The sequence below is a fragment of the Citrobacter sp. RHB35-C21 genome (assembly GCF_013816515.1).
GTDB lineage: Bacteria > Pseudomonadota > Gammaproteobacteria > Enterobacterales > Enterobacteriaceae > Citrobacter > Citrobacter braakii.
Genome location: NZ_CP057147.1, coordinates 2,180,813 through 2,642,185, shown reverse-complemented (window position 1 = coordinate 2,642,185; position 461,373 = coordinate 2,180,813). Strand labels below are relative to the sequence as shown.

456 protein-coding genes, 5 tRNA genes, 2 other RNA genes, 15 pseudogenes and 1 other annotated feature (2 of these 479 only partly in view) are annotated in these 461,373 nt (G+C 51.3%); of the genes and pseudogenes, 198 read left to right on the top strand and 280 right to left on the bottom strand.

Annotated features, from left to right (window positions below; all coding sequences use genetic code 11):
- Positions 1-1,329 carry the 3' portion of a TonB-dependent receptor PqqU gene (gene pqqU / locus HVZ39_RS12895; protein ID WP_181632503.1) on the top strand. 792 nt of this gene lie to the left of the window's left edge, so the window shows 1,329 of its 2,121 coding nt (coding positions 793-2,121); the start codon falls outside the window, past its left edge; its stop codon occupies positions 1,327-1,329.
- Positions 1,330-1,359: 30 nt separating this feature from the next.
- Here the strand turns inward: pqqU and HVZ39_RS12890 are convergent, their stop codons facing one another.
- Together HVZ39_RS12890 and HVZ39_RS12885 are read right to left on the bottom strand one after the other, a co-directional pair.
- Positions 1,360-2,397 (bottom strand): NADP-dependent oxidoreductase, encoded by a 1,038-nt coding sequence (locus HVZ39_RS12890; RefSeq protein WP_046275592.1) that lies wholly within the window; start codon positions 2,395-2,397, stop codon positions 1,360-1,362.
- Positions 2,398-2,455: 58 nt separating this feature from the next.
- Positions 2,456-3,031 carry an XRE family transcriptional regulator gene (locus tag HVZ39_RS12885; protein ID WP_016153140.1) on the bottom strand — a complete coding sequence of 192 codons (576 nt, stop codon included), beginning with the start codon at positions 3,029-3,031 and terminating at the stop codon, positions 2,456-2,458.
- Positions 3,032-3,068: 37 nt separating this feature from the next.
- On the opposite strand from HVZ39_RS12885, the gene mddA reads away from it, so the two are divergent.
- The gene (gene mddA / locus HVZ39_RS12880; protein WP_181632502.1) at positions 3,069-3,587 is read left to right on the top strand and encodes an L-methionine sulfoximine/L-methionine sulfone acetyltransferase; all 519 of its coding nucleotides are present in this window, start codon (positions 3,069-3,071) and stop codon (positions 3,585-3,587) included.
- Positions 3,584-4,033, top strand: a complete 450-nt coding sequence (locus HVZ39_RS12875; RefSeq protein ID WP_016156572.1) for a DMT family transporter — start codon at positions 3,584-3,586, stop codon at positions 4,031-4,033. The genes mddA and HVZ39_RS12875 overlap by 4 nt, the downstream gene beginning before the upstream one ends.
- A 66-nt stretch (positions 4,034-4,099) precedes the next feature.
- Here HVZ39_RS12875 and HVZ39_RS12870 read toward each other — a convergent pair whose 3' ends face one another.
- On the bottom strand, positions 4,100-4,333 hold the full coding sequence (locus HVZ39_RS12870) for a YdcY family protein (protein WP_016153143.1): 234 nt from the start codon (positions 4,331-4,333) through the stop codon (positions 4,100-4,102).
- A 17-nt stretch (positions 4,334-4,350) separates the two neighbouring features.
- Positions 4,351-5,949: an ABC transporter substrate-binding protein gene (locus tag HVZ39_RS12865; RefSeq protein WP_181632501.1), complete on the bottom strand. Its 1,599-nt coding sequence runs from the start codon at positions 5,947-5,949 to the stop codon at positions 4,351-4,353.
- A 282-nt stretch (positions 5,950-6,231) separates the two neighbouring features.
- On the opposite strand from HVZ39_RS12865, the gene HVZ39_RS12860 reads away from it, so the two are divergent.
- Genes HVZ39_RS12860 through HVZ39_RS12850 form a run of 3 tightly spaced genes read left to right on the top strand, consistent with a single transcriptional unit; the run spans position 6,232 to position 12,681 of the window.
- Entirely contained in the window at positions 6,232-7,539 is a 1,308-nt protein-coding gene (locus HVZ39_RS12860; protein ID WP_181632500.1) for an SrfA family protein, read from the top strand.
- A gap of 4 nt (positions 7,540-7,543) precedes the next feature.
- Positions 7,544-10,525, top strand: a complete 2,982-nt coding sequence (locus tag HVZ39_RS12855) for a virulence factor SrfB (RefSeq protein ID WP_047358152.1) — start codon at positions 7,544-7,546, stop codon at positions 10,523-10,525.
- Positions 10,522-12,681 carry a virulence factor SrfC family protein gene (locus tag HVZ39_RS12850; RefSeq protein ID WP_046275597.1) on the top strand — a complete coding sequence of 720 codons (2,160 nt, stop codon included), beginning with the start codon at positions 10,522-10,524 and terminating at the stop codon, positions 12,679-12,681. The genes HVZ39_RS12855 and HVZ39_RS12850 overlap by 4 nt, the downstream gene beginning before the upstream one ends.
- A 19-nt stretch (positions 12,682-12,700) precedes the next feature.
- Here HVZ39_RS12850 and HVZ39_RS12845 read toward each other — a convergent pair whose 3' ends face one another.
- Positions 12,701-12,874 (bottom strand): GhoT/OrtT family toxin, encoded by a 174-nt coding sequence (locus HVZ39_RS12845; protein ID WP_016153148.1) that lies wholly within the window; start codon positions 12,872-12,874, stop codon positions 12,701-12,703.
- 192 nt (positions 12,875-13,066) lie between these two features.
- On the opposite strand from HVZ39_RS12845, the gene yncL reads away from it, so the two are divergent.
- The gene (gene yncL, locus HVZ39_RS12840) at positions 13,067-13,162 is read left to right on the top strand and encodes a stress response membrane protein YncL (protein ID WP_071524268.1); all 96 of its coding nucleotides are present in this window, start codon (positions 13,067-13,069) and stop codon (positions 13,160-13,162) included.
- Positions 13,163-13,281: 119 nt separating this feature from the next.
- Here yncL and HVZ39_RS12835 read toward each other — a convergent pair whose 3' ends face one another.
- Entirely contained in the window at positions 13,282-14,061 is a 780-nt protein-coding gene (locus tag HVZ39_RS12835; protein WP_047417382.1) for a helix-turn-helix transcriptional regulator, read from the bottom strand.
- A 101-nt stretch (positions 14,062-14,162) separates the two neighbouring features.
- Here HVZ39_RS12835 and HVZ39_RS12830 point away from each other — a divergent pair, with 101 nt between their 5' ends.
- A complete protein-coding gene (locus HVZ39_RS12830; RefSeq protein ID WP_181632499.1) occupies positions 14,163-15,290 on the top strand; it encodes a multidrug effflux MFS transporter in 1,128 nt (375 codons plus the stop codon).
- A gap of 191 nt (positions 15,291-15,481) precedes the next feature.
- Here the strand turns inward: HVZ39_RS12830 and patD are convergent, their stop codons facing one another.
- The 8 genes from patD to HVZ39_RS12790 all read right to left on the bottom strand — a co-directional run bounded on the left by patD (position 15,482) and on the right by HVZ39_RS12790 (position 23,318).
- On the bottom strand, positions 15,482-16,909 hold the full coding sequence (gene patD / locus HVZ39_RS12825) for an aminobutyraldehyde dehydrogenase (protein WP_181632498.1): 1,428 nt from the start codon (positions 16,907-16,909) through the stop codon (positions 15,482-15,484).
- Between the two features lie 21 nt (positions 16,910-16,930).
- The gene (locus HVZ39_RS12820) at positions 16,931-17,737 is read right to left on the bottom strand and encodes an ABC transporter permease (RefSeq protein ID WP_003020204.1); all 807 of its coding nucleotides are present in this window, start codon (positions 17,735-17,737) and stop codon (positions 16,931-16,933) included.
- A complete protein-coding gene (locus HVZ39_RS12815; RefSeq protein ID WP_016153152.1) occupies positions 17,727-18,671 on the bottom strand; it encodes an ABC transporter permease in 945 nt (314 codons plus the stop codon). The genes HVZ39_RS12820 and HVZ39_RS12815 overlap by 11 nt, the downstream gene beginning before the upstream one ends.
- Positions 18,672-19,688 carry an ABC transporter ATP-binding protein gene (locus tag HVZ39_RS12810; protein WP_016156582.1) on the bottom strand — a complete coding sequence of 339 codons (1,017 nt, stop codon included), beginning with the start codon at positions 19,686-19,688 and terminating at the stop codon, positions 18,672-18,674.
- A gap of 16 nt (positions 19,689-19,704) precedes the next feature.
- Positions 19,705-20,850: a putative ABC transporter substrate-binding protein YdcS gene (gene ydcS / locus HVZ39_RS12805; RefSeq protein ID WP_016153154.1), complete on the bottom strand. Its 1,146-nt coding sequence runs from the start codon at positions 20,848-20,850 to the stop codon at positions 19,705-19,707.
- 329 nt (positions 20,851-21,179) lie between these two features.
- Positions 21,180-22,589, bottom strand: coding sequence for a PLP-dependent aminotransferase family protein (locus tag HVZ39_RS12800; protein WP_019076828.1), 1,410 nt, complete (start codon positions 22,587-22,589; stop codon positions 21,180-21,182).
- Between the two features lie 92 nt (positions 22,590-22,681).
- A complete protein-coding gene (locus HVZ39_RS12795; RefSeq protein WP_131382557.1) occupies positions 22,682-23,098 on the bottom strand; it encodes a type II toxin-antitoxin system HicB family antitoxin in 417 nt (138 codons plus the stop codon).
- A 31-nt stretch (positions 23,099-23,129) separates the two neighbouring features.
- On the bottom strand, positions 23,130-23,318 hold the full coding sequence (locus HVZ39_RS12790) for a type II toxin-antitoxin system HicA family toxin (protein WP_049259794.1): 189 nt from the start codon (positions 23,316-23,318) through the stop codon (positions 23,130-23,132).
- Between the two features lie 263 nt (positions 23,319-23,581).
- Here HVZ39_RS12790 and HVZ39_RS12785 point away from each other — a divergent pair, with 263 nt between their 5' ends.
- From HVZ39_RS12785 to HVZ39_RS12770, 4 genes are all read left to right on the top strand, one after another.
- Positions 23,582-24,985 carry a cytochrome ubiquinol oxidase subunit I gene (locus HVZ39_RS12785; RefSeq protein WP_181632497.1) on the top strand — a complete coding sequence of 468 codons (1,404 nt, stop codon included), beginning with the start codon at positions 23,582-23,584 and terminating at the stop codon, positions 24,983-24,985.
- Positions 24,985-25,995 (top strand): cytochrome d ubiquinol oxidase subunit II, encoded by a 1,011-nt coding sequence (gene cydB, locus HVZ39_RS12780; protein ID WP_016153157.1) that lies wholly within the window; start codon positions 24,985-24,987, stop codon positions 25,993-25,995. Before HVZ39_RS12785 ends, cydB begins: the two co-directional genes overlap by 1 nt.
- Positions 25,995-26,120, top strand: coding sequence for a DUF2474 domain-containing protein (locus HVZ39_RS12775; RefSeq protein ID WP_003020230.1), 126 nt, complete (start codon positions 25,995-25,997; stop codon positions 26,118-26,120). The genes cydB and HVZ39_RS12775 overlap by 1 nt, the downstream gene beginning before the upstream one ends.
- A gap of 189 nt (positions 26,121-26,309) precedes the next feature.
- A complete protein-coding gene (locus tag HVZ39_RS12770) occupies positions 26,310-26,540 on the top strand; it encodes a DUF2554 family protein (RefSeq protein ID WP_016153158.1) in 231 nt (76 codons plus the stop codon).
- A gap of 3 nt (positions 26,541-26,543) precedes the next feature.
- On the opposite strand, the gene HVZ39_RS12765 is transcribed toward HVZ39_RS12770, so the two are convergent.
- Together HVZ39_RS12765 and HVZ39_RS12760 are read right to left on the bottom strand one after the other, a co-directional pair.
- Complete coding sequence (locus tag HVZ39_RS12765; protein WP_181632496.1) at positions 26,544-28,505, bottom strand: U32 family peptidase; 1,962 nt, start codon at positions 28,503-28,505, stop codon at positions 26,544-26,546.
- 79 nt (positions 28,506-28,584) lie between these two features.
- The gene (locus HVZ39_RS12760; protein ID WP_141875207.1) at positions 28,585-29,121 is read right to left on the bottom strand and encodes an XRE family transcriptional regulator; all 537 of its coding nucleotides are present in this window, start codon (positions 29,119-29,121) and stop codon (positions 28,585-28,587) included.
- 105 nt (positions 29,122-29,226) lie between these two features.
- Between HVZ39_RS12760 and HVZ39_RS12755 the strand changes: the two genes are divergently transcribed.
- The gene (locus tag HVZ39_RS12755) at positions 29,227-30,393 is read left to right on the top strand and encodes a benzoate/H(+) symporter BenE family transporter (protein WP_181632495.1); all 1,167 of its coding nucleotides are present in this window, start codon (positions 29,227-29,229) and stop codon (positions 30,391-30,393) included.
- Here the strand turns inward: HVZ39_RS12755 and HVZ39_RS12750 are convergent.
- On the bottom strand, positions 30,376-31,245 hold the full coding sequence (locus tag HVZ39_RS12750; protein ID WP_181632494.1) for a helix-turn-helix domain-containing protein: 870 nt from the start codon (positions 31,243-31,245) through the stop codon (positions 30,376-30,378). The genes HVZ39_RS12755 and HVZ39_RS12750 overlap by 18 nt on opposite strands.
- Before the next feature lie 184 nt (positions 31,246-31,429).
- On the opposite strand from HVZ39_RS12750, the gene HVZ39_RS12745 reads away from it, so the two are divergent.
- Positions 31,430-32,338, top strand: a complete 909-nt coding sequence (locus HVZ39_RS12745) for a DMT family transporter (protein ID WP_181632493.1) — start codon at positions 31,430-31,432, stop codon at positions 32,336-32,338.
- Positions 32,339-32,373: 35 nt separating this feature from the next.
- On the opposite strand, the gene HVZ39_RS12740 is transcribed toward HVZ39_RS12745, so the two are convergent.
- From HVZ39_RS12740 to tehA, 3 genes are all read right to left on the bottom strand, one after another.
- On the bottom strand, positions 32,374-33,048 hold the full coding sequence (locus HVZ39_RS12740; RefSeq protein ID WP_016153164.1) for a DUF3313 domain-containing protein: 675 nt from the start codon (positions 33,046-33,048) through the stop codon (positions 32,374-32,376).
- A 155-nt stretch (positions 33,049-33,203) separates the two neighbouring features.
- Positions 33,204-33,800, bottom strand: coding sequence for a tellurite resistance methyltransferase TehB (gene tehB / locus HVZ39_RS12735; RefSeq protein WP_181632492.1), 597 nt, complete (start codon positions 33,798-33,800; stop codon positions 33,204-33,206).
- The gene (gene tehA, locus HVZ39_RS12730) at positions 33,800-34,801 is read right to left on the bottom strand and encodes a dicarboxylate transporter/tellurite-resistance protein TehA (RefSeq protein ID WP_181632491.1); all 1,002 of its coding nucleotides are present in this window, start codon (positions 34,799-34,801) and stop codon (positions 33,800-33,802) included. Before tehA ends, tehB begins: the two co-directional genes overlap by 1 nt.
- Positions 34,802-34,914: 113 nt before the next feature.
- On the opposite strand from tehA, the gene ydcK reads away from it, so the two are divergent.
- A complete protein-coding gene (gene ydcK / locus HVZ39_RS12725; protein ID WP_181632490.1) occupies positions 34,915-35,895 on the top strand; it encodes a YdcK family protein in 981 nt (326 codons plus the stop codon).
- On the opposite strand, the gene rimL is transcribed toward ydcK, so the two are convergent.
- The 5 genes from rimL to HVZ39_RS12700 form a co-directional block, all read right to left on the bottom strand.
- Entirely contained in the window at positions 35,887-36,432 is a 546-nt protein-coding gene (gene rimL, locus HVZ39_RS12720; protein WP_137351974.1) for a 50S ribosomal protein L7/L12-serine acetyltransferase, read from the bottom strand. The genes ydcK and rimL overlap by 9 nt on opposite strands.
- 103 nt (positions 36,433-36,535) lie before the next feature.
- A complete protein-coding gene (locus HVZ39_RS12715; RefSeq protein WP_003833168.1) occupies positions 36,536-36,760 on the bottom strand; it encodes a YdcH family protein in 225 nt (74 codons plus the stop codon).
- A 167-nt stretch (positions 36,761-36,927) separates the two neighbouring features.
- The gene (locus HVZ39_RS12710; protein ID WP_181632489.1) at positions 36,928-38,583 is read right to left on the bottom strand and encodes a glucan biosynthesis protein; all 1,656 of its coding nucleotides are present in this window, start codon (positions 38,581-38,583) and stop codon (positions 36,928-36,930) included.
- Positions 38,584-38,776: 193 nt separating this feature from the next.
- Positions 38,777-40,120 (bottom strand): VOC family protein, encoded by a 1,344-nt coding sequence (locus HVZ39_RS12705; RefSeq protein WP_053389633.1) that lies wholly within the window; start codon positions 40,118-40,120, stop codon positions 38,777-38,779.
- Positions 40,121-40,240: 120 nt separating this feature from the next.
- Complete coding sequence (locus tag HVZ39_RS12700) at positions 40,241-41,143, bottom strand: manganese-dependent inorganic pyrophosphatase (protein WP_181632488.1); 903 nt, start codon at positions 41,141-41,143, stop codon at positions 40,241-40,243.
- A 230-nt stretch (positions 41,144-41,373) separates the two neighbouring features.
- Between HVZ39_RS12700 and pcaQ the strand changes: the two genes are divergently transcribed.
- Positions 41,374-42,297: a pca operon transcription factor PcaQ gene (pcaQ, locus tag HVZ39_RS12695; protein WP_003020288.1), complete on the top strand. Its 924-nt coding sequence runs from the start codon at positions 41,374-41,376 to the stop codon at positions 42,295-42,297.
- A gap of 45 nt (positions 42,298-42,342) precedes the next feature.
- On the opposite strand, the gene HVZ39_RS12690 is transcribed toward pcaQ, so the two are convergent.
- From HVZ39_RS12690 to hrpA, 10 genes are all read right to left on the bottom strand, one after another.
- A complete protein-coding gene (locus HVZ39_RS12690) occupies positions 42,343-44,031 on the bottom strand; it encodes a methyl-accepting chemotaxis protein (protein WP_016156598.1) in 1,689 nt (562 codons plus the stop codon).
- A 169-nt stretch (positions 44,032-44,200) separates the two neighbouring features.
- A complete protein-coding gene (locus HVZ39_RS12685) occupies positions 44,201-45,319 on the bottom strand; it encodes an S-(hydroxymethyl)glutathione dehydrogenase/class III alcohol dehydrogenase (RefSeq protein ID WP_016153173.1) in 1,119 nt (372 codons plus the stop codon).
- Positions 45,320-45,351: 32 nt separating this feature from the next.
- Positions 45,352-45,627, bottom strand: coding sequence for a metal/formaldehyde-sensitive transcriptional repressor (locus HVZ39_RS12680; RefSeq protein ID WP_003833178.1), 276 nt, complete (start codon positions 45,625-45,627; stop codon positions 45,352-45,354).
- A 340-nt stretch (positions 45,628-45,967) separates the two neighbouring features.
- Positions 45,968-47,269, bottom strand: a complete 1,302-nt coding sequence (locus HVZ39_RS12675; RefSeq protein ID WP_181632487.1) for an AppA family phytase/histidine-type acid phosphatase — start codon at positions 47,267-47,269, stop codon at positions 45,968-45,970.
- A 278-nt stretch (positions 47,270-47,547) separates the two neighbouring features.
- Positions 47,548-48,816 carry a Y-family DNA polymerase gene (locus HVZ39_RS12670; protein WP_181633698.1) on the bottom strand — a complete coding sequence of 423 codons (1,269 nt, stop codon included), beginning with the start codon at positions 48,814-48,816 and terminating at the stop codon, positions 47,548-47,550.
- Positions 48,817-48,818: 2 nt separating this feature from the next.
- A complete protein-coding gene (locus HVZ39_RS12665) occupies positions 48,819-49,238 on the bottom strand; it encodes a translesion error-prone DNA polymerase V autoproteolytic subunit (RefSeq protein WP_016153176.1) in 420 nt (139 codons plus the stop codon).
- A 171-nt stretch (positions 49,239-49,409) separates the two neighbouring features.
- Positions 49,410-49,940, bottom strand: a complete 531-nt coding sequence (gene cybB / locus HVZ39_RS12660; RefSeq protein ID WP_019076843.1) for a cytochrome b561 — start codon at positions 49,938-49,940, stop codon at positions 49,410-49,412.
- 149 nt (positions 49,941-50,089) lie between these two features.
- Positions 50,090-51,529, bottom strand: coding sequence for an aldehyde dehydrogenase (aldA, locus tag HVZ39_RS12655; protein WP_181632486.1), 1,440 nt, complete (start codon positions 51,527-51,529; stop codon positions 50,090-50,092).
- 199 nt (positions 51,530-51,728) lie between these two features.
- Positions 51,729-52,520 carry a YdcF family protein gene (locus HVZ39_RS12650; RefSeq protein WP_275943473.1) on the bottom strand — a complete coding sequence of 264 codons (792 nt, stop codon included), beginning with the start codon at positions 52,518-52,520 and terminating at the stop codon, positions 51,729-51,731.
- A gap of 85 nt (positions 52,521-52,605) precedes the next feature.
- Positions 52,606-56,508, bottom strand: a complete 3,903-nt coding sequence (gene hrpA / locus HVZ39_RS12645) for an ATP-dependent RNA helicase HrpA (RefSeq protein ID WP_137380221.1) — start codon at positions 56,506-56,508, stop codon at positions 52,606-52,608.
- Between the two features lie 201 nt (positions 56,509-56,709).
- Between hrpA and azoR the strand changes: the two genes are divergently transcribed.
- Positions 56,710-57,315, top strand: a complete 606-nt coding sequence (gene azoR / locus HVZ39_RS12640) for an FMN-dependent NADH-azoreductase (RefSeq protein WP_006684422.1) — start codon at positions 56,710-56,712, stop codon at positions 57,313-57,315.
- Between the two features lie 43 nt (positions 57,316-57,358).
- On the opposite strand, the gene HVZ39_RS12635 is transcribed toward azoR, so the two are convergent.
- The 10 genes from HVZ39_RS12635 to HVZ39_RS12590 all read right to left on the bottom strand — a co-directional run bounded on the left by HVZ39_RS12635 (position 57,359) and on the right by HVZ39_RS12590 (position 66,501).
- Positions 57,359-57,544 carry a hypothetical protein gene (locus tag HVZ39_RS12635; protein ID WP_016153181.1) on the bottom strand — a complete coding sequence of 62 codons (186 nt, stop codon included), beginning with the start codon at positions 57,542-57,544 and terminating at the stop codon, positions 57,359-57,361.
- A 98-nt stretch (positions 57,545-57,642) separates the two neighbouring features.
- Positions 57,643-58,044 carry a hypothetical protein gene (locus HVZ39_RS12630; RefSeq protein ID WP_181632484.1) on the bottom strand — a complete coding sequence of 134 codons (402 nt, stop codon included), beginning with the start codon at positions 58,042-58,044 and terminating at the stop codon, positions 57,643-57,645.
- Complete coding sequence (locus tag HVZ39_RS12625) at positions 58,020-59,324, bottom strand: phosphatase PAP2/dual specificity phosphatase family protein (RefSeq protein WP_181632483.1); 1,305 nt, start codon at positions 59,322-59,324, stop codon at positions 58,020-58,022. Before HVZ39_RS12625 ends, HVZ39_RS12630 begins: the two co-directional genes overlap by 25 nt.
- The gene (locus HVZ39_RS12620; protein ID WP_181632482.1) at positions 59,314-61,074 is read right to left on the bottom strand and encodes a bifunctional alpha/beta hydrolase/class I SAM-dependent methyltransferase; all 1,761 of its coding nucleotides are present in this window, start codon (positions 61,072-61,074) and stop codon (positions 59,314-59,316) included. Before HVZ39_RS12620 ends, HVZ39_RS12625 begins: the two co-directional genes overlap by 11 nt.
- Positions 61,067-61,708, bottom strand: a complete 642-nt coding sequence (locus HVZ39_RS12615) for a lysophospholipid acyltransferase family protein (RefSeq protein WP_047501707.1) — start codon at positions 61,706-61,708, stop codon at positions 61,067-61,069. Before HVZ39_RS12615 ends, HVZ39_RS12620 begins: the two co-directional genes overlap by 8 nt.
- Before the next feature lie 3 nt (positions 61,709-61,711).
- A complete protein-coding gene (locus HVZ39_RS12610) occupies positions 61,712-62,629 on the bottom strand; it encodes a phosphatidate cytidylyltransferase (protein ID WP_049282413.1) in 918 nt (305 codons plus the stop codon).
- Positions 62,626-63,231: a CDP-alcohol phosphatidyltransferase family protein gene (locus HVZ39_RS12605; protein ID WP_181633697.1), complete on the bottom strand. Its 606-nt coding sequence runs from the start codon at positions 63,229-63,231 to the stop codon at positions 62,626-62,628. The genes HVZ39_RS12610 and HVZ39_RS12605 overlap by 4 nt, the downstream gene beginning before the upstream one ends.
- Positions 63,232-63,342: 111 nt before the next feature.
- Positions 63,343-63,666, bottom strand: coding sequence for a YdbL family protein (locus HVZ39_RS12600; RefSeq protein ID WP_016156611.1), 324 nt, complete (start codon positions 63,664-63,666; stop codon positions 63,343-63,345).
- Between the two features lie 7 nt (positions 63,667-63,673).
- Positions 63,674-63,865, bottom strand: a complete 192-nt coding sequence (locus tag HVZ39_RS12595; protein ID WP_016156612.1) for a YnbE family lipoprotein — start codon at positions 63,863-63,865, stop codon at positions 63,674-63,676.
- Positions 63,862-66,501: a YdbH family protein gene (locus tag HVZ39_RS12590; protein ID WP_181633673.1), complete on the bottom strand. Its 2,640-nt coding sequence runs from the start codon at positions 66,499-66,501 to the stop codon at positions 63,862-63,864. The genes HVZ39_RS12595 and HVZ39_RS12590 overlap by 4 nt, the downstream gene beginning before the upstream one ends.
- A gap of 690 nt (positions 66,502-67,191) precedes the next feature.
- Here HVZ39_RS12590 and HVZ39_RS12585 point away from each other — a divergent pair.
- Together HVZ39_RS12585 and hslJ are read left to right on the top strand one after the other, a co-directional pair.
- Positions 67,192-68,181 carry a 2-hydroxyacid dehydrogenase gene (locus tag HVZ39_RS12585; RefSeq protein ID WP_003833196.1) on the top strand — a complete coding sequence of 330 codons (990 nt, stop codon included), beginning with the start codon at positions 67,192-67,194 and terminating at the stop codon, positions 68,179-68,181.
- 112 nt (positions 68,182-68,293) lie between these two features.
- Entirely contained in the window at positions 68,294-68,713 is a 420-nt protein-coding gene (gene hslJ, locus HVZ39_RS12580; RefSeq protein ID WP_016153186.1) for a heat shock protein HslJ, read from the top strand.
- A gap of 13 nt (positions 68,714-68,726) precedes the next feature.
- Here hslJ and HVZ39_RS12575 read toward each other — a convergent pair whose 3' ends face one another.
- Complete coding sequence (locus tag HVZ39_RS12575; protein ID WP_003020360.1) at positions 68,727-68,993, bottom strand: DUF333 domain-containing protein; 267 nt, start codon at positions 68,991-68,993, stop codon at positions 68,727-68,729.
- Positions 68,994-69,267: 274 nt separating this feature from the next.
- Here HVZ39_RS12575 and nifJ point away from each other — a divergent pair, with 274 nt between their 5' ends.
- From nifJ to HVZ39_RS12550, 5 genes are all read left to right on the top strand, one after another.
- The gene (nifJ, locus tag HVZ39_RS12570) at positions 69,268-72,792 is read left to right on the top strand and encodes a pyruvate:ferredoxin (flavodoxin) oxidoreductase (RefSeq protein ID WP_181633672.1); all 3,525 of its coding nucleotides are present in this window, start codon (positions 69,268-69,270) and stop codon (positions 72,790-72,792) included.
- A gap of 367 nt (positions 72,793-73,159) precedes the next feature.
- Positions 73,160-74,293, top strand: coding sequence for a porin OmpC (ompC, locus tag HVZ39_RS12565; RefSeq protein ID WP_016156616.1), 1,134 nt, complete (start codon positions 73,160-73,162; stop codon positions 74,291-74,293).
- A gap of 145 nt (positions 74,294-74,438) precedes the next feature.
- On the top strand, positions 74,439-74,651 hold the full coding sequence (locus tag HVZ39_RS12560; protein ID WP_016153189.1) for a KTSC domain-containing protein: 213 nt from the start codon (positions 74,439-74,441) through the stop codon (positions 74,649-74,651).
- Between the two features lie 81 nt (positions 74,652-74,732).
- The gene (gene uspF / locus HVZ39_RS12555; protein ID WP_016153190.1) at positions 74,733-75,167 is read left to right on the top strand and encodes a universal stress protein UspF; all 435 of its coding nucleotides are present in this window, start codon (positions 74,733-74,735) and stop codon (positions 75,165-75,167) included.
- 516 nt (positions 75,168-75,683) lie between these two features.
- Complete coding sequence (locus tag HVZ39_RS12550) at positions 75,684-76,574, top strand: EcsC family protein (RefSeq protein WP_181633671.1); 891 nt, start codon at positions 75,684-75,686, stop codon at positions 76,572-76,574.
- 160 nt (positions 76,575-76,734) lie between these two features.
- Here the strand turns inward: HVZ39_RS12550 and HVZ39_RS12545 are convergent.
- Positions 76,735-76,901, bottom strand: a pseudogene (locus tag HVZ39_RS12545) (transposase); the annotation flags it as partial.
- Positions 76,902-77,317: 416 nt separating this feature from the next.
- Between HVZ39_RS12545 and HVZ39_RS26430 the strand changes: the two are divergent.
- Positions 77,318-77,569, top strand: coding sequence for a hypothetical protein (locus HVZ39_RS26430; protein WP_131345881.1), 252 nt, complete (start codon positions 77,318-77,320; stop codon positions 77,567-77,569).
- Between the two features lie 123 nt (positions 77,570-77,692).
- Here the strand turns inward: HVZ39_RS26430 and HVZ39_RS12540 are convergent, their stop codons facing one another.
- The 5 genes and pseudogenes from HVZ39_RS12540 to HVZ39_RS12525 form a co-directional block, all read right to left on the bottom strand.
- Positions 77,693-78,298, bottom strand: coding sequence for a serine acetyltransferase (locus HVZ39_RS12540; RefSeq protein WP_181633670.1), 606 nt, complete (start codon positions 78,296-78,298; stop codon positions 77,693-77,695).
- Between the two features lie 284 nt (positions 78,299-78,582).
- Positions 78,583-79,730, bottom strand: a protein-coding gene (locus HVZ39_RS12535) for an IS3 family transposase (protein ID WP_181633669.1) whose coding sequence is annotated in 2 segments (ribosomal slippage) — positions 78,583-79,493 and positions 79,493-79,730 — 1,149 coding nt in all. Because the reading frame shifts where the segments join, the coding sequence is not laid out codon by codon here.
- A gap of 153 nt (positions 79,731-79,883) precedes the next feature.
- Positions 79,884-80,264 carry a hypothetical protein gene (locus tag HVZ39_RS12530; protein ID WP_131345887.1) on the bottom strand — a complete coding sequence of 127 codons (381 nt, stop codon included), beginning with the start codon at positions 80,262-80,264 and terminating at the stop codon, positions 79,884-79,886.
- Positions 80,265-80,324: 60 nt separating this feature from the next.
- Positions 80,325-80,495, bottom strand: a pseudogene (locus tag HVZ39_RS26630) (cytosine-specific modification methylase); the annotation flags it as partial.
- Positions 80,496-80,562: 67 nt separating this feature from the next.
- Complete coding sequence (locus tag HVZ39_RS12525) at positions 80,563-81,201, bottom strand: hypothetical protein (RefSeq protein WP_181633668.1); 639 nt, start codon at positions 81,199-81,201, stop codon at positions 80,563-80,565.
- Positions 81,202-81,713: 512 nt separating this feature from the next.
- On the opposite strand from HVZ39_RS12525, the pseudogene HVZ39_RS12520 reads away from it, so the two are divergent.
- Together HVZ39_RS12520 and ttcA are read left to right on the top strand one after the other, a co-directional pair.
- A pseudogene (locus HVZ39_RS12520) lies at positions 81,714-82,058 on the top strand (tyrosine-type recombinase/integrase); the annotation flags it as partial.
- Between the two features lie 48 nt (positions 82,059-82,106).
- Positions 82,107-83,042 carry a tRNA 2-thiocytidine(32) synthetase TtcA gene (gene ttcA / locus HVZ39_RS12515; protein ID WP_016153195.1) on the top strand — a complete coding sequence of 312 codons (936 nt, stop codon included), beginning with the start codon at positions 82,107-82,109 and terminating at the stop codon, positions 83,040-83,042.
- A 49-nt stretch (positions 83,043-83,091) separates the two neighbouring features.
- Here the strand turns inward: ttcA and dbpA are convergent, their stop codons facing one another.
- The 4 genes from dbpA to HVZ39_RS12495 form a co-directional block, all read right to left on the bottom strand.
- A complete protein-coding gene (gene dbpA / locus HVZ39_RS12510; RefSeq protein ID WP_016153196.1) occupies positions 83,092-84,465 on the bottom strand; it encodes an ATP-dependent RNA helicase DbpA in 1,374 nt (457 codons plus the stop codon).
- 28 nt (positions 84,466-84,493) lie between these two features.
- Complete coding sequence (locus HVZ39_RS12505) at positions 84,494-84,661, bottom strand: hypothetical protein (RefSeq protein ID WP_016153197.1); 168 nt, start codon at positions 84,659-84,661, stop codon at positions 84,494-84,496.
- 275 nt (positions 84,662-84,936) lie between these two features.
- Positions 84,937-85,920 carry a zinc transporter ZntB gene (zntB, locus tag HVZ39_RS12500; RefSeq protein ID WP_016153198.1) on the bottom strand — a complete coding sequence of 328 codons (984 nt, stop codon included), beginning with the start codon at positions 85,918-85,920 and terminating at the stop codon, positions 84,937-84,939.
- Between the two features lie 156 nt (positions 85,921-86,076).
- Positions 86,077-87,186 (bottom strand): methyl-accepting chemotaxis protein, encoded by a 1,110-nt coding sequence (locus HVZ39_RS12495; RefSeq protein ID WP_181633667.1) that lies wholly within the window; start codon positions 87,184-87,186, stop codon positions 86,077-86,079.
- Between the two features lie 410 nt (positions 87,187-87,596).
- Here HVZ39_RS12495 and HVZ39_RS12490 point away from each other — a divergent pair, with 410 nt between their 5' ends.
- Together HVZ39_RS12490 and HVZ39_RS12485 are read left to right on the top strand one after the other, a co-directional pair.
- Positions 87,597-89,711 (top strand): EAL domain-containing protein, encoded by a 2,115-nt coding sequence (locus HVZ39_RS12490; protein ID WP_181633666.1) that lies wholly within the window; start codon positions 87,597-87,599, stop codon positions 89,709-89,711.
- A 67-nt stretch (positions 89,712-89,778) separates the two neighbouring features.
- Positions 89,779-91,011, top strand: a complete 1,233-nt coding sequence (locus HVZ39_RS12485) for a sensor domain-containing diguanylate cyclase (RefSeq protein WP_016156622.1) — start codon at positions 89,779-89,781, stop codon at positions 91,009-91,011.
- Positions 91,012-91,023: 12 nt separating this feature from the next.
- Here the strand turns inward: HVZ39_RS12485 and smrA are convergent, their stop codons facing one another.
- The gene (gene smrA, locus HVZ39_RS12480) at positions 91,024-91,587 is read right to left on the bottom strand and encodes a DNA endonuclease SmrA (protein ID WP_016153202.1); all 564 of its coding nucleotides are present in this window, start codon (positions 91,585-91,587) and stop codon (positions 91,024-91,026) included.
- Positions 91,588-91,800: 213 nt separating this feature from the next.
- Between smrA and ogt the strand changes: the two genes are divergently transcribed.
- From ogt to uspE, 3 genes are all read left to right on the top strand, one after another.
- The gene (gene ogt / locus HVZ39_RS12475) at positions 91,801-92,316 is read left to right on the top strand and encodes a methylated-DNA--[protein]-cysteine S-methyltransferase (RefSeq protein ID WP_016153203.1); all 516 of its coding nucleotides are present in this window, start codon (positions 91,801-91,803) and stop codon (positions 92,314-92,316) included.
- Positions 92,317-92,510: 194 nt separating this feature from the next.
- Entirely contained in the window at positions 92,511-93,263 is a 753-nt protein-coding gene (gene fnr / locus HVZ39_RS12470) for a fumarate/nitrate reduction transcriptional regulator Fnr (RefSeq protein ID WP_003020397.1), read from the top strand.
- A 151-nt stretch (positions 93,264-93,414) separates the two neighbouring features.
- Entirely contained in the window at positions 93,415-94,365 is a 951-nt protein-coding gene (gene uspE / locus HVZ39_RS12465; protein ID WP_016153204.1) for a universal stress protein UspE, read from the top strand.
- Positions 94,366-94,413: 48 nt separating this feature from the next.
- On the opposite strand, the gene HVZ39_RS12460 is transcribed toward uspE, so the two are convergent.
- A complete protein-coding gene (locus tag HVZ39_RS12460; protein ID WP_003020403.1) occupies positions 94,414-94,674 on the bottom strand; it encodes a DUF2534 family protein in 261 nt (86 codons plus the stop codon).
- Between the two features lie 243 nt (positions 94,675-94,917).
- Here HVZ39_RS12460 and HVZ39_RS12455 point away from each other — a divergent pair, with 243 nt between their 5' ends.
- On the top strand, positions 94,918-95,949 hold the full coding sequence (locus tag HVZ39_RS12455; RefSeq protein WP_181633665.1) for a mechanosensitive ion channel family protein: 1,032 nt from the start codon (positions 94,918-94,920) through the stop codon (positions 95,947-95,949).
- A 201-nt stretch (positions 95,950-96,150) separates the two neighbouring features.
- Here HVZ39_RS12455 and HVZ39_RS12450 read toward each other — a convergent pair whose 3' ends face one another.
- On the bottom strand, positions 96,151-96,558 hold the full coding sequence (locus HVZ39_RS12450; RefSeq protein WP_181012498.1) for a cupin domain-containing protein: 408 nt from the start codon (positions 96,556-96,558) through the stop codon (positions 96,151-96,153).
- Positions 96,559-96,774: 216 nt separating this feature from the next.
- Positions 96,775-97,158, bottom strand: a complete 384-nt coding sequence (locus HVZ39_RS12445) for a VOC family protein (RefSeq protein ID WP_019076857.1) — start codon at positions 97,156-97,158, stop codon at positions 96,775-96,777.
- A 117-nt stretch (positions 97,159-97,275) separates the two neighbouring features.
- Between HVZ39_RS12445 and HVZ39_RS12440 the strand changes: the two genes are divergently transcribed.
- Entirely contained in the window at positions 97,276-98,046 is a 771-nt protein-coding gene (locus tag HVZ39_RS12440; RefSeq protein WP_047500391.1) for a DeoR/GlpR family DNA-binding transcription regulator, read from the top strand.
- Between the two features lie 107 nt (positions 98,047-98,153).
- Here HVZ39_RS12440 and mppA read toward each other — a convergent pair whose 3' ends face one another.
- Positions 98,154-99,767: a murein tripeptide ABC transporter substrate-binding protein MppA gene (gene mppA, locus HVZ39_RS12435; protein WP_016153209.1), complete on the bottom strand. Its 1,614-nt coding sequence runs from the start codon at positions 99,765-99,767 to the stop codon at positions 98,154-98,156.
- Positions 99,768-99,951: 184 nt separating this feature from the next.
- Here mppA and mpaA point away from each other — a divergent pair, with 184 nt between their 5' ends.
- Entirely contained in the window at positions 99,952-100,680 is a 729-nt protein-coding gene (gene mpaA, locus HVZ39_RS12430; RefSeq protein ID WP_046274548.1) for a murein tripeptide amidase MpaA, read from the top strand.
- Here the strand turns inward: mpaA and ycjG are convergent.
- A complete protein-coding gene (gene ycjG, locus HVZ39_RS12425) occupies positions 100,655-101,620 on the bottom strand; it encodes an L-Ala-D/L-Glu epimerase (protein ID WP_016153211.1) in 966 nt (321 codons plus the stop codon). The genes mpaA and ycjG overlap by 26 nt on opposite strands.
- A 115-nt stretch (positions 101,621-101,735) precedes the next feature.
- Between ycjG and tpx the strand changes: the two genes are divergently transcribed.
- Positions 101,736-102,242 carry a thiol peroxidase gene (gene tpx / locus HVZ39_RS12420; protein WP_016153212.1) on the top strand — a complete coding sequence of 169 codons (507 nt, stop codon included), beginning with the start codon at positions 101,736-101,738 and terminating at the stop codon, positions 102,240-102,242.
- A gap of 53 nt (positions 102,243-102,295) precedes the next feature.
- Here tpx and tyrR read toward each other — a convergent pair whose 3' ends face one another.
- From tyrR to pspE, 4 genes are all read right to left on the bottom strand, one after another.
- A complete protein-coding gene (tyrR, locus tag HVZ39_RS12415; protein WP_016153213.1) occupies positions 102,296-103,840 on the bottom strand; it encodes a transcriptional regulator TyrR in 1,545 nt (514 codons plus the stop codon).
- Between the two features lie 147 nt (positions 103,841-103,987).
- Entirely contained in the window at positions 103,988-105,049 is a 1,062-nt protein-coding gene (locus HVZ39_RS12410; RefSeq protein ID WP_016153214.1) for a YcjF family protein, read from the bottom strand.
- Positions 105,046-106,443 carry a YcjX family protein gene (locus HVZ39_RS12405; protein ID WP_016153215.1) on the bottom strand — a complete coding sequence of 466 codons (1,398 nt, stop codon included), beginning with the start codon at positions 106,441-106,443 and terminating at the stop codon, positions 105,046-105,048. The genes HVZ39_RS12410 and HVZ39_RS12405 overlap by 4 nt, the downstream gene beginning before the upstream one ends.
- Before the next feature lie 142 nt (positions 106,444-106,585).
- Positions 106,586-106,903 (bottom strand): thiosulfate sulfurtransferase PspE, encoded by a 318-nt coding sequence (gene pspE / locus HVZ39_RS12400; RefSeq protein ID WP_016153216.1) that lies wholly within the window; start codon positions 106,901-106,903, stop codon positions 106,586-106,588.
- 228 nt (positions 106,904-107,131) lie between these two features.
- On the opposite strand from pspE, the gene HVZ39_RS12395 reads away from it, so the two are divergent.
- A complete protein-coding gene (locus HVZ39_RS12395) occupies positions 107,132-108,142 on the top strand; it encodes a LacI family DNA-binding transcriptional regulator (protein WP_181633696.1) in 1,011 nt (336 codons plus the stop codon).
- A 29-nt stretch (positions 108,143-108,171) separates the two neighbouring features.
- On the opposite strand, the gene HVZ39_RS12390 is transcribed toward HVZ39_RS12395, so the two are convergent.
- The 15 genes from HVZ39_RS12390 to pspA form a co-directional block, all read right to left on the bottom strand.
- Positions 108,172-109,077: an OmpG family monomeric porin gene (locus HVZ39_RS12390; RefSeq protein ID WP_016156630.1), complete on the bottom strand. Its 906-nt coding sequence runs from the start codon at positions 109,075-109,077 to the stop codon at positions 108,172-108,174.
- A 70-nt stretch (positions 109,078-109,147) separates the two neighbouring features.
- A complete protein-coding gene (locus HVZ39_RS12385) occupies positions 109,148-110,230 on the bottom strand; it encodes an ABC transporter ATP-binding protein (RefSeq protein WP_016153219.1) in 1,083 nt (360 codons plus the stop codon).
- Between the two features lie 10 nt (positions 110,231-110,240).
- Complete coding sequence (gene pgmB, locus HVZ39_RS12380) at positions 110,241-110,909, bottom strand: beta-phosphoglucomutase (protein WP_181633664.1); 669 nt, start codon at positions 110,907-110,909, stop codon at positions 110,241-110,243.
- Positions 110,906-113,182 (bottom strand): glycoside hydrolase family 65 protein, encoded by a 2,277-nt coding sequence (locus HVZ39_RS12375; protein WP_181633663.1) that lies wholly within the window; start codon positions 113,180-113,182, stop codon positions 110,906-110,908. Before HVZ39_RS12375 ends, pgmB begins: the two co-directional genes overlap by 4 nt.
- A complete protein-coding gene (locus HVZ39_RS12370; RefSeq protein ID WP_181633662.1) occupies positions 113,179-114,234 on the bottom strand; it encodes a Gfo/Idh/MocA family oxidoreductase in 1,056 nt (351 codons plus the stop codon). The genes HVZ39_RS12375 and HVZ39_RS12370 overlap by 4 nt, the downstream gene beginning before the upstream one ends.
- 10 nt (positions 114,235-114,244) lie before the next feature.
- On the bottom strand, positions 114,245-115,033 hold the full coding sequence (locus HVZ39_RS12365; RefSeq protein WP_016156634.1) for a TIM barrel protein: 789 nt from the start codon (positions 115,031-115,033) through the stop codon (positions 114,245-114,247).
- Positions 115,034-115,049: 16 nt separating this feature from the next.
- Positions 115,050-116,102 carry a zinc-binding alcohol dehydrogenase gene (locus tag HVZ39_RS12360; protein ID WP_016153224.1) on the bottom strand — a complete coding sequence of 351 codons (1,053 nt, stop codon included), beginning with the start codon at positions 116,100-116,102 and terminating at the stop codon, positions 115,050-115,052.
- A gap of 27 nt (positions 116,103-116,129) precedes the next feature.
- The gene (locus HVZ39_RS12355) at positions 116,130-116,972 is read right to left on the bottom strand and encodes a carbohydrate ABC transporter permease (protein ID WP_003020474.1); all 843 of its coding nucleotides are present in this window, start codon (positions 116,970-116,972) and stop codon (positions 116,130-116,132) included.
- Complete coding sequence (locus tag HVZ39_RS12350) at positions 116,959-117,840, bottom strand: sugar ABC transporter permease (protein ID WP_003840754.1); 882 nt, start codon at positions 117,838-117,840, stop codon at positions 116,959-116,961. The genes HVZ39_RS12355 and HVZ39_RS12350 overlap by 14 nt, the downstream gene beginning before the upstream one ends.
- A 20-nt stretch (positions 117,841-117,860) precedes the next feature.
- Entirely contained in the window at positions 117,861-119,153 is a 1,293-nt protein-coding gene (locus tag HVZ39_RS12345) for an ABC transporter substrate-binding protein (RefSeq protein ID WP_019076863.1), read from the bottom strand.
- 16 nt (positions 119,154-119,169) lie between these two features.
- A complete protein-coding gene (locus HVZ39_RS12340) occupies positions 119,170-120,876 on the bottom strand; it encodes a sugar phosphorylase (protein ID WP_275943476.1) in 1,707 nt (568 codons plus the stop codon).
- 164 nt (positions 120,877-121,040) lie between these two features.
- Positions 121,041-121,271, bottom strand: a complete 231-nt coding sequence (gene pspD / locus HVZ39_RS12335; protein ID WP_003833267.1) for a phage shock protein PspD — start codon at positions 121,269-121,271, stop codon at positions 121,041-121,043.
- 8 nt (positions 121,272-121,279) lie between these two features.
- On the bottom strand, positions 121,280-121,639 hold the full coding sequence (gene pspC, locus HVZ39_RS12330) for an envelope stress response membrane protein PspC (RefSeq protein ID WP_181633660.1): 360 nt from the start codon (positions 121,637-121,639) through the stop codon (positions 121,280-121,282).
- Positions 121,639-121,863 carry an envelope stress response membrane protein PspB gene (gene pspB, locus HVZ39_RS12325; RefSeq protein ID WP_016153227.1) on the bottom strand — a complete coding sequence of 75 codons (225 nt, stop codon included), beginning with the start codon at positions 121,861-121,863 and terminating at the stop codon, positions 121,639-121,641. The genes pspC and pspB overlap by 1 nt, the downstream gene beginning before the upstream one ends.
- 54 nt (positions 121,864-121,917) lie before the next feature.
- Positions 121,918-122,586: a phage shock protein PspA gene (pspA, locus tag HVZ39_RS12320; RefSeq protein WP_181633659.1), complete on the bottom strand. Its 669-nt coding sequence runs from the start codon at positions 122,584-122,586 to the stop codon at positions 121,918-121,920.
- A 155-nt stretch (positions 122,587-122,741) separates the two neighbouring features.
- Between pspA and pspF the strand changes: the two genes are divergently transcribed.
- Together pspF and HVZ39_RS12310 are read left to right on the top strand one after the other, a co-directional pair.
- The gene (gene pspF, locus HVZ39_RS12315) at positions 122,742-123,731 is read left to right on the top strand and encodes a phage shock protein operon transcriptional activator (protein ID WP_181633658.1); all 990 of its coding nucleotides are present in this window, start codon (positions 122,742-122,744) and stop codon (positions 123,729-123,731) included.
- 93 nt (positions 123,732-123,824) lie between these two features.
- On the top strand, positions 123,825-124,469 hold the full coding sequence (locus HVZ39_RS12310) for a quinolone resistance pentapeptide repeat protein QnrB47 (protein ID WP_063866125.1): 645 nt from the start codon (positions 123,825-123,827) through the stop codon (positions 124,467-124,469).
- An 8-nt stretch (positions 124,470-124,477) separates the two neighbouring features.
- Here the strand turns inward: HVZ39_RS12310 and HVZ39_RS12305 are convergent, their stop codons facing one another.
- Positions 124,478-124,801, bottom strand: a complete 324-nt coding sequence (locus HVZ39_RS12305) for a hypothetical protein (protein ID WP_094761287.1) — start codon at positions 124,799-124,801, stop codon at positions 124,478-124,480.
- 313 nt (positions 124,802-125,114) lie between these two features.
- Between HVZ39_RS12305 and sapA the strand changes: the two genes are divergently transcribed.
- Genes sapA through sapF form a run of 5 tightly spaced genes read left to right on the top strand, consistent with a single transcriptional unit; the run spans position 125,115 to position 130,397 of the window.
- Positions 125,115-126,758 (top strand): ABC transporter substrate-binding protein SapA, encoded by a 1,644-nt coding sequence (sapA, locus tag HVZ39_RS12300; RefSeq protein ID WP_016153232.1) that lies wholly within the window; start codon positions 125,115-125,117, stop codon positions 126,756-126,758.
- Positions 126,755-127,720, top strand: coding sequence for a peptide ABC transporter permease SapB (sapB, locus tag HVZ39_RS12295; protein ID WP_003020545.1), 966 nt, complete (start codon positions 126,755-126,757; stop codon positions 127,718-127,720). Before sapA ends, sapB begins: the two co-directional genes overlap by 4 nt.
- On the top strand, positions 127,707-128,597 hold the full coding sequence (sapC, locus tag HVZ39_RS12290) for a peptide ABC transporter permease SapC (protein ID WP_016156640.1): 891 nt from the start codon (positions 127,707-127,709) through the stop codon (positions 128,595-128,597). Before sapB ends, sapC begins: the two co-directional genes overlap by 14 nt.
- Positions 128,597-129,589 carry a peptide ABC transporter ATP-binding protein SapD gene (gene sapD, locus HVZ39_RS12285; RefSeq protein ID WP_016153234.1) on the top strand — a complete coding sequence of 331 codons (993 nt, stop codon included), beginning with the start codon at positions 128,597-128,599 and terminating at the stop codon, positions 129,587-129,589. The genes sapC and sapD overlap by 1 nt, the downstream gene beginning before the upstream one ends.
- Position 129,590: 1 nt before the next feature.
- Positions 129,591-130,397 carry a peptide ABC transporter ATP-binding protein SapF gene (gene sapF, locus HVZ39_RS12280; protein ID WP_016153235.1) on the top strand — a complete coding sequence of 269 codons (807 nt, stop codon included), beginning with the start codon at positions 129,591-129,593 and terminating at the stop codon, positions 130,395-130,397.
- Between the two features lie 38 nt (positions 130,398-130,435).
- Here the strand turns inward: sapF and HVZ39_RS12275 are convergent, their stop codons facing one another.
- Positions 130,436-131,125 carry an EAL domain-containing protein gene (locus tag HVZ39_RS12275; protein ID WP_181633695.1) on the bottom strand — a complete coding sequence of 230 codons (690 nt, stop codon included), beginning with the start codon at positions 131,123-131,125 and terminating at the stop codon, positions 130,436-130,438.
- Positions 131,126-131,569: 444 nt separating this feature from the next.
- Here HVZ39_RS12275 and fabI point away from each other — a divergent pair, with 444 nt between their 5' ends.
- From fabI to osmB, 7 genes and pseudogenes are all read left to right on the top strand, one after another.
- Complete coding sequence (gene fabI, locus HVZ39_RS12270) at positions 131,570-132,358, top strand: enoyl-ACP reductase FabI (protein WP_181633657.1); 789 nt, start codon at positions 131,570-131,572, stop codon at positions 132,356-132,358.
- Positions 132,359-132,557: 199 nt separating this feature from the next.
- Positions 132,558-133,703: a carboxymuconolactone decarboxylase family protein gene (locus HVZ39_RS12265; RefSeq protein WP_181633656.1), complete on the top strand. Its 1,146-nt coding sequence runs from the start codon at positions 132,558-132,560 to the stop codon at positions 133,701-133,703.
- An 89-nt stretch (positions 133,704-133,792) separates the two neighbouring features.
- Positions 133,793-135,727, top strand: coding sequence for an exoribonuclease II (locus HVZ39_RS12260; RefSeq protein WP_181633655.1), 1,935 nt, complete (start codon positions 133,793-133,795; stop codon positions 135,725-135,727).
- A gap of 265 nt (positions 135,728-135,992) precedes the next feature.
- Positions 135,993-137,983: pseudogene (gene pdeR, locus HVZ39_RS12255) on the top strand (cyclic di-GMP phosphodiesterase).
- 173 nt (positions 137,984-138,156) lie between these two features.
- Entirely contained in the window at positions 138,157-138,348 is a 192-nt protein-coding gene (locus tag HVZ39_RS12250) for a hypothetical protein (protein WP_161623181.1), read from the top strand.
- A gap of 95 nt (positions 138,349-138,443) precedes the next feature.
- Positions 138,444-139,196, top strand: coding sequence for a DNA-binding transcriptional regulator YciT (locus HVZ39_RS12245; protein ID WP_181633654.1), 753 nt, complete (start codon positions 138,444-138,446; stop codon positions 139,194-139,196).
- Positions 139,197-139,464: 268 nt separating this feature from the next.
- Positions 139,465-139,683 (top strand): osmotically-inducible lipoprotein OsmB, encoded by a 219-nt coding sequence (osmB, locus tag HVZ39_RS12240; protein WP_003020583.1) that lies wholly within the window; start codon positions 139,465-139,467, stop codon positions 139,681-139,683.
- Between the two features lie 90 nt (positions 139,684-139,773).
- Here the strand turns inward: osmB and yciH are convergent, their stop codons facing one another.
- The 5 genes from yciH to pgpB form a co-directional block, all read right to left on the bottom strand.
- Positions 139,774-140,100, bottom strand: coding sequence for a stress response translation initiation inhibitor YciH (yciH, locus tag HVZ39_RS12235; RefSeq protein WP_016153243.1), 327 nt, complete (start codon positions 140,098-140,100; stop codon positions 139,774-139,776).
- A complete protein-coding gene (pyrF, locus tag HVZ39_RS12230; protein ID WP_181633694.1) occupies positions 140,101-140,838 on the bottom strand; it encodes an orotidine-5'-phosphate decarboxylase in 738 nt (245 codons plus the stop codon).
- A gap of 189 nt (positions 140,839-141,027) precedes the next feature.
- Complete coding sequence (gene lapB, locus HVZ39_RS12225) at positions 141,028-142,197, bottom strand: lipopolysaccharide assembly protein LapB (protein ID WP_181633653.1); 1,170 nt, start codon at positions 142,195-142,197, stop codon at positions 141,028-141,030.
- A 6-nt stretch (positions 142,198-142,203) separates the two neighbouring features.
- On the bottom strand, positions 142,204-142,512 hold the full coding sequence (locus HVZ39_RS12220; RefSeq protein ID WP_006684318.1) for a LapA family protein: 309 nt from the start codon (positions 142,510-142,512) through the stop codon (positions 142,204-142,206).
- Between the two features lie 149 nt (positions 142,513-142,661).
- Complete coding sequence (pgpB, locus tag HVZ39_RS12215; protein WP_019076872.1) at positions 142,662-143,426, bottom strand: phosphatidylglycerophosphatase B; 765 nt, start codon at positions 143,424-143,426, stop codon at positions 142,662-142,664.
- A 202-nt stretch (positions 143,427-143,628) separates the two neighbouring features.
- On the opposite strand from pgpB, the gene ribA reads away from it, so the two are divergent.
- Entirely contained in the window at positions 143,629-144,219 is a 591-nt protein-coding gene (gene ribA / locus HVZ39_RS12210) for a GTP cyclohydrolase II (protein ID WP_016153247.1), read from the top strand.
- A gap of 50 nt (positions 144,220-144,269) precedes the next feature.
- Here the strand turns inward: ribA and acnA are convergent, their stop codons facing one another.
- From acnA to topA, 5 genes are all read right to left on the bottom strand, one after another.
- Positions 144,270-146,945: an aconitate hydratase AcnA gene (gene acnA, locus HVZ39_RS12205; protein ID WP_181633652.1), complete on the bottom strand. Its 2,676-nt coding sequence runs from the start codon at positions 146,943-146,945 to the stop codon at positions 144,270-144,272.
- Between the two features lie 267 nt (positions 146,946-147,212).
- Entirely contained in the window at positions 147,213-147,383 is a 171-nt protein-coding gene (locus HVZ39_RS12200) for a hypothetical protein (protein ID WP_165500163.1), read from the bottom strand.
- A gap of 3 nt (positions 147,384-147,386) precedes the next feature.
- Positions 147,387-147,527, bottom strand: a complete 141-nt coding sequence (locus HVZ39_RS12195) for a YmiA family putative membrane protein (RefSeq protein ID WP_220137871.1) — start codon at positions 147,525-147,527, stop codon at positions 147,387-147,389.
- A gap of 314 nt (positions 147,528-147,841) precedes the next feature.
- Complete coding sequence (gene cysB / locus HVZ39_RS12190; protein ID WP_016153251.1) at positions 147,842-148,816, bottom strand: HTH-type transcriptional regulator CysB; 975 nt, start codon at positions 148,814-148,816, stop codon at positions 147,842-147,844.
- A gap of 208 nt (positions 148,817-149,024) precedes the next feature.
- Positions 149,025-151,622 carry a type I DNA topoisomerase gene (topA, locus tag HVZ39_RS12185; protein ID WP_016153252.1) on the bottom strand — a complete coding sequence of 866 codons (2,598 nt, stop codon included), beginning with the start codon at positions 151,620-151,622 and terminating at the stop codon, positions 149,025-149,027.
- 397 nt (positions 151,623-152,019) lie between these two features.
- On the opposite strand from topA, the gene HVZ39_RS12180 reads away from it, so the two are divergent.
- On the top strand, positions 152,020-152,271 hold the full coding sequence (locus tag HVZ39_RS12180; protein ID WP_003020616.1) for a YciN family protein: 252 nt from the start codon (positions 152,020-152,022) through the stop codon (positions 152,269-152,271).
- Between the two features lie 53 nt (positions 152,272-152,324).
- On the opposite strand, the gene sohB is transcribed toward HVZ39_RS12180, so the two are convergent.
- A complete protein-coding gene (gene sohB, locus HVZ39_RS12175; RefSeq protein ID WP_016153253.1) occupies positions 152,325-153,371 on the bottom strand; it encodes a protease SohB in 1,047 nt (348 codons plus the stop codon).
- Between the two features lie 210 nt (positions 153,372-153,581).
- Here sohB and HVZ39_RS12170 point away from each other — a divergent pair, with 210 nt between their 5' ends.
- Both HVZ39_RS12170 and cobO read left to right on the top strand, forming a co-directional pair.
- Complete coding sequence (locus HVZ39_RS12170) at positions 153,582-154,343, top strand: YciK family oxidoreductase (protein ID WP_181633650.1); 762 nt, start codon at positions 153,582-153,584, stop codon at positions 154,341-154,343.
- Complete coding sequence (cobO, locus tag HVZ39_RS12165) at positions 154,340-154,930, top strand: cob(I)yrinic acid a,c-diamide adenosyltransferase (protein WP_016153255.1); 591 nt, start codon at positions 154,340-154,342, stop codon at positions 154,928-154,930. The genes HVZ39_RS12170 and cobO overlap by 4 nt, the downstream gene beginning before the upstream one ends.
- 83 nt (positions 154,931-155,013) lie before the next feature.
- Here the strand turns inward: cobO and rluB are convergent, their stop codons facing one another.
- From rluB to rnm, 3 genes are all read right to left on the bottom strand, one after another.
- Complete coding sequence (gene rluB / locus HVZ39_RS12160; RefSeq protein ID WP_006684306.1) at positions 155,014-155,889, bottom strand: 23S rRNA pseudouridine(2605) synthase RluB; 876 nt, start codon at positions 155,887-155,889, stop codon at positions 155,014-155,016.
- A 100-nt stretch (positions 155,890-155,989) separates the two neighbouring features.
- Complete coding sequence (locus HVZ39_RS12155; RefSeq protein WP_016153256.1) at positions 155,990-156,610, bottom strand: L-threonylcarbamoyladenylate synthase; 621 nt, start codon at positions 156,608-156,610, stop codon at positions 155,990-155,992.
- Positions 156,607-157,485, bottom strand: a complete 879-nt coding sequence (gene rnm / locus HVZ39_RS12150; RefSeq protein WP_029139558.1) for an RNase AM — start codon at positions 157,483-157,485, stop codon at positions 156,607-156,609. Before rnm ends, HVZ39_RS12155 begins: the two co-directional genes overlap by 4 nt.
- 156 nt (positions 157,486-157,641) lie before the next feature.
- Positions 157,642-157,736, top strand: a sequence feature (Trp leader region).
- Between the two features lie 23 nt (positions 157,737-157,759).
- Between rnm and HVZ39_RS12140 the strand changes: the two genes are divergently transcribed.
- From HVZ39_RS12140 to trpA, 5 genes are read left to right on the top strand one after another with little or no spacing between them, the layout of a single operon-like run.
- Positions 157,760-159,322: an anthranilate synthase component 1 gene (locus HVZ39_RS12140; protein ID WP_016156654.1), complete on the top strand. Its 1,563-nt coding sequence runs from the start codon at positions 157,760-157,762 to the stop codon at positions 159,320-159,322.
- On the top strand, positions 159,322-160,917 hold the full coding sequence (gene trpD, locus HVZ39_RS12135; protein WP_181633649.1) for a bifunctional anthranilate synthase glutamate amidotransferase component TrpG/anthranilate phosphoribosyltransferase TrpD: 1,596 nt from the start codon (positions 159,322-159,324) through the stop codon (positions 160,915-160,917). The genes HVZ39_RS12140 and trpD overlap by 1 nt, the downstream gene beginning before the upstream one ends.
- Positions 160,918-160,920: 3 nt before the next feature.
- Complete coding sequence (gene trpCF / locus HVZ39_RS12130; protein ID WP_053388610.1) at positions 160,921-162,279, top strand: bifunctional indole-3-glycerol-phosphate synthase TrpC/phosphoribosylanthranilate isomerase TrpF; 1,359 nt, start codon at positions 160,921-160,923, stop codon at positions 162,277-162,279.
- A gap of 10 nt (positions 162,280-162,289) precedes the next feature.
- Positions 162,290-163,483 (top strand): tryptophan synthase subunit beta, encoded by a 1,194-nt coding sequence (gene trpB / locus HVZ39_RS12125; RefSeq protein ID WP_003020645.1) that lies wholly within the window; start codon positions 162,290-162,292, stop codon positions 163,481-163,483.
- On the top strand, positions 163,483-164,289 hold the full coding sequence (trpA, locus tag HVZ39_RS12120; RefSeq protein ID WP_053388565.1) for a tryptophan synthase subunit alpha: 807 nt from the start codon (positions 163,483-163,485) through the stop codon (positions 164,287-164,289). Before trpB ends, trpA begins: the two co-directional genes overlap by 1 nt.
- Positions 164,290-164,321: 32 nt before the next feature.
- On the opposite strand, the gene HVZ39_RS12115 is transcribed toward trpA, so the two are convergent.
- From HVZ39_RS12115 to ompW, 3 genes are all read right to left on the bottom strand, one after another.
- Positions 164,322-165,794 carry a GGDEF domain-containing protein gene (locus HVZ39_RS12115; RefSeq protein ID WP_181633648.1) on the bottom strand — a complete coding sequence of 491 codons (1,473 nt, stop codon included), beginning with the start codon at positions 165,792-165,794 and terminating at the stop codon, positions 164,322-164,324.
- Between the two features lie 185 nt (positions 165,795-165,979).
- Positions 165,980-166,255: a hypothetical protein gene (locus HVZ39_RS12110; protein WP_016153262.1), complete on the bottom strand. Its 276-nt coding sequence runs from the start codon at positions 166,253-166,255 to the stop codon at positions 165,980-165,982.
- A 132-nt stretch (positions 166,256-166,387) separates the two neighbouring features.
- Positions 166,388-167,026 carry an outer membrane protein OmpW gene (gene ompW, locus HVZ39_RS12105; protein ID WP_016153263.1) on the bottom strand — a complete coding sequence of 213 codons (639 nt, stop codon included), beginning with the start codon at positions 167,024-167,026 and terminating at the stop codon, positions 166,388-166,390.
- Between the two features lie 283 nt (positions 167,027-167,309).
- On the opposite strand from ompW, the pseudogene HVZ39_RS26625 reads away from it, so the two are divergent.
- From HVZ39_RS26625 to yciA, 4 genes and pseudogenes are all read left to right on the top strand, one after another.
- Positions 167,310-167,396: pseudogene (locus tag HVZ39_RS26625) on the top strand (YkgJ family cysteine cluster protein); the annotation flags it as partial.
- A gap of 28 nt (positions 167,397-167,424) precedes the next feature.
- Entirely contained in the window at positions 167,425-168,168 is a 744-nt protein-coding gene (locus tag HVZ39_RS12100) for a YciC family protein (protein ID WP_016153264.1), read from the top strand.
- 54 nt (positions 168,169-168,222) lie between these two features.
- Positions 168,223-168,762 (top strand): septation protein A, encoded by a 540-nt coding sequence (locus HVZ39_RS12095; protein WP_019076883.1) that lies wholly within the window; start codon positions 168,223-168,225, stop codon positions 168,760-168,762.
- 165 nt (positions 168,763-168,927) lie between these two features.
- A complete protein-coding gene (gene yciA, locus HVZ39_RS12090; protein ID WP_016153266.1) occupies positions 168,928-169,329 on the top strand; it encodes an acyl-CoA thioester hydrolase YciA in 402 nt (133 codons plus the stop codon).
- A 75-nt stretch (positions 169,330-169,404) separates the two neighbouring features.
- Here the strand turns inward: yciA and tonB are convergent, their stop codons facing one another.
- On the bottom strand, positions 169,405-170,121 hold the full coding sequence (gene tonB, locus HVZ39_RS12085) for a TonB system transport protein TonB (RefSeq protein WP_109017889.1): 717 nt from the start codon (positions 170,119-170,121) through the stop codon (positions 169,405-169,407).
- A 224-nt stretch (positions 170,122-170,345) separates the two neighbouring features.
- On the opposite strand from tonB, the gene HVZ39_RS12080 reads away from it, so the two are divergent.
- Positions 170,346-170,642, top strand: coding sequence for a YciI family protein (locus tag HVZ39_RS12080; protein WP_003020675.1), 297 nt, complete (start codon positions 170,346-170,348; stop codon positions 170,640-170,642).
- 51 nt (positions 170,643-170,693) lie between these two features.
- Here the strand turns inward: HVZ39_RS12080 and HVZ39_RS12075 are convergent, their stop codons facing one another.
- Positions 170,694-170,867, bottom strand: a complete 174-nt coding sequence (locus HVZ39_RS12075; protein ID WP_016153268.1) for a YciY family protein — start codon at positions 170,865-170,867, stop codon at positions 170,694-170,696.
- A 142-nt stretch (positions 170,868-171,009) separates the two neighbouring features.
- On the opposite strand from HVZ39_RS12075, the gene cls reads away from it, so the two are divergent.
- Both cls and HVZ39_RS12065 read left to right on the top strand, forming a co-directional pair.
- A complete protein-coding gene (gene cls / locus HVZ39_RS12070; RefSeq protein ID WP_181633647.1) occupies positions 171,010-172,470 on the top strand; it encodes a cardiolipin synthase in 1,461 nt (486 codons plus the stop codon).
- A 34-nt stretch (positions 172,471-172,504) separates the two neighbouring features.
- Complete coding sequence (locus HVZ39_RS12065; protein WP_003020691.1) at positions 172,505-172,834, top strand: HI1450 family dsDNA-mimic protein; 330 nt, start codon at positions 172,505-172,507, stop codon at positions 172,832-172,834.
- A gap of 36 nt (positions 172,835-172,870) precedes the next feature.
- On the opposite strand, the gene HVZ39_RS12060 is transcribed toward HVZ39_RS12065, so the two are convergent.
- The 7 genes from HVZ39_RS12060 to ychE form a co-directional block, all read right to left on the bottom strand.
- Positions 172,871-173,707, bottom strand: coding sequence for an ion transporter (locus tag HVZ39_RS12060; RefSeq protein WP_049269434.1), 837 nt, complete (start codon positions 173,705-173,707; stop codon positions 172,871-172,873).
- 46 nt (positions 173,708-173,753) lie between these two features.
- Positions 173,754-174,758 (bottom strand): murein tripeptide/oligopeptide ABC transporter ATP-binding protein OppF, encoded by a 1,005-nt coding sequence (gene oppF / locus HVZ39_RS12055; RefSeq protein ID WP_016153270.1) that lies wholly within the window; start codon positions 174,756-174,758, stop codon positions 173,754-173,756.
- Positions 174,755-175,768 carry a murein tripeptide/oligopeptide ABC transporter ATP-binding protein OppD gene (gene oppD / locus HVZ39_RS12050; RefSeq protein WP_003833364.1) on the bottom strand — a complete coding sequence of 338 codons (1,014 nt, stop codon included), beginning with the start codon at positions 175,766-175,768 and terminating at the stop codon, positions 174,755-174,757. The genes oppF and oppD overlap by 4 nt, the downstream gene beginning before the upstream one ends.
- Positions 175,769-175,779: 11 nt before the next feature.
- Positions 175,780-176,688, bottom strand: a complete 909-nt coding sequence (gene oppC, locus HVZ39_RS12045) for an oligopeptide ABC transporter permease OppC (RefSeq protein ID WP_003020701.1) — start codon at positions 176,686-176,688, stop codon at positions 175,780-175,782.
- A gap of 14 nt (positions 176,689-176,702) precedes the next feature.
- Entirely contained in the window at positions 176,703-177,623 is a 921-nt protein-coding gene (gene oppB / locus HVZ39_RS12040) for an oligopeptide ABC transporter permease OppB (RefSeq protein ID WP_003020708.1), read from the bottom strand.
- Positions 177,624-177,744: 121 nt separating this feature from the next.
- Positions 177,745-179,376, bottom strand: coding sequence for an oligopeptide ABC transporter substrate-binding protein OppA (oppA, locus tag HVZ39_RS12035; protein ID WP_016153271.1), 1,632 nt, complete (start codon positions 179,374-179,376; stop codon positions 177,745-177,747).
- Positions 179,377-180,148: 772 nt separating this feature from the next.
- On the bottom strand, positions 180,149-180,796 hold the full coding sequence (gene ychE, locus HVZ39_RS12030) for an NAAT family transporter YchE (protein ID WP_003020714.1): 648 nt from the start codon (positions 180,794-180,796) through the stop codon (positions 180,149-180,151).
- Positions 180,797-181,283: 487 nt separating this feature from the next.
- Here ychE and adhE point away from each other — a divergent pair, with 487 nt between their 5' ends.
- Positions 181,284-183,962 carry a bifunctional acetaldehyde-CoA/alcohol dehydrogenase gene (adhE, locus tag HVZ39_RS12025; protein ID WP_016153272.1) on the top strand — a complete coding sequence of 893 codons (2,679 nt, stop codon included), beginning with the start codon at positions 181,284-181,286 and terminating at the stop codon, positions 183,960-183,962.
- A gap of 237 nt (positions 183,963-184,199) precedes the next feature.
- On the opposite strand, the gene tdk is transcribed toward adhE, so the two are convergent.
- Positions 184,200-184,817, bottom strand: a complete 618-nt coding sequence (tdk, locus tag HVZ39_RS12020; RefSeq protein WP_019076935.1) for a thymidine kinase — start codon at positions 184,815-184,817, stop codon at positions 184,200-184,202.
- A 623-nt stretch (positions 184,818-185,440) separates the two neighbouring features.
- Between tdk and hns the strand changes: the two genes are divergently transcribed.
- Positions 185,441-185,854, top strand: coding sequence for a histone-like nucleoid-structuring protein H-NS (hns, locus tag HVZ39_RS12015; protein ID WP_003020723.1), 414 nt, complete (start codon positions 185,441-185,443; stop codon positions 185,852-185,854).
- 137 nt (positions 185,855-185,991) lie between these two features.
- Here the strand turns inward: hns and galU are convergent, their stop codons facing one another.
- From galU to rssA, 3 genes are all read right to left on the bottom strand, one after another.
- On the bottom strand, positions 185,992-186,900 hold the full coding sequence (gene galU / locus HVZ39_RS12010) for a UTP--glucose-1-phosphate uridylyltransferase GalU (protein ID WP_016153274.1): 909 nt from the start codon (positions 186,898-186,900) through the stop codon (positions 185,992-185,994).
- Positions 186,901-187,104: 204 nt separating this feature from the next.
- Complete coding sequence (rssB, locus tag HVZ39_RS12005; protein ID WP_181633646.1) at positions 187,105-188,118, bottom strand: two-component system response regulator RssB; 1,014 nt, start codon at positions 188,116-188,118, stop codon at positions 187,105-187,107.
- Between the two features lie 90 nt (positions 188,119-188,208).
- The gene (gene rssA / locus HVZ39_RS12000; protein WP_181633645.1) at positions 188,209-189,120 is read right to left on the bottom strand and encodes a patatin-like phospholipase RssA; all 912 of its coding nucleotides are present in this window, start codon (positions 189,118-189,120) and stop codon (positions 188,209-188,211) included.
- Positions 189,121-189,231: 111 nt separating this feature from the next.
- Here rssA and HVZ39_RS11995 point away from each other — a divergent pair, with 111 nt between their 5' ends.
- The 6 genes from HVZ39_RS11995 to HVZ39_RS11970 all read left to right on the top strand — a co-directional run bounded on the left by HVZ39_RS11995 (position 189,232) and on the right by HVZ39_RS11970 (position 191,299).
- Positions 189,232-189,687, top strand: a complete 456-nt coding sequence (locus HVZ39_RS11995) for a YchJ family protein (protein ID WP_181633644.1) — start codon at positions 189,232-189,234, stop codon at positions 189,685-189,687.
- 55 nt (positions 189,688-189,742) lie between these two features.
- Entirely contained in the window at positions 189,743-190,585 is an 843-nt protein-coding gene (gene purU, locus HVZ39_RS11990) for a formyltetrahydrofolate deformylase (RefSeq protein ID WP_016153278.1), read from the top strand.
- A 156-nt stretch (positions 190,586-190,741) separates the two neighbouring features.
- Positions 190,742-190,826 (top strand) — tRNA-Tyr (locus HVZ39_RS11985).
- Positions 190,827-190,862: 36 nt separating this feature from the next.
- A tRNA-Tyr gene (locus HVZ39_RS11980) sits at positions 190,863-190,947 on the top strand.
- Positions 190,948-190,991: 44 nt separating this feature from the next.
- Positions 190,992-191,123, top strand: a non-coding RNA gene (locus HVZ39_RS11975) — RtT sRNA.
- 44 nt (positions 191,124-191,167) lie between these two features.
- A non-coding RNA gene (locus HVZ39_RS11970) (RtT sRNA) lies at positions 191,168-191,299 on the top strand.
- A 166-nt stretch (positions 191,300-191,465) separates the two neighbouring features.
- On the opposite strand, the gene narI is transcribed toward HVZ39_RS11970, so the two are convergent.
- The 5 genes from narI to HVZ39_RS11945 form a co-directional block, all read right to left on the bottom strand.
- The gene (gene narI, locus HVZ39_RS11965; protein ID WP_016153281.1) at positions 191,466-192,143 is read right to left on the bottom strand and encodes a respiratory nitrate reductase subunit gamma; all 678 of its coding nucleotides are present in this window, start codon (positions 192,141-192,143) and stop codon (positions 191,466-191,468) included.
- Positions 192,143-192,853 carry a nitrate reductase molybdenum cofactor assembly chaperone gene (gene narJ / locus HVZ39_RS11960; protein WP_016153282.1) on the bottom strand — a complete coding sequence of 237 codons (711 nt, stop codon included), beginning with the start codon at positions 192,851-192,853 and terminating at the stop codon, positions 192,143-192,145. Before narJ ends, narI begins: the two co-directional genes overlap by 1 nt.
- Positions 192,850-194,388 (bottom strand): nitrate reductase subunit beta, encoded by a 1,539-nt coding sequence (gene narH, locus HVZ39_RS11955; RefSeq protein WP_003833388.1) that lies wholly within the window; start codon positions 194,386-194,388, stop codon positions 192,850-192,852. The genes narJ and narH overlap by 4 nt, the downstream gene beginning before the upstream one ends.
- Positions 194,385-198,128: a nitrate reductase subunit alpha gene (locus HVZ39_RS11950; protein WP_016156733.1), complete on the bottom strand. Its 3,744-nt coding sequence runs from the start codon at positions 198,126-198,128 to the stop codon at positions 194,385-194,387. The genes narH and HVZ39_RS11950 overlap by 4 nt, the downstream gene beginning before the upstream one ends.
- 395 nt (positions 198,129-198,523) lie before the next feature.
- Positions 198,524-199,915, bottom strand: coding sequence for a NarK family nitrate/nitrite MFS transporter (locus HVZ39_RS11945; RefSeq protein WP_016153284.1), 1,392 nt, complete (start codon positions 199,913-199,915; stop codon positions 198,524-198,526).
- Between the two features lie 340 nt (positions 199,916-200,255).
- Between HVZ39_RS11945 and narX the strand changes: the two genes are divergently transcribed.
- On the top strand, positions 200,256-202,052 hold the full coding sequence (narX, locus tag HVZ39_RS11940; protein ID WP_016156734.1) for a nitrate/nitrite two-component system sensor histidine kinase NarX: 1,797 nt from the start codon (positions 200,256-200,258) through the stop codon (positions 202,050-202,052).
- Entirely contained in the window at positions 202,045-202,695 is a 651-nt protein-coding gene (narL, locus tag HVZ39_RS11935) for a two-component system response regulator NarL (RefSeq protein WP_003020756.1), read from the top strand. Before narX ends, narL begins: the two co-directional genes overlap by 8 nt.
- Positions 202,696-202,716: 21 nt before the next feature.
- On the opposite strand, the gene HVZ39_RS11930 is transcribed toward narL, so the two are convergent.
- Positions 202,717-204,102 carry a YchO/YchP family invasin gene (locus HVZ39_RS11930; RefSeq protein ID WP_181548047.1) on the bottom strand — a complete coding sequence of 462 codons (1,386 nt, stop codon included), beginning with the start codon at positions 204,100-204,102 and terminating at the stop codon, positions 202,717-202,719.
- Positions 204,103-204,277: 175 nt separating this feature from the next.
- Here HVZ39_RS11930 and HVZ39_RS11925 point away from each other — a divergent pair, with 175 nt between their 5' ends.
- Positions 204,278-204,631 carry a DsrE/DsrF/TusD sulfur relay family protein gene (locus HVZ39_RS11925; protein ID WP_049042858.1) on the top strand — a complete coding sequence of 118 codons (354 nt, stop codon included), beginning with the start codon at positions 204,278-204,280 and terminating at the stop codon, positions 204,629-204,631.
- Between the two features lie 262 nt (positions 204,632-204,893).
- Positions 204,894-205,139, top strand: coding sequence for a DUF1883 domain-containing protein (locus tag HVZ39_RS11920; protein ID WP_003833405.1), 246 nt, complete (start codon positions 204,894-204,896; stop codon positions 205,137-205,139).
- Between the two features lie 54 nt (positions 205,140-205,193).
- Here HVZ39_RS11920 and HVZ39_RS11915 read toward each other — a convergent pair whose 3' ends face one another.
- Entirely contained in the window at positions 205,194-205,889 is a 696-nt protein-coding gene (locus HVZ39_RS11915; protein ID WP_016156738.1) for a gamma-glutamylcyclotransferase, read from the bottom strand.
- Between the two features lie 196 nt (positions 205,890-206,085).
- Positions 206,086-206,316, bottom strand: a complete 231-nt coding sequence (chaB, locus tag HVZ39_RS11910) for a putative cation transport regulator ChaB (protein WP_103766368.1) — start codon at positions 206,314-206,316, stop codon at positions 206,086-206,088.
- A gap of 275 nt (positions 206,317-206,591) precedes the next feature.
- Here chaB and chaA point away from each other — a divergent pair, with 275 nt between their 5' ends.
- Positions 206,592-207,692, top strand: coding sequence for a sodium-potassium/proton antiporter ChaA (chaA, locus tag HVZ39_RS11905; RefSeq protein ID WP_016153289.1), 1,101 nt, complete (start codon positions 206,592-206,594; stop codon positions 207,690-207,692).
- A 152-nt stretch (positions 207,693-207,844) separates the two neighbouring features.
- On the opposite strand, the gene kdsA is transcribed toward chaA, so the two are convergent.
- The 6 genes from kdsA to hemA are packed head-to-tail and all read right to left on the bottom strand — an operon-like array spanning position 207,845 to position 213,149.
- Complete coding sequence (kdsA, locus tag HVZ39_RS11900; protein WP_016156739.1) at positions 207,845-208,699, bottom strand: 3-deoxy-8-phosphooctulonate synthase; 855 nt, start codon at positions 208,697-208,699, stop codon at positions 207,845-207,847.
- A 35-nt stretch (positions 208,700-208,734) separates the two neighbouring features.
- Positions 208,735-209,544, bottom strand: coding sequence for an invasion regulator SirB1 (gene sirB1, locus HVZ39_RS11895; protein WP_003020775.1), 810 nt, complete (start codon positions 209,542-209,544; stop codon positions 208,735-208,737).
- Positions 209,545-209,546: 2 nt separating this feature from the next.
- Complete coding sequence (gene sirB2 / locus HVZ39_RS11890) at positions 209,547-209,939, bottom strand: invasion regulator SirB2 (RefSeq protein ID WP_016153291.1); 393 nt, start codon at positions 209,937-209,939, stop codon at positions 209,547-209,549.
- Complete coding sequence (gene prmC / locus HVZ39_RS11885) at positions 209,936-210,769, bottom strand: peptide chain release factor N(5)-glutamine methyltransferase (RefSeq protein ID WP_049042860.1); 834 nt, start codon at positions 210,767-210,769, stop codon at positions 209,936-209,938. The genes sirB2 and prmC overlap by 4 nt, the downstream gene beginning before the upstream one ends.
- Positions 210,769-211,851 carry a peptide chain release factor 1 gene (gene prfA, locus HVZ39_RS11880; RefSeq protein WP_016153293.1) on the bottom strand — a complete coding sequence of 361 codons (1,083 nt, stop codon included), beginning with the start codon at positions 211,849-211,851 and terminating at the stop codon, positions 210,769-210,771. Before prfA ends, prmC begins: the two co-directional genes overlap by 1 nt.
- 41 nt (positions 211,852-211,892) lie before the next feature.
- Positions 211,893-213,149 carry a glutamyl-tRNA reductase gene (hemA, locus tag HVZ39_RS11875; RefSeq protein ID WP_016153294.1) on the bottom strand — a complete coding sequence of 419 codons (1,257 nt, stop codon included), beginning with the start codon at positions 213,147-213,149 and terminating at the stop codon, positions 211,893-211,895.
- Positions 213,150-213,360: 211 nt separating this feature from the next.
- On the opposite strand from hemA, the gene lolB reads away from it, so the two are divergent.
- The 4 genes from lolB (at position 213,361) to dauA (ending at position 217,804) form a co-directional block, all read left to right on the top strand.
- The gene (lolB, locus tag HVZ39_RS11870) at positions 213,361-213,984 is read left to right on the top strand and encodes a lipoprotein insertase outer membrane protein LolB (protein ID WP_103928262.1); all 624 of its coding nucleotides are present in this window, start codon (positions 213,361-213,363) and stop codon (positions 213,982-213,984) included.
- Positions 213,981-214,832, top strand: coding sequence for a 4-(cytidine 5'-diphospho)-2-C-methyl-D-erythritol kinase (gene ispE / locus HVZ39_RS11865; protein WP_181633643.1), 852 nt, complete (start codon positions 213,981-213,983; stop codon positions 214,830-214,832). The genes lolB and ispE overlap by 4 nt, the downstream gene beginning before the upstream one ends.
- Positions 214,833-215,049: 217 nt before the next feature.
- The gene (gene prs / locus HVZ39_RS11860) at positions 215,050-215,997 is read left to right on the top strand and encodes a ribose-phosphate diphosphokinase (protein ID WP_001518537.1); all 948 of its coding nucleotides are present in this window, start codon (positions 215,050-215,052) and stop codon (positions 215,995-215,997) included.
- Positions 215,998-216,148: 151 nt separating this feature from the next.
- Positions 216,149-217,804, top strand: coding sequence for a C4-dicarboxylic acid transporter DauA (gene dauA, locus HVZ39_RS11855; protein WP_249419351.1), 1,656 nt, complete (start codon positions 216,149-216,151; stop codon positions 217,802-217,804).
- A 97-nt stretch (positions 217,805-217,901) separates the two neighbouring features.
- Here dauA and HVZ39_RS11850 read toward each other — a convergent pair whose 3' ends face one another.
- A complete protein-coding gene (locus HVZ39_RS11850; protein ID WP_181633641.1) occupies positions 217,902-219,365 on the bottom strand; it encodes an aspartate aminotransferase family protein in 1,464 nt (487 codons plus the stop codon).
- Between the two features lie 15 nt (positions 219,366-219,380).
- Complete coding sequence (locus HVZ39_RS11845) at positions 219,381-220,766, bottom strand: diaminobutyrate--2-oxoglutarate transaminase (RefSeq protein ID WP_019076946.1); 1,386 nt, start codon at positions 220,764-220,766, stop codon at positions 219,381-219,383.
- A gap of 611 nt (positions 220,767-221,377) precedes the next feature.
- Here HVZ39_RS11845 and lysC point away from each other — a divergent pair.
- Positions 221,378-222,739, top strand: a complete 1,362-nt coding sequence (gene lysC / locus HVZ39_RS11840; protein WP_181633640.1) for a lysine-sensitive aspartokinase 3 — start codon at positions 221,378-221,380, stop codon at positions 222,737-222,739.
- 124 nt (positions 222,740-222,863) lie between these two features.
- Here lysC and ychH read toward each other — a convergent pair whose 3' ends face one another.
- Positions 222,864-223,145, bottom strand: a complete 282-nt coding sequence (ychH, locus tag HVZ39_RS11835) for a stress-induced protein YchH (RefSeq protein WP_016153301.1) — start codon at positions 223,143-223,145, stop codon at positions 222,864-222,866.
- Between the two features lie 274 nt (positions 223,146-223,419).
- Between ychH and pth the strand changes: the two genes are divergently transcribed.
- Both pth and ychF read left to right on the top strand, forming a co-directional pair.
- Positions 223,420-224,004, top strand: coding sequence for an aminoacyl-tRNA hydrolase (gene pth, locus HVZ39_RS11830; protein ID WP_016153302.1), 585 nt, complete (start codon positions 223,420-223,422; stop codon positions 224,002-224,004).
- Positions 224,005-224,119: 115 nt separating this feature from the next.
- Entirely contained in the window at positions 224,120-225,214 is a 1,095-nt protein-coding gene (gene ychF / locus HVZ39_RS11825) for a redox-regulated ATPase YchF (protein WP_016153303.1), read from the top strand.
- A gap of 511 nt (positions 225,215-225,725) precedes the next feature.
- Here ychF and HVZ39_RS11820 read toward each other — a convergent pair.
- Positions 225,726-226,721 (bottom strand): 2-dehydro-3-deoxygalactonokinase, encoded by a 996-nt coding sequence (locus HVZ39_RS11820; protein ID WP_181633639.1) that lies wholly within the window; start codon positions 226,719-226,721, stop codon positions 225,726-225,728.
- Between the two features lie 29 nt (positions 226,722-226,750).
- Entirely contained in the window at positions 226,751-227,905 is a 1,155-nt protein-coding gene (locus HVZ39_RS11815; protein ID WP_181633638.1) for an iron-containing alcohol dehydrogenase, read from the bottom strand.
- A 291-nt stretch (positions 227,906-228,196) separates the two neighbouring features.
- Here HVZ39_RS11815 and HVZ39_RS11810 point away from each other — a divergent pair, with 291 nt between their 5' ends.
- The 7 genes from HVZ39_RS11810 (at position 228,197) to HVZ39_RS11780 (ending at position 234,648) form a co-directional block, all read left to right on the top strand.
- The gene (locus tag HVZ39_RS11810) at positions 228,197-228,997 is read left to right on the top strand and encodes an IclR family transcriptional regulator (RefSeq protein ID WP_016153306.1); all 801 of its coding nucleotides are present in this window, start codon (positions 228,197-228,199) and stop codon (positions 228,995-228,997) included.
- Position 228,998: 1 nt separating this feature from the next.
- Positions 228,999-229,949 carry a 2-dehydro-3-deoxygalactonokinase gene (locus HVZ39_RS11805; protein ID WP_181633637.1) on the top strand — a complete coding sequence of 317 codons (951 nt, stop codon included), beginning with the start codon at positions 228,999-229,001 and terminating at the stop codon, positions 229,947-229,949.
- 42 nt (positions 229,950-229,991) lie between these two features.
- Positions 229,992-230,627 (top strand): 2-dehydro-3-deoxy-6-phosphogalactonate aldolase, encoded by a 636-nt coding sequence (locus tag HVZ39_RS11800; RefSeq protein WP_181633636.1) that lies wholly within the window; start codon positions 229,992-229,994, stop codon positions 230,625-230,627.
- 22 nt (positions 230,628-230,649) lie between these two features.
- On the top strand, positions 230,650-231,624 hold the full coding sequence (locus tag HVZ39_RS11795; protein WP_016153309.1) for a tripartite tricarboxylate transporter substrate binding protein: 975 nt from the start codon (positions 230,650-230,652) through the stop codon (positions 231,622-231,624).
- Between the two features lie 53 nt (positions 231,625-231,677).
- Positions 231,678-232,214, top strand: a complete 537-nt coding sequence (locus HVZ39_RS11790) for a tripartite tricarboxylate transporter TctB family protein (protein WP_181633635.1) — start codon at positions 231,678-231,680, stop codon at positions 232,212-232,214.
- A gap of 2 nt (positions 232,215-232,216) precedes the next feature.
- The gene (locus HVZ39_RS11785; RefSeq protein WP_181633634.1) at positions 232,217-233,728 is read left to right on the top strand and encodes a tripartite tricarboxylate transporter permease; all 1,512 of its coding nucleotides are present in this window, start codon (positions 232,217-232,219) and stop codon (positions 233,726-233,728) included.
- A gap of 155 nt (positions 233,729-233,883) precedes the next feature.
- Positions 233,884-234,648 (top strand): IclR family transcriptional regulator, encoded by a 765-nt coding sequence (locus HVZ39_RS11780; RefSeq protein ID WP_047389881.1) that lies wholly within the window; start codon positions 233,884-233,886, stop codon positions 234,646-234,648.
- A 135-nt stretch (positions 234,649-234,783) separates the two neighbouring features.
- Here the strand turns inward: HVZ39_RS11780 and HVZ39_RS26620 are convergent.
- Positions 234,784-234,894, bottom strand: a pseudogene (locus HVZ39_RS26620) (Arm DNA-binding domain-containing protein); the annotation flags it as partial.
- Between the two features lie 294 nt (positions 234,895-235,188).
- Between HVZ39_RS26620 and HVZ39_RS11770 the strand changes: the two are divergent.
- Positions 235,189-235,698, top strand: a complete 510-nt coding sequence (locus tag HVZ39_RS11770; RefSeq protein ID WP_016153313.1) for a hypothetical protein — start codon at positions 235,189-235,191, stop codon at positions 235,696-235,698.
- Between the two features lie 112 nt (positions 235,699-235,810).
- On the opposite strand, the gene HVZ39_RS11765 is transcribed toward HVZ39_RS11770, so the two are convergent.
- The 8 genes and pseudogenes from HVZ39_RS11765 to HVZ39_RS11730 all read right to left on the bottom strand — a co-directional run bounded on the left by HVZ39_RS11765 (position 235,811) and on the right by HVZ39_RS11730 (position 244,249).
- Positions 235,811-237,271: a hypothetical protein gene (locus tag HVZ39_RS11765; protein ID WP_016153314.1), complete on the bottom strand. Its 1,461-nt coding sequence runs from the start codon at positions 237,269-237,271 to the stop codon at positions 235,811-235,813.
- Between the two features lie 53 nt (positions 237,272-237,324).
- Positions 237,325-238,896 (bottom strand): SLC13 family permease, encoded by a 1,572-nt coding sequence (locus tag HVZ39_RS11760; RefSeq protein ID WP_016153315.1) that lies wholly within the window; start codon positions 238,894-238,896, stop codon positions 237,325-237,327.
- A 56-nt stretch (positions 238,897-238,952) separates the two neighbouring features.
- Entirely contained in the window at positions 238,953-239,588 is a 636-nt protein-coding gene (locus HVZ39_RS11755) for a hypothetical protein (RefSeq protein ID WP_181633633.1), read from the bottom strand.
- Between the two features lie 37 nt (positions 239,589-239,625).
- Positions 239,626-240,096, bottom strand: a complete 471-nt coding sequence (locus HVZ39_RS11750) for a CYTH domain-containing protein (RefSeq protein WP_181630509.1) — start codon at positions 240,094-240,096, stop codon at positions 239,626-239,628.
- Between the two features lie 280 nt (positions 240,097-240,376).
- Positions 240,377-241,330: a LysR family transcriptional regulator gene (locus tag HVZ39_RS11745; RefSeq protein WP_181633632.1), complete on the bottom strand. Its 954-nt coding sequence runs from the start codon at positions 241,328-241,330 to the stop codon at positions 240,377-240,379.
- Between the two features lie 194 nt (positions 241,331-241,524).
- Positions 241,525-241,702 (bottom strand): annotated as a pseudogene (locus HVZ39_RS11740) (transposase); the annotation flags it as partial.
- 433 nt (positions 241,703-242,135) lie between these two features.
- Entirely contained in the window at positions 242,136-242,531 is a 396-nt protein-coding gene (locus HVZ39_RS11735) for a VOC family protein (protein ID WP_181633631.1), read from the bottom strand.
- A 668-nt stretch (positions 242,532-243,199) separates the two neighbouring features.
- Positions 243,200-244,249: an alpha/beta hydrolase gene (locus HVZ39_RS11730; RefSeq protein WP_181633630.1), complete on the bottom strand. Its 1,050-nt coding sequence runs from the start codon at positions 244,247-244,249 to the stop codon at positions 243,200-243,202.
- 219 nt (positions 244,250-244,468) lie between these two features.
- On the opposite strand from HVZ39_RS11730, the gene HVZ39_RS11725 reads away from it, so the two are divergent.
- The 14 genes and pseudogenes from HVZ39_RS11725 to HVZ39_RS11670 all read left to right on the top strand — a co-directional run bounded on the left by HVZ39_RS11725 (position 244,469) and on the right by HVZ39_RS11670 (position 255,725).
- Complete coding sequence (locus tag HVZ39_RS11725) at positions 244,469-245,149, top strand: heavy metal response regulator transcription factor (protein ID WP_181633629.1); 681 nt, start codon at positions 244,469-244,471, stop codon at positions 245,147-245,149.
- A 15-nt stretch (positions 245,150-245,164) separates the two neighbouring features.
- Entirely contained in the window at positions 245,165-246,634 is a 1,470-nt protein-coding gene (locus HVZ39_RS11720; protein WP_181633628.1) for a heavy metal sensor histidine kinase, read from the top strand.
- A 100-nt stretch (positions 246,635-246,734) separates the two neighbouring features.
- Positions 246,735-247,355 (top strand): flavodoxin, encoded by a 621-nt coding sequence (locus HVZ39_RS11715; protein WP_196406176.1) that lies wholly within the window; start codon positions 246,735-246,737, stop codon positions 247,353-247,355.
- Between the two features lie 51 nt (positions 247,356-247,406).
- Entirely contained in the window at positions 247,407-248,054 is a 648-nt protein-coding gene (locus HVZ39_RS11710; RefSeq protein ID WP_181633627.1) for a DUF4405 domain-containing protein, read from the top strand.
- Positions 248,055-248,161: 107 nt separating this feature from the next.
- Positions 248,162-248,641, top strand: a complete 480-nt coding sequence (locus HVZ39_RS11705) for a cupin domain-containing protein (protein ID WP_016153327.1) — start codon at positions 248,162-248,164, stop codon at positions 248,639-248,641.
- A complete protein-coding gene (locus HVZ39_RS11700) occupies positions 248,619-249,380 on the top strand; it encodes a carboxymuconolactone decarboxylase family protein (protein ID WP_181633626.1) in 762 nt (253 codons plus the stop codon). Before HVZ39_RS11705 ends, HVZ39_RS11700 begins: the two co-directional genes overlap by 23 nt.
- Positions 249,381-249,515: 135 nt before the next feature.
- Positions 249,516-250,580, top strand: a complete 1,065-nt coding sequence (locus HVZ39_RS11695) for an alpha/beta fold hydrolase (RefSeq protein ID WP_181633625.1) — start codon at positions 249,516-249,518, stop codon at positions 250,578-250,580.
- A 303-nt stretch (positions 250,581-250,883) separates the two neighbouring features.
- Positions 250,884-251,242 (top strand): annotated as a pseudogene (locus HVZ39_RS26615) (DDE-type integrase/transposase/recombinase); the annotation flags it as partial.
- Positions 251,243-251,642: 400 nt separating this feature from the next.
- A complete protein-coding gene (locus HVZ39_RS11690) occupies positions 251,643-251,963 on the top strand; it encodes a hypothetical protein (RefSeq protein WP_131346154.1) in 321 nt (106 codons plus the stop codon).
- Positions 251,914-252,387: a His-Xaa-Ser system protein HxsD gene (gene hxsD, locus HVZ39_RS11685; protein ID WP_032947106.1), complete on the top strand. Its 474-nt coding sequence runs from the start codon at positions 251,914-251,916 to the stop codon at positions 252,385-252,387. Before HVZ39_RS11690 ends, hxsD begins: the two co-directional genes overlap by 50 nt.
- A gap of 55 nt (positions 252,388-252,442) precedes the next feature.
- Complete coding sequence (locus HVZ39_RS26425) at positions 252,443-252,616, top strand: hypothetical protein (RefSeq protein WP_220137870.1); 174 nt, start codon at positions 252,443-252,445, stop codon at positions 252,614-252,616.
- Positions 252,606-254,063, top strand: a complete 1,458-nt coding sequence (hxsB, locus tag HVZ39_RS11680) for a His-Xaa-Ser system radical SAM maturase HxsB (protein WP_131346159.1) — start codon at positions 252,606-252,608, stop codon at positions 254,061-254,063. The genes HVZ39_RS26425 and hxsB overlap by 11 nt, the downstream gene beginning before the upstream one ends.
- A complete protein-coding gene (gene hxsC / locus HVZ39_RS11675) occupies positions 254,060-255,268 on the top strand; it encodes a His-Xaa-Ser system radical SAM maturase HxsC (protein ID WP_131346161.1) in 1,209 nt (402 codons plus the stop codon). The genes hxsB and hxsC overlap by 4 nt, the downstream gene beginning before the upstream one ends.
- 103 nt (positions 255,269-255,371) lie before the next feature.
- Complete coding sequence (locus HVZ39_RS11670) at positions 255,372-255,725, top strand: hypothetical protein (protein WP_131346163.1); 354 nt, start codon at positions 255,372-255,374, stop codon at positions 255,723-255,725.
- Positions 255,726-256,171: 446 nt separating this feature from the next.
- On the opposite strand, the gene HVZ39_RS11665 is transcribed toward HVZ39_RS11670, so the two are convergent.
- Positions 256,172-257,283 (bottom strand): IS3 family transposase gene (locus HVZ39_RS11665; RefSeq protein WP_181632868.1). Its coding sequence is split into 2 segments (ribosomal slippage): positions 256,172-257,022 and positions 257,022-257,283, totalling 1,113 coding nucleotides; the frame shifts between segments, so codons are not numbered across the junction.
- Positions 257,284-257,452: 169 nt separating this feature from the next.
- Here HVZ39_RS11665 and HVZ39_RS11660 point away from each other — a divergent pair.
- Positions 257,453-257,802, top strand: a pseudogene (locus tag HVZ39_RS11660) (IS30 family transposase); the annotation flags it as partial.
- Positions 257,803-257,918: 116 nt separating this feature from the next.
- Here the strand turns inward: HVZ39_RS11660 and brnQ are convergent.
- Positions 257,919-259,037, bottom strand: a complete 1,119-nt coding sequence (gene brnQ / locus HVZ39_RS11655) for a branched-chain amino acid transport system II carrier protein (RefSeq protein ID WP_249419333.1) — start codon at positions 259,035-259,037, stop codon at positions 257,919-257,921.
- An 862-nt stretch (positions 259,038-259,899) separates the two neighbouring features.
- On the opposite strand from brnQ, the gene HVZ39_RS11650 reads away from it, so the two are divergent.
- Complete coding sequence (locus HVZ39_RS11650; protein ID WP_131346169.1) at positions 259,900-260,751, top strand: aldo/keto reductase; 852 nt, start codon at positions 259,900-259,902, stop codon at positions 260,749-260,751.
- Positions 260,752-260,777: 26 nt separating this feature from the next.
- Complete coding sequence (locus HVZ39_RS11645; protein ID WP_181633623.1) at positions 260,778-261,767, top strand: aldo/keto reductase; 990 nt, start codon at positions 260,778-260,780, stop codon at positions 261,765-261,767.
- A 24-nt stretch (positions 261,768-261,791) separates the two neighbouring features.
- Here the strand turns inward: HVZ39_RS11645 and HVZ39_RS11640 are convergent, their stop codons facing one another.
- On the bottom strand, positions 261,792-262,685 hold the full coding sequence (locus HVZ39_RS11640) for a LysR family transcriptional regulator (RefSeq protein WP_047502196.1): 894 nt from the start codon (positions 262,683-262,685) through the stop codon (positions 261,792-261,794).
- A gap of 148 nt (positions 262,686-262,833) precedes the next feature.
- Between HVZ39_RS11640 and HVZ39_RS11635 the strand changes: the two genes are divergently transcribed.
- The gene (locus HVZ39_RS11635; RefSeq protein ID WP_181633622.1) at positions 262,834-263,625 is read left to right on the top strand and encodes an SDR family oxidoreductase; all 792 of its coding nucleotides are present in this window, start codon (positions 262,834-262,836) and stop codon (positions 263,623-263,625) included.
- Between the two features lie 142 nt (positions 263,626-263,767).
- On the opposite strand, the gene HVZ39_RS11630 is transcribed toward HVZ39_RS11635, so the two are convergent.
- The 5 genes from HVZ39_RS11630 to ycgZ all read right to left on the bottom strand — a co-directional run bounded on the left by HVZ39_RS11630 (position 263,768) and on the right by ycgZ (position 265,545).
- Positions 263,768-264,319 (bottom strand): LuxR C-terminal-related transcriptional regulator, encoded by a 552-nt coding sequence (locus tag HVZ39_RS11630; protein ID WP_181633621.1) that lies wholly within the window; start codon positions 264,317-264,319, stop codon positions 263,768-263,770.
- Entirely contained in the window at positions 264,319-264,564 is a 246-nt protein-coding gene (locus HVZ39_RS11625; RefSeq protein WP_016156767.1) for a hypothetical protein, read from the bottom strand. The genes HVZ39_RS11630 and HVZ39_RS11625 overlap by 1 nt, the downstream gene beginning before the upstream one ends.
- A 128-nt stretch (positions 264,565-264,692) precedes the next feature.
- Entirely contained in the window at positions 264,693-264,959 is a 267-nt protein-coding gene (locus tag HVZ39_RS11620; protein ID WP_016153343.1) for a biofilm development regulator YmgB/AriR family protein, read from the bottom strand.
- Between the two features lie 34 nt (positions 264,960-264,993).
- Positions 264,994-265,266, bottom strand: coding sequence for a hypothetical protein (locus HVZ39_RS11615; protein ID WP_053390184.1), 273 nt, complete (start codon positions 265,264-265,266; stop codon positions 264,994-264,996).
- A gap of 42 nt (positions 265,267-265,308) precedes the next feature.
- Entirely contained in the window at positions 265,309-265,545 is a 237-nt protein-coding gene (ycgZ, locus tag HVZ39_RS11610) for a regulatory protein YcgZ (RefSeq protein WP_016153345.1), read from the bottom strand.
- 318 nt (positions 265,546-265,863) lie between these two features.
- Here ycgZ and HVZ39_RS11605 point away from each other — a divergent pair, with 318 nt between their 5' ends.
- From HVZ39_RS11605 to HVZ39_RS11525, 17 genes are all read left to right on the top strand, one after another.
- Entirely contained in the window at positions 265,864-267,075 is a 1,212-nt protein-coding gene (locus HVZ39_RS11605) for a diguanylate phosphodiesterase (RefSeq protein WP_131346175.1), read from the top strand.
- Between the two features lie 221 nt (positions 267,076-267,296).
- Positions 267,297-268,028 carry a MerR family transcriptional regulator gene (locus HVZ39_RS11600; RefSeq protein ID WP_032931597.1) on the top strand — a complete coding sequence of 244 codons (732 nt, stop codon included), beginning with the start codon at positions 267,297-267,299 and terminating at the stop codon, positions 268,026-268,028.
- Between the two features lie 320 nt (positions 268,029-268,348).
- Positions 268,349-268,879, top strand: a complete 531-nt coding sequence (locus HVZ39_RS11595) for a spore coat protein U domain-containing protein (protein WP_016153348.1) — start codon at positions 268,349-268,351, stop codon at positions 268,877-268,879.
- Between the two features lie 14 nt (positions 268,880-268,893).
- Positions 268,894-269,616 (top strand): molecular chaperone, encoded by a 723-nt coding sequence (locus HVZ39_RS11590; RefSeq protein ID WP_181633620.1) that lies wholly within the window; start codon positions 268,894-268,896, stop codon positions 269,614-269,616.
- Positions 269,617-269,671: 55 nt separating this feature from the next.
- Positions 269,672-271,957, top strand: coding sequence for a fimbria/pilus outer membrane usher protein (locus tag HVZ39_RS11585; RefSeq protein ID WP_181633619.1), 2,286 nt, complete (start codon positions 269,672-269,674; stop codon positions 271,955-271,957).
- 13 nt (positions 271,958-271,970) lie between these two features.
- Positions 271,971-272,939, top strand: a complete 969-nt coding sequence (locus HVZ39_RS11580) for a spore coat protein U domain-containing protein (protein WP_181633618.1) — start codon at positions 271,971-271,973, stop codon at positions 272,937-272,939.
- Positions 272,940-273,260: 321 nt separating this feature from the next.
- Complete coding sequence (locus HVZ39_RS11575; protein WP_016153352.1) at positions 273,261-274,535, top strand: Glu/Leu/Phe/Val dehydrogenase; 1,275 nt, start codon at positions 273,261-273,263, stop codon at positions 274,533-274,535.
- 325 nt (positions 274,536-274,860) lie between these two features.
- Positions 274,861-275,931: a dihydroxyacetone kinase subunit DhaK gene (gene dhaK / locus HVZ39_RS11570; protein ID WP_181633617.1), complete on the top strand. Its 1,071-nt coding sequence runs from the start codon at positions 274,861-274,863 to the stop codon at positions 275,929-275,931.
- Positions 275,932-275,942: 11 nt separating this feature from the next.
- Positions 275,943-276,575, top strand: coding sequence for a dihydroxyacetone kinase subunit DhaL (gene dhaL / locus HVZ39_RS11565; protein WP_016153354.1), 633 nt, complete (start codon positions 275,943-275,945; stop codon positions 276,573-276,575).
- Positions 276,576-276,585: 10 nt separating this feature from the next.
- Positions 276,586-278,016, top strand: coding sequence for a dihydroxyacetone kinase phosphoryl donor subunit DhaM (gene dhaM / locus HVZ39_RS11560; RefSeq protein WP_181633616.1), 1,431 nt, complete (start codon positions 276,586-276,588; stop codon positions 278,014-278,016).
- A 171-nt stretch (positions 278,017-278,187) separates the two neighbouring features.
- Positions 278,188-279,900: an alpha,alpha-trehalase gene (locus HVZ39_RS11555; protein ID WP_016153356.1), complete on the top strand. Its 1,713-nt coding sequence runs from the start codon at positions 278,188-278,190 to the stop codon at positions 279,898-279,900.
- 208 nt (positions 279,901-280,108) lie between these two features.
- A complete protein-coding gene (locus HVZ39_RS11550; protein ID WP_181633615.1) occupies positions 280,109-281,131 on the top strand; it encodes an ABC transporter substrate-binding protein in 1,023 nt (340 codons plus the stop codon).
- Positions 281,131-282,117, top strand: a complete 987-nt coding sequence (locus HVZ39_RS11545) for an iron ABC transporter permease (protein ID WP_181633614.1) — start codon at positions 281,131-281,133, stop codon at positions 282,115-282,117. The genes HVZ39_RS11550 and HVZ39_RS11545 overlap by 1 nt, the downstream gene beginning before the upstream one ends.
- Complete coding sequence (locus tag HVZ39_RS11540) at positions 282,114-282,875, top strand: ABC transporter ATP-binding protein (protein ID WP_181633613.1); 762 nt, start codon at positions 282,114-282,116, stop codon at positions 282,873-282,875. The genes HVZ39_RS11545 and HVZ39_RS11540 overlap by 4 nt, the downstream gene beginning before the upstream one ends.
- 9 nt (positions 282,876-282,884) lie before the next feature.
- Positions 282,885-283,697: a class I SAM-dependent methyltransferase gene (locus HVZ39_RS11535; protein WP_094761114.1), complete on the top strand. Its 813-nt coding sequence runs from the start codon at positions 282,885-282,887 to the stop codon at positions 283,695-283,697.
- Positions 283,694-284,551, top strand: coding sequence for a ModD protein (gene modD, locus HVZ39_RS11530; RefSeq protein ID WP_047416626.1), 858 nt, complete (start codon positions 283,694-283,696; stop codon positions 284,549-284,551). Before HVZ39_RS11535 ends, modD begins: the two co-directional genes overlap by 4 nt.
- A gap of 23 nt (positions 284,552-284,574) precedes the next feature.
- Entirely contained in the window at positions 284,575-286,545 is a 1,971-nt protein-coding gene (locus tag HVZ39_RS11525; RefSeq protein WP_181633612.1) for a TonB-dependent receptor, read from the top strand.
- A gap of 567 nt (positions 286,546-287,112) precedes the next feature.
- On the opposite strand, the gene HVZ39_RS11520 is transcribed toward HVZ39_RS11525, so the two are convergent.
- Positions 287,113-287,367, bottom strand: coding sequence for a GlsB/YeaQ/YmgE family stress response membrane protein (locus HVZ39_RS11520; RefSeq protein WP_181633692.1), 255 nt, complete (start codon positions 287,365-287,367; stop codon positions 287,113-287,115).
- Between the two features lie 200 nt (positions 287,368-287,567).
- On the opposite strand from HVZ39_RS11520, the gene ycgR reads away from it, so the two are divergent.
- A complete protein-coding gene (gene ycgR / locus HVZ39_RS11515) occupies positions 287,568-288,302 on the top strand; it encodes a flagellar brake protein YcgR (RefSeq protein ID WP_181633611.1) in 735 nt (244 codons plus the stop codon).
- 11 nt (positions 288,303-288,313) lie between these two features.
- Here ycgR and emtA read toward each other — a convergent pair whose 3' ends face one another.
- A complete protein-coding gene (emtA, locus tag HVZ39_RS11510; protein ID WP_016153365.1) occupies positions 288,314-288,925 on the bottom strand; it encodes a membrane-bound lytic murein transglycosylase EmtA in 612 nt (203 codons plus the stop codon).
- Positions 288,926-289,023: 98 nt separating this feature from the next.
- On the opposite strand from emtA, the gene ldcA reads away from it, so the two are divergent.
- Both ldcA and HVZ39_RS11500 read left to right on the top strand, forming a co-directional pair.
- Positions 289,024-289,938 carry a muramoyltetrapeptide carboxypeptidase gene (ldcA, locus tag HVZ39_RS11505; RefSeq protein ID WP_181633610.1) on the top strand — a complete coding sequence of 305 codons (915 nt, stop codon included), beginning with the start codon at positions 289,024-289,026 and terminating at the stop codon, positions 289,936-289,938.
- Positions 289,939-290,035: 97 nt separating this feature from the next.
- Entirely contained in the window at positions 290,036-291,775 is a 1,740-nt protein-coding gene (locus HVZ39_RS11500) for a potassium/proton antiporter (protein ID WP_016153367.1), read from the top strand.
- Between the two features lie 107 nt (positions 291,776-291,882).
- Here the strand turns inward: HVZ39_RS11500 and dadX are convergent, their stop codons facing one another.
- Positions 291,883-292,953, bottom strand: coding sequence for a catabolic alanine racemase DadX (gene dadX / locus HVZ39_RS11495; RefSeq protein ID WP_046275018.1), 1,071 nt, complete (start codon positions 292,951-292,953; stop codon positions 291,883-291,885).
- 12 nt (positions 292,954-292,965) lie between these two features.
- Complete coding sequence (locus HVZ39_RS11490) at positions 292,966-294,264, bottom strand: D-amino acid dehydrogenase (RefSeq protein ID WP_016156783.1); 1,299 nt, start codon at positions 294,262-294,264, stop codon at positions 292,966-292,968.
- A 322-nt stretch (positions 294,265-294,586) separates the two neighbouring features.
- Between HVZ39_RS11490 and HVZ39_RS11485 the strand changes: the two genes are divergently transcribed.
- A complete protein-coding gene (locus HVZ39_RS11485; protein ID WP_003833557.1) occupies positions 294,587-296,119 on the top strand; it encodes a SpoVR family protein in 1,533 nt (510 codons plus the stop codon).
- Positions 296,120-296,194: 75 nt separating this feature from the next.
- Here HVZ39_RS11485 and fadR read toward each other — a convergent pair whose 3' ends face one another.
- Positions 296,195-296,914, bottom strand: coding sequence for a fatty acid metabolism transcriptional regulator FadR (gene fadR / locus HVZ39_RS11480; protein WP_016153370.1), 720 nt, complete (start codon positions 296,912-296,914; stop codon positions 296,195-296,197).
- A 236-nt stretch (positions 296,915-297,150) separates the two neighbouring features.
- Here fadR and nhaB point away from each other — a divergent pair, with 236 nt between their 5' ends.
- From nhaB to HVZ39_RS11460, 4 genes are all read left to right on the top strand, one after another.
- Positions 297,151-298,695 (top strand): Na(+)/H(+) antiporter NhaB, encoded by a 1,545-nt coding sequence (gene nhaB / locus HVZ39_RS11475; protein WP_029139569.1) that lies wholly within the window; start codon positions 297,151-297,153, stop codon positions 298,693-298,695.
- 141 nt (positions 298,696-298,836) lie between these two features.
- Positions 298,837-299,367, top strand: coding sequence for a disulfide bond formation protein DsbB (gene dsbB, locus HVZ39_RS11470; RefSeq protein WP_003844060.1), 531 nt, complete (start codon positions 298,837-298,839; stop codon positions 299,365-299,367).
- A gap of 110 nt (positions 299,368-299,477) precedes the next feature.
- The gene (locus HVZ39_RS11465; protein WP_181633609.1) at positions 299,478-299,819 is read left to right on the top strand and encodes a DUF1971 domain-containing protein; all 342 of its coding nucleotides are present in this window, start codon (positions 299,478-299,480) and stop codon (positions 299,817-299,819) included.
- Between the two features lie 629 nt (positions 299,820-300,448).
- Positions 300,449-301,762: a hypothetical protein gene (locus HVZ39_RS11460; RefSeq protein ID WP_181633608.1), complete on the top strand. Its 1,314-nt coding sequence runs from the start codon at positions 300,449-300,451 to the stop codon at positions 301,760-301,762.
- Positions 301,763-301,804: 42 nt separating this feature from the next.
- Here the strand turns inward: HVZ39_RS11460 and HVZ39_RS11455 are convergent.
- The 4 genes and pseudogenes from HVZ39_RS11455 to HVZ39_RS11440 form a co-directional block, all read right to left on the bottom strand.
- Positions 301,805-302,963: pseudogene (locus HVZ39_RS11455) on the bottom strand (IS3 family transposase).
- Positions 302,964-303,166: 203 nt separating this feature from the next.
- Positions 303,167-303,613, bottom strand: a complete 447-nt coding sequence (locus HVZ39_RS11450; protein ID WP_016153373.1) for a YcgN family cysteine cluster protein — start codon at positions 303,611-303,613, stop codon at positions 303,167-303,169.
- Between the two features lie 92 nt (positions 303,614-303,705).
- Positions 303,706-304,365 carry a fumarylacetoacetate hydrolase family protein gene (locus tag HVZ39_RS11445; RefSeq protein WP_016156786.1) on the bottom strand — a complete coding sequence of 220 codons (660 nt, stop codon included), beginning with the start codon at positions 304,363-304,365 and terminating at the stop codon, positions 303,706-303,708.
- Positions 304,366-304,434: 69 nt separating this feature from the next.
- Positions 304,435-304,728, bottom strand: coding sequence for a YcgL domain-containing protein (locus HVZ39_RS11440; protein ID WP_016153375.1), 294 nt, complete (start codon positions 304,726-304,728; stop codon positions 304,435-304,437).
- Positions 304,729-304,854: 126 nt separating this feature from the next.
- On the opposite strand from HVZ39_RS11440, the gene minC reads away from it, so the two are divergent.
- Genes minC through minE form a run of 3 tightly spaced genes read left to right on the top strand, consistent with a single transcriptional unit; the run spans position 304,855 to position 306,668 of the window.
- The gene (gene minC, locus HVZ39_RS11435; protein ID WP_016153376.1) at positions 304,855-305,562 is read left to right on the top strand and encodes a septum site-determining protein MinC; all 708 of its coding nucleotides are present in this window, start codon (positions 304,855-304,857) and stop codon (positions 305,560-305,562) included.
- 23 nt (positions 305,563-305,585) lie between these two features.
- The gene (minD, locus tag HVZ39_RS11430; protein ID WP_003020956.1) at positions 305,586-306,398 is read left to right on the top strand and encodes a septum site-determining protein MinD; all 813 of its coding nucleotides are present in this window, start codon (positions 305,586-305,588) and stop codon (positions 306,396-306,398) included.
- A gap of 3 nt (positions 306,399-306,401) precedes the next feature.
- Positions 306,402-306,668, top strand: a complete 267-nt coding sequence (minE, locus tag HVZ39_RS11425) for a cell division topological specificity factor MinE (RefSeq protein ID WP_001185666.1) — start codon at positions 306,402-306,404, stop codon at positions 306,666-306,668.
- Between the two features lie 85 nt (positions 306,669-306,753).
- Here the strand turns inward: minE and HVZ39_RS11420 are convergent, their stop codons facing one another.
- Positions 306,754-307,671: a LysR family transcriptional regulator gene (locus tag HVZ39_RS11420; RefSeq protein ID WP_181633607.1), complete on the bottom strand. Its 918-nt coding sequence runs from the start codon at positions 307,669-307,671 to the stop codon at positions 306,754-306,756.
- Positions 307,672-307,774: 103 nt separating this feature from the next.
- On the opposite strand from HVZ39_RS11420, the gene HVZ39_RS11415 reads away from it, so the two are divergent.
- From HVZ39_RS11415 to HVZ39_RS11400, 4 genes are all read left to right on the top strand, one after another.
- Positions 307,775-308,857 carry a tartrate dehydrogenase gene (locus HVZ39_RS11415; RefSeq protein ID WP_016153378.1) on the top strand — a complete coding sequence of 361 codons (1,083 nt, stop codon included), beginning with the start codon at positions 307,775-307,777 and terminating at the stop codon, positions 308,855-308,857.
- 255 nt (positions 308,858-309,112) lie between these two features.
- On the top strand, positions 309,113-310,714 hold the full coding sequence (locus tag HVZ39_RS11410) for a BCCT family transporter (protein WP_016153380.1): 1,602 nt from the start codon (positions 309,113-309,115) through the stop codon (positions 310,712-310,714).
- A 45-nt stretch (positions 310,715-310,759) separates the two neighbouring features.
- Entirely contained in the window at positions 310,760-311,884 is a 1,125-nt protein-coding gene (yeaW, locus tag HVZ39_RS11405) for a carnitine monooxygenase, oxygenase subunit YeaW (RefSeq protein ID WP_003833746.1), read from the top strand.
- Positions 311,885-311,954: 70 nt separating this feature from the next.
- Positions 311,955-312,920, top strand: coding sequence for a PDR/VanB family oxidoreductase (locus tag HVZ39_RS11400; protein WP_131405059.1), 966 nt, complete (start codon positions 311,955-311,957; stop codon positions 312,918-312,920).
- A gap of 49 nt (positions 312,921-312,969) precedes the next feature.
- Here HVZ39_RS11400 and rnd read toward each other — a convergent pair whose 3' ends face one another.
- The 5 genes from rnd to HVZ39_RS11375 all read right to left on the bottom strand — a co-directional run bounded on the left by rnd (position 312,970) and on the right by HVZ39_RS11375 (position 319,403).
- A complete protein-coding gene (gene rnd / locus HVZ39_RS11395; RefSeq protein ID WP_181633691.1) occupies positions 312,970-314,085 on the bottom strand; it encodes a ribonuclease D in 1,116 nt (371 codons plus the stop codon).
- An 84-nt stretch (positions 314,086-314,169) separates the two neighbouring features.
- On the bottom strand, positions 314,170-315,855 hold the full coding sequence (gene fadD / locus HVZ39_RS11390; RefSeq protein ID WP_131346197.1) for a long-chain-fatty-acid--CoA ligase FadD: 1,686 nt from the start codon (positions 315,853-315,855) through the stop codon (positions 314,170-314,172).
- Between the two features lie 204 nt (positions 315,856-316,059).
- A complete protein-coding gene (locus tag HVZ39_RS11385) occupies positions 316,060-316,644 on the bottom strand; it encodes a Slp family lipoprotein (protein ID WP_053389065.1) in 585 nt (194 codons plus the stop codon).
- Positions 316,645-316,738: 94 nt separating this feature from the next.
- Entirely contained in the window at positions 316,739-317,434 is a 696-nt protein-coding gene (gene tsaB / locus HVZ39_RS11380; RefSeq protein WP_094761103.1) for a tRNA (adenosine(37)-N6)-threonylcarbamoyltransferase complex dimerization subunit type 1 TsaB, read from the bottom strand.
- 58 nt (positions 317,435-317,492) lie between these two features.
- Positions 317,493-319,403 carry an ATP-dependent DNA helicase gene (locus tag HVZ39_RS11375; protein WP_016153386.1) on the bottom strand — a complete coding sequence of 637 codons (1,911 nt, stop codon included), beginning with the start codon at positions 319,401-319,403 and terminating at the stop codon, positions 317,493-317,495.
- A 141-nt stretch (positions 319,404-319,544) separates the two neighbouring features.
- On the opposite strand from HVZ39_RS11375, the gene HVZ39_RS11370 reads away from it, so the two are divergent.
- Positions 319,545-319,889 carry a RidA family protein gene (locus HVZ39_RS11370; protein ID WP_016153387.1) on the top strand — a complete coding sequence of 115 codons (345 nt, stop codon included), beginning with the start codon at positions 319,545-319,547 and terminating at the stop codon, positions 319,887-319,889.
- A gap of 6 nt (positions 319,890-319,895) precedes the next feature.
- On the opposite strand, the gene HVZ39_RS11365 is transcribed toward HVZ39_RS11370, so the two are convergent.
- Positions 319,896-320,075, bottom strand: coding sequence for a YoaH family protein (locus tag HVZ39_RS11365; RefSeq protein WP_016153388.1), 180 nt, complete (start codon positions 320,073-320,075; stop codon positions 319,896-319,898).
- Positions 320,076-320,158: 83 nt separating this feature from the next.
- On the opposite strand from HVZ39_RS11365, the gene pabB reads away from it, so the two are divergent.
- The 4 genes from pabB (at position 320,159) to HVZ39_RS11345 (ending at position 325,382) form a co-directional block, all read left to right on the top strand.
- On the top strand, positions 320,159-321,520 hold the full coding sequence (pabB, locus tag HVZ39_RS11360; protein ID WP_181548022.1) for an aminodeoxychorismate synthase component 1: 1,362 nt from the start codon (positions 320,159-320,161) through the stop codon (positions 321,518-321,520).
- A 3-nt stretch (positions 321,521-321,523) separates the two neighbouring features.
- On the top strand, positions 321,524-322,102 hold the full coding sequence (locus HVZ39_RS11355; RefSeq protein ID WP_016153390.1) for a CoA pyrophosphatase: 579 nt from the start codon (positions 321,524-321,526) through the stop codon (positions 322,100-322,102).
- A gap of 183 nt (positions 322,103-322,285) precedes the next feature.
- Positions 322,286-323,650, top strand: coding sequence for an L-serine ammonia-lyase (gene sdaA / locus HVZ39_RS11350; RefSeq protein ID WP_016153391.1), 1,365 nt, complete (start codon positions 322,286-322,288; stop codon positions 323,648-323,650).
- A gap of 130 nt (positions 323,651-323,780) precedes the next feature.
- Positions 323,781-325,382 carry an EAL domain-containing protein gene (locus tag HVZ39_RS11345; RefSeq protein ID WP_016156794.1) on the top strand — a complete coding sequence of 534 codons (1,602 nt, stop codon included), beginning with the start codon at positions 323,781-323,783 and terminating at the stop codon, positions 325,380-325,382.
- Positions 325,383-325,388: 6 nt separating this feature from the next.
- On the opposite strand, the gene yoaE is transcribed toward HVZ39_RS11345, so the two are convergent.
- Positions 325,389-326,948 (bottom strand): CNNM family cation transport protein YoaE, encoded by a 1,560-nt coding sequence (gene yoaE, locus HVZ39_RS11340; protein WP_016153393.1) that lies wholly within the window; start codon positions 326,946-326,948, stop codon positions 325,389-325,391.
- A 459-nt stretch (positions 326,949-327,407) separates the two neighbouring features.
- Between yoaE and manX the strand changes: the two genes are divergently transcribed.
- The 5 genes from manX (at position 327,408) to mntP (ending at position 331,612) form a co-directional block, all read left to right on the top strand.
- Positions 327,408-328,370: a PTS mannose transporter subunit IIAB gene (gene manX, locus HVZ39_RS11335; protein WP_016153394.1), complete on the top strand. Its 963-nt coding sequence runs from the start codon at positions 327,408-327,410 to the stop codon at positions 328,368-328,370.
- A 58-nt stretch (positions 328,371-328,428) separates the two neighbouring features.
- Positions 328,429-329,229, top strand: a complete 801-nt coding sequence (gene manY, locus HVZ39_RS11330) for a PTS mannose transporter subunit IIC (RefSeq protein ID WP_016153395.1) — start codon at positions 328,429-328,431, stop codon at positions 329,227-329,229.
- A 12-nt stretch (positions 329,230-329,241) separates the two neighbouring features.
- Positions 329,242-330,093, top strand: a complete 852-nt coding sequence (locus HVZ39_RS11325; RefSeq protein ID WP_016153396.1) for a PTS mannose transporter subunit IID — start codon at positions 329,242-329,244, stop codon at positions 330,091-330,093.
- Positions 330,094-330,153: 60 nt separating this feature from the next.
- The gene (locus tag HVZ39_RS11320; protein WP_016153397.1) at positions 330,154-330,612 is read left to right on the top strand and encodes a DUF986 family protein; all 459 of its coding nucleotides are present in this window, start codon (positions 330,154-330,156) and stop codon (positions 330,610-330,612) included.
- A 433-nt stretch (positions 330,613-331,045) separates the two neighbouring features.
- Positions 331,046-331,612, top strand: a complete 567-nt coding sequence (gene mntP / locus HVZ39_RS11315) for a manganese efflux pump MntP (protein WP_016153398.1) — start codon at positions 331,046-331,048, stop codon at positions 331,610-331,612.
- Here the strand turns inward: mntP and rlmA are convergent.
- From rlmA to mgrB, 6 genes are all read right to left on the bottom strand, one after another.
- Entirely contained in the window at positions 331,609-332,418 is an 810-nt protein-coding gene (rlmA, locus tag HVZ39_RS11310) for a 23S rRNA (guanine(745)-N(1))-methyltransferase (RefSeq protein WP_047358297.1), read from the bottom strand. The two genes, mntP and rlmA, sit on opposite strands and share 4 nt — an antisense overlap.
- 63 nt (positions 332,419-332,481) lie before the next feature.
- A complete protein-coding gene (ftsI, locus tag HVZ39_RS11305; RefSeq protein ID WP_181633606.1) occupies positions 332,482-334,227 on the bottom strand; it encodes a peptidoglycan glycosyltransferase FtsI in 1,746 nt (581 codons plus the stop codon).
- A gap of 219 nt (positions 334,228-334,446) precedes the next feature.
- Positions 334,447-334,656, bottom strand: coding sequence for a transcription antiterminator/RNA stability regulator CspE (gene cspE / locus HVZ39_RS11300; RefSeq protein ID WP_001062678.1), 210 nt, complete (start codon positions 334,654-334,656; stop codon positions 334,447-334,449).
- A gap of 12 nt (positions 334,657-334,668) precedes the next feature.
- Entirely contained in the window at positions 334,669-334,812 is a 144-nt protein-coding gene (locus tag HVZ39_RS11295) for a DUF2627 domain-containing protein (protein ID WP_006684179.1), read from the bottom strand.
- Positions 334,813-335,448: 636 nt separating this feature from the next.
- Positions 335,449-335,733: a YebO family protein gene (locus HVZ39_RS11290; protein ID WP_016156797.1), complete on the bottom strand. Its 285-nt coding sequence runs from the start codon at positions 335,731-335,733 to the stop codon at positions 335,449-335,451.
- 74 nt (positions 335,734-335,807) lie between these two features.
- Positions 335,808-335,951: a PhoP/PhoQ regulator MgrB gene (mgrB, locus tag HVZ39_RS11285; RefSeq protein ID WP_016153402.1), complete on the bottom strand. Its 144-nt coding sequence runs from the start codon at positions 335,949-335,951 to the stop codon at positions 335,808-335,810.
- Between the two features lie 164 nt (positions 335,952-336,115).
- Between mgrB and HVZ39_RS11280 the strand changes: the two genes are divergently transcribed.
- Entirely contained in the window at positions 336,116-336,355 is a 240-nt protein-coding gene (locus HVZ39_RS11280; protein ID WP_016153403.1) for a YobH family protein, read from the top strand.
- 112 nt (positions 336,356-336,467) lie between these two features.
- Here HVZ39_RS11280 and kdgR read toward each other — a convergent pair whose 3' ends face one another.
- Positions 336,468-337,259, bottom strand: coding sequence for a DNA-binding transcriptional regulator KdgR (gene kdgR, locus HVZ39_RS11275; protein ID WP_003833778.1), 792 nt, complete (start codon positions 337,257-337,259; stop codon positions 336,468-336,470).
- A 174-nt stretch (positions 337,260-337,433) separates the two neighbouring features.
- Between kdgR and HVZ39_RS11270 the strand changes: the two genes are divergently transcribed.
- Entirely contained in the window at positions 337,434-338,807 is a 1,374-nt protein-coding gene (locus HVZ39_RS11270; RefSeq protein ID WP_181633605.1) for an MFS transporter, read from the top strand.
- A 49-nt stretch (positions 338,808-338,856) separates the two neighbouring features.
- Here HVZ39_RS11270 and icd read toward each other — a convergent pair whose 3' ends face one another.
- Positions 338,857-340,107 carry an NADP-dependent isocitrate dehydrogenase gene (gene icd / locus HVZ39_RS11265; RefSeq protein WP_181633604.1) on the bottom strand — a complete coding sequence of 417 codons (1,251 nt, stop codon included), beginning with the start codon at positions 340,105-340,107 and terminating at the stop codon, positions 338,857-338,859.
- 202 nt (positions 340,108-340,309) lie between these two features.
- Between icd and rluE the strand changes: the two genes are divergently transcribed.
- The 5 genes from rluE to purB are packed head-to-tail and all read left to right on the top strand — an operon-like array spanning position 340,310 to position 344,618.
- Positions 340,310-340,933 carry a 23S rRNA pseudouridine(2457) synthase RluE gene (gene rluE, locus HVZ39_RS11260; protein WP_049040526.1) on the top strand — a complete coding sequence of 208 codons (624 nt, stop codon included), beginning with the start codon at positions 340,310-340,312 and terminating at the stop codon, positions 340,931-340,933.
- Between the two features lie 13 nt (positions 340,934-340,946).
- Positions 340,947-341,408 carry an NUDIX hydrolase gene (locus tag HVZ39_RS11255; protein ID WP_016153407.1) on the top strand — a complete coding sequence of 154 codons (462 nt, stop codon included), beginning with the start codon at positions 340,947-340,949 and terminating at the stop codon, positions 341,406-341,408.
- A 53-nt stretch (positions 341,409-341,461) separates the two neighbouring features.
- Positions 341,462-342,568, top strand: coding sequence for a tRNA 2-thiouridine(34) synthase MnmA (gene mnmA / locus HVZ39_RS11250; RefSeq protein WP_003832402.1), 1,107 nt, complete (start codon positions 341,462-341,464; stop codon positions 342,566-342,568).
- 34 nt (positions 342,569-342,602) lie between these two features.
- Positions 342,603-343,244: a high frequency lysogenization protein HflD gene (gene hflD / locus HVZ39_RS11245; RefSeq protein WP_016153409.1), complete on the top strand. Its 642-nt coding sequence runs from the start codon at positions 342,603-342,605 to the stop codon at positions 343,242-343,244.
- Positions 343,245-343,247: 3 nt separating this feature from the next.
- Positions 343,248-344,618, top strand: coding sequence for an adenylosuccinate lyase (gene purB / locus HVZ39_RS11240; RefSeq protein ID WP_016153410.1), 1,371 nt, complete (start codon positions 343,248-343,250; stop codon positions 344,616-344,618).
- A gap of 74 nt (positions 344,619-344,692) precedes the next feature.
- Here the strand turns inward: purB and ruvB are convergent, their stop codons facing one another.
- From ruvB to aspS, 6 genes are all read right to left on the bottom strand, one after another.
- Entirely contained in the window at positions 344,693-345,703 is a 1,011-nt protein-coding gene (gene ruvB / locus HVZ39_RS11235) for a Holliday junction branch migration DNA helicase RuvB (RefSeq protein WP_016153411.1), read from the bottom strand.
- 8 nt (positions 345,704-345,711) lie between these two features.
- Positions 345,712-346,323: a Holliday junction branch migration protein RuvA gene (gene ruvA / locus HVZ39_RS11230; protein WP_016153412.1), complete on the bottom strand. Its 612-nt coding sequence runs from the start codon at positions 346,321-346,323 to the stop codon at positions 345,712-345,714.
- An 80-nt stretch (positions 346,324-346,403) separates the two neighbouring features.
- Complete coding sequence (gene ruvC, locus HVZ39_RS11225; protein WP_003034867.1) at positions 346,404-346,925, bottom strand: crossover junction endodeoxyribonuclease RuvC; 522 nt, start codon at positions 346,923-346,925, stop codon at positions 346,404-346,406.
- A gap of 34 nt (positions 346,926-346,959) precedes the next feature.
- Entirely contained in the window at positions 346,960-347,703 is a 744-nt protein-coding gene (locus HVZ39_RS11220; RefSeq protein ID WP_016153413.1) for a YebC/PmpR family DNA-binding transcriptional regulator, read from the bottom strand.
- Between the two features lie 28 nt (positions 347,704-347,731).
- Entirely contained in the window at positions 347,732-348,175 is a 444-nt protein-coding gene (gene nudB / locus HVZ39_RS11215) for a dihydroneopterin triphosphate diphosphatase (protein ID WP_016153414.1), read from the bottom strand.
- 1 nt (position 348,176) lies between these two features.
- Complete coding sequence (aspS, locus tag HVZ39_RS11210) at positions 348,177-349,949, bottom strand: aspartate--tRNA ligase (RefSeq protein ID WP_016153415.1); 1,773 nt, start codon at positions 349,947-349,949, stop codon at positions 348,177-348,179.
- A gap of 264 nt (positions 349,950-350,213) precedes the next feature.
- Here aspS and HVZ39_RS11205 point away from each other — a divergent pair, with 264 nt between their 5' ends.
- The 3 genes and pseudogenes from HVZ39_RS11205 to HVZ39_RS11200 all read left to right on the top strand — a co-directional run bounded on the left by HVZ39_RS11205 (position 350,214) and on the right by HVZ39_RS11200 (position 351,373).
- Positions 350,214-350,780 (top strand): hydrolase, encoded by a 567-nt coding sequence (locus HVZ39_RS11205; RefSeq protein ID WP_016156803.1) that lies wholly within the window; start codon positions 350,214-350,216, stop codon positions 350,778-350,780.
- Positions 350,777-350,872: pseudogene (locus HVZ39_RS26610) on the top strand (hypothetical protein); the annotation flags it as partial. The gene HVZ39_RS11205 and the pseudogene HVZ39_RS26610, both read left to right, overlap by 4 nt.
- A gap of 261 nt (positions 350,873-351,133) precedes the next feature.
- Positions 351,134-351,373: a DinI family protein gene (locus tag HVZ39_RS11200; RefSeq protein ID WP_000497460.1), complete on the top strand. Its 240-nt coding sequence runs from the start codon at positions 351,134-351,136 to the stop codon at positions 351,371-351,373.
- 85 nt (positions 351,374-351,458) lie between these two features.
- Here the strand turns inward: HVZ39_RS11200 and HVZ39_RS11195 are convergent, their stop codons facing one another.
- Positions 351,459-351,869, bottom strand: a complete 411-nt coding sequence (locus HVZ39_RS11195) for a hemerythrin domain-containing protein (RefSeq protein ID WP_001017846.1) — start codon at positions 351,867-351,869, stop codon at positions 351,459-351,461.
- 191 nt (positions 351,870-352,060) lie between these two features.
- The gene (locus HVZ39_RS11190) at positions 352,061-352,393 is read right to left on the bottom strand and encodes a hypothetical protein (RefSeq protein WP_000506745.1); all 333 of its coding nucleotides are present in this window, start codon (positions 352,391-352,393) and stop codon (positions 352,061-352,063) included.
- Positions 352,394-352,471: 78 nt separating this feature from the next.
- On the opposite strand from HVZ39_RS11190, the gene HVZ39_RS11185 reads away from it, so the two are divergent.
- The gene (locus HVZ39_RS11185; RefSeq protein WP_000497433.1) at positions 352,472-352,714 is read left to right on the top strand and encodes a DinI-like family protein; all 243 of its coding nucleotides are present in this window, start codon (positions 352,472-352,474) and stop codon (positions 352,712-352,714) included.
- Between the two features lie 93 nt (positions 352,715-352,807).
- Here the strand turns inward: HVZ39_RS11185 and HVZ39_RS11180 are convergent, their stop codons facing one another.
- The gene (locus HVZ39_RS11180) at positions 352,808-353,359 is read right to left on the bottom strand and encodes a recombinase family protein (protein WP_000639143.1); all 552 of its coding nucleotides are present in this window, start codon (positions 353,357-353,359) and stop codon (positions 352,808-352,810) included.
- On the opposite strand from HVZ39_RS11180, the gene HVZ39_RS11175 reads away from it, so the two are divergent.
- A complete protein-coding gene (locus HVZ39_RS11175) occupies positions 353,358-353,798 on the top strand; it encodes a hypothetical protein (protein ID WP_181633603.1) in 441 nt (146 codons plus the stop codon). The genes HVZ39_RS11180 and HVZ39_RS11175 overlap by 2 nt on opposite strands.
- 9 nt (positions 353,799-353,807) lie before the next feature.
- On the top strand, positions 353,808-354,233 hold the full coding sequence (locus tag HVZ39_RS11170; RefSeq protein ID WP_019076890.1) for a tail assembly chaperone: 426 nt from the start codon (positions 353,808-353,810) through the stop codon (positions 354,231-354,233).
- Here HVZ39_RS11170 and HVZ39_RS11165 read toward each other — a convergent pair.
- The 24 genes from HVZ39_RS11165 to HVZ39_RS11050 form a co-directional block, all read right to left on the bottom strand.
- Complete coding sequence (locus HVZ39_RS11165) at positions 354,205-354,651, bottom strand: tail assembly chaperone (RefSeq protein ID WP_019076889.1); 447 nt, start codon at positions 354,649-354,651, stop codon at positions 354,205-354,207. The genes HVZ39_RS11170 and HVZ39_RS11165 overlap by 29 nt on opposite strands.
- Positions 354,652-354,653: 2 nt before the next feature.
- Positions 354,654-355,343, bottom strand: a complete 690-nt coding sequence (locus HVZ39_RS26605; RefSeq protein WP_249419331.1) for a hypothetical protein — start codon at positions 355,341-355,343, stop codon at positions 354,654-354,656.
- Between the two features lie 51 nt (positions 355,344-355,394).
- On the bottom strand, positions 355,395-355,988 hold the full coding sequence (locus HVZ39_RS11155; RefSeq protein ID WP_001515583.1) for a YmfQ family protein: 594 nt from the start codon (positions 355,986-355,988) through the stop codon (positions 355,395-355,397).
- Positions 355,985-357,127, bottom strand: coding sequence for a baseplate J/gp47 family protein (locus HVZ39_RS11150; protein ID WP_016237005.1), 1,143 nt, complete (start codon positions 357,125-357,127; stop codon positions 355,985-355,987). The genes HVZ39_RS11155 and HVZ39_RS11150 overlap by 4 nt, the downstream gene beginning before the upstream one ends.
- 1 nt (position 357,128) lies before the next feature.
- Positions 357,129-357,566 carry a phage GP46 family protein gene (locus tag HVZ39_RS11145; protein WP_181633602.1) on the bottom strand — a complete coding sequence of 146 codons (438 nt, stop codon included), beginning with the start codon at positions 357,564-357,566 and terminating at the stop codon, positions 357,129-357,131.
- Positions 357,563-358,147: a phage baseplate assembly protein gene (locus HVZ39_RS11140; RefSeq protein ID WP_181633601.1), complete on the bottom strand. Its 585-nt coding sequence runs from the start codon at positions 358,145-358,147 to the stop codon at positions 357,563-357,565. The genes HVZ39_RS11145 and HVZ39_RS11140 overlap by 4 nt, the downstream gene beginning before the upstream one ends.
- Positions 358,144-359,229, bottom strand: coding sequence for a phage baseplate assembly protein (locus HVZ39_RS11135; protein WP_001515585.1), 1,086 nt, complete (start codon positions 359,227-359,229; stop codon positions 358,144-358,146). The genes HVZ39_RS11140 and HVZ39_RS11135 overlap by 4 nt, the downstream gene beginning before the upstream one ends.
- Positions 359,226-360,626: a DNA circularization N-terminal domain-containing protein gene (locus HVZ39_RS11130; protein ID WP_181633600.1), complete on the bottom strand. Its 1,401-nt coding sequence runs from the start codon at positions 360,624-360,626 to the stop codon at positions 359,226-359,228. Before HVZ39_RS11130 ends, HVZ39_RS11135 begins: the two co-directional genes overlap by 4 nt.
- Before the next feature lie 68 nt (positions 360,627-360,694).
- A complete protein-coding gene (locus tag HVZ39_RS11125) occupies positions 360,695-362,623 on the bottom strand; it encodes a hypothetical protein (RefSeq protein WP_181633599.1) in 1,929 nt (642 codons plus the stop codon).
- Positions 362,624-362,764: 141 nt separating this feature from the next.
- Positions 362,765-363,043: a phage tail assembly protein gene (locus HVZ39_RS11120; protein WP_000807719.1), complete on the bottom strand. Its 279-nt coding sequence runs from the start codon at positions 363,041-363,043 to the stop codon at positions 362,765-362,767.
- A gap of 1 nt (position 363,044) precedes the next feature.
- Positions 363,045-363,416: a phage tail tube protein gene (locus HVZ39_RS11115; RefSeq protein WP_000896638.1), complete on the bottom strand. Its 372-nt coding sequence runs from the start codon at positions 363,414-363,416 to the stop codon at positions 363,045-363,047.
- Between the two features lie 3 nt (positions 363,417-363,419).
- Positions 363,420-364,922, bottom strand: coding sequence for a phage tail sheath subtilisin-like domain-containing protein (locus tag HVZ39_RS11110; protein ID WP_023157310.1), 1,503 nt, complete (start codon positions 364,920-364,922; stop codon positions 363,420-363,422).
- The gene (locus HVZ39_RS11105) at positions 364,919-365,116 is read right to left on the bottom strand and encodes a DUF2635 domain-containing protein (RefSeq protein WP_000497745.1); all 198 of its coding nucleotides are present in this window, start codon (positions 365,114-365,116) and stop codon (positions 364,919-364,921) included. The genes HVZ39_RS11110 and HVZ39_RS11105 overlap by 4 nt, the downstream gene beginning before the upstream one ends.
- Before the next feature lie 3 nt (positions 365,117-365,119).
- Positions 365,120-365,665 (bottom strand): hypothetical protein, encoded by a 546-nt coding sequence (locus HVZ39_RS11100; RefSeq protein WP_001083242.1) that lies wholly within the window; start codon positions 365,663-365,665, stop codon positions 365,120-365,122.
- Positions 365,662-366,021, bottom strand: a complete 360-nt coding sequence (locus HVZ39_RS11095; RefSeq protein WP_000537794.1) for a hypothetical protein — start codon at positions 366,019-366,021, stop codon at positions 365,662-365,664. The genes HVZ39_RS11100 and HVZ39_RS11095 overlap by 4 nt, the downstream gene beginning before the upstream one ends.
- Before the next feature lie 4 nt (positions 366,022-366,025).
- Entirely contained in the window at positions 366,026-366,406 is a 381-nt protein-coding gene (locus HVZ39_RS11090) for a hypothetical protein (protein ID WP_001118869.1), read from the bottom strand.
- Between the two features lies 1 nt (position 366,407).
- Positions 366,408-367,457, bottom strand: a complete 1,050-nt coding sequence (locus HVZ39_RS11085) for a major capsid protein (protein WP_000427679.1) — start codon at positions 367,455-367,457, stop codon at positions 366,408-366,410.
- 97 nt (positions 367,458-367,554) lie between these two features.
- Positions 367,555-367,959 (bottom strand): head decoration protein, encoded by a 405-nt coding sequence (locus HVZ39_RS11080; RefSeq protein WP_001472189.1) that lies wholly within the window; start codon positions 367,957-367,959, stop codon positions 367,555-367,557.
- Positions 367,959-368,549: a hypothetical protein gene (locus tag HVZ39_RS11075; RefSeq protein ID WP_181633598.1), complete on the bottom strand. Its 591-nt coding sequence runs from the start codon at positions 368,547-368,549 to the stop codon at positions 367,959-367,961. Before HVZ39_RS11075 ends, HVZ39_RS11080 begins: the two co-directional genes overlap by 1 nt.
- A gap of 1 nt (position 368,550) precedes the next feature.
- A complete protein-coding gene (locus tag HVZ39_RS11070; protein WP_001052909.1) occupies positions 368,551-369,417 on the bottom strand; it encodes a S49 family peptidase in 867 nt (288 codons plus the stop codon).
- Entirely contained in the window at positions 369,414-371,051 is a 1,638-nt protein-coding gene (locus HVZ39_RS11065; RefSeq protein WP_001045359.1) for a phage portal protein, read from the bottom strand. The genes HVZ39_RS11070 and HVZ39_RS11065 overlap by 4 nt, the downstream gene beginning before the upstream one ends.
- Positions 371,051-371,314, bottom strand: a complete 264-nt coding sequence (gene gpW, locus HVZ39_RS11060; protein ID WP_000483309.1) for a gpW family head-tail joining protein — start codon at positions 371,312-371,314, stop codon at positions 371,051-371,053. The genes HVZ39_RS11065 and gpW overlap by 1 nt, the downstream gene beginning before the upstream one ends.
- An 8-nt stretch (positions 371,315-371,322) precedes the next feature.
- Positions 371,323-373,446 (bottom strand): terminase gpA endonuclease subunit, encoded by a 2,124-nt coding sequence (locus tag HVZ39_RS11055; protein ID WP_149385094.1) that lies wholly within the window; start codon positions 373,444-373,446, stop codon positions 371,323-371,325.
- A complete protein-coding gene (locus tag HVZ39_RS11050) occupies positions 373,388-373,957 on the bottom strand; it encodes a hypothetical protein (protein WP_181633597.1) in 570 nt (189 codons plus the stop codon). The genes HVZ39_RS11055 and HVZ39_RS11050 overlap by 59 nt, the downstream gene beginning before the upstream one ends.
- Before the next feature lie 289 nt (positions 373,958-374,246).
- Between HVZ39_RS11050 and HVZ39_RS11045 the strand changes: the two genes are divergently transcribed.
- Positions 374,247-374,750: a hypothetical protein gene (locus HVZ39_RS11045; RefSeq protein ID WP_137446441.1), complete on the top strand. Its 504-nt coding sequence runs from the start codon at positions 374,247-374,249 to the stop codon at positions 374,748-374,750.
- A gap of 34 nt (positions 374,751-374,784) precedes the next feature.
- On the opposite strand, the gene HVZ39_RS11040 is transcribed toward HVZ39_RS11045, so the two are convergent.
- The 20 genes and pseudogenes from HVZ39_RS11040 to HVZ39_RS10940 all read right to left on the bottom strand — a co-directional run bounded on the left by HVZ39_RS11040 (position 374,785) and on the right by HVZ39_RS10940 (position 388,401).
- Positions 374,785-375,426 (bottom strand): hypothetical protein, encoded by a 642-nt coding sequence (locus HVZ39_RS11040; protein ID WP_181633596.1) that lies wholly within the window; start codon positions 375,424-375,426, stop codon positions 374,785-374,787.
- 59 nt (positions 375,427-375,485) lie between these two features.
- Entirely contained in the window at positions 375,486-375,779 is a 294-nt protein-coding gene (locus HVZ39_RS11035) for a hypothetical protein (protein WP_181633595.1), read from the bottom strand.
- 30 nt (positions 375,780-375,809) lie between these two features.
- Positions 375,810-376,379: a hypothetical protein gene (locus tag HVZ39_RS11030; protein WP_181633594.1), complete on the bottom strand. Its 570-nt coding sequence runs from the start codon at positions 376,377-376,379 to the stop codon at positions 375,810-375,812.
- A complete protein-coding gene (locus HVZ39_RS11025) occupies positions 376,376-376,864 on the bottom strand; it encodes a TIGR02594 family protein (protein ID WP_048240885.1) in 489 nt (162 codons plus the stop codon). The genes HVZ39_RS11030 and HVZ39_RS11025 overlap by 4 nt, the downstream gene beginning before the upstream one ends.
- The gene (locus HVZ39_RS11020) at positions 376,848-377,180 is read right to left on the bottom strand and encodes a phage holin, lambda family (protein ID WP_127649219.1); all 333 of its coding nucleotides are present in this window, start codon (positions 377,178-377,180) and stop codon (positions 376,848-376,850) included. The genes HVZ39_RS11025 and HVZ39_RS11020 overlap by 17 nt, the downstream gene beginning before the upstream one ends.
- A 451-nt stretch (positions 377,181-377,631) precedes the next feature.
- Positions 377,632-378,129 (bottom strand): hypothetical protein, encoded by a 498-nt coding sequence (locus tag HVZ39_RS11015; protein WP_000423994.1) that lies wholly within the window; start codon positions 378,127-378,129, stop codon positions 377,632-377,634.
- 151 nt (positions 378,130-378,280) lie between these two features.
- A pseudogene (locus HVZ39_RS11010) lies at positions 378,281-378,508 on the bottom strand (hypothetical protein); the annotation flags it as partial.
- Positions 378,498-378,635 (bottom strand): annotated as a pseudogene (locus tag HVZ39_RS11005) (phage holin family protein); the annotation flags it as partial. The pseudogenes HVZ39_RS11010 and HVZ39_RS11005, both read right to left, overlap by 11 nt.
- 241 nt (positions 378,636-378,876) lie before the next feature.
- Positions 378,877-379,119 (bottom strand): hypothetical protein, encoded by a 243-nt coding sequence (locus HVZ39_RS11000; RefSeq protein ID WP_075551253.1) that lies wholly within the window; start codon positions 379,117-379,119, stop codon positions 378,877-378,879.
- A 187-nt stretch (positions 379,120-379,306) separates the two neighbouring features.
- Positions 379,307-380,137, bottom strand: a complete 831-nt coding sequence (locus tag HVZ39_RS10995; protein ID WP_181633593.1) for an antitermination protein — start codon at positions 380,135-380,137, stop codon at positions 379,307-379,309.
- Between the two features lie 16 nt (positions 380,138-380,153).
- Positions 380,154-381,149: a DUF968 domain-containing protein gene (locus HVZ39_RS10990; RefSeq protein ID WP_142710226.1), complete on the bottom strand. Its 996-nt coding sequence runs from the start codon at positions 381,147-381,149 to the stop codon at positions 380,154-380,156.
- Positions 381,146-381,829 carry a DNA-binding protein gene (locus tag HVZ39_RS10985; protein WP_181633592.1) on the bottom strand — a complete coding sequence of 228 codons (684 nt, stop codon included), beginning with the start codon at positions 381,827-381,829 and terminating at the stop codon, positions 381,146-381,148. Before HVZ39_RS10985 ends, HVZ39_RS10990 begins: the two co-directional genes overlap by 4 nt.
- 13 nt (positions 381,830-381,842) lie before the next feature.
- Positions 381,843-382,229, bottom strand: coding sequence for a RusA family crossover junction endodeoxyribonuclease (locus HVZ39_RS10980; protein WP_003034741.1), 387 nt, complete (start codon positions 382,227-382,229; stop codon positions 381,843-381,845).
- On the bottom strand, positions 382,226-384,160 hold the full coding sequence (locus HVZ39_RS10975; RefSeq protein WP_181633591.1) for a DNA cytosine methyltransferase: 1,935 nt from the start codon (positions 384,158-384,160) through the stop codon (positions 382,226-382,228). Before HVZ39_RS10975 ends, HVZ39_RS10980 begins: the two co-directional genes overlap by 4 nt.
- Entirely contained in the window at positions 384,153-385,034 is an 882-nt protein-coding gene (locus tag HVZ39_RS10970; protein ID WP_181633590.1) for a phage N-6-adenine-methyltransferase, read from the bottom strand. Before HVZ39_RS10970 ends, HVZ39_RS10975 begins: the two co-directional genes overlap by 8 nt.
- Positions 385,031-386,005 (bottom strand): conserved phage C-terminal domain-containing protein, encoded by a 975-nt coding sequence (locus HVZ39_RS10965; protein ID WP_072667368.1) that lies wholly within the window; start codon positions 386,003-386,005, stop codon positions 385,031-385,033. The genes HVZ39_RS10970 and HVZ39_RS10965 overlap by 4 nt, the downstream gene beginning before the upstream one ends.
- A complete protein-coding gene (locus tag HVZ39_RS10960; protein WP_077896737.1) occupies positions 386,002-387,243 on the bottom strand; it encodes a Rha family phage regulatory protein in 1,242 nt (413 codons plus the stop codon). Before HVZ39_RS10960 ends, HVZ39_RS10965 begins: the two co-directional genes overlap by 4 nt.
- A gap of 4 nt (positions 387,244-387,247) precedes the next feature.
- Positions 387,248-387,421, bottom strand: coding sequence for a DUF4222 domain-containing protein (locus HVZ39_RS10950; protein ID WP_072161089.1), 174 nt, complete (start codon positions 387,419-387,421; stop codon positions 387,248-387,250).
- 172 nt (positions 387,422-387,593) lie between these two features.
- Positions 387,594-388,145: a YmfL family putative regulatory protein gene (locus tag HVZ39_RS10945; protein ID WP_047722332.1), complete on the bottom strand. Its 552-nt coding sequence runs from the start codon at positions 388,143-388,145 to the stop codon at positions 387,594-387,596.
- 10 nt (positions 388,146-388,155) lie between these two features.
- Complete coding sequence (locus HVZ39_RS10940) at positions 388,156-388,401, bottom strand: helix-turn-helix transcriptional regulator (protein ID WP_048221267.1); 246 nt, start codon at positions 388,399-388,401, stop codon at positions 388,156-388,158.
- Positions 388,402-388,498: 97 nt separating this feature from the next.
- Here HVZ39_RS10940 and HVZ39_RS10935 point away from each other — a divergent pair, with 97 nt between their 5' ends.
- Positions 388,499-389,191, top strand: coding sequence for a helix-turn-helix transcriptional regulator (locus HVZ39_RS10935; protein ID WP_061549226.1), 693 nt, complete (start codon positions 388,499-388,501; stop codon positions 389,189-389,191).
- A 374-nt stretch (positions 389,192-389,565) separates the two neighbouring features.
- On the opposite strand, the gene HVZ39_RS10930 is transcribed toward HVZ39_RS10935, so the two are convergent.
- Positions 389,566-390,012: a hypothetical protein gene (locus HVZ39_RS10930; RefSeq protein WP_053069233.1), complete on the bottom strand. Its 447-nt coding sequence runs from the start codon at positions 390,010-390,012 to the stop codon at positions 389,566-389,568.
- 578 nt (positions 390,013-390,590) lie between these two features.
- Between HVZ39_RS10930 and HVZ39_RS10925 the strand changes: the two genes are divergently transcribed.
- The 14 genes from HVZ39_RS10925 to cmoB all read left to right on the top strand — a co-directional run bounded on the left by HVZ39_RS10925 (position 390,591) and on the right by cmoB (position 398,978).
- Positions 390,591-390,962 (top strand): hypothetical protein, encoded by a 372-nt coding sequence (locus tag HVZ39_RS10925; RefSeq protein WP_001515608.1) that lies wholly within the window; start codon positions 390,591-390,593, stop codon positions 390,960-390,962.
- Between the two features lie 56 nt (positions 390,963-391,018).
- Complete coding sequence (locus HVZ39_RS10920; RefSeq protein ID WP_115190403.1) at positions 391,019-391,846, top strand: DUF2303 family protein; 828 nt, start codon at positions 391,019-391,021, stop codon at positions 391,844-391,846.
- A gap of 128 nt (positions 391,847-391,974) precedes the next feature.
- The gene (locus HVZ39_RS10915) at positions 391,975-392,514 is read left to right on the top strand and encodes an HD family hydrolase (RefSeq protein WP_181633588.1); all 540 of its coding nucleotides are present in this window, start codon (positions 391,975-391,977) and stop codon (positions 392,512-392,514) included.
- Positions 392,502-392,678, top strand: coding sequence for a hypothetical protein (locus HVZ39_RS10910; RefSeq protein ID WP_001253786.1), 177 nt, complete (start codon positions 392,502-392,504; stop codon positions 392,676-392,678). Before HVZ39_RS10915 ends, HVZ39_RS10910 begins: the two co-directional genes overlap by 13 nt.
- Positions 392,675-392,929 carry a hypothetical protein gene (locus tag HVZ39_RS10905; RefSeq protein ID WP_048216132.1) on the top strand — a complete coding sequence of 85 codons (255 nt, stop codon included), beginning with the start codon at positions 392,675-392,677 and terminating at the stop codon, positions 392,927-392,929. The genes HVZ39_RS10910 and HVZ39_RS10905 overlap by 4 nt, the downstream gene beginning before the upstream one ends.
- Positions 392,926-393,270 carry a hypothetical protein gene (locus HVZ39_RS10900; RefSeq protein WP_048216131.1) on the top strand — a complete coding sequence of 115 codons (345 nt, stop codon included), beginning with the start codon at positions 392,926-392,928 and terminating at the stop codon, positions 393,268-393,270. Before HVZ39_RS10905 ends, HVZ39_RS10900 begins: the two co-directional genes overlap by 4 nt.
- Positions 393,263-393,808 carry a hypothetical protein gene (locus HVZ39_RS10895; RefSeq protein WP_174785126.1) on the top strand — a complete coding sequence of 182 codons (546 nt, stop codon included), beginning with the start codon at positions 393,263-393,265 and terminating at the stop codon, positions 393,806-393,808. Before HVZ39_RS10900 ends, HVZ39_RS10895 begins: the two co-directional genes overlap by 8 nt.
- A 1-nt stretch (position 393,809) precedes the next feature.
- Complete coding sequence (locus HVZ39_RS10890; RefSeq protein WP_181633587.1) at positions 393,810-394,382, top strand: 3'-5' exonuclease; 573 nt, start codon at positions 393,810-393,812, stop codon at positions 394,380-394,382.
- A 38-nt stretch (positions 394,383-394,420) separates the two neighbouring features.
- Positions 394,421-394,657, top strand: coding sequence for an excisionase family protein (locus HVZ39_RS10885; RefSeq protein ID WP_003034696.1), 237 nt, complete (start codon positions 394,421-394,423; stop codon positions 394,655-394,657).
- Between the two features lie 58 nt (positions 394,658-394,715).
- A complete protein-coding gene (locus HVZ39_RS10880) occupies positions 394,716-396,029 on the top strand; it encodes a site-specific integrase (RefSeq protein WP_181633586.1) in 1,314 nt (437 codons plus the stop codon).
- A complete protein-coding gene (locus tag HVZ39_RS10875) occupies positions 396,008-396,781 on the top strand; it encodes a DUF72 domain-containing protein (RefSeq protein ID WP_181633690.1) in 774 nt (257 codons plus the stop codon). Before HVZ39_RS10880 ends, HVZ39_RS10875 begins: the two co-directional genes overlap by 22 nt.
- Before the next feature lie 52 nt (positions 396,782-396,833).
- A complete protein-coding gene (locus tag HVZ39_RS10870; RefSeq protein ID WP_016153418.1) occupies positions 396,834-397,229 on the top strand; it encodes an MAPEG family protein in 396 nt (131 codons plus the stop codon).
- Between the two features lie 40 nt (positions 397,230-397,269).
- Positions 397,270-398,013, top strand: coding sequence for a carboxy-S-adenosyl-L-methionine synthase CmoA (gene cmoA / locus HVZ39_RS10865; RefSeq protein ID WP_047416592.1), 744 nt, complete (start codon positions 397,270-397,272; stop codon positions 398,011-398,013).
- Entirely contained in the window at positions 398,010-398,978 is a 969-nt protein-coding gene (cmoB, locus tag HVZ39_RS10860) for a tRNA 5-methoxyuridine(34)/uridine 5-oxyacetic acid(34) synthase CmoB (protein ID WP_016153420.1), read from the top strand. Before cmoA ends, cmoB begins: the two co-directional genes overlap by 4 nt.
- Positions 398,979-399,145: 167 nt before the next feature.
- Here cmoB and cutC read toward each other — a convergent pair whose 3' ends face one another.
- Together cutC and HVZ39_RS10850 are read right to left on the bottom strand one after the other, a co-directional pair.
- Complete coding sequence (cutC, locus tag HVZ39_RS10855) at positions 399,146-399,892, bottom strand: copper homeostasis protein CutC (protein ID WP_080858819.1); 747 nt, start codon at positions 399,890-399,892, stop codon at positions 399,146-399,148.
- 2 nt (positions 399,893-399,894) lie between these two features.
- Positions 399,895-400,461 (bottom strand): VOC family protein, encoded by a 567-nt coding sequence (locus HVZ39_RS10850; RefSeq protein ID WP_181633585.1) that lies wholly within the window; start codon positions 400,459-400,461, stop codon positions 399,895-399,897.
- Positions 400,462-400,699: 238 nt separating this feature from the next.
- Here HVZ39_RS10850 and argS point away from each other — a divergent pair, with 238 nt between their 5' ends.
- Positions 400,700-402,433: an arginine--tRNA ligase gene (argS, locus tag HVZ39_RS10845; RefSeq protein WP_016153423.1), complete on the top strand. Its 1,734-nt coding sequence runs from the start codon at positions 400,700-400,702 to the stop codon at positions 402,431-402,433.
- A 183-nt stretch (positions 402,434-402,616) separates the two neighbouring features.
- Positions 402,617-404,536: a penicillin-binding protein 2 gene (gene mrdA / locus HVZ39_RS10840; RefSeq protein WP_016156805.1), complete on the top strand. Its 1,920-nt coding sequence runs from the start codon at positions 402,617-402,619 to the stop codon at positions 404,534-404,536.
- On the opposite strand, the gene HVZ39_RS10835 is transcribed toward mrdA, so the two are convergent.
- The 14 genes from HVZ39_RS10835 to tar all read right to left on the bottom strand — a co-directional run bounded on the left by HVZ39_RS10835 (position 404,508) and on the right by tar (position 422,994).
- Positions 404,508-405,647: a glycoside hydrolase family 105 protein gene (locus HVZ39_RS10835; RefSeq protein WP_181633584.1), complete on the bottom strand. Its 1,140-nt coding sequence runs from the start codon at positions 405,645-405,647 to the stop codon at positions 404,508-404,510. The two genes, mrdA and HVZ39_RS10835, sit on opposite strands and share 29 nt — an antisense overlap.
- The gene (locus HVZ39_RS10830) at positions 405,648-407,234 is read right to left on the bottom strand and encodes an MFS transporter (protein ID WP_016153426.1); all 1,587 of its coding nucleotides are present in this window, start codon (positions 407,232-407,234) and stop codon (positions 405,648-405,650) included.
- A gap of 262 nt (positions 407,235-407,496) precedes the next feature.
- Complete coding sequence (gene flhe, locus HVZ39_RS10825) at positions 407,497-407,889, bottom strand: flagellar protein FlhE (protein ID WP_019077041.1); 393 nt, start codon at positions 407,887-407,889, stop codon at positions 407,497-407,499.
- Positions 407,889-409,967 carry a flagellar biosynthesis protein FlhA gene (gene flhA, locus HVZ39_RS10820; protein ID WP_016153428.1) on the bottom strand — a complete coding sequence of 693 codons (2,079 nt, stop codon included), beginning with the start codon at positions 409,965-409,967 and terminating at the stop codon, positions 407,889-407,891. The genes flhe and flhA overlap by 1 nt, the downstream gene beginning before the upstream one ends.
- The gene (gene flhB, locus HVZ39_RS10815; RefSeq protein ID WP_016153429.1) at positions 409,960-411,111 is read right to left on the bottom strand and encodes a flagellar biosynthesis protein FlhB; all 1,152 of its coding nucleotides are present in this window, start codon (positions 411,109-411,111) and stop codon (positions 409,960-409,962) included. The genes flhA and flhB overlap by 8 nt, the downstream gene beginning before the upstream one ends.
- Before the next feature lie 140 nt (positions 411,112-411,251).
- Complete coding sequence (locus tag HVZ39_RS10810; RefSeq protein WP_181633583.1) at positions 411,252-413,918, bottom strand: alpha-L-rhamnosidase; 2,667 nt, start codon at positions 413,916-413,918, stop codon at positions 411,252-411,254.
- 24 nt (positions 413,919-413,942) lie between these two features.
- Entirely contained in the window at positions 413,943-415,193 is a 1,251-nt protein-coding gene (locus HVZ39_RS10805) for an MFS transporter (protein WP_230675900.1), read from the bottom strand.
- A 157-nt stretch (positions 415,194-415,350) separates the two neighbouring features.
- Positions 415,351-416,202, bottom strand: coding sequence for a helix-turn-helix domain-containing protein (locus HVZ39_RS10800; protein ID WP_047358306.1), 852 nt, complete (start codon positions 416,200-416,202; stop codon positions 415,351-415,353).
- A 487-nt stretch (positions 416,203-416,689) separates the two neighbouring features.
- A complete protein-coding gene (gene cheZ, locus HVZ39_RS10795) occupies positions 416,690-417,334 on the bottom strand; it encodes a protein phosphatase CheZ (RefSeq protein WP_029139578.1) in 645 nt (214 codons plus the stop codon).
- 13 nt (positions 417,335-417,347) lie between these two features.
- A complete protein-coding gene (gene cheY / locus HVZ39_RS10790; protein ID WP_016153434.1) occupies positions 417,348-417,737 on the bottom strand; it encodes a chemotaxis response regulator CheY in 390 nt (129 codons plus the stop codon).
- 18 nt (positions 417,738-417,755) lie between these two features.
- Positions 417,756-418,805 carry a chemotaxis response regulator protein-glutamate methylesterase gene (locus HVZ39_RS10785; protein ID WP_016153435.1) on the bottom strand — a complete coding sequence of 350 codons (1,050 nt, stop codon included), beginning with the start codon at positions 418,803-418,805 and terminating at the stop codon, positions 417,756-417,758.
- The gene (gene cheR, locus HVZ39_RS10780; protein ID WP_181633582.1) at positions 418,802-419,674 is read right to left on the bottom strand and encodes a protein-glutamate O-methyltransferase CheR; all 873 of its coding nucleotides are present in this window, start codon (positions 419,672-419,674) and stop codon (positions 418,802-418,804) included. The genes HVZ39_RS10785 and cheR overlap by 4 nt, the downstream gene beginning before the upstream one ends.
- 19 nt (positions 419,675-419,693) lie before the next feature.
- Positions 419,694-421,295 carry a methyl-accepting chemotaxis protein IV gene (tap, locus tag HVZ39_RS10775; protein WP_181633581.1) on the bottom strand — a complete coding sequence of 534 codons (1,602 nt, stop codon included), beginning with the start codon at positions 421,293-421,295 and terminating at the stop codon, positions 419,694-419,696.
- Between the two features lie 43 nt (positions 421,296-421,338).
- Positions 421,339-422,994, bottom strand: a complete 1,656-nt coding sequence (tar, locus tag HVZ39_RS10770) for a methyl-accepting chemotaxis protein II (RefSeq protein ID WP_049283065.1) — start codon at positions 422,992-422,994, stop codon at positions 421,339-421,341.
- A 406-nt stretch (positions 422,995-423,400) separates the two neighbouring features.
- Between tar and HVZ39_RS10765 the strand changes: the two genes are divergently transcribed.
- Positions 423,401-424,660 (top strand): dicarboxylate/amino acid:cation symporter, encoded by a 1,260-nt coding sequence (locus tag HVZ39_RS10765; protein ID WP_181633580.1) that lies wholly within the window; start codon positions 423,401-423,403, stop codon positions 424,658-424,660.
- Between the two features lie 75 nt (positions 424,661-424,735).
- Here the strand turns inward: HVZ39_RS10765 and cheW are convergent, their stop codons facing one another.
- The 6 genes from cheW to flhD all read right to left on the bottom strand — a co-directional run bounded on the left by cheW (position 424,736) and on the right by flhD (position 430,173).
- Positions 424,736-425,239 carry a chemotaxis protein CheW gene (gene cheW / locus HVZ39_RS10760; protein WP_003034638.1) on the bottom strand — a complete coding sequence of 168 codons (504 nt, stop codon included), beginning with the start codon at positions 425,237-425,239 and terminating at the stop codon, positions 424,736-424,738.
- Between the two features lie 20 nt (positions 425,240-425,259).
- Positions 425,260-427,308, bottom strand: coding sequence for a chemotaxis protein CheA (gene cheA, locus HVZ39_RS10755; protein ID WP_181633579.1), 2,049 nt, complete (start codon positions 427,306-427,308; stop codon positions 425,260-425,262).
- Between the two features lie 4 nt (positions 427,309-427,312).
- Positions 427,313-428,242, bottom strand: a complete 930-nt coding sequence (gene motB / locus HVZ39_RS10750) for a flagellar motor protein MotB (RefSeq protein ID WP_016153441.1) — start codon at positions 428,240-428,242, stop codon at positions 427,313-427,315.
- Complete coding sequence (gene motA / locus HVZ39_RS10745; protein WP_016153442.1) at positions 428,239-429,126, bottom strand: flagellar motor stator protein MotA; 888 nt, start codon at positions 429,124-429,126, stop codon at positions 428,239-428,241. The genes motB and motA overlap by 4 nt, the downstream gene beginning before the upstream one ends.
- 124 nt (positions 429,127-429,250) lie before the next feature.
- The gene (gene flhC / locus HVZ39_RS10740) at positions 429,251-429,835 is read right to left on the bottom strand and encodes a flagellar transcriptional regulator FlhC (protein ID WP_085951062.1); all 585 of its coding nucleotides are present in this window, start codon (positions 429,833-429,835) and stop codon (positions 429,251-429,253) included.
- Positions 429,832-430,173 (bottom strand): flagellar transcriptional regulator FlhD, encoded by a 342-nt coding sequence (gene flhD / locus HVZ39_RS10735; protein WP_016153444.1) that lies wholly within the window; start codon positions 430,171-430,173, stop codon positions 429,832-429,834. Before flhD ends, flhC begins: the two co-directional genes overlap by 4 nt.
- Positions 430,174-430,965: 792 nt before the next feature.
- Here flhD and uspC point away from each other — a divergent pair.
- Complete coding sequence (uspC, locus tag HVZ39_RS10730) at positions 430,966-431,394, top strand: universal stress protein UspC (protein WP_016153445.1); 429 nt, start codon at positions 430,966-430,968, stop codon at positions 431,392-431,394.
- A gap of 17 nt (positions 431,395-431,411) precedes the next feature.
- Here the strand turns inward: uspC and otsA are convergent, their stop codons facing one another.
- The 6 genes from otsA to HVZ39_RS10700 all read right to left on the bottom strand — a co-directional run bounded on the left by otsA (position 431,412) and on the right by HVZ39_RS10700 (position 438,280).
- Entirely contained in the window at positions 431,412-432,833 is a 1,422-nt protein-coding gene (gene otsA / locus HVZ39_RS10725; protein ID WP_131346231.1) for an alpha,alpha-trehalose-phosphate synthase, read from the bottom strand.
- Positions 432,808-433,611 carry a trehalose-phosphatase gene (gene otsB / locus HVZ39_RS10720; protein WP_080858826.1) on the bottom strand — a complete coding sequence of 268 codons (804 nt, stop codon included), beginning with the start codon at positions 433,609-433,611 and terminating at the stop codon, positions 432,808-432,810. Before otsB ends, otsA begins: the two co-directional genes overlap by 26 nt.
- Before the next feature lie 175 nt (positions 433,612-433,786).
- The gene (gene araH / locus HVZ39_RS10715; RefSeq protein ID WP_016153448.1) at positions 433,787-434,773 is read right to left on the bottom strand and encodes an L-arabinose ABC transporter permease AraH; all 987 of its coding nucleotides are present in this window, start codon (positions 434,771-434,773) and stop codon (positions 433,787-433,789) included.
- A 14-nt stretch (positions 434,774-434,787) separates the two neighbouring features.
- Positions 434,788-436,302 (bottom strand): arabinose ABC transporter ATP-binding protein AraG, encoded by a 1,515-nt coding sequence (gene araG / locus HVZ39_RS10710; RefSeq protein WP_016156817.1) that lies wholly within the window; start codon positions 436,300-436,302, stop codon positions 434,788-434,790.
- Positions 436,303-436,417: 115 nt separating this feature from the next.
- Positions 436,418-437,407, bottom strand: a complete 990-nt coding sequence (locus tag HVZ39_RS10705; RefSeq protein ID WP_016156818.1) for an arabinose ABC transporter substrate-binding protein — start codon at positions 437,405-437,407, stop codon at positions 436,418-436,420.
- A gap of 315 nt (positions 437,408-437,722) precedes the next feature.
- Complete coding sequence (locus HVZ39_RS10700) at positions 437,723-438,280, bottom strand: DJ-1/PfpI family protein (protein ID WP_019077051.1); 558 nt, start codon at positions 438,278-438,280, stop codon at positions 437,723-437,725.
- A gap of 553 nt (positions 438,281-438,833) precedes the next feature.
- Here HVZ39_RS10700 and HVZ39_RS10695 point away from each other — a divergent pair.
- Positions 438,834-439,337 (top strand): non-heme ferritin-like protein, encoded by a 504-nt coding sequence (locus HVZ39_RS10695; protein ID WP_016153451.1) that lies wholly within the window; start codon positions 438,834-438,836, stop codon positions 439,335-439,337.
- A gap of 138 nt (positions 439,338-439,475) precedes the next feature.
- Here HVZ39_RS10695 and HVZ39_RS10690 read toward each other — a convergent pair whose 3' ends face one another.
- Entirely contained in the window at positions 439,476-439,727 is a 252-nt protein-coding gene (locus HVZ39_RS10690; RefSeq protein ID WP_016153452.1) for a DUF2766 family protein, read from the bottom strand.
- A gap of 128 nt (positions 439,728-439,855) precedes the next feature.
- On the opposite strand from HVZ39_RS10690, the gene HVZ39_RS10685 reads away from it, so the two are divergent.
- Entirely contained in the window at positions 439,856-441,277 is a 1,422-nt protein-coding gene (locus tag HVZ39_RS10685) for an MFS transporter (protein ID WP_181633578.1), read from the top strand.
- A gap of 33 nt (positions 441,278-441,310) precedes the next feature.
- Here HVZ39_RS10685 and HVZ39_RS10680 read toward each other — a convergent pair whose 3' ends face one another.
- Positions 441,311-441,949, bottom strand: a complete 639-nt coding sequence (locus HVZ39_RS10680) for an RpiB/LacA/LacB family sugar-phosphate isomerase (RefSeq protein ID WP_016153454.1) — start codon at positions 441,947-441,949, stop codon at positions 441,311-441,313.
- A gap of 268 nt (positions 441,950-442,217) precedes the next feature.
- Between HVZ39_RS10680 and HVZ39_RS10675 the strand changes: the two genes are divergently transcribed.
- Together HVZ39_RS10675 and ftnA are read left to right on the top strand one after the other, a co-directional pair.
- A complete protein-coding gene (locus tag HVZ39_RS10675; RefSeq protein WP_016153455.1) occupies positions 442,218-442,553 on the top strand; it encodes a YecR-like lipofamily protein in 336 nt (111 codons plus the stop codon).
- A gap of 194 nt (positions 442,554-442,747) precedes the next feature.
- Positions 442,748-443,245 (top strand): non-heme ferritin, encoded by a 498-nt coding sequence (gene ftnA, locus HVZ39_RS10670; protein WP_016153456.1) that lies wholly within the window; start codon positions 442,748-442,750, stop codon positions 443,243-443,245.
- A 45-nt stretch (positions 443,246-443,290) separates the two neighbouring features.
- Here the strand turns inward: ftnA and HVZ39_RS10665 are convergent, their stop codons facing one another.
- Complete coding sequence (locus HVZ39_RS10665) at positions 443,291-443,530, bottom strand: YecH family metal-binding protein (protein ID WP_016153457.1); 240 nt, start codon at positions 443,528-443,530, stop codon at positions 443,291-443,293.
- 225 nt (positions 443,531-443,755) lie between these two features.
- Between HVZ39_RS10665 and tyrP the strand changes: the two genes are divergently transcribed.
- A complete protein-coding gene (gene tyrP, locus HVZ39_RS10660; protein WP_019077056.1) occupies positions 443,756-444,967 on the top strand; it encodes a tyrosine transporter TyrP in 1,212 nt (403 codons plus the stop codon).
- Positions 444,968-444,995: 28 nt separating this feature from the next.
- On the opposite strand, the gene HVZ39_RS10655 is transcribed toward tyrP, so the two are convergent.
- From HVZ39_RS10655 to HVZ39_RS26835, 6 genes and pseudogenes are all read right to left on the bottom strand, one after another.
- Positions 444,996-445,661, bottom strand: a complete 666-nt coding sequence (locus tag HVZ39_RS10655; protein WP_016153459.1) for a YecA family protein — start codon at positions 445,659-445,661, stop codon at positions 444,996-444,998.
- Between the two features lie 209 nt (positions 445,662-445,870).
- Positions 445,871-446,152 carry a heavy metal-associated domain-containing protein gene (locus tag HVZ39_RS10650; protein WP_181633577.1) on the bottom strand — a complete coding sequence of 94 codons (282 nt, stop codon included), beginning with the start codon at positions 446,150-446,152 and terminating at the stop codon, positions 445,871-445,873.
- Positions 446,149-446,505, bottom strand: coding sequence for a mercuric transporter MerT family protein (locus HVZ39_RS10645; RefSeq protein WP_181633576.1), 357 nt, complete (start codon positions 446,503-446,505; stop codon positions 446,149-446,151). The genes HVZ39_RS10650 and HVZ39_RS10645 overlap by 4 nt, the downstream gene beginning before the upstream one ends.
- On the bottom strand, positions 446,483-447,625 hold the full coding sequence (locus tag HVZ39_RS10640) for a transglutaminase family protein (protein WP_181633575.1): 1,143 nt from the start codon (positions 447,623-447,625) through the stop codon (positions 446,483-446,485). The genes HVZ39_RS10645 and HVZ39_RS10640 overlap by 23 nt, the downstream gene beginning before the upstream one ends.
- 206 nt (positions 447,626-447,831) lie before the next feature.
- Entirely contained in the window at positions 447,832-448,302 is a 471-nt protein-coding gene (locus HVZ39_RS10635; RefSeq protein WP_181633574.1) for an SRPBCC family protein, read from the bottom strand.
- A gap of 13 nt (positions 448,303-448,315) precedes the next feature.
- Positions 448,316-448,465: pseudogene (locus HVZ39_RS26835) on the bottom strand (DUF1571 domain-containing protein); the annotation flags it as partial.
- Positions 448,466-448,698: 233 nt separating this feature from the next.
- Between HVZ39_RS26835 and HVZ39_RS10630 the strand changes: the two are divergent.
- A complete protein-coding gene (locus HVZ39_RS10630) occupies positions 448,699-449,040 on the top strand; it encodes a hypothetical protein (RefSeq protein ID WP_047358318.1) in 342 nt (113 codons plus the stop codon).
- 333 nt (positions 449,041-449,373) lie between these two features.
- Here HVZ39_RS10630 and HVZ39_RS10625 read toward each other — a convergent pair whose 3' ends face one another.
- The 4 genes from HVZ39_RS10625 to HVZ39_RS10610 form a co-directional block, all read right to left on the bottom strand.
- The gene (locus HVZ39_RS10625; RefSeq protein WP_016156828.1) at positions 449,374-449,955 is read right to left on the bottom strand and encodes a YrbL family protein; all 582 of its coding nucleotides are present in this window, start codon (positions 449,953-449,955) and stop codon (positions 449,374-449,376) included.
- A gap of 282 nt (positions 449,956-450,237) precedes the next feature.
- Positions 450,238-450,663, bottom strand: a complete 426-nt coding sequence (gene arsC / locus HVZ39_RS10620) for a glutaredoxin-dependent arsenate reductase (protein WP_181599165.1) — start codon at positions 450,661-450,663, stop codon at positions 450,238-450,240.
- Between the two features lie 12 nt (positions 450,664-450,675).
- Entirely contained in the window at positions 450,676-451,965 is a 1,290-nt protein-coding gene (locus HVZ39_RS10615) for an arsenic transporter (RefSeq protein ID WP_016156830.1), read from the bottom strand.
- A 44-nt stretch (positions 451,966-452,009) separates the two neighbouring features.
- The gene (locus HVZ39_RS10610) at positions 452,010-452,330 is read right to left on the bottom strand and encodes a transcriptional regulator (protein WP_181630447.1); all 321 of its coding nucleotides are present in this window, start codon (positions 452,328-452,330) and stop codon (positions 452,010-452,012) included.
- Positions 452,331-452,416: 86 nt separating this feature from the next.
- Here HVZ39_RS10610 and arsH point away from each other — a divergent pair, with 86 nt between their 5' ends.
- Positions 452,417-453,115 (top strand): arsenical resistance protein ArsH, encoded by a 699-nt coding sequence (gene arsH, locus HVZ39_RS10605; protein ID WP_181630446.1) that lies wholly within the window; start codon positions 452,417-452,419, stop codon positions 453,113-453,115.
- Positions 453,116-453,173: 58 nt separating this feature from the next.
- On the opposite strand, the pseudogene HVZ39_RS26420 reads toward arsH, so the two are convergent.
- A pseudogene (locus tag HVZ39_RS26420) lies at positions 453,174-453,308 on the bottom strand (IS30 family transposase); the annotation flags it as partial.
- A 131-nt stretch (positions 453,309-453,439) separates the two neighbouring features.
- On the opposite strand from HVZ39_RS26420, the gene HVZ39_RS10600 reads away from it, so the two are divergent.
- Positions 453,440-453,610 (top strand): YnfU family zinc-binding protein, encoded by a 171-nt coding sequence (locus tag HVZ39_RS10600; protein WP_162835200.1) that lies wholly within the window; start codon positions 453,440-453,442, stop codon positions 453,608-453,610.
- Positions 453,611-454,003: 393 nt separating this feature from the next.
- On the opposite strand, the gene cspA is transcribed toward HVZ39_RS10600, so the two are convergent.
- On the bottom strand, positions 454,004-454,219 hold the full coding sequence (gene cspA, locus HVZ39_RS10595; RefSeq protein ID WP_016153470.1) for an RNA chaperone/antiterminator CspA: 216 nt from the start codon (positions 454,217-454,219) through the stop codon (positions 454,004-454,006).
- A gap of 297 nt (positions 454,220-454,516) precedes the next feature.
- Here cspA and cspH point away from each other — a divergent pair, with 297 nt between their 5' ends.
- On the top strand, positions 454,517-454,729 hold the full coding sequence (gene cspH / locus HVZ39_RS10590; protein WP_049040548.1) for a cold shock-like protein CspH: 213 nt from the start codon (positions 454,517-454,519) through the stop codon (positions 454,727-454,729).
- A 414-nt stretch (positions 454,730-455,143) separates the two neighbouring features.
- Here cspH and HVZ39_RS10585 read toward each other — a convergent pair.
- From HVZ39_RS10585 to uvrY, 6 genes are all read right to left on the bottom strand, one after another.
- Positions 455,144-455,230: transfer RNA gene (locus HVZ39_RS10585), tRNA-Leu, on the bottom strand.
- 12 nt (positions 455,231-455,242) lie between these two features.
- Positions 455,243-455,316 (bottom strand) — tRNA-Cys (locus HVZ39_RS10580).
- 51 nt (positions 455,317-455,367) lie between these two features.
- Positions 455,368-455,443 (bottom strand) — tRNA-Gly (locus tag HVZ39_RS10575).
- 151 nt (positions 455,444-455,594) lie between these two features.
- Complete coding sequence (gene pgsA / locus HVZ39_RS10570) at positions 455,595-456,143, bottom strand: CDP-diacylglycerol--glycerol-3-phosphate 3-phosphatidyltransferase (protein ID WP_016153472.1); 549 nt, start codon at positions 456,141-456,143, stop codon at positions 455,595-455,597.
- A 55-nt stretch (positions 456,144-456,198) separates the two neighbouring features.
- Positions 456,199-458,031, bottom strand: coding sequence for an excinuclease ABC subunit UvrC (gene uvrC, locus HVZ39_RS10565; protein WP_046274973.1), 1,833 nt, complete (start codon positions 458,029-458,031; stop codon positions 456,199-456,201).
- Entirely contained in the window at positions 458,028-458,684 is a 657-nt protein-coding gene (gene uvrY / locus HVZ39_RS10560; RefSeq protein ID WP_006684079.1) for a UvrY/SirA/GacA family response regulator transcription factor, read from the bottom strand. The genes uvrC and uvrY overlap by 4 nt, the downstream gene beginning before the upstream one ends.
- A 458-nt stretch (positions 458,685-459,142) precedes the next feature.
- Here uvrY and HVZ39_RS10555 point away from each other — a divergent pair, with 458 nt between their 5' ends.
- On the top strand, positions 459,143-459,367 hold the full coding sequence (locus tag HVZ39_RS10555) for a DUF2594 family protein (RefSeq protein ID WP_016153474.1): 225 nt from the start codon (positions 459,143-459,145) through the stop codon (positions 459,365-459,367).
- A gap of 66 nt (positions 459,368-459,433) precedes the next feature.
- Here the strand turns inward: HVZ39_RS10555 and sdiA are convergent, their stop codons facing one another.
- The 3 genes from sdiA to tcyL all read right to left on the bottom strand — a co-directional run.
- A complete protein-coding gene (gene sdiA / locus HVZ39_RS10550; protein ID WP_016156833.1) occupies positions 459,434-460,156 on the bottom strand; it encodes a transcriptional regulator SdiA in 723 nt (240 codons plus the stop codon).
- Positions 460,157-460,387: 231 nt separating this feature from the next.
- Positions 460,388-461,140: an L-cystine ABC transporter ATP-binding protein TcyN gene (tcyN, locus tag HVZ39_RS10545; RefSeq protein ID WP_003030477.1), complete on the bottom strand. Its 753-nt coding sequence runs from the start codon at positions 461,138-461,140 to the stop codon at positions 460,388-460,390.
- Positions 461,137-461,373, bottom strand: the final stretch of a protein-coding gene (gene tcyL, locus HVZ39_RS10540; RefSeq protein ID WP_003030474.1) for a cystine ABC transporter permease. 432 nt of this gene lie beyond the right edge of the window; the window shows 237 of its 669 coding nt (coding positions 433-669); its start codon lies off the right edge, out of view; the stop codon is at positions 461,137-461,139. The genes tcyN and tcyL overlap by 4 nt, the downstream gene beginning before the upstream one ends.

Sequence of the window (461,373 nt, the reverse complement as noted above, 5' to 3'; positions counted from 1 at the left end):
GCCAATCCGCAGCAATCTCCCCGCGCTGAGCAATACAACACGCGAAAAACCATCAAGCAGACCCAGGCGGGGTTGCGCTATGAACGCCAGCTTAGCGCGAAGGATGATATCAGCATCATGACTTATGCGGGCGAGCGTGAAACCACTCAGTATCAGTCAATCCCGATGGCCCCTCAGTTAAAACCCTCTCATGCCGGAGGCGTTATTACCCTGCAACGTCATTATCAAGGGATAGACAACCGCTGGACTCACCGTGGCGAGCTGGGCGTACCCGTGACCTTCACCACCGGTCTGAATTACGAAAACATGAGCGAAAACCGTAAAGGCTACAACAACTTTCGCCTTGATGATGGCGTGCCAGAATATGGTCAGAAAGGCGACTTACGACGTAACGAACGTAACCTGATGTGGAATGTCGATCCCTATCTGCAAACCCAGTGGCAATTAACGCAGAAACTCTCGCTGGATGCCGGGGTTCGCTACAGTTCGGTGTGGTTTGATTCTAACGATCGCTATATTACGCCAGGTAACGGAGATGACAGCGGTGACGCCAGCTATCACCAGTGGTTACCTGCTGGATCGTTAAAATACGCCATCACCGATACCTGGAACGTCTACCTGTCCGCGGGACGTGGGTTCGAAACGCCCACCATCAACGAGTTGTCTTACCGCTCCGACGGCCAAAGTGGGATGAATTTTGACCTACAGCCTTCTACAAACGATACCGTGGAAATCGGCAGTAAAACGCGTATCGGCGATGGGCTGTTTACCGCAGCGCTATTCCAGACCGATACCGATGACGAGATCGTGGTTGACAGCAGTAGCGGCGGGCGGACAACCTACAAAAACGCTGGAAAAACCCGCCGTCAGGGAGGTGAGTTATCCTGGGACCAACGCTTTGCCGCAAGCTGGCGCGTAAAAGCTGCATGGACCTGGCTGGATGCGACCTACCGCAGCAACGTCTGTGGCGATCAAAACTGCAACGGCAACCGCCTGCCTGGCATTGCGCAAAACATGGGATTTGCTTCGCTGGGCTACGTGCCTGATGAAGGTTGGTATGCGGGAACTGATGTTCGTTATATGAGCAACATTATGGCCAATGATGAAAATACGGCGCAAGCCCCGTCCTATACCGTAGTGGGTTTAAATACCGGCTATAAATTTTATTACCGCAGTCTGATGATCGACCTGTTCGGTCGGGTGGATAATCTGTTTGATAAGTCCTACGTCGGTTCGGTGATAGTGAATGAGGCAAATGGTCGATATTACGAACCGGCGCCAGGACGAAACTATGGCGTAGGGATTAATCTGGCCTGGCGTTTTGAATAGCACTGGCGGGAATGACTCCCGCCATCCGTTTTACGCATCGTCTGCAAGACGAATCACCACTTTACCGAAGTTTTTTCCCGTCAGCAGGCCGATAAAGGTCTGCGGCGCATTTTCCAGACCGTCGGTGATTTGTTCGCGGTAATGGATTTTGCCCTCTTTAACCCAGCGCCCCATCTCCCGCTGAAACTCCTGAATGCGGTGACCATAATCCTGACCAATGATAAAGCCCTGCATCCGGATTCGCTTTTTCAGCAGCGTTGCCATCAGCAAAGGTAATCTATCGGGTCCGCCAGGAAGTGTTGTGGCGTTGTAACCGCTGACCAATCCGCACAGCGGAATGCGCGCAGAGGTATTGAGTAATGGCAGAACGGCGTCAAATACCTTGCCGCCGACGTTTTCGTAGTAAATATCGATCCCCTGCGGACAGGCTTTTGCCAGCTGTTGCGCAAAATCTTGTGCATGGTGATCGAGGCAGACATCAAAGCCCAAGACCTCGGTGGCATGTCGGCATTTCTCTGCCCCGCCAGCAACCCCGATTACCCGGCAGCCTTTGAGCTTACCAATCTGCCCTACCGTTGCGCCAACCGGGCCGGTGGCGGCGGCCACAACCAGCGTTTCCCCCGCTTTTGGCTGACCGATATCCAGCAGCCCCATATAAGCAGTAAATCCTGGCATCCCCATCACTCCCAGCGCCCAGGAGGGATGTTCGGGATTATCGCCAAGCTTCACCAGCCCGTTACCGTCGGAGATGTCATAGTCCTGCCAGCCGCTGTAGCTCAGCACCCACTCGCCTGGCTGGTAATCAGGATGGTTGGAGGACACCACGCGACTCACGGTCCCGCCAACCATCACGCCGCCAATCTCTACCGGCGGGGAGTAAGACGGCTCATCGCTCATGCGTCCACGCATGTAGGGATCGAGGGAAAGAAAAATGGTGCGCAGCAAAACCTGGCCTTCACCCGGCGTTGCCACCTCATCGTCTTCAAGACGGAAGTTTTCCGGGACCGGCGCGCCATGCGGGCGGGAAGCCAGTACCCAGCGGCGATTGCGATTAGTCTGTTGACCCATGATGTGCTCCTCTGCTTTTGGCATGATTCCATCAATAGTAGCAGCCTGTGTCCGCCAGTTAGCTGACGACATGATTTAACCGCACAACCAGGTAAACGCAGGGTTGTGCGGTTTCATTAATAAACCGACAATCATTCGGCGGGCCAAGCTCCAGGCAATCGCCAGCCCGCATTTCATGACGCACGTCCCCTTCCACAAAGACCAATTCCCCCTGCTGTAGCCAGATAAGTTGTCTTGCCTGCACGTAGGAAGAGGCTGGCATCGGGATGTCGCTTCCAGCGGGCAATTCTATCTGCACCAGATCAATAGGCAGATCGCTGCGCGGTGAAACGTGGCGGCGCAGATAGTGGCTTTGCGGGTCGTGCCAGACAGGCTGATCAGCGAAGCGCAGCAGCTTGCCCTCCTGCATTTCGGCCCGCGCCATCAGCATAGACATGCTGATACCAAAGGCACCGGAGAGCCTGCCCAGCAGCGTGGCCGTAGGGCTGCTCTCACCGCGCTCTATTTTATGGATCATCGCCCGCGACACGCCTGCGCGTTCAGCGAGTTCCGTCAGAGACCACCCGCGAGACTCCCGCTCAATGCGAATTCTTGCACCGATCCGTTGATTTATGCTGTCTTCAATAGTATTCATATTGTAATACTATAGTGAACAATCCCTGAGGTTCAACATGTCCATTCGATTTGCCAGCAAAGAAGACTGTGCCGCCATTGCAGAAATCTACAACCACGCGGTACTGCATACGGCGGCTATCTGGAACGATCAAACGGTCGATGCCGAAAACCGTATCTCATGGTATCAAGCCCGCCAGTTGATGGGCTATCCGGTGCTGGTGAGTGAAGAGAATGGCGTGATTACAGGGTACGCCTCCTTTGGCGACTGGCGTAACTTTGATGGATTCCGTCATACCGTTGAACATTCGGTGTATGTCCATCTTGCTCATCAGGGTAAAGGCCTGGGACGAGCGCTGCTCAGCAGACTGATAGAAGAAGCCCGCGCGTGCGGCAAGCATGTGATGGTTGCGGGCATTGAGTCTCAGAATCAGGCGTCGCTGCATCTGCACAGTACGCTGGGTTTTAAAACCACCGCGCAAATGCCACAGGTTGGCACTAAATTTGGGCGCTGGCTGGATCTGACTTTTATGCAGTTGCAGTTAGACGATCGCCGCGAACCGGATGCCAGCAGATGAACCAGACGCTAACCCTCTCCTTTCTGATTGCCGCAGGTATTGGTCTGGTGGTGCAAAATACCTTGATGGTACGCATCACGCAGACGTCCTCGACGATCCTCATCGCCATGTTACTTAACTCGCTGGTCGGGATCGTGCTGTTTGTCAGCATACTGTGGTTTAAGCAAGGTATGGCGGGGTTTGGGGAACTGGTTTCCAGCGTGCGCTGGTGGACGCTAATCCCTGGCTTGCTGGGATCGTTCTTTGTTTTTGCCAGCATCAGTGGATACCAAAATGTGGGTGCAGCAACCACTATCGCGGTGCTGGTGGCCAGCCAGTTAATCGGCGGACTGGTGCTGGATATTCTGCGCAGTCATGGCGTGCCGCTGCGGGCGTTGGTGGGGCCGGTCTGCGGCGCGGTGCTGCTGGTCGTTGGGGCCTGGCTGGTGGCAAGACGTTCGTTTTAATTGCGCTTATCCGGCCTGAACATGCAGGCCGGATAAGGTGTTACTTCGCCATCTGACAACAACGAATTAAAGGATTGTGCCGCCTTTGGTCAACTGTTCGCGACGGGTTTCCATATCCTCTTTATGCTGACGGCCATGATGTGCGATAGCCGTACGCAAACGCTGTTGCTGGGTGTAACGTTCTTCCCGGCTCAGCACGACATCATCGCTGAGTTCAATCAGCAATTCATTCATATGCGTAATGACGCTCTCTTCAATGGCGGCATCAACACGTGCGCTGACCTCATCCAGATGCGACATAACCTCTCCTTAACTCATTAATTTAATTTTGCTTTTGAAAAATCGCTGCCCATCAGGCTAACGCTGTATCCGCTGACGTTGCTGCGCGTCGCGTAAAACGTTTTCCCGTTTGCCAACGCGATCCACGGAGCCTGCTGGTAGAAAATCTCTTGCGACTGCTGGTAAAGCGCGGCGCGTTCTTCCGGTTTACTCACCAGTTTCGCCTTTTGAACCAGCGAATTATACTCTTTATCGCACCAGCGCGCGGCGTTAGATCCGGTTTTAATGCTGTCACAACCCAGCAGTACATCGGCGAAGTTATCCGGATCGCCGTTGTCTGACATCCAACCGAACAACGCGGTGTCATGCTCACCTTTACGCATTCCGGAGAGATATTCGCCCCACTCGTACGACACAATTTTCGCCTTCACGCCAACCTTCGCCCAGTCGCTTTGGATCATCTCGGCAATCCGTCGGGAGTTCGGGTTGTATGGGCGCTGAACCGGCATTGACCACAGCGTCGCTTCAAAGCCGTTTTCCAGTCCCGCCTGTTTCAGCAGATCTTTCGCTTTTTGCGGGTCATAAGCGTAATCCTGCAGATCTTTATTGAACCCCAACATATTCGGCGGAATTGGCGATTTTGCCACCGTACCGGAACCTAAAAAGACGGCGTTAATAATGGCCTTTTTGTCTGTCGCGTAGTTAAGCGCCTGACGCACCAGCACGTTATCAAACGGTTTTTTCTCGGTATTAAACGCCAGATACCCGACGTTCAGCGCTTCAACCGAATGCAGCGTCAAATCTTTATTCTTCTTAATCTCGTCAAACTGTACGGGCGCAGGCGCCGGAATTATCTGACATTCATTGGTTTGCAGTTTCGCCAATCGGGTCTGTACGTTTGGCGTGATTGAGAAGATCAGGTGCTTCGTGGGGACGGCGCCGTCCCAGTAGTTCGGGTTGGCGAGATAGCGGATTTGCGAATCCTGCTTGTACTGCTGCAACACGTATGGCCCAGTGCCAATTGGCCAGTTATCGACGTTTTCCGGAGTGCCTTTTTTCAGCATCACGTCGGCATATTCCGCAGAGAGGATGGAGGCAAAATCCATTCCCCAGTCGGCAAGAAACGCGGCGTTAGGTTCATTAAGGATAAACTGAACGTGATAATCATCGACCTTCTTCACTTCTTTAATCAGTTTATCCAGACCGACATCGTTGAAGTATTCGTAGCTTCCCTGAGAAATTTTGTGGTACGGATGATCGGCATCTTTCTGTCGTAATACCGAGAAAACCACGTCATCAGCGTTGAAGTCGCGGGTTGGTTTGAAGAATTTATTACTGTTGAATTTCACGCCCTGACGCAGGGTAAAAGTGTAGGTCTTACCGTCCGGCGAAATCCTCCAGTCCGTTGCCAGAGACGGAACTGGCGTATTTTTTACCGGATCAAAGTTGATGAGTCGGTTGTAGAGCACCTGTGAGCTGGCCACAAACGATGGACCGGAACTGGCGATTTGCGGGTTAAATGACTCTGGCGACGCTTCTGAGCAGTAAATGAGAGTGTCGGTATTGGCCGCGAACGCCGCGCCTGATGGTAAGACGGCGCTGAGCGCCAGCGCGAGTAACGTTTTCCTTGCAATCATGGTTATAAGCCTTCTTATTTTATTATTAACCGAGATATCAGAGCATAGCTGACAAAAACTGACCAATAACAAATCACTATCAGGTTATTCTAATTCGGTGTATTTCGCTGAATAATTCATCACCCTAAGCGAATTAATTTCCCTTAAGTCTTTTTCAAAACGTCAAGATTTTTCCCGGCACTCTATGCCATGAAAATTCGCCCCTTTTTGCCTCTCTTCCACCGTTTGCTCGTTTTTATAAAACGTAAAGTAGATACGTGAAGAAGTCTAAGGGGTAACAACGTGGCAAAAACTCTCTTGCGCAGCGGCAATTTGGATGACTATCAGGCCGTGGGCGGCGGTGGTCAGGCCGTGTTTGATTCAGCATTGCAAATTCGTGAAACGCTTCGCCTGCGTAAACAGCAGGCGATGGTGGATTGTCTGGCGATCCCACAAATTAACGACAACGGCGATCGCGTTGACTGGTATTCGCCGATTGAAGGGAAAGCCGTTGCATGGAAAGCCGCTGATGAAGAGGCCCGTTTTCGTGCGCTGCGCTATCTGGGAAGCACGCTGGAAAATGCGGCGGCGCTGAGCCGTAAAAGTCTGCAATCGGGTAAAACCTCCCTGCAACTGTTTGGCTCACTGCTGGAAAAAGCCATCCAGTTTCCTGGTGAGAATCACGTGTTTCTGGTTGAAGGTAAACCCGTTATTACGTTCTGGGGTTTCGTCAATCTGAATGAAAATCCTCGCGACGATGTGCTCGATTGCCTGCGCCTTGCCGATATTCCTCCGGTCGTCACCGTAGCAGAGCCTGAGCCGGAAGAAGAAATCACTGCCCAAATCACCTTTGTCGAGGCCGACGCACCTTTGCTGACTCCAGTGGTTGAGCTACCTAAACCGGCTGAACCTGAACCACAACCCCCGGTCGTTGTTAACGAACCTGAAGTCTCGCCGCCGCTCGCACAGAAGAAACCCGCACGCCGCCTGCCGCTGTGGAGCCTGCCCGTTGCCGCGGTGATCATTGCAGCCATGGTTGGGCCGCTGCTGTGGAAGCAACAGCCCACCCAGCCCGTACCCGCTGTTCCCCCAAGAGACGTCGCTAAGTCAGATATAGCACCGCTGCCAGAACTGACATCTGCACTGCCGCTGCATCGGGCTGAAGTGGTTCCGGTCGCCAAAAAAGAAAAACCTGTCGAAGGACCGGTCGTGATCGCCGCGATTCCGAAAGATGCGCTGGTGATGGATGCCAACCAAATGAAGGCAGGAACGACGCGTTTTCTCAACGGTAACTGGCGCGTAATGGTTGATGTTAAAGATCCGGTTAGCGGTAAAGCGCCGTCGCTGCGCTATCAGATCCAGGCCAATAAAGGTACTGCGCGCGTGGTTCATGGCGACAATATTGTTTGTCGTGCCGAGATTTTCTCCGGTTTGCATCAGTCAGGTGAATTAATGATTAAGAGTCGCGGGAATGCCCGTTGTACGGACGGGTCACGTTATCCGATGCCGGAAATTACCTGCAAAGCGGGAACCAATGACGTCGCCGCCTGTACCGCACGTTATGACGATCACGCGGAAATCCCTCTGACGATCAAAAAGATAGGTGCCTGATTTTATGTTGGTGAATCTGTGTGACTACAAACAGAGCGTGACGCTCATCGCCAATAGCGGTGTGCAATTTCTGGATTTTGGCCTGACGCCGCAGGAATCTGCGCATCATGGCCGCTTTGTGCGCAAAACGGCAAACGGTCCCCTGCTGCGGCTGGATTTCGATCTGACAACCGGACGTTATACCTTACCAGGCAGCACCGGCGCTCAGCCCGAAGTGGTGAAGCCGGAAAGCACCCAGAAGTTGCATTATTCGCTGGACGTGCTCGACGGTGTCTGGCTGCCGCTGCCGTTCCTGCGCTTTAATCCGCCGCGTACGTTCGTTGAAGGCCCGGATAACTGGGCGCGCGTACAGGTGCGAAAGCTGGCGCAACCTGACAGCGCGGGCAACACCCACCGCGTCACCGTGGCGCTGGACAGCCAGCTCACTGAAAATGCCCCTGCGGCGTTAACCCCCAACGAAAATGACCTGCTGAACGGTACACGATTTGCGCTGGCCTGGCATGACAACGAAATTGCCGATTTCCTCGACCAGACCTGGATTGACGGTTGGTTGCGCGAATCCTTTATGCATCATGTCACACAGCATGAGAACCGCTCAGAACAAGAGATCCAACAGGCGCTGCGTAACTTTGAATATCAGGCGCACTGGCTGAATGTGCTGACCCTGTTAGGCGAGCAGCTTTCCGTCCCGGAAGTGAAACTGGTCACGCATACCCTCAGCACGCCCGCCATTCCCGTTGATCTTATCCTGGATATCGGTAACACCCATACCTGTGGCGTCCTGATTGAAGATCACGGGGATGCCAATGACGGACTGCGCCAGACAGCCGAATTGCAGGTGCGTTCGTTAAGCGAGCCACAGTTTCTCAACGATCCGTTGTTCACCAGCCGACTGGAGTTTTCCGAAGCGCGTTTTGGTAAGCAGCACTTTTCCGTGGAGAGCGGTCGTGATGATGCCTTTATCTGGCCGTCGATTGTCCGCGTTGGCGATGAAGCCCGAAAGCTGGCGATGCAGCGCATGGGCACTGAAGGCAGCAGTGGGATCTCCAGCCCGCGCCGTTATCTGTGGGACGAAACGCCGGTGTTGCATGACTGGCGCTTTAGCCAGATGAATGGCAAAACCCAGCGCGAACCACTGGCTACCGCCTTCCCGCTAATGAACCTGATGAACGATGACGGGCAACCGCTGTTCAGCCTGCCGCAGGATGATCGTCTGCCGGTATTCTCACCGCAATACAGCCGCAGTACGCTGATGACGCATATGTTGTGCGAAATACTGGCCCAGGCGCTGGGGCAAATTAACAGCGTGGCGACGCGTTTGCGCCTCGGATTCCCGGCATCTCCTCGTCAGTTGCGTACGCTGATCCTGACCCTGCCGTCGGCGATGCCCAAACAGGAGCGTGAGATTTTCCGCCTGCGCATGTTTGAAGCTATTGCGTTGGTCTGGAAAGCAATGGGCTGGCACCCGCAGGATGAAGACTTCACCACCCGTAAACAGCAGGAAAAGAGCGTGGTTCCCGTACCTGAGATCCAGATGGAATGGGATGAGGCCAGTTGCGGGCAACTGGTGTGGCTGTATAACGAAGCTATCTCTCACTACGATGGTCACACCGAATCGTTCTTTAACGCCCTTGCCCGCCCGGACCGTCTGCCGGAGCCTGGTGAGACTAAAGGTCGTGCGCTGCGCGTGGCATCGATCGACATTGGCGGCGGGACAACGGATATGGCCGTCGTCCATTACCAGCTTGATGACGGCGTGGGTACAAACGTCAAAATTACCCCGCACCTGCTGTTCCGTGAAGGCTTTAAGGTTGCGGGCGATGACATGCTGCTGGACGTGATTCAGCGTTGCGTGTTGCCTGCGCTGCAAACCCGTCTGCAACAGGCTGGCGTGACCGACGCCGCCGCATTGCTGGCTACGCTATTTGGCGATTCCGGGCGCATCGACACCCAGGCGATTTTGCGTCAACAAACGGCGTTACAACTCTTTATGCCGCTCGGTCATGCGGTACTTTCAGCCTGGGAACAAAGTGATATTAACGATCCGGTAGCGGGCCTGCATGCCACCTTTGGCGAACTCCTGAGCCAGCAACCAACGCGCAACGTGCTGAATTACATCCAGCAGGCTATCGATCATGCGTTACCTGCGGGATCGCCAGCGTTTGATGTGTTGAGCGTGCCGTTACAGGTGCAGTTCAGGCAGTTACAAGAAGCGTTACTGGCGGGCCAGTTTACCCTGACCTCCCCACTGCACGCGGTCTGTGAGGCCATTTCACACTATCGCTGCGATATTTTATTAGTGACCGGCAGACCCGCCTGTTTACCGGGCGTACAGGCGTTGATCCGCCATCTGCAGCCCGTTCCGGTTAATCGTATGATCTGGATGGATAACTACCGCGTACATGAGTGGTATCCGTTCAGCCAACAAGGGCGGATTGGTAACCCCAAATCCACCGCAGCAGTTGGTGCCATGTTGTGTAGCCTGGCGCTGGATCTACGCTTGCCGCGTTTCAACTTTAAAGCTGCCGATATCGGCGCTTACTCGACCGTACGTTATCTCGGCGTGTTGGATAATACGGTCAATACGCTGCGTGATGAGAACATCTGGTATCACGATATCGATCTGGATAAGCCCGGCGCGAAGCTGGATGCCCGCCTGCACTTCCCATTGCGCGGCAACGTAACATTAGGTTTCCGCCAACTGGCCAACAGCCGTTGGCCTGCCACACCGCTGTATACGCTCAGCATAAATTCTGCCGAACTGGCAAAAACCATCGCCGGAGATGGCGTGTTGAATGTACGGCTGCAGCTACGCGGCGGTAGCAAAGAAAGCGGCCCGGAATTTTTCGTACTGAGCGATGCGTGGTTACAGGATGGCACTCCCGTTGCCGCCAATGCCTTAACGTTAAAACTGAATACGCTGGCAGACCGACGCCATAGCGGGAGCCATTACTGGATTGATAGCGGGAGCGTGTACCTGAAATGAGTAAGATGTTAAACACCGCGCAGGCCGCCATCGAGTGGGTAACTGATACCCGTCAGCGTGCGGCGCGTCTTGATGATGAAGCGGATGCCCTGTTGGCGCAGCTCACCCTGGCCGCCGTTAATGAATCTGCGTTGAAGACGACCTTTTCATCGCGAGGATGCGTTGGGCTTTACGGACATTCGCAATCGGCAAAAGCGCACCTGCTCACAGCATTGTGCAGCAACGCCAATGGCAAAGTGAATATCGTTACCCCGGATCGCAGCTTTGATTACTTTTCACATATTAATCCTGGTCATGCGCCAACCAATATGGCGATCCGCTTTACGCGTGATGAAAATCCGCTCGATGGTGAATGGCCGTTGCGCCTGCGGCTACTCAGTGAAGCCGAACTAGTACAGCTATTTATTACCCAGTTCTGTGCGCTTGCGGACAACCGCCAGGTCGAGAAATCGATTATTGAGGCGCGCCTGGAAAAATGGCAAACGTTGCGCCAGCGTCATCCGGTGCCGGGCATTACTGCGCAGGATGTCGCGGCAATTGGCCGTTTCTGGCGCGCCTGCGTACCGGCCAGACAGCAGCAATTTGACGACGCGCTATGGCATCAGTTTGCCACGCTGCTACCCGCTCTGGATCTGACTACCCGGGCAAACGCCTGGGCGTTACTGTGGGGAGAACAACCAGAGTTGACGCAACAGTGGTTGGCGCTGGCGCATACGCTGCAACAAACCGGGAGCGCGCAAGAACTCGCGGCTCCGCTGAGCCTGCTGGTTGACCATTTTGGTTTACCTGCCGAGAGTTTCCTGACTCAGGTAGCATTGAACGGGAATGAGGCGCAAAGCGATGTGGTGGTTCATCCAATAGAAAATGATCAGTTGCTCAATGCGGTCAGCCTTTCTCAGGCTTCGCTGGCGCTGCTCACGCGCGAGCTGGTCCTGACGGTTGAAGACGCGGTACTGGAGAATGTCGATCTGCTGGATATTCCCCTCGCCCCGGATGTTCATCCCCATCCATTGTGGCAGGCCAAATTAGGCTGGATGCTGGAACATTATCGCCAGCATCTGCAACCGGATGTACTTTTAATCTGTAATGCGGTATCTACCCGCTCCCAGACGCCCGCCATCACCCGCAAACTACTGGGCTGGGTTAACGACACTCAGCCCGTACATGACGCCGCATTGCCGGGAGTGGTCTGGGCCATTACTCCGCAGGATGCGCGGTTTAGCACTCAGCAAAATCTTGATGAATCTGTGCAGCAATTAATGGGCAAGCCCGGACTGCACTGGGGCACGCTGCAGGCGCTGGATAAACACAGCTTACAACGCCTCGTCGAATGGCTGACTCAGGCAACCTCGCCCCAGCAACGCCAGGCGAGATTGACCTCCCTGCGTGAGCAGCACCAGCAGCGTGTACGCGAAACCCTGATCGGCTGGATTAACCCCGTTGAAACCGAATCGGGTAGCAATGAGTCGGTGATCCGCCAGCTCCAGGCCCAGGCGGCAAAGCATGGCGAACTCCTGGACGGTTTGCTCCCGCCGATGCGCCTCTTTGAGTCGCTGCTGCGTGTTCAGCAGCCGCGCGAGGAACAGGTGAGCGGATTATTTAATGAAGAGATTGACCTGTTTGCCGAGGTGCGTGACACACCGCACTCGCCGGAAAGCAAAGAGACCGGGTATCAGGCGCACAAAATGTGGGTTAACCACGTGCGCCAGTGGTGTCGCGATGAAAATAATGCGCGCCGATTACGTCTCGAGCCGCGTACGCTAAGGCAGGTTGCCGATATCCTCGTCACCACCAGCTATCGGCTGGAAATGCCGCAACGCTTACAGCGCATTATGCAGCGAGAAAACGTCTGCGCCGCGCAGCTTCACGCCGATATTGGGGATTTTATTACCTGGCTTGGATTTGCCAGCGTGGCAGAGGAACAGCGTCCGGCCAGCAGGATCCAAAAAGGATCGGCTATTTTTAGTGCCCCGGCGCAACAGCCGATGTTACGGTTGACGAAACTGGATGAACAACCTTCGCATGGCGCAAGCCGTTACGTTTACGACTGGCTGGTCGCTTTGTATACCCGCGCCAATGAAAACGTGGGATATCAGCATCCGCAGGATGTTTGCGCAGCCGACAAAAAACGATTAGATGCCCTGCTTTCCTCCTGAAACGGCGTTTACGCCGTCATCAGAAGAGAGAAAACATTAACGCGACGGGAAAACTCATCGGCCAGGTCGCCCCGACTAATACCGCGCTGAGAAAACGAATCCGCTTTTTATCGCGGGAAAGAAACCAGGTGATGATTGCCGTGATAGCGGCCATCACCGCATAAAAAACCAGCATTTTTTGGTACAGAGACATGTCAGGCATCCGGGCCGAAAGGTAAAATCGCGCGCAATATGCTCTTTTTCATGACCCACATCAAGTTTTATTAATTATTTTAAGAGAAACGCCGGTAAAACAAGCCGTTTTCATTATGTTCAGAATCCGTACTATTGCGGATAGTTATAACCCGTACTATACCCATAAGGGTTAAAACGAAAGGTGGCACAAATGAATGTTTCCAGTAAAACTGTGGTGCTGATAAATATATTTGCTGCTGTAGGACTTTTCAGTCTGATTTCCGCAAGGTTTGGCTGGTTTGCTTGATGTCGTTCTTCTTGATTAATTGCAGCGTCCGCTGGCAGAGAGACTCTTCTCTCTGCCATTAGTACACGATTTTCCCACTCTCCTGCCACCCGGTAAATTATCCTTAGTATGTAATACCCCTAATCCTTCTGCGGCATTATATTGCCCGCATAACGGCTCGGTGTTGTGCCGGTATGCTGATGGAAAAAAGCGATAAAAGCACTGTCACTGACAAATTCCAGATATTGCGCCACCTGGCTGATCTGTCCCCCGTCAGCCAGCATCTCCATGGCTTTTAATAGTCTAAATTGCTGCCGCCAGCTCTGATAATTCATCCCGGTATCCCTGGTAAATATTCGACTGATCGTCCTCTCGCATGCCCCAACCCGTTGGGATAATTGATTTAGTCGTGGTGGCAATTCGCCCATACGTACTCCTTCAAGCCACACGTTCAGCCGTGGATCTGAGGGAAACTGCAACGTCCAGTTTTCACTGTGGGCGGCCCGCATTTCCTCACAGAAAACGGTGATAAGACTGGCCTGCTGCGCGGCAGGCATTTCCCATGGCCAGAAAGCCATACGTTCTATTACTTCAAAAAAGAGAGGATTAACGTCGACTATCTGCAGCGGTAATTTAGATAACGGCAATGTAGTTGAAAAATACAACGAACGATAAGCCATCACGCCACGCATTATGGCGCGATGTACCGTACCAGCCGGGATCCAGACCGCGCGCCGTGGCGGTAGCAGACACAGGGCATGCTCCAGCTCAATCGTAATGCTTCCCGCTGCCGAAAAAAGTAGCTGATGACGAAGATGGCTATGCCGGCCGGAATCGTGTACGCCCATCTCGGAGGCAATCCCGATTACCGGTTTATCAAAGCTATCCGCATCGAAATCATCATCCGGAGCAATTTCCATTATCTGTCCGATAGTTGATATTTAAAGTCTTGATAATGGTAATGCGACACCTCCCTTTCAGCAATAATGCCCGCCAGTTTTCTGTCTCTCTGGATATTGCTATGAACACTCTTCGCCGCCCGCCGCTGTGGCTTCTTACTTTGCTGATTATGTTTCCGCAACTGGTGGAAACCATTTATAGCCCGGCATTGCCAGGAATCGCCACGTCTTATCACGTAAGCAGTGAGCGCGCGGCCCAAACACTCTCCGTTTATTTTATTGCCTTCGCCATCGGCGTGGCGATGTGGGGTTGGCTGAGCGACTGCATCGGTCGACGTTGGGCGATGCTGGCAGGACTTATCTGCTATGGGTCAGGTTGTGCCCTGGCCGTGGTTGCCACTGACTTCAGCGTTTTGCTGCTGGCGCGGATGATCTCAGCCATCGGCGCGGCTGCCGGGTCAGTGGTGGTACAGACCATGTTACGGGACACATATGAATCAACTGCACTATCCCGCGTCTTTTCCGTGATGGGCGCTGCGCTGGCATTGAGTCCCGTTTTCGGCCTGCTAAGCGGAGGTTGGTTGGTTAGCCTGTATGGTCATACCGGTGTATTTATTGCCCTTGTGCTGCTGGCGCTGCTACTGCTGCTACTGACTGCGACCATGCTGCCAGAAACCCGGCCCGAAAATACGCTCAGACCCAGCCTTGCTGCACTGCTCTCCCGCATGATGCGTGACCGCGAGCTGTGGAAAAATACCATGCTGGTTGCACTGCTGAACACCATGCTGTTTAGCTATTACAGCCTGGCTCCGTTTCTTTTCGGGCAATTGGGATGGAGTTCCAGAGCCTTTGGCTGGACGGGGGGACTACTTGCGTTTGCTTCGCTGTCGGGCAGCCTGCTGAACCGGAGATTATTGACGACGGACCTGACGTCGGAACAGAGGGTACGTTATGCCTGTGCGCTGGCAGCATTGTCAGGCCTCGCCGCGTGGTGGTTACAGCACTCCGCGTGGATTCTGATACCGGTTTTCGGCGCGGTGATTGCCTATGGCATCGCAATCCCCAATGTGCTGAGTCAGGTCCTACGCCACTATCGTGAACAGGCCGGGGCCGCCGGTGCATTATTCGGATTAAGCTATTACCTGTTGCTGGGAATGATGCTGGGGGTGGCAGGCATGGTGCAACAACTGGGGCTGGTTCTGAGCGTCTGTGCGCTACTCGCCTGGATTTGCAGCTTGCGGCGCGGATAATCGGATGACGATCCTGAAAGCACAAAGCCCTGACATTAAGCCGGGGCTTTGTTGTATTAATAGCCTGACCTCGCGGATATTTCCAACTTACCGCCGTCCGATGGCGACGAGGCCAGTGGCGCGAATAATATAGACACACGTTTGCCAGTATTTAGCTATCCGTGCCGCATTTATTGCTCGCGCTTCAGATATTACTCATGCTTGATCATGACATGGCGAACAATCGTGTAATCTTCCAGCCCGTAAACCGACATATCCTTGCCATAACCAGACTGTTTTTGTCCGCCGTGCGGCATCTCGCTGACCAGCGTGAAGTGGGTATTGACCCAGGTGCAACCATACTGCAGGCGAGCGCTAATTCGATGCGCGCGCCCCACATCCCGAGTCCAGACGGAGGATGCCAGGCCGTATTTCGAATCGTTAGCCCACGCCAGCACCTGATCTTCATCCTCAAATACGGTGACGCTGACCACCGGACCGAAAACTTCCCGCTGCACGATAGCATCTTCCTGCTTCGCTCCGGCCAGCAGCGTCGGAGCAAAGTAGTAGCCTGCGCCGTCCACTTTTTTACCACCGGTGATGACTTTGATATGCCCCAGTGCTTTGGCTTCATCGACCGCTTTAGTCACGCGATCGAGGTGCGCCTGCGAGCTTACCGGCCCCAGCTCAGTCGATTCGTCATTCGGTGCACCGATTTTCAGACTGGCAACCGCGGCACCAAGTTTCTCAACCAACGCGTCATAAATGCCTTTCTGGGCATAGATTCGACAAGCGGCGGTACAGTCTTGCCCGGCGTTGTAATACCCAAAGGTTCGCACGCCGCTCACCACTGCATCCAGATCGGCATCATCAAAAATGATGACCGGGGCTTTGCCGCCCAGCTCCATATGTGTGCGCTTAATCGAAGGCGCGGTGTGCTGGATAATGTGTTCACCGGTCGCAATGGAGCCGGTCAGGGAAACCATCCGGACTTTTTCATGACCGGTCAGCGGGTCACCCACCGTTTTGCCACGGCCAAACAGCACGTTGATAACGCCAGGCGGATAAATATCTTTGGCAAATTCAGCCAGTTTAAGAGCGGTTAGCGGGGTGATTTCTGACGGTTTAATCACCACGCAGTTACCCGCCGCCAGCGCCGGTGCCAGCTTCCACGCCGCCATCATCAGCGGGTAGTTCCACGGCGCGATAGAGGCCACCACGCCCAGCGGATCCCGCCGAATCATCGACGTATGCCCTTCCAGATACTCTCCAGCCGCCTGTCCTTGCAGGGTACGAGCTGCCCCGGCGAAGAAGCGGAAAACGTCGACGATTGCCGGAATTTCATCGTTAAGGACACAGTGCAGCGGCTTACCACAGTTAAGCGATTCCAGCTCAGCGAAGGTTTGCGCGTTATCGGCGATAGCATCCGCCAGTTTCAGCAGCAGTTCGGAACGGACTTTCGGTGTGTTTTGTCCCCAGGTGGCAAATGCGCTATCTGCTGCACGTACCGCCGCATCAACCTGCCCGGCTGACGCCTCGGCAATCTCCAGAATGCGTTCTCCAGTGGCAGGGTTATAGACTGACTGCTTTTCACCTTCACCGTTGACCAGCTCGCCATTAATCAGTAATTGATGTTGCATAGCAATTTCCCATATCGTCGTTTATTTACCGTTTCCGGCGAGAGTGTCGCCTTCACGCGTTAGCCACCAGGCCCCTAAAATTGGCAGTGTTGTCACCAGCATTACCAGCAATGCCACAACGTTGGTGACAGGCACATCTCGTGGTCGACCCAGTTGATTGAGCAGCCACAAAGGAAGTGTTCTTTCATGTCCGGCGGTGAACGTTGTCACGATGATTTCATCAAACGACAAAGCAAACGCCAGCATCCCTCCCGCCAGCAGTGCCGACGCCAGATTTGGCAGCACGACATAACGAAAGGTTTGCCAGCCGTTGGCGCCAAGATCCATAGACGCTTCAACCAGACTCCATGAGGTACGGCGAAAACGCGCCACGACGTTGTTAAACACCACCACCACGCAAAACGTCGCATGGCCGACCACGATGGTGAGAAAACCGGGTTCCAGGTTGATAGTTTTAAACGCCGTCAGTAGCGCCAGACCGGTAATAATCCCCGGCAGCGCGATCGGCAACAGCAGCAACAGCGATATTGCGCTTTTACCAAAAAAGTCCCTGCGCCACAGTGCGGCAGCGGCCAGCGTCCCCAGAACGAGGGCAATGGCCGTCGACAATGCAGCGATTTTAAGTGACAACGTCACCGATTCCAGAATATCGCTACGTTGCGCCGCAACGCTAAACCACTTCAGCGTTAACCCCTGCGGTGGAAAACTAAAAGCAGCCTCCTCAGTATTAAAAGCATAGGTGGCGATGATGAGGATGGGAAAGTGCAGGAAAATAACCCCGCCCCATGCCGCCAGTTTGAGTAACCAGGGCGCGCGTTCAGAGTGCATCAAAAGCTCCCAGACGCTTCACGAACGCCAGATACAGTGCGATTAACACAATCGGCACCAGAGTAAATGCCGCCGCCATCGGCATGTTGCCGATCGCCCCTTGTTGCGAATACACCATATTGCCGATGAAATAGCCTGGCGGCCCCACCAGTTGCGGCACGATAAAATCGCCCAACGTCAGAGAGAAGGTAAAGATCGACCCTGCCGCGATACCGGGTATCGCCAGTGGCAGGACCACATAGCGGAAAGTCTGATGCGGACGTGCGCCCAAATCAGCGGAGGCCTGTAAGAGCGAAGGCGGAAGTCTCTCCAGCGCGGCTTGTACCGGCAGGATCATAAACGGCAGCCAGATGTAGACGAACACCAGAAAACGCCCTAACCCTGAAGTCGACAACGTATTGCCGCCTACCGCAGGTAGCGTCAGGAACGAAAGCAGCAGAGGCTCCAGTCCCAGATGAGTTAAAAACCACTGCGCCACCCCGTCTTTAGCCAACAGTAACGTCCATGCGTAGGCTTTAACAATGTAGCTGGCCCACATCGGCAACATCACAGCAATGTAAAAAAAGGCTTTCATTTTGCCACTGGTATATCGCGCCATATACCACGCCATCGGAAACGCCAGAATCGCGCTGGCAATGGTGACCGCCACCGCCATCGTCAGGGTACGCAAAATGATGTCGTAGTTGGCGGGATTAAACAGCGCCTGCAAATTCGCCAGCGTCAGGTCGGGCGTGACCGACATGGTGAAATCATCGAAGGTATAAAAACCTTGCCATAACAGCGTCAGTAATGAGCCGAAGTAGACGATCCCAAACCACATCAGCGGTCCGAGGAGCAGCAAAAACAGCCCCAGACCTGGATTACGCCAGAAGAACCCTGAGATCCGGTTCAGACTTGTCGACTGTGGAGGCGAATGTAAGACATTCATAGCCATTCACCTCTCCTCAACCAGCGGTACCATCACGTCGCGTGACCACGATGCCATCACCTGTTGACCTGGCGACAGCGTTGTCGGCAGCATTTCTCCCGTCAGGTTCGCCTGGCTAACCAGCAATTTTTCACCGCCGACAAGTTTCAGCTCAAAACGTGTCGCGGCACCCTGGTACTGCACTGCCTGGATAACCCCCCGGGCCTGGACTTCACCACTGGTATCATTCAAGCGAATGTGTTCCGGACGCAGGGAAAACATACCCTGTAGCCCGCAAACGTTCGCTGACATCGTTTCATCAAAAACATTTGACGTCCCGACGAAACTTGCCACAAACGGTGTGCGCGGACGCATGTACAGTTCACGCGGAGAATCCACCTGTTCGATGCGACCATTATTAAACACCGCCACACGATCGGACATCGACAGGGCTTCACCCTGATCGTGGGTGACAAAAATGAAGGTGATACCCAGGGATTGCTGTAGCTTTTTCAGTTCCAGCTGCATCTGCTCACGCAGCTTAAGATCCAATGCCCCGAGCGGTTCATCCAACAGCAGGACGCGCGGTTCATTGACCAGCGCGCGGGCAATCGCCACGCGTTGCCGCTGACCACCGGAGAGTTGCGATGGTTTGCGTTCATAAACAAAACCGAGCGCAACCTTATCCAGTGCTTCACGTGCTTTAGCGTGACGCTGTTTTTTATCAATACCTTTGACCATCAGCCCGTAGGCGACATTGTCGAGAATCGACATATGCGGGAATAGCGCATAATCCTGAAATACCGTATTGACGTCCCGTTCCCAGGGCGGCAATTCGCTGGCCTGCTTACCAAAAATGGTGATTGCGCCGCCTGACAGTTGCTCGAACCCTGCAATAAGGCGCAGACAAGTGGTCTTGCCGGAGCCGGATGGCCCCAGCATAGAGAAAAACTCACCGTCGTTAATCGCAATACTCACCCCATCGACTGCACGAACATCCCCGTACAGACGCGAGACGTTATGAAACTCCACTGCGTACGTCATAAAACCCCCAGCGGAATTAACGACCGCCCATAATGGCGATGTAATCCTGCGTCCAGCGACTGTAAGGAACGAATTTGCCACCTTCTGCGATCGGCGTTTTCCAGAAGGCAATTTTGTCAAAGTAGCTATAGCCGTTGGTTTCACAGCCCTTTTCACCCAGCAGCGGGCTGGCTTTACAACCTTCAGGCACGACTGGCAGAGAACCAAACCAGGCTGCGACGTCGCCCTGAACTTTCGGGGTTAATGACCAGTTCATCCATTTGTAAGCGCACACCGGGTGTTTGGCTTCGCTGTGCAGCATGGTGGTATCAGCCCATCCGGTAACCCCTTCTTTTGGGAAGACCGTGGCAATAGGCTGGCCTTCTCCTTTCAGGGCGTTCGCCTGATAAGGCCAGGCGCTGGACGCCACCACACCTTCATTTTTGAAGTCGCTCATTTGCACGGTGGTATCGTGCCAATAGCGATGGATCAGCGCGTGTTGATCGCTCAGAACTTTGATCACCGCCTGATACTGTTGTTCGGTGAGCTGATAGGGATCGGTAATGCCCAGTTGCGGCTGAGTCGCCTTAACGAATAATGCAGCATCGGCAATATAGATCGGGCCATCGTAGGCTTGAACGCGCCCTTTATTGCTTTTTCCGTCCCCAAGTTTTTGCTCAACAAATACCACGTTCCAGCTATCCGGCGGCGTTGGGAAAATTTTGGTGTTGTACATCAGCAGGTTTGGCCCCCACTGGTACGGTGTGCCGTAAACTTTTCCGCCAACGTTAAACCACTCGCCTTTTACCACGCGCGGATCGATGCTTTTCCAGTTAGGGATCAGCGCGGTATTAATCGGCTGAACGCGTTTTCCCATAATCAGACGCAATGAGGCATCACCGGAAGCGGTAACCAGGTCGTAGCCGCCTTTTGCCATCAGGCTGACCATTTCATCAGAAGTGGCCGCTGTTTTAACATTGACCGCGCAGCCGGTCTCTTTCTCAAACTGCGAGACCCAATCATATTGTTTATCGGTCTGTCCACGTTCGATGTAGCCCGGCCAGGCAATAATATCCAGACGGCCTTCCGGTTTATCTAAGGATGTCGGGGGTTCGGCTGCCTGTGCAGTCATCAGCGTCATACTGAGTGCGCACAGGCTACTGAGGGCAAACTGCTTGCTCATAACGTCTTACTCCTGTCTAAAAAATATTGAGCGGCAGCCTTGCCGTAAATATATGTCCTTTCCTAAAAATAGTCGGGGTGTTGTAAGCGTTCCTGCTGGCGCAAGGAAATTTAATCAGGTTGTGAGCTAACGCTCATTACGCTACTGACGCTAATCGGGAGCTTTAATCTTCTGGAGTATAGACAAGGAGTTAGGTGCAACGGTGGCAATAGTAAGAACTATTGATTTTTTGTATGGTAGCACCCGATATAAATAACATCGGGGTTAGGTATTCTCTATTTCGAAAATAAGAACGCGCTATTCTTTTATATTGAATAGCGCGTTACGTTTTATTTCATCATCTCGCGAATTAATTTTCCCAGCTGTTTCACTGCCTGTTCCTCACGCTCTCCCCAGTGCCATGCGGTATTAAAGCGAAAGAAACGAGTCCAGCTCCCCGAGGTCGAAAACATTTTTCCCGGTGCAATGCTGATATGGTGCGCCAGTGCCTGGGTGCTGAGCACGCCTGCATCAAGCGGTTCTGGCAGTTCCAGCCACAGAAAATAGCCGCTGTCGTTATGGTGAATTTTGACTTCCGCCGGAAGATGGCGCAGCAACGTTTGCCAGGCCTGCTGTTTGCGTTCCGCCAGTTGACGGCGTAAGCGGCGCAGATGCGCGTCATAGCGCCGGGTTGACAGATAATCCACGAGCGCAAGCTGCATGGGGGAACTGGTGGATAACGTGCTCATGAGCTGGAGTCGCTGAATACGTCGAGCATGCTTCCCGGCCGCCACCCAGCCCACGCGAAATCCGGGCACCAGGCACTTCGAGAAAGACGAACAATGCAAAACGCTGTCGGCGCGATCCCAGGCTTTGGCAGGCAGTGGTTTTTCGCGACCAAAGTACAGCTCGCTGTAGACATCATCTTCTATCAGCATTACATGATATTTTTCCAGCAATGCGACCAGGTGCGCCTTTTTCTCTGGGCTGAGCGTAAAACCCAGCGGATTTTGGCTGTTGGTCATCAGCCAGCAGGCTTTTACCGGATACTCCTGCAACGCTTGCTCCAGCGCGGTAAGATCGATCCCCTCTTTCACGTCGGTGGCAATCGAAAGCGCCTTCAGCCGTAATCGCTCCAGGGCCTGCAACGCCCCGTAGAAACAGGGGTTTTCGACAATTACCCAGTCTCCCGGTTCGGTAACCGCCTGCAGGCTCAGGTTGAGGGCATCCAGCGCACCGGTAGTGATGACAATTTCATCAGGTGAAATGGTCATCCCCTGTTGAGCATAGCGGCGGGCAATGGCATGGCGCAGCTCATCATTTCCCGGCGGCAGGTTTTCTATCACGCTCATGGCGGTCGCGGTTTTACTGACCTGCGCCAGCGAGCGGTTCAACTGCTGGAGGGGAAACAGACGCGGGTCGGGGAATGCAGAGGCAAATGGCATCACTGACGCATCCCGGCTGGCCTGCAACATATCAAAAATATAGGTGTTGATATCCACCGCTTCATCGCGCATCACCTGCGCCTGCGGCGCTGCCAGCTCACGTTCAGGGCGCGCGGCAACATAGTAACCCGACTGCGGTCGGGCGATAATCCGACCCTGACTTTCCAGCAACTGATATGCATGTCCGACGGTCATAAAACTCATGCCACTGCTGACCACCTGCTCGCGCAAGGATGGCAAGCGATCGCCGGGCTGCCATACGCCAGACGCGATTTGATCGCGAATTTGCTCAGCCAGTCGCTGGTATTTTTTCATTTTTCGTCCTGATAATTGGTGTCGGTGACAAGCACTGTATATATCAGTTTACATAATCAAGGTGTTTTTTATAACTGTTATAGTTAACAGTTTTACAACATCGTTACTGACAGCTCCTTGCCTAAGGCGCGTGCAGCTATTTGCACAGCATCAATTTTTGTCGCGTGCTTTAAATCGAACAAACGGGTAATTTCCTGCTTAGGCCTGCCGATTCTGTTTGCCAGCTCCTGCTGGGTGATTTTTGATTCAAGAAAGGCATTTAACAAAAGAACCTTCGACGCAATGCTCAGGGGGATTTCCACATAGTCACCTTCAGTGCCAACCGCCGAAGGTAAAGGAATCGGTTCGTTATCGTCGAAATAGAATTCAAAAGCGGTCACCAATGCAGACTGCGCAGCCTGCAAAGCCCCATGACGGGTTTCGCCCTGAGTTAATGCTTCAGGAATATCCGGGAAAGAAACCACGAATCCACCTTCCACGGCGGGGATTAGATTAACGGGATAACGCATGATTTTTTCAAAATCTCTCATATAATTAACCTCATATTGATGATGACTGTAAACCAAGCTGCTTCAGGATCGATTTTCGCAAGGCTTCTTTTATTTCATCACCAGGATGCCTGGGCATAACGCTACGCCTTCCCTGGTACCTCAACTTCAGATGATTTGAGCCGTTTGTAACAGCCACTCCCTGAGATTCAAGCCAGCGTCTGAACTCACTTTGCTTCACTGCGCCTCCCTGTCGTCTATTATACGCACAAAGTAAACATTTATGATTACCTTTTCATTACCTCGCCAGTGATAGCGTAAAATCACTCGCATGGGGAGGACGCGATTCAATAACAGGAATCCAGGTTCCAGATTTCATATCAGCCAGGCTAACCTATAACAGCACGACAACTGTTATGGTTAAAAAGAACTGTTCTGTTTCTGCCTTCCATTGCTTCGCAGCCTTAGAATTGCGCCAAATCAATTTTGCCTGCGGAGCTAAGCATGTTCGGTCTTGACGCGTTTCACCTGGCGAGGATCCAGTTCGCGTTTACGGTATCCTTTCACATCATCTTTCCGGCGATTACCATTGGCCTCGCCAGTTATCTGGCGGTGCTCGAAGGGTTATGGTTAAAAACGAAAAATCCGACCTGGCGCTCGCTATACCATTTCTGGTCGAAAATATTCGCCGTAAACTTTGGTATGGGCGTGGTTTCCGGGCTGGTGATGGCTTATCAGTTCGGCACGAACTGGAGTGGTTTTTCTGAGTTCGCCGGTAGCATCACCGGGCCGCTGCTGACCTATGAAGTATTAACCGCCTTCTTCCTCGAAGCGGGCTTCCTTGGGGTAATGCTGTTTGGCTGGAACCGGGTTGGCCCAGGGCTTCACTTCTTCGCGACCTGTATGGTTGCGCTGGGTACTATTATTTCTACCTTCTGGATCCTCGCCTCCAACAGCTGGATGCAAACGCCACAGGGCTATGAAATTGTTAACGGGCAAGTCGTTCCCGTCGACTGGTTCGCCGTGATTTTCAATCCGTCATTCCCTTATCGTTTGCTGCATATGTCCGTTGCCGCCTTCCTGAGCAGCGCGCTGTTTGTCGCGGCATCAGCCGCATGGCATTTATTGCGCGGTAATAGCACGCCAGCAATTCGCGCTATGTTTTCAATGGCGCTGTGGATGACGTTAATCGTCGCTCCGCTGCAGGCCTTAATTGGCGATATGCACGGGTTGAATACGCTGAAGCACCAGCCTGCTAAAATTGCGGCGATTGAAGGACACTGGGAAAATCCGCCCGATGAACCGACCCCGCTGCTGTTGTTCGGCTGGCCGGATATGGAGCAGGAGCGCACCCGCTATGGGCTGGAAATCCCGGCGCTGGGCAGCCTGATCCTGACTCATAGTCTGGATAAACAGGTCCCGGCGTTAAAAGAATTTCCGAAGGAAGACAGGCCCAATTCCACCATCGTGTTCTGGTCGTTTCGCATTATGGCAGGGTTAGGCATGCTGATGATCCTGCTGGGCGCGTTTGCCCTGTGGCTGCGTTATAAGCAGCGGCTATACACCTCACGTCCTTTCCTGCGCTTTGCATTGTGGATGGGGCCCTCCGGTCTGATTGCCATCCTTGCCGGCTGGGTGACCACCGAAGTTGGCCGTCAGCCGTGGGTGGTTTACGGTTTGCAACGTACGGCGGATGCGGTTTCCGCACATGGTGATTTACATATGAGCATCAGCCTACTGTCTTTCTTTGTGGTGTATAGCTCGGTGTTTGGCGTGGGTTACAGCTACATGATCCGCCTGATCCGCAAAGGACCACAGGAAGATGAACCGACCATTCCACCAACAGGCACGCCGGCGCGGCCGCTTTCTGCTGTCGTTCTCGATTCTCAACCGGAGGCACACCGCTAATGGGTATCGATTTATCAGTTATCTGGTTTGTAATTATCGTGTTCGCCACGCTGATGTATATCGTGATGGACGGTTTTGATCTCGGGATCGGTATTTTATTCCCTGCGATTTCGGATGCGGATGACCGCGATGTGATGGTCAACAGCGTCGCCCCGGTATGGGACGGTAATGAAACCTGGCTGGTGTTGGGCGGCGCCGGATTATTCGGCGCTTTTCCCCTGGCCTATGCGGTGATTGTCGATGCGCTAACGATCCCGTTGACCCTGATGCTCATCGGCCTGATATTTCGCGGCGTCGCGTTTGAGTTTCGCTTCAAAGCCACGCCGGCGCATCGACCATTCTGGGATAAAGCTTTTCTCGGCGGTTCAATCCTCGCGACATTCACTCAGGGTATTGTGGTCGGTGCCGTACTCAATGGATTTTCCGTCACCGGACGCAGCTACAGCGGCGGTCCTTTCGACTGGCTGACCCCCTTTACCCTGTTCTGCGGCGTGGGCCTGGTTGTAGCCTACGCCCTGTTGGGGGCAACATGGCTGGTGATGAAAAGCGAAAATCCGTTGCAGGATAAAATGCGCTGCGTGGCAAGAAAACTGCTGCTGGCGATGCTGGTTGTCATTGCCATTATCAGCCTGTGGACGCCGCTGGCGCACAGCGCCATTGCCGAGCGTTGGTTTAGCCTGCCCAATCTGTGGTTCCTGATGCCGGTTCCGCTCCTGGTTGCGCTGATTAGCCTCTGGCTGTGGCGCTCGCTGGGTCAGCAAAACAGCCATACGCTGCCTTTTGTATTGACGCTGGGGCTGATTTTTCTCGGGTTCAGCGGGCTGGGGATCAGTATCTGGCCCCACATCATTCCACCGTCCATTACGCTGTGGCAGGCGGCAGCTCCGGCGCAGAGTCAGGGCTTTATGTTGGTTGGCGCGCTGCTGATTATCCCGATAATCCTGGTGTACACCTTCTGGAGCTACTACGTTTTCCGCGGCAAAGTTCAACATGGTGAGGGGTATCATTGATGCAACAAACAATCTGGAAACGCCTGATGTGGCTGGTGATCCTCTGGGGCGGCAGCGTGCTGGCCCTGGCCGCCGTTGGTATGTTCTTTCGTCTCTTGATGACGGCCGCCGGATTTAAATCCTGAGTCTCTCTCTGATAACAACCGGGCAGCGCTGCACTGCCCGGTTGTGACAAATCCCAACGTTATCTAAACAAAAATGTAAAAAACATCGAAATGACAAAACAGAGATTGTCATTAACCCGATTAAAATATTGAATAGTCACGTGGCGAAATTATCGTCAATTCCGCAGCTAACGTACCAGAGGGTGCATGATGTTTAAGAAAGGGTTAACGGTGTTATTGCTGGCCAGCGCGCTTTTTTCCGGTCAGCTTCTCGCTACTAATCAGGGACATGAATATCTTCAGGTGCAGGATGCCGATCACTTATTACGACACACGGCCGACAGCGATGAACTACGAATGACGGCGGAAGAATCCGCCGCCGATCTTCGCGAACACCATTACTGGCAAAAATCACGCAAACCCGATACACATCAGAGCTAACCGTTAGCTTTTACGCTTTGGCAACGTTTTCAGCAGTTCTTCAGGGCTGACGGAAGCCACCACGCTGCCCGGCAACGGCATCTTCAGAATGTGATGTTTCATCTTGCCGATCACGTGCATTTCGCACGGTCGGCAATCAAATTTCAGCGTCAGGACCTCATCGCCGTTAACCAACTGCATCGGCGTGGCTTTCCAGCTTTTGATATTTCCTTTCGCCTGTTTCGGACACAGGTTAAACGCAAAACGCAGGCAATGTTTGGTGATCATCACCGGCACATCGCCCTTCTCTTCATGCGCCTCATAGGCGGCATCAATCAACTGCACGCCATAACGGTGATAAAACTCTCGCGCTTTATGGTTGTAGACGTTAGCCAGAAAGCTCAGATGCGTTTGCGGGTAAACCGGCGCCGGCTGGGCAACCGGTTTACGGCGACCGCGCTGATAGTTTTGCAAACGAGTTGCATCCAGCATGTCGACCGCTTCACGTCGCAGCTGATTTAGTTGACCGTTCGGCACGAACAATGCTCCCGGCAGATTCACCTGAATATTACGGGCGTAATACAGCGTTTGTCCCAGCTTTGCCAGGCCATCCTTTAGGTTGCTCAACGCTTTTTCTGCATTGTTCGCTTCCTCAAACTGGCCGTCCAGCGTATGGGTGATACTCACCCCCTCCTCACTGGTGAGCGTCAGGATCAACTGTTCCTGCCAGCCGCCCAGCTCAATATCGACCGCGACGCGGCGTTCGCTGGAGGTTTTGGTCAACGCTTGCTGCCAGTTATGATCGAGATTGCGGTTCAGCGGATGGTTGGCGCGCACTTTGTGCAGATCGGCGGGCATTTCATTCGGCCACACCCGATAACGATTGTGCCCCGTTTTTTCAACGGTGTTGGCGCGAAATCCGACGACCTCACGCTTGATTAACACGTTCAGACCATCCCCGTTGGCCAGCGGTTCTGTTACCTCAACATCGAGATGATCTTTTGCCACCTTCAGGACTTCGCCAACCGGCAGACCGATGAACTTTGGTGAGTCGAATGCGCCGATATCCCCCTTACGGGCATTCACAAAATAATCGGTGCTGCCGCGATGGAAGGTCTTTTCCGTGGATGGAGTAAAGAAATGTTCGGTACGCCCGGCTGAAGAACGGGCAAGATCGCCGCGCTCTTCAATAATGGCGTCCAGCATCTGACGATAATGCGCGGTAATATTCTTCACATAGCTCATGTCTTTATAGCGCCCTTCAATTTTGAAGGAGCGCACGCCTGCGTCAATCAACGCGCCGAGGTTGGCGGTCTGATCGTTATCTTTCATCGACAGCAGATGTTTTTCATAGGACACCACGCGCCCCTGATCGTCTTTCAGGGTATACGGCAGGCGACAAGCCTGAGAACAGTCACCGCGGTTAGCGCTACGTCCGGTTTGCGCATGTGAAATATAACACTGGCCTGAATAGGCGACGCACAGCGCACCGTGAATGAAAAATTCAATAGTCGCATCCGTAGCCTGATGAATGGCGTTTATCTGCTCAAGGCTCAGTTCGCGTGCGAGGACAATTTGGGTGAATCCGACGTCAGAAAGAAACTTCGCCTTCTCGACGCTGCGAATATCACATTGGGTGCTGGCGTGTAGCTCAATGGGAGGAATATCCAGCTCCAGAATCCCCATATCCTGCACAATCAGGGCGTCAACGCCGGTCTGATACAGATCGGTAATTAATCGCTGTGCGGGCTCCAGCTCATCATCATGCAAGATTGTATTTAGCGTCACAAAGATTTTCGCCCCGTAACGATGCGCAAACGGTACCAGTTCGGCGATATCTTTCAGGCTGTTACTGGCGTTATGACGCGCACCAAAACCCGGTCCGCCAATGTAAACGGCGTCAGCGCCGTGCAAAATGGCTTCACGTGCAATGGCGGTATCCCGGGCCGGGCTTAACAATTCAAGGTGATGAGGCTGCTGGCGCATACAGTTGTTACCATCCACAAGTGGTAAAAATGGCGGCTATTGTAGTCACAAGCGCGGCTTTTCGGAATAGTTTTCCCGATTAACCGCGCGGGTAATGGATCAGGGAATGAAAGTGAACCGTTTGTTCGCTACTGTTACGGTAGCTATGCGCCCTGTCTCCCGCAAAACGCACCCCCTCGCCGGATTTCATGGTGCGCCACTGCCCCTCAATACACATATCCAGCAGCCCATTTATCACCACCACGTGCTCTATAACGCCGGTCTCATGCGGAGTCGATTCACTGAGTGCGCCAGGTGCCAGCTGTATCGAAAAATGATCGAAGCACAGCTGTGGATCCCACGGAAACAGTGGCGTGACGACCATCGCCTGCTGCTGGGGATCGAATGTTGGCGCGCCGTCTGACTCTGGCGGTGAAATAAACGTCGAGAACGGCACGTTCAGTCCGGTGGCAATTTTCCACAATGTCGCCACCGTTGGGCTGGATTCATTGCGCTCAATCTGCCCCAACATGGCTTTTGACACGCCGGTTTCCTCCGCCAAACGTGACAGGCTCCATTCCCGCTGGTGACGTAGCGTGCGGAGCGTTGTGGCCAGATAGTAGGTTAAGTTTTCCATTTTTCGCCTTCCTGACTCTCCTTTCTCAAGGCTACAGCTTAGCACTTGTACGCTATAACGCACAGTGCTACATTAATTGACCGTTATAACGCACACGGAGTGACTATGCGCGCATTTTCCATCCCACTACCCACCGTATTATCGGGGTTTGTGGCTGTCCTGGTCGGTTACGCCAGCTCGGCTGCCATTATCTGGCAAGCGGCCCTGGCCGCAGGTGCGACCACCGATCAAATCGCGGGCTGGATGACCGCGCTGGGGATTGCAATGGGCGTCAGTACGCTGGCGCTGACGTTATGGTATCGCGCTCCTGTGCTCACGGCCTGGTCAACACCTGGCGCCGCGCTGCTGGTTACGGGTCTGCACGGGGTATCGATTCAGGATGCTATCGGCGTTTTTATCGTAGCTAACGCGTTGATTGTGCTGTGCGGCATAACCGGATTGTTTGCCCGTCTGATGAAAATAATCCCCCACTCACTGGCATCAGCCATGCTGGCCGGGATCCTGCTGCGCTTTGGTCTGCAGGCCTTTAATAGCCTCAACAGTGAGCTTATTTTGTGCGGTAGTATGCTGGTGGCATGGCTGGTATTTAAAGTCACAGCCCCACGGTACGCGACGATCGCCGCGATGCTGGCGGGTGTCGCTATCGCGCTAATAAAAGGTGACATTGTCACAAGTGGAGTGGATTTGTCGCCGGTCATGCCTGCGTTTATTACCCCACACTTTTCATTTGCCCACAGTATCAGCATTGCGCTACCGCTGTTTCTGGTTACCATGGCTTCGCAAAATGCCCCAGGTATTGCCACTATGAATGCGTCGGGCTATTCATTACCCGTTTCACCGCTCATTATCTTTACCGGCCTGCTGGCGCTGATGTTTTCGCCGTTTGGCGTCTACTCCATCTGCATTGCCGCCATAACCGCCGCAATTTGCCAAAGTCCCGAAGCGCATCCTGATGCCAAACGACGCTGGCTCGCCGCCGCCGCGGCTGGCGTCTTCTATCTTCTGGCAGGGGTGTTTGGCGGTTCAGTCACAGGACTAATGGCGGCACTACCCGTAAGCTGGATTCAGATGCTGGCCGGTCTGGCCTTGCTCGGGACAATTAGCGGTAGTTTGTATCAGGCGTTGCATAATGAAGCGGAACGCGATGCAGCCATCGTTACGTTTTTGGTCACGGCCAGCGGCCTGACGTTATTGGGGGTTGGATCTGCATTCTGGGGGCTGGTCGTAGGCGGTATCTGCTACGCCGTGTTGACGTTATTTCGCCGCACGTAGCTGCGTTGGCGTTTTACTGGTTACCTGTTTAAACCGGTTACTAAAATGGCTTGCCGAACTGAATCCGCAGGTCATCGCAATATCTGACAAACTGCGTGAAGTGTAACAGACCAGATGCTGCGCCAGCGCCATACGACGTTGCATCACGTACTGATGCGGTGCCATATTCATCGACTGGCGAAACATTCTGGCAAAATGGAATTCGCTAAGCGCCGCCTCGCTAGCCAGATCGTTCAGGGTGATTGGGTACGCCAGATGCGCGTCAATATAGGCCAGCACGTTACGCAAGGTGACGGGCGCGAGTCCCCCGGTGACGGTGGGCAGTCGCCATTGGACGTTGCTGTAATGCTGGATCAGATGCGTTAACAGTAGCGAAGATGCCGCGCTGAGCGTGAGGTGATTGGCCGGTTGCTGCCAGTCGTTATCAAGCAGAAACTGACGGTAAACCGCCGTGATCCCCGGGTCACTGCCAAACGTGTGCTCGTCCAGCGTGAAGCTATAGGGGCTTTTATCCCAGACTTTTTCACCCACTTCGCGCAGATGTTCGTCGGTACAATAGAGATGAACAAAGGAGAGAGCGTCGCGGATATCCCAACTTGACTCGCTCTCTTTCGGCATCAGGCAAAAACGGTCCGGTCCGCCGCCATTCTTCCAGCCCCCCGCCGTTTTGTGATAACTCTCGTAGCCATCCGCGATATATAAACTGAGCGTATGGTGATCGCAATACTGGGTGATGGTATCGCGCTTGTTTGACCAGGCCGCCAGTTGGATCCCTGAATGTAACGCAACCGATTCATGCAGCACGGCATTATGTTTGCGTAAGTTTTCAAAGGCATCGTAGGGCTGAGGCATACCATCACATTCAAAATAAGTTAGCAGGCTTTCAGTCTATAACAGCCACATATTGTTAACAGCTTCCTTTTCGCTTTTACGCTAAAAAAGCGCAAGATTTTGCAAGTCCGCCGCAAACCGATGAAAGCCTCCTGCCGCCAGACATGACACAGTGTGAACCTGAATCCAAAAAAGAGAGAGTTGTATGAACGCACTGTTGTACTGCCTGGTGGTGGTAATTTGGGGAACGACATGGATTGCGATTTATTTGCAGCAGGGCCCGGTTTCTGCGCCGGTTTCTATCTTTTGGCGCTTCGCCGTTGCCAGTTCGCTGATGATAGTGATCCTGCTGGTTAGCGGTAAATTACGCAAACTGTCTGGTCGCGATCATCTGTTTTGTCTGTTACAGGGTGGATGCGTTTTTTGCTTCAACTTCTGGTGTTTTTATACGGCTGCGGCCTGGATTAATACCGGCCTGGAGTCGGTGATTTTCTCAATGGCCGTCCTGTTCAATGCGGTCAATAGCTTCATCTTTTTTGGGCAAAAACCACCGCTGCGTTTCTATATAGCAGCCGGTCTTGGACTGACGGGCATTGTGACTCTGTTCTGGCAGGATTTGCTCAACAGCGGATTCAATCATTCCTTGCTGCTGGGTATCGGCTTAAGCGCCCTTGGAACCTTCGGTTTCTCATTGGGGAATATGATCAGCATGCGTCACCAGAAAAAAGGGCTGGAAGTGTTAACGACCAACAGTTGGGCCATGCTGTACGGCACGCTGTTGATCGCTGCCATTGCGCTGACGCGCGGGGACAATTTTACGCCACAGTGGACATTCAGCTATCTCAGCGCGCTGTTATATCTGGCTATTTTTGGCTCAGTGATTGCTTTCGGCGCTTATTTCACACTGGTAGGTCGCATTGGTCCCAGTAGGGCGGCATACAGCACCCTGCTTTTCCCGCTGGTTGCGCTAACGCTGTCAACATTGTATGAAGGATACGTCTGGCAGGTTAACGCTATTGCCGGATTAGTATTGATTTTACTGGGGAATATGGTGATGTTTGCCCGACCAGAAGTGCTGATGGGTAAACTATTCTATCGACGCCGGGTGGCATAAAAAAAACGCACCATCCTGAGATGGTGCGTTGATTATTATTGTGGTTTTTTGTTCACGTCAAACATGGTGGCATCCGTCGCCATGTCATCAACAACTTTCTTCAACGTTTCGAATGTCATCGGCGTATTTTCGTTGCTCAGATCTTTACCTTCACCCTTACGTACAACTTTAACTACCGGTTTATTGGTCGCCGCATCAATCAACTCACCCTCGAAATAGAGGTTGGTATCCATGGTACGGTGACCCGTTGCCATTTGTGTTCCCGCAACGAGTAGCGCAACCGGGATCACTTCATAGAACTGCAGTCCTTCTTTGCTCGTTGCAACACCGGTAATCGCTCCGCGGAAAATCAGGCTACGTGGCCCAGGGGTAGTAACCAGGGGCTTACGCTTGCTGATGGCGGATTTCAACTGGGTATTGGTGTAGGTCAGCAGTTGATCAAGAACCTGCTGCCCTACCTGCGTGGTAGGTTTAGGAACCGGATAATACGTTACCGGGTTATATACAATGTTGTCATATTTGGATTCGTTGTAGCTCGGATCAACCCAACGGAGTACGGTTTGTCCCGATGCTGATTGTGTTTCCTTCAAATCAGAGTAATTTTTTAAAAACCCAGAATATTTATCCGGCGCGGTCACTTTTGACGCACAGCCGGATAATGCCAACAAGCCAGTAAGCACTGCAACTTTAAATAAAGTTTGAGTACGCATGAAACGATCCCTTTAGTTTTCGCAATGATGCTTAAAAAGGATAGCAAAACAGTTTCATTTTGGATGTACTAAAAATGGTAAACACCGCACAATTTTCTCTCTGCGCCCGGCACAAAAAATGCTGAGCGCAGAAAGAGTTAACCCAGGCGGGAGGTTCAGGCAGTTTTGCGTGCCAGCATTGTGGCAAAGCGCAGTTTAATTCGATTACCGTTTTCATCCGTACGATGAAGTTCACCCACGTCTTCGTTATATTTCAGCAGATCCCATCCGCTGTAATAGTTGCGCAATTCTCCGGTTTTAAACGCGAACGGGAAACCCACGGTACACGGAAAATCATCGGTATCCATCGCCGCGACGATTAAGTTATATCCGCCCTGTTTAGTGCAACGCTGCATATTTTCAATAAGGCCAGGGATAGTTTTGGCTTCAAGGAACATCAGCACAACGGTAGAAAGAATAAAATCATATTCGCCATCAAAGCGTAATGCGTTGAGATCCGCGACGTTCGCGTGCAGATTGGTCAGCCCTTCCGCCGCTTTGATACGCTCAAGATTAGCGATGCTCATGGGATTTTTATCCCATGCTGTCACGTCATAACCGTTTGCCGCAAGGTATAGGCTGTTACGACCGTTACCGCAGCCCAGGTCTAACGTTTTTCCTGGCTTAACAATTTTTGCCGCTTCAATAACATCGGAATGCGTACGAGTTAAATCGTATTTCTCAGTAAAGTAGTTTTCGTCGCAAAGGGTCATTATTTATCCTCAGATTTCAGTAATGCAGCACGCTCCGTGCGGAGGAGCAGTTTCCCCTGCATCAGCAATGCAAACGTACGTACCAGTAATAATGCAATGATAAAATTGGTAAAAATAAACAGTGGGATCGACAGCGTATGAAAAAGTCCTGACTCGCTACCGTGGCCCAGATGCAGCCCTGTTGTTGCCAGAGCCGATACGCCAAACGAAAAGCTCCAGAAAGACGCATTAAATGGCTGTGACAAATACCACGGCATGAGCCGCAGCATGAACAAAAGTTGCAGCAAACCATAGCCGAACAACATTTTGGCTAACGTATCGCCCTCACCGCCGTTAACGCTAAGCCAGGCGCTGCAGGCAACCAGCGCAGGCGCCAGTTGAATGCCAAGTGAAGTACGTAACACCGCAGGCAACTCGCCGCAGCTACGTAAACGTTGCAGAATTACCGGCTCCAGGCTGAGCCAGGAAAAAACCCCAGCGCCCAAAAACACCAATCCTGCGTCGTTGAAACCCAGTGCGCCACAGGCCATTGCACTGATAAAGTTATTGGCGACGGTCGGCAGATACAGACCCGGCGTGGTGGCTTCCTCTGGATGCGATCCACGCCACAACCCTGCCGTTTGCCAGGCGGCGTAGGCCAGCTGTATCACCACGCCAATGCTGAACAACCCAACCGCCAGCGGTCGATACCACGGGACAAAACCAATCGCGACCAGCATCGTTGTGGCCGGAAACAGACTGACAAAGCTGCTCATCACCGGGTGACGAATTTCCGCCAATACGCTATGCGGAAAACGCAGTAAACGGCCAAGAAAGGCCAGCGTCAGCAGCCCCCAAATGACCATTGCGAGGATCACTAAACCGTCGCCAATCAAGTGACTCACTGGCCACACCTGACTGGCATAACGCCACGCAAACCCCATCCCAATGATGCCCAGTACCATGCCAAAATAACCGGCCGGAAGATTGAGGACCCGCTCACTCTGTTTGTTCTTACTCATTTTGTTTATTTTTTAAAGTATATTTGAAATGCATTTTATGGAATTTCCGCTGATTTAGCCAGTGCGGAAAACTTTGCTACGTTTAACTAAGGTGCGCAACATGGAAATGAGCTATGACCAAATATCGTCTCAGCGATGAGTCTCGATCCTTTAGTTACCAGGATAATGGCAATAAAAAAAGCGTATTACTACGCCAAATCATTGCGCTCACTGATTTTAATGATGTCCAGGCCGGCACGCCCGGTGGCTGGATCGACAATGAAAGCGTGCTGTCACAAAGCGGTGATTGCTGGATTTACGATGAAAACGCGCTCGCATTTTCCGGCGCGACGATTACAGGAAACGCCCGCATTACTCAGGCAAGCGTGGTCAGAGATGGCGCGCAAATTAGCGATGACGTGTGGATTGACCGGGCTGAAATCAGTCATAACGCGCAAATACGTGACAACGTCACCATTCAGGATTCTGTGGTTCGCGGCGAGTGCCTTCTCTTTGGTGATGCGCGCGTGGTGCGTGACTCTGAAATCATCGCCGCCAGGGGGCTAACCCGTGAAAGCGACCAGTTCTTGCAAATTTATGATCGGGCTTTTGTCAGCCACTCACGAGTGGTGCATCAGGCGCAGATCTATGGCGATGCGAAAATCAACTATGCCTTTATTGAACATCGGGCGGAAGTTTTTGATTTCGCACAGGTGGAAGGTAATGAAGAGAACAATGTCTGGATTTGCGATTGCGCCAAAGTCTATGGATATGCGCGCGTCATCGCCGGGAGCGAAGAAGATGCCATACCTACCCTACGCTACAGCTCGCAGGTGGCGGAGCACGCGGTAGTTGAAGGTAACTGCGTGCTGAAACACCACGTGCTGGTCGGCGGTCATGCGCAATTACGCGGTGGACCGCTCCAGTTAGATGACCACATCCTGATTGAAGGCCACGTCTGTGTGCTGGGCGAAGTGCTGATCGAGCATCACATTGAGATAACCGGTCAGGCACATATCCAGGCGTTTGATGGCGATACCATTCACCTACGCGGACCGAAAGTGATTAACGGTGAACAGCGCATTACGCGCACGCCTATCGCAGGTTTATTCTGAAGAGCCATCAATGATGCGGGCGTAGAGATTCACATCATAGTAATCACCATTAAGGAATTCCGCCTGTTGCATACATCCTTCCAGTTGGAAGCCATTACGCAGCGCCACCTGGTTGCTCTCAACGTTTTCTACGCGACATTTAATCACAAAGCGGCGAATCTCCTGACGCTGCGCATAATGATGAATTAAGGCCTGTAGCGCCTGGGACATGATGCCTTGACCCTGATGCTCCTCATCCAGCCAGTAGCCGATATAAGCCGCTTTGTTCAGCGGTTCTATCTGGTTAAACGAGATAACCCCGACCACATTTTCTTGCGCAAAAATCAGGAACATTTTGGCGTAACCGCGCTGGTGCAACATCATATTACCCTGCACATTCTTGCGGGTGTCCTCCTCACAGGCAACAAACTGCGGCCAGTTCAGCGACTGCTGGAGCCAGCTTTTATTTTTAAGCACCAACTGATGCAGAGGCGTGACGTGTTGCTCTTCTACGGCACGCAGTTCCAGCGTGTCATTGATAGTAATCACTTCTGACATTTTCATTCCATTATGATGGTTAAGCAGGCCACCCTGCTCAATCAAATAAAAACAGGAAGGGCTCCCTTTTGGAAGCCCTTTTACACAGCAAGCGCCGTTTTACTTAGCTCTCACTGACACTCTCTTTTTGCAATATTTTGAGCAGATCTTCCTTCAGGTGGAGTTTCTGTTTCTTAAGGCGAACAATGTCCAAACTATACCCCCGACCATCCGAACCTTCCAGTCTGGAGATCTCATGATCAAGGCTGTTGTGTTTTTCGAATAAGGACAGAAAGCGAGGGTTCTCGGATTTCAGTCGGGAAATAAGGTCTCTATATTCTGGAAACATACTTTCTCCCTGTTAGTGGAAAAGAACGTGTATAAGAAATACACACCTCCAGAGTACCCACTTGACTTACAGAAAAATGCGAACGGGATCGAGTAAATAGTGTACAGAATGGTTGTGAAGAGGATTACAGATACGGCTCCCCATTCGGAGAGCCGTAAAGGGAGTGATTAACGCATCTCGCGGTCGTCAACGTACTGACGTTTATCCGGCGCTGGCGGGAAGTACTGATACAGCCAGGTTTCACTGATGGCGTCGCCCTGACAACGCAGGAACATACGCATATCTACCGGATCGGTTGAGTCAGAGGTCGGATACCAGTCAAACTGAATGCGATAACCGTCGATAGGTTCCACGTAAAGGATCTCGATCTGTTTCGCTTCACCGCTGGAGAGCGTAATCACCGGTTCAATACCCTTCGGCGCTGCGGCTTTTAGATCGCCACCAACGAAATCAACAGCAAAACGTCGCGCCCATTTTTCCGGGTAGTGCTCGCCCGGCGCCCATCCTTCCGGGAAGCCGCCCATGCCTGTTCGGGTCGCCATCACGCGAGCCAGCGGTGAACGCACCGGCGGCTGTGCGCTCCAGTACAGACGATATTTGAATTCCAGATCATCGCCCGCTTTGATCGACCTTTCAGGCTGCCAGAAGCAGACGACGTTATCCAGCGTTTCGCCGGTCGTCGGGATCTCCATCAGGCCGATAGTCCCCTTGCCCCACTGGTTACGCGGTTCGACCCACAGGCTCGGACGCTTGTTGTACCAGCCCATGATATCCTGGTAATGGGAGAAGTCGCGATCGAGCTGCAGCAAGCCAAACCCTTTCGGGTTGTTATCGGTATAGGCGTTGAACTGCAGTTTTTGCGGGTTATTCAGCGGGCGGCAGATCCACTCGCCATTGCCCCGCCACATCGCCAGACGGTCGGAATCATGAATTTGCGGGTGAATGGTGTCACACATCCGACGTTCGTTGTTGCCGCAGCTAAACATGCTGGTCATCGGTGCAATACCGAGCTGCTTGATGTCTTTGCGCGCATAGATGTGGTTTTGTACATCCATGATCACCTGCGTTTTCTCGCAGTGGATCACGAACTTAAATGCACCGGTTACGCTGGGGCTGTCGAGAAGCGCATACACGGTAAAGGAGGTTGCGCCCGGTTTAACCGTTTCAAACCAGAAAGAGGTGAAATCAGGAAACTCTTCTTTGCTGTCGGTGTAGGTATCTACCGCCAGACCGCGGGCCGATAAACCGTACTGATAGGTGTCATCCACGGCGCGGAAATAGCTGGCGCCAAGGAAAGAAACGATATCGCGACGGGCTAATTCTGGCGCTTTAAACACGCGGAACCCGGCGAACCCGAGGTCAGTCTGCCCTTCCAGCTGTTTGGTATCCACACCCGTATCATTGTATTTAAACAGTTCCGGACGGAAGTGGATTTCGCGCGCCATATGCGTGCTGCCATCAACCGAGAACATGCGTACGCGGCGACGGAAGCCCATTCCCACGTGGAAGAACTGCGCATCAAGCTGACGATTTTCAACATTGTTCCACAGAGACTGCTCTGCGTCATATTGAATGCTGTTGTAGGCCTGAGGCGTCAGTTTGGCCAGCGTGTCAGGTAACGCGCGCGGTGCGCCGCCCCAGGGCTTCTGTGCTAAGTCATGGGCCATCGATTGCAGAACGGAAAAATCAAAACGTACGGTTTTTCCGTCTGCAATGTCAGACTCTGCCGCAAAGGCGGCGCTGGAAAAGAGTGATGCAATACCACTGGTTCCGCACACGGCGGCCATTGCCATTGAACCTTTAATAAATCGTCTGCGATTCATGCCTGAAAGTAAGTCCTTCTGGTCGTGTAAATGGTCCCGCGCCGGCCATAATCAGCGGCAAGAGAGTGCACATTTCTGACCGCTCACTCTAGACAAAATTCATTAATAATCCAATTGTTGGTCGCCGATTATCTGTACAAAATCGAAAATATTTTATGTCGATGGGAACAGACCGAATCCCATGTAAATTCAATTAAAGTAAACCACACCGCCGTTTACTGCGATCTTGCGCCTCCTGATACAACGCAAACTCATCATAAACCGCACAACCCAGCGCCTGTTCAAACGCGTCGCGGCTGGAATTACCGTGGCTACGGGCCTGAGTTTCATTCCCCAAATTAGACTGGAAAATCCCCGCGGCGCTCACCGGTAAAAAATCTTCGTAGGTAATGGGCTGAGCAACCAGCCAGCCCCGCTCAATGAGCGGTTGCGGGTCGTCATCCGGGCGAATCGCCTGTCGATGCGCCTCGCCCGACGGCGTCAGCCGGTAGCGGAACCAGGCAAGCCCCTGCTGGCGCAGCAGAAATTCGCTGTCCGGGAATGCTTTGAACACCTCCTGCAAATGCAGCTGATGCGTCAGGTTGTCTTTTCCCGTTCCCGCTTTATTCAGCAATTCGTCGTACAACGCTCTGCCTTTCGGCGTCAGGGCCACGCCGCGCTGTTCGATTTCACCAAAACGCGCCGTGTGAGTGCCACGCATTTCACCGGCAAATAACACCGGCTCTTCCAGCGCTTTAAAACTGGTCTGACGCAATAAAATGGGCACCTCGCGGCGCGGTGGCCCTTCAATCAGTATTTTGGGTTCAATGCCGCACTCCGGCATCATCGACTGAACCCGGTCGATATCCAGCGTACGCGGCGTCAGATGGTTGATATGACACCCAGGGAAACACACCACATCAGCAATCAGCCGGTGCTCATTGTGCAATGCGTGATAGGTCGCCTCATCGACCGTGGCATGCTGATGCCAGCGGAAAGTTTCCAGCGCTTCTTGCACAAACTCCTGCGCCTGCTCAGACGTAAAACTGCCCTGCACATCAAACTCATCCAATAGTTCGTGACAACGACGGGTGAAAATATCGCGTTTTGCGAGGATCTCCGCGGCTTTTTGCCGTAGCGCGGCATTTTCGATTAATTCGAGCCGCAATAACGAGGTGAATACCCGAAACGGGTTGCGCGAAAGCGACGCATCGTCAATGGGACGAAACGCGGTAGAATGCACGGGAACACCGGCCTGGGAGAGATCGTAATAACTCACCGGATACATGCCCATAATGGCAAACATCCGGCGTAGCGTAGAAAGCTCCTGCGCAGTGCCCACCCGAATGGCGCCGTGGCGCTCAACGTTTAGCCGGGCCAGCTCATCTGCATTCGCCAGTTTTTCATGCAGCGTAGGATTATTTTCCAGTACCGCCAGATTCACATCAGCGACAAGTTCCAGCAACGTGCCATATTGCGGGACTTCCTGCTGGTACATTGCTGACATTGCCTGCGAAAATTGTTCCCGAATCTCATCTGCCGTGATGGTGTTCGCCATAATGTCATGCCTCCAGTGAATATTACCTGGAGTGTAGAAAACGCCGCTGACTCCGGTGGGAAGAATTTATAAAGTGTGACCCCGCGTAAATTTCCCACCCCTACAGACGGTGAACAGAACCTACTGGCGTGGTTTTAAATGACTTTCCAGCCAGGGCAACATCTGTTTTTTACGGCTGAGCATCCCCTCCACCTTACAGGGTTGCGGGATGTCTGACAGCGCTGGGCCGGCAAACCACAGGCTGGTGTCGCCCAGATTGATATCGGTGAGCATCAGTACAACCAGAGCGGCATTCTTTTCCTCTGCATAGCGCGCCATTTCCAGACAGAGATCGTCCAGCACCGCATCCACCTGTTGCAGCGCATACAGTTCAAGCTGCGCCACACAAACCGAATGTCCATGAATGGTGAAGGTTTTAATGTCTTTCTGCAGAAGCTCGCGAGCGCTCATGCCTTCCACGCTTGTTTTAGCAGACAGCAGGTCGCGACTAAATGCCTCGAGATCCACACCGGTTTTTTGGGCCAGGGCCTCCACCGCCAGGCGATCGTCAGAGGTGGTCGTTGGCGAACGAAGCGTGACAGTGTCACTCAATGCGGCACCCAGCAATAAAACGGCCTCAGCGGCAGACAACTGGTTGCGCTCCTCTTCCGTCATCAGTTGCCATAACAGCGTCGCGCTACTGCCGACTGGCTTCACCCATACTTCAGGTGGCAGACGAGTGACTAATCCACCGAGTCGGTGATGATCGATAATTCCCACGACGTTACTTTCTGCCAGCGATGCCGGCCCCTGGGCAGGCTCGGTGAAATCGACCAGCCACACATCACGATCGGTCAATTCAAACGTCAGCCGTTCGGGCATCGTCAGTCCCGCATGCTCAAAGATAAATTGCGTTTCGCGGTTAGGTTCGCCCAGACGCCATGCCGTCGCCTGCTGGCCACGTAAAGTAAGCCAACGCGCCGTCATGGCGGCGGTACAAATGGCATCGCTATCGGGGTTAAGGTGCCCTATTACATCTATCATTAATCAGTGCCTTGTGAAGAGAATGGTTCAAAAGCAAACAATAACGAAAGTATATCGACTGGACGCATTCTCTTCCATGATCCCACCACCCGGCAGCGCTGTACAAAACATAAGCAAAATAAATCATTTGTAAGTAAAATAGGATAAATGTTAATAATATTTTGCTATCAAGTTATCAAAATCAAACAACTTCACTTGTCACCGATACGACTCTGTTTTTAACATCGCTTATGGAAAAAAATGTTCTGTTCAATCAGCGCATTCGCTTGCGCCACCTTCATACTTTTGTCGCCGTTGCACAGCAGGGAACGTTGGGCCGCGCGGCTGAGACCCTTAACCTGAGCCAACCAGCCCTCTCCAAAACGCTGAATGAACTGGAGCAACTGACCGGTACCCGGCTCTTTGAGCGTGGTCGCCTTGGCGCACAATTAACGCTGCCCGGAGAACAGTTTCTTACCCACGCAGTCAGAGTGCTGGATGCGCTCAACACCGCCGGACAAGCCTTAAACCAGCGCGAAGAGTCACAGACGGATGTCGTACGGATTGGCGCCTTACCCACCGCGGCCCTGGGCATTCTGCCTGCGGTCATTGGCCCGTTCCATAAGCAGCAAATGGAGACCACGCTGCAGGTTGCCACCATGAGTAATCCCATGATCCTGGCGGGTTTAAAGTCAGGGGAAATTGATCTCGGCATTGGCCGTATGGCCGATCCGGAATTGATGGTTGGTCTGAACTACGAGCTGTTATTTCTGGAATCGCTCAAACTGGTCGTGCGCCCTAACCACCCGTTGTTGCAGGAAACCATCACGCTGAGTCGGGTGATGGAGTGGCCGGTGGTGGTTTCACCAAAAGGAACCGCCCCTCGCCAGCACGCAGAGGCGTTGTTGCAAAGTCAGGGCTGCAAAATGCCGCCGGGCTGTATTGAAACGCTGTCAGCATCGCTCTCCCGCCAACTGACGGTCGATTACGACTATGTGTGGTTTGTCCCTTCAGGCGCAGTTAGAGAAGATTTACGCCAGGCGACGCTGGTGTCGTTGCCGATACCCACCCACGGTGCGGGTGAACCCATCGGCATTCTTACCCGTGTCGATGTGCAGCTCTCTCAGGCCGCGCAGATCCTGATCGCCGCAATACGCAAAACCGTGCCGTTTTGATGCCAAAAATTAAGGGACCATCAGGTCCCTTAATTTATTTTATTGTTAAAACGTTTCCCAGTTATCGCCACTGGCAGTTGCCGCCTGCGGGCGTGAATGGTCAGGCTTTGTCGTCACAGGCGCGCGTTTAATAGCACTTGTCCCTGTTAAACGGAATGTGCCAACAGCTTCCGTTAAGCGCGCCGCCTGCTCTTCCAGCGATGCCGCTGCGGCAGAGGCTTCTTCAACCAGCGAGGCATTTTGCTGCGTTACCTTATCCATTTCTGAAATTGCCTGGCTCACCTGGACGATACCCCGGCTCTGCTCATCAGAGGCCGCTGCAATTTCCAGCATAATGTCGGTGACGCGTTTTACCGCATCGACAATATCCGTCATCGTATTGCCCGCAGCGACCACTTCTCCGGAGCCCTGGTCAATCAGTCGGACTGATTCGCTGATCAATCCTTCAATCTCTTTTGCCGCCTGAGCGCTGCGGCTTGCCAGCGTGCGCACCTCACTGGCAACCACGGCAAACCCACGGCCCTGCTCCCCTGCCCGCGCCGCTTCAACCGCTGCGTTCAGCGCCAGAATATTGGTCTGGAAAGCAATGCTGTTAATAACGGCTGTGATTTCGGAGATTTTCTTCGAACTCGTTGAGATATTGCCCATAGTTTTGACCACGCCAGAAACCATCTGACCGCCCCGACTGGCCTTACCGGAGGCATCTTCTGCCAGCTTGCTCGCATGATGCGCGTTGTCGGCGTTTTGCTTCACCGTCGCCGTCAACTCTTCCATGCTGGCCGCTGTTTGTTCAATCGCCGCAGCCTGTTGTTCGGTACGTGAAGACAGATCGGTGTTCCCCGCCGAAATCTCACTGGTACCGCGATAAATCTCTTCCGCGCCCTGACGCACCGTGCCTACCGTTGTCCCCAGCGAACGTTGCATTGTTTGCAAATGGCGGCTCAGGCGACCAATTTCGCTGCGCCCGGTCGGTTCCTCCGGCATGGTGAGATCCCCCGCTGAAATTTGCTCAATGCGCTGGGCGGCACGCAACAGAGGGTGAATGACAGTACGGCGCAGAACAATGAACGTCATCACGGTCAGCGCCAGCGCAAGAACGAATGCGCCCAGCATAAAAGCCATACCAAGCTGTGTACGCTGATGCGCCTGTTCGCTTAACTGATTCGCCCTAGTGGTACGAATGTCGATCGCCTTTAACAGCACCTTGTTGTACGCAGAGTCCAGCGGTCTGGCCTGTTCATTTTCATGGTTGATGATCGCTTCAAACATGCCGTTTTTAGCGTACTTCAGCATCGGCTGTAAGCCGTCGGTATAGGCTTTGAAGCTGGCGCTCAGTTCAGCGTCTAACGCTTCATCGGCAGACGTTTTTACCGCGCGTGACATATAAGCATTGAAACCGTCCTGCGATTGCTTAATCCGTTTTTCTGCCTCGGCGATATTGGCCTTCATGTCATCCATTTCGGCAATACGGCTCGCCGCGCCGGCGTGGATCATGTTGATACGCGCGGTACGCAAGTGGTTAGAGCTGTTAGATAACCCCATCCTGACCTGAATCTCATCGGTTACGTCGCGCTGATCGCGATCGGCCTGCATAAGAAAATAGCTTGCCAGCCCGGAACTTAAGGCGAACAGCAGAAGGATGCCACCGAGAATGGAGGAAAACAGCGGAACCAGCCGGATTTGATGCAGAAAGCCCAGTTTATGCTGGGCTTGCATCGATGTAGTGTTGTCCATGACCGTCGACTCTCTTGTAGGGTTTATGCGTGAAAACACGCCCGTTAGATAGTCATCGGCAATCCGGGAAGTTTACTTACCGTGAAAAGCGCCGGATTCGTCACACTTTCACAACATAATTCTAAAAAATTCAGGAAAGTGCCAGCGGAGAAATCCGCTGGCCAATGAATCAGTTATCGCCAAAGTGGATAACGGTACGGATGGATTTACCCTGATGCATTAAATCGAACGCGTCGTTAATCTGCTCCAGCGGTAAACGGTGGGTAATAAACGGATCCAACTGAATTTTCCCGCTCATCGCATCTTCAACCATACCAGGAAGCTGAGTACGCCCCTTCACGCCGCCAAACGCGGAACCGCGCCAGACACGCCCGGTAACTAACTGGAACGGGCGTGTTTTGATCTCTTGTCCGGCTCCTGCCACGCCAATAATGATGCTTTCGCCCCATCCTTTATGGCAGCATTCCAGCGCCGCGCGCATCACGTTAACGTTACCGATACATTCGAAACTAAAGTCCACGCCGCCATCGGTAAGCTCGACAATCACATCCTGAATCGGTTTGTCGTAATCCTTCGGATTGATGAAATCGGTCGCGCCCATTTCACCTGCCAGCGTAAATTTTTCCGGATTGGTATCAACGGCCAGAATACGCCCGGCTTTCGCCTGCGCCGCGCCCTGAATCACCGCCAGGCCAATGCCGCCCAGACCAAATACAGCGACGGTATCACCTTCTTTCACTTTTGCGGTGTTATGGACCGCTCCGATACCGGTGGTCACGCCACACCCCAGCAGACACACTTTATCCAGCGGAGCCTGCGGGTTAACCTTCGCCAGAGAGATCTCCGCACATACGGTGTATTCGCTGAAGGTGCTGGTGCCCATATAGTGATAAATCGGCTCGCCGTTATACGAGAAACGGGTTGTGCCATCCGGCATCAGACCTTTGCCCTGGGTCGCACGTACAGCCTGACACAGGTTAGTTTTACCCGATTTACAGAACTTACACTCGCCACATTCTGCGGTGTATAGCGGGATCACATGATCGCCCGGTTTCAGGCTGGTAACGCCTTCACCCACTTCAACCACAATGCCGCCACCTTCATGGCCGAGCACCGCCGGGAAAACCCCTTCCGGATCGTCGCCTGAGAGCGTAAAAGCATCAGTATGGCACACGCCGGTGTGGGTAATTTTAACCAGCACTTCACCTTTCTTTGGCGGTGCGACATCGATTTCGACAATTTTTAACGGTTGGCCAGGGCCGAATGCAACTGCTGCACGTGATTTCATTTGTCTCTTCCCATTATTGCGAGGTGATGGTGTTATTTTAGATAAGCACGCAGAAGATGGCCGATTTCAGCCATGCGCACGGCACGCTGGTCTGGGGTTGTTTCCCCGCTGACCAGTTCGTCTTTCAGGTGGATCTCAACCATTTCGCCCATCAGGCCATTGGATGCGCCGCGCACGGCGGCAATTTGTTGCAGGATAGCCAAACACGGCTCGCCGGACTCCAGCGCGCGCTCAAGCGCATCAACCTGACCGCGAATACGGCGTACACGGGTGAGAATGCGTTTTTTATCTTCGGGTGAATGCGGCATATGCCCTCCAAATACTATAGGGGGGTATACTATCAGTCTTTTTAACTAATTGTAAAATATATAACTTGTTATTCTTTAATGAGTTGCACAAACAGCACATTTAGACATATGTGGACATATCACCGTGTAAAGCGGTTTTAGAGCCGCAACACCGAGCGCTTTGTCGATGTATTCTGCATCGCTGAACAGTCCGGATTTTTTCTGGAGCAGCGTAACTGGTTTGTCACTCGCAAAGAACAGTCAGTTGAAGACTCATGTAATTATGAACAATACGAATACCCCCGACTACAAACCGGGGGGTTCTATTTTTTAAGACGCTATATATATAATAATTAGTTACTTATTCCGTAACTGCACACTCTGGCACGCGAATTTCCTTAATGAGCCTGGAAAAACTTTTTAACGAACACATTCCCTGACTATTTTTCTCTTCACATGCAATTAATTTTAAATCAACTTTGCCAGCAGGTTTTTCTAACGACAACGGTTGTATATCCCTCATATCTCTCAGCGTCTGATAAACAAATGAAACCTGAACCCAATCCGTATTATCACTGGTTCTTTTCCACTTTTCGAATACAAGCTCCCCACCAGGAGGGGTATTATCGGGTTGACCGGGTAGCGACCAGTTAAGATCTAAAGCCCCGCTTAAATTTGCAAGATTGGTATCATGACCAGCAATAAACAACAGAGATACGGGTAATTTTATGCCATACCTGTTTTCTGTTGTACCATTTGTCAATAATGCAGTCTCTATCATATCGAGTAATGGTGTGGCCCTACTACGGGCAACTTCTGGAGTTCTTTGCAAAAGATCAAACTGAGCGTTATGCAGACTTAACAAATCTCTCCATTCTTTTTCTCCCGTAATACGCCCCCAGGCTACCTGTGGCATTCCCTGGGCCTCTTGCAACAGAAATATCTCAGTCAGCGTGGAAGAAAGGCTCCAGGCACCAGGTAATGATACATTGTCAGGAGTAACCTTAAGTTCAGACGGTAAAGCCTCTGGTAATGTGCATTTCGTAGACTTCTCTGTAGTCTTACATGTCTCCGATTGTGAGAAATTTAAAACATTTTCCAGGGTCCGAAATGAAGATTGATAGCGTTGGGTATACAGTTCAATATTTCCTCCGGCCCGTTCCAGAATAGCGTTTTTAACCTTCAATGTGTTAAACGAACATGTCCCCATTTTTACCGGATTAAAAAGAGGATCAGTTTTTTCTTCATCCTTCTGATAATGCACTTGAATTTGACATTTTGGTGCTAACCCAGCCAGAAACGCCTCACCCGTTTTACGGGTGCGTTGATCCGTGTCTGCAATAACAGCAACCTGCCCTGGAGATGGGCACGTTTGATTATTCAACAGACCTTTGCTCGTGAACCATAAACGTTGATACTGACCTAATTCAGAAACAAGTTCTCCCCCACGAGGCGTTAGCCATCCTAACGGCACATCCCATTGTGGCCATTGATCGGGTGTGACATCTTTCATTATTGGAGTGAACTTCGTAGGTGCTCTTACTCCATGACGACTCACTATCACAACCCGCTCAAGTTTCATACCGTTCTGCTCTTCAGCATGTATTGAGAAAGAACCGCATAAGAGAGAAAAAAATAATAAACGAATGATGAATGTACTCATTACCAGCACCACCTTTTCGTAAGTGAAAAACAAACAACTCGTATAAGCCAGTTCGATAACTGGTTCTATCAGATAGAAATAATCCTACTCCTGAGTTCACAACAATCCAACTTTTTGAATATCAACTTTGTATCTTATCGAAGTATTAAAGGAGCGCTAATTTAGCCGCGCTGGAAAGGTATCCAAGGTTATGGAATCGTTGGCACTTTACAACGTCCTGTCATTGAAAGGATAATTGATCCGGTATAAATAAGGTGGGCGGAAGCCTTGTTTGGCTATCAATTTACCCGCAGCAAATCACTGTATCTCGTTGTATAACGTGGTGAAAGCATGTCTCGCTTCATCGCCCACGGCTGCTGTATCCCTTGCCCGGCAAAGTAGAGCGTTCCTTTCCCCTTTTCAGCATTAAGAGTATCCAGTAGGTCCATCAATTTATCGCTGTTATGCCGCGGGGCGTTATTATCAAAAAGATTCAGCTGTGCAACGCCAGAGCTAAAAAAATCCCCCAGCATAACGCCCGCTTTTTGATAACGTAGCCCCTCTCGCCAAACGGCGTCCAGGCTGCGCGTGGCTGCTGTAATAATGTCCCGGCTATCCTGAGTTGGCGTCAGCAGTTTTATCGATGCACTGTTACCGTAATAAGGTTCATTCAGGGCAAACGGACTGGTTTTGATAAATGTAGAGATAAACCGGCAGTACTGGTGTTCTCTGCGCAGCTTTTCCGCAGCACGTGAAGCATAGGTGCAAATGGCCTCTCTCATGGCGTTGTAATCCGTGAGTTTTTCACCAAACGATCTTGAGCAGATAATTTCCTGCTTATCCGGCGCAAACTCTTCCAGCGCCAGACAAGGCTCACCGCGCAATTCCCGGACGGTTCGCTCAAGCACGACGCTGAAATGTTTACGAATGAAGCGAATATCGGTATCCGCGAGGTCGAGAACCGTTTTAATGCCCATAACGTCCAGTTTTTTGCCGATACGGCGTCCGATGCCCCAGACTTCATCAACCGGGAGTGCTGCCATCAGCTTACGCTGGCGTTCAATATTTGAGAGATCCACGACTCCGCCCGTCTGTTCCTGCCACTTTTTGGCCGCATGGTTTGCCAGTTTGGCCAGGGTTTTGGTCTGAGCGATACCGACCCCAACCGTGAGACGTGTTTTCTGCAAAATGGTTGCTCTGATTTCCTGACCAAAATCCGTAAGATCCCTGCAGTTTCGCACGCCCGTTAAATCACAAAAGGCTTCATCAATACTGTATATCTCCACGCGTGGCGATAACTCCTCCAGAATCGACATCACCCTGCTGCTCATATCCGCATACAGCTCGTAGTTCGAACTAAAACAGAACACGCCATAGCGCCTGAACAGATCTTTCTGTTTGAAGTACGGAGCGCCCATATTAACGCCAAGCGCCTTTGCCTCTACGCTGCTGGCAATAACGCAGCCATCGTTGTTTGAAAGAACGACAACGGGCTTCCCTTTCAGATCAGGCCGGAATGCCGACTCACAGCTGGCATAAAACGCGTTAACATCCACCAGTGCAAACATCATCAGCCCGCTGCTTTAATGATAAATGTCACCACGCCAAATATATCCAGCGTGTCCTCGCTGCTAATCATGATCGGCGCGTAGGCGCTGTTCTCTGGTTTCAGCATCACAACCGGATGTAATTGCAGGCGTTTAACGGTGAATTCGCCCTCAACGGCGGCAATAACGATGTCTCCATGGGCAGGTTTTCTGGCGCTGTCGACAATCAGTAAATCGCCCTCGCCGATCCCTGCTCCCCTCATAGAGTCGCCAGATGATTTAACAAAATAGGTTGCGCTGGGATGCCGTACCAGCAGGTCATTGAGGTCGATACGTTTCTCAACGTAGTCCTGTGCAGGAGATGGAAAACCGCAGGGCACAAGATCGCTAAATAACGGAAAGTGTTTAATTTCGCGGCGTTCCGCAGGCTGGAAAAACAACATAATAATCTGCCTCTCATTTACTGTATTTATATACAGTAGTTTTAATAAGAGCAGCAATCAAGTAGCGAGTGTGATGAACTGGACGTTGTTTAACCATCTTGTCGGTAAGTTTTTATGATGTCTGGAAAAATAATCGGCTAAAAAAATACCCCGCATTTGCGGGGCATTACATCAGGAGCGTTTTCGCGGCATCATGCGCAGCAGCGTATTGTCCTTCCAGAAATAGTGGTGCATCAGGGCCGCAGCGGCATGCAGAGCAATAACAAAATAGCCCAGATTTGCCAGCGTCACGTGCCAGGACTTCAGCATATCCACTACATCAAAATTGGCCTCTGCCGCATGCGGCATAACGATGCCGAATGCAATCCACGGGTTACCCCGGTTGTACATCATCACCAGTCCAATAATCGGCAGAACAATAAACAGCAGATAGATAACCAGATGCCCCAGATGCGCCATTCCGGTCATCATCGGCTTCGGTTTTGGCACAATCGGCGGTGCCGGATATTTTAGCCTGACCAGCAGACGCGCCACCATCAGCGTTAAAATAGTGATGCCACAGGATACGTGCACCATGTTAAATAAGGGACGATAGCTGCGCGGGAAAAATCCGCGAAACTCCATAGCGCTGTAGGCCACAATGACCAACAAAAAGACCAGCCAGTGAATGCCAATTTGCAGGCCAGAATACTTATTCCCCATAACACTTCCTGAATAAAAACAATAATGCGTCACCATAACGGGCTTTTGTTAAAAATTCATTAACTTTTGCTCACCCGGCTTATTCTTATGGATCGCCAGCAAAGTGTGAGAATTGCGCCGGGTGGCGTACAGGCTCACCCGGCGAAAACTTAGGACTGCAGATACACCACCTGCGTTTGCAGATATTCGTTCAGACCGTGTTTACCGTCAGCCCCGCCAATCCCGGACTTGCGCCAGCCAGCATGAAAGCCCTGCATCGCCTCGAAGTTTTCACGATTAATATAGGTTTCGCCAAACTTCAGCCCTTTAATCGCTTTCATCGCCGTATTCAGATTCTGCGTATAGATCGATGAGGTCAGACCGTAATCGCTGTCATTGGCCATCATCAGCGCCTGTTCCAGCGTATCAAACGCTACCACCGGTAGCACCGGACCAAACGTCTCCTCGTGCATAATCGCCATATCCTGGCGCACGTCTAACAGTAACGTCGGTGGATAGTAATACCCTTTGCCGGAAACGGCCTTACCGCCCAGCACCACTCTGGCGCCTTCCTGCACCGCTCGTGCAACTTTCTGCTCTACACGCTCCAGCGCAGCGGCGTTAATCAGCGGCCCCATCGCAATATCATTGCGCTCAGCCGGATTACCAAACTGCACGGCTTTCATCGCCTCGCCCAGACGATTGACGAATTGGTCATAAATACCTTTCTGAACGTACACGCGCTCGGCACAGTTGCATACCTGTCCGGTGTTGATCACCCGCGAGTCAACAATTGCCTTTACGGCCAGTTCAAGATCGGCATCATCCATCACGATAGCCGGGGCCTTGCCACCCAACTCCAGACAAACTTTGGTGATATTTTTAGCCGCCGCAGCCATAATTTTCTCACCCGCCCCGACACTACCGGTCATGCTCACCATGGCCACCTTCGGGTTTGCGGCCAGCGCCTGACCGACCGTTTCACCACGTCCCAGTACCAGATTAAATACGCCGCGCGGCAAGCCAATATCATCAACAATTTTGGCAAAGGCGATGGCGTTATTCGGTGTAAATTCACTCGGCTTAATGACAATGGTATTACCCGTCAACAGTGCGGGAGCCAGTTTGCGGGCAATCAGGAAAAACGGAAAGTTCCACGGCAGAATGCCCGTAGTCACGCCCAAAGCGCGCTTAAACAGCAGAATATTCTCGCCCGGACGATCGCTTTGCAGGATCTCACCTTCATAGCGACGCGCCCACTCCGCCATATAATCGATATAGTCGGCGGTAAACGAGACTTCGACCTCAGCCAGTTGCTGTATTTTTCCACCCTCCGCCACAATCAGCGCGCTGATTTCACTGGCTCGCTGACGGATACCCGCAGAAATTTTGCGTAACCAGTTCGCCCGTTCAATGGCGGGCAGCGCTTCCCATTGCGGCTGAGCGCGCTGTGCAGCATCGATCGCTTTACACGCATCCTCGGCACGTCCATCGGGAATACGCGAGATCACCTCTTCCGTGGCCGGATTGACGACATCAATCCAGGCATCATCGTGCCAGGTCACAAACTGCCCATCGATATACATAGGATGTTGTACGGGTACTGACATGCGGCTCTCCTGTGATTGATTTGTTTTTAACAAGTAAAACTATTGTTAATTAATATCAATCATGCAGGTCGTATTATGGCTGGAGTGGCTGTTCTGTGAGCGGCTTCATAAAAGCGTCTGGCAAAGTGATGATGAAGGGAAAAAACAGGTGTGATTTTTGCCCGTTTGCCGCAAAACGCCGACAAACGGGCAACAGGAATTACAGAGAGCGGCTCTCCAGTAAGTCAGTCAGCACGATGTCATTTTGCAACTGCTGCCAGGCTTGCTCAACGTTCTGAGGAATATCAACATGGGCAATAAAATCGCGGCCACAAGGCCCATAACCGGTGGCATCATCACGCAGGCGAGGAAGTTCACCGGTTATGAGAGACAGATAGCGATCCACTGACCACAAACCTTCTGCTGCTGGCACAAAATCCACGCCGTCTTGCTGTTGGGCCAGCTCAGGGATGAATCCAGGGAAACTCAACCAGCGCGGCGCATGCGGCTCATCGCGGGTTACACGCTGAAAGGTTGCCATCGTGCGACGTTGCATAGTGGGATCCTGTACCACAATGACGGTATGAATACTTTCCGTCGCCTGATTCAATAATGCACAGCTAAAACGGGCATTCTCACCGCAGTTTGTTGACTGGTCTTCCACCCAAATTTTCTCCCCCGGGATTTGCCAGAACTGATGTGCGATATCGGCAAGGATCGCCGCTTCCGCGCGCCCGGTGGTACGAATGATGTTGTAACGAGGATGCTCTGCAATCGCGTCATACAGAAATCGTGTGGAATGACCGATGCCACCGCTAATCAACAGGGGAACCTGTTGCTCTTTCGCGATCCGGCAGGCGGCATCGATGGTCGGAATAACCGCGTTCCCTGCCAGAATCACGCAATCTGACTGAACGGTGATATTCCCCGTAAAATCATTCTGCGCCAACCATCGCCCTACGGTATTGATCGCCGCAAGCGTGGTTACGGAAAGTGTCGGAAACTGGCTCATACTCATGACTCCTGATCTTAATACTTTATCGGGTTGCATACCGGGCGGTGACGTCACCTTACCCGGTATGCTGTCTGGTACCGATTTATCCCGAAATTTGCTCCATCGCCTGCAAAATACGTTTATCGGAAATCGGATACGGCGTACCAAGCTGCTGGGCAAAATAGCTGACGCGCAGCTCTTCTATCATCCAGCGGATCTCTTTGACATCGTCATCTTCACGGCGCGCGGGAGGCAGTTTATTGAACCACTGCTGCCAGGCTTGCTGCACACTATCTACTTTCAGCATCTGCGCACGGTCACGATGCGGATCGATAGCCAGTTTTTCCAGACGCTTTTCGATAGCCTGCAAATAACGCAGCGTATCGCCCAGACGCTTGAAACCATTGCCGGTAACAAATCCACGGTACACCAGCCCGCCCATCTGCGATTTGATATCCGCAAGCCCCAGCGCCATGGTCATATCCACGCGCCCTTTCAGACGTTTGTTGATATTAAACACTGCGGTCAGAATTTGTTCGACCTGCTTAGCAATATCCACCACCGTATCGTTCAGTTCAGCCCGCACTTTTTCATGCAGCGCCGCAAAGCCTTCTTCGGTCCACACCGGACCACCGTTGGCGTCGATCAGTTGATCCACACCACAGGATATACAGTCGTCAATCAAATCCAGCACTTTACCGTACGGGTTAAAATACAGCCCCAGCTTGGCTTTGTTGGGCAGTTTCTCATGCAAATATTTGATTGGTGAAGGAATATTCAACAACAACAGGCGGCGTAAACCGCACCACATCGCCTGCTGTTGCTCCAGCGGGTTATCAAACAGTTTGATGGCAACGCTGTCACGCTCATCCACCAGCGCTGGCCAGGCTTTGACCTTATAGTTGCCGCGTTTTTGCTCGTAACTCTCCGGAAGCTGACCGAAGCTCCAGATGTGCAACCCGCTCTGTTCGATACCGTCATCCGCCACCGCAGACAATGTTTCCTGAACTTTACCCTTCAGTGTGTCTTTCAGATCCTGCAGCGAACGTCCTTCCTGCAGCTTTTTGTTCTTATCATCCACTACCCGGAAGGTGATTTTTAGGTGATCGGGCACCTGATCCCAATGCCAGTCTTCACGGTCAACGGTCACGCCGGTCATGCGGCGCAGTTCACGCTCCAGCGAGTCGAGCAGCGGCAGTTCCAGCGGCGTGACGCGGCCTAAAAACGCTTCCGCATAGTTCGGCGCGGGCACAAAGTTGCGTCGTACCGGTTTCGGCAGAGACTTAATCAGGGCGATAACCAGTTCACGGCGCAGCCCCGGAATTTGCCATTCAAAACCGCTCTCTTCGATCTGATTGAGCAGCGGGAGCGGAATATGTACGGTCACACCGTCCGCATCGGCTCCGGGTTCGAACTGGTAACTTAACCGTAGTTTGAGATTGCCCTGATGCCAGAAGTTCGGGTAATCCAGCTTACTGATTTTTTCCGCGCCCTCTTTGATGAGCATGCTCTTTTCAAAGTTGAGCAGATCCGGCGTTTCACGGCTGATCTTTTTCCACCAGCTGTCAAAGTGACGCGCGGAGACTACATCATGGCTGATGCGTTGGTCGTAAAACTCAAATAGCGTCTCATCATCAACCAGAATGTCGCGACGGCGCGATTTGTGCTCTAACTCTTCCACCTCAGCGCGTAACTTCAAATTGTCACGGAAAAACGCATGGCGCGTTTGCCAGTCGCCTTCCACCAGCGCATGGCGGATGAACAGTTCACGCGACAACGCGGGATCAATCTGGCTGTAGTTCACCTTACGGGCTGCAACAATCGGTAAACCGTAGACGGTAACCTTTTCTGTTGCCATCACCGCGCCCTGCGCACGTTCCCAGTGCGGTTCACTGTATGAACGTTTGATCAGATGCTGGGCAACCGGTTCGACCCACTCAGGATCGATGCGTGCAGCAATACGTCCCCACAGGCGGCTGGTTTCCACCAGCTCCGCTACCATCGTCCACTTCGGCGGTTTTTTAAATAGACCAGAGCCTGGGAAGATCGAGAAGCGAGCGTTACGCGCCCCGGTAAATTCCTGTTTATCGGCATCTTTCATCCCGATATGTGACAGTAAACCGGTCAGCAACGCGACGTGGATCTCTCTGTATTCAGCGGGTTCGCTGTTAACAGGAATCCCCAACTCTTTCACCACCTGGCGCAGTTGCGTGTAGATATCCTGCCATTCACGCACGCGCAGGTAGTTCAGAAAATCAAGTTTGCACTGACGACGGAACTGGTTTGACGACAGCGCTTTCTGCTGCTCGCCGAGATAGTTCCACAGATTCACAAATGCGAGGAAATCAGACTCTTTGTCGTGGAAACGGCGATGCTTCTCGTCGGAGGCCTGCTGCTTGTCCATCGGGCGCTCGCGCGGATCCTGAATAGACAGCGCCGAGGTGATAATCATCGCCTCACGTACGCAGCCATGTTTTTGCGCTTCCAGCACCATGCGAGCCAGGCGTGGATCCACCGGCAGTTGCGAGAGCTGACGGCCCAATGGCGTCAGTTTGTAAGCGGTTGCCTGTTCGTCGGTGGTTATCGCCCCCAGTTCTTCGAGCAGGCGTACACCGTCCTGAATGTTACGTTTATCCGGCGCTTCAACAAACGGAAACGCCGCGATATCGCCCAGCCCCAAGGCGGTCATCTGCAAAATAACGGACGCCAGGTTGGTACGCAGGATCTCCGGGTCGGTAAACTCCGGGCGCGACAGGAAATCGTCTTCAGAATACAGACGAATACAGATCCCCTCCGAAACACGACCGCAACGGCCTTTACGCTGGTTGGCAGAGGCCTGCGACACCGGTTCAATCGGCAAGCGCTGAACTTTGGTGCGGTAACTGTAACGGCTGATACGCGCAGTACCCGGATCAATCACATACTTGATCCCCGGAACGGTGAGCGAGGTTTCCGCCACGTTGGTCGCCAGCACGATACGGCGACCGCTGTGCGACTGGAACACACGATTCTGCTCGCTGTTGGAAAGACGCGCATAAAGCGGTAGCACTTCGGTATGGCGCAAATCCAGCTTATTCAGCGCATCGGCGGTATCGCGGATTTCGCGCTCGCCGCTCATGAAGATCAAAATGTCGCCCTGACTTTCACGGCCTAACTCATCTACGGCATCAAAAATTGCCTGCAATTGGTCACGCTCGGTGTCATCTGCGTCTTCAACAATTGGACGATAGCGAACTTCCACCGGATAGGTTCGACCAGAGACTTCGATAATCGGTGCATTATTGAAATGCTTTGAAAAACGCTCCGGATCGATGGTTGCCGAAGTGATGATAATTTTTAGATCCGGACGGCGCGGCAGAAGCTCTTTCAGATAGCCGAGCAGAAAATCGATATTCAGGCTGCGCTCATGCGCTTCATCGATGATGATGGTGTCGTACTGCATCAGCAGCCGATCCTGCTGGATTTCCGCCAGCAAGATACCGTCCGTCATCAGCTTAACCATGGTGTTGTCGCTGACATGATCGCTAAAACGGACTTTATAACCGATACAACCGCCCGGCTCGGTTTGCAGCTCTTCTGCAATACGGTTCGCCACGGTACGCGCCGCCAGACGACGCGGCTGGGTATGGCCGATCAGCCCTTTTACCCCGCGCCCGAGCTCCATACAGATTTTGGGTAACTGAGTGGTTTTCCCTGACCCCGTTTCCCCGGCGACAATCACCACCTGGTTATCGCGTATCGCTTCCAGAATATCCTGTTTTTTCTGACTGACGGGCAGGTTTTCCGGGTAGCTGATGACCGGACGCGCGGCTTCACGCAGCACAACTTTACCTGCAGCGTGATCAATCTCTTTTGCCATCTCCTGGTAAATGGCCTGTTGTGCATCAGGATTTTTAACCTTCTTCACGCCCTGCAGGCGGCGGGCAAAACGCTGTCTGTCACGCAGCATCAGTGAATCCAGCTGTTGCTGCAACATGTTGAAGGTTAATTTTTGTTGTTCTGTCATAGCGTTAAAAGGCAGTGCTCTGCCGGGTTAAATCTCTTTTAGATGATAGGTATAGAGTACCACATCAGCGCTTTTCATGTGTTGTTCAATAATTTCGAACATAGGATTCGATATATTGCGCTATCACTGCGACAGGATTGTGAATAAAGTGTCAACAAGCAACGGGGCACTCCCCCTTCAAACACATAAAAGGAAACACCCATGAGCAAGGTATTAGTTCTTAAATCCAGTATTCTGGCAGGGTACTCTCAGTCTGGTCAGTTGTCTGATTATTTTGTTGAACAGTGGCGTGAAAAGCACTCCGCTGATGAAATCACCGTCCGTGACCTGGCTGCAAATCCTGTTCCGGTACTGGATGGCGAACTAGTGGGTGCGCTGCGCCCGAGCGATGCACCGCTGACACCGCGTCAGCAGGAAGCGCTGGCGTTGTCCGATGAGCTGATTGCTGAGCTGAAAGCGCATGATGTGATTGTTATCGCCGCGCCGATGTATAACTTCAACATCCCAACCCAGCTGAAAAACTATTTCGATCTGATTGCCCGTGCAGGTGTGACTTTCCGTTATACCGAGAAAGGTCCGGAAGGTCTGGTGACGGGTAAACGCGCAGTCGTATTGACCAGCCGTGGTGGTATCCATAAAGATACGCCGACCGACCTGATCACGCCGTATCTGAACGTATTCCTGGGCTTTATCGGCATCACCGACGTGAACGTCGTCTTTGCTGAAGGCATTGCGTACGGCCCGGAAGTGGCGTCCAAAGCGCAGTCCGATGCGAAAGCCGCTATCGACAGCGTCGTCGCTGCCTGATAATTCACCCTCTCACCATCCGGTGGGAGGGTTTCTCCAGCATTTACTTCTTTACCTGCACCTGTTTGCCGTGAATGCGGTTAATATCACGCCAGATGGTTGCATAATCTCTGCACTTCGCCAGATTCTCTTCCCAGCAATGCAGCAAAAATTGTTCTGGCTCGGCAACATCCCGGCTTAACAGCTTGAATATCCAACGATTCCAGACATACCACTTGAAAAGCCACATGATTTCACTCCGCAACGCGACCGGTGTTGAACTATATCAGCCTCAGTTTGATGCCGTGTGGCAACTATTGCGATGTCGATGAATAAGTCAGATGAATACTACATTAGCAGCACCAACCAGAAAGCCCACAGAACTGTAACAAGACAGAGCGTTTTTCGACATTGTCGCAATGCACCTGACTGGCGTTCAGCCAGCGTCAGGGCTTTCAGCCGTTCGCGTCGCCAGATAAAGTACAAAGCGTTTCCGGCCTGCTTGTTGTTTTGCTTATTAATCAGCGAAAAATAGCGCTGGTCGAGCCACAGTCGCCAACAACCAAACCAGACCACAGCGCACAGCAATGCAATGACGGCGCGCACGACACCTGGTGAAGCAACAAACAGCGCCCACACCATCGGCGGGAGGGAAAAAAGCAGAATGAAGCGCCAGCTTGCCAGCGTGTGCCGTAGCAAAGCGTGCTGAAGCACCTCAGCATCTGTTACATTGTCACTTTCCGTTGCCATTGTTGCAGCATCTCCAGATGTTTATCAGTCAGCACCACATGTGGTCGACTTGCTCGAATTTGCACCACGGCATGCTCTACCGTCGGCGCATGGCCATAACGCAACAGCCACGCTGCGACCACCATTGCACTGCGCGACAATCCTAAGGCACAGTGCACCAGCACAGTTCCCTGCCGCACACGCAGAGTTTCCAGACTGTCCACCGCCTGCTGTAGCTCGGCTTCATGTGGGATCACTAAATCCAGCATCGGTACACAATGATAAGTGTGCGAGGCTGTCGCCCGTCCACGCGAAAACTCAAAGGTTAAGTCGAGCACCGCCTTTTGCGCCGGCGCGCAGCGCGGAAAACTGCCGAGATATACGCCAGCCACAATCGGACTTACTGCCGGTATACGGCGGGTGAACCAGAGCATCGACAGCCACATTCCTGAACGCCACGGTAATGATAGCCAGTAAACAGAGGGAGGCAGTCGACCCTGTAAATCTTTGGCCGTCACCACCGCGCCGAATCCAGCGTAACCGCAGCCGACCATCAACAAGGCCAGCGCTGGCCATAACAACCATGGCGTCAGCAACGCAGCGGTAATAAAACATAATGCCGAGCCCAGCAGGTAGCGGCGCATCAGCCTCAGACAGGCTACATCCGGTTTGCACCAGCGCCAGCGGCATTGTTCCGGTACCATCCAGTCAATCAGCATGCCAGCCACCAGCCCGGTAATAATATCGATAAAGTGATGCTGCCAGGTGGTCAACACCGATAGCGCGATCAGTAAAGACCAGCCATCGCACAGTCTGCGCCAGCCGCCGGACAAATGGCGACTGAAATGCCGCCACAGCAGCCAGCAGAGAATGATATGCAGCGACGGCGACTGGTTATAGGGCAGATCGAACTGTTCGAGCTGTGCAAACAGCCAACCCGCCGCGCCCGTCACTTCGGGGCGGGTAAAGCTAAACTGTAACGGGAACAGTAAAAAACCGCCGCAGGCAATCAACGATGCCAGTACCAGTCTGAGCACCAATCGACGCTGCTCGAAACGCGTGGTGCAAACAAACAGGGATAACCCGTAAAACAGATCCAGACTCCAGTACGGGATGATGGTCCACGGAATAAAAGGAATGGCAGATTCCCAACCAAAGACGATGCTACCAACGTTCTGATACTGAGCATCTTGCCAGGCGGTAAGCTGATTCACCTTGCCGTACGTAAGGAAAAAAAATGGTGCCAGCAGCAGTAACCAGCCCACCGCCTGCACCATAACTTTACGCTGTTCAGGAAGCACGGCGTACCGCCATAGAAACGGTGAAAATCCCCCATTCATCAATCAGTTGGGTGCACTTCTCAAAGCCCGCCTCGCGAATCAACGCATCCATTTCACCCTGCGTACGCACGCGCATAACCCATGCTTTGCCGTCTTTATGACTGGTCAGCGACCAGGCTATCGTTTTAAGCTGCGGATGCCACGGCTGCCCGGTGTATATCAATAGGCCCCCTGGCGCTATCGCATCTGCAAGCCCGGCCAGAGAGTTTTTAACCAGCAAATTATCTGGAAAAAGCTCGTACAAACCAGAGACAATCCCCAGAGTAGGACGAGGTTCCAATGCCGCCAGTTCTTCACGGTTGAAGGCATCGCCTTGTTCAAAGCGTGCAATGTCAGTCAGACCTCTGCTGGCGATCATTTCCCGCCCTATATTCACATTCAATTTACTGTAATCGCGCAGTAAAATTGAGCGTACCGCCGATTCGCCAGCCAACGCATCGAACACATAACGCCCGTGTCCGGCAGCAATATCCACCACATGTACCGGCGTGCCCTGCTCCGCCAGTTGTGCGACCGCCTGGCTAATCAACATCTGCAGATGAATCTTACGTTGACGGATCCCTTTCCAGCCCACGCTATTGAGGTAGTTTTTGTCAATCAAACGCCCCAGCGCGCTGCTGCCCTGCGGCTGATTACGATAGACGTAATCCAGCGTACTCCCCGAATCAAAGCCGGTTTCAAATCCCAGACGAACTCCTGCCGATTGTGTCCCGAGAAGCTTCATGCCATAGCGCAGGCCACGATACGCAATGTCGTCGAGAGAATATGGCGCGGGTCCCCCGCTGAGCATCCGCCAGGTATCAGCGCCAGGGCTCCAGCGATCTTCGTTGCTGTAATCAAAACGCTGCAGTGGCATAGCATATAAGGTGGTAATGAAATTACGCATTTTGTCGAACGCCAGATGCCGGTCTTTCTCCCCCAGCGTATCGTGATAAAACCCCGGCAACACGTGCAGCTCCTTGAGAGGATTTCTCAGGCGCTGATAAAAATCAATTTGCGGCTGGCGATGCACGACAAAATCATCCCCGGACACCAGCAATTGCACAGGCATCGTAATGGCGGCGGCATCGCTGACAATGCGTTCTGCTGTTTTGTAGAGATCCAGCAGAATGTTCACCGCAATGGCACGGGTGATCTGGGTATCAAGATTAAAGCTCGCTACACGATCGACATCGTGCGTCAGGTATTTTCCTTTAACATAAGAGTTAACGAAAAACAGACCGCGCAGTCGTTGCATCAGCGCCAGTCCAGGACGGGCAAACGGCACATACAATTTAACTTTGAAAGCCGGTGATGCCAGTACTAATCCACGAATAGCGGGGGCATAGTCATGAGCCCAGGTTGCGGCCAATACCGCGCCAACGCTCTGAGCCACGACCACCACATCTTCCATTGCGGCATGACTGTCAGCGGCAGCGAAACGCACAAACTCTTCAACATCCTGTACCGAACGCGCCAGAGAAGGGCTATAGCCGCGCTGGCCTGGAGAGTGGCCGTGACCACGAGCATCCCAGGCATAGAATGCGGTGTCCGGCATCGCCAGCTCATCCACAATATGCTGCAACCGTCCGGAATGTTCGTGACCGCGATGGAACATGACGATCACTTTCGTCGTCGACCCCGGCGCCGTAGCCGGCCAGTGGCGGAAAAACAGTTCAGTGTTGTCGCTGGTCACAAAATGTCGTTCGTCAGGTATTCGTGTATTAGTCATGCGAATGTAATCCTTTAGTTTGTTGCTCCAACAGCAACAGTTGCTGTCTGAGTCCGTTCATAAAGAGGTGTTTATCCCCATGAAAATGCAACGTTCTGCCAATATTGACGTCAATAAACAGCGGCAGCGGTATACGGTTCCCTTTCGCCATCACAGATTCTGTGCCACGTAGCCAGACGGGAATGATCGGTACCTCCGGTACATGCTGGCTCAGATGCCACAATCCAGATTTCAACGATGACAATTTTCCAGGTTCACCCCGCGTACCTTCCGGAAAGAGGATCAGAATCTTTCCGTCGCGTAATGCCTGTTCACACTGCGCTAACGGATTAGTTTCTCCGCCTTTTCGCGAAATGGGAATAATGTTGAGAATATTTAGCGCAAACCAGGCCATTGCTTTATTACGCAGGAAATAGTCAGCGGCAGCCACCGGATGGACCGACGACTGGCGGCGCAGCGGAAAGAGCGAAAGCAGCGCAAAAACATCCATATGGCTGTTGTGATTGGCAACGATAATTGCCGGACCGCATGCAGGTAAACGTTCCCGGTGCTTGATACGTAACCCCAGCCACAGCCAAATCACCGGCCAGACAATACACAGCGTAAACAGCGTTCGCAGAATTGAACTCAGCATAAGTTAGTAGCAAAAGTAACGAATGAAATGGAAAAATACCGGCGCGGTGAAGATCAGAGAATCCAGCCGGTCAAGGATCCCACCATGACCCGGCAGCAATGTTCCGCTGTCCTTCACGCCGATATCGCGTTTGATTGCTGACATCACCACATCCCCACAAAAGCCACTGATGCCGATAATAAAACCCGCCAACAATGACAATGGAATGCTTAACGGCGTCATCAGTGGCCCAAGCAGCGCCGCCATCAGCGTGGTGGTCGCTACTCCGCCGACCAGTCCCGCCAGCGTCTTATTAGGACTGACTTTGGGCATGACTTTGATGCGCCCAATTGATTTACCCCAAAGGTACTGCGCAATATCGTTGAATTCCGTTAAGCCAACCAGGAACAGCACCAGCAATGCACCGGTTTGTTTGCCGTCATCAGGCAGAACCAGCAAAAAAGCGACATGGCTGAAGGCAAACACGGTAGTCATCAGGCTCCAGTGATGCTGCGAGGCGTAGCGCAAGAAGCCATGAGTATCGCCCGCAATGACCATCCGCACGGGTAAGAATAAAAAAGCGTAGACCGGGATAAACACCACAAACATACCGTACCAGTTAATGCCAATCAGCCAGTAGTTAATCGGAATAGCAATGAACATCCACAGCAACGGCATGCGATCGGTCTGACGCGACGGCACCAGCGTTAAAAACTCCTTTAACGCCATGAAGCTGACCAGCGCGAAAAAGATCAGTGCCAACCAGTGTGGGCTTAAAATCGCAAGAGAAAACAGGATGATGATTAGCCACCAGGTGCGAATACGTAATGTCAGTTCCCGCCAGTCTTTATCCGGCCGTCGCCACACCAGCAAGCCATTCACCACCGTTGCAACCAGCAGCAGTGCAAAAATGACCGCAAGTGACTGCTCCAGCAGCATCATTTCGTCCCCTCTTCGCATAATGCGCTCTTACAGCGATTAACCACCGTCCATAGCAGCAGGAGGGTAGCAATACCCCACAACACATTGTTCCACTGTACAAGCTGCGGCCACAGAGTCAGTGCCAGGCCCCATGCGCCAAATACCAGCGCCCGGTCACTTTTGCCCAGCGGTCCGGCATAGCTGCGAACACCATTAATCGTTTGCGCCAGAACGCCGCAAAACTCCGTCATTACCGCACAAAACAGCATCACCATAACCAGTATTACGTTACTGTCAGGGAGAAGCATAAACGGCAGATAAAGCGCTATATCAGAAAGAATATCCCCGCTTTCGTTTAGAATAGCCCCAAGGCGCGATTGTTGGTGACATTCACGCGCCAGCATGCCGTCGAGCGCATTAAGCGCCATTCGGATAAACAGCACGATGGGCAGAAGAACAAAATATTCGGGTTGGGGGAAAATCACCAGTACGCCGCCGGTCACAAAAGAAAGCGCCATTGCGGCGAGAGTTACGTGATTCGCCGTGACGCCATTCTTATGCAGCCAAAACATCAATGGGCGTAAAAGAGTCTGAAAGGCGGGCTTGATCTGATAAAGCGTCATCATCGCTCCTTGATAATTTGCGGTCTTGACTATAGTGAATTAATTATCAATACCCGCCTAATACTTTCCTTTGGAGTAAAAACAAATCGGATTCTATCTACAACTTCGTCATTATTTTCTCAACCACTTACCATTGATGCCCTGGACGTACTCCCCTGGTTTAGCCCGAGCGACCAGCTTTTGTCCAGCCATTTTCGCCACTTCATCTGGAGGAATGTTATTGCTCTCAGCCAGTTGCTGATAGCTGGCGCTGCGTGCTTTATTAATCTCACTCACCAGCGCCTGCGTTTCGGCGTCGGTTTGCAATGCCACCAGATAACCATTAAGCGTTTCGCCCACCCGCCCCTGGGATCTGGCTTCATTCAAGGTCAATGCCCACCCATTGCCACTGAATAAACTCAATGCCACCAGGATCACTGCAAGCTGTTTTTTCATCGTGACCTCAGAACAAATCGCTGCGCGATTTTAATAAGCTCTCAACGTCTTTATCGACTTTGATATGGATCTCATGCTCGATCTTGACGTTCATATTAATAGTGATCGGCTCTTTAGGCGCAGCCACTTCGATTCTGGGTGTGCAGCCGATCAGCAGAGATGAAGCCAGCAGACCCAGCATGGCAGCTATCGTTTTCATTGTTGTTCCTCACATTCCTTGCCTTCCAGGCAATGGGATTCCGGCAGCGCTGCATTTTGTTCAAGCCATGCCTGTAAATTGTCGCCAAAACGCAAACTACGCCATAACGTAAAGACGTTTTCCTCATGGGTGTAATTCAAATTAACCGTCCCCACTTTGCCATCAACGCGGCTATTGCCAGTCACGGTTGCCTGCATGGTTAAGTCACCGAGATTATCCAAATTTATTTTCGTCCAGGAATGGCTTATTTCCATATAACGCAGCCAGTTAATGGCCGCACCGGCTGCCATATTATCTTTGACGACGGCATCCGCCGTGTCTTTATCAATACGCAGCGTCATAGGCCCCGGGTTGGTCAGCCAGCCGTCTTTAATGATCCACTTTTCGTTATCCAGCCATAACGGCAACGCACCGCTGACCGGGCCAGACATGGCGAATTGCTTGGGATTAACCGCGCTGATAAGCTCGCTGGAAGAGATATTCTGCACCCGTAATAATGCCGGATCGTGCTGCGGCATCCGCAGTTGTTGCATGATGACTTTGCCCCCCAGCAGTTCGGCGCTGACATCGCTTAACAGTAACGGATTGTCTTCACTCCAAGGATACGCCCCCTGTAGATCGGCGGCGATATTTTTCACCGTCACCTGATTCACCACTTCCGCAATACGCAGTGAAATAGGTCCACGCGTACCCAGTTGCCATGCGCCTTCACTAAACCGGAAAGGCAACACAAAATCGACGCCATTAATTTGGTTATCGGGCATCCAGGCGCTACCGCCTTTTAATACCCCATGGCCGCCCGCTTCAAAGCCCTGTTCCGGAGCAGCCGAAAACGCAACCTGCGCATACAGTTCACCTTCACGTAGCTTCATTTTCCAGTCTGGTGGGATGAGCGGTTGGAATACGGTGAGCGATTGTTTTGGCCACCAGGCCTGTCCGCGCAGGCGGATCCCGTCCCAACGTCCATTTACCTGTACTGGACCTATCGCGCCCGCGTGAAGCTGGCCTTTAAACTGGAAAATCGTCGGGTCGGTACCTTCCACGCTGAACTTCAGGGTTGACGGCGGTAACACGCTCCCCCCGGTAAAGGTGGTGTTCCCTGCGTCCAGCGACAGCGCGCCGCTAAAAGTCGGCTTGTTGGCATCCCGTACCCAGACGATCGGCTCGTCCATCACCAGGCGTGGGGTATCTACCTTCATGGTGCCGTATTGCAGGTGGTCAAATCCGGTGGAGAGATCAAAAAGCTTCAGGGTGTTGTCATGCCATTCGCCCTTACCCGCCACGTCCCAACGCGCATGCATTGGCGTAAAGCTGCCTTTGCCCCAGTACCGCCACTGCCAGCGACCCGCATCAGGGAGAAAATCATTTGCCAGACCATCCAGATGCAATTCAAAACCGCCCATCTGGTTTTCATGCGCGCGCAATATAGCCTGCAGACGGCCATCTACGCCGCGCTGCGTTACTTTTACGCCCGCCAGCGGCCAGCGAATTTCGTCAATATCCAGCGAGTCAATCACCCGTCCACGCGAACGCAGCAGCGCTCCTGGCTCGAAAGCCAGCTGCGGGTCGTTCAGGCTTCCGGTGAGTCTGGCGGGTAATTTGGCGTAGAAGATCAGGTCACCCTGTTTCGCCTCGCCTATCAACTGTAACGGCATGTCGCTACTATCCACACCCAGCTTACCCGGCCCCAGCGTTAATACGGCGTTTCCTTTACCTGCATCGCCTTGGGTCAGTATGTTCAGACGCCCGCTCACCACCGCATTTTCCAGCCCGGCCTGCCAGTTTTCAACTTTCATGCCCAACCGCCCGCTGAGCGGGAATCCCTGATAAGGCCAGTTCCAGCGACCGTCGCTGATGGTTAATTGCTGGCGGGTTATTTCCCACGGAAGATCGAGCAACGGATCGGCATTGTCCCGCGCCATGACGATCAGTTGTCCGCTGTTTTCTTGCCACTCCAGTTCGGCGTCCACCAGTGAGGGCTCCTGCGGCAAGCTCAGAGTAGCAACCGCATGACCGCTCACCGGTAGTCCATCAGGAACCAGCGGCATGGTAAATTCACCGACCAGTTTTACCGGCGGTTGCCCTTCAAACGCGGCTATATCCAACTCATTTACCGTGAGATTTTGCCCGTGCAGACGCCCCTGGAATTTCACTTTTTCACCCTGGTAGCGCAGTTGCTGGGTCGATGGCGTTAGCGAAAGAGACAGTTTTCCCTGCCACTCCTGCCAGGGGGAGAGAATAACTTTGTCGATGTTAATCCAGGTATTGGGCAGCATCGATTGCCATTCAGCCAGCGTTTTGGGCGCTGCCGGAGACGCTTCTGTCTGCGGTAATTTAGCCAGGCAAGCGGAATCCAGCTCAATAGTCCCGACATTGAGCAACCAGCGGCTGGGATGGGAAAGTTCGGCCTGAGTAATGCGCGCTAGCGGGCAATCATCGACCAGATAGCGGAGTTCCGGGATATGCAGCCCATGCCGTGTCAACCGTGGGCTCTCATCCAGCGCGATGCGCGTGCCAACAGGTAACCAGACGCCCACCAGCGTAGGAACCCACAGGCCAAGCGTCATGACCAACGTCAGCGGCACGAGAATCAATAATAAGAGAAGTGCCAGAGCGGCTTTATATTTACCCTTCATGGGTAGTTAATATCCTGATTTAGCGAAAATTTAAGCCGGTTTAGGCCAGTATTGTGGCATGTTTAACAGGATATGCCCACATTAAGAATAAATTCCCATGAAGTATATGCACTATTTATCAATCAACGAGAATTAATAAAATAATAATCAATTCAATAATATAGTGCATTATTTTATATGGCACGCTGTTACACGTGCCGTCGGGAATATAAAGAACTCAGACTCAATGAGGCCTCAGTTCTCCATCGCTATGTTTAGGTCCTAAACGACCAGCTTCTATCAGAATTTCCTCAATGAGCTCTTCGAGGCACTCCCTACCATGATGATCGCAGACCAGATGTACCTGCCGGGAAATCTCCTCAGGTTTCATACCATCACATAATGCCGCCTTAAGCATTAAGGTGGCCCATCGCTTTGCTTCAGAGTGAGTTAACATGACCCCTCCCGATATTTGCTACCTGTATAAGCGTAGCTGTCTGGATGTGATTCGGCTGGCTTTTTACCTGCATCGATTACGGGTATTAAGTTGGACGGAAAAATATCCAGTTGTTGAAATTGAGTAACCTGCCCACACTAACAACAGATGCGCTGAAATTATTCATTACGCCTATGACTATCAATAACTTTTTAGATTTTGTAAAATAATTTGAATTGGATTAATGTGACGTCAAAATCACTGGAGAAAGTCTTATGAAACTCGCCATCTATAGTACAAAACAGTACGACAAGAAGTATCTGCAGCAGGTTAACGAGGCTTTTGGTTTTGAACTTGAATTCTTTGACTTTCTGCTGACGGAGAAAACAGCCAAAACAGCCCATGGCTGTGAAGCCGTCTGTATCTTCGTCAACGACGATGGCAGCCGCCCGGTTCTGGAAGAGCTGAAAAAGCATGGCGTGAAATATATTGCGCTGCGTTGCGCCGGCTTCAATAACGTCGATCTCGACGCGGCAAAAGAGCTCGGCCTGCAGGTCGTCCGTGTGCCAGCCTATTCACCGGAAGCCGTCGCTGAACATGCGATTGGCATGATGATGACGTTGAATCGCCGTATTCACCGCGCCTATCAGCGTACTCGTGATGCCAACTTCTCCCTTGAGGGGCTGACCGGCTTTACCATGTATGGCAAAACGGCTGGGGTGATCGGTACCGGTAAGATTGGGATTGCGGCACTGCGGATCCTGAAAGGTTTTGGGATGCGCCTGCTGGCGTTTGATCCCTACCCAAGCGCTGCCGCACTGGAGTTAGGCGTTGAATATGTCGATCTTAAAACGCTGTTCGCGGAGTCCGATGTCATCTCCCTGCACTGTCCGTTAACGCCGGAGAATTATCACCTGCTCAATCACGAAGCCTTTGAGCAAATGAAAAATGGCGTGATGGTTATTAACACCAGCCGCGGGGCGTTGATCGATTCACAAGCCGCTATCGATGCGCTGAAAAACCAGAAAATTGGTTCTCTGGGTATGGACGTGTATGAAAACGAACGCGACCTGTTCTTTGAAGATAAATCCAATGACGTGATTCAGGATGATGTGTTCCGCCGCCTGTCGGCCTGTCATAACGTGCTGTTCACCGGTCACCAGGCATTCCTGACTGCCGAAGCATTGACCAGCATTTCTGAGACCACGCTGCAAAATCTGGCACAGATCTCCAAAGGCGAAACCTGTCCAAACGCCCTCTTCTAATCCCTGTGCTCCCCTGGATTCAGGGGGGCATTTTCAGATAATCACCGATGCTAAAATCTTCAGTATCATTATTATATTGAATGTATTCCCGTCACAAACGTAGAGAAATTGAATGAAAAAAGTTGTCACGTTGATTGCGCTCAGCATGCTGATGGCTGGCTGTGTGAGCAATGGAAAAGTTTCCGTCAATCGCGAACAGTTGCAGCATCACCGCTTCGTTTTGCAGAGCGTGAATGGTAAAGCCGTCACCGTCGCTAATAACCCACCCGAATTGAGTTTTGGCGAAAACATGACGGTATCGGGAAAGATGTGTAATCAATTCCACGGTCAGGGCAAACTGTCCGACGGCGAGTTGAAGGTTAAAGATATGGCGATGACCCGCATGATGTGCGCCGATCCACAACTTAACGCGCTCGACGGGATCGTCAGCGACATGTTTAAGCAAGGCGCACAGGTCGATCTGACTGCTGACCAGTTAACACTGGCGACAGCAGAACAAACGCTGACGTATAAACTCGCGGATTTAATGTAGGAAACGCGGTGGCTTAATAGTTGCCACAGCTTCCGGCGGCAAGCGACTGCTCACTACAGCGTTTGCCGTTGGGTAACGCACACATTCCGATAGCTGAACCATCCAGCTGACGGGCAACGGAGAGCGAACCACCAATCATGGCGCAATTAGCTTCTCCAGAACTGGACATTGCGGCCTTCATCCCCGGTGCGACATGCGCGGCGGTTGCCTGCTGAACAGGTTCACTACTACAAGCCGATAATAATAACGCGGCACACCCTACCCAAAACGCTGCGCGCATCTTACTCCCCTCTGAATATTAACCAAACGACACAGCCATAAATAATAGGCAGCGGAAACACCGCCGTCGAGAGGCAATATGCGCATTTATGCGCACTGTTTACATTTTCTGGCAATTTTTTGGCTGCTCCTTTGATCAAACCATTCATTCTGTTTATTCGGGGGACACAAAAGCGAAAATCTGTCTTTAGCGCTTTTGCTAAACTAAAAGGATAACTACAGGATTCGCCGCTGTTACGCGTGTCCCTTTTTTTGCGCAATGTAAGGGTGTCAGTATGATCACAATTGACGGTAATGGTGCGGTTGCTTCGGTCGCATTTCGTACCAGCGAGGTTATCGCCATCTACCCGATTACGCCCAGTTCGACGATGGCGGAACAGGCGGATGCCTGGGCCGGGAACGGGCTTAAAAACGTGTGGGGGGATACCCCTCGTGTCGTAGAAATGCAGTCGGAAGGCGGTGCGATAGCGACCGTTCACGGCGCGTTGCAGACCGGTGCGCTCTCTACGTCGTTTACTTCATCGCAGGGCCTGTTGCTGATGATCCCGACGCTGTACAAACTGGCCGGTCAGTTGACTCCGTTTGTGCTGCACGTTGCGGCGCGTACGATTGCCACTCACGCATTATCCATCTTTGGCGATCATTCCGACGTGATGGCGGTGCGCCAGACGGGATGCGCACTGCTATGCGCCAGCAGCGTTCAGGAAGCTCAGGACTTTGCGCTAATTTCGCAAATGGCCACCCTGAAAAGCCGGGTCCCGTTTATTCATTTCTTTGATGGTTTTCGCACATCGCATGAAATTAATAAAATAGTGCCGCTGGCCGATGACACAATCCTCGGGCTGATGCCACAGGCAGAAATTGATGCTCACCGCGCGCGCGCGCTCAACCCGGAGCATCCGGTTATTCGCGGTACGTCTGCGAACCCGGACACCTACTTCCAGTCGCGCGAAGCAACAAACCCGTGGTACAACGCGGTTTACGATCACGTAGAACAGGCGATGAACGATTTCGCTGCTGCGACGGGCCGTCAGTACCAGCCATTTGAATACTACGGTCACCCGCAGGCAGAACGCGTCATTATTTTGATGGGCTCGGCGATTGGAACCAGTGAAGAAGTCGTCGAAGAGCTGCTGGCACGCGGCGAGAAAGTAGGCGTTCTGAAAGTGCGTCTGTTCCGCCCATTCTCTGCCAGACATTTACTGCGCGCCCTGCCGGAAACGGTACGGAGCATCGCCGTCCTGGATCGCACCAAAGAGCCCGGCGCGCAAGCTGAACCGTTGTATCTGGATGTAATGACCGCGCTGGCGGAAGCCTTTAACTGCGGCGAACGAGAAACGCTACCGCGGGTGATTGGCGGGCGTTATGGCCTTTCTTCCAAAGAGTTTGGCCCGGACTGCGTCATGGCGGTCTTTAATGAGCTGAGTAGCGCGAAGCCGAAATCTCGCTTTACGGTCGGTATCTATGATGATGTCACCAACTTGTCGCTACCGTTACCGGAAAACACCCTGCCCGGTACCGCGAAGCTCGAGGCACTGTTTTACGGGCTGGGCAGTGACGGTAGCGTGTCGGCCACCAAAAACAACATCAAGATTATCGGTAACTCTACGCCGTGGTATGCGCAGGGTTATTTCGTCTATGACTCGAAAAAAGCAGGCGGTCTGACGGTTTCTCACCTGCGCGTTAGTGAACAACCTATTCGCTCAGCGTATCTGGTGTCGCAAGCCGATTTTGTTGGTTGTCACCAGTTGCAATTTATCGATAAGTATCAGATGGCTGAGCGCCTGAAACCTGGCGGTATATTCCTGCTTAATACCCCGTACAGTGTGGATGAAGTCTGGACACGTCTGCCGCAGGAAGTTCAGGCTGTTCTGAATCAGAAGAAAGCGCGTTTCTACGTGATTAATGCGGCCAAAATCGCCCGCGAGTGCGGTCTGGCTGCACGTATTAACACCGTTATGCAGATGGCGTTCTTCCATCTGACGCAAATCTTACCAGGCGACAGCGCTCTGGCTGAATTGCAGGGTGCGATTGCGAAAAGCTATAGCAGCAAAGGGCAGGATCTGGTTGAACGTAACTGGCAGGCGCTGGCCCTGGCGCGTGAATCCGTCGCCGAAGTGGCGCTTCAGCCAGTTGATCCACATAGCGCTAATCGCCCACCGGTGGTTTCTGATGCCGCACCTGATTTCGTGAAAACCGTCACCGCGGCAATGCTCGCCGGTCTGGGCGATGCCCTCCCCGTTTCAGCGCTGCCGCCAGACGGCACCTGGCCGATGGGCACCACGCGTTGGGAAAAACGCAATATCGCCGAAGAGATCCCCATCTGGAAAGAAGAGCTGTGTACCCAGTGTAACCACTGCGTAGCCGCCTGCCCGCACTCGGCTATCCGCGCCAAAGTGGTTTCACCAGAAGCGATGGAAAATGCCCCTGCCAGCCTGCATTCTCTGGATGTGAAATCACGCGATATGCGCGGTCAGAAATATGTCCTGCAGGTTGCGCCAGAGGATTGCACCGGGTGTAATCTGTGCGTCGAAGTATGCCCGGCGAAAGATCGCCAGAACCCGGAGATCAAGGCCATCAATATGATGTCGCGCCTTGAGCACGTGGAAGAAGAAAAAGTTAACTATGACTACTTCCTCAATCTGCCGGAAATCGATCGCACTAAACTGGAACGCATTGATATTCGTACCTCGCAGTTGATAACACCGCTGTTTGAGTACTCTGGGGCCTGCTCTGGCTGTGGTGAAACGCCGTATATCAAATTGCTTACGCAGTTGTACGGCGACCGCATGCTGATCGCCAATGCGACCGGCTGTTCATCAATTTATGGCGGTAACCTGCCCTCAACGCCTTATACTACCGACGCCAATGGTCGCGGGCCTGCGTGGGCAAACTCCCTGTTTGAGGATAACGCCGAGTTTGGGCTGGGCTTCCGCCTGACGGTGGATCAGCACCGTGTACGCGTCATGCGTTTAGTGGAACAGTTTGCTGATAACATTCCGGCTGAACTGAATGACGCCCTGCACAATGAAGCTACGCCAGAGGTGCGCCGTGAGCAAGTTGCAGCACTGCGCCAGCACCTGAAAGATGTCGACGGCGCACAGCAGTTGTTAACCGATGCCGATGCGCTGGTCGAGAAATCTATCTGGCTGATTGGCGGTGATGGCTGGGCTTACGATATTGGTTTTGGGGGACTGGATCACGTCCTGAGCCTGACCGAGAACGTCAATATTTTGGTACTGGATACCCAGTGTTACTCCAATACAGGCGGACAAGCGTCGAAAGCTACGCCGCTCGGGGCCGTCACTAAATTTGGTGAGCATGGCAAGCGCAAAGCTCGCAAAGATCTTGGCGTCAGTATGATGATGTACGGGCACGTGTATGTTGCACAAATCTCTCTGGGCGCGCAGTTGAACCAGACGGTGAAAGCTATCCAGGAAGCGGAAGCCTATCCAGGTCCGTCGCTGATTATCGCGTATAGCCCATGTGAAGAGCATGGTTACGATCTCGCACTAAGCCATGATCAGATGCGTCAGCTCACGGCAACCGGGTTCTGGCCGCTGTACCGCTTTGATCCACGTCGAGCAGATGAAGGTAAGCTGCCGCTGGCGCTGGACTCTCGGCCACCGTCAGACGCCCTGGCCGAAACATTGCTTAACGAGCAGCGCTTCCGTCGCCTGAATGCCCAACAGCCAGAAGTCGCAGAACAGCTCTGGAAAGACGCCGCAGCCGATCTGCAAAAACGCTACGACTTCCTTGCGCAGTTGGCTGGAAAAGCGGAAAAGAGCGGTACCGAGTAATGCTTTTATCTCAGTATTAACCTGGAACCCAAAAAAAAAGCCCGAACAGTTGTTCGGGCTTGTCAATTTATTCGCTGGCTAATTAATAATAGCTATCAATACGTCAACGAAAAATAAAACGTGACAATAAAGGCATATAACACGCGCAGAATAGCCCAACACACTTCACTTGTATAATTTTTATTTTATATATTTGTCACCAATACATTCACCACAACTATCATCATTTCCGTAGAATTATTTATTTAAGGTTTTACTTAAGGCGTAACAATTCATATTTATCCCTTTACGGAACTTCTCCTTTAGCATGCTTTTACTCCCTACATGGGTAGTCACAGGTTAATAAAAAAACTAAAGGATTATTTCAATGAACAGAAAAGTACTGGCTCTCGTAATTCCTGCCCTGCTGGCTGCAGGCGCTGCTCACGCGGCTGAAGTTTATAATAAAGACGGCAACAAATTAGATCTCTATGGCAAAGTAGACGGCCTGCATTATTTCTCTGATGACGCTAACAGTGATGGCGATCAGACTTATATGCGTATGGGCTTCAAAGGCGAAACTCAGGTTAACGATATGATCACCGGTTATGGCCAGTGGGAATATCAGGTTCAGGCTAACGGCACCGAAGGTGATAAAGGCGACTCCTGGACTCGTCTGGCATTCGCAGGTATTAAAGTCGGCGACTACGGCTCATTCGACTACGGCCGTAACTACGGCGTAATGTACGACGTTGAAGGCTGGACCGATATGCTGCCGGAATTCGGTGGCGACTCTTACACCAAAGCAGACAACTTCATGACCGGTCGTGCGAACGGCGTGGCGACCTACCGTAATACCGACTTCTTTGGTCTGGTTGACGGTCTGAACGTGGCGTTGCAGTACCAGGGCGCGAACGAAAATCAGTCACCAGAGCAGGAAGGCACCAATAACGGTGGCGACGATCGTAACATGAAGAACTCCAACGGTGACGGCTTCGGTATCTCCTCGACCTACGATTTGGGTATGGGTGTAAGCTTCGGTGCAGCATATACCTCTTCTGACCGTACTAACGAGCAGGTTAACGATTCTACCGCGGGCGGTGATAAAGCTGACGCGTGGACAGTTGGTCTGAAATACGACGCGAACAACATCTACCTGGCAACCATGTACTCCGAAACCCGCAACATGACCCCTTATGGTGGCTCAAACGGTAGTGATAATACGATTGCCAACAAAACTCAGAACTTTGAAGTGACTGCGCAATACCAGTTCGACTTCGGTCTGCGTCCGGAAGTTTCTTTCCTGATGTCTAAAGGTAAGGATCTGGGTGTAAACGGATCTGATGGCGACCAGGATCTGGTGAAATATGCATCCGTAGGCGCTACTTACTACTTCAACAAAAACTTCTCCACCTATGTTGATTACAAAATCAACCTGCTGGATGAAGATAAAAACTTCTACAGCCAAAACGACATCTCTACTGATGACGTAGTAGCACTGGGTATGGTTTACCAGTTCTAATCCGTCAGCCCGCTGGCAACAGCGGGCTCTCTTTATGTTCTAACAATTCTGTTTTATCCAGATCAAAACATTATATCTGTTGCGCTAAAACACATCTTTGATAGATGATATCTTGCATTAAGACCTGTAGTAGAGGATACCTGCAATGAATCATCATCCTGTAAAATCATCCCGTATTGCATCCGTCGGCTATGACGAATCCTCCCGCACGCTAGAAATTCGCTTTCACCAGTTGTCTACTCTGCAATATCAGCATGTCCCTGCTCGTATTTTTCGTGATTTCCTGAGCGTCGTTTCTAAAGGTCGATTTTACGATGGGGTAATAAAAGGAAAGTTTCCTGAAATAAAAATAAAGTGATGCCAAAATGTGATCTTTGTCATTGTACATAAAGTGCCATTACGCGGTAAGCTTTGGGTGGATACTTAAACAGGAGGTTTTATGAACAGAACGATTCTTGTACCCATCGATATTTCAGACTCAGAATTAACTCAACGTGTTATTGCCCATGTTGAAGCAGAGGCAAAAATTGACGATGCACAGGTTCATTTTTTGACCGTAATTCCGTCACTGCCCTATTATGCTTCCCTGGGATTGGCCTACTCGGCAGAGTTACCGGCCATGGAAGATCTGAAAGCCGAAGCAAAATCTCAACTGGAAGAGATTATCAAGAAGTTCAATATCCCAACGGACAGAGTGCACGTTCATGTCACAGAAGGTGCGCCAAAAGATAAGATTCTGGAGATGGCCAAAAAATTACCGGCTGATATGGTCATTATTGCCTCACATCGACCTGACATCACCACCTACCTGCTGGGGTCTAACGCCGCAGCCGTGGTGCGTCATGCGGAGTGTTCGGTACTGGTAGTCCGCTAAGCTGTCTGGCCCGCACATCGCTGCGGGCTTTATGTTTCTACCTCTTATACCCCACGATTCCTGTCCTAAATGTGCTGACATTTTTCCCGCTTATCCGTACCATACACGCCACAGTTTTTATATCAGACTTCTTTTGCCGGACTATCCGGCGTGATGCATACTCTTCTGATGCCACACTATGCATTGAGCCTCTATTAAATGTCGCAAAATCAAGATATTAGTTGGGATAAACCGCCACTCATTAATACTCTCGTTTAGACTGCAGCCACCAGCAAAATGTTTAAACCACTCACCCAGCTAGTCCAGCCAATATGACGCAGCATTACATGCCTAATCTTAAGTATTCTTTTCCATCAACTAACCTCACCATTCTGTATGATTCTTAGCCCACTCCTTTGCTTTTGCCGTCTGTTTTCAAAAGGACTTAAAAATACTCATCTACACATTTTTATTGCCGATAACTTTAGTATCAAACTCACGTCATAAAATACTGATGGCCGGCAGGCAAGGAATAACATGAAACTGATCAATTACGATAAAAATGCACTTCAGCAAATCCACGACTGGAAAAACCCACAACGCGGTTTTCTGGCTAAATCATTTGATTTAATCAGTAAACCTCTTAACAGCGCCGGAGAGTTGATGCTTTCTACACCCGTCGTCGGCGAAGCCATTCAATCTTCTGTGCAGGGTCTGGTGGGAGTCTGTAACGATGCCGCACTGTGGTCAGTGCGACCAGAGGCGATTTTCGAAGAGTTCCGTAATGACGGGCATGTCCACATCAATCGATATGAAGATATTGAAACGTTGCGTCTTGAGGACATCGATAAAACCGTTGGCTGGCTGGCAGCTAAGTATAAGGGCATCGCACTGGCGGAAGGTGCAGGCACGGGCATGATGGGGATTGCAGGGATGGCTATCGATATACCTACTCTCATTACATTGAATCTACGAGCCATTGGCGAATATGCGACGTATTACGGTTTTGATATCACCCGTCAAGAAGAACGACTTTTTGCCTTTAATATTTTGGGGCTATCTTCTGCTTCATCGACTATGGCGAAAAATGTCGCCATGGCACAACTGGTAAAAATATCGCAACAGGTCGCCAAGAAAGTGGTCTGGGAAGAGTTGGAAAAACAAGTGTTTGTGAGGATTATTAAGCAGATTGCCAACAGTCTTGGGATTCGACTCACCAAAGCAAAACTAGCTCAAACGATTCCCGTCGCAGGCGCGGCCGTTGGTGGAGGTTATAACGCCTATTTCACCAGTAACGTCTGCGAAGCGTCCTACCATCTATATCGTGAGCGCTTCCTGGCGATGAAATACGATCCGTCTGTGATTGATCTCACGGTAAAGCCTGCGGATGATTTTTTCCCCGGCGACGGCGATCCGGTTTTCGAATGAGCAGAATATCCTCCGGCATAGCCGGAGGTTTTTCTGATACGCCTATCAGGCTCTCTTACCAGCCGCGTCCTAACAGGCGCATACGATCTGACATTTGCATCAAACTTAGTTAATTACGGCCCGTAAACGGGCTATCCGGATACGAGAGTTATAACTGCGCATACAACATCAGACTGCTTTCCCCTTTCAGATCTCCCATAAAGCCGGATACGCTCATCTTCGATAGGATTTCCAGAAGTATATGGATGTGATCCGCACACATTCTGCTTCTAGAACATTCACACTTCTCTATTCGCACAGCTTTCTTAAGATGCTGCCAATCGCTTTACGGAACCTCCAGCCTAGCTGGAGGTTTTCTGTGCACAATGAAAAAGGCCGCCATGTGGCAGCCATTATTTATCTATTTTCAACTATCAGACAAAAATCACATCAGATGATTGCCTGGAAGTGTGATGCTTAAGCAAAACTACAGTGCGATTAAACAAAAAAAAACCGCTGCTATCACGGTACACAGCGGTAAATAAACTAATTTATTATGGTAATTATAACTACAAGTTAACTATTGCATATATGAATAACCACTTCAAACATAGGAATTAATCACTTTTGGACATTGTGTTGTTCTCTCACTCTTATGCCCCGTAGTGAGGATTGGTTGCGGTGGCCCTGCGTATAGACTAAGGGGGATAAAATATGTACTATTGCCTTCCTTCAGAAAAATAGAATGCTCACCCGTTGTTATTATGAAAATCATCCTCGTTACGATGTTATCATCACTAATTCTCATAGCTGGGTGTGATGAAAAAAAAGAAGTTAAAGTAGATGCTGAATGCTACTTTTCATCCACGAAATCAAGTGCTCGCCATTTCACGGATGGTAGCGCTACTGAGCTTGAGCTGGATTACGAGGGTAATAAAATGAGTGGTTGGGCCTGGGTGAAGAGAGTGACTGATTCCATATCAGATGCTACATGCCATGAAGTAAATCCAGATTAAAACTAAGTTAAACATGCCGCATTAAGCGGCATGTTTAACTGTTCAGGGCACGACTGGTTTCGACGGCATAATCCGGGTTGATTGGCACTCACTAATGCCTCAACGAACGGCGCTAGTGCCGAGTTAACTCTCGCTATCTCTTTTATGCAACAGAGGAGCTTTATTCATAACATCAGGAACACACCCTGTTTTAACAATAATGCCTGGGTTACCAACGACAACTGAATAGGGAGGGATATTGCCTGTCACAAATGCTCCCGCAGCAATTTTACTCCCGCGACCTATAATAACCCCACCTACAATGACAGCATTTGGACCAATCCAGACATCATCTTCAATAACTGGGTAGCCTGTTACGCGGCTTCCATTTTCTAAAACTTTATCGCGTTGGCCGATAGTTACACCATGAAACAAAGTAACGTTCTCTCCAATTTTGGCTTCCGGTGATATTACTATCCCCCACCCATGAGTAATCGCCAGCCCTGCACCAACCCGTGTTCTTGATGGAAAGTCCATTGACCCCATATGAGCAGACCATCGATGTAATACTTTAAATGGGTATAACATTAGGCGGAATGGTGTTCTAGAAACGGCGCAAAATTGGCATAACCGCATGAATACGATGATGCGGAAGGTTCTGCGGGTTAATGTGCCAACAAAGAGTTTTCTCCATGAGAAATAACCAAATTCGCGGTGAGTATCGGCTTTAATTTTGTCGAATGCCATCATGTTATCTCGTTGTAGAACGAATCAAATCTGATTTGTGATTGTTGATATTAAAATCCCCCATACCCACTATAGCCATTAAATTCAAATAGATAAGGCACATCCATAACTAAAAGTAGTAGGTATTAAAGGGATTATTACTACTACCACCTAAGCAAAATTCACAGCGCCTACTATTAATATCTGTTTTTTGACTACACACTATTGAGCAACGTCGCTATTTTTTGTCGTTCCGCGTGACCATTTCCTGATAACGCGGATCGGATGCTTGAATCGCCACGGATAATCTAGACACTTCCGAGCCGTTGATAATATTGTTTTTCATATTCCGTCGGTGGCATCTGATCACTCGAACCATGCCGACGCTTACTGTTATAAAACATTTCGATGTAATCAAAAATATCGCTGCGTGCTTCTTCCCGTGTTCCGTAGCTCTTTTTCTTTATCCGTTCACGCTTCAGTAGCTGGAAAAAGCTTTCTGCAACTGCGTTGTCGTGACAGTTACCACGACGGCTCATACTGCCCTCCAGACCGTGTGATTTCAGGAACGACTGCCACTCATGGCTTGTGTACTGACTACCTTGGTCAGAATGAACCAGCACCTGTTTTTGGGGATTACGTCGCCACACGGCCATCAAAAGCGCATTCAGAACAATATCTTTTGTCATCCGGGGTTGCATTGACCAGCCGATAACTTTGCGCGAGAACAAGTCAACAACTACGGCCAGATACAGCCAGCCTTCGTGGGTTCGGATGTAAGTTATGTCCGTTACCCAACGTTCATCCGGAGCTTCCGGGTTGAACTGTCGCTGGAGTCTGTTGGGTACCACGATACTGGCTTCACTTTTATGCGCTCGTGGGCTTCGATACCCGACCTGAGCCTTTATCCCGGCACGATTCATCAGTCGCCAGACTCTGTTCACTCCGCACTGTTGCCCGCTATCCCGCAAGTCCAGATGGATCTTGCGATAACCATAAACGCAACCGGACTCCAGCCAGAACTGTTTGATTTGTCCTGTCAGCCTGAGATCCGCCTGATGCCGTGGTGAATGCGGCTGCTGAAGCCAGGCGTAAAACCCACTCGGATGAACATGCAGCACCCGGCAGAGCAGACGAACAGGCCAACAACAGGAGTTGTCACGGATAAAGGCGTACCTCAGTCGGACAGCTTTGCGAAGTACGCCGCGGCTTTTTTTAATATGTCCCGTTCGTCAGTAACCCGCTTCAGCTCCTTCTGGAGTCGGCGGATCTCGGCCTGAGCATCTGACTGTTCTTTATTAGTGGATGAGTCCGGACCGTACTTCTTTATCCAGGCGTAAAGGCTGTGGGTGGTGATATCGAGACGTGTTGCAACGCTGGAAACAGAATGACCGCGATCAATAACCTGTTTGACTGCTTCAATTTTAAACTCTTCGGGATAACGTTTACCGCTCATGGGCACCTCTCTTTAAGTCATCTTAAATGATTCCGAGGTGTCTGTTAAACCTGTGGCGATTCAGCTTTTGGCAGTGCCAGACATCGAATCAACTGTCAGCAACCCTCCCTTTAGATGATCGACATCCGACTCGGCATCGTTTAAAATTTAATATTACTCTGAAGTATGTTTATCAGCAATTGCCTTCATGAATGCGGTTGAACAAACATTCCCTAGCTGCTCTACCACAAATAGGTTACCTGTTTTTTTAGCGGCCATAGTTACCCTCGAATGTTCATAGGAGAATGAGTCATTCTTCGCTGCAACAGTACATGCGTCCCAAACATCACCAGCAGTTTTCTCGATGTTGGACATAAATTCCAAATCCGTTTCCTCGCTTACTTTTGGGCTGGATGACGCTATCATCAATACTGCCAAGTCTATAGCCTGTTGCCTGGTTGGCAGTGGGGACATGCCAGGTAGGTAGTCTCCCTCTGCGTAAGAAGTAAATGATATAAAAAATGTTAAGAGGAGTAGTCTCTTAAAGAGCAGCATTAAATTACCTCGTAAAATACACCATGAATCTTCTCGGCTACCTTAGCTAAATAATAAAGCTCAGGCTGCAACGCGAGTCTGACACAATTCCGGAAAATTTACTCTCACCAGCGCTTCCGCAAACGGCGGGGGAACAACGTTACCACATAGCGCAACCTGCTTGTCCTCCGCGTACTTCTTACCCCGATAGTCCTTGTCGGTGATGTACCACTCCGGGAAGCCCTGCCTCTTGGGCTGGAGTTTCAACAATCTGCAAGCGGTCACTAAGAAAAAGGTGTTCATTGAGCGACTTCATTCATTATAGTGGGCTGTTTTCATCCAGCTTCGTAATCTTCCAGATGTCGCCACTCGTATCATCTATACGCCAGAAAGATTTGTTACCGGCAGTCCCCCCCAAGGCATATTCAACTAACACAAGGATGTTCAACTTCTTGTTGTCCTTAGCAACAAAAGAATAATAGTTATCGATAAAGTAGCCGGTAGACTGCGTGGTTGACAACGCCCTACCTCCAGTAACTTTTAAATCAGGAGTGTAATCCTGAATGCTTTTGTCCGCATATTCTGTTTGTACCTTCTGCGCGAGTTCGTCACTAATCGTATAGGCGGCTTTTGCTGGGAAATGTTTCAATACGGAAACCAAATCAGGTTTTTTGCTATCACTCTTCAATAGTCCATTTTTTATCACTGTTGCAGAAAGCCAACAACCGAACAATGCATCTTTAGCATATCTATAATCTGGGTCAGATAGGTCGGGTAACTCCTTGACACTCTCACCAGAATTATGCAAAGCGACAAAATCTGAACAGGATGCTAATTTCGCTTGGTTTCCATCACTCAAAAAAACTGTTAATGGTGAATTATCGATAATGAGTTCATTAGCAGCAGAACTGTTAAAACTAAAAAGTAACGTCGAGATGACTACAGCAATATATTTCATATAATCTCCATACGTGAGATACGACCATTTTCATCCTTCGATATCATAAAGATAATAGCGAAGAAAGAATAGTTTTTATTTTCACCCTGTACATAGATTTATCAGCACACCCAGCACTACGTTTTTTGGAGGCCACAATAAAAGTTAACTTATCAACATTAAGCTCATTCAACACTTATTTCAAAATTCTAAAAAATTGTAACCTGATCACTTACTAAGCAATAATACACAATTCTCTTGATTGTAGGCTGCCCCCCGTTTTTAGGTATTATAGGTTCGTTTGGGGCGTAAATATTGCCTGCGCGCTGAGTTTCAACCATAGTTATCCATTGAAGGATACTTCCGACAAGAATCCGTTTATCTGTTCAGATTCTTTCCGTCATGAAATACCACGTCATAGGGATTATACTTCCCATAAGTTTGGGTCTAAATTCCTCGTTCGGAATATTATGATATATGCACCAATACTATAAGCGTATACAGTCGCTAGTTTTGAGTGCGCATCCTGATCATCGGAAATTTCGGTTCACCAAAGACAGATGCCGAGATTAGAACGATAAAACTACTGGAGCCTGCACTGGATGCGAAAAGGAGAGCAAAAAACTTACTACTCTATGAGTAACATAGGTGCCAGATGGAACGCTGCTGTAAAACGTACTGGTATTCGTCGCCGTAATCCGTACCATACGCGTCATACTTTTGCTTGCTGGCTGTTATCGGCTGGAGCGAACCCATCATTTATAGCTAATCAGATGGGGCATGAAAACGCGCAGATGGTATACGAAATTTACAGTGCATGGATTGAAGAACTGAACGGCGAACAGGTGAAAATGCTCAACGCCAAACTTGCCCTGTAAAAAATTTTGCCCCTTATATGCCCCTCTTGGAGTCAGAGACAGTAAATAATGCAAGAAAATCAACAAGTTACAAAGAAAGAACAATACAACCTGAACAAATTACAAAAACGTCTGCGCCGTAACGTGGGCGAAGCGATTGCCGACTTCAATATGATCGAAGACGGCGATCGCATTATGGTGTGCCTTTCCGGGGGGAAAGACAGCTATACCATGCTGGAGATCCTGCGTAATTTGCAGCAAAGCGCCCCGATCAGTTTTTCCTTAGTTGCGGTTAACCTCGATCAGAAACAACCTGGCTTCCCGGAGCACATTCTGCCGGAGTATCTGGAACAACTGGGCGTGGAGTATAAGATTGTCGAAGAAAACACCTACGGGATCGTCAAAGATAAAATCCCTGAAGGTAAAACGACCTGCTCGCTCTGCTCTCGCCTGCGTCGCGGCATTCTGTACCGCACGGCAACTGAGTTAGGTGCCACCAAGATTGCGCTCGGTCACCATCGCGACGATATCCTGCAAACGCTGTTCTTAAACATGTTCTACGGCGGGAAGATGAAAGGTATGCCACCGAAGCTGATGAGCGATGACGGTAAACATATCGTTATCCGTCCGCTGGCTTACTGCCGTGAGAAAGATATCGAGCGTTTCTCCGAAGCGAAAGGTTTCCCGATTATTCCATGTAATCTGTGCGGCTCACAGCCTAACCTGCAGCGCCAGGTCATTGCCGATATGCTGCGCGACTGGGACAAACGCTATCCAGGGCGTATTGAAACCATGTTCAGCGCAATGCAGAACGTTGTACCTTCACATCTTAGCGATATCAATCTGTTCGATTTTAAAGGTATCAGGCACGGTTCAGAGGTTGTGGACGGCGGTGATTTAGCGTTCGATCGTGAAGAGATCCCGCTGCAGCCTGCGGGCTGGCAGCCAGAAGAAGATGATGCTCAACTGGATGAGCTGCGCCTGAACGTCGTGGAAGTGAAGTAAGTCGATAGTACCGGATAAGCGGAGCGCCATCAGGCGCTCCGGCGAGTGGTTATTTCAATAACCGAACCCGGCAAGTCTTGCCTTTTATCTTACCGTTTTGCAATTGCTTCCATGCCTTATGCGCTACAGTCTGGCGAACAGCGACATAGACATGCGCCGGATGAACGGCAATTTTGCCGATATCGGCGCCTTCCAGACCAATATCACCGGTCAGCGCGCCGAGAACATCGCCGGGACGCATTTTAGCCTTTTTACCGCCATCAATGCATAACGTCGCCATCTCAGCTTCCAGCGGCAGGATTGGGCCGTTAGCTGGGGCTGGCAGCCAGTTCAGCTTCAGTTGCAGCATTTCAGAAAGAATATTGGCCCGCTGCGCTTCTTCCGGTGCACAGAAGCTTATCGCCAGACCACTGTTGCCGGCACGTGCGGTACGCCCGATACGATGGACGTGGACTTCCGGATCCCACGCCAGTTCGAAGTTAACCACCAGCTCAAGTGATTTAATATCCAGACCACGCGCGGCCACATCGGTAGCAACCAGAACGCGCGCGCTGCCGTTGGCAAAACGGACCAGCGTTTGATCGCGATCGCGCTGCTCAAGATCGCCATGCAGTGAGAGAGCGCTTTGCCCCGCCGCATTCAGCGCGTCACACACGGCCTGACAATCTTTTTTGGTATTACAAAAAACTACGCATGATGCAGGTTGATGCTGACTGAGCAATTTTTGCAGCAGCGCAATTTTGCCGTGGCTGGAAGTTTCGAAAAACTGCTGCTCAATCGCCGGCAGCGCGTCAACGGTATCAATTTCGATCGTTAATGGATTTTGTTGCACCCGGCCACTAATGGCGGCAATGGCTTCCGGCCAGGTCGCAGAAAACAGTAAGGTCTGACGCGAAGCCGGCGCAAAGCGAATGACATCATCAATCGCATCGCTAAAGCCCATATCCAGCATGCGATCGGCTTCATCCATCACCAGCGTATTCAGGGCCTCCAGAGAAACAGTGCCTTTTTGCAGATGGTCGAGTAAACGCCCCGGCGTGGCGACAATAATATGTGGCGCATGCTGCAGGGAGTCACGTTGTGCGCCAAAGGGCTGCCCACCGCACAACGTTAAGATCTTGGTGTTAGGCAGAAAGCGCGCTAAGCGACGCAGCTCACCCGCCACCTGGTCAGCAAGCTCGCGCGTTGGGCACAGCACCAGGGACTGTGTCTGAAACAGCGCGACATCAACATGCTGTAATAATCCAAGACCAAAAGCCGCCGTTTTGCCACTGCCGGTTTTAGCCTGCACGCGAACATCTTTCCCCGCCAGAATTGCCGGTAACGCAGCAGCCTGAACAGGCGTCATTTCAAGATAACCCAGCTCGTTAAGATTCTCGAGTTGGGCAGCAGGTAAAACATTCAGGGTTGAAAAAGCGGTCACAATTTAATCTCGCGGTAAAAACTCACAATCAGCAGGCGCGTATCCTCGCAGATCTGCGCCCGCGATGCGACAATTTAATCGGCTCTTCATCCGGTGGGGGATCCGGCATTGGCTGCGGACGAGGTATGGGATCGGGAATGGGAACCGGGTCGGTCGGTAGCGAATCAGTGTGCGGCGTTGCAATCAGACAGTTCATATACCCCTCCAGTTATTCAGGTTGGCTCTTTTAGGGTAGACGCTGATTTCCTGCAGGCAAAAAAAAGCCGACTAATCTAAGTCGGCGTCGTACGAATCAATTGTGCTATGCAGTAATTCAAAAAAGGAAGTAAGACAATATGGAGCGCAACGCCCATCGCTTGACGTTGCATTCACCTGCGAGAGAGATATTGCCCCGAATAGGTAGATGGTTTATTGACTTCGCTCAAAAACCAGGACGTTTTCATGCGCAAAAGTCACTAAAAAACGTTGTTGTTACAACCATTTACTACGATGCAACCATAAAGTAACACCACCAATCAGGACCACTAACAGAATACAAAAAAGTGAGAAGCCAAACTGCCAGCCACCGCCAGGGATACCGCCGAGGTTAACGCCAAACAGCCCGGTTAAAAATGTGCTGGGAAGAAAAACCATTGCCATCAATGACATTGTATACGTTCGGCGAGCCAGAGACTCCTGCATAACCTGCGCAATTTCATCCGCCATAATACCGGTCCTGGCAATACAGGCATCTATTTCATCCAGCCCTCTCCCTAGCCTGTCAGCGATATCCTGCATCCGCCGCCGATGGTCGTCGGTCATCCAGGAAAAACGTTCGCTCGCCAGCCGGGAATAGACATCGCGTTGAGGCGCCATATAGCGGCGCATCACAATTAACTGCTTACGCAGCAATGCCAGGAAACCACGCGGCGGAATCTGCTGATCAAGCAGGTTATCTTCCAGATCGATAATCTTATCGTGCAGTTGTTCGATAAACTCACTGGCATGATCGGTTAGTGCATCGCAAACATCCACCAGCCAACTACCACAATCAGCCGCTCCCGTGCCTTCCTGGAGATCGCTGACCACATCATCCAGCGCCAAGACTTTACGCTGACGCGTTGAGACAATCAGACGTTCATCCATATATAAGCGCATCGCAACCAGTTGGTCAGGTCGCTCGTCGGTGCTGCCGTTAATACAGCGCAGCGTAATCAACGTACCTTCCCCTACCCGGCTTACGCGTGGGCGCGTGCTTTCACCCGCCAGCGCATCACGCACGTTATTGGGAAGTAAAGGCGTTGTCGCCAGCCATTGCGCACTTTCAGGATGGGTATAATTAAGATGCAGCCAGCAGGGATGTTGACTGTCGATAACATCGTTATCTTCCAGTGGCTTCACCCCACCACGGCCATCCAACAGCCAGGCAAACACGGCATCCGGCACATTAACATCCGTTCCCTTAATGGCTTCCACAGCGCCTCCACAAACATTCAGCTTTTTTCGTTAGTCTAGCTGTCAGAATATGTTAAGCAATATCTCATTGTCCCATTGTGCTGAAATGATTCATAAAAAGTATCTGATAATAAGAAAAGCGCCGACGAATGCGGCGCTGGTTACGAGATGCCCCTCTCAGGCCCGCTGGCGTCTCTCTGATTCAAGCGTATGACTTAAACGAAATTTATGCGTTCGCGATTGAAGGTCAATCACCTGGTTTTTCAGGATACCTGAGGAGTCAGAAAGCTCATCAACCATAATGGCATTACTTTGGGTGACGTTCTCCAGTTCGGCCAGAGCATGGGTAATTCTGATAATCCCTTTCTCCTGCTCCTGCGTAGTGGTTAATATCTCGCCCATCAGTTGGTTTAATTGCCCGGCCCCCCCGACAATATCATGCATGTTTTTTTCAGCTTCACGCACAATAGCAGCGCCTTGCTGAACATTTTGATGGGTTTGGGCAATCAGTTGCTTAATATTCTTAGCTGCATCTGCACTGCGGTGTGCAAGCATTCTTACCTCACCGGCCACCACAGAAAACCCTTTGCCATGTTCACCGGCCCTTGCAGCTTCCACAGCAGCATTCAATGCCAGAATATTGGTCTGGAATGCAATACCATCTATCAGCGTAATAATTTCTGTCATTTGCTGTGCGCATTCGGTGATTGAACGCATATTTGTCGCAACCTGCACCATTAATTCGCCACCCTGACGGGCGCATTGCGTGGCAATTGTTGCCTGGGCGCTGGCTATTTGCGTGTTATCAGCATTATTCCGCGTATTAACCGCTATTTCATCCATGTTGGCAGCCGTCTGCATTAATGCTCCGGATTGCTGTTCTGTTTTCACTGAAAGCTCGGCGCTGCGTTCCGCCAGCTGTTCAGAAAGCGTCATCGCCGTTTGCGAGGATGTTCTGATCTCATTAACGAGTGCTGAAATATTACTTGATAAGCTATTGATGCCAGGAATTAGTCTACCCGCACAGTTATTACCAAATTCGGGAATACTGATTGCCAGATTCCCGGATGTTACTTCTTCAATGCTTCTTTTAACCGTATTAATCGGCATGACCAGATATTTCGTCATGTACCACCACAAACATAATATAGAAATAATGCTTACCGCATTAGTGCCAATAATAATTTCTGGGGTAGCCGAAAAAATCATTTCAACAACATTGAGCGCAACCGCTGTAATGAGCAGAAATAAAACAATAAAGGTTCTGACGCTAATATCATTTAACATTTTAACCCTGTGCACCAAGAAATAACGTGGATGTTATTTTTATAGCATCTGCAATACAGATTTCCATTGCTCTGTGACGAAAGCTGAACTTTCAATGAGAGCCAGCAGCCCTTTTACTTAAGTCAATAAATTACACTAGCCATTCATAATAGGTCAGCACTTTATCCCACCAATGGCTGTAATGTTCCCCACCATCAGATTATTGTGATGGCGAGCACGTGACGAGCATAAAACACACAGAAACATAATTTTTATGAATGTTTATATAAGTAATGGCTTGTCATTTTCAATATCTTGCTCTTCGCTCTAATACTCATTGTAAAAACACAAGAACATTCCTGGTTTTATCAGGTTAACTGGACAAAACCTGCTAGATTTATCATCACGGCTTTTTTTCGATAGGTAGTAAGATGTTGCACGTGTCGTGGGACCCTGTATTGATTGGGATTTCCTTTGTTGTCGCGTTTATTGCCTCCTTTATTGCCCTCGACAGTGCGGGTAAGGTAGCAATCTCCAGCAAACGTGAATCTACCTTCTGGCGGCTATCTGGCGGCGCTACGCTGGGTATGGGGATCTGGTCGATGCATTTTATCGGTATGCTGGCCATGAAAATGACTATGCCGATCAATTATCACCTATCACTCACCGCGTTTTCGTTCTTTATTGCGCTCATTTCTGCAACCCTCGCCATCAATATCGCTATTTCCGGTAATACGCTATCAACAAAACGACTGGTCATTGCCACCAGCATATTGAGTGCCGGCGTTGTCACGATGCACTACGTTGGCATGTATGCCATTATCGAACATGTGGCCATCTCATGGGATCGCTCGCTGATTTTGCTCTCTGTAATTATTGCCGTCGTTGCATCCGGCGTAGGTTTATGGCTCGCCTTCCATTTACGCCAAAACACCCGTCGCGTGCTGATTAACCGACTTATTGCAGCCCTTATTATGGCGCTGGCAATTGCTTCTATGCATTACACCGGTATGGGAGCGGCAACGTTCACCCATTTTGGACACACTGCGCACGATGGGCTCAGTACGCTGGAACTCTCTGTCTGGGTCTGCGCCGACACGCTGATTATTTTGGGTATCATGCTGGTCGTCTCGATGGTGGATTCACAACTGCGCACTTCCCGACTGGCTGACAACCTGCATCAGTTGAACTGCCAGCTTGAACATCAGGTCCACTTCGACGCGCTGACTGGACTTGCTAATCGAACGCAAATAGATACCCGCTTACAGGCCTGCCTGCGGCATTCCAAATTGCATCAACAGCATTTCGCGTTGGTATTTATCGACCTCGATCGTTTTAAAGTCGTTAACGATACCTGGGGGCATCACATCGGCGATCAACTGCTGATTGCCAGTACACAGCGTATCTACAGTTGCCTTGATGATTCAATGACGCTGGCAAGACTGGGGGGAGATGAATTTATCTTGCTGGTTCCAGACTGCAACCAGCAGGCTATCTCCGCCTTGCTTGCGCGAATTTCAGATGCGATCGGTGACCCCTTTACTTTATTCGGTCATACCATTCGGGTTTCGTTAAGTGCGGGAAGCAGTATTTATCCCGAACATGGCTCGACTCTGCATGAGCTAAAAGTGAAGGCCGATATGGCGATGTATCATGTCAAACAAGCGGGCAGAAACGGCTGGGCTATTTATAGTCCCCAGATGGAAGCTATCGCTGATACGCCGCCGACATTTCTACAGGAACTTTCACAAGCGCTTGAACGCAACCAGTTTGAGCTATGGTATCAGCCTAAATATACCGCCGGAGATCATTCCCTGACTGGTTTTGAAGCGTTATTACGCTGGCATCATCCGGAGCGCGGCATGCTGCTACCGGCTGAATTTCTGCCTGCGCTGGAAGAAACGGGCCTGATTATTCCCGTCGGCAAATGGGTTATCCAACAGGCATGTTTGCAGTTGCATCAGTGGACATTACAAGGGAATAAAGAATGGACGCTCGCCGTTAACCTCTCCCCCGCCCAGTTTGAACAGCATGATATTATTGATGTTGTTTGCAACGCCCTGGCGCAATACCAACTTTCACCTGCCTATCTCACGCTGGAGCTCACGGAGAGCACTGCACTTAAAAATTTAAAACGCAGTATTGAAATCCTGAATGCTTTCTCTGCTTTGGGGATCACCGTTTCTATTGATGATTTCGGCACTGGTTATTCAAATATATTGATGTTGAAGTCACTTCCGGCACGGGAATTAAAAATCGACAGGATATTTGTCAAAGATATTAGCGAGAACAGTAAAAATACAAAAATTGTGTCTACCATTATTGACATAGCTCACTCCATGAATATGCGCGTGGTGGCTGAAGGAATAGAAACCCAGGAGCAGGAATTACTTCTTACCCAGATGGGATGTAGCATGCTGCAAGGTTTCCTGTTTGCAAAACCGCTGCCAGCGCATAAGATTCATGAATTGATCCAATCAGAAAACAGCATCAAACAAAAGCCAGTCGTACAACCCTTGTCTCACCGACAATCAATAACTTTGTGAGACTGTAATATCTAAAATATTCGCCATTAAACGGGCAACACAGCAGATAAAGATAACGGGATTATCGATGAGCACAACCGAGCTGCATTCACTGGATTTGTTAACCTTTCCGGTGTGGATTGTTTCGCCACAAACCGAAGAACTGGTGTTCGCTAATATCGTTGCACGTGAGCTAATGCAGGATCTCTGTTTTTCCCCACTGCGCAAGGGCATATTCTCAACGCATTCTCAAAATGATTTAACCATGTATCTCAGTGACTTGAGCAATCATCATCACGTTGTTGAGATCCTCACGGTTTACCGCGATGGTGAGGAAATCGCGTTGGCTAGCCGCCTGTCCATTAAATCTCTGCCGGGCGTGGGGGATGTTATCCTTTTCGAAGGCATTGAAACGCCTACTGCGCAAGGTCTGAAAGCCAGCCGTTCAGCAACTTATCAACGAAAAAAACAGGGCTTTTATGCGCGTTTTTTCCAGACCAACTCCGCGCCAATGTTACTGATTGATCCGTCCCGCGATGGCCTGATCGTTGATGCAAACCTCAGTGCCCTGAATTTTTATGGTTACAACCTTGATGTGATGTGCCAGAAACATACCTGGGAGATCAACATGCTGGGCCGCCATATATTGCCGGTGATGCATGAAATCGCCCATCTGCCCGGCGGCCATAAGCCTTTGCACTTTGTCCATAAACTGGCAGACGGCACCTCACGTCATGTGCAAACCTACGCCGGACCGATTGAAATTTACGGTAATAAACTCATGTTGTGCATTATTCATGACATTACCGAACAAAAACGGCTGGAACAGGAGCTTGAGCATGCCGCTCTGCGTGACCCTTTAACGGGATTACTTAATCGCCGACATTTTTATCAGGTAACCGAGCCGGAGCAGACGCATGCGGTATCATTGACGCAGGACTACAGCCTGTTATTGATCGACACCGATCGTTTTAAAAGCATTAACGATCTCTTCGGTCATTTAAAAGGCGATGAAGTGCTTTGCGCTCTGGCCCGCACACTGGAATCCTGTGCACGAAAAGACGATCTTATTTTTCGCTGGGGTGGTGAAGAATTTGTGCTGCTGCTGCCGCGAACCTCGCTGGATGTCGCCCTCAATCTTGCAGAAGTGATCCGCGCAACGGTAGCCAAGGTTACTCTCCCTGGTCTTCCCCGCTTTACCGTCAGCATTGGCGTTGCGCGGCACGAAACGAACGAAAGTATTGATGAATTATTCAAACGCGTGGACGACGCGTTGTACAAAGCCAAGCACGAAGGCAGGAACAGAGTATTGGCCGCCTGATGAATACGTTGATCAGCGGCTGCGCTTAGCGTGACGCTCCCAGTTTTCCTGTTTTGCCTGCGCGGTTTTACGTAATGCAACATAGCATGCCCCGCTGCCGCCGTGATGCGGCAAAGCGGCGCAGTAGGCCTGGACGTCATCAAATTCTGTCAGCCAGCGCGCCACATAGCTGCGAACAATATTGGCATGAGCGTTATCGTCACGCCCCTTACCGTGTATCACCAACACGTTACGTAATCCATCTTGCTGTGCCTGTAGAATAAAACTGAATAGCATCTGGCGGCATGTTTCTACGGGCTGGCGGATGAGATTAAGGCTCGCCTGCTGCGGATATTTTCCGGTTCGCAGTTTGTCAGTCACGCCGTGCTGTAAACCTTCGCGACGAAACTCAAGCGGCTCGTTCAACGGGATAATATCGAGAAACCCCGTCGTGAGAAAGTTATCCAGTTGAAGCGTATCGATACGCGCCGGAGTGCGGATATTACGCGTTGGCTGCCAGTGTACATCGGCGCAGCCCTTCAGCGGTTGGACATCCCCCATAGCATCCAGAAACAGCGAAGCATCATCAAGGTTCATGTTTCTTCCTCCAGCGAATTACGACGAGCATTATCATAACCGCGCACTATTATACCGACAACGGTTTACGATTATTTCCAATAATTCACCCGGCTCGCTCCGCTGAAAAGATCTACTCACGACATACAGATATCCGTTTTTAGGGGTATAGCTGCAACTGTTGCTGCCGTGATAATGTGTAACCTCGCCTGAACGCTGTAATGAGAGAAACGGATGCTGAACTTACTGGAAGATACCATCGACACGCCGCTGGGCCCGCTGTGGGTTATTTGTGATGAGCAATTTCGCCTGCGCGCGGTGGAATGGGATCAGCACCGCGATCGCATGGAACAATTGCTGGATATTCATTACCGCACAGAAGGTTATCAGCGTATTACAGCCAAAAACCCTGGCGGATTAAGCGATAAACTGTCGGAGTATTTTGCCGGGAATCTCAGCATTATTGACACGCTGGAAACGGCAACGGCTGGCACGCCTTTCCAGCGCGAAGTCTGGCAAGCATTACGCACTATCCCGTGTGGGCAGGTCATGCACTATGGTCAACTGGCCGAACAGTTAGGGCGCGCCGGTGCTGCAAGAGCCGTCGGTGCGGCCAATGGCGCCAACCCGGTAAGCATTGTGGTCCCCTGCCATCGCGTCATTGGGCGTAACGGCACCATGACTGGATATGCGGGCGGCGTACAGCGAAAAGAGTGGTTATTGCGTCACGAAGGCTATTTGCTACTCTAGATTCCAGGCAATTAATGCCTTATTCGTCACACTTTCGCATAATGTGACCACAAATTAAATGCGGTTAATCAAGGAGATACAAACATTCATTCCGGTTATACCTGAATTATTCTCTATTGGGAGTAGCTCAGGCTTACGTGCTCACCAAAAAGATGTTAAAATTGACAAATATCAATTACGGCTTGAGCAGACCTATGATCCCGGAAAAGCGAATTATACGGCGCATTCAGTCTGGCGGTTGTGCTATCCATTGCCAGGATTGCAGCATCAGCCAGCTTTGCATCCCGTTCACACTTAACGAGCATGAGCTTGACCAGCTCGATAACATCATCGAGCGCAAAAAGCCTATCCAAAAGGGGCAAACGCTCTTTAAAGCAGGTGATGAACTTAAATCACTCTACGCTATCCGCTCCGGAACGATTAAAAGCTATACCATTACCGAACAAGGCGATGAGCAAATTACCGGCTTCCATCTGGCGGGTGATCTGGTCGGTTTTGACGCGATTGGCAGCGGACATCACCCGAGCTTTGCCCAGGCGCTGGAAACCTCAATGGTTTGCGAAATTCCTTTCGAAACCCTTGATGACCTGTCCGGAAAAATGCCGAATCTGCGTCAGCAGATGATGCGTCTGATGAGTGGCGAAATCAAAGGCGACCAGGATATGATCCTGCTGTTGTCGAAGAAAAATGCAGAAGAGCGCCTGGCGGCCTTTATCTACAACTTGTCTCGCCGCTTTGCCCAGCGCGGGTTCTCGCCTCGTGAGTTCCGCCTGACCATGACCCGCGGCGACATCGGTAACTACTTGGGTCTGACGGTTGAAACCATCAGCCGCCTGTTGGGTCGTTTCCAGAAAAGCGGTATGCTGGCAGTGAAAGGCAAATACATAACTATTGAGAATAGCGACGCGCTGGCAGTTCTTGCTGGCCACACGCGTAACGTAGCGTAATCTTTCCGCAAGCATTTCTGTTATCCTTCTGTCAAATCGCTAAATTTTCCCGATTTATTGATCTGGCAGGAGGTTCTCCCCTGTTTCAATCCACATTATTGGGTTACTCTTTTAATTACAAACTGCGATGACAGTTGTAAGGAGACCCTGTATGGCTATGTATAAAAATATGCTGGTCGTCATCGATCCAAACCAGGACGATCAACCAGCATTACGGCGAGCTGTTTATTTGCATCAACGGATTGGTGGCAAAATTAAAGCCTTTTTGCCAATCTATGACTTTTCCTACGAGATGACTACCCTGCTGTCGCCCGATGAGCGTACGGCAATGCGTCAGGGGGTCATCAGCCAGCGAACAGCATGGATCCGTGAACAAGCAAAATACTACATCGAAGCAGGGATCCCTCTTGAAATTAAAGTGGTATGGCACAACCGTCCCTTTGAAGCCATCATCCAGGAAGTCATTAGCGCTCAGCATGACCTGGTCCTCAAAATGGCACACCAACACGACCGCCTCGAAGCCGTAATTTTCACGCCTACCGACTGGCATTTATTGCGCAAATGTCCAAGCCCGGTATGGATGGTTAAAGACCAGCCATGGCCTGAAGAGGGTAAAGCGCTGGTTGCGGTGAACCTCGCCAGTGAAGAGCCTTATCACAACGCGCTCAATGAAAAACTGGTCAAAGAGACGCTGCAACTAGCAGAACAGGTTAACCATACTGAAGTGCATCTGGTTGGCGCCTACCCTGTTACGCCAATCAATATCGCAATTGAACTACCTGAGTTTGACCCCAGCGTTTATAACGACGCGATCCGTGGACAGCATCTGCTGGCCATGAAGGCGTTGCGCCAGAAATTCAGTATCGATGAGAAAGTGACGCACGTTGAAAAAGGATTGCCTGAAGAGGTCATTCCTGATTTAGCCGAGCACTTGCAGGCGGGTATTGTAGTACTGGGTACCGTCGGTCGTACCGGTATTTCTGCCGCGTTTCTTGGTAACACCGCTGAACAGGTTATCGATCACCTACGCTGCGACCTGCTGGTCATCAAGCCGGATGAATATCAGACGCCAGTTGAACTGGATGACGAAGAAGACGATTAACCACACAACTCAATGCCGGATGGCGATCTCATCCGGCATAACAAACGCTTAGTGTTGCTCCTCGCCGCCGAGGAAATAGATTCCCAGCGGGATAGCCAACAGAATCGTAAACACCATGCTGTAGACACAAATCATTGCCGATTGAATGGCGTACATTGAAGCGGTCCAGTCGGATAGCGGAATGTCATACTGTTCAATCACACCACCGATCGTCGCTCGCGTCACGACCGACGCTGCGATAATAAACACCCCAAGCAGGCACAACAGAAACTTCCGTCCCTTCGCTGTCTTCAGCTTAGCCATGATCATAGTACTGTCCTTTTGCAGATGAAAACCTTGTTACTTTGCGCTAACAATACCATGACATCAACTGACTGTCTGCTACATAAACCGCTTTCAGGGTGGATACCAGCGCTATTTCGCCGAAAATAGCGCTAATTGCATTATATATCTCCCCTATGGATTAATGATCTGACCGCCAGAACTGAGTAAAATATTCGAGGATTAGGATATCAGAAGATATTTCACTACCACGGAGCTGTTGGAAGAATCATGATCGCTGAACTGTTTATAAATAATGCGTTTAATTTGACCGTAATTCTCAGCTGCTGTGCCGCGCTGGTTCTGATGAGCGTCTGGTATCATCGTGGAGAGCGTCGCTGCAAAGGATTCATATTTCATGCCGCGCAATTTTTTGTCTATGCCATTATCATCGGGACGTTAGGCAGTATTGCTAATAACGTTATCGAAAATTACAGCCTGAAATTTATCTCCTCCAGCGTGGTCGACTTTATCTGCACCTCGTTGATTGCGCTGATCCTTACCATCAAACTTTTTCTGGTAATTAATCAGTTTGAAAAGACGCAGATTAATAAAGGCAGAGATATCACCAGCGCGAGGATCCTGTCGCGCATCATCAAAATTACCATCGTGGTTGCCATCATTTTGCTGTATGGCGAACATTTCGGTATGAGCTTATCCGGCCTGTTAACCTTCGGCGGCATCGGCGGTATCGCTGTAGGTATGGCAGGCAAAGACATTCTGAGCAACTTTTTCTCAGGGATTATGCTCTACTTCGACAGACCCTTTAGCATCGGCGACTGGATCAGCTCCCCGGACCGCAATATTGAAGGTACAGTTACGGAAATCGGCTGGCGAATGACCAAAATAAACACCTTCGATCATCGTCCGTTATATGTCCCGAACTCGATTTTCTCCTCTATCAGCGTAGAAAACCCAGGAAGGATGACGAATCGCCGCATCAAAACGGTGATCGGGTTACGATATGAAGATGCTGATAAAGTCAGTGCCGTTGTCGAGTCGGTCAGAGAAATGCTGCAAAACCATCCGGGAATAGATCAGAAACAAACCCTGCTGGTTTATTTTAATGAATTCGCCGATTCATCGCTGAATATCATGGTGTATTGCTTCACGAAAACCACCGTGTGGCAGGAATGGCTTGCGGTACAGCAGGACGTTTATTTAAAGATTATTTCGATAGTCAAGGCACACGACGCCGACTTTGCGTTCCCCAGCCAGACGCTGTATATGGATAATCCTGAAGCATCGCCATCGACACACTAACAAAAGAAAAGGCGCGGAAATCCGCGTCTTTTTTCTGCACTTATTTCAATGAGGCAATATCAATGACAAAGCAGTACCAGCGTCAGAGTTGGAATATACGGATTCAGGTCATGTAGATGCGGAACTGTATCAATAATCAGGTCAAACTGATTCACTTCGGGCATCGGATTCTTTACCTGCAGAACCCGTGCCCCGCACAGCTCAGGGGAGCAGGTTGTACTCAGCGTCGCTTACCGGTTCAAGCCACTCGTTCGATGCGCCAGCTGCCGGGATTTCCACAGCGATATGGGCAAACCAGCTATCACGCGCGGCGCCGTGCCAGTGTTTCATTCCCGCCGGGATGTGTACGACATCACCAGTTTTCAGTTCACGCGCCGGTTGATTCCACGCCTGATACCAGCCTCTGCCGCCGGTCACCAGCAAGATTTGTCCCCCTTGATGATGGATATGCCAGAAGTTACGACAGCCCGGCTCAAATGCTACGTTACCAATCACCACGCCTTCCATGGAGAGCATGGTCAGATAGCTGTCGCCAGTGAAATATTTCGCATACGCTTCATTTTTCTCTCCGCGAGGAAAGACGCTGTTACCATCAAATTGTTGATTCATAATCTCCGCGCCGGTGCTGGAGACGGTATTCCGTTGATTTTGCATTTCGACTCTCCAAAACGGTGGCAGCACGCGCCACCGGATGCTGAAAACTATAAAAATTATAGAGACTCGACAGGCGGGTGATTAGAGGTGAAAAGAAGGACAACCTTATGAATCATGCTCATCAATAGTCGGTAACAGGTACAATATTTCTACTGGAGATGGCGTGAAGCCTTAGGCCACAATTTCAATCAAGTTGCCGTCAGGATCGCGTATCACCGCTTCGTAATAGCCATCACCGGTGGTGCGCGGACCAGAAACTAATATCCCCTGTTCTTTTGCACGCATCGCCATGGCATCAACGTTTTCACTGCCGCCAACTGAAATGGCGAGATGCACCCAGCCTGAGGTGTTATTGTCGGGAGCATGTTTTGTCAGTCCAGGCTTAGTCATTAACTCAATCGCGATATCCTCACCAATTTTGACAAAATAGGATTCAAATCCTGGATTGGTTTTACTGCAGTATTTTTCGTTGATCTTTGCGTCAAAAAACGTGACCCAGAATTGAGCTTGTTGCTCAAGATCCCGTGTCCATAACGCCATATGCGCAACCTTCATAGCTAACCTCTTCTTGTTGTATCCAAACAATAGGTTCCCTAAAGGGATGTTGACATCGTGAACTATAATGCACAATTATGCTTGTTATTGCTCGATGTTTATTTCACTGGAGTATTGATGCTCGATTACGCAGCATTCCCTGAACAGCGTCAGGCGCTTATCTATCAGATCCTGCAGGAAAACGGCAGAGTCATCTGTTCCGAACTCGCCAGCAGGTTAGGCGTTTCGGAACATACAATCCGCCGCGATCTGCATGAACTGAGTAAAGATGGCGTGTGTAAAAAAGTCTATGGCGGCGCGGTCATTGCTCTTCCTGAATCCGAAGACATCACCGTGCGCAAGAGTATTAATGTGGCGAAAAAGAGCAACATCGCGCAGAGATGCGCCCGGATGGTCAAATCCGGAAGCTGCATTTTTATCGACACGGGCAGTACTAATCTGGCGATGGCTGAAGCCCTACCCGCCGAGCTGGCGTTAACCGTGGTAACAAATTCCCCGGAGATTGCCGCCGTTTTACTAAAAAAACCACTGTTTGACGTCATTATGCTGGGCGGCGCGGTGCAACGATCTTCTGGAGGGTGTGTGGGTGCCACCGCTATCTCGCAGGTGCAGGACATTTTATTCGATCAGGGATTTATTGGCGGCTGCGCGATGTCGCCTGAATCCGGCTTAACCGGATTTGATTACGCGGATTGTGAGTTCAAAAAAGCGGTGATCAAACAGTGTAATGAAACTATTGTCGCGCTGACGGCTGAAAAGATCCCGGCCGTCGCCCGTTATGTCGTTACCGAAAGTAGCAATATCGATGTAATTGTCGTCGAGGAAAATATCAGCAAAGAGTATGCCACGGCGTTTCAGGCGCACGACATTCGTATTTATACAGTGTGACCCATTCTATTGGGTGATACTTTTCCATTGCTTTCATGACTCACCTTCCCTACAGCCTTGTCTGTTCGGGAAATCGCCAATGCAACGTCCCGAACAGGCCAGCGATATCAGTGCTTCACAATATACATTGTGCGGCTATAAGCCACATCTTCAGGGTTAGTAATCGGATACCCTTTCAGCCACGGTTTAATTAAACGCCCATTGGTGTACTGATAAATCGGCGCAATGGGAGCCTGTTCCATCAGAATGTTCTCCGCAGCGTTATAATCAGCATTGCGTGCTTTCTGCGTATTCTCCAGGGTTGCCTGGGTCAACACTTTATCGTACGCCGGATTATTAAAGCGGGAGATATTGCCCGTATGGGTTGATGTTAATAGCGACAGGAACGTAGATGGCTCATTGTAATCGCCCACCCACGAGGCGCGGATCACATCAAAATTACCGGTATTGCGGCTATCGATATAGGTTTTCCACTCCTGGTTTTGCAGTTTCACGTCAACGCCGAGATTTTTCTTCCACATAGACGCGACAGCAATAGCAATCTTCTGATGATTTTCAGAGGTGTTATACAGCAGCGTCAGTTTAAGTGGTTTCTGTGGACCATAGCCCGCCGCACGCAGCAGCGTTTTCGCCTGAGCGTTCAGCTCTTCCTGACTCATTTGCTCAAACGGTGAAGGTTCCGGCACAAACCCTGCCGTTACATCCGGCGTAAAATGCCATGCGGGCTTTTCGCCGGTACCCAGAACTTTCTCCGCCATCAGGCGACGATCGATAGTCATGCTGAGCGCCAGGCGCACGCGTGAGTCGGCAGTCGGTCCCTTCTGGGTATTAAAGGCATAGTAGTAAGTGCCAAGCTGCGGCGGGGTATAAACCTGGCCCGGGATGTCCTTCAACAGTTTCTGATACATGTTTTTCGGGAACGACTCGGTAATATCGATATCACCAGCAAGATAGCGCTTGGTCGCTGCCGATTCCTGGTTAATAGGCAGGAAGGTGACTTTTTGCAGCACCGTTTTGGCGTTGTCCCAATAATGCGTGTTCGGCACAACGTCCAGTTTTTCGTTCACCACGCGATCTTTGAGCACATAAGCGCCGTTACCAATTAGATTACCCGGTTTGGTCCAATCTTTACCGCTCTCAACATTAGCTTTTTGTACTGGATAGAAAGCAAAACTCGCCGTCAGATTGGCAAACCATGGCAGCGGTTTATCAAGTTGGACCTTCAATGTACGCGCATCGATCGCGCTAACGCCGAGCTTATCTGGCGAGGCTTTTCCATCGATGATCGCCTGTGCGTTGTTAATACCCGCCAGCGCAGCAAACCAGGCAAACGGCGACAGCGTTTTCGGGTCAACCAGACGCTGCCAGCTATAGACAAAATCCTGCGCCGTTACCGGCGTACCATCTGCCCATTGCGCATTGTCGCGCAGCGTAAACGTCCAGATACGGTTATCGTTACTTTTCCACTGAGTGGCAACACCGGGCACAATCTCGCCCTTCTCATTCTGGTTGACCAGCCCTTCAAATAAATCACGAATAACCTGAATTTCAGGAAGCCCGACGGCCTTTGCCGGATCCAATGACGCCGGTTCGTCTTTGATATGACGCACCAGTTCTTGTTTTTCTGCCAGTACCGTTCCGCTGGGAACATCAGCAGCCCAGGATAATGAAATGCTGCTTACCAATAGCGCACAACAGGTTACTGAAACAGAATGCTGCATAAAATACCCTCAATTCCGGCTACTAAGTGAATGTGTAATTATTTGTATCGCCAGCAGGAAATGCAATTAACTTTCGACAAGGAAATAATATTACATCTGAAAAGATAAGTGTGTGAAAACGATTTGATTATCCATACATTTTGCACAACACTGCGAGTAACAATCCACGCATTCAGAGATGACTATGACCGTTACCCGACCCCGTGCCGAGCGCGGCGCATTCCCACCTGGAACCGAACATTACGGACGTTCATTATTAGGCGCGCCGCTAATCTGGTTTCCCGCAATGGCGGCCGATCGTGAAAGCGGTCTGATACTGGCAGGAACGCACGGCGACGAAAACGCATCGGTTGTCACCCTTTCCTGCGCATTGCGTACGCTTAATCCTTCCTTACGTCGTCACCATGTGGTGCTGGCGGTTAACCCTGACGGTTGCCAGCTCGGGCTGCGCGCAAATGCGAACGGAGTGGATCTAAACCGTAACTTTCCCGCTGCCAACTGGAAAGCGGGTGAAACGGTGTATCGCTGGAACAGCAGCGCAGAAGAACGCGATGTGGTGTTGTTGACCGGCGAAAATCCGGGCTCAGAACCAGAAACCCAGGCGCTGTGCCAGCTTATTCACCGAATTCATCCTGCGTGGGTGATCTCTTTTCACGATCCGCTGGCCTGTATTGAGGATCCCAGGCGCAGCGAATTAGGCGCGTGGCTGGCGCAGTCGTTTGAATTACCTCTCGTCACCAGCGTAGGTTATGAAACGCCCGGCTCATTTGGAAGCTGGTGCGCAGACCTGAACTTACACTGTATAACCGCCGAATTTCCGCCCATCTCTTCAGATGAAGCGAGCGAGAAATACCTGCTGGCCATGTCCAATCTCCTGCGCTGGCACCCTAGAGATGAAGTTGTCCGGTCGTAAAATGCAGGGCCGGCTCCGCGTCGCTGGCAAGCCAGGTAGGGCCATCAAGATCGGCAAAGTTAACCTGCGGCGTAAGGGGTAACGCCGCCCCAATCGCCCGGGAAGTACACAACATGCAGCCCAGCATTAGCGCAAATCCCTGCTCGCGGGCTTCGGTTGCCAGCGCCAGCGCCTCCGTCAGGCCGCCTGTTTTATCCAGTTTGATATTGACCATTTCATAGCGCCCGTGCAGCGCTTTCAGGCTGCTGCGGGTGTGGCAGCTTTCATCTGCGCAGATCGGCAGCGGATGCACAAAATTTTCCAACGCGGCATCGTCCTGCGCTGGCAGCGGCTGCTCCAGCATCGCCACCCCTAAATCAGCCAGCAGCTGGCAGCGCGCCGCCAGACCTTCTGCCCGCCAGGACTCATTGGCGTCGACAATAATCGTTGCATCAGGGACTGCGGCACGAATAGCAACCATCCGCTCGCTAATCAAGCGCGCATCCAGCTTAACTTTTAGCAGTTTCGCGCCATTTTCCCACAGTGCAGCCGCACTCACCGCCATTTGTTCCGGCGTGCCAATCACCACGGTTTGCGCCGTCGTCACCACTTCCGCCAGCTCACTTCCCACCAACTCTGCCAGTGACAGTTGCTGTTGACGCGCACTCAGATCCCACAACGCGCAGTCCACAGCATTACGCGCGGCTCCCGCTGGCAGCAGCTTTTGCAGCTCTTCACGCGTCAGTCCATTTTCCAGTTGTGGGGCAATGCTCATAATTTGCGCCAGCACTGAGGCATCGCTTTCACCATAGCGCGGATACGGTGTGCACTCGCCGATACCGGTGACGCCGTTTTCTGCCACTTCAACCACCACCACATGCGCTTCGGTTCTGCTCCCGCGGGCAATAACAAAGGGAGTGTGCAGCGGCCAGGCTTCCTCATATACCTTAACTGTTCTCATTTGCTTTCCTTAATGCAGTCCCTGAAGCGGATATCCGCAAATAGCGTTTGCCGTGTTAACTGCTGATGGCATAAACTAGCCTCGACGTTAACTATATGTAAACAGGAAGATAACCATGTCACAAACCGTTCATTTCCAGGGCAACCCGGTTACAGTTGCCGGCTCAATTCCTCAGGCTGGAAGCAAAGCTCAGGCTTTTACCCTTGTGGCTAAAGATCTGTCTGACGTTACGCTGGGCCAGTTCGCAGGCAAGCGCAAAGTGCTGAATATTTTCCCAAGCATCGATACCGGCGTTTGTGCGGCATCGGTACGTAAGTTTAACCAACTGGCGACAGAAATCGACAATACCGTCGTACTGTGCATTTCGGCCGACCTGCCATTCGCCCATTCACGTTTTTGCGGCGCGGAAGGTCTGAGCAACGTTATCACGCTGTCCACCCTGCGCAACGCAGAATTTCTGAAAAACTACGGCGTAGAAATCGCTGAAGGCCCACTGAAAGGTCTGGCCGCACGTGCCGTGGTCGTTATTGATGAAAATGACAACGTCGTTTTCAGCCAACTGGTCAATGAAATCACCAACGAGCCAGACTACACTGCTGCGCTGGACGTACTGAAAGCTTAAGCCACGTCTGCATACAAAAATGCCTCCGCAGGGAGGCATTTTCATTTATCGCGTTACTCTTCGCTTTTTTTCTGCTGGCTCAGGCCGTATTCACGCAATTTGTTGGCAATCGCGGTGTGCGAAACGCCGAGGCGCTTGGCCAGTTTACGCGTGCTGGGATAATTCATATAAAGCTGCGTCAGCACAGAGCGTTCAAAGCGGCTGGTAATTTCATCCAGCGATCCTTCCATCACCTCTTCTCCGACCGCAACCGTTGCCGCATCGTAATCCGGCAGTAAAATATCCTGCGGCCGCAGCTCATAGCCTTCAAGCTGGGTCAGCGCCCGGTAGATGGCATTTTTAAGCTGACGCACGTTGCCCGGCCAACCGTAACGGGTTAACACCGTGCTGAGATCGGCAGACAACTTCGGACGCGGCACGCCCTGCTCGTCGGCGAAGCGCGCCACAAACAGTTCGGTAAGCGGCATAATATCCTGCGGGCAATCGCGTAGCGGCGGCAGATTTAGCGTCAGTACATTCAGTCGATAATAGAGATCTTCACGGAAAAGCCCTTTCTGCACCATTTCCACAAGGTTCTTTTGCGTCGCGCAAATCACGCGGACATCAACATGAACTTCGTGATCTTCTCCCACGCGGCGGAACGTGCCGTCATTGAGAAAACGCAGCAATTTGGTCTGCATACGCGGCGACATTTCACCAATTTCATCTAACAGAACCGAGCCGCCATTCGCCTGCTCAAAGAAGCCTTTTTTGCCTTCCGGGGCATGGCCAAACAGCTCACTTTCGACCGCATCCTCAGGAATTGACGCGCAGTTCAGCGCCAGATACGGCTTCGACGCACGCGGGCTTGCCAGGTGGCAGGCATGGGCAAAGAGATCTTTGCCGGTGCCGGTATTACCGGTAATCAGCAGCGGCGCACTCAGTGTCGCCAGCTTACGCGCCTGTTCCACTACGTGTTTCATTTTGGCGCTGACGGCAATAATCTGGCTAAACGCGCTCAAATCCTGCGTAGTCATATTTTGCAGCTGACGCCCCATCCGGATGGTGGAGCGCAGCATGACAACAGCACCGGTCAGCATCTGCTCCTGATTTTCACCCTGCAAATGGACAGGCGTAATCTCCATCAGGAAGTTCTGTCCGTTAATTACGACATGCTCGCTATGAGAATCCTGCGGATTGCTTTCAAGCCAGCGCTGGAAGTTAAACCCATTGATTAACTGGGCGGCGGTATGATTGCGCATCCGATCCTGAGTGTGCGCGAAAAGCTGACAGCTCGCAGGGTTCGCCATCTCGATTTTGCTTTTCATATCCAGAGAAAGGACCGGTTCTGGTAACGCCTCAAGCAGCGCACTCAACGCAAGATGTTCTCGTTCGGAAGGCATCCAGGGCACGGTACGCACATCCGTAACCCCTGAAATACGGCGGATTTCAGCCATCAGACTACTGAAGTTGGTGAACTCCAGTTCCGCAAAATTGAGGTAAATCCGCCCGATGGGGTCAATCTCGATACCGCGTAAATCAATGCTTCTCAGCACCAGTAAATCGAGCAATTCGCGGGTCAGACCAAGTCGGTCTTCACAAAAGACTTCCAAACGCATAGGAACCTTCACCTGGACAAGGGATTATGTATTAAATGATAAGACAGTATTGGGTTTGCAGGAAGAACTCTGTCAACAAATATTGACAGCTCGCTGGAAAATCAGGCGCCGGGACGTAAAGTTAAACGACTGGCGCCCAATTTTTAGCTAACTTTCGCGCGGAGATTTGTTCTTTTGTAAGGTTTCTTTCACCTGACCAATTAGTTGACGGCGAAAATCGCCCAGTCGTGGCTTATCGTCATCGATCCACGGCAGCGGTCGGCAAAGTTCCATGGCTTTAATACCCAGACGCGCCGTTAATAACCCCGCGCCAATACCCTGCGCGGCACGCGTCGATAAGCGGGCGGCTAAATCCTGCGACATCCAGTCCATTCCCACTTCCCGCACCAGCTCACTGGCCCCGGCAAAAGCGATATTTAGCAGCACCAGGCGGAACAAACGCAGGCGGCTGTAATAACCGAGTTCAATGCCATACAGCGATGCGATGCGATTAATCAGCCGCAGGTTTCGCCAGGCAATAAACGCCATATCCACCAATGCCAGCGGACTGACGGCAATCATCAGCGTGGACTCCGCCGCTGAACGGCTAATCTCACGTCGGGCCTGCGCGTCCAGCACCGGCTGCACAAGATGAGCATACAGGCTGACGACTTCGCGATCGTTCTGCGTTTCATGAATTGAGGCATACCAGCGCTGTAGCGCCGGATGGGACTGATCAATACCCGCCTGCTGCGCCAGCTTTTCACAAAATGCACGACCTTTTCCGGTTCCATGGCTGTGGAGCAGATCTCGCGCTTCATCACGCTCGTGCGCACGCTGGCGCAAACGCCATAGCCGACGCCACTCGGTCGCAACCGATCCGACACCTGCGCCGATAATCAATGCGCCAGCGGCACATCCTCCCAGCGCAACCCAGTCCTGAGTCTGCCAGGCGTTCATGGTCCATTGTACGCCCTGAGCGACAACGCTCGCGCCAAACAGCGCCAACCCGCCCATTACCATTTTGCGCCACAAACTGCGTTTGGGGCGTAGGGCCGCATCAATGACGGCCTCAGCCTGACCTTCGTCTTGCAGAGGTTCATCCACTGTCGCCGGAGAAAAAGTCTGCGCCTCTGTTTCGTTGAACATCTGCTGCGCTTTAAACGCCGCGTTTTGTTCCACGTCCAGCGGACCTGAGAAATCGATACGCGGTTTTAACGGCTCGCTCATCGCAATTTATCTCCTATTAAAAACTCCATCGCGGCATCAAGACGAATATGCGGTAAGGGTTTATCAACATCCATAACCTGCGGGCGAAACGCCTCAAACTGAAAGCCCTGGCTGTCCCAGAATGCTTGTCCAGGTAAACGCGCGGGCACTTCCCCCGGATAAACGGTTAGCGGTTCACCATCGCTCAGACGATGACCACGCAGCGCCGGGATCTTTTCGCCTTTCACATCGATCAGGCCGCTGGTGGTTGCCTGTACTGATGCCAGTCCCAGACAATCCATGCTGATACCTTCGAACGCAGCGTTTTGCCAGGCGTCCTGGATCAACTGCTGCAATAACGACACCATATTGGCGTGCTGATCGACCGTGACGTGGTCGGCTTTGGTGGCGGCAAACAGCAGTTTGTCGATAACCGGGGAAAACAGCCGACGAAACAGCGTACGCTGTCCGTAATGGAAGCTTTGCATCAGTTGGGTGAGTGCCAGACGCATGTCGTTAAACGCCTGTGGCCCGCTGTTGAGCGGTTGCAAACAATCGACCAGCACAATCTGACGGTCAAAGCGCAGGAAGTGATTCTTATAAAATCCCTTCACGACTTTTTCACAGTAATAATTAAACCTGTCGCGCAGCATGCCCGCATTGGTGTGTTTGTCAGCCTGCGCCAGCTTCGATTCCCCCCAGGCATCAACGTCCGGCCACGGGAAGAACTGCAGCGCAGGCGCGCCCGCCATATCTCCAGGCAGAACAAAACGGCCCGGCTGAATAAAATGCAGTCCCTGCTGCTTGCACTGGTGCAGATACTCCGTCCAGGCGGCAGCGATTTCCGCCAGACGGTTTTCATCAGCAGGCGCCAGCGGATCCAACCCCTGGCATAACTGCCGCCATCTTGCCGACCATTCGCCCCGCTGTCCCTGTAATAATCCGGTCATTTGCCGCGACCAGCTGAGATAATCCTGGGCCAGCATCGGTAAATCGAGCAGCCACTCCCCCGGATAATCGACGATTTCCAGGTACAGCGTGGAGGTGTCTTTAAAGTGGCGCAGTAAAGAATCATTGGATTTGTAGCGCAGCGCGAGGCGTATTTCACTCACACCGCGCGTAGGTGTCGGCCAGGTCGGCGGAGAGCCATACAGCTGCGCCAGTCCCTCATCATAGGTAAAGCGCGGAATACCAAAATCGCGTTGTGGAACCCGTTTAACGCCGAGCAGACGCTCTTCGCGCACGCAACTGAGCAACGGCAGACGCGCACCGGCATGAATATTGAGTAACTGGTTTACCATCGCGGTGATAAATGCCGTCTTACCGCTACGGCTAAGTCCGGTGACAGCCAGGCGCAAATGCCGGTCTACGCCGCGATTAACCAGCGAATTGAGTTCATTTTTAAGTCGCTTCATCGCCATCCCGTTTTGCTGAAGGAACCGAAGAAATTATAACAAACAGGAAGTAAAGATAGGGGTCAATTCTTATTTATCAACTACCTGAGCTGTAACAGGCGGCATTATTCTTACCGCCTGGAGCAGAAGGAATGCGAGCGGTTTATTGATTCTCTACTTTAGGAAGCGCTATCTGATTGATGCCACCTTCGTTGGTCACCTGCGTGTAGCCCATTTCCGTCAACATATCCTTCGCCTGCCCCGATTGACGCCCGGAGTTACAGTAAAGCTTCACGGTGTCGGTCTTATCAGGAACTTCAGCAGCGATACGCGCCTTCATCTCTTTTAATGGAATGTTGACCGCTCCCTGAATATGCTGCTGTTGATACTGTTCAGGAACGCGAACATCAATCCAGTGCTCGGCTGCAAAAACCGGCATGCCGATGACCAGTGCCAACGCTAATACGCCTTTTTTCAACATAATATCTTCCTGACTGAGAGTTGGATTTAACCAACACACTATACGCCAGTTCTTAAGAAAATATTGCGATCGCATTATCACCCTCTGCACCCGCGGACGAGACTTCCTCTGGTTGCGCATACTGCGGTTAGTTTTTTGATTTTTCTGCCCGCATTCCGATATTGTTGTCATTCGCCAATTAACTCCATAATATGTTCGCCATTGACTCTCGGACGGAGCTTGGGATCTATGTCTCCTACCATTTATGATATTGCACGAGCCGCTGGCGTATCAAAATCCACGGTGTCGCGCGTGCTTAATAAGCAAACCAATATCTCGCCGGAAGCGCTTGAAAAAGTGCTGCGTGCTATTGATGAGTTACAGTATCAGCCCAATAAACTTGCTCGCGCACTCACCTCTTCCGGGTTTGATGCAATAATGGTGATATCTACCCGTTCAGCAAAAACAACCGCCGGTAATCCGTTTTTCTCTGAAGTGCTGCATGCTATTACTGCCAAGGCTGAAGAGGTCGGTTTTGATGTCATATTACAGACGTCGCGAAGCACTGAAGATGATTTACAAAAATGTGAGAGCAAAATTAAGCAGAAATTGATCAAAGGTATCATTATGCTGAGCTCTCCCGCAGATGAATCTTTTTTTGCGAGGCTGGATAAATACAACGTACCGGTCGTGGTTATTGGAAAGGTTGAAGGCGATTACGCCAATGTCTATTCTGTAGACACAGATAATTATCGCGACAGCATTACGCTAACTGATGCGCTGATTGAGAGTGGACACCGTAATATAGCCTGTTTGCACGCGCCGCTTGATGTTCATGTTTCTATCGATCGCGTTAACGGATATAAAACCAGCCTTCAGGCGCATAATATTAAAATGCGCGATGAATGGATTGTTGACGGGGGCTATACCCATGAAACAGCCCTGCTTGCTTCACGAAAATTACTGAGTCAGCAGCCGTTGCCCGACGCCGTATTTGCCACCGACAGCTTGAAATTAATGAGCTTATATCGCGTGGCGGCTGAGAAAAATATAATCATCCCACAACAACTTGCCGTTGTGGGCTACAGTAATGAGCTGTTGTCTTTTATGCTCACGCCCGTTCCTGGGGGAATTGATGTGCCTACCCAGCAGTTGGGTGAACAAAGCTGTAATTTATTATTTAACCTGATTGCGGGCGAGAAAGGATTACAAAATATCACGGTGAGCACACAAATATCGCTGGCCGACTCACTGGTGTAAAAACTGGGGCATACATGCCCCAGTATATTTTAGAATGCGTAGTTCACGCCTATACCAGCATAATGGAATCTGTCGCTTTCGCCTTCGTCGTGATCTTCCCACTCATAGGCATACTCCAGTGACATTGATAAACCATTCTGGAAATCATATGCATACAGTAAACCGAGACGATTGAAATTATGGCCTTCACGTTCCGGATCATCTCGCCAGTCCCAGTTTGACCAGCGATCAAGCCCCAGACGGGTATACGGCGTCAGGGTGGTATTGCCTAAAGACAACGGTAAATATGCACGAATTTCCTGGGTTGAGAACTCACCATTATTGCGCGAATCAGCCAGATTAAAGCCGCGCTCAAGGTAATAGTTGACCGTTAAGCCCACCGTTTCGTTAAACCTGTAATTCAGACCGGTCTCGCTTTCGACACGACTATCGGAGTAGCCAGTAGTATTCAAATCATTAACGAATTGATACATCGACAGCCAACCGCTAAAGCGCAGGTCGTCGGTCAGTTTAACATCCCAGTCCGGCTGAACTTTCCAACGCTGCATATTAGCGGTGTCGTTTCCTGGTTCATTGACATAGTGATAACCGTAATTACGGAAGCCACCGGTCAAACCGAAATTAACATCCTCACTTTCCAGAAATTGATAGCGGATTTCCAGTTCCGGACGATCAAACCAGGTACCACGCTTACCTTCGCTGTAATCAACCGGTCCTTCCTGATAATAGGCCAGCGATATTTTCCACGGCCCATTAGAGGCATTGAAATAGACGGACGGCTCAGCCAGTCCATCCATATCTTCGCCCTGACCTTCAACGTTTTCTATTTCGTACATAGCACCAATATTAAAGTGCCAGTCATTATTTTCAGCAGCCTGCGCGCAGGCCATTCCTGCGCTCATAATCAGCGCAGTAGCGGACAGTAGGGTTTTCATTATTATTCCTTGTTAAAATACTCGCAAAAATGCCCCAAGGCTTGGGGGGGATTTATCCCCCCCCGGAATTTTATTGAATAGCCACTTCAGTTTCAGCATCAAAGAAATGGCATTTCGCCATATCAAAATGAATAGTGATATTTTCTCCTGCATGATAATCATTCACTGCCCCAGCACGGACCACCAACTCATGCCCCCCAACAATGGTATAAAGCATAAATTCAGCGCCGGTTAATTCTGCAACGCTAATTTTTGCCGATATACTATTTTCATTATTAAGCTGCGGGTGTATATCTTCAGGACGAATTCCCAGAGTGACCGCCTGATGTTCATAACCCTGCGCTTTTAATTGTGCTAATTTATTTTGTGGAATCGTTAATTTCAGTGTTTCAGTAACAAACTTATCACCATCAATCGCGCCACGAATAAAGTTCATGGCCGGTGAGCCAATAAATCCGGCGACAAACATATTGGCCGGGTGGTTATAAACCGTTTTCGGCGCACCAACCTGCTGAACAATGCCATCCTTCATAATCACAATACGCGTCGCCATAGTCATGGCTTCGGTTTGATCGTGGGTAACATAGATCATGGTGGTATTGAGTTTCTGATGCAGTTTGCTAATTTCAGCCCGCATCTGAACGCGAAGTTTGGCATCGAGATTCGATAAGGGTTCATCCATCAGGAAGACCCCCGCTTCACGTACAATCGCACGCCCCAGCGCCACACGCTGACGCTGACCACCGGATAACGCGCCGGGTTTACGCTGCAGATAATCGCGCAGGCCAAGGATCTGCGCCGCCCAGTTGACGCGCTCCTCAATCACAGCAGGCGCTATTTTCTGCATTTTCAGACCAAACGCCATGTTGTCATAGACGGTCATGTGTGGGTACAACGCGTAGTTCTGAAAAACCATCGCAATGTTGCGTGATTTCGCCGGCACATCGTTCATCCGTTTACCGTCAATCAGCAGATCGCCGCCGCTGATCTCCTCCAGACCGGCGATCATGCGTAACGTAGTTGACTTCCCGCAGCCGGAAGGTCCAACAAAAACAATAAACTCTTTATCTTCAATTTCCAGATTGAAGTCTTTAACGACGTGTACCTGGTTGTCGTAAATTTTTTGAATGTGTTGCAACGAAAGCTGTGCCATGTTGAATCCTTTACTTGTCGTGTTGCCAGAAAGCCGATAAGCACGGCCACGTCAGAAATTCGGTTGTCGGAAGCAGCAAGTCTGCCCCATTCAGCCCTTTACCGATGCCGACAGAAAGCATGCCGCAGGCGTTGATTGCATCAATTCCCGCTTGTGCGTCTTCTATGCCAATACATTGTTGCGGGTCAACGCCAAGACCCGCGCAGGCTGCCAGGAAAATTTCCGGATCCGGTTTCGAGCGGGTGATCAATGCCGCATCCGCACAAAAATCAAAGCAAGAGCTAAGATTAAGCGCTTGTAAAATAGCCGGGGCATTGCGCGACACAGAGGCCAACCCCACCGGAATCCGTTCTTCCCGCAACGTCATCAACAGCTCACGTATTCCCGGTAATACCGAGTTAACCGTCAGCTGGCGCAAAGAATGGACATACAGTCTGTTTTTTCTCTCGGCCAATTGTGCGCAGGCCTCGGGAGAAAACACCCCCGCCTTCCCACCATGGTGCAAAATACGCTGTAGTGATTCGCCGCGACTAATCCCTTTCAGGCTGTCATTAAATGCTTCGTCGATCACAATCCCTATTTCATCGGCTACCTGCCGCCAGGCCAGAAAATGCAGATGTGCGGTATCGGTAATCACGCCATCCAAATCAAAAATGATGGCCTGTGGTTTGAGTATCATTCATCGCCCCTTTTTGTGGTAGCGGTCCCATAAGCGGGCGAAATAATGGCGGCATTGCGGATTACGGTTTCCCCCTGCACGGAGACCTTTTCACCATTGACCCAAAGGACAATCTGCTCAGTGCTGTTAATACGGATTTCAGCCGCATTAATGATTACCTGCATATCGATGCCCTGCCAGCGCAGCGGGAAACACAGCGTTTGCCAATGAGCCGGTAAGGCAGGAGCAAGGTGTAACTCCCCGTGGCGAATATTCACGCCGGCAAATCCCTGGATTGCGCCCAGCCAGATGGCGCCCGTTGCCGCAGCATGAATGCCGTCATCGCAGCTATGTGGGTCCTCCCCGAGATCGATAAGCGATCCTTCACGCCAGAACCGATAGCCCTGTGCCGGATCACCGCAACGCGCTGCCACAATCCCGTGGATCGCTTTACTCAACGAGGAGTCATGAATTGTGCGCGGCTCGTAAAAGCGCAGGTTTGCCAGACAGGTTTGCGGGCAAAATTGCTCCGGTAACATGTAGGTCAGCATCACCACATCGGCCTGTTTGAGAATTTGCATCTCATTGACTTCTGCACGGGAGTAATCGAGCAAAATCGTCTGCTTGCCCGCTTTGGCTTTGTACTGTGACAGATCGATAGCCGGTTTACTCAGGAAGGTATCGTCCTGAGGTAGCACGCCATCGGGCTGAACTTCCGGTCGCCAGAGATGCTGTAAAAAATACTCTGCGCGGTGAATAAACGTCTCATCACCGCAGCCCAACCGACGAGCAAAACCCAGCGCCTGTTCCACGTTGTACCAGGCCATGTAGTTGGTGAACGCGTTGTTGTTCACATGCTCAGTGTATTCATCCGGGCCAATCACATCGTGGATCTCTAAACGATCATTAACCATGACCGCCCTGCTGATCCAGAACTTCGCCGTTTCCAGCAGCAGCGTCATTCCCTCACGGGACATGAAGTTTAGATCCCCTGAGGCATGCCAGTAATTGATTACCGCCCAGGCAATATCCGCCACGAGGTGATGTTCAGCCTGCGCGGAGGCCACTTTCTGACGCAGTCCGGTACGGATGTTGATCGCCGCAAATTCAGGCGTTTCCTCATCACCGCTGCGAGCGCTTTCCCACGGGAAAAGCGCTCCCTGCCAACCGTTACGGCGGGCTTTCTCACGCGCCCCCGACAGATTATGCCAGCGGTAACGCAACAAACTTCTCGCGGTTTTCGGCTCGGTAAAGAGATGAAACGGTAACAGAAAGACCTCGGTATCCCAGAATATGTGGCCTTTATACCCTTCCCCCGTCAGACCTTTGGCCGCAATACTGCTGCGCTCATCGTGGTCAGGAGTCATCACACGCAGATGATAGAGCGCATAGTCCAGCGCTCGCTGATCGCTGGCATCAGTGCTGGTGACCTGAACGCGACGATTTTGCCACCAGGCATGCCAGTTAGCAGCCGACTCAGCCAGCAGAGCGTCATAGCCTTGCTGCGCGCACGCTTCCAGGTTGCGCAGCGACTGGCGTCCCCAGGTCTCAAGCGACAGGCTGCGTTCGCTCGCCCAGTCTACCCAGCTAATTTTTGTCAGCGTGACGCGCTGTCCGGCTTTCGCCTGCACGCTGTTGTGTTGTAACAACCGACGTTCTTTCGCCGTGAAGCAGCGCTGCGCTGCACCATCTACATCGCAATACGTGGTGATAGCGATATCATTGCGGTTGTCCTGGGTGGTGTAAATCCCTTGCATAAGATGCTGGCCAAAGACCCGGACCTGCGTTTCATCCAAATGCTGACGACCATGATTGGTCATCGTGGCGTCAATTCCGGTCGAGATACCAATGCTGGCATCGCCATCCAGTGGCGTGACGACAACTTCCATAGCAAACAGCGGCAGCTTTTGTGCCGAGACAAATCGCCGGCTCTCAATGGTAAAACGCGCCCCGCCAGACGCACGCCAGGTAAGCGCACGGCGTAATTCCCCACTGGCAAAATCCAGTTCACGTTGCCAGCTTTCGATAACGCCGCTGGTGAGCGAGAAAATCTCACCATTGAGTGAAATCTCCACCCCCACCACATCAGGCAGATTAACCAGTTCATTAATCTCGCCTTTCCCTGCCCGGTGATACAGTCCAGCAAGGTACATGCCGCGAGTTTGTAAGGTGTAGGCTTCCTCGTGGCTGGCGCGAATCCCCATATAACCGTTACCGGTCGTCATGAGTGACGCATATTTATTCAGGTTGTGTGGGCAAAAAGCCGGTTCAGTTAGCATTACTGGCCTCGTCATAAGTCTACGTAGGTCCCTGTTTCAGCCGATTGATACAGTGCGGCAACCAGTTGTTGAACAACGACGCCTTGCTCTGCGTCAGCAATAGTGACAGGCTCGCCCTGGACATGATTCACAAAAGCTTCCATGCTGCGATAATGACGATTGTCATCGGCCATTTCGCGCTGAAGCAGTACGTCAAGCGTCCCCTCACGATCGGTATAAACCTGGGCCGGGAATAACGTCGCCCCTGCCAGATCGCCGCAGAAATTAACGTTCATAATCGATTGTTCCGGGATATTCAGCGCAAAAGAGGTTTCCAGTCGCAGGATACCGCCGTTATGAAATTCAATCGTCCCGAACAGAGAATCCTCCACGGTATACGTCTCGGGATCCCATTTCCCAAACTGGCCGCTGTTTTTACGCGTGCCAATGCGTTGATAACTGTGTGCGTTAACGCGCTTTACTGCCGGAAACCCCAGCACATACATGGCGGCATCAAGCATATGGATGCCGAGATCAATCAGCGGCCCGCCGCCCTGCAGTTCTTTGTTGGTAAATACCCCCCAGCCGGGCACGCCGCAGCGGCGCAAAGCGCGGACATTGGTGACATAGATTTCACCCAGCACACCGGCCATCACCTGCTCACGAAGCAGCTGCGTATCCAGTGCGAAACGATGATGAAAATCATAAGCCAGAACTTTCCCCATTCGACGCGCCGTGTTACACATTTCCAGCGCCTCGGCTGGCGTCATCGCCGGAGGTTTCTCACACATCACATGGCATCCGGCGTTCAGCGCCAACATAGTGTGTTCATAATGAAAACGATTGGGTGAACAGATGCTGACGATATCTGGCTTAGCCTCGCGTAGCATCGTCTGAGGATCGTCCCAAACCTGCGGATTGCCGTATTTCTCTGCCAACGCCTGTGCCTGTGACAGGCGGCTGTCACAGACAGCCACCAGTTCCAGATCGTTGCGGGTGCAGTAGTACGAAGCATGAACTTTATTCGCCACCTGCCCGGCGCCGATAATGGCGATGCGTAGCGGAGAGCTTGTCAGTGCACTTTTCACAGAAATCCTCTTAGCAGGTACGCAGCCAGGCCAGTGACTGACGGTACGCTTCCGGCAGGTTCTCTGCCCGTACACGCCCTTCGTACACGACGTAACCCTGATAATTATCTTCACGCAACTGGTCAAACAGCGCAGTGAAATCCAGCGTACCGCTCCCCGGCTGATAACGGTGGTTATCCGCAATATGGACGTGTCCCAGCAGATCGCGATTGTCATGCAGCGCCTGAGCCATATCGTCTTCTTCGATATTCATATGGTAAAAATCACCAATGATTTGCACATGCTTCAGGTTGTTTTCCACGATATAGCGACGGGCATCCGCCAGGGTGTTGATCATATGATCCTGATAGCGATTGAGCGGTTCCAGATACACCACCGTCCCCGTACGCTCGGCAACTTTATCGAGATAAATCAATGAATCACTTACTGCTTTACGATCACCCGCCAGGCTGCGCGGAGAGGTCATCGGCGGTAAGCGGAAGGTAAACATGCCCCATGCAGCGGGTACAATAATGCCCTGCCCACCGACTTCGGCCAGCGCTTCGAGAATGCGGGTAATCTGCTGTAAGCCATTCAAACGACGCTCTTCGATAAAATCACCGATCCAACCGTCATATCCTCCACAGGCGGTGGTGACGGGCAGGCCTGTTTCTTTGATTGCCGCTTTCACTTCTGCCAGGTTGTTAACCAGCAGCTTGCCGTCAATTTCAAAACCGTCAAACCCCATCTCTTTGATGTAACGGAATTTCTCGAGAATATTTTCCGGAAAAAAAGCCTGGTTCTGTGTTCCAATTTTCATCTTCTGCATTCCTTAATTAAAACGTCACGCCCATTTTGATGCTCTTTTCCGGATGGCGATCGACATACTGCATATAGCTTTCCGGGCTGCTGGCAAATGTCACTACCGGGTCAATAAGTTCTTCACAGTTCAGGTAACCGTTCATCAACAGTTCCCAACAGGTCTCCTCAATACGCTTGCGGCTCCAGCGCGGATAATCCGGATTTGGCTCACTGCAGGCACGGGAGAAGACAATTTTGGCGTTGTTGAAGTGCGCTTCACGCCCCAGGTTGAAGCCTTCAGCAAAAGGTTTCGCGAAAGCGACATAGGAGATGGTTCCACCATAAGCCAGACCGCGTAACGCCGATTGCAACGCATCCGCATAGCCACTGGTTTCGATAATCACATCCGCGCCCTGCTTGCCGGTCAGCTTCTTAATTTCCATGCCGACATCGGTGCCAATAGGATTCAGACAGAAATCCGCGCCATGACGACGCGCGATATCGCAACGATGGGCAATCGGATCCACACCAATGACCACCGAGGCTCCCGCTTTCTTAGCCAGTTGGACGGCAATCTGGCCAATCGCCCCTAAGCCGACGATGACAACAAAGTCGCCGACACGCACATTGGCGTCGCGCACGCCACTCATGGCGAACTGTGCCGGGTCATAGCACACGGCATTTTTCCACGAACTACCTTCCGGCATTTTGCGCAGTTTGTAGTTGTTCACCGCATTAAAGAAAACCGTTTCTGCCAATGGGCCGTAGCCGCAAACTGAATCGCCAACGGCGTATTCGGTCACATCGCTGCCACACTCAATAACATCGCCCACCACCATGTTGCCAAGCTGGAACTTGCCGAATTCAATCCCGCGCGGCGCCCCTTCCGGACGCGGCATGAACATTTGCCATTCGCCGTTGAAATCTTCGTCAATAAACGGACTGGCAGCGCGAAAATCGACCACTTCCGTGCCATGTTTTGGCGCACCAAAGCGAACGCGAACTTTCACTTCATTGGCGGATACAGCTCTGTCTTCATATTCCACCAGCGCCGCAACACGCGGTTCTGTGGCAACTAACTTCTTCATTTACAACTCCTTAATTAAACTGGCCGCTTAGCCTTTCACGCCGCCTGCGGTCAAACCACTTTTAATAAAACGTTCGGAAAGCGCATACATAATGACGACCGGCAATGCGGTGACTAACGATGCCGCCATCATGCGTCCCCAGATATAGTCAGGCGTACTGAACAGCGCGTTCAGACCGACCGGTAAGGTAAAATTGCTGGCGCTGGAGAGGAAAATCGAGGCAAACAGATAGTCATTCCACGCCACCATAAAGCAGTACACAAAGACCGAAACCAGACCGGACATCGCCAACGGCACGGTAATGCGAAAGATGATCTGCAGACGGTTCAATCCATCCATCATCGCGGCTTCTTCTATTTCATCCGGAATGGTGTCGAAGTAGCTTTTCAGCATGAACACCGCGGTCGGCAGCGTCTGGGTGACCATGGTGATAATCAACGCCATTTCGGTGTCATAGATGCCAAGTGCCGTAATGATTTTGAATAGCGGCACCACCAGCAGGATCCCCGAAAACATGTACACCGTGTAAAAGCTGGCATTGATAGTCATTCGCCCCTTAAAACGCAGGCGGGAAAGCGCATACGCTCCGAGTACGCCGAGAAATACCGCCACCACCGAAGAAGTGACCGATACCACCAGGCTATTACGGAAGTAGTCAACAAACGGGAAAATCATCGGGTTGAAGATGTCGATGTAATGTTCCAGCGTCCATTGCTGCGGTAACAACGTCGGATGCAGCGAGATCGCCTCTTTGGCGCTTTTAAATGAGGTCATCAGCATCACAAAAAATGGGAATAGCGTGATGCCCAGGAAGACAATTAATCCACAGTAAAAGCCGATGCGGCCAAGCGTGCGCTTATTTGTTGCCATTGAGGTTCACCCGTTTTCTGGTCAGCAGGATAACAGCGAAAATAATGACGAAGAGGACGACAGAAATAGCGGCCGCTTTGCCTAAGTCGTTAAATGCAAATGCTGTTTTATAGAGATAGACCCCGAGAATATCGACTTTAGTGGTCAGCAGATAAACATCGGCGAACATGTAAAACATCCAGATCGTGCGCAGCGTGACCACGGTTGCCAGCACCGGCATAATCGCTGGCAGCGTGACGATACGAAACCGTTGCCAGGCATTCGCGCCGTCCATTTCTGCCGCCTCATACAACGATTTATCAATCGTCTGTAAAATCGCCAGAAACGAGATAAAGGCATACGGGAAGTAGCGCCAGATGGCGAACAGCACGACCAGCGCGAAGCTACTGCCGGGATTGTCGAACCACAGCGGCGCCTGATCGTAGAGATGCAACAGATCCACGCCGAGGTAGTTCACAATGCCGTAGCCGTTGTTGAACATGTATTTCCAGGCAAACACCAGCGAAATTGATGGCGTCACGTAAGAGAGGATGACCAGTGAGCGCGCCGTTTTCCGCAGACGAAACTCACGGTTAAAAAACATCGCCACGCCCAGCCCCAGTACCGTGCTTCCTGCCACAACCAGCGCGGTATACCAGACCGTCATCCACAGCGAATGCCAGAATCCGGGATCGGATAAGATACGGATATAGTTGCTCAGCCCGACAAACGTAGACTCAATTTGCGGATTCAGCGGCAGTCGCATAAAGCTGATTTCGATGTTTGATATCATCGGCCACGCCACTAAACCGCCCAGCAACAGCAAGCTGGGCGCCAACAGCAGCATGGCGAATGGCATATCAGATCGACCTGAAAAGAACTTATTCATCACGGCTTTCCATTTCCCCATTAGCGCTGTTCAACGAGGTCATCCAGTTTTTTCTGGCTCGCTTCAATCGTGGTGACGAGGTCGGCTTTGCCTACCGTCACGTTGTGCACCATTGAGCTCACAACACCGGAGCCTGTGACATCGCCCATGCGGGTGAAGTTCTTATCGCCGACGGCACCAAACACCTGGATATTCGGCAGTTCGGCAATCAGCTGATCGGGTAATTCACCCAGCGCTTTGATGACAGTGTTATCTTTCCACGTCGGGGTATTCACCACTGCTTTGTTGACCGGCAGCGCCGCCCCTGGCGACATCATGACCCAGTCCGCGATGTTGTCGGCCTGCTCCATAAAGGTGACAAATTTCTCTGCCGCTTCTGTCTCTTCAGACTTTTGACCCGCGGTAATGGTTAACGACGTCAGCATGCCGTAAACAGCAGAGTTTTTTTCCGTCGGCACCATAAAGCCCACATTTTTAGGATCGCCCTCTTTAATCACCGCCGGGAGGATATAGGTGGAATAAATCGCCATCGGTGCCGTGCCGTTCATGAACGCGTCTTTGACTTCCATGATGTCGTTTGAGCCCGGCATAGTGTTCATTGCCAATTGGCGGTAATACTGCAGCGCCTGCGCCATTTCAGGTGTGTTGAGCGTTATCTTTCCTTGCGCATCAAAAACGTTGGCCTGGTTTGAGAGCGCGAACTGGGAAAATGACTGTTCGGTCAAAACGCTTTCCGCCGTGGGCAGCGCAATACCATATTTCTTACTACCAGGATTGTTTAGCTTCTGCGCCACGCTCAGCAGTTGTTGCCAGTCTTTTGGCTCTTCCAGCCCAGCTTTTGCCAGCACATCTTTGCGATACCAGATCCCGCCAATCCAGGCGCTAACCGGAACCCCGGTCCAGGCGGTACCGTCTTCAGTGCGCACAATACGCAGCACGCCATCATAAAAAGTACCTTCACCTACGGCGTTGATGACCTGCGCAACGGCTTTACGATCGATAAGTGATTCTTTATCCATAACTTTCGCGTAGTCATGGCTGGTTTCAATGACTTCAGGCAGTGAACCACTCCGCGCCAGGGTAATGACCTTGGTGTTGTACGCATCCTCTTCGACAGGAACCTGTTTGACACTGATCCCCGGGTTCTCTTTTTCAAAACGCTCAATCAGTTTTGCAATAACCGCCTGCCGTTCCTGTTCAACAGAAGAGTGCATAAATTCAATCGCAACAGAGGACGTTTTATCATCCTTACACCCGGAAACCAGGGCGCAGGAAACCAGTGCTGAAATCAGCACAATTTTAGTTTTAAGCATGAAATGTTCCTTTTTATTACTTAACCCACATGACCTGCCAGGCGTTCAACGTTAATTCTTTACCTGAAATAGTTTTACCGCTAATCAAATCAAATCCATTTTCAACATCAATACTAATGGTTTGCGTATGACCGCTGACATTAAATAATCCGGTAATTTTTTCGCCTGTTTCCGCCGTACGTTTAATTTGCATTACAGCCGGTGTAACACTGCTAATCTGAAAATCACTATCAGGGTGAAATGCTTTATTACTACGACGTATTACAATTAATCGGGATAATTCATGATAAATAGCGTGGCGCAAACTGGTTTCATCTGCCAGCTCCGTTTCGATTTGGCTTATTTGATATTTTTTGCGGTTGATCGCACGGTTATAACCTAGCACCTCGACACCTTTATAATCATTGCGTGACCCAAGAATGCTTTGAATGTAAACCGCAGGTACACCCGGAAAACTCAGCAAAATGGCATGTGCGAGAATAAAACGGGAAAAACGTTCGGCATCACTACAATTGCCTGGCGTTAGTGCGTCCATATATGTGACGTTAATTTCATACGGACTGCGACTACCATCAGGGTTATTTTTCCAGTTAACCAGCGCGCCTTCCTGTTGTAATTCCGTCACCAGGCGCACGATCTCGTCTTCAGGTAACAAACCACGTAATGGGTTGAGACCAATACCGTCATGCGATGCGAGGAAATTAAACCAAGTGGTCTCACTGGACGGCAGTTCCAGTGATTGCGCCCACTGGCACAAGGTTGAGGTATCCTGGCGTTGTACCGCATGCAGCACCAGCGGCGGTAACGAGAACTGGTACACCATATGCGCTTCATCACGGCCATTTCCGTAGTAGGACACATTATCCTTATGCGGAACGTTTGTTTCAGTAATAATCGCCGTACCAGGCGCCGCGCAGTCAGCAATAGCGCGAAATAGTTTGATAAGCTGATGCGTTTTTTCCAGGTGAATACAGGTCGTTCCAGGCTCTTTCCACATAAAGCCAACCGCATCCAGGCGGACATAATCAGCGCCCTGCTCAAGATAACTCAATAGCACATCGACCATCGCCAGTAACACTATCGGGTTGGCATAGTTGAGATCGATCTGGTCGTCGCTGAACGTCGTCCATAAATAGCGTACGGTGTTATCTTTTAGCGTAAAAGGCGTCAGTAACGGTAAGGCACGTGGACGCGTTACGTTGCTCAGGTCCGTATCAGGATCCATCGCAATAAAGAAATCTTCATAACCGTCAAGCTGTTGCAAATAGTTATTAAACCATTCGCTTTTCGCTGACATATGGTTACAAACAAAATCAAACATCAGTCGACTGGATTTACCCAATTGCTTAATATCATTCCAGCCACCGGTTTCTTCAGCAACCTGATGGTAATTAATTACGGAAAAACCATCATCCGATGACCACGGATAAAACGGCAAAAGATGCACATGAGAAAATGTCGACTTAAGCCATTCATTATAAAACTGATTAAACATCGGCAGTGGTTTTTTGCCTGCCCCGTGGAATTGATCGGCGTAGGTAATAAGAACTACATCGCCCTCGTCCCAATGCGCTTTACGGATTTTTTTAATTAATCCCTGTGATTTCTCTAAACGTGCAATCAGCGCTTCATAGTGGCATGAAGTAAACGTATCACCATAAACTTCTGCCAGGCATTTTTGGATTTTTTGGTTCACCTTCAATTCTCGTGGTAGCGGTCCCATGAATCAAGAGACTACTCTGCGGGAAATAAGCTGTCAATCGGCTGAGGTGGCCAGGAGGGGGATAATAAAAGAATTTCGGCAGCCAAAAAATCGTATTTGTGAGCTGCCGCAAATTAACAGAGGGAATGTTGATTAATTGTTGCTTGCTTTTGCTGATTCGGATTTCAGGGTTGATTACCTGAATAGCGTTTCGATAATTTTGCCGCTGCCCGACTCAAAACCGGCTCCAGGACCAACGCCAGCAGCATTTTAAGCGGGCGTCGGGCGACGGACTTCACCGCCCACCCTGCTACCCCCGCCGGGCCGTAACGAAGCGCAGTTAAAAGCACCAGCTTACCTGCTATTTTAAAGCCCGGCTTAACCCTTTGCCCGGCACGTTGCCAGCGATTGTTCATTTCTATCCTCACAATTGGCGGAAACGGCTGCGCAATGAAAAGGTATCAGAGGTGACATAACGCTCCATTTCACGCAAACGCTTTTCACTTGCCGCCAGCTCGTGATCGACGGCATCCAACAGCTCGCCGCTTGATGGCTGCTGCTCACCGGAAACCACATTGTCCGGCATCGGGTCCAACACAAACGTCAGCACGATGTAAGCGACGAAGGTGAAAAAGGCCAGACCAAAAAAGACGGACAACACCACCAGGATCCGTACCAGCTTCACAGGCACATCGAGGTAATGCGCAATACCTGCGCAAACCCCCTTCACCATGCCCTGTTGCGGAATACGCCACAGTTTTTTGTTCAGATTAACGCCTCCCATTAGCGGTCCCTCCAGTTTGGATGTTCAGCATCAAGGATGTCTTCCAGCGCCTGAATGCGCTCGCGCATCCGCTGTGCGTCATCGTTGAGTTCTACCAGACGTTGCTGTTCACTTTGCGCCAGTTCGCCACGACTGGAACGGTTGCTGTAATGCAGCCAGAGCCAAATCGGTAAAACGAACAGCACAAAGATGGTTAATGGGATAGCCAGAAATAGCGCGCTCATGAGTACTCCTTACAGGTGATGAGCGGCGGCGCGTTCGGGCGCCGCCAGATGTTATTATTGCTTATCTTGCTGCATTTTGGCTTTAAGTTGCGCCAGCTGCTCGCTGATTTCATCATCTGCTTTCAGGTCAGCAAATTGCTGATCCAGAGACTGCTGTTTACCGAAGTTATGGCTTTCAGCCTCAGCTTCCATCTGATCGATACGACGCTCGAAAGATTCAAAGCGTGCCATCGCTTCATCCAGCTTACCGCTGTCCAGTTGACGACGAACATCACGCGAAGAGCTCGCAGCCTGATGGCGCAGCATCAATGCCTGCTGACGAGCACGGGTTTCACTGAGTTTATTTTCCAGCTCACCGATCTCTTTTTTCATTCGCGCCAGCGTATCGTCAACCAGCGTCACCTCATGCTCCAGAGAAGCAATCAGATCAGTCAGTTTCTGTTTTTCGATTAAAGCAGAACGCGCCAAATCTTCTTTCTCTTTACGCAGCGCCAGCTCGGCTTTTTCTTGCCACTCTACCTGTTGTGCGCTGGCCAGTTCGATACGGCGAGATAATTGTTTCTTTTCTGCCAGAGCGCGTGCGGAGTTTGAGCGCACCTCAACCAGCGTATCTTCCATTTCCTGGATCATTAACCGCACCAGCTTCTGCGGATCTTCAGCCTTTTCCAGCAACGCATTAATGTTGGCGTTCACGATGTCGGCAAAACGAGAAAAAATACCCATAATGTAATCCTCACTTACTGTTCTGATATCGGGCTATGCCCTGCTGTTTTCGTAATGCACTTGGCGTGCCAACTTTTTAAACGATTGATTTTAATGTAAATATCTAATTTTACCTGACGGGGGAATTAGGGTAAATTGGTGAATAACACTAATAAGTGGTGAATTTCATCATGGCAGGATACAAAGACAATATTCTGGGCGAAGCGAACAGCTTTATTGAAGTGCTGGAACAGGTTTCTCATCTGGCGCCGCTGGATAAACCTGTACTGGTTATCGGTGAGCGAGGTACGGGGAAAGAGCTTATTGCCAACCGCCTGCACTACCTCTCCAGCCGTTGGCAGGGCCCATTTATTTCGCTTAACTGCGCGGCCCTGAACGAGAACTTACTTGATTCCGAACTGTTTGGTCACGAAGCCGGTGCGTTTACCGGTGCGCAAAAACGCCATCCAGGACGTTTCGAACGCGCCGACGGCGGCACGCTGTTTCTTGATGAACTGGCGACCGCGCCAATGTTGGTACAGGAAAAACTGCTGCGCGTAATTGAGTATGGCGAGCTGGAACGCGTCGGCGGCAGCCAGCCCTTGCAGGTTAACGTGCGACTGGTCTGCGCGACCAATGCCGACCTGCCACGTATGGTCAGCGAAGGCACTTTCCGCGCAGACCTGCTGGATCGTCTGGCCTTTGACGTGGTGCAACTTCCCCCACTACGCGAGCGTCAAAGCGACATCATGTTAATGGCCGAACACTTTGCCATTCAGATGTGCCGCGAGATCGGGTTACCGCTTTTTCCGGGATTTAGCGCCGAGGCCAGAGAAACCCTCCTCCATTACCGTTGGCCGGGTAATATTCGTGAACTGAAAAACGTCGTGGAGCGCTCCGTTTACCGGCACGGTACCAGCGACTACCCGCTGGATGAGATCATCATTGACCCCTTCCGCCGCCACGTTACGCAGCCACAGGCAGCACCACCAAAGCAGACATCTGTAGCATTACCGCTGGATCTGCGTGAATTCCAGCAGCAACAAGAGAAAGACTTTCTACAAACCAGTTTGCAGCAGGCGAAATTTAATCAGAAAAAAGCCGCTGAATTACTGGGTCTGACTTACCATCAGCTACGCGCGTTGCTTAAGAAACACCAGATCTAATACGCATTTGCAGGTGTCATACTGGCGGGTTTGACGCATAACGTCATAAGGTTTACCATGGCGTCACTACTGTATAAAAACACAGGCATAGATATGACTCTGGCATTAGTTGGCGAAAAAATTGACAGAAATCGCTTCACTGGTGAGAAAGTTGAAAATAGTACATTTTTTAACTGCGATTTTTCAGGTGCCGACCTGAGCGGCACTGAATTTATCGGCTGCCAGTTTTATGATCGCGAAAGTCAGAAAGGATGCAATTTTAGTCGCGCAATGCTGAGAGATGCCATTTTCAAAAGCTGTGATTTATCAATGGCAGATTTCCGCAACGTCAGCGCATTGGGCATTGAAATTCGCCACTGCCGCGCACAAGGCGCAGATTTCCGCGGTGCAAGCTTTATGAATATGATCACCACGCGCACCTGGTTTTGCAGCGCATATATCACTAATACCAATCTAAGCTACGCCAATTTTTCGAAAGTCGTGTTGGAAAAGTGTGAGCTATGGGAAAACCGCTGGATGGGGACTCAGGTACTGGGTGCGACGTTCAGTGGTTCAGATCTCTCCGGCGGCGAGTTTTCGACTTTCGACTGGCGAGCAGCAAACTTCACACATTGCGATCTGACCAATTCGGAGTTAGGTGACTTAGATATTCGGGGTGTTGATTTACAAGGCGTTAAGTTAGACAACTACCAGGCATCGTTGCTCATGGAGCGGCTTGGCATCGCTGTGATTGGTTAGCTCAGCGTTTACACCGGGAGATGCGTTTGACGATTTACTTTTAACCAGTACGACTCCTGGCAAGCATTGTGAAATGTTTTCTCCAGTGGACGAATATCCTGACCTGCCGCATCAACGACATGCCATCTAATGCTGCATTCTGGACAGGAATTTGATGAATATATAACCAATTCATTTTCGCGAGAACAACGAATAACCACTCCCGAATCATGAAGCCATGTCTTATTTATAATCTCAACTTCAGCCATGTCATCCCGTTTACTGACATCCTCAATACAAATAACATTTTTGCCTATTTTTATAGCATTGACGTAATCCGCTAAGTTGCTCATTTATTAAATATTCCCTTTGATTCGTACACTAACGCATTGTAATCGCTTATGCATTTTGTCACAGCGAGGAAACCGTAACAAATTACGCCAACTGTCCACATCCTGCACCGCGTTTATAGCAAGTCAGATGGGCCATGAAAATGCTAAGATAGTTAACAGAGTAGATTCAAAGTGGATAGCAGGTATGAATTTTGACCATGTCGCGGTGTTGAACTCGCGCTTATCGAGCCTGTTACTCCCAAACACAAACGGTAATGGCAAATGTCATTAAATATTAGTAAGATAGCCCCTTTATTTATAATCCTTTAAAATTATGCGCCTGGTTTTATCATCTCTGATCGTGATGGCTGGATTTCTGAGTGGTCAGGCTGCTGCCGCGCCTGAACAGGCTTCGCATGCTGATATTCGTGACAGCGGCTTTGTCTATTGCGTTAGCGGGCAGGTCAATACGTTCAACCCGCAAAAAGCGAGCAGCGGTCTTATCGTCGACACCCTGGCAGCCCAACTGTATGACCGACTACTCGATGTCGATCCGTACACCTATCGACTGGTGCCTGAGCTGGCTGAAAGCTGGGAGGTGCTGGATAACGGCGCAACCTACCGCTTCCATCTGCGTCGTGACGTCCAGTTTCAGAAAACGGCCTGGTTCACCCCCACCCGCAAACTGAATGCGGACGACGTGGTGTTTACCTTCGAGCGCATCTTTGATCGCCAGCATCCGTGGCACAATGTAAACGGTAGCAGTTTCCCCTACTTCGACAGCCTACAGTTCGCCGATAACGTCCAAAGCGTACGCAAGCTGGACAACAACACCGTTGAGTTCCGCTTAACTCAGCCCGACGCCTCCTTCATGTGGCACCTCGCCACGCATTATGCCTCCGTGATGTCAGCAGAATATGCGGCTAAATTGGCAAAACAGGATCGTCAGGAGCTGCTCGACAGACAACCCGTCGGCACCGGACCGTACCAGCTTTCGGAGAATCGCGCAGGGCAATATGTTCGACTGCAGCGCCATGAAAAATTCTGGCGTGGTACTCCTCTGATGCCGCAGGTGGTTGTGGACCTCGGCTCTGGCGGCACCGGACGTCTATCGAAACTCCTGACCGGTGAGTGTGATGTTCTGGCCTGGCCTGCCGCCAGTCAGCTCAGCATTTTGCGTGATGACCCGCGCCTGCGTCTGACCCTGCGCCCGGGGATGAACATCGCCTATCTGGCATTCAACACCAATAAACCACCGATGGATAATCCCGCCGTGCGGCATGCGCTGGCGCTGGCCATTAATAACCAACGGCTGATGCAGTCCATCTACTACGGGACGGCGGAAACCGCAGCATCTATTTTGCCTCGCGCCTCGTGGGCTTATGACAACGAAGCTAAAATTACAGAGTACAATCCGGCAAAATCGCGCGAGCAGTTAAAAGCACTGGGGCTGGAGAACCTGACATTACAGCTTTGGGTACCCACCAGTTCTCAGGCCTGGAACCCCAGTCCACTGAAAACCGCCGAGCTGATTCAGGCTGACATGGCTCAGGTGGGTGTGAAAGTTAAAATCATTCCGGTAGAAGGTCGTTTTCAGGAGGCGCGATTAATGGATATGAACCATGATCTAACGTTATCCGGTTGGGCGACGGACAGTAACGATCCTGACAGTTTTTTCCGACCGTTGCTAAGCTGCGCCGCCATCAACTCGCAGACTAACTTCGCCCACTGGTGTAATCCGGAATTTGACAGCGTTCTGCGCAAAGCCCTCTCTTCGCAGCAACTCTCATCGCGAATTGATGCCTATGACGAAGCGCAAAATATTCTCGCGAAAGAGTTACCGATCCTGCCGCTGGCCTCTTCACTGCGTCTACAGGCTTATCGTTACGATATCAAAGGACTGGTGCTGAGTCCGTTCGGCAATGCATCTTTTGCCGGGGTTTCCAGGGAAAAGAAAGATGAGGTGAAAAAGCCATGATTATCTTCACCCTGCGTCGTTTTTTATTGCTGCTGGTCACCCTCTTCTTCCTGACCTTTATTGGATTCAGCCTGAGCTACTTCACGCCTCATGCGCCGTTACAGGGTGCATCGCTGTGGAACGCCTGGGTATTCTGGTTCAATGGCCTCATTCACTGGGATTTTGGTGTATCCAGTATTAACGGCCAGTTGATTTCAGAACAGTTGAAGGAGGTGTTCCCGGCGACGATGGAACTGTGCATTCTGGCCTTTGGTTTTGCGCTGATGGTTGGGATCCCCGTTGGTATGCTGGCAGGGATCACGCGGAACAAATGGCAGGACCGCTGCATCAGCGCCTTAGCGTTGATGGGCTTTTCCATTCCGGTTTTTTGGCTGGCGCTGTTGCTGACGTTGCTCTTCTCACTGACTCTCGGCTGGCTTCCCGTTTCGGGACGCTTTGATCTTCTCTATGAAGTGAAGCCCGTTACCGGATTTGCCATTATTGATGCGTGGATCTCCGACTCGCCCTGGCGCGATGAAATGCTGGTCAGCGCAATCCGTCACATGGTGCTTCCGGTGTTGACGCTTTCCGTCGCCCCTACCACGGAAGTTATTCGCCTGATGCGAATCAGCACCATTGAGGTCTTTGATCAAAACTATGTTAAAGCGGCCGCCACGCGCGGTCTGTCACGCTTAACCATTCTGCGCCGTCACGTTCTGCACAACGCCCTTCCGCCGGTGATCCCGCGTCTGGGCTTACAGTTTTCCACCATGCTGACGCTGGCGATGATCACCGAGATGGTCTTTAGCTGGCCAGGTCTTGGCCGTTGGCTGATTAACGCAATTCGCCAGCAGGATTACGCGGCAATTTCGGCGGGCGTCATGGTGATTGGCTCACTGGTTATCATCGTTAACGTCATCTCTGATATTTTGGGTGCTATGGCTAACCCTCTGAAACATAAGGAATGGTATGCCTTACGATAGCGTCTACAGCGAAAAGCGCCCGCCGGGTACGCTGCGCACCGCATGGCGCAATTTTTACGGCGATGCGACTGCGATGATCGGCCTGTATGGCTGCGCAGGATTGGCGATTCTGTGTATTTTTGGTGGTTGGTTTGCCCCTTATGGCATCGACCAGCAATTTCTCGGCTATCAGCTTTTACCGCCGTCATGGTCGCGCTATGGCGAAGTCTCATTTTTCCTCGGAACTGACGATCTCGGGCGTGACGTGCTAAGTCGCCTGCTCAGCGGCGCGGCCCCGACCGTTGGCGGCGCGTTTGTCGTCACCCTCGCCGCCACACTATGTGGCCTGTTACTGGGCGTGGTTGCCGGCGCAACGCACGGTTTGCGCTCCGCGGTGCTGAACCACATTCTGGACACCCTGCTCTCGATCCCTTCGCTGCTGTTGGCGATTATTGTGGTGGCCTTTGCCGGACCGCATCTGACACACGCGATGTTTGCCGTCTGGCTGGCGCTGCTGCCGCGCATGGTACGCTCCGTCTACAGCATGGTGCATGACGAGCTGGAAAAAGAGTACGTTATCGCCGCTCGCCTGGACGGCGCAACCACGCTCAATATCCTGTGGTTTGCCGTTCTGCCCAATATTACCGCCGGACTTATCACTGAAATCACCCGTGCGCTGTCGATGGCGATTCTGGACATCGCTGCGCTGGGTTTTCTCGACCTTGGCGCACAGTTGCCGTCACCAGAATGGGGAGCCATGCTTGGCGACGCGCTGGAGCTGATTTATGTCGCACCGTGGACGGTTATGCTGCCAGGTGCGGCGATTATGATAAGCGTGCTGCTGGTTAACCTGCTGGGTGATGGCGTGCGCCGGGCAATTATTGCGGGGGTGGAATAATGCCATTACTGGATATCCGCAACCTGACCATTGAATTCAGAACCGGCGACGACTGGGTGAAGGCGGTTGACCGCGTCAGCATGACCCTCAATGAAGGTGAAATCCGCGGACTGGTTGGTGAATCTGGATCCGGCAAGAGCCTGATCGCCAAGGCCATTTGCGGCGTCGCTAAAGATAACTGGCGCGTAACCGCAGACCGCATGCGCTTTGATGATATCGATCTGTTGCGCCTTTCCGCGCGTGAACGACGCAAGCTGGTCGGCCATAACGTTTCCATGATCTTTCAGGAACCGCAATCGTGTCTCGATCCGTCTGAGCGCATTGGACGACAACTGATGCAAAATATTCCGGCATGGACTTATAAAGGCCGCTGGTGGCAGCGTATCGGTTGGCGTAAACGCCGCGCGATTGAACTCCTGCACCGCGTCGGGATAAAAGATCATAAAGATGCGATGCGCAGCTTCCCGTATGAGCTGACCGACGGCGAATGCCAGAAGGTGATGATCGCAATCGCCTTGGCTAATCAGCCGCGTTTACTGATTGCCGACGAACCAACGAACGCGATGGAGCCAACCACTCAGGCGCAAATTTTCCGCCTGCTGACCCGGCTGAACCAAAACAGCAATACCACCATTTTGTTGATCAGCCATGACCTGCAAATGCTCAGCCAGTGGGCTGACAAAATTAACGTGATGTACTGTGGGCAAACGGTGGAAACTGCGCCCAGTAAAGAGCTGGTGACTATTCCGCATCATCCTTATACCCAAGCGTTGATTCGCGCCATTCCTGATTTTGGTAGCGCAATGCCGCACAAAAGCCGCCTGAATACCATGCCAGGAGCCATTCCATTGCTGGAACAATTACCTATCGGCTGTCGTCTGGGGCCGCGCTGCCCTTATGCTCAGCGCGAATGCATCGAAACCCCAAGACTGACCGGAGCAAAGAATCATCTCTACGCCTGTCATTTCCCGCTGAACATGGAGAGAGAGTGAGATGGTAGAAACCCTGCTCGAAGTTCGTAATCTGAGCAAAACCTTTCGCTACCGGACGGGCTTATTCCGCCGTCAGACCGTTGAGGCCGTTAAACCCCTGAGCTTTACCCTGCGCGAGCGTCAGACGCTCGCCGTCATAGGTGAAAATGGTTCCGGTAAATCTACGCTGGCGAAGATGCTGGCCGGTATGATTGAGCCCACCAGCGGTGAGCTGCTGATTGACGATCACCCGTTAAAATATGGTGATTATTCATTCCGTAGTCAGCGTATCCGTATGATTTTCCAGGATCCATCAACGTCGCTTAACCCACGGCAACGTATTTCGCAGATCCTCGATTTTCCGCTACGTCTGAACACCGACCTCGAGCCTGAACAGCGCCGCAAACAGATCATCGAGACCATGCGGATGGTCGGTCTGTTGCCTGACCATGTGAGTTATTACCCGCATATGCTGGCTCCGGGACAAAAACAGCGTCTGGGCCTTGCCCGAGCGCTCATTTTGCGACCCAAAGTCATTATCGCCGACGAAGCCCTGGCCTCTCTGGACATGTCGATGCGTTCGCAGCTCATCAATCTGATGCTGGAATTACAGGAAAAACAGGGGATTTCATATATCTATGTGACTCAGCACATCGGCATGATGAAGCACATCAGCGATCAGGTATTAGTCATGCACCAGGGTGAAGTGGTTGAACGTGGCAGTACAGCAGATGTTCTGGCCTCGCCGTTGCATGAGCTGACCCGTCGCCTGATCGCCGGTCATTTCGGCGAAGCGCTTACCGCTGACGCGTGGCGTAAAGATCGCTAGCAGATGCAGCCCTCCTCAACCGGAGGGCAATTTTGCAATCAGTGACAAACATTTGGTAAGAGCAGTGTATCAACCTCGCTAAACGCGACCGAAGGGAAAAGAGATCCCTGCATCACCCAAACACCAGCCGCGCCTACTTCGTCGATAAGCTGTTTGGTTTCCACGCCCTCCACCGCAATGCGGTCGCAATATTCGCGGATGTTTTTAATTAGCACCGGGAACATCGGTTTTTCAGCCTGATCCAGGAAAAAACCACGATCCAACTTTACAACATCAAAACGACCGCAAACCAGCGGACTGGCCCCAATGCTGCCGGAACCCAGATCGCCCAGCCATAATGCGTTTGGACCGTCGCAAAGTGAATTAATCAACAGATTATTCAGACATACGGTATTCGTCAGAAAACGCTCTGAAAGTTCCAGGGCGACAAAAGGCATGGCATGTAGCGCCGATTTAACGCTCGGGTCGCCAATTGCCAGCAGCGCCATTTCATCAATGAGGTTCAGAGTACAGAAAAGGTTGTGGCTCTCAAACCAATTACGCTTTTCGGCAATTAATCGAATTTGCTCGAGCATGAAATTACGTTTTTGTTCGCTATTCCACGCTGAAATGATGAACTCTGGGTGTATCGGCGAAACCGTATCTGAATCAAACCGGACGCTCATCTCAACACCCAGTAACGTATCAGTTGTGTCTCTCATCGGTTCCGCGATGAAATGATAGTGCATAAGACCACTCCAATTGATCATAACTTCCTGATAATGCACTTTTAATCACAATCAATCAATAATAACGATCAATGTGTCAATATTGATCGATAAAAACAATATATCATAACGAACTGAATACGGTCATATTTTTTGTTTTAAGAAAGTTCTTACATTGCTATGTTTTAAAACATAAGCTAGCAGTTAATAATACCATTGAGATGCCTTTAAAGCCTTGTATTTTCTCCATCCCCCCCCCGCGCTTCGCAGAATGAATGAGACTTAACCAGGGAAAGTGTTATAACCCTCATGTGTAATGAAAAGTGATTATCAGTAAGGGATGATAACTATTCTACAAGGCACAAAGAGTGGGATATAATTGCTGCCCCATTTCGAACCACCTTCAAATTGTGATCATAACTCATTGATTGCTAAAAATAAGCAAAGACCATAAGGATTAAAGCTATGGGTTTTCTTTCCGGTAAGCGCATTCTGGTAACGGGTCTTGCCAGCAAACTGTCCATCGCCTGGGGTATCGCTCAGGCCATGCATCGCGAAGGGGCTGAACTGGCGTTCACCTACCAGAATGACAAACTAAAAGGCCGCGTCGAAGAATTTGCAGCTCAACTGGGTTCCAGCATCGTACTGCAGTGTGATGTGGCGGAAGACGCCAGCATTGATGCACTGTTTACCGAACTGGACAAAGCCTGGCCGAAATTCGACGGTTTCGTGCACTCCATTGGTTTTGCGCCCGCAGACCAACTGGATGGCGACTATGTGAATGCAGTCACCCGCGAAGGCTTCAAAATTGCTCATGACATCAGTGCTTACAGCTTTGTGGCGATGGCAAAAGCCTGCCGTTCCATGCTGAACCCAGGCTCAGCGCTGCTGACGCTATCCTATCTGGGCGCAGAGCGCGCCATCCCTAACTACAACGTGATGGGCCTGGCAAAAGCCTCACTGGAAGCGAACGTCCGCTATATGGCTAATGCGATGGGTCCTGAAGGTGTGCGTGTGAACGCTATTTCCGCCGGTCCTATCCGTACACTCGCCGCTTCCGGCATTAAAGATTTCCGTAAAATGCTGGCGCATTGTGAAGCGGTTACGCCGATTCGCCGCACTGTAACCATTGAAGATGTGGGCAACTCCGCAGCATTTTTGTGCTCCGATCTTGCTGCCGGCATCTCGGGTGAAGTCGTTCACGTCGATGGTGGCTTCAGTATCGCGGCAATGAACGAGCTGGAACTGAAATAATCGTAAGTCTTCTATGGGCGGTCTTGCCCCGCCCATGACTCTCCTCTGCCCGCCGCCATATATGCTTTTCTGATATTTATTATCACGGAACAATCTTTCATCCCCTCTTCTGCTTACGTCAGGATATTGCAGCGCAAACGATCCGGCGTAGTAGTAGACGACGTGTCCGGGTCGCCACTTTTTAGACCAAGGACCGCCCATGGAACAACGCCGAATTGAAGGCAAAAGCCACTGGTATCATGAGACGCAATCCAGCAAGCATCCGCAAGATATTCTGCCGCTGGTGCCGGAAGCCGCTCATGTCGACGACAGCTTTTTACTGGATCTGGCGATACCTGATGACGCCCTTTTGCCTTTTCAATCCTGGTTAACCCCTGCCCGTAAACTTGCCCAGGTTCTCTTCCCGGTTCACGTAAACCTTAATCAGATGCACACATTCAGCGCCTATGAACGGATGAGTACGGCGCTTACCGTCGCTCAGGTGTATGGCGTCCAGCGATTGTGCAATCACTATGCCGCGCGGTTAACACCGCTTCCTGGTCCTGACTCGTCACGGGAAAGTAACCATCGGCTGGCGCAAATCACCCAATATGCTCGCCAGCTTGCCAGCTCTCCTGACGTGATAGGCGCACGCGATCGCCAGCATCTGGATGCGGTCGGGCTGACTACCAGCGATAGTATTTTGATGAATCAAATTATCGGCTTCGTCGGTTTTCAGGCCCGGACCGTGGCCCTGTTTCAGGCCTGGTTTGGACATCCGGTACGCCGAATACCGGGGCTGGATATACAGCAATTCGCTCACGCTTCGCCATTTAGTGCAACAAACGCTACCTGGCACGCTGCGCCATTCCCAATCGAAAAATATCCTGCTCAGGACGAGACGACGGCCAGACATTTTCCCGATGAACTGCAAGCGTTGGTGCCATTACTGATCCATTCACCGGTCATTTTAGATTTATTCACGACACTGATTTCCAGTACCCGGCGCAGCGCTGTGCCGGTGCGGGCATTTTCACTGGCGGCGCTAATGACGTCACGGATTAACGGCAGCGTGGCCTGCTTTAATGAACAGGCACATACAGCCAATGAATTAGCCAACGTTATCGCCCTGCTTCGCCAGGAGGAACGTGAATTACAGCGTTGGGAACAGCGACATCCGGTTGAGCGCGTCACCCTGCAGGCGGTACAATGGTTAACCCGAGCGCCCGACCGTTTTAGCGCCGCGCTGTTAACCCCTTTGTTCGATCAGGGCATCTCTTCTGAACAAGCGATTAACCTGCTGGCCTGGAGCGGATTGTGCGGATGGTTGAATCGCTTGAAAATCGCGCTGGGCGAGACTTATTAACCGATCCACTTACTGAAAGAGCGCTTGCCGCAACTGAGAGAATCGCGTAAAACTGTCAGCCGCTCTTTTAGCCACGAAAATAGACAATTATGCTTCAGGACAACCCGCTGCTAGCGCAGCTTAAACAGCAACTGCATTCCCAGACGCCACGTGCTGAAGGGGTGGTAAAAGCCACGGAAAAAGGCTTTGGCTTCCTGGAAGTCGATGCACAAAAAAGCTATTTCATTCCACCGCCGCAGATGAAAAAAGTGATGCATGGCGACCGCATTGTTGCGGTTATCCATACAGAAAAAGATCGTGAATCTGCCGAGCCGGAAGAACTGATCGAACCCTTCCTGACGCGCTTCGTGGGTAAAGTTCAGGGCAAAAATGATCGTCTGTCCATTGTGCCGGACCATCCGTTACTGAAAGAAGCGATCCCTTGCCGTGCCGCCCGCGGCGTTGAGCACGACTTTAAAGAAGGTGATTGGGCCGTGGCTGAAATGCGCCGCCACCCGCTGAAAGGCGATCGCACCTTCTATGCCGAGTTAACCCAATTTATCACTTTTGCTGATGACCACTTTGTCCCGTGGTGGGTCACGCTGGCACGCCATAATCTCGAAAAAGAAGCGCCGGACGGTGTGGCAACTGAGATGCTGGATGAAGGTCTGGTTCGTCAGGACTTAACCGCCCTCAACTTTGTCACCATCGACAGCGCCAGCACCGAAGATATGGACGATGCGCTGTATGCGGAAGAGCTGGCCGACGGCAAACTGCAATTAACTGTCGCCATTGCCGACCCTACGGCCTGGATTGCAGAAGGCAGCAAGCTGGATAAAACGGCAAAAATTCGCGCGTTTACTAACTATCTGCCGGGGTTCAATATCCCGATGCTACCACGCGAGTTGTCTGACGATCTGTGCTCCTTACGCGCGAACGAAGTGCGTCCAGTTCTGGCTTGTCGTATGACCATCACCGCGGATGGCGCGATTGAAGACAACATCACCTTCTTCGCAGCGACGATTGAGTCGAAAGCGAAGCTGGTCTACGACAACGTCTCCGACTGGCTGGAAGGTGGCGGTGACTGGCAGCCTGCAAATGACGCGATTGCTGAACAAATCCGTCTGCTACACCGTATTTGCCTGAGCCGCGGTGAATGGCGTCATAACCATGCTCTGGTATTTAAAGATCGCCCGGATTACCGTTTTGTTCTTGGTGAAAAAGGTGAAGTCCTGGACATCGTTGCTGAGCCACGCCGCATCGCAAACCGTATCGTGGAAGAATCCATGATTGCGGCAAACATTTGCGCCGCCCGCGTGCTTCGCGACAAGCTGGGCTTCGGTATTTATAACGTCCATATGGGATTCGACCCGGCCAACGCCGACGCTCTGGCCGCGCTGCTAAAAACCCATGGTATGCACGTTGATGCCGAGGAAGTCCTGACGCTGGAAGGTTTCTGCAAACTGCGCCGCGAGCTGGATGCGCAGCCTTCTGGTTTCCTCGACAGCCGAATTCGCCGCTTCCAGTCTTACGCTGAAATCAGTATCGAGCCAGGGCCGCACTTTGGGCTGGGTCTGGAGGCTTATGCCACCTGGACCTCTCCTATTCGTAAATATGGCGATATGATTAACCACCGCCTGCTTAAGGCCGTCATCAAAGGTGAAACCATCGCCCGCCCTGGGGATGATACCACGGTGCAAATGGCGGAACGTCGTCGCCTGAACCGGATGGCTGAGCGCGATGTGGGCGACTGGTTATATGCCCGTTTCCTGAGTGACAAAGCCGGGACCGATACTCGCTTTGCGGCCGAGATAATTGACGTCAGCCGCGGCGGTATGCGCGTACGTTTAGTTGATAATGGCGCAGTCGCATTTATTCCTGCCCCATTCCTGCACGCCGTTCGGGACGAGCTGGTATGCAGCCAGGAAAGCGGCACGGTGCAAATCAAAGGTGAAGTGGTTTACAAAGTCACGGATGTGATTGACGTAACCATCGCCGAAGTTCGCATGGAAACCCGCAGCGTTATCGCGCGTCCAGCCGCGTAACACGTATCAATCCAGCGACCTTTCTCATTTTGTGAAAGGTCGTTTCTTTTTTCCGCCCAAATTCCCACCACCGCACTACACTTCTTTCATTCGGTCAATTTTATTTTTTTACTTTTTTCAGTTCCGCTGGCTTTGCTTTTTACGGATTCTGGATTAAACATAAATATATAAAAAAAACAATACGTTCAGCCATAATCACCCCGAATGAATCATGGCTACCCATACTTTTGAGGCTCTATGCGCTTTAAACGGGATAGTACACATGATGAAAGACGTCCGGGAGCTGGTTACGTTGTATAGCTATGTGGGCACTCATAACCCCTACTGGCGTTTGTCAGAGGATTGCAACATCCTGCATTTCTCTATCGACGAAGCGTCAGAAGCTGATCAGACCATCGAATTATTACCTGAACAAGCCGATCGCATTCGCGAGATGACGGTGATCACGTCAAGTCTGTTAATGACGTTGCCCATTGAAGATGACGACATTCCCGTGCATCTGGTCGGTCGAAAAATCAATAAGCGCGAATGGGCCGGTAGCGCATCAGCCTGGGATGACACCCCTTCCGTCGCCCGCGATCTGGCCCTCGGCCTCTCTTTTGCCGAACAAGTCGTTTCCGAAGCCAATTCCGTTATTGTCATTCTTGACCGCATGGGCAACATTCAGCGGTTTAATCGCCTGTGCGAAGAGTACACCGGCCTCAAAGAACGTGAAGTCATTGGTCAAAGTGTATTCACATTATTTATGAGCCGTCGTGAAGCAGCGGCTTCACGGCGCAATATTGAGGTCTTTTTTCGCGAAGGTAACTCGTATGAGGTTGAACGCTGGGTCAAGACCTGCAAAGGCCAGCGTCTGTTTCTGTTTCGCAATAAATTTGTGCATAACGGTAGCGGCAAGAACGAAATTTTTCTGATCTGTTCCGGGACAGATATCACTGAAGACGCCGCGCGCAGGAACGACTACGGGTGTTGGCGAATACCGACTCCATCACTGGATTACCAAACCGCAACGCAATTCATGAACTGATCAGTAATGCGATTGAGAACGCGGGCGATACGCAGGTCGGTATTGCGTACCTCGATCTGGATAACTTCAAAAAGGTAAACGATGCCTACGGGCATATGTTTGGCGATCAGCTACTACAAAGCGTGTCGCTGGCAATCCTCAGTTGCCTCGAAGACAACCAGATCCTGGCGCGATTTGGCGGCGATGAATTCATTGTTCTTGCCACCGAAACATCCCAGGGCACACTGGAAGCCACCGCATCACGCATTCTGACGCGCCTGCGCCAGCCCTTCCGCATCGGTCTGATTGAAGTCTATACCGGATGCTCTATTGGTATATCCCTCGCACCTCAGCATGGCCAGGACTGCGAGAGCGTCATTCGTAACGCGGATACAGCCATGTACACCGCGAAAGAAGGTGGCCGTGGACAGTTCTGTGTTTTTTCTCCGGAAATGAATCAGCGGGTATTTGAATATCTGTGGCTGGATACTAATCTGCGTAAGGCACTGGATAACGATCAACTGGTTATCCATTATCAGCCAAAGATAACCTGGCGCGGTGAAGTGCGCAGCCTGGAGGCGCTGGTTCGCTGGCAATCTCCGGAACGCGGCCTTATTCCACCGCTGGAGTTTATCTCCTACGCCGAAGAATCGGGGCTCATCGTCCCGCTGGGGCGTTGGGTTATTCTCGACGTTGTGCGCCAGGTCGCGAAATGGCGCGACAAGGGAATAAACCTGCGCGTGGCGGTAAACGTTTCTGCCCGCCAGCTCGCCGACCAGACGCTTTTTACCGCACTTAAGCAGGTGCTTCACGAGCTCAACTTTGAGTATTGTCCCATCGATGTTGAATTAACGGAAAGCAGTTTGATAGAAAATGAGCAACTGGCGTTGTCAGTCATTCAGCAGTTTAGCCAGTTAGGAGCGCAAATCCATTTGGATGATTTTGGTACCGGTTATTCGTCGCTGTCTCAACTGGCCCGCTTCCCGCTAGATGCCATTAAACTGGATCAGACCTTTGTCAGAGAGATCCACAAACAATCCATTTCACAATCGCTGGTACGGGCCATAGTTGCGGTAGCACAGGCGCTCAACCTGCAGGTCATCGCCGAAGGCGTGGAAAGCGCGAAAGAGGATGCGTTTCTGACCAAAAATGGCGTCAATGAGCGTCAGGGGTTTTTATTCGCTAAACCAATGCCAGCCGCCGCATTTGAACGTTGGTATCGCCGCCACCTGAGTAAAAAACTGCGCTAGTGCAGAGAGAATGAAGGCGATAAATAGCCATAAATGGACATTACATGACGACGCTATCCGCATGTAATCACAGAATATATAATATTCTTCAATCGTTCAGGTTAATACTATTTTTCCCTTCTCTTTTGCCATGAAATTCTGCATCATGAAATTCAAACTCTATTGCCATTAGGATGACGACCATGTCTGATATCGACGCTCAGCGTCTGGCCGAACGTATTGATACCGTGCTGGATATCCTCGTTGCAGGTGATTACCACTCAGCCATCCACAATCTTGAAATTTTGAAAGCTGAACTGTTAAACACGGTCAAAGAAGATGCCGAATCTTTGGCGAAAAAGCAGAAGGCGCCATGGGAGATCTGATGACAGTGATCTTTTGATGTCGCTGCTATCAGCAAACTGCAGATAATGCAGTTTCCGTTTAATTTCCGATACGATATCGCAATAAAATTAATACTATGAATTCCCGACAACAATCTATTTTGCAGATGGTGACCGATAAAGGTCAGATGAGCGTCGCCGATCTGGCAAAAGTCACCGGTGTCTCCGAAGTGACGATTCGACAGGATCTGAACACGCTGGAAAAACAGAGTTACTTACGCCGAGCCCACGGTTTTGCTGTTTCATTGAACAGCGATGATGTTGAAACGCGCATGATGACCAATTTCACTCTGAAACGTGAACTGGCTAAATTCGCTGCATCTCTGGTCAGTCCAGGCGAATCCGTATTCATTGAGAATGGCAGCAGCAATGCACTTCTGGCCAGAACGCTGGCAGAGCAAAAAGATGTCACCATCATCACCGTGAGCAGCTACATTGCTCATCTGCTCAAAGAAACGCCCTGTGAAGTGATACTTCTCGGTGGAATTTACCAGAAAAAAAGTGAGAGCATGGTCGGCCCCTTAACTCGCCAGTTTATCCAACAGGTACACTTCAGTAAGGCCTTTATCGGCATTGACGGCTGGCAGGCTGATACCGGTTTTACCGGACGCGATATGATGCGTTCTGACGTGGTTAACGCGGTGCTGGAAAAAGGCGCAGAAGTTATTGTGTTGACCGACAGCTCAAAATTCGACGCCATTCACCCTTACACGCTGGGTCCATTAGAGCGATTCAGCCGCGTAGTAACGGACTCCAGACTCAGCGCCAGCGTACAAATGCAGCTCGAACATTCAGGATTAATCGTCAATATCATTGATGCCCACGCATAAAATCTTCAGTAGATGGTTTGTCACCAGACAAATCATCTGCTCTCTGAGAGTTATCTGACAATCCAATTAAGACTTTTTACCTGTCGTTAACAGGATAAAGTCGTAAAATTAATGTTAGCGATATAACAGGAACGAACCTCCAACTTCAGGATAGTGTTTGTAATGCCTTCGCTAAACGGTTTCACGGAAATATCTTCGATAGTCTTAATTTGACGCTATCCTTAAAGAACACTGGATTCCGTGAATCAATAATTCAGGAGAAAGTATTATGTTAGTAACGAGCAAAAAAATGACCGCTGCCATTCTGGCGATTACTCTGGCAATGTCGCTGAGTGCCTGCTCTAACTGGTCCAAACGAGATCGTAACACCGCAATCGGTGCTGGTGCAGGTGCAATAGGTGGTGCAGTCCTGACTGACGGCAGCACGCTGGGTACGCTGGGTGGTGCTGCAGTAGGTGGTATTATTGGCCACCAGGTGGGTAAATAATCTACGGTTAAACGGCTCGATATAATAATACGTTTACTTTTTCAGGTCTGTATTATTAAAAAGCCACGGAAAGTTTCCGTGGCTTTTTTATTAACCGCCAGCCAGTTTAACTTTCATTCCTTTAGCTTCCAGCAGCGATTTAATCAGGTCGCGCTTATCCCCCTGAATTTCAATCACGCCATCTTTCACTGCTCCACCGCAACCACACTTTTTCTTCAGTTCTGCGGCTAATTTGGTCAGTTCGGCATCGTCTTGATCAATACCGGTAATCAGGCACACGCCCTTCCCTTTGCGACCACTGGTCTGGCGCTGGATACGAACAATGCCATCGCCTTTTGGGCGCTCAGGCGCTGTTTTCGGTTCATCAATACGCCCGGAGTCGGTAGAGTAGACCAGACGAGAGTTTGAGTCGTTCATTTACGCACCTCGTTTCAGGGAAGCATTGATCATCTTCAGCGTCTGCGCGGGATCGGCCGACTGGGTGACCGGACGACCAATCACCATGTAATCCACACCTGCTAACTGCGCCTGTTCCGGTGTCATAATACGACGCTGATCGCCCGCCTCGCTGCCTTCTGGACGAATCCCCGGCGTCACCAGCTTAAATGCCTGGCCCAACGCCTGCTTGAATCGCACCGCTTCCTGAGCTGAGCATACGACACCGTCCAGACCACAATTCTGGGTTAAGCGCGCCAGTCTTTCAGCATAATCTGCAGGTGACAACGTCACGCCGAGATCGGCGAGGTCGCTGGCTTCCATACTGGTCAGAACCGTCACGGCAATCAGCAGCGGCGCGTCCTGGCCAAAAGGCACTAAGGCTTCACGGGCTGCAGTCATCATACGCACCCCGCCAGAAGCGTGAACGTTAACCATCCAGACGCCAAGTTCGGCAGCAGCGGCAACTGCATGCGCGGTGGTATTGGGAATATCATGAAATTTCAAATCAAGAAAGATGTCAAAACCACGCTGTTGTAGATCGCGAATCAACTGAGGCCCAAAAAGCGTGAACATCTCTTTGCCCACTTTCAAACGGCAATCACGAGGATCAATTCTGTCGACAAAAGCTAATGCTTTATCACGATTAGAATAATCGAGAGCGACAACGACAGGAGAATCGGTAACAGCACGAGAAGAAGATGAAGCAGTAAACGTCATGACCAGACCTTCTTGAGGATGGGCGCCCACGGCGGCGCGAAATGGGTAAACGGCGTGCATTCTACCTGCGGTAATAGAAAATTAACAGGCGCGATTACATTTCTGCCAGGCGAAGCGGCAACGGAGGTTGAGGATGGATCTATTACACCCCAACAGTATGTTGTAACTAAAATGAGATTTTTTAAAAAATTACAGCCCATCAAGTCCGCGAATGGGCTTAATGGTTGACCATGAACGGCAGGATGGACAGTGCCAGTAAAGCGTATACGCGGTAAAACCGCACTTCTGGCAGCTGTAACGCGGTTTACTGCGTACCTGCTCTCCGACCATATCGCGCAGAACCATCAGGCTCTCTTTGGCACGCCCTTCTTCGGCTTCGTGGAGATGATAATCCATCAGCTTGTGGAACACGCGCATCGTAGGATGACGTTGCAGCTGACGAGTGATATAGACCTGAGCGGTATCAGCCCCCTCACGCGCCTCAAGAATATCAGCCAGCATCAGTTCGGCGGCGGCACCAGTATTTTCCTCAACGGCCCGACGTAAAAACTCCGCCCACTCATCGTTTTTCCCCAGATGCTGGTAGCAGTTTTGCAGCATTTCCAGCGTTTCGCTGACCAGCTCTTTATCCTGGGAAATGACCCGTTGCAGGCTTTCAACCGCCTTCGCGTAATCACCTTTTTCCATGTACACGCGACCCATCATGATGGATACCCGTGCACTGTTTTTGTCTGCCGCGGCGCCTTTTTTCAACAGCGTCATGGCGCGATCCATATCGTCGCTGCCCATTTGCTGTAAGGCCAGTTCGCAGTAGAAGTGGGCTATCTCATTACGCTGTTTGTCTTTGCCGAGTTTTACCAGACGCTCTGCTACATCAATGGCTTTTTGCCATTCGCTGGTGGCCTGATAAATTTGCAACAGTTGCTGTAATGCGCCAACCCGAAAATCAGTTTCATCGGTAAGCTGATTGAACATGTCTTCCGCGCGGTCGTACAGTCCCGCGGCCATGTAGTCGCGCCCCAGCTGTTGCACGGCCAGCAAACGCTGCTCGTAGGTCAGCGAGGCACTTTCCATTAACGTTTGATGGATGCGGATTGCGCGATCGACTTCACCGCGAGAGCGGAACAGGTTTCCGAGGGTGAGATGAGCCTCAACGGTGCCTGTGTCCTCTTTTAGCATATCAAGGAACAGATCCACCGCTTTATCTTGTTGGTTGCTCAGGAGGAAGTTAACCCCGGCGACATAGTCACGAGAAAGACGGTTAGCTTCATCCTGCTTGGTTTGTTGCGCACTTCTGCGACCCATATACCACCCATAGGCAGCGGCTACAGGTAAAAGCAGAAACAACAACTCCAACATAAATAATTATTCCTTCACAACCGACGAATCGGCAGATACCGCAACGTCGGTCGCAGGCGCAAGCTGGTTTTCCAGTCGTTTGATTTTACGTTCGGCGCGCGCAAGAGACACACGAACCTTCAGCCAGAAAAGGCCGCAAATTAGCCAACCAATCGCAAACCCTGCGGCAAACAATACAGCAAGCAGCGTAGAGATACGATACTCACCCTGAGCCAGCAGGTAATTAAACGTAACCTGTTGATCGTTTTGCGCACCCAATGTCACCGAAATAACAAAAATCGCCAACACCAGTAAGAAAATGAGTAAATATTTCACATTACTTCCCGTTATGTGGTTTGAGCGAATAAATCGTGTCCAACTTACCGCGTTGAGCCCTTTAAATTACCATTTTCACAACGAGTGCGAAACGGAAAAGCGCTTTCCACTTTCTGATTTGAGGGCAAAATTTGAAAAATCAATCATCGCTAGCTTTCTTGTTCTCGCTGCGCGATTTCTTTTTTCTCCTGCACTGGTGGGGTTAATGGTCCGCATACCCGCTGTGCAAGCCAGGTTGCCAGCGTCACCAGCAGCCACGAAATCAGCGTTGCCACCACCAAATCACGCGGCCAGTGCATGCCTAACAGCAAGCGGCTGCCCATCACGCCGGTCGCCCAGATCAGCAAAAACACAATCGTCAGCGTACGTCTGCGGGGCCATAACAGCCCTACGCCCAGTAAAGCCCAACTGGCGGCAAACATCGTATGTCCGGACGGAAAGGCAAACCCCGTTTCTTTTTGCCAGTGCTTGCGTAAAAACGTTGGAATATCCTGCTGTTCGGCCAATTGTTCTTTGACTAAATGCCCACGATCTTTACGTTTTAAAGTGTAGAACTCATCAACCGGAATATGGTGCGTTTTTTCCAGCCACACGACAAAAGGTCGCGGTTCTTGCACCCTGTCTTTTACCCAGGACTTCACGCCCTGTCCCACTAAAATCGCTGCGGCCAGAATAGCAAACAACATTACCGCGGCTTTAAGACGAAAACGCAGGCACCACAGAAACCATGCACAAAGCGCAACGTGAGTGATAATTCCCCACGGCTGCGTCACCGTTTCCGTTACCCAGTACAAGGACTTTAACCACCAGACATTGTGCCCCGGCTGCCAGCTCCAGCCTGATACCCATACGGCAACCGGCATGATAAGTAGCAGTCCGGTACCCACTGCGGTGCGCTTTGCAATAGACAGCATTGCCTCTCCTTTCGTCGATAAGTATCACAATCATAACTGAAAAATTCACACGTCGGGAAAATTGACAATTTTGTGCCATTCCAAAAGCGAATCCGTGGTCGCGATTAGGTGAACGTCGTTGCCTTATGGCAAAATAGTGTAATACAGAACAGAAGCCGACAGGCGAAGGCACGACGAGTGCCAGCATAATCTGGAGAATTACATGCAGCTTAAACGTGTGGCAGAAGCCAAACTGCCAACCCCCTGGGGTGATTTCCTGATGGTGGGATTTGAAGAACTGGCAACCGGACACGATCATGTCGCACTGGTTTTTGGCGATATCACAGGCCAAACACCTGTCCTGGCACGCGTCCACTCCGAATGTCTGACTGGCGATGCGCTGTTTAGCCTGCGTTGCGATTGCGGTTTCCAGCTTGAAGCGGCCCTCACCCACATTGCTGAAGAAGGGCGTGGTATTCTGCTTTATCACCGTCAGGAAGGACGCAACATTGGCCTGCTCAACAAAATCCGCGCTTACGCGTTGCAGGACCAGGGTTATGATACCGTTGAAGCGAATCATCAGTTGGGATTTGCGGCAGACGAGCGCGATTTCACGCTGTGTGCCGATATGTTCAAGCTGCTGGGCGTGGATGCGGTACGTTTGCTGACCAATAACCCGAAGAAAGTAGAAATCCTGACCGAAGCGGGAATCAATATTGTTGAACGCGTGCCGCTGATCGTGGGCCGTAATCCAAAAAATGAACATTATCTGGACACCAAAGCCGCCAAGATGGGACATTTGCTGGGCAAATAATCGTTGTCACCGCCTATCAAAAAGCCTGCTCTCGCAGGCTTTTTTTAATTTTAATTCAACATATTACGAATCACGTAGTGCAGAATGCCGTCGTTTTGGTAATACGTTAGCTCCGTCGCGGTATCAATGCGACAGCGGCATAGAATCACCTCTTTACGCCCATCTGCGCGTACCATACTCACCGGAACTGTCGCCCCCGGTTTAATGTTTTGTAGGTCCGTAATATCGATCGCCTCCTCACCGGTTAATCCCAGCGTTTTACGCGTGACGCCCTGCGGGAACTCCAGCGGTAAAATGCCCATGCCAATCAGGTTAGAACGGTGAATTCGCTCAAAAGACTCTGCGATAACCACGCGAACGCCCAGCAAACGTGGACCTTTCGCCGCCCAGTCACGGCTGGAGCCGGATCCATATTCTTTCCCGGCAATCACCGCCAGAGGCACGTTCTCCTGCTGGTATTGCATGGCCGCATCATAAATAGCCACCACTTCGGTTCCCGGCAAATGACGCGTCATACCACCTTCCACGCCGGGTACCATCTCATTGCGAATACGAATATTGGCAAAGGTACCGCGCATCATCACTTCATGATTCCCGCGTCGTGAACCGTAAGAGTTAAAATCTTTACGCTCAACGCCATGGCTTTGCAGATAGCGCCCCGCCGGGCTGTCTGGTTTAATACTGCCGGCAGGAGAAATATGGTCGGTGGTAACAGAATCTCCGAGCATCGCCACAATACGCGCACCGTGAATGTCCTGAACCGGATCCGGCGTAGCCTGCATACCATCGAAGAACGGTGACAAACGGATATAGGTCGAGTCAGACTGCCAGCCATAGGTATCAGCGCGATCAACCTGGATTGCTTTCCATTCTGGCGTGCCTTCAAAGACTTCAGCATACTCTTTGTGGAACATGGCGGTAGAGACCTGCTCAACGGCGCGGGCAATTTCCTTGGCTGTCGGCCAAATATCTTTCAGATAAACAGGATCGCCTTTTCTGTCATGGCCTAACGGATCTTTCGTCAGGTTGATATTCATATTCCCCGCCAGCGCGTAGGCCACCACCAGCGGCGGAGACGCCAGCCAGTTGGTCTTCACGAGCGGATGGATACGACCTTCAAAGTTACGGTTTCCAGAAAGCACTGCCCCAACTGTAAGATCGCCTTTTTTGATGGCTGTTTCGATAGGATCGGGTAAGGGTCCAGAGTTGCCAATACAGGTGGTACAGCCATAACCCACAAGATTAAATCCCAGCTCATCAAGGTACGGAGTGAACCCAGCCTTTGCCAGATAATCGGAAACCACCTTCGATCCTGGCGCCAACGAGGCTTTCACCCATGGCTGACGTTTCAAACCAAGCGTGACGGCTTTTTTCGCCAGCAGCCCCGCCGCCATCAATACGCTTGGGTTTGAGGTGTTGGTACAAGAGGTGATAGCGGCTATCACCACCGCGCCGTCCGGCAGCTTATACTGCTGACCGCTCATGGTATAGTCCACTGGCTGACGGTCTTTCAGCGAGCTATTCACCTCGAGTTCATTACTCGCCGAAAAGGCTTTCGGCACATCAGCCAGCGCCACCCGATCCTGCGGACGCTTCGGTCCAGCAAGGCTTGCCTCTACGCTGCCCATATCCAGCTCCAACGAACTGGTAAACACAGGTTCATCCCCTGGGTTACGCCACATTCCCTGCGCTTTGGCATAGGCATTGACCAACTCAACCTGTTCCTCACTGCGCCCACTCAGACGCATATACTCAAGGGTAATGTCATCGATCGGGAAGAAACCGCAGGTTGCGCCGTATTCCGGTGCCATGTTCGCAATGGTTGCTCGATCGGCCAGAGGTAAGGTGTCCAGCCCATCACCGTAGAATTCAACGAATTTACCGACTACACCGTGCTTACGTAGCATCTGGGTGACGGTCAGAACCAGGTCGGTGGCAGTGATACCTTCCCGCAGTTTACCCACCAGTTTAAAGCCCACAACATCCGGGATCAGCATTGAGACCGGTTGACCCAGCATTGCCGCTTCAGCTTCAATGCCTCCAACGCCCCAGCCCAGCACACCGAGACCATTAATCATCGTGGTATGGGAATCGGTACCGACCAGTGTATCGGGATAAGCCACCCACTCACCGTCCTGTAACTCGCTCCAGACAGCTTTGCCCAGATATTCAAGGTTAACCTGGTGGCAAATCCCCGTACCCGGCGGTACAACGCTGAAGCGACTAAATGCCTGCTGTCCCCATTTCAGGAACACATAACGTTCATGGTTACGTTCCATTTCCAGGCGCACGTTTTCTTCGAAGGCATCATCATCACCGAAACGATCCACCGTTACCGAGTGATCAATGACAAGATCCACTGGCGAAAGCGGATTCACTTTTGCCGTATCCCCACCCAGACGTTTTACCGCTTCGCGCATGGCGGCGAGATCGACCACCGCCGGCACGCCGGTAAAATCCTGCATCAGAACACGAGCAGGTCGATAGGCAATTTCTCGATCGGCATGGGCGGTCTTCAGCCAATGCGCAAGCGCATGAATATCATCTTCGGTAACGGAATTACCGTCCTGCCAGCGAAGCAGGTTTTCCAGCAAAACTTTTAGCGATTTCGGTAAACGGGTGATATCACCCAGTGATTTAGCGGCCAGCGGCAGACTGTAATAACGGTAGGTTTTATCTTTAACCTGCAATGTGTCCTTACTGGCTTCTCGTAGGGTCGACGACATAGCTCCTCCTTAATGACAGGGTTGGATCCCCTGATTTTCCTCAGGGTTAGTATTAAAGATAACACAAACAAAATGTAACGCTTTGATAACAACTCAAATTGATAAAAGTGGAGGGCTACAAAAGGGGCAACTGAAGTATCTGGCGAGGAGAAAGGTTTAAGCGGTCAAGGTTAATACGGTGATAAGCATGGCTCATCACGATTGCCCGGAATAAAATATTTGCAGTACAAGACAACGGACTAATAATAATTATAAAATTCGTATCAATTATTGTTTCTGTTCATCATCATCCGCAAACAGATCGATAAACGCCCGTTGTTCAGGAGAGAGTTTCCAGGTCGCTGGAATATTCGGCTTATTCTCTGCGCTGCGTTGACTCTCTTGTTCAGGGTCATCCGGAGATGGCATCACGGTGGAGCGTTGTTCCAGTGTGGACATGACCTACCCCCACACGTTCCAGACCACGAGCGCGACAATAACCCAGAACACGGCAGATCCAAGAAACACAGCGAACCAGGCTTTACGTTTCATCACGGGATCCCGGCGTGCTGGCTGGTTTCCTGAAGGCATCGCTAACCTCATACTATCGAAATCACTTATCATTTAAGCACCAAACAATCGGTACAATTAATCATCAGATAGGAGGAATCCTAATAAAAAAGGTCAAAAAAAGCCAGTTAATTTTCATACTCGACCTGATAAATAAATTAATTATTTGATCGGTTATAAATATTTGAGAGGGATTTTTGGCGACCTTACTAATTTGAAACTACTTTAGCAAGTGTTTACCATAAACAATATATGGTTAATATATAGAGGAAAAATATTGAATAGATTCAGACTCTGCCGTCGGTATCGCTTTATGTTTGAGGATACCGACGAGGTAACAGCCGTTATTATTTCTCAGGCAATTTAATATCTTTAAACATGGCTTCAATATCGTCGTTGGAACGTAGCGCCACCGCAGTATCCACCACATCACGCGTCAGATGCGGCGCGAAACGTTGAATAAAATCATACATGTAACTGCGTAAAAAAGTGCTGCGACGAAAACCAATCTTGGTGGTGCTATGGCTGAAGATATCATGGGCATCAACGCGCACCAGGTCAGGGTCGGAGACAGGATCAACCGCCATACTGGCAATTACCCCCACGCCGAGGCCCAGGCGTACATAGGTCTTAATGACATCGGCATCGGTCGCGGTAAAAACTATACGCGGCTCAAGCCCCGCACGGTTGAACGCGGTGTCCAGTTCCGAACGTCCGGTAAATCCAAACGTGTAGGTCACCAGCGGGTACTGCGCCAGTTCTTCAATGGATACGGCGGATTTGCCCGCCAACGGATGGTCCGGCGTAACGACAATCGAACGGTTCCAGTGGTAGCAAGGCAGCATCACCAGATCGTCATACAGGTGCAGGGCTTCCGTCGCGATAGCAAAATCTGCATTCCCTTTCGAGACGGCTTCGGCGATTTGCGTCGGCGATCCCTGGTGCATATGCAATGAGACGCGAGGATAACGCTCAATAAAGCCTTTAATGACGTTCGGCAAAGCGTAACGCGCCTGAGTGTGCGTGGTGGCGATATACAGTGAGCCTTTGTCCGGCCAGGTATGTTCGCCAGCAACGGACTTAATGGCGTCCACCTTCGACAAAACTTCTCGCGCGATTCGAATGACTTCCTGGCCCGCTGGCGTAACCTGGGTCAGGTGCTTACCGCTACGGGCAAAAATCTGGATGCCAAGTTCATCTTCCAGCATACGAACTTGCTTACTGATACCTGGCTGCGAGGTATAAAGCCCTTCCGCCGTTGAGGAGACATTAAGGTTGTGGTTCACCACCTCAACAATGTAGCGAAGCTGCTGTAATTTCATGTTAAGCCATCCCGATTTGCGCCATCAAATCATCGTTTCAGAGCAGGCTCGTTGGCGCTGCTAATACGATTTAATAATAAAAAGTGTGTTAACTATAACCACTATATCATTTCTATGTGAGCTGTATAGGGATGACAAAAAATAATACGCCAGAAACAAAAAGGGCCGCTTACGCGACCCTTTGAGGAGAAACTCAGCCGGAATGCTGTTATTTCTTCCCTTCGACCCATTTACCGTCAACGAAGAACGCGGACCAGCCGGTCGCCTTACCGTCTTTCTCCGCAGCAACGTATTGCTGCTTGGTTTTACGGCTGAAACGAACCATGGACTTGTTGCCGTCTGGGTCAGTCTGCGGCGCATCTGCCAAATAGCGCAGTTTTTCCGGCAGACGATCGCGGAAGCGGTACAACTCTTCAACCAGCGGCGCACGTGTCTCACGTGATTTCGGGAACGTATTTGCCGCCAGGAAGATACCTGCAGCACCATCACGTAACACGAAATACGCATCAGATTTTTCACACGGCAGTTCTGGCAACGGAACCGGATCCTCTTTCGGTGGAGCAACTTCACCGTTACGCAGGATCTTACGGGTATTTTTGCACTCGTCGTTGGTACACGCCATGTACTTGCCGAAACGTCCCATTTTCAGGTGCATTTCAGAGCCACATTTCTCGCACTCAACGATAGGACCGTCATAACCCTTGATGCGGAATTCGCCTTCTTCGATCTCATAGCCATCACAGGTAGGGTTATTACCGCATACATGCAGCTTGCGCTTAGGATCGATAAGGTAGCTGTCCATCGCCGTGCCGCACTTCTGGCAGCGACGTTTGGCGCGCAAAGCGTTGGTTTCCGCATCGTCGCCTTCCAGCACGTTCAGCACTTCGTTTTCCGGCACCAGGTTAATGGTGGTTTTGCAACGCTCTTTCGGGGAAAGCGCATAGCCAGAACAACCCAGGAAAACGCCGGTGCTGGCGGTACGAATACCCATCTTGCGACCGCAGGTTGGGCAATCAATGCTGGTCAGCACCATCTGGTTCGGACGCATACCGCCCTCTTCAGGATCTTTCTCGGCTTTATCCAGTTGCTGAGTAAAATCAGTGAAGAAGTTGTCGAGTACGCCCTTCCATTCGGCTTCGTGATTTGCCACCTGGTCGAGGCTGTCTTCCATCTGCGCGGTAAAATCGTAGTTCATCAGTTCGCGGAAGTTTTCTTCCAGACGATCGGTGACGATTTCACCCATTTTTTCAGCGTAGAAGCGACGGTTCTCAACGCGAACATAACCGCGATCCTGAATCGTAGAAATGATCGACGCATACGTGGATGGGCGACCAATCCCACGTTTTTCAAGCTCTTTCACCAGCGAAGCTTCACTGAAGCGCGCAGGCGGTTTGGTAAAGTGTTGCGCAGGTGTCAGTTCGATGAGCGTCAACGTATCGCCTTTATCCACCGCAGGTAAAATGCGGTCTTCATCGCCCTTACGCAGCGCAGGCATCACTTTCGTCCAGCCATCGAAGCGCAGAATACGACCACGCGCCTTCAGACGGAAATCACCCGCACCCACCGTCAGCGTGGTGGAATCATATTTAGCAGGCGTCATCTGACAGGCAACAAACTGGCGCCAGATCAGCTGATACAGTTTTTGCGCATCGGCTTCCATATCTTTCAGCGATTCCGCCTGAACGGCGACATCGGAAGGACGGATAGCTTCGTGCGCTTCCTGCGAGTTCTCTTTGCTGGCGTACTGGTTCGCGCTCTCCGGCAGATACTTTTTGCCGAAATTATCGCTGATGTAATCGCGAACCATGTTCACCGCATCCTGGCTCAGGTTGGTTGAGTCAGTACGCATATAAGTGATGTAGCCCGCTTCATACAAGCGCTGCGCCATCATCATGGTTTTCTTCACGCCGAAGCCCAGACGCGTGCTGGCGGCCTGCTGTAGCGTGGAGGTGATGAACGGCGCACCCGGCTTGCTGCTGGTCGGCTTATCTTCACGTTCCAGAACGCTGTAGCGCGCTTTTTCCAACAGGCTAACGGCGGCAAGCGTTTGTTCCCGGTTGACCGGACGGAACGGTTTATCATTCTGATGCGTCACCTCAAGCGGTAACGCGTCACCGCCTGGCGTGGTCGTGTTAGCATCAATTTCCCAGAACTCTTCAGGAACGAATGCTTTGATTTCGCGTTCACGCTCAACCACCAGACGCACGGCAACCGACTGTACGCGGCCTGCTGACAGGCCTCGCGCAATTTTTTTCCACAGCAGCGGCGACACCATATAGCCCACAACACGGTCCATAAAGCGGCGCGCCTGTTGCGCATTGACGCGGTCGATGTTCAGCTCGCCCGGCTTTTCAAACGCCTGACGAATAGCGTTTTTGGTAATTTCGTTAAACACCACGCGACTGTAGCGGGTGTCGTCGCCGCCGATCACTTCCCGCAGGTGCCACGCAATGGCTTCCCCTTCGCGGTCAAGGTCGGTTGCGAGATAGATGTGGTCGGCTTTTTCAGCCAGTTGCTTCAGTTCAGAAACAACTTTTTCTTTCCCGGGCAGCACTTCATAGCGCGCATCCCAGTTGTGCCACGGGTCAACACCCATACGATTGACGAGAGCGCCACGTTCATCCTTTTTGGGCTTTTTAGCCGTTTTGGTGGAGGTTGAGTCGGCGCTCTTTTTAGTTGCTGAGCCACTGGTCGGCAAATCACGGATATGACCGACGCTGGATTTCACCACGTAGTCATTACCCAGATACTTGTTGATCGTTTTGGCTTTTGCCGGGGACTCAACGATGACAAGAGCTTTACCCATATTCACCTTTACCTAATTTGATTCTTCCAGAATGCGTCGCACGTTGATTCACCTTCCACTGGCGACGAGACATCGATATGGTCTCTGCGTCGGCGGATATCAACCCTTAAACTGATTCGCGCTTGTAATGTAACTCTCATGTAACTGAGTTAACAGGCTTTTTCGCTCACAAACGCTATAGCACGACGGAGTATTGGTCGAATGTCAAGCAAATCTGTTGCCAGATTGACGAAAGCGTCACACTGTACCTGATAAAATGCGTTACGCAACTTTATTAGCATGCAAAAACAAATCTCGCCACTTGCAACACTGTCGTAAGACCTTCATTTAAGTCAGGGAATATTTGCCCATAAGCCGGGCTCGGCGTAGACTAATGTCCTTGTTTAAGGAGTAAATAATGCATAAAGACACTCAACCCATCGATCGCGAAACACTGCTGATTGAAGCCAACAAAATCATTCGTGAGCATGAGGACACGCTGGCGGGGATTGTCGCCACCGGCGTAACGCAGCGAAATGGCGTGCTGGTTTTCAGCGGAGATTACTTTTTAGACGAGCAAGGGCTACCGACGCCCAAAAGTACGGCGGTGTTTAATATGTTTAAACATCTGGCGCACGTACTTTCTGAAAAGTATCACTTGATCGATTAACACGAGAAATGATTTGCCGGATGACGGCTGCGCCTCATCCGGCAATTACAATTTTACATCAGCGGTTTTTGTCCTCGCTGCCACCAACGCATCAGTAAACGATCGGCGCTCTCGGCGGCACTGCCGGTAAAACGGTCCATCAGTTTTTTACGCTGCAGATAACGTACGTTTAATACGTCACGACCGTCCATCAGTCCGAGGATCACCTCATCGCTGGTATTGATCTCATCCACCAGCCCGTTGGCCAGCGCCTGTTGACCAAACCAGTGTTCACCCGTGGCAACCTGCTCAATGTCCAGAGCCGGACGCATGCGCTGTACAAAATCTTTAAACAGATGATGGGTTTCGTTCAGGTCTTCGCGGAATTTCTGCCGCCCTTCTTCCGTGTTTTCACCAAGTAAGGTCAGCGTACGCTTGTACTGTCCGGCGGTGTGCAGTTCGATATCAATATCTTTCCCTTTCAGGAAGCGGTGAAAGTTCGGGATCTGTGCCACAACGCCAATAGAGCCGACAATAGCAAACGGCGCCGAGACAATTTTATCCGCCACGCAAGCCATCATATATCCGCCGCTCGCAGCGACTTTATCTACCGTAACGGTCAGCGGGATCTGCTTATCGCGCAGACGTTGTAACTGGGACGCGGCCAGGCCATAGCCGTGTACTACGCCGCCCGGACTTTCCAGACGAACTACGACCTGATCCTGGGGTTTAACGACCGCCAGCACTGCCGTCACCTCTTCGCGTAATGCGCTGACCTCATGGGCATCCATACTGCCTTTAAAATCAAGTACCCATACCCGTGGTTTATCAGATGACGTACTGTCTCCCAGTTTCGCTTTTGCCTTAGCGGCCTTCGCCTCAAGTTTGTGTTTCTTTTTCTGCGCCTTATGCCAGAATTTTTGCTGATGCCCATCCAATAAAGCCAGCGACAGGTCTTCTTTCATCTCTTTATATTGATCGCTGAGATTAATAACCCGCAATTCCCCACGCTGACGTTTGCGTTGTGTCGCGTTTACGATCAGCATAACTACCACCGCAATAGCCACCACGACAGTGACAATTTTTGCCAAAAACAACCCATATTCAGACAACAATTCCACGTGACCCACCTTGGTTAAACAACGCTACTTTCGCTCAGTGTACAACAGCCTTGTTAACCCGTCTTGCTTCATCCATTCAGTAAAAAGCATGACAACGCGTTCATTTTGCGGTGTTATTGCCTTTGGCTGATTGAAAAAGAACAGGGTTTAAGGCATAAAGCCCAAAAGTTATCGCGAACGAGATGGCCAGGACGTCGCCGAGGAGTAGCCGTGCATTATCAACCGAAACAAGATCTTCTACAGGACCGCATTATTCTGGTCACCGGTGCCAGCGATGGTATCGGGCGTGAAGCCGCACAGACCTACGCGCGTTACGGCGCGACCGTGATTCTGTTAGGGCGTAACGAAGAAAAACTGCGTCAGGTTGCCCGCTCCATCGCCGAAGAAAAAGGTACGCAACCACACTGGTTCACGCTGGATCTGCTCACCTGTACGTCTGACGAATGCCACCAGCTCGCACAGCGCATTGCCGCGCATTTCCCGCGTCTGGATGGCGTATTGCATAATGCCGGATTGCTCGGTGACATTTGCCCGATGAGCGAGCAAAACCCGCAGGTATGGCAGGACGTGATGCAGGTAAACGTGAACGCCACCTTTATGCTGACTCAGGCATTGCTGCCGTTGTTGCTCAAATCCGATTCCGGATCGCTGGTCTTTACCTCCTCCAGCGTCGGTCGCCAGGGGCGCGCCAACTGGGGGGCATACGCCACCTCCAAATTTGCTACCGAAGGAATGATGCAGGTTCTGGCTGATGAATATCAGAACCGCCACCTGCGCGTAAACTGTATCAATCCTGGTGGAACGCGTACCGGCATGCGAGCCAGCGCGTTCCCGACGGAAGATCCGCAAAAATTGAAAACCCCCGCCGATATTATGCCGCTCTACCTGTGGCTGATGGGCGATGACAGCCGCCGTAAAACCGGTATGACTTTCGATGCCCAGCCGGGCCGTAAACCAGGAATCGCCCAATGAGTGAAGAACGCTATCAGCAGCGCCAGCAGCGCGTAAAAGACCGGGTTGACGCCCGTGTTGCCGCCGCCAGAGACGAGCGCGGGATTATTATTGTGTTCACCGGAAATGGTAAGGGTAAAACCACCGCCGCGTTCGGTACCGCCACACGCGCAGTAGGCCACGGTAAAAAAGTTGGCGTAGTGCAATTTATTAAGGGGACGTGGCCAAACGGTGAACGAAACTTACTCGAACCCCACGGCGTTGAGTTTCAGGTCATGGCGACAGGATTTACCTGGGAAACGCAGAACCGCGAGTCCGACACCGCAGCCTGCATGGCCGTATGGGAACACGGCAAGCGGATGCTGGCCGACGCAGAGCTGGATATGGTGATACTGGACGAGCTGACCTACATGGTTGCATACGACTATCTGCCACTCGACGAGGTCATCAATGCCCTAAACGCGCGCCCTGCCCATCAAACGGTTATTATCACCGGTCGTGGATGTCATCGCGATATTCTGGAGTTAGCGGATACGGTCAGCGAACTGCGGCCGGTTAAGCACGCCTTTGAAGCGGGCGTGAAAGCCCAGATGGGGATCGATTACTGACAGTAGGCCGGATAAGGCGCTTACGCCGCATCCGGCTCCACGCTAACGCCTGATGGCGCGTTGCTTATCAGGCCTACTCATGATTAACCGTTGTTGCTGCGACCGCCCGGACGACGGCTGCCGCCAACCTGAGAGTGGCGCTTCACCGCACGGCGGATCTGGTTTGCCTTCATACGGCGACGATCTTTCTCGACGGCAACTTTAGAGGTGGTTTCCGGCTTCAGTTCCACCAGTTCACGCAAATAGTTGGTCTGCGCGAGGTCAAGTTCCGTCCAGCCGCCACGCGGCAGGCCCTTCGGCAGTGGGATATCACCGTAACGTACACGGATAAGACGACTTACCTGCACGCCCACGGCTTCCCACAGGCGACGGACTTCACGGTTACGCCCTTCGGTCAACGTGACGTTATACCACTGGTTGATCCCTTCACCGCCGCTGAACTTGATCGTTTTAAATGCGGCCGGACCATCTTCCAGCTGCACGCCACGACTCAGATCGCGCAGTTTTGCGTCATCAACCTGACCAAACACACGCACCGCATATTCACGTTCAACTTCGCGGCTTGGGTGCATCAGACGGTTCGCCAGTTCGCCATCGGTGGTAAACAGCAGTAAACCACAGGTATTCACGTCCAGACGTCCCACGGCAATCCAGCGCGCATCGCGCAGTTTTGGCAGACGATCAAACACGGTCGGACGACCTTCCGGGTCGTTACGGGTACACAGTTCACCTTCTGGCTTGTAATAAGCCAGAACACGGCAGATTTGCTCCGCAGATTCTTTCACCGAAATCAGATGACCGTCGATACGGATTTTCAGACCCGGCGTAACTTCAACGCGATCGCCGAGCGTGGCAATTTTGCCATCAACGCTCACGCGACCCGCGGCAATTATGGATTCAATTTCACGGCGAGAACCGTGGCCAGCGCGCGCCAGCACTTTTTGTAACTTTTCGCTCATAGAGCTTCCTTTAGATGTCGCCTTCACAGGCGTCGAACAGGAGAATCAACGGCGCCAGTCAGCGCCATTTTAAGGCCGCGTAGTATAGCGGTTCGCGCCCTTATAAGAAAGGTTTAACGTCGCCGACGCCTTCGCGCAATACCACCGGGGAATCATCGGTTAAATCAATGACCGTGGTTGGCTGCTGACCGAGATATCCACCGTGGATAATCAAATCCACCACTTTCTCCAGACGATCTTTGATTTCTTCCGGATCTGACTCGGTAAATTCGCTGCCCGGCAGCATCAGTGATGTAGAAAGCATAGGCTCGCCCAGCGCTTCCAGCAGCGCCAGCGCAATCGGATTCGAGGGTACACGCAAACCGATGGTCTTACGTTTTTCCTGCAACAGTCGACGTGGTACTTCTTTCGTCCCCTTCAGGATGAACGTGTAGTTGCCCGGCGTGTTGTTTTTAATTAAACGGAAGGCCACGTTGTCGACAAACGAATAGGTCGACAGTTCGGACAGGTCACGACACATCAGCGTAAAGTTGTGCCCGTCCGGCAGGTGACGGATGCGACAAATGCGCTCCATTGCGCCTTTATCTTCAATTTTGCAACCCAACGCATAGCCGGAATCAGTTGGATAGACGATCACCCCTCCTTTACGCACGATTTCAACGGCCTGATTGATCAGGCGCTGCTGTGGGTTTTCGGGATGAATATAAAAAAACTGGCTCATACTTTCCTCTCTGTGGTCTCGGGCTGTTCCCAAAGTTGCCAGACGCCTTCTACACCTGCGGGCAACCAGAGTTTACGACCCAGCTCAATCCATGGGCAGGGTAGATGAAAATCAGACCCTTGCGATGCCCACAGTTGATGCTGACGCGCAAGCGTCGCCAGATGGGTGCGTTCATTGGGAGACTGCTGGCACTGTGCCACTTCCATCGCGTCGCCGTGATGTTCAGCAAAATGCGCAACCAGTCTTTTCAGCCACTTAGCGCTAAGATCGTACCGCCCAGGATGAGCCAGAACTGCCTTACCGCCAGAATGATGAATGACATCAATAGCTTGTTCTATTGTACACCACTGTGGCGGAACGTAACCGGTTTTCCCACGAGCAAGATATTTTTTAAAGACATCCGCCATGGTTGTGGCTTTTCCGCATTCCACCAGGAAACGCGCAAAATGCCCCCGAGTGATCGCCCCGCCATCAGCCAGGCGTAATGCCCCTTCCCACGCGCCGGGAATATGCGCTTTGTCGAGTCGTTCAGCAATCAGGCGCGCGCGCTGCTGACGACGTTCCGTTTGCTGCGCCAGAAATTCGCACATCATTGGATGGGCGATATCAATGTTCAGACCCACGATATGGATCTCATGGTTTTCCCAGACTGTTGATATCTCGACGCCAGGGATCAAATTTAACGCTAAACCCGCACGTGAAATTTCTTCTCTTGCCGCCGCAATACCCGCCGTGGTGTCATGATCGGTGATCGCCAGTGTACCGACTCGCATCTCTACCGCACGGTGTACTAAGGCTTCTGGCGTTAATCGCCCATCGGAGGCTGTAGTATGACTGTGCAGGTCATAAATCACTGCGTAATTCGTGTCGCTCAATGCGGCTCCCGTTTCACTAAATGTCTTAACCCGCCCATCATAGCGGTTTAGACAAATATACTGAAATCAGGTGTTGACTTTATTCCATCGAACTAGTTAACTAGTACGCAAGTTCACATGAAGAAGGTATCTGAGATGAAAGCAACATATGTTCTGCACGGTTGGTGGCGCACTTCCTGATTTCGGGCAGTGTCTTACGTCTGCAATATGCAACCAGATACCCGGCCCGCCAAATGAGCGGGCTTTTTTTTGAACAAAATTAATGAGAATAACGATGCAAACACAAAAACCGACACTCGAGCTGCTTGCCTGCGATGCCGCCTACCGTGAAAATCCGACGGCGCTGTTTCATCAGGTGTGTGGCGCACGTCCGGCAACGCTGCTGCTGGAATCTGCCGATATCGACAGCAAAGACGATCTGAAGAGCTTGCTGCTGGTCGACAGTGCATTACGCATTACCGCCATCGGTGACACTGTCACCATTCAGGCATTATCAGCTAACGGCGCATCGCTGCTGCCGCTGCTGGATGCTGCCCTGCCAGCGGGTGTTGAGAACAAACAACAACCGAATGGTCGCCATCTGCGATTCCCTGCCGTTAGCCCGCTGCTGGATGAAGACGCCCGCTTATGTTCCCTGTCCGTATTTGATGCCTTCCGTTTATTGCAGGAGCTGGTTAATGTTCCTGCGCAAGAACGTGAAGCGATGTTCTTCGGCGGTCTGTTTTCCTACGACCTGGTTGCCGGTTTTGAAGATTTACCTCAGCTTGAAGCGGGCAACCGTTGCCCTGACTACTGCTTCTATCTGGCAGAAACGCTCATGGTCATCGACCATCAGAAGAAAAGCACCCGCATTCAGGCCAGCATATTTACCCCCAGCGATGCAGAAAAACAGCGTCTTAATGCCCGTCTGGCGCAACTGAGCCAGCAGCTTACCGAACCTGCGCCGCCGCTGCCCGTCACTGAAGTTCCGCACATGCGCTGCGAATGCAATCAGAGCGATGAAGAGTTTGCCGCCGTGGTTCGTGGTATGCAAAAAGCCATTCGCGCTGGCGAAATTTTCCAGGTGGTTCCATCCCGTCGTTTCTCGCTGCCCTGCCCGTCACCGCTGGCGGCCTACTATGTGCTGAAGAAAAGTAACCCCAGCCCGTACATGTTTTTTATGCAGGACAACGATTTCACATTGTTCGGCGCCTCTCCGGAAAGCTCGCTGAAATACGATGCCACCAGCCGGCAGATTGAAATCTACCCGATTGCCGGGACCCGCCCACGCGGTCGTCGTGCGGACGGTTCACTGGACCGCGATCTCGACAGCCGTATTGAGCTGGAGATGCGTACCGATCATAAAGAGCTTTCCGAGCACCTGATGCTGGTAGACCTGGCGCGTAACGACCTGGCGCGCATCTGCACGCCCGGCAGCCGCTACGTTGCTGACCTCACCAAAGTGGATCGTTATTCCTTCGTTATGCACCTGGTTTCCCGCGTAGTCGGCGAGCTGCGTAGCGATCTGGATGTGCTGCATGCTTACCGAGCCTGTATGAACATGGGTACGCTAAGCGGAGCACCGAAAGTTCGCGCCATGCAGCTTATCGCCGAGGCCGAAGGCCGTCGTCGCGGCAGCTATGGCGGCGCAGTGGGTTACTTCACGGCCCATGGCGATCTGGATACCTGTATTGTGATTCGTTCCGCCCTCGTGGAAGACGGTATTGCCACCGTACAGGCTGGCGCCGGAATTGTTCTGGATTCCGTTGGGCAGTCAGAAGCCGATGAAACCCGTAATAAAGCGCGTGCGGTTCTGCGTGCTATCGCCACCGCACACCACGCACAGGAGACCTTCTAATGGCTGACATTCTGCTGCTCGATAATATCGACTCTTTTACCTATAACCTGGCAGATCAGCTGCGTACTAACGGTCATAACGTGGTGATTTACCGCAACCATATTCCGGCCCAGACATTAATAGACCGCTTAGCGACCATGAAAAATCCGGTGCTGATGCTCTCTCCAGGTCCAGGTGCGCCAAGCGAAGCGGGCTGCATGCCGGAGCTGTTAACCCGCCTGCGCGGCAAGCTGCCAATCATCGGCATTTGTCTGGGGCATCAGGCCATTGTCGAGGCCTATGGTGGATACGTGGGACAGGCTGGGGAAATCCTGCACGGCAAAGCGTCCAGCATTGAACACGATGGTCAGGCAATGTTCGCCGGTCTGGCAAATCCGCTGCCAGTGGCGCGCTATCACTCGCTGGTTGGCAGCAACGTTCCGGCCGGATTGACCATCAACGCCCACTTTAACGGCATGGTGATGGCGGTACGTCACGATACCGATCGCGTATGTGGCTTCCAGTTCCATCCAGAATCCATTCTGACCACCCAGGGCGCACGTCTGCTGGAGCAAACGCTGGCCTGGGCGCAACAGAAACTCGAACAGACCAATACCCTGCAACCTATTCTGGAGAAACTGTATCAGGCCCAGACGCTGTCTCAGCAGGAAAGCCACCAGCTGTTCTCCGCCGTGGTACGCGGTGAACTGAAGCCGGAACAACTGGCTGCGGCGCTGGTGAGCATGAAAATTCGTGGCGAGCACCCGAATGAAATTGCCGGTGCGGCAACCGCGCTGCTGGAAAACGCCGCCCCGTTCCCGCGACCTGATTATCTGTTTGCCGATATTGTCGGTACCGGTGGTGACGGCAGCAACAGTATCAATATTTCCACCGCCAGCGCCTTTGTGGCGGCCGCTTGCGGACTGAAAGTCGCCAAACACGGCAACCGCAGCGTCTCCAGCAAGTCGGGCTCTTCGGATCTGTTAGCGGCTTTTGGCATCAATCTGGATATGAACGCCGATAAATCCCGTCAGGCACTTGACGACCTCGGAGTGTGTTTCTTGTTTGCGCCGAAATACCACACCGGTTTTCGCAATGCTATGCCGGTACGCCAACAGTTGAAAACCCGTACGCTGTTTAACGTCCTCGGCCCGTTGATTAACCCGGCACATCCGCCGCTGGCGCTGATCGGCGTTTACAGTCCGGAACTGGTGCTGCCGATTGCCGAAACGCTGCGCGTGTTGGGGTACCAGCGGGCAGCCGTGGTGCACAGCGGTGGCATGGATGAAGTTTCGCTGCATGCACCGACCATTGTGGCGGAGCTGCATGATGGCGAAATCAAGAGCTATCAACTGACGGCAGAAGACTTTGGCCTGACGCCTTACCACCAGGAACAGCTGGCTGGCGGCACGCCGGAAGAAAACCGTGACATTCTTAGTCGCTTGTTACAAGGTAAAGGTGAAGCCGCTCATGAAGCTGCTGTTGCCGCGAATGTCGCCATGTTAATGCGCCTGCACGGTGAAGAAGATTTAAAAGCCAATGCGCAAACCGTGATTAATGTACTGCGCAGCGGCGCGGCCTATGACCGTGTCACTGCACTGGCAGCAAGAGGGTAAATGATGCAAACCGTTTTAGCGAAAATTGTCGCAGACAAGGCGATTTGGGTAGAAGCCCGCAAACAGCAACAACCGCTGGCCAGCTTTCAGAATGATGTTCAACCCAGCTCTCGTGATTTCTACGATGCGCTGCAAGGTGCACGCACCGCCTTTATTCTGGAGTGCAAAAAAGCGTCTCCGTCAAAAGGCGTGATCCGTGATGACTTCGACCCGGCACAGATTGCGGGCGTATATAAACAATATGCTTCTGCGATTTCCGTACTGACCGATGAGAAATATTTTCAGGGGAGCTTTGATTTCCTGCCCATCGTCAGCCGCATCGCACCGCAGCCGATTCTGTGTAAGGACTTTATTATCGATCCTTACCAGATTTACCTGGCGCGCTTCTATCAGGCGGACGCCTGTCTGCTGATGCTGTCGGTGCTTGATGATGAGCAATATCGTCAACTCGCCGCCGTCGCCCACAGTTTGAAAATGGGCGTACTGACCGAAGTCAGTAACGATGAAGAGCTGGAGCGAGCTATCGCACTGGGCGCCAAAGTCGTCGGTATCAACAACCGTGATTTACGCGACCTGTCGATCGATCTGAATCGCACCCGCCAACTGGCGCCGCGACTGGGTCATGGCGTAACCGTCATCAGCGAGTCCGGTATCAATACCTATGGTCAAGTGCGAGAACTCAGCCACTTCGCCAACGGTTTTCTGATTGGCTCTGCGTTGATGTCGCATGATGATCTGCATGCTGCCGTGCGTCGCGTTCTGCTCGGCGAAAATAAAGTCTGCGGTTTAACCCGGCCTCAGGATGCAAACGCGGCATACGAAGCGGGTGCCATATACGGCGGGTTGATTTTTGTGTCCACATCGCCACGCGCGGTCAGCGTTGAACACGCGCGCGAGGTCATGACCGGCGCACCGCTGCAATATGTCGGGGTGTTTCGCAACGCAGAGATCACCGACGTGCGCGAAACAGCGGCGGCTCTGGGGCTAACAGCCGTGCAATTGCATGGTAGCGAAGACCAGGCCTATGTTGACGCCCTGCGCGACGCGCTCCCCGAACAGGTGCAAATCTGGAAGGCGTTAAGCGTCAGTGAAACGTTGCCAGCCCGTGATTATCAGCACGTCGATAAATACATATTCGACAATGGCCAGGGAGGCAGCGGTCAACGCTTCGACTGGTCACTTTTAGGCGGACAATCGCTGGATAACGTTTTACTGGCTGGCGGACTCGGCGCTGATAACTGCGTTGACGCGGCAAAAACCGGCTGTGCCGGTCTCGATTTCAATTCTGGCGTAGAGTCACAGCCGGGCATCAAGGATGCACGTCTTTTGGCTTCGGTCTTTCAGACGCTGCGCGCATATTAAGGAAAAGGACATGACAACATTACTCAATCCGTATTTTGGTGAATTTGGCGGTATGTATGTGCCACAGATTCTGATGCCTGCCCTGCGCCAGCTGGAAGAAGCTTTTGTCAGCGCGCAAAAGGATCCTGAATTTCAGGCGCAGTTTACAGACCTGCTGAAAAACTATGCTGGTCGTCCAACTGCCCTGACCAAATGCCAGAACATTACTCAAGGCACCAACACTACGCTGTATCTCAAACGTGAAGATTTGCTGCACGGCGGCGCGCACAAAACCAACCAGGTATTGGGCCAGGCTTTGTTGGCGAAGCGTATGGGGAAAACGGAGATCATCGCCGAAACCGGCGCGGGCCAGCACGGTGTTGCATCAGCTCTCGCCAGCGCACTGCTGGGGCTGAAATGCCGTATTTATATGGGTGCAAAAGACGTTGAACGCCAGTCGCCAAACGTTTTCCGTATGCGTCTGATGGGGGCTGAAGTTATCCCGGTTCACAGCGGTTCTGCAACGCTGAAAGATGCCTGTAACGAAGCGCTGCGCGACTGGTCTGGCAGCTACGATACCGCGCACTATATGCTCGGTACGGCGGCAGGTCCACATCCCTTCCCGACCATTGTTCGTGAATTTCAGCGCATGATCGGCGAGGAAACTAAAGCGCAGATCCTTGAAAAAGAAGGTCGCCTGCCGGACGCGGTTATCGCCTGCGTGGGCGGCGGTTCTAACGCCATCGGTATGTTCGCGGACTTTATTAATGAAACCAGCGTCGGTCTGATTGGCGTCGAGCCTGGCGGCCATGGGATTGAATCAGGGGAACATGGCGCACCGTTGAAGCATGGTCGTGTCGGGATTTACTTCGGCATGAAGTCCCCGATGATGCAGACCGAAGAAGGACAGATTGAAGAGTCTTACTCTATTTCCGCGGGGCTGGATTTCCCGTCTGTCGGGCCGCAGCATGCGTATCTGAACAGCATTGGTCGCGCCGATTATGTTTCGATCACCGACGACGAAGCGCTTGAGGCCTTCAAAACGCTGTGTCTGCACGAGGGGATTATTCCGGCGCTGGAGTCCTCCCATGCCCTGGCACACGCATTGAAAATGATGCGTGAAAACCCGGAAAAAGAGCAGTTACTGGTGGTTAATCTCTCCGGTCGCGGCGACAAAGACATTTTCACCGTACACGATATTCTGAAAGCGCGAGGGGAAATCTGATGGAACGTTACGAAAACCTGTTTGCACAGCTGAAGGACCGCAAAGAAGGTGCTTTTGTCCCCTTCGTAACCCTGGGCGATCCGTCTGTTGAGCAGTCACTGAAAATCATTGATACGCTGATTGAAGCCGGTGCCGATGCCCTTGAGCTCGGTATTCCGTTCTCCGATCCGCTGGCTGACGGTCCAACCATTCAGGAAGCCACCTTGCGTGCGTTTGCCGCCGGCGTCACGCCGTCGCAATGCTTTGAAATGCTGGCGCTGATTCGCCAGAAGCACCCTACGATTCCCATTGGCTTGCTGATGTATGCCAACCTGGTGTTTAGCAAGGGCATTGACGAGTTTTACGCCCAGTGTGAAAAAGTTGGCGTGGATTCCGTGTTAGTAGCCGATGTTCCCGTTGAAGAGTCCGCGCCATTCAGAGCTGCGGCGCTCCGCCACAACATTGCGCCAATTTTTATCTGCCCACCGAACGCTGATGAAGAACTGCTGCGCCAGATAGCCTCTCATGGCCGCGGCTATACCTATTTGCTTTCGCGTGCGGGCGTGACCGGTGCAGAAAATCGAGCGGCATTACCGCTGCATCACCTGGTCGAAAAGTTGAAAGCATATGATGCTCCGCCTTCTTTACAGGGATTTGGTATCTCTGCGCCTGAACAGGTAACCGGCGCGATTGACGCTGGCGCTGCTGGCGCTATTTCCGGCTCGGCAATAGTGAAAATCATTGAGAAAAATGTTGCGATACCGGAACAGATGCTGGCTGAGCTGAAAGCTTTTGTCAGCGCGATGAAAGCCGCCACACGGCAGTAAGCTAAATCAACCGCCAGAGACTTCTGGCGGTTTTACGCTTCTTTCGTGTGCTTCATTTTATACATGGCGCTATCTGCATTCTGAATAGCCACATCCAGTTCACCGTTCACCTCTGCAATCCCCCACGATACTGACAATGGCACGGTATGACCGTCCACTACAAACACATGGCTGGTCACCTGCCCGCTGATACGTTGAGCGATTGCGATGGCATCAGTTGCCTGCGAGCGAAACAGCAGGATCATAAATTCATCCCCGCCGGTACGAATCACAATATCGTGACTGGTGCGGGTGTTTGATAACATCCTGTTGGCGATAATTTGCAACGCACGATCGCCTGCCGCGTGACCCCAGGTATCATTGACGGCCTTGAACTTATTGCAGTCCAGTAGCACCACCGAACAGTGGGATAAATCACGGCGCTTGATGATGTCGAGTATACGGCGATTAAAGCAACCGGTCAGGGTGTCTATATAAACCTTCAGGTCGCTTTCGTTTAGCCATGATTTTAGCGAAAAACTAATCATGATGAAAAAGAACGGCGCCAGCAGGATCACGATCCCGGCATGGGTATCGCGCGTCATAAAACGGCCTAATGAAAGCGAATAGTGCAGCGCATATTTCTCCGAAAAATTGCGCACTAAAAAACGGGATTGACCTGTACATTTACCGGATAAACAGAGACTTTCATTGTTGGTCAAATTTACCAATTCCACATTCAGCTCTGGTGGGAGCTGGTAGTCAAATGCTTGAGCCAACGCTTCCTGCAATTCGGGCTTTGAATGGTCATAAACCAGATAGGCCACGATTTGGTCTGATATCTCTTTGCCAGACAGATCGTAGATATAGCTCACCACGCTGTAAGCTTTTTCACCGGTAATTTTATCGGTATAGAAGTTCGTTGAACTAAGGGCTTTGTTTTTGACGTTTTTTTGCAACAGTCGGGTATAGAAATCGACCGGCGGATAGAAAAAGTTGGTGAGATCCCGCGCCATTTCAGAATTTGAGAAACTGAAGTTGCGCGAATCGGAAGCCATAAACCAGTAAAAATAATCTGAATTTTTGGCGATAATATAACGATGTGCATCGAAGCTGCCCGGATTTAGCTCATTAACCATACCACGAATAAACTCCGCCGCCGTATACATACACAGCGCGTTGTGGCTGGCTTGCTGGGCAATAATTGCCCCCGTTTCCGAATGCAGACGCTTTGGGTCGGCGTTAATTCCCCATTCAATCTCATTGCGGGGAACAAATTGTGAAATATCGCCACATTGCTCACCCGATTTAATATGGTGATAGCGCTCACCAATCGCATCGGCGATCAGCTCATTATCGTTAAAAATGTCCATCATGCGCGCTTGCATGCGGTTAACACCGTCACTGACTGCAGCCATCCGCTGCTCATAAATTATAAACAGAAACAACGACGTAAATATCAACGTAATGAGCCCTGATACCAGCAGTGCCTGCCTGTTTCTGAGCTTGTCCTGCACAATCTTCACGAGTTCACCCTGATAGTTAACATATTGCCAAACCGGTTACCCGTTTCTGTCGTTGCATAACTGCGCTGTATGTTGATTGAGAATGTTAACCGTCCCTAAGCTGATGCCTTAGAAGCCCGCCATTGTGTGCGCTAAAGTTACAGACTTATACAATAAAAGCACATTTTTGTTAACATAAATGCAAACTAATCATCACCCTCAATCGGATACCCTGCCCGACGAATGGCCTCACGACAATCGCTCACGCCTGCGGCATAGCCCGCTTCAATCTCACAAACAGGACTGGCGCTGCAATAAGGTAGTTTAACCGGAGTCGCAATGCGTTTCTCCAGCACTTCAATTTTATCCATAAAATTCAATAAATCACGCGCGGCACTCACGGCGAACTCTGCCGTTTCATCTCCGGTGAAAGGTTCCAAAAGTGTGATTTTTTGTTGTAGCAGGTGGCGAGTCAACATCATCGTCAATACCCTCAAAGCCAGTTTGCTTAAAGAGTAGCATTACATCGACGGGGAGAAAGGCAGGAAGAAATAAACTGGTAATAAAAAAGCTGACCGTGGAACGATCAGCTTTTCCGTATTTTAATCACGGACTTAGAAGCGATAACCCGCGGAGAACATAAACACCCACGGATCGAGGCGGACGCTGTCATGCTGCTGCGCGCCAGCCAGTTTGTAGCTCGCGGTGGTGTCGATATCCATGTACCAGACCGACATGTTAATCAGCCAGTCGCGGTTAATCAGATAGTCCATACCCACTTGCCCTGCTGCGCCCCAAGAGTCTTTCAGGCTCAGGTCAGATAAACCGGTTTCTTTGCCGTTATTGTTAAAGCCTTCGTCAAAGAAGGTGGTGTAGTTCACACCGACACCAACGTACGGACGCAGTTTGCTGCTGGAATCGCCGAAATACCACTGTGCCATTAAGGTCGGCGGTAAATGGTGAACGGTCGCAATATCACCTGTTGTGGCAGTGCCAATTTTATGGCGGAACGGCGTGGCTGCCAGTAATTCAACACCGATATTGTCGGTTGCCATGTAGGTAAATGTCAGACCCAACTGCGTGTTATTGCTGACATCAAAGCCACCCAGGCTTCCCAGCGTACCACCCGCGCCTTCCGTCGGTCTGACGGTGGCAGAACCTGCACGAATAAAGAATTCTCCGGCCTCATGCGCAAATACGTTACCAGAGAGAAGAGTTGTTAAAGCCACTGCTGCAACTGTTAATTTTTTCATGTCCGCTCCATCGTTATGGTTATAAAAGCGGAACGAATATACCCACATTGGAGTAATAAGTGATCTAACCTGGATCACATTGACTTTGATAATTTAACATTTATTGATCCAGATTAAGTTAGAACTTGCATTCAAAATCCTGGTTAACCTAATTCAGATCAATTTTGATATATTTTCGCCACGCAAGTACCTGGCCTCCGTTGCAGAATGGCGATGGTTATTTGTTCGTGATGCGCAGAGAACAACCAACGTTCTTGCATGAAGCTGAAGTCATAGTCAAAAATTACCGGGGCTTTACAAAGATATGCTTTTCCATACACCGCGCGATGCTGCCACTGTAGAGTTATCCAGGGTACAATTGCCCACAAATGAACACCTGCAAAACTCAAGGAGAGTGCATGTCTATCACGGCGAAATCCGTTTACCGTGACACGGGAAACTTTTTCCGTAATCAATTCATTACCATCTTGCTGGTATCGTTGTTGTGCGCGTTTATCACAGTGGTGTTAGGGCATGCCTTTTCTCCCACCGACGCACAAATTGCGCAACTCAGTGAAGGCGATCAGTTAACCAGCAGCGTGGGATTGTTCGATCTGGTGCAAAACATGACCCCGGAGCAACAGCAAATTTTGCTACGCGCTTCCGCGGCGTCGACGTTTTCCGGTCTGATTGGTAATGCCATCCTCGCCGGAGGCATTATCCTGATGATTCAGCTGATTTCAGCCGGTCATCGGGTCAGCGCGTTACGCGCCATCGGTGCCAGCGCGCCGGTTTTGCCGAAGCTGTTTATTCTGATTTTTCTGACTACTCTGCTGGTGCAAATCGGTATTATGCTGGTTGTGGTACCCGGTATTCTGCTGGCTATCCTGCTGGCACTTGCACCGGTGATGTTAGTACAGGACAAAATGGGTGTCTTTGCCGCGATGCGCAACAGTATGCGTCTGGCGTGGTCGAATATGCGTCTGGTTGCACCAGCAGTGATCGGTTGGCTGCTGGCAAAAACGTTGTTGTTGCTTTTTGCGCCAAGTTTTGCGGTACTTACGCCAAATGTAGGCGCGGTATTGGCGAATACGCTGAGCAATATGATCTCCGCCGTGTTGCTGATCTATTTGTTCCGCCTGTACATGCTAATTCGCCAATAAACCCTGAACGCATTCCGGGCTTGTACCCGGTGCTTTTGATGACGGAATCGAAGAATGAAGCAGTTTCTTGATTTTTTACCGCTGGTTGTCTTTTTTGCTTTTTATAAGCTCTATGACATCTATGCGGCGACCTCGGCGCTGATTGTTGCGACGGCTGTGGTTTTGATTTACAGCTGGGTCCGCTATCGCAAGGTCGAGAAGATGGCATTGATCACTTTTGTTCTGGTAGCCGTGTTCGGTGGCCTGACCATCTTCTTCCACAATGATGAATTCATTAAGTGGAAAGTAACGGTGATTTACGGGCTGTTTGCCGGTGCGCTGCTGGTTAGCCAATGGGTAATGAAAAAGCCGCTGATTCAGCGCATGTTAGGTAAAGAGCTGAGCTTGCCACAGCCGGTTTGGATAAAACTTAACTTCGCCTGGGCCGTCTTCTTTATCCTGTGCGGTCTGGCGAATATCTATATCGCGTTTTGGCTACCGCAGAATATTTGGGTCAACTTTAAAGTATTCGGCCTGACCGCCCTGACTTTACTATTTACGTTACTGAGCGGAGTCTATATTTACCGCCACCTTCCGCAGGAAGATAAATCGTAATAAATGCTCGCCAGATCTCCGGATCTGGCGAATTTTTATCCCTTCGAGTTCCTTGTTGCCATCAACCTGGCTTACTTCCGCCCCGCAGGCCGCATCCCCTCTGTTCTCAGCGCGTAAATTCTAGTAGCATCGCGCCTGTAATCTTTCTCTATAGTCGGTTCTACAATGACAACAACGAATAACACTCCCCAGGGCGAACTGGTTTTACGCACTCTGGCTATGCCTGCCGATACCAACGCAAACGGTGATATTTTTGGCGGCTGGCTGATGTCACAAATGGATATAGGTGGCGCTATTCAGGCCAAAGAGATCGCACATGGTCGCGTGGTCACGGTGCGGGTTGAAGGAATGAGCTTTTTGCGCCCGGTTGCCGTGGGCGATGTGGTTTGTTGCTATGCACGCTGCGTGAAACGCGGGACGACCTCGATCAGCATTAATATTGAAGTCTGGGTGAAGAAAGTCGCTTCAGAACCTATCGGCCAGCGCTATAAAGCTACCGAAGCCCTGTTTATCTACGTTGCCGTTGATAAAGACGGTAAACCGCGGCCGATTCCCTCCCTGGCCTGATAGCACGCGCAAGCATCGCCATCCGGCAATCATTCTGCCGGATTTGGCGGCGTAACGCCAAATCCGGCCTGATGCTTACTCGATCTGTGTTGTGCCGTTCAGGCGGAAAACAATATTCACCACCAGCCCGGAACCAGGCTTACCGGCTTCATAACGCCATCTGCGCATCGCATTTTTCACTTCACGCTCAAACATATTCGCAGGCTGTGCGGACAGAACTTCCACATTTTCAACCCGGCCATCCGAGGTCACGTCAAATTTGACCTTCACACGGCCTTCAATGCGCAACGCCTGTGCACGTGCCGGATATTGAGGCTGATTACGACTTAAGGCTCGCGGACCCGATGGAGCACTCACCGCCGGTTTAGTGGTTGCCGGAGCGGTACTGGTTGTTGGACGCGCAGGCGCCGTATTTTCAAACGGGGACGCCGGACGAGGCTCTGCTGGTTTAACATCACGCTTCGGCTGCTCTTCCACCTTTTTCACCGGTTTTGGCTTCGGCTTAGGTTTGGGCTTCGGTTTCTCAATCACTACCGGCGCTTCTTTTGGCGGTTCGGGGATCGGTTCTGGCTCCGGTTCAGGCTCGACGACAGGTTCCGGCGGCGGCTGAACGGCCTGAGGCGGTTCAAGATCGGCAGGCGCAACCATCGTCACGGAGATCGGCTGCGCTGGCGCAGGCAGTTCAATAACCTGATGTACCGAGGTATACAGCAAACCTGCCACTACAGCACCATGAATGCCGACAGAAAGTAACGTAGGCCAGGGAAAGCGACGAGGTAAATCAAGGGTCATTGAAGTCATAATCGTTTCAGTAAAAAAACCAGGCCCTGATTTTAAATGCAAATAGCAATCATATTCAATAAGACCGTGAAGCTAACTGGCATTTAAAACGCGATTTTATGATAAAAAACCATTTTCAAAGTATGGCCTTAACATATTAGTTATCTTTCCGTTGCAGTTACCAAGCCTTTCCAATAACGTAAATATGACCTTTTACCGTTCAAGGAGCTCTACCCGTGCTGTACGTTATTTACGCTCAAGATATCGCAGACTCTCTCGAAAAACGTCTTTCCGTACGCCCTGCTCATCTGGCTCGTCTGCAACTCCTTCATGACGAAGGCCGTTTGCTCACGGCGGGTCCCATGCCAGCGGTTGACAGTAACGATCCGGGCGCCGCAGGCTTTACCGGCTCAACGGTGATTGCAGAATTTGAATCTTTAGAAGCCGCGCAGGCGTGGGCGGAAGCCGATCCCTACGTGGCGGCAGGTGTTTATGCGCAGGTTTCAGTAAAACCGTACAAAAAAGTATTTTAAAAACAAAACGAAAAGCTGACATTGGGCACCGCCAGCGGTGCCCTTTTGAGATCAGATGTTGTGGATCGCAAACAGCAACGAGTTACGTTGATGGTTGAGAATACACTTTCTGATGGTATGGATACGCATATTACGGCGCGATTGTCCTTCAAGCCAACGTGCTTTACGGCGGCTAGCCTGACGCAGCATCCGCCAGCGTCCCACTTCCGTTCTACTACGCTTCATGTTTACTACTCTTTCAGTCACTGAGCGGCCATTATAACGCCACACCGAATGCAGACCAGTGGTTTTCCCGTGTTTTTATTTGCCAGATTAATCCTGATGCGTAAACTCTTAACAATACGCTTTCAAAAGGATTTTTAAATTTATGACAACCTTCTACACCGTGGTGAGTTGGCTGGTCATTCTGGGTTACTGGGTACTCATTGCTGGCGTAACATTACGCATTCTAATGAAACGACGCGCAGTGCCCTCCGCAATGGCCTGGCTTTTGATCATCTATATTCTGCCATTGGTAGGGATCATTGCTTATCTGTCCTTCGGTGAGCTCCACCTGGGTAAACGTCGCGCCGAACGCGCCCGGGCAATGTGGCCGTCAACGGCCAAGTGGCTGAACGATCTTAAAGCCTGTAAGCATATTTTTGCGCAGGAAAACAGCAGCGTCGCGTCATCCTTATTTAAGCTGTGCGAGCGTCGTCAGGGAATCGCTGGCGTTAAAGGGAATCAATTGCAGTTGCTCACCAGTTCAGAGGACGTGATGCAGGCATTGATCCGTGATATTCAACTGGCGCGTCACAACATCGAGATGGTGTTCTACATCTGGCAACCAGGCGGTATGGCCGATCAGGTCGCCGAGTCATTAATGGCTGCCGCAAGGCGTGGAATTCACTGTCGCTTAATGCTGGACTCCGCGGGTAGCGTGGCGTTCTTTCGCAGCCCATGGGCGGCGATGATGCGTAACGCGGGTATCGAGGTTGTTGAAGCGCTGAAAGTAAACCTGATGCGTGTATTTTTACGCCGTATGGACCTGCGTCAGCACCGCAAAATGATCATGATCGATAACTATATTGCTTATACCGGCAGCATGAACATGGTCGATCCCCGTTTCTTCAAACAAGATGCCGGCGTCGGGCAATGGGTGGATTTGATGGCGAGAATGGAAGGCCCGGTAGCCACCGCTATGGGCATTGTCTATTCCTGCGACTGGGAAATTGAGACCGGCAAGCGCATTCTGCCCCCGCCGCCAGACGTCAATATCATGCCATTTGAGCAGGCCAGCGGCCACACCATTCACACTATCGCTTCGGGACCTGGTTTCCCTGAAGATTTGATTCATCAGGCGCTGTTAACCGCAGCTTATTCGGCGCGTGAATATTTAATTATGACCACGCCCTACTTCGTTCCCAGCGACGATCTGCTGCATGCGATCTGTACGGCGGCGCAGCGCGGGGTCGACGTCAGTATTATTCTTCCACGCAAGAATGATTCCCTGCTGGTTGGCTGGGCAAGCCGGGCCTTTTTCACTGAGTTGCTGGCGGCTGGCGTTAAAATCTATCAGTTCGAAGGTGGCTTACTGCACACCAAGAGCGTACTGGTCGATGGCGAGCTGAGCCTGGTCGGTACCGTTAACCTGGATATGCGCAGTCTGTGGCTCAATTTTGAAATCACGCTGGTCATTGATGATGCCGGATTCGGTGGCGATCTCGCGGCAGTACAGGATGATTATATTTCGCGTTCCCGTCTGCTTGATGCCCATTTGTGGGTAAAACGACCACTCTGGCAGCGGATCGCTGAGCGACTGTTTTACTTCTTTAGTCCGTTGCTGTAAAACGTGCCCATCAGACAGTAAACAGGTAGTCATTATGGATATGGATTTGAACAATCGCCTGACTGAAGACGAAACGCTTGAGCAGGCTTACGATATTTTTCTTGAACTGGCTGCGGACAACCTGGATCCAGCCGACATCATTCTGTTCAATTTACAGTTTGAAGAGCGCGGTGGTGCCGAGTTATTCGACCCGGCAGAAGACTGGCAGGAGCATGTTGATTTTGACCTGAACCCTGACTTCTTTGCCGAAGTGGTGATTGGTCTGGCAGATACAGAAGACGGCGAGATTAACGATATTTTTGCGCGCGTTTTATTATGTCGCGAAAAAGATCACAAACTCTGCCATATTCTCTGGCGCGAGTAACAAACAAAAAAGCTGCTCTCGCAGCTTTTTTCATTTTTAGCCCGGCAGTTTACTTCCGCAGCGGTTACAAAACTGCGCACTATGTTCATGCTGCGCCTGCTGACACTGTGGGCATCTACGCTGATATCCGCGCTGTTGGAACGCACTGCTCATGTGTGTGGTTATCAATCCGGTCGGTATCGCAATCACAGAGTATCCAATCAGGATAAGCACTGACGCCACCATGCGTCCCAACGGCGTGTGCGGTGTAATGTCACCGTAGCCGACGGTGGTGACCGTAACAATAGCCCAATACACAGACGCATTCAGCGTAGTAAAGCCATATTTGGGCCCTTCTATCAGATACATCATCGCGCCGAAAACAACCATCAGAATGGCAATAAAGGAATAGAACAACATCAGTTGATGACGGGCGCTTTTTAACGCATTCCAGAACACTCGCAGAGAAGGCATAAAACGCAGCAGCTTGAGAATACGCAAAACGCGCAGGACACGCATCGCTCGCCAGGCGAAGACATAGCTCAAACTGATTTCAGGCCATAGCCACATCACGTACAGCGGTAGAATGGTGGCCAGATCGATAATCCCCCAGAAGCTAAACACATATTTAGCGGGATTGGCCCAGCTGCATAAGCGAAGAAAATATTCGAGGGTAAAGACCAGAGTAATAAAGATCTCCAGCCAGACAAAAATGCGCCATTCCTCAAAGGTTAAATGGTATTGCGTCCCGACCCCGGACTCAATGAAGATAACAATAACGCTGAGCAAGGCGAACAGCGCGCACATACCTTCAAAGCGACGCCCTGAACGGGTGTTTAAATCGAATAATTTGCGATAGAGCGCGCGGCGGACAGAAGAGACTAAACCTGACACATATACCTCACCAAAAAGAAGGGCTGACCTTTGTCAGCCCTCAGGATTATAGCGGGTCTACTTTCAGGCAGGAAACTGCGTGACGGAAACTTCCTTCGAGAACCGGGCGGGTTTTTGCGCATTCCGGTCCGGCAATCGGGCAGCGCGTACGGAACACGCAGCCGGAAGGAGGATTAATCGGCGACGGCAATTCGCCTTCCAGCAACTGGATAACCTTGTTCCTTTCCTGATCCGGGTCGGGAATCGGCACTGCAGACATCAACGCCTTGGTATAAGGGTGCAGCGGATTATGGTACACCTCATCATAAGTCCCTAATTCCACCGCGTGTCCGAGATACATGACCAGCACGCGATCGGAGATATGTTTCACCACCGCCAGGTCGTGAGCAATGAAGATTAACGATAATCCCATTTCACGCTGTAACTGTTGTAACAGGTTCACCACCTGGGCCTGAATGGATACGTCCAGCGCCGAAACCGGTTCATCGCAAATAATCAGCTTCGGCTCGAGGATCAGCGCCCGGGCAATACCAATACGCTGACACTGACCGCCGGAAAACTCATGCGGGTAGCGGTTAATCAGATTTGGCAGCAACCCTACCTTCATCATCATCGTCTTCACACGGTCGCGGACTTCCTGACCAGACAGGTTCGGATGATAAGTCCGCAGCGGTTCGGCAATGATTTCACCGATGGTCATGCGCGGGTTCAGTGATGCCAGCGGATCCTGGAAAATCATCTGAATATCGCTACGCACTTCCCGCCACTCATCGGGTTTCATGCCCAGTAAATCTTTACCCAGCCAGGCGACTTTTCCATCGGTGGCTTTCACCAGGCCAATAATCGCACGGGCAAAAGTCGATTTTCCACAGCCTGATTCGCCGACAACGCCCAGGGTTTCACCTTCATACAGTCGCAGAGTCACGCCATCAACCGCTTTCAGGGTTTTAGACGGCTGCCAGAACCACTGCTTGCCGTCTTTAATGTCGAAATGGACTTTAAGATCGGCAATTTCAAGGAGCACTTTTCGTTGTTCGGTGACCGCATTCATACCAGTTCCTCCACCGGTTTAAAGCAGGCGCGCAGGCGGCCCGGACTAAACTCTTCCAGTGGCGGAGCACTGCTACAGATTTCCATCGCATGCGGGCAACGCGGCTGGAATGGGCAACCTTTTGGTAAACGCAACAGGTTCGGCGGGTTGCCCGGGATAGTCAGCATCTCTTCCCCTTCGGCATCCAGACGAGGTACGGCATTCAGCAAACCAATCGAATACGGATGAACGGGCTTATAAAAGACATCCCGCGCACTGCCATATTCCATGGTACGTCCGGCGTACATCACCAAAACTTTATCGCAAATACCGGCAACTACTCCCAGATCGTGGGTGATCATGATAATCGCAGTGTTGAATTCGCTTTTCAGTTCATTCAGCAGGGTCATGATTTGCGCCTGTACCGTAACATCGAGCGCGGTAGTCGGCTCATCGGCTATCAGTAATTTAGGCCTGCACAACAGCGCCATGGCGATCATTACGCGCTGACGCATCCCGCCGGAGAATTCATGCGGATACATTTTCATACGCTTACGCGCTTCCGGCATTTTCACCGCATCCAGCATTCTTACCGATTCTTCAAAGGCTTCCGCTTTGCTCATGCCTTTATGCAGCATGAGAACTTCCATCAACTGCTCACCGACTCGCATGTACGGATTGAGAGAGGTCATCGGGTCCTGGAAAATCATCGAGATTTGCTCGGCGCGCAGTTTGTTCAACTCACGTTCCGGTAAATTCAGAATTTCACGTCCGTTGAAAGTTGCAGAACCTCCGATACGGCCATTTGCTGCCAGCAGGCCCATTAGGGCAAAGGCCGTTTGCGATTTCCCTGAACCGGATTCCCCAACAATACCCAGCGTTTCTCCAGCTCGCAGAGAAAAGTTTAAATCGTTTACCGCAGTCACATCGCCGTCGGGGGTGGCAAACGTCACGCGCAGATCTTTAACGTTCAGCAGTGCGTTAGCCTGTTGTTGCGCGAGCGGCGCGGTTGAGGTTTCAATTACGCTCATGGCTGCACTCCTTAACGGTCTTTCGGGTCGAGGGCATCACGCAGGCCATCGCCAATAAAGTTAAAACAGAACAAAGTGACCACCAGGAATCCTGCCGGGAACAGCAGCAGCCATGGTGAGACTTCCATCGAGTTGGCACCATCACTCAGCAACGCCCCCCAGCTACTTAATGGCTCCTGCGTCCCTAATCCCAAAAAGCTCAGGAAGGATTCAAACAGGATCATGCTGGGCACCAGCAACGAAGCGTACACCACCACCACGCCCAGCACGTTCGGCACAATATGACGGATAACGATGCGCACGGTAGATACCCCACCCACTTGCGCTGCTTCAATAAACTCTTTGCGCTTGAGACTCAGCGTTTGTCCACGCACGATACGCGCCATATCCAGCCAGGATACCATCCCAATAGCGACAAAAATCAGCAGGATATTTTGCCCAAAGAAAGTGACCAGCAGAATCACGAAGAACATGAACGGGAAGGAGTTGAGGATTTCCAGCAGACGCATCATCACGGAGTCGATTTTACCGCCGAGGTAGCCCGACAGAGAACCGTATAGCGTGCCGACAACTACCGCGACCAACGCCGCGGCAATGCCGACCATCAATGAGATGCGACCGCCAATCGCCACACGAACCAGCAGGTCTCGACCTGACGAGTCGGTGCCGAAATAGTGTCCGGATTCCGTATCCGGCGCGCTGGACATCATGCCCCAGTCGGTATCGAAGTAGGTAAACTGCGACAGCATCGGCGCCAGCGTCACAAACAGCGCAATAATCACCAGCACGACCAGGCTTGCTACCGCCGCGCGGTTATGCATAAAGCGTCGACGCGCGTCCTGCCACAGACTGCGGCCCTCGACCTCCAGCTTTTCACTGAAATTCTCCAGCGCTTCGCTGTTTTTCTTACTTAACATCATAGCGAGCTCCAGTATCAGTAACGAATTTTCGGGTCGATAACGGCATACAGCACGTCAACAATCGCGTTAAACACGATGGTCAGCGTCCCTACCAGTATGGTGAGGCTCAGGACCAGCGAATAGTCGCGGTTTAACGCGCCATTGACGAACAGCTGGCCAATGCCCGGCAAACCATAGATGGTTTCAATAACCATCGAACCGGTAATAATGCCGACAAATGCTGGTCCCATATAGGACAGCACAGGCAACAGCGCAGGTTTTAACGCATGGCGGAAAATAATCCGCCGCATCGGCAACCCTTTAGCGCGCGCGGTACGAATAAAGTTAGAGTGCAGCACTTCAATCATCGAACCGCGGGTAATACGGGCGATACTGGCGATATAAGCCAGTGACAAGGCCACCATCGGCAGGATCATAAATTTCAACGCCCCGCCGTTCCAGCCGCCTCCGGGCAGCCATTTCAAGGTTATGGCAAATATCATGACCAATAAGGGAGCGACCACGAAACTGGGGATAACCACCCCGGTCATTGCCACCCCCATCACCGTGTAGTCCCAGCGCGTATTTTGTTTCAGCGCGGCTATCACCCCAGCGCTAACGCCAACGAGGACCGCCAGAATAAAGGCCGCAGCTCCCAGCTTCGCAGAAACCGGAAAGCTCGAGGCCACAAGGTCGTTTACCGTATAGTCTTTATATTTAAAAGATGGCCCAAAATCGCCATGTGCCAGCTGCTTGAGGTAGCTGAAGTACTGCGTCGAGATAGGATCGTTAAGATGATATTTCGCTTCGATATTAGCCAGTACCTCTGGCGGTAACGCGCGTTCCCCGGTGAATGGGCTTCCCGGCGCAAGGCGCATCATAAAGAATGAAATCGTAATAAGTATAAACAGCGTCGGAATCGCTTCCAGACAGCGACGTAATATAAATTTTAACATTGCCCGTACCTTCTGGCGTGTGCCTTTACACCTCTTCTACCCCGACGTTCAGGTAAAGCGGTGTTAATAGTTCGAAGAAAAAAGACACTGTGGGGCAAAATGATTGCCCCACGTCTTGCCATTAATGCTTGATAATATACAAGTCTTTAACGTGGATATTATCCATCGGGTCTTTACCAGAGTATCCGCCAACCCATGGTTTTACCAGGCGGGCGTTAACATAGTAATAAACCGGTACAATCGCAGAATCTTTATCCAGCTGCTGTTCCGCTTTCGAATACAGTTCGCTGCGCTGCGCTTCATCAGTCACTTTCAGCGTATCCGCAATCAGCTTATCAAACGCCGGGCTCTTATAGTGGACGGTGTTGTTGGAGCTGTCAGACAGCACCATATTCAGGAAGGATGTTGGTTCGTTGTAATCCGCACACCAGCCCGCACGCGAAACATCATAGTTACCCTGATGGCGCGTATCGAGGAATGTTTTCCATTCCTGGTTTTCCAGCTTCACGTTGGCGCCCAGATTTTTCTTCCAGATAGATGCCGCAGCGATGGCCAGCTTTTTATGCAGATCTGAGGTGTTATACAGCAGGTCAAAGGTCAACGGTTTTTCAGCGGTATACCCGGCTTCAGCCAGCAGTTTTTTCGCTTCTTCATTGCGTTTTTCCTGAGACCATTTGAACCACTCTGGTTCAACCAGTTTCGCGCCATCGGTGTAAGGAGGGGTAAAGCTATACGCCGGCAGGTCCCCCTGGTTTTTAACTTTGTTGACGATAATGTCACGATCCAACGCCAGTTTCAGGGCTGTACGAACACGAACATCGTTGAACGGTGCTTTCTGGTTGTTGATTTCGTAATAATAGGTGCACAGATACGGGTCAACGTGAACTTCGTTCGGGATCTCTTTTTTCAGTTTCTGGAATAACTCGATCGGCATGTTGTTATAGGTCATGTCGATTTCGCCGCTGCGATAGCGGTTAACGTCAGTCACTTCAGAAGAAATTGGCAGGTAGGTAACCTGGTTAATAACCGTTTTGGCGTTGTCCCAGTAGTTGGTGTTACGCTCAAGTACAATGCGCTCGTTGACCACCCAGTCTTTCAGCTTATAGGCGCCGTTGGTGACGATGTTAGCGGGCTGGGTCCATTTCTCACCGTATTTTTCAACCGCTGCTTTAGGAACCGGAGAAACGGATGAGTGCACAAGCAATTTGTAGAAATAAGGAACCGGCTCGCTCAGGGTGACTTCAAATGTATGATCGTCGAGAGCTTTGACACCGAGATCGGTGATCGGCTTTTTGCCGGCGATAATATCGTCAATATTGACAATGTGACCGTACTGTAAATAACTGGCGTACGGTGACGCGGTATTTGGATTAGCCAGGCGTTGCCAGCTATACACGAAATCTTGCGCGGTAACAGGCGTGCCGTCAGACCATTTAGCGTCTTTACGCAGATGGAATGTCCACACCTTAAAGTCTTTATTTTCCCACTTTTCAGCCACGCCAGGCGATGGTTTGCCATCGACATCGCTGATTAATAAACCTTCAAACAGGTCACGGTTGATATTGGATTCAGGTACACCTTCGATTTTATGTGGATCGAGTGACTGAACTTCCGAACCGTTATTACGCACCAGAGTCTGCTTTTCAGCAAGCTGCACACCTGCTGGCACAACTGCCGCCGTAGCAACATTCCCAGCGATTAGCGCAGTTAGGATCCCCGCAGCTACTAAACTTTTTTTAGTGATGTTAGTCATTGTGTTTGTACTCCCTCATTATTATGGCTGGTTTTTTAACCAGACTGTTAATCCTGTCAGGATCCCTGTACGGCACCGGAGATTTTCTGCCGTCAGGTAGTTTCTTGTTTTACTGCTTGCTATCACCGACTTTATTTATTTCTGGCGATTCGTATGACCACCTTGCGTCGATTATTTACGTGCCTCCCCTGCCGGAAACACGCTATTACCCTGTTGAGAGAATCTAATTGAAAATGATTCTCATCAACGTGAATTCTTCTGCATAATACCTGGCCGGAAAGTATCAAATGCGTTTCTTAACCGCCAATACATTTTACAAATTTGTTAACCAATTCTCTTTTATTGGAAATAAATCTCACTAAAAAAGTCTTACGAATGAAAGATTGTGACAATAAAACGATAAAAATCAATATATTACATCACGCGCAGTGTTAACCCCCCAGTCCTGTGTCAACACCACGCCAAAATGCACATAAATTTAACAATTGGTTATTAATTAGCACATTCATCTAAAAAAAACGCTGAAATAACTAATAACATTTCGATAATCCTTCAGCAAGCCCCAGAGTATGATGTTAATAAAATAACAGTGACATCGGGATCCCTCTGGTGGACCATTGAGTGTTATATCCATAAAATCAATGAATAAATTAATGAATAACCATCAGATATTTTTATATTTCTATGCTGATTTTCAACTTTAGTGAGAAGTTTTACTAATAACGAAAGGAAACGGAGCCGAAAGAGGCTCCGTTGATGCCGAAGAGGAATATCAGGCAAGTAAACCGGGGAAAATGGACTTGATTCCAGTCACAATGAATTCGATCCCTAAGGCCATTAACAACAACCCCATAATACGCGTAATGACGTTGATACCGGTTTGGCCCAGCAGCCGTACCAGCCACGGTGCCATGCGGAACAGTCCCCAACAGCACAGGGCAAACAACGCAATCGCCACAAAAAAACCAAACAGGTTAATCGCACTGTGATAGCGCGTACCCCAAACGATAGTTGAGCTTATCGCCCCCGGCCCCGCCATAAGCGGCAATGCCAGCGGCACTACGCCGATACTTTCGCGGATTGCTGTTTCTGATTTTTCCTGTTTGTTTTGCTTATCTTCGCCCAGTTTTCCGCTAATCATCGACATCGCGATAGTCACCACCAGAATGCCGCCGGCAATCCTGAACGAATCTATCGAGATACCGAAGAGCTGAAGAATACCGTCACCAAGGAACAGCGAAGTCCACAGGATGATGGCAACCGACAGGTTTGCCGTAAGGTTGGTTTTATTTCGCGCAGCAGCCGTTTGATAGCTGGTCATACTGATAAAGACTGGGATGATCCCGACCGGGTTAACCAATGCGAATAACCCAATGAAAAATTTAAAATAGACAGGAAAATCAAATAGCGTTTGGATCACGGTTAGCTCCGAAGCGTTAGCCGGATAAAATGAGTCATAAAAATTGATAAAATCCGCGCTGAAGATACGCCTTTTGTCAGCATACTTCACCTTCTATCTGTGTATATCTACGTAAATACACTTCCAATACTTAGTGTTATTAATATGTATTAAATATGCTAATGTTAATAGCATTCACCCCACCAATTCATTAACACTTACCGATAAACGCTAAAAGGGCCTGCTGAAAGGTGTCAGCTTTGCGAAATTTTGATCCAGATCACGCAATTACTACTCAGAAGTGAGTAATCTTGCTTACGCCACCTGGAGGTAGCGCGTTAGAATTAAGTGGCGCTAGCGTATAAGCTCTTTTAGTAAATCAAGGTAAAGTGGAAGTTAATTAACCGTTTGATTTTCAAAACGTTACACAAATTTTCGTCGATCTGTCTATACTCTCGTATCGAGCAGATGATTTACTAAAAAAGTTTAACATTATCAGGAGAGCATTATGGCTGTTACTAATGTCGCTGAACTTAACGCACTTGTAGAGCGCGTAAAAAAAGCCCAGCGTGAATATGCCAGTTTCACTCAAGAACAGGTTGACAAAATCTTCCGTGCCGCCGCTCTGGCTGCTGCAGACGCTCGAATCCCTCTCGCGAAAATGGCCGTTGCCGAATCTGGCATGGGCATCGTCGAAGATAAAGTGATTAAAAACCACTTTGCTTCCGAATACATTTATAACGCATATAAAGACGAAAAAACCTGTGGTGTACTGGCTGAAGACCACACTTTCGGTACCATTACCATCGCTGAACCGATTGGTATCATCTGCGGTATCGTTCCAACCACTAACCCGACTTCTACTGCTATCTTCAAATCACTGATCAGCCTGAAGACGCGTAACGCCATCATCTTCTCTCCGCATCCGCGTGCTAAAGATGCCACTAACAAAGCGGCTGATATCGTTCTGCAGGCAGCAATTGCTGCTGGCGCACCGAAAGATCTGATCGGCTGGATCGATCAACCTTCCGTAGAACTGTCAAACGCGCTGATGCACCACCCGGACATCAACCTGATCCTTGCGACCGGTGGTCCAGGCATGGTTAAAGCAGCATACAGCTCCGGTAAACCGGCAATCGGTGTAGGCGCAGGTAACACCCCTGTGGTTATCGATGAAACCGCTGATATCAAGCGTGCTGTTGCATCTGTTCTGATGTCTAAAACCTTCGATAACGGCGTAATTTGTGCTTCTGAACAGTCCGTTGTTGTCGTTGACTCTGTATACGACGCAGTACGTGAGCGTTTCGCGACTCACGGCGGCTACATGCTGCAAGGCAAAGAGCTGAAAGCCGTTCAGGACGTTATCCTGAAAAATGGCGCGCTGAACGCGGCTATCGTTGGTCAGCCGGCATACAAAATTGCTGAACTGGCAGGCTTCTCCGTACCAGAAACCACTAAGATTCTGATCGGTGAAGTGACAGTTGTTGACGAAAGCGAACCGTTCGCTCACGAAAAATTGTCTCCGACGCTGGCAATGTACCGTGCGAAAGACTTCGAAGACGCCGTTATTAAAGCTGAAAAACTGGTTGCGATGGGCGGTATCGGTCATACCTCTTGCCTGTACACCGACCAGGACAACCAGCCAGAACGTGTTGCTTACTTCGGTCAGATGATGAAAACCGCACGTATCCTGATTAACACCCCAGCTTCTCAGGGTGGTATCGGTGACCTGTACAACTTTAAACTCGCGCCTTCCCTGACTCTGGGTTGTGGTTCCTGGGGTGGTAACTCCATCTCTGAAAACGTTGGTCCTAAGCACCTGATCAACAAGAAAACCGTTGCTAAGCGAGCTGAAAACATGTTGTGGCACAAACTTCCGAAATCTATCTACTTCCGTCGTGGCTCTCTGCCAATCGCACTGGATGAAGTGATTACCGATGGTCACAAACGTGCTCTGATCGTGACCGACCGCTTCCTGTTTAACAATGGCTATGCTGACCAGATCACCTCCGTGCTGAAAGCTGCTGGCGTTGAAACCGAAGTGTTCTTTGAAGTGGAAGCTGACCCAACTCTGACCGTTGTACGCAAAGGTGCTGAGCTGGCTAACTCCTTTAAACCAGACGTGATCATCGCGCTGGGTGGCGGTTCCCCGATGGATGCCGCGAAAATCATGTGGGTTATGTACGAACACCCAGAAACCCACTTCGAAGAACTGGCACTGCGCTTTATGGACATCCGTAAACGTATCTACAAGTTCCCGAAAATGGGCGTAAAAGCGAAGATGGTTGCCGTCACCACCACTTCCGGTACTGGTTCTGAAGTTACTCCGTTTGCGGTTGTTACTGACGATGCAACTGGTCAGAAATACCCGCTGGCAGACTATGCGCTGACTCCGGATATGGCGATTGTTGACGCCAACTTGGTGATGGATATGCCTAAGTCCCTGTGTGCGTTCGGCGGTCTGGATGCCGTCACTCACGCCCTGGAAGCTTACGTATCCGTGCTGGCTTCTGAGTTCTCCGACGGTCAGGCTCTGCAAGCGCTGAAACTGCTGAAAGAAAACCTGCCAGCGTCCTACCACGAAGGTTCTAAGAACCCGGTAGCGCGTGAGCGTGTACACAGTGCAGCAACCATCGCCGGTATTGCGTTTGCTAACGCCTTCCTGGGTGTATGTCACTCAATGGCGCACAAGCTGGGTTCTCAGTTCCACATTCCTCACGGTCTGGCGAACGCCCTGCTGATCAGCAACGTTATTCGTTATAACGCGAACGACAACCCGACTAAACAGACTGCATTCAGCCAGTACGACCGTCCGCAGGCTCGTCGTCGCTACGCTGAAATCGCAGACCATCTGGGTCTGAGCGCACCGGGCGACCGTACTGCTGCAAAAATCCAGAAACTGCTGGGCTGGCTGGACGAAATCAAAGCTGAACTGGGTATTCCTAAGTCTATCCGTGAAGCTGGCGTTCAGGAAGCTGACTTCCTGGCACACGTGGACAAACTGTCTGAAGATGCGTTTGATGACCAGTGTACTGGTGCTAACCCGCGTTACCCGCTGATTTCTGAACTGAAACAGATCCTGATGGATACCTACTACGGTCGTGAATACAGCGAAGATCAAACCGCCGTTAAGACTGAAGCAGTAGCTGCTCCGAAAGCTGAGAAGAAAGCGAAGAAATCCGCTTAATTCATCCAGATAAGTTTTAGTTTCACCATAAACGGTCCCGAATTGGGGCCGTTTTTTTTTGCATCTTACGTTATCAGAATCGAAACATGACCAATTCAGCGACGTTTAAAGGATGGACCTGTAAAAGGATGCTTAGGAGGATGCGAGAATAGCGTCAGGAGAGTGTCTGACAGGGTAGCGAACATTAGCGAATGCTCAGCCTACCCTGTGCTAATAAGCGCCCAGAAGCGCGTAGAGTTAGTCGTGGTTGTGTCGTTCTTGTATCGCCGTCAGAGAGCCCTCAGACTGTGCTTGCTTATAATGCTTACGGCATACCGATACATAGCGTTCGTTCCCGCCAATCACCACCTGTTCGCCCTCGTTATAAGGTCGTCCTGCCTGATCAAGACGCAACACCATGCTGGCCTTACGCCCACAGAAACAAATGGTTTTTAATTCAACCAGTTTATCTGACCATGCCAACAGGTATTCGCTGCCGCCAAATAACTCACCACGAAAATCGGTACGCAAGCCGTAGCACAACACGGGAATATCCAGCTGATCGACAACTTCAGATAATTCATAAACCTGCTGTCGAGTCAGAAACTGCGACTCATCAACCAGTACACAGTGAATTCTTTGCTGCTCATTCTCAGCCCGAATCTCTTCGAACAATGATGAATTTTGGTTAAACAATTTTGCAGGTGACGACAGACCTATACGCGAACTTACTTTTCCAGCACCAAAGCGGTCATCAATTTCCGCTGTATATACCACGGCACGCATCCCACGTTCCTGATAATTGTACGAAGATTGCAGCAATGCAGTCGACTTACCGGCATTCATTGCAGAATAGTAAAAATATAGCTGTGCCATTAACCGTAGGCCCTCACCCGGGGAAATAAATATGGGCAGGATTGTACCATATTTCACGAACGTGTCGGTGTAGCGTTGCCTGCATAGGCGTATAAATAGGCGTTCAGACTCGCTCAGTGTCGCCTAAATAACCGATCCTTTAAGTGACACGGGAGCGTGAGTACACTCCAGCCATGGCCCAGGTAGCCTGAAACTCGATGGGTATATACACACTCTTTCACAAATAGTGCTCATGAAATTTATCCATACCTCTTATCTTCTTACGGCAATAAAGAAACCCTTCCCTTATTGTTATTGAATCTACCCACTGTCGCCATGTATTAGCGAATTCATGTAAGCAAAACTAATACAAAAGGTTGAAATCACTGCAAAGAGATACTATTTGTACACCATAAAATGTGACCTGAATCTTGAATTTTTACTCTCAGCCGCTGAGAAGCCCCCTCACCAATAAGCCTTTTTTATGCCCAACGTCGCGGAGAATTTAAGACAGATGAATTAATTCTGATACTAAATAAAGCGCAATTTTGAATTCCTTACATTCCTGGCTATTGCACAACTGAATTTATCGCTCTATTATTAGCTCAACAAACCACCCCCAATATAAGTTTGAGATTACTACAATGAGCGAAGCACTTAAAATTCTGAACAACATCCGTACTCTTCGTGCGCAGGCAAGAGAATGTACTCTGGAAACGCTTGAAGAAATGCTGGAAAAATTAGAAGTTGTTGTTAGCGAGCGCCGTGAAGAAGAAAGCGCTGCAGCTGCTGAAGTTGAAGAACGTACTCGTAAACTGCAACAATATCGTGAAATGCTGATCGCTGACGGCATTGACCCGAACGAACTGCTGAATAGCATGGCTGCTGTTAAATCTGGCACCAAAGCTAAACGCGCTGCACGTCCGGCTAAATATAGCTATGTTGACGAAAACGGTGAAACTAAAACCTGGACTGGTCAGGGTCGTACACCGGCAGTGATCAAAAAAGCGATGGAAGAACAAGGTAAACAACTGGACGATTTCTTAATCAAAGAATAATTCAGAAATAGTTTGCTTAAAATCCCGCCAGTGGCGGGATTTTTTTTACCTGTACTTCGCACAGTCCCTACCCAGTTCAGGTATAAAAAAACGGTGCTGGATTAACAGCACCGTTCAGACCTGAGAATACCAGCTGGTTACTTCTTAATACCCATCTCATCTTCCAGCCAGGCTTTAAATTCAGCGCCGAGAGTATTATGGCGAATACCATATTCAACGAACGCCTGCATATAGCCCAGCTTATTACCACAGTCATGGCTTTTGCCCTTCATGTGATAAGCTTCAACCGTTTCTTTTTCAATCAACATATCGATAGCATCAGTCAGCTGAATTTCGTCACCGGCTCCCGGAGGCGTTTTTGCCAGCAGGGGCCAGATATCCGCGCTAAGGACGTAACGCCCCACGACGGCCAGATTAGATGGTGCCACATTCGCTTTCGGCTTTTCAACAACGCCAACCATCGGTACGCTTTCGCCCGGCGCTAATTCAACGCCTTTACAATCAACAACACCATAAGCGGTAACATCTTCTACCGGCTCAACCATAATCTGGCTGCTGCCTGTTTCATCGAAACGATGAATCATTTCGGCAAGGTTGTCGCGTGATAAATCAGATTCGTATTCGTCAAGAATGACGTCCGGCAAGATAACCGCAACGGGCTCATCGCCAACCACCGGGTGCGCGCACAATACCGCGTGGCCCAGACCTTTGGCCAGTCCCTGACGCACCTGCATAATAGTGACATGTGGCGGACAAATAGATTGCACTTCTTCCAGAAGCTGGCGTTTTACACGTTTTTCCAGCATAGCTTCAAGTTCAAAGCTGGTATCGAAGTGGTTTTCAATCGAATTTTTAGACGAGTGAGTTACAAGTACAATTTCAGTGATGCCCGCAGCAATACATTCGTTTACGACGTACTGAATTAATGGCTTATCAACCAACGGTAGCATCTCTTTCGGGATTGCTTTCGTAGCCGGTAACATCCTGGTTCCTAATCCCGCAACCGGGATAACGGCCTTTTTGACTTTTGAATTAAGGGCAGCCATTTAAAACTCTCCTGGACTGTTCATGTATTGAACGTGTTCATCAATCTGTATCGCATCCAAGTATATCAGTACCGCGACAAGCTTCTGGTCTGAAAAGGACGCGCGTCGGTATAATTAAGATAAATACGAATAAATCTGGCGCTGATAGTAGCACTCACAGCATGAGGGGAGTGAGTCAATTTCATTCTCACGCCACTCGGTTGTTCATTCTGCAGACAACATCAGGCGCAGCCGACCACCGGCCCCCCAAATTTGGCATTGCCAGGATTCGCAACGTTGGCTCAGTTGATTAAGATAAGCATTCCCTAAGGTTCCCAACGGAACGCCATTGCTGATTTGTACATTGTGGGAACCTGTATTTAATGTCGCATTCAGCCCTGCTGATACCAGAATCAGGTTTTTTAATCCGTTGTGGTAATAACCCACCAGCAAAGGGAATTGTCCGGGCAAATTAGCCTGGCGCAATAAATGGTTAACCTGTTTCAATAACGCATCGAGCTCCGGCAATCGTTGATTTTGATGTGCGAGCTGTTCCTGCAGCAAACCGTTAAATAGCGCCCGCAGTAACAATGCTGCCAGAACGCCATTATCCCCTGCCCGCGTCACATCCAGACAATAAAACGCAAGGTCATGGTCCGATAGCGGTGCAATATCCAGTACCAGCCCCGGCTGATCGGCGGCTACCAATTGACGATAGTTGATCCGACATCGTGAAATAACTTGCGACACAGGAGGCTGTAATTCTTGCAACAGCTTTGCTGCAGCGGCGGGATCACCAACCATCGCATCCCAGTCGCGAAACAGCCGCTCTTCTTCTTCCACGCGTGAATTAAACATATTCGGATACAGACACGCAAAGACGGTTTCGCGCAGGCGGTTCAGGTCCTTTACCGGCTTTAGCAGCACATCATCCACACCCAATCGCAGTGCTTTGGCTATATCAGACATGTTTTCCGTCGCTGATATCACCAGGATTGGGGTCTGATCGCCACGATTACGCAGATACTCTACTAGCTTAAGGCCGTTCATTCGTGGCATAGCCAGGTCGCAGATAATCAGGTCGGGGTTAAAGTGCCCGAGTAATTCAAGTGCTTCAAGTCCATCGCCAGCTACCGCCGTTGTCGCTCCCAAAGAGGAAAACCATGAGTCCATGAGTGAGCGAAATACCGGCTCATCCTCAACGATAAGAATCTGTTTTCCGACCAATGGCTGCGTCATATTCTCCCCCCTGACTGGCTTTAGTAAATAGTGGCATGCTATTGCTACTCACGCCTGTCAGAATTTGCTTAAGTGTTGATAAAAAATGCGTTAGATGTTGGTTTTCACCAGGGGTAGAAGCTCATCCATTTTCTTCTCGACCGCCAGTTGTCCAGCAGCAATTGCTGCGCTGGCGCGGTGAAAATCCAGCGTGGATATTTGCGGACAAAACGGCTGGATCAGGATATCTGGCGGGTCACCGGCCATGCGGTTACGTTTCAGACGGTTTTCCAGAACCTGAATAGAAGTCGTCATGATCTCCATCGCCGTCGGCGCGGTTACCGTACGCCTGGCCGTTATGTTGCTCAAGCGCTCTTTCAGTCGGGCACGCCATGAAAGCGCGTCGACATCATCACCCGTTTCGGCATCACTGCTGACGTTGAAGGAGAGTAAATCTTGCTGCATAAGATGCGCATCGTGTTGCAGATCGACGGCAATAACGATGTCAGCGCCCAGCGCGCGAGTTAAGGATACAGGAACGGGATTCACCACCGCGCCATCGACCAGCCAGTAACCATTATGCGCTACAGGGGACATCAGACCAGGAATACTGCAGGAGGCCCGAACAGCCAGGTGCAAATCACCTTCCGTGAACCATAGCTCCCGACCCGTACTCAGATTAGTAGCCACAGTTGCGAAACGGCGAGTGCATTGCTCAATTGCTTCTACCGGCATGACATTACGGTACTGATTGAATACTCGTTCACCACGCAGTAAACCGCCCCTGCGCCACGAGAGATCCATCAGACGTAAGACATCCCAATAGCTGAAAGAACAAACCCATTGTTCGAGAGCAGGTAACTTATTGCATGCGTAGGCTGCACCAACCAGCGAACCAATGGAACACCCTGCCACAATATCAACATCAATGCCCATATGCTTTAGGGCCTTAATAACGCCAATATGCGACCAACCTCGCGCCGCGCCGGAACCTAGCGCCAGCCCAATTTTTATTTTTCTCATTGTACGTACAAACTTCCCCTGGCTTGCAGACGTAGCAACATCGCTACCGCTCAGTTAACATAGTGCTACCCTGGCGTTTTTACGCCGTTTTTTTATTCCAGGGAGTACTTTGTGTCTCAGCTTTGTCCCTGTGGTAGCGCTGTCGAGTATAGCCTATGTTGCTACCGTTATGTGTCCGGCGCGCAAGTAGCACCTACGCCGTCACACCTCATGCGTTCTCGTTACTGTGCTTTTGTGATGAAAGACGCAGATTACCTTATCAAGACCTGGCATCCGGACTGTCATGCAGCCGCGTTTCGTGACGACATTATCGCAGGATTTAGCCACACCGAATGGCTCGGGCTGACCGTTTTTGAACAACAAGCGGCAGACACAGAAAATATCGGCTATGTCAGCTTTGTTGCGCGATTTTCTGAACAAGGTAAAACAGGTGCAATTATCGAGCGCTCTCGTTTTTTAAAAGAAAACGGTCAATGGTACTATATAGACGGTACACGCCCTCAAATTGGACGAAACGATACCTGCCCTTGTGGCTCCGGTAAAAAATTTAAAAAGTGCTGCGGCTAATCAACGCCCGACAGTATCAATTTTGCAAACATTCTCAACAGGATCACCGCTGCAAATGCATTCATTACAACGAAAAGTGCTGCGTACTATTTGCCCGGACCAAAAAGGTCTGATCGCGCGCATTACGAATATCTGTTACAAGCATGAACTGAACATCGTGCAGAACAATGAGTTCGTGGACCACCGGACCGGGCGCTTTTTTATGCGTACCGAACTGGAGGGTATTTTTAACGACGTCACGCTGCTTGCCGATCTGGATAGTGCCCTTCCAGATGGATCCATTCGTGAATTAACGCCAGCAGGACGCCGCCGTATCGTCATTTTGGTCACCAAGGAAGCACATTGTCTGGGTGACCTGTTAATGAAGGCCAATTATGGCGGGCTGGATGTTGAAATCGCTGCTGTGATCGGCAACCACGAGACGCTGCGACCTTTGGTTGAACGGTTTGATATCCCATTTGAGCTGGTCAGCCACGAAGGTTTAACGCGTGACGAACATGACCTGAAAATGGCCGACGCTATCGACGCGCACCAACCTGACTATGTCGTGCTGGCAAAATACATGCGCGTTCTGACGCCAACATTTGTTTCACGCTTCCCGAATAAGATTATCAATATTCACCATTCATTCCTGCCAGCGTTTATTGGCGCTCGCCCTTACCATCAGGCTTATGAGCGCGGTGTGAAGATCATCGGTGCGACAGCCCACTACGTGAATGATAACCTCGATGAAGGCCCAATCATTATGCAGGACGTAATTCATGTGGATCACACCTACACCGCGGAAGACATGATGCGTGCGGGCCGCGACGTTGAGAAAAATGTATTAAGCCGCGCGCTGTATCAGGTTCTGGCTCAACGCGTCTTTGTTTACGGTAACCGAACGATTATTCTGTAATCGATTGATAATTGAATTGGTTACCTTTACATCTTTACGCGTAAAAATCAGGCAACCAGTTCTTTTTTATCAACGGAATACTTTACAGGGGCGCATCATTTGATATGATGCGCCCCGCTTCCAACGGAAGCAGGCCAGTAACTAGCATTACCCCGTGGTGGGGTTCCCGAGCGGCCAAAGGGAGCAGACTGTAAATCTGCCGTCATCGACTTCGAAGGTTCGAATCCTTCCCCCACCACCATTCATTCCGATAGATTCATAAAATTAGTATACCCCTGGTGGGGTTCCCGAGCGGCCAAAGGGAGCAGACTGTAAATCTGCCGTCATCGACTTCGAAGGTTCGAATCCTTCCCCCACCACCATCACTTCATAACGCACCAGCATCCAATCCATCTGTAATGTCTCATATTCTGCCCCAGCGGGAAGGATGAGAAGCTTCGACTAAGGTTCGATTCGAGCGTTAGCGAGAAAGCGTTGCCGCAGGCAACGACCCGAAGGGCGAAGCGCACCGCGCGGAGTAATCCTTCCCCCACCACCATCACCTCATAAAGCACCTGTATCAAATCCATCTGTAATGTCTCATATTCTGCCCAAGCGGGGAGGATGAGAAGCTTCGACTAAGGTTCGATTCGAGCGTTAGCGAGAAAGCGTTGCCGCAGGCAACGACCCGAAGGGCGAAGCGCACCGCGCTGAGTAATCCTTCCCCCACCACCATCACCCCATAAAGCACCAGCATCCCATCCATCTGTAATGCCCCATACCCGACCCTCGATCAAGCCTCAATTCGGGTCGGCAATTTACCTGATGCACAATGCTTATCCGGCAATTAGTCGTAAAAAAACCCCGCCGGAGCGGGGTTTTGTCTTACACAGATAACCGATTAATGACGCGCACGAACAATCTGGTATTTGCGCGTCAGATATTCGACCGGAACGCTCCAGATGTGCACCAGACGCGAGAACGGGAACAACAGGAACAGCGTCATACCCAGCACCAGGTGCATACGGAAAATGAACGCGACGCCATCCAGATATTGAGACGCCCCCCCCTGGAAGGTCACCACTGTCTGCGCCCAGTTCACCAGCTTCATCATCTCGCTGCCGTCCATATGCTGGGCGGAGAACGGAATGGTCAGCAGGCCCAGCGCGCACTGGATCACCAGCAGGGAGAGGATCAGAATGTCCGCTCCGGTAGTGGTCGCCCGCACACGTGGGCTGAACAGGCGGCGTTTCAGCAGCAGGACGCCGCCAATCAAACACATCACACCACTGGCACCACCCGCGAACATCGCCATCTTTTGTTTCACTTCAAGCGGCAGCCACGCTTCATACATCCAGTGTGGTGTCAGCATGCCAAGGAAGTGCCCGGCAAAAATCCCCAGGATCCCGATGTGGAACAGGTTTGACGCCAAGTTCATCCCTTTGCGATCCAGCATCTGACTGGAAGCCGCGCGCCAGGTATACTGCCCATAGTCATAACGCAGCCAACTGCCAATCAGAAAGACAGAACCCGCGATGTATGGATAGATGTCAAAGAAGAACGTATTCAGGAAGTGCATTATTGCTGTCCTCCGGTGGTGATATTCAGATACTGCGGCGCAACAGCCCCGGCAAAACGACGCTGGTGAGCGGAAATTTCCGACTCACCACACCCCTGATCGGCGAAGAATTTCACCTGCTCTTCTTCCCAGACCGCATCCAGCGCTTGTGGGGTATCGTCACGCGCTTCATCTGCAATTTTTTCAGCCACTTTATCGCTGTCGATAACGGTATTCGCCAGTTTTAACAGCAGATCGAACAGCACCGCATAACGGCTTTCACGCTGTTGCAAGCGAGCGCTGAGCAGCGCCAGAATCGGCGCGATATCCTGTAACCCCCCTAATGCTTCGCTTTTCGGCAACTGCGCAAGGTATTCCAGATACAGCGGCAGATGATCGGGAAGTTCGCGGCTGTCGAGCTGCAGACCGTGCTGTTCATACTGCGCCATCAGGTCAACCATAGCCTGACCACGATCGCGGGACTCGCCGTGTACATGTTCAAACAGCAACAACGAGGTGGCGCGGCCACGGTCAAACAGTTCGCTATAGCTTGCCTGCACATCCAGCATGTCCTGCGCGGTGAGATCGCGCAGGAAAATGCCCAGAGTCTGGGCATCCTCTTTATCCAGGTTCTCAGATGACGCGAGTGCATCGAAAAGTTCCTGCTGATGCTGCCACAAGGCAGCATCCGGGTACTCGAGCAGACGCGAAACAATGACAAGTTCAATCATTGGTGCGGCTCCGTTTTGCTGGTCACATCGACAGCGTCGATGCGGCGGCTGTTGAACAGATTGAATTTAGTATCAGAACCGTGGCAACCGTCACCGAAGGTAAAGCCACAACCGCTTTTCTCCGGGAACGCGTCACGTGCCAGTTCACGATGGCTGCTCGGTACCACGAAACGATCTTCGTAGTTAGCAATCGCCAGATAACGATACATTTCCTGTGCCTGCGCTTCGCTTAAGCCCACCTCTTCCAGCGCACGGGTATCAACTTTACCGTCAACGGTTTCCGCACGTTTGTAGTGACGCATCGCCAGCATACGTTTCAGCGCCAACAGTACCGGCTGAGTGTCGCCTGCGGTCAGCAGGTTCGCCAGGTACTGAACCGGGATACGCAGACTGTCAACGTCCGGCAGAATACCGTTGCTGCCCAGCTCACCCGCATCGGCGGCAGACTGGATCGGTGACAAAGGCGGCACATACCAGACCATCGGTAGCGTGCGGTATTCCGGATGCAGCGGCAGCGCCAGCTTCCAGTCCATCGCCATTTTGTAAACCGGCGACTGCTGTGCAGCATCAATGACGCTCAGCGGAATACCATCTTTCAGCGCTTGTTCAATAACAGCCGGATCGTTCGGATCGAGGAACACGTCCAGTTGACGCTGGTACAGATCTTTCTCGTGCTCCGTGCTTGCCGCACTTTCGATCGCATCTGCGTCATACAGCAGTACGCCGAGGTAACGAATACGGCCTACGCAGGTTTCGGAACAAACGGTCGGCTGACCGGCTTCGATACGCGGGTAGCAGAAAATGCACTTCTCAGATTTCCCGCTCTTCCAGTTGAAGTAGATCTTCTTATACGGGCAGCCAGTGATACACATACGCCAGCCGCGGCATTTATCCTGGTCGATCAGCACGATGCCATCTTCTTCACGCTTGTAGATAGCGCCGCTTGGGCAGGTCGCCACGCACGCCGGGTTAAGGCAATGCTCACACAAACGCGGCAGATACATCATGAAGGTATTTTCGAACTGACCGTACATCGCCTTCTGCATGTTTTCGAAGTTCTGGTCTTTGGCGCGTTTTTCGAACTCGCCCCCCAGAATTTCTTCCCAGTTCGGACCGCTGGTGATTTTATCCATCCGCTGACCGGTGATCAGCGAACGCGGACGGGCAATCGGCTGCGCCTTACTGTCTGCTGGGGCGTTGTGCAACGTTTGGTAGTCAAAATCAAACGGCTCATAGTAATCATCCATGCCCGGCAGATGCGGGTTAGCAAAGATTTTACCCAGCAGCAGTGCTTTGTTACCCATGCGCGGCTGCAGTTTGCCGTTGATTTTACGGATCCAACCGCCCTTCCATTTTTCCTGGTTTTCCCAGTCGTTCGGGAAGCCAACGCCAGGCTTACTTTCGACGTTGTTGAACCAGGCGTACTCCATACCTTCACGGCTGGTCCAGACGTTTTTGCAGGTCACTGAACAGGTGTGGCAGCCGATGCACTTATCGAGATTCAGCACCATGCCGACTTGTGAACGAATTTTCATTTTACGCTCTCCTGTACCTGGTCATTGCCTTCGCCATCCAACCAGTTAATGTTCTTCATCTTACGTACAACTACGAACTCATCGCGGTTTGAACCGACGGTACCGTAGTAGTTAAAGCCGTATGCCAGTTGCGCATAACCACCGATCATGTGAGTTGGTTTCGGCGTAATACGAGTTACCGAGTTGTGGATCCCGCCGCGCTGCTGGGTGATTTCAGAACCCGGCAGGTTAACAATACGTTCCTGCGCGTGGTACATCATGGTCATCCCGGCCGGCACACGCTGGCTGACAACTGCACGCGCCGTCAGCGCACCGTTGCTGTTGAAGACTTCGATCCAGTCGTTATCTTCGATACCCAGATCCTTCGCATCAACTTCGCTCATCCACACAATCGGACCACCGCGAGACAGCGTCAGCATCAGCAGGTTGTCGCTGTAAGTGGAGTGGATACCCCATTTCTGGTGCGGCGTCAGGAAGTTGAGCGCTTTTTCAGGGTTACCGTTAGACTTCTCGCCGATCACCGCTTTCACCGAACGGGTGTCGATTGGCGGACGATACACCAGCAGGCTCTCACCGAAGTCACGCATCCACTGGTGATCCTGATACAACTGCTGGCGACCAGACAGCGTACGCCATGGGATCAGCTCATGAACGTTGGTATAACCGGCGTTATAAGACACATGTTCATCTTCCAGACCTGACCAGGTCGGACTGGAGATAATTTTGCGCGGCTGCGCCTGGATGTCACGGAAACGAATTTTTTCGTCTTCTTTATTCAGCGCCAGATGCGTATGGTCACGACCGGTAAATTCACTCAGCGCCGCCCAGGCTTTAACGGCAACCTGACCGTTAGTTTCCGGAGCCAGCGTCAGGATCATCTCAGCTGCATCAATTGCGGTATCCAGCATCGGTTGGCCTTTCGCCGGACCGTCAGCCTTGGTGTAGTTGAGCTTACGCAGCAGATCCATTTCGCTCTGGGTGTTCCAGGCAATCCCTTTACCGCCGTTACCGATTTTTTCCATCAGCGGACCGATGGAGGTGAAACGCTCGTACGTTGCCGGATAATCACGCTCAACGGTCATGATGTGCGGTGCCGTAACACCTGGAATCAGGTCGCATTCCCCTTTTTTCCAGTCCTTCACGTCCAGCGGCTGCGCCAGTTCAGCGGCGGAGTCGTGCTGAATCGGCAGCGTAACGACGTCGGTTTCTTTACCGAGGTGGCCCACACAAACTTCAGAGAATTTCTTGGCGATGGCTTTATAGATTTCCCAGTCGCTCTTCGATTCCCAGGCCGGGTCAACGGCCGCAGACAGAGGATGAATAAACGGATGCATATCCGAGGTATTCATGTCGTCTTTTTCATACCAGGTAGCGGTCGGCAGCACGATATCGGAATACAGACAGGTACTCGACAGGCGGAAGTCCAGCGTAACGACCAGATCCAGTTTGCCGTCAAGTCCGTTATCCTGCCATTCCACTTCTTCTGGCTTCACGCCGCTCTGCTGGCCGAGATCTTTGCCCTGAATACCATGTTCAGTACCCAGCAGATACTTGAGCATGTACTCGTGGCCTTTACCGGAAGAACCGAGCAGGTTTGAACGCCAGATAAACAGGTTACGCGGATGGTTTTTACCGTTTTCCGGCTGCTCTGCCGCAAAGCGAATAGAACCTTCTTTCAGGGATTTAACGGTGTAGTCCACCGGCGTCATACCTGCTTTCTGCGCTTCTTTCGCGATATACAGCGGGTTAGTCCCTAACTGCGGCGCAGACGGTAACCAGCCCATACGTTCAGCGCGAACGTTAAAGTCAATCAAATGACCGCTATAGCGGGATTTGTCTGCCATTGGGGACAGCAGTTCCTGCGCAGTCACCGTCTCATAGCGCCATTGGCTGGAGTGGTTATAGAAGTAGGAGGTACTGTTCATATGACGAGGCGGACGCTGCCAGTCAAGAGCAAACGCCAGCGGCTGCCAGCCGGTTTGCGGACGCAGTTTTTCCTGCCCTACGTAATGGGCCCAGCCGCCGCCGCTCTGGCCGATACAGCCACAGAACACCAGCATATTGATCAGGCCACGATAGTTCATATCGAGGTGGTACCAGTGGTTCAAACCGGCGCCGACGATAATCATCGAACGACCGTGCGTTTTATCTGCGTTATCCGCAAATTCACGGGCGATGCGCACAATCTGAGAACGTGATACGCCTGTAATTTTTTCTGCCCACGCTGGCGTGTACGCTTTCACGTCATCGTAGCTGGTCGCGCAGTTTTCATCGTTCAGACCACGTTCCAGGCCGTAGTTGGCCATAGTCAGATCGTAAACGGTGGTCACCAGCGCCGTAGATCCATCGGCCAGTTGCAGGCGTTTAACGGGCAATTTATGCAGCAGAATGTTTTCCAGTTCGACTTTACTGAAGTGCTCGGTGCCTTCGCCACCAAAGTACGGGAAGCCCACTTCAGCGATATCATCCTGGCTACCCAGCAGGCTGAGCTGCAGTTCGGTTTCATCACCGGACGTGCCGTCGCGCTGCTCAAGGTTCCATTTGCCTTTTTCGCCCCAACGGAAACCAATTGAACCGTTCGGCGCAACCATTTCGCCGTTGCTGTTGAAAGCGACAGTTTTCCATTCCGGGTTATTTTCCTGGCCCAGAGAGTCAACCAGATCCGCAGCACGCAGCATACGACCAGCAGCATAGTAGCCGTCGCGCTCTTCGAGCATCACCAGCATTGGCATGTCGGTATAACGACGTACGTAGTCGGTGAAATATTGGCTCGGGTTATCGAGGTGGAACTCGCGCAGCATGACATGACCCATCGCCATTGCCATCGCCGCATCGGTTCCCTGCTTCGGAGCCAGCCACAGGTCGCACAGTTTGGCGATTTCTGCGTAGTCCGGGGTAATTGCTACTGTTTTGGTGCCTTTATAACGAACTTCAGTAAAGAAGTGCGCATCCGGGGTACGGGTCTGCGGTACGTTAGAGCCCCATGCCAGAATGTAGCTGGAGTTATACCAGTCGGCAGATTCCGGTACGTCGGTCTGCTCGCCCCAGGTCTGTGGGGAAGCTGGCGGCAGGTCACAGTACCAGTCATAGAAGCTCAGGCAGGTCCCGCCAATCAGCGACATATAACGTGCGCCGGACGCATAAGAAACCATCGACATCGCTGGGATCGGCGAGAAGCCTGCGACGCGGTCAGGACCATAGGTTTTGATGGTGTAAACGTTAGATGCGGCAATCAGCTCATTCACTTCCTGCCAGGAAGAACGAACGAATCCACCACGACCACGCGCTTGTTTGAAGCTTTTTGCTTTGTCGGCGTCTTCGATAATGGATGCCCATGCATCTACCGGATCGCTGTGCAGTCTTTTTGCTTCACGCCACATCTTCATCAGACGTTTGCGCATCAGCGGGTATTTCAGACGGTTAGCGCTGTAGAGATACCATGAATAGCTTGCACCACGCGGGCAGCCGCGAGGCTCGTGGTTGGGCATATCTGGACGAGTGCGTGGGTAGTCAGTTTGCTGGGTTTCCCAGGTCACCAGACCATTTTTCACATAGATTTTCCAGCTGCATGAGCCGGTGCAGTTTACACCGTGGGTTGAACGCACGATTTTGTCATGCTGCCAACGCTGGCGGTATCCATCCTCCCAGTCCCTGTTGGTATTGAGAAGCTGGCCGTGCCCATCGGCAAAGGTTTCGCCCTTCTGCTTGAAGTAGCGAAACCGGTCCAGGAATTTACTCATCGGTTTTCTCCTGTAGGAGCCTGACGGCTCTCTGATAAATCGACATTGCTTGATTGAGAGCGAAGGTAACGCTCTGAAAGGGCGTGAGAATTGATAACGATCAAGGCAGGCAGGGATGAAAATTGAGGGTCGATTTTCACATACCCCCTTAGTGGGATATCAATAAATCAATCAACATATTGAATTTTATTGATTTTTTTAAACTCACTTATCATACAAATGTTAAATTCTTTATAAGTGGGTATTAAGGGGTATCCCCCCTGTTTAGCATATTACGAGCACCGTTCTAACAGGCTGTTGTCGTGCCACAATATAAAAGTATGTTGTAACTAATTGCAGGCAAAAAAAAGCGCGGTCTAACACCGCGCAATGGATAATCAACAGTTACTACTTTTTTACTTTTTAGAATGACGTCCGTACACCGCCCAGGTGATAACCACACAGGCGACATAGAAGATCAGGAATACTTTCATCGCATCGACCGGAGAGCCAGTTAATGCCAGGGACGTACCGAATGCTTTCGGGATAAAGAAGCCGCCGATCGCACCAATAGCTGAGATAAAGCCCAGCGCTGCCGCGGTGTCGGTCGCCGCCTCGCGCATCGCTTTCTCTTCTGAACCGCCTTCAGCTTTCACTCTGTCCATCGTCAGCTTGCGAAAGATAACGGAAATCATCTGGAAGGTTGAACCACTCCCCAGACCAGCCGTCAGAAACAGCGCCAGGAACACCGCAAAGAAGGCGATAAAGTTGCCACCGACACCGTTTGATGGCAGCGTCAGGAACAGTAAGGCACTGAAAATAGCCATCAGCACGAAGTTCACCAGCGTTACGCGGGTCCCCCCCAGTCGGTCAGAGATTGCGCCGCCTGCTGAACGTGCCAGGGCGCCAATCAACGGTCCAAAGAAGGCGTAATGCAGGATCTGTACCTCAGGAAACTGCGTTTTTGACAGCATCGCGAAACCGGCAGAGAAACCGATAAATGAACCGAAGGTTGCCAGATACAGCAGGCTCATAATCCACAGGTGCCCGCGTTTCAGCACCGGCAATTGCTCTTTCAGCGAAGCTTTTGAGGTTGCCAGTTCATTCATACCAAACCATGCGGCCAGCGTTAATACAGCCAGGAACGGGACCCAAATCCATGCAGCGTTTGCCAGATACAGCTGCGTACCATCCGGTTGTTCAACACCCTGGCTGCCAAATGCGGCAAAGATTGACAGTGAAACCACCAGCGGAGCGACCAACTGCATCACGCTGACGCCCATGTTACCCAAACCACCGTTCAGACCCAGCGCGCCGCCCTGTTTCTGTTTTGGAAAGAAGAAGCTGATGTTTGCCATGCTGGAGGCAAAGTTCGCACCGGCAAAACCGCACAACAGGGAGATAATGATAAAGGTACTAAATGGCGTGGAGGTATCCTGCACCGCAAAACCTAACCATACGCAAGGAATGATCAGGATACCGGTGCTGAACGCCGTCCAGCGACGTCCACCAAACAGGGGGACCATAAAGGAGTACGGTACACGCAGCAGCGCGCCGGACACCGAAGGTAATGCCGTCAGCATGAACAGTTGTTCAGTGGTGAAATCAAATCCGACTTTCGGTAAGTTCACCGCCACGGCGCTAAATAACATCCACACGCAAAACGCCAGCAGCAAGCAAGGGACGGAAATCCACAGGTTACGGCTGGCGATTCGATGACCACGCTGCTGCCAGAAGGCGGGATCTTCCGGCCGCCATTCGGTAATTACAGCTCCAGATGCCCTTTCCGGGGCAGATGAGTGACTCATAGACACCTCTGATACTTGTTTCGATGCCTGCCACATTAGGGTTTACAGCTGGAGGTAAGTTGATATAAATCAAAGGAAAAGGTGTCATTATTGATGCCTGAAATTTATCATCACCCTAAATGAGTACATAACTTCGGTAAAAAAGATGTGGTTTTTCACGCTTCTGTCGTCCCCTACTCCCCCTCGTTTAGGATCTCTCCCTCTGGCGGCAATTAAGGGGTAGCCCGTTTGAGGTATGGGTATACTCCAGTGTATCGCCGAGAATAACGCCACTGCCTGCAGCAGAATCGTCATTCAATAAGGTTTTCGGTTTTACGAAAACCCGAAGGAACAAGTCACCATGTTTAAACGTTGTCTTTCCCCGCTTACGCTGGTCAACCAGGTGGCGCTGATTGTTTTATTGTCTACTGCCATCGGCGTGGCGGGTATGGCAGTCTCTGGCTGGCTGGTTCAGGGCGTTCAGGGTAGCGCGCATGCAATCAACAAAGCGGGATCGCTGCGCATGCAAAGCTATCGCCTGCTGGCGGCCATACCGCTGGACGCCAACGATCAACCACTACTGGATGAAATGGAGCAAACGGCGTTTAGCCCGGAATTGACGCGTGCCGCGCAGCGTGACGGACAACAGGCGCAATTAAAAGCCTTACAGGATTACTGGCACACCAAACTGGCACCGGGGCTTGCGCATGCGCAAACGCCTGATGCGGTAGCGCAGGATGTCAGGCGCTTTGTGGGCGGACTGGATAAGCTGGTCACCGCCTTTGACCATACCACCGAGTTACGCATTGAACGCGTCGTCTTGCTGCATCGCCTGATGGCCGTATTTATGGCATTGCTGCTGGTCTTCACCATTATCTGGCTGCGCGTGCGCCTGTTACAGCCGTGGAAACAACTGCTGGCGATGGCGCGAGCCGTCAGTCAACGTGATTTTACCCAACGCGCACATATCAGTGGGCGTAATGAGATGGCAGCGCTGGGCTCGGCGCTGAATAATATGTCGGAAGAACTGGCCGAAAGTTACGCGGTGCTGGAACAGCGGGTACAGGAGAAAACGGCGGGTCTGGAGCACAAAAATCAGATCCTCTCTTTCCTGTGGCAAGCCAACCGCCGTCTGCACTCTCAGGTGCCGTTGTGCGAACGCCTCTCTCCGGTACTGAACGGTCTGCAAAATTTGACCCTGCTGCATGATATTGAACTGCGGGTCTATGACCTGGAAGATGAAGATAATCATCAGGAATTTACCTGCCAGTCCAATGTCAGCTGTGATGAGAAAGGCTGCCATTTGTGTCCGCGCGGTACGCTACCCGCCATTGACGGCGGTATCACACTGAAATGGCGGCTAACCGATGCCCATACCCAGTATGGTATCCTGCTCGCGACTTTGCCGTACGGACGCCATCTCAGCCACGATCAGCAGCAACTGGTTGATACCCTGGTTGAGCAACTGACCGCAACGCTTGCACTCGACAGGCATCAGGAGCGTCAGCAGCAGTTGATCGTGATGGAAGAGCGTGCCACCATTGCGCGCGAACTTCATGATTCTATTGCACAATCGCTCTCCTGTATGAAGATGCAGGTGAGCTGTTTGCAGATGCAGGGCGATGCGCTTTCAGATAACTGCCGCGAGCTGCTCAGTCAGATTCGTAACGAGTTGAACGCCTCCTGGGCGCAACTGCGCGAGCTGTTAACGACCTTCCGTTTACAGCTGACGGAACCTGGATTAAGACCGGCGCTGGAAGCCAGCTGTCAGGAATACAGCGCACGTTTTGGCTTTACGGTTAAGCTGGATTATCAGCTGCCACCGCGTCTGGTCCCTTCGCATCAGGCGATTCACCTGCTACAAATTGCGCGCGAAGCCCTGAGCAACGCCCTCAAACACTCTCAGGCCGATGAAGTGGTCGTGACGGTGGTGCAAAATGGTAAGCAGGTCAAACTTACAGTGCAAGATAACGGCTGCGGCGTACCGGAAAACGCCGAACGCAGTAACCACTACGGCATGATAATCATGCGCGACCGTGCGCAGAGCTTGCGCGGCGATTGCCGTGTACGCCGTCGCGAGACAGGCGGTACTGAAGTTGCTGTCACTTTTATTCCCGAAACAAACTTCACAGAAGTCCAAGGAGATACCCATGAGTAATCTGGAACCGGCAACCATCCTGTTGATCGACGATCATCCGATGCTGCGAACCGGTGTAAAGCAGCTTGTCAGCATGGCGCCCGATATCACCGTTGTCGGCGAAGCCAGCAATGGTGAGCAGGGTATCGAGCTGGCAGAATCCCTTGATCCCGATCTGATCCTTCTTGATCTCAACATGCCTGGCATGAACGGTCTGGAAACACTCGACAAGCTGCGTGAGAAATCACTGTCAGGCCGTATCGTCGTGTTTAGCGTATCCAATCATGAAGAAGACGTGGTTACTGCACTGAAGCGCGGTGCCGACGGTTATCTGCTTAAAGATATGGAGCCGGAAGATTTGCTGAAAGCATTGCAGCAAGCGGCTGCCGGTGAAATGGTGCTGAGCGAAGCCTTAACGCCGGTTCTGGCCGCCAGCCTACGCGCCAATCGTGCAACGTCCGACCGTGATGTTACCCAACTGACGCCGCGCGAACGCGATATTCTTAAGCTCATCGCCCAGGGCCTGCCTAACAAGATGATCGCCCGCCGCCTGGACATCACCGAAAGCACGGTAAAAGTTCACGTGAAGCATATGCTGAAGAAAATGAAGCTCAAATCACGTGTTGAAGCCGCGGTATGGGTGCACCAGGAACGTATTTTCTGATAACGCGCGCATGCGTCATTGTTAACGAGGATCATTTTCCGAAACGGTAGTAAACGGTTCGGTCAGTGATAGCGTGATCTCATTGGAAGAGACACGCTGGCCCTGCTCATCTTCTACCACCACAGACAACCGCCAGCGGTTCGTCGCACCTTCTCTGCTGTCCCACTTCGGCATAATAATCGTCCAGCCCTGCGCGCTTCGGTTATTGCTGCCAGCCGTTAAGCTCAACGCCTGAGTATCGCCCTGCCACGTCAGGTGGCGGATCCCATGCAAACTACGCACCTGCAGCTTCAACGCCACCGTCTCTCCCGGTTTGAGATCCCAGGGCGGCGTGGCCAAAAATACCGACAGCGTTTTACGCTGGCGATACTCCAGCGTCGGCAAATTGTTACGCTGCGGATCGTCATAACGACTGCCGCGCAGTGAACGGCTGTTCGCCACCTCACTGACCATCAACTGTTTTTTTAACGGCACGCCAAAACGGTAACTAAGGGTTAAGCCGAGGTTATTCTGGCTGATGCCGCTTTCACCCTGCTTATGCTGCGCTGTCACCGTGATTAGCGGCACCGGTGTATAGCTCAGCCCGAGGTTCACTGCCACCGGATTGTGATACCCGGTTCCCGAATGAAATAGATCCACCCGGTCGCCAAAATACTGTTCCACGCTGACGCTGGTATTGAGGTGTTGATAGAACGGCATCCGCATTTGCGCGGTCAGATCGTAGCCGCGGGCCATCCGTTGTTGCTGGGTTGCAAAACGATCCTGCCAGGAAGACAACGGTTGATAATAGTTAGCGGATAAGCGCAAATATTCGCCCCACGCCTCTGCGCCGAGGCCTCCGCGGGGCAGATTTTCATCCAGTAAGTTGTCATAAAAGGTGTTGTAACCCAGTAACCAACCGTCGCGTACCCAACGTTGCCCAATCCCCGCATTACTGACTAAGCCGTCGTCCTGTTGCGTCACTCCTAGCTGGCTCCAGGTAAGATAACGTTGATTGTCCTGCCACGGCACAAACCAGCTTCCCCGACTCCCGGTAAAACTGCCTTCGTTATCCACCTGCAACCCGATGCTGGCGTTTCCCCAGGGAGAAAGCCAGGATTCCAGTTGCTGATTCACCTGTTCGCTGACCGTATCTCGCACCTGGCCAAACGCGAACTGCTTCGCCTGTTCACCGGTATCAAGCCCGTTATCAGTCATGCTGGCTTCACCAAACGCTTTGACCATTTCGGCAAAATGCTTTTCGCCTGCCCGCGACTCCGGGGCCATACCAAGATCGGGCAAGCCATCACTATTGTTATCGAAAGGGTTTTCAGCCTGGCGCACAAAGGACGACTGCGCGTTAGCAGTACCGCCTGCCAGCGGCAAGAGTGCGAATACAGCAAGAGAAGAACAGATAATACGGCTCAAATCGTTAGTGGTTTCTTACATCAATTAGCCACAGTGGCATACTTATCTTAAACCATAACGTGTTCAGCGTTGATTTTCAGCCCCTCCCCCTTTTTTCGGCATTATCCTGGCATTGAGAAATAGGTGTAACATACGTGTCGGTTATTAACGCTCACATGCAGTAACAGGAGTAAAAATGCAAAAGATAGTGATCGTCGCGAACGGAGCGGCTTATGGAAGCGAATCGTTATTTAACAGCCTGCGTCTGGCTATCGCCCTGCGCGAACAAGAAGCCGCTCTCGACCTGCGTCTGTTTTTAATGTCTGATGCCGTAACCGCAGGATTACGTGGTCAGAAACCCGCGGAGGGCTACAATATTCAGCAAATGCTGGAGATCCTGACTGCGCAAAATGTTCCGGTAAAACTGTGCAAAACCTGCACCGATGGTCGTGGGATCACGGCGCTGCCGTTAATTGACGGAGTGGCCGTCGGCACGCTGGTAGAACTGGCTCAATGGACGCTGGCTGCAGATAAAGTGTTGACCTTCTGATATACCGTTTTCAGGCAAGCGCACTGAAAGTGTCGATAATTTCCGGATTTAATATTTGATGGGCGCGGTTTCGTTGAACGTTAGCACGCCCGTTCAACCCTTTTGAGGTGTTTTGTCACTTTTGTTTAATCGTTATGCCATTTTTTGATCAAAATCAGCATCCTGTTGCTCCCCCTTTGGTGTTATGCAATGAGTGAAATGTGAACAACATCACGCAGCACTTTCGACAGAAAGTACGTTGTTTTCAAGAACGGGGTGAAAAATGGCATTAGTGAAGGCAAGTTTAAAGTTATTTGGTGGCGATACGGTGGTTGTGCGCTGTTCCGAGCGCTGTCACATCCACCTGATGAGCGAAAAAAATCACGTCAAAGACACGCAGTCCGACATCTTAAGCGTGCAGGATCGTGATAACGCATGGTTGACCGTGCCCTATACCGGCGTCTGGAACGTGCTGATCGACAGCCACAGTCAGTCGCTTGAGCATTCGATAAGTTATATTGCAGCCTAAGCGTGACATGCCCGAAAAGCGCCTGGCTTTCGGGCATACAATTCCACGCCGGGTTCAGGCAAACCCTGGCCGCATAACGCCTTCTGGCAGGTTCTCTCCCAACAATCGTTTGACCGTGATCACCAGATCATTAAGACAATCATCCTGCATCCCCAGCTTGACCAGCTCTTGTTCCAGCGAGAACAGATACTGGGCATTGGTGCCTAAAGGTCCGCTGGCCGCGGCAATAAGCGGCGCGATCACCTGCGCGCGCGTGTCTGACTCAAACAGCGGATGGCGCGGATCCATAATAAACACCAGCGCGTTCACCGTACGGCCGTCATCAAGCGCCAACTGGCACCAGGTCGGCAGATAGCATCCGGTGATCATTTCTCGCTTCCACAACAGAGAAAGCTCTTGTTCCAGCGACGCGTCCGGCAAGCGGTAGGCCACACCGGTGGTGCGTCCGCCCTCTTTCAGGGCCAGCATGCGTCCCGGCTGACACGCCGTTCCTCGCCCCGCCGTCAGGCGCAGACAAAATGCACGGTGCCAGCCGACTAATGTGCCGGTACAGGACTCTTCAAACTCTAAGGCCGGGTTCCACATCAACGATCCATAACCGAAGATCCACACCGGTCCATCATCTGGTCGACAAGCGAGCGTGGCGGCCAGTGAGGCTGCACGTTGTTCCGCTGACCAGAGTAGTGATTCTTCAATAGCACCAAATGCCGTCTTACAGTCGGCATTCAATAAAAAATCACGCGTTAACACCTTACACCTCCGCCACTGCTGCTTCCCTGCGACAACTTTTTTGACGCCTTCCGGGCTTTTTTACTGCTCATTTTGAAACCAATAGCTGGACAATAGGCAATTCACCGCTCGCTTGCAAGCCAGTAACCGCGCGGCGTAGCACGATTCGCTAACGCCTGATGCAAGCGAGTTTATAAAGGCATTATAATTGATACTGTTACGTCTTTTTATGCCATTTACCATCATCACCTTTTTGGTAATCATTTTTAACCGCGGCCCACGCGACCTTATGTGCCGTCTCTTCTCGGGTGGCATCGTCACGTCGGTCAGATTTGTCTTTATACTGTTCCCAGGCGCTGTTGAAAGCTTCTTTATAAATGTCCTGAGCATGGGCTGGCAGAACGTGCCGCACGCTGTCAGGCAGATCGCTTTTAGATTTATAAGGCATTGTGAACTCCTCTTTTTAGGCTAAACCTTAAGTGTGGTTAACAATGCGGCGAGACGCCAATAATGGACATTTTTAAAAACTTTCTTTACCTAACCTTCTGTTAATTAAACAGTCTATAAACAAGAAATTAGTTTTTGGCCGTTTTGAGAGGGAAAACAGGTGATGTAGTAAAATTTCGTAAAATGTCACCTACAAAACCACGTTTTCTGTTATTTTTTACATTCTTTAATACTTTTTATAATTATAAATACCTGCAGAGATGGAGAATTAATGCAATGACACAAGCACATGAGGCGGTAAAAACCCGCCACAAGGAGACCTCTCTCGTCTTCCCGATTTTGGCGCTGGTAGTACTGTTCTTCTGGGGGAGTAGTCAGTCACTACCAGTGGTCATCGGTATTAATGCGCTGGCCCTTATTGGTATATTAAGCAGCGCATTCAGCGTTGTCCGTCATGCGGACGTATTAGCGCATCGACTTGGCGAACCCTACGGGTCGCTGATCCTCAGTTTGTCCGTTGTTATTCTTGAAGTCAGCTTAATCTCCGCATTAATGGCAACCGGCGATGCCGCACCTACGCTCATGCGCGATACGCTGTATTCAATCATTATGATCGTAACCGGGGGTCTGGTCGGTTTTTCATTACTATTAGGTGGCCGTAAATTTGCCACTCAGTATATGAACCTATTTGGTATTAAGCAGTATTTAATCGCCCTGTTCCCACTGGCCATTATTGTACTGGTATTCCCGATGGCGTTGCCGGGGGCAAATTTCACTACCGCGCAGGCGCTGTTGGTGGCGTTAATTTCTGCGGCGATGTACGGCGTATTTTTGCTGATTCAAACTAAAACGCACCAAAGTCTGTTCATTTACGAGCATGAAGACGAGGGTGACGACGATGACCCGCATCACGGTAAGCCGTCAGCGCACAGCAATCTGTGGCACGCCGCCTGGCTTATCATTCATCTGATCGCTGTTATCGCCGTGACCAAGATGAACGCCAGCCCGCTTGAGACCTTGCTGACTGAACTGAATGCGCCGGTCGCATTTACGGGTTTCCTGGTCGCGTTACTGATCCTCTCGCCTGAAGGACTGGGCGCACTGAAAGCGGTTCTGAGCAATCAGGTACAGCGGGCAATGAATTTATTCTTCGGTTCGGTGTTAGCCACAATTTCGCTGACCGTACCGGTGGTGACGCTGATTGCATGGGCAACCGGGAATGATTTGATGTTTGCGCTGGGGGCGCCAGAGATGATTGTGATGGTTTCATCACTGGTTCTGTGTCAGATCTCTTTCTCCACCGGACGCACCAATGTGCTTAACGGTGCAGCGCATCTGGCACTGTTTATCGCCTATCTGATGACAATATTTGCCTGATTATTATTTTAGACGTACCCCACGGTCCTCTTCAGGACCGTTTTCTTTTCTGCCGATATAACACAATTGATGGCGCGTCTGGTGCCTGACGACGACCTTGACACCCTTTTCAAATAGCAGGCCGGAGGGAAACTCCGGCCTGTCACACTCACTTAGTTCTCGGTATCCAGCTCGTCGAAGCTTTTCACCAGGTCATCAATCGCTTTAATCTGCGTCAGGAACTGTTCCAGCTTCGCCAGCGGCAACGCGGATGGGCCATCGCATTTCGCATTGGCTGGATCCGGATGCGCTTCAATAAACAGACCTGCCAGACCAACCGCCATACCGGCACGCGCCAGTTCGGTAACCTGCGCACGACGACCGCCGCTTGCTGCGCCAAACGGATCGCGGCACTGCAGCGCATGGGTAACGTCAAAAATCACCGGTGAGTTGCCGGAGACTTTCTTCATCACGCTGAAGCCCAGCATGTCCACAACCAGGTTGTCATAACCAAAGTTCGCACCACGGTCGCACAGAATAACCTTATCGTTGCCGCCTTCATGGAATTTATCCACGATGTTGCCCATCTGAGCCGGGCTGATGAACTGCGGTTTCTTCACGTTGATAACGGCACCGGTTTTCGCCATTGCTTCCACCAGATCGGTCTGACGAGCAAGGAATGCCGGAAGCTGAATCACATCCACCACATCAGCAACAGGCTGTGCCTGGCTGGCTTCGTGAACGTCGGTGATCACTTTTACGCCAAAAGTCTGTTTCAGTTCCTGGAAGATTTTCATCCCTTCTTCAAGGCCCGGTCCACGGTAAGAGTGGATGGAAGAACGGTTGGCTTTATCAAAGGAGGCTTTAAACACGTAAGGGATACCCAGCTTTTGAGTAACGGTTACGTAGTGCTCACAAATGCGCATCGCCAGATCGCGGGATTCCAGCACGTTCATTCCGCCAAACAGCACGAACGGCAGGTCATTTGCCACGTTGATGTCGCCAATGCTAACCACTTTTTGTTTCATAGGATCGCCTTAAACGGTAGGTAAAGTGTGATTAATCAATGCAATACAATTTGTTTGTGCGAAATAGTATTAATTTGCGCACGAATCATTTCGCTGATCGGGTCTTCCGGACACTGTTCAACGAAATAACTTAAATCTGTCAGCGCAACATGTTCGCACTCGAGCTGCGCGTATATTAAACCACGATCGCGAATTTCATACGGATCTTCAGGATTAAACTGCAATAGTGCTTCACTGGCACGCAGCGCCAGCTCCATTTGCCGCTCTTCCATCAGTGATGATTTCAGCGTGTCGAGCAGTTTGCGGATCACTTCCGCGTTATCCGCTTCATCCAGGTCTTCGTTAAACAGCTCCGCGACCGGGCTGATGTTCCCCTTCAACCACACTTCCAGCGTGTGCTCATTTAACGTTTCGCCATTGAATGGATTGATTAGCCACATTTCACCATCGAGCGACTCAATACGAAGGATCAGTTGCGTCGGGAAAATCACCGGTACCAGCGGCAGCTCCAGTCTGTTGGCAATCCACAATAAGATCGCCCCCAGAGACACGGCGCTGCCCTGCCGATTTTTCAGTACCTGGTCAAGCCAGAGTGCATCAGAAAGACGATAGACGCCGTGGGTATCCGTAAATCCCCATTCGCCGTAAAAAAGTGCCAGCAGTTTTTCCAGTTGCTCATCCTGAGACAGGAGCTGGCTAATTTCTTCTTGCGCCAGACTGACCAGACGTTCCAGTTCGTCGTAGACAGTTTGTGTTGGAAAATCCAGACGGATAGACTCCGACGCCAGGATCATCCCATCACACAATGGCGCTTTATTAAATTCGAAATCAGCTAACGACCTCATGCTTACCCCAGTAACGGTATTTTTGTGGTGGCGAGTTTAATGATGATGTACAGCACCACCAGCGCCAGCGGAAATGCGACTAATCGCGCCTGCTGACTGCGCGCCCGACGATAATCGAGCGCAATAAAACCCAAAACGATGTAAATGATAACCCCAAACAGCTTTTCAGTCAGCCATGTCCCGTGCTCAGTGAATGGCAGGATGTGCGCTTTAACCATTAGCGCCACGCCGCTGAGTAATAAAACGGTATCCACAACGGGTGGCACAATGCGCGTCCAGCGTGCGCAGGCAAGACGCGAGTCGGTGTAACGCCACCAAAAACGCAGCGTCAGTAAGCCAACGGAAAGCGCAATACTGATGAGATGAATGTTGAGTAACACACTGAAGGTACTCATGATGGGATGCGTCCAAGCGTAATTCGCTCATTGCCGCCATAATCACGGCAGGTTTCAACCGCCTGGTAACCCGCACGAGTAAAGACGTCCCGGACGGCCTGCCCCTGCTGCCAGCCATGTTCCAGCAACAGATAGCCGCCAGGCGTTAAGACGCGCTGAGACTGGTCAATGATATGCACGATATCCGCCAGTCCCCGATCGCCCGCCACCAGTGCCGACAAAGGTTCAAAGCGTACATCGCCTTGCGCCAGGTGCGGATCCTGTTCGTCGATATACGGCGGATTGCTGACAATCATATCAAACTGCTGTCCCTGCAAAGCGCTGAACCAGTTGCTTTGCAGCACGCAAACATTGTCGATGCCCAGATGCTGTTTGTTGCGAGCGGCCAGCGCAACAGCATCCGGCATGCGGTCAACCGCCGTTACCGCGCAATCCGGACGCTCGGTTGCCAGTGCCAGCGCAATGGCGCCCGTACCGGTTCCCAAATCGAGAATGCGGCACGCTGAGGCCGGCAGGCGAGCCAGCGCCTGTTCCACCAGACACTCAGTATCCGGACGAGGGATAAGCGTAGCCGGAGACACAAACAGCGGCAGCGACCAGAACTCCCGCACGCCAGTTAAATGCGCCACCGGCTCACCCCGCTGACGGCGCTCCAGTAATGTGTCGAGCTGTTGACGCTGCGCCTCGGTTAATACCGTTTCACCGAAAGCCAAAATAAAGGTGCGTCCCTTACCGGTAACAAACTCGAGCAAAATCTCGGCGTCACGGCGCGGGCTTTCACTTGCCTGTAATTGACTTATCGCTTCACGCAGCCAGTGCTGATAATCCATTAATCCTGCTCGGACAACGCCGCCAGTTGGTCGGCCTGGTATTCCTGGACAATTGGCTCAATGAGCATATCCAGTTTGCCTTCCATCGCTTCATCCAGACGGTAGAGCGTCAGGTTAATGCGGTGATCGGTCACGCGCCCCTGCGGGAAGTTATAGGTACGGTTGCGATCGCTGCGATCGCCACTGCCCAACAGATTGCGACGCTCAGAGGCTTCTGCCTGTTGACGTCTTGCCACTTCGGCAGCACGAATTCGCGCCCCCAGCACCGACATCGCTTTCGCTTTGTTTTTATGCTGCGAACGTTCGTCCTGGCATTCCACTACGATACCGGTCGGCAAGTGGGTAATACGGATTGCGGAGTCGGTGGTGTTAACGTGCTGACCCCCTGCGCCTGATGAGCGGAAGGTATCAATACGCAGATCGGCCGGGTTGATGTCCGGCAGTTCGGCATCTGGTAGTTCCGGCATGACCGCGACCGTACAGGCAGAAGTGTGAATACGGCCCTGTGACTCCGTCGCAGGTACGCGCTGCACACGATGCCCACCGGACTCAAATTTCAGTCGACCGTACACGCCTTCGCCGCTAATTTTGGCAATGACTTCTTTAAACCCGCCATGTTCGCCTTCGCTGGCGCTCATGATCTCTACCCGCCAGCGACGCGATTCAGCGTAACGGCTGTACATGCGGAACAGATCGCCGGCAAACAGCGCGGCCTCATCACCACCGGTTCCCGCACGCACTTCGAGGAAGGCGTTACGTTCGTCATCAGGATCTTTAGGCAACAGCAGAACCTGCAGATGTTGCTCCAGCTGCTCGCATTTATCTTTTGCTTCACGCAGTTCATCCTGCGCCATTTCACGCATTTCAGGATCGTCGAGCATCATCTGAGCCGTCTCGATATCTTCCTGAACCTGTTGCCAGTCCGTAAAACAGCGAGATACATCGCTTAATTGCGCATATTCGCGCGACAGTGCACGAAAGCGTTCCTGGTCTGCGATAGTACCCGCATCCCCGAGCAGCGCCTGAACTTCTTCATGGCGTTCATGCAGGGCTTCCAGTTTGGCAACGATAGAAGGCTTCATAGGCGTAAATGCACCCTGTAAAAAATAAGATTGGTGTGCTGCTACTCCAGCCCGAGGCTGTCGCGCAGAATATTCAGGCGTTCACTATCCCCGTCACGGGCGGCCTGTTGAAGTGATTTGGTTGGTGCATGGATCAAGCGGTTGGTCAGTTTCCAGGCCAGATCCTGCATAATGGCTTGCGCATCACCACCCTGTTGAAGAGCGGCCAACGCTTTGGCAGTCAGTTCATCACGGATCTGTTCTGACTGACTGCGATACTCGCGGATAGTTTCACTTGCGCCCTGAGCGCGTAGCCAGGCCATAAATTCGCTGGTTTCCTGCGCCACAATGGTTTCGGCTTCCACGGCCGCCGCTTTGCGCTGGGCCAGGTTATGCGAAATGATGCTTTGCAGGTCGTCAACGCTGTACAGATAGGCGTTGGACAACTTACCCACTTCCGGCTCGACATCGCGCGGTACGGCGATATCCACCAGCAGCATAGGTTGATTACGGCGATTTTTAAGCGCGCGCTCCACCATTCCTTTGCCGATAATCGGCAGCGGGCTGGCGGTAGAACTGATAATAATATCGGCATCCTGTAAACGCGCGTCGATATCACTCAGCGAAATCACTTCGGCGCCGACTTCATCCGCCAGCACTTGCGCCCGCTCGCGGGTACGGTTGGCGATGATCATCTTCTTCACTTGATGCTCACGCAGGTGTCGCGCCACCAGCTCAATGGTTTCGCCTGCGCCCACTAACAGCACGGTCACCGTGGAGAGCGATTCAAATATCTGCCGCGCCAGCGTACAGGCGGCAAAAGCTACGGACACGGCGCTGGCACCGATGTCTGTTTCTGTTCGTACACGTTTAGCGACAGAGAATGATTTCTGGAACATGCGTTCCAGCGCACTGGCGTTCAGGTGACCTTTTTGCGAATCCGCAAAAGCTTTTTTCACCTGCCCCAGAATCTGCGGTTCACCAAGCACCAGCGAATCCAGACCGCTGGCAACACGCATCAAATGACTGACGGCGTCGTTGTCCTGGTGCCAGTACAGGCTATTGCGCAAGTCTTCTTCATTAAGATTATGGTAATCGCACAGCCAGCGAACCAGCGCTTCTTGCAGGTTATCCTGCTCTTCAACGCTGAGATACAGTTCCGTACGGTTACACGTCGACAGCACCACCCCGCCCTGCACCATTGGCTGCGCAAGCAGGCTGTCCAGCGCCTGATCGAGCGTATCCGGCGAAAACGTTACGCGTTCTCGCAGCGATACAGGTGCCGTTTTATGGTTAATACCAAGCGCTAAAAGGGTCATGTGTGCGGGAATAGTACCAGCGTTGATAAGGTTAGACTGGGTGCATCATACAGGATGCTTGCGGTCAATAAAAGAGACTGCCCCCTTTTGGAGTAATAGCTTAGTGCACAAATTTGAGCGATTTAAGATAACTTGAACGTAGACGATGTATGATGGCGGCGCTAGCATTAAGAGTTATAACTGCAACGTATCTCAAGGATTTGTCATCATTATGACCCTGCCTGATTTTCGCCTGATTCGCCTGCTGCCGCTCGCGGCCCTGGCTCTTACCGCCTGTACGCTCAATGCGCCGAAAGGTCCCGGCAAAAGCCCTGACTCTCCACAATGGCGCCAGCACCAGCAGGAAGTACGCGCCCTGAACCAATATCAGACGCGCGGTGCGTTTGCGTATATTTCCGAACAACAGAAAGTCTATGCCCGCTTTTTCTGGCAACAAACCGGACAGGATCGCTACCGTCTCCTGCTGACCAATCCCCTGGGCAGCACTGAACTGGAACTCAATGCCCAGCCGGGCAACGTCGAACTTGTCGATAACAAAGGCAAGCACTACACCGCTGACGACGCCGAAGAGATGATTGGTAAGCTGACCGGCATGCCTATTCCATTGAACAGCCTGCGCCAGTGGATCCTTGGCCTGCCGGGAGACGCCAGCGATTACAAACTCGACGACCAGTATCGTCTGAGTGAAGTGAACTACAGCAAAGACGGTAAAAACTGGAAAGTGGTCTATAGCGCCTACGACAGCAAAATTAAGCCTGCGATGCCGGCAAACATGGAACTGTCCGACGGCGATCAGCGTATTAAGCTGAAAATGGATAACTGGATTGTGAAATGATGACCCACTGGCCCTCTCCGGCAAAACTGAATCTGTTTTTATACATCACCGGGCAGCGTGCGGACGGTTATCACACCTTGCAGACGCTATTCCAGTTTCTTGATTATGGCGACACGATAGGTATTGCGCTGCGTGGCGACGGCGAAATCCGCCTGTTAACGCCGGTGGAAGGCGTTGCGCATGAAGACAATCTCATTGTCCGTGCGGCGCGCTTGCTGATGAAGGCGGCGTCTGAAAGCGATCGCCTTCCCAAAGGGAGCGGCGCCGACATCAGTATCGAAAAACGCCTGCCGATGGGCGGCGGTCTTGGCGGAGGTTCGTCTAATGCAGCTACCGTCCTGGTGGCGCTGAATCACCTTTGGCAGTGCGGACTTTCGGTTGATGAACTGGCAGGACTCGGCTTAACGCTGGGGGCGGACGTTCCCGTATTCGCGCGCGGTCATGCGGCCTTTGCTGAAGGCGTAGGTGAAATTCTGACCCCAGTCGAGCCAGAGGAAAAATGGTATCTGGTCGCCCACCCGGGAGTCAGTATTCCGACGCCGGTGATTTTTAAAGATCCCGACCTCCCGCGCAACACGCCAAAAAGGTCAATAAAAACGTTACTAAAATGTGAATTCAGCAATGATTGCGAGGTTATCGCAAGAAAACGTTTTCGCGAGGTTGATGCGGCGCTTTCCTGGCTGTTAGAATACGCGCCGTCGCGCCTGACTGGTACAGGGGCTTGTGTCTTTGCTGAATTTGACACTGAGTCTCGTGCTCGCCAGGTGCTTGAGCAAGCCCCGGAATGGCTCAAAGGCTTTGTGGCGAAAGGTGTCAACCTCTCCCCATTGCACAGAGCGTTACTCTAAATCGTTCGGGTTTCAGGAAGATGGCGAAATATGCCAGCACACATGAAACGTGAAAGATGACGAGTAAGCCGGGCAAGCTGAGTTGCGGTGACAACGTCACCCTGTTCCAGACGTTGCATCGCGCTCTTTAATACACCGCATGGAGAGGATACTGCCTGGCCCGCACAGTTTTCGGCAGATTCTTTCCACCAATGGACGCATGCCTGAGGTTCTTCTCGTGCCTGATATGAAGCTTTTTGCTGGTAACGCCACCCCGGAACTAGCACAACGTATTGCCAACCGCCTGTACACTTCACTCGGCGACGCCGCTGTAGGTCGCTTTAGCGACGGCGAAGTCAGCGTACAAATTAATGAAAATGTACGCGGTGGTGATATTTTCATCATCCAGTCCACTTGTGCCCCTACTAACGACAACCTGATGGAATTGGTCGTTATGGTTGATGCGCTGCGCCGTGCTTCCGCAGGCCGTATCACCGCCGTTATTCCTTACTTCGGCTATGCACGTCAGGATCGTCGCGTACGTTCCGCTCGTGTACCGATTACTGCTAAAGTCGTCGCTGATTTCCTGTCCAGCGTTGGCGTTGACCGCGTCCTCACCGTTGACCTGCATGCTGAACAGATCCAGGGCTTCTTTGACGTACCGGTTGATAACGTATTCGGTAGCCCGATCCTGTTAGAAGACATGCTGCAGCTGAATCTGGACAACCCGATTGTGGTTTCTCCGGACATCGGTGGCGTCGTGCGTGCCCGCGCTATCGCTAAACTGCTGAACGATACCGACATGGCTATCATCGACAAACGACGCCCGCGCGCGAACGTTTCTCAGGTGATGCACATTATTGGTGACGTTGCAGGTCGTGACTGCGTGCTGGTTGATGATATGATCGATACCGGCGGTACGCTGTGTAAAGCAGCAGAAGCACTGAAAGAACGTGGTGCAAAACGCGTATTTGCTTACGCTACCCACCCGATCTTCTCAGGTAATGCGGCAAACAACCTGCGCAATTCAGTGATTGATGAAGTCGTTGTCTGTGACACTATTCCACTGACTGACGAAATCAAAGCACTGCCAAACGTGCGTACATTGACCCTGTCGGGTATGCTGGCCGAAGCGATTCGTCGTATCAGCAACGAAGAATCCATCTCTGCTATGTTCGAGCATTAATCGAGCCCGGCTCAAAAACCCGCTGCGGCGGGTTTTTTTATCTGCAACATCTATTTGTATGACTTATGCCTCCTTCACCTGCCATTTAGTTGACAGATGATGCGCTCATGGATGAAACATTATTGTGAACAGATTATTTTCCTCACATGTGATGCCTTTCCGCGCCCTCATCGACGCTTGTTGGAAAGAAAAATATACCGCTTCTCGCTTTACCCGCGACCTGATCGCCGGGATAACCGTTGGGATCATTGCCATTCCGCTGGCGATGGCCCTGGCAATAGGCAGTGGCGTGGCGCCGCAGTACGGCTTGTATACCTCAGCCGTGGCTGGGATTGTTATCGCCCTTACCGGGGGTTCACGTTTTAGCGTATCTGGCCCAACTGCCGCCTTCGTGGTGATTCTGTATCCGGTGTCGCAACAGTTTGGGCTGGCAGGCCTGCTGGTCGCAACGCTAATGTCCGGGATATTCCTGATCCTTTTCGGCCTCGCCCGTTTTGGTCGCCTGATCGAATATATCCCGGTATCCGTTACGTTAGGTTTTACATCGGGTATTGGTATCACCATCGGTACCATGCAGATTAAAGATTTTCTCGGTCTGCAAATGGCCCATGTCCCGGAGCACTACCTGCAAAAGGTCGGCGCGCTGTTTATGGCCCTGCCAACCCTCAACGTTGGCGATGCCGCAATTGGCGTGGTGACGCTGGGGATCCTGATTTTCTGGCCGCGTCTGGGGATCCGACTGCCGGGCCACCTTCCTGCGCTGCTGGCAGGCTGTGCGGTAATGGGGATTGTGAACCTGACCGGCGGCCACGTCGCCACCATCGGTTCTCAGTTCCACTACATTCTGGCTGATGGCTCGCAGGGTAATGGCATCCCGCAGTTGCTGCCGCAACTGGTATTACCTTGGGACATGCCGGAGTCAAACTTTACCCTGAGCTGGAGTTCGTTACAGGCGCTGTTACCGGCCGCCTTCTCCATGGCGATGCTCGGGGCGATTGAATCTCTACTGTGCGCCGTCGTACTTGATGGGATGACTGGCACCAAGCATAAAGCCAACAGTGAGCTGATTGGCCAGGGCCTGGGTAACATCGTGGCACCGTTCTTCGGTGGTATCACCGCCACGGCGGCAATTGCCCGTTCTGCGGCAAACGTCCGCGCCGGGGCGACCTCACCAATTTCAGCGGTCATCCACGCGATTCTGGTGATCCTTGCCCTGCTGGTGCTTGCGCCGCTGCTTTCCTGGTTACCGCTTTCCGCCATGGCCGCCCTGCTGCTGATGGTGGCATGGAACATGAGTGAAGCGCATAAAGTGGTGGATCTGCTGCGTCATGCGCCAAAAGACGACATCATTGTCATGCTTATGTGTATGTCGCTGACGGTGCTATTCGACATGGTGATCGCCATCAGCGTCGGTATCGTACTCGCCTCCCTGCTGTTTATGCGTCGTATCGCGCGCATGACGCGTCTGGCGCCGGTCAACGTAGACGTACCTGACGATGTGCTGGTGCTGCGCGTTATTGGCCCACTTTTCTTTGCCGCTGCGGAGGGATTATTTACCGATCTCGAATCGCGTATTGCAGGTAAACGTATTGTGGTCTTGAAGTGGGACGCGGTCCCGGTACTGGATGCCGGTGGTCTGGACGCTTTCCAGCGTTTTGTAAAACGCCTCCCGGAAGGGTGTGAACTGCGGATCAGTAATCTGGAATTCCAGCCGTTACGTACCATGGCGCGCGCGGGCATTCAGCCGGTTGCCGGACGCCTGACGTTCTTCCCGAATAAAGACGCCGCGCTGGCAGATATCAGCTGACGTGTAGCCCAGCCAGGCGAAGCGCCGCCGGACTACAAATGACAGGCAAAAAAATGGCTCCCGTGTGTGGGAGCCATTTTTATAATCAGCTTATTGCTTACGCGTTCAGCAGTTGCTCAGCTGTCGCTTTCACGCTTGCCAGCAGGACTTTGACATCCTCCAGACACACCGTTGGGTTCAGCAGCGTCAGCTTCAGGCAGGTTACGCCATCCGCTTCGGTCACGCCAACGTTGGCGCTACCAGAAGCCAGCAGAACGTCGCCAATACGCTGGTTCAACAGCGCAACGAACGCCATGTCCTCACTGTGCGGACGGAAACGGAACAGCACGCTTGCCAGCTGCGGCTCCATCACCAGTTCCAGATGTGGCTGAGTTTTCACAAACGCAGCCACATCACGCGCCAGCGTTACGCCGTTATCAATGATTTCGGCATACTGCTTTTTGCCCAGCGCTTCGAGACCCATCCACAGCTTCAGCGCGTCAAAACGGCGCGTGGTCTGCAGCGATTTCGACACCAGATTCGGTACGCCCGCCTCTTCATCAAAATCAGAGTTCAGGTACGCCGCCTGGTAACGCATCAGCTCGTAATGACGCGCGTCTTTCAGCAGGAACGCGCCGCAGCTGATGGTCTGGAAGAACTGTTTGTGGAAGTCCAGCGTCACGGAATCCGCCAGTTCAAGGCCGTTCAGGAAGTGACGATACTGCTCAGAAAGCAGTAACGCCCCGCCCCATGCTGCATCCACATGCATCCAGATCTGGTGTTCTGCCGCCAGCGCCGCAATGTCCGCTAATGGATCGATTGCACCCGCATCGGTAGTACCCGCAGTGGCGACAATCGCCATCACCTGTTCGCCGTTGGCTTTCGCCTGGGCCAGCTTGTCTTTCAGGTCAGCCAGATCCATGCGTGAGAACGCATCGGTCTTCACCTGGGTGACGGAACGGTAACCCAGCCCCATCAGCGCCATGTTCTTCTGCACAGAGAAGTGCGCGCTTTCAGAGCAAAATACTTTGATTTTGCTCAGGTCGCCGGTCAGACCATTCTGCTGAATGGAATGCCCCTGGCGGGCAAAGAAGGCGTCGCGCGCCAGCATCAAGCCCATCAGGTTGCTCTGGGTGCCGCCGCTGGTGAACACGCCCGCGTCGCCTGCCGCATAGCCCACCTGCTCACGCAACCATTCGATCAGTTTGATCTCAATGATAGTCGCCGACGGGCTCTGATCCCAGGAGTCCATACTCTGGTTGGTGGCGTTGATCAACACTTCTGCCGCCTGGCTAATCACCAGGCTCGGGCAGTGCAGGTGCGCCACGCACTGCGCATGGTGAACCAACAAGCTGTCTTTCAGAAAGTATTCAACCGCACGCTCAATAGCGGCCTGGTTGCCCAGGCCCTGAGACGTAAAATTCAGGTTGATACGTTCGCGCAGTTGCTCAACGGTTTTGCCCTGATACATCTCAGGTTGCTTCAACCATTCAACGACCGCTTGCGTACTCTGCTCGATAGCGTCCTGGTAGGCAGCAATGCTTTGTGCCGAGCCGGACAGAATCGGATTTACGTCTGACATTCGATCCAACTCCGTTTAAACCGGCTTCACGCCAGCGCCCAGCAGGGCATTTTCGAATTTATCGAGGAAAATCTCCAGCTCTGCGTTGGTGATCAACAGAGACGGCAGCAGACGCAGTACGCAACCGTTACGGCCGCCACGCTCCAGAATCAGGCCGTTTTCGAAACATTTTTTCTGCAGCAGCGCGGAAAGCTCGCCATCGGCCGGGTAGCAGCCCATGTGATCCTGCGCTTCGTTCGGCTTAACGATTTCCAGACCAATCATCAGGCCCAGACCACGTACCTGGCCGATAACCGGGTAACGTTTCTGCAGGTCAGTCAGTTTGCCTTTCAGCCACTCGCCCTGCGCAGCAACTTTATCGGCAATCTTGTCGTCTTTGAGGATTTTCAGCGTTGTCAGACCGGTCGCCATCGCCAGTTGGTTGCCGCGGAAGGTGCCAGTGTGATGGCCCGGAGCCCACGCATCGAACTGCTTTTTAATGCCCAGTACCGCCAGTGGCAGACCGCCGCCAACCGCTTTGGACATCACGATGATATCCGGCTCAATACCGGCGTGTTCGAAGGCGAACAGTTTACCCGTGCGCGCGAAGCCAGCCTGAACTTCATCGATAATCAGCAGAATGCCATGTTCCTGGGTCACTTTACGAATACGCTGCAGCCACTCGATCGGAGCCGGGTTTACCCCGCCTTCGCCCTGCACCGCTTCGAGGATCACGGCAGCCGGTTTACGCACGCCGCTCTCAACGTCGTTGATCAGGTTTTCGAAGTAGTAGGTCAATGCTTTGACGCCAGCGTCGCCGCCGATACCCAGCGGGCAACGGTACTGATGCGGATACGGCATAAACTGCACTTCCGCCATCATGTTGCTGACGGCTTCTTTCGGCGACAAGTTGCCGGTCACGGACAGCGCGCCGTGGGTCATCCCGTGGTAGCCACCGGAGAAGCTGATGATGCTGGAACGGCCGGTAACTTTCTTCGCCAGCTTCAGCGCCGCTTCAACGGCATCGGCACCGGACGGCCCGGTGAACTGCAGGCAATACTCTTTGCCCTGGCCCGGTAATAAAGAAAGTAAATACGATGAGAATTCATCTTTTAACGGTGTGGTAAGGTCAAGCGTATGTAACGGTAAGCCGCTTGTGATGACACTTTGAATGCTCTGCAGCACTTCAGGATGATTATGACCAAGCGCCAGGGTTCCGGCACCTGCCAGGCAATCAAGATATTGATTATTTTCTACGTCAGTAATCCAGACGCCCTGCGCTTTAGCAATCGCTAATGGCAGTTTACGTGGATAGCTGCGGACATTAGATTCAAACTCAGCCTGTCTTGCTAAAAAGGTATCATTGCTCTGTGGTAATGAATTAGCACTTAAAGTATCAATACGGACTTTATCCGTCATCATATCACTCCTACAACCAGGTGTAGATTAACGCCTGATTGAATAAATGGTTATAAGGGTTACCTGTAAAAAAGCGCGGCTAATATATGTTGTTTTAGCCCTGGACTCAATCATTTATTTTTCAACACATTTAGCAGGTGTTTTTTCTTTATAATTCAAAGTGTAACAGCCACCCTTCATTACGAAATCCTAAAGAAATATATCTATTTAATTAACAATTACCGTAGCCAATTGCAACGCATACGATGTTATAAAAACCATGGAATTTTCATGTTTTTATTATTTTTTTACACGTTTTTACCATTAATAATGTACGCGTTTTCTTGTTACGACATGATTTTTCACTTATTTGTCGATAAATCGAATAAAAAAGTCGATCCCTAAATATAAATCACTTAGTATGGCGCGCTTATTTGCAGGCTATGTAAATAAAATTAATGCGCAGCACCCGGTAACGCGTACAGGCGACACGCGTTTTCGACAACAGGAATTCCCTGGGTTGTCAGCAGAAATGTTCGCGGGCGGACATTTCGTAAGGCGAACACCGTTTCCCCTTATGCCGAGAATGAAAATTTTCTAGCCATACTTTTATGGCGCCCTGATATGAGATTGTTATGACTCGCATTTATCCACCATCCGTCGTTGCCAAATTTGGCGGCACCAGCGTCGCTGATTTTGATGCGATGAACCGAAGCGCCAGCATTGTCCTTGCTGATCAAGATGTCCGTTTAGTCGTGCTGTCTGCTTCAGCAGGCGTTACAAACTTACTGGTCGAGCTTTCTGAAGGTCTGGAAACGCATCAACAATTAGATAAGCTTGAGACCTTACGCGCCATCCAATACAACATTATTTCCCGCCTGAAGCAGCCGTCCGTTATCAGCACGGAAATCGATAATCTTCTCAACAACATCCGCCATCTTGCACAAACGGCGACCGTTTCACCGTCTGATGCGCTAAGCGATGAATTGGTCAGTCACGGCGAGCTGATGTCCTCTTTACTGTTTACTGAAGTCTTACGTGAACGGCATGCCGAGGCCGGGTGGTTTGACGCCCGCAGCGTGATACGTACCAACTCCAGTTTCGGCTGCGCCGAACCCGAACTCAGTACCCTGCACCACCTGGTGGAGACTCACCTGCGCCCTCGTCTTGAGCAAGCGATTATGGTGACCCAGGGGTTTATCGGCCGGGATGCCGCAGGGCATACCACTACACTGGGACGCGGTGGTAGTGATTACACGGCGACGCTTCTCGGTGAGGCGCTTCACGCCGCACGCGTGGACATCTGGACCGATGTCGCAGGGATCTACACCACCGATCCGCGCATTGCGCCGCGGGCCAAACGGATTGACCACATCTCATTTTCCGAGGCCAGCGATATGGCCGCCTTCGGTGCGAAGGTCCTCCACCCGGCTACGCTGCTTCCGGCAATGCGCAAAAGCATTCCGGTGTTTGTTGGCTCAAGTAAGGATACTGCTGCCGGTGGTACGCTGGTGCATAACACCACCGACAACCCACCTCGCTATCGTGCGCTTGCCGTGCGCCGTAAACAGACGCTGTTGCGATTACATAGTCTGGAGACACAACCGTCCGGTTCTTTCCTGGCGCAGTCCTTCGCCATTTTAGCTCGCCACGCGGTCACGGTGGATTTGGTTACAACCTCAGAGAACAGTATTGCGCTGGCGCTGGACGCGACTCACGCAACCTCAGGTGAAGATCATATACTGACCAGCGCATTGTTTACCGCATTGTCCTCCCACTGTCGTGTGGAAGTGGAAACCGGACTGGCATTAGTGACTTTGGTGGGGAATCGGCTGACTCAGGCGGCGGGAGTTTGCAAAGACGTTTTTGCCTGGCTTGAAGGGCAAACGGTGCGAATGATTTGCCACGGCGCGTCAAATGACAACCTGTGTTTCCTGTTGCCCGCTGAAGACGCGGATAGCGCGGTTAAAACGTTACATTATCGGTTATTCGAATAACGTTTCTTATATTCCATAGCGAATATAAAAGTGCGTTCTATGCAAGGATAATGAACAAGCAAAGTCCTGGTTTTTCAACCAGGACTTTGTATTCAAACCGCAGCCCTCTCTGCCGGGAAACGATTTAGTTATGACGATGAGTGGTATCACCGCGACGACAGCGTTTGTCATAATGGCGTACCCACCAGTAACGGTCACTGATTTGCTCGTGCCCGCCCACTCTGGCTCCCGCCAACCACAGAACACCACCTACAAAAATACTGAGCACGGCACCATGTGCGAAAAACTGTGGCAGATTAAATTGCGGCAATTGGTTTAAAATAGAGTAACCAACCCCCCCCACCATCACCACCAACCCTAAAGCCATGAGCACGTTACCGAGTAACGAAGCGTTTTTGCGTTTCATGTGTCACCTCCGGAACTTTGGGTTGCTACAGGGAATACCCCTAATCCTTATGTGTAAAGTATAGACAACACTGCCGTTCGCAAGTGCGGGAGCGATCACAATTACAAACACTCGCGCAACAAAACTTTACAAATAAGCTACTGAACATACTCAATTTCTAATAGTCCATTTGTGCAATTATTCAGTTTTTGGCGATTAGAACGCAGTTTTTTGTCAAGAGCAGCATCAGACAGTAAACTACACGTCGTTTATGGAAACACTCAGGACAAAACACGTGACGATTAAATTGATTGTCGGCCTGGCGAACCCCGGCGCAGAGTATGCGGCAACGCGACACAACGCAGGCGCATGGTATGTCGATTTACTGGCAGAGAGATTACGCGCGCCCCTGCGTGATGAGCCGAAATTCTTCGGCTACACCTCCAGAGTAACGCTCGAAGGGGAAGATGTCCGTTTGCTGGTACCGACCACATTTATGAATCTCAGCGGCAAGGCCGTGGGTGCGATGGCCAGTTTTTATCGTATCAACCCCGATGAAATTTTGGTCGCGCACGACGAATTAGACCTGCCGCCTGGCGTGGCAAAATTTAAGCTCGGTGGCGGTCATGGCGGACATAATGGCCTGAAAGACATCATCAGCAAGTTGGGCAATAACCCCAACTTTCATCGTTTACGCGTGGGAATTGGTCATCCGGGTGATAAAAACAAAGTTGTCGGATTTGTTTTAGGCAAACCGCCTGTTTCAGAACAGAAGTTAATTGATGAAGCAATTGACGAAGCGGCACGTTGTACCGAGATTTTATTCAAAGATGGCCTGACCAAGGCAACGAGCCGGTTACACACCTTTAAAGCGCAATAAGCAGGGATGTGCGGCATTTTTCTCGCGTGCTGTGTATAATAGGCAGAGTTATTTACTTTTCTACAATCTGTTTTCCATAACAGGTTGAATATCAAAAGATTAAGGTGATTTAAACATGGGATTCAAATGCGGTATCGTCGGTTTGCCAAACGTAGGCAAATCCACCCTGTTCAACGCGCTCACAAAAGCGGGTATTGAAGCGGCAAACTTCCCGTTCTGTACTATCGAGCCGAACACAGGTGTTGTCCCGATGCCCGATCCGCGTCTGGATCAGTTGGCCGAAATCGTCAAACCGCAGCGTATCCTGCCAACAACGATGGAATTCGTCGACATTGCCGGTCTGGTAAAAGGCGCGTCCAAAGGCGAAGGTCTGGGTAACCAGTTCCTGACTAACATCCGTGAAACCGAAGCTATCGGCCACGTGGTTCGCTGCTTTGAAAACGACAACATCATCCACGTTAATAACAAAGTGGATCCGGCTGACGACATTGAGGTTATCAATACCGAACTGGCGCTGTCTGACCTGGATACCTGTGAGCGCGCTATCCATCGCGTACAGAAGAAGGCTAAAGGCGGCGATAAAGACGCTAAAGCGGAACTGGCTGCACTGGAAAAATGCCTGCCACAGCTGGAAAACGCTGGCATGCTGCGTGCGTTGAAAACGCTGACCGATGAAGACAAAGCGGCTATCAAATACCTGAGCTTCCTGACGCTGAAGCCAACGATGTATATCGCCAACGTCAACGAAGACGGTTTTGAAAACAACCCATACCTCGATAAAGTGCGTGAAATCGCCGCAGCTGAAGGCTCCGTGGTTGTTGCAGTTTGCGCTGCCGTTGAAGCTGACATCGCAGAACTCGATGATGCTGACCGTGAAGAATTCATGGCTGAAATGGGTCTGGAAGAACCTGGTCTGAACCGCGTAATCCGCGCTGGTTACGAACTGCTGAACCTGCAGACCTACTTCACCGCTGGCGTGAAAGAAGTTCGTGCATGGACCATTCCTGTTGGCGCAACGGCTCCGCAGGCGGCGGGTAAAATTCATACTGACTTCGAGAAAGGCTTTATCCGCGCACAAACCATCGCGTTTGAAGATTTCATCACCTATAAAGGTGAACAAGGCGCGAAAGAAGCCGGTAAGATGCGTGCAGAAGGTAAAGATTACATCGTTAAAGATGGCGATGTGATGAACTTCCTGTTCAACGTCTAAATAAAATTTGTTGTCTCATGAGGTTTCATCGAATCTCATGAAAATCACAAAAACCTATAAAATCCACGCAATTGCGTGGATTTTTCATTTCACAATGTCTCAATTCATCTCGTAACAACGCTGTCAAAAATGAGTACATGAATGAGCACAACATTCTGCCATCTTCATTTTTAGTGGGTACGATAACGGTATAATAAACAAACAAGGCCCCGTTAGGTTCACTGATACGAATGCCGCACTGCCAAGCTGAAAGAAAAACTCCATTGTCTCAATGATTTCAACTCGCTGAGCAGGCTGATGAACTGACCATCCTCCAGAAGGCCGCGACATACTCGCGAAGCGCCTGCATGGCCTGCGGCCTGAGGATGACCTGGATGTGCCTACAGGCTTGAGGAAATTGCCCAATAAAATCATTGTTATCTCTTACACATCCGGTCCTTATGTGCTGTATACGAAACAGTGAAAAACCACAAAGCCCCGCGTAGCCTGCGAGGCTTTGTTATCTGGTGCGTTACGTCATCTGACGGGCAATATACCCTGCCCCTTTGATCGCCAGTTGGGCGATCTCGTCTTTATCACAGATAAAATGGACCGGGTTCTCAAGTCCATATCGGCTGCGCCATAAAGAACGATACATTTCGCAGCGCTGCCGCTTGCCTGTCAGCACAATGTCGCCTTGCAGAGAAAAGCCTAAACGCTCGGCCTCATCAAAAAGTTTCATGTCATCCGCCGCCAGCGCCGCCTGACAAAAAAATGTTCTTTCGACTGCGGTGCACGGCAACGAGAACTCGATAAAACGCGTAAACAGCAGCGTGCGCAGAAGGCCCGCATGATGCACGCTATCACAGGCATATTGCAGGATGTCCGCCGAGAAAAAATCGTCATCCTCTTCTTCCAGCATACTGGCGCCAATAAACGTCTCTTTTTTCACCGCCGCATAAACCTGCCCGCTCAGACTGGTAATACTGCCGGCGATTCTTCCCTGCGCGTCAATGTGGATAAGCTTGGTTGTTGAACCCAGTTCGATCATCGTCAGCGGCAGGTTCCTGTAAAGCGACGTCATCAGCCCCACGGCCTGAGTCTCTTCCCCGCGCATCAGGTCGATATCCCGCAGGCTGGACCAGCTACGATCCGCCTGCGCATTTTTGATACCAGGGACAAAACGGATCTCCAAATCCAGAGGCAGTATTGCGGGATCTTTTACCTTCACCACCCGGGAGACAAGCTGCTCAAGGCTCACCGGAGCGGTGATATGCGGTATCTCCAGCAGCCCGAGGTTAGAGGTGATCATTCCCGAGGCAATCGCAAAACGCACATCACCAGTCGTCAATTGGTTAGCGTGCAGCAGTTCACTTATCCCTGCGGCAATGGCGTCTCTGAAATCCCCCTGAGAACGGGCCTTCCCGGAGTTAACGCCAACAGCGAGGAGATGTTCAGCAACGATCTCCTCATCGCGTAACAAATAGAGCCGGGTCTGGGTTGAACCGCTGTCGATGATAATAATCATAAGCTTGCTCCTGAGGCGGTGGCGTGGGTTTAGAGGCTTTGCTGATAAATGGCGCGAATCTCATCGGCATCAGGCACGCGGGGATTATTCGCAAGCACAACGCGCATCGTGGTAGTGGCATTGCCAATAAACCAGTCGAAATGTTCCTCTTTAACGCCCAGAGAGCTGAGCGACGGCAGCATATTGACGTAGCCCAGCAGCGCACGCACCGCATCAATACTGCTTCTCGCCGCTTCTTCTTCGGTCATATTGAGGGTATTCACGCCAAGCGCTTTGGCGATAGCGGCGAATTTTTGCGGCGCGCTTTGCCAGGTGAATTCCATAAAGGCCATGTAAATGGCGGCAATGCCTTCAGCATGTACGACATCAAGCAACCCGCCCATCGGGTGCTGCAACGCATGGGGCAATGTCGTCCCGGCACAATCAATCGCCATACCCGCCAGCGAACTGGCAAAAGAGACTTTTTCCCACGCCTCAATATTGGTGGCATCGTCATAAACCTGCGGTAAATATTTGCCAATCAGCTCAAGCGCCTGTAATGAAAGCATTTCACTCATCGGATGGGCATTTTTCGAAATAAATGACTCCAACGAATGAAACAGGACATCTGCTCCCGGACCGGCAATAACGCGCCGGGGTAACGTCAGCATTAATAAAGGATCAATAATTGCCGCCTTCGGATAAATCAGCGGATTCACCAGCCCTTTTTTGTCATTGGTTTGTGGATTCGTAAATACCGCCGTTTTATTCGCTTCGCTGCCCGTGCCTGCGGTAGTAGGAATTAACACTACCGGTAGCGCCGAATCAGCCGGAGTTTGTCCAAATACATAGTCCCAAATTCCTCCGCTATTACAGGCCATAAAGGCAATGCCTTTTGCCATATCCATCGCGCTTCCCCCGCCAATGCCGACAATCACATCGCATTGCTGTTCACGGGCGAACGCAGCCCCTTCATCGACAAGGGTTGAAAGCGGGTTCTGCATGAAACGGTCAAAACAGACGGACGTCACGCCCGCCTGCGTCAAAACATCAACCAACGCCGCCAACTGCCCCGTGGGCTTCGCACTATCTGAAGCAATGATCAGCGCCTTTTTGCCGTATTGCGCGGTAATTGTTCCCGCCTGTGCCAGTTTCCCCTGGCCAAAATAGAAATTAACCGGATTAACGAAATTAAATCCTGACATAATTTTTCCCTTATGGTGTGAATTCACGATGAAGTTAATGCGGCGCGCGATGCCCATTAATAATCAGCCATTCGCCTGAACGAGAAGCTACTCAATACGCATCACCGACAGTCCAAAATATATATTTCACCCTGAACCTCAATTGTGATTACTATCGCTTTATTCACCCTAATAATCCCTATATATGAAACACGAGTTTATAATGTGGTATTGTGTGAGCGAATTCATATTTCCAGTTAATTGACTATGGAAATATACCGCCATCAAATAAGCGACCTGGCGGAAATTATCATGACCTCCTCTCCTTCGACTGTGAACGGTGTACAAACGTTACTGCGCGGACTGGCTGCCATCGAAGCGGTTGCCGCAGGACATCATGATTTACGCGCAATCAGTCAGCACATTTCCGCACCGCGCAGTACAACGCATCGTCTGATCAGCGCCCTGGTCGCTCAACGATATTTGCGACAAATTTCCAGCCGGGGCTATTTTCTCGGGCCAAGGCTGATTGAGCTGGGCGGCGCATCGCTTGCTGGTTATCCGCTACGCATCGCTGCCCGCCCGCTGCTCGAAGCGCTGGCTCAGCTCACTCAGGACACCGTCCATCTCGGCATTCGCGAGCAAGGCGACGTGTTGTATATCGATAAAATTCCCGGTACCCGCGGGCTGGAGATGCGCTCGCGCGTTGGGCACCGTATGCCGCTGTTTTCGACTGGCATTGGCAAAGCGCTGATGCTCGGCGCGACGATGGCGGAATGGCAGCACTTTTATCGACTGCATAATCCCGGCGCGGACGCCGGTTCCTTTATTCGCAGCATGCACCATTACGCTGAGCGCGGTTACACCCTGGATCTGGAAGAAAACGAACTCGCCATCCGCTGCGTGGCGGCACCGATTCGGGATGCCGGAAATCATGTTGTCGCCGCTATTTCCGTCGCCAGCATCGCCCCCTACATGCCGGATGAACGCATGCAGGAGCTCAGCGGCATCGTAAAACGTTACGCTGAGGACATTTCCGCAGAGCTGGGCTGGGTGGCACATCGAACCTCTCTGATTTATCCCTTCGTCTCTACGCATGCAAAAGGATCCTGATATGACTGCATTGATCGCCCTGGATTGGGGAACCAGCGCGCTACGCGCCTACCGCTTAGCCGCAAACGGTACCGTGACTGCACGGCGGGAACTTCCCCACGGCATCATGAAATTACCCGACGCGCCCAATCGGCTGATGAGCTTTCGTCTGGCCTTCGACCTGGCCTGCGCAGACTGGCTGGCAGCCGATCCCGCCTGTCCGGTTATTGCCAGCGGCATGATTGGCAGCGCCCAGGGCTGGCAGCCCGCGCCCTATTTGCCTGCGCCCTGCGATGCTCGTCAGTTGGCGGAGCAGTTAACCCGCGTCGATGTCGATGACCAGCGCTGCTTCTATATCATTCCAGGCGTTCAGCAAACGAACCTTTTGCCGGAAGTGATGCGTGGAGAAGAAACCCAGGTGTTCGGCGCAATCGCGGGTGATGAACGCCTGCGTGATGTTCAGGCCAGCGGCAGAGAATCGCTGATTGCCCTGCCCGGTACACATTCAAAATGGGTGAGCGTCACGCAGGAGAAAATTGACCGCCTGCGTACGTTTATGTCGGGGGAACTTTACGATGTGCTGCGCCACTATTCGATACTGGGGCTGACGATGCAGCCCCCTGAAGCTCCTGACTGGCAGGCTTTTGCTGAAGGCATCCGCGTCGCCCGCCAGCAGCCAGGCAATTTGCTCGGCTCTCTCTTTTCGGTGCGCACCCGGCTCCTTTGTCAGCAGCTATCGCCGCAACAACAGCCGGACTATCTCTCGGGTCTCCTGCTGGGCAATGAGCTTGCCATCGCGCTGGATGGGATCTCCGCCGAGACCGACATCACCTTAATTGGTTCGCAGCCGTTGTGTCAGCGCTACCAGCGCGCCATGGCGATTTTTGAATGCCGCAATCCGGTGTATATCGCTCCCGGTGCGGCGGAACAGGGAATGTGGCAGGTAGCACGTTACGCCAGTCTTGTGGCCTGATTTCCCGTTGACCTTTTTCTCGACCAACACCAGGAACTGACTATGGATTTTATCACCACGCTACGTCAAACCGGTCTGATTGCCATTCTACGCGGTATACCGCCCGAACAGGTTGAAGCCGTCGGAGCCGCCCTGTATGAACAGGGATTCCGCATCATCGAAGTCCCGCTTAATTCGCCTGAACCCTTGCTGAGTATTTCACGTCTGCGTCGTATTTTACCTTCGGACTGTTGGGTGGGCGCTGGAACGGTGATGACCGTGCCTCAGCTGCATGACGTGGCGCAAAGCGGCGGCCAGCTGATTATCTCTCCCCATACCGATCCGGTATTAATTGAAGAGACAAAGCGCGCGGGATTGATAAGCCTCCCCGGGGCGGCGACGCCAGGCGAGGCTTTCAGCGCGCTGGCGAAGGGAGCGGATGCGGTGAAACAGTTTCCCGCTGAAGCGATCCCTCCCGTCGTGGTGAAAGCGTGGCGCGCCGTGATCCCCGCGACGACCCCGCTGCTGCCCGTTGGTGGAATCACGCCGCAGGCAATATTCGACTATCGCGCCGCCGGAGCCAGTGGATTCGGCCTTGGCGGCGCGCTTTACCAACCAGGTATGACAGCAGAGCAAGTGGCCAGTCGCGCCGCTGACTTCGTGACCGCCTGGAGAACGTCCTCGCCCCTTAATACATAAAAAGAACCAAACGGAGTTGACTATGAAAATTCAAAAATTTACCTCTGGATTATTAACCTCGCTGTTAGCCGCCAGTTCATTACTGCTGGCAAGCCCGACTCAGGCGGCGGATTATCCTACGCGCCAGATAGAGCTGATCGTCCCCTTCGCCGCTGGCGGCGGCACCGATCTGGTGGCGCGCGCATTTGCTGAAGCCTCTAAACCGCACTTTCCGGTCGGCGTTGGCGTCATTAATAAGCCTGGCGGAGGCGGCGCAATTGGTTTTAGCGAGCTTGCCGCATCGCGCCCTAACGGCTACAAGCTGGCGATGGGCACCGCCGAACTGACTATCCTGCCCTCTCTGGGAATGGTGAAGTTCAAAACGGAGGACTTTACTCCACTGGGTCTGTTCAATATGGAACCCAGCGCCGTGACCGTTAAAATCGACGCACCATGGAATACGCTGGAAGAGTTCCTCGCCTGGGCGAAAGAGAATCCGGGCCAGGTCAGGGTAGGCAACTCAGGAACGGGCGCAATCTGGCATCTGGCAGCCGCGTCGCTGGAAGATAAAACCGGCGTGACCTTCAACCACGTTCCTTTCGATGGCGCGACGCCAGCCGTCACCGCGCTTTTAGGCGGGCACATTGAAGCCGTTACGGTGAGCACTGCGGAAGTCCTCAACCAGGTTGAGGATGGCAAGCTGAAAACACTGGCCGTAATGAGCACTCAACGTGACGCCAACATGCCTGACGTCCCCACGCTTCAGGAAAAAAACATCGATCTGTCGATCGGCGCATGGCGTGGGCTGGTTATCTCCAGCAAAACCCCGCAAAACGTGATCGATTTTCTGACCACCGCTATCGCCGCCACTGCCGATGAACCCTCTTTCAAGGAAGCGTTAGCCAAAATGCGCCTCAACTATGTCTGGCTCGATCGTGCTGAATTCCAGGCATTGCTTGAAGAGCAGCAGCGCGATTTCTCCGTCACCATCGAAAAACTGGGCCTCGGTCAAAAATAACGGTGACGTCCGGCCAGCCTCCTCTGGCCGGATAGTCCTCATGGGAGTCGTTTATGGTTGAAAATCCGTTAACTCCGACAACGCCGCCAGCGTCTACGGCAGAACGACAATGCTACATTTTGGTCGCTCTGCTGCTGTGTCTGATCGCCGTAGTGGTGCTGGCGATTGCCAAAAGCTTTCCTGCAACGTCCATTTCTACGGATATCGGGGCGGGCGCATTTCCTTCGGTTTATAGCTGGTTGCTGATTATTCTCTCGTTGATCTTAATTGCTGGTCAGTTCTCTGGTACCACGCTACGCCAGCTGATGGTTCTACCCTCTCGCCCCACTCAGGGGTTTGGACGCTGGACGGGGCCGTTTTGTACCGTCGTCACCTGCGTGGCATACCTCTACGCCATGCAGCTTTTTGGCTACCTGGTCGCAACGGTACTTTTTATGATGCTGATTATGAAAATCTCCGGTATCCAACGCTGGTGGGTTAATGGGCTGCTGGCCATCGTGCTCTCCATTACGCTGTATATCCTCTTTTCGCTGGCGCTGAACGTTCCGCTGCCGGAAAGCAGCCTCCTGGAATCGCTGACTCTGGAGTAATTATGTCCCAATTTGATCTTATTCTCGGCGGCGTAAATAGCTTGCTGGCCCACCCGGAAGCCATTTTATTTTCAATGATTGGCGTCTGGCTTGGCATCCTGGTGGGCGCGTTACCGGGCCTGACTGTCACCATGAGCGTTGCCGTAATGCTGCCTTTTACCTACGGCATGGATCCGATTTCTGGCTTACTGATTATCTCCGGCGTCTTTTTTGGTGGCGTTTATGGTGGTTCGATTATTGCCATTCTGCTCCGGATCCCCGGCACGCCAGCCGCCGCGGCAACGGCGATAGACGGCTATGAACTGACGAAAAAAGGTCAGGCCGGTGTGGCGCTGGGCACGGCGACTTTCTCCTCATTTTTCGGCGGCACCCTCAGCATAATCGTGCTGATGTTCCTCTCGCCGATTCTGGCCGAGGTAGCGCTAAAATTCAGCGCCGCAGAGACGTTTGCGCTGGCCGTTTTCGGCTTAAGTATTATTGCCAGTATTTCCGGTGAATCGCTGATTAAGGGGCTGATCGCTGGCGTTGGTGGTTTGCTGGTCGCGACCATTGGCCTCGATCCGATGGGCGGATTTCCGCGTTTCACCGGCGGTTTTGTCGAGCTGATGAACGTGCCTTTTATCCCGGTGATGATTGGCCTGTTCGCCACTGCAGAAGTGCTTAAGTCGCTGGAAAAAGAGGAGGTAGTGAGCAAGACGGTGCAGTACGCTATTGGTCGAATCATTCCGCCGTGGTCTACGTTCAAACGTCTGATTGTCACACTGCTGCGCTCCTCCGGTCTGGGCGTGTTTATTGGCATGATTCCCGGCGCAGGGGCGGATATTGCCGCTTTCGTTTCTTACAATGAAGCGAAGCGCTTTGCCAGGCCGGAAGATCAGTTTGGCAAGGGTGAACTCAAAGCGGTTTCGGCCTGTGAAGCAGGCGCTAATGGCTGCACGGGCGGCGCGCTGTTGCCTATGCTGACGCTGGGAATTCCTGGTGACGCCACGACGGCGGTAATGCTGGGCGCGCTGACGCTACAGGGAATGCAGCCTGGGCCTCGACTATTTACCGAACATAGCGACACGGTCTATATGCTGTTTGTCGGAATGCTGTTTTGCTATCTGATGCTGCTTATTCTTGGCCTGGTTTCCGTTCGTTTCATCGCCAAAATGATCAACATTCCCAAGAGCGTCCTGACTCCGCTGATCCTCGCACTGTGTATCGTCGGCACCTATGCTCTGAACAACAGCATGTTTGACGTCGGCATTATGCTGGTCGCGGGCGTGATCGGCTATTTCATGCAAAAAGGCGGTTTCCCGGCATCTCCTGTCGTGCTGGCACTCATCATGGGGCCGATGGCGGAAAGTAACTTCCGTCGCGCGATGTCGCTGTCCAACGGGAGTTTTGATTTCATTTATACCCGTCCCATCACCGCCACGCTCCTGCTATTGGCGATGCTGACTCTGTTTGGCCCAATGGTACGCAAGGCCATAGCCGCAAGACGCGCACGTAAAAATCAGTTGCACTCCTGAATGAGCAGAAACGGGCAGAAAATCCGTCACTGTTACACGGAATTTCTGCCCGCGATGGCGAAATCACGGCGCGGTTACATTTTTATCGCACAGAATCGGTTATTGTTATCGTACTGATCTTAAACATGAATATGACCACTGTATCAGGGTGAATTATGGATGCTCAACCTACCGAAATTACGGGAGTACAAACCCTACTGCGCGGTCTTGCTGTTATTGATGCCGTCGCGTCAGGATGTCGGGATTTACGCAGCGTCGGCGAGTTTACCGGAACCAGTAAAAGCACAACCCATCGGCTGCTCAGCGCGCTGGTACAACAGCGTTTTCTTCGCTTCACTCACCACGATGGCTATGCGCTCGGCCCACGCTTAATTGAGCTGGGCACCCGTTCACTGGAAAATACGCCGCTTTATCCTCTGGCGCGCCCCTTCCTGCAACAGCTGGCGGATTTTACCCGCGACACGGTTCATCTGGGGCAACGGGAAGGCGCGGAAGTCCTGTATATCGATAAAATTCCAGGCCAGCAGGGACTGGAAATGCGCTCGCGTATTGGGCATCGCATGCCGCTGGTGCTGACCGGCATTGGCAAAGCGCTGTTACTCGACGCGGATGAATCCGAATGGCGTCAGCTTTTTTTAGCGCATGGCGAATTATGTCATCTCCCGGACTTCCTCGCCCGAATGCGCGGCTACGCCGACGCAGGCTTCGCGTTCGATCTTGAAGAAAATGAGCCGACGATTCGCTGCGTGGCGGCTCCGGTTTACGATGCCGGAAACCATGTGGTCGCGGCCATCTCCGTCGCCAGCACGGTCATCTATATGCCGGACGCACGCATGCAAGAACTCGTCCCTCACGTCAAAGAGTGCGCTAAAAAAATCTCGCTGGAACTGGGCTGGCGCGCCCCTTCTTTTACCCCGTAATCCCACCGCTTAATGTCAACATCCTTGAGTGTTAACGGGCGACATATCGATTGCATCTATGTCGTCTGTTGTTGTCCCGCGAGTAGAGTGCTCCACTGCCGGGTTCTCCAGCATGCAGGTTCGAAAACACACTCTTTTTCGTGCAGGAGAAGGATCGTTGCCAGCCGCGAATGTCCTTTTAGCCTCCTGACGCTGACTTCTGGCTTCAGCCAGAGAAACATCGGGGTAAACGCCAATAGCGGACAGGAATAATGAATAATACCGATCGGCACGATCGACAGAATCGATTATGAACAAGCAAATGCTTTATCGTCGGACGTGGAAAACGGTGTGTGTAGCAGCCTGCAAGGCCTGGCGGTCAATCTATTGTTGACGCAAAGAAACTAAGGTGAACTATAAGAGCAGGTTATCATTCAGATAAGCAGAATAGATTTTTTGTTTATAATTTATTATGTTAGCTTAAATTAAGACGCGGGATCGCACTCATCCTGGCTGCAATTCTGGTCTTATCTGATAGCACCACGCGTGCGGGAGGAAAAAATGAGTCAACCTGTTTATCAGAATATCGCGCAGGAAACGAAAACCTCCCTGGATGAATGCTTTGCTCAGCGCGTGATTCCTCTGGAGCAGCAGTATCTCGCAGGGCTTCAGGCGCTGAGAACAACACTTTTCGGTCAGCAGGAAATGGCTGAGCTTTCACCCGCGCAGCGTGACGAGCTGACCGCCTGGGTTGACGAACTCGATCGTCGCATCATCACCTACCAAACATTGTGCACCAAATATCTGAACGCCCTTAACTCTGAGCAGCAGCGTGAATTAATGACCTTTATGCTCTTCGGCGATACCCGGACAGCACGGGCACAGAAGAATATCCAGGAACATATACAGCTGCGCAGCGAAGCCGTGAGCAGAATCAACGAGCGGCTGGCCGATCTGCACTCTCCTGAAGCGCTCGAACGTCAGCTTCAACAGCGGCTGGAAAAAGAAATCCACATCCGCCGTTTTCTTGACGAATCCACCCACTATCGCCCTGTGCGTAAAACAGGCTGAACGGTTGCTCAGCTTTTATTGCCGGATGTCGGCGTAAACACCTTATCAGGCCTACAGATGTGGAACCCGCAGGCCTGATAGCGCTGCGCCATCAGGCATTTTATCTCTGTCGTCAGCCCTCTTCGCTTTCTGATTCCCCGGCAGTAAAAACTGGTTCAATGCGCTTGATACCCGCGCTGTTAATAATGATGCGTGCCCGCTCCAGAAAACTCTCTTTGCCATCCGTCACCCGATGAATAAGGTTGATGTGATAGACCTTTTCCCCGTACAGCACCTGCTCATCATCCAGAGTCGGTAATTCATTCAGCAACTCATCGGTGTATTTCAAAAAAGGGGTGATATCCAGGCGCGTAATATCCATCACAGAACGATTCACGGCGGAAAACATCTGGTCCCCGCCGCGCAGATGAACGTGTTTGGAGTAGTGCAAAATGTCTTCGCTCAGATAATAGTTTTGAATATCCAGAATGTGCACCTTACGGCGCATCGTCCTGACGTCATCGGGTAGCTGACGCTCCCCCACAAAGACGAAAGATTCGTTGCACTTACCGACCGGAGAGCGCAGGTTTTTATAAATTATCTGCTGTCGGTCAGGTAACCAACGGCGAAATGTCGAAAACAATCGCGCCCGAAATCCCTCTTTCATTCTGTCTTTAAAGATATAGCCAATCACCATTGCGAGAAATAGTTGAAAGCTCAGCGCTCCGTATTTCCCCTGCCAAATAAACGCCACCGCCGTCGCGAAAATCATCGCAATTGCCGCGGCGATTCCGGCAATGGTATGCGCCAGAAAGGTCTCGCCTTTTTTACGCCGTATATCCAGATACATTGGACTGCTGATATATTTTTTCAGGGTATTAACGTGATAAATCACCAGTTCGTTATCCGAATTAGGTGACGGGAAAGTCCCCGGATGATTGGCTTTGCGATACAGCATCTGCTCGCGCCAGAAAATACGCAGAGTATCGTATCCCGGTGAAGGCGAAAGATCATTGAGCAATTTACGACCATAGTGCGTCAGCATCAGTGAGAGGAATTCGTCACCATAGTCAATGATGCGTAACGCATTGACCTCAGCCACCTTTGACATTTTTATCCGCATCCGACGATAGTTATTGAGAATATCCTCTGCGGTGGCGGCGAAGCTCAGCAGCGCCTGCTCCTGTTTGTCTTCGCTCAACTTGCCGATATAACGTACCTCTACGTGAAGCGCCCGTTTGAAGGTCAGGCAAAACATTTTGAGTCGGTATTCAAAACCCTGCGCAGAGGTATCTTTGCTCTGTTCGGTAATTAACCGTTCAATTGTCCCCAGCGTCTTCGGCACGCTGACGGACAATTTACGCAGCGACAGGGTGGGAGGACGCAGGCGAATATAGTTCTTCAGGTTTTGCTGAAAGGCCTGCGGCGGAAATGTCCAACGATTGATCTGCAAACTGGAAGGAAAGAATAGCCAGGTTTCAATATGGTAGTTTTCGCTTCGTAGAGGTTTGGTGCCGACTTTCTGCGGGAAAAAAATCCGCTGCTTAATTTCGATACAGCGTTTTCCTGATGCTTTTATCGTATCGCCTGGCATCTTTGCCTCCTGCAAATCAGGCGGTAATTTGAATTACCGCCTTCACATCAATGCTACCAGAGGGCGCTATTGAACCCCATCAGCGGCATGACATATTGAGTCCATAAAATCAGTAACACCCAAATAATAGCCATCTGGATAATACCATATTTGAAAGACTCGCCGGTCGAGTAGTGATCGAGCAGGTAACTGATGTTTGCGGGTTTAGAGTTAAAGTAGAGCACGTAAACCTGGTTAATCAGGAATGCCATCGGCAGACAGAATCCCACCACGTCCCAGCCGAACTTTTTAGCGATACTGATAATGATCGGGAACATAATGATGGTACGTGCCGTTTTACTTTCGCTCACCAGCGTGGTGATGGCGAACACGCCGCTCAGTACGGCAAAGACCAACAGTTTGCCGCCACCTGAAGGGTCGATCTGCCATTTATCAAACAGGCTGTGAATATAGAGGCCGACGATATCCGTCTGATCGACCATTCCGCCAAGGACGTAAGCACCAAAGCTGAACATCAGCATATGCCAGGGAATGTCCGCGTCGTTCCACTTCATCACGCCCAGCGCCGGAAGTTTGCACACCGAAGGCATCAGAACAACGCAGGCACCCGCCACGGCGATAACTTCGGCACGCATACCGTGCACCCGGTCGGTCGCCCACAGCAACAAGACGATAATAAAGGTCAGCGCCGCGCGAACTTCACCCGCGCTAATCTTACCGAGCTGCGCCAATTCCCCTTTCAGGCGATCCATGCCGCCTTCAATTTTCGGCTTAGCATCTTCTTTCTTAATGGGGAAAATCCAGCGAGTTCCGGTGTACCAGGCAATGGCACACTGAATCAGCGCCAGTGGACACAGGGCAATGAACCAGTCGCCGTAATAGACTTTGAATCCCGCCTGCTCCATCATCGCGACCGCCAGCAGGTTAGCTGCGGAACCGGTAATAAAGGCGCTGGCCGACACGTTATTCGCCAGCAGGTTCAGCAGCACCATGTTGCGCCCGACGTTATTGCGTTTTTCCCCGCCGGTCGCACCGTAGATGGCGGCGATAACCATAAACAGCGGTAACAGCAGCGCCGTTTTCGCAGAGGTCGCACTGATGAACGCCCCGAGAATCAGGTTGAGTAATATAAAGCACCAGAACAACAGCGAGATATTATTCCCCATACGTACCAACAGCCAGAGCGACATACGCTTCGCCAACCCTGTCACCACCAGGGCACTGGCCATGATGAAGCTGGCAATGTTCAGGATCATTACTGGTTCACCCAGCATGGCAAACGCAGGACGCATCTTCATTGTGCCGGTCAGGATCACCGTGACGACCACGATAAGCGAGGTGAGATAGTTCGGAATCGCCTCCGTCAACCACAGCACCAGCGAGGCAAGAAAAATTCCCGTTGCGCTGTAACAGTTGGCCGGAGGAACTTTGGTTTGGGTATCGAACATTTCGATAGGCCCGACCCACTGTAAATGAAAGAACAGGAACAGCAGGATAGCCAGCGGCATACCGATGAATTTGATCCGTTCCATCCAGATACCGGCTTTAATCTCCTTGAATTTCTCCAGAGAATAATTGCTCATATCCAGCGGATCGAAAACTTTCTTAGCGCCTTTGTCTGACATGGCCATGTCTCCTTATGCGCCTCCGGGGCAGCAAGCTACCCATGGAGGCGTGAATTTCACATGCCAACAACCTGTCTGGCGGCTTTCAGATAATTCGTGTTAGGCAGTTCGTCGAGCCCCAGCGCCGCAACCGCTGCCTTAATTCCGGCATAATCTTCACTTTCGCAACAGGCGGTTTCGACCATCGCACCGTTAAACCATACCTGCGCGTATTCGCTGATGATGCCGTTAACGGAAAAACCGTAGCGCATTTTCTCTACCTTAACCGGTACTAAATCGCTACTGGCCCGCGCCATATTGGTAAATTCTTCCAGGGTATAGCTCTCTTTATCCAGCGCCATGTTGACCTGGAGGTGCTGCAAAATGGTGGCTAACTCCTCACGCTGCACCGGGAATTGAAACTTGCCGCGCGGCTGGAAGATCTCATAGCCTTCCGCGGTTTCGCCGGTTTTCGTTTTGATATCCAGCAGACCGTCGCGGACTTTAACGTTAACCGTATCGGTATGTAGCGACAGAAAGTAGGTCTCTTCCGGCATCTTACGAGCCTTAAATAATGTGGCTTTGGCATCCCACATTTTTTCTTTTACCCGTTCGATAATGCCGTGGCCGAATACGCGGAACTCCGCGCGGGGAATGATTTTTTCAGCGTCGCTCGACGACGTGGCGGTATTCTTATCCATATGCGTAGCCATTGTGATTCTCCTGTTCCATTAAGAATGGTGAATGCCGCTATTTATCCCATTCGGTAAAAGGATGGGCGACCAGATTGGAGTTGAAGTAGCGCGGATCGCCGCTCACCTCTTCACCAATCCACTCGGGTTTATCGAACTTCTGCTCTTCACTTTTCAATTCCACTTCTGCGACGATCAGTCCGACGTTAACCCCCATGAATTCGTCGATTTCCCACACCACATCACCCACCGGGATTTTGTAGCGTTTCTTTTCGATAATGGGGCGCTCTGCCAGCTCATCCAGCATGGCACAGCAATCGGCATACGGAATTTCGTATTCATATTCAGTTCGCGTTGCAGAAACGGTAACTCCCTTGATGGTCAGGAACGCCTTATCGTTTATCGTCCGGATACGAACGGTTCTCTCTTTTATACTGCTGAGATATCCCTGACGATAAACGGTTCCCTCTGCAAGTGCGCGCCACTGCTCTGAGCACACCAGGAATTTCCTTTCAATTTCTTTAGCCATCTTAAGCCTCTCATTGTCGGAACATCTGTCGATAGTTATTCACTATCTCTCTTAATTGACTCCATATTAGGCAGGCTTCTGGTAGGATTAAAAATTGTAAATCAGTATCAGACCTATAAGCTCAGTTTATAGGTTGACGCCGATCACATTTATTATTTTCTCATTAATTTTAGAGAGTTAAATTTGATAGGGGCGTAAGCAATGTGTTCGGCTTATAGGCTGTTTTTTCAGACATAAGCGTATGAGTCCTTGTTGTATCAAGGATAATGAACAATGCCACTTAGCGATGATTATGGAATATATTTTCCAGCAGCTCAGGAAAACTCCCCCACTCATTATCTGGAGTGTCATCATAAAGCAGTGAAATAAAGCCGAGGGCGGCGCGGGACAGTGAGTGCTCCCCCTGGTAAACAAGGTAGTAATCTACCGCGAGATTAAAACCGTTGACATGAAGTTCAACCAGCTCACCGCTGTTCACCTCATCGGATATCGCCAGATGAGGAATCACGGTTACGCCATAACCGCTGCCGATAAGCCGTTTAGTCGCCTCCAGATTAGAGAGCGTCACACGGTTTTGCGGAGCGGTGTTCGCTGAGTGACGTTTAAACCACGAATTTATTTTGGCTCTTATCCGCGTTCCTTTCTCACGCATAATGAAAGGTGATTGTAGTAATTCATCCGGACTCATATCCCGCCCGGCACATGTCGCCAGGGGGGAGTGCTTGCCCACCACTACTTTGTAGTTTTCCCGATGCAGAAATACCTGTTGTAACGGAGAGCGAATTACGGAACGTCCGGCAAAACCGATCTCAACCTCGCCGCTGGCGACCAGTTCCGCAATGTGGTGCGAGTTACCGGTCAGAATTTCCAGTTCAATTCCCGGAAAGCGTTCGTGGAAACGCTGAATAAAACGCGTGAGATAGTAAGTGCCCATCACGCCCGTCGCCCCGATGGTCAGACGGCCTACCTGTAGTTTACTGATGTCCTGAAACACGCTCTGTACTTCATCAAAAAGATGAAAAATACGCTGTGTGTATTCAAACAGGACTTCGCCTTCTTTGGTTAAACTAATTTGCCGACGGGAACGATCGAATAATGACACCTTCAGATAGCTTTCCAGTGCCTGGATCTGCATGCTGATGGCGGGCTGAGATAAAAAGAGTGCCTGTGCGGCCTTAGTAAAACTGCCGCTGATAACAACCTGGTTGAACGTCTTAAAATGGTCAATATCCATATTTAGGTACCAGCAGTTAGAGGTGCGTTTAACGATTCTGAATATGAATATACCGAATTAACACAGAAAAAGCAGGGGAGCATCCGTTCGTTTTACTGGATGACGTATTCCGGAAACCGCATGAGAAAAGGTGATAATGCCTCGCTGTCTCTAAAAGCCGAAGCGCATCCACGCAAACATGGCGTTACCATTGTTATACGTACCTGTTCCGGGGTTATAGGGGAGGCTTTTGGCATTTTACACTGTCGTTCATCCCGCAGCTGCAACGGTGTAGTTCTGGCCAAGGACCAGTTGAGCGGATTCGCGTTTAAACTCTGCGCTGAAATTTCTTTTTTTCGTTGGGACACCTGTATTGTTCTGAGATGAGCATATCACCTCTGTTCAGGTGGCCAAATTCAATAAACCACTACAGTAGAAATAAAAGGGATTTTGCGAATTTAGCTAAAGGTGGTTAAGTAATAAGTGAATTAGCTCAGTTATATTATCAGGTGATAATAACCATTATTTGCAAGTAAAGAGTTAAAGTCGAAATTGCAATTTTCTGCAGGTAGACCAATGACGCTTTCTTTTGGCATCCGAAATTTTTATATTTCCGATCCAGAGGGGAATCTGCTTGAAATAGGAAGCACGAACGAGAAATTAGGGGGCGCATGACGGAGCAGTTGCAGGCATGCTGACCTCAGCCATACAGAGGTGTCATATATGGCGATAGCCAAAACGTCTGCAGTCCCCAACGAGTTTAGTGTTGGTCCGGATAAACGTGTATCAACAGTCGGGTGTTATGCCTCAAGTAATGACACCCCTGTTAGCCTCCAAGCGGCGTAAATAACTCAATCAAGTTTTCCTCCGGATCGTACAGATGAACCACTCTCACACCCCATTCTGGCATATCTATTGGCTCGTTAATGAATTTAATCCCTTTTAACGAATAGGCCTCAAAGCTTTCATCTACATTATCAACCTCGAAACAAACCATTGATTTTTCTCGATATATTATCAACTTTTCTCTGTCAGCATTTCCAATAATTGGGGCCATCAGATCAGAAGTAAAGATAGCAAGACCTTCTATACCTTCGGCGACTTTGAAGCTGGCATAGCAATCTTCAATATCCCAGACAGCTTCCAAACCAAGCTTCTGGGTGTAGAAATTGAAACATTTGCGGTAATCTTTGACTAACAGTCTTACATTGTTGAATTTCATATATTTTCCCTTATATATTACATAAACCACAAAACGCAAGTTTGAGCATCTGAGCGTGACTATTAATTTGGCTTATCAGAGATAAGCTCTGTCAAAATTCAGATATATCATCCTGGTGCTCCTTTGTATTCCTGAAAGTGCGATTATTCCAGTTCTGTTCCTGTATATTCTCTCATTGAGCTTATTGTTTGCGTTGACGACATCAGATTATAGCTTTTCTTAGCAAGTTAAAAGGTGTGTATCTGACTAATAGCACAACCGTGTTTGCATTTTCCCGCTGTGACCGTCCTGCAAGTAACCTGAAAGGCGTCGGGTATTAGCACTTAACGCCTTAAGTATTATTTTAAAGTTTTTTCCGACGAACAAGTCGCTTGAAGAGGAGAACGCCCGCCTCAAGAAGCTGCATGCCGAAGCCATGCTGGATAAGGAGGCACTCAATGCCGTAATGCTAAACCTAAAGTTGGCCTGTACCACGAAGTAAAACCTTACAGGCAAAAAATAATCCTCAGATGTCGCTGCCGTTTTATGAATTTCATTCATAGCGGCTATTTAATGTGCGTAATTATCTTTCCTCCCGACTTCGTTAGTCTTGGTCACATGCGGACACACTCATTATGTCCTGATATGACCAGCCTGAGCGACTGGCCAAAGGTATCGTCTGATAGGGGTTAAATACTCTTATCGAAGAAGACGTCCAGCTTTTGCAAAGCCTTGTCGACGTACTCAGGAACCCAATACGTCTCGATATGGGTAGCGCCATCGATCAGGAAGAGTTCTTTGTCTTTTGTACCAGTGGCTTTCGCAAACGCATCTTCCGTCATATAGAGCGTATCGGCTTTTGTACCAGCAATCATCAGCAGCGGTTTATTGATGAGATTGATATGGTCCGTAACGTCAAAACTCATCAAATCTAACAGGCTACTTGTCGTGTATTTAAACGTAGAGTTCGGGTGCGCGTGAGTTTTCCAGTAGTACTCATAGCCCTGTCGATATAAGGCAAAAGGTAACTTAGCGATCTGTTCATCAGTCAGATTGGCATCACCGGAGTACAGGACTTCGCCTCCGGAAGCTTCCTGAGCACGTGCGTCAGAAGCCTGCTGAAGACGCTGCTGAATAGTATCCAGCTGTGAGTCCTGAAAACCGTTGCGGCGCACCAAGCCTGAATTAAACATGCTGATGGTTGCGATCGATTTAAACCGTTGATCCGTTTCGGCCGCAACAAGTGAATAACCGCCACCTCCGCAAATACCCAGCAGACCGAGGCGGGAAGTATCCACTCCCGGATACTGGCTGATGTAGTCAGCCATGCCGTGGATATCCTCGATGCGATTAGCGGGTTTATCCACGCTGCGAGGCATCCCACCGCTCGCGCCCTGATGAGCCGCGTCGGCAGTAATCGTGATGTAGCCCTGTTCGGCGAGACGCTGGGCATACAAGCCTGCGACCTGCTCTTTTACGCCGCCATTCGGATGTGCAACCACCACGGCAGGGTATTTTTTGGCGGGATCGTAGTTAGCAGGGGTATAGACATTCGCAGCTATCTGAATGCCATGCAGATCGTACTTCACCGGATGAATGTTGACCTTGCCTTTGACGTTCTCAGTAATGGCACCGTCATAGGCCAGGGTGAATGGATTTTTTTTGTAATCAGCCGCATTGACTGAGGTGGCCCCGGTTATTGCCGTGAGCAGTATTGCAGTTAACAGATTGAATTTCATGGTCTCTCCCGATGAGTTTCAGGCTTGCGGATTTAAATGTGCAGACTCAGGTTAGAGAGAGAGGCCTGTCAGCATCGTGACAGGTAAATAACATTTTTGTCAGCAAGCAGACTGAGATGGCTTCATGTTTCTGACAATGCTGTCAGGTAAGCGTCAGCTTTATGTTGGCAATCAAGAGGCAGAATAAGCCCGATTGAACAGTTAAGAGGAAATCCCGTTATGCGCCTGTTGCTAGTCGAAGATGAAGAAAAAACGTCAACCTATCTCAACCGTGCGTTGAGTGAATCCGGATTTACGGTAGATGTCTCTGCAGATGGCGCAGAAGGTCTTCATTACGCGCTGGAGCTTGACTACGACGCGATAATCCTTGATGTGATGCTGCCGGGGATGGATGGCTACCGGTTACTCGAGGGGCTGCGGGCCGTCAAACAAACGCCGGTACTAATGCTCTCGGCCCGCGGTTCGGTCGACGAGCGCGTCAAAGGGCTTCGGCTTGGCGCGGATGATTATCTCCCCAAACCCTTCTCTCTTATCGAACTAGTGGCGCGCATCCAGGCTCTGGTGCGTCGCCGCTCCACGGATGGCGCAGACATCACCCAACTGCAAATTCACGATCTGCATCTCGACCTGCTGGCCCGCCGCGTATTTCGCGCCGGAACGCGACTGGAGTTGACCGCAAAAGAGTTTTCCCTGTTAAGTCTTCTGGCCCGGCATCAGGGGGAGATCCTGTCAAAAATGATGATTGCCGAGCAGATATGGGACATGAATTTTGACAGCGATGCCAACGTGGTTGAAGTCGCCATTAAACGTCTGCGAGCCAAAGTGGATACCCCGTTCGACGTCAAACTGTTACATACCGTTCGTGGCATGGGGTATGTCCTCGAAGTCCGGGCGGAATAAATGAAGAGGCTCAGCATGCCTAAACGTTCCATCTCCGTTCACCTGGCGCTGATGTTTGCCTTATCCGCGCTGCTGATTGTGTCCATTATCGGTATCCTGCTCAGAAGCTCCTTACATGACTCTTTGCAAAAGCAGATGCACAACGAACTGTTGTTCCGGGAATCATTAATGAGTCCGTGGATCACCGCACGAACCTCGGCTGACGGCTGGTCGACGTTGGCTAATAAATTTACTCTGCTAACCAATTCTGAAGGTGAGCGCGTTCGTTACTGGATAGTGAGCGATAACCCGCGCTTTAGCATGGGGGGAATACCACCGGTGGGCGTTCAGTGGTCTTCTTTGCAGGAGGGATTTAATAAAGTGCCCGGCGCATCGGAAGGTGCATGCTCACTGTTCCTGTTAGTGAAAACCATCCCCGCCAACGGTGAAAGGCCTGAGCTGCGCTATGTGGTTGCCATCGACTCCACGCCGTATATGGGCACACTTGATGCGTTCACACGAACGCTGCTGATTATTGCCGCGCTGGGCGTACTGATTGTCGCCTTACTGGGATACATTGTTTCACGGATTGGCCTGCGTCCGGTGGGCATGCTCAGTCAGCAGGCACAACACCTTGCACCAGGTGACCATGGCCAGCGCCTGAATACCTGCGCGTTGCCCGAAGAACTGCAGCAACTGGCATCATCATTTAACGGCGTGTTAGAGCGTCAGGAAATCGCCTGGCGACAGCTCGAGAGCTTTAATGCCGATGTTGCTCATGAACTTCGTACCCCGCTGACTAACCTGATCGGCCAGACGCAACTCGGGCTATCACGCCGACGTTCACAAGATGAACTGGAAGAGTTATTGGGTTCAAACCTGGAGGAGCTTGAACGCATGACGTCGATAGTTAACGACATGCTGTTCCTGTCTCATGCGCACGCGGGTGAACATGCTTCCCAGCTTACGCAAGTCTCCCTGCGCGAAGAAACCCTGAAAACAGCGGAATATGTTGAACCCTCTTTTGCTGAAAAACAGCTTTCGCTGGAGGTTGAGGGCGACGTCACGGCGCATATCGACAGGCGGCTGTTTCACCGTTCACTGGCTAATTTGCTGGAAAATAGCGCCAGGCATTCCCCCTCCAATAGCACGGTTACGGTGCGCTTAAGCGAAAAAGGCAATCAAGCTTGTGTAGACGTTTCTAACCCTGGCGATCCGATAGCGCCAGAGCACTTACACCGGCTTTTCGAACGGTTCTATCGTGTTGACACCTCCCGAGCCAGGAGTGATACCCATCATGGGCTGGGCCTGTCGATTGTCCGTGCCGTCGCCATTATGCACCGGGGAGATGTCTTTGCCCGTAGCGAGAACGGTATCAATACCTTTGGCCTGACGTTTGCTAAACAGCCTGACGCTATCCGAACCGGGAGACTGATTTCAGAGACAAAATCGGGATCTCCGCGCGCAAAGACTTCTGACAAAATTGTCAGAGAGTCGTCAGTCTGATGTCAGGCTATCTGCGCCAGAATCACTGCTGATACTCACCACGGCTGATTGAAGGAATGAAACAGTGAGAATGAAAAAGGTATTTAGCGGGTTTCTGGCGATGATGGTCATGGGGCTTCTGGGGCAGCCCGCGTTCGCATCAGAGGATTCATCCGCACACGCCCGCACGCTGATTATCTACTTTTCACAACCAGAGGAGATGAAACCTGGTGCCGTGGATGGTTTTTCCGGGGCCAGCGTATTACAAAAAAATACGCCAGAAACCGGCAGCACGCAGTTTATTGCGCAACTGATTCAGAAGCAGACTCACGGCGACCTGTTTCGCATTGAAACCGCCACTCCCTACCCTCGCCAGCATGATGCACTTTTGCGCGTTGCCGAAAAGGAACAGCAAACGAAAGCCAGACCCTCGCTAAAAACGCCGCTCCCTGACCTGAGCAGTTACGACACCATTTACGTCGGCTACCCCATCTGGTGGTATACCATGCCAATGGTGATATACAGCCTCTTTGAGCAAAATGACTTTGCAGGCAAAACGGTCGTTCCCTTTACCACCCATGGTGGCAGCAGGTTAGCCGACTCCCTGCGAGAAATTGCTCGCATGCAGCCACAGGCCAAATTAGTCACTCGTGCGCTCGCGATCTCGCGCAACGATATTTCAGCTCCTGACGTACCCGCGCAGGTTGAGCAATGGGTAAAACAAGTCCAGCCACAGCGTTAATCCCTCGACATGAAGAAAATTTATATTTTCCAGGTCATGCAGGATGCGCTGATGACGTTACTTCTGTTGGTATTGATGGGATTTCACCTTCACGGTGAAATTGTGCATGAATGGGCGGGTCTTATTTTTACGCTGCTCATCATGCTGCATTTATATCTTAACCGGCATCGCTTGTGGTCACTGTCGCCCAATATTCCGTTAACCATGCTGGTAGTTAACAGAATCATTAATGCAGTGACATTCGTTGTCATTCTGACCGCGATTGTCTCGGGCATGATGCTGTCCCGACATATCCTTCTGGACCAGGCGTTCCACAACCCGGCGAGCTGGGTCAGGAAAGTACACATGACGTCGGTCCACTGGGGAATGCTCATTCTGGCGCTGCATATCGGGTTGCACTGGAAAATGCTGGCGACTTTTTTCTGCCGGGTCCTGAACATCTCCAGCAATTCATTCTTTGCAAATGTCATGATGCCAGGAGTTTTTTCGCTAATCGCACTACTGGGATTGTACGAATTACTGAACCAGGACTATCTCGATTATTTGTTGATAAAGGTCGATTTCTCCTTTTTCGATTACGATGAATCTGCCCTACTTTTTCATCTACGCTACCTGGCCATTATTGTTTTATTTTCATTAATGACACGGTTTTCGCTTTGGGGCCTTATTTTTAGAAAAGACAAAGCAGCGTCACCATAATAAGGGTTAACTGACAGAATTGTCAGGCTGGCGTCAGTCTGACGACATCTCCCCCTGATTAGAATCATTGCAGACCCTCTCCATCATTGTAGATAAGGACGCTTTGCATGATCAGACATTTACGTTACCTCGGGCTGTTACTGCCCCTCTTTACGTTTTCATCCTGGGCGGCGGAGCAAAATCCCGCTGTCCATATCGCCACCGCCGGAAGCCAGAATGCGGTGTACGGGGCAGCAGAGAACTTTACCGGTCGCGTCCGGGTTGATCCTCTCTTCAAACCAGATAACGAAATTAGCGTTTCCGGGGCTTATGTCACCTTTGAGCCAGGTGCTCGTTCCGCCTGGCATACGCATCCGGCAGGCCAGCGGCTGATTGTGACCTCGGGAGTTGGGCTTACCCAACAAGAAGGCCAGCCGGTGCAGGTCATCCGCGCTGGCGACGTTGTCTCTTGCCCGGCGGGCGTCAAACACTGGCACGGGGCGGCACCCGGCAGCGCAATGACGCACCTGGCGATAACCGGGATTGTGGATGGCAAAAGCGTTAACTGGATGGAGAAAGTGACAGATGAACAATACCACGCCCATTAAGGCATTAACGGCAGCGGTACTGCTGACCTTTGGTTTGGGTCTCACGGCACATGCTGCGCCCGTCAATAAAGGAGCCTCAGAAATGAACCACGAACAAACGGTTTCAGATACGCTGTCAGCTCGCCAGCAAGCCATCCCGTTGATTGCGGCATCAATGGCCAGCAGTCAGATGGATAAGCTGAATGCCGCACTGAATCAGGGGCTTGATGCAGGACTCACGATAAACGAGACCAAAGAGATTCTCGTCCAGCTCTATGCCTATACGGGATTTCCCCGTAGCCTGAACGCGCTGAATGAACTGATGAAAGTCGTCGAAGCACGTAAACAACGTGGCGTTGAAGACGTTGAAGGTAAAGAGCCGGTCGCCGCCATCCCTGTCGGAGATGAGCTTCGCCGTGTCGGTACCGCAAACCAGACTAAAATCTCCGGCGCCCCCGTCCAGGGACCTCTGTTTGATTTTGCCCCGGTCATTAATCAATTCCTACAAACGCATCTGTTCGGCGACATTTTCGCCCGCGATAACCTCGACTGGCAAAGCCGCGAGCTGGCAACGGTTGGCGCTTTAGCCGCCACGCCGGGCGTTGAAGCTCAGCTGTTATCGCATACGCGAGCCAGCATGCGAGTCGGCCTGACGGCAGCGCAACTGCGCCAACTGGCACAAGTTCTTCGTGAAAATGGCGCAGAAGATGCGGCTACGCGGGCGGAACAGGCGCTGCAACGGGCGTTAGCAAACAGTTAGGCGTTGGTTTGAGACGATACGGTGCTAATCCTCCGCATTCATGAGTCTGCCAAATAAGGGCAATCAAAGGTGCTAAATAATTCACGCTGACAACTCAGATATGATTGAACGGCAAACATAACAGAGGATGTAATCTTGAAAACTGTCTTAAAAACGCTGGCCATCTGCGCGATGGCGGGTGGCATGGTGGCTCAGTCGGTATACGCCGAGCCGCTGGTCATTCAGGAACAGGGAAGCTTTTCTGCTGGTGGCACAATCATCACCGCACCAGGGAAATTTGACGCGAAAACGCCGCTGGACTCTGCGGGTCAAACCTGGCATGGCGATCATGCGTCTGTGTTCTACCAAATTCCGGAAAATCCGCATAAATACCCTATCGTCATGCTGCACGGCGCAGGTCAGTTCTCCCGCACCTGGGAAACCACGCCGGATGGTCGCGAAGGATTCCAGAACATATTCCTGCGTCGTGGATTCTCAACTTATCTTGTCGATCAGCCCCGCCGGGGCAGCGCCGGGCGCACGACGGTAGAAGGTACGGTTACGCCTAAACCGGATGAACAGATGTGGTTTAACCAGTTCCGCGTTGGCGTGTGGCCAGAGTATTTTAAGGGCGTTCAGTTTTCTCACGACAAAGAAGCCCTGAATCAGTATTTCCGTCAGATGACCCCGAATACCGGGCCGTTTGATATCAATGTTATCTCTGATGCGATGTCCGCCGTCGTGGATAAATCCGGCCCGGCTATCCTCTTTACCCACTCCCAGGGTGGCGGACCAGGCTGGTACACGGCGATGAAAAATGACAAGATCAAAGCCATTGTCGCCTTCGAGCCTGGTAGCAGCTTTGTCTTCCCGGAGAAAGAGCTCCCTGCCCCAATGCCAAGCGCGTTCGACACGCTGAAGGGTGAACCGGTGCCGATGGAGCAGTTTATGGCACTGACTAAAATTCCGATTCTGATTATTTACGGCGATAACATCCCTGATAAACCTGTCGCCATGCCCGCGCAAGACAGCTGGCGCGTGCGTCTGGCAATGGCTCGCGAGTGGCGTGACGTGGTGAATAAGCATGGCGGAGATGTCACTGTGACGCATCTGCCTGAGGAAGGAATCAAAGGCAATACCCACTTCCCGTTCTCGGATCTGAATAACGTGCAGATTGCTGATATGGTGAGTCAATTCCTGGAGGAAAAAGATCTACAATAGGAAGAGCTAGTATTGAGCCTTCATTATTGAGGGCTCAATACAATCATCAATTATATCAAAAAAATAAAATGGGGGCGTGACGGTCTGTTTTGAGCGAGGAGCGGAAATTAATATATCTGTTAAAGTGAACAAATTTAGCTATCCGCAAGCGAGTAAACTCTCCACCAGAGGTGACTTATGACAAAACCTGTATAAACAACCAAAAGCCTCGCAAACAGCACACGCCTGAATTTCGCCGTGATGCTCTGAAGCTTGCCGAACGCATCGGTGTTGCTGCCGCAGCTCACGAACTCCGCCTGTATGTATCCTCTACGGGTATCGGAAAATCTGCTGAAACAGGATGTTTACTCCAGCGAACCGAATCAGAAATGGGCTGGTGATACCACATACTTATGTATCGATGGAGACTGGCTTTATCTGTCGGTGGTCATTGAGCTGTGAGCCCGCGCGGTTATCAGTTCCTCACTGTCATCACAAATGACGGATCAGCTTGCCTGCGATGCACTACAAATGGCGCAGTAGCGGTAAAAACGCTCGGAAAATTTCACTTTCCATATCAACAGGGGAGGTCAGTACTGTTCAACGGAATATCAGGCCCTGCTGAAGCGGCATATTCTGCGTGGCAGCATGAGTGTAAAGAAGGCTGCGACGACAATGCCTGCGGCAGCCTTAGCCCGGAACAAATTTGAAAACCAGAACCTCGTATAGTGCTATGTTCACATTACTTGGATAGGATCAAAGTTCGATTAATTCTACAAAGCCCGCTCATGATAATTATTCTTATTCAATTAATCGTAAGTGTATCTCTAAAGACCAATCGAAGGGTCACCTTTAATCATAACACCATGAATAACATAAGTAATCCCCCATCTAAAAGCACTTGTATAGAGGATGTATACGAATGTTATTAAAAATAAAAAAGTTTTACTCAAATATTGCAGATCGCTCTCCATATGATTTAAATCAAATATCAAATACAAATATCACGTCGATTAAATATATTCGTGATTTATTATATTCATGATAACAATTCTGTTGTCTTCTCACCTTTGGTAAGGATTAATGATGAAAGCATTGCCAAAAGTTGCAAAAGGTTCCGTAAACGAACTTTCGAATAAAAGTATTACGCCAATTGTGGCAGGGATCGTTGCCGGAGTGATTGCCGGAGTAAGTGCTCCTGCAATGGCATCCAACGGCAGCGAACCCCCTATTTCTACTATTCAGTCACAAGCAACCATTAATCACACCGTACAGCAAACCAATACGGCTATAATCCTGTCTAAACCGTCTTTAGATGGACAGGCATTCGCTGCGCATTACAGCCACTCCAGTCATGCCAGCCATTCCAGCCACTACTCATGCACACCAGGTTCAACGTGCTAATAAACAAGGCCAGCCTAAAAGCTGGCCCTTTCAGAAGGTGATGATGATGGATAATGTTGTGCAAGGAAGAAATGCGTTGGGTGAGTTCTTTATGCTATCGTTGAATAAAGATTTTTACTGCCCAGAAGCAATAATGAAGAGCTGCTATGCGCTAACAGATGATTACTTCATTCACGCAGTAAAATTAACAAATGATTCCACGGGAATCTATTTTTATAACAAAATTGAAAATACCTATGATATTGGCAATACTGTAAAACATTTTCTGCAATTACTTAATGATAATCAGATGCGCCAAATTGTTCTGCAGGAAACATCTTCCTTACATGAGGAAATCATTAAAAAAGCATTTTCTCCTGCTGCTTCACTCATCAATGTACAGAATAAGAGTGACGATTTAACTATTCTTGTATCAGCAGTGTAATCTTATGTTAATAAAACTAGATCCCGATTTTTACACTCCAGAATCTATCTGTAATATGGCCCGACAATTTTCGGACTATATGAGCGTAGAGTTTGATGCTAACGAGGAAATTTGCCTGAAAATGAGCGTAAAGGCAGAGCACCAGCCAGAAAGCGTGCTCATTATCAACACATTCCTCAATAATATCCTTGAGTTAAGCATACAGGACATGATGAGTAATGAGCGTTAAATTCCAAGCACCTTCAACGTTTGTCCGCCAGGCATATCAACTTCTTCCGTTCCGATTTAGTTTGCTTGAAAGTGGAAACTATTTCCTTTCGACAGATTACGGGGAGTGGATTTGCCTCAACCCGACACAACTTTCTACATTGATAAAAAAAGAAAAAATCGAAGATGCAATGCTTTGGTATGAACTGAAAGCCAAACATATAGTTTGTCAGGATATTGATAATAACCAAATAGCGCTACTCGCTTCGCGATATAGAACGAAAAAAGCGTTTCTCGAGAACTTCTCTCAATTGCATATCTTTGTCCTAACAGTAAGGTGCAATAATTCTTGTGTATATTGTCAGGCATCACGTAAAACCTGCCAGTCTGATCAATCTCGCTATGATATGAGTCCGGCCGTTCTCGAAAAGAGCATTGAATTATTTCTGTCTATGCCATCTGATAAGTTAACCCTGGAGTTTCAAGGGGGAGAGTCAACGTTAAATATGACGTTGATCCGGCAAGCAGTTTCATTGGTTAAGTCAAAGGGCACGAAAAAGGATATTCAGTTCGTAGTTTGTACCAATCTGTGCGAACTGAATGATGACGACCTGGAATTTCTGCTTGAACATCAGTTTTCAATTAGTACTTCACTGGATGGCCCACAGGAATTACATGATGCTAACCGCAGGTATGGCAACAATGGTGCCTGGAACGCATTAGTCGCGACTCTAGATAAAATCAAACGGAGGAAGGGGTTTGACAGGGTAAGCGCACTGATGACTACTACCAGGCAAAGTCTTGAAATGCCACATGAAATAATCGATGAATATGTTGCTCAGGGGTTTCGCAGTATCTTCATCCGCGAACTTAACCCCTATGGATTTGCCCAAAAATATTTTCATAAAGTCGGCTATAGCACTGCTCAGTTTCTGGCATTTTATGAGAAATGCCTCGATTACATTATTTGCCTAAACCGCAATGGTATTACGTTCCGTGAATCCTATGCCAGCCTGATCATGAAAAAGCTCATGACCCCGTGGGCTGCGGGATTTGTAGACCTTCAGTCTCCTTGTGGCTCAGGTTTTGGCGTAACACTCTACAACTATGATGGCAATATTTACCCGAGTGATGAAAGCCGTATGATGGCAGAAATGGGCGATCAGCATTTCAAAATGGGGAACATCTTTGAGAATAGTCCCGAAGAACTGTTCTTTGGTCCTGTTATGCAAGACCTGGCAGCTGCGGGAGTAAATGACTGCCTACCGGTATGTTCTGACTGCGCATTCGCGCCTTATTGCGGTGCAGATCCTATTCGCAGATATCAGGTGACAGGGTCAACTTTTGGGCAGCCAGGAAAAGATGAATTCTGTGTAAAAAACAGGGGCATTATTAACATGGTCATTAAAAGATTCACGGAGGGTGATAATGAAACTCGCCGCTTGTTGATGCAGTGGGGTATGAAGTGAATACACATTACGCAGAAGATACGCTTTTTCTTTCTACACAGGCAGATAGCACATTGCACTTGAATACGCCACTGTTTGGTAAAGTTGTCGCAGATTCGAATGAAAGTGTGGACGATGCTATTCTTTACTTGTCACCACACATGCAAGCCCCCTTACCACCTTTGCATAATGTCTACGCTATCATTTGTACCTTTGATGACCCGCGCCTGGAGTTTATTATATCGCAAAAAGAGATACCGATAATTATTGTCGATAAGGACAAAGTATTCAGTCATGGCGACGTCATTACTGTAAGTGAACGTGGGCGCATTCATCGTCTTTTCCGTGCCAGCTCGCAGAACAATGCATTCCTTGTAACTGAAGTCTGCAATAACCTTTGCATTATGTGCCCTCAGCCGCCAAAACCAGAATCAGAGGTCAACCATAGATCTATTGAGCACAGAATTCTGCAAACTCTGAGCCTGATTGATGATGAACTGTTCCCTGCATCACTGTGTATTACTGGCGGTGAACCCACGATGCTTAACGATGGATTACTGCGCATTATTGAAGGTATCTCAAGCAGAAACCAGCAGACGTTAATTCATTTGCTAACCAACGGTCGTTTTTTGAGTAATGAGCACTATACGGCTCGCCTGGCCTTGGTGGGTAATCATCAACTACTCGCTGGAGTTCCACTTTTTGGGCATGCCTCAGAGATACATGATTATGTGGTTCAATGTGAAGGTGCTTTTGAGCAAACGATGGCCGGCTTACTAAATTGCTACAGGCACGGCATCAGTATCGAATTGCGTGTCGTGTTGAATAAACTCACAGTGAAACATCTGACTGCGCTGGCTGAATTTATTTCCCGTAACCTGTTCTTCGTGAAACACGTCGCTCTGATGGGGATGGAGAACATGGGATATGCAAAACTTAATCGTGATACAGTGTTTATCGATCCATGGGAGTATAAAGATATTCTTTCTGAAACTATTGAAATATTTCAGCTTTATGGTATCGATGTTCGGGTTTTTAATCTACCTTTGTGTGTTGTGAATACTGATACTCATATTTATTGTAAACAAAGCATCAGTGACTTTAAAAATAGTTGGAACCCCGCCTGTGAGCACTGTTGTAAGCGCAACAACTGTTGCGGATTTTTTAACTCATCCACAGATAAATTTTGGCTATCCAGACATATTAAACCCTTTGTTAGTGACTGAACAGAATCGTGGAGCGTTGCGAGATACTTCTCAATACAGGTTTTATAACTGAGTTGCCGCAACCTTTCGTCATTATAAATACTAAGAATGCTGAACAGGATATATGATGTTTAAATTAAATATTAGTGTATTGGGCTTACTATTTCTGACGCTGATTAGCAGTGTTTATGCGGCAGATATTAATCAAGCAGACTGCAATTATGCTATAAAGCGTTTGGAAGATTTCAACTCTAATGGTCTCAAAAATCCAAATCAGCGCAAAACCTTTGAAGAAAAAGCAACTTATGCATATGCAGAAGCGTGTCAAAGCGCGGGACTGGTTACTATCTTTGGCTATTTGCAAGAAGCACCAGAAACTACACCAGAAATACAAAAATATTGTAGTGATAACGCACGTTCACGTGGCGAGTATGCGCGATGCGCCGTGACGGGAAAGTTAGATGATGTTTCTAATTAAAAGATACAGCGAAAAACAGAACTAGCGTCAAAAAGTGAATATTTTTTACTAGGATGCTTACAGTTCACTTTAGATATCTAAAATAAAACACCTGGATTTAATGAAGAGCCTCTCTGAGCGGGATCTCGTATCTTGATAGGACTGCTAAGAGTACTTCTCAAAGTTATCTGGGTGTTTTAGTGTCAGAGTATTCAGCGAAAGAGTTTTTGGCGATGCCGTTTTAACCACTCCTACATAAAACGTGCCAAATATATATTCAAACTATCATCCAGGGATGTCATATCCATCAGTTTATTTATATTTTACATGCTGAATTTAAAATAATACGCCTACCACTGAAACTTACTTTCTTTATAAATGGCATTCAAAATGTCAGGCATGTTATATTTCGGCCTGTTAGGCCTTTCTATTTTTTATCCTTAAATTCAAGTGTAAATAGACCCGTTTTAGTTCCATGCATTTTTTGAGATCCCGGCCAAATAATGGTGCTGTCGGTATTCCTCCGGTGTCATATTGTTCAGTGATTCATGCGGGCGTTCACAGTTATATTCTGACAACCATTTCTCCGTAATTTCCCGCACTTCACTCAGCGTTCTGAACAGATAAAAATCGAGTATTTCTGTACGGTATGTCCGGTTAAAGCGCTCAATAAAAGCGTTCTGCGTCGGCTTACCCGGCTGAATAAATTCCAGTTTTACTGCATGTTGCTCTGCCCATTCAGCCAGTGCCAGAGAGATAAATTCCGGACCATTATCCATGCGTAGCATGACCGGATAGCCGCGATTTGCCGCAATCCTGTCGAGTACACGGACCACGCGCAAAGCTGGCAGATTCAGATCGATTTCAATCGACAATGCCTCACGGTTAAAGTCATCAACGACATTGAACGTGCGAAAACGACGGCCACAGACCAGAGCATCATGCATAAAATCGACAGACCAGCTCTGGTTCAGCGCTTCCGGTGTGGCCAGTGGCGAGGGATTACGCACCGGCAACCGTTGTTTGCCTTTACGGCGAAAATTCAGCTTCAGCAGACAATAAATACGATGGATCCTTTTGTGATTCCACGGGTATCCCTGCCGCCGCAGAACCTGGAAAAGTTTTGGAAAACCGTATCGTGGGTATCGCTCTGCCACTGCCTGCAACGCGACAATAACAGGTTCGTCACGCGTGGTATCCGGACGGTAATGGTAAACCGTTCTGCTCAGGTTCAGACTCCGGCAGGCCTGACGGATACTGAGTCCAAATGTCGTTATCAGATGAGTGACCAGCTCACGCTTAAAGGCTGGTTTTAAAGCTTTTTTTCGATAACGTCTTTCAGCGCCCGGTTCTCAAGGCTCAGGTCGGCAAACATCTGTTTGAGACGTCGGTTCTCGTCCTCAAGATCCTTGATCTTTTTAATATCAGAAGCCTCCATGCCGCCGTATCTGGACTTCCAGTTGTAGTAGGTGGCTTCAGAGATACCGGTCTCCCGGCAGACATCTTTAACAGTTCGTCCGGCTTCAACCGACTTAATCACAGCGATGATCTGATGCTCAGTAAAACGGGCTTTACGCATAGCGATCTCCTTCGTTGGCAGATTGATTATGCCGGATGATCTCTAAATGTGAATGGCACGATTATGCGGGATGTTTACACAAGGCCTAGGGAAAAATATTCGCGATCTCGTAGTAATTGTTTATCCAGGACAAGAGGCTCAATTGCTGAGCAAAATCAGGAACAACAAAACCATAACGGTTATATCTGCACTCATCAAACAAGCTCATGAATTACCTGTTGAGCCTTATAAAACATTAACATGGGGTCGTGGCGCTGAAATGACCAGCCACACCCGATTTACTGTAGCCACAGACATTCAGATTTATTTCTGTGATCCTCAATCTCCCTGCAATGTGGCTCAAATGAAAATACGAATAGATTGCTCAGACAATATTTACCAAAAGGAACTGACTTATCGGTTCACAGCCAGTAAAGGCTTAACAGTGTTGCCAGACAGCTCAACGAAAGGTTGAGAAAAATACTAAACTATGAATCACCCGCAGAGAGGTTCAATAAGTGTGATGCGTCCATCGGTTGAACTCACAGAACTTAGCGGACAATCAAACTGGGCTGTAGGTTCGCTGCGAGCTAAAAGCGGAAGTTGAAGTTCACTTGCTAACTGAAAAGACAACTTCCGAACTTGCGGCTGTTCATTCAGGATTTTACAAACAAGCTCATTATTCCCACTGCCAGGGCGCTATAGAAAAGCAACTGATACAGATTCGTCGGCACGTCTGTCCATTTTCTAACGATGCCCAGCGCGACCACGACCAGCGCAGCCGGGTAAATGGCGCACAGCACGGGAACCGCCATTGCGGTGAGGGAATTCAGTCCCAGCACGGCAAGTGCTGCTGACACCATCAGGGAGAGCGTCACCAGCAGCCCATAAGACGCACCGGTCGTCTGGTTGAAATAGCGCGCCGTTCCGGTCGTCAGACCAATGGCCGTGACCAGACAGGCGAGGGTAATGATCGCCGCCAACAACACCCGGCCATAAACGCCAAAAACAGTCTCGACATAGGCGCTCATCACCTGCATACCGTTCGTTGCGCCCCGCACCGGGCTGTGGGACCCCATCGACAGATAGCAGATATAAATCACGGCCAGACCTGCAGCGGCAATAAAGGCTGCGGCAGTGGAATGGGTGAAGATGCCCCGCGGATGGTGGATCCCGCGCTGCTTAAGCGTGTGGGTGATAATGGCGCCAAAGCACAGCGCACTGATCACATCCAGGGTCTGATAACCGTTGACGAACCCTGTATCGAACGCGCGAGTTTGATACGCGGTTGTGGCGGTCGTGAGCTCACCAATCGGATGTAACCAGGCACACACGCCGATAAAAATCAGGGCACTAATTTTAATGGGCGAAAGGAAGAAACCGACGATTTCCAGCAGTTTTCCGGGCTTAGCCAGCGTCGCGCCAGCAAGGCCAAAGAACGCGGCGGAAAATATAATCTTCTGCATCAGGGAACTAGCTGCGCCATCGGTGATGACTTCGTAGCTAATCGTCGCGGTGCGTGGCGTACCAAATAAAACCCCCAGCGTTAAAAAGCAAATGCCAATAAAAATCAGGCTCGGCCATTTGCCTAAGGGTTTCGTTAATTCCGCGATATCACCGCCATTAATGGCAAGGGAAATAATCGCCAGCGCCGGGAACAGAACCGCTGTGATGATAAAGCCAAAGCCTGCATTAAAGGCGTTTGCGCCCGCCTGCATGCCGACCAGCGGCGGGAATATAATATTGCCAGCACCAAGAAAAAGAGCCAGCGTCATCCCCCCAAGAGCTATGGTCTCGGATAGAGGCAGTTTACAATTCTTTGTCATATTTTTTAAAAAACGCTCAGGTTTTGTGCGATTCATTTAGTGGAGATAATATAGATTACAGGACAATTAGCCGAATTTAAGATTGTTTTGTGATTTTTATCACTGATTTATACTTTTCAGAGAACAATTATTAACCGTTTTGCTATCACCTCCAGTATTTTCTTCTAATCAATATTCCTAACTCCAGCTGTAACGAGTTAAATAAACATACGACAACATGACTTTCAACCAAATGTAGATGCAAACAAGCATGTGTTTAATATTTATAGGGGAGTGTTGAGCAGTTAAAAATATATTCCTTGTTACGGTAATGTATATTTTTTGATGAATTAATAACTTGTTAACTTATTAACAATACCAACTACATCCGATTTTGGCATAGAACGGCTAAGCGGGCAGACCCAGAGGTCGCCACGAGTAACGCTGGCAGTAACACTTTTCGACGCTTGTCATATCACTTGTAGTAATAGAGCCGCAAATTCCCCCAAGTCAGGGTGTAGTGTGTTTTAATACTTTTGGATTTCATCATTTCACAGCCAAACTATGCTAATCATCCTCAGCTTCCTGCCAGGAAGTGGGAAAAGCACTATCGCTCAGGCATTAACAAAAAAGTTCAACGCTCTGTGCTTGAGAAGAACCCCAACGATTATTATCGTGGGGAGTTAGCAACAGCCGCTTCTGACAAAAAGTTGACCGTCAGCACGCCACAAATTAATGAACACATCTAATAAACCCTAGCTAATTACCCCATCTAATCGAATAAATAACTTTGCGTTATGCTTTTCCTCGACAACAGCCAAAGGATAACGTCATGCAAACTGTAAAACTGAACAACGGTATTGAAATGCCCCTGCTGGGCTTTGGTGTGTTTCAAATGTCTGATGCCGCTGAATGCGAAAGAGCCGTGATTGATGCCATCGATACGGGATACCGCCTGATCGATACCGCCGCGTCTTACCAGAATGAAACCCAGGTCGGGAACGCTCTGAAACAAAGCGGTATCGACCGTAACGAACTCTTTGTAACGACCAAGCTGTGGCTGCAGGATACTCATTACGAAGGCGCTAAAGCCCAGTTCGAACGCTCCCTGAATCGTCTGCAACTTGATTATGTTGACCTGTATCTGATTCACCAGCCTTACGGTGATGTTCATGGGGCATGGCGTGCCATGGAAGAATTGCAACAGGCAGGAAAAATTCGCGCCATTGGCGTCAGCAACTTCCATCCTGACAGACTGGCCGACCTTATCGCCTTCAACAACGTTGCCCCTGCGGTAAACCAGATTGAAGTTAACCCCTTCAACCAGCAGCTGCATGCCGTTCCTTGGAATCAAAGCCGTGGCATTCAGCCGGAAGCCTGGGCTCCGTTTGCTGAAGGGAAAAATGGTCTGTTCCAGCATCCCGTATTAACGGCAATTGGTCAGAAGTACGGCAAAAGCGTGGGCCAGGTTGTTCTGCGTTGGATCTTCCAGCGAGGCATCATTTCACTGGCGAAATCGGTGCGCAAAGAACGCATGGCAGAGAACATTAACATTCTCGATTTTGAACTCAGTTCTGAAGATATGCTGCAGATTGCTGCCCTCGACACTGCAACCAGCGCCTTCTTCTCTCACCGCGATCCGGCGATGGTGGAATGGCTGACCGGCCGCAAACTTGATGTTTAAGTCGCGATAAAAGAGGTATTCATTCAATGCAAAAACGTTATCTGGGTAAATCCCGACTCGAAGTATCCGCGCTTGGGCTCGGCTGCATGGGCTTAAGCCATGGCTACGGTCCGGCGACCGATACCCGTCAGGCTATCGAGCTCATTCGCGCTGCGGTTGAACGTGGCGTCACCTTCTTCGATACCGCTGAAGTGTATGGCCCCTTTCTTAATGAAGAGGTTGTAGGCGAAGCCTTAAAACCGTTTCGTGACCGTGTGGTTATTGCCACCAAGTTTGGTTTTACCTTCGGTGCGGACAACAAGCAGCAGATTTTAAACAGCCGTCCGGAGCATATCCGTGAAGCTGTGGAAGGATCATTACGCCGCCTTAAGACTGATGTCATTGATCTGCTGTACCAACACCGTGTCGACCCGGATGTCCCCATTGAAGATGTCGCGGGAACTGTGAAAGACCTGATAGCGGAAGGCAAAATCAAACATTTCGGTCTGTCCGAAGCGGGCGCACAAACCATTCGTCGTGCGCATGCTGTTCAACCGGTTACTGCGCTGCAAAGCGAATACTCTCTGTGGTGGCGCGAACCTGAGCAGGAAATCCTGCCGTTACTGGAGGAACTGGGTATTGGTTTCGTTCCCTTCAGCCCATTAGGCAAAGGCTTCCTGACGGGATCGATTAAGCCAGGAACCACTTTTGGCAAGGATGATTACAGAAGCCAAGTGCCGCGTTTCGCCGAGCAGGCGATTGAAGCCAATGAAAAGCTGGTCACCTTGCTGGGTGAACTGGCGGCCGAGAAAGGTGTGACGTCTGCGCAAATCGCGCTGGCATGGCTGTTGGCACAAAAGCCGTGGATTGTTCCTATCCCTGGTACCACCAAACTGCACCGGCTGGAGGAAAACCTGGGGGCTGCCGACATCATTCTTTCGCAGAAGGATACGCAGCAGATAACCCAGGCGCTGGAAACGATTAACATCGTCGGTGAACGTTACTCTCCTGAGCACCTGGCCCGCGTAGGCCGTTAATACCCGAACGGGTCTACGGACCCGTTATTGGGCGTAGCGAAGTGCATCGATCATCAGCGCAAATGCGGGCGGGTGCTGCTTACGGCTCGGGTAGTAGAGATAATAGCCGGGAAAAGATGGACACCAGTCCTGCAGAACCTGAATAAGCTCTCCTGACTTGATATAATCCTGCACCCTGTCTTCAGGCATACAGGCAATGCCAAAACCGGATAAAGCAGCATCAATTCTTTCTGCCTGCTGATTAAACGTTACCTGCCCTTCCACTCTGACCCGTAACGGTTTCCCTTCCTTCTCAAACTCCCAGTGATAAAGCCCACCGGCAGTCGGCAGGCGCATATTGATGCACCGATGATTTTGTAGCTCGTGCGGCGTTTCAGGTGCAGGGTTTGCCGCGAAGTAAGACGGTGCTCCCACCACGGCCATGCGCATGTCCGGGCCAATTCTTACAGCAACCATATCCTTATCCACGCTTTCGCCCAGGCGGATCCCGGCATCAAAACGGCCCTCAACAATATCGACAAAGCCGTTATCAACCACCAGTTCGAGATTAATTTCCGGATATTCTTTGAGGAAAGGTTTTAACTTTGGCCATACCAGACTTCGCGCGGCATGCTCCCCAGCAGATAAGCGGATATTGCCGGAGGCAGTGCCGTTCAGTTGAACCAGCGATTCCAGCTCCTGTTCAAGATCGGCAATACGCGGTTCAAGGCAGGCAATAATTCTCTCACCGGCCTCTGTAGGGGCAACGCTTCGGGTCGTACGGGTCAGAAGGCGGATATTGAGCCTTTCCTCCAGCGCCTTCATCGCATGGCTGAGTGCAGACTGAGATACACCCAGTTTGCCCGCTGCTTTGGTAAAACTTCGCTCCCTTGCCACCACCAGAAAGATTTGCAGTTCGTTGAAGTTTTCTTTGAGCATCGGCGATTTCCTTATGGTGGCATGCCCTTCATCGCGCACTCATGAAGGGTGTTCATAGACACAATCATTTTAGCCCTATTACTGACAATAATGATAATTGATATTCTGGCTGTAGAGAAAATAAGTCTGAATTATCAGAAGGTTTATCATGAAAATACTCATTGCAGGCGCGACCGGAAGTATTGGTCTTCATGTCGTGAATACCGCTATCGAAATGGGTCATCAGCCCGTGGCGCTGGTCAGAAATAAACGGAAAGTAAAATTACTTCCGCGTGGAACGGATGTTTTTTACGGCGATGTTTCAATGCCTGAAACACTTACCAATTTGCCGAAAGATATTGATGCCATCATCTTCACTCTCGGTTCCGATGGCCAGGGGCGTATTGGCGCCAGAGCGATAGATTACGGCGGTGTACGTAACATTTTACGACTCTTCAGGGATACACCTGTACGCATCGGTTTAATGACCACGATTGGCGTGACTGAACGACTCAGTACCTGGAATCAACGCACTGAGGTTCATGACTGGAAAAGACGTGCCGAACGTCTGGTCAGAGCGAGTGGTCACCCGTATACCATCGTCAGACCCGGCTGGTTTGATTACAACAATGATGATGAACACAGAATCGTTTTGCTCCAGGGGGATCGTCGCCATGCAGGAACACCAGAAGATGGTGTGATATCAAGGCAGCAAATCGCCCAGGTTCTGGTCAGTGCCCTGACCAACGAGGCGGCAAAAAATAAAACGTTTGAGCTGGTGGCCGAACGAGGCGAAGCACCGCAGGATCTTACTCCACTGTTTGCAGACCTGCAGGCTGATGATCCACAAAAAAATGATGGCGTTTTAGATATAGACAATATGCCTCTGTGTGAAGAACCTGAGTGCATTATTAACGAACTGAACCGCACGGGGTTGCTGAAATCTATAAATAAATCATAAGCATCCCGACAAGGCTGTATCATCGCCCTCTTATAATGCGCGTTAATTTATGTTCACAACAGAAGACATCATTGATGAGATAACCCGAGCGATTGATTTAAACTTACACAAATCGCTGAAGATAAGTTCAGCGTATCGATGGTCAGGCATGCTTCAGCCAGTTCCGGAATATTTGCGCTTGCAGTATTCCCTGAAAATCAATCAGCCCTGAGCAACCAAGTTTCTTGATCAGATTCTGCCTGGCCTGGTAAATCGTTTTTAAGTGTAGATTTAACATGGCAGATATCTCAAAAACAGTTCGCCCCTCCCCTAGCTGCGTTAAAATATATTTATCTCGCGCAGTCAGGGAGATATTGAGTTCCGATTGATGCTCGTGCTTTCCACCAGCACGAGTAATATCAATAATAAATTGCTTGATTGAGGCAACATCGCTATCTACTGGCAGTCTGTAAAGTGAGATGTCATTGAGATACTGATACAGATGGCCATCAATCAGCAGCACCAGACGATATGTATTCAGATCGTAATTTTGCTTTTTTACCGCGTCAAAGTGATTAGCGGTGAAGAAAACAAGTCGCGCCTTGTCATCTTCAAAAACGATATCTGCAAGGATATTCTTTAACCCATGCCTGATAAAGATATCATCAATCCATAAAACTGCGTTTCCAGCATGTTCCTGCACGATGTTCATCATTATGACCTCAACGAAAAATCACCATTGACCTCACCGGGCTGCGAAGTTTTATCGAGTTGAAGATGTGCCAGAATCTGTGAATAGAGATCGGTCAGTATCACATTCTTCTCATTCTTCAACTGCGTGCTGAATGCCTGAATAAGAACATCATTACTGATACAACCCTGTTTTAACATGACATTACGCTCTATATCCTTATACAAAGCGCAGCGGAAAATAAAATCTTCCGGAATTGAATTAGCCATATCAACTCCATAATATGCAGTCATAAAAATAAGAGGATGCTATGTATAGTCTTAATTCAAACAGCGAAGCGACAGAACTTACATCATACAATAATTGTGCTGTGTATTTATATTAATGTGCTATCTCATTAGACGTCATCAGCCGTATAACGTAACACTATTTCCAGGGTTTTTCTGATAATGTCTGCCTTGACAACGTCAGTTGTTGACTCCAGCGAACTAATCAGGCTTAAAATGATGTTTTTATTATTAACATTATCACCTGCCAGAATTACATTTGTTACCGCCTGCCCCAATACCACTGACTCATCTGCTAATAGTTCACCTGCATTATGGAAGTAACTTGATAAAGCTTTATCCGTCATTACACTGTGGACATTAATTTCATGAAGCATGGTAACCTCGCTTGTATAGTCTGGAGAATTATCTTTAATGTAATTTAGGGTTTTTGCTGGCACTGAAAGCACTCTCATCTCTCGTTTTTTCCGGTTTTCTGTTTATCTTCCCCGGATTAACATTTGTAAAATCATTGATAACGCTGTCAATTAATTGTTTACGTGTACCATCCATTTCACTGGCATGCATAAGCCGCAATTGCTTAATCAGTGCAGCTAACGAAACGTCTTTATGCATTCGCAAAATTTCTAGCACAGCCAAACCTGTAATTTCATGTTTCAAGCGTTCACTGTCAGGTTTCTTCATAACTCCTTCACTACTTACCCATTATCATAGTAGGGCTTTATTTTATTCGAAAAGCAGGCCGATTAACGCATTGTAATGTTTCTGTTCATTCTCACCTGATGCATTTTCAAGACGGTGCAGAAGTTTGGTACACAGTGATTTGCGACTGAGATTGCGCCCATCTTTTAGTATCTCAGTCACGATTTCGCCCAACGTTTCCTGTTGGGTTGGCAGATGCGCTTTAGCAAAGTAACGAGAAATCGCGCTTGCAGAATCAGTGCGAACGGTATGCTGCTGCATGGAGTGCTCCTGTAACAAAATGCTGGTGAATATTAAGTTTTATAACAGTAGCAAAGCTGTACCGAAAATGTGTACAACATAGCACGCTAATTTTTAGCAAAAAATGCTAAATCAATTAAATCATGTAGTTACCATATTTCAGATCTTCATGAAATTCAATTTCTTTGTACAAATCACTTTGTGTTATCAATGAAATTGATCTGTATTAGCCCGATTACTTGTAAAGACAAAGTTAGAATTATGTATTAAAATCAGGGCGTAACCTGGTTTGTCTGATACTGACCAGACCTCTTCTCCTTCCTTGATCCCGGACTGTCCATGCTCACGACCATTATTTACCGTAGCCATCTACGTGAAGACGCCCCTCTCAAAGCGCTTGAGGATATGGTGACAGCCGCAAATATCAAAAACAGGCGATCAGATGTTACGGGGATCTTACTCTTTAACGGCCATCACTTTTTCCAACTGCTTGAAGGCCCAGAGGAGCAGGTAAAAGAGATCTATCGTTGTATTTGTAACGACCCCCGGCACCACAATATCGTTGAACTGATGTGTGATTACGCGCCTGCGAGAAGATTCGGAAATGTAGGGATGGAGTTATTTGATTTACAAAAACATGAACGGAATGACGTCCTGCAAGCTGTACTCAATAAGGGTACGTCCAAATTTCAGCTCACGTATGATGACAGAGCATTACAGTTTTTCCGCACATTTGTGCTCGCCACGGAAAAATCGAGCTATTTTGAAATACCTGCGCCTGATTACTGGAGTTTTATAACCGACAATACCTGTACCATCCTGGATGAAAGCACACTCCCGTCAGATACAGATTTCAGCTTTGCTTTTCAACCAATTATCGATCCTATGTCACAGCGCGTCATTGCGCTGGAAGCCCTTATTCGCGGTAAAGACGGTGAAACGCCCGCAACGTATTTCGACAAATTCAAACCTGAAGATGTGTATGCCGCTGATCTGCAGAGCAAAAAGACTGCATTTGCAATGGCAAGCGCACTGGGACTTAATCACAAAATGCTGTCGGTTAATCTGTTACCCATGACCCTGGTAAACAGACCCGATGCAGTCAGCTTTCTTATAAACGAAATCGCGGCGCATGGACTGGTGCCTGAACAAATCATTGTAGAGTTTACCGAAAGTGAAGTTATTTCGCGTTTTGATACGTTCGCGCAGGCCGTGAAGTCACTCAAGGCTGCGGGAATATGTGTGGCGATAGATCATTTCGGGGCAGGTTTTGCCGGGCTTCAGCTTTTGTCTCGCTTTCAACCGGACCGAATTAAGATAAGCCGCGAACTCATCACTGATGTGCATAAAAGTGGACCACGGCAGGCCATCATTCAGGCCATAATCAAATGCTGCGCTTCACTGGAGATTATGATTTCTGCGGTCGGCGTCGAAAAACCTGAAGAGTGGATGTGGCTTGAATCCGCGGGTATTGAGATCTTCCAGGGTAACCTGTTTGCAAGAGCCTGCCTGAATGGTACTCCGTCTGTCGCGTGGCCAGAGAAAAAATGATTTCTCAGCGTTATAATAATTAACGTATTGTTATTACACAATAATCCCGCCACCTCTTTTATGCTGAACATAAAAATTCAGCATTTACTCCCTACGTGATAGTAAAGTAAATCTTAATTTTGCTAGAATCCTATGTATGTTTTGTACAATTTGATGCATGTTGTACAAAGTAGCAGGAACCGCATATCGGTGACGGAGAATCAGGAGTGTCTGGGGGAATTATGGCTTATTACAGCATTGGGGATGTCGCAGAACGTTGCGGGATAAATCCTGTCACCCTTCGGGCATGGCAACGACGTTACGGTTTACTCAAACCTCAACGCAGCGAAGGTGGCCACCGACTCTTTGATGAAGAGGATATTCAACGTATTGAAGAAATAAAACGTTGGATTAGCAGTGGCACACCCGTTGGCAAAGTTAAAGCATTGCTGGAAACCAGTACCCGTGAAACTGACGACGACTGGAATCAATTGCAAGAAGAGATGATGGGCATTCTTCGTATGGCGTATCCCCCGAAGCTGCGAGCCAAAATAATCGCACTCGGTCGCGCCTACCCCGTAGATGCGTTGATTGATCGCGTTTATCTTCCTGTGCGTCAGCGGTTGATACTTGACCATAATACATCCCGCATCATGAACAGTATGCTTGATGGCGCATTGATTGAATATGTAGCAACCCTGCTGTCTGAAACGCGCCGCAAATCAGGGAAAGATGCCATCCTGATGGCCTGGGATGTTGAAGACCGAACCCGTTTATGGCTCGAAGCCTGGCGTTTATCGCAATCGGGCTGGCATATTGCCGTGCTTGCTGAACCCATTGAATCGCCAAGACCTGAACTCTTCCCCGGGCAAACGCTTTTTGTCTGGACTGGTATTACGCCAACCCGCAGACAAAATGAACTTCTACAACACTGGAACGAACAAGGTTATAAAGTCATTTTTCACAGCCCGTAACCAACATGTATCGCAGTAATGAGCTGAGTAAGATAAATCTTACTAATTCTCATTTTTTGGGTGGTTATTTTGAATGCCATCCAATGAATCTGTGTTCCCTACCCGCCTGACTTAATACCCGCAGTAGCATAAAAACAAAACAATATACTCACCCGTGGGTATTATTTTTTTGCAAACGACATCACCTTTTTCCTAAGTAAAATTTATTAGATCAACTGGCGCACGCCTAATACTTATTCTAGGGTTAAACCATGTCTTCTTGTACCACATTATTGTTTTTCTAAAGTAATAAATGTGGTTATTTGAAAAAGGTAAAGGATATGGCTCTAGTCTTAGACAAACGCTTAATTCTTTGTTGCTGCGCCTTTTCCATTATTCCCGTGGCAAATGCAGCAACCGTTAACGGAACATTTCAGGTACTGATGACGATTCAAAAGGCCTGTACCGTGACTGCCGGTTCGGCTTCAAATATCACGCTTGGGCCGGTGAATACCACGGCAACAAATACCAATGCAAGCAACACGATTTCGATTAATTGCTCAAAAACCACGCCCTATTTTATCGGTCTGGCGCCGTCGGCCGCCAATGGGGGGACGACGACGGGCTCAGGCGCCATGTCCTCCGTGGCTAACGCTGCCACCAATACCGATAAAGTGCCCTACCAGCTAAATCGAACATCAGCAACAGGTCCGGTGTGGGGGAACACCGCCACCGACACCGCGCCTGGAAACGGCGTAGCGGCGACGGGGACCGGGCTGGTGCAAACGTTTACTGTTTATGCCACCGCACCGAGCGCCAACTTCACTCCTGACGACTATGCCGACACGGTAACGGTTAACGTTAACTACTAACTTCAGGAAGCCACATGAGAGTAAAACTGCCTGTTCAGCAGTGTGCCTGCGCATGCCTGTTAGGGATGGTTGCGAGCCTCAACCTTGCTGCCGCCAGCGGGCTGCAAATCGCCCCGGTCACATTAACTTTGCTCGCGACGCAAAATGCCGATGGTATCTGGCTTAGTAATGCGGGTGAAAATGTGCTCAATGCCCAGGTTCGGGTTTTTCGCTGGAGCCAGAGCGCTTACGGCGACAAACTTTCCCCCTCTCAGGGGCTGGTCATTAGCCCGCCGATGCTGGCATTAGCCCCTGGAGAACGTCAGTTGATTCGCGTTATTCGGACCGGCCCACCTTCGGCACATGCTGAAGACGCTTATCGGTTATCGATAGATGAGTTACCGCCTGCAAAAGTAGAAAAAAATAAGCTTCAGTTTGTGCTGCATTATTCCGTTCCCGTTTTCATTCAACCAACATCACCAGCGCAAACGCAGGCTAAATTGCAATGGAAATTACAACAGCTTGATGGCAAAAAATTTATTGAAGTGAGTAACCAGGGAAATGGGCATGCACAATTATCTGCTGCAACATTTATAAGCCCTGACGGTGCTAAAAAAGTTATTACACCCGGACTGTTAGGCTACGTTTTACCCGGCTCAACAATGCGCTGGATAGTCTCCCCGTCGGCCAGTAATACTCATGATGGCGGGAAAGTTGAAGTCACAATCAATGGCAAAAAAACAGTACAAGATCTGTAACAGATCCTGGCTTCTGGTGAAATATTGCTTCCTCAATGGAGTATTAATATCGGGAATGGTTTGCGCACAAACGCTGAATAATAACCTGAACGAAGATGGTGTTATTAATGGCGCAGCGCAGCTCGTGGGGGTCAATTTGTATCTCGACGTCACCTTAAATGGGAATCCCGTTGGGCTGGTGCATTTGGGTTACGATAATGGAAAGCTCTATGCTGGGGCAGATACCCTGCGAAAAATGGGCTTTCGCTTTGCGCCTGACGCCACTCACGCCGTCTGCCTGAACGATATCCCCGAGCTAACCATTGACTATAACGTTCAGTTGCAAACGCTTTCGCTTACTGCGCCACTCAGTTCACTCGATCTTGCGACCACGCAGCTTAACTCCCCCGTAGAGACCGCGCCGACGGCGACAACATCACGCGGAGCGCTGCTCAATTACGATATCTATACCCAACAGGGGGATGAAAGCGCAATAAATACCTTCAGCGAACTCCGCGCTTTCAATGCTGCAGGCGTGCTCAGCACCACCCAGTTGACGCAGTATTCCACCGAGGAAAATGCGGATAACAGCGTTGAGCGACTTGATACCAGCTGGCGTACGTCATTTCCCGAAACGATGCTGGCGGTAACCGTTGGCGATACCCTGACCAGTTCACTTATCTGGTCCCGACCGACGCGTATCGGCGGCATTCAGATAGGAACCGATTTTGGTTTGCGGCCCTATATGCCAACCACCCCACTCCCTGCATATCTTGGCTCCGCCACGTTGCCGTCAAACGTTGAGCTGTACGTCGACGGCGTCAGGTACTACAACGGAGAAGTCCCCGCGGGTAGCTTTCAAATCAACACAATGCCGAACATCAGCGGCGCGGGAACGGGTCAGGTAATGATGACGGATGCGCTGGGCAGAACGAGCGTACAAAATTTCTCGTTCTACAACGATCAGCAACTCCTGCGGGAAGGATTAACTGCCTGGTCTGCAGAATTGGGTACGGTACGCGAAAACTATGGTTACTCCTCTTTTAATTATGCCAGCGCACCGGTACTGAGCGGTACATGGCGTCGTGGGTTTAGCAATACGTTCACTGCCGGGACTCACGCTGAAACCAGCGATGGACTGATTAACGCGGGCTTCAGTAACGACTGGATCCCAGGCACCCGCAGCGGCACGTTTTCGACCTCAGTTGCCGCAAGTACCGACTCAGGAAAGAACGGTTTTCTGTACAGTTTTGGTTACCGTTGGTCCGGCGAACGGTTTAATTTCAGTACCAGTACGACGGCCACTTCCGGCGATTATCGTGATGTCGCCACCCATTATGGCGAGCCGCCACCGACGCTTAACAGCAATACGGTCATTGGCTATTCGCTGGAGGCTGCCGGTAATGTCAGCCTGAGTTACCTGCAGTTTCGTTATCCGCACGAAAATGCGGTGCGCTACGCCAACGCCAGCTGGTTCAAATCGATTACCGACAACATTTCACTGAATGCCGGATTCAACCAAAACATCGACGATAACCGCGATCGCAGTCTCTATCTGATGGTGACAATGACCACTGATAACAATCTCAGTGCCAGCAGCACCCTACAACGCACCAATGATGAGACCGGCTACCAGCTCAACGCCAGCCTGACGCCTCCTGCCGACGGCGGTTGGGGCTGGAATCTGGCCGCCAGTCAGCAGGCTTCCCGGCAAAGCGGTCAGGGAGAAGTGGGATATCTGGGTCGTTATGGTAAAGCGTACGCGGGATTCAGCCGTTTACCGGATAACCATTACGGCTACGCAGGCGCCACCGGATCGCTTGTTACCATGGGAGGCGGCCTGTTTGCAGCACGTGAAATCAACAATGGCTTTGCCGTCGTATCAACTGACGGCGTTCCTGACGTCCCGATTAAATTACAAAATAACCTGATTGGTCGCAGCGACGACCAGGGGCTATTGCTGGTCACGCCGCTGAACAGTTATCAAAAAAACCTGATCAGTATTGACCCTATGGATCTCCCCGCCAATATGCGGATCGCGCGCGTTGAGACGAATGCAACGCCTGCCGATCGTTCCGGTACATTGGTTAGCTTTGGCATTACCCCTATACGCGCTGCGCAGGTCATCCTCGTCGACAATCAGGGTAAACCCATTACCGAAGGCAGCATGGCATACGCCATCAGCGGAGCAGGACAATCGTCTGTCGTTGGTTTTGATGGGATGACCTGGTTCGACACGCTGGAACAGCACAACGCGCTGCGCGTTGAGACAGACACCGGCAGTTGTCGCGTGCAATTTGACTATCCCGCTTCCGCAAAGGGGATTGTGCAAATAGGTCCACTGGTTTGCCGGCCACACTAACAGGAGTGCGCTCATGAGGGTAAGGCATCTGTTACTCATCGCAGCCGTACTCTTTTGTCCGGCGATTAGCCATGCCGTAACCTGTTCGGTGAGCAATGTACAACCCATAAATTTGGGCTCAGTCAATCCGCTGTCTGCGACAGGCGCAACGTCATCAATGACGTTCAACTACACCTGCACCAAAGAGCTTGGCGACGTGCTGGCAGGGATCAACCTCTGTTTTAATATTGGCGCCTCAGCCGTCAGTGGCCAGGTGACACCTCGAAATATGTCATTAAACGGAACACCTGCCAGAACGCTGGCATACCAGCTTTACCAGGATGCCGGGCACACCAAAGTCTGGGGGAGTCAGTATCAGTCGGGAACGACTTTTCCAATGGTACAGCTTAATCTGCTGAATCTGACGCCAGTGACGGGCTCACTCACGGTATCAGCACAGATTGTCACGCCACAAACCTCAGCGGTCCCCGGAAGCTATCAGGATAGCTATACGGCGGCGACAGCCCTTGTCACCCTCAATCCTGGATTGCTTTTCCCGCCGACCACCTGTGGCGATACCGTTGCAGCCAGGCTTCCCTTCACCGTATCGGCGACGGTCAGCAAACAGTGCAATATCACCTCTGCAACCAATATTAGCTTTGCGCCCGCCGGGGCGACCGGGCGTAACCTAACGGCTTCAAATACCGTGGGCGTAGCATGTTCCAATAACACGCCTTACACCATCGGACTTCAGCCCTCTAACGGCAATACGGCAGGCAGCGGCGTGATGGCCGGCACGGGGTCAAATACGGACAAGGTCCCCTACCAGCTTAGCTCGACGCCGGGGCCGTCCGGAACGGTTTGGGGCAATTCATCGCTCAATACCATCGCGGGCAACGGTACGGGAACCACCACCACCTACCCGGTTTACGCCACCGTTCCCAGCGCGAACTACACGCCTGACAACTATGCTGATACCGTTTCCATCGCCGTGACCTACTGACCCCAGCTTAATCGCAATAAAGCAAATACATTTTATTATCATATTATTTACTTTTAGAGGTGCGTCATAAATCTGACAAATTGCGATTTTTATAAATCATGCATATTAAATTACCCAGTCAGCAAAATAACCGAAATATCAGCACAATCAAAGAATAACTATTCACTTCCCAGCTAAAGCCCACACGCTTCATGCCGATAAACCGTGTTAGCCGGACAGGCCATTCTATGAAATAAATGTTAAATTTAGGTTCATATGGTGTGATTCACTGTATACCACGGCCAAATTAAGAACATATTACTTTTATAACTAAGGTTTATCATGGATAAGTTATCTTACGCTTCAGATAGCAGCACATCTGCCTGGAATACCTACCTGCAACAAATCGAGCGTGTGGCCCCTTACCTGGGCGAACTTTCCCATTGGGTGGATACCCTGCGCCACCCAAAACGCGCGCTGATTGTCGATATCCCGGTGCAGATGGATGACGGTACTATCCGTCATTTTGAAGGGTATCGCGTGCAACATAACCTCTCCCGCGGGCCGGGCAAAGGCGGTGTGCGTTATCATCCTGATGTTGATCTTAATGAAGTGATGGCCCTGTCCGCATGGATGACCATCAAATGCGCAGCGTTGAACCTGCCGTACGGCGGTGCGAAAGGTGGCGTGCGCGTCGATCCGTTCTCGCTTTCCGAAGGTGAACTGGAGCGTTTAACCCGCCGTTATACCAGCGAAATCGGCATTATCATCGGACCGCAGAAAGACATTCCTGCGCCGGATGTGGGGACTAACGGAAAAGTAATGGCCTGGATGATGGATACCTACTCCATGAACCACGGCACCACCGTGACCAGCGTGGTCACCGGTAAACCTATTCACCTCGGCGGCTCGTTAGGCCGTGATAAAGCCACCGGTCGTGGTGTTTTCGTCAGCGGTCTGGAAGTGGCGCGTCGTGCCAACATCGACGTTGAAGGCGCTCGCGTAGCAGTGCAAGGTTTTGGTAACGTCGGCAGCGAAGCCGCCCGCCTGTTCGCGGCAGCAGGAGCACGCGTGGTCGCGATTCAGGATCATACCGCAACGCTGTTTAACTCAACGGGTATCGACATGGCCGCGTTGTCTGCCTGGCAACTGGAGCACAAACAGATTGCCGGTTTCCCGGGCGCTGAAACCATTGCCAGCGAAGCCTTCTGGAGCCTGGAGATGGATATTCTGATCCCGGCCGCGCTCGAAGGCCAGATCACCCGTCACCGCGCGGAAACGCTGACCTGTAAACTGGTACTCGAAGGCGCTAACGGCCCAACCTATCCGGATGCCGACGACGTTCTGGCAAGCCGCGGTATCGTGGTTGTCCCAGACGTTGTTTGTAACGCCGGCGGCGTAACCGTCAGCTATTTCGAATGGGTTCAGGACATGGCTAGCTTCTTCTGGAGCGAAGAAGAGATTAACAATCGCATGGACAAAATCATGACCGATGCGATGGTACATGTGTGGGAAAAAGCGGCAGAGAAATCCTGCTCACTGCGTACGGCAGCCTACATTGTTGCCTGCGAACGCATTCTGCTGGCACGTAAAGATCGCGGAATTTATCCGGGCTAACGCCGAAATCGACCTTGCCTACAAACCACCTGCTCTGCAGGTGGTTTGTTTTCCATAAATACCCGTGAATCAGCTTCCCGGCCAAATACGGCCCAACCTCTCATTTTCGCTGTTTTATGCACCATGACGTTCCAATACGGAACATTATTATGTTGCTACGTTTCGTATTGAAACGCCCATTGCAGCAATTTTCTTTTGCCAACCCGTGTGCAAAATTACCTTATCGGCAGCGAGCAGTCGCCGTGGCGTTGTATAACCCGATACCCTACATCAGATGCCTGCCCGAATCTGGCAGCCATCCAGGACTGTCTGCGGAGCATAAATAATGAAAAAATTGATTAACCGTGTTGAAGACGTACTGACTGAACAACTCGCCGGACTGGCGAAAGCGTATCCTTCCCTGGCACTGCATCAGGATCCGGTATATGTCACCCGCGCAGATGCGCCGGTAATGGGCAAAGTGGCGCTGCTTTCCGGCGGTGGCAGCGGACACGAGCCTATGCACTGCGGTTACATTGGTCAGGGCATGCTCTCTGGTGCCTGCCCGGGTGAAATTTTTACCTCACCCACGCCGGATAAAATGTTCGAATGCGCCATGCAAATTGATGGCGGCGAAGGCGTACTGCTGATCATCAAAAATTACACCGGCGATATTCTTAATTTCGAAACCGCCACCGAGCTGTTGCATGAAAGCGGCGTCAAAGTCACCACCATGGTAGTGGATGACGACGTGGCGGTGAAAGACAGTCTGTATACCGCCGGTCGTCGTGGTGTGGCGAATACCGTATTGATCGAAAAACTGGTCGGCGCTGCCGCTGAACGCGGTGACTCACTGGAAGTTTGTGCGGCGCTGGGTCGTAAACTGAATAACCAGGGCCACTCCATTGGGATAGCCATTGGCGCCTGTACCGTTCCGGCCGCCGGACAACCGTCGTTCACGTTGCAGGATAACGAAATGGAGTTTGGCGTGGGTATCCACGGGGAACCGGGCATTGACCGCCGCACCTTCACTTCCCTCGATCAGACCATAGATGAAATGTTCGATACCCTGCTGGAAAACGGCAACTACAGCCGTACGCTCCGCCACTGGGACAACGTTCAGGGCGCGTGGCAGGAAGGCAAAGAAAGCAAACGCGCGTTGCAAAGTGGCGATCGCGTCATTGCGCTGGTCAATAATCTCGGTGCGACGCCGCTGTCAGAACTCTTCGGCGTGTATAACCGCCTCGAAAGCCGTTGCCAGAACGCCGGCATCGTCATTGAGCGCAACCTGATCGGTTCTTACTGTACCTCTCTGGATATGACCGGCTTCTCAATCACCCTGTTGCAGGTGGATGACGACACGCTGAGCTTATGGGATGCACCGGTTCACACCCCTGCTCTCAACTGGGGTAAATAAGGAGATACATGATGTCCCTCAACAGAACACAAATTGTTAACTGGCTCTATCGCTGCGGTGAGATCTTCACCACCGAAAGTGATTTTCTCACCGGTCTTGATCGGGAAATTGGTGATGCCGACCACGGTCTGAACATGCACCGCGGCTTTAGCAAAGTCGTCGAAAAGCTGCCGTCCATCGCCGATAAAGACATTGGTTTTATTTTGAAAAACACCGGCATGGTGCTGCTCTCAAGCGTCGGGGGGGCCAGCGGTCCACTGTTTGGTACCTTTTTTATCCGCGCCGCCCAGGTGACCCAGGCTCATCAAAGCCTGACGCTTGAGGAGTTGTATCAAATGATTCGTGATGGCGCGGAAGGTGTGATTAGCCGCGGTAAAGCTGAACCTGGCGACAAAACCATGTGCGATGTCTGGCTGCCGGTAGTGGAATCTTTACGCCAATCCTGCGAGCAAAAGCTGAGCGTACAGGCGGCGCTGGAAGCGGCAAGCCAACAAGCGGAAGCAGCAGCGCAAAGCACCATCACCATGCAGGCCCGCAAAGGCCGCGCCAGCTATCTCGGTGAGCGCAGCATTGGGCATCAGGATCCCGGCGCAACGTCCGTAATGTTTATGATGCAAATGCTGGCTCAGGCGTCCAGAGAGTAAGGATAAAGCGATGGTAAACCTGGTTATTGTTTCTCACAGCGCCCAGTTGGGCGAAGGCGTCGGCGCGCTAGCCCGGCAGATGTTAATGGGTGATGGTTGCAAAATCGCTATTGCCGCAGGCATTGACGATCCTGAGAATCCGATTGGCACCGATCCTATCAAGGTGATGGAAGCCATTGAGTCCGTGGCCGATACGGATCACGTGCTGGTGATGATGGATATCGGTAGTGCGCTACTGAGTGCGGAAACCGCGCTGGAACTGCTCGATCCGGCCATTGCCGCCAAAGTACGTTTGTGCGCCGCGCCGCTGGTCGAAGGCACGCTCGCCGCAACGGTTAGCGCTGCCGCAGGTGCTGACATTGAGCGGGTCATCTGTGATGCCATGAACGCCCTCGACGCCAAATGTGAGCAACTGGGTTTACCTTCGCCATCTGCAGCAAAGCCGACATCCGCCGAATTCGCGCCCGATGCAGATGCTCATTCAGTGGCCATTGTGGTGAAAAACCCAAACGGCATTCATGTGCGTCCGGCTTCACGGCTGGTTTCCGCGCTGTCTGGCTTTAACGCCGATATGTGGCTGGAGAAAAATGGCAAATGCGTCGTCCCTGATAGCCTGAATCAGATTGCCCTGCTGCAGGTACGCTGTAACGACACGCTGCGCCTGATTGCCAAGGGCGAACAGGCAGAGGATGCGCTGGCCGCATTCAAACAGCTGGCAGCTGAGAATTTTGGTGAATCGCTCGAGCCCGCGCATGCTGATACCGTGGTGACGAAGGTTCCCTCAGAGGTCACGGGGACGGCATTCTGTTACACACCGTTCTCACCGCAGGTAAGCCAACAGCCTATAGCCTCACTCCAGATTGAGCAGCAACGGTTACGGGTCGCTATCCAAAGCACGCTGAACGACTTAAGCGGGCTAACCGCGCTTGCAGAAGAGAGATATTCCGCAGATATCGCCGCTATTTTCTCCGGTCACCACACGCTGTTGGACGATCCGGATCTGTTCGATATGGCCTGCGATCTAATGCGTGAAACGCAGTGCAGCGCGGCCTGGGCCTGGCATCACGTGCTGAGCGATCTCAGCCAGCAGTATTTACAGCTCGACGATCCTTACCTGCAGGCGCGATACATCGATATTGAAGATTTGTTGTCTCGTTCACTGCAGTATTTGACGGGAGAGACTGCACAAATTCCCGCGTTCATCCGCCCCACTATTTTGGTCGCGGAGGTCATCTATCCTTCTACGGTGCTGCAACTCGATCCGAAGACCATCAAAGGCATCTGCCTGCGGGACGGGAGCGAAGCGTCTCACCCGGCGATTATCGCCCGTGCAATGGGGTTATGTTGGTTGTGTCAGCAAGGCGAGGCCATCGAGAGTATCACGATGGGTGATACCCTGACCCTTGACAGTGTGGCCCAGCGGATAACCCGCGCGGGCTGATGTCGGTTGCACGCCCTTTCCCGACAAAGGGTGTGCATCTTTTCGATTCGCGTCGGGAAATGTCTGTTTATTCGCAAAATGGGGCGTCGATCACGCGCAACGGTCGATCCTGAACTAAGGTTTTCTCATGGTAAATGCCGCTGCTTCGGCACACCCTAAGGAGATTAACCGATGATAACGCCTGCAACTCGCCATCCAGGCCTGCTCTCTGTTGCAATAAAACTGACGCTCGCAAGCACCTTTTTTGCCCTTTCCTCTTTTGCCGTCAACGCCGAGGACGCACCAACCGCTACGCCTCAGCCGCCTGATATTTTGCTTGGCCCTCTGTTTAACGATGTACAAACGGCCAAACTGTTTCCTGACCAGAAAACCTTTGCTGACGCCGTTCCTAACAGCGATCCATTAATGATCCTTGCCGATTACCGGATGCAGAAAAATCAGTCCGGATTCGACTTACGTCATTTTGTGGAAGTGAATTTCACCTTGCCGAAAGCTGGCGAGAAATACGTCCCCCCAGCCGGGCAATCGCTGCGCGAGCATATTGACGGACTGTGGCCGGTACTCACCCGTTCGACAACCGACGCTGAAAAATGGGACTCTCTGCTGCCGCTCCCGGAACCGTATGTCGTGCCTGGCGGGCGTTTTCGCGAAATATATTATTGGGACAGCTATTTCACCATGCTGGGGCTTGCCGAGAGCAATCACTGGGATAAGGTCTCTGACATGGTGGCAAACTTTGCTTACGAGATTGATTCCTGGGGACACATTCCTAACGGCAACCGCACCTACTATCTGAGCCGTTCTCAACCGCCATTCTTTGCTTTTATGGTGGAACTGCTGGCGCAGCATGACGGGGATGACGCGCTGAAAAAATACCTCCCGCAGATGCTCAAAGAATACACCTACTGGATGGAAGGCGTCGAAACGCTCCAGCCCGGTCAGCAGAATAAGCGCGTGGTTAAGCTGGATGACGGCACCATTTTAAATCGCTACTGGGATGACCGCGATACGCCGCGGCCAGAGTCCTGGGTGGAGGATATCGCCACAGCGAAAAGCAATCCGAACCGACCGGCCACAGAAATCTACCGCGACCTGCGTTCTGCCGCCGCGTCGGGTTGGGACTTTAGTTCCCGCTGGATGGATAACCCCAATCAACTAGGCACCCTGCGCACCACCAGCATCGTTCCGGTCGATCTCAATGCGTTGATGTACAAAATGGAAAAGATGATCGCCCTCGCCAGCAAGGCCGCCGGGGATAATGCCAAAGCTGCACAATATGAAGGCTTCGCTAATGCCCGACAAAAAGGGATCGAAAAGCACCTGTGGAACGACAAAGAAGGCTGGTATGCCGATTACGATCTGAAGAGCCACAAAGTACGTAACCAACTCACGGCCGCCGCCTTGTTCCCGTTGTATGTCAATGCAGCAGCAAAAGATCGCGCCAGTAAAGTGGCCGCGGCAACCCAGGCGCATTTGCTGCAACCCGGCGGCCTGGCCACCACGTCGGTGAAAAGCGGCCAGCAGTGGGATGCTCCCAACGGCTGGGCCCCGCTCCAGTGGGTCGCCGCATCGGGATTACAGAATTACGGTCAGGATAACGTCGCCATGGACGTGACCTGGCGATTCCTCACCAACGTGCAGCACACCTACGATCGTGAGAAAAAGCTGGTTGAAAAGTATGACGTGAGTAGCACAGGCACTGGCGGAGGCGGCGGCGAATATCCGTTGCAGGATGGTTTTGGCTGGACCAACGGCGTAACGCTAAAAATGCTCGACCTGATCTGCGCCAAAGAAAAGCCCTGTGACAGCGTGCCCGCATCGCGCCCGGCCCCGGCAAGTACCACGCCAGTCGAGCCTAAAAAACAGGCTCAGCCGACGTCTTAACGCCGTTACCTGAGGCGTTTTACTCCCCGAATCCGCGCTGCGTCGCGGATTTTTTCTGGCTTATATTTCGCCATTCCTGTTGTCTCTACGCCATCTAGCCCTTATGGGGTATTCCGGGTTTTCATCCGTGAGAAATTGATTCTGAACATGTTTTTATTCGCTGTATATGTAAATATATAGCGATTTTATCACCTTCAGGATAACAATTATGCCACTGACAAGACGGATGTTTGCCCAGCTTGTGGCATCTGCATTGCTGCTACGCCATCTTCCCGCCTTGGCTCAAACACCGCTAACCGTTGCCGTTGGAGGCCACCCAGCGCCAGAGGCGACCCAACACGTGGTCAGCGCAGGCGCACCCGCCGACATGCTGCTGCTGGCCGTCGCGCCGGAAAAACTGGTTGGTTTTTCATCCTTTGATTTTTCTCGTCAGACCGCCATCCCGTTTCACGAAGACATTCGGGCTTTACCGAAACTGGGCAAGCTGGCGGGACGCGCCAGCACACTCTCGCTTGAAGCGCTACTGGCGCTTAAACCCGATCTGGTGATTGACTGCGGCAATGCCGATGAAACCTGGCTTTCTCAGGCCAGACAAGTGAATGCGCAAACGCAAATTCCCTGGCTGCTGATTAATGGCGAACTGCGGCTCAGCCCACAACAGCTACTCGCGGCAGGTGAAGCGCTGGGAGTCGCAACACGGGCCAGGACTCAGGCCAAACTGGCCCAGCGTTTTATTGATGAAGCCCTCGCGTTTTCACACTCTCCCGCAGCAAAGCTGCGTTTTTATGCCGCGCGCGGCGCCCACGGACTTGAAACAGGATTACAAGGTTCATTGCATACCGAAGCGGCAGAACTACTGGGATTACACAATGTGGCGCAAATTCCTGGGCGGCACGGGCTGGCGCAGGTTTCAATGGAAAACCTGTTGAGCTGGCAGCCCGATATTATTCTGGTACAGGATGCCATTACGGCACAGTACCTGCGGGAAGATCCCGTCTGGCAAGGAGTCAAAGCGGTTGCCGCCCGGCGCATTCTGTTTCTCAGCGGCCTGCCGTTTGGCTGGCTGGACGCGCCTCCCGGCATCAATCGTTTGCTGGGGTTACGCCGTCTGCATGCCTGGCTTGATCCACAGGTTGAAGCGGGCTTTAAAACCGATATGCAGCGCTACAGTGAACTGTTCTGGCACACCACGTTAAGCGACGCACAGTATCAACAACTGGTGAGCGTCTGATGAAAACATCTACCCTCGGTTTTCTGATGATTACGACGGTGGTGCTTTGCGCGAGCATCGCCGCGGTGTCGGGTGCTTATCGCCTCGATGAACAACAGGTCGTGGATCTTATTGCAGGCAGGGATAGCGTCCCGATGCAGGACAAAATCGTCTTCTGGCAAATCCGACTGCCACGCATTCTGGCTGCATTGTTACTCGGCGCAGCGCTGGCTGGTGCAGGAACCACCTATCAGGGAATGTTCCGTAACCCACTGGTTTCGCCGGATATCCTCGGCGTGGCGGCCGGTGCCGGTTTGGGCGCCTGTACGGCAATCCTGCTGGGGCTACCAATCCTGTTTATTCAGCTGTATGCGTTCACTGGCGGTTTGTTAGTGGTCGCCGGTGTCTGGCTGATTACCCGGCGAGTCAAGCGTCACGATCCGGTGTTAACACTGGTGCTGGTCGGGATTGCGCTGGGTACGGTCTGCGGCGCGGGAATTTCGCTCATCAAAACGCTGGCCGACCCGTATACCCAACTTCCGTCGATCACCTTCTGGCTGCTCGGCGGTTTATCGACAATTACTCTGCACGATCTGTGGTTCTCAGCACCGCTGATCCTTGCTGGACTGGTCCCGTTATTGCTGCTGCGCTGGCGCATGAACCTGCTCACTCTGTCGGATGATGAAGCCCGATCGCTTGGGATCAACGTCTCCCGACTACGGCTGGGACTGATCGTCTGCGCAACGTTAGTCACCGCCTGTACCGTCGCCATTGCCGGCATTATCGGCTGGATTGGACTGGTGGTGCCGCACATCGGCAGACTCCTCAGCGGGAATAACCACCAGCAGTTACTGCCGGTGTCCATGGGGATCGGCGCCATTTTACTCCTGCTCACCGACACCCTCGCCCGCACGCTGAGCCGCACGGAAATCCCGCTGGGGATCCTGACTGCATTTATTGGCGCACCGTTCTTTTTGCTGCTTTTGCTGCGGGGAAACCGCCCATGACGCTATTACTCGTGCGCCACGCGTCGCTGGGATACCACAGTAAACAACCCGTGTTACGCGATGTCTCCTTTCAGGTTTCGCCCGGTTCTGTCTGTTGTCTGATTGGTGCTAACGGCAGCGGTAAAACCACCCTGATGCGCACCATTCTCGGCGTTCTTCCGCCGCTTCGCGGTGACATTCTGCTTGATGGCGTCGCGGTGAATCTTCTCAGCGATCGGGAACGCGCCGCAGCCATCGCCTGGGTTCCTCAGGCGCACGACGGCGCGTTTGCCTTCACCGCCCTGGACATGGTGATGATGGGACTGGCCCCGCAACTGGCGGCATTTGCGGTTCCCGGCGCTAAAGAGCGTGAAATTGCGCATCAGCAACTGGCGATGCTGGAGATTTCTCACCTGGCACTTCGACGCTGGAACACCCTGAGCGGCGGCGAACGGCAACTGGTGTTGATCGCTCGCGCGCTGGCGCAACGCCCGCGTCTTTTATTGCTGGATGAACCCGCATCCAGCCTTGATTTTGGGCATCAAATCCGTCTGCTCGACACGCTGGTGACGCTGAAAAATTCCGGTATGGCCCTGCTGATGTCGACCCATCACCCGTTGCACGCCCGGGCAATCGCCGACAGCGTGGTACGGGTTGAACCAAACGGCGAGGTGTCGCAGGGTCTGCCTGAACATCAGCTCGCCGCCGACCGCCTGGCCGCGCTGTATCGTGTTACACCGTCACAAATTACCCACCATCTTTATGGTTCACTCAATTAAGGAATATTCATGCTCATTGACGACATTGATTTTGCCGATCTTTACCGTAAGCAATTACAGCTGGCGAACAGAACCGAAAAAAAGCCGGAGCACTGGGACAAACGTGCGGAAAAAATGGCGGAGAATTGCGCTTCATTAACCGACAGCTATCTGCTGCAACTGCTGGGGAAAATCGACCTGCAAGGTGCAGAGTCGCTGTTTGATATGGGTTGCGGCCCCGGTACAGTCTCGCTGGCGCTGGCTAAAAAAATGCCAATAATTTACGGCGTAGATTACAGCCAGGGAATGCTGAGCGTAGCTGCCCGCCGCGCCGCACAAATGAACGCCCGTCACGTACAATGGGTGCAACGAGCCTGGGAAGAGCACTGGGATGATTTACCCCAGTGCGATATCGCCGTCGCCTCGCGCTCCACGCTGGTTGCCGATATGCGCCAGGCAATGAGCAAGCTGAATAATCAGGCCCGGCTACGGGTTTATACCACCCACCTCGTCAGTTCATCTTTCGTTTCTCCCACCATTCAGCGCGCACTGGGCCGCGAAGTGATTGAACTACCCAACTATATCTATGCGCTTAATGTTCTGTATCAGATGGGGATCCACGCGCACGTTGATTTTATCCGCGGTCCCAACTGTCAGCAGGACAACAGCATCTGGACGCGTTTTCTGGAAAACGTGCGCTGGAGTATGGGTGAACTGAGCGCAGACGAGGTTGAACGTCTGGAAAACTGGTATCAACAGCAGGATCCACGCGCTATTGCCCCCGCCAGCCGTGACTGGGCGCTTATCTGGTGGGACAGCATCCCGCGGGAGGCGCTGCGATGATCTACTTTTCGCAGGCGCAAATTGACGCGCTGCTGCTGGAAGATATTCAGGGCGGCGATCTGACCACCCGCGCGCTGGGTATCGGCGCCCAACCAGGCGTCATCGAGTTTAGCCATCGCCAGGGCGGATGCGTTAGCGGTACCGCTGTTGCCAGACAAATGCTGACGTCATTGGGATTAACCGTCACCGATATTTTGTCCGATGGCGAACGGGCGAACGCCGGACAGCGACTGATTCGCGCACACGGACCAGCGGCGGCGCTGCACCAGGGCTGGAAAGCGGTACAAAATGTACTGGAGTGGAGCTGCGGCGTGTCGGGCTATCTCGTCGAGATGCTGAGCATGCTGCATCAACGCTATCCCGATGGGCAGATTGCCTGCACCCGCAAAGCCATTCCCGGTACGCGTTTACTGGCGACTCAGGCAATACTTGCCGCCGGGGGCATTATCCATCGGGGAGGATGCGCCGAAACGGTACTGCTGTTTGCTAATCACCGCCGTTTTCTTACCAACCCAAACGACTGGACAGGCGCGATTGCGCGCTTACGCAGCCATGCGCCAGAAAAAAAGATCGTGGTCGAAGCGGATACGCCAGATGAGGCATTGGCCGCCCTACGCGCCGCCCCTGATGTCCTACAACTCGACAAATTTACCCCCGAGCAAGCGGCAGAAATTGCCCGTCAGGCCCCTGCTCTGGCCCCCCATTGCACGCTGGCGCTGACCGGCGGCATTACCCTCGCCTCGCTGGCGGGTTATCTCGACTGCGGTATCAGACTCTTTATCACTTCCGCGCCTTACTACGCTCCACCTGCGGATATCAAAGTGAGCCTGAGCCCGGACGCACGTGGCCTATAACATCAAAAAATGGACTAAAAATAATGAATTTCAACAAAAGTTGTCTTTACACAGCCCTGTCGTTTGCTTTCGCGCACAGTGCTTTTGCTGGGCAGGAAAGCGAAACCATGACCGTCTGGTCTAGTCCGGTCTCCGCGGCAACCACCACGGTTCTCGGCCAGGAAACGATACAACAGCTGGATAAACAGAACGTGGCGCAGGCGCTGAGCGTCGTCCCCGGCGTCGTGCTGCAAAAGTCAGGCAACCGCAACGAGCAACAGGTAAAAGTGCGCGGATTTGACAGCCGTCAGGTTCCCGTCTTTTTCGACGGCGTGCCGGTGTACATCCCCTATGACGGCAACCTCGATTTAGGCCGTTTTCTGACATCCGATATCGCTTCGGTTGAAGTCTCCAAAGGCTACTCGTCTCTGTTGCAGGGGCCAAACCAGATGGGCGGTGCCATCAATATCACTACAAAAAAACCGACCAAACCGCTTGAAGGCAGCATTGGCTATCGCCAGGGCTGGAGCCGCAGCAAAGACAACGCCCACGATATGCACGCTTCATTTGGCGCCAGTAACGATCTCGGCTATATCCAGCTCAGCGGCAGTCAGTTGAAGCAGGATTTTCTTGGGTTACCGCATGGCGTGGACAACCCGGTTGCAGGCAGTCACGGCAAGATGATCAACTCTTCCGCTGATGACAAGCGTGGCATCGTGAAGCTGGGCTTTACCCCTCGTGGAGATGATGAATATGTGCTGACCTATATAAATCAGGACGGTGAAAAAGATAATCCACCGTACGCCGGAACCAGCAGCCAGAAATCACGCTATTGGCAATGGCCACAATACGATAAAGAGAGCTATTACTATCAGGGAACCACGCATTTGGGCGACCGTTTTACCCTGAAAAGCCGTCTGTATCGCGACACCTTTGAAAATACGTTGATGATGTACAACTCGCTGGCCGACCTGAAAAATAAGAAAGGCAGCTACAGCCATTATTCGGACTATAGCGATGGGGCTGGCCTGCAGCTCGCTGCGGATATGCGAGAAAACGATCTGCTCTCTTTCGCCGTGAACTGGAAGGACGATGTTCACCGCGAGAAAGGCGCACCGAATGCGGCTTACGACCGCTACGAAGACCGCACCTGGTCCGTAGCCAGTGAATACCAGTGGGCTGCGGCGGATAATGTCGATGTGGTGGCGGGAATAAGCTATGACTGGCGAGACAGTCTGGAAGGTATGAAGCACGAGAAAAACGGCAGCGTCACGCACTACGATGACAACAATCAGTCGGCCTTTAACTGGCAGGTGATGACCAAATACCACTTTGAAAATTCAGACACATTAGCGCTGTCTTACTCTGACAGAACGCGTTTCCCAACGTTAAAAGAACGCTACACGACCTCGAAACCGGCCTATAACCAGGTGGCCCTGGTCAATCCACAGCTTAAACCGGAGCGCGCCCGCAGCGTGGACCTGACATGGAATGGTTCACTTAGCCCGAACTGGGGATTCGAAGCCAGCGTGTATTACAACCGCATCAGCGACGCGATTCTTTCGCACAATATTGATGCCGATACCATCCAGAATCAGAACAGTGGTCGGGTGGATTACACCGGCCTGGGTGCAGGCGTTAAAGGTAAAGTTTTTGATATGCTGGACGTCGGGCTGAGCTACGGCCTTATTCATGCGGACGCCAAACGCAGCGATATCGGTAAGATTACCGATCTGCCGACGCAAACCCTGACCGCCTGGATGACGCTGAAACCGTGGGAGCCACTCAGCATTACGCTGTCCGAAGAGGCCCGTTCGTCGAGCTATAGCAATACCGACGGCTCGCAGAAAGCCGCTGGTTTCGCCATTACCCATTTGCGCGCTGATTACGCCATTGGTCACGGGTTTAGCGTTAACGCTTCGGTCAATAACCTGTTCGATACGCAGTACGTTTACAGTGAAGGATTTATTGAAGAGGGGCGTAATTACTGGGCGGGCATTGAGTATCAGTTCTGACTTAACAATGCAGAAAAACGGCCCCAATTCGAATATACAAGTCAGTTAAGCATTATGGAGAACATGTGATTTCGGCTCAGGGTTCCGTTCACCTCAGTAGTATCACTTTTCTGAAGCGCTGATACCCGTGAACGTGCACGGTGCACTGACTTCCAGTTAACTCTGTTTTGCTGTTCAGATAAAAAACGCAGGTGGTCAGGTGTGGGCTGGTCCGGCTGAAAATTGCCGACGTGTTTCCGTAAGGCCGGGAGAACCCGCAGGGATGCGGGTTCAGGGCGCGTTTTGCAGGGAGGCTACCTCGCGCCCGGCCCGGTAGCCTGGAGGAATAAACGGAGGGGACCGCGGAGCGGCAATTTTCCCGCCGGGAGCCGGGATTGTTAAGGGTACGGCGATAGTACCCTTAACACGTTCACAGATCGTATTGCCTCAGAGAAGTGATGCCACTGAGGTGAACGTAGCAATACACCGGAGGCAACAGATTCGTTACCTCCGAATGTGCCACTCTCCGTTGTCGCTACGGCCATTCATCGTTACCTGACAAGCATTACCCCGTCAGGGGCCGTTCGATTAATCTCGTCGTACAAGCCGAAAGACACCCAGCACAACAATCGCGCCGACCACGGCCACCAGGAAGCTGTGGAGATTAAACCCGCTGATATCGCCGCCGATACCGAACATCGTAGCCAGCCATCCACCGACCACAGCACCGATAATACCGAGAATGCAGGTCAGGATAAATCCACCGCCATCGCACCCCGGCATAATCAGTTTGGCGATAACCCCCGCAATCAGACCAAAAATAATCCAGGTAATAATTCCCATTTCCAGGCCCTCTTTCCAGTGAACGCACGCGCAAGACATTCTTGCGCCAGCACGTTAAGTATAGGCAAGCCATCGCTACGTGCTTTTTCCCTCAGACTTAATTCATTGGGTTTGGTAAAAAATTTCATCCATTTGTATTAAGTTCCGTTGATTGATGCCGATAATCCAACGATAAACCAGGCATCCAGGAGTCATTAGGTGTGAGTAACTACAATGAGCAGTTCCTGAAGCAAAATCCGTTAGCGGTGTTAGGCGTACTCCGGGACTTAAATTCGCAGCAGGTTCCGCTGCGTATCTCCTGGTCAGGTGGCCAGTTCATCAGCAAAATACTGGCGGTCAGCCCGGACGAACTGATCATGGATTTTGGTAGTCAGGAATATGAAAACCAGGCCGTGCAGCGAGCCAATCAAATTACGATTATCGCCGAAACGCAGGGAGCCAAAGTGGAGTTCACCCTGCCACAGCTGAAAAAAGGCGAATACCAGCGGCTACCCGCATTTATCTCATCATTGCCGCCATCTCTGTGGTTCGTCCAGCGTCGGGAATATTTCCGTATCGGTGCTCCACTGCATCCCCCCTATCGCTGCACGGTAAAAATGCCGGATAACAGCACGCTGTGTTTTCGCTTATTCGATTTGTCTCTTGGCGGTATGGGCGGGCTGTTAGAAATAGCAAAACCAGAGGGACTGGTAGAAGGCATGCGCTTTTCACAGGTTGAACTGAACATGGAGCAATGGGGAGTGTATCAGGTGGACGCCCAGCTAATTTCCATTAGCGAACGCAAAGTTATCGACGGGAAAAACGAAACAATTACCACTCCCCGCCTGAGCTTTCGTTTTCTCAACGTCGGCCCGGCGGTGGAGCGTAACCTACAGCGGATTATTTTTTCCCTCGAGCGCGAGGCCCGTGTAAAGTCGAATAAGGTGCGCGATTAGCATCACCTGAATTACATCACATCCAGCGCTTGTTGAAGCTTCCAGATATAGCGCGGAGCCTGCGGCGCCGGATGATTATCCGCAACATGTTCAATAAATTCATCCGGGCTGAGATCGTTTATCTTATTAATGGCTTTTTTCCTGTCGGAGGAGAACGTTCGCAGCAGCGCGCCCGCACCGTTGGCGTACGATACCACCAGCGCATATTGCATCACCTGCGGATCTTCGATCCCGGCCAGCGGCCCGGTCTCAAGAATGCTCAGGTATGCGGCCCCCATCGAGATATTGCGCTCAGGATTTTTCAGCTCGCTGGTTGACGGCTCGCCACTCCACCCCATGCGACGATAAACATCACGCCCTGACGTCGAGGCTTTTAACTGCATCAGGCCAATCGCATTAGACTTACTGACCGCATTCGGGTTTCCACCTGATTCAATGGCGATGATCGCGGTAATCAATTGTGGACTGACACCCCAGGCCGCACCGGCTTTTTCGCTGATCGGCATCCATTGCATTGCGCGTTTAACCGGAACTTCAGCATTCCACGGCGGATTTTTGTAATCCTGTTTTGAACTACAGCCCGCAAGTAATACAACCAAAAAAGCAAACCATCTCAATTTCACGTCATCTATCCTTATAGCCGGAACCTGTCGCTGAGGTGACAACGACATACCTACGCGGCATGATATACATTTGGTTTTAGTTGTAGCAAGGAAATGCCATGTCCCGGTTTCACTTAATTGCCCCGTCGGGCTACTGTATCAACCAGCAGGCTGCCTTACGCGGGCTGGCGCGTCTTACTGAGGCCGGTCATCAGGTCGACAATTCAGCGGTCATTGCGCGCCGTTGCCAGCGTTTTGCGGGTACAGAAGCAGAACGGCTTGCTGATGTGAACGCGCTCGTAAATCTGAACACGCCCGATACCATTGTGATGGCAGTACGCGGCGGCTATGGCGCGAGCCGTTTACTGGCAGATATTGACTGGCAGGCGCTGGCGAACCGTCAGCAACACAACCCACTGCTGCTGTGCGGACACAGCGATTTTACCGCGATCCAGTGTGGTCTGCTGGCGCAGGGGAATGTGATTAGCTTCAGCGGCCCGATGCTGGCGGCTAACTTTGGTGCCGAGGAGATGAACGCATTTACCGAGCACCATTTCTGGCGGGCTGTTCGCAATGCCCAATTTACCCTCGAGTGGCAAGGTAACGGTCCGGCATGTGCGACCGAAGGTACGCTATGGGGCGGAAATCTGGCGATGCTCATTTCTCTGATGGGCACGCCGTGGATGCCCGCTATCGAAAACGGCATTTTGGTGCTGGAAGACATTAACGAGCATCCTTTTCGCATTGAACGCATGCTGCTGCAACTGTATCACGCAGGAATACTGGCCCGACAAAACGCCATTATCCTCGGCAGTTTTAGCGGCAGCGCACCTAATGATTACGACGCGGGTTACAGTCTTGACTCAGTTTGTGATTTTCTACGCGCCAGGTTATCGGTTCCGGTGATCGACGGCCTCGATTTTGGTCATGAACAACGCACCGTCACCTTGCCGTTGGGGGCAAGAGCGGTACTGAAAAATGATAAAAACGGCGCTCAGCTCACCTTAAGTGGGCATCCGGTACTTAAATCGTAAAAAAAGCGGTTAACAGGGCTAAGTAAAACGCTGTTTCTGTCGTTATTATGTTAGGGTTTATAAATACGAAACAGCGTAATTCAGGAGTAACCGAACGTTGGATGCCGCAGCAATAATTAGCCTTTTTATTTTGGGTTCCGTACTCGTCACCTGCAGTATCTTACTCAGTTCATTCTCATCACGTCTTGGTATCCCTATTCTGGTGATATTTCTCGCTATCGGTATGTTAGCGGGAGTCGACGGCGTGGGCGGTATTCCTTTCGATAACTACCCTTTCGCCTATATGGTGAGTAACCTGGCGCTGGCGGTTATCCTGCTCGACGGCGGGATGCGCACCCAGGCCAGCTCATTTCGTGTCGCGTTAGGCCCGGCGCTGTCGCTGGCGACCGTCGGGGTGCTGATTACCTCCGGACTCACCGGCATGATGGCCGCGTGGCTGTTTCATCTGGATCTTATTGAAGGACTCCTGATTGGCGCGATTGTCGGTTCAACCGATGCCGCGGCGGTTTTTTCCCTGCTCGGCGGCAAGGGGCTTAACGAACGTGTTGGCTCTACGCTGGAAATTGAATCCGGGAGTAATGACCCGATGGCGGTGTTTTTAACCATCACGCTTATCGCCATGATTCAAAATCACGAGACTGGATTAAGCTGGATGTTTGCGGTGCATATTATCCAGCAGTTCGGCTTAGGGATCATACTGGGTCTCGGTGGGGGCTACCTGCTTCAGCAAATGATTAACCGCATTTCACTGCCTGCCGGGCTTTATCCGCTACTGGCCTTAAGCGGTGGGATCCTGATTTTTGCCCTGACCACTGCACTGGAAGGCAGCGGTATTCTGGCGGTCTATCTGTGTGGTTTCCTGCTGGGTAATCGCCCCATCCGCAACCGATTTGGCATTCTGCAAAACTTCGACGGTCTGGCATGGCTGGCGCAAATCGCCATGTTCCTGGTGCTGGGACTGCTGGTTACGCCGTCCGACCTGCTGCCTATCGCGATCCCTGCGCTGATTTTGTCTGCATGGATGATATTCATTGCCCGTCCGCTGTCGGTCTTCGCCGGACTGTTGCCGTTTCGTGGCTTCAATCTGCGCGAGCGCATTTTCATCAGTTGGGTGGGCCTGCGCGGTGCAGTCCCCATCATCCTCGCCGTGTTCCCAATGATGGCGGGTCTGGAGAATGCGCGCCTGTTCTTTAACGTCGCGTTCTTCGTGGTTCTGATCTCGCTGCTGTTTCAGGGAACGTCGCTTTCCTGGGCCGCCAAAAAAGCCAAAGTGGTGGTTCCTCCCGTCGGCTGGCCCGTTTCGCGCATTGGTCTGGATATTCATCCGGAAAACCCCTGGGAGCAGTTTGTTTATCAGCTCAGCGCGGATAAGTGGTGTGTAGGAGCCGCACTGCGCGACTTGCATATGCCGGAAGAGACGCGAATTGCCGCCCTGTTTCGTGACAACGTGCTGTTTCACCCATCCGGCAGTACGCGGCTGCGTGAAGGCGATGTTCTGTGCGTCATTGGCCGCGAGCGCGATCTCCCTGCTCTCGGCAAGCTGTTTAGCCAGTCGCCGCCGGTATCGTTAGACCAGCGCTTCTTCGGTGATTTTATTCTCGAGGCCAGCGCAAAATATGCCGATGTGGCACTGATATATGGCCTGGAAGATGGCACAGAGTATCGTGATAAACAGCAAACGCTGGGTGAAATTGTCCAGCATCTGCTTGGCGCCGCGCCGGTCGTCGGTGACCAGGTTGAATTTGCTGGCATGATCTGGACGGTTGCTGAGAAAGAAGATAATGCGGTGCTGAAGGTCGGTGTTCGCGTTGCTGAAGATGAGGATGAGGCGCGTTGATGCTTTTTGCCGGGCGGCGGCAGCGCTTTGCCCGGTTTGCGCTCTGCGTCGCATAAACGGTGTAGCCGGATGAAACGCATCAGCGTCGACATCCGGCTTCAGATACGTTACACCGTCACAACCGGCACGCGCAGCGCCAGAGAACACATCAACTCGTAGCCCACCGTACCCGCTGCGCTGGCCACATCGTCAATTTTAATCTCTTTGCCCCACAGCTCTACCGGCGTCCCGATCCCCGCTTGCGGACACGGTGTCAGATCTACCGCCAGCATATCCATTGAGACCGTCCCCACCGTTGTAGTGCGTACGCCGTCCACCAGCACCGGCGTTCCGCTTGGCGCATGGCGCGGATAACCGTCTGCATACCCGGTCGCCACAATGCCAATACGCTGCTCGCCGCTGGCGGTATAGCGTCCCCCGTAGCCCACCCGATCTCCAGCTTTCAGCGTCTGTATGCCGATTATCTCGCTGCTCAGGGTCATGACCGGTTTCAGGCCGGTATTGGCGATGTCCCGCCACTGTCCCGAAGGTGACGCGCCATACAAAATAATGCCCGGGCGCACCCAGTCATAATGTGCTTCAGGGTGCCACAGTGTGGCGGCCGAATTGGACAGCGACCGTCTGCACTCCAGCCCTTCTGTCGCCTGTGCAATCCGCGCCATGGCGTCCTGAATACCTTCCGGGTGCTCCGCATCTGCAAAGTGGGACATCAGCGTCATTTCACCGACGTTGGGCATTGCCCGCAGTTGTTGCCAGACCGTTGATACTCTTTCCGGTAAGAAACCCAGTCGGTTCATGCCGCTGTTCACCTTCAGGTAAACATCCAGCGGCGCGTTGAGGCGCGCATTCTGCAGCGCTTTTAATTGCCAGTTACTGTGTACACAGGTGGTCAGACGATATTTGTCATACACCATCAGGTCTTCGGCGTGGAAAAATCCCTCCAGCATGAGTATCGGGCCTTTCCACCCGCGCTCACGCAGGGTTATCGCTTCTTCAAGATTGAGCATGGCAAAACCGTCGGTTGTGCCCAGCGCATTCCAGACACGTTCAATGCCGTGTCCGTATGCATTGGCTTTCACCACCGACCAGACGCGGGCGTCCGGCGCGGCCTGGCGGGTAATGGTCAGGTTTTGTTTCAACGCCTGCAGGTCAATGCTGGCCAGTATCGGGCGAGTCATCTCACGTCCTTATCAGTTATGTGCGCCATGTAAATGCCGTGGACGAGATGGGGTAAACCCCGGGCTGTAACGCGCCACGCTCAGATCGTCGTAAGGAATGGCTGGTGTGCGGCCTGACAGAATGTCGCTCAGCAACTGACCCGAACCGCAGGCCATGGTCCAGCCCAGCGTGCCGTGGCCGGTATTAAGCAGTAGATTCTTAAAGCGCGTTCGCCCGATCACTGGCGTACCGTCCGGCGTCATCGGACGCAGCCCGGTCCAGAAGGTTGCCTGCTCCACATGCCCACCGCGTGGGAAGAGATCGCGGACGACCATCTCCAGCGTCTCACGACGGGGTTGCAGCAATTCCGTATTGAAGCCGACAATCTCCGCCATGCCGCCAACGCGAATACGGTTATCAAAGCGGGTAATGGCGATTTTGTAGGTTTCATCAAGGATCGTTGAAACCGGCGCGCCGTCATCTTGCGCCACCGGAATGGTCAATGAATAGCCTTTGAGCGGATAGACCGGAATATCAACGATCCCTTTTAGCATCGCCGTAGAGTACGAGCCGAACGCCATTACATAGGCATCGGCTTTGACTATCTCCTCGCCACACTGAACGCCATAAATCTGCTCACCATCGCTCAACAGCTTATCGACCGGAGTATTAAAGCGAAATTTCACACCCGCCTGCTCCGCCATCAGCGCCAGACGCTGGGTAAACAGCTGGCAGTCACCGGTTTCGTCATTCGGTAAACGCAGACCGCCGGTCAGCTTGTGTGCCACTTCCGCCAGCGCCGGTTCAACTTCCGCCAGACGGCTTGCTTCCAGGAGCTGATACGGCACGCCGGCGTCTTCGAGGACGGCGATGTCGCGGGTCGCGTTCTCATACTGTTGAGCGGTACGGAACAGTTGCAACGTTCCGCCCTGGCGTCCTTCGTATTCGATACCGGTAGAGGCGCGTAGCGCTTTCAGGCAATCACGGCTGTATTCCGCCAGTCGCACCATCCGGCCCTTGTTTTCCATGTAATGGCTGGTGTCGCAGTTGCGTAGCATCTGCCACATCCATTTCAACTGGAACTGCGTCCCGTCGAGGCGAACGGCCAGCGGCGCATGGCGCTGAAACATCCATTTAATTGCTTTAAGCGGGACGCCTGGCGCCGCCCAGGGTGCTGCATAACCTGGAGAGATTTGCCCCGCGTTCGCCGCACTGGTTTCCAGTGCCGGACCGGGTTCACGATCAATGACGGTGACTTCGTGTCCAGCCTGACTTAAGTACCAGGCGCTGGTCACGCCGACGACACCACTTCCCAGTATGACAACTCGCATAGCCACTCCGTTAACAGTAAAAGAACAATCATCTAATTACATCTTGATAACTCAGTTGAAAATATTATTCAACATATGGCTTTTTTATGGTGACTTATCTCACATATGGCGGTGATGGCGGGGAACTCCCTGCTTTGGTATCTCCTGCTGTGCGTTATTTTTATCCAGCATAAAATTTTGCGGCCATACCGTTTTTCGACGCCTCGCTAACAAGAAATCGCAAAGAAAAAAATTCAGCCGCAGCACGTTTTTTAACACCATGATCTATGCTTGAAATGAGGTACTCCAGACAGAGAGTGCCGCCAACAATGAGGGTGCGCGAATGGCTACGATTGATTCCATGAACAAGGACAGCACACGGTTAAGCGATGGACCCGACTGGACGTTTGATCTGCTGGATGTCTATCTGGCGGAAATAGACCGCGTGGCGAAACTCTACAGACTGGATACCTACCCGCACCAAATCGAGGTGATCACCTCCGAACAAATGATGGACGCTTACTCCAGCGTCGGGATGCCAATCAACTATCCGCACTGGTCGTTTGGTAAAAAATTTATTGAAACCGAGCGTTTGTATAAGCATGGTCAGCAGGGGCTGGCCTATGAGATTGTTATCAACTCCAATCCGTGTATCGCGTATCTGATGGAGGAGAACACCATCACCATGCAGGCGTTGGTGATGGCGCATGCCTGCTACGGACATAACTCCTTCTTTAAAAACAACTATTTGTTCCGTAGCTGGACGGATGCCAGCTCCATCGTTGATTACCTGATCTTCGCGCGAAACTATATTACCCAGTGTGAAGAGCGTTACGGCGTGGATGAAGTCGAAAAGCTCCTCGACTCCTGTCACGCGCTGATGAACTACGGCGTGGATCGTTACAAACGCCCGCAAAAAATCTCCCTACAGGAAGAGAAAGCCCGACAGAAAAGCCGTGAAGAGTATCTGCAAAGCCAGGTCAATATGTTGTGGCGTACGCTGCCGAAGAAAGAGGAAGAGAAAACCGTTGCGGAAGCCCGACGTTATCCTTCTGAACCGCAGGAGAATCTGCTGTATTTCATGGAGAAGAACGCCCCGCTGCTGGAATCCTGGCAACGCGAAGTGCTGCGCATTGTGCGCAAGGTCAGCCAGTATTTTTATCCGCAGAAACAGACCCAGGTGATGAACGAAGGGTGGGCCACTTTCTGGCATTACACCATCCTTAATCACCTTTATGACGAAGGTAAAGTCACCGAACGGTTTATGCTGGAGTTTTTACATAGCCATACCAACGTGGTATTCCAGCCGCCGTACAACAGCCCGTGGTATAGCGGCATAAACCCCTATGCTCTGGGTTTTGCCATGTTCCAGGATATTAAACGAATTTGTCAGTCGCCTACCGAAGAGGACAAATACTGGTTCCCGGATATAGCGGGTTCTGACTGGCTGGAAACCCTGCATTTCGCGATGCGCGATTTCAAAGATGAGAGCTTTATCAGCCAGTTCCTGTCACCGAAGGTTATGCGTGATTTCCGCCTGTTCACCGTGCTGGATGACGATCGTCATAATTATCTGGAGATTTCCGCGATTCACAACGAGGAAGGATATCGTGAGATCCGCAACAGGCTGTCGTCGCAATATAACCTGAGCAACCTTGAGCCGAATATTCAAATCTGGAATGTCGATCTGCGCGGCGACCGCTCGCTCACCTTGCGCTATATTCCGCATAACCGCGCTCCGCTGGATAAAGGACGCAAAGAGGTGCTCAAACATGTGCACCGGCTCTGGGGTTTTGACGTGATGCTGGAGCAGCAGAACGAAGACGGCAGTGTGGAACTGCTGGAGCGTTGTCCGCCGAGGATGAACGGTCTGTAAATCTTATTGCCGGATGGCGACGCGAAAACGTCTTATCCGGCCTACAATGCATTTCGTAGGCCGGATAAGCTGCGATTAGCGCCCCTGAATAGCTAAATCGCCCGGCAGGTTTTTCTGCATACGATGCCAAATCTCGCCGCTGTCGTGACCATAGCGACGCACCGTTTCATATACCTGCTCATGAGCACCCTGATCACAAAGTTCTGACAGCTTACGGTAAAAGCTCAGCGCCAGCGCGCGGGCTTCCGGATTGGCGAAATAATGGCGACCAATGCGGGTATATAATCCCTTCATTCCATTGAGGATCAAACCGTAAATCGGATTGCCAGAGGCAAATGCCAGACCGCGGAAAATGTTATAGTCCAGATCGGCGAACGCATCAGCATGGTCGGCCACCTGATTTGCCGTTGCCAGAACCTCCTGCGCTTTATCAGGATGCTGGCGAAACGCGGTACGAACAAAGATCGTCGAGATGTTGGTACGCACGGACAGCAGATTATCAATAAGCTGCGGCACGCTCTCGTGATCGAGACGCGCCAGCGTTTCAAGGATATTTAGCCCGGAGGTTTCCCAGAAGTTATTCACCTTCGTCGGCTTGCCGTGTTGAATGGTCAACCAGCCGTCCCGCGCCAGACGCTGTAATACCTCGCGTAACGTGGTACGTGTCACTCCAATCAGTTCAGAGAGTTCACGTTCAGCAGGCAAAATAGTGCCAGGTGGGAAGCGGTTATTCCAGATACTTTCAATGATGTACTCTTCCGCGAACCCAGCCGGGCTTTGCGCCTTAATGACCATAGTGATAATTCCATTACACAGCAAAACATAGTTACAGTTATCATACCAGACGGGCTACATGGCTGATAGCTGACGCAATGAAGAAAAAGTGGATCAAGGCTTCATTTTCCAGATTACGCTGAAGCACAGCCAGCCTTGTCCGTCGCGTGAATAGCTTGCCTGTACTCCCTCCTCCCGCTAAGCTTTGCGGTCAAACATAAAAACATGATTTCATTTTTAAAGGTAGGGAAATCACCATGGAGCTATCATGGGGCCGCGCTATGTGGCGCAATTTTTTAGGTCAATCACCTGACTGGTACAAACTTGCACTACTCGTTTTCTTAGTCGTTAACCCGGTTATATTTTTCATCAATCCCTTTATTGCGGGCTGGCTGTTGGTAGCCGAGTTCATTTTTACGCTGGCGATGGCGTTAAAATGTTACCCGCTGCTACCAGGCGGGCTGCTAGCCATCGAGGCGGTCATCATCGGCATGACCAGCGCCACACATGTGCGTGAAGAGGTTGCCGCTAACCTTGAGGTGCTGTTGCTGCTGATGTTTATGGTGGCTGGCATCTACTTTATGAAGCAGTTGCTGCTGTTTATTTTCACCCGCCTACTGCTTACGATTCGCTCCAAGATGCTGCTGTCGCTGGCATTTTGCGTTGCCGCAGCCTTCCTTTCTGCATTCCTGGATGCGCTGACCGTCGTTGCCGTGGTAATCAGCGTAGCAGTTGGTTTTTATGGTATCTACCATCGCTTCGCCTCTTCCCGCACGGAAGACAACAATATGCTCGATGACAGCCATATCGATCAGCACAATAAGGTCGTACTGGAGCAGTTCCGTGGTTTTCTACGCAGCCTGATGATGCATGCGGGTGTCGGTACGGCGTTAGGCGGCGTAATGACTATGGTCGGCGAACCGCAAAACCTGATTATCGCCAAAGCGGCTGGCTGGCATTTTGGTGACTTTTTCCTGCGCATGTCGCCGGTCACCGTCCCGGTGCTGATTTGCGGCCTGTTAACCTGCATGCTGGTTGAGAAATTGCGCTGGTTTGGCTATGGCGAAACGCTGCCGGAGACCGTCCGCGATGTCCTGCAACAGTTTGACGACCAAAGCCGACAGCAGCGTACTCGTCAGGAAAAAATCAAACTGATTGTCCAGGCGATTATCGGTATCTGGCTGGTGGTTGCCCTGGCCCTGCATCTGGCGGAAGTCGGATTAATCGGTCTGTCCGTCATTATCCTGGCCACGTCGTTGACCGGCGTTACTGACGAACACGCGATTGGTAAAGCGTTTACCGAGTCGCTGCCTTTCACCGCCCTGCTGACCGTGTTCTTCTCTATCGTTGCGGTGATTATCGATCAACAGCTCTTTTCACCGATTATTCAGTTTGTTTTGCAGTCCTCTGAACATGCTCAACTGACGCTGTTCTATCTCTTTAACGGCCTGCTGTCTTCAATCTCGGATAACGTGTTTGTCGGCACCATTTACATTAACGAAGCCAAAGCCGCGTTGGAACATGGGACCATCAGCCTTAACCAATTTGAGCTGTTAGCGGTGGCGATCAATACCGGGACTAACCTGCCTTCCGTTGCTACGCCAAACGGCCAGGCGGCATTCCTGTTCCTGCTGACCTCCGCGCTGGCACCATTGATTCGACTCTCTTATGGTCGCATGGTGTGGATGGCTCTGCCTTATACTCTCGTCCTGACGCTGGTTGGTCTGCTTTGCGTCGAGTTCACGCTTGTTCCGGTGACTGAGTGGATGACCCAAGCGGGCTGGTTAGCTACACTTTCATAACAATTTACCGGGTAAATCACTGCCCGGTTTGACTTTTTGCATGATAATTATCCGATTACTCAAATTTTCAATTCCTGCTAGTGGCGCATAAATTGAATTGGTTTAAACTGCGCTCTCTACGCATGTTGCAGGGAAATTATTATGTTGCGATTTTTAAACCAGTGCTCCCGAGGTCGTGGTGCATGGTTATTGTTGGCGTTAACCGCCTTTGCGCTGGAGCTTGTCGCGCTGTGGTTCCAGCACGTCATGCTGCTAAAACCTTGCGTGTTGTGTATTTACGAACGTAGCGCATTATTTGGCGTGATGGGCGCGGGGCTGGTGGGGGCTATCGCACCAAAAACGCCGCTGCGCTATGTGGCGATGATTATCTGGATTTACAGTGCCTGGCGCGGACTGCAGTTAGCGTATGAGCACACCATGATTCAGTTGCACCCATCACCGTTTATGACCTGTGATTTTGCCGCACGCTTCCCGAGCTGGCTGCCGCTGGACAAATGGCTGCCGCAGGTGTTTTTAGCATCCGGTGACTGTGCTGAACGCCAGTGGTCTTTTTTAACCCTGGAAATGCCACAGTGGCTGTTGGGGATCTTCGCCGCTTACCTGGTGGTCGCCGTGCTGGTAGTCATAGCACAGCCGTTTAAACCGAAAAAACGTGACCTCTTCGGTCGCTAACAGAGACGCTCCTTCGGGAGCGTTTTTTTTGCCTTAAATTCATTGCCTGCTGGCATCTATAAGATGTATATTAAATGCATCTTATAGATGCCACACCAAGGAGATGTCTGATGTCCCATTTACGCATCCCGGCAAACTGGAAAGTAAAACGCTCTACTCCCTTCTTTACCAAAGACAACGTCCCGGCAGCACTTCTTTCTCACCATAACACCGCAGCAGGCGTGTTTGGACAGCTCTGCGTAATGGAAGGTACGGTAACGTATTATGGCTTTGCCAATGAAGACGCAAAAGAACCTGAAGTGAAAGTGGTGATTAATGCCGGTCAGTTCGCGACCAGCCCACCGCAGTACTGGCATCGCGTTGAATTAAGCGACGAGGCGCAATTCAACATTAACTTCTGGGTGGAAGATGACAACCACTCCGATGAAATGTATCAGGCGAAAAAGTCTTAACCCTTAACGCCTGCTAATCGATGGGCGGGTCAGTCCGCCCATGAAGGTTTGTTCAGGATAGGTGGCACTATTAAATTATTGTGCGTCGAAGTGAACCGAAAGCAGTCATAAAGCAGAGTGTTAGCGCAAGACGAATCACCACCTTAGAGGTTTTTGAGTTGTTTTGTGCTAATTTTTTGCCCCATCCATGCCCCTACAGACTCCCTCCACTTAGTTGGTTTTATCTTTAACTTCATAACTCTCTTTCCCTGCGCTAAGAGCAGATCAAGCTCTGATGAGTTACTATCTGATGGTGGTCAAGAAAGCGCTAGCCTTCAAGCCATGTGTGATACATGGATTAAGCACAGCAAAAAATTCCTCCGGAGTGGCCATCATGTATATCGTTCGTGATGGATCTTTAAGAGGCTTCCCATTAGTATAGGTAATAACTTTTTACTGATTATTTACAGGATGAGGTATCTTTCATGTTTGAGTTACTTAATTCATGTCATTATGGCATAAAAACAACCAAATCTGTTGTTGCATTTGCAAATGGAGTAATATCCTCCTTTGCGATCTGTATGTTCGTAATTCTGAAATCTTACGATGCTTAATCGCATCGATTGCTATCATATATGGAAGAATCATAGATGGAAGTTGGTATCAAAAGCTATTCCAATGCAAAGGTTATAGCGATAATCTTTGTAATTGGTATTATTGTATTCTTTGCAAGGTTTCCACAACCAGTAATCACTCCAACAATCTATGCAGAAGATGGTGTATGGATTGGACGTGCTTTATCGAACGGATGGTTAGACACTTTCATTCATGCAAGGCCAGATTATTTTGTTTTCTTCAATATATTATTTCTATGGTGTGCTTCTCTGTTAAGTCTTATATTTAGCGGAAGTCCTCTATTACTACTACCATTTTTTATCTCTTTTCTATCCTACTCGTTCTACTCATTATCTTCAGTAATTATATTTCTGACCGTAAATAGATTTGCTGGAAAGATGATGGCTTTCCTCGCCTATGGCATGTCAATTTTTATACCGCTAGGTTATTCTCAGGCCGAATCGATTGGAACACTGGTTCAGATAGGATTTTACATGCCAGTCCTGTCGCTCTGCTCACATCTTTACCGAGATGATATTAGCTCAGTGAGAAAAATAATTATTTGTGACGTTCTTATTTTTTTGATGGCGGCGACTAATCCTGTATGTTTTGCTGTCACCGGAATTTATTTTATCATAAGTTTTTTAAGCACTGAAAATAAGAAGCGTTTAATCATTAGTTTTTTTCCACTACTAATAGCTCTTCTGGTATTGTTCATGATAATTGTACCCAGAATGAATGGTAGCGGGGGAGTAATTGGTGAGTACAATGTTATTCATTTGATAGAAATGGTGACAGCCAGATCCTTACTTTACCCATTTATATTCCCGTTTTACAGTAAGATGAGTAACGCTTCATCCATCATTTTAACTATGGTATACGCAACTGTTGTTGTATTGTCGTTCTTCAAAGCTGAAAAAAGAAGTAAAATCGCGATACTTATGTTTGCAGCTATGCTTGTTATATATGATGCAGCAACAGCTGCCGGGCGTTCTGGAATCACTGGTCTGCTTACCGGATATGGTGCAACATATCCAGATCGCTACTTTATGGGGATTAATATTATCTCTTCTACATTGATGGTGATTTGCTTCGGACAATTCAAAAAATCAATCGTGAAATATACGAGTGTGCTGGTGATGATGATCGTCTATGCTTCTGGTATCCATATAATGTTTGAAAGCTCTCAGGACAAGCAAAGAATTGCATTAGATTATATCTATACCAATGCTCTTTGCAATGCTAAAGACGAAGGTAATGGATTTAGCAGGATCCAAATACTACCGTCTCCAGACTGGTACATTAGAGTTCCATCTGAAAACATAAAAAATCTTGGATGTGTAAAATGATTTCCCCTGATAGAAATTGATATTTATTTATATTAATAACGCCTAATGAACATCATCGGGCGTTTTTATTTCAGGGCCAAGTGCGACCACTCGAGATTATAAATTGCCACGGATTTTTATTATTTTTCGGGGTTGCGCCAGGTCTGCAGGACGCGAGAGTAAAAACTCATTTTTCAGGATCCCGCTTATTCGCTGAGTCTCCGCATCTGGTAGCCGTCATACCTATCGGTCGTTGGATAGTTTATTCCGTTTATCTCATGAGCAGACTGATTGAGCGCTGAACAGTATTGCAGCCCTCTGTCTGCGCGATATGACAGGGACCTGTCGTTTCTCCGCCCCAGATTTTCTGAACGCTTTTACCACATTTTCAGTCTGCAGGTTTCCCTGCGTGGGAATCCATGATTTTTCTAAAGAAGGAACCCTTGGCCAGACTCAGATATGGCGAGCAACTGTGCAGTGGAAGGTAAGTAATATTGGCAACTCAGACCTGCTCTGACCCAAGGGTGGTAACCTGTTCAGGACCGGGTTTTAGCTGATTCGAATGCAGGTAAAAGCGGTGATGATTGTTGGTTTTTTTTTGATATGCCCGTATCGCTGGTACCAAGAGCCTATATTTTCCTGTAGGTAAAACAGACGCTCCCGCCCGATATTCAGCATTTATCGATCTGGCTTTTGAGCAGTGCAGCTTATGCGTACCGATTCGGAGCTAACGACACCAGCGGCCGGCTACAAAGTCAAGTAACAGAGCATGATGCTACTGCCGTTTATTGACCTTGCGTTGAACTGATACCAACCCTATTTGCTGTACCCCATGAAAGGATATGTACTAATAACGGTTATTTTGGGGAGAGACTTTGCGTGAAGACTTGCCAGACCGCTTTTTTACGACACTCACCCCGTAATTATTTTCCAAGACGTTCATAATCGACTAAAAAAATCAGCTTTCTGGTTCGCCAGCTAAGCTGTTCTTCTAAGTTGTTTGAGCCCCAGGCAATTTCCTCTTAACCAGGACAGGAAGTCCGGAGCTCCTTTCAGGTCGGCCATATTTACGCAGCAAGACTAGAATGGTGAATCGCCCCCGAATACCATACAAATGCAGGGCCTGTTTATAGTTCATCTCACCTTTTTCACCCAGCTCAACAACGGCTATTTTAAAGAATAGAGGATAATCACGTTGGGTGCATTTGAATTCCATCATCATCACGTTCTTCGGAACTAAGTCATGAACATGACAACGTTACTCAGGATGCGTTATCTGCCCAGATGGTTTCAGCGTTTCTGGCAAATGGATTTCAGACACAATGACAACCAACTGGCAATATTGGACGCTAATTTTGGAGGTAATGCCCCACAGATGCCACATGCTCAAAACGAGAAGAAACAAAACCATTTAAACTCATGTAGTTAGTCCGCCCATGAAGGTTTGTTCAGGATATGATCCTGCCAGTCACGCACTTCCGATTCTTTCACCGCAATATGACGAACTGAGATACGTTCACCGTGCATCGCCGCTTTTGATCCTGTCAGCAACGGGTGCCACTCCGGTAGCCCTTTTCCTTCTGCGAGCAGACGATAGGCGCAGGTCATCGGCAACCATTCAAAAGTCGGCAGATTATCACGCGTCAGTTTGATGCAGTCAGGCTCGTACTCGAATCGACGTTCGTAATTACGACACTGGCAGGTTTTAATGTTGAGCTGACGACAGGCGACGTTGGTAAAGTAGATTTCGTCAGTGTCTTCATCCATCAGCTTATGCAGGCAGCATTGACCGCACCCGTCACATAATGACTCCCACTCGGCATCGGTCATTTCATCAAGGGTTTTACTTTGCCAGAAAGGTATGTCGCTCATCAGGGTTTCCGCTATTGCAATAAAGCTGCACCTTATAACCAGTCTGGCACGCTGATGCAAGTTTTGCCGCCAGAAAAGGCGGCAAGCAGAGATTACAGCACGCGGGTTGTTAGCGTTTGACCGTGAAAACTGATGGCCAGTTCGTCGCCGCTGCTTAAAGGTCCCACGCCTGCTGGCGTTCCCGTTAACACCACATCGCCCGCTTTGAGGGTAAAGAAACGGCTCATATAAGCAATCAAGGGAACGATGTGATGGATCATGTCCGCCGTGGAGCCGTGCTGGCGAGTTTCACCGTTGACCGTTAATCCAAGCATCGTATCCTGCGGATCGCCATTAAATTCCGCCACCGGAATAAATCCAGACAGCGGGCAAGAGTTATCAAAACCCTTCGCTTTTTCCCATGGCTGCCCCGCCTTCTTCATTTTGCCCTGAATATCGCGCAGGGTCAGATCCAGCGCGACACCATAACCGGCGATGGCTTTACGCACATGATCTTCTGTCGCTTGCCGCAGGGTCGCGCCAATCAGCACAGCCAGCTCAACTTCATGGTGGACAGACCCCATATCAGATGGGATCACCAGCGGCTGGCGCAAATCGCACAGGGCGGTTTCCGGTTTAATAAACAGAACCGGTTCTTCCGGGGTGGTTCCGCCCATCTCTTTAATATGGTTAGCATAGTTACTCCCTACGCAAACCACCTTACTCACCGGATAATCCAGCAGAGCACCATGCCAGTTGTGATGTTGATACATTACTTTCCCCTAACGTAGTCATAGATTTCAGGTACTGCATCGATGGAACGTGCTGCTGCCGGATGCAGTTTAACGTTTAGCGTCTGGTGTATTTTGTTTTGCCGCTGCCAGATGCTGTTTAAGTAAATCTTCTGGCGGCGGGGGTATTTGTAAATAATAGCCCTGCTCGGTCAGGGCCTGTTTTACTTTTTCAAGATCGGCATTAACTAATTTTTTTCGCCCATCAAGCGGTAACATCATTGCCAGCGTCGGCTGACCAAATCCTCTCATCAGTTCTTCAGGTACGCGCGAGAAATCGTCTTTTTTTTCGACATATAAATAGGTCTGGTCACGTTTGCTGCTTCGGTAGATCACACAAAACATATCTTTTACTCTGAATTCACGGAATGGTGGCTTGCCTCAATATAATACTGACTATAACATGCCTTATAGTCTTCGGAATATCACCCCGCGCTGGGGATGATAAATAGCAAATTGAGTAAGGCCAGGATGTCAAACACGCCAATCGAGCTTAAAGGCAGTAGCTTCACCTTATCAGTGGTTCATTTACATGAAGCAGAACCCGAGGTTATTCGTCAGGCGTTGGAAGACAAAATCGCGCAGGCACCGGCTTTTTTAAAACATGCTCCCGTGGTGGTTAACGTGAGTGGTCTTGAAAGCCCAGTAAACTGGTCAGCGCTGCAGAAAGTTGTCGCGTCTACCGGATTGCGCATTATTGGCGTTAGCGGATGCAAAGACGCCAGACTAAAGGCAGAAATCGACGAAATGGGTCTTCCTTTACTGACTGAAGGTAAAGAAAAAGCTATTCGTCCTGCGCCTGTTGAGGTCCCGGCTCCCGTCGCTCCGCCGCAAAACGTTACTCCCATCACAAAAACACGATTAATAAATGTGCCGGTTCGTTCCGGTCAGCGCATTTATGCTCCACAATGTGATCTGATTGTTACAAGCCACGTCAGTGCGGGCGCAGAGCTTATCGCTGATGGCAATATTCATGTTTATGGAATGATGAGAGGCCGTGCACTGGCAGGTGCAAGCGGCGATCGTGAAGCGCAAATTTTTTGTACCCATCTGACGGCAGAACTGGTGTCTATCGCAGGTGTTTATTGGCTGAGTGATAAAATCCCAGCAGAATTTTATGGCAAAGCGGCCCGTCTGCAATTAGCAGAGAACGCTTTGACAGTTCAACCGTTGAATTGATCCCTTTTTAACAAGGAATTTCTATGGCACGCATTATTGTTGTTACTTCGGGTAAAGGGGGCGTTGGCAAAACTACCTCCAGCGCGGCCATCGCTACAGGTTTGGCCCAGAAGGGAAAGAAAACTGTCGTTATTGATTTTGATATCGGCCTGCGTAACCTCGATCTGATTATGGGTTGTGAACGCCGTGTCGTTTACGACTTCGTCAACGTTATTCAGGGCGATGCGTCGTTAAATCAGGCGTTAATCAAAGATAAGCGTACCGAAAATCTCTTTATTCTTCCGGCATCACAGACTCGCGATAAAGACGCGCTGACGCGTGAAGGCGTCGCGAAAGTTCTGGACGACCTGAAAACGATGGAATTCGATTTCATCGTCTGCGACTCCCCGGCGGGTATTGAAACCGGCGCGCTGATGGCCCTGTATTTTGCCGATGAAGCGATTATCACCACTAACCCGGAAGTCTCCTCTGTACGTGACTCTGACCGTATTCTGGGTATTCTGGCGTCGAAATCTCGTCGTGCGGAAAACGGTGAAGATCCGATTAAAGAGCATTTGTTGCTGACGCGCTACAACCCTGGCCGCGTAAATAAAGGTGACATGCTGAGCATGGAAGACGTACTGGAAATTCTGCGAATCAAGCTGGTTGGCGTGATTCCTGAAGATCAGTCAGTCCTGCGCGCGTCTAACCAGGGTGAGCCGGTTATTCTCGACATCAATGCTGATGCCGGTAAAGCCTATGCTGATACCGTAGACCGTCTGTTGGGAGAAGAACGTCCTTTCCGCTTCATTGAAGAAGAGAAGAAAGGTTTCCTCAAACGCCTGTTCGGAGGATAAGTTATGGCATTACTGGATTTTTTTCTCTCGCGGAAAAAGAGCACAGCGAACATCGCTAAAGAGCGACTGCAGATTATTGTTGCGGAACGTCGTCGTAGTGACGCCGAGCCACATTATTTACCGCAACTGAGGAAAGATATTCTCGAGGTTATCTGCAAGTATGTACAAATTGATCCCGAAATGGTCACCGTACAGCTTGAACAAAAAGACGGCGATATTTCTATCCTCGAACTTAACGTGACATTACCTGAAGCTGAAGAGTCTAAATAACGGCTTTGCTCAGTGAGTTATAGTTGCAAAAAAGGCAGATTATTCTGCCTTTTTTATTTTCAGTTTCTTGCCAGCTGTTGCGGATTTATTCCAAAGTAAACTTTGGATAGTTTTCGGCAAAATAGCGGCGCAAATACTCAACCGTAATACGGATTTTTGCCGACGTCGCCAGCCGAGAAACATAAACCGCCCATATATTTGCTGGTTGATAATACTCGGGTAATACGTGTACCAGATGTCCACCGGCAATGTTGTCGCAAACGTCCCACCACGAACGCAGGGCAATTCCCTGCCCATCAAGACACCACTGATGTACCACTTCGCCATGATTAGACGACAGAGGCCCCGTAACTTTAATTGAGTGAGCGCCCTCTTTATTACGCATTTGCCAGATGCCAAACGGATGGTCGCGCTCTTTGATAACCAGACAAGGAAAAGTGGAGAGATCGTTGAGTTGCTTCGGCGTCCCGTGCTGCGCCACAAATTCCGGCGAGGCGCACAGAATACGGTAGTTAGTCGCCAGCTTGCGGGCAATCAGGTTCGGCGCGATATCATCCCCGATACGAATATCAAGATCGACGCCCTCATTCACCATATCCACCAGGCGGTCTTCAACATCGAACCTCAGTTCTAACTGCGGGTACGCTTTTGCCAGCGCAGACAGCGCCGGAGCCACCACCCGACGGCCAAAACCAAAGCTACTAATAATGCGTAGCATCCCCTGCGGGATCTGCCTGGCATCCGACAACTCGTCCATCATCTGACCGACATCCTGCAGGATCCGCTGCGCCCATTCGTAGATCCGCTCCCCCTCTTCCGTGATGGTTACACGCCGCGTTGTCCGGTGCAGCAGCACCACGTTCAGTGTCTGCTCCAGCAGGGCTACTCGCTTACTGATAAAAGCCGGTGATACACCCAGTTCCTCGGCAACGGCGGCAAATCCTGCCCGACGGGCAACCAGCATAAAGACGCGTAAATCATTTAGCAGCGGCAGATTATTCATGATCTGTGTTTTATGTTTCACCAGTTAGGGGGATTAACTCTTAATCAGTCAATTATAGGATAAAGGGAAAGTCAATTTTGATGGCGTACAAGTGAGAGCTGCTATGAAGAAAACCTGTCGTATTGCCGCTATCCCCGGAGATGGCATTGGTAAAGAAGTGCTGCCTGAAGGCATTCATGTGTTACAGGCAGCCGCCGAGCGTTGGGGGTTGTCGCTCAGCTTTGAGCAAATGGAATGGGCGAGCTGCGAGTACTACACCCATCACGGTAAAATGATGCCGGATGACTGGCATGAGCAGTTGCAATCCTTTGATGCTATCTATTTTGGCGCCGTTGGCTGGCCGGACACCGTACCGGACCACATCTCTTTATGGGGCTCGCTGCTTAAGTTTCGCCGCGAATTCGACCAGTACGTCAACCTGCGTCCGGTACGCCTGTTTCCGGGAGTCCCTTGCCCACTGGCGGGCAAGCAGCCAGGCGACATTGATTTCTACGTCGTACGCGAGAACACCGAGGGAGAATACTCTTCTCTCGGCGGACGCGTGAGTGAAGGAACGGAACACGAGGTGGTTATCCAGGAGTCGGTCTTCACCCGTCGCGGCGTAGATCGTATATTGCGTTACGCTTTCGAGCTGGCGCAAAACCGCCCGCGCAAAACCCTGACCTCGGCGACCAAATCCAATGGTTTGGCCATCAGCATGCCTTACTGGGACGAGCGTGTTGAAGCAATGGCGGCTAACTATCCTGAGATCCGTTGGGATAAACAGCATATCGATATATTATGCGCCCGCTTTGTGATGCAGCCGGAGCGCTTTGACGTTGTGGTTGCCTCCAACCTGTTCGGCGACATCCTCTCCGATCTGGGTCCGGCCTGTACCGGGACGATTGGCATCGCACCTTCTGCCAACTTAAACCCGGAACGCACCTTCCCGTCCCTGTTCGAGCCGGTGCATGGTTCGGCCCCCGATATTTACGGAAAAAACATCGCCAACCCGATTGCCACTATCTGGGCTGGCGCCATGATGCTGGACTTCCTTGGCAAGGGTGATGCCAACTATAAGGCTGCCCACGACGGTATTCTGGCGGCAATTGAGCACGTTATTGCCAGTGGCCCGAAAACGCCGGATATGAAAGGCAGCGCCACCACGCAACAGGTGGGAGAAGCCATCTGTCAGGCACTACGTTAGAGGTCAAACCACGAAATATGAGCCGCGTCACTGACGCGGCTTTTTTATGCGTTTTGTGGAGCCAATAACCTGCGCCAATTCACCTTTTATTATTTCCGTTCCGTGTTTTATTGCTTCACGCATCGGGCAATTGTTTAATTCATGTAAAGAACAAATAATAAAATTGTTAAATATAAAGTAACTCATTCTACCCCTACAGCATGATAACAACGACAGGCTAATGCCATACGCGGGCAACTGTGCCCAGGAGATCCCATGTTGAGCAACGTCAAGAAAAAAGACATGCCGCTGATAGCCATCAGCCTGGTGGCTATTCTTTTCATCGCCGCCACACTTAGTCTCTTCCCTCAGCAGTCTGCACAAGTCGCAAATACCCTTTTTAACGGCGTTACCCGGATGCTGGGTTCCGCCGTGCAGATCCTCGTTCTGATGGCTATGGGTCTGGTCGTCTGGCTGGCTACCAGCAAATACGGCAACATCCGTCTGGGAGAAGGTAAAGCGGAATACAGCACGCTCTCCTGGCTGTTTATGTTTATATGCGCCGGATTAGGCTCTTCCACGCTCTACTGGGGCGTTGCTGAGTGGGCCTATTATTACCAGACCCCAGGTCTGAATATCGCGCCGCACTCGCAAAAAGCGCTGGAATACAGCCTGCCCTACTCCTTTTTCCATTGGGGGATCAGCGCATGGGCGACCTACACGTTGGCCTCATTAACCATGGCCTACCACTTCCATGTGCGTAAAAACAAAGGACTGAGCCTGTCCGGGATTATCGCCGCCATTACCGGCGTGCATCCGCAGGGTGTCTGGGGTCGCCTGGTTGACCTGATGTTCCTGATCGCGACAGTTGGCGCGTTAACTATCTCTCTGGTCGTCACCGCCGCCACCTTTACCCGCGGTTTGTCTGCCCTGACGGGGTTACCGGATAACTTCACGGTGCAGGCGTTTGTGATCCTGTTCTCTGGCGGCATTTTCTGCCTGAGCTCCTGGATTGGCATCAATAACGGTTTGCAACGTCTGAGCAAAATGGTCGGCTGGGGGGCATTTTTACTGCCGCTGCTGGTGCTGATCGTCGGCCCGACCGAGTTCATCACCAACAACATCATCAACGCCATCGGCCTGACGACACAAAATTTTTTGCAAATGAGCCTCTTCACCGACCCGCTTGGCAACGGTGAGTTCACCCGTAACTGGACGGTGTTCTACTGGCTGTGGTGGATCTCCTACACGCCGGGCGTGGCAATGTTTGTCACTCGCGTATCCCGTGGTCGCAAAATCAAAGAGGTTATCTGGGCATTAATCCTCGGTAGCACTGTTGGCTGCTGGTTCTTCTTTGGCGTGATGGAAAGCTACTCCATTCACCAGTTTGTGAACGGTGTGATCGACGTACCGCAGGTTATGGCGACGCTGGGTGGTGAGACGGCCGTACAGCAAGTGTTGATGTCGTTGCCTGCCGGGAAACTGTTTCTGGTGGCGTATCTGGCGATCATGATTATATTCCTCGCCTCACACATGGATGCTGTGGCCTACACCATGGCGGCCACCAGCACGCGCAACCTGCAGGAAGGGGAAGATCCGCAGCGCAGTCTTCGTCTGTTCTGGTGCGTGGTTATCACCCTGATCCCATTATCGATTTTGTTCACCGGCGCGTCCCTGGAAACCATGAAGACCACGGTGGTTCTGACCGCTCTTCCATTCCTCGCCATCCTGTTGGTGAAGGTTGGCGGTTTTCTGCGCTGGGTACGGCAGGACTATGCCCACGTTCCTGCGCATCAAATTGAAAGTCATATTCCCGAAGCGCCAGTTGACGTCCCGGTCGCGCCACCGGCCGGGACACTACTCAAAGGCGACAATTAAGCGCCAGTACAAAAATCCTCTTACTCACAAATTAAAGGTATTCCAATGAGCAATCTGAGCCCTGAGTTTATTCTGCCGCAAAATTTCTGTGCCAACCCGCAGGATGCCTGGACTATCCCGGCCCGGTTTTATACCGACCATCAGGCTTTCGAACACGAACAAGAAAAGGTGTTCGCTAAAAGCTGGATTTGCGTCGCCCACAGTAGCGAACTGGCGAAACCCAATGATTATGTTACCCGAGAAGTGATTGGCGAGAATATCGTGCTGGTACGTGGTCGCGATAACGTGCTGCGGGCATTCTACAACGTCTGCCCGCATCGCGGTCATCAGCTGTTGAGCGGCGAGGGGAAAGCGAAAAATGTGATTACCTGCCCTTACCACGCATGGGCGTTCAAACTTGACGGCAATCTGGCGCATGCGCGTAACTGCGAAAACGTCGCCAACTTCGACAGCGAAAAAGCGCACCTTACACCGGTACGCCTGGAAGAATATGCCGGATTCGTGTTTATAAACATGGATCCGAATGCGGGCAGCGTGGAAGAACAACTCCCTGGTCTTGCGGACAAAGTTATCGAAGCCTGCCCAGACGTGCATGACCTGAAACTTGCTGCGCGCTTTACGACTCGTACCCCAGCCAACTGGAAGAATATTGTCGATAACTATCTGGAGTGCTACCACTGCGGTCCGGCCCATCCAGGTTTTTCCGACTCAGTCCAGGTTGACCGTTACTGGCATACCATGCACGGCAACTGGACGCTGCAATACGGTTTCGCCAAACCTTCAGAGCAGTCATTTAAGTTCGAAGAAGGAGTTGATGCCGCCTTCCACGGTTTCTGGCTGTGGCCGTGCACCATGCTCAACGTGACGCCAATCAAAGGCATGATGACCGTTATCTACGAATTCCCGGTAGATGCGGAAACCACGCTGCAAAACTATGACATCTACTTCACCAACGAAGAGCTGACCGAAGAGCAGAAACAACTGATCGAATGGTATCGCAACGTCTTTCGTCCTGAAGATTTACGTCTGGTTGAAAGCGTACAAAAAGGGCTGAAATCGCGCGGGTATCGCGGCCAGGGACGCATTATGGCGGACACCAGCGGCAGCGGCATCTCCGAGCATGGCATTGCCCATTTCCATAATCTGGTCGCCCAGGTTTTTCAGGAATAACCCGGGGCTGTAACGACAGATTCCGGCGCGTCGCTGAGGCGCGTCGGACAGATTTTTTAGGGAGGCCGCAATGTCTGATTATCAAATGCAAGAAGTCCGGGTCAGCCGGATTGAGACGATTACCGCGCAGGTAAAATGCTTCACCTTAACGGCGACCTCAGGCGAGTCGCTGCCTGCGTTTCAGGGTGGCAGCCATATTATCGTGCAGATGCGCGATGGCGAGAACCTGTACAGCAATGCGTACTCGCTGATGAGTTCACCACGCGATACGCGCGCCTATAAAATTGCCGTACGCCTGGAGGAAGCGTCCAAAGGCGGCTCACGATATCTGCATCAAAACGTGAAGCCCGGCGACACGCTCACGATCTCCACACCAAACAATCTCTTCGCCCTCGCCCCTCAGGCACAAAAACATCTGTTGATTGCCGGAGGTATCGGCATCACACCGTTTTTATCGCAACTCCCGGAGCTGGAACAATCTCAGACGCAATGGCAACTGCACTATTGCTCTCCCAGCCAGGAGACCTGCGCGTTTCATGACGAACTCATGCAACACCCCAGCGCCGATCGCATTCATCTGCACCTGTCGAACGCAGGCACCCGCCTCGATTTAGCCCGTCTGCTGGCAGATGTTGAACCCGGCACGCATATCTACACCTGTGGCCCTGCGGTGCTCAACGATGCTGTCAGAGAAGCGGCTTCCCGCCTTGGGCTGGACAGCAATACCCTACATTTCGAACAATTTGCCGTGGAAGAGAAAGGCGGCGACGCCTTCACCCTGGTGCTGGCGCGTTCCGGGCGCGAGTTTGTGGTCCCGGAAGAGATGACCATTTTGCAGGTTATCGAAAATAACAAAGCCGCCCGGGTTGAGTGCCTGTGCCGGGAAGGTGTTTGCGGCACCTGCGAAACGACGATTCTCGAAGGGGAAGCGGATCACCGCGATCAGTATTTCAGCGACGACGAAAAAGCCAGCCAGCAAAGCATGCTCATCTGCTGCTCGCGCGCCAAAGGTAAGCGCCTGGTGCTCGATCTGTAGCGTTGCGCAGGCCGGGTCAGCAAACGCGCGACCCGGCGAGCCTGGTGACTTACTGCGGGTATTCCTGCAGCAGCGCGTTGAGGCGATCGGACATCAATTCGCCACGCCAGCCGGAAACCAGCTCTGGCAGGGATTGCTGCGGCTTTAATTTCCAGTGCCAGTTGAGCAACTGGTTGATCTGGCGACGCGAAGCAAGCAGTTCGACGCTGAGATTATGTTCCGCACTCACCTCGGCAACCAGCGCTTTGATGGCTTTGAACGCCTTGCGATACTCTGGCATATCCATCAAATTCAGCAGCGGCTGCGGTAGCGACTCTTCCGGTAAAGCCTGTGCCTTTTCTACCAGGGTGATCAGCGTTTTACCGTGGAAACGAATTTCGCTCCCGGAAAGACCCAGGCTATCCAGTTCACCCAGGCTGCCCGGCATATAACGCGCCACCGCCCACAGGTGCTCTTCACGCACCACGAAGTTTACCGCCAGATCGCGCTCGCGTGCTTTACGCAGTCGCCAGTCGGCAAGCAGTTGCAGGCAGGCTAGCTGACGGGTGCGCAGTTGCCATGCGTTGGTGATGTCACGCCAGGCGTCTTCCGGCGCCAGAATCTCCTGGCGACGCTGCTGCATTAAGCGGCATTCGTCCAGCGCAGCTGGCAGCCAGCCGCTGGCTTCGGTTTCAGCCATCAGTTTTGTGGTTATCGGTAACAGATACCAGACGTCAGCCGCCGCGTATTCGCACTGACGCTCGGTCAGCGGTCTGGCCAGCCAGTCGGTACGCGATTCACTTTTGTCGAGCGCCACACCCGTAAACTCTTCCACCATCGAGGCGAAGCCCCACGACAGCGGACGACCGCAAAACGCGGCCAGGATTTGTGTGTCAATTAACGGCTGCGGAAGTTCGCCAAAAGCGTTGAGAAACACTTCCAGGTCTTCACTTCCCGCATGCAGGAATTTGGTGATGGCGGTATCACGCAGAATATCGCGCAGGGGCGACCAGTCGGTGATCCCTAGTGGATCAATCAGAGCAACGTGTTTGCCATCAAACAGCTGGATCAGCCCCAACTGCGGATAATAGGTACGTGTGCGAACAAATTCGGTATCCAGGGCTATCGCCGGAAATTCACGGACGGCTTCGCACAGCGTGGCTAACGCGTCGTCCGTGGTGATCATTTGATAATTCAAATCGTGCTCTCTTAGGTTTGCGCCAAAAAAAACGCCGGATTACCCGGCGTTTTCTACTGGCTGACTTAACGCTCAGCCTTTATTGTCCACTTTGGCGCGCGCTTCGTCACGTAATTCTCGTCGCAAAATTTTACCGACGTTAGATTTCGGCAACTCGTCGCGAAACTCCACCAGCTTCGGTACTTTATAGCCCGTCAGGTGACGACGACAGAAAGTGATAAGCGCCTCATCAGTTAACGAGGCATCTTTCTTCACCACGAAAATTTTCACCGCTTCACCGCTGCTGCCCGACGGAACGCCGACCGCAGCCACTTCCTGTACGCCAGGATGTTGCATAACCACGTCTTCAATTTCATTTGGATAGACGTTAAAGCCGGACACCAGGATCATATCTTTCTTACGATCGACAATACGTAGGAAGCCTTCATTATCCATCACCGCAATATCGCCGGTGTGCAGCCAGCCGTCTTTGACGATTTCGTCGGTGGCGTCTGGTCGCTGCCAGTAGCCCAGCATCACTTGCGGACCTTTCACGCACAGTTCGCCCGGTTCTCCCGGCGGCACTTCGTTATCGTCGTCATCCACCAGTTTGACCTCGGTGGAAGGAACCGGTAACCCGATACTGCCGCTGTGGTAGTCGATATCATGAGGGTTGACGCTCACCAGAGGGGCACACTCCGTCAGGCCATAGCCTTCCAGCAGATACTGACCGGTCAGCTTCACCCAACGTTCAGCTACCGCCTGTTGAACCGGCATCCCGCCGCCTGCCGAAAGGTGCAGTGACGAGAAGTCCAGTTGTTGGAACTCTTTGTTATTCAGCAGCGCGTTAAACAGCGTGTTGACGCCGGTCATAGCGGTGAACGGATACTTCGCCAGCTCTTTTACCAGTCCCGGAATATCACGCGGGTTGGTAATCAGCAGGTTTTGACCGCCCAGCTCAATAAACAGCAGACAGTTCATCGTCAGCGCAAAAATGTGATACAGCGGTAGGGCCGTCACCACCAGTTCTTTACCCGGATGCAGCAACGGGCCATAAGTGGCATTAACCTGCTCAAGGTTAGCCAGCATGTTACGGTGCGTAAGCATCGCGCCCTTCGCCACACCGGTAGTCCCCCCGGTATATTGCAGGAACGCCAGATCTTCCGACACTACTTCGGGTTTCACATACTGCATGCGATAACCGTTTTGCAGCGCACTACGAAATGAGATGGCATCCGGCAGGTGATATTTCGGCACCAGACGCTTGATATACTTGACGACAAAGTTAACCAACGTCCCTTTGGCGGTCGACAGCTGATCCCCCATACGCGTCAGGATCACGTGTTGCACCGACGTTTTGTCGACGACTTTTTCCAGCGTGTGGGCAAAGTTAGACACGATGACAATCGCCGACGCGCCGCTGTCGTTGAGCTGATGTTCCAGCTCGCGGGGCGTGTACAGCGGGTTCACGTTCACGACGATCATGCCGGCACGTAAAATCCCAAACAGTGCGACCGGATATTGCAGCAGGTTCGGCATCATCAATGCGACGCGATCGCCCTTCTTCAGCCCGAGTCCCTGTTGCAAATAGGCCGCAAATGCCCGGCTACGCTCTTCAAGCTTGCGGAAGGTCATCACCTCCCCCATGTTTACAAACGCGGGCTGATCGGCATACCGTCTTACTGAGTGTTCAAAGAGTTCCACCAGGGATTGATAACGGTCAGGATTGATCTCCGCAGGAACACCAGCGGGATAACGGTTAAGCCAAACCTTTTTCAATACATCACCTCTAAAATGCGTATTCGTCGTCATCACAACCCCAGGCAATAAACAAACTGTTAACATAATATTAACTCAGCGTACCAGTTTGTTTATTACACAACGACAAGGTTGCGAAGCACGTCACTATTTATTTTTCTTATATCCACGTTAATGCAGAAACAGCGGACGAGCCGCTGTTTCTTTTACTCATAAAACAAAGAGTTACTCAGTTACTATGGTCTGAACCTGTGCCGGGCCGGGATTGTACCATCCCCATCCACCGTAGCCACCGTAAGGCCAGCCACGCGCACCGTAGAACCAGGGGTCGATCGGCTGAGGCGGCATAACAATTTGCTGAGTAATATGCCAGCGTTTATAGCCAGTTACCTGCATCAGCATGAATTTATACGGCGTATTACCGATTTTTCCATCCACAGTACCGCTAATCGGACCGACGACGGTAACCAGTTGACCGCGGAAGTCCACCGGGTCGAGGAAGCCATTTACATCAGCATAAATTCGCCCGCGGGAGGCTTCGCCCAGCACCGGTCGCGCCCCGCTATCAAGAGGAACAGTGGCAATTTCCAGACGGGATTTCCCCTGCTGGTTCTGAATATCCACCACTTTACCGCCGAAACGCGCTTCCTGTCCGACATACAGCTGCGGGGCATTCATAACCCGCACCAGATCCTGCTGCGGCGTAGGGCTCGAACCTTTAATCGCGTCCGGGATGGTGACACAACCGCTAAGCATTAACGCGAATGCGCCCGCCAACAGACCTTTCAATAACTGCTTTTGCACCGCCATATTGCGACTCCCTTTTCTTAGCTTCTGCCCCGACCAATTCACCATGCTGCGCACTGACGGCTGTGCGAATTAACCGGGGATGTACTACTAAGATTCATTCTTTACCGGGAAGTTTCTTCCATGCCACGGTGTTACGTAAATAAACCGGTTCCGCATGTTCAACCGCCACGGTCTTACCGGCAGCCAGCATTTGCGTGGCAACAGGCAGCATATCTTCAGCCGCCGGAAGCAAAACGTCGCCATCGCTCAGCGTCAGACCGCTGTCTTTACCGAGCTCAGGCCAGGCAGGCCAGCCCGTTCCGACCGTTACCCACTCGCCAGACAGTTGCAGTAAACGCGCATGCACCTGCTCGGGGGTTAGCACCGCTTCGGTTTCTTCACCGTGCCAGTTGCCGTGCTCATCACGCAGGTATTCGGCCCAATAGACTTCGCCCATTCGCGCGTCGATCGCGGCCAGTACGCGGGTCGCGCCCGACTTACGCCAGGCTCCCTGCGCCATTGTTGCCAGGGTGGAAACGCCGATCATCGGTAAATTCGCGCCTAACGCCAGCCCCTGAGCAATGCCAATCCCAATACGTACACCGGTGAAACTGCCAGGACCGCGACCAAACGCCAGAGCGTCGATATCGGTTAACGTGAGATCGCCAGCGGCCAGGATTTCCTCAACCATTGGTAAAATTCGTTGGGTGTGTTCTCGTGGGCAAAGCTCGAAATGAGCCTTGGTAGTACCGTCATTCCACAGGGCAACAGAGCACGCCTCTGTGGCGGTATCGATAGCCAGAATTCGCATGGGTGTTTGTGATCAGGTCAATAAATTTGGCGCGCATCTTACCACACTCCGTAACAAATTACTCAGTCGTTGGTATGGCAAGAAAACGAACAGCGCGAGCAATATCACGTGTCCGCGGCGCAGGCGGAAGGCTTGCCAGGAAAGTGGCACCGTAAGGTCGCATCACCAGACGGTTGTCGCAAATCACCAGCACCCCGCGGTCGTCGGCGTCACGAATCAGACGCCCCACGCCCTGTTTCAGGGTGATTACCGCATCCGGCAACTGAACGTCTTCAAACGGATCGCCGCCGCGCAAACGGCAGTCCTCCATCCGTGCTTTTAACAGCGGATCGTCGGGCGAGGTGAACGGCAGTTTATCAATAATCACCAGCGACAACGTATCGCCACGCACGTCCACCCCTTCCCAGAAGCTGCTGGTGGCAACCAGTAACGCATTACCTGCGCTGACAAACTGCTGTAACAGTTGCCCTTTACTGGTTTCGCCCTGCAGCAGCACGGGAAGGGTCATGGTGGCGCGGAATTGTTCCGCCAGATCGCGCATCATCGCGTGCGAGGTACACAGCATAAAGCAGCGACCGTTGTTCGCTTCGATAATGGGACGCAGCATGGATGCCAGCTGACGCGCCGCTCCCGGTTGGTTGGTTTGCGGGAGATTACGCGGCACGCACAGCAGCGCCTGGCGGGTGTAATCAAATGGACTTGGCAGCAGCATCGACTCGGCATCTTCAATACCCAGCCGCGCGGTGAAATGATGAAGATCATCGTTTACCGACAGCGTCGCGGAGGTAAAAATCCAGCAGCCCGGCTTCTGTTCCATCACTTCTTTGAATTTATCCGCCACCGTGAGCGGCGTCAGCGCAAGGGTGAAATGGCGCGAGGTGCATTCATACCAGTAGCTGAAACCTGGCTGGTTGATCTCTTTCAGGCGCTTCAGACGAGCACGGTAAAGCGTGGCACGTTCAAACGCGGCATCCAGCAAGGCGGAACGTCCGAGAGACAGTTTCGCCACGTCGTAACACAGCTCCAGCGTGTCATCGAGCAACAAAAACGCGCGCTGCACGCGCGGGTCGGCCAGCAGTTCCCGCAAGTTTCCTCGATAGCCCGGCTCGCCCAACTGCAGGCGGAAGTCCTGCGCGCTTTGCGCCAGTCGGTCGGCGCATTTTTGAAGCTGCTGAGTGTCTTTCAGCTCGGTGCGATAGGCAATGGTGATGTCTTTCGCCAGATCCAGCAGTTGGCGACTGGAGAGCGATTGACCAAAGTACTGGCTGGCGATATCCGGTAACTGATGCGCTTCATCGAAGATCATCACTTCAGCTTCCGGGATCAGCTCGCCAAACCCACTCTCTTTCACCACCATATCAGCGAGAAACAGATGGTGGTTTACCACGACGACATCCGCATCCATCGCCTTCTTGCGCGCTTTCACGACAAAGCACTCTTTGTACAGCGGGCAGTCGCTCCCAAGGCAATTATCATTTGTGCTCGTCACCAGCGGCCAGGCCTGAGAGTCTTCCGCCACGCTGACGCAGGTGCTGATGTCACCATCAAGGGTTTGATTTGACCAGGAGCGTAGCAGAATGACGTCACTTAAAGTTTGTACCGGCAGATCACCGCCCGCCAGCGCCTGTTGTTCGAGACGCTCAAGACACAGATAGTTTGAACGCCCTTTCAGCAGCGCCAGTTTACCCGTGAATTCCAGAGCCTTCGCTACTGTGGGTAAATCGCGGCTGTATAGCTGATCCTGCAACGCCTTCGAGCCCGTGGAGACGATCACTTTCTTTCCGGCACGCAGCGCAGGGGCAAGATAAGCGTAGGTTTTACCCGTTCCTGTTCCGGCTTCGACAACAAGCGGCTGTGATTTTTCAATAGCATGACTGACGGCGAAGGCCATCTGCCGCTGTGGTTCACGCGGTTTAAAACCGGGTATCGCTTTAGCCAACTGACCGTCTGCTGCAAAATCGTCCGTCACACTGCCCCCTGTTCATTTGAACAGGGATTATGTCAGGCCAGCGGCTCTTTCGCCAGTTGAAGAGGTGACGTGGACACAACATTATGGCAGTCTTGGCGCAACCCGAAGCCATTATGAAAAAACGTAAATGAGGAATGATTTATGACGATTGTGCGCATTGATGCCGAAGCGCGTTGGTCCGACGTGGTTATCCACAACAACACGTTGTATTACACCGGCGTACCGGAAAATCTGGATGCCGACGCCTTTGAGCAAACGGCAAATACGCTGGCGCAAATTGATGCGGTGCTGGAAAAACAGGGCAGCAGCAAGTCACGTATTCTTGATGCCACCCTGTTCCTGGCGGACAAAAATGATTTTGCCGCCATGAACAAAGCCTGGGACGCATGGGTTGTTGCTGGTCACGCGCCGGTACGTTGTACCGTTCAGGCCGGGTTAATGAACCCGAAATACAAAGTTGAAATTAAGATTATCGCTGCGGTATAAGCGGCGTTATTCGTCTTCATCTTCAAAACGCGCCACGATCCGCTCGCCGGTATGGCTGGCGCGTAATTCAGCAGCCACTTTCGTAATCGCCTCGCCACTGCTCATCCCCTGGGATATCAGTTCATGAATGCGTTCAACCGCCTGTTGCTGCTGATCGTGCGTGAGTGAAGGTAAACCTGCAATCATGGTGAACTCCTGCTAAATTATTAGCGCTAATTATTTCATGCTACCCGGCACATAGCCAGTGAAGTAGCAACGAGTCAGGACTGATGAAGACGTTATCTCCCGCTGTAATCACACTCCCCTGGCGTCTGGACGCCGCTGAGCACTATTTTGCCACATTAAGCCACCAGCCCTGGGCAATGCTTTTGCATTCAGGCCATGCCGACCATCCGCATAATCGCTTTGATATTCTGGTCGCCGACCCTATTACCACGCTGGTCACACATGCAGAAGAGACCGTTGTGCATGACCATCACGGCACTATGCAAACGGTTGATGATCCGATGACGGTTTTACGTTCGGCGCTGACATCGCTGACTATTCAGCCCGATTATAATCCCGATTTTCCCTTCCAGGGAGGCGCATTGGGTCTGTTCGGTTATGACTTAGGCCGTCGTTTTGAATCTCTGCCAACGGAAGCCGAACAGGATATCACGCTACCGGACATGGCGGTTGGCATTTACGATTGGGCGCTGATTGTCGATCATCAGTTGCAAAGGGTGTCGCTACTTAGCCACTCCGATGTACAGGCACGACGCCGTTGGCTGGAAAATCAACAGATACCCGTGCGCGAACCGTTTTCGTTAACATCTTCGTGGCAGTCCAACATGACCCGCGAGCAGTATGGTGAAAGGTTCCGTCAGGTGCAGCGTTATCTGCACAGCGGCGATTGCTATCAGGTCAATCTTGCCCAGCGTTTTCAGGCGCATTATCAAGGAGATGAGTGGTTGGCGTTTGTACGTCTCAACCATGCGAACCGCGCCCCGTTCAGTGCGTTTATACGTCTTGAGGAGGGGGCGATTCTCAGCCTTTCACCTGAGCGTTTTATTCTGCTGGAAAACCAGCACATCCAGACGCGTCCGATTAAAGGCACGCTGCCCAGACTTGAAGATGCCGATGCCGATCGTCAGCAGGCTCAATCACTGGCGAACTCCCCAAAGGATCAGGCGGAAAACCTGATGATCGTCGATTTAATGCGTAATGATATCGGCCGCGTTGCCGAACCCGGTTCGGTACAGGTTCCGGAACTGTTCGTTGTCGAACCGTTCCCTGCCGTTCATCATTTGGTCAGCACCATTACCGCGCGTCTGCCAGAGTCATTGCACGCCACTGACCTGCTGCGTGCCGCCTTCCCCGGCGGCTCTATTACCGGTGCGCCAAAAGTTCGGGCAATGGAAATTATTGACGAACTGGAACCGCAAAGACGCAACGCCTGGTGCGGTAGCATTGGCTATCTGAGCTTTTGCGGCAATATGGATACCAGCATCACCATTCGCACGCTGACAGCCACCAACGGACGCATTTATTGTTCCGCTGGCGGTGGCATTGTGGCGGACAGCCAGGAAGATGCGGAGTATCAGGAAACGTTTGATAAAGTGAATCGTATTTTGCACCAACTGGAGAACTGACACGTGGAATACAGCAGCCTGACGCTTGATGATTTTTTATCGCGCTTTCAACTCCTGCGCCCGCAGGTTAATCATACTGCGTTAAACCAGCGTCAGGCCGCCGTACTGATCCCCGTCGTGCGTCGTGCACAGCCGGGGTTACTGTTAACTCAGCGTTCCGTTCATCTGCGCAAGCATGCTGGACAGGTCGCCTTTCCCGGCGGCGCGGTGGATAGCAGCGATGCCTCGTTAATTGCCGCCGCCCTTCGCGAAGCGCAGGAAGAAGTGGCGATCCCACCATCCTGCGTTGAGGTGATTGGCGTTCTGCCGCCGGTCGACAGTGTGACCGGTTTCCAGGTCACGCCGGTGGTAGGCATTATCCCGCCAAATTTGCCGTATCGCGCAAGTGTTGATGAAGTTTCCGCCGTGTTCGAAATGCCGCTGGCACAAGCCCTGCATTTAGGTCGTTATCATCCGCTGGATATCTACCGTCGCGGCGATTCACATCGTGTATGGCTTTCCTGGTATGAGCAATATTTCGTCTGGGGAATGACCGCCGGAATAATTCGTGAGCTGGCGCTGCAAATTGGCGTCAAGCCCTGACTATACTTATCTTTACGCACACCATAGACAACTTGAAACTCAGGTCACAACATTAGTAAAACCGCGGTTATCTATTAGTTTAATTCATGTGAATAGTTAAGCCGATCGCCGCGTTCCCTCTTACACTATGCGCAGTTATAACATCGTTACTGGAAACCCCAGTCGCCCTGTAGGAGTATTATCGTGATTAGTCTATTCGACATGTTTAAGGTGGGGATTGGTCCCTCATCTTCCCATACCGTAGGGCCTATGAAGGCGGGTAAACAGTTCGTCGATGACCTGGTCGAAAAAGGATTACTGGACAGCGTTACTCGTGTCGCCGTCGACGTGTATGGTTCACTGTCGCTCACGGGTAAAGGTCACCATACCGATATCGCCATTATTATGGGTCTGGCGGGCAATGAGCCTGCTACCGTAGATATTGACAGCATCCCCGGATTTATCCGCGACGTGGAAACGCGTGGACGCCTGCTGCTTGCGCAGGGTCAACACGAAGTGGATTTCCCGCAGAATGACGGAATGCGTTTTCACAACGGCAACCTGCCGCTGCATGAAAACGGAATGCAGATCCACGCGTACAGTGGCGAAACCGTCATTTACAGCAAAACCTACTACTCTATCGGCGGTGGATTCATCGTTGATGAAGAACATTTTGGTCAGGATGCCGCGGGCGAGGTCAGTGTGCCTTATCCGTTCAAATCCGCCACCGAAATGCTGGAATACTGCAACAGCACCGGCCTGTCTCTCTCTGGCATGGCGATGCAGAACGAACTTGCTCTGCACAGTAAAAAAGAGATTGAAGAGTACTTTGGTAACGTCTGGCAAACCATGCAGGCTTGTATCGATCGTGGTATGAACACCGAAGGCGTGCTGCCGGGTCCGCTGCGCGTTCCTCGTCGTGCTTCAGCCCTGCGTCGTATGCTGGTTTCCAGCGATAAGCTGTCCAACGATCCGATGAACGTGATCGACTGGGTGAACATGTTCGCGCTGGCCGTTAACGAAGAAAATGCCGCGGGTGGTCGCGTAGTCACTGCGCCAACCAACGGTGCTTGCGGTATCGTGCCTGCGGTACTGGCCTATTACGATCATTTCATCGAGTCCGTCAGCCCGGATATCTATACCCGTTATTTCCTGGCGGCCGGCGCGATTGGCGCGTTGTATAAAATGAACGCGTCTATCTCTGGTGCAGAAGTGGGTTGTCAGGGTGAAGTGGGCGTAGCCTGTTCCATGGCTGCCGCGGGTCTGGCTGAACTGTTAGGCGCGAGCCCTGAGCAGGTGTGTGTTGCTGCTGAAATCGGCATGGAACATAACCTCGGCTTAACCTGCGATCCGGTGGCGGGACAGGTACAGGTTCCGTGCATCGAACGTAATGCCATTGCGTCAGTGAAGGCGATCAACGCTGCGCGTATGGCAATGCGCCGTACCAGCGCTCCGCGCGTCTCGCTGGATAAAGTCATTGAGACCATGTACGAAACAGGTAAAGACATGAACGCCAAATACCGTGAAACGTCACGCGGTGGTCTGGCAATCAAAGTTCAATGTGACTAATACTTATTTTTCGCCCATCTGCGACGGATGGGCGAATTTGCCCCATCTCCCTCGTCTGGCGTAATTTTCCCCACTACACTTGCTCTGTTGCTGTTGGCTACTGTGACCAACGGCTTATCGGGCGGCCCGCATGCAAACAGCGCAAAGGATCATCAAGAACTATCGCCGGAATCGCTTAATCGTCTGCACACTATGTGCACTACTGACGCTCATTCTCACATTAACTGTCCGATTTATTTCGGAGCGTAATTTAAATCATCGCAATACCGTTACCTTTGCCAACCACGCCGTTGAAGAGTTGGATGACGTGCTTTTGCCCCTACAGACTGGACGCGATGTACTGCTACCGCTGATTGGGCTTCCCTGCTCAGTTGCGCGTTTACCTCTGAGTAAGCATGCAGCCAGACTGCAAACGGTACGTTCTATCAGCCTGATTCAGAGCGGGATCCTTTATTGTTCCAGCATTTTTGGCTATCGCAATGTGCCTATTCGCCAACTGGAGCCTGAATTACCCAGTCGGGAGCCGCAATTGCTGCTGTCTACCGACCATTCGTTGATTAAGGGCAGTCCGATTCTGACGCAATGGTATCCAGCATCTGCCGATGGCTCAGATGGCGTGCTGGAAATCGTTAACATTGATTTATTATCGTCCATGTTGCTTGAACCCCAGCCACCGCAAATTACCCATGCCAGCTTAACCGTCGGTAATCGCCATTTGCTATATGGACAGGGTGTTGTCGATACGCTACCTGAACTGGATAATGAAAAACGCTACCAGCTCTCATCGCAACATTTCCCCTTTACTATCAGCGTCACCGGTCCGGGTGCCAGCGAACTGGCTATAAAACATCTACCAACACAACTGCCGCTGGCGGTGATCCTAAGTTTTTTAGTGGGCTACCTGGCATGGCTGGCGACCGCCAGCAGAATGAGCTTCTCCTGGGAGATAAATCTGGCCCTTGCTGCACGGGAATTCGAGCTGTTTTGCCAGCCGCTACTTAATGCGCAAACCCAGCAATGTATGGGAGTGGAAATCCTTTTACGCTGGAATAACCCGCGCCAGGGTTGGATCTCTCCCGAAGTGTTTATTCCCATCGCAGAGGAGCACAACCTGATTGTGCCGCTTACCCGTCATGTCATCGCAGAAACCATTCAGCAACGGCACGTATTCCCGATGAGCAGCCAGTTTCATATTGGGATAAATGTTGCCGCCAGCCATTTTCGTAACGGTACGCTGCTAAAAGATCTCAACCAGTACTGGTTCAGCCAGCACCCTATTCAGCAGTTGGTTATCGAACTCACCGAGCGCGATGCGTTACTGGATGTGGATTATCGGGTCGTGCGCGAGTTAAATCGGCTTGGCGTAAAGCTGGCAATTGACGATTTCGGCACCGGCAACAGCTCGCTCTCCTGGCTGGAAAAGCTTCGACCGGATGTGCTGAAGATTGATAAATCATTTACCTCGGCAATCGGGACAGACGCCGTGAACTCAACCGTCACAGACATCATTATCGCTCTGGGGAAAAAACTGAATATCGAACTGGTGGCGGAAGGCGTTGAAACACAGGCGCAGGCACAGCATTTACGCCGACACGGCGTACATTTATTGCAAGGCTTTTTGTACGCAAAGCCGATGCCGCTGCGCGATTTTCCCAAATGGCTGGCGGGCAGCACGCCGCCGCCCGCCCGGCATAACGGGCGACACAGTATGCACGTTATGCCGTTTCGCTAACCCCGCTTACTCGTCTTCGTCGTGAGCGGGTTGTTCTTTAACAATGCGAACTAAATCCACACGATAGTCATTGGCTTCGACAATCGTAATGCTCAACGGTGCAACATCGATAACATCACCTACGCGTGGAATATGGCCGTTAGCGGCAATGACTAAACCTGCCACCGTGGCGATGTCTTCATCTTCATTCACTAACGTATCCACGTCCAGCGCCTGTTGCAACGCATGCAGATCGGTACCACCTTTCACCAACCAACCGCCTGCATCAGCAATAATTTCAGGCGTTTCATCAGCATCCGGGAATTCACCGGCAATAGCTTCTAATACGTCCAACGGCGTGACCAGACCCTGGACTACACCAAACTCGTTAGTGACGATAACAAAGCTGCCGCGGGCGCGTCGCAGAACACCTAACAGATTGATAGGATCCAGCGTTTCCGGGACAATAATAGCCGGAGACGCAGAGGCAATGGCCGCCACATCCACACCGTCTTCCAGCGCGACCAGCAGCTCTTTAGCACGCACAATACCGATGATTTCATCCAGTTCGCCACGACACACCGGGAACAGGCTGTGTGGTGACGAGAGCAATTGCTCGCGAATTTCCTCCACGCTCAGGTCTGCATCAACCCAGCTAATTTCGCCACGAGGCGTCATAATGCCGCGTAATGAACGCGATGCCAGAGAAAGGACGCCGTTGATCATATAGCGTTCTTCTTCCACAAATGCGCCTTCCGGGACGGGAACCGGCACCGGGTTGTCGGATTCCATCTGCGCGCTGGCCTGACTTTTACCCCCCATCAGACGCAGGATTGCATCGGCAGTGCGCGCACGCAGCGGCAGCGTCGACTGGTGGCGAATAAAGTTCCGACGGGCAATCTGGTTAAACAACTCAATGATGATTGAGAAGCCAATCGCCGCATACAGATAGCCTTTCGGAATATGGAAGCCAAACCCTTCGGCAACCAGGCTCAGACCGATCATTAACAGGAAGCTCAGACACAGCACCACCACCGTCGGATGTTGGTTCACAAATCGTGTCAGCGGCTTAGAAGCCAGCAGCATCACGGCCATAGCAATCACGACCGCCGCCATCATCACCGGCAGATGGTTGACCATACCGACCGCCGTAATAACGGCATCCAGCGAGAACACCGCATCGAGGATGACAATCTGCGTCACAACAACCCAAAAACTCGCATACCCTTTTGCCTGGCCGGTATCATGTTCACGGTTTTCCAGCCGCTCATGCAGCTCTGTCGTGGCCTTGAACAAGAGGAAAATCCCCCCCAGCAGCATGATCAGATCGCGCCCCGAGAACGAATAGTCCATTACCGTAAATAGCGGCTTAGTTAGCGTCACCATCCACGAAATCACGGACAACAAGCCCAGGCGCATAACCAGTGCCAGTGACAAACCGATTAAACGCGCTTTATCTCGCTGTTTTGGCGGCAGCTTATCAGCCAGGATCGCAATGAAGACCAGGTTATCGATACCCAGAACAATTTCGAGAACGACAAGCGTGAGCAAACCCACCCAAATCTGCGGGTCCATTAATAATTCCATGACAAGCTCCTGCTTAAGGAATGACCAAACTGCGCGCTGAGGATCTCAGGCGTTGAAGCGATATGCAGAGAAAATTTGTGGCAAAAAGTGCCAATCTGACAGGCTTGATACGGCCTGATAGTGAAATGACGTCGGTGACGATCCATATGGTGAGCTACTGCCCTATACTCCTGAGTAATTAAACCGATGCTAAACATAACAGAGACAACCATTTTTTAGCAAAGATTTACCTTCCTTTGCAATAAGTTGTTTCGGAGATATTTTACCCTTCGAAATTTCTTTTTATCGGAAGTTAAATTACGGATCTTCATCACATAAAATATTTTTTTCGATATCTAAAATAATTCACGAAAATCATAGGTTTTTCTTTGTAACCCTTATCTGAATCGATTCGATTGCGGACGACGATTCAAATACATCTTCACGTTGATGTGTTAACGATAATAAAGGAGGTAGCAAGTGACCATTGCTATTGTAATAGGCACACATGGTTGGGCTGCAGAGCAGTTACTTAAGACAGCAGAAATGCTGTTAGGCGAGCAGGAAAACGTCGGCTGGATCGATTTCGTTCCAGGCGAAAATGCCGAAACGCTGATTGAAAAGTACAACGCTCAGTTGGCAAAACTCGATACCAGTAAAGGCGTGCTGTTTCTCGTTGACACATGGGGAGGCAGCCCGTTTAACGCTGCGAGCCGCATTGTCGTCGATAAAGAGCATTACGAAGTCATCGCCGGTGTGAACATTCCCATGCTGGTTGAAACCTTCATGGCGCGTGATGACAACCCCAGCTTCGATGAATTAGTAGCACTGGCCGTTGAAACCGGTAGCGAAGGCGTGAAAGCGCTGAAAGCAAAACCGGTGGAGAAAGCCGCTCCAGCCCCAGTCGCGGCGCCAAAAGCAGCAGCTCCCGCCAAACCGATGGGGCCGAACGATTATATGCAGATCGGCCTGGCGCGTATTGATGACCGCTTAATCCATGGTCAGGTGGCAACTCGCTGGACCAAAGAAACCAACGTAACACGCATTATTGTCGTCAGTGATGAAGTTGCCGCCGATACCGTGCGTAAAACGCTGCTGACCCAGGTTGCACCTCCGGGTGTGACGGCGCATGTGGTTGATGTCGCGAAAATGATCCGCGTCTACAACAACCCGAAATATGCAGGTGAGCGTGTGATGCTGTTGTTTACCAACCCGACCGACGTAGAACGTATCGTTGAAGGTGGTGTGAAAATTACCTCTGTAAACATTGGCGGTATGGCTTTCCGTCAGGGTAAAACGCAGGTAAACAACGCAATTTCTGTCGATGAAAAAGACATCGAAGCCTTCAAGAAACTCAACGAACGCGGTATTGAGCTCGAGGCTCGTAAGGTTTCTACCGATCAGAAACTGAAAATGATGGATTTGATTGCCAAGGTGAAATAACGCCCTGGCATTTACTTAGTTTTCACACTTAAGTCTGTATAGCAATAGGAGAAGTACAATGGAGATTACCACTCTTCAGATTGTGCTGGTGTTCATCGTCGCATGTATCGCGGGTATGGAGTCGGTACTCGATGAATTTCAGTTCCACCGTCCGTTGGTGGCCTGTACGCTGATTGGTGCCGTTCTCGGTGATATGAAAACCGGTATCATCATCGGTGGTACCCTGGAAATGATCGCCCTGGGCTGGATGAACATCGGTGCAGCGGTTGCACCTGATGCTGCACTGGCCTCAATTATCTCTACCGTTCTGGTTATCGCGGGTCACCAAAGCATTGGTGCAGGTATCGCGCTGGCTATCCCACTGGCAGCAGCAGGCCAGGTACTGACCATCATCGTTCGTACTATCACCGTAGCATTCCAGCACGCAGCGGATAAGGCGGCAGAAAACGGTAACCTGACGGCGATCTCCTGGCTGCACGTATCCTCCCTGTTCCTGCAGGCTATGCGTATCGCTATCCCGGCGGTAATCGTGGCGATTTCTGTTGGTACCAGTGAAGTTCAGAGCATGCTTAATGCCATTCCGGAAGTTGTGACCGGCGGTCTGAACATCGCAGGGGGTATGATCGTAGTGGTTGGTTATGCGATGGTCATCAACATGATGCGCGCAGGCTACCTGATGCCATTCTTCTACCTCGGCTTCGTCACCGCGGCATTTACTAACTTCAACCTGGTTGCTCTGGGTGTGATTGGCGCAGTAATGGCTATCCTCTACATTCAGCTGAGCCCGAAATATAACCGCGTAGCCGGTGCACCTGCTGCTGCGGCTGGCAATAATGATCTCGATAACGAACTGGACTAGCAGGTGAGCGAAATGGTTGATATGACTAAAACTACCACCGAGAAAAAACTCACTCCGAGTGACATTCGTGGCGTGTTCCTTCGTTCTAACCTGTTTCAGGGTTCCTGGAACTTCGAACGTATGCAGGCGCTGGGTTTCTGTTTCTCCATGGTGCCGGCTATCCGCCGCTTGTACCCGGAAAACAACGACGCACGTAAGCAGGCTATTAAGCGTCACCTGGAATTCTTTAATACCCATCCGTACGTAGCGGCCCCCGTATTGGGCGTTACGCTGGCGATGGAAGAGCAGCGTGCAAACGGCGCAGAGATTGACGATGGTGCCATCAACGGTATCAAAGTTGGTCTGATGGGACCGCTTGCAGGCGTGGGCGACCCGATCTTCTGGGGTACCGTACGTCCGGTATTCGCCGCACTTGGCGCAGGTATCGCGATGAGCGGCAGTCTGCTTGGACCACTGCTGTTCTTCATCCTGTTTAACCTGGTTCGTCTGGCAACCCGTTACTACGGTGTGGCATACGGCTACCGTAAAGGTATCGATATCGTTAAAGATATGGGCGGTGGCTTCCTGCAGAAACTGACTGAGGGGGCGTCAATCCTCGGCCTGTTTGTCATGGGGGCATTGGTTAACAAGTGGACGCACGTAAACATCCCGCTGGTGGTTTCCACTATCACCGGTCAGGATGGTCAGACTCGCGTCACCACTGTGCAGACTATCCTTGACCAGCTGATGCCGGGTCTGGTTCCTCTGCTGTTGACTTTCGCCTGTATGTGGCTGCTGCGTAAAAAAGTGAACCCGCTGTGGATCATCGTTGGCTTCTTCGTCATCGGTATCGCGGGCTACGCTGTCGGACTGCTCGGCCTGTAAGACTGTTGTACATCACCGGGGGCTTGCCCCCGGTTTTTCTATTTAGAGGGTTGAGGATTCATGACTATCACGGACCTGGTGCTGGTTCTTTTTATCTTTTCGCTGCTGGCGTATGCCATTTACGATCAGTTCATCATGCCCCGCCGTAATGGCCCTACTCTGCTGTCTGTCGCCCTGCTTCCTCGTAGCAGAGTCGACAGCGTTATCTTCCTTGGCTTGATTGCTATTCTTATCTACAACAACATCACCAGCCACGGCGCGCAATTTACCACATGGTTATTATGTGCACTGGTATTGATGGGACTGTATCTGTTTTGGATCCGTACGCCAAAAATCATCTTCAAACAAAAAGGCTTTTTTTTCGCCAATGTCTGGATTGAATATAACCGGATTAAAGAGATGAATTTATCTGAAGACGGTGTCCTGGTGATGCAATTAGAACATCGAAGATTACTGATTCGCGTACGGAATATAGACGATCTCGAAAACATATATAAACTTTTAATTTCAAATCAATAAGTTACAAATATAGCCTGAACTATGTTTTTTATATATCCATTCAAAAATAAACATAGCTAAGGCTATATCCCACCGCTCATAATGTTATTTATTTTAACGTTTTATTTATAAATAAATCTAAATGAAAATCGTTTTCAATTAGAGGCCAAATATTATTTCTGCGTTTCTTGTTTTATATTCTCAAAATATGTTAAGGTTGCGCCCGTCGTTGGGGAGTAGCCGATTTCCAGACTCCGGAAATGTACGTGTCAACATACTCGTTGAAAAACGTGGCGCGTACGGACTGATCTTACAGGTTCAGTCAGGCGAGACCATAGGCACATCAACTGCAATGCATACCTGAATGGCGCTGTATTTACAGTGATTCCAGCCTGTATGCATGGTTACTGGGGGCAGTGATGTGTGTTATGGATACCCCGGTCAGGACGCTGTTATGAATCTCACCGCTACTGTTCTTCTTGCTTTCGGCATGTCGATGGATGCTTTCGCTGCATCAATTGGCAAAGGCGCCACCCTGCATAAACCCAAATTTTCTGAAGCACTGCGCACCGGCCTTATTTTCGGCGCCGTTGAAACGCTTACGCCGCTCATTGGCTGGGGCATGGGTATGCTCGCCAGCAAATTTGTACTGGAGTGGAACCATTGGATCGCCTTCATTCTGCTGATCTTTTTAGGCGGACGAATGATAATAGAAGGCTTTCGCGACGACGGGGATGAAGATGAAGAGCCACAGCGCCGCCATGGCTTCTGGCTGCTGGTCACCACCGCCATTGCAACCAGTCTCGACGCAATGGCCGTCGGGGTGGGTCTGGCTTTCCTGCAGGTCAACATTATTGCCACAGCGCTGGCCATCGGCTGCGCCACGTTGATTATGTCTACGCTCGGCATGATGATCGGTCGTTTCATTGGCCCGATGCTGGGCAAGCGAGCTGAAATTTTGGGCGGGGTGGTACTGATAGGTATTGGCGCCCAGATCCTCTGGGCACACTTCCACGGTTAATTCAGGCGCTGCCAGATATGAATACTAAAGTCTGTCTGGCAGTCAAACGTCGTTTTTCCGGCTAACGTTTCCCACACTTCCGGCTTTGCCCGCCAGGCGAACGGCGTCATTTGCAGTAACGCAACGGCCTCGCTACCTTTGAGCTGCATCTGATACCCCAGCGCAAGACTCTCTTGCAGAACAAAACCGTCCAGTTGCTCAGTGTGTGGCGCATGCAAACGCACCTCATCATAAATCAGCCCTTTCAGCTCCATTAAATGACGCGGACCCGGCGTGGCGGTAATAACCCAGCCACCCGGTTTGACCACGCGAGCCAGCTCCGGCGCTTTACAGGGAGCATAGATCCGGATGATGGCATCCATTGACTCGTCGGCAAACGGCAGGCGATGGCTGGAGGCAACGCAAAAGGTCACCTGCGGATAACGTCGGGCTGCGGCCTTAATCGCCACTTTAGAAACGTCAAGACCAAAGGTTGTACAGCCCGTCAGCGCATCGGCAAACGCATGGGTGTAATACCCTTCCCCACAGCCAATATCCAGGATCGCCGCATCTTCTGAACTCAACCTCTGGGTGAGCGCATCCACAATTGCATCGCGCAGCGGCTGATAGTGTCCGGCATCGAGAAATGCCCGGCGCGCCTGCATCATCTCCGCGCTATCACCCGGATCGCGCGACCGTTTGTGCTGAACCGGCAGTAAGTTGACATACCCTTCTTTCGCCACGTCAAACTGGTGCCGCCCAGGGCAGACAAAACTGTTATTCGCTTGAGTAAGAGGCTGGTGGCAAAGAGGACAGGAAAACGACATGACAACTCCGGCAGGTGACTTAAGGGCGCAAGTGTAACGCGAATTGCGCCCTGGGAAAATAACTTACAGCGACGGCGAGGATACGTTGCTGCCGTGCATTACCAGCAGATGATCGGAGTCGGGAGGCATACCGTCCGGCTTTACGTTTTCCAGACGCAGGACATCGCCCATTATCTGGCTGAATACAGGCGCGGAGACTGCCCCCCCATAATAAGCACCGTTTTGCGGGTTATTTATAACCACAACCAGCGCGAACTTTGGGTCGCTTGCTGGCGCAACGCCCGCCGTATAGGCCACATATTTATCGACATATTTGCCGTCATCGCCAATTTTCTTTGCCGTTCCGGTCTTAACCGCGACGCGATAATCTCTGACCGCGGCCTTGGTTCCCCCGCCGCCGGGTAGCGCGACGCTTTCCATCATATGTTCAACCTGGTGAACCAACGCCTCCGGCATCACCCGCGTACCTATTACCGGCGGATCGATACGCGTAATAGAAAGGGGTCGATAGATACCAAAACTGCCGATGGTGGCATATACATGCGCCAGTTGGAGCGGCGTCACCATTAATCCATAGCCAAATGCGAAGGTTGCCCGGTCCAGATCGCTCCAGTAGCGGCGTTGAGGCATTAATCCGCGGCTTTCCCCGGTTAAACCCAGTCCGGTTGGATCGCCAAAGCCAAAGCTTTTATAGGTATTCAGTAATTTCTGTACCGGCATCGCCAGCGAAAGGTGTGACACGCCGGTATCGCTCGATTTCTGCAAGATCCCGGTCAGCGATAGCTCCGGGTAAAATCCGACGTCGCGGATGCGATGCCCATCAACAATAAAAGGATGAGTATCAATCACGCTGTCAGGCTGTACTATCCCCTGCTGCAGAGCGGTCATAATCACCAGTGGTTTTACGGTTGAACCGGGTTCAAAGGTATCGCTAATTGCACGATTACGAAAATCATCCAGTACCGCGCCATCACGGTTATTGGGATTGAAATCGGGAAAGCTTGCCATGGAGAGTATTTCGCCGGTGGCAATGTTGACCAGCACTGCGGCCCCTGATTCCGCTTTATTCCATGTCACGGCATTGTCCAGCGCGTCTTCAGTAACCGTCTGCAAGCGCTCATCAATGCTGAGCTGTAATTCATGCGCCGGCACCGGCATCACTTCCGTGATATTTTCGATGACATGGCCAAATTTGTCTTTCCGTACCAGGCGGGAGCCAGGTTTGCCCATCAACTGGCTATTGAAGCTTTTCTCCAGCCCTTCAATCCCCTGACCGTCAATGTTGGTGAAACCAATCAGATTGGCCGCAACATGTCCGGCGGGATAAAAGCGGCGGGACTCTTCACGCAGGTTGATTCCCGGCAGATCCAGTTTATCGACCCATTCTGCCTGCTGAGGAGAGATCTGGCGCGCCAGATAGATAAACCGCCCGGCTGGATTGCTGTTAACGCGTTCAGCCAGCGTGCTGAGAGAAATATGCAGCGTCTTCGCTAACGCCTGCCAACGTTCGTTATAGCCAACGCCACCCTTGCTGATAATCGTCTTCGGATCGGCCCAGACGGCGTTAACCGGAACGCTTACCGCCAGCGGTCGCCCTTCTCTGTCGGTTATCATTCCGCGTGGCGAAGCGATGGACACCTCGCGTAAGGAACGCATGTCTTCCTGTTTTACCAGATTCGTCGGCGTGACAATTTGCAACCACGCAACCCGTCCCAGCAGCAATCCAAGGCTCAATAATATTGCCACACAAAGCAGGGCAAAACGTACGGGAGTAAAATTGCGCGCATCGCCGTCGTTTTTCTTTTTCACCCGATCTCCAACAAGATAGTTTTTCAGGTGTCTGATTTAACGAGAAATGCCGCAAGAAAGCGGGGAAAACTATGCTACGAACATCACGCCTTTGCAACAAAGCGCTAATGGATGGGCATTCAGTAATATTTTGACGTAATTTGAATTAAAAAGCCCCGCATAAGCGAGGCTTTATATCTGAGATGGATGCGCAAAAGCGCTTCAAATCAGTGGTGTCGATCAGATAGCTGTTACGTTAACAGCAGCCGGACCTTTCTGGCCGTCCTGAATTTCGAACTCAACGTTCTGGCCTTCAGCCAGAGTTTTGAAGCCGTTACCCTGGATAGCGGAGAAGTGTACGAACACGTCTTTGCTGCCATCAGCCGGAGTAATGAAACCAAAACCTTTAGACTCGTTGAACCACTTAACTTGACCTTTAATCTTTGCCATTTGCAAAATTCCTTAGAGTATTTTCTTCGCCCGCGGGCATAACATAGATAAAACTGAGACATTACTGCTTGAGGCACTAATATAAGGTTCGGCAGAGAAGCGGTATTCAACGTCAACGTGTTTACTCAGGACTTCTTTACTGAAAATGCCACACATAAACAGAACTGTACCTCGTTTAACCCAAAACGTGTTATCACATACAACGTTAATAATGGCAAGCCATTTTTAAACGTGTCTCGATCGGTCGCACAAATCCCGTCGTCCATCAAACAGCAACTGCACAGTTATGCGCCAGATCGAGTAGAATTATATTCTCGCCTCTCTCCCCTATCCCCGCCTGACTTGCGCCATAGCCGGGATATTTCTACCATAGCTCAATAGCTTCAGTTGTTCCAGGTTATCTGTTACGGGTTCTGCCAGATATCATTTTTTATGCTTAGTAATGCATAAAATGTCACAAGCGTAAAAATGAGATCCGCCTTCTGGTTTTGCACCAAAATAATGAAAGAATGATGACAAGGCACAAAAAAAGTAAGAGAAACGTTTCGCTGTTAATAAAACGATCGTTATCACAAAAATGACATAATCATATTTTTTACGTATGGAAGATTATATTTATATCAGACTGGGGATAAGATATTAATTAGTCGGAGCATCTGAAAACACAGAGAATAGATGACTGCCCGGCCGCCAATTACACGACGGGGACAGAAGAAAATAATCTGACGCGCTGACGACAGGATGAAGCAACTGAGAACAACAACAACCGTTCCACATCCTGCCATACCTTTTTTACCGCTCAGCTACCAGGCGGATGATGTCATCGTCTTCATCCTTAATGGGCAGTGCAGTAGGCTCTGCCGCTTTCTCGGGTTCGTTAGCTTCGCAAAGGCGACGTAACAAAGCGTTCTGTCTTTTTTGCTGATCTAACAATGCTTCAAGCAGCTCAATCTGCTCGTTAGTACGCGAACTTGCCCGATTGATAAAAAACCAAAGAACAAGCCCAACAATCAGAACCACCACCGATACCGCTAAAGACGCAAAACTCAACGCGCCAGAATTCAAAACTTCGTTCATTTTACCACCTCAATGTAGACAGTGTAGTTTACCACTGCCGCACAAGAAGGTAATCAACTGTTGCGAAAATGCGCTTACCAGGGAATAAATTTATTGAAGGCACAAATACCGCTGAAAAATTGTACGTCCTGATCGCACATGATGTTGAACACCTGCGCCCACATCAGTATGCATACCAGTACAACAACAATCAGCACTACCCAGCGAATTTTTTTCACTCCAGCTCCACTCTTCAACTCCACATCTTATGTCTATAAATTATCATGCGTTACCTAAACCCAGCGTTAACTGTATAGGCATTCAATCTTTTTAGGAATGATTGACTTGTTTCATACCGTGTACAGGCTAATCTAATAACAATGAGAAAAGATAAGAGGTTGTAATGCGTCTGATTATCCGCGCTATTGTGTTGTTAGCTCTGGTTTGGATCGGTTTATTATTGAGCGGCTATGGAATTTTGATTGGAAGTAAGGAGAATGCTGCCGGTCTGGGTCTGCAATGCCAATATCTGACTGCCCGTGGAACCAGCACTGCACAGTACGTCCACACCAGTAGCGGTATCATTGGCCTGTCGGATTGTCCCCTGTTAAGGAAAAGCACGGTCATTATCGATAACGGCTAATAATGCAACATTACATTCGATACGTTATTTACGCCAGGTAACGTTATGACTGTCCATAAAAAACCCCAGGTACAAAATACCTGGGGTTTTTAACATTCGCGATTACGTCAGATTAGAACGGATAGTCGTTATAGCCCATTTGTTCTGAAATCTTGCGCGCTGCCGTATGCAGCATTGCCACATACTCGTGTAAACGCTCTTCTGAGAAACGCAGCGTTGGGAATGAAATACTCAACCCCGCAATAACCACGCCGAAACGGTCAAACACCGGTACGCCGATGCAGCGCAGGCCTTCTTCCTGTTCTTCGTTATCTTCGCCGTAACCCTGCTCACGTACTTTATCCAGCAGTACCAGTAATTCATCAGTATTCGTAATGGTACGATCGGTGCTGCGTTTGTACTCAATGCCATCCAGAATCTGCTTCACTTCATCGCGGTCACGCCATGCCAGCAGAACTTTACCGATAGCTGTACTGTACAGCGGATTACGACGACCAACGCGGGAATACATGCGCAGATTGTACATAGAGTCGATTTTGTGAATGTAGACGATGCTGTCTTCATCCAGCGCACCGAGGTGTACAGTCTCTTTGGTCAGGCGCGAAAGTTCGCGCATCTGAATGTCAGCGCTACGGATAAGATCGACGTTTTGCAACGCGCGCGCGCCCAGCTCGAATAATTTCAGGGTCAGTGAGTATTTCTCAGACTCCCCTTCCTGTGCCACATAACCCAGCGTTTTCATGGTCTGCAAAAAGCGATAAACGGTGCTTTTCGACATCATGACGCGTTGCGACAACTCGGTAATACCAATTTCGCGCTCTTCACCCAGCGCCTGCAGAATGCCAAAAACTTTCAGCACGGAAGATACAGAATCGGGTTGCTTATCCAGATCTGCGATTGCCATTTATCACCCCTTTCGAGTGTTTTATAAAAATCAGAACCGGTTTTTATTATAATTTCACGTACCAACCCTCGCAATCGCTCTTTGCTCACTTAGTTACAAATCTGCGACCTAACACCTGAATATCAATGCTAAAATTAATACTCTCATCATAAATTCCACAAATATCGACTTTCTATGGAAAAAATTCAGGCCGATGGTCTGCCATTGCCCCAGCGATATGGCGCAATTTTAACCATTGTTATTGGCATTTCTATGGCAGTACTCGACGGTGCAATAGCGAACGTGGCCCTGCCAACTATCGCCGCCGATCTTCAGGCCTCACCTGCCAGCTCAATCTGGATTGTGAACGCCTATCAAATCGCGATCGTCGTTTCGCTCCTGTCCCTCTCTTTTTTAGGCGATATGTTCGGTTACCGGCGCATTTATAAGTGTGGCCTGGTCGTGTTCCTGCTTGCATCGCTATTTTGTGCCTTGTCAGATTCGTTGCACATGCTGACGCTGGCTCGCGTCGCCCAGGGTTTTGGCGGTGCGGCGCTAATGAGCGTGAATACGGCATTGATCCGACTTATTTATCCCCAGCGTCAGCTTGGGCGGGGGATGGGGATTAACTCTTTTATCGTCGCGGTCTCCTCGGCTGCGGGTCCGACCATTGCCGCAGCTATTCTTTCTATTGCCTCCTGGAAATGGCTGTTTCTGATTAACGTCCCGCTGGGAATAGTCGCCCTGTTGCTGGCGATGCGCTTTTTGCCAGCCAATGCGTCTCGCGGCACTAAACCACGCTTTGACCTGCCCAGTGCGGTAATGAATGCCTTAACGTTTGGCTTGTTAATTACGGCGCTCAGCGGCTTTGCACAAGGACAGTCGCTAAAACTGATTGGTGCCGAGCTTGTGGCGCTTATGGTGGTGGGTTTTTTCTTTATCCGACGCCAGCTCGCGCTGGAGGTGCCGTTACTGCCGGTTGACCTGTTACGCATTCCACTGTTTTCACTCTCGCTTTGTACCTCGATATGTTCATTCTGCGCACAAATGCTGGCATTGGTTTCCCTGCCCTTCTTTATGCAAACGGTGCTCGGACGCAGCGAGGTCGAAACAGGCCTGCTGTTGACGCCATGGCCGCTGGCAACCATGGTGATGGCGCCGCTGGCGGGATATCTGATTGAACGCGTTCACGCCGGGCTGTTGGGCGCACTGGGCATGGCGTTGATGGCCAGCGGGTTGTTTTCGCTGGTGCTGCTGCCCGTTTCCCCCTCCGATTTTAATATCATCTGGCCGATGATTCTGTGCGGCGCGGGCTTTGGCTTGTTCCAGTCCCCAAATAATCACACCATCATCACCTCCGCGCCGCGTGAACGCAGCGGTGGGGCGAGCGGAATGCTGGGGACGGCGCGCTTGCTGGGTCAGAGTACCGGGGCCGCACTGGTCGCGCTGATGCTAAACCAGTTTGGCGACAGTGGAACGCACGTCTCACTGATAGCCGCAGGCATTCTGGCCTCGCTGGCAGTAATTGTGAGTGGTTTACGTATTACGCAACCGCGAGTTCAGGCATAAAAAAACGGGAACCTCTCGGCTCCCGTTCTCACACAACCCAGAATCTGGATTACATGTTTTCGATGATCGCGTCACCAAACTCTGAACATTTCAGCAGCTTAGCACCGTCCATCAGACGCTCGAAGTCATAGGTTACGGTCTTGGCGTTGATAGCGCCTTCCATACCTTTAACGATCAGGTCAGCCGCTTCGGTCCAACCCATGTGGCGCAGCATCATTTCAGCGGACAGAATAATGGAACCTGGGTTCACTTTATCCTGACCTGCATACTTCGGTGCAGTACCGTGGGTTGCTTCGAACAGCGCACATTCGTCACCGATGTTCGCGCCCGGCGCGATACCAATACCACCAACCTGTGCGGCCAGCGCATCGGAGATGTAGTCGCCGTTCAGGTTCATACAGGCAATCACATCATATTCAGCCGGACGCAGCAGGATCTGTTGCAGGAACGCATCGGCGATAACATCCTTAACCACGATCTCTTTGCCGGTTTTCGGGTTCTTGATTTTCACCCACGGACCGCCGTCGATCAGTTCACCACCGAATTCTTCACGCGCTAACTGGTAGCCCCAGTCTTTGAACGCGCCTTCGGTGAATTTCATGATGTTACCTTTGTGTACCAGGGTAACAGAATCACGATCGTTAGCGATGGCGTATTCGATCGCCGCACGAACCAGACGTTTAGTCCCTTCTTCAGAACACGGTTTGATACCAATACCGCAATGCTCCGGGAAGCGGATTTTCTTCACGCCCATTTCTTCGCGCAGGAATTTAATCACTTTCTCGGCATCTGCAGAGTCCGCTTTCCATTCGATACCTGCGTAGATATCTTCGGAGTTTTCACGGAAGATGACCATGTCGGTCAGTTCAGGGTGCTTAACCGGGCTAGGCGTGCCCTGGTAATAACGCACCGGGCGCAGGCAGACATACAGGTCAAGTTCCTGACGCAGGGCAACGTTCAGAGAGCGAATACCGCCGCCAACTGGGGTGGTCAGTGGGCCTTTGATGGCAACACGATATTCACGAATCAGATCAAGGGTTTCAGCAGGCAGCCAGACGTCCTGGCCATAAACCTGAGTGGATTTCTCGCCGGTGAAGATTTCCATCCAGGAGATTTTACGCTCGCCTTTATAGGCTTTCTCGACAGCAGCATCGACAACTTTGATCATCGGTGGGGTTACATCAACGCCGATACCGTCGCCTTCAATGAACGGGATAATCGGATTTTCAGGAACGTTGAGTTTGCCGTTTTGCAGGGTGATCTTCTTACCTTCCGCCGGAACAACTACTTTGCTTTCCATTCACCTCTCCTTCGAGCGCTTCTGGTTCTGCTCGTCTGTCATCGCGCTGCATGTGCGTTTGCGTCCTGCTGCACGAATGCGTTAGAGCAATTTTTTGTTAATGTTTTGTAATGAGCATGTCAATACTACCCTAATGTTCGTCGCCATGAAAGACACTCGTTCTTAGGCTATAATGCGGCAATTGATATAATCTGAAAATACCATGCAAAAAACTTCTTTTAGAAATCACCGGGTTGAGCGATTCAGCTCACGACAAGTCACCAAACAGCGTAAAGAAAACCAGCCAAAACGCGTGGTTTTGTTCAATAAACCCTACGATGTTTTGCCACAATTTACTGACGAGGCGGGCAGAAGCACGTTAAAAGATTTTATTCCCGTGCCGGGAATCTATGCTGCGGGCCGACTCGACCGGGATAGCGAAGGACTTTTGGTGCTGACCAATGACGGCGCGCTGCAGGCGCGGTTAACGCAACCTGGCAAGCGCACGGGGAAAATCTATTACGTCCAGGTCGAAGGCGAGCCGACAGCAGAAGCGCTGGATGCGCTGCGTACCGGGGTGACGCTCAATGATGGTCCCACGCTACCCGCAGGTATTGAAATAGTAGAGGAACCCACCTGGCTGTGGCCGAGAAACCCGCCTATTCGGGAACGGAAAAATATCCCTACCCGTTGGCTGAAAGTAACTTTATATGAAGGCCGTAACCGCCAGGTTCGTCGTATGACAGCGCATGTTGGATTCCCGACGCTGCGCCTCATCCGCTATGCCATGGGAGATTACACGCTAGAAAATCTCGCCAACGGTCAATGGCGGGATGCAACTAACTGAATAAGGAACAGGTATGTTCAAACCGCACGTCACGGTCGCCTGCATTGTGCATGCAGAAGATAAGTTCTTAGTCGTTGAGGAAACAATCAATGGCAAAGCCCTGTGGAATCAACCTGCAGGACATCTGGAAGCGGATGAAACCCTGGTGCAAGCCGCCGCTCGCGAACTGTGGGAAGAGACGGGCATCAAAGCGCAGCCGCAGCACTTCATCCGGATGCATCAATGGATTGCGCCGGACAAAACGCCCTTTTTACGTTTTCTGTTTTCTATCGAGCTTGCCAATATGTGCGCTACTGAACCTCATGACAGCGATATAGATTGCTGTCGCTGGGTCAGCGCAGAAGAGGTTCTCTCAGCGCCAAATCTGCGTTCGCCGTTGGTTGCGGAGAGTATTCGTTGCTATCAGAGCGGACAGCGCTACCCGCTGGCGATGATCGGCGAATTTAACTGGCCGTTTACAGAGGGTGTCAAGTAAGGGGCTGCGTGCTAGAATATGCCGCCTTGAAGTTCAATGTCGTGAGTATTCCTATGTCTGAAAGCCCAAAAAAAGTGATCGTCGGCATGTCCGGCGGTGTCGATTCCTCCGTTTCTGCCTGGCTGTTGCAACAACAGGGTTATCAGGTAGAAGGCCTGTTCATGAAGAACTGGGAAGAGGACGATGGCGAGGAATATTGCACAGCGGCCGCCGATCTTGCAGATGCTCAGGCTGTCTGTGACAAACTCGGCATTGAACTGCATACCGTCAACTTTGCTGCAGAATACTGGGACAACGTCTTTGAACTGTTCCTTGAAGAGTACAAAGCGGGCCGTACGCCAAACCCCGATATTCTGTGCAATAAAGAAATCAAGTTTAAAGCCTTCCTCGAGTTTGCCGCCGAAGATTTAGGTGCCGATTATATCGCCACCGGTCACTATGTGCGCCGCGCCGACGTCGACGGCAAAAGCCGCCTGCTGCGTGGACTCGATGGCAATAAAGACCAGAGCTATTTCCTCTACACGCTCGGTCATGAACAAATCGCGCAAAGCCTGTTCCCGGTCGGCGAACTGGAAAAACCGCAGGTGCGTAAAATTGCCGAAGATCTCGGTCTGATTACGGCCAAGAAAAAAGACTCAACCGGTATCTGCTTCATCGGCGAACGTAAGTTCCGCGAGTTTCTCGGTCGTTATCTGCCGGCTCAGCCAGGCAAAATCATCACCGTTGATGGCGAAGAGATTGGCCAGCATCAGGGCCTGATGTACCACACGCTGGGTCAGCGTAAAGGTCTGGGCATTGGCGGGACGAAAGAAGGCACGGAAGATCCGTGGTACGTGGTGGATAAAGACGTCGAGAACAACATTCTGGTTGTTGCTCAGGGTCATGAACACCCGCGTCTGATGTCCGTTGGCCTGGTGGCGCAACAGCTGCACTGGGTCGATCGCGAACCGTTCACCGGCACAATGCGCTGCACGGTGAAAACCCGCTATCGTCAGACCGACATTCCGTGCACCGTTAAGGCGCTGGATGCTGAGCGTATTGAAGTCATTTTCGACGAGCCAGTCGCGGCGGTAACGCCGGGTCAGTCGGCTGTCTTTTACAATGGCGAAGTGTGCCTCGGCGGCGGCATTATCGAACAACGATTGCCTCTGCCGGTATAATTACTTACACATCTAATACAAGGAAGCAGTGAACGTGGCAAAGAATTATTATGACATCACCCTCGCTCTGGCAGGCATTTGTCAGTCGGCACGCCTGGTGCAGGAACTGGCGCACCAGGGGCATTGTGATGCCGATGCATTGCACGTTTCACTGAACAGTGTCATCGACATGAATCCCAGCTCTACGCTGGGCGTGTTTGGCGGTAGCGAGGCCAACCTGCGTTTAGGTCTGGAAACGATGCTCGGCGTGCTCAACGCCAGCAGTCGTCAGGGGCTGAACGCGGAACTCACCCGCTACACGTTAAGCCTGATGGTGCTGGAGCGTAAGCTGTCAGCCGCTAAAGGCGCTATGGACACGCTGGGAGACCGCATCAACGGCTTGCAGCGCCAACTGGACCATTTTGATTTGCAGTCAGAAACATTGATGAGTGCGATGGCAGGCATTTATGTTGACGTCATCAGCCCACTCGGCCCACGTATTCAGGTTACGGGCTCCCCGGCCATCCTTCAGAGCCCACAGGTTCAGGCTAAAGTACGCGCTTCCCTGCTGGCTGGCATTCGCGCTGCCGTGCTCTGGCATCAGGTTGGTGGAGGCCGTCTGCAACTCATGTTTTCTCGTAATCGCCTGACGACTCAGGCTAAACAAATTCTTGCTCATTTAACCCCGGAGTTGTGATCTATGGAATTATCCTCACTGACCGCCGTTTCCCCTGTCGATGGACGCTACGGCGATAAAGTCAGCGCGCTGCGCGGGATTTTCAGCGAATACGGTTTGCTGAAATTCCGTGTACAAGTTGAAGTACGCTGGCTGCAAAAACTGGCCGCGCACGCAGCGATCAAGGAAGTTCCTGCTTTTGCTGCCGACGCAATCGGTTTCCTTGATGCGATTGTCGCTAACTTCAATGAAGAAGATGCTGCGCGTATCAAAACCATTGAGCGTACGACCAACCATGACGTGAAGGCAGTTGAGTATTTCCTGAAAGAGAAAGTGGCGGATATCCCGGAACTGCACGCTGTTTCCGAGTTCATCCACTTCGCGTGTACCTCAGAAGACATCAACAACCTGTCTCACGCGCTGATGCTGAAAACCGCCCGTGACGAAGTAGTTCTGCCGTACTGGCGCAAGCTTATCGACGCGGTGAAAGATTTGTCCGTACAGTATCGCGATATTCCTCTGCTCTCCCGTACCCACGGTCAGCCAGCCACCCCGTCTACGCTGGGCAAAGAAATGGCTAACGTGGCTTACCGTATGGAGCGTCAGTACCGCCAGCTCAATCAGGTCGAAATTCTCGGCAAAATCAACGGTGCAGTCGGTAACTATAACGCCCACATCGCCGCTTATCCGGAAGTGGACTGGCATCAGTTCAGCGAAGAATTTGTCACCTCGCTGGGCATCCAGTGGAACCCGTACACCACGCAGATTGAGCCGCACGACTACATTGCCGAGCTGTTTGATTGCATCGCCCGTTTCAACACTATCCTGATCGACTTCGACCGCGATGTCTGGGGTTACGTGGCGCTGAACCATTTCAAACAGAAAACCATCGCGGGTGAAATTGGCTCCTCCACCATGCCGCACAAGGTGAACCCAATCGATTTCGAAAACTCCGAGGGTAACCTGGGCCTGTCTAACGCGGTTCTGCAGCATCTGGCGAGCAAACTGCCGGTCTCCCGCTGGCAGCGCGATCTGACGGACTCTACCGTTCTGCGTAACCTGGGCGTGGGGATTGGCTATGCGCTGATCGCTTATCAGTCCACGCTGAAAGGTGTGAGCAAACTGGAAGTGAACCGCGATCATCTGCTGGATGAACTGGATCATAACTGGGAAGTGCTGGCAGAGCCGATCCAGACCGTGATGCGTCGCTATGGCATTGAAAAACCATACGAGAAGCTGAAGGAACTGACCCGCGGCAAACGCGTTGACGCCGAAGGTATGAAGCAGTTTATCGACGGTCTGGCGCTGCCTGAAGACGAGAAAACGCGCCTGAAAGCAATGACGCCGGCCAATTACATTGGTCGCGCCGTCACCATGGTTGATGAACTGAAGTAATCTGTTTTACGCCTGTCAGGCCTGCATCATATCGTAGGCCTGCCAGGCGTAGCGCCATCAGGGATTATTGGATCTTACGGCATTTCCGGCGGTGTAATGCCAAAGTGGTTCCACGCCCGCACGGTTGCCATACGTCCGCGCGGAGTTCGCTGCAGAAAACCTTGCTGAATCAGATACGGCTCCAGCACGTCCTCAATGGTTTCACGCTCTTCCCCAATCGCCGCCGCCAGGTTATCCAGTCCTACCGGTCCACCGAAGAACTTATCGATAACCGCCAGCAGCAGCTTACGGTCCATATAATCGAATCCTTCCGCATCCACATTGAGCATATCCAGTGCCTGAGCGGCGATATCTGCTGAAATTGTGCCGTCATGCTTCACTTCGGAGAAGTCGCGTACCCGGCGTAATAAACGATTGGCGATACGCGGCGTACCACGGGCGCGGCGTGCCACTTCCAATGCGCCTTCATCGCTCATTTCCAGCCCCATAAAGCGGGCGCTGCGTCCAACAATGTGCTGCAGGTCTGCCACCTGATAGAATTCCAGGCGCTGTACAATACCGAAGCGGTCACGCAGCGGAGACGTTAACGAACCGGCGCGCGTCGTCGCCCCGATCAGGGTAAACGGCGGCAGATCGATCTTAATCGAACGTGCGGCTGGTCCTTCGCCAATCATGATATCCAGCTGATAATCTTCCATCGCCGGATACAGCACCTCTTCCACCACCGGTGACAGGCGATGGATTTCATCGATAAACAGCACATCGTGCGGTTCAAGGTTGGTGAGCATTGCCGCCAGATCGCCCGCTTTTTCCAGTACCGGACCGGAAGTGGTGCGCAGATTAACGCCCATTTCATTGGCAACAATATTGGCAAGTGTGGTTTTACCGAGACCTGGAGGACCGAAAATCAGCAGGTGATCAAGGGCTTCACCGCGCAGCTTCGCCGCCTGGATAAAAATCTCCATTTGCGAACGCACCTGAGGCTGGCCAATATACTCTTCCAGCAATTTGGGGCGGATCGCGCGATCCACCAGATCTTCAGGGGTCGTGCTGACAGCCGAAATCAGGCGATCTGCTTCAATCATCCTTTACCTCACAATGCCGCGCGAAGCGCTTCACGAATCAGGGTTTCACTGCTGGCATCAGGGCGAGCAATTTTGCTCACCATGCGGCTGGCTTCCTGTGGTTTATAGCCTAACGCCACCAGCGCAGCAACCGCTTCCTGCTCGGCGTCATCCGTTGCAGGACTGGCCGGAGAGGTCAGGACCAGATCCGCCGCCGGCGTGAAGAGATCGCCATGCAGGCCTTTAAAGCGGTCTTTCATTTCCACAATCAAACGCTCTGCGGTTTTCTTACCGATGCCCGGTAATTTCACCAGCGCGCCAAGCTCTTCGCGCTCAACGGCATTAACGAACTGCTGTGCAGACATACCAGAGAGGATCGCCAGCGCCAGCTTCGGCCCGACGCCATTGGTTTTGATTAACTCTTTAAACAGCGTGCGTTCTTGTTTGTTGTTAAAACCATATAGCAGTTGAGCGTCTTCACGCACCACAAAATGGGTGAAGATAATCGCTTCCTGCCCGGCTTCCGGCAACTCGTAGAAACAGGTCATCGGCATATGGACTTCATAGCCTACTCCGCCGGTTTCCAGAAGGACCAGCGGGGGTTGTTTTTCAAGAATGATGCCTCTGAGTCTGCCTATCACGTGACGCTCCTGCGTTAAGGGCTAAAAGGTAATGCGCTATCATAAAAAAAGGCTGGATAGATATCCAGCCTCATTTGTCACTAACGTAACCGACCTCGCGCCAGATTCAGCCGAGACTCGCTCATTTGCATAGCGTTCTGGCTGACGTGGCAATGGGTAATAGCAATCGCCAGCGCATCCGCGGCATCCGCCTGCGGATTTGCCGGGAGTTTTAGCAGCGTGCGTACCATATGCTGAACCTGGCTTTTTTCCGCGCTGCCGATACCCACCACGGTCTGTTTTACCTGGCGGGCCGCGTATTCAAAGACCGGAAGATCCTGATTGGTAGCCGCAACGATTGCCACGCCGCGCGCCTGCCCCAGCTTTAGCGCCGAGTCGGCATTCTTCGCCATAAAGACCTGCTCAATGGCAAAATAGTCGGGCTGGAACTGGGTGATGATTTCCGTCACGCCCGCATAAATCAACTTCAGACGTGATGGAAGATCGTCGACTTTGGTGCGAATGCAGCCGCTACCGAGGTAGGTCAGCTGTCTGCCGACCTGACGGATTACGCCATAACCGGTGATGCGCGACCCCGGGTCAATGCCGAGAATGATAGACATCACGCATCTCCTGTTAGTTTATGGCTTAACCACATCATTCGAGCGTTGCAGCAACCTCATCGGAGATTTCGCCGTTGTGGTAAACTTCCTGCACGTCGTCGCAGTCTTCCAGCATATCGATCAGACGCATCAGCTTCGGTGCCGTTTCTGCATCCATATCCGCTTTGGTGGAGGGGATCATAGACACTTCAGCCGCGTCCGCTTTCAGACCAGCCGCTTCCAGCGCATCACGCACTTTGCCCATCTCTTCCCACGCGGTGTAAACGTCAATCGCGCCGTCGTCGAAGGTCACAACGTCTTCAGCGCCCGCTTCCAGTGCCGCTTCCATAATGGCGTCTTCGTCGCCTTGTTCAAAAGAGATCACGCCTTTTTTGCTGAACAGGTAAGCTACGGAACCGTCGGTACCGAGGTTGCCGCCCGTTTTAGTGAATGCGTGACGCACCTCCGCAACGGTACGGTTACGGTTGTCAGACAGACACTCAATCATAACGGCTGTTCCGCCAGGACCGTAACCTTCATAGATGATGGTTTCCATGTTCGCATCATCGTCGCCACCAACACCACGCGCGATTGCACGGTTCAGGGTGTCACGGGTCATGTTGTTTGCCAGCGCTTTATCAACCGCGGCGCGCAGACGTGGGTTAGCATCCGGATCGCCGCCGCCCAGTTTGGCTGCCGTCACCAGCTCACGAATGATTTTGGTGAAAATTTTACCGCGTTTAGCATCCTGCGCTGCTTTACGATGTCTGGTGTTGGCCCATTTACTATGACCTGCCATAAATAATCTCTCCAAAAAGCGCGCCTTCTCAGGCGACGTTAATTACAAACTCTTCAATCGCCTGCCGGTTACTCCACGACTTGGTTAACTGCGCGGCTTCGTGCGCATTAACCCAACGGTAGGTCAGATGTTCGGTGAACACGATCTCTCGTTCAGAGGGAAGTGCCAGGCAAAACCAGGATTCAGTATTACGCTCAATTCCCGGCGCATAGCGATGACGTAAATGGCTAAAAATCTCAAATTCCACCGTGCGCTGACAGTCAATTAAGGTCAGTTGCTCAGTCGCAACATCAATGGCGACCTCTTCCTTTACTTCGCGCATCGCGGCTTGCGACGCGGTTTCACCCTCTTCAAGGCTGCCGGTGACCGACTGCCAGAAATCAGGATCGTCGCGTCGCTGTAACATCAGCACTCTCCCGGTGTCCTTTGCATAAATCACGACTAACACCGAGACAGGCTGTTTGTATCTCATATCAGTTATTCTCAGCCTTCTTAACAACCTGAATGCTCAGTTCCGCCAGCGCTGCTTCGTTGGCAAAGCTTGGCGCTTCAGTCATCAGACATGCTGCAGCCGTGGTTTTCGGGAAGGCAATAACGTCACGAATGTTGTCAGTACCGGTCAGCAGCATCGTCAGACGATCCAGACCAAACGCCAGGCCCGCATGCGGCGGTGTACCGTATTTTAGCGCATCCAGCAGGAAGCCGAACTTCTCGCGCTGTTCTTGCTCGTTGATGCCCAGAATGCCGAATACGGTCTGCTGCATATCACCGTTGTGAATACGCACGGAACCACCGCCCACTTCATAGCCGTTGATGACCATATCGTACGCGTTAGCAACCGCGTCTTCCGGCGCAGCTTTCAGCTCAGCGGCAGTCATGTCTTTTGGCGCGGTGAACGGGTGGTGCATCGCGGTCAGCCCGCCTTCACCATCGTCTTCAAACATCGGGAAGTCGATAACCCACAGCGGCGCCCATTTGGCTTCGTCGGTAATGTTCAGGTCTTTGCCCAGTTTCAGACGCAGCGCACCCATCGCGTCGGCCACCACTTTCTTGTTGTCGGCACCGAAGAAAATCATGTCGCCGTCTTGCGCACCAGTACGCTCCAGAATCGCGTCTACGATTTCTGCGTTCAGGAACTTAGCAACCGGGCTGGTGATGCCTTCCAGGCCTTTCGCACGCTCGGTGACTTTGATGTAAGCCAAACCTTTCGCGCCGTAAATCTTAATAAAGTTACCGTAATCGTCGATCTGCTTACGGCTTAAGCTCGCACCGCCCGGTACACGCAGGGCAGCCACACGGCCTTTCGCGTCGTTCGCCGGACCAGAGAACACAGCGAACTCAACGCCTTTCACCAGATCGGCAACGTCAACCAGTTCCATCGGGTTACGCAGGTCTGGTTTATCAGAACCGTAACGACGCTCGGCTTCGGCAAAGGTCATGATCGGGAAATCACCCAGATCCACACCTTTAACTTCCAGCCACAGGTTACGCACCAGCGCTTCCATCACTTCACGCACCTGCGGCGCGGTCATGAAGGAAGTCTCAACGTCGATCTGAGTAAATTCAGGCTGACGGTCAGCACGTAAGTCTTCATCACGGAAGCATTTTACGATCTGATAGTAGCGGTCAAAACCGGACATCATCAGCAGCTGTTTAAACAGCTGAGGAGACTGCGGCAGCGCGTAGAACTTACCTTTATGAACACGAGAAGGAACCAGGTAATCGCGCGCGCCTTCTGGCGTAGCTTTGGTCAGCATCGGAGTTTCGATGTCGAGGAAGCCGTGATCGTCCATAAAACGACGCACCAGGCTGGTAATTTTTGCACGCGTTTTCAGGCGCTGCGCCATTTCAGGGCGACGCAGATCCAGGTAGCGATACTTCAGTCGCGCTTCTTCGGTGTTTACATGGTTAGAGTCCAGCGGCAGCGAGTCTGAACGGTTGATGATGGTCAGATCGGAGGCCAGCACTTCAATTTCGCCAGTCGCCATATCGGCGTTGACGTTTTTCGCGTCACGCGCACGCACGGTGCCCGTAACCTGGATACAGAACTCATTACGCAGTTCGGAGGCCAGCTTTAACGCATCCGCACGGTCCGGATCGAAAAATACCTGCACGATACCTTCGCGGTCGCGCATATCGATAAAGATCAGGCTACCAAGATCACGACGACGGTTGACCCAACCACACAGAGTCACCTGCTGCCCCTCGTGGGACAGACGTAGCTGTCCGCAATATTCTGTACGCATGAGATATCCCTTAACTTTGCCGCAGGCGGATTGTCACCTGTCTCGCAGGTGACGAAGTCGCAGCTTTAGCTGAATGTCACAACTGAATGAAAAAAGGCGGCTATTATACTGGAAATTCTGCCGCACGATAAGTCCGGTACTGACTGTACGCCTGTTTCCTGGACGGGCATTGCGTAATCTCACAAAAAATAACAAAAATTGTCGTCCCTTTCACACTGATTCGCGATTAAGGTGTAACGGAATTCTTTTTTTACTGGAGTGATCATGCTGGAACTGAACGCAAAAACAACCGCTCTTGTTGTTATTGATCTACAGGAAGGTATCCTGCCTTTCGCTGGCGGCCCATACTCGGCAAACGACGTGGTTGCCCGCGCCGCGCAGTTGGCGGAAAAATTCCGTGCCCACGGTTCCCCGGTGGTAATGGTGCGCGTCGGCTGGTCTGACGATTATGCCGAAGCGCTGAAACAGCCAGTTGATGCTCACGCTCCGGCCAAAGCGTTACCCGAAAACTGGTGGAATTACCCGAGCGCTCTGGGTAAATGCGCCAGCGACCTCGAAGTGACCAAACGCCAGTGGGGAGCTTTCTACGGCACCGATCTGGAATTACAACTGCGTCGTCGGGGCATCGAGACCATCGTCCTGTGCGGCATCTCCACAAATATTGGCGTGGAGTCAACGGCGCGAAATGCGTGGGAGCTGGGTTTTAATCTGATCGTTGCAGAAAACGCCTGTAGTGCCGCCAGCGCTGAGCAACATCAGGGCAGCATGACGCATATTTTCCCGCGTATCGCACGCGTACGCAGCGTGGACGAGATCCTGCAAGCGCTATGATTTATATCGGTTTACCCCAGTGGGCGCATCCCAAATGGGTGCGTCTGGGGATCACCAGCCTTGAAGAGTATGCCCGCCACTTTAACTGCGTGACGCGGTAATTTTTAAAATCACTAAAGAACGCCCAAGAGCATGTGTTTTCTTTAGGTTAATCAGTGCATTATAAGACGCCTCCATATGAAATTCGGTTAAGTTCATATGAGTTAAAATGTCCCAACCATGCCCCAAAACTGGCATTTATGCCCCATACATGCCCCAAAAACCTTCCTTAAAAAGCTACGTGCCCAACCGTTGACGCTGTATAAATAAACAGTATAAATTGCGTGCAAAATCATTGTTGCTTTGGAGGCGGTATGTTCGTTGAGTTGGTGTACGACAAACGGAATGTTGAAGGATTAACAGGTGCCAGAGAAATAATTCTGAATGAGTTAACAAAGCGAGTGCACCGGATCTTTCCGGATGCAGAAGTGAAGGTTAAGCCGATGCAGGCGAACGGCTTAAACAGCGATGCCAGCAAAAGCGATCGGGAGAAGCTGAACCGCATGCTGGAGGAAATGTTTGAAGAATCCGATATGTGGTTAGTTTCGGAGTAGTGCCAGCTTTTACCAAGTCCTTTTCATACCTTTCTGGATACGGGAAACCAAATTCCCGTATTGGATGAACCATTGCCGCCCTTTTTTAAAGCTGCTCTACCAGCGGATAAAAATTATGATCCTCGCGCTGCATTCGTTCATGCACCTTGCGCAACACTACATTCGCGTCGCGGCGAAATGCCTCGTCACAATTGATAAGCTTATTTGCCGTATTCCAGCGACGGGAAAACTTTTCATACTCGGCAACAATATCAGCCATCTCGCGCTGAAAATTTACGCTCATTGTTTTTAGCTTTTGATCGTTCACCTTTTCCAGATAAGGATATAAAAACTGATCTTCGGTAGAAAGGTGTACTTTAATCACAGAACTCATACTGATAACGGTTTGAGCGATTTCTTGCGCATGAGCCGTCACACCCGCCCGGCTAAGCTCCCTGAGGCGGCTAATTTTATGGATAATCTCGGCATGCTGGATCTTCATTTTATCAATATTCACTGGGGAATCCCTTAATGAGCTTTGCAATTTATAACATATATATTAAATGCATCTTTAAAAATAAGCAATCTGAGTTGTTTTTATTAAATTTTATAAATTTACGTTATGTAAATACATAATAAACAAAATTTGAATGCAAATATAAAGAGATCTATTGCCAATCTTCGGAATTTTTCTATCGTACATATGTCTCAAAACTGCGCCAATGCCGCCTCAAGAGATATCGCAGCATCAGTGCTGTTGATAAAGTGCGTCACCCGCCTCATAACCTCAGCCTCTTCAGCTGCATCACCTTCGATCGCTTCGCCGTCATCCGTGATTAACGCTTTCCCCCTAAGCTTCGCAAACTGCGTCCGACCTCCGGACAGAATCAACAGCGCATCACCCTGCTGTGGGCGCGTGACCGGGACGATGATCGCATAACCCGCCGACGTCTCGAGGATGCGACTGTCGGGAGTCATGCAGACACTGGCTGGCGTAACCCGCTGCTCTATATAGTCGGTAGATGGTGAAGGAAAGCCCATGTTTACGCCCTCTCTTGAATGCTGGATAAAAACACAGTATAAATACTGTATACCCATCCAGTAAAGGAGCAATGAGCAATGTTCGTGGAACTCGTTTATGACAAAAGGAATTTTGATGGTCTGCCCGGTGCAAAAGATATCATTCTGGGCGAGTTGACCAGGAGGGTTCACCGTATCTTCCCTGATGCTGATGTGAGGGTGAAACCTATGATGACGTTGCCGGCGATCAATACTGACGCCAGCAAGCATGAGAAGGAGCAGATTAGCCGTGTGGTTCAGGAAATGTTTGAAGAAGCAGAGTTCTGGCTTGTTGCTGAATGAGTGATTCCCCCTATACTTGCGCCAGCGCCACGGCATGAACACCTGGCCTACAGCTGTGGGTCGTGGCGTAAAATCACGGCCCACAGCAACTATCTAGCATCCAGCGGGAAACTTCTTATACAGCGTGGACATGCCAACATTATACCTGCTGGCAATAATCTGTCTGGATTCTCCGGCAGCTATCAGTTCACCAATTTCCTTCCACTGATCGTCAGTAAACTTTGGTCTTCTGCCACCAACACGACCTTTTGCCCTGGCAACAGCTAAACCCGCCAAAGTGCGCTCACTATTAAGGTCGGATTCGTATTGTGCCGCAGAGAGGATGTTGCGAAAGTTATAGCGACCACTGGCTGTTTTGAGATCAACACCATCGGTAATACTTCGGAAGTTAATGCCCTTCTCCTGTAGTTGCTGAAACATCAGCAGCGCATGTAAAACGTTACGCCCAATCCTGTCCAGCTTCCAGACCACCAACTCATCTCCCGTATGCATCGCCGTAATTAGGCGCTTCAGTACGGGGCGGTTTGATTTTCTACCGCTGGCATGCTCTTCCATTATGTGTTCGCACCCTGCTGATTCGAGCGCGATTCGCTGAAGTTCGGTGTCCTGGTGGTTTGTTGATACTCGGGCATAGCCGTAAATCATGGGTATTTCTCCTGTTGTGAAAACAGGAGAAACGGCGAGAGATCGCCAGATACTTGAGGGTTTTAAAAAGGTTGGTCTGGGAGAATTGGCTCTGGCAGGGACGATCACCGGCGTTTTTGATACCAATGGCTACCTGAAAATCCCTGTAATTATTGGCGGTGCTAAGCGAGCTCTGATGGTCCAGTGGGGCAACGCTGGAAACGCAGCGTCAGCAACCACAGAAACGTTTTATCCAGTCCCGTTCCCGAACAAGGTTTTTCAGGTAATAACTTGCGGGTTTCAGGTCGGTGGTAATCAGCAGGCGTATGTGACAGTTAACAGTTCGAACCCTTTGAACAGATTTGCGTGGAACGGCTTTTACGCCAATGGCGGACAAGCGCCAATCCTCAGCACCGTTGCCAATCAGGTTGGTTGCCAATACATCGTTATCGGGTGGTAAGGAGAAAATATGTTTCAGTATTCACCATCTACAAATTCGTTTTATCCGGATGATTTGCTTTCTGTATATGAAGATGCAGGGACTCTGCCCAATGATTTAGTACCAGTTGATGAGGATGTATTCCGTGAGTTCACCGCCACGCCTGAACCGGGCAAAATTAGAGTTGCAGGCAGTGACGGCCTGCCTGCATGGGGTGATATCCCGCCGCCTACCCATGAAGAATTGATCGTCATTGCCGAACAGGTAGGCCAACAACTACTGACCCATGCTGACGCGGTAATGCTCGACTGGCGAACGGAACTGATGCTGGGTGAAATCAGCGACGCCAACAGAGCGAAACTGTCGGCATGGCTGGCTTATAAAAACGATGTGAAGGCGGTTGATGTGGCAACTGACCCGGAGCGTGTTAACTGGCCTGTTCCCCCGGAGGTGTAGGCCAGTTGATGTCTGGTGCGGTGCTGGTATCTATTGCTGTCACCGCATCGATATAGTCCATCCAGGCGTTAAGGCTTGCGGATTCAGCATCCGTAAGCTTGCGCCCCATCAGTAGCTTTGTCTGCCAGACAGTAATTGTCGTTTGGGCAACGGCTAAACGGTGGGTTTTCTCCGCTTCAGCTGTTGCTATGAGCTGCTCTTGGGTTGGTGCTGGCGGATCAGCCAGAGTTGGTGCGCCATTTTCATCCGGTACGATACACTTCCCCTGCGCTTGACCAGCAAATAAATACTCATACTTTTCATTTGAAACTTCCAGAGCATCATCAGGCCAACCGCTTGGTGAATGTTCAAATTGCTCTCTATTAGATTCGGCGTAGAAACCGCCTGTTGTAGCGCTGTAGTAATAGGTTTCGGTCATAATTAGTATCCAAATGCGATGAATTTACCAGTTCGCGGTGAACTGTCTCCGTTGCCTTTCGATATTGTCACTGTGGTCGTAGTCATGCCCAAAACACCGATTTGGTCACTGGCGCTGATTTCAGGAATAGGTACAACAATAAGGCACTTGCGTGTAAATGCCTGGACAAAAGCAACCTGCGTGCTAGTCCCTGCTTCGGCAGGGAGTGACCAAGTGCCTATGCGGACTTGCAACATGTCTTTTACGTTGTACCAAAGTCCCACTCCATCCGCCGAAAACGTCGCGCCGGGGTTAGCATCGCTGTAAACGCGGTTACTCCCGTCATACAGCGAGCCGGCCGTGGTTCTTACGCTACCGCCGGTAATATTTACGTTGTCGGCATTCTGTTTTGCCAGATTTCCCAAACCAAGGTTTGTGAGAGCCGTAGAAATCGCCGCTGCACCATCTGATTTGATATCGGCAAATGGGTTTGCACGGCTCAGTGTGAGTTTTTGAATGGCTTTTAAAACCTGAGTCATATCGTTAATGTCGAGCGCCAATCCTGCTGACTCTACGATATGCGCTAACTCTTCCTGCATGGCGTTAAACGCTGCTGCCCGCAGCCTCGTTGCGGCAATACCACCAGCAACACTTCCATCAGTATATTTGCCATCCTGCGTTGCAGTGGCTTCGACTTGCCCGATTCGGAGCATAGTTAATCCTCACTTAGTGTTAAGCGATAAAATCAGAGGGGGAAATATCAGTTATGAATAATTGAAAATGATGTTCAGATGGGATGGGGCAATTTTGTTGATTGAACACTCCAGTTGTTTATTGCCCCACGATGCGAGCGGATCTCCGCAGTAGGACGCGCCAGCAAGCGAATACTTGATCGTTGTTTGTGGCGCATTTATCCGCCAGGTAAATGGCCACTCGTCACCGTTAAGCGCATCACCGCATACTGACATGCCACTCATAGCGGGCCGGAACTGTGTGATAGTGATGGTATAACCAAGAGCTGCAGCCACCCGGATGTAATAATCGCGGTTCAGGCCGCCGGTGCTGATTAACTTTGCCACCACGGCGCGCTGGCGATCGCTGACGCCACCGGATTCACCAATCGCACAATCATCTGGTAACCCCAGAGAGCTTTCCCATTCTGACAACATTACCGTCGCTGTAGGGGGAAAAGCACCAGTAATCAGGCTTTGCGCATCGTTGTCAGAACGCTGAAACGCGCTGCCCAGTGCCCGTAATACCGCAGCCTGTACCGTTTTTTGCGATCTGGGCCACGCCCTGCCCGTCGGCAGCAACGCGCCAAGCGCACCGGCATAATCATTTTTTGAAAAGAGGCTCATACAAAATTCACCCCGCCAAGCACCGGAATTTCGCCAACAGCAAAGGTGATATTGGCCATCGGAGAGTTAAGGATATAGCCCGTCGTGCCACTAACACCGCCGATACTCCCGTTAATATCAGAGAGGTAAACTTTCCCGGAACCATCAGGGTTAGCCTCATCAAAAAACAGCGCCGTCAGCGCGTCTTTTATACCCTGAACTGTGGTGCTGTCGGCATTTTTGATACCAGAGATTTCAATATTGATGACTTTCTTGATCGGGGAACATACGAAAACAATGGCAGTGTCTGTCTGCTGCGGATAGATGTGGTCGGCGACAGCGAGCTGGTCTCCGGTGGCTTTAACAGCCCCCCAGTCCTCAAGTTGGGATATTCCATCGGTACCGACCGGAAACCCACCATTGTCATTCCGATCACACATGATATACACGCCAACGGTCCCGGCCCCGTTCAGACGCCGCTTTACCCACGCGCGGGTGACGCCCGAAACCTCAAGCGCCCATTTTTTATAATCGGCGTCGCTTCCACCCTGAGGCGGATTCTGCCATGCCAGCAAGCCACGACTGCGAAAGTCCTCTTCCGTTTCAATATCGGCTCCGCCGGTCGCAGCGGACAGTAACGTTACCTGTGGATCCACGCCAGCAATATTCGCGTCCAGGGTCATTATGGTCCCGGCATCAGCGTTACCGCGCGCGCCTCCACCCGTTACATCACTGGTAATATCCGGCAGGATGGCCGTCACCGCGACGATACCAAATCCATCTGCCTGAATTTTAAGATCTGCATCCGTCCGGTACTGGTATCCGTCCCCGCGGTTAATGATCGAGCCAACAGGGATAATACTGTCAACACTGCCACTAGCCTGTACCGCAGGCGACTTCGCCGCTGCAGCTGGTTTTCTGAATACCTGCTTAAGGGCCATCCACCCGGCGAGATACTCATCGGTAGAGGTAAACGGGTTTGTCTGCAGGGCAATATAGTCAAGGTAGGCGTAATGCAGATGCCCCATCCCCGCATCCATGTCAGCCAGTACCTTCAGGTTCGCGAAGCGCAGGAGCGCACCAACATCCTCAAGCTCCGCCTGCATAAATTTCCGGTTTCCGTCGCGGAGTTCGCTCAGCGTCGGTCGTTTAAACGGCATATTAACGTTGCTCCCATATCCAGTAAAACCTGAATTCCTGCCAGTCCTTCCCCGGTGCCTGATAGCGGATAATGAGATTGAGCCGGTCAGGCAGGACGATCCTTGCAACAGGAATAACCTCGCTGACAACGCCATCAACCTTTAACCAGTTGAGCGCTTCACTCGAGTATTCCTCCGCTTTTTTTGCTACATCCTGGGTCAGTTTTTTCCGCCGTAGCAGCCAAAGCCGGGATCCCAGTTGGGATTCCTCCCCGGAATCCCCCCACCAGCCGCGGCGATCGCTATCCTCATAATCATCGTCAGCGCGCGCCAGCCTGTCGGTAAACAGGCTGTCCAGTATTGCAGTCTGTAAATCGTTCCCCGTGGTGAGTTCACCCAGCCCTTTCTGCCAGTCAGCAAACATCTCATCCACATTCCAGAATGAAGCGATGTCACTCATGTCACCTGATCCTCTGTTTTTTGGCTGAGGATATTGTCATTGCCACTCTGGGCATTTTTAACCACATGATCATGGTCATTATGTGCATCCCGCAGCTCTTTCAGTGTTCGGGTATTGGTTTCACAGTTATCAACAATGTCACCCGTGCACCTCAGGATCGGGGTATTTGCAAGGATCCCCTGGCTGGCATTGATGGTCACGTTAGTGGCGTTATTGACCTCAACATTCTGGCCCTTTGCATCCAGGAAGATCCCCTTCTCCGTCAGGAGAATATTAAGGCCCCACTGGTTATACATGACCGTTTCGCCCGCTTTCAGGCCTGTATGACGGAACCCCTGATGGTTGGACGCAATTACCACCGCGCTGGAACGATCACCGCCAATAAAAGCCAGAACCACGTCAGTCCCTGACGGCAGGCCGGATGAAAAACCAAATTCAGCCATCCGCGGTGCGCTGGCCACCTCCAGCGGAGTCTGGTACTGGATTGACTGCACCACCCCACCATCTTTCATAGCCGTGATCCGGCCAATCCCCAGCATGCCGGCGATCCTAGTCGCTGCATGTTTAAATAGTTGCTTCATGTATTGAATCCCGCCAGGTTCTGGTAGAAGGCATATGGCTGAACGGCGAATGCTTCAGGCGGCATCAGCGTCATGCGTGCATGGGTGCCGTAGTCATCGCGCATATAGGTGACTTCTGCCAGTAGCAATTCAGTCTCCGGCAACCGTAAGGTGGGAAGATCAACGGGGATCAATGTGTTTGGTTCCCACAGTTTCCCGTCTTTATCCCGCCAGGAATCGATGGTTACCGAGAGCTGTTTTGAACGTCCGTACCGCCGGTTCATTTCCCAGTCGATCGCACTTTGTGCCTGTTGAGTAGCCATCAGGGTACTTTCCACAATCGATATATGTTTTCGGTACCGCATACGGGCGGCCTCCGGATCTCTCGCCGTTGCCAGAGTCACAGCGTCATAGGCCGTATCAGGCGAATACCCTGCAATTGGAGAAACGCTCATTGATACACCGACATAATCTGAAAACCTGTCAGCCATCGATTTGCGGTAGTATGCCTGCTCGACATTTACCCCTTCGGCTATCCCACTCGCCGCACGACGTGTTCCCACCCGGGTCAGTAACAGGTTTCCATCGGGCTGATCGTAGTAAAGCAGAGCAGACCATCTGGCCACCCGATCGATGACTTCTTGCGGAGACTCACCCCAGTTCAGAGTGAACTGGGGTACCTTCACAAGTTCATCAACATCCGTGGTTACGGTGATGCCGTAGTAGGATGCCAGGCGAGAAGCAATTTCAAGCGCATTACTGGCATTAATGACGTTGTTAGGCCACTCAGCTGAGCAATCCACCAGGTCCTGACATTTGCTCCTGCCCGTGGCGCGGACCTCATGGCGGGAGCGCGATAGTGCGGGTTCCCAGTCATCAACATATCCCGTCAGTGTCAGATCATCTCCGATACGAACTTCACAAGACATTCCCTCTTCAACGAGTTGACGATCTTCGTTGCCAGGGAAGTAATCCATTAGCCCAAGATCGAAATCAGAGGGAAAACGCTCAATACCCCGCGTTACCCGGACAGAATCCCACCCCTCGATGATTTTGCCGTCGACCGTCAAAGAAACAACATCCAGATCGCTGTCTGCATTCATTGCCTCAGTACCTTCATGGTTGTCGGCATAAACGCCGGATGCGCTACGCGCGCTTCCTGTACCAGTTCATCTGCACGGGTGGCATCCTGGTATAATCGGTTTGCCAGCGTCAGCGCCGGAAGCGGCTGAGCGGTAGTAACCTGCAGAAGCTCGCTCAGACCAGAAGCACGCTCACTCATCGTAGAAAGGAATGCCGATCTGACGGCGAGAAGCGCGTTATACATATCATCGTCCGCGCGGTCTCCAGCCAGAACCAGCGCCGTATCAAGTTGCACAGAAACTCGTTGAGTTAACTCTTCTGCCTCGTCTGTACTGGCTGGTCTGGAGTCCGCAGCGGCACTGGTCATGGCACCAGTACATAGCACAACAATCAGCGTGTTCATGGTCGCCGAAATCGCTTTGCTGCTGTCGGACTGCTGGTACTCCGTGCTGATTGAATTAGCTAGTTTTTCCAGCGCTGTGATTCGGTCATTAACGCTGCCGGCGCTGTTAAGAATTGCGTTTACCACGTCGGCGACGCCCTGGACAAACTCATCAGGTGTGTTGGAGCTGCTAAGCTGGCTCGACCTGTCGGTAACATTTTTCCGGTCCATTACCGACTGGGCTGTTACCTTGTCAGCCAGTGCTCTCTCATCATCCACATCAGCAACTGACGATTTGCCAGCAACAGCAGAGGAACTACCGCCCACAGAGCCTTTACTGTAACGTCCGTACCGGGTATTCCCGAACGTGGAGTTCAGGACATTGCTGAGATTCGTGACCTGACTGATGGTGCTGTCAACCATGTTAGTCCAGAACGTGACCGTGCCTCTGATGGTGTTTATAGCCTGTGTGACACCGCGGATTTCACTCTTAACCCTGGCAATCGTGCTCAGCACAGCAGTGCTGACCAGTTTCAGATAGTTGGTTTTCACCGTGGCGCCTGCAACGGTACTGCCCGTGACGGCAAACACTTTAAGCCCTGATTCAATTGCCATCAGAGTAAATTCAAATACTCGCCCGTTCTCCATCGACCCGGAAATACGCAAACCATTCTCAGGGATGGAAACCGTTAATTCTCCCAGTGTAGGATGGACAAGCGTACCGCTTCCTTTTTTTTCACAGGCAGCAATGAGCGACTGACGTTGAGTGATAACATCACCACCACCGTAAACCTGACTGTTCTGGATGATAAATCCGCGGAGAACAAAGCGCCGGGTTCCCCGACCAAGATCCTCTATCCAGGCCGTATCCCGATAAGGGTATTCATGTACAGCCTGACGTCTGCCGTGGCTACCTTCTTCCATCACCATGGCGAAAGGCACACCACGAAAGGAACTGGATCGTATTAATCCCCGCCAGTCATCGTTGTCACCGCCCCCCATCAGTGCAGTTATTGCATTCTGGATAATTGGCATCAGGTCTCCTGAAATAAAAAAAACCGCCACCTGGCGGTTACCGTATATACAATGACAGTTGAAAATGATCAGTAAGACATGGGTAACGTTATTCTTCCGCCATCTTCGGCGCTGTATTCCCTTCGCCCTCCCTTCCCGTCGATCATGGTGATCTCAAGTTTCAATTTTTGCTCAGCCATCGCACTCATGAAGGAGCGCGTAATATTATCGGTAAGGGTCTTATCTGGTCCCGAACGCTGCAACTCTGGCTGAATGATGGATTCCCGATTTCTGTTCTGCGAGCCTGAGAGAATATCAGTTTCATCACTCGGGTTACTAAGAGTGCTGGAGTCACGATTTCCAGTTTGCGAACCTGAGATAATATCATATCGCTGTTGAGCCAGCACATCCGGATTTCTCTTCCCTGACCACCGATCATCAGTAATGGCGGTCTGGATGGCGTTTAGCAGTTGTTCCTCAGTATAAGGTTGTGCGCCATTCTCATGTTTAATCATGGCTGCCATTATCGTTTTTAATGTTTCCGGATCGTGCAGATTTACTTGCTCTTTGGCTCCATATCCAGTGGCTTTTGAGACGGAGTCAATATATGCACGAGTATTATTCTCTGATTGCGGAGCATAGGTATGAATAATCCCATCCAGAGTATTATTCCCCCTGTCACCATACAACATCAGCTGTCTCGCCATTGCAGTTCTTCCGTCGGCATCATTCGCAAAGGTAGAAAATCCGCCATTTTTACCCGTTGCGTTTGCTGCAACCCTCAAATTACCGGGATTATTATTTCTGAAGCCAATTGCGTTATTCCTTGTTTCCCCGTAAGGAACATTGCCGCGTGCAACGTTGGATTGTGGCTGGCTGATAGCGGATAAGTCATTCTGCAATTGAATCGCAGAATCGGTCGCGCGGTAATTCGCATCGTACCGCTTTCTTACAGCATCAGTCATGAAACCCGCGTCAACCTGCCCACGTTCACTGCGGGGTAAGCTGTTATAAAGTTCCTTATCGTTCTGAATGCGCCGTAGTTTCTCAGCATCATTGCTGTTGATAAAACCGAGAGCATGAGACAGCCCAGTAAAATCACCATTAGTGAACAGATCGGTAACACCTTCAAGGCCGTCTTTGACTGAACCATCCGAAAGAATGGTCTTAAGTGCCTTGTTTTTTGAACGTTGCCACAGACCATCCCAGGATGCGCTGAGCTCATTCATAGTGCCGTTCACTTCACTCAATTGCTGATTTAGTGCCGGATCCACAGTCAGACCAAACTCATCAGATTTAGCCAGCAGCGTTTTCATGCGCTCACCTTCACGCATTAACGCCAACATTTCTGGCGTCAGCCCAAGAGCATCCGCTACGGACTTTTGTTGCTCAGGCCGCAACGAAGGGAAGACACGAGCAATCTCCTGTAATGTTTTTAGCGTATCAACAGAACCATCATTATTTTTCTGTATCTGAACACCGATCTGTGCGAGCGCACCAAGTACCTGCCCATTCGCGCCACTGGCGGCTTCTTTCAGCGTTTTCGCCATACCATCGATAGAAGCATTGGCACTTTCACTATCAGCGCCAAGGATGCGCATCGCTCCAGCAAGACGGGAAAAATCGTCTACACGCATACCGGCATTCTTTGATGAAACGTCCAGGTTATACGCTTCCCTGGACGCTTCGCGAAAACCGTAGGCCACCTGTTTAAGCCCGTACCCTGCAGCACCAGCAATACCGAGTGAACCCAACTTACCAGATAGCTCCCCAACCATTTTCAAGGGAGGAACCATATCCCCGATAAGCTGCACGTTGTCCCTGGCCGTTTTAGACAGATTTTCAAAACGTGAAATAAAGCCATTCAGCCCATCAACTGTTTCCTGCCCACCTAACTGAAGCCCTTCTTTCGTTCTATCGAGTTTAGGTTCAAGCCCACGGATAGCTTCATTGATACGGTCAATAACATCACTGACCTGATCATTTGCCACCAGCTCAAAATCAAAGACATTACTCATCGTCTTCAGGTTTCCTGAGTTTGTTGATCCGGGATGCCTGGGCTATCCACCATTTCAATCGGGCGCGGGTCATTCCCCACGCCCTATCTTCTGTCCATCGAAAGTAAAACGTGACGTCAGCGGCTGCTTCTTGCCAGGCTGTTAGGGCTTCCAGGTCAAAAAACTGAGCAGATACTCCTCACACTTACGGAAGTCGAGAAAATCCATCGGCTGCAGTACGCTTTCACGCGTACCGGAAACCAGCGCAATAAGCAGGCGCATCGCCGCGAGCGACGTTGACGCAGCCTGTTTCTCATAAAACTGCTCAGCCTGGCTTAGCGTGGGTGCTTTCAGCTCCAGCTGCGTATAAGTGGTCTTCTCCGCAGCATCATCCAGCGCTACGGTTAATGGAATGGTTTTAACGCGTTCAATCTCAGCCATCTTAGTTCTCCGTTACGTCGCGGCCTTCCCAGCGAACATCAAATACTGCATCTTCGCTTTCCACTTCCTGGACGTTGACCGTCCAGAGTGAACGGCCAATGATAGTTTTCCCGTTAGCCAGCTCGGCGATCACGTTGACGTTCGTCTGCTGGTTAAAGCCCTGCACATTCGTTCCGCCACTGTCACGCAGTCGGGCAGAAATGTATGGCGCCACAGGTTTTTCCTTATATCCGTGCACACCATCCATCCCTGTCAGGGTGGTACGGTTTACGGTGGCAGCCTGGTATTTAAACGAGCCCTCCACCATTACCGTCACACCGTTAACAGTGACATAGGCGGTTCCCGCCAGGCGGTTAGTAGTATCACCTGCCATCGTTTAAGCTCCTGTTGATTCAGCCCGAGTGCGGAACTGATTGAGCAGCGCGAAAATGCGCAACTGGTTCATGAGGGTTCCCGGCCACAGCACATCGACGCGGTTCGGATTTTTGGCGTTCTGCTCGACGATGATATTTTTTGCGAATGCCTCCGCATCCTGCGCATAACCGTTCCATACCAGAGTCTGGTACTCGGCAATCTGATCGGCCTTGATAATGTTTGGCGTGACGATCGCCGCGCCAGGTGCAAATCGGGTTCCATCCGCAGCAAGCTTCATACGGCCAAACTTGCTGGTCACCGCTGTGCGCAGGTAGCGGGTCACAAACATCAGGCTGAACAGCGTCTCCACTTCCAGATAACTGTCATCTGCATCGCCATAGCTGTTTTTCTGGTAGGTGGTGATCAGGTTTTCAATGCGCACCGTGCCATCGTCATCGACCGTAAATGTCGAAATGCCGCTGTACAGCAGATTGTTACGCTCGGTCAGCTCAAAGCGATCCTGCAGTTCTGGCGCAAGCACCCCCTGAACAGCGAGCGACTGTAGCGGGCGGCCGGGGTCATTACGCAGACTCACCGCAGCTGCGCCGGTGTAAGCTGCAGACCATGCCCAGGAAGGGGACGGCGATTTATTTACGCCCAGCAGGGTCTCATGCTGGTTATTGCGCAGCTCACCTTTGGTACCGAGCTGGGCGTAAGTCCCGGTGGTGGTACCAAAGGAATGGCCATAAAGCTGCTTGTCCCATGCCCAGCGACCGCCAGTGTCTGACAGGAACTCCTTCATCACATTCAACGAGGTTGTATCGTCGTAAGGGTTGATGATGAAATCGAATGTTCGATCCTGCAGGTTTGCCAGCGCGCCGGTAATATCCGGAGCCCCGACTCCGTTAGACATAGCAGTAATCGTCAGTTCCAGGCCTGCAGGTGTGGACTCGCCTCCAGGTAAGCCGAGGAAGTTCAGGCGAATGTCGATCCCATTACCCGTAGCACCAAGATTCTTCGCGGTCAGGGTTACGGTATCCGTAGTCGCACTGGCGGTTACAGGTAGCGTGGTTTTTGCGTTAATCGCCGCGGCCAGAGAGGTGGCGATCGCTGCCACCGTATCTGTTGCTACAACGGTCAACTGAATGCGCTCACCAGCAATATAAAGGGAGATCACTCCGGTTGCCGTCGGTGCGCTGCTCACTTTAATGGTGCCGGTTGCAGCCACCATGGAATCGGAGTCTTCCTCCAGCGGCAGGATCCAGACTTCGGCTGCGGTATCATTTTTCTGATACGCCGCCATCATGGCCTGCAGAATTCCCCCTTTTCCTGTCAGCTCACCGACGGTATCCGAAGAGGAAACTCGCTGCGGAATACCAGGGGGGGTTGAGCCGGTACTGAGCATCCCACCGATAAGCAGGGTGCGCTGCGTGGCAGTGGCGTTATTCGCCATTGAGTTATCAAACTCAACGAAGAAAAGCCCTACCCGCAGGTTATCGGGAACACGAGCGAAAGGTACGGTCATTCATTTTCTCCCGCTTTTTTAGGTAATGATTGTTTCTCTGGCGCGCCCTCATCCTTTTTAGAGAGGATCACGTCCCCATCGCTCAGACGGCGACGCCAGAAAATATTGTCAGGTACTTCAGCACCCTCTTTAGGCAATGGGATGCCCTTGACGGGGCAGCGAACGCTGAGCCCGTTGTTCGGCTTAACAAACATGGATTACTCCTGAAGATTGAGGCTGATACCCGGTTTAACTGTGCCGTCTGGCATGTCGACCGCAATATCCATGCCCTCAAGGGGAACCGACTGGACAGGATAAAAATCTTCCGGCCCCTGGTAATGCTCTATGTCGATCTCGAAAAGAAGCTGCCCCATATGGGCCTCTCCTTCTGAATCAACATTGATGGTTGAACGAACTTCCGCGTATTTCTGAATATTCCGCGTCAGTTCGTAGCTGTTGATCACCGCGCGCTCCACCTGCTCGCGAAGGCTTTCAAGCGCCAGCTCTGCCCGCATGGCTCCATCATCCACTGTATCGCCGTCATACTCCTGAACGCGCCCAGTGATCCTGACAGTGGTGAGGGTGGTAAAAGCAGGGGTATTACGCCCCTGTGATTTTTTCTGTTCAAAAGGCGTCTGAACCAACAACACAGGATACATATCTGGTGAAGTTGACCAGTCGCGTGGAGAGAATACGCGGTCGCCCGCGCTGGTTGTCCCGGTTAGTGCAGTGACAACCATTTGCCGTATCGCTGCTGAATTCATCGCGGTTTTACCACATTGAGGACAAGACGAGATCCGCCATGACTGTCGGGTTCGACGTTTGACACAACAAATAACTGATTGATGATGTGACCACCGACCGTCTTTATAAATACCCGGTCAGATACAGCAGGTTGCGATTTACCCAGCTTGCGAAATTCAGCATCGCGCACACCCAACATCGGGCTGGAGGTGTTAATTTCTGAATCGCCATCAAGGTTTTCAGCAACCTGCGCATAACCACGGTCAAAAATCCCGTTAATTGTAAAAGGAGTACCGTTACGTGGACGGTACTCGTGCTCATCGCCAAAGACATCATGCAGCGGACTCAGAAGATGAGAATCCCAGTCCACGCCCATGTCATTACCCTGTCGTAACTGAAACTGATGGCTGAGAAGCAAGAACTCGCTTACGAAGCACATCAACATCAGCAATAACGCCGGACTGCAGAAGACGCTCAGCATCTTTGCCGGTTACAGGGATGCGCATATTTTCGCGGTACATCTCCCCGTCATGACGAATGCAATTCCCTTTCAACACCACATACTCCTGCGATTCAGTGTCTCCGGATTTTTCGTCACCACCATCGTCATCAACAGACAATTCGGCATCATCTGTTTTGCTCAAAGGCTGTTTTTCCTGGGTGTTATCGCCAGCATTCAGGTCGTCAACGCTCAGGCCGTCTTTGGCAGATCCTTCTGCATTCAGATCATCAGCCAGCCCGGTATTAGGTTGTTTTGCCATATCAGACCACCGTTGCGCAGAGGGATGCATTTACCCGGCTCGGAATAACCAGCGGGGAGGATTGCATCAGGATAAGACGCTGGGCTGGATCTTCTTTCACCCAGGATTTTGGCGCATAAGCCAGCGGACCGTAGTTGAAAGCCGGGTCCAGGATAACGCCAAAGGCGCGGGTACCCATCAGATCGGCACCACTCATAATGACAGCGCCATCGGGGATCATAGGCTTCTCGACGTTGTCCAGCGGATCAATAAACCAGTCGTTATATAACCAGAGGTCAAAGTTACCCCAGCGCCCTTTATAAATTGCGCCCTTCATTACCTGTGGGCCGGCGTTAATCTGGTTACCAAACGGGCTCAGCGCCGGGAATGTAATGGCGTTATCCTTGATGGTGGTATCCAGTCGGAATGCACGCCATGACTTATTCGTAAAGACCAGATCCGTGGCGACAGAGCCGGACTCTTTCAGGAAAGTAGTCTGCCAGATTTCAATGTCATCTGATGGCTGGGTATTGGTAGCGCCAGCTGCAACGGTCAGTGGCCATTTATCCGAGCCGCTAAGAGTGATGGTCAGATCCGAAGCACGCCCGAAATCCACCACCTGAGTTTCATAGCCCTCCCCGGCGACGGTTACGGTCCCAGACACCAGCGCACTCGCCGCCATCCATTCCAGACGACGGTTGATCATGTCAATCTGGTCAGTCATTTCAAACTGAAGGTTCAGCATTTCGCGCTCGGCAGCGGTATATTCCCCGCCAATACGCTCACCAATCTGGCGGCGGATAGGTTTGCGCAGGTCCGGCGCGCGCTTATCTTTGATGTATGCCGGTTTGAAGGTATTGGTCTGGTATTTACGGGATTCGACCAGCTTACCTTCCACCAGCGGGGAGACGAACGGCGCCATACGACGCAGGCCGACATCAACATCAATCGCCACTTCTTCAGTCTCGTAAGTCACGACATTCGGGAAGAAGCGATCGAGCAGCCAGTTCTGACTGGTTTTCAGGTTAGGAACAACCTGCACCAGCACGCTGGTATCAAAAATATTTTCCATATTCAGTCTCTTGATAGTGCCAGCCGCAGCTGGCAAAAAATTTAAACGAGCCAGCCCCTGCCGGTTAAAGCATTCGTCAGGAGAGCCGTGGGGGAAATCAGGAGGTGGTTACAGGTGCCTGGTCACTGTCTTTCAGGAAGATAGCCAGCGGTCGGAGCGCTTTTTTCAGGTCAGCGGTCGTCCAGGAGTTATCAAAAATAATTCGGTGCTGGTTGAATTCCCCCATCAGATACAGGCCGCCGTTCTGATCGGAAGACGATGCATCAACATCATCAACCAGAATAGCAACGGGTAACTGACTGCCATCTTCAGCCGTTTTCACACATTGCGTGTATTTCCCGCTGGCAGCCACCAGGCCCAGGACAGTACCACGCTTAAAGGCACCGCCCGTAATGATCCCGGTGTCAGTCACCAGCTGGAGCGTGCCAGCGACAAGCTGATCCGGAACAAACAGCGCGCTCTTCATGCCAGGCGCAAACGCATTCTGACCAAACTGATCCATTATTTCTCTCCTCTTGTGGAGTTGTAGAGGACGGTCATTTTACTTACCAGCGCAGACTTTCCGGTCTCTTTCTGTCCGCTATCCGGATTAAGCCGGACCTGGTGGCTTTCCTGCATACGCTGATCGAGAGAGCGTTTACGGGATGGCTGAGATGCGGCTGCGGCCGGAGCCGAAGAGGCTAGGACATTAATTGCTGCCGCAGAACTCATCCCGGTATTGAAAGCCAGTGACGCGGCCAGTGAAGGATTCGCAGCTGCATGCTTACTGCCGAAAATACGGGCGCAGCGTTTACGCTCAGCAGCGCGTGCATTTTTTACCGCCTTACTCTCTTTGCGATCGTCGTCGCCGTCGTCTTCAGAATCATCATCTTCTGACGCATCCGGATCATCGCCGTCATCTTCAGCATCATCGTCGCGTTCGTCTTCTTCCGCGTCGTCGTCGCGCTCATCATCATCGGCATCATCTTCGCGCTCGTCCTCTTCCGCGCGACGGGCTTTCGCTTTTTTGGCTTTTTTATCCTCTTCTTCCTCAGAAGCGGAAGGGCCAAGACCAATGAGGTGAGCAAAACTAAACGTCTTTTTCTTTTCCATTTCAGGCTCCTGTTTTTTCAAGTAAGTTTTTGAACGCAGCGTCAGGAGGACACACCTCATCAGCCAGTCCAATTTCAACGCCATCAGCAGCCATAAAACAGGCGGCCTGGGTACTTTTTATAACCTTTGCGCTAATCCCCCGGTTTCTGGCAACAGTGTTCACAAACAATTCGCCCATGGTGTTAATGTCCTGCTGGATGGCGGCCAGCGCTTCATCTGACAACTCTCTCAGCGGCGAACCTTCAGCCTTGCGGGATCCATAGGTGATGATCGTAACTTTAAGACCGTCATCTTTAATCCGCTGCGTCCAGTCAAGGTGCATGGTGATCACACCCACAGAACCCACTCCGCCGGTGCGCGGAACAGAAATCCGGTCCGCTGCACTGGCAATGGCATACGCAGCGGAATAAGCGCTTTCCGTCAGAATGGCATGGATAGGCTTTTTCCCCCGGGAGCCGTAAATGACATCAACCAGATCGAAGCATCCAGCGACCTCGCCGCCGGGTGAGTCGATATCCAGGCAAATGCCCGAAATGTCGGGATCTTCCATCGCAGTAAGAAACGCCTGACGAATGCCGTCATACCCTGTCATTCCACTGTACGGACGCAGACTGCCCAGTTTTTGCACCAGCGTTCCGCATATCGGGATGACGGCGACACCCAGCACATTGTCATAACCCGGATCACTACGGGATTCACGTCCCCGGTTATCGTCATATCCGTACCAGTCATCCTCCATGGCAAGAGAAGATTCGATTTTACTGATACCAAATCGGTCCATTACGGATGCCATGATGACTTCGGCTTTACTCGGGTGCAGCGCCAGCGGGGTGTTAAATAATCGCTGGGCCAGATGGGGTAGATTCACTTTTCCTCCGGATCGGTAATGGTCTGGCTCGCAAACTGGTCAGCCTGTGCCCAGCTCGGAAGCGGTAATCCGCGTTTAAGACATGACTCAATTTCTCTCTGGCGCTGATCAAGCACTTCTTCCCAGTCTTCACCGACGTTTTCACCCACCTCAATCTCGAGGGTGGAAAGTCCGGCATCCAGACCAAGAATGGCGCCTTTTTTCTCTGCAACCGGATCCACCCAGCCGCGCCCTGGCCCCATCCAGCGCGCGCGAGAATACGCGGCTCTGGCGTCAACAAAATCAGGTGCGCCTGCGGGCAGGGGTAAATCCTCATTGTCGTGAACTTCTTCAACAAAGGCGGTGAGAATGGGCTGAGCGAAGCCGGTAGAAAAATCGTCCCGGCGGCGAGTCAGTGTTTTCCATGCCTCCAGCAACGAGGAGCGTGCAGAACTGTAGTTAACGTCAGACCAGTCCTGGGTGACCTGCTGTGGGGACAACCCTGTTCCTGAAGAAAAATTACGGAGAACAGCAGATTCGAAGACTTCAAAATTGCTGTAGGGCCGCGCCGCGTTAACCGTCGTGATTTTCTCACCAGGATAAAGAATGGGCATTCGGGCACCATTCTGAAGTGTCAGACGCCGATCGTTATGGAACTCAACACGCCCGTCCTGATAAGTGCCTAACTCCGACTCGTCATAGGTCTCGCCCAGGGCAGACTGAACCATCGCAGGGTCATAGGGTGACTCAATGTAAGCGGCAAATATGGCATTAAGAATTGCTGCCTCAAGCTCACTCTGGTCATACTTCACCAGCATTTTCAGACGCTGAATAACCGGAGTCAGGATGCCGTTACCGCGGTGCTGCGCGCCACGCTCATGATCAAAATCGTGAACCACATGCGGGCGGCCCCAGTCAGTTTCACGCGGGATACGCTGCCACGTCATGGTTTTAGCCCCGCTCCACCAGTCACCGATATGGGCCTCCCTGATGTGGTAAGCAACCGGCGCACCGTCCGCATCAATTTCAACGCCACCACGGACATTTGGCATATCGAAATTCTGCTGAGGATTACTGAGGCGGTCAGGATCGACAATCTGTACCGTGGTGGCGTAACGCCCTCTTCCGGGACCAAGCCTGTCAGTTCTGTACTGGAGAATGGCCAGAGCATCCCCGTCAATAAGCTTGTGACGAAATCCCAGGCGTAACATCTGCGACACGGTGAGTTTTCGTTCAACATCACAATACCGGCCAGGATCGTTACTCCAGGTCCGCCAGTGCCCGTCCAGTGCTTTTCCGTACTCTTCCGCCCAGGACGCATCAAACGCCTTGTTTCCGGTGATCATTCTGAGAACACGGTAATCGGGTTTCATGATGGGGCGGAAGTTGGCACCAACCGCATTATCCAGCAGACGTGTGACCGCACCGTTTGCCCAGCCGTCATTACGGACCAGATCGCGTGCGCGGGACACGATGCGATCCCGGTAAATGTTAATTTCATTGTCCGGGGACCACAGCGCGGGTTGCCAGTTCGCCAGTTGATCGCTGAAAGAGTCAGCTGCGTCATAAGGTACGCGGCTCCCCCCCACCAGCATAGAGGGACGCTGCTGTCGCAACGGCTGCCCATCAGAGCCCAGTATCTGTACTTTATTCATCAGAATCTAAACCTCGCTGGTTTCCGGGGACGAGAGATAATCCCCAGTTGCGCCTGCAGAAGTTGAATCAGGGCCAGCAGATCAGCCAGGGTGCTTTGCTGATAGGACACTGATCGCGTCCCGTCTCCCTGCGTATAGGAAAACGAAACACCGTGGCTCCCGGTTGCTAAATCAATGTACGCCTGCTGAGCTTTCGCAAGCGCATCCCTGAGCTGATCGTCAGTCATTGCGCCGGCAAGCAGGCTGGTGTTCCGGTTGAACATGATTTTCCTTATTTCGGCAGGAGTTGCGATATTCGCTTACGTTTGACCGGCGCTGGTTCTTCAATAACCGCACCCGGCAGCTCGTAATTGATTTTTTCTTCCTGTCCAACTGGCGCTGGCAGGAACTTATCCGGATCGGCTTCGAGGTTGGCGGCCCGGACGTTGAGTTTTAACCCCATATGTTTGAGACCGCACAGCGCGGCATAGCTGTAAACGAGGCAGTCAAGCGCTTCGTTAGCTCGTCCTGGTATTGCTTCCCAGATACTGTACCGCTGCCCGGAAATGACTTTGTAAACCAGTCGCTCCGCCAGCAGCTGATTGAAGTACCCGAGATCGCGATCGTCAGGAAAATGCATATAACCCGCAGCGGCGGCGCCAGGTTTGGGTGGCTCAAGATGCAGGCGACCGCGTATCACGTCTTTCGCTGAGTTAACCCCCAGAATGACAGGGCGGAAACTGGCTTTGCTTTTCGATGATGGTCGTTTGGTCGGCCAGACAGGATTGCGTTTGCCTCCCTGTGCAGACTCCCCCTTAATTGCCCAGACACGACGGCCAAGACGCTCTTTGGCGAATTCGTATACCTTCTGCGTATGGTGGCCGCCGGAGTCCATGCACGTTGCCATGATATTCAGGCCGCGCCCGTCACCACGTCGCCAGATCTGTTTCAGGTATGCATCCAGTCGCTTCCAGGGTTCTTCCGTCTCAAGGTCACCATAAATAACGTCATGCGCGACCGACCACGATTCTTCATCTCTCCCCCAGCCGGTGATCGTAATTTCGAAGCGATCGTCCTGGGTATCAACTCCAGCTGTTAACAATGCCACCCCGTCCGGAACGAGGGCCGGAAATATTTCCCGGCGCGCCAGCAGAACATCAACAGGGAGCTGTTTCCCATGATTAGGTCGGTGCGGAAGCCCCATCTGGGTATTCCACCACGCCTGTTCCTTATCCGGATCGCCCTTCGCATCGATATATTTTTTCGCAATATCCGACGGCTTATCTTTTTGCCAGGGGCTGAAAAGCTTGGATGCCTGGTACCCCACGTGGTGGTTATCGACTGCCTCCTTTCCACAGGAGGGGCAGATTGCGCGATAGACCGCATGCCGTTCCGACTCTGACCATTGCCAGACCTTTTCAACGCTGCCCTCGTCTGCCGCCCGCCAGGCAAGGTCATAATCCATCAGCGGTGAGTGCCGCTCCCCGCAGCACTCAAATGGGCGCGTCTGATGCCATCGAATAGTTTGCAGAGCTCTGAGGCGCTGTCCTTCGGACCAGCCACTACCACAGCATTCGCAATAGAGCATCGCCGATTTAGTCAGGTGTTTATCTCCCTCTTTCGGCCACTGAACGTGTTTGAAAAAGTCGGGAAACTGGCGGTGGCCACAGTGCGGGCAAACCACAGATGCCCGGCGCTGATCGGAGTCGGCGTAGCTGTCAGCAATGCGGCTCTCATCCTCCACCGTCGGCGAACAGGCGCGTACAGACAGCCAGGTCAGGCCAAATGTCGCTGTACGCTCTTCGGCCAGCGCAATTGGATCGCCTTCGCGGGTTATCGGGTACTTGTCCACTTCATCCGCCAGCAGGACACGAATCGGACGACGCGCAAGGTTATCAGGGCTACCAGCACCCGCCAGCGCCAGAAATCCGCCAGTGAACGCCTTGTAAAGAATGGTTTCTTTCGAGCTTTTCTGTTTCGAATCACCGATGATTTTACGCAGTACCGGCGTCACCCTTACCAGCGGGCTAATACGCTCTTTCGAAAACTGTTCAGCGGCTTCTTCTTTCGGCTGCAGCAGCAGTATCGGACAAGGATCGAGGTGGGCAAAATAGCCAAAAAGGTTTTCCAGCAGTGCTGTCTTCATCAACTGGGTACAGCACATTACAGTGATGATATGAACCCCGGACTCCGTCGCGGCAAGCATCGGTCCGCGGGCAATTTCTACCGTCGATGTTTCCCAGTTTCCCGAAGTGCTCCCAGCCTCTTTTGCCAGCTTACGATAGTCATCTGCCCACTGCGGCACACTGATACGCGGCGGGGGTGTCCAGCCTTTGCGGACGCTTAATTCAAGACGCTCAATCTTCTGCCGGGTTAAACTCTGGCTCTCCGAGGACTGAGATGTGTTTGTGGACATGTTCAATCAGCACCTCTGTCATCCTGTCCGCCGGTACATCCAGATCAGCAGCCATTAGCGGCGCCACCCTGGACGGCCAGTTAAGCCAGGCATCACGCTGTTGGCGAAAGGCGTTGAATAAAACCTCCTCGGCTGCTGTCAGCTCAATAAGCTGGCCGCTGTCTTTTTCATACTGCAGCTTTGCCTGCAGGGCCATGTAATTCTCGCGGATACGTCCCGCTTCCTCTCTCGAAAGATCTGCCCCTTCAGTGAGTATTATCTGGCGGACAGTTTTATTGATTTCATCACCGTCATCATCGTTATCGCTAACGACGGGAGTTTTCTTTTTCTTCGCGTTCGAGGCGCGCGGGTCTTTGCCATCGCGGTTTTTCTTCAATGCCGCATCGCTGGCCTCTACGTCAATCAGGTCTCCGTCCATCACAATGAAGCGCCCGGCTTTAATCCACCGACCAATTGTTTTGCGATCCACACCTGAATGTTGTGCGTACTGACTCTGGTTCATCGTGGTCATGGGACATCACCTGGGACATTTTCTGGGGTGGGACATTCGCCTGGGACATTTTTGCCATGTCCCACCAGAATGTCCCACTGGAATAAACTGGAATAGCCAGAGCTGGCGAGGTGTCCGTAATGATCGCCAGAGGTGGGACATGGGACACAAATCTGAAAGTTGTAGCTAGGAAAACACCGCGGCGCGCAATGCCCGTGCCTTACAAAGGTCGCAGGAAGGACCCATTTTTTTATGGCTTCAATAATGCGCTCCGACTATGATTATTCCGATTCAATACAAGGAGAATGTAATGGGTAACAATATAATCAAAATAACTTTCATGGCCGCAGTACTGGCATCACCAATTGTGCATGCCCAGTGGGTCACCAACACTGAAGATGACCTTTTCTCTGGTGGTAAAAAAGCAATGATGATTGGCGAAGTATCATCAGCTAACGGTGCTATTATTTTTGACTGCACTAAAGACAAACTCACAGCTGCATACGTTGAGATGGATAAGACCAGTGAATCAACTGCAAATATCCCTATGGATCTTATAATGAAGGTTGATGGGAATGGAGCAGTTAAATTCAATGCCACGCTTTCCAGAAGAAATGTACAAAGTATTGAAATTGCGACTGATGATGCCGAACAACTAAAAACTGTTCTCAAGCAACTTAAGGAAGCCAAGTCCAAAGCCCTGATTGGAGCGCAGACAAAAGATGGTGGAAACCAGATGTCCTTCACTGCCAATATTTCAGGCTCAACCACTGCTGTAAACAGTTTTGTTAAAGCCTGTGAAATAACTCTGTAGCTTTTCCAGTCAACTGGGGAAGAAATTTCCCCTTTCATTTTGCTGTTCTGAGTGCATCCGCTATCGCCTGGTTTAAAGCTGACGGTAGCAGCGCATTCGCCATGGTGTTAGCGCGGTCCATATAGCCCAGCGAGGGTTGAACCGGAAGCGCATCACCAAACCGAATGAGGAGTTTTGGTGCCCGCTGTTTTACTTTATCCCGACGCGTACCATTCGGAGAGCGTTTTGCTCTCTTCTTACCTTTTTTTGTTTTTAATTTTCTTCGCTGCCAGACAGCATTAACGCCACCTACATCACCAATAAAGGTATTTGGCTTTGCTTTGAGTTGTGAGAGCTTGTTACGTGGCAGGTTGCCGTATTTATTCAACTTGATATTTTTCGGGTTGAGCAACGAGCTACCACTGAGTTTATGTTCACCACCAAACTCGAATGGTTCCAGATAACCAGCAGCGGTATCACGGACAAAAACCTTTGCAGTCAGATTGTTCTTTCTTGCCGCCACCGAACCAACTGATTTAACGGTAAACGGCGTGGGGCTCTCCAGATGCCGTTCGAATGCCGTTTTCTGAGCCACCTCAATCTGGCGTACAACTTTTGTCATCGCTTGAGCAGTGGCGAACGGTATCTGTTTCTGAACTTGTTTCAGCTGTTGAGACAAGTCTTTAAGAGTTGGCATTCGTGAATCCTTACCTAGGGCATTATCGCAGACATTCAGTGAATGCCTGCTGTAATGCCTTACTCTTCAACCGCCGCACCTTCCGGCAACTCAACACAACCAAAGACAGGCATACCCGGCGAACGGTCATCTTCCACCGCTACCAGTTGCGATTCGGAATACCAGCGCTCAGTCGCACATTTATTGGCGGCCTGGTAGTAAATAAAGTACTGGTTCTCACCCTTCACATGCTGGGAGCGGGCCTGTACCTCTCCGAACTCATCACTAATGCGCAAGTTCACTAGTTGCCCAAGACAGAATTTAAAGTCTTTTGCTACAGGAAAGATTGCAGCGCCGTTTTGTTCTTTTTCCATTATTCCCTCTCTTATTGTTAAAGAACCCCGCTATTGCGAGGCTCTTACGTTCTCTATTTCCCGTATTCCGGAAAAATTGCCATTACCCTTTTCTATCGTTGCCAGCAAAGGTTCAATCCAGAGGACGGCCTGGCAATACGTCATTGAGCTGGCGGCAGCGGTACTATCATCGGTTGCGTTAGTTTTCCCGGTATCGGGGTGCATTGCGCTGGCACGTAAACGGTACGCGTATTTGAGCAGCCCACCAGCGACATCAGCAGGAACAGGCAGATCACAGGTCTTTTCACGTCGGAGAATCTCCCGGTATTCGATGACAGTCTTTTCGGTACCTGCATCGATCAACGAATTAAGGCGGCTGGCATTCTCAGCCACCTGATTGAAGCGGTTGAAGTTGAAAGCCTGCACCGCGATAACCCGTCCCTGTAGCGCGTTATCATGCTCCAGAACTCGCTTATCGCTTTGCGCTGTGCTCAGGTCAGCCTGGCTGTTTGCCAGCAGAACACCGAGAATAGCGACAGCGCCAACGACAATAACCACCGCGATAATTACCAGCCACCAGCGCCATGACGTTTTCAGTGATGCTAGTAGAGCTTCAATCATGATTCTTTCACCGAACTGGTGCCATTCATCAACGGTAACATGCGGCTATCCCTCGGCTCGTTAACCGGCCAACGATAACCCGTCACGCGGGAACGTGAGAATGCACGAATATTGATAGCGTCGGACTGATTACCACCGAGGACCATCAGGTCACCATTCTGGTGCTGCCCGACCACAAATCCGACATGGCCGCCGCCGTCGCGACTGAATACCACCACACATCCATAGGCTGGCTCGCGAAGTTCGACGCCCCAGTTGAGATAGGATTTTGCAGACTCGAAACGGGTGGATTTGATTCCGACGCGCTCAAGCATCGACCCGACGTAAGCGGCACACCAGGGCGTTTCATCATCTTTAATTCCACCTCGTTTAATGTCCTTCCAGAACTGGAGGATTAACGGATTGTGTCGCGGGCCTTTAATTTCCATCTGCCCCATGTATTTACGGGCTTCCACCAGCCAGCGCGGTTCATTGCTGATTGTCATCGTTCACCCCTGCCCTTTTTCTGAGTGCGCTGATAGCGATCTCGCGCAGTTTGTCCACGCCAACGAATCCAATCACACCGCCAACAAACGGTGATATCGATACCGGGAGTCCGACCACATCAAGCGCACTGGTGATACATAAAGAAAGAGCGCCACAAAGGACGCCCTCAAGCCATTTATTCTTACGGGTGGCACCGTCATATATCAGGCGACCGTAGGCAATGAGGCCAGCAAACAACGCCCCCGATATCTGGGGCCAGGAGTTTTTCAGGCCGTTCAGTACCTCTGCCCAGAAGTCAGGAGTTTTTTCGTTCATTTTCATAGTCTCTCACCTCCGATAGTACGGATGGCGCTGTGTGTGATGAAAGGGTCAGGCCCTCGGGCTGGATTTAACAACGAAGCATGTCGATGATGATTCCCGTGAGCCTGAAATAGAAAAGGCCACGCAAATGCGCAGCCTGTAACCAGAAATCAATATTGTCTTTACATCAATTTTTCTTAAGGTTAAATTCTTCTGACAAGTTGATGAAAGACAACTTGAATATTAGCTATTTGTTCTCTGTTATGCCCGCAACCCAATGCGGGCTTTTTTTCGCCCTGCTAAAAGTTCCACCGTTGTGAGCCTTTTTGCTATGCAATAATGGATGCGTGGTGCCGGGTGTCTCCCGGTGATCCTTTGGCTGACAACCCATGCCTCACGAACATTTCACAACGGGATATAGAAAAGGCCATGCATTTGCATAGCCCTGAAAGATGTTTATGCTTTATTAATTCGCTGGAATATCTGGCATGGCGCGATCCATAGAAGAGCTAATTAACGCCTTAATAGCGTTGCATACCTGATAAAATCCACCCAGCTGAGATGAGACAGAAAAACGGGAGACGTCGTCTCCTGAGCCTACTTCAGCATAAAATGATGAGTTCTCATACCAGAGTGAGATGCTTACGCCCTGCCTGTAGCCACCTGTTAGCGGAGAATCATCAAGAGTGGTTGCAATCACGAAATTCAAGTGGTAACGGCTGTCCATATTGAGTTGGGGGATTAAGACAGGAAAGAACTTCCCCTCCTCCTCCCAAATACCAATGTCCACATAAGGCCATCTTGTTCCGTCAGAACCAGTCCACTCACGAGATGTAAGATCAAGAGAACCTGAATACTCTCGTAGTAGTTCGCTCGCCTTCTCCTGAAGTTTATCCTGTAACTTCCATTGCGCCTCGACCAGTTTAGTGCGTTTTTCTTTCAGATCCTTAAATGTTAATTCCATGCCACTCTCCAGACAACTTTTGAAAGGAATCTGCATAGTAACTCACCCTGAAAGCACATGGTTATATTTCACTTACACTGAGTGCGAAAAGCAAAAACCCCGCCGACTGGCAGGGTTCCGATGATTAGGCTGTGTGTCGAAGTGACGCTCATTACGCTGCTAAACTGTGCTGTTCTTCAATCAGCGGCTGGCGATGATTGCGATCAAATACACCCTTTAGCGCCTCTTTGCGCTGCTCAAAGTCCCAGCCCATGCCAATGAAAACTGTATTGGCCCGCTGCAACTCAGTTACGCAGTGGATCTGCTCCGGCGTCAGGTAGTCACGGATGTTCTCTTTTTTGTCGAGGTCGTGGTAAACACGAAATTTTGCCGCCGTCATACGCAATCCGCAGTACAGCCATCGCTACCGATAAAAGAACTGCGCCCATTGGCGTATCACCGCGCCACCAGCTATGAAGTAACTCAATTAACTCCGTCCAGGAGTGAGGGTCGTTGTGCATTTTCATGGTCTCTCACCTCCGATAGTTCGGATGGCGCTGTGTGATGAAAGGAGGATCAGGCTTCACGGGCTGGATTTATCAACAATGCGTATCGAGGATGATTCCCGTGAGCCTGAATCAGAACGGGCTCTGCGCAAGCGCCTGTCGGATTGGGTTATGAGCCGCCCGTCAGTGAGCCCTGAATATGAAAAAGGCCACCAGAAGGCAGCCTTAATAAATGTGGTGTACCTATTTATTAATCAGATAGTTAAGACTCAAGATCAATTAAATAGCTATTCCCTTTAGACGTAATTCTATTCACTATCAAGCTGTCGTCACAATCAGACGTACTCTGCACAGCATTTACCAGACCCAACTCAGCGAGATCAGAAATAGCAAAATTCACCGCTTCCGCTGGAATGTGAGGAAGATCAGAAGATTGAATTGTTTCACGTGGTCCAAGAGCGCTTGCGCGACTCAGAATTTCGATATGAACAGATGTTAATTTCATTATGCCGCCTTTGTGTTGTCGTTTTGCTTGCGGCTATTGTAACACATTGATTTTGACGTAGATTGAATGGCCTAGTGCAGAAAAAAACCCGCTCGGTGGCGGGTTTCTTAACTCTGAACATACAATGCCCATCGTTAATGTCAAATATACACAAAAACGGCAACATTGCAAACATCATGACGTTAAATTACGCGATATTTATCACATCTTCACTTTTAGTCACCCGGTTCAGTTGAGAGCTTGAATAGCTCTCCTCCTGGAAACATTTGGTCACCAGGCTTTCATAAAATGGTTTCCAGCTATAACGCCACGTTCGATCAGGCAGACTCGGCAACTCAGAAAAAACACCTCGATAGGCAACCGATGATTTTGGCCTGCTGTATCCCCGCCCTTCGCAGCGCTTACATTCTTTGTAAACCGGTACGCCCTGCAGTTCTGTCGCTTTACGGTCAACCGTCTTGCCAGTTCCGCCACACTGGCATCGCTTACTTAACTTTCCGGTACCATGGCATCGCGAACATAAATTTTGCTCGGAGTCAGTTACTTCTCGCTTTACCTCAAAGTCAGATGGTGACTGTCTCAGGTCTTTTGCCCATTGTGGCAATCGCATTGTGTAATAGCTTTTAGTCACGGTTTTAGTGGTTGTAAGCAACCCTTTACCACTACATTTTGGGCATGCCACACAATCAGCTGCTGATGAGGAATAATCGTTATAGGCAAACCGGGCAAGGATACGCATGCAGAGGGGAAACTTTTTCCCTGATGCTTTACGAATTGCCATGGGCGCATGCTCTTTCGCGTACTCCGTTAGCCAGGCAATTGATGCCTCCCTGTCCTGACTGCTAATACCAGCTTTACCCAGGAACATAGCCAGCCCGATGCCTGCATCAGCCTGAGTCATCCCCAGTGCAGCCATTACATCAGTCACAGTAAGTTGTTCACTTGCTGTCGCTCTGCTGGTATCTGAGATGTGCATGCCTTTAGGCGCAAAAAACTTTAAAATATTGTCCAGATTCATACGGTCTCCATACTTCTTAAGCTTTCGCAATTACGCCGATCGCCAGCGCCCGATCCATAAAACGCAGTAGCAGCTCAAGCTGCGTACCATGCTTCTGCTCGAATGCCGGTACATCGGCGTGCAGCTCATCGTGGCACTCTCTGCACAGAGGGATCACGAAGAGGTCATGGGCTTTTGTTGCTGTACCACCCATACCGTGCCCTACGATATGGTGCGGATCATCTGCTGGCCTCCGGCAACACTCACAGGGTTGTGTTTTAACCCAGCGGGTATACGTCTCATTTATCCAGCGGCGACGTTTTGGCCTGAGCATAAAAGACTCTGGCGACTCCGGATCAACAGAGAGCGTGAGGATCTTCTTCGCCTTCTCCTGCACGAGTCTGGTTGCTGACGAGGAAGGCACTATGTCGCTTTCCCTCATGACAGAACGGATCTTCTCATCCGGAAGGCGTAGCCCCTTGTGCGCAACGCTTTCCGGAATAACATCAGCCAGGTCGTTTCTGACCATCCACCAGCACAGTTCCGGAAGCGTCAGGATATGCGACTCGGGAAAACCAGAATCACGCCGAATGACTTCCAGAATCCAGGATACCAGGTTTCCTGCCGCTATACCTGCAAGCTGTTCGGTATGCTGCCCCGACAAAGTGTGATCGCAATGCCAGCACAGGCGAATGCTTCCTGGTGGGTGCCGCATTGTTGTGAAGTTCTTGTCGTGCCATGATGAATGTGGCCACTGGCATTCAAACCGGGTACTCAACCATTGCTCAAGGGAAGGAAGCCCACCGGCACGCTGAATAACCCGCTCATTCCCGAAGACCTGCCGCATTACCGGATCATCAGCCAGCGGCTGAATGGCTGCCGGAACAGCCCCAGTACTGAATGACGACATTTCTTCTGGTTCAGGCTCGAGCAGAACGCGACCACGCATGAAGAGGTGCATCAGTTCCGCACCAGGACGGAACAGCACAATCCCCATACGATGGGCGATCTCGGGGGTAAGCAGAGCTCTCACGCGACCTGCCCCCTGGCAATGTGTTCTGCCCACAGTCCACCAATCCAGCGCACGCCTTTCGGCGTGAAACGTGCCTGGCTGAATGCATGGTTTGAGGTTACGGATGTGCCGGTTTTCACTTCAAAACGGCCCGCATCAATATGCTGATGCCGTGGGGTCATCGTTCCGCCAAGGCGATACATGATGTCGTTCTCAAGGAGGAATAACCGCAGATCAGGCTCTTTGGCCTTAAGCAGTTTTGCCACCTGGCGGAATGACATTGACCCACTGGCTGTACAGTACCGATCAACAAACTCTACCTTCGGCGCCGCGGCAGCCAGTTCGTTAGTCAACTGCTGTTTTTGTTCTGCAAGGTCAGCTGCAAGACGTAGGGCTTCAGAGAATGATTGAGGAATCGTCTGCTGCTGTGCCTGCTCAAGCTCCTGCCAGCGATCAACCAGACACGCGGTAAACTCCGGCGACAGCTGCGCGACAACGATATAACTGTCCCGCTTCCCTATCAGATAAACCGATACCGACTGATTGAGATGATTTCTAACTTCCCCCATTGGGGGGAGTTCAATAACACCGCGCTCTGCCAGGCGCTCAATGGACCGTTTAACATGGTCATGTCTTGATTCCACCAGCTCAGCAATATCGCTGCTGGACATGGTTAACGCTGTTGTTGCTAACTGGCTCATACTTTTCTCCATATCAGGCGGCTGCACCCGCCGGTTCATATCTGCTGATTGTTATCTCTACCCGACCTTTCGGCACAACGGGTCCCCATTCCACCAGCATGCGCTTAATCTGGCTGTCGTCTTCCCAGACACCCGCATGCGTCAGCGCGTCAAACAGGGCTTTGTTGTAATTATCGATATCCCGGCGGCGCGCATCCGGCGGGTACAGAGTGATTTCTACCGCTGCCAGTTCAGTCGATGGCTTCGGGAGACGTCGTAATTGCTCAATGATCGCCACGCAGGCAGCGCTCTGGTATTTACGGCCATCAGCGCTAATGAGGTGACGACCGGCCAGCGGCCCCTTGTTAGGGGCGCGCCAGTAGGTGTTCACGCTCGGAGGGAACGGGAGCACAAGTTTCATGCCACCTCCTGCTGTTGCACGTCACACAGTTCCGGAAGATTTGCCTCCACCAGCGCCCTGGCGAATGGTGGTGGTACCGCATTACCGCAGCGGGCTACCTGCTTATCTTTTGCATATCGATTTCCACGGTAGTCCTGATCAATAACGTATCCATCCGGGAAGCCCTGCGCTTTGTAGAGTTCATGCGGCTGCAACATGCGCATTCCGATATCAACGATCTGGTATTTAACCCCATCGATCGTTACCAGCCATTCATCGTCACTTTCCCCGCAATACGTCTCGAGAAATGTGCGTACCTCACCCACGTGTTGGCCACCAGCGGTGATTGTTGGCATGGGCACATCAAGGCGTTGCCCGTCGCGGCATGTTCCACGCAGTTTCACCAGATGAGAGGCAACTACTGCATGATGGTCGACAGTGGTCACTGAGTGCGCGGGTTCATCCATACTGACACCAGGCCCCGTATAGTTACCGCCGTAGTGTTTCGCCAGGAACGCGCTCACCGTCGCAAATTTATTTCCGCCTGCAGTAACGGTCCCCAGCGGGTTATCCAGCCGCAGCACACGCGGTTCTTGTCCAGGTCGTTCGCCATAACCCATCTGGATCAGCGTAGGCGTCACCAGTTGTGATTTGCCACCACCGCCCGCTGTGATAGTCGCGCTTGGCTCGTCGGCCCGGTGGCCGACGCTGGCACCGAACTGCCGGGCGATAACCGGCGCAACCAGACAGGCGCGGGATTGCTTCAGAATGGTATGAGCAGGTTTATCCAGCGGGCGCTGTTTAGCTTGGTATTCACTGCCGCCGTTGCCAGCCAGGAACGGGGTCAGCGCGGCTTCTACCAAACCAAGAGCATGCCCATTCCCGCCAGGGCGTTTTGATGTGCCAGCGGTAACCGTCGGTACCGGTTCGGTAACGGGCTGGCCGGTTGCACCAGTGCGAAACTTTGTCAGGTGCGGTACGGCTAACGCGTAACCGTGGGTTTTAGTAATGGTTTGCAAAGGCTCGCCCAGCGCCTGACCACGGAAACAGTCGTAACTCGTTTTGGTGCTGGTGTGATTGCATTTCACAATGAACGGCGACGCACTGTCGATAACAAAGCGCTGTATGCCGCGCGCGATCCGCTTCAGGGTATTTTCTGCCAGCGGCTTTTTGCGCCCGAATATCGATGGGGCCGGAACATTCCAGTCGATACATTCCGCTGCGGTACGCCATGGCATCAGCCTGCCGCTCTGCACCTCCAGAGACTTAGGATCCCCATGGGTAACAGCAGGCCACTGAATTGGGCAACCATCGCAGCGCATAACCATAAAGAAGCGTTTGCGGATCGTCGGCGTACCGTAATCACACGCGCGCAGTTCGCGATAATCGACATCATATCCAAGCCCATCCACCAGCTGTTGCGCCTGCTCGCTACCTCTTTCAATAGACAGAAACTCACAAACCTCTGACAGTGCCGGGTGATCAGCAGGAATGCCAGTGGACAGCATGCCGACAAATGCATTGAATGTTTCGCCAGTACGGGCAGGATCCGGACGCATTTCATCGGCCAGCAGCGGTCCCCACGTTTTGAACTCTTCCACATTCTCCAGCATCATCACACGCGGTCGCTTTGCCAGTGCCCAACGCAGAACAATCCAGGCCAGACCGCGTATCTCTTTTTTCACAGGCTTTGCGCCTTTGGCCTTTGAGAAGTGTCGGCAGTCCGGGCTAAACCATGCCAGCCCAACAGGATTACCGCCGGTGGCGGCTAACGGATCCACGTCAAATACGGATTCACAGTAATGCAGTGTGTCAGGGTGGTTCGTCTTGTGCATCGCAATGGCGTTTTCGTCGTGGTTGATTGCAATATCCACGCTGCGCCCGATCGCCAGCTCAATACCCGTCGATGCGCCACCGCCACCAGCAAAGTTATCAACGATAATCTCACGCATGGGTTACCCCCTGCATGCTGCCGACAAGACCACGCGCAATTGTGATAATTTCGCTGGTTGCCGTTCGTTCCAGCCAGAGTTGATTGATGTTGGCTTTCAGCTTGTTCTGCTGAACCTCGCTTAATACATCAACGCCTTCCACCTGGTTAAACACCAGACCAACCTCGAGAGGCCAGATTCGTGACTCAGTTTCCGATGGTATTACTGGTTCCTTGGCTGCCTGCATTGCAATTGTTTGCTCTTTACCAACGGCGAATTGAGCCAAAGCCATAAACGCCCGCCCTTTTGCCTCCAGTTCTGTACGGTTGATATAGCTGAACCGCTCACCACGCCATGACTTATCGAATACAGCTATGGCACCGGCAAAAAACGCGCTGGTGGGCTTCTGTTTTTCGTCAGCAGGTACAAACCACACTGGCAGATCGAACCCAATGCGCCCGCGAATGAATACGATGTGATCGGCATCTTCCGGCCACCACGTTTCACTCGGCGCGGCTTTTATCAGGAATACATAGCGACCGCCCTTCTCGCGCTGGGCTGCTGCGTAGTTCATGATGTGCGTCATGCCGGTGATCGCCTGCTTCTCGTGGTACTGCGAACGGCTATACGGAGGGTTGCCATAACCAGCGCCGCCCAGTTCTGCCAGACGTTCAGACCAGTCCTGCGTCAGCGCGTTATCTTCGGCGGTGTACCATGCCGGGCACTTCGCGTTGTCGTCGTCAGCAAACAAGTCCAGAACTAATGGACCAAATAGCGCGTTGATACCCCAGAAAAGCAGATCCGGTGTCCGCCACTGATCGCCAACTTCTTTCAATTCGTGGGCTGGTTGGCTACGTAGTGCCGCCAACGCCTTGCAATATTTGTTTAACGTCATCCTCTGAACCCCTCTGGAATTTTGGTATCGACCGGGCCGAATTTCATTGGGTCATGCTTTCGTGCCCTTCCCCAATCCTTACGTTCTGGACGCCCAGCAGAATCCCAGCGAGTTGCAGACTGGAGGTAGCCAGGGAAATTTGACGGGATAAACAGCGTTGTTGGGCGGAGATATTCAGCCATCTTGATATCAGCCCCCCATTTTTCTTTGCTGTAGTCGATGACCATCACCATCTCTTCAGGGGTAAAACCTTCTCGCAGCCTGGCGCGGATATGCTCAAGCGAGGTTTTGCATACCTGGAATCTTGATCCGGTGGTCTGGTTCAAATGGGTTAAAACCTTTTTTGCCTGGTCGGTAATCACAACTTCAGGGTCGGGTTGCTGCGCAACCGGACAAGAAGTTTTTTTATCCTGTGTACTCTCCTGAGTATTCTCTGTGTAATCTCCTGTATGAAAGTTTGTGGGATCCCCGCAGGCTTGTTCGTTGGGTTGTCCCATACTTGTTTGCGGGGTTTCCACATTCTTGTTTGCGGAATCACCGCAATCTAGTTTGCGGGATTGCACCAATCCAGATTGCGGCATTTCCACATTCTGGATGTTCCGCAATCTGGTTTTATCCTGGCTGGCTTTCTTCACTGGCTTTCCGGTCTCCAACAGCAGAGCTTCAAGCCGTTCAGTGTTGATGCGATAATGCATTGTGGCAGGTACGCCACGACGGTCCTCTTCCAGCACACCAAGAGAAACAAGACGCTTACGCGCAGTTTCCTGCTCGTCGCGGGTCAGCGCCGTCTCTAACGAGATATCAGCCTGGGTTTTATACATCCAGCCGCCATCCATTCGGTTATGCCAATATACCAACTGAGAAAGGAACACTGCCGCGACCGGGCCTGACTTCACTTTCCCGGCGCGCAACTTTGCAAATGCCGGGTTGTATGCGATCGGGCGATCAAGAAGCTGAATTAATGCACTCACTTACGCACCTCCTTATGCTTTTCGTTCAGTTCCGAGTCCACAAGCCCAGCCACGAATACACCATCGTTGATGTAGTCGTAGAGTGATGAAGCTAGCGGAGACTGAACAGAAACCAACATCGGATAAAGTTGTTCTAACCAGACGCGGTGAATTTCAGACATGTAGAGGTAAACAACGTGGGCATTGTGCGCTGCGCAGAAATTATCACTTGCCCCGTGAAGCGCATTTTCCATCCTGTTGAAGGCTGTGATGTATGCCTCTTTGAACTGTGCTGCTCGCTTACCAGTGAAGCCCATAGCGAGGAACGCGAAGCCATCGCGGGTGATTTGATAGCAGGGAAGTTTGCGGCCTGTAGCGTCGGTGTATTCACTCACCGCAAAATTGCGGGCAGTGAATTCTAGCGAACACTCCAGAGCGCGGATTTTTTTCAGTACGTCATCGTGACGCTTAGTGAAGAAGTCGGCAATAGCCAGAGAGGAGGTAACGGCCTGACCGTTAATTACGGAAATTTCAGGTTGAACGAGGGTTGGGATCGTAGCCATGATGGCTGCCTCTTTAGTCAGTTTTAACAACTCACCACAAGAGACGCCAATCTCATTGGTGGTGAGACGTGCAGGGTTGGCGTAACCGGTGACTAAAGAAGCCGGCGCATCTTTCGATGCCCCTGCACGCCCCACCATAATCAGGGTGTAGCAATGCATTTCGCACAAAAAAACCGCCAGAGCGCGGTTGTGCTCTTTAATCAATTCCAGGACGCCAATCCCGGCAACGGATTTTGCCGCTGCCGAGACAGTGTATACCTGGAATAAAGCATGATCAATAATGAGGTTGGGATGAGCGTTAACCGCTACAAAAAAATAAGGAGATACAACGTGATCTACCAACTTTTGGCTAACAGCAGCAGCGGTGATGGTTTTTACGATGTAACCATCAGCGATCAGAGCGGTAACCTCGAAATAGAATGCACTTGCATTGCTGGTGAAATGGGCACGATGTGCAAGCACCGTATTGCCGTTATTACCGGAAAATATGGAAAAATCATCGATGTTGATGATCCAGAAAACGCCGATGCTAAACTGGCAACCGGACTGATTGCTCAATATGGAGTTGCGGATCAATACATTGCTCTCGCCAAAGAACTCGAAGACCTGAAAAAGAGGTTCAAAATTGAAGAAAAGGCTATCAAATTGAGGATTAATGCCCTGGCAGGATAAATTCTCAGTTAAGTTTTTTTTCATTGGGTTAGCTCTCATCCTCTATCTCCCTGAACTTTTGCCTGAACTGCTCAAGCGGCCTGAAACATTCGTGTGGATAGCCATCTCGCAGGTAGATAACGCGCTGTGTTTCTGGCTCCCAGCGGATAACACGGACTGGCACTCCGCGGTGATCTTTGAACCTTCGGTTAAGTTCGCGCACAGGCGTTTTGCCCTCCGATAGTAGACCCCCACAATTACGGCAGCCTGGCTGTGGTTACATGACACCCAGCGATTTGATACTTTGCATTCATACCGAAACAGCGGAAGACCAGGAACCGGGATCATTCGCAGTTGCGGTAAGTGAGGATTTACGATTAAATTGCTCATGCGGATTATTTCTCCATACTCGAAGAGTTGTTCGCCAAGGCGCCCGGAGCTGCACACTCGCGGGCGTCACTCTTTTCTGGAAGGCAATAGACTCGTGAAATCAGGTTCAGAAACGTCATAAGCGTTACCCGGAACTGGTAGGCGATTTCGTTCAGACTGTCCCACTCCCCTTTATCAACCACACCATCATCGATGTATCGACGATATGCGTTAACCAGGTCACCAAGCCTGCCCACCAGCTCAGCCAGTTTTAAGCCAATCTCTTCGTTCTCTGTTTCTGGTGCCGCACCCGGGATATGGATCCCGTTATCTGTTTGGCGAGAAAACGCATCAGCTATGTAGCTAACACCGGCGGCTTTCTGTAATACCATCGCCCATCCCATAGGGAAGATCTGATCTCCGTCGACACGAAGGCGGTTAAACAATGCGTTCTCTGTCACGCCCAACCATTCCGCTGCCTCGGCATAACCACCGGGTAGATCGGTGATCGTTTTTTTTATCGCCGCCACCAGCCATGCTGGCTGACGTTCGACTTTCCAAATAGGTTCGTTACCCACGGTTAACCCCTTATTCCTGTGGTTTTATGTCTGTACTCGCGCCTGTACAGTTCGAATAGCGATGTGGGTAAAGAATTTCTAGCTCATTGATTTTTCCCGAGAAGAAACGGACTAGACGTTCAGCAATATCTAGGGAAGCAATTTGCTGCCCTCGCTCTATCCGACTTAGATTTCCCGGGTCGATATCAACCCCTTTTGCTACACAGGAAAGAGTCATACCTTGCGATTTACGCAAGATTCGTAACGGTGATTGCATATATCCTCCTTTAATTGCGTAATACGCATATTAATTGGAACGTACGACTTGCGCAAGTTGCTTTGCACATCACGCAAAAAAAACATGTAATAGACGCATGAACATAGGAAACCGCATAAGAGAACTTCGCACAGCGAAGGGTCTAAAAATCGCTGATCTTGCTGAAGCCGTTGGTGTCGACGGAGCTAACATCTCGCGCGTAGAAACCGGCAAACAGAAGTCATTTACTGAACAATCACTTAGCAAATATGCTCAAGCTTTAGGCGTTAGCGTTGCTGATCTATTTACTCCAGGCGGAAATAAAACTACTGTATGTGAATACAGTGGTAGTAACCCACATTCTGGAGATGGATCTGTGTTTAGAGTGGAGATTCTTGATGTAAGTGCCAGCGCTGGTGGTGGCTTTATTCAAGGCAGCGATATTATTGATGTCATCAGGTCAATCGAATACAACAATGAACGTGCGCTAGCGATGTTCGGCGGAAGAACGGCAGATCAAGTAAAAGTAATCAACGTTCGAGGCGACAGTATGGCTGAGACTATCGAACCTGGTGATCTTCTCTTCGTTGATATCTCTATTCATGAATTCGATGGTGATGGAATATATGTATTTGGTTTTGATGATAAAATTTACGTCAAACGATTACAGATGATACCTGATAAGTTGTTGGTGATATCGGATAACCCAAAATATAGAGAATGGTCTGTGGATGAGACAAACGAACACCGTTTTTACATTTTTGGGAAGGTAATGATAAGCCAATCTCAATCATTCAAACGCCACGCCTGACACTACATATCAATGTTGAAACCGCCTTTACGGCGGTTTTTTTTACGCCTCGATATTGCGCAAATCGCAATTTAATACTTGCGTTATTCGCAATTTAATTTTATTGTCTACTCCATAGCGAACAGGCAGGACGCCCACGAAGTAGCCGCCCGGGGCATATGAAGGCCGGGATGATTCGCTAACACATAAATTCTAAAGGGGCTTCAGGATGAAAGAGAACGAACCACATATTTATGCCGGTAGCATGAGCAACGAAGAGCTTTATCAGTGGCTGTGTAAGAAGGTCGAAGCAATGGCGCATCTTCGTCAGTTACATATGGATAAAGCCTCCTGTGTGCGGAGGCTTGAAGAAGTGGATTCAATGATCACTGAAGCTACCCTTGAATCTCAATTAGAAATTTCTCGGACAACTCAGGGTCCCATTCAGCGTCCAAATAATCAGGGAAGTTAACTGGGTAATTTGAGTGAGTAATGCGCGAGAGATATTCACTTGCTGGCTCCGGAAGAGCAGAGAACTGGATTTCATCGTGCAGGGCAAGCAGCGCATCAGTAAGTGTTAAATCTCGAATTACTGACAGCGGCCATTTGTATTTGAGAAGCAACTTGTGGTGAAGAGCCTGTTTTCCGTTAAGTCCATTGAGTTGATTCCCGTACTTTTTACGGTGCTCATAGAGAATGATGTCGAGAGCACAGATTAGCACGGCGCGGTTTGTGACACAGGAAACTTCAGAGCTATCAACATAGCCACTGATTTGGATACCGCGAAGTTGAGCAATATTGCTTTTGATCTGCGTAAAGAGGTGAGCGATTCCATTAATCATTTTGATTCCTTCGGGGCTGTAGGGACTTTGAAGGATACCACCACGCCTGATGTGGTTAAAAGCAGGCCAAAGCAATAACAAGTAACTCCCTGTTCTGGCGGCCCGGTGTTTTCCCGTTTGTCCGGCAACCACCAGCCTTTTTCAGGGAATATCAGCCGGTCATGGTAAGCATCTCGCAGGATTCTTACCGGGACTGGAAGAGTTACCACTTGGAGACGGTCCTTATAAATGTCCTGGACAGTGGCGGTACCAGCACCGATAACAGCGGCAGACGTTCAACTGTGAAAACGGAGAGATGCCAGCTCCCTCGACGGCAGTGACGGCGTGAAGTAGAACGCTGACGGCAGGGAAAGACCAGCACAGGCCAGACGATATCTGAGTGCCTTTAAAAACAGATGGGAGTCGGTGGAAGCCCGACACACAACAGAAAAGGGCATCACCGGGCGACGGGCTCATAACCCAATCCACCCGGGCAAAAAGAAAGCGGTCTCTGCAAGCCGCCGACCAATGCAGGTGCCCTTCTCTGTTGTGTATGGAGAAAGTTCGGCGGTTGCAGCCGCCTTAACGAGGGTAAAACCATGAGTAATGACCGCATGACCGTAGTGCCAGATTTTCTTGGCGAACTGGATGCCGGCGTGTTCATGAACAAAATCGCGGCAGCACTTAATACCACCGCGCTTGGCGTTCTGAACAACGGCAACAAAGGCAAAGTAGTCCTCACATTTGATTTTGAGCGCATGGGTAATTCCGTTGAAGAGAAGCGCGTCAAGATCAAGCACAAGCTGAACTACAGCACCCCTACACCGCGTGGTAAAGCCTCCGAAGAGGACACAACCGAAACCCCGATGTGGGTCAACAAAGGCGGGAAGCTCACCATCCTGCAGGAAGATCAGGGTCAGCTGTTCGGGATCACTGGCGCGGTAGATGGAAAGCTTAAAGCGGCTCAGTGATCCGCAATAACAAACTCACTGATACCACTTTGATCATCAGTTAATAAGGAATTTTTATGTCTCAGTTAGACAGCGGCACCTTCAAGCAGGTCAAAGACCTGGTTCTTTCCGGTTATCACCTGAATGATATTCATGGCCTGGCTTGCCCGACCGCATTACTGCCAGAGGGTACTGGCGTTGAAAGCCTCGAGCGCTTTTCTCTGGAGCGTTTCCGCTTTCGTGGCGCAATGACCACAACCAGTATTGACGACTTCGCACGTTATTCTAAAGGTTACGCCAGCGACAGTGAGCCAGCTCGTTGCTTCATTGACGCTGACAACATGACCGCCCGTTCAGTGTTCAACATCGGCACCCTGGATAATCCAGGTCACGCCGATAACGTTGCTTCAATCACCCTGAAGAAAACCGCCCCGTTCCGCGCGTTACTGCAGATCGATGGTCAACGTCTGAAGCAAAAGCAAATCGCTGAATGGCTGGAAGACTGGAGCGATTACCTGCTGGCGTTTGATGCTGATGGCAATACGATGCAGATTTCACAGGCGGCTCAGGCTGTGCGTCGTATCACTATTCAGCAAGCAACACAGCAGGACCATGAAACTGGTGATTTCGCTGGTAAAAAATCGCTGATGCAAAGCGTTGAAGCAAGCAGCAAAGACGTAATGCCTGTGGCGTTTGAGTTCAAATGTGTGCCGTATGAAGGTCTGGGCGAACGCCGCTTTAACTTGCGTAACAGCCTGCTGACCAGCGATGAACCCTGCTTTGTTTTGCGCATCGTCCAACTTGAAGCCCAGGAAGAAGAGATCGCCAACGAATTCCGCGATTTGCTGATCAGCAAGTTCGAAGGTGAATCAGTGGAAACTTTCATCGGTAACTTTAAAGCCTAATTGCTCTGCATTAAATCCCCGGCGCCGCGGGGATTTATTGAAGCGTAATTCCATTAATTATCGCCAACCGGCGAGGGATTCGTGCAACCAAAATCTGCGCGGTGCAGCGCGCCAATATGGAGAAAACCATGAGCTACATTCAGACATTATCCGGTAAAAAATTTAACTACCTGACCGCCACAATCGACGATATCGATGTTGAGGATATCGCGACTGCTCTTTCCAACATCTGTCGATTCGCTGGGCATCTTCCAGAGTTCTACAGCGTGGCCCAGCACTCTGTGCTTGTAAGCCAGATTGTGCCGCCAGAGTTCGCCTTTGAAGCGCTGATGCACGACGCTGCGGAGGCATATTGCCAGGATATTCCTGCCCCGCTCAAAGCCCTGTTACCTGACTACCAACGCATGGAAACTTATGTTGATGGTCTTATCCGCTTTAAATTCGGTATCTCTCTCGAACAAGCTGCTGTCGTGAAATATGCCGATCTAGCCATGTTAGCCACCGAGCGCCGTGATCTGGAAATCGATGACGGTTCGAAGTGGGAAATTCTCGAAGGTATTCCCTGCTCTGATCTCGTTCAGGTTATCCCTCTCCGTCTTGGTCAAGCCTATGGCCTGTTCATGAACCGCTTTAACGAACTGGCGGAGCTGCGCCAATGCGCCGCATGAAGGTAAAAGAACTCGTCGCGGAGGCTTTTGCCTCCGTTGCTGAACTGCCACCAAAGCATGCACCGCTTATGCGCGAAGTCGCCACAAGACTGGACGCTACGTTCGCAGCATTAAAAGAGTCTCTGGTGCAACTGGAACAGGAACGTAAAGGTAAAACGCCATGACCGTATTTGAATATCTCCAGGCTCACCCCAACGCCACCAGCGCTGAAATAGCTAAGGGTTTAAACAAAAAAACAGCTTCGATCGCTGGTTCGTTATCGCAACTCTTTACCACTGGCAGGATCGTGAAGTCTGGTGTTCGCAAGGGCATTCCAACATACCGTGTTAACGATATGCCATTTGGGTGCAGTAACAGCCTAACCATGATGTTTAACCAGTTATTGAATAGAGCCAGACAGGGAGCAACACAATGAGTAAATCACTGAACGCACGTTGCATCCGTCGCTGGACTGTCGAATTTAAAAGCCGCTGCGATTCAAAATACAGTCCGTACTGGCGTAAGCACCACCTTCGCAGTTACATCCGGGAATGCGCCCTGACAACTGCCGACTGCATGGTCGAGCGTATGGCAGAGGATAATGCGATGGTAGATTTTCAGGGGGCTAATCGAGGGTGGTCGCCGGAGTTCTCTGCCTGGTACCACGAACGCCGTGAACAGTATCTCAAAGAGGCGCGCGACTATCTGAACGAAGATGCCACAAATGACGAGGTCGACGAGGAAATCCAGAACGAGCTGGAGGCATGGAATGACTAAAAGCATAAACCACCCGGCTCACGGTCCTGTATCAATCGAGCGCCTGCACCAGATCCACGAAATACTCAGCAAAGCAGCAGCACAAAGCGACGGCGGAAATCTCGGCTACGCAATGGCTGATGCTGTTAAGGTGATTGATGAGGTACTGGAGCTACGCCGTAACTATCTGGCGCTACGTGGTGAGATTGAAGACGTTCAGGCGCAACTCTACGAGGCTGAAAACCGGAATGAGGCCGACGCTACGGAGCTACAGGAGCGCCGCAAGGCTGATAGCGCGGAGCCTATTTACCAGTTATTTGACGCAGGCTGGTACGACACAAACAAAAGCACTTATTACGATGTGACTGGTGCTGGTATGAAAGGGCGAATTGTCTACGCCGCACCGCAGCAAGCGTCGTTAGTGCCGGATGAAAAGCCTATGCCAGAAGCGTCGAAAATGCATGCGATAGATGCTGTAGCTGCAATCGCAGAAGTCAGGGGATGGAACGCCTGCCGCGCCGCAATGCTTAAAACAGCACCAAAACAGGAGAATATTTAACGTGAACAATTTAATGATCGACCTCGAATCCATGGGCAAAAAACCGAATGCCCCTATCGTCTCCATTGGAGCCGTATTCTTCGATCCGCAAAGTGGTGAACTGGGTCAGGAGTTTTACACCGCCGTTAACCTTGAAAGTGCTATGGAACAGGGAGCAGTGCCGGATGGTGACACTATTCTGTGGTGGTTAAAACAAAGCCCAGAAGCACGATCAGCAATCTGTGTTGATGATGCTCTGCCAATATCGTCTGCCCTATCTGAACTGAGCCATTTCATTAATCGGCATTCTGATAACCCTAATTATTTAAAGGTTTGGGGCAATGGAGCTACTTTCGACAACGTTATATTGCGCGGCGCATATGAGCGTGCCGGCCAGGTTTGCCCGTGGCAATCTTGGAATGATCACGACGTCAGAACCATCGTCACATTAGGCAGAGTTGTTGGTTTCGATCCTAAGCGAGACATGCCATTCGATGGGGTGGCACATAACGCACTGGCCGATGCGCGCCATCAGGCAAAATACGTGTCCGCGATCTGGCAGAAATTGATTCCGACCACCAGCAGCGAGCTTTAATTTCCCCTGGGTGCAGCCAGGGTAATGGATAAATAACCATGAGCAATATTTTCCAGTTAGCCCCCAACGAGTGGGTTTGTGAAAGCGTTCTTATCGCGGTTACCGGGCTCAAGCCCGGTACCATCCTACGGGCAAGAAAAGAATGCTGGATGGTCGGGAGGGAGTATATCCACGTATCGCCTGACGGGAATCCTAAACCTTCCAGTGAGTGCATGTATAACAGAAAGGCTGTAGATGCCTGGGTCGCTTCAATGAAAAGCAAGCAGCCAGGGTGATTTGATGCCATGAAAAAGGTAAGCTCGTATCGCTCTTGGGCGTCTGGAGGTAACACAAATGGATAAAGTCACATATCCAACAGGCGTCGAAAACCACGGTGGCACATTACGCATCTGGTTTAATTTTAAAGGTAAGCGTGTCAGGGAAAGTCTCGGTGTCCCTGACACCGCTAAGAACAGGAAGATAGCCGGGGAACTGCGGACATCAGTATGTTTTGCCATCCGCACAGGAACCTTTGATTATGCAACTCAGTTTCCTGACTCCCCTAACCTCAAGGCTTTTGGTGTAAGTAAAAAAGACATTACAGTGAAAGAACTTGAAGAAAAATGGCTGGATCTGAAACGGATGGAAATCTGCGCGAACGCATTCAATCGCTATGAGTCTGTCGCAAGGAATATGGTGCCGAGGATCGGAGGTAATCGCCTGGTGTCAGCAGTAACCAAAGAGGAATTGCTGTATCTCAGGAAAGATTTGCTAACTGGTTACCAGAATCCGACGAAAAACAAAGCTCCGGCAAAAGGGCGAAGCGTTGTTACTGTGAACTATTACATGACGACAATGGCCGGAATGTTTCAGTTTGCTGCAGATCACGGTTACTTAGAGGTGAACCCATTCGAGGGAATTAAACCTCTGAAAAAAGCCAGGGCAGAACCAGATCCGCTGTCTCGTGATGAATTTATTCGCCTGATAGATGCATGCCGGCATCAGCAGACGAAAAACCTGTGGTCATTAGCAGTGTACACAGGAATGCGTCACGGGGAACTGGTCTCCCTGGCCTGGGAAGATATCGACCTGAAGGCGGGAACAATTACCGTCAGGCGTAATTATACGAAACTTGGTGAGTTCACTCTACCGAAAACCGAGGCAAGCACAGATCGAGTGGTGCATCTTATCCAGCCCGCAATCAGCATCCTGAAAAATCAGGCTGAGATCACAAGGCTGGGCAGGCAACATCACATTGAAGTTCAGTTACGTGAGTACGGCCGTTCGGTGAACCATGAGTGTACATTCGTCTTTAACCCGCATGTGGTCAGACGCAGTAAGCAGGTCGGATTTATCTACCGGGTCGATTCAGTAGGCGACTCATGGGAAGCTGCACTTAAGCGCGCGGGGATCAGACACAGAAAGGCGTACCAGTCACGACATACCTATGCGTGCTGGTCATTATCTGCTGGTGCAAATCCGAGTTTTATTGCCAGTCAGATGGGACATGCGAGCGCGCAGATGGTGTTCAATGTTTACGGTGCATGGATGGCTGACAGCAGCGCAGAGCAAATAGCAATGCTCAATCAGAAGCTGACAGATTTTGCCCCATTGATGCCCCATAGCCACGAGAGCAGTACGGGAGGATTATTAAAATCAGTAAGTTAACCCCTAACGCCCGTCATGTTAACTGTGTGGAGGGCAATACCACGCTGTACGCGCTGCCAAAAGCCGACATTGTGGCCCGCTGGCATGCGCAGACTAACGATGCGTTTCGATTTTGTTTTAAGTTTCCGGCCACCATTTCGCATCAGGCCGCGCTGCGTAATTGCGATGACCTGGTACACGAGTTTTTCACGCGCATGTCGCCACTTGAATCACGCATTGGGCAATACTGGCTGCAATTACCCGCAACTTTTGGCCCGCACGACCTGCCAGCCTTGTGGCAGTTTCTCGATGCGCTCCCCAAATCCTTTACCTACGGTGTGGAAGTTCGCCATCCGGACTTCTTTGCCAAAGGCGAAACAGAGCAACGATTCAATCGAGGCCTACATGAGCGCAGGGTAAATCGGGTGATTCTGGACAGTCGACCGGTACATGCCGCAATACCACATACTGAAGCGATACGTGACGCCCAGCGCAAGAAGCCAAAGGTTCCGGTGCATGCAGTGGTGACGGCAAACCATCCGATGGTACGCTTTATCGGCAGCGATAATATGGCACAAAACAGCGCGCTTTTTGCCGTCTGGCTGACCAAGCTGTCGCAATGGCAACAAACCACAACGCCGTATCTGTTTTTACATACCCCGGATATCGCGCAGGCCCCGGAGCTTGTCGATACGCTATGGGCAAATTTACGCAGCGCCCTGCCAGAGATCGGATCAGCTCCGTCTATTCCACAGCAATCTTCTCTTTTCTGAAAATGCCACCTATCATAGTCAATGCCATCAGCCATTTTAAAAGGGAGTTTGTATGGTAAGCGCGCTTTATGCCGTATTGGGTGCGTTATTGTTAATTAAGTTCTCCTTTGACGTCGTTCGCCTGCGCATGCAATACCGCGTTGCATATGGTGACGGAGGTTTTAGCGAACTACAAAGCGCTATCCGCATTCACGGTAATGCGGTGGAATATATTCCCGTCGCATTGGTGCTGCTGTTATTTATGGAAATGAACGGCGCAGAAACGTGGATGGTGCATATTTGCGGGCTGATTTTGATTGCCGGACGACTGATGCATTATTACGGATTCCATCACCGGCTTTTCCGCTGGCGCCGTTCAGGCATGAGCGCGACCTGGTGTTCGCTGTTGCTAATGGTGCTGGCGAATCTTTGGTATATGCCCTGGGAGTTGGTTTTCTCCCTGCATTAGCGCACAATACGCCACTTTATTTTTCCCGGATTTTTACGTTATGTCTCACCGCGACACGCTTTTTTCTGCGCCTATCGCCAGTCTGGGTGACTGGACCTTTGATGAACGGGTAGCTGAAGTCTTCCCGGATATGATCCAGCGATCCGTTCCTGGCTATTCCAATATCATTTCTATGATTGGGATGTTGGCCGAACGTTTCGTACAACCCAACACACAGGTCTACGATCTGGGCTGTTCTCTGGGCGCGGCGACGCTCTCGGTGCGTCGCAATATTCATCACGAGAATTGCAAAATTATTGCCGTTGATAACTCCCCGGCCATGGTTGAGCGCTGCCGCCGTCATATTGACGCCTATAAAGCGCCGACACCGGTTGACGTTATCGAAGGCGATATTCGCAACATTACTATCGAAAACGCCTCGATGGTGGTGCTGAATTTTACCCTGCAATTCCTTGAGCCACCTGAGCGCCAGGCATTGTTGGATAAGATTTATCAGGGGCTTAACCCCGGCGGCGCGCTGGTACTGTCTGAAAAATTCAGTTTCGAAGACGCTAACGTTGGCGAGCTGCTGTTCAACATGCACCACGATTTCAAACGGGCAAATGGCTATAGCGAGCTGGAAATCAGCCAAAAGCGCAGCATGCTGGAGAACGTGATGCTGACCGACTCGGTCGAAACGCACAAAGCGAGACTGCATCAGGCGGGCTTTGAACACAGCGAATTGTGGTTCCAGTGCTTTAACTTTGGTTCTCTGGTGGCACTGAAAGCTGAGGTTAGCGCATGATCGACTTTGGTAACTTTTATCAACTGATTGCCAAAAATCACCTTTCCCATTGGCTGGAAACGCTCCCGGCGCAAATCGCGACCTGGCAGCGCGATCAGCACGGCTTGTTTAAGCAGTGGTCAAATGCGGTCGAGTTTCTGCCCGAGCTGACGCCGCATCGCCTGGACTTACTGCATAGCGTTACCGCCGAAAGCGATGAGCCGCTCAGCGACGGTCAGCTCAAACGTATCGACACCCTGATGCGTAACCTGATGCCATGGCGTAAAGGGCCGTACTCGTTGTACGGCGTCAATATAGATACCGAGTGGCGCTCGGACTGGAAATGGGATCGCGTTCTGCCGCACTTGTCTGACCTCACCGGGCGCACCATTCTTGATGTCGGCTGCGGGAGTGGATATCACATGTGGCGCATGATTGGCGCGGGGGCGCATCTGGCGGTTGGCATCGATCCTACCCAGCTGTTTCTGTGCCAGTTTGAGGCAGTACGTAAACTGCTGGGTAATGACCAGCGCGCTCACCTGCTGCCGCTGGGTATTGAGCAGCTTCCGGCGCTCAACGCCTTTGATACCGTATTCTCCATGGGAGTGCTTTATCACCGCCGTTCACCGCTGGAACACCTGTGGCAGTTGAAGGATCAGTTGGTGAAAGATGGCGAACTGGTACTGGAAACGCTGGTCGTCGAAGGTGATGAAAATACCGTACTGGTACCGGGCGATCGCTACGCGCAGATGCGTAACGTTTACTTTATTCCTTCTGCGCTGGCGTTAAAAAACTGGCTGGAAAAATGTGGGTTTGTTGATGTGCGCATCGCTGATGTCTGCGTCACCACCACCGAAGAGCAGCGCCGCACCGAGTGGATGATAACCGAATCACTGGCCGACTTCCTCGACCCGAACGATCACAGCAAAACGGTGGAAGGCTACCCGGCCCCATTACGCGCGGTATTGATTGCACGTAAGCCGTAATCATTTTTGCCAGATAGCACACTTTCTGCAAAATAGTTCAACTTGCAGCAAGGCAGACAACTACGCTGCGGCTTGAAATATGCAGGATAAAAAAAGGCCCCTGTTGAAATTGCAGGGGCCTGGTACGAGCAAGCATCATATTGGGCGACATGATGCAACGGTAAAAATCAGCTGGCCTGGTGGTGTGCAATGATTGCTTTCATTTCCGCAACCGCCGCCCCGTCTACCGCATAGCGTGAATACTCATCCGCCTGTGCATCCGAAGACATCGACAACCCCGAATTGCGATAACGCATGGGGGAAGCCAGCCATACTCCGGCAGAACTGTGGACTTCCTGCACTCCAGCATCAAGGAACAGGGACAAATTCGAGGCGCGAACCCCCGCTCCGGCCATAATGATTGGAGCATCCCCCTGCGCAATAAGTTCCATAATTTTTGTTAAACCTTGCGCCGCATCTGATTTTTGCCCGGAAGTCAGCACTCTGGCGATGCCCAAATCAGCTAATTTTTTTAGCGCATTGAGTGGGTTAGCGCACATGTCAAAGGCCCGATGAAAAGTGACGTGCAGCGGTCCCGCCGCGATCATTATTTTCTCCATGCGCGGCATATCGACATCACCCTCTGCATCTAAAATGCCGGTTACCAACCCTGAGAACCCCAGATCTCTTACCATCGCAATATCATCCAGCATTGCAGCGAATTCACCGTCGGTGTAACAAAAGTCGCCCCCGCGCGGCCGAATAATGGGATTGACCGGAATCGAGATATGCTGGCGAACCGAACGCAAGACGCCCAGGGACGGCGTTAAGCCCCCCTCTTTGGGCGCCGAGCAAAGCTCAATGCGATCCGCGCCGTTTTGCTGCGCCGTGCGCGCGCACTCCATGCTGTAACAGCAGATTTCCAGTAATGCCATACTCACTCCTGACGTTCGCTTGCCACAATGGCTTCAATCGACCACGGATGGAATTTTATCGTCACGCTGCCATCGCTGACCGCCAGCGTTGGATTCGGTAAACGCTCGCGCTCGCCTTTTGGCGAACTGGTTTTTACAAATATGCCCGGCTGGCTCAGCCCGTGATCTGAAAGCAGCGCCAGCGCTCGTGCATTCAGCGTCTCCACCTCACCCGGCAGAACAATTTCAACATGCTCCCAGCCTTCATGCGGATAGCGCTTTTCGCCCGGCCACGGCAGTTCTACGATAGTAAATTGCCAGTGTTGCACACAAACTGGCTCATCGAGTTTGAACAAGCAAATCGGTCGGCCATTGATGATATTTTCTGACAGCAATTCGCCGCACTGTTCAAACCCACGACGCCAGCGCTCTGCGGTGGTATTTTGATGACAACGCAGAGAAATGTGATCGGCTTCAAGCAATGAGATATCCAGCCCAAGGCGAGTGGAAAGATCCGTTAACGCCTGAATGAAATGCGGTAAATCTGCGGAAATATCATGCAGTTCTGCAACTGTTTGCCAGTTCGCCATAATGAAAGCTCATATCCATATTCAAAGCCGCTAATTTACCCTGTTGCGCAGCCCCAACCAACTGCTGATTTTCTTAAGCGCAATATGAATAATTATACGTAATGACAATGTTTATATTTCAGGCTGCTGGCGATACTCGCAATGCTGACGGCAACGGGCATTTGCAGTATACTCCCGCCCTTAATTCTTAAACTGGTGCGGTGCATTTTAAGCCGCTTCATAAATGTAAGGTATTCCGGTGAATATTCAGGCTCTTCTCTCAGAAAAAGTCAGTCAGGCCATGATTGCTGCAGGCGCGCCTGCAGATTGCGAACCGCAGGTTCGTCAGTCAGCAAAAGTACAGTTCGGCGACTATCAGGCTAACGGCATGATGGCTGTCGCTAAAAAACTGGGTATGGCGCCGCGACAACTGGCTGAGCAGGTGCTGACTCATTTGGATCTCAACGGGATCGCCAGCAAAGTTGAAATTGCAGGCCCGGGCTTTATCAATATTTTTCTCGATCCGGCATTTCTGGCGCAGCACGTTCAGCAGGCGCTGGCTTCCGATCGTCTGGGCGTCACCCAACCGGCTAAACAAACCGTTGTGGTTGATTACTCCGCACCTAACGTAGCGAAAGAGATGCACGTTGGTCACCTGCGTTCCACCATCATCGGTGACGCTGCGGTGCGTACGCTGGAGTTCCTCGGTCACAATGTTATCCGCGCCAACCACGTCGGCGACTGGGGTACTCAGTTCGGTATGCTCATCGCATGGCTGGAAAAACAGCAGCAGGAAAATGCTGGCGAGATGGCGCTGGCTGACCTTGAAGGTTTCTACCGTGATGCGAAAAAACATTACGACGAAGATGAAGCCTTCGCGGAACGTGCCCGGAGTTATGTCGTGAAGCTGCAAGGCGGCGACGAGTACTTCCGTGAGATGTGGCGCAAACTGGTCGACATCACCATGTCGCAAAACCAGTTAACCTACGATCGCCTGAACGTCACCCTGACCCGTGACGACGTCATGGGTGAAAGCCTATACAACCCGATGCTGCCTGGCATCGTGGCCGATCTCAAAGCTAAAGGCCTGGCTGTTGAAAGCGAAGGCGCTACCGTCGTATTCCTTGATGAGTATAAGAACAAGGAAGGTGAACCGATGGGCGTAATCATTCAGAAGAAAGATGGCGGCTATCTCTACACCACGACCGACATCGCCTGCGCCAAGTACCGTTATGAAACGCTGCATGCCGACCGCGTACTTTATTACATCGACTCCCGTCAGCATCAGCACTTAATGCAGGCCTGGACCATCGTGCGTAAAGCCGGTTATGTGCCGGACTCTGTGCCGCTGGAACACCACATGTTCGGTATGATGCTAGGTAAAGACGGCAAGCCGTTCAAAACCCGTGCGGGTGGCACGGTTAAACTGGCCGATCTGCTGGATGAAGCGCTGGAACGCGCACGCCGTCTGGTAGCGGAGAAGAACCCGGACATGCCTGCCGACGAGCTGGAAAAACTGGCGAATGCGGTCGGTATCGGCGCGGTGAAATATGCCGATCTGTCCAAAAACCGTACCACCGACTACATCTTCGACTGGGACAATATGCTGGCGTTCGAAGGGAACACTGCGCCGTATATGCAGTACGCCTACACCCGCGTACTGTCCGTGTTCCGTAAAGCCGATATCGATGAAAGCGCGCTGGCAAATGCGCAGGTGATTATCAGTGAAGATCGCGAGGCTCAGCTGGCTGCTCGTCTGCTGCAGTTTGAAGAAACGCTGACCGTTGTTGCACGTGAAGGTACGCCGCACGTGATGTGTGCTTACCTGTACGACGTTGCCGGTCTGTTCTCCGGCTTCTACGAGCACTGCCCTATCCTCAGCGCTGAAAACGAAGAGATTCGTAACAGCCGCCTGAAACTGGCACAGTTGACGGCGAAAACCCTGAAGCTGGGTCTGGATACGCTGGGTATCGAAACCGTAGAACGTATGTAAATCAGCTCATCTATCAGGCCTGACTCCGAAATTCGGACTCAGGCCTTTTTTATTTCTGTAACAGGCAATCTGTAACAACTCACAAGGAATGACACATTTCCGTAGAGATATGGAACATTTTTTGCCTGTCATCCCGTTTAAGCCTCCGTATCATGAGGCGGCGAATTAATCGGGTACGGGTCAATGACATTCAGAGATTTTGAGGCGGAGGAAAAACTCTTCCAGCGGCGTGTATTGGTGGCCTTTGGCCTGGTGGTCATCTGCTTTGGCATCCTGATTTACAATCTCTACAACTTACAAATCTGTCAGCACCAGTATTACACCACCCGCTCGAATGCAAACGACATCAAAATGCTGCCCGTGGCCCCGACGCGTGGCATGATTTACGATCGCAACGGCATCCCGCTGGTGCGCAATGTAACCTGGTACGACATTTCCGTTACGCCTTATAAAATCAGTGATATGAATGCCCTGATCAGGCAGCTCACGCCTATCATTGACCTCACTCCTGATGACATTGACCAGTTTCGCCATGCGCTGAAAGCCAGCAGCCGCTATCGCCCGGTCGTGCTAAAAAATGCGCTGACCGATGTGGAAATCGCCCGCTTCTCGGTTAACCAGTTTCATTTCAGCGGCGTCAATATCAATAGCTATGAAGACCGCCAGTACCCTTATGGCGCAGCGCTGGCGCATGTCCTTGGCTATGTGTCGAAAATCAATGACAACGACCTGAAAGCGCTGGATCAAAAAGGCCTGACAGAGAACTACGCCGCCGATCACAACATCGGTAAGCAGGGTATTGAGCACTACTATGAAAATGAACTGCATGGGAAAACCGGTTATCAGGAGGTCGAAGTTGATAACCACGGACGCATCGTACGCCTGATCAAAGATGTGCCGCCCGTTGCTGGAAAAGATATCCACCTGACGCTGGACCTCCATTTACAGCAATATATTGAGAGTCTGTTGGTGGGCCAGCGGGCCGCCGTTTTGGTTGAGGATCCGCATGACGGTTCCGTGCTGGCAATGGTTTCGAACCCCAGCTATGACCCCAACCCGTTTGTCAAAGGTATTAGCTATCAGGACTATAACAAGCTGCTTCAGGATAAGGATCTGCCGTTAATCAACCGCGTCACGCAAGGGTTGTATCCTCCCGCCTCCACGGTCAAACCGTATATGGCGATGTCAGCATTACTGGACGGCGTGATCACGCCGCAGACCCGTTTCTTCGGCGCCCCCACCTGGACGCTCCCCGGCACGGAGCGACATTACCGTGACTGGAAAAAAACGGGCCACGGTATGCTGGATGTCACCAAAGCAATTGAAGAATCCGCCGACACGTTCTTTTATCAGGTGGCATATATGATGGGGATCGACCGTATTAACAGCATGCTCAGCCAGTTTGGCTATGGCAAGCCGACCGGCATCGATCTTGGTGAGGAGTATAACGGCCTGCTCCCGAGCCGCGAATGGAAGCAGAAAGTGCATAAAAAAGCCTGGTATCAGGGAGATACCATTTCGGTTGGCATCGGTCAGGGATACTGGATTGCCACGCCGATCCAGATGGTTAAAGCCATGGTCGCGCTGATTAACAACGGCAAGGTTATCGCCCCTCACCTGCTACGTGATGAAGAGAGCGGAAAAGTCATCACGCCATATCAGGCTCCCGAAGCACCGTCACAAATTGCCTCTGCCTCGTCCCCCTACTGGGGGCTGGTGCGTCAAGCGATGTTCGGCATGGCGAATGAGCCAAACGGTACCGGTTATAAGTTCTTTCACACCGCGCCTTACGGCATTGCAGCGAAAAGTGGCACATCACAGGTCTTTAGCCTGAAAGAAAATCAGACCTACGATGCGAAAATGATCCCCGTACGTCTGCGCGACCACGTGTTCTATACCGCATTTGCGCCATATAAGAACCCAAAAGTCGCCATAGCGTTAATTCTGGAAAACGGCGGCAGCGATGGCGTCACCGCCGCACCAGTCATGCGTCAAATCATGGATCATCTGTTTGCTGCGCAGGACGACGACGCACAAGCGGGTCCGATAGCCGCAACGCCATCGGACACCGATATCAAAAATACTTACGCAAGTATTCGGTAAGGCACAGCATCGCCATCGCCTGACCGTAAGGCATGGAGGTCCGGGGGATGTTGCGGTAGAAATCGAGATTGTGGCCCATCCCGGTACCAAACGAGGTATGCAGCAATTCACCTTCCGGCGAAATATGTTGCACAATGCCTCTGATCGCTTTTTCGGCTACAGCCGCATAGTCTTGTCCGACATAGCGTTTACGTACCGCTTTGAGGATCCCATAGGCAAATCCGGCGGTTGCCGAGGCTTCAAGATACGACTGCGGGTCGTCCAGCAAGGTGTGCCACAGTCCGCTTTCATCCTGGCACTTCGCCAGCGCCGCGATTTGCGCGTTCAAAACTTGCACCAGATAGCGGTGCACTGCATTGTTTTCCGGCAAATCAAGTAATTCGAGGAAATCCGGGATGACTATAGTTAACCAGCTGTTGCCACGCGCCCAGCGAGCGTTGGCGAAGTTATGCTGTCCTTCATAGCTCCAGCCGTGGAACCACAGCCCCGTTTCTTTATCCATCAGGTTTTGCACGTGCAGCAGGAACTGATAGGTTGCCTCTTCAATATACTCGGGACGGTTGAGCAACTTGCCAATCTTCGCCAGCGGTAAGACCGTCATCATCAACGTGTCATCCCACATCTGCTGGTGATTTTCTTCCGCCAGCGTAATGTGCTGCATACCGCCGAATTGGGTACGCGGCATATCATGCATTGCCCACTCAGACCAGCTGTCGAGCCACGGCAGATACGCGGGATTACGCGTCTCTTCATAGCGATATGCCAGCGTTAAAAACGGCGCCATGGTGTTAACGTTTTTGGTCGTTGCACCTTCCGCAAAGCGATCGGCAAACCAGCTGTCGATAATATCGCGCATCGTGGCATCGCCGGTTTGCTGATAATACTGATACATCCCGTACAAGCCGATGCCGTGCGTCCACTCCCATCCCGCCCAGCCTTTGGTATCAATAACGCGTCCGTCATCCAGACGTAGCAAGAACTCGCCGGTCTCGTCATGAATATTGACCAGGTTATGCGTCACCTTTTTGATCAACGCTTTTAATTCATCCCTGGCAATAAAATGTTCTGGCTGGCGCAACAATGGGCTGTGTTTAACCGGATAAACAATCATTTACTTAACCTCTGTCAATGTCGAATTCAATACAGCACCCTTTTCCAGTTTCGGTGCCGCTGGTTTATTACGATTCAGGTAACCAATATTGTTGTTACCCCAAAGTGATTCATAAGGCATGCCCGATAGCATCTCTACGGTCGCGCGTCCTTTAGCGGAAAGTCCTTCCAGCACGGGTTGCCCGGACTCACGCATTTTTGCTGTCTCTTCGCGCAGGGTGCTGTGCGTTTGCAGGTTCAGTTTGAAGCGCAAGGAAACCAGGAAACCCAGCGCCAGAACAATCAGCGTTCCGCAGCTCAGAATTAACAGGATGGTATGGCTGACCGCCGCGGGTTGTGCGCTCTGACCGGAGACAAAACCAGACAACTGCATCACAATCCCCACCAGCATCACCGCTCCCGCCTGCGACGCTTTACGCGTTAACGTCATAATGCCGGCGAAGATCCCTTCCCGACGCTGACCGGTGATCACTTCGTCAACGTCGGCAATATAGGTGTAGATATTCCAGGGAACGTAGTTGATACCACCGCGTCCTAAACCCGCAACGGCGGAAACCAATAGCAACAGAGAATAAACATCGCTTAATCCGGCGTAATACAGCCCCGCATAGGAGAGTGAACTGAGGCCAAACAGGACGACCACCATGCGATAAGACGGCGCAGGTCCGAAACGGATGCACAATGGGATCATGGCGATAACGGCAATAAACTGGAAGATAGCCATCGTACCCAGCAGGTTTGACGCCATTGATGCTTCCTGCATCAGCACAAACACCACATAGTAAGTAAAGACGGCGTTAAAGACGTCCTGGGCAATATAGCCGCCAAGATACATTCCTAAATGCTGGCGAAAGATACGGATGCGCAGTGTTGAACTCAGTTCCACAAATAAACGGTTCATACTCTGACTCAAGGTCAGGCTTTTCTTCTCTTCTTCGGCTCGCAGCGCCGCCTCAGTCCACTCTTCCCGTGGGCGTTCCCAGGTAAAGAACCAGACGAAGGTCAGCATCAGTGCACACAGCACAGAAAACACCAGGCTGGCGTAGAAAAAAGAGACGGGGTTGTCCTTGCCAAACAGCGTCAGCAGAACGCCGGGTAAGAATGAGGCCAGAATGGCAGACATTTGCGCCATCGAAATGCGTGCGCCGGAGAATTTGGTTTTCTGTTTAAAGTCATCGGTCATTTCGGGTACCAGCGTTTCGTATGGCACCAGAATCATGGTGTAGACCACGTCAAAAATCAGATAGGTGAGCAGGTAGTACCAGAACCCCATATCACCCACCCACATTAGTGAGTAGCTAAAGACACAGGGTATCCCCAACAGAATAAAAAACTTGCGTCGCCCAAAGCGTTTTCCGAGCCAGGTGGAGCCAAAGTTATCGGTTAAAAAACCCATTAATGGGCTAACAACGGCATCCAACACTCTGGCGGTAGCGAAGATAAAGGTTGCTTCGATTGGCGTCAGGCCACAGAACGTCGTGTAAAAATAGAGTAGCCAGGCCGCGGTTAACGCCGTGGTGCCTGCGCCTAAAAAATCCCCCGAACCGTAGGCAAAATAGTTAACCAACCCAATTTTACGTGTATTCATTGCCGTTACCCCTGCACATTATTGGGAGGCCCCGCAATCCTCGCTTTGACATTGGGCCTCCTTACAGGGCCACAGTAAAAGCTAACAGCAAGTGAAACCTTTCTATTTTTGCCAGGGGTATTCGTGAAATGGCAACAGCACAAAGAGTCCGGCAACGTATGTCACCTATTTTATAAAACAGCGTTTCTATTTAATCAAAGAGGCGGACTAGAATTGCGAAGCAGCCAGCAGTTTCTGCTGCTGGCCGGAATGAAGGGAGGCGTTAACGATAGTTCACAATCACCTGATTGCTCTGAACCTGTAAGGCGGGGATCAGGCGACCGCCACCGGGTACTTCCCAGACAAAATGCATCGGTTCGATGGCGGGAACATTATTGAATCCGTTGGTGGTCCCGCTTTGCCCGTCCAGCTCAACACAGCGGGACTGAGAACATAAACGCACCCGTAAACCCGCGGGCGTTGGGCCATTGAGCTCATAGCGCCAGGCCACCAGCGTCATCAACCCCGAGACCGGCTGGCTGGGCGTCAGAGGTGCAGAAGAGGCTGACTGGCCGCGGTGATTTAAAGTAATCCCCATGCCGCTGGCCTGCCAGGCGCCTTCTCCGGCAGCCTGCGCTACCAGAGGAAAAAACAACAACCACAGTAATTTACGCATTACTTACCTCCAATAGTCGCCGTCATACGGATATGGCGGTTGTCAGACAGCTCCATGTTCGATAACACCACCAGTTGCGGAATGCTGCGACGTAAAAAGCGTGCCAGCAATGGACGCAACGCGTGGTTAACCAACAAGACCGGCGGCGCACCCAACATTTCCTGACGGGACAGCGCTTCCTGAGTCTGGGCCAGCAGTCGGTCTGCAAGACCTGGCTCCAGACCGCCGCCGCCCTGCAGCGCCTGCAGAAGCAAACGTTCGAGCGGGGTATCAAGGCCGATAACCTGAACCTCTTCATTACCCGGGAACCACTGCTGAGTGATGGCGCGTCCCAACGCAACACGTACCACCGCGGTAAGCTCATGCGGATCGTTTTGCAGCGGTGCATGTTCAGCCAGCGTTTCGAGAATGGTGCGCATATCGCGAATCGGTACTTTCTCATCCAGTAAGTTCTGCAGCACTTTATGCAGCGTAGTGAGCGTCACGACGCCCGGGACCAGGTCTTCTGTCAGTTTTGGCATCTCCTGCGAGACGCGGTCCAGTAGCTGTTGCGCCTCCTGACGGCCAAACAGCTCAGCAGCGAACTGCCCAATCAGGTGATTAAGGTGCGTGGCGACAACGGTACTGGCTTCAACAACCGTAAAGCCCTGAATCTGCGCCTGTTCCTTCAATGCGCTTTCAATCCAGATAGCGTCCAGACCGAAAGCCGGATCGACCGTTTTCTCGCCCGGCAGTGACCCGGCGGCAGTACCAGGGTTAATGGCCAGCCAGCGTCCCGGATAGGCGTCACCGCTGCCAATTTCCACCCCTTTCATCAAAATACGATAGCGGGCCGGCTGCAGATCCATATTGTCGCGGATATGTACCACCGGCGGCAGAAAACCCATATCCTGGGCAAATTTCTTACGAATACTGCGAATTCGCCCCAGCAACTCGCCATCTTGCTGAAAGTCCACCATTGGGATCAGGCGGTAGCCTACCTCCATCCCCAGGGAATCCTCCAGCTGTACGTCATTCCATGTTGCTTCCACCACGGAGTTGTTTTCCGGCATTTTCACCGGCTGCGGCTCATCGGGAGCTTTTTGCTCACGACCACGCATCCACCAGGCCAGACCCAGTAACGCGGCGGTAAACATCAAAAACACCAGGTTCGGCATGCCCGGAACCAGACCCAAAAGACCAAGCACCGCCGCACTAAGCAGCATGACACTAGGATTACTGAACAGTTGGGTCACCATCTGTTCGCCTACGTCCTGGTCGGTACTCACGCGGGTCACGATAACCCCCGCCGCGGTGGAGATTACCAGCGCAGGAATTTGCGCCACCAGCCCGTCACCGATGGTCAGCAGGGTATAACTTTCCGCTGCGCTACCCATGCTCATACCATGCTGCAACACCCCGACTAACAGACCGCCGACCACGTTGATCACCATAATCAAGATACCGGCGATGGCATCTCCACGTACGAATTTACTCGCACCGTCCATAGAGCCGTAGAAATCCGCTTCCTGCGTCACCTCCGAGCGCCGTTTTTTGGCTTCATCTTCGCCAATCAGACCCGCATTCAAATCCGCATCAATCGCCATTTGCTTGCCGGGCATACCATCCAGCACAAAGCGCGCGCCAACCTCGGCGATACGTCCGGCACCTTTGGTGATAACCATAAAGTTGATAATGACGAGAATAACGAAGACCACGATACCGATCGCAAAGTTACCGCCCACCAGGAAGTGACCAAAAGCTTCAACCACCTTTCCCGCCGCCGCCGCGCCGGTATGCCCTTCCATTAAAATGATACGCGTCGACGCAACGTTCAGGGCGAGGCGTAATAATGTGGTAAACAGCAAAATTGTCGGGAATGCGGCAAACTCCAGCGTACGCTGGGTGAACATCGCCACCAGCAGCACCATGATCGACAGCGCAATGTTAAACGTGAACAGCAAATCGAGGACGAAAGCCGGCAACGGCAACACCATCATCGACAGGATCAGCAGGATAAGGATCGGTCCGGCAAGGATTTGCAGTTGCGTGGATTTCAGGTTGCTGGGCAAACGCAACATCGCGACCAGATTAGCCATCAGTATTCTTCTCGTTCATGAAATCCAGTGCTTCAGGCACCGGAAGGTTTTCAGGTTGTGGTGGACGCTTGCCGCCGGCGAGACGCCAGCGTTTTAGCTGCCATACCCATGCCAGCACTTCGGCAACGGCGGCATATAATTGACCCGGTATTTGTTGACCAATTTCAGCATGACGGTATAGCGCACGCGCCAGCGGTGGCGCTTCTAACGTAGGGACTCGATGTTCAGCGCCAATCTCACGAATGCGCAGCGCCACCAGCCCCGCGCCTTTGGCAACAACTTTCGGCGCGCTCATTTTGTTCTCGTCATACTTCAACGCCACCGAATAGTGCGTGGGGTTGGTAACAATCACGTCCGCTTTCGGCACATCCGCCATCATGCGACGCTGCGCGGCCGCGCGCTGCATTTGGCGTATTTTGCCCTTAACGTGCGGGTCGCCTTCGCTTTGCTTAAATTCGTCACGAATATCCTGACGCGACATGCGCAGCTTTTTCAGATGGCTGTAAATCTGGAAAAAAACGTCGAACCCCACCATCGGAATAACGCCAAGCACCACCAACAGCGCGCACATGCCAACTAAATCCAAGGCGTTGCCCATCGCCGTAATCGGCGATTCCGCCATCAGACGCATCATCGCCGGCCAGTTATGCCAGAGATAAAATCCGGCCACGCTCCCCACCAGCGTGGATTTCAGTATCGCTTTGAGCAGTTCCGCTCCGGTTTGCGCTGAAAACATGCGTTTAATGCCCGGCAACGGATTCAGCTTAGAGAACTTGGGCTGCAGAGATTTACCGCTGAAAATCAAGCCGCCAAGCATCACCGGGGAGATTAATGCCACCAGAACGACGCCGGTAATCAACGGTAACAGCGCAATCATCGCGTCTTTAATCAGCAGGATGATTTGGCTGAGGATCAGGTTAGGGTCATTGACCATACTGTGGTCAAAACGTAATCCGGCCGACAGCATACCGGCCAGTCTGCGGGCAAGCGACTCCCCGCCAATCCAGATAATGCACACGCCCACCAGCAAAATAAGCAGTGAGGTCAGTTCTTTGGATCGGGGGACCTGCCCTTCTTCCCGTGCTTTTTCAAGTCGGTGGGGTGTGGGGGCTTCTGTTTTGTCGTCGTCGCTTTCTTCTGCCACGGCATTACTCTCGTCGTCACGGTCACGAGTATTATCGCGACCGCAACCATTGCCAATGCGTCGAATAGCGAAACGAAAACAGAGGAATTCGAGCGTTCGTTTGCCACGACAGCGCGAACGCTGCCGTGACAACCACGCGGTTAGCGCTGCCAGATAACGCGATAATGGCCCGATCCCACCTGCGCGCTATAGCCGCCGTCTACTGGCGCGAAGTCGAGGCCATCGGTATCGAGCAGCGTTTGTGCGCCATCAAGGATCACCATTGAGTGAGTATTCGGCGGAATATCTACCTCAAGGGTGATGGACTGTAAGCCATCGCGCGCCGGTTCCTGCGTCCAGTGGACGGCAATATCACCATATACCGAGCCGTATCGCGCTTTCAGCCATGTCAGGCCACCGCCCGGAATAGGCCGCAGTACCGAAGATTTAAAGCCCGGCGCGTGTTCTTCGGTATTTATTCCCGCCGCCACGCGATACAGCCATTCACCGATCGCCCCGTAGGCATAATGGTTGAAGGAGTTCATGTCCGGGCTCCACATTGTGCCATCCGGTTTCACGCCATCCCAGTGTTCCCAAATCGTCGTCGCCCCGGCCTTTACCTGATACAACCAGCTTGGGAAGTCCTCTTTCATCAGTAATTGCCACGCCGCGTCGGCCTGCCCGTTTTCGCTCAATGCGTGACAGAAATAGGGGGTGCCGACAAACCCCGTCACCAGATGACCGTCATTTTCCGCCAGCAGTTCCAGCAGCGTTTGCACGGTGCGCTCGCGGTGCGCGTCCGGCACTAACTGGAAGTAAAGCGCCAGAATATGCGCCGTTTGCGTGCGCGCCGCCAGCCGCCCGGTGGCGGTAAAAAACTCATTGCGGAAGCTTTCGACAATCGCGGTATGCAGCGCCTGATAATGAGTGTGGTCAACGTCATTTCCCAGTGCTTTGGCTGATTTCGCCAGCAGCAGCGTGGACAACGCATAGTAGGCCATGCAGGTCAGTTCATTCGGCGTTGCGCCAAAATAGCTGCCCTCTTTGGCATCCAGCGCAACCCAATCGCCAAACTGCAGTTTCCACGACCACTGGTTCTCAACAGCGTTGTCATACATAAACTCCACCCAGGCTTTCATGCTTTTGTACTGGCGGGCCAGCGTCTGTTTATCGCCGTACATCAGGTACAACGTCCACGGGTTAATCACCGCCGCATCGGCCCAGGCTGCGGCGGAATGGGTGCGCCCGTGGGATAAAAAGCGGTCGTTGTCGCATTTGCCGGTGAGGATATCGGGGATGACGTGCGGCACACCGCCCTCCGGCGTTTGGTCATGCTGAAGATCGGTCAGCCATTTGGCAAAAAAAGTGCGCGTCTGCATCAGATAACTCGCAGTGCGGCAGAAAATTTGCGCATCGCCCGTCCATCCCAGACGTTCATCGCGCTGCGGGCAGTCGGTTGGGATATCGACGAAATTGCCCTTAAGCCCCCACATGATGTTGTGATGCAGTTGGTTGAGATCCGCGTTTGAGGTTTCAATGTGACCCGTCGGCGTCATCGCGGAATGCAGCACAACCGCGACAAAGTCATCCCGCGTCGGCGTGCCAGGCCAACGTTCAATCAGCACATGACGGAAACCCTGAAAGGTAAAATGCGGGTGAAAACATTCTTCCCCCTCGCCGCGTAAGGTGTAATCAATGCACTGTTTGGCGGTGCGCAGGTTCGCCAGATAAACATTGCCTTCGGCATCCAGCACTTCAAAATGGCGCAGCACCACGCGCTCACCTGCCGTACCGCGCACCCGAAACTCCACCCAGCCGCTGAGGTTCTGGCCAAAATCAAGCACCGTCTCGCCTTTTGGCGTCGTGATGATTGAGCACGGCGCAAGCCGTTCTATTTCTTGTACCGGGCAGGCCGTTTGCGGTTGCAGCACCGACGTCTCTGCCGCAAGCGTCGTCACCGCGCGCCAATGCCCGGCGCTAAACGCAGGCTCGCTCCAGCCGCGCTGCTCCCGACGTGCGTCATACACTTCGCCATCATAAATTTCAGCAAACAAAATGGCGTCATCGCTGCCCTGCCAGTGTGCATCCGTGGCGATTATCCGCTGGCTACCATCGCGGAGCGTCACCACCATATGGCAAATAAACCCCGTCTGCTGGCCGTAATAGTTGCGATAGCGGTTGAAGCTCATATCCCCTTTATACCAACCCGCTCCCACCATCGCGCCAATCACGTTTTCGCCTTCTCGCAGGTGCTCGGTCACATCCCAGGTTTGATACAACAGATGGTGGTGGTAGCTCGTCCAGCCGGGCGATAACTCATCACGCCCGACTTTTTCGCCGTTGATCCACAGTTGGTACAGCCCCAGTGCGCTGGCATGTACCACCGCCGAAACAATGTCATCACCGTCGGGCAAACTGAACGCATGGCGCAACAACGAGCCTTTTGAGTTGTCTTTATCCTGCGGCGTTTCAGCCGAGATAAACACCCCTTGCCACGCTCGCGCTGGCAGGCCGGTAATAAACGTTGCCGCCGGGCTCCAGCCGCTCTCTTCACCGTGGTTGTCGGTAATATGCACCCGCACAAAATAGCGCGTCGAGTGCTGGCAGGCGACGTCGGGCAATTCGATATTACTGGAGCGGTCATCGTGCATTTCGCCGCTGTCAAACAGGCATTGGGCAAAATCTTCTTGCGCCGACAGCTGCAAACGCCAGCTACGCTGCTGTACATCGCGCAAGGTGCTGGTGATTATCCAGCCGAAAACCGGCAACGTTTCGCAGCCCGTCAGCGTGGTTTCATAGTTGAGCGTAATCTTTTCTACTGCCAACATAATTTTTCCCTCAGTGGCTCATATTCAGGCTTTGGCCCGCAAAGTATCGTGCGACGCCTGTCCGTTATCAGGCGTCGCCACCATTTCTGTTTCTGCATTAAATTCATTACGTTGCTTGCCGTGGAAGCACAGCCAGCCGATAACCATGCCTATCGCCACAATCGCCGTCAGCAGGCAATAAAGAACCACCGGCCCCGCGCTCAACAGCACAGGAGTGACGAACGCCAACAAGCCGCAGGTCAGACGGGCGACACCGACAATCACCCCTTGCGCGGTGGCGCGTAGCATGGTGGGGAATGACTCTTGCGCCCACACTTTCATGATGCCTTCGAAGGCAAATCCTGTGCCGATATTGGTAAACAGCAGGCAGCAGAACCAGGAGAGCGGCGAGAAATTAAACAGTACCGGCACGAAATAACCACCGGACATCATCACCGCGCCAAAAATAAAGAATGGAACCCGTTTTGAGGTATCAACGACGCGCATAAACATCAACCCAGATGCCACGCTCACTGGCAGAATCAACAGCCCCCACAGCGAGTGCGTGCTGACCGAAATGCCCACCACATTTACCGCTACATAAGCCCCAAACTGCCCGCCGGTATTGGCCGCCAGATTGGTGAAGGTATAAAAGATACACAGCGAGATAAACGGCCACAGGTATTTGCCTTCAAGCAGATCGCGCCAGCCGGTTTTCTGCGCCCGCACGGTGGCGATGCCACGACGCAGTTCATCCTTTGCTGCCAACCACAGCGGCGACTCAGGGATAGACCAACGCAGGATCATCAGCACAACCGCCACCAGCCCAACGTGCATATACATGATTTGCGCGCCAATCAGCCCCCAGTCGCCGACGATAGCGGAGATCCCCATCGTGGCGCCAATTCCCACCAGCCAGAGTAAATTGGACAAGCCGATAATCTTGCCGCGGTTTTCATCGTTCGCCGCTTCGGAGATAGTCGCCAGAGAGACAGGTAAATCAGCCCCTGTCGCCAGCCCCACCAAGAGTGTGCCCAGCACCAGGAACGGGAAGTTCAAACCAAAGGCCAGCGCCAGCGTGCCGATAAAAATCATCGCCATCGTAATAATAAAAACATTACGACGACCAATACGGTCTCCAAGACGACCGCCACCAAAAGCCCCAGCGGCAATACTCAGCGTTAATAATCCAGATAAAATGCCAATTTGTAGTGCAGTAATACCCATTGTTTTTTGATAAATGACTAAGGCTGTACCACTGGAAACAATAGCCGCCGAATCAATATATGATGCCATTCCAGACACCACCCCAATATACCAGGGGTTAGGTGTTTTATTTTTTGACATAACGATTCCCTTAAATTTACAGATAGTAAGGCGAGAAATAAGCGTATGGCCTACCCCCGTCACGATGGATGGTAGTAATAATTTTTTATTGTTATTAACCTAACAATTAAATCGCTATTAAAACTCGTGAATGAAGTTCACGTTCATGGCTTGGAGGATAATGGAAATACCGTCGGTACGATTCAGTCAACCTGATCGCATTCATAAAACCACAACGTGCCGCAATTTCACTGATGGTTTTATCCGTAGTGCGCAGTAATTCTTGAGCTTTTAATACACGATACAACATCTGGAATTTAACCGGAGTATAACCGGTCACTCGCTTAATTAAGCGATACATCGTGCGCCTGGCGACACCGTTATCATCACTCAACACATTCCAGTCTAAATGACGCAAGCTACTGGTCTTGAGCATACGGATCAGATTGGCTCGCCCTCGCTCATCAGGGCTAAGCGCCCCAGTTTGGCGGTCGCACTGGCAAAGTGTGTTGATGATGTTCAGCAAAGCGACTTCACACAATGAAAAATAGAGCACGTCATAGTTACTCTCGTTACGTGAGATTATCTCCTGGCTCAATACCTCAATACGCGCCAGCGCTCCCTGAGTTAACGCCAGCGCGGTAGGCTGTAGAAGTTTTTCTTTTATACAATCGAGCAAATTATCAATGTGCTGTAAAAAATGAAAACTGCGCGGGCGACGAATCAATATATTAATAACCGACAGATTATTAGTTGAAACATAACTATGGGTATCGTTAGCGGTCACTAAAAAAAAGTCACCCTGGCAGATAAAACGAACCAAGTCATTAATAATATGAAACCCGCTACCGCTACGGACAATCACCAGTTCATCAAAATCATGCCCGTGCACACCTTCCATTAATTGGTTATTCATCGAAAAAAGACAAAACGCATGTTGCTCTGAATGAAAAAAATCATTCTCACGTAAAATTCGCATATCTCCCCCGCCGCTATTCGAGTAAAAACACTCGGGATATCGATAAATAACCTACTGACATAATATATTGCCTTGCACTGATAACCATTTAACTGCAATTATTATGACAAGTCTATATATCGCACTGTCACTCAGGCGTAACCTGCTGTGACCTCAGCATCATTTCGGCAAATAACCGCCAAGTTATGGCATAAAAAAGAGGATATACGCCGTGCAGATGAACCCACGTCATCCAGACATTCAACCGGGTACGAATCATAGTACAGGACACATTGTGCCGACTGGCGGCCCAATAATCCTGCGGGATCCACAGAAGCGCCGCGCTCGGTATGCAGCGAGCGAACCCGTTCTGGCAACGTCACCGTAAAAATGGATAGTAAATAAAGAGAACGATAGGTATCTGTAGGCCGGATAACGCGCAAACCGTTATCGGTTAGAATGCCCGGCGGCGAGCGCCTGCCGGGCCAGCAAATAAAAACGCTACGGATCAGAACCCGAGGCTATCCAGCAGGTCGTCAACCTGATCCTGACTTGCCACCACGCCGGCTTTTGAGGTGTCAACCTGCGGGCCGTTAAGCAAGCTTTCGTTTTCACGTTTTGGACGAGCGCCCTGCTCTGGAATGTTTTCCAGCAGAACCATCAGCAGCTGACGCTCAATCTCCTGGATAACATCCATCATGCGCTTGATGACCTGACCGGTGAGGTCCTGGAAATCCTGCGCCATCATGATGTCCAGCAGTTGAGCGTTAGTAAAGCTGGTATGCCCTGGCACATCACCCAGGAACTGGCGGGTATCGGTGACCAGTTCACGGGCGTCAGACAGCTCGATCGGATTTTCGAACCATTCATCCCAGCGTTTGGTCAGGTCTTTGGCCCCTTTTTCCATCGCGTCCTGGTGCGGCTGCGAAGCTTCCACACTGTTCAGCGCGCGCTCTGCCGCCTGTGCGGTCATCTGCACAACGTAATCGAGACGATCGCGGGCATCGGGAATCGCTTCTGCCGCTTCGGCAATAGCCTGATCCAGCCCCAGTTCACGCAAGCTGTCGCGCAGCATTCGGGTCAAACTGCCGATGCGCGCGATGATGTCCCCGGCTGAATGTTCGTCAGCAGGTTTAATTTGTGGTTGCATCATCATTATCACACCCTCACATGCCCAGTTTCTCAAAGATTTTATTGAGTTTCTCTTCTAGCGTCGCCGCCGTGAACGGTTTCACGACATAGCCACTGGCGCCAGCCTGTGCCGCCGCAATGATATTCTCTTTCTTCGCTTCCGCCGTAACCATCAGCACCGGCAGGGCGGACATTCCGCCATCAGCACGAATGGTTTTCAGCAGTTCCAGGCCATCCATGTTCGGCATATTCCAGTCGGAAATGACAAAACCAAATCCCCCAGCCTGCAGCTTATTCAGCGCGTCCACGCCGTCTTCAGCCTCTTCAACATTGTTGAAACCCAGTTCTTTGAGCAGGTTACGCACGATGCGACGCATGGTGGAAAAGTCATCCACAACCAAAAACTTAAGCTCTTTATCCGCCATAAAAAATAAACTCCTGATTCAAATACGTATTGCCTGTCCGGCACTGATTTTCGCCAGCATTTGCTGGCTTACCTGGCTAAGATCGACCACTTCGCTTACGCCACCCATATTGATGGCCTCGCGCGGCATGCCGAACACCACACAACTTGCTTCGTTTTGCGCAATGGTCCAGGCACCCGCCTGGTTCATCGCTAACATTCCGGCGGCGCCATCGTTGCCCATACCCGTCAGGATCACTCCCACGGCATTACGCCCCGCATGTTTTGCCACCGAATGGAACAGCACATCCACTGAAGGCCGATGCCGGTTAACCGGCGGACCATCATGAATTTTGATCTGGTAGTTCGCCCCGCTGCGCGCCAGTTCCATATGCTTGTCACCAGGGGCGATATACGCATGCCCTGGGAGCACGCGCTCCCCATCTTCAGCCTCTTTCACGGTGATCTGACACAGTTTGTTCAGACGCTCGGCGAATGAGCGGGTAAATCCTGGCGGCATATGTTGAGTAATAAGAATACCGGGACTTGAAAGCGGCAATGGCTGGAGTACATGGCGAATTGCCTCTGTTCCTCCGGTTGAGGCGCCAATCGCCAGCAGTTTTTCAGAACTGAGTAACGGCCCCGCTTTCAAGGTCACCTGTGCCGTCATGGGTTTGTGGGCCGCCAGTTTTGCCCGCGACGCGGTGCGGATCTTCTCAGCGATCATTTCGCTGTAGGCCAACATCCCTTCACGGATCCCCAACTGTGGTTTGGTGACAAAATCAATCGCCCCCAACTCCAGCGCCCGCAGCGTGACCTCAGAACCTTTACCGGTCAGCGAAGAGACCATAACCACTGGCATCGGACGCAGACGCATCAGTTTCTCAAGAAAGTCGAGGCCGTCCATGCGCGGCATTTCCACATCCAGCGTCAGGACGTCGGGATTGAATTTTTTGATTAAATCCCGGGCAACCAACGGATCCGGCGCCGTCGCCACCATTTCCATATCACTGTGGCTGTTAATAATTTCGGTCATGATTTGACGCATCAGTGCAGAATCATCAACCGATAAAACCCTGATTTTACTCATGCTTTATCCTTACCTGGCGCATGCGCATACACCGTCTGTCCACGCAAGCTAAACTCGCGCACGAGGTTGCTAAAGTTTTCTGAATGACCTGCAAACAGCAGCCCATCTGGTTTAAGAAGTGGAACAAAACGGTGCAAAATGTCCTGCTGCGTCGTTTTATCAAAATAAATCATTACGTTACGGCAAAATATGGCATCGAAGGGGCCTGGCACGTTGTACTGCTTATCCAGTAAATTCACGCTGGAAAATTCAACATGCCCCGCCAGTTCCTGCCGAACGCGTACCAGTCCTTCATGCGGTCCGGTGCCACGCATGAAATAACGCTGTAGCTGCTGCGGTGACAGCGTCTTTAGCTCATCAAGGCGGTAGATGCCGCTTCTGGCTTTTTCCAGAACTTCGGTATCAATGTCGCTGGCAAAAACACGCCAGCGGCCCGGAGCCATACCTAAGGTATCGGCGAGCGTAATCGCAATGCTGTACGGCTCTTCTCCGGTTGACGCCGCCGCGCTCCAAACACGGTATTCACCACTGCGCCGACGAGCATGATCTGACAGCACTGGAAAATGATGCCCTTCGCGAAAAAACGCGGTCAGATTGGTAGTCAGGGAGTTAATAAAAGCCTGCCACTCAGCACTGTTCTGGTTAGCTTCCAGCATGCTGAGATAGCGACCAAAGTCATCCAGTCCCAGGGTTCGTAGACGGCGGACCAGGCGGTTATAAACCATGTCCCGCTTATGGTCGGCCAGCACGATCCCCGCACGCTGGTAGATTAATTGACATATCCGACGAAAATGCGCGTCAGACAGCGCGAGGCGCTGTGTCATCTGTAACAATAATGACGTTTGCCCAAGGGGCAGAGATGATGTCATAGCGCCTTCTCAATCACATTCAGGATACAACGGGCACAACCTGCGGCTGCGCCAATTCTTGTTTTGCTACGGTTTGCTCTTCAAGCTTAAAAAATGCGACACAGGCAGAAAGATTATCGGCCTGCATGGCAAGTTGTCCGGTGGCGGATGCGGCTTCTTCCACCAGCCCGGCGTTTTGCTGCGTCACGGAGTCCATCTGGCTGACGGCCTGCGCCACCTGCTCAATGCCCCTGCGCTGTTCATCAGAAGCAGAGGCAATCTCGCCCATGATGTCGTTAACCCGAGTAACCGAGCTGACAATTTCCGTCATGGTGCGCGCAGCCATATCAACCAACTGCGAGCCCTGACGCACTCGGGTGACAGACTCCTCAATGAGCCCCTTAATTTCTTTCGCCGCCTGTGCGCTACGGCTTGCCAGATTGCGCACTTCGCCCGCAACCACGGCAAAACCACGCCCCTGCTCACCCGCGCGAGCGGCCTCAACCGCGGCATTCAGCGCAAGGATGTTGGTCTGAAAGGCAATGCTGTCAATCACGCCGATGATGTCGCCAATTTTCTGCGAGCTCGCGGAAATCTCATGCATGGTGCTGGCGACCCGGGACGTCTGTTCGCCGCCTTTATGCGCTGTATCTGCCGCACTTTTGGCAATTCCTGACGCCTGGCGCGCGTTATCCGCATTCTGTCCTACGGTGGCGGTCAGTTGTTCCATGCTGGCTGCCGTTTGCGCCAGCGCGGCCGCCTGCTGTTCAGTGCGCGAAGACAAATCGTTATTGCCCATCGCGATTTCTGAAATACCGCTATGCATGGCTGAGCTGCCCTGGCGTACTTCGCTTACCGTTTCACGCAGTGCCTGCTGCATCTTCTTCAGACTGGCAAAAATGGCTGAGATCTCATTGCGCCCATAAACCGCTACCGGCCGGGCCAGATTACCCGCGGCAATGCTGTCGAAATGACTGCCCACGATAGCCAGCGGCTGGACAATCATCTTGCGCGACCAGTACAGCGCACCGCTGGTGAGCAGTGCCGCCAGTACCACCATGGTGGCGAAAATCACCCCCGACATATGGTAATTTCGCTGGCTCTGCTCTCCTGCCGTTTGCAACACGCGATCGATGTTGCTCTGCCACGCATTCACATTTGCATCAAAAGCATCCTGAGCAGCCTGCACCGGCGCGGTCAGAAAATCTGACAACTGATTGTTTTCAAGCCAGGTGGCCTGATGCGCAAGAGCGCTGTGCCACTGGCTGAAACTTTTCTCCGTTGCGCCAAACAGCGCCTTTCCTTGTGCCGTCGTATCCGATGTCGCCATAAAGCGTTTAAACATCAATTCAGACTGCGCCAGGCTATCACGTGCGAGGGTCATCAGCGTGTTGATATCCTCTGGCGGATAGCTCAGGGCGGTCAGCGTCCCTGCCTTATTAAGGGCCGTACTGGCCTGTAATAACACAGCGCGGGTTTGGGCCAGCGCAGCGCGTTGCTGATTACTTCGTTCGACCTGATTCAGGTTCTGAAAACCGTCCCGAAATGCCCAGAAGGACAAGCCATTACTGCCAATCTGCAAAACACCGCAGAGGATTAAAATCAAAAACAGCGTGGTCGAAATTCGAATACGATTAAACATCAACGCTCCCATTGGGCGGCACTGGCCGCGGTTTAACTATCAGTCAAAATGTTTCCCAATTCGTATCTTGTTCATTGTTCTGGCGCGGATAGGATGCGGCCGCCGTTGCAGGTAATCGTGTATCGCGTGGCTTAGCCGACGCCGGACGTGACGCAAGGCGGAAAGTCGACACCGACTGCGTCAGGCGGCTGGCCTGTTCTTCAAGAGCAGCGGCAGCGGCAGCCGATTCCTGTACCAACGAGGCGTTCTGCTGCGTAACGCGATCCATCTCGGATACCGCGAGCGCCACCTGATCAATCCCCCGGCTTTGCTCGTCGGAGGCCGAGGCAATCTCGCCCATAATGTCGGTCACCCGCGTTACGGCATTTACGATGTCGTTCATCGTTTCGCCTGCGCTTTCTACCAATACGGACCCGGTATCCACTCGGGAAACCGAATCCTCAATCAACGCTTTGATCTCTTTCGCTGCCTGCGCACTGCGACTTGCCAGATTACGCACTTCGCCCGCAACCACAGCAAAGCCACGGCCTTGTTCACCGGCACGCGCCGCTTCAACCGCCGCGTTCAGTGCGAGAATGTTGGTCTGAAAAGCAATACCATCAATAACGCTGATGATGTCGGCGATTTTCTTCGAGCTATCGGCGATTTCGTGCATGGTGTTCACCACGCTATCAACCACTTTGCCGCCATGCTGTGCGGTATCGGAGGCGCTTTTCGCCAGTTGCGAGGCCTGACGCGCGTTGTCCGCATTTTGCTTCACGGTTGCGGTCAATTGTTCCATGCTGGCTGCGGTCTCTTCCAGCGCAGAGGCCTGCTGTTCAGTACGAGATGAAAGGTCGGTGTTCCCGCTGGCAATTTCGCTGGTCCCGGAATAAATCGCATCAGAACCTTCACGCACCAGGGTGACGGTTTCCGTCAGCGAGCGCTGCATATGATCAACCGTACTGGCCAGCTCGCCGATTTCATTACGACCGCTGACGGCCAGGGTCGCGGTCAGGTTACCGCTGGCGATTTCCCGAATATGGGCAATGACGCGAGACAGAGGATTAAGCAGGGTATGGCGGATGCCGTACCACACCACCACCAGAATCAGCACCAGCACTACGGCCAGCACGCCAAGCTGCCATTGGGCGAAATGGTAATCCCGCGCACTTTTATCGAATGCCTGAGCGTAAAGTTTTTCGCTAACGCTGGCGTACTTGCCCAGCGCCTCACCGAGCGCGTTTTGCATTCCCTGAGTCGGTTGCGCGAAATAGGCGTCCATATTGCCGTTCTCCAGAAACTGAACCAGTTCGGTTAAGGCCGCATGGTACTGCTGATATTTCTCCTCAACGTTGCCGCTGGCTTCTGCCATCTCGGGTAACGGTGTGATGTTTTTAAATTTTGTGTAATGTGTTTCGGCCTGCGCCAACGATGCTTTCGCATTCTTCAGCAGATCGTTTTTCGCGCTGCTTTGCTGGTTGGACGCGTCCATCATCATGCGTGCAGAAGAACGGCTTAAATTGATACGTGTTTGCAGCATCAGATCCCATGTTGAAGTGAGTTCACTTTGCTGCTGTCGAAGATCGTTAGAAATAACAAAACTTTGCTGATTCTGCTGCAATGAAGAAAACAACAGACCACCGGAAACAAGCTGTAGCAGTGCGAAAACCCCCAGCACCATCATCAGCATTGTGACAACGCGGATACGGTTAAACATAAGGCACCTTCCTGAAAACGAGTTATCAACGTTATCGGCAGTCGCTGAGATAACTTTACGTTTGCGAAAAGGAAATCCTGAAGGGACGTGAAGCCTCGCGGAAGGAGGGGAAGACGGGTGTACGGCAACCACAAATCATTCACATAAAAACGTCACAATTATCATGTGAATAACATTCAAATTTATCTGTGGGCGCGGTCATATTGGATGAAATAGTCATTATTTCGTGACAAGGATCACAAATACACATCCTCTGCACCACAACAAAATGGATAAAAAATTAAAAAAAGTTGTATCAGCTGGCGCTTTAATTCAATTTATATGATGAATACTTAGTTACCAATTAATAAATATAAAAAATGAGTAACCGAACAATAAATGTTAAATCCTTACTGAGGGCTTTTTAGTGGCAAATGCAAACAAACTCACGTTGTTTATCGTGATCTTCATGCTGGCGGGGATCCTGTCAGGGGCGGTGATCCACTCTTATGCCGCCCCCGGCGTAGTGACCGCCTGGGCCGATAATATTACGCTTCTCACCGACATCTTTTTGCGCCTGATTAAAATGGTGATCGCACCTTTAGTATTCAGCACCCTGACCGTCGGTATTATGCGCCTGGGAGAAACGTCCACCATCGGGCGCGTAGGCGGCAAAGCGATGATCTGGTTTATCAGCTCTTCCATACTGTCTATTCTGGTCGGTCTGTTTGTGGTTTCTCTTGAGCAACCCGGAACCGGCCTGAACCTGGCGATCCCGCTGGAAGCCACTGATACCGGCCTGGCCGTGAGCGGCATGAGCCTGAAAGGTTTCCTGACTCACACCATCCCAACCAGCATAGCCGAGGCGATGGCTAACAATGAGATCCTGCAAATTGTGGTGTTCTCGATGTTCTTCGGTATTGGTGGCGCATCCCTTGGTGAGAAGTTCAATGCCCCGCTGGTTGCCGCGCTGGATGTGGTCTCCCACATTATGCTTAAGGTGACTGGCTACGTGATGTACGTTGCGCCGCTGGCCATTTTCGCCGCCATTTCCTCCGTTATCTCCACCCAGGGTTTGGGGATCCTGCTTAACTATGCGTCGTTCATCGGCGGCTACTATGTGGCTATTTTGCTGACCTGCCTGGTTCTGCTGGCGGTCGGTTATGTCATGCTGAAAAAAGAGGTTTTTCGTCTGGTAAGCATGCTGAAAGATCCGGTTCTGGTCGCATTTACTACCAGCAGCTCGGAAGCCGCCTATCCGAAAACGCTGGAGCAATTAACCAAATTTGGTTGCTCGCCCAACATCGTGTCATTTGTATTGCCTATCGGTTATTCATTTAACCTGGTCGGCTCGATGGTTTACTGTTCATTTGCCTCGATGTTTATCGCGCAGGCCTATAACATTCACCTCTCCTTTGCAGAAATCACCGTCCTGATGCTGACGCTGATGCTGGCGTCAAAAGGGATTGCCGGCGTGCCGCGTTCTGCGCTGGTGGTGCTGGCAGCAACCATTCCGAGCTTTAATATTCCGGTTGCCGGGATTCTGTTACTGATGGGTATTGACCACTTCCTGGATATGGGACGTTCAGCAATCAACGTATTAGGTAACGGGATTGCAACGGCGATGCTGGCACAAGATGAAGGTTTACTGGAAGAAGAACCGGAGCTGGTTGAGCGGGAAGCGTAAGGGGAAATCTGCCGGATGTGCTACGCGTATCCGGCCTACAACCGCAATCATTGTAGGCCGGATACGGTATAGCGGTTACGCGACGTGACTGGCGGCAATATCCAGCAGCGCCATTTCTTCGCTATTGAGCAGCTTCTCAATGTTAACCAGGATCAGCATCCGGTCACCCAGAGCCCCCAGTCCCGTCAAGTATTCCGTCGACAGCGTTACGGCAAATTCCGGTGCCGGACGGATTTGATCCGTTGTCAGCGACAGCACATCCGAGACGCCATCGACCACAATCCCGACCACCCGCTGGCCCAGATTCAGCACAATCACCACGGTGTTTTCGTTGTAATCCACATCGCTCTGGCTAAACTTCACGCGCAGGTCAACAATCGGCACAATCACACCGCGCAGATTGGTGACACCTTTGATAAACGCAGGCGTGTTAGCAATACGCGTCACCTGATCGTACCCACGGATTTCCTGCACTTTCAGGATATCGATACCGTACTCTTCATCCCCCAGTGTGAACACGAGGAATTCCTGACCTGACGGTTCGCCGGCCAGTTTAGTTACATTACTCATACCGGTCATATTATTCCCTTCTCACTCAATCAGGCGGCTGTGATCGCCACACGTTGTTCGCGGTTTAATCCCTGCAATGCAGAGACATCGACAATCAGCGCGACGCTGCCGTCGCCGAGGATCGTTGCTGCAGAAATACCTGGCACTTTGCGGTAGTTGCTTTCCAGGTTTTTAACGACCACCTGGTGTTGACCAATTAACTGATCGACCAGCAGCGCGTAGCGACGCCCTGCACTTTGCAAAATCACCACAATACCTTGAGTCGCTTCGGTTTTTGCGCCTTCAACCTCAAAGACTTTCCACAGCTCAACCAGCGGTAAATATTCGCCACGCACTTCCAGCACGCGCTCTCCTCCGGCCAGCGGATGGAGATCTTCTTCGCGCGGTTGCAGTGATTCCATAACGGCATTCAGCGGCAGAATAAAGACTTCGTCGGCCACGCGCACGGACATGCCGTCGAGGATCGCCAGCGTCAGCGGCAGCAGAATTCGGATAGTCGTCCCCTGTCCCTGTTTGGACTGGATCTCAACATGGCCCCCCATCTCCTGGATATTTCGCTTCACCACATCCATACCCACGCCGCGGCCAGAGACATCCGTCACCTGTTCAGCGGTCGAGAAGCCCGGGGCGAAGATCAGCATACCGACTTCGTCATCGCTCATGTTTTCGTGGATCGGCATCCCCTGGGAGATAGCTTTGGCGAGGATTCGTTCACGGTTCAGACCGGCGCCATCATCGGTGACTTCAATACAGATATTCCCGCCCTGGTGCTCCGCGGAAAGCGTCAGATTACCGATTGGGCTTTTCCCGGCTTCAAGGCGTTTTTCCGGCAGTTCAATACCGTGATCGAGGCTGTTACGCACCAGGTGCGTCAACGGATCGATGATGCGTTCAATCAGGCTCTTGTCGAGTTCGGTTGAGCTTCCCACCTGTGTCAGTTCGACCTGTTTACCCAGCTTACCGGCCAGGTCACGCACCAGACGCGGAAAACGGCTGAACACATACTCCATGGGCATCATACGAATCGACATCACCGACTCTTGCAAGTCGCGGGCGTTACGTTGTAACTGACCCATACTGGTGATGAGATCGCCATGATTGACGGGATCCAGTTCGTTAGAACGTTGTGCCAGCATAGACTGGGTGATGACCAACTCACCGACCAGGTTAATGAGCTGATCGACCTTCTCAACCGCTACGCGGATGCTGGTTGACTCGCTGGCACGGGCGGGTTTGTCGCGTTCCGCACGTCCGTTTGGCGTTTCGCTGGCGGCGGCTTTCGCCGCTGGCGCAACGGCAACCGGCTGCGGCTTCGCGACAACGGCTACCGTTTCTGCTTCAGCTTCAGTTTCAACGGCTACGGGCGCTGCGCTGACGGTTTCGAATTCAATCTGATCAGCTTCAATCACAAAGCACAGCACCGCGATGATGTCATCTTCCGCGAGGTTGCCATCAAGCGTTGCTGACAACGTGTCGCTCCCTTTCACCACATCGGTTAAGGTCGCCAGGTTCCCCAGCTCCTCTTCCAGTAAATCCACTTCATTGGCTTTCAGGCGCGTGAGAATAATGCGTTTCTTGCTCTCTTCGCTTGCGGACTCAGGCTGTGCAACCGCCTCTTCCTGCATTGCAGCGCTGTCAACAACGCTCAGTTTTGCGGTGTTGACGACTGCCGGTGCGGTTTCACCTTTCGCTTCGAGCGCTAACTGTCGTAACGCATTACAAATGTACTCAAAGCTGGCGGCATCCGGCTCCTCTGAGTTTTTATAGGCGTCGAGCTGTTCCTGCATAATATCTTTCGTTTCCAAAAACAGGTTGATAATGTCGGCATTGAGCTGCATCTCGCCACGCCGCGCTTCATCCAGCAGGTTTTCCATCAGATGGGTCGTTTCCTGCAAAATGGTAAAGCCGAAGGTGCCCGCCCCGCCTTTTATCGAGTGCGCAGCACGAAAAATTGCATTCAGCTGTTCGGAATCCGGGGCTTCAGGAACCAAATCAAGCAGGTGTTGCTCCATGTCAGCCAACAGTTCGTCAGCTTCATCAAAAAATGTTTGATAAAAATCGCTTATATCCATGCTCACGCTATCACCTCGGATTGGCTGGTGGCGATGTGGGAACGCTTGCCGGCGGGAGTTCCGCTGGCTGTTGTAAGACACTTACCGGCTCATTCTGGCTTTCAGCGTTTTCATGCAAAATGGCCTCTTCCGCCTGCTTATTGAGAACCAGCAGGCTAATACGGCGGTTGATAGCGTCTTCAGGACCGCGATCGCTCAGACGCATCGTGGCGGCCATACCTACCACACGTAATACTTTTCCATCATCCAGACCGCCGCTAACCAGTTCGCGACGCGACGCGTTAGCGCGATCGGCGGACAACTCCCAGTTGCTATACCCTTTTTCACCATTGGCGTAAGGGTAATCATCCGTATGGCCGGAAAGGCTGATTCGATTAGGAATGCCGTTAAGCACTGGCGCTATGGCTCGCAGGATATCGCGCATATACGGTTCCACCTCAGCGCTACCGGTTTTAAACATCGGGCGATTCTGACTGTCGATAATCTGTATCCGCAGCCCTTCCTGAACTAAATCAATTTTCAAATGCGGGCGCAGCGCACGCAGTTTGGGGTCAGATTCAATCAACTGATCGAGATCGCCGCGAAGTTTGCTCAAGCGGCTTTGTTCCATGCGTTTTCTCAGATCATCGATATTCGGCTGCTTGTTCACCTCTCCCTGCTGCTGGGTGTAATCATCCCCGCCGCCTGGAATGGGACTTTGGCTATTCGAAATACGATTTCCCCCGGTTACCGCAGTAGCCAACGGCGTACGGAAATATTCGGCAATCTGGATCAATTCTTTAGGGCTAGAGATGGAAATGAGCCACATCACCAGAAAGAAGGCCATCATCGCGGTCATAAAATCGGCGTAGGCGATTTTCCACGAACCATGCGCCCCACCACCGTGACCTTTATGCTTGCGTCGCTTTACAACGATAATGGGATGGGCCTGATTTTTCATGCGTCCTCGGTCGTCTGCTGCGCAGTTGGATTTCTCACCGCACGAACATGCTCTTCCAGTTCGATAAACGATGGACGTTCGCTGGAATACAGAGTCTTACGACCAAATTCGACGGCAATTGGCGGCGCGTAACCATTCAGATTGGAGAGCAGAGTTATCTTCACACACTGCATCATTTTGGTGGTTTCAGCGCTTTTCTGGCGCAGAACGCTGGCAAGCGGAGAAATAAATCCATAGGCCAGTAAAATACCGAGGAATGTCCCTACCATGGCATGTGCAATCAGCGAACCCAGTTCAGCCGCCGGACGATCGGCAGAAGCCAGCGCATGGACAACCCCCATGACCGCCGCCACGATCCCGAACGCCGGTAATGAATCCCCCACCATCGCCAGACTGTTGGCCGGGACTTCGGCCTCACTTTCGTGAGTCTCAATCTCTTCATCCATCAGCGCTTCAATTTCAAACGTGTTCATGTTGCCGCTGATGATCAGACGCAGATAATCGACAATGAAATCAAGCATCACGGCATCAGCAAGAATGCGCGGATAGCTGGCGAAAATTTCACTCTCTTTGGGGTTTTCGATATCGCGTTCAAGCGAGAACATGCCCTGCTGACGTGACTTGGCCATCAGGCGATACAACAGCGCCAGCAGATCCATATACATCGCTTTGGTGTATTTTGAACGACGAAAAAGCATCGGGATGGCTTTCATCGTCCCCTTAATGGCTTTCCCGTTATTGCCGACGATGAATGCCCCAATACCCGCGCCACCGATAATCACCAGCTCAGCCGGTTGATAGAGTGCCCCAAGGTGTCCGCCGGTCATCATGTAACCGCCGAAAACTGTACCAATAACAACCAGGTAACCTAATAAGATAAGCACGACATCATCCTTTCGCAATTGACTATGACAGGATGCGCAGTCGGGCAGTTAACTCGAGGTCAGGACAAAAAAAAGCAGCGGTAATCGCTTACCGCTGCTGGAGTGTTTGTCCACACCGTATCAGTTAAACAGCCTGTTCGATCTGTTCATCCAGCAGTTGTGGAATAATATCGGCAGCATTCTGGGAAAGTTTACGTCTTTTTACGGCGCGTGATGGCGGTTGGCATAAACTGCAGGCAAAGCTGCCTGCGGGTTGGTGAGCGTGGGTAATAAAATTCCCACCGCAGCAATTGCATCGGGACAACTCCAGCAATCCGCTGTCGACAAAACGCACCAACGTCCATGCGCGAGTTAACGCCAGCAGTGGCCCTTCTTCTGGCTGCGGGCACTGCTCAAGATATAAACGATACGCTTTGATCACGGCATCCACGCCGCTGCACAAACCAGTTTTGAGCAGGAATTGCCATGCGTTGCAAAACATCGAAGCATGAATGTTTTGTTCCCATGTCATAAACCAGTCGGTGGAGAAAGGCAGCATCCCTTTTGGCGGAGGGCTGCCGCGTAATTCTTTATACAGCTTGATAAGTCGGCCACGGCTTAATTGCGTTTCGCTTTCCAGCATTTGCAAACGGGCGCCCAATGTGATTAATTCCATCGCTAGCTGGATATCACGCGCTTCCTGAACAATGCTTTTTTCGCTCATCATCAAGCCCTTTTCTTGCGCGCTGCTTCATCGATGTCGCTTAACAGTCGCGTTGAAAGCATGATACCGGTATGAATTTGCTGAAGATCGTCAACGCGGGAGTCTTGCGTCAGGCGAGTAACGGTCTGGTGATCGTCGAAACGGAAATGACAGACCAGTTGGTTTGTTTCAGCCAGTTTGACCATTTGTGGAAGTGTTAATGTTGCCAACGTGTCCGCCATTTCTTCGCTGATACCAAGGCGAAACATCGCAGATGCTTTGTCCTGAACGATCAAACGCTGTGCAAGCAATAAATATGACAAATTGATGTCATAGATGTGTTTCAGCAACTCGGATGTATGCATTATTTGCATCCATAATAACCAACATTGTTTTCATGCGGTGAAACCGCACCCCGTGATGTCGCCGGGAAGGCCCGGTAAAAAAAAGCAAAAGGTCAAATACATAGCAGCGTGACGGCACTTACGCGTTGTCTAAACATTCCCTTTTCAGAAAGCCGCGCCCCTTACAAGCTCACATCAATTCTTACAAATGTCTAAGATTTTTCCTAATTCGACGCAACTCTACCCGCCGCCCGTTACACATACAACGTAGCTATGCTGCGAATTTGAAGAATATGTGACATAGATCACATAAACTAGCTAAACACTTAACATAAATCCATCAGCACAGCTTTTATTTTGCTTATTTTTTAACCTCAAATTCGCCATTTTAATTCCTGACATACGAATATTCTTGCAATAAAAGCGAATAGTATTTTGTTCACAAACGTTAATATCACCTTGTGAAATAGCGAGCTTGATCACATATTTAATGTAAAACACTATTTTAATTAAATCCTTTATAAACAATGACTTAAATATTAAGGGTGATTAATTAATACCGGGTAGTGATAACCCATTAAATGTTAACTTTTGTTAATTTTTAATTAACACATTGTTTTCATTAGCGGTGAGTTTTACTTAAGTAAGCTGAACGTATTTACAAGTTATATGGCGCAATTATTCTATTTATAAGAATAATTAATGAATAAGCATGATGACATTCACACTATCCGGGAAGGAAACGTTGCAGTATGGAGTAAGCCGAGCAATGCTGAGAAACCCTCTCATAATTCTTGAAAAAAGGAGCGAGTTATGAGCTATACACACATTCTTGTGGCCGTTGCCGCCACCCCTGAAAGCCAGCAGTTGTTAGCCAAGGCGGTTTCAATCGCTCGCCCTGTCAACGCTCGTATTAGCCTGATAACTCTGGTCTCAGACCCTGAACTGTATAATCAGTTTGCAGCACCTATGCTGGAGGACCTGCGTGAAGTGATGCAAGAGGAGACTCAGGATTTTATCGACAAGCTCAGCAAAGAAGCACAGTACCCCATTGAGCATACCTTTATTACCTATGGGGCACTGAATGAACATATTCTGGATGTATGCCGTAAACACGCGGTCGATCTGGTCATTTATGGCAACCATAACCACAGCTTCTTTTCGCGCGCATCCTGCTCAGCAAAAAGCGTGATCGGTGCCAGCCACGTGGATGTTCTGCTGGTTCCACTGGCTGGAGATTGACCTGCGTTTACTGAGCGTTAGGCCAGTTTAGTGCAGGGAGAAACGTTGTCTGGCAATGGCTGTTTACTCTGACGTGGGATGACTTTTTCCAGATCGCAAATGAACCTCGCCTGCCAGTTGTCGATATCGTTTTTAATGATAGTTTCGAGCATCTCAGCGTGGCGGGAGATACGCTCAGCAAGCGGCATCGTCAGAGCCTGGTTTAATGCGCCAGCCACTTCGTCGCGGTCATAAGGATTAACAATAAGCGCGGCAGTTAGCTCATTCGCGGCCCCGGCAAATTGCGATAACACCAGCACGCCGGGGTTGGCAGGATCCTGCGCGGCCACGAATTCTTTCGCGACCAGGTTCATACCATCTCGCAGAGGCGTCACCAGCCCTACATCAGAGTAGCGGAAGATTTTCATCAGCAATTTACGATCAAAGTACTGGTTCAGATAATAGAGCGGCGTCCAGCCCAACTGCCCATATTTACCGTTAATCCTCCCCGCTTCAGTCTCCAGTTGGTGCCGAATATCCTGGTAGGCCTGCACCTCTTCACGCGAAGTTGGCGCTATCTGGGTGTAGCGAATTTTACCATGGTGCTGCGGATAGTGTTCCAGCAGAGCCTCATAGGCCTGAAAGCGCTCCGGCAAACCCTTAGAATAATCCAGACGCTCAACGGAGAAGATATTCTGCACATTTTTGAGTTCTGCTTTCAGTTGCGCCAGCTTCGGCGGCAAAGGTCCGGAAGCCTGGCGGGCGATCTCATCCGGCTCAATACCGATGGGATAGACCTGGGTACGAAACGCTTTTCCCCATGCGCGGTGGTGCTGCTCGCTCTGAGTGGTTACCTGAGTCTGGGCTGCCAGACAATCCAGAAAAGCCTGACGATCGTTTTCGGTCTGGAAACCGAGTAAATCAAAGTCACACATCTGCTCAAGTAGCGTCTGATGTGGGGGTAAGGCATTAAAGATTTCCGGCGTCGGAAAAGGGATATGCAGGAAAAAACCGATACGGTTATTCACGCCGCGTTTACGCAGCTCGCTGGCAAACGGCAACAGATGGTAATCATGAACCCAGATTATGTCGTCATCGCTGAGCAGCGGCAGCAGTTTATCTACCAGCAAGGCATTCACCCGCTGATAGCCCTCCCATGCAGGACGCTGAAACTGCACCAAATCTAGGCGATAATGAAATGCAGGCCATAAAACCGCATTAGAAAACTGGCAGTAATACTCTTCGTAATCCTGTTCACTCAAATTAAACGAAGCCCAGGTAATATTGCCACGCGTGACTTTTTTTAATGGTTTGTCCTCATTACCCGTGTCGCCACTCCAGCCAAACCACAGGCCACCAGCAGCCTTCAACGCGCCCAGCACACCGACGGCAAGCCCACCGGCGCTCCCTTTGTCATCGGGTGAGGCGATACGATTAGATACTACGACTAAACGACTCATAGCCACCTCTTCTGTTATTCGTTGCTTTCGATTCTTGCTGCGAAGAGTTAATTTGTTCCAGCCAGTGCCAGACATCACTCACGCCATCCAGACGCCATGTCGCCTGCGTCGCTCCATTCCCCACCTTCACGGAAATGCCCCCAGCGCGATTAACCACGCCAAATCCTGTTTCGTCCGTCAAATCGTCACCAAAAAAAACGGGGATCCGTCCGGCAAAAGGTGCTTCCTGCATAAATGCGGCAATTGCGTCGCCTTTGTTCGTACCCTTTGGTTTTATCTCCACAACGCATTTTCCGTGCTGTAAAGCCAACTGCGGCCATCTGTGCGTGATGCGCTCAGCCAGATTAATTAGCGCCGCTTCATGTTCCGGGGCCTGGCGATAGTGCAGTGCGAACGCCATCCCTTTTGCTTCAAGCGTTGTACCCGGCATCGTCGCCAAGGCGGTACTTAATAGCTCTCCTGCTTCGCGCTCTATTGCCGCAGCCAGGCGCACTATATGAGTTTGACCATTGATGTCACGGCGCTCTGCCCCATGCACTCCGGCGAGCGGAAAACGAAAGGGAGTGGTAAGCGCGTCAAGCTCAACCATCGAGCGCCCTGAAATCAATGCCAGCGCACCCGCATTATGCGTCGCCAACTGATGTAATAACTGCAGGATTGTCTGAGGGACAACGACCTGGTCTGGATAAGGTTTGATCTCAGCCAGTGTCCCATCGAGATCAAAAAAATAAGCACAGCTTGCAGATTGTTCAGGGGGTAAGATCAGTGATGCTGTCACCCGGTTATCCTCCTCATCATGGTCTGTACGCCGCGCGGATCGCGCCGTATATATGATGTATGACGGATATAAGTATAGACAGTGTGACCCTGCTCGCCATTTGGAAAAACAATCGCCAGCCGGGTAGCGGCTGGCGATGAGCTAAAGCTAGACTAAAAAGTTGGGGTTAAAATCATCAAACAGTACGCTTCGCTTTTTGCTTGTAACGGTCGAAGATCACCGCCGCCAGCAGGATCAGACCACGTACGACATACTGTGCGAACGGAGAGATGTTCAGCAGGTTCATTGCATTCTCAACCGTTCCCAGAATCAACACCCCGGCTACCACATATGAGATTTTTCCGATGCCGCCTTTAAGCGAAACGCCCCCTAACACGCACGCGGAAATCACGATCAGCTCATAGCCGATTGAGGTCATTGGCTGGCCGCTGGTCATACGTGATGCGAGGATAATCCCGGCGATGGCGGATACCAGCCCGGACAGAATAAAGATAATAATTTTGGTACGAACGACCGGAACCCCAGCCAGACGTGCCGCCTCTTCATTCCCCCCAATGGCCAGCGTGTTACGACCAAACGTGGTTTTATTGAGCAGTAAGCCAAAAACGATGAAACAGACGACCGTGATCCAGATAGGTGCCGGCAGACCAAACCAGTTGGCGTAACCGAGAGTGAAGAAGCGCTCGTCTTCAATCCCTACCGCCTTACCGTCGGAAATAATGTAGGCCAGACCACGCACAATCTGCATCGTCGCAAGGGTCGTGATCAGGGCGTTAATTTTCAGCCGTGCAATCACGAACCCATTCACCAGACCACATAGAATACCGAGCAGTAGCCCGGCAGCCACGCCAATCCACAGGCTTTCGGTCATATTAATGACCACGGCTGTAGTGACCCCGGCGCAGGCAATCACGGAGGCAACGGACAGGTCGAAGTCACCGGATGCCAGGCAAAACAGCATCCCACACGCGACCATACCCGACATCGATACCGCCAGCCCCAGCCCCTTCATGTTGATGAAAGTGGCAAAGTTAGGCACAAAGAGGGAACAAACCAGGAACAGCGCGGCGAACACGACCAGCATCCCGTATTGATCCCAAATGCGACCAAGATTTAGCGCCGACTTTGCAGCACCTGAACCCGATGTTGAAACGGAAGACATCATTCTCTCCTTATTCAGGCTACAGCCTGGCTAACTTTTGGCATAGCAAGGCTTAACGCCTGGCGTTCATCCGCCTGTTCATGAAGTAACTCACCGGCAATTTCGCCTTCTCTCATCACCACGATACGGTCGGCGACACCGAGCACTTCTGGCAGATCGCTGGAAGCAAACAGCACGGCCACGCCGCGCGCCGCGAGGGCATAAATCACGTTATAAATTTCATGCTTGGCACCCACATCAATACCGCGTGTAGGTTCGTCCAGCAAAATCACTTTCATCTCTTCCGATAACCAACGGCCGAGGATAGCCTTCTGTTGATTACCGCCGGAGAGGTTCATAATCAGTTGCTCCGCGCCCGGCGTTTTAATATTGAGTGAGCGAATATGGTGATCGGCATTGGTCTCTTCCCAGCCGTTGTTGATCACGCATCCGCCCAGAACATGTTTACGACGGGCACTGATGTTGATGTTGTTACGTACCGAATGGACCGGAATGATCCCTTCAGCCTTGCGATCCTCCGGGCACAGCATCATCCCCGCTTCAATGGCGTGGCTCGGTTTACGGATATCAATAGGCTGTTCATCGATAAACACCTGGCCTGCCGTGATACGCGTGCCGCCAAACAGACCTTTCATTAATTCGCTACGTCCGGCGCCCACCAGTCCAAACAATCCAACAATTTCACCACTGCGCACTGATAAACTGATCGGGGTACGCACGCCTGGGGCTTTGACGTCATGCAAACGCAGGCGCTCTGCACCATAAGGTCTGGATTTCCAGCCATAAATATCACCGAGGTCGCGCCCGACCATCGCCTGCACCAGCGCGTCGTGATCGACCTGCTGCATATCCGTGAACGTTTTGACGTAATGACCATCTTTAAACACGGTGATGGCATCGCTAAGGGCAAAGATCTCCTCCATACGGTGCGAAACGTACAGGATGATGCGCCCTTCGTTGCGTAGCTCACGGATGACGCGAAACAGATTCTCAATCTCGCGCGCTGAAAGGGAGCTGGTCGGTTCATCAAACGCGATAATTTTGGCGTTGCGCGCCAGCGCTTTCGCAATCTCCACCATCTGCCATTGACCAATGGAGAGGTATTTCAACGGCGTATCGGGATCGATATCCATGCCCAGATGCTTAAGCTGGAGACCCGCTTCATAGTTCAGCAGCGAGCGGTTCACAATCCCGCCTTTGTGCGGCATCTGCCCTAAATAAATATTCTCGGCAACGGTCATTTCCGGGACGAGATGCAGCTCCTGGTAAATAATGGCAACACCGGCGTTCAGCGCGGCATTGGTGTCCGCAAACGAAACCTCTTGTCCACGGATCGCCAAAGATCCCGTCGTTGGCGCATAGTTGCCGCTGAGAATTTTTAATAGTGTTGATTTCCCGGCGCCATTTTCGCCCATCAGCGCATGCACCTGACCGGCATAGCAGTCGAAACTGATATCCGTGAGCGCTTTAACGCCGGGGAACGTTTTGCCAATGCCGCGAAATGAGAGATACGGGGTAGACTGTTGCATAACGTCTCCGTGAGTTAGATCTTTATGCCGGATAGCGGCTTTGCCTTATCCGGCCTACTGAGTACGCAATTCGTAGGCCGGATAAGACGCGTTGGCGTCGCATCCGGCATTTGTGTTATTTACCGCCTAAGCCTTTCTTCGCCAGTTCTTCTTTAAAGTTATCGCGGGTAATCAGCACCACATCCGTCACTTCAGTAAACGCCGGTGGCTCTGCACCTTTCGTTACCCAGTTGTAGAGCATCTCACTTGATTTGTAGCCGTGAACGTCCGGGCTTGGCAGGAGTGAACCGTAGAACCCGGTCGCTTCGCCTTTGGAGAGTTCGCTCACGGCATCAACGCCGTTGATGCCGATACCAATCACATTCGGCGCTTTGAAGCCCTGCCCTTCGGTCGCACGTACGCCGCCCAGCACGGTATTGTCGTTCATGCCGACAATCAGCCAGTGTTTGACTTCAGGGTGCTGAACCAGCATGGAGTTAGCGGCATCGAATGCCCCGGGGATATCATTCGATTTAGTGGGGACCTGGTAGATCTGTTTTTCCGGGAAGCCTGCGGCTTTAAGCGCGTCCATTGAACCCGATGTACGGCGACGCGCGGTATCGAGTTCATTCGCGGTAATGGCCATTACGGCTGTGGATTTCACATCCCAACCGCGCTTTTGCATCTCCTTATACAGCTCCTGGCCCTGGCGCTCACCAATTTTGGTTGCAGCCATCATCACCAGCGGCACGGTATCCATCGGCTTACCTTTGGCGTTAGCAAACTGGTCATCGACGGCAATGACTTTCATATCGTAGCCACGCGCCTTGGCCATAATGGCAGGCCCGAGTTTGGGGTCCGGCGTACAAATCACAAAACCTTTTGCGCCACTTGCAGCCAGGCTGTCGATGGCGTTAAGGGTCTTCTCACCATCCGGGACGGCAATTTTAATCACCTCAAAGCCAAGGTCTTTACCGGCTTTATCGGCAAATTTCCATTCAGTCTGGAACCACGGTTCTTCCGGTTGTTTGACCAGGAAACCGAGCTTCATGGATTCAGCGATAGCGGATTGTGACATAATGGCAGCCAGACCGATGGCAGCCAGCGCTTTAGTGAATTTGTGCATGGTTAACTCCAGCTTTAACGTTCTTTTATGTAGGGTAAAATCAGACGATTTTTTGTAATTCGGACGTAAAACAAGGCATTACCTTTTAGTGATAAGATCAATGCCAGTGCTGAGAGTAGTTTTAGCGGGAAATTGATTCTCCATAAGAGAGCGGCATCACACCACAGAATTACAGTAATTGCGTACATAAATTCAGCGGGAAATGACATAAAAAAACGCGGTTTTGTCGACGGGAAAAAAGAGGGATAGCAGATTAATCCATAACATCAGCCAACGAATCCTTGTTCCCGAATACCGAAGCATTCGGGAACATGATTACCATCGGTAATAAATGTGGTCAGCGTGATCGCGAACCGGAATGTCATCTCCTAGCAGGCGCGCCGCAAGCGTCAACGCAAAATCGAAAATATGCCCTAACCCTTTGCCGCTAATCAGATTGCCATCTTCAACAACCGGCGCATCGATATATTCTCCATCCGTGACGTTTTGCCACAGATCTCCTGAGCAAACATAGCGACGCCCCTTCAGCAGACCGTTGCCGCCCAACACGCGCGCGGCCGCAGAACATACCGGGCAAATGAGCTTTCCTGCCTGATCATGACGGGATACAAACTGGATGACCGCCTCACTGGCGGCAAGATTAACGCTGCCCTGCGGTCCGCCTGGCAATACGACGGCATCGTAGAGATATGTCTGGCGCGCGGCCAGCGTGCTATCCATCACCATCGGTACGTCATGATAACTCACCACCGCACGTGACTCTGCGCAGGCCAGGGTTTCGACTTCGATATTCAGGCGACGCAGAATATCAAGGGTAACAATCGCCTCCGCCTCTTCAAAACCGGGTGCCAGCAGCACCGCAACCTTCTTCATATGTAACTCCTTGCTTAATCCACATAAACGAAACAATTAATGACGACCAGTGCAGACTGTTAAATTTCTCAATTTGATTAAAACTGATCTGGCGCAAAAAATTAGCCATCAGATAATTTGTACTAATCCATCCCGATCGTGAAATTGCCTTTCAACTTGGGCAGATAATCATCAGATGCCAGACAATACCTTATTGTGGAATTTAATTTTGTGATATGAAACACCATTTCATTATCATGAAAATCATTTAATGACAGAAATTTCAACCCCTTACATTCATGTCATCTATATGCCAAAACAGCAGTAGCATGAATATTGTTATGACAATATGTAAAAAAACATAAATACGCAGATTTAAGGATTTTCTTATACCAGGGCAAGCGTTATGCTGAATCTCGATCGGAGCGAATATAATTCGTGATCACTAAAGGACCGGCGGAACGGATTTATTCTGCTAACAGCTTTAATTGTACGTAGAGGTGAAGTGCAGCGGCAGCCCGCTGTACTGGCGTGAGTAACGTACATCCCCCTTTCTGGAAATAAGGATATTGATATGGCTGCAGTTGGAATTGTTCATAAACTCAATACACAAATGAATCTCGAGTTCTACGCCTCGAATCTTTACCTGCATCTCAGCGAATGGTGCTACGAGCATAGCCTGACAGGTACAGCCACGTTTCTACGCACGCAGGCGCAAGGTAACGTGACTCAAATGATGCGTATGTTCAATTTTATGAAAAGTGCCGGGGCTAATCCCATCGTCAAGGCCATGGATGTGCCGGGTGATGAACTGAGTTCCCTTGAAGAATTGTTTCAGAAAACGTTGGATGAATATCAGCAGCGTTCGAGTAAGCTCTCGCGTTTAACCAATGAAGCTGAAGCATTAAACGATGCGCCAACCATTGATTTTCTTCACGATCTGGAAAAAGAGCAGCAGCAGGATGGCGTGCTGTTACAGACGATTCTTGATGAAGTCCGCAGCGCCAAACGCGCGGGGTTGTGCATGGCGCAAACCGATAAGCACTTGCTCAACGTCGTTAACTACCAGCATCACTAATCTTCAGTTTTCATCGCGTTAATGCCGGATAGCGATGCTGCACACCTTATCCGGTCAACCTCTGATTTTCCCTGGCACGCGCCTCCCATTCTGCGAGGCGCAAAAAAACCTTTCTAAAACCTGAAACAACGGTTTATTTTAGTGGGATTCATTCTGCGGCGTGAATTTCAACTCGATCAAGGCAACCGCTTTTTGTATTGCGCGCATAGTGACCGGATCGGCCCCTGCAGGATGGCTGGAAAAATCGATGTTTTTCAGTTGGCTGGACATTTTTTCCCGAACTTCTACCGGGGCAATAACATCAAGAACATCCAGAATTTGCTTGATAACCAGCTGACAGGCAACAACGTCCGAGAGCAGTTCCTGATCGGCATTCAATGTTTGGGACATAGTGAGCTCCTTATAGAAAGGTCGTCATAGTACCTATTCAGCGATCGAAACGATAGCCGCGCACACATTACAAATGCGCTGAAAATAAAAAAGGTCCAGTCAGTTTCTTTTGAGATGGCAAGCACAACATGAGTGAACAGTTAGCGGTTGAGAACCAACGCGGTCTTTCCCCGGCAGCATTACTTGTTGCCGGGGCTTTCTTTATGGAATTTATTGACGGCACGGTGATTGCCACAGCCCTACCCGACATGGCCAAAAGCTTTGGCGTTCAGGCGGTAGACCTGAACATTGGTATCAGCGCCTACTTGATCACCCTCGCGGTGCTTATCCCCGCCAGCGGCTGGATTGCGGATCGCTTCGGCGCCCGAAAAGTGTTTACCCTGGCGCTGGCGATTTTTACTCTCGCTTCGGTTTTATGCGGTTTGTCAGAAAGCCTTGAGAGCTTTGTAGCAATGCGAATTTTACAGGGTGTGGGTGGCGCGCTAATGGTTCCTGTTGGCCGTCTCGCGGTACTGCGCACCACGCCTAAACATCAGTTGATCACCGCTATTGCGACCCTGACCTGGCCCGCATTAGTCGCGCCTATCATCGGGCCACCGCTAGGAGGATTCATCACCAGCTATGCTAACTGGCGTTGGATCTTCTTTATTAACGTACCGCTGGGAATTTTGGCGATCGCGCTGGCGCTACGTTTCATCCCGGATATTCATGACGACGAGCGCCGTCCATTTGATATAGCGGGTTTTATCGCGACCTCAGTTGCGATGGTTAGCCTGGTGTATGCCATGGAGTTACTGGGAACCCAGCAGCCGCAGGGCTGGCTAACCGCCGGGCTGCTGGCGCTAGGAACCGTGACCTTTCTGTGTGCCCTGCATCATTTTCGTCACACTACCTGGCCGATGATTCGTCTTGATGCCATGAGCGTCCCTACTTTTCGCGTCACCCTGTACGGCGGGTCGCTATTTCGAGCTTCTATTAGCGCTGTACCATTTCTGCTGCCGTTAATGTTCCAGGTCGGTTTTGGCATGAACGCTTTTCACGCGGGTTCGCTGGTTCTGGCGGTGTTTGTGGGCAATCTGACGATAAAACCTGCCACCACGCCGTTGATACGCTGGCTGGGCTTTAAGAAACTACTGTTAATCAACGGTGCGCTAAACGTCCTGGCGCTGTTGGCCTGTGCATTAATTACGCCGCAGACCCCGGTGTGGGTTATTTTGTTGGTGTTGTATCTGGGCGGCGTGTTCCGCTCAATTCAGTTTACCGGCATCAGCACGCTTGCCTTTGCGGACGTCCCCGGACCACAAATGAGCTACGCCAATACGCTGTTCAGTACGGCAACACAATTAGCGGTAGGCTTGGGCATTTCATTGGCCGCTATCGGGATCCGTATCGGTGATGAGGTGAGTGAATGGCTGGCGTTAGGCAATATTCCGGGGATCAGTTTCCGGCTGGCCTTTGTCGCTATTGCGATTATTTGTCTGGTAGGTATGGTTGATACGCTGCGGCTTGCCCATGATGCTGGAAGCGCGGTATCTAGCAAGAAAAAATAGCCCGGCAGGCGAACACCGCCGGGCCAACAGGATTTAGCCAACTATCTCGCGTACAAACGCTTCGATCGCTTTGTCCTGGCAGTTTTCAAAGAAGCACTGCTGGAAGCGCGGACCAGATACGGCGGTTTTTACCAGTTCAGGATCGATAGCGCGCAGAGTGTCCAGATAGTTTTCTTTTACCACCGCTGCTTTCACCTGGTTCAGAATACCCGCGTTACGCACCTGCGGTTCTTTACGCTCTGGTGGATACCCTTCGCCGTTACGACCAGTGAATGCTTTTTCAAACATATAGCGTACATTCAGCTCAGCACCCCAGCCAAAACCTTTGGCGAATGCCAGAGAAAGCGCATTCCCGTTGTTGATCTGAGAGAACAAGAATGCGTCTGCCGGATCGAGACAGTAACCACACACCACGCCCGGATGTATATTCAGTGACATCATTGCCCCCTGACCCGTACCGCAACCCGTAACCACAAAATCCACGGCTTTGGAATTGAGCAGGATGCTGGCCATAATCCCTAAATGGATGTAGGTCAGATGATGGTCATTTTCGTCGCTCATCCCGACGTTATACACTGGAAAACCTTTCTCATCCGCAACGGCTTTAAGCTCGTTATGAATGATGGCATTTTTGCTTGCCTGGCTGTTTTCCATCATCAATGCAATTTTCATTCTGTAATCTCCTGAATGCGCTGCGGAGGCCCGCTGAAAGTCATAACACTCAGGCCACATTACTATTTTGCAAACTCACTTTCAAATTTAATGAAATTTTGTTTTATAAAATAATGAGGTGCTCACATTTTTTCTGAGACAACTCAGAATAGCCTCAATAAAATGACGTCGTTGCGATTAATCGCAGGTGATCTTCAGGCTATTCAAGCCATTGATGCGCCACCACATATGCCATGATAGCCTATCTCCGAACTTTCAGAGCGATCACATGAAGACCTTTATCCTTGCCCTTTTGCCGCTCGTGCTGACAGGATGCACTATTACTAAACAGGCGCAGGTCAGCGAAGCCAGTGCCATCACCGGCGTCGTTCGCCTGACCTACAACCAGGCCATGCTACAAACGGCGCGTACCGATGATTACGTGACTCAAGGCACAGCCACCAAAGAGTGTCAGCGCCTGGGCTATGCCAACGCAATGGCGTTTGGTCAGCCGGTGTCAACCTGTAGCGTATATGCCGGTTCTCTGTGCTTAAATACCAAAATCACGCTCGCCTGGCAGTGTCACGGCGTTGCGGTATCCCAGTCGCCTGCCTTCAATTATTAATATTTTCGACCAGCACATTATTGCTGGTCTTCTGCCTTTTCATTTTTTATATTCTCCGCTTAATAGCGTTAATGCGTTTTATTCCCATTCGCATTTTTAATAAATAAATTTATTATTTTACCTTTTGCAAATAATTAAATAACAAATTATAGTGACGCCACGCTAATATATAATAACGTTTGTGGAGCATAACCATGCTGAAAACAGAAATGATCGACCAACTGAATGAGCAAATGAACCTTGAATTATATTCATCTCTGCTCTACCAACAGATGAGCGCGTGGTGCAGCTATCACAGCTTTGAAGGTGCCGCCGCGTTCCTGCGCCGTCACGCCCAGGAAGAGATGACGCATATGCAGCGTCTGTTTGACTACCTGACCGATACTGGCAGCTTGCCGTGTATTAACACCGTCCCTTCCCCCTTTGCTGAATATGCGTCTCTGGACGAACTGTTCCGTGTTACTTACGAACACGAGCAGTTGATCACCCAGAAAATTAATGAGCTGGCACACGCGGCAATGACCCATCAGGATTATCCGACGTTTAATTTCCTGCAATGGTATGTTGCCGAGCAGCATGAAGAAGAAAAATTATTTAAATCTGTCATTGATAAGTTATCGCTGGCAGGGAAAAGTGGCGAAGGTCTTTATTTCATCGATAAAGAACTGGCTACGCTTGATACACAGAATTAATGTTGTGGGGTAATGAAGGCAACCCGCCATCATTACCCGCTAAAATCAGTGACGGCAGATCTTGCTTTCGTGCGTAGAGAAGCCGTCTTCTTTTGCAATAAACTTTCCCTTCGCCGCTAAAAACGCCACCAGCTCAGCTGCCGACATATCCGCCGCAGAACAGGTGTGAAAACGAGCCTGCTCGCCAAACCGTGCCGTAATCGCCGCTTCAAGGCTGGCATTTGAATACTGCTCGCCAGATTCAATCATCATGTTGAGCACTTCGTGACCGTGAATAGATTCCATACTACCTCCTAAATAAAGTCCGTAGCCTAATGTGAACGGCACGACCTTGCTTTGCGCTAACGCAGGTTTACCCGCAGATAAATATCATTTGTGATACATCTTAACGCGCCAAACATCGTAAAGATTAATGTACATTCATTGTAACGGTGATTTGACGAAAATAGCGTTTTGCCTTAACCTGCGCCGCAGATATAACCGTTGATTATCTCTGGGACAGAGGAAAGCGTGAAAAACAGAACCCTGGGTAGTATTTTTATCGTGGCGGGAACCACGATTGGTGCCGGTATGTTGGCAATGCCGCTGGCCGCGGCAGGCGTGGGGTTTAGCGTCACGCTGGTATTGTTAGTGAGTCTTTGGGCGCTAATGTGCTACACCGCGCTGTTGCTGCTTGAAGTGTATCAACACGTACCGGCAGACACCGGGTTGGGTACGCTGGCAAAACGTTATCTTGGTCGCTACGGACAATGGGTAACGGGCTTTAGCATGATGTTTTTAATGTACGCGCTGACGGCGGCGTATATCAGTGGCGCTGGTGAGTTGCTGGCTTCCAGCATCAGCGACTGGACCGGGACAACGCTCTCCCCGACAACAGGCGTACTGCTGTTCACCTTTGTTGCCGGTGGCGTGGTTTGCGTTGGCACATCTTTGGTCGATCTGTTCAACCGCCTGTTGTTCAGTGCCAAGATAATCTTTCTGGTGGTGATGCTGGCCCTGTTAATGCCGCATATCCATAAAGTAAACCTGCTTACGTTGCCGCTTCAGCAGGGGCTGGCACTGTCTGCTATCCCGGTTATCTTCACTTCGTTCGGTTTTCACGGCAGCGTCCCCAGTATCGTCAGCTATATGAACGGTAACATCCGTAAACTGCGTTGGGTGTTTATCACCGGTAGCGCCATTCCGCTGGTCGCCTATATCTTCTGGCAACTGGCTACGCTTGGCAGTATTAACTCCTCAACGTTCATGGGGCTGTTAGCCAACCACGCTGGTTTAAACGGTTTATTACAAGCATTACGTGAAGTCGTGGCTTCGCCGCACGTCGAACTGGCGGTGCATCTGTTTGCCGACCTTGCGCTGGCAACCTCTTTCCTCGGCGTCGCATTGGGATTATTTGACTACCTGGCCGACCTCTTCCAGCGCCGCAATACCGTAGCAGGAAGAATGCAAACCGGCGTGGTGACCTTCCTGCCGCCGCTGGCATTCGCGCTGTTCTATCCGCGTGGTTTCGTCATGGCCCTGGGGTATGCGGGCGTTGCCCTGGCGGTGCTGGCGCTGCTCATTCCCTCGATGCTGGCATGGCAGAGCAGAAAACAGAATCCACAGGCTAAATATCGCGTGGCAGGGGGTGCTCCGGCGCTGGCGCTGGTATTTTTGTGCGGCATTGTGGTGATAGCCGTACAGTTTTCTATTGCAGCAGGATTACTACCGGAAGTGGGTTAAAACAAAAGGGGCTTAACGCCCCTTTTTCTTAATGCAAACAGCACTGCTTATATTTTTTACCGCTACCGCACGGACAAGGGTCATTGCGCCCTACCTTGGCATCCACTTTGACCGGGACTTTAATCGGCGTTTCCTGAGGATGCGCCATCCAGTAAGCATGCAGATCCAGCGCCGCCAGGCGGATGGCATCCACGCTCTCTTCGAACGCTTCTGGCGTCATTTTCTCAACGACCGCAAAGTTTTCTTCCGTACCGTGCAGCGCAATAGCCTCGAGCGCCGGTTTTAACGAGTCTGGTAACGCGGACCAGTCCGACAGCGCGACGCCGCGCATATAACCAAAACACCACTCTTCAACGATGGTCAGTTCATGCTCGTCAATTTCACGCAAACCAAACAGCGGCTCAAACTGCTCAGGATATTCATCCAGGCGATCGGCCGTATCCGCCATATGTTGAAACGCCAGGTTCATGAAACGCGTCATTTCTTTTTCGGAGGACCAGCGAGGAACATACTGCGCGCCGCCCCAAATAGCGACCAGCCACTGCTCCGGTTCAATTTCATACGGTGAACTCAGTACCGCCGTCAGTAAACCATCCAGTTCTGACACATCCAGAATAGCCTTATCCGTATTGTACTTAGTCAGTACGTCATCCAGCCATTCCAGTTCGCTCTCGTTTAATGGTCCCGTTTTCATAACGCTTTTCCTTAGTCAAAAAATCTTGCCTGTGATCATCCTACATGGCTGGAGGGATAACAGATATAAATGGGCATATGCGGTTTACAGCAGCCGCCTGTTCAGGTTAACAGGAAAAGAGGGGAATTCCGGTAGTTAACGCACAAAAGAGAACACTAAGCCGCCGGGCATCATACCGGGAAAACACAATAAAACCACCCGCAGGTGGTTTACTGTTGTTCAATACGGTTGAGCGTTGCGGTATAGCCCGTTTTCGCTACTGCGTTAAGTAGAATATCGGTTGGGAAACCTTCTGGCACGATGGCTTCTGCCTGCCGGGTTTTGAGAGAGGATTTTGCTTTAATCACGCCGTCGGTTTCACGTAGCGCCTGATTGACCGAAATAACGCATAACGAGCAGGTCATATTTTGTATATCCAGCACCACTTTTTGATTGGCCGCCTGAGCCCACAGCGGCAACAGCAAGCATGCAACTAACGCGAAGATCTTCATTCAAATACCTCATAAAACCAGGCAACAAGCGTTGGGTAAAATAGCACCGGCAAAATCAATGCCAGCGCGCACCAGTAGAGAACGCGCGCTTGCTTCAGAGTTAACCACCCGGAGCACCACAACCGTTTGGAAAAATAGAGCCGCCAGAAGACACGCAGTAATAATCCCAGGGACAGCAGTATCAGAGGAGTTCGCAAAAACTCAAACCGGGTGAAAACGGCGAAGCTCGCCGCCGAAATACCAAACAGCAGGTAAAGTAGCGGTCCAACACAGCATAAGCCAGCGGTGACTGCGGCCGCAGCAGCCGTCAACAGGGTAAGCCCCGCACCTTTAGCGTTGTTCTGTGGCGACATAGCTGTAGGAGAACGCTTTAGGATCATAAAAATTGATCGGGTCACCATCGACTTCAGCGTAAGGATAACCAAAGTTATTCATGGCCCCCTGCTCCGTTGCCGGATACAACTCGAAATCACGTCCGTAGTTGAATCCAACCCAGTTCATTTCCCAGTTACCAAACAGGTAAGCGTTAACCGCCTGGACATCGGCATCCTGATGCGTTTTTTTCTCTGCCAGACGCATTTTGGTCACGTCAGCAGGATCGCACGGTAACCAACCGTAACCTGCCAGATAGAACTCAGCACGGCAGTGTTGTCCGCCGCTCACATTGGCAACGCCTGCACTGTCGGCTGTGCCAAAAGCACTTTTCGAGTAACGTTCGAGCTTATTGGCCTTGCCCAGACGGATGCCAAACAGTTCGCGCGCCGGAATACCGCTGGCCCGCGCCAGAGCAACAAAAACGGAGCTTATGTCGGTGCATTTTCCTTTGAGCTTACCGCTTTTTAATATCTCCGCCACATCCCCCGTGCCGCAGCCAATAACGTCGTTGTCACGCTCCATATGGCTGCTGACCCATTCGTAAATCAGGCGCGCTTTTTTCAGCGGATCCTGCTCATTACCGGTGATTTTACGCACGGTTTCCAGGACCAGTCCATCAACTGGGGTATGTGCCGTCGGCAACAGATACGGTTTTACATCCAGCGGATAAATAATCTGCTCAGGTGCCTGCCAGTTTTTCAGCGCGTCCTGCTTCAGCGGTTCCCAGTCGGCGGTTTCAATGTCGATATCAACGTTAACCAACAATTCACCCTGTGAGTCTGCCCAGGTGGCAAACAGCGTTTTCGCGCCATAGGTATTATTGGTGGTGACGTACGCCTGCTTATAGTTTCCGCTAAAGGCAAGCGCCGTCATTTGTTGAAACGCGGTATCCACCGGTAGCGGGATCCACAGTTTCACCACGCCGCTCGATCCCTTAGGAGGATTAAGTTTATACGTTTGAGATAAGACAAAGCGTCGACGAGCTATTGGCGCAACGGATGGCTCAGCGGCACGTACCGTCTGGCTAATGACTGCAGGGCCGACTAATCCGGCGGCGGAAAGGAGAACGCTATTTTTGAGAAACTGACGACGTTGCATTGCTGTCTGTCCAGGTTGTAAGAGTTGAGCTACGGCTAAAGGGGAAACCGTACGCGATCATCACAGCAGACAGAGGCTGGCATAAAAAGGCGAGTCGATGGAGATTATTCATCAATAACAGACCTGTTAACTGTGAATGAAGTGAGAAACTGCAAGGTCGCTATTAAGCCATTTACAGCCAAAAAAGTACAGCAGCGGAGATACGTTCAGACTATATACACAGTCGTTGCCAGTTTGCGGGCTAACCCTCTTGCCCCCTCGCGCATGACCGTATTGTGATTCCAGCGAAATACAGGTGCTGCCAGCGGGGCGAGATAATTCATCCAGCGGATCGTGGTACGCACATTCCAGTCATATCTGACAATAGTCGCTGTACCATTGGCAGTAAAAGACCATACCCCTCGCCCTTCCACCGCGCCGCTGGCTTGTCCTTCAAGCAATGTGCAAGGCCGTATTTTCAACACATTGATATCAAAGGTTAAGCGGTAAGGAAGCGCCCCTTTCCAGGTATAACGATGCAACGCCCCAATACCCCGTAAATCCCCTTTCCTTATCTCAACGACGCGTTCCAGACTTCCCCACCATTCAGGCCAGCTATCCGGATGGGAAAAAACAACCCATACCTCCTGAATTGAAGCCTCAACCCGCCAGACTGTGGAAAACTGATAGTCAGCCATAGTGCAGGCTCCCTCAAGGCGTGAAAAAATTGACGGGGAAACGGGTGTTGATAACCATAGCATCCAGCAGAACAGTTTCTAATCGCTGCCCATCTGGCGCATAGCTGATCACTTTGGCAGGGAGTCCGTGATAATTATCCAGCCAGATGTCGTAGCGGTGAACGCAACTCGCGGAGAAAATGAGCCGCGCATAACCGCCCCCTGTATCGGTACTATCTGCAAACTGGAGTCATCAGCTGTCGACTGTTTTTATTATAGTTCTTAATTGCGCGGCACTCCTCTCCCACCCCCTCAGACTCCGTACAGGCAACAGGCTTAAATTGTTTATTTTCTATTCAGATGAGATGAAGGTATAAGACTATACTTTAATAGCCATACTTTTAATGGGTATTAATCATGAAACTGCCATCGGTATTTTCATGCGCCGTCCTCGTATTGCTGCTGGCGTCATCGTCTGCCGCAGCCAGCGCGTTACAAAACCAGGCCGCAAGAGAGCAAGAGTTAAGCGCGGCACTTCTTGCAGGAAATGGCGTCATCATCATTGGCGGGACGGATGATTTCGCTTTCACATTCAGGGCACGTAACCGAATCCACAGACATTTGGCGATTCAGGATGGCATAGGCGATCCCATCATGATGAATGGTTTTCAGGACCACAACTATAATCCCGCCCGGGATGGCTTTATCAACAACCCTGCCCGGGGAAGGTTTATGTTTAATGCACCGATTCGTCGATAGATTGATTGGCAATGGGGAGTGTGTAGCGGGCGGCTTAACGTATCTGGCAGGCTTACTTGACGCAAAATATCTATGGTTCGTCAAAAGCCGGCACAAAAAAACCACCCGTAGGTGGTTTCGCGACACTGCTTATTGCTTTGATTGTTCTATTCTTTCCCATGGTACCGGTGTGGGATTTGCCCCCACACAGCACGAACGCCGAGCAGTTCAGGATATTTTTCAAGAAGTTAATATGTAACTTACTTCTGCGTAAACACCTTTGTTAATCAGGTATGCGGGATCGGAAGTCCGGCAACAGAAAACTGGTGATTCGATTATTTTTAACCTGCGTGGTTAAGCTTGTTGCAGACCGTTCAAATCGTTAAGCATCCGCTTGAGACATTTGATTTTATTCTTATCGCGAACTGATTGCGAAAGCTTACTGAGTTGAAAAAACGTTTTGTCACCAAACCCGTCAATGACTTTGAAGCGATAATCCTGACGCTCGCTATCCCAGGCATAAACAATGTTTTTACAATGCAGGGAGTTAATAATGACTTTGGTGCTGACAAACCATGCTAAAAAAGCATTCAACTTCTGCAATTTGCTGTCATCGAGTTCTTTTTTGAGAGCAAGCTGATAAAGAGTTTGAGCAAGGTTGCCATGCTCATCGCACTCCTTCACAGTGATCTGCCCTAGACCTTTATTTGTTTCAACAAGACCTTCGATCTTTTGCATATAAAGAGAGTCTGTTTGATGACCAGGCTTGCATTCTTTGAGGTCCCGGAAGACTTCCCGTAACTTGCTTTTATAGTTCGCAATATCTGAAATAACGATTTTGATCAGCAGGTTACTATCCTGTGGATGCTGAAAGACGTAACGATCGTTACCTCGTGCAAGTAAGTCTTCATCTGTCAATACAAGCTCTTGTTTCATGATAGTTTTTGACTCTTACCCTAAGGGAAATGAAATTGCCTCAACTGACCTGCATCGGTAAGTTCTGCTAATCAAAAAACTATTATGTATATATTTATTTCAATAATTGATAAACGAAATGCATTCGGAGTGAGACAAATGTCTCTTCAGGCAAGTGGGCAGGCTAATGAACCTGTTTTGATCCCCCGCAAATACGCTTCTCCAGTCGTGAACGAGGGTTATCAGTAAAGAGCAGGCACCGGTATGAAGTCAACAGGCACCCGATAATATTAAGCGGAAAGATTACTTAACCCGTTTCCCCGTTTCGTCAATGACCTTTTCGCCATCCTCTTTGGTAAAAGAGCCTTTCTGAGCTTCAGGTAAAATATCCAGCACAATTTCTGAGGGACGACAAAGACGCGTGCCAAGCGGCGTCACTACAATCGGCCGATTAATCAGGATCGGATGCTGAATCATAAAATCGATCAACTGCTCATCAGAAAACTTATCCTCATCAAGACCCAGTTGCTCATAAGGTTCAACGTTCTTCCGCAGCAATGCGCGTACTGAAATGCCCATATCTGAAATCAGTTTGGTCAGTTCATCACGAGCCGGGGGCGTATCGAGATAATAAATAATAGTTGGTTCGTTACCGCTGTTACGGATCATTTCCAACGTGTTACGTGAGGTGCCACAGGCCGGGTTGTGATAGATGGTAATGTTGCTCATATCAGTATCTCATTACAAAGTGACAGAGAGCCGCCACGCCAGCGCGGCCAGAGTGACGAACAGCACGGGCAGAGTCATGATAATGCCGGTGCGGAAGTAATATCCCCAGGTGATGGTCATATTTTTCTGTGCCAACACATGAAGCCACAGCAGAGTTGCCAGACTGCCTATCGGGGTGATTTTAGGACCTAAATCGCAGCCAATCACATTGGCATAAATCATGGCCTCTTTGACGACGCCGGTCGCAGCACTCCCGTCAATGGACAATGCACCAATCAGCACCGTCGGCATATTGTTCATCACAGACGACAAGAAGGCAGTCAGGAAGCCGGTACCGAACGTGGCAGCCCATAAACCTTTGTCTGCCAGCATATTGAGTACAGCAGAAAGATACTCGGTGAGTCCTGCATTACGCAGGCCGTAGACGACCATATACATACCCAGCGAGAAAATCACGATCTGCCAGGGCGCCCCGCGCAGCACTTTCCCGGTATTAATAGCGTGGCCACGCTTGGCTACCACGAACAGCACCGCAGCCCCAACTGCTGCTATCGCGCTTACTGGGATCCCCAGCGGCTCCAGAACAAAGAAACCGACCAACAGGAACAGCAGAACAATCCAGCCCGCCCTGAACGTCGCCGGATCTTTAATCGCACTGGCGGGCATCTTGAGCAGTGAAACGTCATAACTGGCCGGGATATCGCGGCGGAAGAAGAGATGGAGCATGACCAGCGTGGCAGCAATGGCCGCCAGGTTTACAGGGACCATCACGGAGGCATACTGTGTAAAGCCCAGGCCGAAGAAATCCGCCGAGACAATATTGACCAGGTTAGAGACAATCAGCGGCAGGCTGGCAGTATCTGCGATAAATCCTGCAGCCATGACAAAGGCCAGCGTCGTCGCCTGGCTGAACCCCAGGGCGAGCAGCATCGCAATCACAATCGGCGTCAGTATCAGTGCTGCACCGTCGTTAGCAAACAGCGCAGCGACAGCAGCGCCAAGCAGTATTATCCAGGTAAACAGCAGGCGACCACGCCCGTTACCCCAGCGGGAGACATGCAGCGCGGCCCATTCAAAGAAACCGGACTCATCGAGCAGCAGGCTGATGATAATCACCGCGATGAATGCCGCTGTTGCGTTCCAGACGATATTCCAGACTACGGGAATATCATCAATGTGGATGACCCCCGTCCCCAGTGCCAGTAAGGCTCCGATACTTGCGCTCCAGCCAATGCTGAGACCTCTGGGCTGCCAGATGACCAGGACCAGCGTCAGTATAAAAATACTCCCTGCCAAAAGCATTTTAGATTCCTTTATATATGATTATGTGAATATGACAAATTCTCTCAACAGGATGTGCAGGCTGATTTTTTCAGCCATTCACCCACATCTTTCCTCAGACACAGCCAGGACGTCGTGATCGTCTCAGCGGCCCACGCAGGCATGTGGGGAGACAGACGGTAGTGAATCCATTTGCCTTCCCGGCGGTCAAGCACCAGTTCCGCTTCTCGCAGAATAGCCATGTGGCGAGAAATTTTAGGCTGTGATTCAGAGGTCGCCGCGCATATATCGCATACGCACAGTTCGCCGGATTCCCGGAGAAGCATAACAATGGCGAGACGGGTTTCATCCGACAGGATTTTAAAAAGCTGAACAGGCTGTAGCATTTTTTACTCCGTTCCCTTTAGAATACATATATGATAAATCATATGTGTTGAATTTGAAATCACAGAACCTCCCGGAGGAGTAAAAAATGGAACACTTTCCTGCACTGAATGCTGATTGCTTCGATCAGCAGATTGCTGAACGCCTGCAGCTCCAGGAGCCGCCACGCATACTGATCCTGTATGGCTCGGTAAGAGAGCGTTCTTACAGTCGTTTTGCCGCAGAAGAAGCGGGACACCTGCTGACGGCGATGGGAGCGGAAGTAAGACTGTTTAATCCCTCAGGTTTACCCCTGCCGGATGATGCCCCAGATACGCACCCAAAAGTCACCGAGCTGCGCGAGCTAGTCAGATGGTGTGATGGGATGGTGTGGAGTTCCCCGGAGCGGCATGGGGCAATGAGTGCGGTGATGAAGGCACAGATCGACTGGATACCCTTAAGCGAAGGGGCCGTTCGCCCTTCACAGGGAAAAACACTGGCGGTGATGCAGGTCTGCGGCGGGTCGCAGTCTTTTAACGCCGTGAACCAGATGCGTATCCTTGGGCGCTGGATGAGGATGTTCACGATCCCTAACCAGTCCTCAATAGCCAAAGCCTGGCAAGAATTCGATGAGAGCGGGCGAATGAAACCTTCGTCCTGGTATGATCGTATCGTCGATGTCGTCGAGGAGTTGTTTAAAATCACGCTGCTGCTCAAGGGGCAAACCGATTACCTTGCTGATCGCTACAGCGAACGAAAAGAGAGCCATCAGGAGCTTTCATCCCGCGTCAATCAGGCGAAAATATAACGTCCTTTTTTACTGAGCTCAAAAACGTCCGCTTTTTGCTGGGCGTTCAACCGCTGGATGCAACAATGTTAATTCTTTGCTGGCTGCGAACCGATAAGCCAGCTCCTTTTGGAAAATACTGTCTGAGCAATCTGTTCGTATTTTCATTAGAACCACGCAGCCAGGGAGATTGAGGATTACAGAAATAAATTTGGGAAGCCGCCCTTATCATCAGGCTCTTTGCGATACCTTTTCTTTATATTTACATATCCAAAACATCATAAAGTTAAGATTTTTTGGACAAATTAGGGTATGGTTGAAGTTCATCCACTCAAGGAAAAGCCTATGTCAGAACGTAAAGACTCTAAATCACGCCGCAACTATCTTGTCAAATGCACCTGCCCAAACTGTACCCAACAATCTGAACACAGTTTTTCAAGAGTACAAAAAGGTTCTCTTTTAATCTGTCCTCATTGCAATAAAGTATTCCAGACAAACCAAAAAGAAGCAGCCTGAATCCGTTTTAGACTCTATTTCTGGAACAGAATCACCACATCTGTATTTTAAGATTTATCAAGCTACAGATAATAGAAAACCCGCTGGCTGCGGGTTTAGTATTTTCATATTTAAAAATAAAAAATATGGTGATATCTGGGAAAAGCTATCTTCTTGCGTATGTTGTCGTGCAAAGCAAGTGGTTAGACTTTTCGTGCAGCGAACCTACACGTACTCAAAATGGTCAGCATACTTTCTCATGCAAAAGAGAGATGAAATATGCTGACCGTTGCCCTGAATGCCGGATCAGTAACATTTCATCTCTACTGACCCAACAATACATCCATTGCTTCTGTCAGTATGTCTACTCAGGCTTTAGCCTTCTTCGTTATCGCATACAGACAAAAAAAGGATTTACTCTGTAATAACTACATTGCCAGCAACCGGACCTTTAGTACCATTCTCAATGGAGTAAGAGACTTTTTGCCCTTCAAACAAGGTGCGGAAATTATCGCTCTGGATAGCAGAAAAATGTACAAATAAATCTTTACTACCGTCAACAGGAGAAATAAAACCGAATCCCTTATCGGCATTAAACCATTTTACTAAACCATTCATCTTTTTTGACATTTTGTATTCCTTAATTTGGCCTTCCGGCGAACATGGTTTTATTACAGAAACTACTTAGTGCTTAGTGGGGAGACTCAAAGAAGGGATAAATATAAAACACCTGAAATGAGAACTGCTTTAGTAAACTACTTTGTATTTTGTCTGTTCTTCAAACCGACGCGACCATTAACGCACGGGCGTATATAATAATCAATGTTTATTTTAGTTATCCAGATCTCACGATTGCTGAAAAATATTTCTGGCATTATCCAGGGGTATGTGTATAGTGCAACACGTTATTAGCTTTAAGGAATTTTTTTGTCTCGTAAAATGACAGGAATTGTCAAAGCCTTTGACTGCAAGAGCGGTAAAGGCCTTATCTCCCCCTCCGATGGTCGCAAAGATGTACAGCTTCACATTTCAGCCTTAAGTCTCCGTGACTCAGAAGTACTCATCCCCGGATTACGCGTTGAGTTTTGTCGAATAAATGGTCTTCGAGGCCCCTCGGCTGCGAACGTTTATCTCTCATGACCTGTAGCCGCCCCTCCTGACTTCTGGAATCATAAAAGAGAATTTCAAAACAGGGAGAGTTTCATATGTATCAGAAAATCTATCTCAACGACTGGCTGACGGGCCTTAAGAGCTCATGCTGCACGCTGATAGTAACTCTGCTTGTTTTCATCTAACCTGTTAGTTCACCGCATACTGATGGTGCAAATAGACCGGTAAGAGTTGCAATAGCGTTGGCGTATCTGTGTTGCGCCCGTCAAGGTGATATGCTTGCGTCACACCCCAAATGCCTGTGATGCACAAAGGATGAAAGCCAGGGGATTTCCGATCTTGAAGGTTCGCTGAGCGAGAAGCGGGAAATTTCAGGCACAAAAAAACCACCCGTAGGTGGTTTCACGACACTGCTTATTGCTTTGATTATTCTATTCTTTCCCATGGTACCCGGAGTGGGACTTGAACCCACACAGCGCGAACGCCGAGGGATTTTAAATCCCTTGTGTCTACCGATTCCACCATCCGGGCTCGGGAAGAAATTGGAGGCGCGTTCCGGAGTCGAACCGGACTAGACGGATTTGCAATCCGCTACATAACCGCTTTGCTAACGCGCCGAAATCTTCTGGCTTTTCAGCCGACATCCGCTATTGCCGATGTCTTTAATTTGGAGCGGGAAACGAGACTCGAACTCGCGACCCCGACCTTGGCAAGGTCGTGCTCTACCAACTGAGCTATTCCCGCATCACCAAGTAACTTTGTTAATCACTTGATTTTGTTATCGTCTGGCAATCAGTGCTGCCGTTCGATGCGTTGCATTCTACTTACCTGACGCAATGAGTCAACGATATTTTTCACCACTGACGATCGTTTGCTGAAATTTGCGCCGAAACGATCACTGTTCAAGCAAATCTCCCCACGCAGCGCTCAAATACTGGAACATTGACCACAACGTCAGTATCGCGGCAACGAAGAAAAGTGCGATCCCGGCGTACTCTACCCAAATATTTGGACGCCACAGCAGCCATGCGAGCGCGGCCATTTGCGAAGTGGTTTTCACTTTGCCGATCCAGGACACAGCCACACTGCTACGTTTACCCAGTTCAGCCATCCACTCACGCAGCGCAGAGATAATAATTTCACGCGCGATCATCGTGGCGGCAGGAAGCGTTACCCACCAGCTGTGATAGTGCTCGGTCACCAGCACCATCGCGATAGCCACCAGTACCTTATCAGCCACCGGATCGAGGAAGGCGCCAAAACGCGTGCTTTGGTTCCAGCGACGCGCCAGATAGCCGTCAAACCAGTCGGTGACCGCCGCAATACAGAAGATCAGCGCACAAACGAAGGGAGCCCAGGTGAATGGCAGATAAAAAGCCAATACAAAGAATGGGATCAGGATGACGCGAAACAGCGTGAGCAACGTAGGGATATTAAATTGCATATGACGGATAACTATCTGTTGTCAGTAAAATTACCCCTATGTTGCTACAGAGGGCCTAATGTTTCAACGAGTAGAAGATCTTTTCTGCCAGAGCTTGCGAAATACCCGGCACTTTTGCAATTTCTTCAATACTCGCGTTACGAAGCCCTTGCAAACCGCCCATATATTTCAACAACATCTGCCGACGCTTCGGCCCGACACCTTCAATAGTCTCCAGCGTGCTGGTACTTTTCACCTTCGCCCGTTTTTTACGGTGCCCGCTTATTGCATGATCGTGAGATTCATCGCGGATATGCTGGATAACGTGCAATGCAGGCGAATCCGGCGGAAGGCTAAAGCCCTCACCTTCCGGCTCAAAGAACAACGTTTCCAGACCAGCTTTACGATCGGCCCCTTTTGCCACGCCCAACAAAAGCGGGTGCTGTTTGTCCCAGGGAACGTCCAGCTCAGCAAAAACGGCTTTCGCCTGCCCCAGTTGACCTTTCCCGCCGTCGATCAATATGACGTCCGGAATCTTACTTTCTTCAATCGCCTTACCGTAGCGCCGACGGAGAACCTGATTCATTGCCGCATAATCATCACCAGGCGTAATACCCGTGATGTTATAGCGGCGATACTCGGCGCGCAGTGGTCCATTGGCATCGAATACCACGCAGGAGGCTACCGTCTGCTCGCCCATCGTGTGGCTGATATCAAAGCACTCCATGCGTTTCACTGCGGGTAACTTGAGTACTGATGCCAGCGCCGTCAGGCGTTGAGTAATGGTCGACTGCTGGGAAAGTTTTGTGGTTAACGCCACCGCCGCGTTGGTACGCGCCAGCTTCAGATACCGCGCGCGATCGCCTCGCGGTTTCGTCTGAACGTTGATCTTCCGCCCGGCCAGCTCAGACAAAGAGTCTGCCAGCAGGGTTTTATCGCTAAGATTAAAATCGAGCAGGATCTCACCGGGTAAGGTGCGCATCTGACTTCCCTGCAGATAAAACTGTCCGACAAAGGTTTCAACGACCTCGCCGAGTTCTGTTCCACCTGGTACTTTCGGGAAATAGCTACGACTGCCTAACACTTTACCCTGGCGAATAAACAGCACGTGCACACAGGCCATGCCAGCGTCAAACGCCACGCCGATGACGTCCAGATCATCTCCGGTATTAGAGACAAACTGTTTTTCGGTCACGCGGCGTACGGCCTGAATTTGGTCGCGAATGCGGGCAGCCTCTTCAAACTCGAGATTCTGGCTGGCCTTTTCCATCCGGGCGATCAGCTGCGTTAATACCTGATCGTCTTTCCCGGACAGGAACAGACGAACGTAATCAACCTGCTGCGCATACTCTTCCTCACTCACCAGGCCCGCCACACACGGACCGAGGCAGCGGCCAATCTGATATTGCAGACAGGGCCGCGAGCGATTGCGATAAACACTATTTTCGCACTGACGAATAGGGAAGATTTTCTGCAGCAACGCCAGCGTTTCACGAACAGCATAGCCGTTAGGAAACGGTCCAAAGTACTCGCCTTTGGCATGCCTGGCCCCGCGATGCATTGCCAGGCGAGGATGGGTATCGCCGCTGAGGAAAATAAAAGGATAGGATTTATCGTCGCGCAGCAAAACGTTATAACGCGGCTGATACAGCTTGATGTAGTTGTGCTCAAGCAATAACGCCTCGGTTTCGGTGTGCGTTACCGTGACATCAATCTGCTGTATTTGCGCGACCAGTGCTTCGGTCTTACGCGATGCGAGGTTGCTACGGAAGTAGCTGGAAAGCCTTTTTTTCAGGTCTTTCGCTTTCCCGACGTAGATGACCGTCCCGGCGTCATCATACATACGATAAACGCCGGGCTGACTGGTCACGGTTTTCAGGAACGCTTTGGCATCAAACTGATCGGTCACTGGCTTGTTAATGTCTCCGCATTACACAGGCCATGGCGAATTGCCAGGTGAGTCAGCTCAACATCGCCGTGAATGTTTAATTTACTGAACATTCGATAGCGATAGCTGTTCACCGTTTTAGGACTAAGATTCAGTTGCTCTGAGATCTCATTGACCTTCTGACCTTTGGTGATCATCAGCATAATCTGCAACTCACGTTCAGACAAACTGGCAAACGGGGTTTCCGTTTTCTCAGGCTCAATCTGGCTAAGCGCCATCTGCTGAGCGATATCGGAGGCAATATAACGTTGGCCAGAATAAACCGAACGAATCGCACTCACGACCTCCTGGGGCGCAGCCCCCTTACTGAGATAGCCCGCGGCTCCCGCCTGCATGACTTTTGCAGGTAACGGGTTTTCGGTATGGACAGTCAGCATGATCACTTTAATGTCAGCCGTTGAACGCGCAATTTTACGCGTTGCCTCAAGGCCACCAATACCGGGCATATTCATGTCCATCAGCACAACGTCAACGGAATTTGAGCGGCACCATTTTACCGCATCTTCACCGCAGCACGCCTCACCGACAACTTTAATGCCTTTTATATCTTCAAGAATGCGTCGTATCCCTGCGCGCACCAGTTCGTGGTCATCAACAAGAAAAACGTTGATCAAAGGAATATCTCCAGAATAGGGATAACGCTACCGATAGTTAATCGGTCCTATGTTAACGGGTTTTATCTCAACTTTGAAATGTAAAAATCGCCGTCTTTCGATTTTGCTCTCGTTTTTGGAAATTAGAAGGTACGACGAGTGGAAACTTTCTGTTATGGCAACCTTTTACCACGGTTATATCTGCATAGCTGTTTCAGAATAGTGACAAAAAATTCATATTCGTCCGTTGAATGCAAAATAGGCAGCTAAAGTTGTAACAATAATTAACGAGTAAAATACTCGAAATAAACAACAGATGGAGAAAATATATGCAGTGCAACATGTTGTTTATTTTAATGTCCGCGGCTTATGTTTGCGCAGAAAACAACCGCTGATATTTTTAGCCTCGCTTATGGTATACTCCGGCGCCTTAAGATTTGACATCGCACTTTTTCATTGAAACATAACGAGGAAAATAAATGAGTACGCCTGACTTTTCCACTGCTGAGAATAACCAGGAACTGGCCAACGAAGTCACCTGCCTGAAAGCTATGTTAACGCTGATGCTGCAGGCAATGGGCCAAGCCGATGCAGGGCGCGTGATTCTTAAAATGGAAAAACAGATCGCGCTGATTGAAGATCAATCACAGGCTGCGGTATTTTCCAGCACTGTTAAGCAAATTAAACAGGCCTACCGCCAGTAATAAGAACCCGGCTGACAGCGATGCTCTCAGCCGGGTTTGCGTCTGACACTCAGAACGATAATTTACTCAGATCAGCCCGGTTGCCGCGGCATAACAGGCGATCTGCGTTTTGTTGGGTGCATTAAATTTCTTTTGCATATTTTTCTGGTGAAAGTTAACGGTATTTTCAGAAATCGACAGAATTATCGCTATCTCTGAAGAGGTTTTCCCCTCTGCCGTCCATTTCAATATCTCTTTTTCCCGCTTGCTAAAGCGCATCTCTGGCGCCATGACCATGTCATCTTGCAGCCGCGTCAGTACCGACAAGCTTTCCCGCACCAGCAGTTGCATCCTGAGCTCTACCTCATCGTTTGCAAAGCGACTATTACGGACACTCGCACGCGATACCGATAAAAAACCCAACGCCCGATTAGGCAACATTAAGCATTGCGTCATCCCTTTACGTAAACCGTGATTGCGCGCGGCATCCCACAGGGGCTGTGCATCGCGAAATAAGGTATCGTTCCAGGGTAAATGCCCCTGACTGAAGTTTTCAGGCTTCAGCACCGGATCAATAGCGAAATAATTCTCGGACTGATAATGCGCCACCCATGCTTTGGGATAGGTCGTGTGAAGCGACGTTTTTGGTCGGGTAAAAGGTACGGGATGACGAACACAGAGCGCGTAAAAATCGAACTCTAAATGCTGCGTCTGTTGTTGTAATTCATTATAGACATCCTCTGCCGTCGCCATTTCCTGAAAGCGTAACAGCATACTCCGTCGCCAGGTGAAGAAATCATGACCCTGCATACTAAGTGGTAATACCCCTGAGATTGATAATCATCCAAACATATGAAACAAGCTAACACATAAATGTATTTTATATATGCAAATTATCGGACAAATGAACAATTACTTGAGCATTACTCAACGACGGCAGGAAGTAAAAGTATTGGGAGTTAATAATAAAGCAATAATTATAAATAGTTATGCGAACAGCACTCGTCAAAAAACAATTTCGACGAGTGCTGCATGCACTATTTATTGCATCAGAAACTTTTCAAGAAACTGACGGGTTCGCGGTTGCTGCGGATGCGTGAATAAGGATTTAGCTGGCCCCTGCTCCACTATCCGTCCTTGATCCATAAATATCGCCCGATCGGCAACGTCGCGCGCAAAGCTCATTTCATGCGTCACAATCACCATGGTGCGTTTTTCCTGCGCCAGTTGGCGGATGGTATTAAGTACCTCACCAACCAGTTCAGGATCAAGCGCGGAGGTCGGTTCATCAAAAAGAATAACCTCAGGTCGCATCGCCAACGCCCGGGCAATAGCCACGCGCTGCTGCTGCCCGCCGGACAAACGCCGCGGATAGCTGGTTTCTTTACCAGCTAACCCGACTTTCGCCAGCAGTTCGCGCGCTCGGGCTGTCGCTTCGGCTTTCGGTTCGCCTTTAACAATCACCGGACCTTCAATAATGTTTTCCAGCACCGTGCGATGCGGGAACAAATTAAAGTTCTGGAACACAAAGCCCACGTGCTGGCGCAACTGACGAATCAGACCTTTCTGCTGAGTTAACGAACGCGCGGTATCAATGGTAATCTCACCCACCTTAATGGTGCCCGCCTCGGGTTGCTCCAGCAAATTAATACTGCGCAGCAGCGTAGTTTTGCCCGAGCCGCTCGGCCCGATAATCGCCACAACTTCACCGGGTTTGACGTCAAGATCGATCCCATGCAGCACCGTTTGCCCATGGAATTTTTTGACCAGGTTTCTGACTTCGATAGCACTCATTTCGGCTCTCTCTCCTGGCGATTCAGTTGCTCTTCAAAATAGTTTTGCAGTGCAGAAAGCACCGTCGCCATCACCCAATAAATCAACGAGGCTGCCAGATACATCGTGAATACCTCCAGCGTACGCGAGGTAATCAACTGCGCCTGACGGAACAGTTCCGGTACCTGAATAGTCGCGGCCAGAGAGGTGTCCTTCACCAGGCTGATAAAGCTGTTACTCAGCGGTGGGAGCGC

Excerpts from the sequence above, each read along its gene's own strand:
- HVZ39_RS12890 (WP_046275592.1), bottom strand. The coding sequence starts at position 2,397 with ATGGGTCAACAGACTAATCGCAATCGCCGCTGGGTACTGGCTTCCCGC.
- HVZ39_RS12885 (WP_016153140.1), bottom strand. The coding sequence starts at position 3,031 with ATGAATACTATTGAAGACAGCATAAATCAACGGATCGGTGCAAGAATT.
- mddA (WP_181632502.1), top strand. The coding sequence starts at position 3,069 with ATGTCCATTCGATTTGCCAGCAAAGAAGACTGTGCCGCCATTGCAGAA.
- HVZ39_RS12875 (WP_016156572.1), top strand. The coding sequence starts at position 3,584 with ATGAACCAGACGCTAACCCTCTCCTTTCTGATTGCCGCAGGTATTGGT.
- HVZ39_RS12870 (WP_016153143.1), bottom strand. The coding sequence starts at position 4,333 with ATGTCGCATCTGGATGAGGTCAGCGCACGTGTTGATGCCGCCATTGAA.
- HVZ39_RS12865 (WP_181632501.1), bottom strand. The coding sequence starts at position 5,949 with ATGATTGCAAGGAAAACGTTACTCGCGCTGGCGCTCAGCGCCGTCTTA.
- HVZ39_RS12855 (WP_047358152.1), top strand. The coding sequence starts at position 7,544 with ATGTTGGTGAATCTGTGTGACTACAAACAGAGCGTGACGCTCATCGCC.
- HVZ39_RS12850 (WP_046275597.1), top strand. The coding sequence starts at position 10,522 with ATGAGTAAGATGTTAAACACCGCGCAGGCCGCCATCGAGTGGGTAACT.
- HVZ39_RS12845 (WP_016153148.1), bottom strand. The coding sequence starts at position 12,874 with ATGTCTCTGTACCAAAAAATGCTGGTTTTTTATGCGGTGATGGCCGCT.
- yncL (WP_071524268.1), top strand. The coding sequence starts at position 13,067 with ATGAATGTTTCCAGTAAAACTGTGGTGCTGATAAATATATTTGCTGCT.
- HVZ39_RS12835 (WP_047417382.1), bottom strand. The coding sequence starts at position 14,061 with ATGGAAATTGCTCCGGATGATGATTTCGATGCGGATAGCTTTGATAAA.
- HVZ39_RS12830 (WP_181632499.1), top strand. The coding sequence starts at position 14,163 with ATGAACACTCTTCGCCGCCCGCCGCTGTGGCTTCTTACTTTGCTGATT.
- patD (WP_181632498.1), bottom strand. The coding sequence starts at position 16,909 with ATGCAACATCAATTACTGATTAATGGCGAGCTGGTCAACGGTGAAGGT.
- HVZ39_RS12820 (WP_003020204.1), bottom strand. The coding sequence starts at position 17,737 with ATGCACTCTGAACGCGCGCCCTGGTTACTCAAACTGGCGGCATGGGGC.
- HVZ39_RS12815 (WP_016153152.1), bottom strand. The coding sequence starts at position 18,671 with ATGGCTATGAATGTCTTACATTCGCCTCCACAGTCGACAAGTCTGAAC.
- HVZ39_RS12810 (WP_016156582.1), bottom strand. The coding sequence starts at position 19,688 with ATGACGTACGCAGTGGAGTTTCATAACGTCTCGCGTCTGTACGGGGAT.
- ydcS (WP_016153154.1), bottom strand. The coding sequence starts at position 20,850 with ATGAGCAAGCAGTTTGCCCTCAGTAGCCTGTGCGCACTCAGTATGACG.
- HVZ39_RS12800 (WP_019076828.1), bottom strand. The coding sequence starts at position 22,589 with ATGAAAAAATACCAGCGACTGGCTGAGCAAATTCGCGATCAAATCGCG.
- HVZ39_RS12795 (WP_131382557.1), bottom strand. The coding sequence starts at position 23,098 with ATGCGTTATCCCGTTAATCTAATCCCCGCCGTGGAAGGTGGATTCGTG.
- HVZ39_RS12785 (WP_181632497.1), top strand. The coding sequence starts at position 23,582 with ATGTTCGGTCTTGACGCGTTTCACCTGGCGAGGATCCAGTTCGCGTTT.
- cydB (WP_016153157.1), top strand. The coding sequence starts at position 24,985 with ATGGGTATCGATTTATCAGTTATCTGGTTTGTAATTATCGTGTTCGCC.
- HVZ39_RS12775 (WP_003020230.1), top strand. The coding sequence starts at position 25,995 with ATGCAACAAACAATCTGGAAACGCCTGATGTGGCTGGTGATCCTCTGG.
- HVZ39_RS12770 (WP_016153158.1), top strand. The coding sequence starts at position 26,310 with ATGTTTAAGAAAGGGTTAACGGTGTTATTGCTGGCCAGCGCGCTTTTT.
- HVZ39_RS12765 (WP_181632496.1), bottom strand. The coding sequence starts at position 28,505 with ATGCGCCAGCAGCCTCATCACCTTGAATTGTTAAGCCCGGCCCGGGAT.
- HVZ39_RS12760 (WP_141875207.1), bottom strand. The coding sequence starts at position 29,121 with ATGGAAAACTTAACCTACTATCTGGCCACAACGCTCCGCACGCTACGT.
- HVZ39_RS12755 (WP_181632495.1), top strand. The coding sequence starts at position 29,227 with ATGCGCGCATTTTCCATCCCACTACCCACCGTATTATCGGGGTTTGTG.
- HVZ39_RS12750 (WP_181632494.1), bottom strand. The coding sequence starts at position 31,245 with ATGCCTCAGCCCTACGATGCCTTTGAAAACTTACGCAAACATAATGCC.
- HVZ39_RS12745 (WP_181632493.1), top strand. The coding sequence starts at position 31,430 with ATGAACGCACTGTTGTACTGCCTGGTGGTGGTAATTTGGGGAACGACA.
- HVZ39_RS12740 (WP_016153164.1), bottom strand. The coding sequence starts at position 33,048 with ATGCGTACTCAAACTTTATTTAAAGTTGCAGTGCTTACTGGCTTGTTG.
- tehB (WP_181632492.1), bottom strand. The coding sequence starts at position 33,800 with ATGACCCTTTGCGACGAAAACTACTTTACTGAGAAATACGATTTAACT.
- tehA (WP_181632491.1), bottom strand. The coding sequence starts at position 34,801 with ATGAGTAAGAACAAACAGAGTGAGCGGGTCCTCAATCTTCCGGCCGGT.
- ydcK (WP_181632490.1), top strand. The coding sequence starts at position 34,915 with ATGACCAAATATCGTCTCAGCGATGAGTCTCGATCCTTTAGTTACCAG.
- rimL (WP_137351974.1), bottom strand. The coding sequence starts at position 36,432 with ATGTCAGAAGTGATTACTATCAATGACACGCTGGAACTGCGTGCCGTA.
- HVZ39_RS12715 (WP_003833168.1), bottom strand. The coding sequence starts at position 36,760 with ATGTTTCCAGAATATAGAGACCTTATTTCCCGACTGAAATCCGAGAAC.
- HVZ39_RS12710 (WP_181632489.1), bottom strand. The coding sequence starts at position 38,583 with ATGAATCGCAGACGATTTATTAAAGGTTCAATGGCAATGGCCGCCGTG.
- HVZ39_RS12705 (WP_053389633.1), bottom strand. The coding sequence starts at position 40,120 with ATGGCGAACACCATCACGGCAGATGAGATTCGGGAACAATTTTCGCAG.
- HVZ39_RS12700 (WP_181632488.1), bottom strand. The coding sequence starts at position 41,143 with ATGATAGATGTAATAGGGCACCTTAACCCCGATAGCGATGCCATTTGT.
- pcaQ (WP_003020288.1), top strand. The coding sequence starts at position 41,374 with ATGGAAAAAAATGTTCTGTTCAATCAGCGCATTCGCTTGCGCCACCTT.
- HVZ39_RS12690 (WP_016156598.1), bottom strand. The coding sequence starts at position 44,031 with ATGGACAACACTACATCGATGCAAGCCCAGCATAAACTGGGCTTTCTG.
- HVZ39_RS12685 (WP_016153173.1), bottom strand. The coding sequence starts at position 45,319 with ATGAAATCACGTGCAGCAGTTGCATTCGGCCCTGGCCAACCGTTAAAA.
- HVZ39_RS12680 (WP_003833178.1), bottom strand. The coding sequence starts at position 45,627 with ATGCCGCATTCACCCGAAGATAAAAAACGCATTCTCACCCGTGTACGC.
- HVZ39_RS12675 (WP_181632487.1), bottom strand. The coding sequence starts at position 47,269 with ATGAGTACATTCATCATTCGTTTATTATTTTTTTCTCTCTTATGCGGT.
- HVZ39_RS12670 (WP_181633698.1), bottom strand. The coding sequence starts at position 48,816 with ATGTTTGCACTGGTGGATGTTAACGCGTTTTATGCCAGCTGTGAGTCG.
- HVZ39_RS12665 (WP_016153176.1), bottom strand. The coding sequence starts at position 49,238 with ATGTTGTTTTTCCAGCCTGCGGAACGCCGCGAAATTAAACACTTTCCG.
- cybB (WP_019076843.1), bottom strand. The coding sequence starts at position 49,940 with ATGGGGAATAAGTATTCTGGCCTGCAAATTGGCATTCACTGGCTGGTC.
- aldA (WP_181632486.1), bottom strand. The coding sequence starts at position 51,529 with ATGTCAGTACCCGTACAACATCCTATGTATATCGATGGGCAGTTTGTG.
- HVZ39_RS12650 (WP_275943473.1), bottom strand. The coding sequence starts at position 52,520 with ATGAGCCAGTTTCCGACACTTTCCGTAACCACGCTTGCGGCGATCAAT.
- hrpA (WP_137380221.1), bottom strand. The coding sequence starts at position 56,508 with ATGACAGAACAACAAAAATTAACCTTCAACATGTTGCAGCAACAGCTG.
- azoR (WP_006684422.1), top strand. The coding sequence starts at position 56,710 with ATGAGCAAGGTATTAGTTCTTAAATCCAGTATTCTGGCAGGGTACTCT.
- HVZ39_RS12635 (WP_016153181.1), bottom strand. The coding sequence starts at position 57,544 with ATGTGGCTTTTCAAGTGGTATGTCTGGAATCGTTGGATATTCAAGCTG.
- HVZ39_RS12630 (WP_181632484.1), bottom strand. The coding sequence starts at position 58,044 with ATGGCAACGGAAAGTGACAATGTAACAGATGCTGAGGTGCTTCAGCAC.
- HVZ39_RS12620 (WP_181632482.1), bottom strand. The coding sequence starts at position 61,074 with ATGACTAATACACGAATACCTGACGAACGACATTTTGTGACCAGCGAC.
- HVZ39_RS12615 (WP_047501707.1), bottom strand. The coding sequence starts at position 61,708 with ATGCTGAGTTCAATTCTGCGAACGCTGTTTACGCTGTGTATTGTCTGG.
- HVZ39_RS12610 (WP_049282413.1), bottom strand. The coding sequence starts at position 62,629 with ATGATGCTGCTGGAGCAGTCACTTGCGGTCATTTTTGCACTGCTGCTG.
- HVZ39_RS12605 (WP_181633697.1), bottom strand. The coding sequence starts at position 63,231 with ATGACGCTTTATCAGATCAAGCCCGCCTTTCAGACTCTTTTACGCCCA.
- HVZ39_RS12600 (WP_016156611.1), bottom strand. The coding sequence starts at position 63,666 with ATGAAAAAACAGCTTGCAGTGATCCTGGTGGCATTGAGTTTATTCAGT.
- HVZ39_RS12595 (WP_016156612.1), bottom strand. The coding sequence starts at position 63,865 with ATGAAAACGATAGCTGCCATGCTGGGTCTGCTGGCTTCATCTCTGCTG.
- HVZ39_RS12590 (WP_181633673.1), bottom strand. The coding sequence starts at position 66,501 with ATGAAGGGTAAATATAAAGCCGCTCTGGCACTTCTCTTATTATTGATT.
- HVZ39_RS12585 (WP_003833196.1), top strand. The coding sequence starts at position 67,192 with ATGAAACTCGCCATCTATAGTACAAAACAGTACGACAAGAAGTATCTG.
- hslJ (WP_016153186.1), top strand. The coding sequence starts at position 68,294 with ATGAAAAAAGTTGTCACGTTGATTGCGCTCAGCATGCTGATGGCTGGC.
- HVZ39_RS12575 (WP_003020360.1), bottom strand. The coding sequence starts at position 68,993 with ATGCGCGCAGCGTTTTGGGTAGGGTGTGCCGCGTTATTATTATCGGCT.
- nifJ (WP_181633672.1), top strand. The coding sequence starts at position 69,268 with ATGATCACAATTGACGGTAATGGTGCGGTTGCTTCGGTCGCATTTCGT.
- ompC (WP_016156616.1), top strand. The coding sequence starts at position 73,160 with ATGAACAGAAAAGTACTGGCTCTCGTAATTCCTGCCCTGCTGGCTGCA.
- HVZ39_RS12560 (WP_016153189.1), top strand. The coding sequence starts at position 74,439 with ATGAATCATCATCCTGTAAAATCATCCCGTATTGCATCCGTCGGCTAT.
- uspF (WP_016153190.1), top strand. The coding sequence starts at position 74,733 with ATGAACAGAACGATTCTTGTACCCATCGATATTTCAGACTCAGAATTA.
- HVZ39_RS12550 (WP_181633671.1), top strand. The coding sequence starts at position 75,684 with ATGAAACTGATCAATTACGATAAAAATGCACTTCAGCAAATCCACGAC.
- HVZ39_RS26430 (WP_131345881.1), top strand. The coding sequence starts at position 77,318 with ATGAAAATCATCCTCGTTACGATGTTATCATCACTAATTCTCATAGCT.
- HVZ39_RS12540 (WP_181633670.1), bottom strand. The coding sequence starts at position 78,298 with ATGATGGCATTCGACAAAATTAAAGCCGATACTCACCGCGAATTTGGT.
- HVZ39_RS12530 (WP_131345887.1), bottom strand. The coding sequence starts at position 80,264 with ATGCTGCTCTTTAAGAGACTACTCCTCTTAACATTTTTTATATCATTT.
- HVZ39_RS12525 (WP_181633668.1), bottom strand. The coding sequence starts at position 81,201 with ATGAAATATATTGCTGTAGTCATCTCGACGTTACTTTTTAGTTTTAAC.
- ttcA (WP_016153195.1), top strand. The coding sequence starts at position 82,107 with ATGCAAGAAAATCAACAAGTTACAAAGAAAGAACAATACAACCTGAAC.
- HVZ39_RS12505 (WP_016153197.1), bottom strand. The coding sequence starts at position 84,661 with ATGAACTGTCTGATTGCAACGCCGCACACTGATTCGCTACCGACCGAC.
- HVZ39_RS12495 (WP_181633667.1), bottom strand. The coding sequence starts at position 87,186 with ATGTTAAATGATATTAGCGTCAGAACCTTTATTGTTTTATTTCTGCTC.
- HVZ39_RS12490 (WP_181633666.1), top strand. The coding sequence starts at position 87,597 with ATGTTGCACGTGTCGTGGGACCCTGTATTGATTGGGATTTCCTTTGTT.
- HVZ39_RS12485 (WP_016156622.1), top strand. The coding sequence starts at position 89,779 with ATGAGCACAACCGAGCTGCATTCACTGGATTTGTTAACCTTTCCGGTG.
- smrA (WP_016153202.1), bottom strand. The coding sequence starts at position 91,587 with ATGAACCTTGATGATGCTTCGCTGTTTCTGGATGCTATGGGGGATGTC.
- ogt (WP_016153203.1), top strand. The coding sequence starts at position 91,801 with ATGCTGAACTTACTGGAAGATACCATCGACACGCCGCTGGGCCCGCTG.
- fnr (WP_003020397.1), top strand. The coding sequence starts at position 92,511 with ATGATCCCGGAAAAGCGAATTATACGGCGCATTCAGTCTGGCGGTTGT.
- uspE (WP_016153204.1), top strand. The coding sequence starts at position 93,415 with ATGGCTATGTATAAAAATATGCTGGTCGTCATCGATCCAAACCAGGAC.
- HVZ39_RS12460 (WP_003020403.1), bottom strand. The coding sequence starts at position 94,674 with ATGATCATGGCTAAGCTGAAGACAGCGAAGGGACGGAAGTTTCTGTTG.
- HVZ39_RS12455 (WP_181633665.1), top strand. The coding sequence starts at position 94,918 with ATGATCGCTGAACTGTTTATAAATAATGCGTTTAATTTGACCGTAATT.
- HVZ39_RS12450 (WP_181012498.1), bottom strand. The coding sequence starts at position 96,558 with ATGAATCAACAATTTGATGGTAACAGCGTCTTTCCTCGCGGAGAGAAA.
- HVZ39_RS12445 (WP_019076857.1), bottom strand. The coding sequence starts at position 97,158 with ATGAAGGTTGCGCATATGGCGTTATGGACACGGGATCTTGAGCAACAA.
- HVZ39_RS12440 (WP_047500391.1), top strand. The coding sequence starts at position 97,276 with ATGCTCGATTACGCAGCATTCCCTGAACAGCGTCAGGCGCTTATCTAT.
- mppA (WP_016153209.1), bottom strand. The coding sequence starts at position 99,767 with ATGCAGCATTCTGTTTCAGTAACCTGTTGTGCGCTATTGGTAAGCAGC.
- mpaA (WP_046274548.1), top strand. The coding sequence starts at position 99,952 with ATGACCGTTACCCGACCCCGTGCCGAGCGCGGCGCATTCCCACCTGGA.
- ycjG (WP_016153211.1), bottom strand. The coding sequence starts at position 101,620 with ATGAGAACAGTTAAGGTATATGAGGAAGCCTGGCCGCTGCACACTCCC.
- tpx (WP_016153212.1), top strand. The coding sequence starts at position 101,736 with ATGTCACAAACCGTTCATTTCCAGGGCAACCCGGTTACAGTTGCCGGC.
- tyrR (WP_016153213.1), bottom strand. The coding sequence starts at position 103,840 with ATGCGTTTGGAAGTCTTTTGTGAAGACCGACTTGGTCTGACCCGCGAA.
- HVZ39_RS12410 (WP_016153214.1), bottom strand. The coding sequence starts at position 105,049 with ATGAGCGAGCCGTTAAAACCGCGTATCGATTTCTCAGGTCCGCTGGAC.
- HVZ39_RS12405 (WP_016153215.1), bottom strand. The coding sequence starts at position 106,443 with ATGAAGCGACTTAAAAATGAACTCAATTCGCTGGTTAATCGCGGCGTA.
- pspE (WP_016153216.1), bottom strand. The coding sequence starts at position 106,903 with ATGTTGAAAAAAGGCGTATTAGCGTTGGCACTGGTCATCGGCATGCCG.
- HVZ39_RS12395 (WP_181633696.1), top strand. The coding sequence starts at position 107,132 with ATGTCTCCTACCATTTATGATATTGCACGAGCCGCTGGCGTATCAAAA.
- HVZ39_RS12390 (WP_016156630.1), bottom strand. The coding sequence starts at position 109,077 with ATGAAAACCCTACTGTCCGCTACTGCGCTGATTATGAGCGCAGGAATG.
- HVZ39_RS12385 (WP_016153219.1), bottom strand. The coding sequence starts at position 110,230 with ATGGCACAGCTTTCGTTGCAACACATTCAAAAAATTTACGACAACCAG.
- pgmB (WP_181633664.1), bottom strand. The coding sequence starts at position 110,909 with ATGATACTCAAACCACAGGCCATCATTTTTGATTTGGATGGCGTGATT.
- HVZ39_RS12375 (WP_181633663.1), bottom strand. The coding sequence starts at position 113,182 with ATGACGAGGCCAGTAATGCTAACTGAACCGGCTTTTTGCCCACACAAC.
- HVZ39_RS12365 (WP_016156634.1), bottom strand. The coding sequence starts at position 115,033 with ATGAAAATTGGAACACAGAACCAGGCTTTTTTTCCGGAAAATATTCTC.
- HVZ39_RS12360 (WP_016153224.1), bottom strand. The coding sequence starts at position 116,102 with ATGAAGAAGTTAGTTGCCACAGAACCGCGTGTTGCGGCGCTGGTGGAA.
- HVZ39_RS12355 (WP_003020474.1), bottom strand. The coding sequence starts at position 116,972 with ATGGCAACAAATAAGCGCACGCTTGGCCGCATCGGCTTTTACTGTGGA.
- HVZ39_RS12350 (WP_003840754.1), bottom strand. The coding sequence starts at position 117,840 with ATGAATAAGTTCTTTTCAGGTCGATCTGATATGCCATTCGCCATGCTG.
- HVZ39_RS12345 (WP_019076863.1), bottom strand. The coding sequence starts at position 119,153 with ATGCTTAAAACTAAAATTGTGCTGATTTCAGCACTGGTTTCCTGCGCC.
- HVZ39_RS12340 (WP_275943476.1), bottom strand. The coding sequence starts at position 120,876 with ATGGGACCGCTACCACGAGAATTGAAGGTGAACCAAAAAATCCAAAAA.
- pspD (WP_003833267.1), bottom strand. The coding sequence starts at position 121,271 with ATGAACAATCGCTGGCAACGTGCCGGGCAAAGGGTTAAGCCGGGCTTT.
- pspC (WP_181633660.1), bottom strand. The coding sequence starts at position 121,639 with ATGGGAGGCGTTAATCTGAACAAAAAACTGTGGCGTATTCCGCAACAG.
- pspB (WP_016153227.1), bottom strand. The coding sequence starts at position 121,863 with ATGAGCGCGCTATTTCTGGCTATCCCATTAACCATCTTTGTGCTGTTC.
- pspA (WP_181633659.1), bottom strand. The coding sequence starts at position 122,586 with ATGGGTATTTTTTCTCGTTTTGCCGACATCGTGAACGCCAACATTAAT.
- HVZ39_RS12310 (WP_063866125.1), top strand. The coding sequence starts at position 123,825 with ATGACTCTGGCATTAGTTGGCGAAAAAATTGACAGAAATCGCTTCACT.
- HVZ39_RS12305 (WP_094761287.1), bottom strand. The coding sequence starts at position 124,801 with ATGAGCAACTTAGCGGATTACGTCAATGCTATAAAAATAGGCAAAAAT.
- sapA (WP_016153232.1), top strand. The coding sequence starts at position 125,115 with ATGCGCCTGGTTTTATCATCTCTGATCGTGATGGCTGGATTTCTGAGT.
- sapB (WP_003020545.1), top strand. The coding sequence starts at position 126,755 with ATGATTATCTTCACCCTGCGTCGTTTTTTATTGCTGCTGGTCACCCTC.
- sapC (WP_016156640.1), top strand. The coding sequence starts at position 127,707 with ATGCCTTACGATAGCGTCTACAGCGAAAAGCGCCCGCCGGGTACGCTG.
- sapD (WP_016153234.1), top strand. The coding sequence starts at position 128,597 with ATGCCATTACTGGATATCCGCAACCTGACCATTGAATTCAGAACCGGC.
- sapF (WP_016153235.1), top strand. The coding sequence starts at position 129,591 with ATGGTAGAAACCCTGCTCGAAGTTCGTAATCTGAGCAAAACCTTTCGC.
- HVZ39_RS12275 (WP_181633695.1), bottom strand. The coding sequence starts at position 131,125 with ATGCACTATCATTTCATCGCGGAACCGATGAGAGACACAACTGATACG.
- fabI (WP_181633657.1), top strand. The coding sequence starts at position 131,570 with ATGGGTTTTCTTTCCGGTAAGCGCATTCTGGTAACGGGTCTTGCCAGC.
- HVZ39_RS12265 (WP_181633656.1), top strand. The coding sequence starts at position 132,558 with ATGGAACAACGCCGAATTGAAGGCAAAAGCCACTGGTATCATGAGACG.
- HVZ39_RS12260 (WP_181633655.1), top strand. The coding sequence starts at position 133,793 with ATGCTTCAGGACAACCCGCTGCTAGCGCAGCTTAAACAGCAACTGCAT.
- HVZ39_RS12250 (WP_161623181.1), top strand. The coding sequence starts at position 138,157 with ATGACGACCATGTCTGATATCGACGCTCAGCGTCTGGCCGAACGTATT.
- HVZ39_RS12245 (WP_181633654.1), top strand. The coding sequence starts at position 138,444 with ATGAATTCCCGACAACAATCTATTTTGCAGATGGTGACCGATAAAGGT.
- osmB (WP_003020583.1), top strand. The coding sequence starts at position 139,465 with ATGTTAGTAACGAGCAAAAAAATGACCGCTGCCATTCTGGCGATTACT.
- yciH (WP_016153243.1), bottom strand. The coding sequence starts at position 140,100 with ATGAACGACTCAAACTCTCGTCTGGTCTACTCTACCGACTCCGGGCGT.
- pyrF (WP_181633694.1), bottom strand. The coding sequence starts at position 140,838 with ATGACGTTTACTGCTTCATCTTCTTCTCGTGCTGTTACCGATTCTCCT.
- lapB (WP_181633653.1), bottom strand. The coding sequence starts at position 142,197 with ATGTTGGAGTTGTTGTTTCTGCTTTTACCTGTAGCCGCTGCCTATGGG.
- pgpB (WP_019076872.1), bottom strand. The coding sequence starts at position 143,426 with ATGCTGTCTATTGCAAAGCGCACCGCAGTGGGTACCGGACTGCTACTT.
- ribA (WP_016153247.1), top strand. The coding sequence starts at position 143,629 with ATGCAGCTTAAACGTGTGGCAGAAGCCAAACTGCCAACCCCCTGGGGT.
- acnA (WP_181633652.1), bottom strand. The coding sequence starts at position 146,945 with ATGTCGTCGACCCTACGAGAAGCCAGTAAGGACACATTGCAGGTTAAA.
- HVZ39_RS12200 (WP_165500163.1), bottom strand. The coding sequence starts at position 147,383 with ATGTCCACACTGGAACAACGCTCCACCGTGATGCCATCTCCGGATGAC.
- HVZ39_RS12195 (WP_220137871.1), bottom strand. The coding sequence starts at position 147,527 with ATGAGGTTAGCGATGCCTTCAGGAAACCAGCCAGCACGCCGGGATCCC.
- cysB (WP_016153251.1), bottom strand. The coding sequence starts at position 148,816 with ATGAAATTACAGCAGCTTCGCTACATTGTTGAGGTGGTGAACCACAAC.
- topA (WP_016153252.1), bottom strand. The coding sequence starts at position 151,622 with ATGGGTAAAGCTCTTGTCATCGTTGAGTCCCCGGCAAAAGCCAAAACG.
- HVZ39_RS12180 (WP_003020616.1), top strand. The coding sequence starts at position 152,020 with ATGCATAAAGACACTCAACCCATCGATCGCGAAACACTGCTGATTGAA.
- cobO (WP_016153255.1), top strand. The coding sequence starts at position 154,340 with ATGAGTGAAGAACGCTATCAGCAGCGCCAGCAGCGCGTAAAAGACCGG.
- rluB (WP_006684306.1), bottom strand. The coding sequence starts at position 155,889 with ATGAGCGAAAAGTTACAAAAAGTGCTGGCGCGCGCTGGCCACGGTTCT.
- HVZ39_RS12155 (WP_016153256.1), bottom strand. The coding sequence starts at position 156,610 with ATGAGCCAGTTTTTTTATATTCATCCCGAAAACCCACAGCAGCGCCTG.
- HVZ39_RS12140 (WP_016156654.1), top strand. The coding sequence starts at position 157,760 with ATGCAAACACAAAAACCGACACTCGAGCTGCTTGCCTGCGATGCCGCC.
- trpD (WP_181633649.1), top strand. The coding sequence starts at position 159,322 with ATGGCTGACATTCTGCTGCTCGATAATATCGACTCTTTTACCTATAAC.
- trpCF (WP_053388610.1), top strand. The coding sequence starts at position 160,921 with ATGCAAACCGTTTTAGCGAAAATTGTCGCAGACAAGGCGATTTGGGTA.
- trpB (WP_003020645.1), top strand. The coding sequence starts at position 162,290 with ATGACAACATTACTCAATCCGTATTTTGGTGAATTTGGCGGTATGTAT.
- trpA (WP_053388565.1), top strand. The coding sequence starts at position 163,483 with ATGGAACGTTACGAAAACCTGTTTGCACAGCTGAAGGACCGCAAAGAA.
- HVZ39_RS12110 (WP_016153262.1), bottom strand. The coding sequence starts at position 166,255 with ATGATGTTGACTCGCCACCTGCTACAACAAAAAATCACACTTTTGGAA.
- ompW (WP_016153263.1), bottom strand. The coding sequence starts at position 167,026 with ATGAAAAAATTAACAGTTGCAGCAGTGGCTTTAACAACTCTTCTCTCT.
- HVZ39_RS12100 (WP_016153264.1), top strand. The coding sequence starts at position 167,425 with ATGTCTATCACGGCGAAATCCGTTTACCGTGACACGGGAAACTTTTTC.
- HVZ39_RS12095 (WP_019076883.1), top strand. The coding sequence starts at position 168,223 with ATGAAGCAGTTTCTTGATTTTTTACCGCTGGTTGTCTTTTTTGCTTTT.
- yciA (WP_016153266.1), top strand. The coding sequence starts at position 168,928 with ATGACAACAACGAATAACACTCCCCAGGGCGAACTGGTTTTACGCACT.
- tonB (WP_109017889.1), bottom strand. The coding sequence starts at position 170,121 with ATGACCCTTGATTTACCTCGTCGCTTTCCCTGGCCTACGTTACTTTCT.
- HVZ39_RS12075 (WP_016153268.1), bottom strand. The coding sequence starts at position 170,867 with ATGAAGCGTAGTAGAACGGAAGTGGGACGCTGGCGGATGCTGCGTCAG.
- cls (WP_181633647.1), top strand. The coding sequence starts at position 171,010 with ATGACAACCTTCTACACCGTGGTGAGTTGGCTGGTCATTCTGGGTTAC.
- HVZ39_RS12065 (WP_003020691.1), top strand. The coding sequence starts at position 172,505 with ATGGATATGGATTTGAACAATCGCCTGACTGAAGACGAAACGCTTGAG.
- oppF (WP_016153270.1), bottom strand. The coding sequence starts at position 174,758 with ATGAATGCGGTCACCGAACAACGAAAAGTGCTCCTTGAAATTGCCGAT.
- oppD (WP_003833364.1), bottom strand. The coding sequence starts at position 175,768 with ATGAGCGTAATTGAAACCTCAACCGCGCCGCTCGCGCAACAACAGGCT.
- oppC (WP_003020701.1), bottom strand. The coding sequence starts at position 176,688 with ATGATGTTAAGTAAGAAAAACAGCGAAGCGCTGGAGAATTTCAGTGAA.
- oppB (WP_003020708.1), bottom strand. The coding sequence starts at position 177,623 with ATGTTAAAATTTATATTACGTCGCTGTCTGGAAGCGATTCCGACGCTG.
- oppA (WP_016153271.1), bottom strand. The coding sequence starts at position 179,376 with ATGACTAACATCACTAAAAAAAGTTTAGTAGCTGCGGGGATCCTAACT.
- adhE (WP_016153272.1), top strand. The coding sequence starts at position 181,284 with ATGGCTGTTACTAATGTCGCTGAACTTAACGCACTTGTAGAGCGCGTA.
- tdk (WP_019076935.1), bottom strand. The coding sequence starts at position 184,817 with ATGGCACAGCTATATTTTTACTATTCTGCAATGAATGCCGGTAAGTCG.
- hns (WP_003020723.1), top strand. The coding sequence starts at position 185,441 with ATGAGCGAAGCACTTAAAATTCTGAACAACATCCGTACTCTTCGTGCG.
- galU (WP_016153274.1), bottom strand. The coding sequence starts at position 186,900 with ATGGCTGCCCTTAATTCAAAAGTCAAAAAGGCCGTTATCCCGGTTGCG.
- rssB (WP_181633646.1), bottom strand. The coding sequence starts at position 188,118 with ATGACGCAGCCATTGGTCGGAAAACAGATTCTTATCGTTGAGGATGAG.
- rssA (WP_181633645.1), bottom strand. The coding sequence starts at position 189,120 with ATGAGAAAAATAAAAATTGGGCTGGCGCTAGGTTCCGGCGCGGCGCGA.
- purU (WP_016153278.1), top strand. The coding sequence starts at position 189,743 with ATGCATTCATTACAACGAAAAGTGCTGCGTACTATTTGCCCGGACCAA.
- narI (WP_016153281.1), bottom strand. The coding sequence starts at position 192,143 with ATGCACTTCCTGAATACGTTCTTCTTTGACATCTATCCATACATCGCG.
- narJ (WP_016153282.1), bottom strand. The coding sequence starts at position 192,853 with ATGATTGAACTTGTCATTGTTTCGCGTCTGCTCGAGTACCCGGATGCT.
- narH (WP_003833388.1), bottom strand. The coding sequence starts at position 194,388 with ATGAAAATTCGTTCACAAGTCGGCATGGTGCTGAATCTCGATAAGTGC.
- HVZ39_RS11950 (WP_016156733.1), bottom strand. The coding sequence starts at position 198,128 with ATGAGTAAATTCCTGGACCGGTTTCGCTACTTCAAGCAGAAGGGCGAA.
- HVZ39_RS11945 (WP_016153284.1), bottom strand. The coding sequence starts at position 199,915 with ATGAGTCACTCATCTGCCCCGGAAAGGGCATCTGGAGCTGTAATTACC.
- narX (WP_016156734.1), top strand. The coding sequence starts at position 200,256 with ATGTTTAAACGTTGTCTTTCCCCGCTTACGCTGGTCAACCAGGTGGCG.
- narL (WP_003020756.1), top strand. The coding sequence starts at position 202,045 with ATGAGTAATCTGGAACCGGCAACCATCCTGTTGATCGACGATCATCCG.
- HVZ39_RS11925 (WP_049042858.1), top strand. The coding sequence starts at position 204,278 with ATGCAAAAGATAGTGATCGTCGCGAACGGAGCGGCTTATGGAAGCGAA.
- HVZ39_RS11920 (WP_003833405.1), top strand. The coding sequence starts at position 204,894 with ATGGCATTAGTGAAGGCAAGTTTAAAGTTATTTGGTGGCGATACGGTG.
- chaB (WP_103766368.1), bottom strand. The coding sequence starts at position 206,316 with ATGCCTTATAAATCTAAAAGCGATCTGCCTGACAGCGTGCGGCACGTT.
- chaA (WP_016153289.1), top strand. The coding sequence starts at position 206,592 with ATGACACAAGCACATGAGGCGGTAAAAACCCGCCACAAGGAGACCTCT.
- kdsA (WP_016156739.1), bottom strand. The coding sequence starts at position 208,699 with ATGAAACAAAAAGTGGTTAGCATTGGCGACATCAACGTGGCAAATGAC.
- sirB1 (WP_003020775.1), bottom strand. The coding sequence starts at position 209,544 with ATGAGGTCGTTAGCTGATTTCGAATTTAATAAAGCGCCATTGTGTGAT.
- sirB2 (WP_016153291.1), bottom strand. The coding sequence starts at position 209,939 with ATGAGTACCTTCAGTGTGTTACTCAACATTCATCTCATCAGTATTGCG.
- prmC (WP_049042860.1), bottom strand. The coding sequence starts at position 210,769 with ATGGATTATCAGCACTGGCTGCGTGAAGCGATAAGTCAATTACAGGCA.
- prfA (WP_016153293.1), bottom strand. The coding sequence starts at position 211,851 with ATGAAGCCTTCTATCGTTGCCAAACTGGAAGCCCTGCATGAACGCCAT.
- hemA (WP_016153294.1), bottom strand. The coding sequence starts at position 213,149 with ATGACCCTTTTAGCGCTTGGTATTAACCATAAAACGGCACCTGTATCG.
- lolB (WP_103928262.1), top strand. The coding sequence starts at position 213,361 with ATGACCCTGCCTGATTTTCGCCTGATTCGCCTGCTGCCGCTCGCGGCC.
- ispE (WP_181633643.1), top strand. The coding sequence starts at position 213,981 with ATGATGACCCACTGGCCCTCTCCGGCAAAACTGAATCTGTTTTTATAC.
- dauA (WP_249419351.1), top strand. The coding sequence starts at position 216,149 with ATGCCTTTCCGCGCCCTCATCGACGCTTGTTGGAAAGAAAAATATACC.
- HVZ39_RS11850 (WP_181633641.1), bottom strand. The coding sequence starts at position 219,365 with ATGTCAGACGTAAATCCGATTCTGTCCGGCTCGGCACAAAGCATTGCT.
- HVZ39_RS11845 (WP_019076946.1), bottom strand. The coding sequence starts at position 220,766 with ATGATGACGGATAAAGTCCGTATTGATACTTTAAGTGCTAATTCATTA.
- lysC (WP_181633640.1), top strand. The coding sequence starts at position 221,378 with ATGACTCGCATTTATCCACCATCCGTCGTTGCCAAATTTGGCGGCACC.
- ychH (WP_016153301.1), bottom strand. The coding sequence starts at position 223,145 with ATGAAACGCAAAAACGCTTCGTTACTCGGTAACGTGCTCATGGCTTTA.
- ychF (WP_016153303.1), top strand. The coding sequence starts at position 224,120 with ATGGGATTCAAATGCGGTATCGTCGGTTTGCCAAACGTAGGCAAATCC.
- HVZ39_RS11820 (WP_181633639.1), bottom strand. The coding sequence starts at position 226,721 with ATGATTATTATCATCGACAGCGGTTCAACCCAGACCCGGCTCTATTTG.
- HVZ39_RS11815 (WP_181633638.1), bottom strand. The coding sequence starts at position 227,905 with ATGTCAGGATTTAATTTCGTTAATCCGGTTAATTTCTATTTTGGCCAG.
- HVZ39_RS11810 (WP_016153306.1), top strand. The coding sequence starts at position 228,197 with ATGACCTCCTCTCCTTCGACTGTGAACGGTGTACAAACGTTACTGCGC.
- HVZ39_RS11805 (WP_181633637.1), top strand. The coding sequence starts at position 228,999 with ATGACTGCATTGATCGCCCTGGATTGGGGAACCAGCGCGCTACGCGCC.
- HVZ39_RS11800 (WP_181633636.1), top strand. The coding sequence starts at position 229,992 with ATGGATTTTATCACCACGCTACGTCAAACCGGTCTGATTGCCATTCTA.
- HVZ39_RS11795 (WP_016153309.1), top strand. The coding sequence starts at position 230,650 with ATGAAAATTCAAAAATTTACCTCTGGATTATTAACCTCGCTGTTAGCC.
- HVZ39_RS11790 (WP_181633635.1), top strand. The coding sequence starts at position 231,678 with ATGGTTGAAAATCCGTTAACTCCGACAACGCCGCCAGCGTCTACGGCA.
- HVZ39_RS11785 (WP_181633634.1), top strand. The coding sequence starts at position 232,217 with ATGTCCCAATTTGATCTTATTCTCGGCGGCGTAAATAGCTTGCTGGCC.
- HVZ39_RS11780 (WP_047389881.1), top strand. The coding sequence starts at position 233,884 with ATGGATGCTCAACCTACCGAAATTACGGGAGTACAAACCCTACTGCGC.
- HVZ39_RS11770 (WP_016153313.1), top strand. The coding sequence starts at position 235,189 with ATGAGTCAACCTGTTTATCAGAATATCGCGCAGGAAACGAAAACCTCC.
- HVZ39_RS11765 (WP_016153314.1), bottom strand. The coding sequence starts at position 237,271 with ATGCCAGGCGATACGATAAAAGCATCAGGAAAACGCTGTATCGAAATT.
- HVZ39_RS11760 (WP_016153315.1), bottom strand. The coding sequence starts at position 238,896 with ATGTCAGACAAAGGCGCTAAGAAAGTTTTCGATCCGCTGGATATGAGC.
- HVZ39_RS11755 (WP_181633633.1), bottom strand. The coding sequence starts at position 239,588 with ATGGCTACGCATATGGATAAGAATACCGCCACGTCGTCGAGCGACGCT.
- HVZ39_RS11750 (WP_181630509.1), bottom strand. The coding sequence starts at position 240,096 with ATGGCTAAAGAAATTGAAAGGAAATTCCTGGTGTGCTCAGAGCAGTGG.
- HVZ39_RS11745 (WP_181633632.1), bottom strand. The coding sequence starts at position 241,330 with ATGGATATTGACCATTTTAAGACGTTCAACCAGGTTGTTATCAGCGGC.
- HVZ39_RS11735 (WP_181633631.1), bottom strand. The coding sequence starts at position 242,531 with ATGAAATTCAACAATGTAAGACTGTTAGTCAAAGATTACCGCAAATGT.
- HVZ39_RS11730 (WP_181633630.1), bottom strand. The coding sequence starts at position 244,249 with ATGAAATTCAATCTGTTAACTGCAATACTGCTCACGGCAATAACCGGG.
- HVZ39_RS11725 (WP_181633629.1), top strand. The coding sequence starts at position 244,469 with ATGCGCCTGTTGCTAGTCGAAGATGAAGAAAAAACGTCAACCTATCTC.
- HVZ39_RS11720 (WP_181633628.1), top strand. The coding sequence starts at position 245,165 with ATGCCTAAACGTTCCATCTCCGTTCACCTGGCGCTGATGTTTGCCTTA.
- HVZ39_RS11715 (WP_196406176.1), top strand. The coding sequence starts at position 246,735 with ATGATGGTCATGGGGCTTCTGGGGCAGCCCGCGTTCGCATCAGAGGAT.
- HVZ39_RS11710 (WP_181633627.1), top strand. The coding sequence starts at position 247,407 with ATGACGTTACTTCTGTTGGTATTGATGGGATTTCACCTTCACGGTGAA.
- HVZ39_RS11705 (WP_016153327.1), top strand. The coding sequence starts at position 248,162 with ATGATCAGACATTTACGTTACCTCGGGCTGTTACTGCCCCTCTTTACG.
- HVZ39_RS11700 (WP_181633626.1), top strand. The coding sequence starts at position 248,619 with ATGAACAATACCACGCCCATTAAGGCATTAACGGCAGCGGTACTGCTG.
- HVZ39_RS11690 (WP_131346154.1), top strand. The coding sequence starts at position 251,643 with ATGATGAAAGCATTGCCAAAAGTTGCAAAAGGTTCCGTAAACGAACTT.
- hxsD (WP_032947106.1), top strand. The coding sequence starts at position 251,914 with ATGCCAGCCATTCCAGCCACTACTCATGCACACCAGGTTCAACGTGCT.
- HVZ39_RS26425 (WP_220137870.1), top strand. The coding sequence starts at position 252,443 with ATGGCCCGACAATTTTCGGACTATATGAGCGTAGAGTTTGATGCTAAC.
- hxsB (WP_131346159.1), top strand. The coding sequence starts at position 252,606 with ATGAGCGTTAAATTCCAAGCACCTTCAACGTTTGTCCGCCAGGCATAT.
- HVZ39_RS11670 (WP_131346163.1), top strand. The coding sequence starts at position 255,372 with ATGATGTTTAAATTAAATATTAGTGTATTGGGCTTACTATTTCTGACG.
- brnQ (WP_249419333.1), bottom strand. The coding sequence starts at position 259,037 with ATGACGCTGGCTCTTTTTCTTGGTGCTGGCAATATTATATTCCCGCCG.
- HVZ39_RS11650 (WP_131346169.1), top strand. The coding sequence starts at position 259,900 with ATGCAAACTGTAAAACTGAACAACGGTATTGAAATGCCCCTGCTGGGC.
- HVZ39_RS11645 (WP_181633623.1), top strand. The coding sequence starts at position 260,778 with ATGCAAAAACGTTATCTGGGTAAATCCCGACTCGAAGTATCCGCGCTT.
- HVZ39_RS11640 (WP_047502196.1), bottom strand. The coding sequence starts at position 262,685 with ATGCTCAAAGAAAACTTCAACGAACTGCAAATCTTTCTGGTGGTGGCA.
- HVZ39_RS11635 (WP_181633622.1), top strand. The coding sequence starts at position 262,834 with ATGAAAATACTCATTGCAGGCGCGACCGGAAGTATTGGTCTTCATGTC.
- HVZ39_RS11630 (WP_181633621.1), bottom strand. The coding sequence starts at position 264,319 with ATGATGAACATCGTGCAGGAACATGCTGGAAACGCAGTTTTATGGATT.
- HVZ39_RS11625 (WP_016156767.1), bottom strand. The coding sequence starts at position 264,564 with ATGGCTAATTCAATTCCGGAAGATTTTATTTTCCGCTGCGCTTTGTAT.
- HVZ39_RS11620 (WP_016153343.1), bottom strand. The coding sequence starts at position 264,959 with ATGCTTCATGAAATTAATGTCCACAGTGTAATGACGGATAAAGCTTTA.
- HVZ39_RS11615 (WP_053390184.1), bottom strand. The coding sequence starts at position 265,266 with ATGAAGAAACCTGACAGTGAACGCTTGAAACATGAAATTACAGGTTTG.
- ycgZ (WP_016153345.1), bottom strand. The coding sequence starts at position 265,545 with ATGCAGCAGCATACCGTTCGCACTGATTCTGCAAGCGCGATTTCTCGT.
- HVZ39_RS11605 (WP_131346175.1), top strand. The coding sequence starts at position 265,864 with ATGCTCACGACCATTATTTACCGTAGCCATCTACGTGAAGACGCCCCT.
- HVZ39_RS11600 (WP_032931597.1), top strand. The coding sequence starts at position 267,297 with ATGGCTTATTACAGCATTGGGGATGTCGCAGAACGTTGCGGGATAAAT.
- HVZ39_RS11595 (WP_016153348.1), top strand. The coding sequence starts at position 268,349 with ATGGCTCTAGTCTTAGACAAACGCTTAATTCTTTGTTGCTGCGCCTTT.
- HVZ39_RS11590 (WP_181633620.1), top strand. The coding sequence starts at position 268,894 with ATGAGAGTAAAACTGCCTGTTCAGCAGTGTGCCTGCGCATGCCTGTTA.
- HVZ39_RS11585 (WP_181633619.1), top strand. The coding sequence starts at position 269,672 with ATGGTTTGCGCACAAACGCTGAATAATAACCTGAACGAAGATGGTGTT.
- HVZ39_RS11580 (WP_181633618.1), top strand. The coding sequence starts at position 271,971 with ATGAGGGTAAGGCATCTGTTACTCATCGCAGCCGTACTCTTTTGTCCG.
- HVZ39_RS11575 (WP_016153352.1), top strand. The coding sequence starts at position 273,261 with ATGGATAAGTTATCTTACGCTTCAGATAGCAGCACATCTGCCTGGAAT.
- dhaK (WP_181633617.1), top strand. The coding sequence starts at position 274,861 with ATGAAAAAATTGATTAACCGTGTTGAAGACGTACTGACTGAACAACTC.
- dhaL (WP_016153354.1), top strand. The coding sequence starts at position 275,943 with ATGTCCCTCAACAGAACACAAATTGTTAACTGGCTCTATCGCTGCGGT.
- dhaM (WP_181633616.1), top strand. The coding sequence starts at position 276,586 with ATGGTAAACCTGGTTATTGTTTCTCACAGCGCCCAGTTGGGCGAAGGC.
- HVZ39_RS11555 (WP_016153356.1), top strand. The coding sequence starts at position 278,188 with ATGATAACGCCTGCAACTCGCCATCCAGGCCTGCTCTCTGTTGCAATA.
- HVZ39_RS11550 (WP_181633615.1), top strand. The coding sequence starts at position 280,109 with ATGCCACTGACAAGACGGATGTTTGCCCAGCTTGTGGCATCTGCATTG.
- HVZ39_RS11545 (WP_181633614.1), top strand. The coding sequence starts at position 281,131 with ATGAAAACATCTACCCTCGGTTTTCTGATGATTACGACGGTGGTGCTT.
- HVZ39_RS11540 (WP_181633613.1), top strand. The coding sequence starts at position 282,114 with ATGACGCTATTACTCGTGCGCCACGCGTCGCTGGGATACCACAGTAAA.
- HVZ39_RS11535 (WP_094761114.1), top strand. The coding sequence starts at position 282,885 with ATGCTCATTGACGACATTGATTTTGCCGATCTTTACCGTAAGCAATTA.
- modD (WP_047416626.1), top strand. The coding sequence starts at position 283,694 with ATGATCTACTTTTCGCAGGCGCAAATTGACGCGCTGCTGCTGGAAGAT.
- HVZ39_RS11525 (WP_181633612.1), top strand. The coding sequence starts at position 284,575 with ATGAATTTCAACAAAAGTTGTCTTTACACAGCCCTGTCGTTTGCTTTC.
- HVZ39_RS11520 (WP_181633692.1), bottom strand. The coding sequence starts at position 287,367 with ATGGGAATTATTACCTGGATTATTTTTGGTCTGATTGCGGGGGTTATC.
- ldcA (WP_181633610.1), top strand. The coding sequence starts at position 289,024 with ATGTCCCGGTTTCACTTAATTGCCCCGTCGGGCTACTGTATCAACCAG.
- dadX (WP_046275018.1), bottom strand. The coding sequence starts at position 292,953 with ATGACTCGCCCGATACTGGCCAGCATTGACCTGCAGGCGTTGAAACAA.
- HVZ39_RS11490 (WP_016156783.1), bottom strand. The coding sequence starts at position 294,264 with ATGCGAGTTGTCATACTGGGAAGTGGTGTCGTCGGCGTGACCAGCGCC.
- HVZ39_RS11485 (WP_003833557.1), top strand. The coding sequence starts at position 294,587 with ATGGCTACGATTGATTCCATGAACAAGGACAGCACACGGTTAAGCGAT.
- fadR (WP_016153370.1), bottom strand. The coding sequence starts at position 296,914 with ATGGTCATTAAGGCGCAAAGCCCGGCTGGGTTCGCGGAAGAGTACATC.
- nhaB (WP_029139569.1), top strand. The coding sequence starts at position 297,151 with ATGGAGCTATCATGGGGCCGCGCTATGTGGCGCAATTTTTTAGGTCAA.
- dsbB (WP_003844060.1), top strand. The coding sequence starts at position 298,837 with ATGTTGCGATTTTTAAACCAGTGCTCCCGAGGTCGTGGTGCATGGTTA.
- HVZ39_RS11465 (WP_181633609.1), top strand. The coding sequence starts at position 299,478 with ATGTCCCATTTACGCATCCCGGCAAACTGGAAAGTAAAACGCTCTACT.
- HVZ39_RS11460 (WP_181633608.1), top strand. The coding sequence starts at position 300,449 with ATGGAAGTTGGTATCAAAAGCTATTCCAATGCAAAGGTTATAGCGATA.
- HVZ39_RS11450 (WP_016153373.1), bottom strand. The coding sequence starts at position 303,613 with ATGAGCGACATACCTTTCTGGCAAAGTAAAACCCTTGATGAAATGACC.
- HVZ39_RS11445 (WP_016156786.1), bottom strand. The coding sequence starts at position 304,365 with ATGTATCAACATCACAACTGGCATGGTGCTCTGCTGGATTATCCGGTG.
- HVZ39_RS11440 (WP_016153375.1), bottom strand. The coding sequence starts at position 304,728 with ATGTTTTGTGTGATCTACCGAAGCAGCAAACGTGACCAGACCTATTTA.
- minC (WP_016153376.1), top strand. The coding sequence starts at position 304,855 with ATGTCAAACACGCCAATCGAGCTTAAAGGCAGTAGCTTCACCTTATCA.
- minD (WP_003020956.1), top strand. The coding sequence starts at position 305,586 with ATGGCACGCATTATTGTTGTTACTTCGGGTAAAGGGGGCGTTGGCAAA.
- minE (WP_001185666.1), top strand. The coding sequence starts at position 306,402 with ATGGCATTACTGGATTTTTTTCTCTCGCGGAAAAAGAGCACAGCGAAC.
- HVZ39_RS11420 (WP_181633607.1), bottom strand. The coding sequence starts at position 307,671 with ATGAATAATCTGCCGCTGCTAAATGATTTACGCGTCTTTATGCTGGTT.
- HVZ39_RS11415 (WP_016153378.1), top strand. The coding sequence starts at position 307,775 with ATGAAGAAAACCTGTCGTATTGCCGCTATCCCCGGAGATGGCATTGGT.
- HVZ39_RS11410 (WP_016153380.1), top strand. The coding sequence starts at position 309,113 with ATGTTGAGCAACGTCAAGAAAAAAGACATGCCGCTGATAGCCATCAGC.
- yeaW (WP_003833746.1), top strand. The coding sequence starts at position 310,760 with ATGAGCAATCTGAGCCCTGAGTTTATTCTGCCGCAAAATTTCTGTGCC.
- HVZ39_RS11400 (WP_131405059.1), top strand. The coding sequence starts at position 311,955 with ATGTCTGATTATCAAATGCAAGAAGTCCGGGTCAGCCGGATTGAGACG.
- rnd (WP_181633691.1), bottom strand. The coding sequence starts at position 314,085 with ATGATCACCACGGACGACGCGTTAGCCACGCTGTGCGAAGCCGTCCGT.
- HVZ39_RS11385 (WP_053389065.1), bottom strand. The coding sequence starts at position 316,644 with ATGGCGGTGCAAAAGCAGTTATTGAAAGGTCTGTTGGCGGGCGCATTC.
- tsaB (WP_094761103.1), bottom strand. The coding sequence starts at position 317,434 with ATGCGAATTCTGGCTATCGATACCGCCACAGAGGCGTGCTCTGTTGCC.
- HVZ39_RS11370 (WP_016153387.1), top strand. The coding sequence starts at position 319,545 with ATGACGATTGTGCGCATTGATGCCGAAGCGCGTTGGTCCGACGTGGTT.
- HVZ39_RS11365 (WP_016153388.1), bottom strand. The coding sequence starts at position 320,075 with ATGATTGCAGGTTTACCTTCACTCACGCACGATCAGCAGCAACAGGCG.
- pabB (WP_181548022.1), top strand. The coding sequence starts at position 320,159 with ATGAAGACGTTATCTCCCGCTGTAATCACACTCCCCTGGCGTCTGGAC.
- HVZ39_RS11345 (WP_016156794.1), top strand. The coding sequence starts at position 323,781 with ATGCAAACAGCGCAAAGGATCATCAAGAACTATCGCCGGAATCGCTTA.
- yoaE (WP_016153393.1), bottom strand. The coding sequence starts at position 326,948 with ATGGAATTATTAATGGACCCGCAGATTTGGGTGGGTTTGCTCACGCTT.
- manY (WP_016153395.1), top strand. The coding sequence starts at position 328,429 with ATGGAGATTACCACTCTTCAGATTGTGCTGGTGTTCATCGTCGCATGT.
- HVZ39_RS11325 (WP_016153396.1), top strand. The coding sequence starts at position 329,242 with ATGGTTGATATGACTAAAACTACCACCGAGAAAAAACTCACTCCGAGT.
- HVZ39_RS11320 (WP_016153397.1), top strand. The coding sequence starts at position 330,154 with ATGACTATCACGGACCTGGTGCTGGTTCTTTTTATCTTTTCGCTGCTG.
- mntP (WP_016153398.1), top strand. The coding sequence starts at position 331,046 with ATGAATCTCACCGCTACTGTTCTTCTTGCTTTCGGCATGTCGATGGAT.
- rlmA (WP_047358297.1), bottom strand. The coding sequence starts at position 332,418 with ATGTCGTTTTCCTGTCCTCTTTGCCACCAGCCTCTTACTCAAGCGAAT.
- cspE (WP_001062678.1), bottom strand. The coding sequence starts at position 334,656 with ATGGCAAAGATTAAAGGTCAAGTTAAGTGGTTCAACGAGTCTAAAGGT.
- HVZ39_RS11295 (WP_006684179.1), bottom strand. The coding sequence starts at position 334,812 with ATGTGTGGCATTTTCAGTAAAGAAGTCCTGAGTAAACACGTTGACGTT.
- HVZ39_RS11290 (WP_016156797.1), bottom strand. The coding sequence starts at position 335,733 with ATGAACGAAGTTTTGAATTCTGGCGCGTTGAGTTTTGCGTCTTTAGCG.
- HVZ39_RS11280 (WP_016153403.1), top strand. The coding sequence starts at position 336,116 with ATGCGTCTGATTATCCGCGCTATTGTGTTGTTAGCTCTGGTTTGGATC.
- kdgR (WP_003833778.1), bottom strand. The coding sequence starts at position 337,259 with ATGGCAATCGCAGATCTGGATAAGCAACCCGATTCTGTATCTTCCGTG.
- HVZ39_RS11270 (WP_181633605.1), top strand. The coding sequence starts at position 337,434 with ATGGAAAAAATTCAGGCCGATGGTCTGCCATTGCCCCAGCGATATGGC.
- icd (WP_181633604.1), bottom strand. The coding sequence starts at position 340,107 with ATGGAAAGCAAAGTAGTTGTTCCGGCGGAAGGTAAGAAGATCACCCTG.
- rluE (WP_049040526.1), top strand. The coding sequence starts at position 340,310 with ATGCAAAAAACTTCTTTTAGAAATCACCGGGTTGAGCGATTCAGCTCA.
- HVZ39_RS11255 (WP_016153407.1), top strand. The coding sequence starts at position 340,947 with ATGTTCAAACCGCACGTCACGGTCGCCTGCATTGTGCATGCAGAAGAT.
- mnmA (WP_003832402.1), top strand. The coding sequence starts at position 341,462 with ATGTCTGAAAGCCCAAAAAAAGTGATCGTCGGCATGTCCGGCGGTGTC.
- purB (WP_016153410.1), top strand. The coding sequence starts at position 343,248 with ATGGAATTATCCTCACTGACCGCCGTTTCCCCTGTCGATGGACGCTAC.
- ruvB (WP_016153411.1), bottom strand. The coding sequence starts at position 345,703 with ATGATTGAAGCAGATCGCCTGATTTCGGCTGTCAGCACGACCCCTGAA.
- ruvC (WP_003034867.1), bottom strand. The coding sequence starts at position 346,925 with ATGTCTATCATTCTCGGCATTGACCCGGGGTCGCGCATCACCGGTTAT.
- HVZ39_RS11220 (WP_016153413.1), bottom strand. The coding sequence starts at position 347,703 with ATGGCAGGTCATAGTAAATGGGCCAACACCAGACATCGTAAAGCAGCG.
- nudB (WP_016153414.1), bottom strand. The coding sequence starts at position 348,175 with ATGAGATACAAACAGCCTGTCTCGGTGTTAGTCGTGATTTATGCAAAG.
- aspS (WP_016153415.1), bottom strand. The coding sequence starts at position 349,949 with ATGCGTACAGAATATTGCGGACAGCTACGTCTGTCCCACGAGGGGCAG.
- HVZ39_RS11205 (WP_016156803.1), top strand. The coding sequence starts at position 350,214 with ATGCTGGAACTGAACGCAAAAACAACCGCTCTTGTTGTTATTGATCTA.
- HVZ39_RS11200 (WP_000497460.1), top strand. The coding sequence starts at position 351,134 with ATGTTCGTTGAGTTGGTGTACGACAAACGGAATGTTGAAGGATTAACA.
- HVZ39_RS11190 (WP_000506745.1), bottom strand. The coding sequence starts at position 352,393 with ATGGGCTTTCCTTCACCATCTACCGACTATATAGAGCAGCGGGTTACG.
- HVZ39_RS11185 (WP_000497433.1), top strand. The coding sequence starts at position 352,472 with ATGTTCGTGGAACTCGTTTATGACAAAAGGAATTTTGATGGTCTGCCC.
- HVZ39_RS11175 (WP_181633603.1), top strand. The coding sequence starts at position 353,358 with ATGGGTATTTCTCCTGTTGTGAAAACAGGAGAAACGGCGAGAGATCGC.
- HVZ39_RS11180 (WP_000639143.1), bottom strand. The coding sequence starts at position 353,359 with ATGATTTACGGCTATGCCCGAGTATCAACAAACCACCAGGACACCGAA.
- HVZ39_RS11170 (WP_019076890.1), top strand. The coding sequence starts at position 353,808 with ATGTTTCAGTATTCACCATCTACAAATTCGTTTTATCCGGATGATTTG.
- HVZ39_RS11165 (WP_019076889.1), bottom strand. The coding sequence starts at position 354,651 with ATGACCGAAACCTATTACTACAGCGCTACAACAGGCGGTTTCTACGCC.
- HVZ39_RS26605 (WP_249419331.1), bottom strand. The coding sequence starts at position 355,343 with ATGCTCCGAATCGGGCAAGTCGAAGCCACTGCAACGCAGGATGGCAAA.
- HVZ39_RS11155 (WP_001515583.1), bottom strand. The coding sequence starts at position 355,988 with ATGAGCCTCTTTTCAAAAAATGATTATGCCGGTGCGCTTGGCGCGTTG.
- HVZ39_RS11150 (WP_016237005.1), bottom strand. The coding sequence starts at position 357,127 with ATGCCGTTTAAACGACCGACGCTGAGCGAACTCCGCGACGGAAACCGG.
- HVZ39_RS11145 (WP_181633602.1), bottom strand. The coding sequence starts at position 357,566 with ATGAGTGACATCGCTTCATTCTGGAATGTGGATGAGATGTTTGCTGAC.
- HVZ39_RS11140 (WP_181633601.1), bottom strand. The coding sequence starts at position 358,147 with ATGAAGCAACTATTTAAACATGCAGCGACTAGGATCGCCGGCATGCTG.
- HVZ39_RS11135 (WP_001515585.1), bottom strand. The coding sequence starts at position 359,229 with ATGAATGCAGACAGCGATCTGGATGTTGTTTCTTTGACGGTCGACGGC.
- HVZ39_RS11130 (WP_181633600.1), bottom strand. The coding sequence starts at position 360,626 with ATGCCAATTATCCAGAATGCAATAACTGCACTGATGGGGGGCGGTGAC.
- HVZ39_RS11125 (WP_181633599.1), bottom strand. The coding sequence starts at position 362,623 with ATGAGTAATGTCTTTGATTTTGAGCTGGTGGCAAATGATCAGGTCAGT.
- HVZ39_RS11120 (WP_000807719.1), bottom strand. The coding sequence starts at position 363,043 with ATGGCTGAGATTGAACGCGTTAAAACCATTCCATTAACCGTAGCGCTG.
- HVZ39_RS11115 (WP_000896638.1), bottom strand. The coding sequence starts at position 363,416 with ATGGCAGGTGATACTACTAACCGCCTGGCGGGAACCGCCTATGTCACT.
- HVZ39_RS11110 (WP_023157310.1), bottom strand. The coding sequence starts at position 364,922 with ATGACCGTACCTTTCGCTCGTGTTCCCGATAACCTGCGGGTAGGGCTT.
- HVZ39_RS11105 (WP_000497745.1), bottom strand. The coding sequence starts at position 365,116 with ATGTTTGTTAAGCCGAACAACGGGCTCAGCGTTCGCTGCCCCGTCAAG.
- HVZ39_RS11100 (WP_001083242.1), bottom strand. The coding sequence starts at position 365,665 with ATGAATTCAGCAGCGATACGGCAAATGGTTGTCACTGCACTAACCGGG.
- HVZ39_RS11095 (WP_000537794.1), bottom strand. The coding sequence starts at position 366,021 with ATGGGCGTGGACTGGGATTCTCATCTTCTGAGTCCGCTGCATGATGTC.
- HVZ39_RS11090 (WP_001118869.1), bottom strand. The coding sequence starts at position 366,406 with ATGGCAAAACAACCTAATACCGGGCTGGCTGATGATCTGAATGCAGAA.
- HVZ39_RS11085 (WP_000427679.1), bottom strand. The coding sequence starts at position 367,457 with ATGGAAAATATTTTTGATACCAGCGTGCTGGTGCAGGTTGTTCCTAAC.
- HVZ39_RS11080 (WP_001472189.1), bottom strand. The coding sequence starts at position 367,959 with ATGGATCAGTTTGGTCAGAATGCGTTTGCGCCTGGCATGAAGAGCGCG.
- HVZ39_RS11075 (WP_181633598.1), bottom strand. The coding sequence starts at position 368,549 with ATGGAAAAGAAAAAGACGTTTAGTTTTGCTCACCTCATTGGTCTTGGC.
- HVZ39_RS11065 (WP_001045359.1), bottom strand. The coding sequence starts at position 371,051 with ATGAATAAAGTACAGATACTGGGCTCTGATGGGCAGCCGTTGCGACAG.
- gpW (WP_000483309.1), bottom strand. The coding sequence starts at position 371,314 with ATGTTCAACCGGAACACCAGCCTGCTTGCCGGCGCAATGACTGACGAT.
- HVZ39_RS11055 (WP_149385094.1), bottom strand. The coding sequence starts at position 373,446 with ATGTCCACAAACACATCTCAGTCCTCGGAGAGCCAGAGTTTAACCCGG.
- HVZ39_RS11050 (WP_181633597.1), bottom strand. The coding sequence starts at position 373,957 with ATGACCACGATGAACCAGAGTCAGTACGCACAACATTCAGGTGTGGAT.
- HVZ39_RS11045 (WP_137446441.1), top strand. The coding sequence starts at position 374,247 with ATGGGTAACAATATAATCAAAATAACTTTCATGGCCGCAGTACTGGCA.
- HVZ39_RS11040 (WP_181633596.1), bottom strand. The coding sequence starts at position 375,426 with ATGCCAACTCTTAAAGACTTGTCTCAACAGCTGAAACAAGTTCAGAAA.
- HVZ39_RS11035 (WP_181633595.1), bottom strand. The coding sequence starts at position 375,779 with ATGGAAAAAGAACAAAACGGCGCTGCAATCTTTCCTGTAGCAAAAGAC.
- HVZ39_RS11030 (WP_181633594.1), bottom strand. The coding sequence starts at position 376,379 with ATGATTGAAGCTCTACTAGCATCACTGAAAACGTCATGGCGCTGGTGG.
- HVZ39_RS11025 (WP_048240885.1), bottom strand. The coding sequence starts at position 376,864 with ATGACAATCAGCAATGAACCGCGCTGGCTGGTGGAAGCCCGTAAATAC.
- HVZ39_RS11020 (WP_127649219.1), bottom strand. The coding sequence starts at position 377,180 with ATGAACGAAAAAACTCCTGACTTCTGGGCAGAGGTACTGAACGGCCTG.
- HVZ39_RS11015 (WP_000423994.1), bottom strand. The coding sequence starts at position 378,129 with ATGGAATTAACATTTAAGGATCTGAAAGAAAAACGCACTAAACTGGTC.
- HVZ39_RS11000 (WP_075551253.1), bottom strand. The coding sequence starts at position 379,119 with ATGAAATTAACATCTGTTCATATCGAAATTCTGAGTCGCGCAAGCGCT.
- HVZ39_RS10995 (WP_181633593.1), bottom strand. The coding sequence starts at position 380,137 with ATGAATCTGGACAATATTTTAAAGTTTTTTGCGCCTAAAGGCATGCAC.
- HVZ39_RS10985 (WP_181633592.1), bottom strand. The coding sequence starts at position 381,829 with ATGAGCCAGTTAGCAACAACAGCGTTAACCATGTCCAGCAGCGATATT.
- HVZ39_RS10980 (WP_003034741.1), bottom strand. The coding sequence starts at position 382,229 with ATGAAACTTGTGCTCCCGTTCCCTCCGAGCGTGAACACCTACTGGCGC.
- HVZ39_RS10975 (WP_181633591.1), bottom strand. The coding sequence starts at position 384,160 with ATGCGTGAGATTATCGTTGATAACTTTGCTGGTGGCGGTGGCGCATCG.
- HVZ39_RS10970 (WP_181633590.1), bottom strand. The coding sequence starts at position 385,034 with ATGACGTTAAACAAATATTGCAAGGCGTTGGCGGCACTACGTAGCCAA.
- HVZ39_RS10960 (WP_077896737.1), bottom strand. The coding sequence starts at position 387,243 with ATGAAAAAAAACTTAACTGAGAATTTATCCTGCCAGGGCATTAATCCT.
- HVZ39_RS10940 (WP_048221267.1), bottom strand. The coding sequence starts at position 388,401 with ATGCAATCACCGTTACGAATCTTGCGTAAATCGCAAGGTATGACTCTT.
- HVZ39_RS10935 (WP_061549226.1), top strand. The coding sequence starts at position 388,499 with ATGAACATAGGAAACCGCATAAGAGAACTTCGCACAGCGAAGGGTCTA.
- HVZ39_RS10930 (WP_053069233.1), bottom strand. The coding sequence starts at position 390,012 with ATGATTAATGGAATCGCTCACCTCTTTACGCAGATCAAAAGCAATATT.
- HVZ39_RS10925 (WP_001515608.1), top strand. The coding sequence starts at position 390,591 with ATGAGTAATGACCGCATGACCGTAGTGCCAGATTTTCTTGGCGAACTG.
- HVZ39_RS10920 (WP_115190403.1), top strand. The coding sequence starts at position 391,019 with ATGTCTCAGTTAGACAGCGGCACCTTCAAGCAGGTCAAAGACCTGGTT.
- HVZ39_RS10915 (WP_181633588.1), top strand. The coding sequence starts at position 391,975 with ATGAGCTACATTCAGACATTATCCGGTAAAAAATTTAACTACCTGACC.
- HVZ39_RS10910 (WP_001253786.1), top strand. The coding sequence starts at position 392,502 with ATGCGCCGCATGAAGGTAAAAGAACTCGTCGCGGAGGCTTTTGCCTCC.
- HVZ39_RS10905 (WP_048216132.1), top strand. The coding sequence starts at position 392,675 with ATGACCGTATTTGAATATCTCCAGGCTCACCCCAACGCCACCAGCGCT.
- HVZ39_RS10900 (WP_048216131.1), top strand. The coding sequence starts at position 392,926 with ATGAGTAAATCACTGAACGCACGTTGCATCCGTCGCTGGACTGTCGAA.
- HVZ39_RS10895 (WP_174785126.1), top strand. The coding sequence starts at position 393,263 with ATGACTAAAAGCATAAACCACCCGGCTCACGGTCCTGTATCAATCGAG.
- HVZ39_RS10885 (WP_003034696.1), top strand. The coding sequence starts at position 394,421 with ATGAGCAATATTTTCCAGTTAGCCCCCAACGAGTGGGTTTGTGAAAGC.
- HVZ39_RS10880 (WP_181633586.1), top strand. The coding sequence starts at position 394,716 with ATGGATAAAGTCACATATCCAACAGGCGTCGAAAACCACGGTGGCACA.
- HVZ39_RS10870 (WP_016153418.1), top strand. The coding sequence starts at position 396,834 with ATGGTAAGCGCGCTTTATGCCGTATTGGGTGCGTTATTGTTAATTAAG.
- cmoA (WP_047416592.1), top strand. The coding sequence starts at position 397,270 with ATGTCTCACCGCGACACGCTTTTTTCTGCGCCTATCGCCAGTCTGGGT.
- cmoB (WP_016153420.1), top strand. The coding sequence starts at position 398,010 with ATGATCGACTTTGGTAACTTTTATCAACTGATTGCCAAAAATCACCTT.
- cutC (WP_080858819.1), bottom strand. The coding sequence starts at position 399,892 with ATGGCATTACTGGAAATCTGCTGTTACAGCATGGAGTGCGCGCGCACG.
- HVZ39_RS10850 (WP_181633585.1), bottom strand. The coding sequence starts at position 400,461 with ATGGCGAACTGGCAAACAGTTGCAGAACTGCATGATATTTCCGCAGAT.
- mrdA (WP_016156805.1), top strand. The coding sequence starts at position 402,617 with ATGACATTCAGAGATTTTGAGGCGGAGGAAAAACTCTTCCAGCGGCGT.
- HVZ39_RS10835 (WP_181633584.1), bottom strand. The coding sequence starts at position 405,647 with ATGATTGTTTATCCGGTTAAACACAGCCCATTGTTGCGCCAGCCAGAA.
- HVZ39_RS10830 (WP_016153426.1), bottom strand. The coding sequence starts at position 407,234 with ATGAATACACGTAAAATTGGGTTGGTTAACTATTTTGCCTACGGTTCG.
- flhe (WP_019077041.1), bottom strand. The coding sequence starts at position 407,889 with ATGCGTAAATTACTGTGGTTGTTGTTTTTTCCTCTGGTAGCGCAGGCT.
- flhA (WP_016153428.1), bottom strand. The coding sequence starts at position 409,967 with ATGGCTAATCTGGTCGCGATGTTGCGTTTGCCCAGCAACCTGAAATCC.
- HVZ39_RS10810 (WP_181633583.1), bottom strand. The coding sequence starts at position 413,918 with ATGTTGGCAGTAGAAAAGATTACGCTCAACTATGAAACCACGCTGACG.
- HVZ39_RS10805 (WP_230675900.1), bottom strand. The coding sequence starts at position 415,193 with ATGGCATCATATATTGATTCGGCGGCTATTGTTTCCAGTGGTACAGCC.
- HVZ39_RS10800 (WP_047358306.1), bottom strand. The coding sequence starts at position 416,202 with ATGCGAATTTTACGTGAGAATGATTTTTTTCATTCAGAGCAACATGCG.
- cheZ (WP_029139578.1), bottom strand. The coding sequence starts at position 417,334 with ATGATGCAACCACAAATTAAACCTGCTGACGAACATTCAGCCGGGGAC.
- cheY (WP_016153434.1), bottom strand. The coding sequence starts at position 417,737 with ATGGCGGATAAAGAGCTTAAGTTTTTGGTTGTGGATGACTTTTCCACC.
- HVZ39_RS10785 (WP_016153435.1), bottom strand. The coding sequence starts at position 418,805 with ATGAGTAAAATCAGGGTTTTATCGGTTGATGATTCTGCACTGATGCGT.
- cheR (WP_181633582.1), bottom strand. The coding sequence starts at position 419,674 with ATGACATCATCTCTGCCCCTTGGGCAAACGTCATTATTGTTACAGATG.
- tap (WP_181633581.1), bottom strand. The coding sequence starts at position 421,295 with ATGTTTAATCGTATTCGAATTTCGACCACGCTGTTTTTGATTTTAATC.
- tar (WP_049283065.1), bottom strand. The coding sequence starts at position 422,994 with ATGTTTAACCGTATCCGCGTTGTCACAATGCTGATGATGGTGCTGGGG.
- cheW (WP_003034638.1), bottom strand. The coding sequence starts at position 425,239 with ATGACCGGTATGAGTAATGTAACTAAACTGGCCGGCGAACCGTCAGGT.
- motB (WP_016153441.1), bottom strand. The coding sequence starts at position 428,242 with ATGAAAAATCAGGCCCATCCCATTATCGTTGTAAAGCGACGCAAGCAT.
- flhD (WP_016153444.1), bottom strand. The coding sequence starts at position 430,173 with ATGCATACATCCGAGTTGCTGAAACACATCTATGACATCAATTTGTCA.
- uspC (WP_016153445.1), top strand. The coding sequence starts at position 430,966 with ATGAGCTATACACACATTCTTGTGGCCGTTGCCGCCACCCCTGAAAGC.
- otsA (WP_131346231.1), bottom strand. The coding sequence starts at position 432,833 with ATGAGTCGTTTAGTCGTAGTATCTAATCGTATCGCCTCACCCGATGAC.
- araH (WP_016153448.1), bottom strand. The coding sequence starts at position 434,773 with ATGTCTTCCGTTTCAACATCGGGTTCAGGTGCTGCAAAGTCGGCGCTA.
- araG (WP_016156817.1), bottom strand. The coding sequence starts at position 436,302 with ATGCAACAGTCTACCCCGTATCTCTCATTTCGCGGCATTGGCAAAACG.
- HVZ39_RS10705 (WP_016156818.1), bottom strand. The coding sequence starts at position 437,407 with ATGCACAAATTCACTAAAGCGCTGGCTGCCATCGGTCTGGCTGCCATT.
- HVZ39_RS10700 (WP_019077051.1), bottom strand. The coding sequence starts at position 438,280 with ATGAAGAAGGTTGCGGTGCTGCTGGCACCCGGTTTTGAAGAGGCGGAG.
- HVZ39_RS10695 (WP_016153451.1), top strand. The coding sequence starts at position 438,834 with ATGGCTGCAGTTGGAATTGTTCATAAACTCAATACACAAATGAATCTC.
- HVZ39_RS10690 (WP_016153452.1), bottom strand. The coding sequence starts at position 439,727 with ATGTCCCAAACATTGAATGCCGATCAGGAACTGCTCTCGGACGTTGTT.
- HVZ39_RS10685 (WP_181633578.1), top strand. The coding sequence starts at position 439,856 with ATGAGTGAACAGTTAGCGGTTGAGAACCAACGCGGTCTTTCCCCGGCA.
- HVZ39_RS10680 (WP_016153454.1), bottom strand. The coding sequence starts at position 441,949 with ATGAAAATTGCATTGATGATGGAAAACAGCCAGGCAAGCAAAAATGCC.
- HVZ39_RS10675 (WP_016153455.1), top strand. The coding sequence starts at position 442,218 with ATGAAGACCTTTATCCTTGCCCTTTTGCCGCTCGTGCTGACAGGATGC.
- ftnA (WP_016153456.1), top strand. The coding sequence starts at position 442,748 with ATGCTGAAAACAGAAATGATCGACCAACTGAATGAGCAAATGAACCTT.
- HVZ39_RS10665 (WP_016153457.1), bottom strand. The coding sequence starts at position 443,530 with ATGGAATCTATTCACGGTCACGAAGTGCTCAACATGATGATTGAATCT.
- HVZ39_RS10655 (WP_016153459.1), bottom strand. The coding sequence starts at position 445,661 with ATGAAAACGGGACCATTAAACGAGAGCGAACTGGAATGGCTGGATGAC.
- HVZ39_RS10650 (WP_181633577.1), bottom strand. The coding sequence starts at position 446,152 with ATGAAGATCTTCGCGTTAGTTGCATGCTTGCTGTTGCCGCTGTGGGCT.
- HVZ39_RS10645 (WP_181633576.1), bottom strand. The coding sequence starts at position 446,505 with ATGTCGCCACAGAACAACGCTAAAGGTGCGGGGCTTACCCTGTTGACG.
- HVZ39_RS10640 (WP_181633575.1), bottom strand. The coding sequence starts at position 447,625 with ATGCAACGTCGTCAGTTTCTCAAAAATAGCGTTCTCCTTTCCGCCGCC.
- HVZ39_RS10635 (WP_181633574.1), bottom strand. The coding sequence starts at position 448,302 with ATGGCTGACTATCAGTTTTCCACAGTCTGGCGGGTTGAGGCTTCAATT.
- HVZ39_RS10630 (WP_047358318.1), top strand. The coding sequence starts at position 448,699 with ATGAAACTGCCATCGGTATTTTCATGCGCCGTCCTCGTATTGCTGCTG.
- HVZ39_RS10625 (WP_016156828.1), bottom strand. The coding sequence starts at position 449,955 with ATGAAACAAGAGCTTGTATTGACAGATGAAGACTTACTTGCACGAGGT.
- arsC (WP_181599165.1), bottom strand. The coding sequence starts at position 450,663 with ATGAGCAACATTACCATCTATCACAACCCGGCCTGTGGCACCTCACGT.
- HVZ39_RS10615 (WP_016156830.1), bottom strand. The coding sequence starts at position 451,965 with ATGCTTTTGGCAGGGAGTATTTTTATACTGACGCTGGTCCTGGTCATC.
- HVZ39_RS10610 (WP_181630447.1), bottom strand. The coding sequence starts at position 452,330 with ATGCTACAGCCTGTTCAGCTTTTTAAAATCCTGTCGGATGAAACCCGT.
- arsH (WP_181630446.1), top strand. The coding sequence starts at position 452,417 with ATGGAACACTTTCCTGCACTGAATGCTGATTGCTTCGATCAGCAGATT.
- HVZ39_RS10600 (WP_162835200.1), top strand. The coding sequence starts at position 453,440 with ATGTCAGAACGTAAAGACTCTAAATCACGCCGCAACTATCTTGTCAAA.
- cspA (WP_016153470.1), bottom strand. The coding sequence starts at position 454,219 with ATGTCAAAAAAGATGAATGGTTTAGTAAAATGGTTTAATGCCGATAAG.
- pgsA (WP_016153472.1), bottom strand. The coding sequence starts at position 456,143 with ATGCAATTTAATATCCCTACGTTGCTCACGCTGTTTCGCGTCATCCTG.
- HVZ39_RS10555 (WP_016153474.1), top strand. The coding sequence starts at position 459,143 with ATGAGTACGCCTGACTTTTCCACTGCTGAGAATAACCAGGAACTGGCC.
- sdiA (WP_016156833.1), bottom strand. The coding sequence starts at position 460,156 with ATGCAGGGTCATGATTTCTTCACCTGGCGACGGAGTATGCTGTTACGC.
- tcyN (WP_003030477.1), bottom strand. The coding sequence starts at position 461,140 with ATGAGTGCTATCGAAGTCAGAAACCTGGTCAAAAAATTCCATGGGCAA.